453 protein-coding genes, 4 tRNA genes, 1 pseudogene and 3 riboswitches (3 of these 461 cut by a window edge) are annotated in these 451806 nt (G+C 68.5%); of the genes and pseudogenes, 248 read left to right on the plus strand and 210 right to left on the minus strand.

All coding sequences use genetic code 11. From position 1 onward, the window contains the following. On the minus strand, positions 1-325 hold the 5' end (the start) of the coding sequence (locus PV646_RS13300) for a carbohydrate ABC transporter permease (RefSeq protein WP_500341715.1). It extends 674 nt beyond the left edge of the window; the window shows 325 of its 999 coding nt (coding positions 1-325); its start codon is at positions 323-325; its stop codon lies off the left edge, out of view. Positions 326-335: 10 nt separating this feature from the next. Next, entirely contained in the window at positions 336-1610 is a 1275-nt protein-coding gene (locus PV646_RS13305) for a sugar ABC transporter substrate-binding protein (protein WP_500341716.1), read from the minus strand. Between the two features lie 223 nt (positions 1611-1833). On the opposite strand from PV646_RS13305, the gene PV646_RS13310 reads away from it, so the two are divergent. Together PV646_RS13310 and PV646_RS13315 are read left to right on the plus strand one after the other, a co-directional pair. Further along, positions 1834-2589, plus strand: coding sequence for a GntR family transcriptional regulator (locus PV646_RS13310; RefSeq protein ID WP_030480591.1), 756 nt, complete (start codon positions 1834-1836; stop codon positions 2587-2589). A 29-nt stretch (positions 2590-2618) separates the two neighbouring features. Further along, on the plus strand, positions 2619-4046 hold the full coding sequence (locus PV646_RS13315) for an MFS transporter (RefSeq protein WP_500341717.1): 1428 nt from the start codon (positions 2619-2621) through the stop codon (positions 4044-4046). Here the strand turns inward: PV646_RS13315 and PV646_RS13320 are convergent. Then, entirely contained in the window at positions 4020-4928 is a 909-nt protein-coding gene (locus tag PV646_RS13320) for a threonine ammonia-lyase (RefSeq protein WP_500341718.1), read from the minus strand. The two genes, PV646_RS13315 and PV646_RS13320, sit on opposite strands and share 27 nt — an antisense overlap. Further along, positions 4925-5854: a threonine ammonia-lyase gene (locus tag PV646_RS13325; RefSeq protein ID WP_500341719.1), complete on the minus strand. Its 930-nt coding sequence runs from the start codon at positions 5852-5854 to the stop codon at positions 4925-4927. The genes PV646_RS13320 and PV646_RS13325 overlap by 4 nt, the downstream gene beginning before the upstream one ends. Before the next feature lie 63 nt (positions 5855-5917). Here PV646_RS13325 and PV646_RS13330 point away from each other — a divergent pair, with 63 nt between their 5' ends. Continuing rightward, positions 5918-6409 carry a hypothetical protein gene (locus PV646_RS13330; RefSeq protein ID WP_500341720.1) on the plus strand — a complete coding sequence of 164 codons (492 nt, stop codon included), beginning with the start codon at positions 5918-5920 and terminating at the stop codon, positions 6407-6409. Between the two features lie 361 nt (positions 6410-6770). After that, positions 6771-7922 (plus strand): S1 family peptidase, encoded by a 1152-nt coding sequence (locus tag PV646_RS13335; RefSeq protein WP_500341721.1) that lies wholly within the window; start codon positions 6771-6773, stop codon positions 7920-7922. A 63-nt stretch (positions 7923-7985) separates the two neighbouring features. Here PV646_RS13335 and PV646_RS13340 read toward each other — a convergent pair whose 3' ends face one another. Continuing rightward, positions 7986-8747, minus strand: a complete 762-nt coding sequence (locus PV646_RS13340) for a dioxygenase family protein (protein WP_500341722.1) — start codon at positions 8745-8747, stop codon at positions 7986-7988. Positions 8748-8778: 31 nt separating this feature from the next. Continuing rightward, positions 8779-9417 carry a thiamine phosphate synthase gene (gene thiE, locus PV646_RS13345; protein ID WP_500341723.1) on the minus strand — a complete coding sequence of 213 codons (639 nt, stop codon included), beginning with the start codon at positions 9415-9417 and terminating at the stop codon, positions 8779-8781. Between the two features lie 26 nt (positions 9418-9443). Continuing rightward, a riboswitch (TPP riboswitch) is annotated at positions 9444-9555 on the plus strand. Positions 9556-9558: 3 nt separating this feature from the next. Here thiE and PV646_RS13350 point away from each other — a divergent pair. The 5 genes from PV646_RS13350 (at position 9559) to PV646_RS13370 (ending at position 12702) form a co-directional block, all read left to right on the plus strand. Next, positions 9559-10626, plus strand: coding sequence for an FAD-dependent oxidoreductase (locus PV646_RS13350; RefSeq protein ID WP_500342386.1), 1068 nt, complete (start codon positions 9559-9561; stop codon positions 10624-10626). Further along, positions 10623-10823: a sulfur carrier protein ThiS gene (gene thiS / locus PV646_RS13355; protein WP_030480600.1), complete on the plus strand. Its 201-nt coding sequence runs from the start codon at positions 10623-10625 to the stop codon at positions 10821-10823. Before PV646_RS13350 ends, thiS begins: the two co-directional genes overlap by 4 nt. A 1-nt stretch (position 10824) precedes the next feature. Beyond that, entirely contained in the window at positions 10825-11580 is a 756-nt protein-coding gene (locus PV646_RS13360) for a thiazole synthase (RefSeq protein WP_500341724.1), read from the plus strand. Positions 11581-11656: 76 nt separating this feature from the next. Beyond that, a complete protein-coding gene (locus tag PV646_RS13365) occupies positions 11657-12100 on the plus strand; it encodes a MarR family winged helix-turn-helix transcriptional regulator (RefSeq protein WP_229693556.1) in 444 nt (147 codons plus the stop codon). Continuing rightward, on the plus strand, positions 12100-12702 hold the full coding sequence (locus PV646_RS13370; RefSeq protein WP_500341725.1) for a hypothetical protein: 603 nt from the start codon (positions 12100-12102) through the stop codon (positions 12700-12702). Before PV646_RS13365 ends, PV646_RS13370 begins: the two co-directional genes overlap by 1 nt. On the opposite strand, the gene PV646_RS13375 is transcribed toward PV646_RS13370, so the two are convergent. Then, positions 12679-13095: an SRPBCC domain-containing protein gene (locus tag PV646_RS13375; RefSeq protein ID WP_500341726.1), complete on the minus strand. Its 417-nt coding sequence runs from the start codon at positions 13093-13095 to the stop codon at positions 12679-12681. The genes PV646_RS13370 and PV646_RS13375 overlap by 24 nt on opposite strands. A 14-nt stretch (positions 13096-13109) precedes the next feature. Between PV646_RS13375 and PV646_RS13380 the strand changes: the two genes are divergently transcribed. After that, positions 13110-13700 (plus strand): TetR/AcrR family transcriptional regulator, encoded by a 591-nt coding sequence (locus PV646_RS13380; protein WP_500341727.1) that lies wholly within the window; start codon positions 13110-13112, stop codon positions 13698-13700. Here the strand turns inward: PV646_RS13380 and thiD are convergent. The 4 genes from thiD to PV646_RS13400 form a co-directional block, all read right to left on the minus strand. Then, the gene (gene thiD, locus PV646_RS13385; protein WP_500341728.1) at positions 13643-14458 is read right to left on the minus strand and encodes a bifunctional hydroxymethylpyrimidine kinase/phosphomethylpyrimidine kinase; all 816 of its coding nucleotides are present in this window, start codon (positions 14456-14458) and stop codon (positions 13643-13645) included. The two genes, PV646_RS13380 and thiD, sit on opposite strands and share 58 nt — an antisense overlap. Then, the gene (gene thiC, locus PV646_RS13390) at positions 14455-16110 is read right to left on the minus strand and encodes a phosphomethylpyrimidine synthase ThiC (RefSeq protein WP_500341729.1); all 1656 of its coding nucleotides are present in this window, start codon (positions 16108-16110) and stop codon (positions 14455-14457) included. Before thiC ends, thiD begins: the two co-directional genes overlap by 4 nt. Further along, positions 16102-16224: riboswitch (TPP riboswitch) on the minus strand. It overlaps the preceding gene by 9 nt. Positions 16225-16395: 171 nt before the next feature. After that, positions 16396-16677 carry a hypothetical protein gene (locus tag PV646_RS13395; protein ID WP_500341730.1) on the minus strand — a complete coding sequence of 94 codons (282 nt, stop codon included), beginning with the start codon at positions 16675-16677 and terminating at the stop codon, positions 16396-16398. Positions 16678-16933: 256 nt separating this feature from the next. Continuing rightward, positions 16934-17536 carry a LysE family translocator gene (locus tag PV646_RS13400; RefSeq protein ID WP_500341731.1) on the minus strand — a complete coding sequence of 201 codons (603 nt, stop codon included), beginning with the start codon at positions 17534-17536 and terminating at the stop codon, positions 16934-16936. Between the two features lie 71 nt (positions 17537-17607). On the opposite strand from PV646_RS13400, the gene PV646_RS13405 reads away from it, so the two are divergent. Then, a complete protein-coding gene (locus PV646_RS13405; protein ID WP_500341732.1) occupies positions 17608-18552 on the plus strand; it encodes an aldo/keto reductase in 945 nt (314 codons plus the stop codon). Here PV646_RS13405 and PV646_RS13410 read toward each other — a convergent pair. Beyond that, entirely contained in the window at positions 18549-19127 is a 579-nt protein-coding gene (locus PV646_RS13410; RefSeq protein WP_500341733.1) for a peptide deformylase, read from the minus strand. The two genes, PV646_RS13405 and PV646_RS13410, sit on opposite strands and share 4 nt — an antisense overlap. Positions 19128-19235: 108 nt before the next feature. Between PV646_RS13410 and PV646_RS13415 the strand changes: the two genes are divergently transcribed. Both PV646_RS13415 and PV646_RS13420 read left to right on the plus strand, forming a co-directional pair. Then, positions 19236-19514 (plus strand): DUF3263 domain-containing protein, encoded by a 279-nt coding sequence (locus PV646_RS13415; protein ID WP_089910320.1) that lies wholly within the window; start codon positions 19236-19238, stop codon positions 19512-19514. Then, complete coding sequence (locus tag PV646_RS13420) at positions 19514-20116, plus strand: LytR C-terminal domain-containing protein (RefSeq protein ID WP_500341734.1); 603 nt, start codon at positions 19514-19516, stop codon at positions 20114-20116. The genes PV646_RS13415 and PV646_RS13420 overlap by 1 nt, the downstream gene beginning before the upstream one ends. A gap of 387 nt (positions 20117-20503) precedes the next feature. On the opposite strand, the gene PV646_RS13425 is transcribed toward PV646_RS13420, so the two are convergent. The 6 genes from PV646_RS13425 to moeA form a co-directional block, all read right to left on the minus strand. Beyond that, positions 20504-22663 carry an AAA family ATPase gene (locus PV646_RS13425; RefSeq protein ID WP_500341735.1) on the minus strand — a complete coding sequence of 720 codons (2160 nt, stop codon included), beginning with the start codon at positions 22661-22663 and terminating at the stop codon, positions 20504-20506. A 41-nt stretch (positions 22664-22704) separates the two neighbouring features. Next, positions 22705-23307 carry a hypothetical protein gene (locus tag PV646_RS13430; RefSeq protein ID WP_500341736.1) on the minus strand — a complete coding sequence of 201 codons (603 nt, stop codon included), beginning with the start codon at positions 23305-23307 and terminating at the stop codon, positions 22705-22707. An 80-nt stretch (positions 23308-23387) separates the two neighbouring features. Further along, a complete protein-coding gene (gene pssA, locus PV646_RS13435; RefSeq protein ID WP_500341737.1) occupies positions 23388-24356 on the minus strand; it encodes a CDP-diacylglycerol--serine O-phosphatidyltransferase in 969 nt (322 codons plus the stop codon). Then, positions 24356-25051: a phosphatidylserine decarboxylase gene (locus tag PV646_RS13440; protein WP_500341738.1), complete on the minus strand. Its 696-nt coding sequence runs from the start codon at positions 25049-25051 to the stop codon at positions 24356-24358. The genes pssA and PV646_RS13440 overlap by 1 nt, the downstream gene beginning before the upstream one ends. A 204-nt stretch (positions 25052-25255) precedes the next feature. Further along, on the minus strand, positions 25256-26680 hold the full coding sequence (locus PV646_RS13445; protein WP_500341739.1) for a M48 family metallopeptidase: 1425 nt from the start codon (positions 26678-26680) through the stop codon (positions 25256-25258). Between the two features lie 25 nt (positions 26681-26705). Next, complete coding sequence (gene moeA / locus PV646_RS13450; RefSeq protein ID WP_500341740.1) at positions 26706-27902, minus strand: molybdopterin molybdotransferase MoeA; 1197 nt, start codon at positions 27900-27902, stop codon at positions 26706-26708. Positions 27903-27972: 70 nt separating this feature from the next. Between moeA and PV646_RS13455 the strand changes: the two genes are divergently transcribed. From PV646_RS13455 to groL, 4 genes are all read left to right on the plus strand, one after another. Then, the gene (locus tag PV646_RS13455; protein ID WP_500341741.1) at positions 27973-28614 is read left to right on the plus strand and encodes an AIM24 family protein; all 642 of its coding nucleotides are present in this window, start codon (positions 27973-27975) and stop codon (positions 28612-28614) included. Positions 28615-28702: 88 nt separating this feature from the next. After that, positions 28703-28909 carry a cold-shock protein gene (locus tag PV646_RS13460; protein WP_189156192.1) on the plus strand — a complete coding sequence of 69 codons (207 nt, stop codon included), beginning with the start codon at positions 28703-28705 and terminating at the stop codon, positions 28907-28909. 80 nt (positions 28910-28989) lie between these two features. Further along, the gene (locus tag PV646_RS13465) at positions 28990-30210 is read left to right on the plus strand and encodes a serine/threonine-protein kinase (protein WP_500341742.1); all 1221 of its coding nucleotides are present in this window, start codon (positions 28990-28992) and stop codon (positions 30208-30210) included. 225 nt (positions 30211-30435) lie between these two features. Continuing rightward, positions 30436-32055, plus strand: a complete 1620-nt coding sequence (gene groL, locus PV646_RS13470; RefSeq protein ID WP_500341743.1) for a chaperonin GroEL — start codon at positions 30436-30438, stop codon at positions 32053-32055. 280 nt (positions 32056-32335) lie between these two features. On the opposite strand, the gene PV646_RS13475 is transcribed toward groL, so the two are convergent. Further along, entirely contained in the window at positions 32336-32821 is a 486-nt protein-coding gene (locus tag PV646_RS13475; protein ID WP_030480625.1) for a hypothetical protein, read from the minus strand. Continuing rightward, positions 32818-33423: an RNA polymerase sigma factor gene (locus PV646_RS13480; protein ID WP_500341744.1), complete on the minus strand. Its 606-nt coding sequence runs from the start codon at positions 33421-33423 to the stop codon at positions 32818-32820. Before PV646_RS13480 ends, PV646_RS13475 begins: the two co-directional genes overlap by 4 nt. Before the next feature lie 354 nt (positions 33424-33777). Between PV646_RS13480 and PV646_RS13485 the strand changes: the two genes are divergently transcribed. From PV646_RS13485 to PV646_RS13505, 5 genes are all read left to right on the plus strand, one after another. Next, positions 33778-34437 (plus strand): copper homeostasis protein CutC, encoded by a 660-nt coding sequence (locus PV646_RS13485; protein ID WP_500341745.1) that lies wholly within the window; start codon positions 33778-33780, stop codon positions 34435-34437. An 85-nt stretch (positions 34438-34522) separates the two neighbouring features. Further along, positions 34523-35800, plus strand: coding sequence for an extracellular solute-binding protein (locus tag PV646_RS13490; RefSeq protein WP_500342388.1), 1278 nt, complete (start codon positions 34523-34525; stop codon positions 35798-35800). Then, positions 35797-36687, plus strand: coding sequence for a carbohydrate ABC transporter permease (locus PV646_RS13495; RefSeq protein ID WP_500341746.1), 891 nt, complete (start codon positions 35797-35799; stop codon positions 36685-36687). Before PV646_RS13490 ends, PV646_RS13495 begins: the two co-directional genes overlap by 4 nt. Next, positions 36684-37517: a carbohydrate ABC transporter permease gene (locus tag PV646_RS13500; protein ID WP_245777631.1), complete on the plus strand. Its 834-nt coding sequence runs from the start codon at positions 36684-36686 to the stop codon at positions 37515-37517. Before PV646_RS13495 ends, PV646_RS13500 begins: the two co-directional genes overlap by 4 nt. After that, complete coding sequence (locus tag PV646_RS13505; RefSeq protein ID WP_500341747.1) at positions 37514-38884, plus strand: beta-N-acetylhexosaminidase; 1371 nt, start codon at positions 37514-37516, stop codon at positions 38882-38884. Before PV646_RS13500 ends, PV646_RS13505 begins: the two co-directional genes overlap by 4 nt. Here the strand turns inward: PV646_RS13505 and PV646_RS13510 are convergent, their stop codons facing one another. Together PV646_RS13510 and PV646_RS13515 are read right to left on the minus strand one after the other, a co-directional pair. Further along, entirely contained in the window at positions 38885-39115 is a 231-nt protein-coding gene (locus PV646_RS13510) for a PspC domain-containing protein (protein WP_500341748.1), read from the minus strand. Between the two features lie 84 nt (positions 39116-39199). Continuing rightward, positions 39200-39583: a VOC family protein gene (locus tag PV646_RS13515; protein ID WP_500341749.1), complete on the minus strand. Its 384-nt coding sequence runs from the start codon at positions 39581-39583 to the stop codon at positions 39200-39202. Positions 39584-39612: 29 nt separating this feature from the next. On the opposite strand from PV646_RS13515, the gene PV646_RS13520 reads away from it, so the two are divergent. The 9 genes from PV646_RS13520 (at position 39613) to PV646_RS13560 (ending at position 48748) form a co-directional block, all read left to right on the plus strand. After that, a complete protein-coding gene (locus tag PV646_RS13520) occupies positions 39613-40443 on the plus strand; it encodes an AAA family ATPase (protein ID WP_500341750.1) in 831 nt (276 codons plus the stop codon). Next, entirely contained in the window at positions 40440-41414 is a 975-nt protein-coding gene (locus PV646_RS13525) for a vWA domain-containing protein (protein WP_500341751.1), read from the plus strand. The genes PV646_RS13520 and PV646_RS13525 overlap by 4 nt, the downstream gene beginning before the upstream one ends. After that, positions 41407-42498: an XdhC family protein gene (locus PV646_RS13530; protein WP_500341752.1), complete on the plus strand. Its 1092-nt coding sequence runs from the start codon at positions 41407-41409 to the stop codon at positions 42496-42498. The genes PV646_RS13525 and PV646_RS13530 overlap by 8 nt, the downstream gene beginning before the upstream one ends. Before the next feature lie 80 nt (positions 42499-42578). After that, on the plus strand, positions 42579-43112 hold the full coding sequence (locus tag PV646_RS13535) for a (2Fe-2S)-binding protein (RefSeq protein WP_500341753.1): 534 nt from the start codon (positions 42579-42581) through the stop codon (positions 43110-43112). Continuing rightward, a complete protein-coding gene (locus tag PV646_RS13540) occupies positions 43109-45535 on the plus strand; it encodes a xanthine dehydrogenase family protein molybdopterin-binding subunit (protein WP_500341754.1) in 2427 nt (808 codons plus the stop codon). The genes PV646_RS13535 and PV646_RS13540 overlap by 4 nt, the downstream gene beginning before the upstream one ends. Further along, positions 45532-46353, plus strand: a complete 822-nt coding sequence (locus PV646_RS13545; RefSeq protein ID WP_500341755.1) for an FAD binding domain-containing protein — start codon at positions 45532-45534, stop codon at positions 46351-46353. Before PV646_RS13540 ends, PV646_RS13545 begins: the two co-directional genes overlap by 4 nt. After that, positions 46350-46946, plus strand: coding sequence for an SRPBCC family protein (locus PV646_RS13550; protein WP_500341756.1), 597 nt, complete (start codon positions 46350-46352; stop codon positions 46944-46946). Before PV646_RS13545 ends, PV646_RS13550 begins: the two co-directional genes overlap by 4 nt. Before the next feature lie 5 nt (positions 46947-46951). Continuing rightward, entirely contained in the window at positions 46952-48064 is a 1113-nt protein-coding gene (locus PV646_RS13555) for a CapA family protein (RefSeq protein ID WP_500341757.1), read from the plus strand. A 78-nt stretch (positions 48065-48142) separates the two neighbouring features. Next, on the plus strand, positions 48143-48748 hold the full coding sequence (locus tag PV646_RS13560; protein WP_500341758.1) for a Uma2 family endonuclease: 606 nt from the start codon (positions 48143-48145) through the stop codon (positions 48746-48748). Here the strand turns inward: PV646_RS13560 and PV646_RS13565 are convergent. The 6 genes from PV646_RS13565 to PV646_RS13590 form a co-directional block, all read right to left on the minus strand. After that, entirely contained in the window at positions 48738-49688 is a 951-nt protein-coding gene (locus PV646_RS13565; RefSeq protein WP_500341759.1) for an o-succinylbenzoate synthase, read from the minus strand. The genes PV646_RS13560 and PV646_RS13565 overlap by 11 nt on opposite strands. Continuing rightward, on the minus strand, positions 49679-50092 hold the full coding sequence (locus tag PV646_RS13570) for a GerMN domain-containing protein (RefSeq protein WP_500341760.1): 414 nt from the start codon (positions 50090-50092) through the stop codon (positions 49679-49681). The genes PV646_RS13565 and PV646_RS13570 overlap by 10 nt, the downstream gene beginning before the upstream one ends. Positions 50093-50298: 206 nt before the next feature. Further along, the gene (locus PV646_RS13575) at positions 50299-51675 is read right to left on the minus strand and encodes an ATP-binding protein (protein WP_500341761.1); all 1377 of its coding nucleotides are present in this window, start codon (positions 51673-51675) and stop codon (positions 50299-50301) included. Continuing rightward, positions 51672-52352, minus strand: coding sequence for a response regulator (locus tag PV646_RS13580; RefSeq protein ID WP_500341762.1), 681 nt, complete (start codon positions 52350-52352; stop codon positions 51672-51674). The genes PV646_RS13575 and PV646_RS13580 overlap by 4 nt, the downstream gene beginning before the upstream one ends. A 78-nt stretch (positions 52353-52430) precedes the next feature. Next, the gene (locus tag PV646_RS13585; protein WP_500341763.1) at positions 52431-52859 is read right to left on the minus strand and encodes a hypothetical protein; all 429 of its coding nucleotides are present in this window, start codon (positions 52857-52859) and stop codon (positions 52431-52433) included. Next, a complete protein-coding gene (locus tag PV646_RS13590) occupies positions 52856-54496 on the minus strand; it encodes a DNA repair helicase XPB (protein ID WP_500341764.1) in 1641 nt (546 codons plus the stop codon). Before PV646_RS13590 ends, PV646_RS13585 begins: the two co-directional genes overlap by 4 nt. A gap of 109 nt (positions 54497-54605) precedes the next feature. Between PV646_RS13590 and PV646_RS13595 the strand changes: the two genes are divergently transcribed. From PV646_RS13595 to PV646_RS13615, 5 genes are all read left to right on the plus strand, one after another. Beyond that, positions 54606-55193 (plus strand): LppU/SCO3897 family protein, encoded by a 588-nt coding sequence (locus PV646_RS13595; protein ID WP_500341765.1) that lies wholly within the window; start codon positions 54606-54608, stop codon positions 55191-55193. A gap of 50 nt (positions 55194-55243) precedes the next feature. Beyond that, complete coding sequence (locus tag PV646_RS13600) at positions 55244-55726, plus strand: LppU/SCO3897 family protein (RefSeq protein ID WP_500341766.1); 483 nt, start codon at positions 55244-55246, stop codon at positions 55724-55726. A gap of 110 nt (positions 55727-55836) precedes the next feature. Next, a complete protein-coding gene (locus tag PV646_RS13605; RefSeq protein WP_500341767.1) occupies positions 55837-56349 on the plus strand; it encodes an LppU/SCO3897 family protein in 513 nt (170 codons plus the stop codon). Positions 56350-56472: 123 nt separating this feature from the next. Beyond that, the gene (locus PV646_RS13610) at positions 56473-57030 is read left to right on the plus strand and encodes an LppU/SCO3897 family protein (RefSeq protein WP_500341768.1); all 558 of its coding nucleotides are present in this window, start codon (positions 56473-56475) and stop codon (positions 57028-57030) included. Between the two features lie 84 nt (positions 57031-57114). Next, positions 57115-57942, plus strand: a complete 828-nt coding sequence (locus PV646_RS13615; RefSeq protein ID WP_500341769.1) for an LppU/SCO3897 family protein — start codon at positions 57115-57117, stop codon at positions 57940-57942. A 55-nt stretch (positions 57943-57997) separates the two neighbouring features. Here PV646_RS13615 and PV646_RS13620 read toward each other — a convergent pair whose 3' ends face one another. Then, positions 57998-58975 carry an ABC transporter substrate-binding protein gene (locus tag PV646_RS13620; RefSeq protein ID WP_500341770.1) on the minus strand — a complete coding sequence of 326 codons (978 nt, stop codon included), beginning with the start codon at positions 58973-58975 and terminating at the stop codon, positions 57998-58000. Positions 58976-59459: 484 nt separating this feature from the next. Here PV646_RS13620 and PV646_RS13625 point away from each other — a divergent pair, with 484 nt between their 5' ends. The 4 genes from PV646_RS13625 (at position 59460) to PV646_RS13640 (ending at position 64625) form a co-directional block, all read left to right on the plus strand. Then, on the plus strand, positions 59460-62798 hold the full coding sequence (locus tag PV646_RS13625; RefSeq protein WP_500341771.1) for a sensor histidine kinase: 3339 nt from the start codon (positions 59460-59462) through the stop codon (positions 62796-62798). Further along, the gene (locus PV646_RS13630; protein WP_030470879.1) at positions 62795-63214 is read left to right on the plus strand and encodes a roadblock/LC7 domain-containing protein; all 420 of its coding nucleotides are present in this window, start codon (positions 62795-62797) and stop codon (positions 63212-63214) included. The genes PV646_RS13625 and PV646_RS13630 overlap by 4 nt, the downstream gene beginning before the upstream one ends. A gap of 216 nt (positions 63215-63430) precedes the next feature. Beyond that, a complete protein-coding gene (locus PV646_RS13635) occupies positions 63431-64039 on the plus strand; it encodes a DUF742 domain-containing protein (protein WP_500341772.1) in 609 nt (202 codons plus the stop codon). Continuing rightward, entirely contained in the window at positions 64020-64625 is a 606-nt protein-coding gene (locus tag PV646_RS13640) for a GTP-binding protein (RefSeq protein ID WP_030470877.1), read from the plus strand. Before PV646_RS13635 ends, PV646_RS13640 begins: the two co-directional genes overlap by 20 nt. Positions 64626-64777: 152 nt before the next feature. Here PV646_RS13640 and PV646_RS13645 read toward each other — a convergent pair whose 3' ends face one another. Both PV646_RS13645 and PV646_RS13650 read right to left on the minus strand, forming a co-directional pair. Then, entirely contained in the window at positions 64778-65533 is a 756-nt protein-coding gene (locus PV646_RS13645) for a hypothetical protein (RefSeq protein WP_500341773.1), read from the minus strand. Positions 65534-65652: 119 nt separating this feature from the next. Then, positions 65653-67899: a helicase-associated domain-containing protein gene (locus PV646_RS13650; RefSeq protein WP_500341774.1), complete on the minus strand. Its 2247-nt coding sequence runs from the start codon at positions 67897-67899 to the stop codon at positions 65653-65655. Positions 67900-67985: 86 nt separating this feature from the next. Here PV646_RS13650 and PV646_RS13655 point away from each other — a divergent pair, with 86 nt between their 5' ends. From PV646_RS13655 to PV646_RS13675, 5 genes are all read left to right on the plus strand, one after another. Then, positions 67986-68171, plus strand: coding sequence for a hypothetical protein (locus PV646_RS13655; protein WP_090065798.1), 186 nt, complete (start codon positions 67986-67988; stop codon positions 68169-68171). 107 nt (positions 68172-68278) lie between these two features. After that, complete coding sequence (locus PV646_RS13660) at positions 68279-69661, plus strand: NAD-dependent malic enzyme (RefSeq protein WP_500341775.1); 1383 nt, start codon at positions 68279-68281, stop codon at positions 69659-69661. 48 nt (positions 69662-69709) lie between these two features. Next, entirely contained in the window at positions 69710-70183 is a 474-nt protein-coding gene (moaC, locus tag PV646_RS13665; RefSeq protein WP_500341776.1) for a cyclic pyranopterin monophosphate synthase MoaC, read from the plus strand. Further along, positions 70168-70650: a MogA/MoaB family molybdenum cofactor biosynthesis protein gene (locus tag PV646_RS13670; protein ID WP_500341777.1), complete on the plus strand. Its 483-nt coding sequence runs from the start codon at positions 70168-70170 to the stop codon at positions 70648-70650. Before moaC ends, PV646_RS13670 begins: the two co-directional genes overlap by 16 nt. Then, positions 70647-71072, plus strand: a complete 426-nt coding sequence (locus tag PV646_RS13675; protein ID WP_500341778.1) for a molybdenum cofactor biosynthesis protein MoaE — start codon at positions 70647-70649, stop codon at positions 71070-71072. Before PV646_RS13670 ends, PV646_RS13675 begins: the two co-directional genes overlap by 4 nt. Before the next feature lie 380 nt (positions 71073-71452). On the opposite strand, the gene PV646_RS13680 is transcribed toward PV646_RS13675, so the two are convergent. Next, the gene (locus PV646_RS13680; protein ID WP_500341779.1) at positions 71453-72097 is read right to left on the minus strand and encodes a transglycosylase family protein; all 645 of its coding nucleotides are present in this window, start codon (positions 72095-72097) and stop codon (positions 71453-71455) included. Between the two features lie 471 nt (positions 72098-72568). On the opposite strand from PV646_RS13680, the gene PV646_RS13685 reads away from it, so the two are divergent. After that, complete coding sequence (locus tag PV646_RS13685; RefSeq protein ID WP_500341780.1) at positions 72569-74962, plus strand: ATP-binding protein; 2394 nt, start codon at positions 72569-72571, stop codon at positions 74960-74962. Here PV646_RS13685 and PV646_RS13690 read toward each other — a convergent pair. After that, positions 74926-75186, minus strand: a complete 261-nt coding sequence (locus PV646_RS13690; protein ID WP_500341781.1) for a MoaD/ThiS family protein — start codon at positions 75184-75186, stop codon at positions 74926-74928. The two genes, PV646_RS13685 and PV646_RS13690, sit on opposite strands and share 37 nt — an antisense overlap. Before the next feature lie 2 nt (positions 75187-75188). Then, positions 75189-76175: a GTP 3',8-cyclase MoaA gene (gene moaA, locus PV646_RS13695; protein ID WP_500342391.1), complete on the minus strand. Its 987-nt coding sequence runs from the start codon at positions 76173-76175 to the stop codon at positions 75189-75191. Between the two features lie 187 nt (positions 76176-76362). Here moaA and PV646_RS13700 point away from each other — a divergent pair, with 187 nt between their 5' ends. Next, positions 76363-76809 carry a MarR family winged helix-turn-helix transcriptional regulator gene (locus tag PV646_RS13700; protein WP_500341782.1) on the plus strand — a complete coding sequence of 149 codons (447 nt, stop codon included), beginning with the start codon at positions 76363-76365 and terminating at the stop codon, positions 76807-76809. 4 nt (positions 76810-76813) lie between these two features. Further along, positions 76814-77605: an HAD-IIA family hydrolase gene (locus tag PV646_RS13705; protein ID WP_500341783.1), complete on the plus strand. Its 792-nt coding sequence runs from the start codon at positions 76814-76816 to the stop codon at positions 77603-77605. On the opposite strand, the gene PV646_RS13710 is transcribed toward PV646_RS13705, so the two are convergent. After that, the gene (locus tag PV646_RS13710; protein WP_500341784.1) at positions 77602-77826 is read right to left on the minus strand and encodes a hypothetical protein; all 225 of its coding nucleotides are present in this window, start codon (positions 77824-77826) and stop codon (positions 77602-77604) included. The genes PV646_RS13705 and PV646_RS13710 overlap by 4 nt on opposite strands. Positions 77827-78146: 320 nt before the next feature. Here PV646_RS13710 and PV646_RS13715 point away from each other — a divergent pair, with 320 nt between their 5' ends. The 4 genes from PV646_RS13715 to PV646_RS13730 all read left to right on the plus strand — a co-directional run bounded on the left by PV646_RS13715 (position 78147) and on the right by PV646_RS13730 (position 81979). After that, on the plus strand, positions 78147-79040 hold the full coding sequence (locus PV646_RS13715; RefSeq protein WP_500341785.1) for a hypothetical protein: 894 nt from the start codon (positions 78147-78149) through the stop codon (positions 79038-79040). Between the two features lie 167 nt (positions 79041-79207). Further along, complete coding sequence (locus PV646_RS13720) at positions 79208-79513, plus strand: hypothetical protein (RefSeq protein WP_500341786.1); 306 nt, start codon at positions 79208-79210, stop codon at positions 79511-79513. 49 nt (positions 79514-79562) lie between these two features. Next, positions 79563-80369: a metallophosphoesterase gene (locus tag PV646_RS13725; protein WP_500341787.1), complete on the plus strand. Its 807-nt coding sequence runs from the start codon at positions 79563-79565 to the stop codon at positions 80367-80369. A gap of 14 nt (positions 80370-80383) precedes the next feature. Next, entirely contained in the window at positions 80384-81979 is a 1596-nt protein-coding gene (locus tag PV646_RS13730; protein WP_500341788.1) for an AMP-binding protein, read from the plus strand. A 7-nt stretch (positions 81980-81986) separates the two neighbouring features. Here PV646_RS13730 and PV646_RS13735 read toward each other — a convergent pair whose 3' ends face one another. After that, positions 81987-82517 (minus strand): DUF3558 family protein, encoded by a 531-nt coding sequence (locus PV646_RS13735; RefSeq protein ID WP_500341789.1) that lies wholly within the window; start codon positions 82515-82517, stop codon positions 81987-81989. Between the two features lie 118 nt (positions 82518-82635). On the opposite strand from PV646_RS13735, the gene PV646_RS13740 reads away from it, so the two are divergent. Further along, a complete protein-coding gene (locus tag PV646_RS13740; RefSeq protein WP_500341790.1) occupies positions 82636-83028 on the plus strand; it encodes a VOC family protein in 393 nt (130 codons plus the stop codon). A gap of 57 nt (positions 83029-83085) precedes the next feature. Here PV646_RS13740 and PV646_RS13745 read toward each other — a convergent pair whose 3' ends face one another. Further along, complete coding sequence (locus PV646_RS13745) at positions 83086-83460, minus strand: YccF domain-containing protein (RefSeq protein ID WP_500341791.1); 375 nt, start codon at positions 83458-83460, stop codon at positions 83086-83088. A gap of 21 nt (positions 83461-83481) precedes the next feature. Here PV646_RS13745 and PV646_RS13750 point away from each other — a divergent pair, with 21 nt between their 5' ends. Then, on the plus strand, positions 83482-84435 hold the full coding sequence (locus tag PV646_RS13750) for a Gfo/Idh/MocA family protein (protein WP_500341792.1): 954 nt from the start codon (positions 83482-83484) through the stop codon (positions 84433-84435). On the opposite strand, the gene PV646_RS13755 is transcribed toward PV646_RS13750, so the two are convergent. Together PV646_RS13755 and PV646_RS13760 are read right to left on the minus strand one after the other, a co-directional pair. Next, positions 84414-85619, minus strand: a complete 1206-nt coding sequence (locus PV646_RS13755) for an Nramp family divalent metal transporter (protein ID WP_500341793.1) — start codon at positions 85617-85619, stop codon at positions 84414-84416. The two genes, PV646_RS13750 and PV646_RS13755, sit on opposite strands and share 22 nt — an antisense overlap. 55 nt (positions 85620-85674) lie before the next feature. Next, on the minus strand, positions 85675-86217 hold the full coding sequence (locus tag PV646_RS13760) for a TetR/AcrR family transcriptional regulator (protein ID WP_500341794.1): 543 nt from the start codon (positions 86215-86217) through the stop codon (positions 85675-85677). A gap of 52 nt (positions 86218-86269) precedes the next feature. Here PV646_RS13760 and PV646_RS13765 point away from each other — a divergent pair, with 52 nt between their 5' ends. Beyond that, complete coding sequence (locus PV646_RS13765) at positions 86270-86887, plus strand: HAD family hydrolase (protein ID WP_500341795.1); 618 nt, start codon at positions 86270-86272, stop codon at positions 86885-86887. Here PV646_RS13765 and PV646_RS13770 read toward each other — a convergent pair. Further along, positions 86859-87062, minus strand: a complete 204-nt coding sequence (locus tag PV646_RS13770; protein ID WP_500341796.1) for a hypothetical protein — start codon at positions 87060-87062, stop codon at positions 86859-86861. The genes PV646_RS13765 and PV646_RS13770 overlap by 29 nt on opposite strands. A 122-nt stretch (positions 87063-87184) precedes the next feature. Between PV646_RS13770 and PV646_RS13775 the strand changes: the two genes are divergently transcribed. Further along, the gene (locus PV646_RS13775; RefSeq protein ID WP_191303833.1) at positions 87185-87574 is read left to right on the plus strand and encodes a cold-shock protein; all 390 of its coding nucleotides are present in this window, start codon (positions 87185-87187) and stop codon (positions 87572-87574) included. 11 nt (positions 87575-87585) lie between these two features. After that, positions 87586-88170 carry an HD domain-containing protein gene (locus tag PV646_RS13780; RefSeq protein WP_500341797.1) on the plus strand — a complete coding sequence of 195 codons (585 nt, stop codon included), beginning with the start codon at positions 87586-87588 and terminating at the stop codon, positions 88168-88170. Here PV646_RS13780 and PV646_RS13785 read toward each other — a convergent pair. From PV646_RS13785 to PV646_RS13795, 3 genes are read right to left on the minus strand one after another with little or no spacing between them, the layout of a single operon-like run. Then, positions 88167-88601 carry a DUF2771 family protein gene (locus tag PV646_RS13785; protein WP_500341798.1) on the minus strand — a complete coding sequence of 145 codons (435 nt, stop codon included), beginning with the start codon at positions 88599-88601 and terminating at the stop codon, positions 88167-88169. The genes PV646_RS13780 and PV646_RS13785 overlap by 4 nt on opposite strands. A 31-nt stretch (positions 88602-88632) precedes the next feature. Next, complete coding sequence (locus tag PV646_RS13790; protein WP_500341799.1) at positions 88633-90147, minus strand: MFS transporter; 1515 nt, start codon at positions 90145-90147, stop codon at positions 88633-88635. Positions 90148-90151: 4 nt separating this feature from the next. After that, positions 90152-90904 carry a glutaminyl-peptide cyclotransferase gene (locus tag PV646_RS13795; protein ID WP_500341800.1) on the minus strand — a complete coding sequence of 251 codons (753 nt, stop codon included), beginning with the start codon at positions 90902-90904 and terminating at the stop codon, positions 90152-90154. 58 nt (positions 90905-90962) lie between these two features. On the opposite strand from PV646_RS13795, the gene PV646_RS13800 reads away from it, so the two are divergent. After that, positions 90963-91700 (plus strand): DUF3027 domain-containing protein, encoded by a 738-nt coding sequence (locus tag PV646_RS13800; RefSeq protein ID WP_500341801.1) that lies wholly within the window; start codon positions 90963-90965, stop codon positions 91698-91700. Continuing rightward, the gene (locus tag PV646_RS13805; RefSeq protein ID WP_500341802.1) at positions 91697-94471 is read left to right on the plus strand and encodes a sacsin N-terminal ATP-binding-like domain-containing protein; all 2775 of its coding nucleotides are present in this window, start codon (positions 91697-91699) and stop codon (positions 94469-94471) included. Before PV646_RS13800 ends, PV646_RS13805 begins: the two co-directional genes overlap by 4 nt. A 15-nt stretch (positions 94472-94486) precedes the next feature. Here the strand turns inward: PV646_RS13805 and PV646_RS13810 are convergent, their stop codons facing one another. Genes PV646_RS13810 through PV646_RS13820 form a run of 3 tightly spaced genes read right to left on the minus strand, consistent with a single transcriptional unit; the run spans position 94487 to position 97674 of the window. Continuing rightward, entirely contained in the window at positions 94487-95716 is a 1230-nt protein-coding gene (locus tag PV646_RS13810; protein ID WP_500341803.1) for an MFS transporter, read from the minus strand. Between the two features lie 58 nt (positions 95717-95774). Next, positions 95775-96200, minus strand: coding sequence for a MarR family winged helix-turn-helix transcriptional regulator (locus PV646_RS13815; RefSeq protein WP_500341804.1), 426 nt, complete (start codon positions 96198-96200; stop codon positions 95775-95777). A 40-nt stretch (positions 96201-96240) separates the two neighbouring features. After that, on the minus strand, positions 96241-97674 hold the full coding sequence (locus tag PV646_RS13820; protein WP_500341805.1) for an NCS2 family permease: 1434 nt from the start codon (positions 97672-97674) through the stop codon (positions 96241-96243). Positions 97675-97690: 16 nt separating this feature from the next. On the opposite strand from PV646_RS13820, the gene PV646_RS13825 reads away from it, so the two are divergent. Then, the gene (locus PV646_RS13825; protein WP_500341806.1) at positions 97691-97957 is read left to right on the plus strand and encodes a DUF2530 domain-containing protein; all 267 of its coding nucleotides are present in this window, start codon (positions 97691-97693) and stop codon (positions 97955-97957) included. Between the two features lie 143 nt (positions 97958-98100). Here the strand turns inward: PV646_RS13825 and PV646_RS13830 are convergent, their stop codons facing one another. Continuing rightward, positions 98101-98568, minus strand: coding sequence for a DUF6247 family protein (locus PV646_RS13830; protein ID WP_500341807.1), 468 nt, complete (start codon positions 98566-98568; stop codon positions 98101-98103). Positions 98569-98629: 61 nt separating this feature from the next. Between PV646_RS13830 and PV646_RS13835 the strand changes: the two genes are divergently transcribed. Next, on the plus strand, positions 98630-99394 hold the full coding sequence (locus PV646_RS13835; protein ID WP_500341808.1) for an ABC transporter permease: 765 nt from the start codon (positions 98630-98632) through the stop codon (positions 99392-99394). A 123-nt stretch (positions 99395-99517) separates the two neighbouring features. On the opposite strand, the gene PV646_RS13840 is transcribed toward PV646_RS13835, so the two are convergent. Next, a complete protein-coding gene (locus tag PV646_RS13840; protein ID WP_500341809.1) occupies positions 99518-100141 on the minus strand; it encodes a superoxide dismutase in 624 nt (207 codons plus the stop codon). A gap of 86 nt (positions 100142-100227) precedes the next feature. Between PV646_RS13840 and PV646_RS13845 the strand changes: the two genes are divergently transcribed. Genes PV646_RS13845 through PV646_RS13860 form a run of 4 tightly spaced genes read left to right on the plus strand, consistent with a single transcriptional unit; the run spans position 100228 to position 104573 of the window. Next, on the plus strand, positions 100228-101871 hold the full coding sequence (locus PV646_RS13845; protein WP_500341810.1) for an ABC-F family ATP-binding cassette domain-containing protein: 1644 nt from the start codon (positions 100228-100230) through the stop codon (positions 101869-101871). Positions 101872-101876: 5 nt separating this feature from the next. Next, positions 101877-102290 carry a hypothetical protein gene (locus PV646_RS13850; RefSeq protein WP_500341811.1) on the plus strand — a complete coding sequence of 138 codons (414 nt, stop codon included), beginning with the start codon at positions 101877-101879 and terminating at the stop codon, positions 102288-102290. A gap of 33 nt (positions 102291-102323) precedes the next feature. Further along, positions 102324-103550, plus strand: coding sequence for a penicillin-binding transpeptidase domain-containing protein (locus PV646_RS13855; RefSeq protein ID WP_500341812.1), 1227 nt, complete (start codon positions 102324-102326; stop codon positions 103548-103550). A 57-nt stretch (positions 103551-103607) separates the two neighbouring features. Further along, positions 103608-104573, plus strand: coding sequence for a hypothetical protein (locus tag PV646_RS13860; RefSeq protein WP_500341813.1), 966 nt, complete (start codon positions 103608-103610; stop codon positions 104571-104573). Here PV646_RS13860 and PV646_RS13865 read toward each other — a convergent pair whose 3' ends face one another. After that, on the minus strand, positions 104574-106070 hold the full coding sequence (locus PV646_RS13865; RefSeq protein WP_500341814.1) for a glutamate-cysteine ligase family protein: 1497 nt from the start codon (positions 106068-106070) through the stop codon (positions 104574-104576). Positions 106071-106279: 209 nt separating this feature from the next. On the opposite strand from PV646_RS13865, the gene PV646_RS13870 reads away from it, so the two are divergent. Next, positions 106280-107071 (plus strand): TrmH family RNA methyltransferase, encoded by a 792-nt coding sequence (locus tag PV646_RS13870; protein WP_500341815.1) that lies wholly within the window; start codon positions 106280-106282, stop codon positions 107069-107071. Here the strand turns inward: PV646_RS13870 and PV646_RS13875 are convergent. The 3 genes from PV646_RS13875 to PV646_RS13885 form a co-directional block, all read right to left on the minus strand. Beyond that, entirely contained in the window at positions 107068-107670 is a 603-nt protein-coding gene (locus PV646_RS13875) for a DUF2537 domain-containing protein (protein WP_500341816.1), read from the minus strand. The two genes, PV646_RS13870 and PV646_RS13875, sit on opposite strands and share 4 nt — an antisense overlap. Before the next feature lie 124 nt (positions 107671-107794). Beyond that, positions 107795-109573 (minus strand): ABC transporter ATP-binding protein, encoded by a 1779-nt coding sequence (locus tag PV646_RS13880; protein WP_500342392.1) that lies wholly within the window; start codon positions 109571-109573, stop codon positions 107795-107797. Positions 109574-109626: 53 nt separating this feature from the next. Further along, a complete protein-coding gene (locus PV646_RS13885; RefSeq protein ID WP_500341817.1) occupies positions 109627-111366 on the minus strand; it encodes an ABC transporter ATP-binding protein in 1740 nt (579 codons plus the stop codon). Between the two features lie 156 nt (positions 111367-111522). Here PV646_RS13885 and PV646_RS13890 point away from each other — a divergent pair, with 156 nt between their 5' ends. Continuing rightward, positions 111523-111747 (plus strand): hypothetical protein, encoded by a 225-nt coding sequence (locus tag PV646_RS13890; RefSeq protein ID WP_500341818.1) that lies wholly within the window; start codon positions 111523-111525, stop codon positions 111745-111747. Here PV646_RS13890 and PV646_RS13895 read toward each other — a convergent pair. From PV646_RS13895 to PV646_RS13920, 6 genes are all read right to left on the minus strand, one after another. Beyond that, complete coding sequence (locus PV646_RS13895; RefSeq protein ID WP_500341819.1) at positions 111734-112156, minus strand: hypothetical protein; 423 nt, start codon at positions 112154-112156, stop codon at positions 111734-111736. The genes PV646_RS13890 and PV646_RS13895 overlap by 14 nt on opposite strands. Before the next feature lie 69 nt (positions 112157-112225). Continuing rightward, the gene (locus tag PV646_RS13900; RefSeq protein ID WP_500341820.1) at positions 112226-112663 is read right to left on the minus strand and encodes a hypothetical protein; all 438 of its coding nucleotides are present in this window, start codon (positions 112661-112663) and stop codon (positions 112226-112228) included. 39 nt (positions 112664-112702) lie between these two features. Beyond that, positions 112703-113071 (minus strand): hypothetical protein, encoded by a 369-nt coding sequence (locus PV646_RS13905; RefSeq protein ID WP_500341821.1) that lies wholly within the window; start codon positions 113069-113071, stop codon positions 112703-112705. Between the two features lie 16 nt (positions 113072-113087). After that, a complete protein-coding gene (gene sepH / locus PV646_RS13910) occupies positions 113088-114020 on the minus strand; it encodes a septation protein SepH (protein ID WP_500341822.1) in 933 nt (310 codons plus the stop codon). A 101-nt stretch (positions 114021-114121) separates the two neighbouring features. Next, complete coding sequence (locus PV646_RS13915) at positions 114122-115273, minus strand: sensor histidine kinase (protein WP_500341823.1); 1152 nt, start codon at positions 115271-115273, stop codon at positions 114122-114124. Then, positions 115270-115929, minus strand: a complete 660-nt coding sequence (locus tag PV646_RS13920) for a response regulator transcription factor (RefSeq protein WP_500341824.1) — start codon at positions 115927-115929, stop codon at positions 115270-115272. Before PV646_RS13920 ends, PV646_RS13915 begins: the two co-directional genes overlap by 4 nt. A gap of 89 nt (positions 115930-116018) precedes the next feature. On the opposite strand from PV646_RS13920, the gene PV646_RS13925 reads away from it, so the two are divergent. The 4 genes from PV646_RS13925 to PV646_RS13940 are packed head-to-tail and all read left to right on the plus strand — an operon-like array spanning position 116019 to position 119342. Then, complete coding sequence (locus PV646_RS13925) at positions 116019-116504, plus strand: hypothetical protein (protein WP_500341825.1); 486 nt, start codon at positions 116019-116021, stop codon at positions 116502-116504. Beyond that, positions 116501-117553 (plus strand): peptidoglycan-binding protein, encoded by a 1053-nt coding sequence (locus PV646_RS13930; protein WP_500341826.1) that lies wholly within the window; start codon positions 116501-116503, stop codon positions 117551-117553. The genes PV646_RS13925 and PV646_RS13930 overlap by 4 nt, the downstream gene beginning before the upstream one ends. Further along, on the plus strand, positions 117550-118200 hold the full coding sequence (locus tag PV646_RS13935; protein ID WP_500341827.1) for an ABC transporter ATP-binding protein: 651 nt from the start codon (positions 117550-117552) through the stop codon (positions 118198-118200). Before PV646_RS13930 ends, PV646_RS13935 begins: the two co-directional genes overlap by 4 nt. Continuing rightward, on the plus strand, positions 118197-119342 hold the full coding sequence (locus PV646_RS13940; RefSeq protein ID WP_500341828.1) for an ABC transporter permease: 1146 nt from the start codon (positions 118197-118199) through the stop codon (positions 119340-119342). The genes PV646_RS13935 and PV646_RS13940 overlap by 4 nt, the downstream gene beginning before the upstream one ends. 63 nt (positions 119343-119405) lie before the next feature. On the opposite strand, the gene serC is transcribed toward PV646_RS13940, so the two are convergent. The 6 genes from serC to PV646_RS13970 form a co-directional block, all read right to left on the minus strand. Next, entirely contained in the window at positions 119406-120533 is a 1128-nt protein-coding gene (gene serC, locus PV646_RS13945; protein WP_500341829.1) for a phosphoserine transaminase, read from the minus strand. Between the two features lie 320 nt (positions 120534-120853). Then, positions 120854-121660 (minus strand): hypothetical protein, encoded by an 807-nt coding sequence (locus tag PV646_RS13950; RefSeq protein WP_500341830.1) that lies wholly within the window; start codon positions 121658-121660, stop codon positions 120854-120856. 244 nt (positions 121661-121904) lie between these two features. Further along, positions 121905-122507: a response regulator transcription factor gene (locus tag PV646_RS13955; protein WP_500341831.1), complete on the minus strand. Its 603-nt coding sequence runs from the start codon at positions 122505-122507 to the stop codon at positions 121905-121907. Then, on the minus strand, positions 122504-123559 hold the full coding sequence (locus tag PV646_RS13960) for a sensor histidine kinase (RefSeq protein WP_500341832.1): 1056 nt from the start codon (positions 123557-123559) through the stop codon (positions 122504-122506). The genes PV646_RS13955 and PV646_RS13960 overlap by 4 nt, the downstream gene beginning before the upstream one ends. Continuing rightward, positions 123538-124356: an ABC transporter permease gene (locus PV646_RS13965; RefSeq protein ID WP_500341833.1), complete on the minus strand. Its 819-nt coding sequence runs from the start codon at positions 124354-124356 to the stop codon at positions 123538-123540. The genes PV646_RS13960 and PV646_RS13965 overlap by 22 nt, the downstream gene beginning before the upstream one ends. Then, a complete protein-coding gene (locus PV646_RS13970; protein WP_500341834.1) occupies positions 124353-125177 on the minus strand; it encodes an ABC transporter ATP-binding protein in 825 nt (274 codons plus the stop codon). Before PV646_RS13970 ends, PV646_RS13965 begins: the two co-directional genes overlap by 4 nt. Positions 125178-125321: 144 nt before the next feature. On the opposite strand from PV646_RS13970, the gene PV646_RS13975 reads away from it, so the two are divergent. From PV646_RS13975 to PV646_RS14010, 8 genes are all read left to right on the plus strand, one after another. Beyond that, on the plus strand, positions 125322-125921 hold the full coding sequence (locus PV646_RS13975) for an urease subunit gamma (protein WP_189156105.1): 600 nt from the start codon (positions 125322-125324) through the stop codon (positions 125919-125921). Next, entirely contained in the window at positions 125918-127600 is a 1683-nt protein-coding gene (locus PV646_RS13980) for an urease subunit alpha (protein WP_500341835.1), read from the plus strand. Before PV646_RS13975 ends, PV646_RS13980 begins: the two co-directional genes overlap by 4 nt. Beyond that, positions 127600-128208, plus strand: coding sequence for an urease accessory protein UreF (locus PV646_RS13985; RefSeq protein ID WP_500341836.1), 609 nt, complete (start codon positions 127600-127602; stop codon positions 128206-128208). The genes PV646_RS13980 and PV646_RS13985 overlap by 1 nt, the downstream gene beginning before the upstream one ends. Continuing rightward, complete coding sequence (gene ureG, locus PV646_RS13990) at positions 128198-128833, plus strand: urease accessory protein UreG (protein ID WP_500341837.1); 636 nt, start codon at positions 128198-128200, stop codon at positions 128831-128833. Before PV646_RS13985 ends, ureG begins: the two co-directional genes overlap by 11 nt. Beyond that, entirely contained in the window at positions 128830-129531 is a 702-nt protein-coding gene (locus tag PV646_RS13995) for an urease accessory protein UreD (protein ID WP_500341838.1), read from the plus strand. The genes ureG and PV646_RS13995 overlap by 4 nt, the downstream gene beginning before the upstream one ends. A gap of 155 nt (positions 129532-129686) precedes the next feature. After that, positions 129687-130343 carry a pyridoxamine 5'-phosphate oxidase gene (gene pdxH / locus PV646_RS14000; protein WP_500341839.1) on the plus strand — a complete coding sequence of 219 codons (657 nt, stop codon included), beginning with the start codon at positions 129687-129689 and terminating at the stop codon, positions 130341-130343. A gap of 566 nt (positions 130344-130909) precedes the next feature. After that, a complete protein-coding gene (asnB, locus tag PV646_RS14005) occupies positions 130910-132835 on the plus strand; it encodes an asparagine synthase (glutamine-hydrolyzing) (RefSeq protein WP_500341840.1) in 1926 nt (641 codons plus the stop codon). Positions 132836-132894: 59 nt separating this feature from the next. Next, a complete protein-coding gene (locus PV646_RS14010; RefSeq protein ID WP_500341841.1) occupies positions 132895-134157 on the plus strand; it encodes an MFS transporter in 1263 nt (420 codons plus the stop codon). Here the strand turns inward: PV646_RS14010 and PV646_RS14015 are convergent. Beyond that, positions 134141-134935: a hypothetical protein gene (locus tag PV646_RS14015; RefSeq protein WP_500341842.1), complete on the minus strand. Its 795-nt coding sequence runs from the start codon at positions 134933-134935 to the stop codon at positions 134141-134143. The two genes, PV646_RS14010 and PV646_RS14015, sit on opposite strands and share 17 nt — an antisense overlap. A gap of 80 nt (positions 134936-135015) precedes the next feature. On the opposite strand from PV646_RS14015, the gene PV646_RS14020 reads away from it, so the two are divergent. Further along, complete coding sequence (locus PV646_RS14020; protein ID WP_500341843.1) at positions 135016-136410, plus strand: APC family permease; 1395 nt, start codon at positions 135016-135018, stop codon at positions 136408-136410. Here PV646_RS14020 and PV646_RS14025 read toward each other — a convergent pair whose 3' ends face one another. Beyond that, positions 136411-137127 (minus strand): AAA family ATPase, encoded by a 717-nt coding sequence (locus PV646_RS14025; protein WP_500341844.1) that lies wholly within the window; start codon positions 137125-137127, stop codon positions 136411-136413. Next, on the minus strand, positions 137124-137900 hold the full coding sequence (locus tag PV646_RS14030; protein ID WP_500341845.1) for an MBL fold metallo-hydrolase: 777 nt from the start codon (positions 137898-137900) through the stop codon (positions 137124-137126). Before PV646_RS14030 ends, PV646_RS14025 begins: the two co-directional genes overlap by 4 nt. 38 nt (positions 137901-137938) lie before the next feature. On the opposite strand from PV646_RS14030, the gene PV646_RS14035 reads away from it, so the two are divergent. Both PV646_RS14035 and PV646_RS14040 read left to right on the plus strand, forming a co-directional pair. Further along, entirely contained in the window at positions 137939-138826 is an 888-nt protein-coding gene (locus PV646_RS14035) for an aldose 1-epimerase family protein (protein ID WP_500341846.1), read from the plus strand. 56 nt (positions 138827-138882) lie between these two features. After that, a complete protein-coding gene (locus tag PV646_RS14040; protein WP_500341847.1) occupies positions 138883-140091 on the plus strand; it encodes an amidohydrolase in 1209 nt (402 codons plus the stop codon). Here the strand turns inward: PV646_RS14040 and PV646_RS14045 are convergent. Continuing rightward, entirely contained in the window at positions 140088-141227 is a 1140-nt protein-coding gene (locus PV646_RS14045) for an acyl-CoA dehydrogenase family protein (protein WP_500341848.1), read from the minus strand. The genes PV646_RS14040 and PV646_RS14045 overlap by 4 nt on opposite strands. An 82-nt stretch (positions 141228-141309) precedes the next feature. Here PV646_RS14045 and PV646_RS14050 point away from each other — a divergent pair, with 82 nt between their 5' ends. The 4 genes from PV646_RS14050 (at position 141310) to PV646_RS14065 (ending at position 145816) form a co-directional block, all read left to right on the plus strand. Next, positions 141310-141900, plus strand: coding sequence for a TetR/AcrR family transcriptional regulator (locus PV646_RS14050; protein ID WP_500341849.1), 591 nt, complete (start codon positions 141310-141312; stop codon positions 141898-141900). A 5-nt stretch (positions 141901-141905) separates the two neighbouring features. Beyond that, positions 141906-142838, plus strand: a complete 933-nt coding sequence (locus PV646_RS14055; protein ID WP_500341850.1) for a carbohydrate kinase family protein — start codon at positions 141906-141908, stop codon at positions 142836-142838. Positions 142839-143061: 223 nt separating this feature from the next. Next, complete coding sequence (locus PV646_RS14060) at positions 143062-144375, plus strand: citrate synthase (RefSeq protein ID WP_500341851.1); 1314 nt, start codon at positions 143062-143064, stop codon at positions 144373-144375. 196 nt (positions 144376-144571) lie between these two features. Next, positions 144572-145816 carry a cryptochrome/photolyase family protein gene (locus tag PV646_RS14065; protein ID WP_500341852.1) on the plus strand — a complete coding sequence of 415 codons (1245 nt, stop codon included), beginning with the start codon at positions 144572-144574 and terminating at the stop codon, positions 145814-145816. Here PV646_RS14065 and PV646_RS14070 read toward each other — a convergent pair. Then, positions 145806-146987 (minus strand): ABC transporter permease, encoded by a 1182-nt coding sequence (locus PV646_RS14070; protein WP_500341853.1) that lies wholly within the window; start codon positions 146985-146987, stop codon positions 145806-145808. The genes PV646_RS14065 and PV646_RS14070 overlap by 11 nt on opposite strands. Beyond that, complete coding sequence (locus PV646_RS14075) at positions 146984-147892, minus strand: ABC transporter ATP-binding protein (protein WP_500341854.1); 909 nt, start codon at positions 147890-147892, stop codon at positions 146984-146986. The genes PV646_RS14070 and PV646_RS14075 overlap by 4 nt, the downstream gene beginning before the upstream one ends. A gap of 129 nt (positions 147893-148021) precedes the next feature. Between PV646_RS14075 and PV646_RS14080 the strand changes: the two genes are divergently transcribed. From PV646_RS14080 to PV646_RS14090, 3 genes are read left to right on the plus strand one after another with little or no spacing between them, the layout of a single operon-like run. After that, positions 148022-148474 (plus strand): YbaB/EbfC family nucleoid-associated protein, encoded by a 453-nt coding sequence (locus PV646_RS14080; RefSeq protein WP_090065808.1) that lies wholly within the window; start codon positions 148022-148024, stop codon positions 148472-148474. A 19-nt stretch (positions 148475-148493) separates the two neighbouring features. Further along, entirely contained in the window at positions 148494-148802 is a 309-nt protein-coding gene (locus PV646_RS14085; RefSeq protein ID WP_189160657.1) for a hypothetical protein, read from the plus strand. After that, complete coding sequence (locus tag PV646_RS14090) at positions 148799-150484, plus strand: WXG100 family type VII secretion target (protein ID WP_500341855.1); 1686 nt, start codon at positions 148799-148801, stop codon at positions 150482-150484. The genes PV646_RS14085 and PV646_RS14090 overlap by 4 nt, the downstream gene beginning before the upstream one ends. Positions 150485-150545: 61 nt before the next feature. On the opposite strand, the gene PV646_RS14095 is transcribed toward PV646_RS14090, so the two are convergent. Both PV646_RS14095 and PV646_RS14100 read right to left on the minus strand, forming a co-directional pair. Then, positions 150546-151931, minus strand: a complete 1386-nt coding sequence (locus tag PV646_RS14095) for a glycerol-3-phosphate dehydrogenase/oxidase (protein WP_500341856.1) — start codon at positions 151929-151931, stop codon at positions 150546-150548. After that, positions 151928-152503, minus strand: coding sequence for a TetR/AcrR family transcriptional regulator (locus PV646_RS14100; protein WP_500341857.1), 576 nt, complete (start codon positions 152501-152503; stop codon positions 151928-151930). Before PV646_RS14100 ends, PV646_RS14095 begins: the two co-directional genes overlap by 4 nt. Between PV646_RS14100 and PV646_RS14105 the strand changes: the two genes are divergently transcribed. After that, entirely contained in the window at positions 152502-154064 is a 1563-nt protein-coding gene (locus tag PV646_RS14105) for an FAD-binding oxidoreductase (protein ID WP_500341858.1), read from the plus strand. The two genes, PV646_RS14100 and PV646_RS14105, sit on opposite strands and share 2 nt — an antisense overlap. Positions 154065-154433: 369 nt before the next feature. On the opposite strand, the gene PV646_RS14110 is transcribed toward PV646_RS14105, so the two are convergent. The 9 genes from PV646_RS14110 to PV646_RS14150 form a co-directional block, all read right to left on the minus strand. Further along, positions 154434-155453 carry an NADP-dependent oxidoreductase gene (locus PV646_RS14110; RefSeq protein WP_500341859.1) on the minus strand — a complete coding sequence of 340 codons (1020 nt, stop codon included), beginning with the start codon at positions 155451-155453 and terminating at the stop codon, positions 154434-154436. Between the two features lie 83 nt (positions 155454-155536). After that, positions 155537-156001 carry a GNAT family N-acetyltransferase gene (locus PV646_RS14115; protein ID WP_500341860.1) on the minus strand — a complete coding sequence of 155 codons (465 nt, stop codon included), beginning with the start codon at positions 155999-156001 and terminating at the stop codon, positions 155537-155539. A gap of 249 nt (positions 156002-156250) precedes the next feature. Next, the gene (locus tag PV646_RS14120) at positions 156251-156694 is read right to left on the minus strand and encodes a hypothetical protein (RefSeq protein WP_500341861.1); all 444 of its coding nucleotides are present in this window, start codon (positions 156692-156694) and stop codon (positions 156251-156253) included. After that, positions 156691-159510, minus strand: a complete 2820-nt coding sequence (locus PV646_RS14125; RefSeq protein ID WP_500341862.1) for an FtsK/SpoIIIE domain-containing protein — start codon at positions 159508-159510, stop codon at positions 156691-156693. Before PV646_RS14125 ends, PV646_RS14120 begins: the two co-directional genes overlap by 4 nt. Continuing rightward, positions 159510-159761, minus strand: a complete 252-nt coding sequence (locus PV646_RS14130; RefSeq protein ID WP_189160648.1) for a hypothetical protein — start codon at positions 159759-159761, stop codon at positions 159510-159512. Before PV646_RS14130 ends, PV646_RS14125 begins: the two co-directional genes overlap by 1 nt. Beyond that, positions 159761-160021, minus strand: coding sequence for a hypothetical protein (locus tag PV646_RS14135; protein ID WP_030481403.1), 261 nt, complete (start codon positions 160019-160021; stop codon positions 159761-159763). Before PV646_RS14135 ends, PV646_RS14130 begins: the two co-directional genes overlap by 1 nt. Positions 160022-160260: 239 nt before the next feature. After that, complete coding sequence (locus PV646_RS14140) at positions 160261-160692, minus strand: hypothetical protein (RefSeq protein WP_500341863.1); 432 nt, start codon at positions 160690-160692, stop codon at positions 160261-160263. A 16-nt stretch (positions 160693-160708) separates the two neighbouring features. Next, on the minus strand, positions 160709-161185 hold the full coding sequence (locus tag PV646_RS14145) for an alpha/beta hydrolase (protein ID WP_500341864.1): 477 nt from the start codon (positions 161183-161185) through the stop codon (positions 160709-160711). Then, on the minus strand, positions 161186-161602 hold the full coding sequence (locus PV646_RS14150) for a DUF4232 domain-containing protein (protein WP_500341865.1): 417 nt from the start codon (positions 161600-161602) through the stop codon (positions 161186-161188). A 338-nt stretch (positions 161603-161940) separates the two neighbouring features. Here PV646_RS14150 and PV646_RS14155 point away from each other — a divergent pair, with 338 nt between their 5' ends. Further along, positions 161941-163197 carry an RNA-guided endonuclease InsQ/TnpB family protein gene (locus PV646_RS14155; RefSeq protein ID WP_500341866.1) on the plus strand — a complete coding sequence of 419 codons (1257 nt, stop codon included), beginning with the start codon at positions 161941-161943 and terminating at the stop codon, positions 163195-163197. Here the strand turns inward: PV646_RS14155 and PV646_RS14160 are convergent. Both PV646_RS14160 and PV646_RS14165 read right to left on the minus strand, forming a co-directional pair. Then, complete coding sequence (locus tag PV646_RS14160) at positions 163188-164072, minus strand: gamma-glutamylcyclotransferase (RefSeq protein WP_500341867.1); 885 nt, start codon at positions 164070-164072, stop codon at positions 163188-163190. The genes PV646_RS14155 and PV646_RS14160 overlap by 10 nt on opposite strands. A 343-nt stretch (positions 164073-164415) precedes the next feature. Beyond that, positions 164416-164760, minus strand: coding sequence for a winged helix-turn-helix transcriptional regulator (locus tag PV646_RS14165; RefSeq protein ID WP_500341868.1), 345 nt, complete (start codon positions 164758-164760; stop codon positions 164416-164418). 74 nt (positions 164761-164834) lie between these two features. On the opposite strand from PV646_RS14165, the gene PV646_RS14170 reads away from it, so the two are divergent. Continuing rightward, positions 164835-165593, plus strand: a complete 759-nt coding sequence (locus tag PV646_RS14170) for an SDR family oxidoreductase (protein WP_500341869.1) — start codon at positions 164835-164837, stop codon at positions 165591-165593. Positions 165594-165595: 2 nt separating this feature from the next. Here PV646_RS14170 and PV646_RS14175 read toward each other — a convergent pair whose 3' ends face one another. The 6 genes and pseudogenes from PV646_RS14175 to PV646_RS14200 form a co-directional block, all read right to left on the minus strand. Then, positions 165596-166546: a LysR family transcriptional regulator gene (locus PV646_RS14175; RefSeq protein WP_500341870.1), complete on the minus strand. Its 951-nt coding sequence runs from the start codon at positions 166544-166546 to the stop codon at positions 165596-165598. Positions 166547-166728: 182 nt separating this feature from the next. After that, positions 166729-167544 (minus strand): PhzF family phenazine biosynthesis protein, encoded by an 816-nt coding sequence (locus tag PV646_RS14180; protein ID WP_500342395.1) that lies wholly within the window; start codon positions 167542-167544, stop codon positions 166729-166731. A 75-nt stretch (positions 167545-167619) separates the two neighbouring features. Next, positions 167620-168015: pseudogene (locus PV646_RS14185) on the minus strand (GNAT family N-acetyltransferase); the annotation flags it as partial. A 6-nt stretch (positions 168016-168021) separates the two neighbouring features. Next, complete coding sequence (locus PV646_RS14190) at positions 168022-169416, minus strand: P-loop NTPase family protein (protein ID WP_500341871.1); 1395 nt, start codon at positions 169414-169416, stop codon at positions 168022-168024. Continuing rightward, a complete protein-coding gene (locus PV646_RS14195; RefSeq protein WP_500341872.1) occupies positions 169413-171224 on the minus strand; it encodes a dynamin family protein in 1812 nt (603 codons plus the stop codon). Before PV646_RS14195 ends, PV646_RS14190 begins: the two co-directional genes overlap by 4 nt. A 203-nt stretch (positions 171225-171427) precedes the next feature. Further along, positions 171428-172327 carry an IniB N-terminal domain-containing protein gene (locus PV646_RS14200; protein ID WP_500341873.1) on the minus strand — a complete coding sequence of 300 codons (900 nt, stop codon included), beginning with the start codon at positions 172325-172327 and terminating at the stop codon, positions 171428-171430. Positions 172328-172546: 219 nt separating this feature from the next. On the opposite strand from PV646_RS14200, the gene PV646_RS14205 reads away from it, so the two are divergent. From PV646_RS14205 to PV646_RS14215, 3 genes are all read left to right on the plus strand, one after another. After that, positions 172547-173767, plus strand: a complete 1221-nt coding sequence (locus PV646_RS14205) for an Hsp70 family protein (RefSeq protein WP_500341874.1) — start codon at positions 172547-172549, stop codon at positions 173765-173767. A 2-nt stretch (positions 173768-173769) separates the two neighbouring features. Beyond that, positions 173770-176082, plus strand: a complete 2313-nt coding sequence (locus PV646_RS14210) for a helix-turn-helix transcriptional regulator (RefSeq protein WP_500341875.1) — start codon at positions 173770-173772, stop codon at positions 176080-176082. Between the two features lie 749 nt (positions 176083-176831). Further along, positions 176832-178763 (plus strand): diguanylate cyclase domain-containing protein, encoded by a 1932-nt coding sequence (locus PV646_RS14215; RefSeq protein WP_500341876.1) that lies wholly within the window; start codon positions 176832-176834, stop codon positions 178761-178763. Here the strand turns inward: PV646_RS14215 and PV646_RS14220 are convergent. From PV646_RS14220 to PV646_RS14230, 3 genes are all read right to left on the minus strand, one after another. Continuing rightward, entirely contained in the window at positions 178738-179235 is a 498-nt protein-coding gene (locus tag PV646_RS14220) for a DUF2165 domain-containing protein (RefSeq protein ID WP_500341877.1), read from the minus strand. The genes PV646_RS14215 and PV646_RS14220 overlap by 26 nt on opposite strands. Positions 179236-179290: 55 nt before the next feature. After that, complete coding sequence (locus PV646_RS14225; protein ID WP_500341878.1) at positions 179291-183097, minus strand: nSTAND1 domain-containing NTPase; 3807 nt, start codon at positions 183095-183097, stop codon at positions 179291-179293. Between the two features lie 260 nt (positions 183098-183357). Next, positions 183358-184257, minus strand: a complete 900-nt coding sequence (locus PV646_RS14230) for an LCP family protein (protein ID WP_500341879.1) — start codon at positions 184255-184257, stop codon at positions 183358-183360. Between the two features lie 153 nt (positions 184258-184410). Between PV646_RS14230 and PV646_RS14235 the strand changes: the two genes are divergently transcribed. Further along, on the plus strand, positions 184411-184854 hold the full coding sequence (locus PV646_RS14235; RefSeq protein ID WP_500341880.1) for a GNAT family N-acetyltransferase: 444 nt from the start codon (positions 184411-184413) through the stop codon (positions 184852-184854). Here PV646_RS14235 and PV646_RS14240 read toward each other — a convergent pair. Next, positions 184835-186277 (minus strand): purple acid phosphatase family protein, encoded by a 1443-nt coding sequence (locus PV646_RS14240; protein WP_500341881.1) that lies wholly within the window; start codon positions 186275-186277, stop codon positions 184835-184837. The two genes, PV646_RS14235 and PV646_RS14240, sit on opposite strands and share 20 nt — an antisense overlap. A 10-nt stretch (positions 186278-186287) precedes the next feature. Continuing rightward, entirely contained in the window at positions 186288-187742 is a 1455-nt protein-coding gene (locus PV646_RS14245; RefSeq protein ID WP_500341882.1) for a purple acid phosphatase family protein, read from the minus strand. A gap of 271 nt (positions 187743-188013) precedes the next feature. On the opposite strand from PV646_RS14245, the gene PV646_RS14250 reads away from it, so the two are divergent. The 3 genes from PV646_RS14250 (at position 188014) to PV646_RS14260 (ending at position 189437) form a co-directional block, all read left to right on the plus strand. Continuing rightward, a complete protein-coding gene (locus tag PV646_RS14250) occupies positions 188014-188496 on the plus strand; it encodes a hypothetical protein (RefSeq protein WP_500341883.1) in 483 nt (160 codons plus the stop codon). Positions 188497-188629: 133 nt separating this feature from the next. Further along, positions 188630-188935: a type II toxin-antitoxin system TacA family antitoxin gene (locus PV646_RS14255; protein ID WP_500341884.1), complete on the plus strand. Its 306-nt coding sequence runs from the start codon at positions 188630-188632 to the stop codon at positions 188933-188935. 10 nt (positions 188936-188945) lie between these two features. Next, complete coding sequence (locus tag PV646_RS14260) at positions 188946-189437, plus strand: GNAT family N-acetyltransferase (protein WP_500341885.1); 492 nt, start codon at positions 188946-188948, stop codon at positions 189435-189437. Here the strand turns inward: PV646_RS14260 and PV646_RS14265 are convergent. Then, the gene (locus PV646_RS14265; protein WP_500341886.1) at positions 189434-190807 is read right to left on the minus strand and encodes a hypothetical protein; all 1374 of its coding nucleotides are present in this window, start codon (positions 190805-190807) and stop codon (positions 189434-189436) included. The two genes, PV646_RS14260 and PV646_RS14265, sit on opposite strands and share 4 nt — an antisense overlap. A gap of 247 nt (positions 190808-191054) precedes the next feature. On the opposite strand from PV646_RS14265, the gene PV646_RS14270 reads away from it, so the two are divergent. Then, positions 191055-191834 carry a hypothetical protein gene (locus tag PV646_RS14270; RefSeq protein WP_500341887.1) on the plus strand — a complete coding sequence of 260 codons (780 nt, stop codon included), beginning with the start codon at positions 191055-191057 and terminating at the stop codon, positions 191832-191834. A 143-nt stretch (positions 191835-191977) separates the two neighbouring features. Here PV646_RS14270 and PV646_RS14275 read toward each other — a convergent pair. Next, positions 191978-192053, minus strand: a tRNA-Arg gene (locus tag PV646_RS14275). 172 nt (positions 192054-192225) lie between these two features. Between PV646_RS14275 and PV646_RS14280 the strand changes: the two genes are divergently transcribed. Further along, positions 192226-193062, plus strand: a complete 837-nt coding sequence (locus PV646_RS14280; protein ID WP_500341888.1) for a hypothetical protein — start codon at positions 192226-192228, stop codon at positions 193060-193062. Between the two features lie 10 nt (positions 193063-193072). Further along, positions 193073-193810 (plus strand): FkbM family methyltransferase, encoded by a 738-nt coding sequence (locus tag PV646_RS14285; protein ID WP_500341889.1) that lies wholly within the window; start codon positions 193073-193075, stop codon positions 193808-193810. Between the two features lie 55 nt (positions 193811-193865). Here the strand turns inward: PV646_RS14285 and PV646_RS14290 are convergent, their stop codons facing one another. Next, entirely contained in the window at positions 193866-197066 is a 3201-nt protein-coding gene (locus PV646_RS14290) for a penicillin acylase family protein (RefSeq protein ID WP_500341890.1), read from the minus strand. 452 nt (positions 197067-197518) lie between these two features. Here PV646_RS14290 and PV646_RS14295 point away from each other — a divergent pair, with 452 nt between their 5' ends. Beyond that, entirely contained in the window at positions 197519-198166 is a 648-nt protein-coding gene (locus tag PV646_RS14295; protein WP_030481367.1) for a response regulator, read from the plus strand. A gap of 4 nt (positions 198167-198170) precedes the next feature. Here the strand turns inward: PV646_RS14295 and PV646_RS14300 are convergent, their stop codons facing one another. Continuing rightward, positions 198171-199628: a GGDEF domain-containing protein gene (locus PV646_RS14300; RefSeq protein ID WP_500341891.1), complete on the minus strand. Its 1458-nt coding sequence runs from the start codon at positions 199626-199628 to the stop codon at positions 198171-198173. 86 nt (positions 199629-199714) lie between these two features. Continuing rightward, positions 199715-200347, minus strand: coding sequence for a 5,6-dimethylbenzimidazole synthase (gene bluB / locus PV646_RS14305; RefSeq protein WP_500341892.1), 633 nt, complete (start codon positions 200345-200347; stop codon positions 199715-199717). Between the two features lie 141 nt (positions 200348-200488). Between bluB and PV646_RS14310 the strand changes: the two genes are divergently transcribed. Beyond that, entirely contained in the window at positions 200489-200788 is a 300-nt protein-coding gene (locus PV646_RS14310; RefSeq protein WP_500341893.1) for a hypothetical protein, read from the plus strand. Here the strand turns inward: PV646_RS14310 and rpsR are convergent. Genes rpsR through rpmB form a run of 4 tightly spaced genes read right to left on the minus strand, consistent with a single transcriptional unit; the run spans position 200736 to position 201701 of the window. Further along, on the minus strand, positions 200736-200966 hold the full coding sequence (gene rpsR / locus PV646_RS14315) for a 30S ribosomal protein S18 (protein WP_500341894.1): 231 nt from the start codon (positions 200964-200966) through the stop codon (positions 200736-200738). The two genes, PV646_RS14310 and rpsR, sit on opposite strands and share 53 nt — an antisense overlap. Further along, positions 200966-201259, minus strand: coding sequence for a 30S ribosomal protein S14 (gene rpsN / locus PV646_RS14320; protein WP_189160281.1), 294 nt, complete (start codon positions 201257-201259; stop codon positions 200966-200968). Before rpsN ends, rpsR begins: the two co-directional genes overlap by 1 nt. Continuing rightward, entirely contained in the window at positions 201259-201426 is a 168-nt protein-coding gene (rpmG, locus tag PV646_RS14325; RefSeq protein WP_330271177.1) for a 50S ribosomal protein L33, read from the minus strand. The genes rpsN and rpmG overlap by 1 nt, the downstream gene beginning before the upstream one ends. Beyond that, positions 201426-201701, minus strand: coding sequence for a 50S ribosomal protein L28 (rpmB, locus tag PV646_RS14330; protein ID WP_500341895.1), 276 nt, complete (start codon positions 201699-201701; stop codon positions 201426-201428). The genes rpmG and rpmB overlap by 1 nt, the downstream gene beginning before the upstream one ends. Positions 201702-201715: 14 nt before the next feature. Here rpmB and PV646_RS14335 point away from each other — a divergent pair, with 14 nt between their 5' ends. The 3 genes from PV646_RS14335 to rpmF are packed head-to-tail and all read left to right on the plus strand — an operon-like array spanning position 201716 to position 203009. Next, complete coding sequence (locus PV646_RS14335; protein ID WP_500341896.1) at positions 201716-202600, plus strand: GTP-binding protein; 885 nt, start codon at positions 201716-201718, stop codon at positions 202598-202600. Further along, on the plus strand, positions 202597-202848 hold the full coding sequence (locus tag PV646_RS14340) for a type B 50S ribosomal protein L31 (protein WP_189160278.1): 252 nt from the start codon (positions 202597-202599) through the stop codon (positions 202846-202848). The genes PV646_RS14335 and PV646_RS14340 overlap by 4 nt, the downstream gene beginning before the upstream one ends. After that, complete coding sequence (gene rpmF / locus PV646_RS14345; RefSeq protein ID WP_030481357.1) at positions 202848-203009, plus strand: 50S ribosomal protein L32; 162 nt, start codon at positions 202848-202850, stop codon at positions 203007-203009. Before PV646_RS14340 ends, rpmF begins: the two co-directional genes overlap by 1 nt. On the opposite strand, the gene PV646_RS14350 is transcribed toward rpmF, so the two are convergent. Next, on the minus strand, positions 203006-203653 hold the full coding sequence (locus PV646_RS14350; RefSeq protein WP_500341897.1) for a histidine phosphatase family protein: 648 nt from the start codon (positions 203651-203653) through the stop codon (positions 203006-203008). The genes rpmF and PV646_RS14350 overlap by 4 nt on opposite strands. Before the next feature lie 74 nt (positions 203654-203727). On the opposite strand from PV646_RS14350, the gene PV646_RS14355 reads away from it, so the two are divergent. The 8 genes from PV646_RS14355 to lepB all read left to right on the plus strand — a co-directional run bounded on the left by PV646_RS14355 (position 203728) and on the right by lepB (position 210714). Next, positions 203728-204045, plus strand: a complete 318-nt coding sequence (locus PV646_RS14355; protein ID WP_500341898.1) for an EthD family reductase — start codon at positions 203728-203730, stop codon at positions 204043-204045. After that, complete coding sequence (locus PV646_RS14360; protein ID WP_500341899.1) at positions 204042-204857, plus strand: 3-hydroxyacyl-CoA dehydrogenase family protein; 816 nt, start codon at positions 204042-204044, stop codon at positions 204855-204857. Before PV646_RS14355 ends, PV646_RS14360 begins: the two co-directional genes overlap by 4 nt. Positions 204858-204861: 4 nt before the next feature. Then, positions 204862-206025, plus strand: coding sequence for a GNAT family N-acetyltransferase (locus PV646_RS14365; protein ID WP_500341900.1), 1164 nt, complete (start codon positions 204862-204864; stop codon positions 206023-206025). A gap of 53 nt (positions 206026-206078) precedes the next feature. Continuing rightward, on the plus strand, positions 206079-207062 hold the full coding sequence (locus PV646_RS14370) for a nucleotidyltransferase domain-containing protein (RefSeq protein ID WP_500341901.1): 984 nt from the start codon (positions 206079-206081) through the stop codon (positions 207060-207062). Between the two features lie 19 nt (positions 207063-207081). Continuing rightward, on the plus strand, positions 207082-207693 hold the full coding sequence (locus PV646_RS14375) for a trimeric intracellular cation channel family protein (protein WP_500341902.1): 612 nt from the start codon (positions 207082-207084) through the stop codon (positions 207691-207693). A 69-nt stretch (positions 207694-207762) separates the two neighbouring features. Then, positions 207763-208458, plus strand: coding sequence for a response regulator transcription factor (locus tag PV646_RS14380; protein ID WP_500341903.1), 696 nt, complete (start codon positions 207763-207765; stop codon positions 208456-208458). Beyond that, positions 208455-209843: a sensor histidine kinase gene (locus tag PV646_RS14385; protein WP_500341904.1), complete on the plus strand. Its 1389-nt coding sequence runs from the start codon at positions 208455-208457 to the stop codon at positions 209841-209843. The genes PV646_RS14380 and PV646_RS14385 overlap by 4 nt, the downstream gene beginning before the upstream one ends. A gap of 10 nt (positions 209844-209853) precedes the next feature. After that, positions 209854-210714: a signal peptidase I gene (lepB, locus tag PV646_RS14390; protein WP_500341905.1), complete on the plus strand. Its 861-nt coding sequence runs from the start codon at positions 209854-209856 to the stop codon at positions 210712-210714. Positions 210715-210772: 58 nt separating this feature from the next. On the opposite strand, the gene PV646_RS14395 is transcribed toward lepB, so the two are convergent. Genes PV646_RS14395 through PV646_RS14405 form a run of 3 tightly spaced genes read right to left on the minus strand, consistent with a single transcriptional unit; the run spans position 210773 to position 213932 of the window. After that, entirely contained in the window at positions 210773-211675 is a 903-nt protein-coding gene (locus tag PV646_RS14395; protein WP_500341906.1) for a carbohydrate ABC transporter permease, read from the minus strand. Continuing rightward, entirely contained in the window at positions 211672-212625 is a 954-nt protein-coding gene (locus PV646_RS14400; protein ID WP_500341907.1) for a carbohydrate ABC transporter permease, read from the minus strand. The genes PV646_RS14395 and PV646_RS14400 overlap by 4 nt, the downstream gene beginning before the upstream one ends. Beyond that, positions 212622-213932, minus strand: a complete 1311-nt coding sequence (locus PV646_RS14405; protein ID WP_500341908.1) for an ABC transporter substrate-binding protein — start codon at positions 213930-213932, stop codon at positions 212622-212624. Before PV646_RS14405 ends, PV646_RS14400 begins: the two co-directional genes overlap by 4 nt. Positions 213933-214169: 237 nt before the next feature. On the opposite strand from PV646_RS14405, the gene PV646_RS14410 reads away from it, so the two are divergent. From PV646_RS14410 to PV646_RS14445, 8 genes are all read left to right on the plus strand, one after another. After that, entirely contained in the window at positions 214170-216152 is a 1983-nt protein-coding gene (locus tag PV646_RS14410; RefSeq protein WP_500341909.1) for a beta-galactosidase, read from the plus strand. 1 nt (position 216153) lies between these two features. Further along, positions 216154-216951, plus strand: coding sequence for a DeoR/GlpR family DNA-binding transcription regulator (locus PV646_RS14415; protein ID WP_065914902.1), 798 nt, complete (start codon positions 216154-216156; stop codon positions 216949-216951). Beyond that, positions 216948-218036 (plus strand): galactose-1-phosphate uridylyltransferase, encoded by a 1089-nt coding sequence (gene galT / locus PV646_RS14420; RefSeq protein WP_500341910.1) that lies wholly within the window; start codon positions 216948-216950, stop codon positions 218034-218036. Before PV646_RS14415 ends, galT begins: the two co-directional genes overlap by 4 nt. A 51-nt stretch (positions 218037-218087) precedes the next feature. Further along, positions 218088-219653, plus strand: a complete 1566-nt coding sequence (locus tag PV646_RS14425) for a S1C family serine protease (protein WP_500341911.1) — start codon at positions 218088-218090, stop codon at positions 219651-219653. A 170-nt stretch (positions 219654-219823) separates the two neighbouring features. Then, positions 219824-220510 carry a response regulator transcription factor gene (locus PV646_RS14430; protein WP_229694225.1) on the plus strand — a complete coding sequence of 229 codons (687 nt, stop codon included), beginning with the start codon at positions 219824-219826 and terminating at the stop codon, positions 220508-220510. Between the two features lie 5 nt (positions 220511-220515). Continuing rightward, positions 220516-221394: a sensor histidine kinase gene (locus PV646_RS14435; RefSeq protein ID WP_500341912.1), complete on the plus strand. Its 879-nt coding sequence runs from the start codon at positions 220516-220518 to the stop codon at positions 221392-221394. Positions 221395-221399: 5 nt separating this feature from the next. Next, positions 221400-221900 (plus strand): MogA/MoaB family molybdenum cofactor biosynthesis protein, encoded by a 501-nt coding sequence (locus PV646_RS14440; protein ID WP_089909148.1) that lies wholly within the window; start codon positions 221400-221402, stop codon positions 221898-221900. Then, entirely contained in the window at positions 221887-222072 is a 186-nt protein-coding gene (locus PV646_RS14445) for a hypothetical protein (RefSeq protein WP_500341913.1), read from the plus strand. Before PV646_RS14440 ends, PV646_RS14445 begins: the two co-directional genes overlap by 14 nt. Positions 222073-222258: 186 nt before the next feature. Here the strand turns inward: PV646_RS14445 and mscL are convergent, their stop codons facing one another. The 4 genes from mscL to PV646_RS14465 form a co-directional block, all read right to left on the minus strand. After that, the gene (gene mscL / locus PV646_RS14450) at positions 222259-222675 is read right to left on the minus strand and encodes a large conductance mechanosensitive channel protein MscL (protein ID WP_500341914.1); all 417 of its coding nucleotides are present in this window, start codon (positions 222673-222675) and stop codon (positions 222259-222261) included. A gap of 26 nt (positions 222676-222701) precedes the next feature. Next, complete coding sequence (locus tag PV646_RS14455; RefSeq protein ID WP_500341915.1) at positions 222702-223256, minus strand: SAF domain-containing protein; 555 nt, start codon at positions 223254-223256, stop codon at positions 222702-222704. A gap of 72 nt (positions 223257-223328) precedes the next feature. Beyond that, positions 223329-223643: an FmdB family zinc ribbon protein gene (locus PV646_RS14460; protein ID WP_500341916.1), complete on the minus strand. Its 315-nt coding sequence runs from the start codon at positions 223641-223643 to the stop codon at positions 223329-223331. A gap of 94 nt (positions 223644-223737) precedes the next feature. Beyond that, positions 223738-224304 carry a 5-formyltetrahydrofolate cyclo-ligase gene (locus tag PV646_RS14465; protein WP_500341917.1) on the minus strand — a complete coding sequence of 189 codons (567 nt, stop codon included), beginning with the start codon at positions 224302-224304 and terminating at the stop codon, positions 223738-223740. A gap of 38 nt (positions 224305-224342) precedes the next feature. Between PV646_RS14465 and PV646_RS14470 the strand changes: the two genes are divergently transcribed. The 5 genes from PV646_RS14470 to PV646_RS14490 all read left to right on the plus strand — a co-directional run bounded on the left by PV646_RS14470 (position 224343) and on the right by PV646_RS14490 (position 228142). Then, positions 224343-225227, plus strand: coding sequence for a UTP--glucose-1-phosphate uridylyltransferase (locus PV646_RS14470; RefSeq protein WP_500341918.1), 885 nt, complete (start codon positions 224343-224345; stop codon positions 225225-225227). A 17-nt stretch (positions 225228-225244) separates the two neighbouring features. Next, positions 225245-226468 (plus strand): molybdotransferase-like divisome protein Glp, encoded by a 1224-nt coding sequence (gene glp, locus PV646_RS14475; RefSeq protein ID WP_500341919.1) that lies wholly within the window; start codon positions 225245-225247, stop codon positions 226466-226468. Beyond that, positions 226465-227118: a GNAT family N-acetyltransferase gene (locus tag PV646_RS14480; RefSeq protein WP_500341920.1), complete on the plus strand. Its 654-nt coding sequence runs from the start codon at positions 226465-226467 to the stop codon at positions 227116-227118. Before glp ends, PV646_RS14480 begins: the two co-directional genes overlap by 4 nt. A gap of 156 nt (positions 227119-227274) precedes the next feature. Next, complete coding sequence (gene sepX, locus PV646_RS14485; RefSeq protein ID WP_500341921.1) at positions 227275-228000, plus strand: divisome protein SepX/GlpR; 726 nt, start codon at positions 227275-227277, stop codon at positions 227998-228000. 69 nt (positions 228001-228069) lie between these two features. Then, a tRNA-Ala gene (locus PV646_RS14490) sits at positions 228070-228142 on the plus strand. Between the two features lie 231 nt (positions 228143-228373). On the opposite strand, the gene PV646_RS14495 is transcribed toward PV646_RS14490, so the two are convergent. Then, positions 228374-229264: a hypothetical protein gene (locus tag PV646_RS14495; RefSeq protein ID WP_500341922.1), complete on the minus strand. Its 891-nt coding sequence runs from the start codon at positions 229262-229264 to the stop codon at positions 228374-228376. Positions 229265-229504: 240 nt separating this feature from the next. Between PV646_RS14495 and PV646_RS14500 the strand changes: the two genes are divergently transcribed. The 3 genes from PV646_RS14500 (at position 229505) to PV646_RS14510 (ending at position 232781) form a co-directional block, all read left to right on the plus strand. Continuing rightward, positions 229505-229882 carry a cupin domain-containing protein gene (locus tag PV646_RS14500; protein WP_500341923.1) on the plus strand — a complete coding sequence of 126 codons (378 nt, stop codon included), beginning with the start codon at positions 229505-229507 and terminating at the stop codon, positions 229880-229882. A gap of 94 nt (positions 229883-229976) precedes the next feature. Continuing rightward, on the plus strand, positions 229977-230531 hold the full coding sequence (locus PV646_RS14505; protein ID WP_500341924.1) for a hypothetical protein: 555 nt from the start codon (positions 229977-229979) through the stop codon (positions 230529-230531). 258 nt (positions 230532-230789) lie between these two features. Next, on the plus strand, positions 230790-232781 hold the full coding sequence (locus PV646_RS14510; RefSeq protein WP_500341925.1) for a serine/threonine-protein kinase: 1992 nt from the start codon (positions 230790-230792) through the stop codon (positions 232779-232781). A 44-nt stretch (positions 232782-232825) separates the two neighbouring features. On the opposite strand, the gene PV646_RS14515 is transcribed toward PV646_RS14510, so the two are convergent. Then, positions 232826-234943, minus strand: coding sequence for an acyltransferase family protein (locus tag PV646_RS14515; RefSeq protein WP_500341926.1), 2118 nt, complete (start codon positions 234941-234943; stop codon positions 232826-232828). Positions 234944-235202: 259 nt separating this feature from the next. Then, positions 235203-235793 (minus strand): hypothetical protein, encoded by a 591-nt coding sequence (locus PV646_RS14520; RefSeq protein WP_500341927.1) that lies wholly within the window; start codon positions 235791-235793, stop codon positions 235203-235205. 64 nt (positions 235794-235857) lie between these two features. Between PV646_RS14520 and PV646_RS14525 the strand changes: the two genes are divergently transcribed. Both PV646_RS14525 and PV646_RS14530 read left to right on the plus strand, forming a co-directional pair. Further along, entirely contained in the window at positions 235858-236379 is a 522-nt protein-coding gene (locus tag PV646_RS14525) for an RNA polymerase sigma factor (protein WP_500341928.1), read from the plus strand. After that, positions 236369-237019, plus strand: coding sequence for a hypothetical protein (locus PV646_RS14530; protein WP_500341929.1), 651 nt, complete (start codon positions 236369-236371; stop codon positions 237017-237019). The genes PV646_RS14525 and PV646_RS14530 overlap by 11 nt, the downstream gene beginning before the upstream one ends. Here PV646_RS14530 and PV646_RS14535 read toward each other — a convergent pair. Further along, on the minus strand, positions 237006-238544 hold the full coding sequence (locus PV646_RS14535) for a dolichyl-phosphate-mannose--protein mannosyltransferase (RefSeq protein WP_500341930.1): 1539 nt from the start codon (positions 238542-238544) through the stop codon (positions 237006-237008). The two genes, PV646_RS14530 and PV646_RS14535, sit on opposite strands and share 14 nt — an antisense overlap. A gap of 24 nt (positions 238545-238568) precedes the next feature. Here PV646_RS14535 and rsmI point away from each other — a divergent pair, with 24 nt between their 5' ends. Then, positions 238569-239414 (plus strand): 16S rRNA (cytidine(1402)-2'-O)-methyltransferase, encoded by an 846-nt coding sequence (rsmI, locus tag PV646_RS14540; protein ID WP_500341931.1) that lies wholly within the window; start codon positions 238569-238571, stop codon positions 239412-239414. On the opposite strand, the gene PV646_RS14545 is transcribed toward rsmI, so the two are convergent. The 3 genes from PV646_RS14545 to PV646_RS14555 are packed head-to-tail and all read right to left on the minus strand — an operon-like array spanning position 239406 to position 241666. Next, on the minus strand, positions 239406-240134 hold the full coding sequence (locus PV646_RS14545; RefSeq protein WP_500341932.1) for an ABC transporter permease: 729 nt from the start codon (positions 240132-240134) through the stop codon (positions 239406-239408). The two genes, rsmI and PV646_RS14545, sit on opposite strands and share 9 nt — an antisense overlap. Then, a complete protein-coding gene (locus tag PV646_RS14550; RefSeq protein ID WP_500341933.1) occupies positions 240124-241056 on the minus strand; it encodes an ATP-binding cassette domain-containing protein in 933 nt (310 codons plus the stop codon). Before PV646_RS14550 ends, PV646_RS14545 begins: the two co-directional genes overlap by 11 nt. 58 nt (positions 241057-241114) lie before the next feature. Further along, positions 241115-241666 carry a PadR family transcriptional regulator gene (locus PV646_RS14555; RefSeq protein ID WP_500341934.1) on the minus strand — a complete coding sequence of 184 codons (552 nt, stop codon included), beginning with the start codon at positions 241664-241666 and terminating at the stop codon, positions 241115-241117. 54 nt (positions 241667-241720) lie between these two features. On the opposite strand from PV646_RS14555, the gene metG reads away from it, so the two are divergent. The 9 genes from metG (at position 241721) to PV646_RS14600 (ending at position 252768) form a co-directional block, all read left to right on the plus strand. After that, positions 241721-243511, plus strand: coding sequence for a methionine--tRNA ligase (metG, locus tag PV646_RS14560; protein WP_500341935.1), 1791 nt, complete (start codon positions 241721-241723; stop codon positions 243509-243511). After that, positions 243508-244329 (plus strand): TatD family hydrolase, encoded by an 822-nt coding sequence (locus tag PV646_RS14565; protein WP_500341936.1) that lies wholly within the window; start codon positions 243508-243510, stop codon positions 244327-244329. Before metG ends, PV646_RS14565 begins: the two co-directional genes overlap by 4 nt. Before the next feature lie 302 nt (positions 244330-244631). Next, positions 244632-246041, plus strand: a complete 1410-nt coding sequence (locus PV646_RS14570) for a resuscitation-promoting factor (RefSeq protein WP_500341937.1) — start codon at positions 244632-244634, stop codon at positions 246039-246041. Between the two features lie 106 nt (positions 246042-246147). Next, positions 246148-246984: a 16S rRNA (adenine(1518)-N(6)/adenine(1519)-N(6))-dimethyltransferase RsmA gene (gene rsmA, locus PV646_RS14575; protein ID WP_500341938.1), complete on the plus strand. Its 837-nt coding sequence runs from the start codon at positions 246148-246150 to the stop codon at positions 246982-246984. Positions 246985-247072: 88 nt separating this feature from the next. Continuing rightward, positions 247073-247166, plus strand: a riboswitch (SAM riboswitch). 216 nt (positions 247167-247382) lie between these two features. Continuing rightward, entirely contained in the window at positions 247383-248381 is a 999-nt protein-coding gene (locus tag PV646_RS14580; RefSeq protein ID WP_452251216.1) for a methionine ABC transporter ATP-binding protein, read from the plus strand. Next, positions 248378-249061 (plus strand): methionine ABC transporter permease, encoded by a 684-nt coding sequence (locus tag PV646_RS14585; protein ID WP_500341939.1) that lies wholly within the window; start codon positions 248378-248380, stop codon positions 249059-249061. Before PV646_RS14580 ends, PV646_RS14585 begins: the two co-directional genes overlap by 4 nt. 29 nt (positions 249062-249090) lie before the next feature. Beyond that, a complete protein-coding gene (locus PV646_RS14590; protein ID WP_500341940.1) occupies positions 249091-249891 on the plus strand; it encodes a MetQ/NlpA family ABC transporter substrate-binding protein in 801 nt (266 codons plus the stop codon). Positions 249892-249948: 57 nt separating this feature from the next. Continuing rightward, positions 249949-250911, plus strand: coding sequence for a 4-(cytidine 5'-diphospho)-2-C-methyl-D-erythritol kinase (locus PV646_RS14595; protein ID WP_500341941.1), 963 nt, complete (start codon positions 249949-249951; stop codon positions 250909-250911). Between the two features lie 81 nt (positions 250912-250992). Then, entirely contained in the window at positions 250993-252768 is a 1776-nt protein-coding gene (locus PV646_RS14600) for an ABC-F family ATP-binding cassette domain-containing protein (RefSeq protein ID WP_500341942.1), read from the plus strand. 20 nt (positions 252769-252788) lie between these two features. On the opposite strand, the gene PV646_RS14605 is transcribed toward PV646_RS14600, so the two are convergent. Next, positions 252789-254120, minus strand: a complete 1332-nt coding sequence (locus tag PV646_RS14605) for a DivIVA domain-containing protein (RefSeq protein WP_500341943.1) — start codon at positions 254118-254120, stop codon at positions 252789-252791. A 100-nt stretch (positions 254121-254220) separates the two neighbouring features. Between PV646_RS14605 and PV646_RS14610 the strand changes: the two genes are divergently transcribed. After that, entirely contained in the window at positions 254221-255834 is a 1614-nt protein-coding gene (locus tag PV646_RS14610) for a fatty acyl-AMP ligase (RefSeq protein WP_500341944.1), read from the plus strand. On the opposite strand, the gene pth is transcribed toward PV646_RS14610, so the two are convergent. The 8 genes from pth to PV646_RS14650 form a co-directional block, all read right to left on the minus strand. Next, the gene (gene pth, locus PV646_RS14615; RefSeq protein ID WP_500341945.1) at positions 255831-256394 is read right to left on the minus strand and encodes an aminoacyl-tRNA hydrolase; all 564 of its coding nucleotides are present in this window, start codon (positions 256392-256394) and stop codon (positions 255831-255833) included. The two genes, PV646_RS14610 and pth, sit on opposite strands and share 4 nt — an antisense overlap. After that, positions 256384-256890 (minus strand): DivIVA domain-containing protein, encoded by a 507-nt coding sequence (locus PV646_RS14620; protein ID WP_500341946.1) that lies wholly within the window; start codon positions 256888-256890, stop codon positions 256384-256386. The genes pth and PV646_RS14620 overlap by 11 nt, the downstream gene beginning before the upstream one ends. Before the next feature lie 62 nt (positions 256891-256952). Beyond that, the gene (locus PV646_RS14625; RefSeq protein ID WP_500341947.1) at positions 256953-257552 is read right to left on the minus strand and encodes a 50S ribosomal protein L25/general stress protein Ctc; all 600 of its coding nucleotides are present in this window, start codon (positions 257550-257552) and stop codon (positions 256953-256955) included. 809 nt (positions 257553-258361) lie between these two features. After that, the gene (locus PV646_RS14630) at positions 258362-259333 is read right to left on the minus strand and encodes a ribose-phosphate diphosphokinase (RefSeq protein ID WP_189158309.1); all 972 of its coding nucleotides are present in this window, start codon (positions 259331-259333) and stop codon (positions 258362-258364) included. Between the two features lie 14 nt (positions 259334-259347). Next, on the minus strand, positions 259348-260820 hold the full coding sequence (gene glmU / locus PV646_RS14635) for a bifunctional UDP-N-acetylglucosamine diphosphorylase/glucosamine-1-phosphate N-acetyltransferase GlmU (protein ID WP_500341948.1): 1473 nt from the start codon (positions 260818-260820) through the stop codon (positions 259348-259350). 47 nt (positions 260821-260867) lie between these two features. Continuing rightward, on the minus strand, positions 260868-262547 hold the full coding sequence (locus tag PV646_RS14640) for a GGDEF domain-containing protein (protein ID WP_500341949.1): 1680 nt from the start codon (positions 262545-262547) through the stop codon (positions 260868-260870). A gap of 40 nt (positions 262548-262587) precedes the next feature. After that, positions 262588-262658, minus strand: a tRNA-Gln gene (locus tag PV646_RS14645). An 89-nt stretch (positions 262659-262747) separates the two neighbouring features. Next, the gene (locus tag PV646_RS14650; protein ID WP_500341950.1) at positions 262748-263887 is read right to left on the minus strand and encodes an alpha/beta hydrolase family protein; all 1140 of its coding nucleotides are present in this window, start codon (positions 263885-263887) and stop codon (positions 262748-262750) included. 173 nt (positions 263888-264060) lie between these two features. Between PV646_RS14650 and PV646_RS14655 the strand changes: the two genes are divergently transcribed. From PV646_RS14655 to PV646_RS14665, 3 genes are all read left to right on the plus strand, one after another. Next, positions 264061-265002, plus strand: a complete 942-nt coding sequence (locus tag PV646_RS14655; RefSeq protein ID WP_500341951.1) for an acyl-CoA desaturase — start codon at positions 264061-264063, stop codon at positions 265000-265002. An 18-nt stretch (positions 265003-265020) separates the two neighbouring features. Continuing rightward, entirely contained in the window at positions 265021-265635 is a 615-nt protein-coding gene (locus PV646_RS14660) for a TetR/AcrR family transcriptional regulator (protein ID WP_500341952.1), read from the plus strand. A 96-nt stretch (positions 265636-265731) separates the two neighbouring features. Beyond that, complete coding sequence (locus tag PV646_RS14665; RefSeq protein WP_500341953.1) at positions 265732-266727, plus strand: hypothetical protein; 996 nt, start codon at positions 265732-265734, stop codon at positions 266725-266727. 332 nt (positions 266728-267059) lie between these two features. Here PV646_RS14665 and PV646_RS14670 read toward each other — a convergent pair whose 3' ends face one another. Further along, positions 267060-268169, minus strand: coding sequence for a PQQ-dependent sugar dehydrogenase (locus tag PV646_RS14670; protein WP_500341954.1), 1110 nt, complete (start codon positions 268167-268169; stop codon positions 267060-267062). 7 nt (positions 268170-268176) lie between these two features. Next, a complete protein-coding gene (locus PV646_RS14675; RefSeq protein ID WP_500341955.1) occupies positions 268177-268710 on the minus strand; it encodes a DUF4291 domain-containing protein in 534 nt (177 codons plus the stop codon). Positions 268711-268859: 149 nt separating this feature from the next. Here PV646_RS14675 and mfd point away from each other — a divergent pair, with 149 nt between their 5' ends. From mfd to PV646_RS14695, 4 genes are read left to right on the plus strand one after another with little or no spacing between them, the layout of a single operon-like run. Beyond that, entirely contained in the window at positions 268860-272411 is a 3552-nt protein-coding gene (gene mfd / locus PV646_RS14680) for a transcription-repair coupling factor (RefSeq protein WP_500341956.1), read from the plus strand. A 14-nt stretch (positions 272412-272425) separates the two neighbouring features. After that, positions 272426-273367 (plus strand): hypothetical protein, encoded by a 942-nt coding sequence (locus tag PV646_RS14685; RefSeq protein ID WP_500341957.1) that lies wholly within the window; start codon positions 272426-272428, stop codon positions 273365-273367. Then, the gene (locus PV646_RS14690; protein ID WP_500341958.1) at positions 273364-274284 is read left to right on the plus strand and encodes a nucleoside triphosphate pyrophosphohydrolase; all 921 of its coding nucleotides are present in this window, start codon (positions 273364-273366) and stop codon (positions 274282-274284) included. The genes PV646_RS14685 and PV646_RS14690 overlap by 4 nt, the downstream gene beginning before the upstream one ends. 29 nt (positions 274285-274313) lie before the next feature. Continuing rightward, complete coding sequence (locus PV646_RS14695; RefSeq protein WP_500341959.1) at positions 274314-277484, plus strand: S41 family peptidase; 3171 nt, start codon at positions 274314-274316, stop codon at positions 277482-277484. Between the two features lie 1021 nt (positions 277485-278505). On the opposite strand, the gene PV646_RS14700 is transcribed toward PV646_RS14695, so the two are convergent. Further along, complete coding sequence (locus PV646_RS14700) at positions 278506-279324, minus strand: lysozyme family protein (RefSeq protein ID WP_500341960.1); 819 nt, start codon at positions 279322-279324, stop codon at positions 278506-278508. Positions 279325-279453: 129 nt separating this feature from the next. Here PV646_RS14700 and efeU point away from each other — a divergent pair, with 129 nt between their 5' ends. The 3 genes from efeU to efeB are packed head-to-tail and all read left to right on the plus strand — an operon-like array spanning position 279454 to position 282656. Then, complete coding sequence (gene efeU, locus PV646_RS14705; RefSeq protein ID WP_500341961.1) at positions 279454-280278, plus strand: iron uptake transporter permease EfeU; 825 nt, start codon at positions 279454-279456, stop codon at positions 280276-280278. Between the two features lie 18 nt (positions 280279-280296). Further along, on the plus strand, positions 280297-281415 hold the full coding sequence (gene efeO / locus PV646_RS14710) for an iron uptake system protein EfeO (RefSeq protein WP_500341962.1): 1119 nt from the start codon (positions 280297-280299) through the stop codon (positions 281413-281415). After that, positions 281412-282656: an iron uptake transporter deferrochelatase/peroxidase subunit gene (gene efeB, locus PV646_RS14715; protein WP_500341963.1), complete on the plus strand. Its 1245-nt coding sequence runs from the start codon at positions 281412-281414 to the stop codon at positions 282654-282656. The genes efeO and efeB overlap by 4 nt, the downstream gene beginning before the upstream one ends. Position 282657: 1 nt before the next feature. Here the strand turns inward: efeB and PV646_RS14720 are convergent, their stop codons facing one another. The 3 genes from PV646_RS14720 to PV646_RS14730 are packed head-to-tail and all read right to left on the minus strand — an operon-like array spanning position 282658 to position 285095. Then, positions 282658-283029: a tetratricopeptide repeat protein gene (locus PV646_RS14720; RefSeq protein ID WP_189158110.1), complete on the minus strand. Its 372-nt coding sequence runs from the start codon at positions 283027-283029 to the stop codon at positions 282658-282660. A 10-nt stretch (positions 283030-283039) separates the two neighbouring features. Beyond that, positions 283040-283933, minus strand: a complete 894-nt coding sequence (locus PV646_RS14725) for a DMT family transporter (protein WP_500341964.1) — start codon at positions 283931-283933, stop codon at positions 283040-283042. Positions 283934-283961: 28 nt separating this feature from the next. Further along, complete coding sequence (locus tag PV646_RS14730; RefSeq protein ID WP_500341965.1) at positions 283962-285095, minus strand: MalY/PatB family protein; 1134 nt, start codon at positions 285093-285095, stop codon at positions 283962-283964. A gap of 50 nt (positions 285096-285145) precedes the next feature. Here PV646_RS14730 and PV646_RS14735 point away from each other — a divergent pair, with 50 nt between their 5' ends. Then, on the plus strand, positions 285146-285595 hold the full coding sequence (locus PV646_RS14735) for an Lrp/AsnC family transcriptional regulator (protein WP_500341966.1): 450 nt from the start codon (positions 285146-285148) through the stop codon (positions 285593-285595). A 6-nt stretch (positions 285596-285601) separates the two neighbouring features. Here the strand turns inward: PV646_RS14735 and PV646_RS14740 are convergent, their stop codons facing one another. After that, positions 285602-286315 carry a nucleotidyl transferase AbiEii/AbiGii toxin family protein gene (locus PV646_RS14740; RefSeq protein WP_500342397.1) on the minus strand — a complete coding sequence of 238 codons (714 nt, stop codon included), beginning with the start codon at positions 286313-286315 and terminating at the stop codon, positions 285602-285604. 35 nt (positions 286316-286350) lie between these two features. Further along, positions 286351-286986, minus strand: a complete 636-nt coding sequence (locus tag PV646_RS14745; RefSeq protein ID WP_500341967.1) for a type IV toxin-antitoxin system AbiEi family antitoxin — start codon at positions 286984-286986, stop codon at positions 286351-286353. A gap of 86 nt (positions 286987-287072) precedes the next feature. Here PV646_RS14745 and PV646_RS14750 point away from each other — a divergent pair, with 86 nt between their 5' ends. After that, positions 287073-288611 (plus strand): AfsR/SARP family transcriptional regulator, encoded by a 1539-nt coding sequence (locus tag PV646_RS14750; RefSeq protein WP_500341968.1) that lies wholly within the window; start codon positions 287073-287075, stop codon positions 288609-288611. 50 nt (positions 288612-288661) lie between these two features. Continuing rightward, positions 288662-289402 (plus strand): SDR family NAD(P)-dependent oxidoreductase, encoded by a 741-nt coding sequence (locus PV646_RS14755; RefSeq protein ID WP_500341969.1) that lies wholly within the window; start codon positions 288662-288664, stop codon positions 289400-289402. Here PV646_RS14755 and PV646_RS14760 read toward each other — a convergent pair. Continuing rightward, complete coding sequence (locus PV646_RS14760) at positions 289387-290088, minus strand: alpha/beta fold hydrolase (protein ID WP_500341970.1); 702 nt, start codon at positions 290086-290088, stop codon at positions 289387-289389. The two genes, PV646_RS14755 and PV646_RS14760, sit on opposite strands and share 16 nt — an antisense overlap. A 15-nt stretch (positions 290089-290103) precedes the next feature. Between PV646_RS14760 and PV646_RS14765 the strand changes: the two genes are divergently transcribed. From PV646_RS14765 to PV646_RS14835, 15 genes are all read left to right on the plus strand, one after another. Next, positions 290104-291339 carry a cytochrome P450 gene (locus tag PV646_RS14765; protein ID WP_500341971.1) on the plus strand — a complete coding sequence of 412 codons (1236 nt, stop codon included), beginning with the start codon at positions 290104-290106 and terminating at the stop codon, positions 291337-291339. 153 nt (positions 291340-291492) lie between these two features. Next, positions 291493-292779, plus strand: coding sequence for a phosphopyruvate hydratase (gene eno / locus PV646_RS14770; protein ID WP_500341972.1), 1287 nt, complete (start codon positions 291493-291495; stop codon positions 292777-292779). A 13-nt stretch (positions 292780-292792) separates the two neighbouring features. Next, the gene (locus PV646_RS14775; RefSeq protein WP_500341973.1) at positions 292793-293287 is read left to right on the plus strand and encodes an FtsB family cell division protein; all 495 of its coding nucleotides are present in this window, start codon (positions 292793-292795) and stop codon (positions 293285-293287) included. Next, entirely contained in the window at positions 293248-293766 is a 519-nt protein-coding gene (locus PV646_RS14780; RefSeq protein ID WP_500341974.1) for a DUF501 domain-containing protein, read from the plus strand. Before PV646_RS14775 ends, PV646_RS14780 begins: the two co-directional genes overlap by 40 nt. A 145-nt stretch (positions 293767-293911) precedes the next feature. Beyond that, complete coding sequence (locus PV646_RS14785; RefSeq protein WP_500341975.1) at positions 293912-295192, plus strand: lytic transglycosylase domain-containing protein; 1281 nt, start codon at positions 293912-293914, stop codon at positions 295190-295192. Positions 295193-295294: 102 nt separating this feature from the next. Beyond that, positions 295295-296167 carry a Scr1 family TA system antitoxin-like transcriptional regulator gene (locus PV646_RS14790; protein WP_500341976.1) on the plus strand — a complete coding sequence of 291 codons (873 nt, stop codon included), beginning with the start codon at positions 295295-295297 and terminating at the stop codon, positions 296165-296167. A 7-nt stretch (positions 296168-296174) separates the two neighbouring features. Continuing rightward, positions 296175-296294, plus strand: a complete 120-nt coding sequence (locus PV646_RS14795; RefSeq protein ID WP_500341977.1) for a DUF397 domain-containing protein — start codon at positions 296175-296177, stop codon at positions 296292-296294. A 310-nt stretch (positions 296295-296604) separates the two neighbouring features. Continuing rightward, positions 296605-298314, plus strand: a complete 1710-nt coding sequence (locus PV646_RS14800) for a LamG domain-containing protein (protein WP_500341978.1) — start codon at positions 296605-296607, stop codon at positions 298312-298314. A 43-nt stretch (positions 298315-298357) separates the two neighbouring features. Continuing rightward, positions 298358-298918: a GNAT family N-acetyltransferase gene (locus PV646_RS14805; protein WP_500341979.1), complete on the plus strand. Its 561-nt coding sequence runs from the start codon at positions 298358-298360 to the stop codon at positions 298916-298918. 8 nt (positions 298919-298926) lie between these two features. After that, complete coding sequence (locus PV646_RS14810; protein ID WP_500341980.1) at positions 298927-299868, plus strand: Ppx/GppA phosphatase family protein; 942 nt, start codon at positions 298927-298929, stop codon at positions 299866-299868. Positions 299869-300070: 202 nt separating this feature from the next. Beyond that, positions 300071-301675: a peptide ABC transporter substrate-binding protein gene (locus PV646_RS14815; protein WP_500341981.1), complete on the plus strand. Its 1605-nt coding sequence runs from the start codon at positions 300071-300073 to the stop codon at positions 301673-301675. Positions 301676-301796: 121 nt separating this feature from the next. Next, positions 301797-302726: an ABC transporter permease gene (locus PV646_RS14820; RefSeq protein WP_500341982.1), complete on the plus strand. Its 930-nt coding sequence runs from the start codon at positions 301797-301799 to the stop codon at positions 302724-302726. Continuing rightward, positions 302719-303693: an ABC transporter permease gene (locus PV646_RS14825; RefSeq protein WP_500341983.1), complete on the plus strand. Its 975-nt coding sequence runs from the start codon at positions 302719-302721 to the stop codon at positions 303691-303693. Before PV646_RS14820 ends, PV646_RS14825 begins: the two co-directional genes overlap by 8 nt. 9 nt (positions 303694-303702) lie before the next feature. Continuing rightward, positions 303703-304689 carry an ABC transporter ATP-binding protein gene (locus PV646_RS14830; RefSeq protein ID WP_500341984.1) on the plus strand — a complete coding sequence of 329 codons (987 nt, stop codon included), beginning with the start codon at positions 303703-303705 and terminating at the stop codon, positions 304687-304689. Next, positions 304682-305677: an ABC transporter ATP-binding protein gene (locus PV646_RS14835; protein WP_500341985.1), complete on the plus strand. Its 996-nt coding sequence runs from the start codon at positions 304682-304684 to the stop codon at positions 305675-305677. Before PV646_RS14830 ends, PV646_RS14835 begins: the two co-directional genes overlap by 8 nt. A 6-nt stretch (positions 305678-305683) precedes the next feature. Here PV646_RS14835 and PV646_RS14840 read toward each other — a convergent pair whose 3' ends face one another. The 3 genes from PV646_RS14840 to PV646_RS14850 are packed head-to-tail and all read right to left on the minus strand — an operon-like array spanning position 305684 to position 308129. Next, a complete protein-coding gene (locus PV646_RS14840; protein ID WP_500341986.1) occupies positions 305684-306250 on the minus strand; it encodes a chloramphenicol phosphotransferase CPT family protein in 567 nt (188 codons plus the stop codon). Then, positions 306247-306675, minus strand: coding sequence for a GNAT family N-acetyltransferase (locus PV646_RS14845; protein ID WP_500341987.1), 429 nt, complete (start codon positions 306673-306675; stop codon positions 306247-306249). The genes PV646_RS14840 and PV646_RS14845 overlap by 4 nt, the downstream gene beginning before the upstream one ends. Continuing rightward, positions 306672-308129: a S10 family peptidase gene (locus PV646_RS14850; RefSeq protein WP_500341988.1), complete on the minus strand. Its 1458-nt coding sequence runs from the start codon at positions 308127-308129 to the stop codon at positions 306672-306674. The genes PV646_RS14845 and PV646_RS14850 overlap by 4 nt, the downstream gene beginning before the upstream one ends. Here PV646_RS14850 and PV646_RS14855 point away from each other — a divergent pair. The 15 genes from PV646_RS14855 (at position 308085) to PV646_RS14925 (ending at position 319787) form a co-directional block, all read left to right on the plus strand. Beyond that, complete coding sequence (locus PV646_RS14855; protein ID WP_500342399.1) at positions 308085-308831, plus strand: uracil-DNA glycosylase; 747 nt, start codon at positions 308085-308087, stop codon at positions 308829-308831. The genes PV646_RS14850 and PV646_RS14855 overlap by 45 nt on opposite strands. A gap of 20 nt (positions 308832-308851) precedes the next feature. Further along, positions 308852-309448: a DUF4129 domain-containing protein gene (locus PV646_RS14860; RefSeq protein ID WP_500341989.1), complete on the plus strand. Its 597-nt coding sequence runs from the start codon at positions 308852-308854 to the stop codon at positions 309446-309448. After that, positions 309445-309795 carry a hypothetical protein gene (locus PV646_RS14865; protein WP_500341990.1) on the plus strand — a complete coding sequence of 117 codons (351 nt, stop codon included), beginning with the start codon at positions 309445-309447 and terminating at the stop codon, positions 309793-309795. Before PV646_RS14860 ends, PV646_RS14865 begins: the two co-directional genes overlap by 4 nt. Next, on the plus strand, positions 309792-310733 hold the full coding sequence (locus PV646_RS14870) for an AAA family ATPase (protein ID WP_500341991.1): 942 nt from the start codon (positions 309792-309794) through the stop codon (positions 310731-310733). The genes PV646_RS14865 and PV646_RS14870 overlap by 4 nt, the downstream gene beginning before the upstream one ends. Continuing rightward, positions 310730-311959 carry a DUF58 domain-containing protein gene (locus PV646_RS14875; protein WP_500341992.1) on the plus strand — a complete coding sequence of 410 codons (1230 nt, stop codon included), beginning with the start codon at positions 310730-310732 and terminating at the stop codon, positions 311957-311959. The genes PV646_RS14870 and PV646_RS14875 overlap by 4 nt, the downstream gene beginning before the upstream one ends. After that, positions 311953-312414: a hypothetical protein gene (locus tag PV646_RS14880; protein ID WP_500341993.1), complete on the plus strand. Its 462-nt coding sequence runs from the start codon at positions 311953-311955 to the stop codon at positions 312412-312414. The genes PV646_RS14875 and PV646_RS14880 overlap by 7 nt, the downstream gene beginning before the upstream one ends. A 142-nt stretch (positions 312415-312556) precedes the next feature. Next, positions 312557-313882: an NAD(P)/FAD-dependent oxidoreductase gene (locus PV646_RS14885; protein WP_189158137.1), complete on the plus strand. Its 1326-nt coding sequence runs from the start codon at positions 312557-312559 to the stop codon at positions 313880-313882. 211 nt (positions 313883-314093) lie between these two features. Continuing rightward, the gene (locus PV646_RS14890; protein WP_256238980.1) at positions 314094-314216 is read left to right on the plus strand and encodes a hypothetical protein; all 123 of its coding nucleotides are present in this window, start codon (positions 314094-314096) and stop codon (positions 314214-314216) included. After that, positions 314213-315316 (plus strand): ATP-grasp domain-containing protein, encoded by a 1104-nt coding sequence (locus PV646_RS14895; protein ID WP_500341994.1) that lies wholly within the window; start codon positions 314213-314215, stop codon positions 315314-315316. The genes PV646_RS14890 and PV646_RS14895 overlap by 4 nt, the downstream gene beginning before the upstream one ends. A gap of 118 nt (positions 315317-315434) precedes the next feature. Beyond that, positions 315435-315511, plus strand: a tRNA-Leu gene (locus PV646_RS14900). A gap of 299 nt (positions 315512-315810) precedes the next feature. After that, positions 315811-316107 (plus strand): hypothetical protein, encoded by a 297-nt coding sequence (locus PV646_RS14905; protein ID WP_500341995.1) that lies wholly within the window; start codon positions 315811-315813, stop codon positions 316105-316107. Continuing rightward, on the plus strand, positions 316104-316742 hold the full coding sequence (locus tag PV646_RS14910; RefSeq protein ID WP_500341996.1) for a hypothetical protein: 639 nt from the start codon (positions 316104-316106) through the stop codon (positions 316740-316742). Before PV646_RS14905 ends, PV646_RS14910 begins: the two co-directional genes overlap by 4 nt. 61 nt (positions 316743-316803) lie before the next feature. Beyond that, on the plus strand, positions 316804-318069 hold the full coding sequence (locus PV646_RS14915; protein WP_500341997.1) for an MFS transporter: 1266 nt from the start codon (positions 316804-316806) through the stop codon (positions 318067-318069). Positions 318070-318205: 136 nt separating this feature from the next. Further along, positions 318206-319306 carry an MrcB family domain-containing protein gene (locus tag PV646_RS14920; protein WP_500341998.1) on the plus strand — a complete coding sequence of 367 codons (1101 nt, stop codon included), beginning with the start codon at positions 318206-318208 and terminating at the stop codon, positions 319304-319306. Between the two features lie 16 nt (positions 319307-319322). Then, positions 319323-319787: a DUF6346 domain-containing protein gene (locus tag PV646_RS14925; RefSeq protein ID WP_500341999.1), complete on the plus strand. Its 465-nt coding sequence runs from the start codon at positions 319323-319325 to the stop codon at positions 319785-319787. Here the strand turns inward: PV646_RS14925 and PV646_RS14930 are convergent. Further along, positions 319732-320415 carry an SDR family NAD(P)-dependent oxidoreductase gene (locus tag PV646_RS14930; protein ID WP_500342000.1) on the minus strand — a complete coding sequence of 228 codons (684 nt, stop codon included), beginning with the start codon at positions 320413-320415 and terminating at the stop codon, positions 319732-319734. The two genes, PV646_RS14925 and PV646_RS14930, sit on opposite strands and share 56 nt — an antisense overlap. Beyond that, positions 320412-321152 carry an inositol monophosphatase family protein gene (locus PV646_RS14935; protein WP_500342001.1) on the minus strand — a complete coding sequence of 247 codons (741 nt, stop codon included), beginning with the start codon at positions 321150-321152 and terminating at the stop codon, positions 320412-320414. The genes PV646_RS14930 and PV646_RS14935 overlap by 4 nt, the downstream gene beginning before the upstream one ends. Positions 321153-321268: 116 nt before the next feature. Here PV646_RS14935 and PV646_RS14940 point away from each other — a divergent pair, with 116 nt between their 5' ends. Continuing rightward, positions 321269-322114, plus strand: a complete 846-nt coding sequence (locus tag PV646_RS14940) for an SGNH/GDSL hydrolase family protein (RefSeq protein WP_500342002.1) — start codon at positions 321269-321271, stop codon at positions 322112-322114. On the opposite strand, the gene PV646_RS14945 is transcribed toward PV646_RS14940, so the two are convergent. From PV646_RS14945 to pqqA, 6 genes are all read right to left on the minus strand, one after another. Beyond that, positions 322068-323216 (minus strand): PucR family transcriptional regulator, encoded by a 1149-nt coding sequence (locus PV646_RS14945; protein WP_500342003.1) that lies wholly within the window; start codon positions 323214-323216, stop codon positions 322068-322070. The two genes, PV646_RS14940 and PV646_RS14945, sit on opposite strands and share 47 nt — an antisense overlap. 14 nt (positions 323217-323230) lie before the next feature. Beyond that, positions 323231-324106: a pyrroloquinoline quinone biosynthesis protein PqqB gene (gene pqqB, locus PV646_RS14950; RefSeq protein WP_500342004.1), complete on the minus strand. Its 876-nt coding sequence runs from the start codon at positions 324104-324106 to the stop codon at positions 323231-323233. Continuing rightward, positions 324103-325182 carry a pyrroloquinoline quinone biosynthesis protein PqqE gene (gene pqqE / locus PV646_RS14955; protein ID WP_500342005.1) on the minus strand — a complete coding sequence of 360 codons (1080 nt, stop codon included), beginning with the start codon at positions 325180-325182 and terminating at the stop codon, positions 324103-324105. Before pqqE ends, pqqB begins: the two co-directional genes overlap by 4 nt. Next, on the minus strand, positions 325175-325450 hold the full coding sequence (gene pqqD, locus PV646_RS14960) for a pyrroloquinoline quinone biosynthesis peptide chaperone PqqD (protein ID WP_500342006.1): 276 nt from the start codon (positions 325448-325450) through the stop codon (positions 325175-325177). The genes pqqE and pqqD overlap by 8 nt, the downstream gene beginning before the upstream one ends. Beyond that, positions 325447-326142: a pyrroloquinoline-quinone synthase PqqC gene (pqqC, locus tag PV646_RS14965; RefSeq protein WP_500342007.1), complete on the minus strand. Its 696-nt coding sequence runs from the start codon at positions 326140-326142 to the stop codon at positions 325447-325449. Before pqqC ends, pqqD begins: the two co-directional genes overlap by 4 nt. Before the next feature lie 78 nt (positions 326143-326220). Next, positions 326221-326343, minus strand: coding sequence for a pyrroloquinoline quinone precursor peptide PqqA (gene pqqA / locus PV646_RS14970; RefSeq protein ID WP_166045134.1), 123 nt, complete (start codon positions 326341-326343; stop codon positions 326221-326223). Between the two features lie 287 nt (positions 326344-326630). Between pqqA and PV646_RS14975 the strand changes: the two genes are divergently transcribed. Next, entirely contained in the window at positions 326631-327665 is a 1035-nt protein-coding gene (locus tag PV646_RS14975) for a PQQ-dependent sugar dehydrogenase (protein ID WP_500342008.1), read from the plus strand. Here the strand turns inward: PV646_RS14975 and PV646_RS14980 are convergent. The 3 genes from PV646_RS14980 to PV646_RS14990 form a co-directional block, all read right to left on the minus strand. Continuing rightward, on the minus strand, positions 327662-328711 hold the full coding sequence (locus tag PV646_RS14980; protein WP_500342009.1) for a polysaccharide deacetylase family protein: 1050 nt from the start codon (positions 328709-328711) through the stop codon (positions 327662-327664). The genes PV646_RS14975 and PV646_RS14980 overlap by 4 nt on opposite strands. 169 nt (positions 328712-328880) lie before the next feature. Then, positions 328881-329591 carry a class F sortase gene (locus PV646_RS14985; RefSeq protein WP_500342010.1) on the minus strand — a complete coding sequence of 237 codons (711 nt, stop codon included), beginning with the start codon at positions 329589-329591 and terminating at the stop codon, positions 328881-328883. Then, positions 329576-330964, minus strand: coding sequence for an MSCRAMM family protein (locus tag PV646_RS14990; protein WP_500342011.1), 1389 nt, complete (start codon positions 330962-330964; stop codon positions 329576-329578). Before PV646_RS14990 ends, PV646_RS14985 begins: the two co-directional genes overlap by 16 nt. Before the next feature lie 317 nt (positions 330965-331281). Here PV646_RS14990 and PV646_RS14995 point away from each other — a divergent pair, with 317 nt between their 5' ends. After that, positions 331282-332091, plus strand: a complete 810-nt coding sequence (locus tag PV646_RS14995; RefSeq protein ID WP_500342012.1) for a Bax inhibitor-1/YccA family protein — start codon at positions 331282-331284, stop codon at positions 332089-332091. Between the two features lie 70 nt (positions 332092-332161). After that, on the plus strand, positions 332162-332572 hold the full coding sequence (locus PV646_RS15000; protein WP_500342013.1) for a GNAT family N-acetyltransferase: 411 nt from the start codon (positions 332162-332164) through the stop codon (positions 332570-332572). On the opposite strand, the gene PV646_RS15005 is transcribed toward PV646_RS15000, so the two are convergent. The 3 genes from PV646_RS15005 to PV646_RS15015 form a co-directional block, all read right to left on the minus strand. Further along, a complete protein-coding gene (locus PV646_RS15005; RefSeq protein WP_500342014.1) occupies positions 332569-332781 on the minus strand; it encodes a hypothetical protein in 213 nt (70 codons plus the stop codon). The genes PV646_RS15000 and PV646_RS15005 overlap by 4 nt on opposite strands. Before the next feature lie 163 nt (positions 332782-332944). Then, a complete protein-coding gene (locus tag PV646_RS15010) occupies positions 332945-334165 on the minus strand; it encodes an acetyl-CoA C-acetyltransferase (RefSeq protein WP_500342015.1) in 1221 nt (406 codons plus the stop codon). A 91-nt stretch (positions 334166-334256) separates the two neighbouring features. Then, a complete protein-coding gene (locus PV646_RS15015) occupies positions 334257-335129 on the minus strand; it encodes an SGNH/GDSL hydrolase family protein (RefSeq protein WP_500342016.1) in 873 nt (290 codons plus the stop codon). A 118-nt stretch (positions 335130-335247) separates the two neighbouring features. Here PV646_RS15015 and PV646_RS15020 point away from each other — a divergent pair, with 118 nt between their 5' ends. From PV646_RS15020 to PV646_RS15030, 3 genes are all read left to right on the plus strand, one after another. Further along, complete coding sequence (locus PV646_RS15020) at positions 335248-336618, plus strand: cystathionine beta-synthase (RefSeq protein ID WP_500342017.1); 1371 nt, start codon at positions 335248-335250, stop codon at positions 336616-336618. Positions 336619-336708: 90 nt separating this feature from the next. Beyond that, complete coding sequence (locus tag PV646_RS15025; protein ID WP_500342018.1) at positions 336709-337836, plus strand: RDD family protein; 1128 nt, start codon at positions 336709-336711, stop codon at positions 337834-337836. A gap of 116 nt (positions 337837-337952) precedes the next feature. Further along, positions 337953-339098, plus strand: coding sequence for a cystathionine gamma-synthase (locus PV646_RS15030; protein ID WP_500342019.1), 1146 nt, complete (start codon positions 337953-337955; stop codon positions 339096-339098). Positions 339099-339157: 59 nt separating this feature from the next. Here PV646_RS15030 and PV646_RS15035 read toward each other — a convergent pair whose 3' ends face one another. After that, on the minus strand, positions 339158-339400 hold the full coding sequence (locus tag PV646_RS15035) for a hypothetical protein (RefSeq protein ID WP_189158166.1): 243 nt from the start codon (positions 339398-339400) through the stop codon (positions 339158-339160). A gap of 54 nt (positions 339401-339454) precedes the next feature. Further along, a complete protein-coding gene (gene hppD, locus PV646_RS15040) occupies positions 339455-340537 on the minus strand; it encodes a 4-hydroxyphenylpyruvate dioxygenase (RefSeq protein WP_500342404.1) in 1083 nt (360 codons plus the stop codon). 173 nt (positions 340538-340710) lie between these two features. On the opposite strand from hppD, the gene PV646_RS15045 reads away from it, so the two are divergent. Beyond that, positions 340711-341220: an Lrp/AsnC family transcriptional regulator gene (locus PV646_RS15045; RefSeq protein WP_452251293.1), complete on the plus strand. Its 510-nt coding sequence runs from the start codon at positions 340711-340713 to the stop codon at positions 341218-341220. Between the two features lie 27 nt (positions 341221-341247). Here the strand turns inward: PV646_RS15045 and greA are convergent, their stop codons facing one another. Both greA and PV646_RS15055 read right to left on the minus strand, forming a co-directional pair. After that, a complete protein-coding gene (gene greA, locus PV646_RS15050; protein ID WP_045309976.1) occupies positions 341248-341742 on the minus strand; it encodes a transcription elongation factor GreA in 495 nt (164 codons plus the stop codon). A 187-nt stretch (positions 341743-341929) separates the two neighbouring features. After that, a complete protein-coding gene (locus PV646_RS15055; RefSeq protein WP_500342020.1) occupies positions 341930-342352 on the minus strand; it encodes a DUF4307 domain-containing protein in 423 nt (140 codons plus the stop codon). A 96-nt stretch (positions 342353-342448) separates the two neighbouring features. On the opposite strand from PV646_RS15055, the gene mca reads away from it, so the two are divergent. Both mca and PV646_RS15065 read left to right on the plus strand, forming a co-directional pair. After that, complete coding sequence (gene mca, locus PV646_RS15060) at positions 342449-343318, plus strand: mycothiol conjugate amidase Mca (protein ID WP_500342021.1); 870 nt, start codon at positions 342449-342451, stop codon at positions 343316-343318. Between the two features lie 2 nt (positions 343319-343320). Beyond that, positions 343321-343602, plus strand: a complete 282-nt coding sequence (locus tag PV646_RS15065; RefSeq protein ID WP_500342022.1) for a hypothetical protein — start codon at positions 343321-343323, stop codon at positions 343600-343602. Here the strand turns inward: PV646_RS15065 and PV646_RS15070 are convergent. From PV646_RS15070 to PV646_RS15085, 4 genes are read right to left on the minus strand one after another with little or no spacing between them, the layout of a single operon-like run. After that, the gene (locus PV646_RS15070; protein WP_500342023.1) at positions 343599-344357 is read right to left on the minus strand and encodes a nucleotidyltransferase domain-containing protein; all 759 of its coding nucleotides are present in this window, start codon (positions 344355-344357) and stop codon (positions 343599-343601) included. The two genes, PV646_RS15065 and PV646_RS15070, sit on opposite strands and share 4 nt — an antisense overlap. Beyond that, the gene (locus PV646_RS15075; RefSeq protein WP_500342024.1) at positions 344354-344968 is read right to left on the minus strand and encodes a nucleotidyltransferase domain-containing protein; all 615 of its coding nucleotides are present in this window, start codon (positions 344966-344968) and stop codon (positions 344354-344356) included. The genes PV646_RS15070 and PV646_RS15075 overlap by 4 nt, the downstream gene beginning before the upstream one ends. After that, positions 344965-347433, minus strand: coding sequence for a polynucleotide kinase-phosphatase (locus PV646_RS15080; RefSeq protein ID WP_500342025.1), 2469 nt, complete (start codon positions 347431-347433; stop codon positions 344965-344967). Before PV646_RS15080 ends, PV646_RS15075 begins: the two co-directional genes overlap by 4 nt. Then, a complete protein-coding gene (locus PV646_RS15085; RefSeq protein WP_500342026.1) occupies positions 347433-348770 on the minus strand; it encodes a 3' terminal RNA ribose 2'-O-methyltransferase Hen1 in 1338 nt (445 codons plus the stop codon). Before PV646_RS15085 ends, PV646_RS15080 begins: the two co-directional genes overlap by 1 nt. Positions 348771-348825: 55 nt before the next feature. Here PV646_RS15085 and PV646_RS15090 point away from each other — a divergent pair, with 55 nt between their 5' ends. Genes PV646_RS15090 through PV646_RS15105 form a run of 4 tightly spaced genes read left to right on the plus strand, consistent with a single transcriptional unit; the run spans position 348826 to position 352752 of the window. Further along, positions 348826-350799 carry a thioredoxin domain-containing protein gene (locus PV646_RS15090; RefSeq protein WP_500342027.1) on the plus strand — a complete coding sequence of 658 codons (1974 nt, stop codon included), beginning with the start codon at positions 348826-348828 and terminating at the stop codon, positions 350797-350799. Between the two features lie 57 nt (positions 350800-350856). Then, complete coding sequence (gene abmR / locus PV646_RS15095; protein ID WP_500342028.1) at positions 350857-351411, plus strand: ATP-binding transcription factor AbmR; 555 nt, start codon at positions 350857-350859, stop codon at positions 351409-351411. A gap of 10 nt (positions 351412-351421) precedes the next feature. Then, positions 351422-352222: a hypothetical protein gene (locus PV646_RS15100; RefSeq protein WP_500342030.1), complete on the plus strand. Its 801-nt coding sequence runs from the start codon at positions 351422-351424 to the stop codon at positions 352220-352222. After that, positions 352219-352752, plus strand: a complete 534-nt coding sequence (locus tag PV646_RS15105) for a hypothetical protein (RefSeq protein ID WP_500342032.1) — start codon at positions 352219-352221, stop codon at positions 352750-352752. Before PV646_RS15100 ends, PV646_RS15105 begins: the two co-directional genes overlap by 4 nt. On the opposite strand, the gene PV646_RS15110 is transcribed toward PV646_RS15105, so the two are convergent. Then, entirely contained in the window at positions 352722-353609 is an 888-nt protein-coding gene (locus PV646_RS15110) for a DMT family transporter (protein ID WP_500342034.1), read from the minus strand. The genes PV646_RS15105 and PV646_RS15110 overlap by 31 nt on opposite strands. A 47-nt stretch (positions 353610-353656) precedes the next feature. On the opposite strand from PV646_RS15110, the gene pdxR reads away from it, so the two are divergent. Then, positions 353657-355009: a MocR-like pyridoxine biosynthesis transcription factor PdxR gene (pdxR, locus tag PV646_RS15115; protein WP_500342036.1), complete on the plus strand. Its 1353-nt coding sequence runs from the start codon at positions 353657-353659 to the stop codon at positions 355007-355009. On the opposite strand, the gene PV646_RS15120 is transcribed toward pdxR, so the two are convergent. Then, positions 355006-355134, minus strand: coding sequence for a hypothetical protein (locus tag PV646_RS15120; protein WP_500342038.1), 129 nt, complete (start codon positions 355132-355134; stop codon positions 355006-355008). The two genes, pdxR and PV646_RS15120, sit on opposite strands and share 4 nt — an antisense overlap. 90 nt (positions 355135-355224) lie before the next feature. Between PV646_RS15120 and PV646_RS15125 the strand changes: the two genes are divergently transcribed. The 5 genes from PV646_RS15125 (at position 355225) to PV646_RS15145 (ending at position 360968) form a co-directional block, all read left to right on the plus strand. Next, a complete protein-coding gene (locus tag PV646_RS15125; RefSeq protein ID WP_500342040.1) occupies positions 355225-356754 on the plus strand; it encodes an ATP-dependent DNA ligase in 1530 nt (509 codons plus the stop codon). 229 nt (positions 356755-356983) lie between these two features. Then, positions 356984-357778 carry a GNAT family N-acetyltransferase gene (locus PV646_RS15130; RefSeq protein WP_500342041.1) on the plus strand — a complete coding sequence of 265 codons (795 nt, stop codon included), beginning with the start codon at positions 356984-356986 and terminating at the stop codon, positions 357776-357778. 25 nt (positions 357779-357803) lie between these two features. Continuing rightward, positions 357804-359243, plus strand: a complete 1440-nt coding sequence (gene guaB1, locus PV646_RS15135; protein WP_500342042.1) for a GMP reductase — start codon at positions 357804-357806, stop codon at positions 359241-359243. Positions 359244-359310: 67 nt separating this feature from the next. Next, a complete protein-coding gene (locus PV646_RS15140) occupies positions 359311-360201 on the plus strand; it encodes an ABC transporter ATP-binding protein (RefSeq protein ID WP_500342043.1) in 891 nt (296 codons plus the stop codon). Next, positions 360198-360968 carry an ABC transporter permease gene (locus tag PV646_RS15145; protein ID WP_500342045.1) on the plus strand — a complete coding sequence of 257 codons (771 nt, stop codon included), beginning with the start codon at positions 360198-360200 and terminating at the stop codon, positions 360966-360968. The genes PV646_RS15140 and PV646_RS15145 overlap by 4 nt, the downstream gene beginning before the upstream one ends. 59 nt (positions 360969-361027) lie before the next feature. Here PV646_RS15145 and phoH2 read toward each other — a convergent pair whose 3' ends face one another. Together phoH2 and PV646_RS15155 are read right to left on the minus strand one after the other, a co-directional pair. Further along, on the minus strand, positions 361028-362332 hold the full coding sequence (gene phoH2 / locus PV646_RS15150) for an RNA 5'-3' helicase PhoH2 (RefSeq protein WP_500342406.1): 1305 nt from the start codon (positions 362330-362332) through the stop codon (positions 361028-361030). Between the two features lie 388 nt (positions 362333-362720). Beyond that, positions 362721-363971 (minus strand): hypothetical protein, encoded by a 1251-nt coding sequence (locus PV646_RS15155; protein ID WP_500342047.1) that lies wholly within the window; start codon positions 363969-363971, stop codon positions 362721-362723. A gap of 232 nt (positions 363972-364203) precedes the next feature. On the opposite strand from PV646_RS15155, the gene PV646_RS15160 reads away from it, so the two are divergent. Next, a complete protein-coding gene (locus tag PV646_RS15160; protein ID WP_355300171.1) occupies positions 364204-364467 on the plus strand; it encodes a hypothetical protein in 264 nt (87 codons plus the stop codon). Positions 364468-364555: 88 nt separating this feature from the next. Beyond that, complete coding sequence (locus tag PV646_RS15165) at positions 364556-364825, plus strand: hypothetical protein (protein WP_452251314.1); 270 nt, start codon at positions 364556-364558, stop codon at positions 364823-364825. 60 nt (positions 364826-364885) lie between these two features. Here the strand turns inward: PV646_RS15165 and PV646_RS15170 are convergent, their stop codons facing one another. Then, entirely contained in the window at positions 364886-365668 is a 783-nt protein-coding gene (locus tag PV646_RS15170) for an isoprenyl transferase (protein WP_500342049.1), read from the minus strand. Positions 365669-365745: 77 nt separating this feature from the next. On the opposite strand from PV646_RS15170, the gene trhA reads away from it, so the two are divergent. Further along, positions 365746-366417 carry a PAQR family membrane homeostasis protein TrhA gene (gene trhA / locus PV646_RS15175; RefSeq protein ID WP_500342050.1) on the plus strand — a complete coding sequence of 224 codons (672 nt, stop codon included), beginning with the start codon at positions 365746-365748 and terminating at the stop codon, positions 366415-366417. 28 nt (positions 366418-366445) lie between these two features. On the opposite strand, the gene PV646_RS15180 is transcribed toward trhA, so the two are convergent. The 7 genes from PV646_RS15180 to PV646_RS15210 all read right to left on the minus strand — a co-directional run bounded on the left by PV646_RS15180 (position 366446) and on the right by PV646_RS15210 (position 372968). Then, on the minus strand, positions 366446-367672 hold the full coding sequence (locus PV646_RS15180) for a tyrosine-type recombinase/integrase (RefSeq protein ID WP_500342052.1): 1227 nt from the start codon (positions 367670-367672) through the stop codon (positions 366446-366448). Positions 367673-367683: 11 nt separating this feature from the next. Continuing rightward, positions 367684-367866: a helix-turn-helix domain-containing protein gene (locus tag PV646_RS15185; protein ID WP_500342054.1), complete on the minus strand. Its 183-nt coding sequence runs from the start codon at positions 367864-367866 to the stop codon at positions 367684-367686. A 15-nt stretch (positions 367867-367881) separates the two neighbouring features. Further along, positions 367882-369495 (minus strand): replication initiator, encoded by a 1614-nt coding sequence (locus PV646_RS15190; protein WP_500342056.1) that lies wholly within the window; start codon positions 369493-369495, stop codon positions 367882-367884. A gap of 62 nt (positions 369496-369557) precedes the next feature. Then, positions 369558-371036, minus strand: coding sequence for an FtsK/SpoIIIE domain-containing protein (locus PV646_RS15195; RefSeq protein ID WP_500342057.1), 1479 nt, complete (start codon positions 371034-371036; stop codon positions 369558-369560). 338 nt (positions 371037-371374) lie between these two features. Next, on the minus strand, positions 371375-371623 hold the full coding sequence (locus tag PV646_RS15200) for an AMED_5909 family protein (RefSeq protein WP_500342058.1): 249 nt from the start codon (positions 371621-371623) through the stop codon (positions 371375-371377). Positions 371624-371635: 12 nt separating this feature from the next. Then, positions 371636-372058 carry a hypothetical protein gene (locus tag PV646_RS15205; RefSeq protein WP_500342059.1) on the minus strand — a complete coding sequence of 141 codons (423 nt, stop codon included), beginning with the start codon at positions 372056-372058 and terminating at the stop codon, positions 371636-371638. Positions 372059-372188: 130 nt separating this feature from the next. Next, the gene (locus PV646_RS15210; RefSeq protein ID WP_500342061.1) at positions 372189-372968 is read right to left on the minus strand and encodes a GntR family transcriptional regulator; all 780 of its coding nucleotides are present in this window, start codon (positions 372966-372968) and stop codon (positions 372189-372191) included. A gap of 72 nt (positions 372969-373040) precedes the next feature. Between PV646_RS15210 and PV646_RS15215 the strand changes: the two genes are divergently transcribed. After that, positions 373041-373469, plus strand: a complete 429-nt coding sequence (locus tag PV646_RS15215; protein ID WP_500342063.1) for an NUDIX hydrolase — start codon at positions 373041-373043, stop codon at positions 373467-373469. Between the two features lie 7 nt (positions 373470-373476). Here the strand turns inward: PV646_RS15215 and PV646_RS15220 are convergent, their stop codons facing one another. The 3 genes from PV646_RS15220 to PV646_RS15230 form a co-directional block, all read right to left on the minus strand. Continuing rightward, positions 373477-373902: a type II toxin-antitoxin system VapC family toxin gene (locus PV646_RS15220; RefSeq protein WP_500342064.1), complete on the minus strand. Its 426-nt coding sequence runs from the start codon at positions 373900-373902 to the stop codon at positions 373477-373479. Beyond that, positions 373899-374516: a helix-turn-helix domain-containing protein gene (locus PV646_RS15225; protein WP_500342066.1), complete on the minus strand. Its 618-nt coding sequence runs from the start codon at positions 374514-374516 to the stop codon at positions 373899-373901. The genes PV646_RS15220 and PV646_RS15225 overlap by 4 nt, the downstream gene beginning before the upstream one ends. 346 nt (positions 374517-374862) lie before the next feature. Beyond that, the gene (locus PV646_RS15230) at positions 374863-376257 is read right to left on the minus strand and encodes a toll/interleukin-1 receptor domain-containing protein (RefSeq protein ID WP_500342068.1); all 1395 of its coding nucleotides are present in this window, start codon (positions 376255-376257) and stop codon (positions 374863-374865) included. Positions 376258-376748: 491 nt separating this feature from the next. Here PV646_RS15230 and PV646_RS15235 point away from each other — a divergent pair, with 491 nt between their 5' ends. Further along, on the plus strand, positions 376749-377183 hold the full coding sequence (locus tag PV646_RS15235) for a hypothetical protein (protein ID WP_500342070.1): 435 nt from the start codon (positions 376749-376751) through the stop codon (positions 377181-377183). A 16-nt stretch (positions 377184-377199) separates the two neighbouring features. Further along, positions 377200-377850, plus strand: coding sequence for a hypothetical protein (locus PV646_RS15240; RefSeq protein ID WP_500342071.1), 651 nt, complete (start codon positions 377200-377202; stop codon positions 377848-377850). 26 nt (positions 377851-377876) lie between these two features. Here the strand turns inward: PV646_RS15240 and PV646_RS15245 are convergent, their stop codons facing one another. Further along, positions 377877-379271 (minus strand): class II fumarate hydratase, encoded by a 1395-nt coding sequence (locus PV646_RS15245; protein WP_500342073.1) that lies wholly within the window; start codon positions 379269-379271, stop codon positions 377877-377879. 63 nt (positions 379272-379334) lie between these two features. On the opposite strand from PV646_RS15245, the gene PV646_RS15250 reads away from it, so the two are divergent. Continuing rightward, a complete protein-coding gene (locus tag PV646_RS15250; protein ID WP_500342075.1) occupies positions 379335-380303 on the plus strand; it encodes an NAD(P)/FAD-dependent oxidoreductase in 969 nt (322 codons plus the stop codon). 18 nt (positions 380304-380321) lie between these two features. Here PV646_RS15250 and PV646_RS15255 read toward each other — a convergent pair whose 3' ends face one another. After that, positions 380322-380783: an Lrp/AsnC family transcriptional regulator gene (locus tag PV646_RS15255; protein ID WP_500342076.1), complete on the minus strand. Its 462-nt coding sequence runs from the start codon at positions 380781-380783 to the stop codon at positions 380322-380324. 110 nt (positions 380784-380893) lie between these two features. Between PV646_RS15255 and PV646_RS15260 the strand changes: the two genes are divergently transcribed. Both PV646_RS15260 and PV646_RS15265 read left to right on the plus strand, forming a co-directional pair. Next, complete coding sequence (locus PV646_RS15260; protein WP_500342078.1) at positions 380894-381835, plus strand: Glu/Leu/Phe/Val dehydrogenase dimerization domain-containing protein; 942 nt, start codon at positions 380894-380896, stop codon at positions 381833-381835. A gap of 119 nt (positions 381836-381954) precedes the next feature. Next, on the plus strand, positions 381955-382383 hold the full coding sequence (locus PV646_RS15265) for a hypothetical protein (protein ID WP_500342080.1): 429 nt from the start codon (positions 381955-381957) through the stop codon (positions 382381-382383). Positions 382384-382427: 44 nt separating this feature from the next. Here PV646_RS15265 and PV646_RS15270 read toward each other — a convergent pair whose 3' ends face one another. From PV646_RS15270 to PV646_RS15310, 9 genes are all read right to left on the minus strand, one after another. Further along, positions 382428-382838, minus strand: coding sequence for a L,D-transpeptidase (locus PV646_RS15270; protein ID WP_500342082.1), 411 nt, complete (start codon positions 382836-382838; stop codon positions 382428-382430). Positions 382839-382894: 56 nt separating this feature from the next. Then, complete coding sequence (locus PV646_RS15275) at positions 382895-383302, minus strand: L,D-transpeptidase (protein WP_500342083.1); 408 nt, start codon at positions 383300-383302, stop codon at positions 382895-382897. A 9-nt stretch (positions 383303-383311) separates the two neighbouring features. Beyond that, entirely contained in the window at positions 383312-383668 is a 357-nt protein-coding gene (locus tag PV646_RS15280; protein WP_189158321.1) for a L,D-transpeptidase, read from the minus strand. 332 nt (positions 383669-384000) lie between these two features. Then, positions 384001-384771, minus strand: a complete 771-nt coding sequence (locus tag PV646_RS15285) for a S1 family peptidase (RefSeq protein ID WP_500342084.1) — start codon at positions 384769-384771, stop codon at positions 384001-384003. 131 nt (positions 384772-384902) lie between these two features. Then, positions 384903-385943, minus strand: a complete 1041-nt coding sequence (gene glpX / locus PV646_RS15290) for a class II fructose-bisphosphatase (RefSeq protein WP_500342086.1) — start codon at positions 385941-385943, stop codon at positions 384903-384905. A gap of 67 nt (positions 385944-386010) precedes the next feature. Beyond that, a complete protein-coding gene (locus PV646_RS15295) occupies positions 386011-386232 on the minus strand; it encodes an exodeoxyribonuclease VII small subunit (RefSeq protein WP_500342408.1) in 222 nt (73 codons plus the stop codon). Positions 386233-386240: 8 nt separating this feature from the next. Further along, complete coding sequence (locus tag PV646_RS15300; protein WP_229693889.1) at positions 386241-386609, minus strand: sugar ABC transporter substrate-binding protein; 369 nt, start codon at positions 386607-386609, stop codon at positions 386241-386243. Further along, a complete protein-coding gene (gene xseA, locus PV646_RS15305) occupies positions 386599-387837 on the minus strand; it encodes an exodeoxyribonuclease VII large subunit (protein ID WP_500342087.1) in 1239 nt (412 codons plus the stop codon). The genes PV646_RS15300 and xseA overlap by 11 nt, the downstream gene beginning before the upstream one ends. Further along, positions 387834-388328, minus strand: a complete 495-nt coding sequence (locus PV646_RS15310) for a lipid droplet-associated protein (protein ID WP_500342089.1) — start codon at positions 388326-388328, stop codon at positions 387834-387836. Before PV646_RS15310 ends, xseA begins: the two co-directional genes overlap by 4 nt. A 63-nt stretch (positions 388329-388391) precedes the next feature. Here PV646_RS15310 and PV646_RS15315 point away from each other — a divergent pair, with 63 nt between their 5' ends. After that, on the plus strand, positions 388392-389336 hold the full coding sequence (locus PV646_RS15315; protein WP_500342090.1) for a 4-hydroxy-3-methylbut-2-enyl diphosphate reductase: 945 nt from the start codon (positions 388392-388394) through the stop codon (positions 389334-389336). Here PV646_RS15315 and PV646_RS15320 read toward each other — a convergent pair. The 3 genes from PV646_RS15320 to PV646_RS15330 all read right to left on the minus strand — a co-directional run bounded on the left by PV646_RS15320 (position 389333) and on the right by PV646_RS15330 (position 394573). Beyond that, positions 389333-392668, minus strand: a complete 3336-nt coding sequence (locus tag PV646_RS15320; protein ID WP_500342091.1) for a WD40 repeat domain-containing protein — start codon at positions 392666-392668, stop codon at positions 389333-389335. The two genes, PV646_RS15315 and PV646_RS15320, sit on opposite strands and share 4 nt — an antisense overlap. Positions 392669-392852: 184 nt before the next feature. Beyond that, entirely contained in the window at positions 392853-393572 is a 720-nt protein-coding gene (locus tag PV646_RS15325) for a DUF6542 domain-containing protein (protein WP_500342092.1), read from the minus strand. Positions 393573-393661: 89 nt separating this feature from the next. Beyond that, positions 393662-394573, minus strand: a complete 912-nt coding sequence (locus PV646_RS15330; RefSeq protein WP_500342095.1) for a DNA recombination protein RmuC — start codon at positions 394571-394573, stop codon at positions 393662-393664. Positions 394574-394672: 99 nt separating this feature from the next. Here PV646_RS15330 and PV646_RS15335 point away from each other — a divergent pair, with 99 nt between their 5' ends. From PV646_RS15335 to PV646_RS15345, 3 genes are all read left to right on the plus strand, one after another. Beyond that, positions 394673-395812 carry an exonuclease SbcCD subunit D gene (locus tag PV646_RS15335; RefSeq protein WP_500342098.1) on the plus strand — a complete coding sequence of 380 codons (1140 nt, stop codon included), beginning with the start codon at positions 394673-394675 and terminating at the stop codon, positions 395810-395812. Then, positions 395809-398685: an AAA family ATPase gene (locus tag PV646_RS15340; protein ID WP_500342100.1), complete on the plus strand. Its 2877-nt coding sequence runs from the start codon at positions 395809-395811 to the stop codon at positions 398683-398685. The genes PV646_RS15335 and PV646_RS15340 overlap by 4 nt, the downstream gene beginning before the upstream one ends. Positions 398686-398762: 77 nt before the next feature. After that, positions 398763-399302: a hypothetical protein gene (locus PV646_RS15345; RefSeq protein ID WP_500342102.1), complete on the plus strand. Its 540-nt coding sequence runs from the start codon at positions 398763-398765 to the stop codon at positions 399300-399302. Here the strand turns inward: PV646_RS15345 and PV646_RS15350 are convergent. Together PV646_RS15350 and PV646_RS15355 are read right to left on the minus strand one after the other, a co-directional pair. Next, on the minus strand, positions 399299-399796 hold the full coding sequence (locus PV646_RS15350; RefSeq protein ID WP_500342105.1) for a methylated-DNA--[protein]-cysteine S-methyltransferase: 498 nt from the start codon (positions 399794-399796) through the stop codon (positions 399299-399301). The two genes, PV646_RS15345 and PV646_RS15350, sit on opposite strands and share 4 nt — an antisense overlap. Beyond that, complete coding sequence (locus tag PV646_RS15355) at positions 399793-401079, minus strand: AlkA N-terminal domain-containing protein (RefSeq protein ID WP_500342108.1); 1287 nt, start codon at positions 401077-401079, stop codon at positions 399793-399795. Before PV646_RS15355 ends, PV646_RS15350 begins: the two co-directional genes overlap by 4 nt. An 80-nt stretch (positions 401080-401159) precedes the next feature. On the opposite strand from PV646_RS15355, the gene ychF reads away from it, so the two are divergent. The 4 genes from ychF to PV646_RS15375 all read left to right on the plus strand — a co-directional run bounded on the left by ychF (position 401160) and on the right by PV646_RS15375 (position 407360). After that, entirely contained in the window at positions 401160-402239 is a 1080-nt protein-coding gene (gene ychF, locus PV646_RS15360; RefSeq protein ID WP_500342109.1) for a redox-regulated ATPase YchF, read from the plus strand. Between the two features lie 93 nt (positions 402240-402332). Then, a complete protein-coding gene (locus tag PV646_RS15365) occupies positions 402333-405437 on the plus strand; it encodes an AfsR/SARP family transcriptional regulator (RefSeq protein ID WP_500342110.1) in 3105 nt (1034 codons plus the stop codon). Positions 405438-405706: 269 nt separating this feature from the next. Continuing rightward, on the plus strand, positions 405707-405862 hold the full coding sequence (locus PV646_RS15370; protein ID WP_189158217.1) for a DUF6131 family protein: 156 nt from the start codon (positions 405707-405709) through the stop codon (positions 405860-405862). 283 nt (positions 405863-406145) lie between these two features. Then, the gene (locus PV646_RS15375; RefSeq protein WP_500342113.1) at positions 406146-407360 is read left to right on the plus strand and encodes a mannosyltransferase; all 1215 of its coding nucleotides are present in this window, start codon (positions 406146-406148) and stop codon (positions 407358-407360) included. Here the strand turns inward: PV646_RS15375 and PV646_RS15380 are convergent. Both PV646_RS15380 and PV646_RS15385 read right to left on the minus strand, forming a co-directional pair. Continuing rightward, the gene (locus PV646_RS15380; protein ID WP_500342117.1) at positions 407277-408266 is read right to left on the minus strand and encodes a glycoside hydrolase family 88 protein; all 990 of its coding nucleotides are present in this window, start codon (positions 408264-408266) and stop codon (positions 407277-407279) included. The genes PV646_RS15375 and PV646_RS15380 overlap by 84 nt on opposite strands. A 53-nt stretch (positions 408267-408319) precedes the next feature. After that, positions 408320-408613, minus strand: coding sequence for a 4a-hydroxytetrahydrobiopterin dehydratase (locus PV646_RS15385; RefSeq protein ID WP_500342119.1), 294 nt, complete (start codon positions 408611-408613; stop codon positions 408320-408322). 138 nt (positions 408614-408751) lie between these two features. On the opposite strand from PV646_RS15385, the gene PV646_RS15390 reads away from it, so the two are divergent. From PV646_RS15390 to PV646_RS15405, 4 genes are read left to right on the plus strand one after another with little or no spacing between them, the layout of a single operon-like run. Further along, on the plus strand, positions 408752-409750 hold the full coding sequence (locus PV646_RS15390) for a thiamine ABC transporter substrate-binding protein (protein ID WP_500342122.1): 999 nt from the start codon (positions 408752-408754) through the stop codon (positions 409748-409750). Next, the gene (locus tag PV646_RS15395) at positions 409714-411384 is read left to right on the plus strand and encodes an ABC transporter permease (protein WP_500342125.1); all 1671 of its coding nucleotides are present in this window, start codon (positions 409714-409716) and stop codon (positions 411382-411384) included. The genes PV646_RS15390 and PV646_RS15395 overlap by 37 nt, the downstream gene beginning before the upstream one ends. Next, positions 411384-412334: an ABC transporter ATP-binding protein gene (locus tag PV646_RS15400; protein WP_500342127.1), complete on the plus strand. Its 951-nt coding sequence runs from the start codon at positions 411384-411386 to the stop codon at positions 412332-412334. The genes PV646_RS15395 and PV646_RS15400 overlap by 1 nt, the downstream gene beginning before the upstream one ends. A 12-nt stretch (positions 412335-412346) precedes the next feature. Continuing rightward, positions 412347-413102, plus strand: a complete 756-nt coding sequence (locus tag PV646_RS15405; RefSeq protein ID WP_500342129.1) for an SDR family oxidoreductase — start codon at positions 412347-412349, stop codon at positions 413100-413102. Here the strand turns inward: PV646_RS15405 and PV646_RS15410 are convergent. The 3 genes from PV646_RS15410 to PV646_RS15420 are packed head-to-tail and all read right to left on the minus strand — an operon-like array spanning position 413099 to position 415982. Further along, positions 413099-413908 carry an ABC transporter permease gene (locus tag PV646_RS15410; RefSeq protein ID WP_500342131.1) on the minus strand — a complete coding sequence of 270 codons (810 nt, stop codon included), beginning with the start codon at positions 413906-413908 and terminating at the stop codon, positions 413099-413101. The two genes, PV646_RS15405 and PV646_RS15410, sit on opposite strands and share 4 nt — an antisense overlap. Further along, positions 413905-414909 (minus strand): ABC transporter ATP-binding protein, encoded by a 1005-nt coding sequence (locus tag PV646_RS15415; protein ID WP_500342133.1) that lies wholly within the window; start codon positions 414907-414909, stop codon positions 413905-413907. The genes PV646_RS15410 and PV646_RS15415 overlap by 4 nt, the downstream gene beginning before the upstream one ends. Beyond that, a complete protein-coding gene (locus PV646_RS15420) occupies positions 414906-415982 on the minus strand; it encodes a LolA family protein (protein WP_500342135.1) in 1077 nt (358 codons plus the stop codon). The genes PV646_RS15415 and PV646_RS15420 overlap by 4 nt, the downstream gene beginning before the upstream one ends. 168 nt (positions 415983-416150) lie before the next feature. Between PV646_RS15420 and PV646_RS15425 the strand changes: the two genes are divergently transcribed. The 3 genes from PV646_RS15425 to PV646_RS15435 are packed head-to-tail and all read left to right on the plus strand — an operon-like array spanning position 416151 to position 418888. Beyond that, entirely contained in the window at positions 416151-416852 is a 702-nt protein-coding gene (locus PV646_RS15425) for a response regulator transcription factor (protein WP_500342137.1), read from the plus strand. Beyond that, a complete protein-coding gene (locus tag PV646_RS15430) occupies positions 416849-418105 on the plus strand; it encodes a sensor histidine kinase (RefSeq protein ID WP_500342139.1) in 1257 nt (418 codons plus the stop codon). The genes PV646_RS15425 and PV646_RS15430 overlap by 4 nt, the downstream gene beginning before the upstream one ends. Before the next feature lie 9 nt (positions 418106-418114). Next, positions 418115-418888, plus strand: coding sequence for a (deoxy)nucleoside triphosphate pyrophosphohydrolase (locus PV646_RS15435; RefSeq protein ID WP_500342140.1), 774 nt, complete (start codon positions 418115-418117; stop codon positions 418886-418888). Here PV646_RS15435 and trpS read toward each other — a convergent pair. Then, entirely contained in the window at positions 418881-419804 is a 924-nt protein-coding gene (gene trpS, locus PV646_RS15440) for a tryptophan--tRNA ligase (protein ID WP_500342142.1), read from the minus strand. The genes PV646_RS15435 and trpS overlap by 8 nt on opposite strands. A 176-nt stretch (positions 419805-419980) precedes the next feature. Between trpS and PV646_RS15445 the strand changes: the two genes are divergently transcribed. Continuing rightward, positions 419981-420283, plus strand: a complete 303-nt coding sequence (locus PV646_RS15445) for a YciI family protein (protein ID WP_382456374.1) — start codon at positions 419981-419983, stop codon at positions 420281-420283. Here the strand turns inward: PV646_RS15445 and PV646_RS15450 are convergent. Together PV646_RS15450 and PV646_RS15455 are read right to left on the minus strand one after the other, a co-directional pair. Continuing rightward, positions 420280-421140, minus strand: coding sequence for a S41 family peptidase (locus PV646_RS15450; RefSeq protein ID WP_500342144.1), 861 nt, complete (start codon positions 421138-421140; stop codon positions 420280-420282). The genes PV646_RS15445 and PV646_RS15450 overlap by 4 nt on opposite strands. After that, complete coding sequence (locus tag PV646_RS15455) at positions 421137-421292, minus strand: hypothetical protein (protein WP_162185756.1); 156 nt, start codon at positions 421290-421292, stop codon at positions 421137-421139. Before PV646_RS15455 ends, PV646_RS15450 begins: the two co-directional genes overlap by 4 nt. Before the next feature lie 165 nt (positions 421293-421457). Between PV646_RS15455 and typA the strand changes: the two genes are divergently transcribed. From typA to PV646_RS15500, 9 genes are all read left to right on the plus strand, one after another. Continuing rightward, positions 421458-423353 (plus strand): translational GTPase TypA, encoded by a 1896-nt coding sequence (typA, locus tag PV646_RS15460; RefSeq protein WP_500342147.1) that lies wholly within the window; start codon positions 421458-421460, stop codon positions 423351-423353. Between the two features lie 339 nt (positions 423354-423692). Next, positions 423693-425354: an ABC transporter family substrate-binding protein gene (locus tag PV646_RS15465; RefSeq protein ID WP_500342148.1), complete on the plus strand. Its 1662-nt coding sequence runs from the start codon at positions 423693-423695 to the stop codon at positions 425352-425354. 301 nt (positions 425355-425655) lie between these two features. Then, on the plus strand, positions 425656-427437 hold the full coding sequence (locus PV646_RS15470; protein ID WP_500342149.1) for an ABC transporter family substrate-binding protein: 1782 nt from the start codon (positions 425656-425658) through the stop codon (positions 427435-427437). Between the two features lie 94 nt (positions 427438-427531). Then, positions 427532-428530 carry an ABC transporter permease gene (locus PV646_RS15475; protein ID WP_500342150.1) on the plus strand — a complete coding sequence of 333 codons (999 nt, stop codon included), beginning with the start codon at positions 427532-427534 and terminating at the stop codon, positions 428528-428530. After that, entirely contained in the window at positions 428523-429455 is a 933-nt protein-coding gene (locus PV646_RS15480) for an ABC transporter permease (protein WP_500342151.1), read from the plus strand. The genes PV646_RS15475 and PV646_RS15480 overlap by 8 nt, the downstream gene beginning before the upstream one ends. After that, positions 429455-430615, plus strand: coding sequence for an ABC transporter ATP-binding protein (locus PV646_RS15485; RefSeq protein ID WP_500342152.1), 1161 nt, complete (start codon positions 429455-429457; stop codon positions 430613-430615). Before PV646_RS15480 ends, PV646_RS15485 begins: the two co-directional genes overlap by 1 nt. Then, positions 430612-431604, plus strand: coding sequence for an ABC transporter ATP-binding protein (locus PV646_RS15490; RefSeq protein WP_500342153.1), 993 nt, complete (start codon positions 430612-430614; stop codon positions 431602-431604). Before PV646_RS15485 ends, PV646_RS15490 begins: the two co-directional genes overlap by 4 nt. Before the next feature lie 77 nt (positions 431605-431681). After that, positions 431682-432521, plus strand: a complete 840-nt coding sequence (mshB, locus tag PV646_RS15495; RefSeq protein ID WP_500342154.1) for an N-acetyl-1-D-myo-inositol-2-amino-2-deoxy-alpha-D-glucopyranoside deacetylase — start codon at positions 431682-431684, stop codon at positions 432519-432521. Beyond that, positions 432511-432936, plus strand: coding sequence for a hypothetical protein (locus PV646_RS15500; RefSeq protein ID WP_500342155.1), 426 nt, complete (start codon positions 432511-432513; stop codon positions 432934-432936). Before mshB ends, PV646_RS15500 begins: the two co-directional genes overlap by 11 nt. On the opposite strand, the gene PV646_RS15505 is transcribed toward PV646_RS15500, so the two are convergent. Further along, positions 432912-433634, minus strand: coding sequence for a GNAT family N-acetyltransferase (locus PV646_RS15505; protein ID WP_500342157.1), 723 nt, complete (start codon positions 433632-433634; stop codon positions 432912-432914). The two genes, PV646_RS15500 and PV646_RS15505, sit on opposite strands and share 25 nt — an antisense overlap. A gap of 153 nt (positions 433635-433787) precedes the next feature. Between PV646_RS15505 and fdxA the strand changes: the two genes are divergently transcribed. After that, positions 433788-434114, plus strand: a complete 327-nt coding sequence (fdxA, locus tag PV646_RS15510; RefSeq protein WP_030480843.1) for a ferredoxin — start codon at positions 433788-433790, stop codon at positions 434112-434114. Next, positions 434111-435208 (plus strand): succinyldiaminopimelate transaminase, encoded by a 1098-nt coding sequence (dapC, locus tag PV646_RS15515; RefSeq protein ID WP_500342158.1) that lies wholly within the window; start codon positions 434111-434113, stop codon positions 435206-435208. Before fdxA ends, dapC begins: the two co-directional genes overlap by 4 nt. Here the strand turns inward: dapC and PV646_RS15520 are convergent. The 3 genes from PV646_RS15520 to PV646_RS15530 all read right to left on the minus strand — a co-directional run bounded on the left by PV646_RS15520 (position 435198) and on the right by PV646_RS15530 (position 437638). Next, complete coding sequence (locus PV646_RS15520) at positions 435198-436103, minus strand: hypothetical protein (protein WP_500342159.1); 906 nt, start codon at positions 436101-436103, stop codon at positions 435198-435200. The two genes, dapC and PV646_RS15520, sit on opposite strands and share 11 nt — an antisense overlap. A 71-nt stretch (positions 436104-436174) precedes the next feature. After that, complete coding sequence (dapD, locus tag PV646_RS15525; protein ID WP_500342160.1) at positions 436175-437131, minus strand: 2,3,4,5-tetrahydropyridine-2,6-dicarboxylate N-succinyltransferase; 957 nt, start codon at positions 437129-437131, stop codon at positions 436175-436177. A gap of 93 nt (positions 437132-437224) precedes the next feature. Then, positions 437225-437638 (minus strand): hypothetical protein, encoded by a 414-nt coding sequence (locus PV646_RS15530; RefSeq protein WP_500342161.1) that lies wholly within the window; start codon positions 437636-437638, stop codon positions 437225-437227. Positions 437639-437698: 60 nt separating this feature from the next. Here PV646_RS15530 and dapE point away from each other — a divergent pair, with 60 nt between their 5' ends. Together dapE and PV646_RS15540 are read left to right on the plus strand one after the other, a co-directional pair. Continuing rightward, on the plus strand, positions 437699-438766 hold the full coding sequence (gene dapE, locus PV646_RS15535) for a succinyl-diaminopimelate desuccinylase (protein WP_500342163.1): 1068 nt from the start codon (positions 437699-437701) through the stop codon (positions 438764-438766). Between the two features lie 17 nt (positions 438767-438783). Continuing rightward, complete coding sequence (locus PV646_RS15540) at positions 438784-439566, plus strand: LOG family protein (RefSeq protein ID WP_500342164.1); 783 nt, start codon at positions 438784-438786, stop codon at positions 439564-439566. A gap of 6 nt (positions 439567-439572) precedes the next feature. Here the strand turns inward: PV646_RS15540 and PV646_RS15545 are convergent, their stop codons facing one another. Genes PV646_RS15545 through PV646_RS15560 form a run of 4 tightly spaced genes read right to left on the minus strand, consistent with a single transcriptional unit; the run spans position 439573 to position 446964 of the window. Beyond that, complete coding sequence (locus PV646_RS15545) at positions 439573-441468, minus strand: ABC transporter ATP-binding protein (RefSeq protein WP_500342166.1); 1896 nt, start codon at positions 441466-441468, stop codon at positions 439573-439575. Positions 441469-441481: 13 nt separating this feature from the next. Beyond that, the gene (locus PV646_RS15550) at positions 441482-442573 is read right to left on the minus strand and encodes a lanthionine synthetase C family protein (protein WP_500342167.1); all 1092 of its coding nucleotides are present in this window, start codon (positions 442571-442573) and stop codon (positions 441482-441484) included. Next, positions 442570-445641 (minus strand): lantibiotic dehydratase, encoded by a 3072-nt coding sequence (locus PV646_RS15555; protein WP_500342168.1) that lies wholly within the window; start codon positions 445639-445641, stop codon positions 442570-442572. The genes PV646_RS15550 and PV646_RS15555 overlap by 4 nt, the downstream gene beginning before the upstream one ends. Before the next feature lie 33 nt (positions 445642-445674). Next, positions 445675-446964, minus strand: coding sequence for a lanthionine synthetase C family protein (locus PV646_RS15560; protein WP_500342170.1), 1290 nt, complete (start codon positions 446962-446964; stop codon positions 445675-445677). Positions 446965-447119: 155 nt separating this feature from the next. Here PV646_RS15560 and PV646_RS15565 point away from each other — a divergent pair, with 155 nt between their 5' ends. After that, complete coding sequence (locus PV646_RS15565; protein WP_500342171.1) at positions 447120-447311, plus strand: hypothetical protein; 192 nt, start codon at positions 447120-447122, stop codon at positions 447309-447311. 138 nt (positions 447312-447449) lie between these two features. Beyond that, complete coding sequence (locus PV646_RS15570) at positions 447450-448355, plus strand: hypothetical protein (RefSeq protein WP_500342172.1); 906 nt, start codon at positions 447450-447452, stop codon at positions 448353-448355. Here PV646_RS15570 and PV646_RS15575 read toward each other — a convergent pair. Continuing rightward, positions 448308-451127: an AfsR/SARP family transcriptional regulator gene (locus tag PV646_RS15575; RefSeq protein WP_500342173.1), complete on the minus strand. Its 2820-nt coding sequence runs from the start codon at positions 451125-451127 to the stop codon at positions 448308-448310. The genes PV646_RS15570 and PV646_RS15575 overlap by 48 nt on opposite strands. A 163-nt stretch (positions 451128-451290) precedes the next feature. On the opposite strand from PV646_RS15575, the gene PV646_RS15580 reads away from it, so the two are divergent. Then, positions 451291-451806, plus strand: partial view of an LOG family protein gene (locus tag PV646_RS15580; RefSeq protein WP_500342174.1) — the 5' portion only. The gene runs 18 nt beyond the window's last position; only the first 516 of its 534 coding nucleotides appear in the window; the start codon lies at positions 451291-451293; the stop codon falls past the right edge of the window. Then, positions 451795-451806, minus strand: partial view of a winged helix DNA-binding domain-containing protein gene (locus tag PV646_RS15585; RefSeq protein WP_500342175.1) — the 3' end only. 1041 nt of this gene lie beyond the right edge of the window; only the last 12 of its 1053 coding nucleotides appear in the window; its start codon lies beyond the right edge, outside the window; it ends in the stop codon at positions 451795-451797. The genes PV646_RS15580 and PV646_RS15585 overlap by 30 nt on opposite strands.

Genomic DNA, 451806 nt, shown 5'->3' on the forward strand with positions numbered 1-451806 from the left:
CCAGGGTGCGCACCGAGACGTCCCAGAAGCGCTCGTCCTGCAGCACCGTCACGTAGTTGTCGAGCCCGGTCCACACGATCTCGCCGCGGACCAGTTCACCGAGGTTGAGCTGGCGGAAGCTCGTCACGAACACCGAGACGACCGGCCAGCCGATCAGCCAGAGGATCGCGATCAGTGCGGGAGCGAGCAGCAGGTAGGGCAGCATCCTGTCGAAGGAGCTGCCCCGGCGGCGGCGTTTGCGCGCCCCGCCCGTCACGGCAGGCGGCAGCGCCGGAGGGATGTCCCCTGCCGGCGCTGCCGTTTCGGTCGTTTTGACGGCCGTCATCTCAGCTTGGCTAGGCCATGGCCTTGGTGATGGCGTCGCTCGCGTCCTTCGTCGCCTGGTCCAGCGTCTTCGCGCCGGTCAGGTACGCGGTGAGCGCGTCCTTGAGCGGGTTCTGGCCCGCCTCGACGGCCGCCCACTTCGGCGTCACCGGGGTGACCTTGCCGTTGGGGGAGGAGGCCGCCATGGCCTTGCCGACCGCGTTGGTGGCCAGCTTGGCGGTGTCCTTCGAGGTACCGGGAACCGCGCCGCCCTCGGCGAGCATCTCCTGGTACTTCTTGGACGACAGCAGCGCCAGGTACTTCTTCGCGGCGTCGGTGTTCTTGGACGACGCCGGGATGGCGAGGTTCGAGCCACCGAGGAACACCGGGGACGTCGAGCCGGCCTTCTTGGACGGGATCGGGAACGCCGAGGTCTTGTCCTTGAGCTCCGGCTTGGCCTTCACGGCACCGGTCAGCTCCCACGGGAGACCGACCATCATGCCCACGTTGCCCGTGCCGAAGATCTCCATCTGCTGGGGCTTCGCCTCGTCGATGTCAGCCGGCGCCTTCTTGGTGGCCGACGCGTCGTAGAGGGCCTTGTAGGCCTCGAAGCCCGCCTTGGCCTGCGGGGTGTCGAGCGCGCCGGTCCACTTGCCGCCGTCCTGCTTGGCGATGTCGCCGCCCTCGTCCCAGATCAGGGACAGCAGGAAGTACCAGGACTGGCCAGGCAGGTACAGGGCCTGGAAGTCCGGGTTGGACGCGTTGGCGGCCTTGAGCTTGTTGATCGCGTCGATCCACTCGGCACGCGAGGTCGGAGGCGCCGAGACGCCCGCGGCCTGCAGCAGGTCCGTGCGGTAGATGACGGTGCGGTTCGCGGCGTAGAACGGAACGCCGTACTGCTTGCCGTTCAGCGTCAGCGAGTCCTTGAGGCCACCCAGCCACTCACCGCCGTTGAACTGACCCGCGTCCGCGGTGACGTCCGCGAGGGTGCCCTGGTCGGCGAAGCTCGCCGTCTGGGTGTTGCCGAGTTCGATGATGTCCGGCGGCGTGCTGCTCGCCAGCGCGGTCGTCAGCTTCTCCTGGATGCCGGTCCACTTCTGGACCTCGTACTTGACCTTGATCCCGTTCGCCGACTCGAACTCCTTGTTCAAGGCGTCGGTCAGGGTCGTCGGCGCGGAGCCGTCCATGAGCCACACGGTGATCTCTTTGGTCTCCGTGCTGCTACCGCTGTTCGTGCTCGTGCCACAGCCTGACACGGCCACTGCCAGCGCGGCGGCACCAGCAGCGAGTCCTCTCCAGCCCTTCACAGTTCGCGCCCTTTCACCAAGCCCGGCACTGAGCCGGAACGTCCAAGTGGTGTAGACCAATGCGGAACAGCGTGTGCTGCGTCACCGCGTCTGTCAAGCGCGTTGCCAAGACGTTGCGAAGTCATCGGACGAATTTCGAGGCCGATGTCGGGGGTTCGGACGCACGAATCGACACGGACAAGGCATCCTTGTGTTGCGTGACGTGGAGTGCGAGGAGGAGGCCATGCTGGAGACGACGCCTGCATCAGGCGTGGACGCCAGGACGCGTGCACAACGCGAACCCAAGTACTGGGGTCTCAAGCGGCACCTGCTCGACCTGTTGAGGGCGCTGCCGCCCGGTTCGCCGATCCCCACGGAACGGTCGCTGGCCGCGGAGTTCGACGTCTCCAGGACGACCGTTCGCCAGGCGCTCGCCGAGCTGACGGTCGAAGGCCGGCTGCTCCGGGTGCAGGGCAAGGGCACCTTCGCGGCGGAACCGAAGGTCGCCCAGAGGTTGCAGCTGTCTTCGTACACAGAGGACATGCGGGCCCAGGGTCGTGTGCCGTCGTCGAAGCTGATCGAGGCTTCGGAGATGCCCGCGGAGGCGGAGCTCGCCCGGTACCTGGGCGTGCGTCCGGGTGCGAAGGTGCTGCGCCTGCACCGGCTGCGCCTGGCCGACAACGAGCCGATGGCCATCGAGACGACGCACCTCGCGCTGGGCCGCTTCCGCGGTCTGCGCCGGTACCTCGCGCCCGGTGCCTCGCTCTACCAGGTGCTGTCCGAGCGGTTCGGTGTCGAGATGGGACACGCCGAGGAGACGATCGAGACAGCGCTCGCCTCGCCCGAAGAGGCAGAGCTGCTCGGCGCCGACATCGGCCTGCCGATGCTGCTGCTGTCGCGGCACTCGTTCGACACCGAGGGCAATCCGATCGAGTGGGTGCGTTCGGTCTACCGCGGCGACCGCTACAAGTTCGTCGCCACGCTGAACCGGCCGTCTTGATCGCCTGGGGCACGCCACGTGCTCGTCTTGTGCTCACCACGACGATCCTCGGATCGGGCATGGCGATGCTCGACGGGACGATCGTCAACGTGGCGCTGCCCCGGATCGGCGCGGAGTTCAGCGCGTCGGTCACCGACCTGCAGTGGATCCTCAACGGGTACCTGCTCGCACTGGCCTCGCTGATCCTGGTCGCCGGCTCGCTCGGCGACCGGTTCGGGCGGCGCCGGGTCTACGTGGTCGGCGTGATCTGGTTCGGCGTCGCGTCGCTGCTGTGCGGTGCCGCGTGGAACGTGCCGGTGCTGGTGGCGGCACGCGTGCTGCAGGGCGTGGGCGCGGCGTTGCTGACGCCGGGAGCGCTCGCGATCCTGCAGTCGTCGTTCAACCGGGAGGACCGTTCCCGCGCGATCGGCGCGTGGTCCGGGCTGTCCGGTGTGGCCACCGCGGTCGGGCCGCTGGTCGGCGGGCTGCTCGTGCAGGCCTGGTCGTGGCGGCTCGCGTTCCTGGTGAACCTGCCGGTGGCCGCGCTGTGCGTGTTCCTCGCGCTGCGGTTCGTGCCGGAGTCGCGCGACGAGTCGTCCGGGCACCCGAACTACCTGTCCGCGCTGGTCGGCGCGGTCGGGCTCGCGTTGCTGACGGGCGGGCTCGTCGAGCAGTCGTACGTGCTGGCGGCCGCCGGCCTGGCCGCGATGATCGCGTTCGGGCTCGTCCAGAAGCGGTCCGCGGACCCGCTGGTGCCGCCGGAGCTGTTCCGCGACCGGACGTTCCTGGTCGCCAACGTCGTGACGTTCCTCGTCTACGCGGCGCTCGGCGGGGTGATGGTGCTGCTCGTGCTGCAACTCCAGATCTCGCTCGGGTACTCGCCGACGGCGTCGGGTCTCGCGAGCGTGCCGATCACGATCATCATGCTGCTGGCGTCCTCGACGTCCGGGAAGATCGCCCAGCGCCACGGGCCGCGGTTGCAGCTGATCGTCGGCCCGATCCTGGTCGGGCTGGGCATGTTGTTGCTGCGCAACGCCGTTCCCGGTGCCTCGTACGTCCTCGGTGTGCTGCCCGGTGTGCTCGTGTTCGGCATCGGCCTCGCGATCGTGGTGGCACCGGTGACGGCGACCGTGCTCGCCTCCGCCCCCGATCACCACGCCGGCGTGGCGTCCGGCGTGAACAACGCCGTGGCCCGCACCGGCAGCCTGCTCGCGATGGCCGTGCTGCCCGCGGCGGTCGGGCTGATGGGCGAGGACTACGCGAACCCCGTCGTGATGACCGCGGGGTGGCAGATGGCGCTCGTGCTGTGCGCGGTGGCGGCGATCATCGGCGGCGTGCTGGCGTTCGGCGTGGACAACGGCGTGCTGTCGGCGGCGCCGGAGCAGCAGGACGCCCCGCACCCCGGGGAGTGCCTGCACTGCGGGGTGGAGGGGCCGCCCACGCACATCCGGTCAGGTGGCGAGAAGGCGCGCCAGTAGGGCGGGATCGACGTTGCCGCCGGACACGACGGCGACACCCCCGCCCCCGATCTTCCGCTGCGCGGCCACCGCGACGGCCCCGCTCGGCTCGGCGACCAGCCGCGCCCGGCGGGCAAGATCAGCCACCGCCGTGAGGATCTCGCCCTCCGACACCGTGATCACGTCGTCCACGTGCGCGCGGATGTGGGCCCAGGTGAGTGCCGAGGGCTCGTCCCGCAACGCGTCAGCGGCCGTCTGAGCCCGTTTCAGGGGGTCCCAGCGCACCAGTTCGCCCGTTTTGAGCGATTCCGCGATGTCGGCTGCCAGTTCGGGCTCCGCCCCGAGCACCCGGACGTCCGGACGCAGCGACTTGATCGCGGTGGCGACACCGGAGATCAGCCCACCGCCGGACATCGGCACCACGACGGATTCGACGTCCGGCAGGTCGGCGAGGATCTCGAGGCCGATGGTGCCCTGGCCGGCGATCACGTCGGGGTGGTCGAACGGCGGGATCAGCGCGGCGCCGCGCTCGGCGACCAGGGCTTCCGCGCGCTCGACCCGTTCGGTGATGCCGACGATGAAGACCTCGGCCCCCAGGGCCTTCGTGGCCTCGATCTTGACCGCCGGCGTGTTGTCCGGCATCACGATCGCGGCGGGCACACCGTGCAGGCGCGCGGCGAACGCGACGGCCTGCGCGTGGTTGCCACTGGAGTAGGCGACTACGCCGTTGGCACGGTTCTCCAGGCGTGCCAGCGCGTTGAGCGCACCCCGGAGTTTGAACGCGCCGACCGGCTGCAGGTTCTCCGGCTTGATCCATCCAGCACCGAACGGCAGCAACGGTGTGCGCACCACGTGCGGTGCGATCACCGTCGCGGCCGAACGGATTTCTGGGAGCGCGATCATCCGAGGATCGACGCGAACTGGGCCGGCTCGATGTTGCCCCCGGAGACGATCGCGACGGCCGGACCGGCCGGCAGATCGCGGTTCAGGTGGGCGGCGACGGCGACGGCCCCACTCGTCTCCGACACGATCCGCGTGCGGCGGGCGATCTGCTTCACCGCGTCCCGGATCTCGTCCTCGGAGACGGTCACGACGTCGTCCACGTACTCGCGGATGTGCGCCCACGTCAGCTCGGACGGTTCGGCGCGCAGTCCGTCCGCGACGGTCCGGGCGCGATCATGCGCGTCCCAGTGGACCCGCTCACCGGCGGCGAACGACGCGGCCGTGTCGCCGGCCAGTTCGGGCTCGACACCGATCACGCGGACGTTGGGGCGCAACGACTTCACCGCCGCGGCGACGCCGGAGATCAGTCCGCCGCCGCTCACCGGCACCAGGACCGTCGCGACGTCGGGAAGATCGGCGATGATCTCCAGCCCGATGGTGCCCTGGCCCGCGATCACGTCGGCGTGGTCGAACGGCGGGATGAGCGTCGCCTTCCGCTCCTCGACGAGCTCGTAGGCGCGCGACTCGCGTTCGGTGATGCCGACGACGAACACCTCCGCGCCGTGCGCCCGCGTCGCGTCGATCTTGAGCTGCGGGGTGTTCTCCGGCACGACGATCGCGGCCGGCATGCCGAGGACCTTGGCGGCGTGGGCGACCGCTTGCGCGTGGTTACCGCTCGAGTACGCCACGACACCGCGCGGCCGGTCCTCGGAAGGTATGCGGGACAACGCGTTCACCGCGCCGCGCTGCTTGAACGCACCGATCGGCTGCAGTGACTCGGGCTTGATCCACAGCCCGGAGTCGAACGACAGCAACGGGGTGCGGACGACATGCGGGGCGATCGCGGCGGCGGCCGCTTGGACGTCTTCGAGGGTCACCAGGCGCATGCGTCGATGATGCACGTCACCGGGGCACAACCGGTGAACTGTGCCCAACGTCCTACGTGTGTCATGTCTGAGAAGGAGAAGATCACCCCCGTCAAGCTCATCGCGAGTGTGCTCGCCGCCGCCACCGCGGCCGTGCTGAGCCTTCGCCTCAACCTCGTCGGCACCATCGTGGGTGCCGTTCTCGCGAGCGTCGTCACCACTCTCGGCGCCGTGTTCTACCAACGGTCGATGGAACGCGAGAAGCGTTGGCAGGTAATAGCTGTCGGCGGAGTGCTCGTGTTCGTGGTGACCGTCCTCACGATGACGAGCGTCCAGCTCGTCACGGGCAAGCCCGTCACGGCCGATCCGGGCACATCGCCCACGAGCACCCGAACCGAAACGCACACCGAGACGACGAAGACCGAGACGGAGACCGTCACGGTTCCGCCGAGCACGTCCAGTCAGCCGCCGTCCTCGGACAGCACCACCACGACGACCACGCCCCCGTCGACGACAGAATCCCGACAGCCGACGGACAGCTCGACGCCGTCGTCCACGCCTGACCCCATTCGGTGATCACGTCACTACGTTGAGCGATAGTTAACTGTCAATTGCTACGCGCCGCAGTTGATCTGTCGTGAGCTGTGACACACTTCGTTCACGTTCGAGGCGGGGCGTCATAGCCAAGAGGTCCGCAACTTCACTCGAACGGGCGTAAGGATTCTGGCCGAAAGAGACCGGGAGGAGGCGCGATGAGGCTCGTGGCACGGCCGCTTGAGCCCGGCGCCGGCACTGGTTTCGAGAGGCAACAAGGGATGGGAGGGGTGGGGCGACCCCTGCCGCCGCCCCACCACCCGTCCCCCTAGAGCCCCCGAGAGAGGTCCCTGCAACCGATCTCTCGGGTTCCCCTGCACCCGAAAGTGAGGGAGACGTCTTGATGAACCGCACGAGTGCGGCCCGTGTTACCGGTGCCGTGTTGCTCGCCACCGGAGTCGTGACTGCTCTCAGCGTACCGGCGTTTGGCGCGCCTGCCGCACCAGTCGCCCCAACCGGTTCCGATACGGAGAGCTACCCGGCCGAATTGCTCCAAGCGGTCCAGCGTGATTTGGGCCTGAACGCAGACCAGGCACGCGTCCGGTTGGCCAATGACGCCCAGTCAGGCCAAGTTGCGGAGTCCGCGAAGTCCTCGCTGGGCGACGCGTTCGGCGGAGCCTGGATCGACCAGGCGAGCGGAAGACTGACCGTGGCGGTGACCAAGCCGGGACTCTCCGTGACCGGCGCGGACACCAAGGTCGTCTCGAACTCGCTCACCCAGCTGAGCGGGACCAAGTCCGTTCTCGACCTCATGACCGCCCCCGCGGCGATCACGAGCTGGCGCGTCGACGAGCAGTCGAACAGCGTCGTCGTCGAGGTCAACAAGAACGTGCGCGACGCGGCCTCCGACCAGTGGATCGCGACGGCCAAGTCCATCAGCGGAGCGGTCAAGGTCGCCGAGGTGACCGAGAGCCCGACCCCGCTGTACGACTCGCGCGGCGGTGACGCCATCTACATGGGCGGCGGCCGTTGCTCACTCGGCTTCTCGGTGACCGGTGGCTACGTCACCGCGGGCCACTGCGGCCGGGCCGGCACCGCGGTGTCGGGCTTCAACCGCGTCGCCCAGGGCACGTTCGCGGCGTCGGTCTTCCCGGGCAACGACTACGCGCACGTCCGCACGAACGCGAACTGGACCTCGCGGCCGTGGGTCAACCGCTACGGCGGCGCGAACGTCATCGTCCGCGGCAACACTGAGGCCGCTGTCGGCGCCCAGATCTGCCGCTCGGGTTCGACGACCGGATGGCGCTGCGGCACCGTCCAGGCGAAGAACCAGACCGTGAACTACCCGCAGGGCTCGGTCCGGGGCCTCACCCGCACCAACGCCTGTGCCGAGGGTGGCGACTCGGGTGGTTCGTGGGTGGCGGGGTCCGGCTTCGGCCAGGCCCAGGGCGTGACGTCCGGCGGTTCGGGCAACTGCTCGTCCGGTGGCACCACGTACTTCCAGCCGCTCAACCCGATCCTGTCGCGCTACGGCCTGACCCTCACGCGGGGCTAGTCCTGAGCTGAAAGCGCCGCGGCACCTGCTGGTGTCGCGGCGCTTTCGCGTTTCCCGGGCGGCTCAGCTGAACTGCACCGATCGCTTCGACAGGCCGTACCAGAAGCCGTCGACGGTGGAGCGGGCCTTCTCGTCGCTCGCCGCGCCCAGGGCGACGAACAACGGTGCGAAGTGCTCGGTCCTCGGATGTGCGATGCCGGCGGCCGGCGCCTTCTGCTGGAAGTCGAGCAACGCGTCGACGTCGCCGTTCGCGAGCTGCTGGTGCGCCCAGTCGTCGAACTCCTTCGACCACGACGGCGGCTCGTAGTCAGGTCCGGCCGGGAAGTTCACGCAGCTCAGGTTGTGCGTCATGAACCCGCTGCCGACGATCAGGACGTTCTGGTCCCGCAACGGCGCGAGCTTGCGGCCGATCTCGTGCAGCTCGCGCGGGTCGAGCGTGGGCATCGACATCTGCAGCACCGGCACGTCGGCGTCCGGGAACATCTCCTTCAGCGGCACGTAGGCGCCGTGGTCGAGCCCGCGCTGCTCGTCCTGCTCGACGTGCCCGCCGAGCAGTTTGCGGACGTCGTTCGCGAGCTCCGGTGCGCCCGGAGCCTCGTACTTCACCTCGTAGTAGCGCTGCGGGAAGCCCCAGAAGTCGTAGACCAGCGGCACGGTGGTGGTCGCGCCGATGGTGGTCGGCGCCTCCTCCCAGTGCGCGGAGACCATGAGCACGGCCTCCGGGCGCGGGAGGGTGGCGGACCAGTCCTCGAGCTCTCTGGTCCACGTCTCGTCGTCAGCCAGCGGGGGAGCCCCGTGGCTCAGGTACAGCACAGGTGCGCTCACGTCTTCGAGAGTACGCCTGTTAGTTCAAATTTCAACTACTAAGTTCAATTTTGAACGACTCGGCCGCCTTGCGGGGGTCCTCGGCCTCGGTGATGGCCCGCACGACGACCACTCGGGTGGCTCCCGCCTGGAGCACCTCGTGGAGGTTGGTGAGGTCGATGCCGCCGATCGCGAACCACGCGCGGTCCGTCCTGGTGGCCCGGACGAGGTCGAGTCCCGGCGCCGGACGGCCCGGCTTGGTCGGGGTCGGCCAGCACGGGCCGGTGCAGAAGTAGTCCACGCCGGGTTCCCGCGCCGCCGCGGTCATCTGGCCGACGTCGTGGGTGGACCGGCCGATCACCACGTCGTCACCGATGATCCGGCGGGCGAGCGGGACGGGCAGGTCGTCCTGGCCGAGGTGCAGCACGTCGGCTCCGACGGCGTGGGCGATGTCCGCGCGGTCGTTGACGGCGAGCAGCTTTCCGCGGCGTTCGGTGGCCTCGGCGAGGATCTCGATCGCCTCGATCTCCTGCTTCGCCTCCAGTGACTTGTCCCGCAACTGGATGATGTCGACGCCGCCCGCGAGCGCCGCGTCCGCGAACTCGGCCAGATCAGGCCTGTTCGGCGTGCAGAGGTAGAGGGTCGCGTCGGCGAGTCGTTGCCTGATCAGGTTTCCGTCGAGTCCTGGCACGTACGCACGTTAACCGTTATGTTGATGTCGGTCCGCACGGGAGCCTGGAGAACACCGGGCTGAGAGGGAGCGTGGTTCGCTCCGACCGTCGAACCTGATCCGGGTCATGCCGGCGCAGGGAGCGTGAATGCCTTGAGCAGTGTGGAAGTGACCGTCCTGGGTGGCGGTGTCATCGGGCTGTCCGTGGCTCTCGCCGCGGCACGTGCCGGGTTCTCCGTTTCCGTCTTCGACCACGGGTCACCGCACGCGGGATCGCGGGTCGCCGGCGGGATGCTCGCCCCGTTGACGGAGGCCTGGCCCGGTGAGGAAGCCGTGGTGGCGCAGGGGGTCGAGGCCCTGGCGATGTGGCCTTCGTTCGCCGCGTCCGTGGGTGTCCCGTTGTTCGAGGCGGGGACGCTGGCGGTCGGGACGCAACCCGGTGACCTCGCCGATCTGCGGCACGCCGGGGAGTTGCTGACGTCGCGGGAGATCCGCGCCCTCGAACCCTCGCTGGGTCCGGCGGTGCGCGGTGGTGTGTACGCGGCGGGCGACCTGGCCGTCGACAACAGGGTGCTGCTTTCCGCACTGTGGAAGGCTTGCCGGGACGCCGGGGTGGTGTCCTCAGTGGAGGGACGCGTCACGGTGATCGCGGCCGGGGCGTGGAGCGGGCAGCTGCACCCGGCGTTGCGCGACGTGATCCGGCCGGTCAAGGGCGAGATCCTGCGGCTCACGCACCGGCCAGGAGCGTTGCCGCCACCGCGTCACACGATCCGCGCGCTGGTCTCGGGTCGCCCGGTGTACCTGGTGCCGCGGGACGACGGACTGGTCGTCGGCGCGACCCAGTACGAGGCAGGGTTCGACACCGACGTGTCCGTCGCGGGCGTGCGGGACCTGTTGCGGGACGCGGAAACCGTGCTGCCGGGCATCGCCGAGTACGCGCTGACCGAGGCCGCCGTGGGGTTCCGCGCGGGCAGTCCGGACAACGTGCCGGTCGTGCGGTGGCTGGAGCCCGGCGTGATCGCGGCGACGGGCCACCACCGCAACGGCCTGCTGCTGGCCCCGCACACCGCTCAGCTCGTGGTTCGGCTCCTGCAGGCGCCGCGCGGCACCGGCCCCACGCCCACAGCCAACCAGGATGAGGACGCGGGGCCGGCACCGCGAGGCACCCGTCTGACCGCCGAAGACGGGGCGAAGGCCGCCAGTCGCGGCGCCAAGGGAGGAAGTTCGTGAAGGCACAGGTGAACGGGACCTCCCGCGACTTGGCCGAGGGCACGTCGGTGGCCGCGGTCGTGACGCTGGTGGGAGCCCCCGAGAAGGGCGTGGCCGTGGCGCTCGACGGCGCGGTGGTGCCGAGGGCGTTGTGGGACAGGACGATCGTGCCGGACGGCGGCGTGGTCGAGGTGCTGACCGCGGTCCAGGGAGGCTGACGTGGACGATCCGCTGATCATCGCGGGCCGGGAGTTCCGGTCCAGGCTCATCACCGGCACCGGCGGTGCCGCGAACCTCTCGGTGCTGGAACGGGCCCTGGTCGCGTCCGGTACCGAGCTGACGACCGTGGCGATGCGCCGGGTCGACGCCGCCGGTCAGACCGGTGTGCTGGAGTTGTTGCGGCGCCTTGGAATCGAGGTCCTGCCGAACACCGCGGGCTGCCGCACGTCCGCCGAGGCCGTGCTGACCGCCCAGCTGGCGCGCGAGGCGCTGGAGACGAACTGGGTCAAGCTCGAGGTCGTGCACGACGAGGAGACCCTGCTGCCGGACCCGGTCGAGCTGCTCGACGCGGCCGAGCGGCTCGTGAACGACGGTTTCGTCGTCCTGCCCTACACCAACGACGATCCGGTGCTGGCGTCCAAGCTCCAGGACATCGGCTGCGCGACCGTCATGCCGTTGGGCTCTCCCATCGGTACGGGACTGGGCATCCGGAATCCCCACAACATCGAGCTGATCACTTCTCGTGCTTCTGTTCCAGTAGTTCTCGACGCGGGCATCGGCACCGCCTCCGACGCCGCGCTGGCGATGGAACTCGGCTGCTCAGCGGTGCTGCTGGCGACCGCCGTCACACGAGCGCAGGACCCGGAACGGATGGGCGCCGCCATGCGTTGTGCGGTCGAGGGCGGACGGCTGGCGCGCTTGGCCGGACGAATTCCGCAGCGCTTTTGGGCCCAAGCGTCTTCGCCGGGTCTCTGAGTCGCTACCTTGGGTACTCACGTGTTGGGGGATGATCGACCACTACCTGAAATCCCGCCGAGGAGGACGACAAGCCGTGACGGCCCCCATTGACGCCGAGGTCGAGGACGCGACCGCGCGTCTGTACCTGGCGATCGGCCGGCTGGCCCGGTTGCTGCGACGCACCGGTTCCCCCGGACTCGGCCCCGGCGCGGTCTCCGCGCTCGCCACCCTCGCACGCTGCGGCCCCATGCGCCTGGGAGACCTGGCGAACAAGGAGGGTGTCGCACCGCCGACGCTGTCGCGCATCGTCGCCGCCCTGGTCGAGGCCGGGTACGTGAAGCGCGAACCCGACCCGCAGGACGGCCGCGCCTGGCTCGCCACCCCGACACCCGAGGGCGAGACGATGGTGTCCGGCGTGCGGTCCGCGCGGGTGCGCGAGCTGCAGCGGCGGATCGAACAGCTGACGCCGGAACACATCTCGGCGCTGGTGGGTGCGTTGGACGCGCTGGAGACGCTGGTCGGCGAAGAGCCGAAGTAGTGACCCTGCCGGAGCTCGACCGGTTCGTCGACCTGGCCCGCTCGTGGATCGCGAACGGGGCCGGGCACGACGAGGTGCTCGCCCGGCTCAGGCAACGTGGAGCAGGCAAGATCGAGTGCATGCGCGTCGTGGCCGTCGCGGCAGGCATGAGTCTGGGCAAGGCCAAGGTGCTGGTGCACCAGAGCCCGGTGTGGGACGACCGCAGGGCGAGCGACGAAGCGTTCCAGGAATGGCTGTTCCACGGGATGTTCGTGCTCGCCGTGCTGGGAGAGTCCGAGATCACCGCGCCCGCCGAGGACGTGGCCAGGTGCGAGGAGCACAGGCGGCGCGCCACGGCCCAGCTGGCGGACGTGGCGGCCTCCCTGCCCGACGGTGCGCTGGACCGCTATCGCGAGTTGATGGACCGAGGCCTGCTCGGCCGGGCGTTCGCGGTGCTGGTGGCGGTGGTGCGGGAGCAGGGTGCGGACCGCTGGCCCGAGCTCGCGGTGGTGGCCGGCACGCTGCTCCTCGACGACGGTGCCGACACCGGTGGTGACGACGAGGACTGGGCGCGGGCGGCCTTCGAGGTGCGGGGGCGGTTATCCGGAGACGCGCCGCAGTAGCGCCTCGTTGAAGGCCTCGAACTCCGCCCCCAGCACCGTGCGGGTCTGCGCGAGCACGTCCGCGGCCATGGTGCCGGTGAAGGTCTCGGCGTTCACCAGCCGTGTGCCGCTGCCGGATTCGCTGAGCTCCCAGCGGTGGCGCCCGAAGAAGGTCTCCGGGTCGCCACCCTGGGAAGTCAGCGCGTATGGCTTCATCGACATGATCTCCCCGTCGAAGTCGCGTTCGAACGGCGTGCCCTTGGCCGCCCTCACCTTGGTGTGCAAGCCGTCCACCTGCGTGTACTCCATCACGGGGTTCCACACCGCGTACCCGGCGAAGTCCACCAGCACGCGCCACACGTCGTCGATCGGCGCCGGGATGACCAGCTCCGTCCTGACCTCATTCTCCTGCATGGTTGTTCAGCATAATGACGACCGCTAGTCTTTTTCCCATCGTCGGGATCAAGGGGCAGGTTCAGCAGCGCGGTGTCGAGCGACGCCGCGAGATCGTTGATGCCGCAATAGAACTGTTCGGTGCCAACGGGTACGCGGGCACCGGCGTCGCGGCCATCGCCAAGAAGGCCGGCGTCACGCCGTCCGCGGTGATCCACCACTTCGGGTCCAAGGAGAACCTGCTCCGGGCGGTCCTGGACGAGTTCGACGCGCGGGCGGCGGCGCGCGTGACCGGCAGCGAGCTGGTCCAGGCGTTGCTCGACGACGCCGAACACACGATGGCGCACAAAGGATTGGCGACGCTGCACACGGTGTTGCAGGCCGAGCACCTGGCGCGCGACGACGAGATCACGCGGCGGTTCCGGGCCCGCAACCGCGTGCTCCGCGGCCACTTCGCCGGAGTGCTGGGCGAAGCGGCCGCGCTGGAGCTGATCGCGTTCCTCGAAGGCGCGTTGACGGTCTGGCTGCTCGATCCCGAGACGACCGACCTGAGGGCGATGTACGCCCGCTACCTGTCGAGGCTCCAGAACGGTGACACCGGGCCGACGCCGGCGCCCAGGGGATAGGCCGCCGCGACCGAGCGGACGATGAAGTCCTTGCCGAACCGCACGGCTTCCGGCACCGAGGCGCCCCGGGCGAGTGCCGAGCTGATCGACGACGCGAGTGTGTCGCCGCTGCCGTGCGTGTTCTCGGTGTCGTAGCGCGGGCCGGGCAGTTCGATGAACTCACGGCCGTCGTAGAGCAGGTCGAGGCACTCCGGGGCGTCCCACATGTGGCCGCCCTTCACCAGCACCCACTCCGGGCCCAAGGCGTGCAACGCTTCTGCCGCCACGCGCTGGTCCTCGCGGTCCTTCACCGCGATGCCGGTGATCAGCCGCACCTCGTCGAGGTTCGGCGTCACGAGCGTCGCGCGCGGGAACAGCAGGCCGCGCAACGCGTCCAGCGCGTTGTCGGCCAGCAGTTGGTTGCCGTGCATGGACGCGGAGACCGGGTCGACGACGAACGGGATCCGGCCCGAGCCGATGCCGACGCGGTCCAGGGCCGGGGTGATGGCCTCGATGATCTGCGCCGACGCGAGCATGCCGGTCTTCGCGGCCTGCACGCCGATGTCCTCGGCCACCGAGACGATCTGTGCCGCCACGACGTCCGCCGGGATCTCGGAGACTCCCGTGACGCCCACCGAGTTCTGGACCGTCACGGCCGTGAGCGCTACGCAGCCGTGCACTCCGCACGCGAAGAGCGTGCGGAGGTCGGCCTGGATGCCCGCACCACCGCCGGAATCACTTCCGGCGATGGTGAGGACCCTCGGAGGTGCCTCGGTCACGAAGTCTCCACGACCGGGAGGTAGACCTTGTTGCCCGTGTCGGCGAACTCACCGGACTTCTCGGCCATGCCCGCCTCGATCGCCTCCACTGTGGACAGTCCGCGTTCCTCGGCGTAGCGCCGCACGTCCTGGGTGATCTTCATGGAGCAGAACTTCGGCCCGCACATCGAGCAGAAGTGCGCCGTCTTCGCCGGCTCCGCGGGGAGCGTCTCGTCGTGGAACGAGCGCGCGGTGTCCGGGTCGAGCGACAGGTTGAACTGGTCCTCCCAGCGGAACTCGAAGCGCGCCTTGGACAAAGCGTCGTCCCAGTCCTGGACGCCGGGGTGCCCCTTGGCCAGGTCGGCGCTGTGGGCCGCGATCTTGTACGTGATCACGCCGGTCTTCACGTCGTCCCGGTTCGGCAGGCCGAGGTGCTCCTTCGGCGTGACGTAGCAGAGCATCGCGGTGCCCAGCCAGCCGATCTGCGCCGCGCCGATCGCCGACGTGATGTGGTCGTACGCCGGCGCGATGTCCGTGGCCAGCGGCCCGAGGGTGTAGAACGGCGCTTCGCCGCACCACTCCTCCTCCAACCGGACGTTCTCGGCGATCTTGTGCATCGGCACGTGGCCGGGGCCCTCGATCATCACCTGGACGTCCTTGGCGCGCGCGATGTGCGTGAGCTCGCCCAGGGTCCTGAGCTCGGCGAACTGCGCCTCGTCGTTGGCGTCCGCGATGGAACCCGGCCGCAGCCCGTCGCCCAGCGAGAACGTGATGTCGTAGGTGCGCAGGATGTCGCAGAGCTCCTCGAAGTGCGTGTAGAGGAAGCTCTCCTTGTGGTGCGCGAGGCACCACCCGGCCATGATCGCCCCACCGCGCGAGACGATGCCGGTGACGCGCTTGGCCGTCATCGGCACGTACCGCAGCAGCACGCCCGCGTGCACGGTCATGTAGTCGACGCCCTGCTCGGCCTGCTCGATCACGGTGTCGCGGTAGACCTCCCACGACAGCGCGGCCGGGTCGCCGTTCACCTTCTCCAGCGCCTGGTAGATCGGCACGGTGCCGATCGGTACGGGCGAGTTGCGCAGGATCCACTCGCGCGTCTCGTGGATCCGCTTGCCGGTGGACAGGTCCATGATCGTGTCGGCACCCCAGCGGGACGCCCACACCATCTTGTCGACCTCGTCCTCGATCGACGACGACACCGCGGAGTTGCCGATGTTGGCGTTGATCTTCACGAGGAACTTCTTGCCGATGATCATCGGCTCTGCCTCGGGGTGCTTGCGGTTCAACGGAATGACCGCACGTCCGATGGCCACCTCGCTGCGCACGAACTCCGCGTCGAGGTTCTCGCGCACCGCGATGTAGCGCATCTCCGGGGTGATGATCCCGGCCTTCGCGTACGCGAGCTGGCTGACAGCTCCGTTGATCGGTTCCCGTGCGGCGATCCACCCGGACCTCAGGTCGGGCAGTCCACTGTGGACGTCGATCGTCGCGTTGTCGTCGGTATACGGACCGGAAGTGTCGTAGAGATCGACATGCTCGCCGTTGGTCAGTTCCACCCTGCGATAGGGCACGCGGATGTCCGGGGACACCTCGCGGTACACCTTGCGGGATCCCGAGATCGGGCCCGTGGTCACACTGGGCTTGACCGAACGGTCGTCAAGTGCCGTCACGACATTCCTCCCTACGCCGGCATTACCCGGTCAGGTTCAGGCGGTCGGTGACACCGGCACTACTGCCAGTCACCCTCTCAGCCCGCTCTGGCGCGAGCTCCCGCGTTTTCTTGAGTTGTCGAGAACCGACCATAGTCAGAGCGCGCCGCTACTGCCAAGGGCGTCGTTTGCCCCTAATCTCTTCCCCGTGGCTGATCACCAGCCGTTCCCGCCCGGCGCGCGACGCGGCCAGCGTCCCGCCGTGGTCTCGGCATGCCCTTCCTGCGGAGAACTCGCAGGTCGCGGCTACCCCGACTGCGGTTTCTGCGCCGAGCTGCTCGACCAGTTCTGGCTCGCGGACTGGGAGGCGCTGAGAACGTCGTCGCAGCTCGCCGACCGGGAACTGGCCGAACTGGTGACCTCCGCGGACGTCGGCCAGTACCCGTGGACGTGCGTCGACTGGGCGATGACGCTGCTGGCGTGCTCGCGCTGCGGTGCCGAACTGGGCACCGGGCCGGTCGAGTGCGTGCGGTGCGCGGTCACCGAGGAGCGCCGGTGGAGCTGGGACCACTCGGCCCACCCGTACACGATGAGCGCGAACGAGCACCTGCTCCGCGTCGCCCGCGCGGCCCTGCGCGCACCTCACCGGCGTCGTCCGGCCGTCGTGCAGGCCTGGCAGCTCGTGCTGCCTTTCCTGATCGCCGGTGAGGTGATCGAGTTCGGCCGCCTGGACCGGATCCGCGCGCACGTGCTGGCCGGCGGCTACGCGTCGATGGCCGCCTGCCACACCTTCGCCGAGCTGGCCGGGTTGCCCGAGCTCTTCTGGCGCCGGGGCAACCCGATCTCAACGCGGGTCGAGTACCAGCCTGACTCCGAGCGCCAGCAGCACGCCGCCCGACAGCTTCTCGAGCGCGGGACGGACCCGCGGCCGGCTGAGCCAGCCCCTGATCGTGTGCAGGATCGACACGATGATCAGGTACCAGACGGTGTCGATGAGGACCCAGCCGACGGCGAGGAAGAGCAGAACCCCCTGGCCGGCCTCCCCGGCAGGCACGAACTGCGGTAGGAACGAGATCGCGAACACGCCGAGCTTCGGGTTGGCCAGGTTCACGATCAACCCGCTGCGGAACGCGTGGCTCGGGGGCGGCGGTTCGGCACCGGGCAGGCTCTTGCTGATCAGGGCCTTGACGCCCAGGTAGATCAGGAAGACCGCGCCGGCGATCCGCAGCCCGTGGTAGGCGATCTCGGACGCCGTGAGCAGGACCGACAGGCCGAGAGCGGCGGCGACGGCCCAGCAGGCGACGCCCACCTCCATGCCGAACACCGTCGCCAGCGCGGCTTTTCGCCCGTGCACCGACTGTCGCAGGACCATGGCCGTGCCAGGTCCGGGCGACAGTGCGATGAGGAACGAGGCCGCTACGAAGGCGACGATGTTTTCGACGGGCATGCGTTGATGGTCGCTGGTGGTCGCAACTTGTTTCTTGACCTGGAGCGCGCTCCAGGATGTTCGCTGTGGCCATGACCTTGGAACTGGGGAAGTTGGGTTTCGGCACGTGGGCCATGGGCGGGCCGTTCTCGGGCCCGGACGGGCTGCCGGTCGGCTGGGGACCCGCCGACGACGGCGAGTCGGTCAAGGCGTTGCGGCGGGCGGTCGAGCTGGGCGTGACGCTGTTCGACACGGCGGACGTCTACGGCTGCGGGCACGCGGAGACCGTGGTGGGGCAAGCGTTTGCGGACGTGCGTGACCAGGTGTTGATCGCGACGAAGTGGGGCTGCGGGTTCGACGCTTCGTCGCGTCGGATGACGGGGAACGAAGGGTCGGTCGCGTACCTGCGGGGTGCTGTCGAGGGATCGTTGCGGCGGCTGGGGACCGATCGGATCGACCTCTACCAGCTGCACGTCGGTGACCTGGGGCTGGAGGAGGCGGCGCTGCTGCGCGACGAGTGCGAGGCGCTGGTGACTGCGGGCAAGATCCGCGCCTACGGGTGGAGCACGGACGACGTCGAGCGGGCGCGGTTCTTCTGCGAGGGGGAGCACGGGATCGCGGCGCAGGCCGACATCAACCTGCTCTTCGACAACCCGGCGATGTACGCGGGGGAGTACTCGGTGCTGTGTCGTCGTCCGCTGGCGATGGGGTTGCTGGCGCGGGAGACGTTCTCGGAGTTGCCCGCGGACGACGTTCGCGTCACGAACCCGTCGTGGCTGCGGTTCTTCGTCGACGGGCGGCCGTCACCCTCGTACTTCGAGGCGCGGGAGGCCGTTCGGGACGTGCTGACGTCGGGCGGCCGGACGTTGGTGCAGGGGGCGCTGGCGTGGTTCTGGGCGCGTTCTCCCCGCCTGGTTCCGATCCCGGGAGTCCGGACGGTGGCTCAGGTCGAGGAGAACGCTCGCGCGCTGGAGTTCGGGCCGTTGGGTGCTGACGAGTTGGCGCAGGTGGAGGCGGTGCTCCGGCCCTCGTCCTAGTCCTCGTCCTCGTCGAAGTTCGCGGGGTCGTTCGGGTCCCAGGAGAGGCCCGGCTGGTTCCACTCGTTGTCGCGCAGCATCCGCTTGGCTTCCTTGCGGTACCGGCCGATGAGGCGGTCGGTGTAGAGGTAGCCGTTGAGGTGGTCCGTCTCGTGCTGCAGGCAACGGGCGAAGAAGCCCGTGCCCTCGGCCTCGAACGGCTGCCCGTCGAGGTCCAGGCCCGTCACCTTCGCCCATTGGGCGCGTCCGGTCGGGTAGGCCTCGCCGGGCACGCTCAGGCAGCCCTCGAAGTCGTCGTCCGGGTCCGGCATGGTCTCCGGGATCTCGGAGGTCTCGAGCGTGGGGTTCACGATCGCGCCGCGGTGCTGGACACCCTCGTCGTCCGGGCAGTCGTAGACGAAGAGCCGCAGGTCGAAACCGATCTGGTTGGCCGCGAGCCCCACTCCGCGAGCCGCTGCCATCGTCTCGAACATGTCGGCGGCGAGGGTCTTCAGCTCGGTGTCGAACTCGGTGACCTCGCGCGTCGGGTTGTGGAGCACGGGGTCGCCGGCGATGCGGATGCGGTGGACGGCCATGGCTGAACTTTATGCGGTCCAAAACTGTCGGTGTCGCGCGGTAGGTTGGAACGATCACGTGATTGAATTGCCCGCACCTGAGATGGTGTGGCGACCGTGGGGAGCCAGATGGATCACGCCGAGACGCTCACCTCCGCTGACGGGCTGACCAGCCGCGAACGCACGATGCTCGCGTTCGAGCGTCAGTGGTGGAAGTACTCGGGATCCAAGGAACAGGCCATCAGGGAACTGTTCGACATGTCCGCGACCCGCTACTACCAGTTGCTCAACGCGCTCGTTGAATCCGAAGCCGCCCTGGCTGCCGATCCGATGCTCGTCAAACGGCTGCGTGGGGTCCGGACAGGCCGCCAAAGGGTTCGCGCCCGCGCCAGGAGCACCGAGGACTGATGACCTCCCCCGAGTCCGCAAGCCCGTCCCGTCCGGCCAAGGCTGCCGGCTTCGCCCTGCTCGGCGTCGCCGCTGTCGCGTTGGTGATCGGAGTTGTGTCGCTGTTCGGTGGTGGGGAGGATTCGCCTCCCGCTGCCGAGGGGTCGTCCACTGCTCCGCCTGTGGCTACTACTACTGCTGAGCAGCCTCCGGCTTCTACGCCTTCGTCTGCTGCTCCTGGTACGACTACTGGGTCGCCTACCGTGCCGTCTGTGCCGGTTTCTTCTGTTGTGCCTCCTCCGCCTGTTACTCAGCCCGGGGTTGCCAAGGTTGGGGTTCGGGTTTACAACAACTCGACTATTTCTGGGTTGGCTTCGAAGGCCTCTGATGAGGTTCGGGCCAATGGGTGGTCGGTGGAGGGGACTGGTAACTACTCTGCTGGGACCATTCCCACCACTACTGTCTATTTTCGGCCTGGGACTGATGAGGAAGCTTCTGCCAAGGAGTTGGCGGCGGTTTTGCGGGCTCGGGTTGAGCCTCGGTTCGATGGGATCCAGTCTTCTGCGCCTGGGATCATTTTGATTGTTACCAATGATTATCAGGGGCCTTCCAAGAGTAAGTAGCGCTCCGGTTTGGTTGGGTTCCCCCTGTTGCGTTGGCGGGCCTGCGGTTGCGTGCTTCCCCTGGGGGCGCTGCCCCCAGACCCCCGGCAATCTGATCAGGGGGCCCACGCCATGAGCGGGTAGATGGCACGCCTGTTGCGTTGGGCGGCCGCCGGTTGCTTTGAGGGTTGCGTTGGCGGTGGGGTCCCATCACGAGTCACACCAAGAGCGGGCCACATCAGAGAAGGGGTGTCAAACCGCCGAAAAGCGTGGCGGTTTGACACCCCTTCTCTGATGCAGCAAGAGCTATGGCGCGACTCGTGATGGGACCCCACCGCCTGGACCGCTTGCTGAAGACGAAAGACCAGGGCGGCTCGCCTTCGGCTTCGGCTTCGCGGTGGGTGGGCTTTAGAGTTTGCGGTTTGCTGCGTATGCGGCCAGTGACACCAGTTGTGCTGGGTCCAGGGATGGGCGCACTACTGTTCTTGCTTTTGCTAGATGTTTTTGTGTTACTTCTGCTGCGTCCAGTGATTCTCGCATTGCCGTCAGGGCTGCTTCTCGTACCAGGGCTGCGCAGTCTGCTGCCGAGTACATGTCCAGTTCTTCTGCCAGGGTGGGCAGGTCTACCTCTTCGGACAGCGGGGTGTTGCGGGAGGACGCCTTGAGGATTTCGGTGCGGGCCTCGGCGTCTGGTGGTGGGACGTAGACGAGGCGTTCCAGGCGGCCTGGGCGTAGTAGTGCTGGGTCGATCAGTTCTGGGCGGTTGGTTGCTGCGATCACCACTACGTCTCGCAGGGGTTCTACGCCGTCCAGTTCTGTCAGCAGGGCTGCTACTACTCGGTCTGCTACGCCTGAGTCCGAGGACTGGCCTCGTCTCGGTGCCAGGGCGTCCACCTCGTCCAGGAAGATCAGGGCTGGGGCTGCGTCTGCTGCCCTGCGGAAGAGTTCTCGGACTGCTCGTTCTGACTCGCCTACGAACTTGTCCATCAGTTCTGCGCCCTTGACCGTCAGGACGTTGAGTTGGCCTGTGCCTGCCAGGGCTCGGACCAGGAATGTCTTGCCGCATCCCGGTGGGCCGTAGAGCAGGACGCCTCGTGGGGGGTCCACTCCCAGGCGGGCGAAGGAGTCCGGGTAGCGGAGGGGCCAGAGGGCTGCCTCGGTGAGGGCCTGTTTGACCTCCTTCATGTCGCCCACGTCTTCCAGCGTGAGGCCGCCTGTTTGGACTGTGTCCGAGGCTGACATGGAGATCGGGCGGACCGTGTTCAGGGCCGCCAGCAGGTCTTCTTGGCCCACTCGGGGTTCTGCCACCTCGCGTTGGCGCAGGGCTGCCCTGACCGCTGCTTCGCGGCGGAGGGCGCAGAGGTCCGCTGCCACGAAACCTGGTGTGCGGGCCGCTACCTCGCCGAAGTCCACATCGGACTCCAGCGGGACGTCTCGGAGCAGGACTCGCAGTAGTTCGGTGCGGCCCGCCGTGTCCGGGAGGGGGAGTGACAGTTCGCGGTCGACCAGGTCTGGGGCTCGTAGGCGGGCGTCTACGGATTCTGCTCGTGCCGAGGTGACCACCAGGGCGAGGTTGGGGCGGGAGATCGCCGTGCGGAGCATGTCCAGGACGACGGTGGCCACCGGGGGTGGGGTGGTCGGGAGCAGGGCGTCGATGTCGGTGATGAGCAGGATCGTGGGCTGCTCTGGCACGGTGGCGATGGCGTCGCCCAGTTGTTTGGCCATCGCGCCCGGTTCCAGGACCGCGATGCTCGGGGCTGCCAGTTCTACGATCGAGGCGTCCAGGGAGCGGGCCACCGCGCGGACCAGTGTTGCCTTGCCGACGCCTTCCGGGCCACTGACCATGGCCGCGAGGCGGGCTGAGGCGCCCAGTTTCGTGAGGAGGTCGGGCTGGCGGAACATCAGTTCCAGCCATTCGGCGAGGCGGCGTGCCTGGTCGCGTTGGCCCACCAGGTCGGTGAGGGGCAGCGCCTCGTGCTTCTCCTGCACCACCACGGGTGTGACCTCGGCGGCCGGGGCCTGGGCTGAACGCCAGCCCACGACGCTCGACGGCTGCACGGCCACCGGGCCCGCGGGGTCGGTCGAGGTGATCGTGATGAGCTCGTTGGTCCACGTCATGCCGATGGCGTTGGACAGCTTGCGGCGCGTTTCCGAGACGTTGGCGCCGGGGGGTGGCGCCAGGTCCTGGGGGAGCAGCGAGACGTTGTCGCCGACGGTGAGGACCTTGCCGGTCAGCGCCATGCGCACGTGCTCCGGCGTGAGGGCCGTGGTCGCCAGGCGGGAACCTGCGACGGTGATGGAGCGGGCGGCGGTCACCTGGACCGGGGCCACGACGATCTCCGCGCCCTCGACCACGCCCAGGTTGGTCAGGGTGACGTCGTCCACCAGGACCACGCCCGGTGGTTGTTCGCCCGAGGCGGCCAGTGCGGCGCTCACGCGGGCGCCGGTCAGCTTCACGGCGTCCCAGGCGCGCAGGCCCAGGGCGTCGAGCACCTCGGGGTGGAGGCGGACTACGCCTCGCCGGGTGTCCAGAGCGGACGGGGACAGGCGAGCCGTCAGCGTGATCACGACGCCGACTCTAGTTCCTCCCCGCGCCCGGGACGCGGACGTTATGGCCTCGTGTGCTGCTGCGGAGGCTCTGCGGTCGTCGCGGAGTACCCCGAGAGCAGCCACTCGGTGCTGGAGACGATCGCGGGGGTGGGGATCGGGACGGTGGCCCCGTCGAGAGCCGTGTTCTCCTCGCCCAGCAGTGCGCCGGTGCGGGGATCGAACACCAGGACGTGGCGCAAGTGCCGTTCCTGTTCGACGTACGTGACCGACTCGCCCGTGGTCTCCGCCGACATGCCGGGAAAGGTGGCGAGGTCGAGCAAGAGCAGGCGCTGCAGCGCCGGTGGGACGACCTGACCGTGCCAGATCAGGCCGAACGTCTTCATCGCCGCGGCGGTGGAACCCTTCGGATTCCTCGTCCGCAACTCGGCGGTGACGGCAGCGGGATCGGTGGCGGAGAGGAAGCCGGCCGGCAGCCGTCCCGGCGGGTAGTCGCCGGTCGGCTGCACGGCCTCGCCGTTCGTGGTGACCAGCAGCCGGCCGGAGCCGTCAGAGGTGATCCACTGTCGTCGTTCCTGGCGTTCGACGCTGCCGGTGAGCGAGGTGGTCTGCCTGGTGCGGGTGATCTTGCGGACCGTGTGCAGGAACGCGCTGGACGTGTGCACGTAGTGGTATCTGCCAGAGCCGGGTGGCTCTGGCAGATGCACTGTCTTCTCGGCTAGATCCCGCAGTAAGGCAGCCGCACTCACGGCTTGTCGTGCCTTCTCAGGCCGATCTGCCGCCAGGACCGCCGTCCGCTGCCGTTGTCGCGTGACGCGGGCATCTCCGAAGAAGATGCGGTCGCGTCACGACGAGGGCGGCGCACGGCGCGCATGGCCGCACCGGCGACGCGGCCGCGCAACGGCTGCCGCAAACCGAGTCGGCGAGCAGCGACACCGTGCGCCCGCTTGATGGCACGGCGGTCGGCACCGGTGACGGTCCACGCCTCCGGGTGCTTCGACAGCCACATGTACCGCCGCACCGAGTAGGGCAGGTGCGCCAGGTACACGACCATCGCGATGATCAGTGCCACCAACGGGTACGTGATGATCGCGGCCGCCAGCAGGCCGACGGCGACCAGCAACGGGGCCACCGCGCGCGGCGGCACCTTCACCGTCTTCACGGACAGCGTCGGGATGCGGGAGACCAGGAGCATCGCGACCAGGACGGTCCACACGCCCACGACGTAGGAGTTGTTCCACCAGCCGTCGGTGCGCACCTGCTCCTCGATGATCAGGGGCAGCAGCAGGAGAAGACCGCCGGCGGGCGCCGGGACGCCCACGAAGAACTCCTTCGCGAACGGCGGCTGTTCCTTCTCCAGCAACGTGTTGAAGCGGGCCAGGCGGACCACCATGCAGACCGCGAAGATCAGCGCGATGACCCAGCCGGCTCGGTTGCCCTCGAACTTCCAGAGGTAGATCGCGAGGGCGGGCGCGACGCCGAACGAGATGGCGTCGGCCAGCGAGTCCAGCTCCGCGCCCATCTTCGACGTCGCGTCCAGCAGGCGGGCGATGCGGCCGTCCAGGCCGTCGAACACGGCTGCTGCCGCGATCGAGGCGATGGCCGCGCCCCACATCCCGACGTTCGCGAAGTGCACGGCGGACAGGCCCGAGCACATGGCGAGGACCGTGATCGCGTTCGGCAGGAGGCGAACGCCGGGCCCGCTGGGTGCCATCAGGCTTCCGGCAGTTCGGCGAGAACGGTCTCGCCGCCGATGGTGCGCTGGCCGGCCTCGACCAGGACGCGGCTGCCGCGCGGCACGTAGAGGTCCACGCGCGAGCCGAAGCGGATCAGGCCGTAGGTCTGACCGGCGGTGACCTTCTCGCCCTCGGCGACCTCGCACACGATGCGGCGGGCGACCAGGCCGGCGATCTGCACCACGACGAGGTCGTGGCCGTCGACGGTGCGCAGCCACACGGTGTTGCGCTCGTTCTCCTCGGATGCCTTGTCGAGGTCGGCCGAGAGGAACTTGCCGGGGTGGTACGAGACCTGGACGACCTCGCCGTCCGCGGGCACGCGCTGCACGTGCACGTCGAACACGGAGAGGAAGACGCTGACGCGCGTCATCGGCTGGGAGCCGAGGCCGAGCTCGGCCGGCGGGACGGCGTCGACCACGTGCGAGACGGTGCCGTCGGCCGGGGCCACGGCGAGGTTCGGACGGGTCGGCGTCACGCGCTTCGGCTCGCGGAAGAACCACGCCACCCACGCCGTGACCAGCGCGAGGACGACGCCCAGGCGCTTGGAGCGCAGCCGGACGAGGAGGGTCGCGATCGCCGCACCGGCGACGAACGGGCGCCCTGCGGGGTGCATCGGCGGCACCATGCCGCGCGCGAGTTCGAGGAAGTGGGAGACGGGCTTCTCGCTGCTCATCGTGTCTGTGGGTTCCGTAGCTTCGGTGGATTGTCGGGCGGCATCACGCTACGGCAACGGCCCAAACCGCCCATCAGGACTGCCGGAAAGACAAGTGGCCGGTAGGCCCGTGCATCCCCCGACGAATGCGCGGGCCCACCGGCACCTGCGAGCAGTGTAATCCCCGTCACATGGCGTTAACAACGTCGCTCGGTGAGCGTTCCGTCACAGTCCGTCCACGCCCAGGGACTGCAGCCTGAACCGCACTTCGGGCACCCGGTTAGCGTCACGCACCGCGGGTGCGACCAGGTCCTCCGGGTAGACCGCAGCTCCGTCCGGCATCCGCAGCGCGAACAGCCCGCCCCAGTTGAGTTCCAGCGTGGCGCGGTTAGCCGCGACGAGCAGGTCAGCCACCATGCACGCGAGTAGTTCCGTCACGGCCTCGACGGCCGCGTCGTGCACCTCGGCCTGGGTCAGCGACGCGTCCACGGGCGCTCCCGTGAGCTTGTGCAGCTGCGCGCCCTCCAACGCCCTGAGCACGTCGGCGATCGTGTCGCCGACCTTGCTCACCCGGCCCGCGTGCCGCAGCAGGTCGGCGTGCCGGCGGACGAGTGCCGGTCCGGCCAGTGGGGCCAGCTCCTCCCAGGTGATCGGCGGCCCCTGCACGTCGACGAGCGCCGCGACCTGCTCGGGCGGCAGGCCGGCCAGCAACGGCCACGAGGAACGTTCGTCGATCGCCTCGGCCACACTGCCGCTGAGCTGGGAGAACTGCGCGATCGTCGCGACCCGCGCCCGGATCGGCGGATGGCTGTCGAACACCGACGTCGGTTCCTCCGCGGCCAGCAGCGGCTCGATCTCGCGCAACTGGTGCACGCGCCGCGGGTGGTCGAGGTAGGCGCGGAAGCCCTCCAGCAACGGTGGCGTGCGACCGGCCGCCACGGCCAGCGACACGTACCAGCGCTTGTAGTCCTCCCACGCGATGCCCAGCGGGCCGCCGCGCAGCAACGACCGCATCGACGCCTCGCGCCCGGCCGCCGCGACGGACACCTCGTCGGCGAACCGCTCGTGCTTCCGGCTCTCCGAGGCCGCGACCAGCGCGTACAGCCTCGCCCACCCGTACAGGACGCCGAAGAGGGCGAAGTCCTGCCTGGACGCCATCCCGAGGGCGTGCTGTGCGCGCGAGGTGAGCGCCGACAGCCGTGTGTGCCCGCCGCCGTAGTGGCCGAGTTCGTGCGCAAGCACCGACCGCAGTTCGCCGATCGTCATCCCTGCCAGCCAGGGCAGGCCCAGCTCCATGTGCCGGGTGCCGCGGCGTTCCCAGACGCCCGCGTTCGCCTTGTCGACGAGCCGGATCTCGTCGGGGCTGCGGGTGCCCGCGATCCTCGCGAGCTCGTCGACGTGCCGCCAGAGCTCCGGGTGCGCCGGGCGCGGCAGCTCGACCCCCTCCGCCCGCGGGCGCGCCCAGATCGCCGTGACCACCGCGAACAGCGTCGGGCCACCCACGACCAGTGCCAGCGCCAGGAGCCACCAGCCCCCCTCGTCGTCGCCCCGGCCGAAGAGGACGGCCGCGAGCACGCCCAGTCCCACGACGAGGCCCACCGCGAGCACGAAGAACCCCGCCAGCAGCGCCAGCGCGAATGCCGCTCTCATCTCCCTGCTTCCCCCAGATCTGTGACTACTGCAGGTATCTCACGGTGACCTCGGCCCCCGCGGGCAGTTCGGTCACGTCCTCGGGCACCTCGATCAGGCAGTTCGACAACGCGAGCGCCGACAGCAGGTGCGAGCCCGGACCGCCGACCGGCGTCACGACCTCGCCGGACGACGGGTCGTGCAGACCGCGCCGGAACTGCGTCTTGCCCGCCGGAGACGTCAGCGCGGACGTGATCGTCGCCCGCGCGCTGCGACGTTCGGACTGCGTGTGTCCCATGGACGCCATCAGCGCCGGCCGCACGAACACCTCGAACGACACCTGCGCGCTCACCGGGTTGCCCGGCAGCGACAGCACCGGCACGCCCTCGTAGCGGCCGGAGCCCTGCGGCCCGCCCGGTTGCATCGCGACCTTGGTGAACTGCACGTCGTGGTCCTCGAAGGCGTCCTTGACCACCTCGTACGCGCCCGCGCTGACCCCGCCGGACGTCACGATCACGTCCACCGCGCCCAGGTACGGCCGCAGGGCCTGGTGGAACGCCTCGACGTCGTCCGGCACGAACCGCAGTTGGAGGGCGACGCAGCCCGCCTCCCGCACGGACGAGGCGAGCATCATGCCGTTCGACTCGTAGATCTGGCCGAGCTCCAGCGGGCGGCCGGGTTCGACCAGCTCGGAGCCCGTCGACAGGACCAGCACGCGCGGACGGCGGCGCACGGGCAGCTCGGGCAGGCCGAGCGCGGAGGCGAGGCCGAGCGTGGACGGGCGCAGCACGGTGCCCGCGGCCAGCACCGCGTCGCCCTTCTGCACGTCGTCGCCGCCGATGCGGATGTTCTGGCCGGGCTCCACAGGCCGGTTGATCGTCACGGTCTCCGTGCCGCCGTCGGTCCACTCGACCTGGACCACCGCGTCCGCTCCGGGCGGGATCGGCGCGCCGGTCATGATCCGTTGCGCGGTGCCGGGGGTCAGCGGGTTCAGCTCGGTGCGGCCGGCCGGGATGTCGTCGGTCACCACGAGACGAGACGTCTCGTCCCGGCTCAGGTCGGCCGCCCGCACCGCGTACCCGTCCATCGCCGAGTTGTCGAACGGCGGCAGGGCGAGCGGCGCGATGACGTCGGCGGCGAGCACGAGCCCGAGGCACTCCTCGAGCGGGAGTTGCAGCACGGGCATCGACCCGACGAGCTCCGCGACGCGGCGGCGGTGTTCGGCGACAGTGGTGGGAGGCACGACTGCATACTGCCAACGTCGCGCCGATCGTGACGATCGCTTTCCGCGTTTCCTCCCGGAGGTGTTGTTCGTGCAGGTCCGGACCAGGCACACACCGACGTTCGGCGTGGCGAGACTCGTCCTCGCGCCCGGCGAGGCGGTGCTGGCCGACCCGCTGACCATCGCGGCGACCAGCTACGGGCTCGTGGTCGAGGTGAAGGGCGCGGGCGCGAAGGCCGTCGCGCTGTGCACGGCGGGTGCGGAGGGCGGCTGGCTCGACGCGGCGCCCGTGCTGCCCGGCGACCTGCACCAGATCGAGCTCGACGGGACGCACGGCTGGTGCCTCGCCCGGCACAGCTGGATCGCGTCCAGCAGCACGGTGGCGATGAACCCGGAGGCGCCGCCGATGCAGGCGATCTTCGGGGGCGCCGAGGGCTTCCTGAACTACGCGCACGGCCAGGGCGCGGTGCTGCTCGCCTGTTACGGCGCACTCGACCTGGTGACGCTGGAAGTGGGAGAAGCGGTGACCATCAGCAGCGATCACGTCGTGGCGTTCGCGGACACCGTGCAATGCCGTCTCCGGCCGTCGGTACCGGATGGCGTGCAATCCATTCAGACGGGTGAGGGGCTGGTGTTCGACTTCGCTGGTCCGGGCGCCGTGCTGACCCAGGCGCGCGGCCCCCGCAGGCTCACCACCTGGTTGCGCGCCAACGGAGTCAGCCCTCGTTCATGACTCCGTAAGGAGGTATCCGCGTGAGATTTCTTCTTTTAGCGTTGCTCTCTGCGCTTTGCGTGAGATGCGTGATCTGAAGGAGGACGTCTTGGCTCTCGGCACCGTCAAGTGGTTCAACTCCGAAAAGGGATACGGCTTCATCGCGACCGATGGCGGGCCCGACGTCTTCGTGCACTACTCGGCGATCCAGATGGAAGGCTTCCGGACGCTCTCAGAAGGCGACCGGGTGGAGTTCGAGGTGCAGGCCGGGCGGGACGGGCGCAGCCAGGCGTCCGAGGTGCGCCGCGCCGGCTAGGGGCCGGTTGGAGATCACTTCGGTCACGCCTTCGGCCAACCCGGGACAAGCCGATCCGGCCGGACGTTAGGCTGCCTTGCGTGTCGGAGGACCTGAGCGGACGACGAATCGCGCATTACCGGATCGATGGTGTGCTGGGTCGCGGTGGCATGAGCGTGACGTATCGGGCCACGGACGTGAGGCTCGGCCGCAAGGTCGCGCTCAAGGTCATCGGTGAGCACCTCGCTCCCGATGCCGAGTTCCGCGAGCGGTTCGTGGACGAGGCGCGCAACACGTCCGCGATCGACCACGCGAACATCGTGCCGCTGTACGACTTCGACGAGGTCGAGGGCCTGCTGTACATCGCGATGCGGCTCGTGGACGGCCAGGACCTGTCCGGGCACATCAAGGAGGGCCCGCTCACCCCCGCGCGCACGTTGTCGCTGCTCGCCCAGGTGGCCGAAGCGCTCGACATGCTGCACGGCAAGGGCCTCGTGCACCTCGACGTGAAGCCGGCGAACGTGCTGGTGACGCAGAAGGAGGGCGTGCGCGAGCACGTCTACGTCGCCGACTTCGGCCTGACCCGCCGCGGCGCCACCGGCCACCGCACCCGAACGGGTGATTTCCTCGGCTCGCCGACCTACGCGGCGCCGGAGCACCTGCGGGGCGAGCCCGTCGACGGCCGCACCGACCAGTACGCGCTCGCGTGCATGCTCTTCGCCTGCCTGTCGGGCCGCCCGCCGTTCCAGGGCGGCGTGCAGGAGGTCATCGCGGGCCACCTCAGCAACGTCGTGCCCTCGCTGTCCCAGGTCGTGGCGTTGCCGCCGGCCATCGACGAGGTCATCCGCAAGGGCACCTCCAAGGACCCGGCGCAGCGGTTCGCGAACTGCGCCGAGCTCATCAACGCCGCACGCGTCGCTCTCGCCGGGGTCGCGCAGGGCTCGGCTCCCGCTCAACTCGGGCCGCAGTCCGGCTCGTTCCCCGCTCAGGCGCCGGTCTCCGGTCCGATGCCGGCGCAGCAGGGGCAGTACCAGGGCGGCTACCAGCAGCAGTTGCAGGACCCGGTCCGGCTGCGCCCGCCGAACCAGGTGGGCGCGAGCGCGTTCACGTCGGGCGGCAAGGAGCGGCCGGCGTGGTTCGCGCCGGTGATCGCCGCCGTGGTCGCGATCGTGGTGATCGTCGTGCTGGTGGTGATCCTCTCTCCTGGTGACGAGCCCGCGCGGCAGCCGAAGACCAACTCCTCGCCGACCCTGAACATCGGGGACGAACCGACCTCGAGGAAGCCGCTGCCGACCTCTGTGCCGGTGCGCACATCACGCTGAGAGTCGCCTGGGAGTCGTCTGCGGTCGCTTGCACTCGCCGTGTCCGAGTGCTAAACACGAACTAGCACTCGGCTCGTCCGAGTGCCAGAACAGTGAGGCTGGGACGGTGAGGCCCTTCTGGGTCGTCCGTCGCGGGCACCGAGCCTGGCCACTCGCACCGTGTTCCGCTGTGGGCGTGTGCCCGCAGTGGCCCAGGAACTCACATAGGCGGAGGAACACACCGCAATGGCCAAGATGATTGCGTTCGACGAGGAAGCCCGTCGCGGTCTCGAGCGCGGGATGAACATCCTCGCTGACGCCGTCAAGGTGACGCTCGGCCCCAAGGGCCGCAACGTCGTGCTTGAGAAGAAGTGGGGCGCGCCCACCATCACCAACGACGGCGTCTCCATCGCGAAGGAGATCGAGCTCGAGGACCCGTGGGAGAAGATCGGGGCCGAGCTCGTCAAGGAGGTCGCGAAGAAGACCGACGACGTCGCGGGTGACGGCACCACCACCGCCACCGTGCTCGCCCAGGCTCTGGTCCGCGAGGGTCTGCGCAACGTGGCCGCGGGTGCGAACCCGCTCGGCCTCAAGCGCGGCATCGAGCAGGCCGTCGAAGCCATCGCCGAGCAGCTGCTGAAGAACGCCAAGGAGATCGAGACGAAGGAGCAGATCGCTGCTACCGCGTCCATCTCCGCCGCTGACCCCACGATCGGCGAGCTCATCGCCGAGGCGATGGACAAGGTCGGCAAGGAAGGCGTCATCACCGTCGAGGAGAGCAACACCCTCGGTCTCGAGCTCGAGCTCACCGAAGGCATGCGCTTCGACAAGGGCTACATCTCCGGTTACTTCGTGACCGACCCCGAGCGCCAGGAAGCCACGCTGGAGGACCCGTACATCCTCCTGTTCGGCTCCAAGATCTCCACGGTCAAGGACCTGCTCCCGCTCCTCGAGAAGGTCATGCAGGGCGGCAAGCCGCTGCTGATCATCTCGGAGGACGTCGAGGGCGAGGCCCTGGCGACCCTGGTCGTCAACAAGATCCGTGGCACCTTCAAGTCCGTCGCCGTCAAGGCGCCCGGCTTCGGTGACCGCCGCAAGGCCATCCTCCAGGACATCGCCACCCTCACCGGTGGCCAGGTCATCACCGAGGACGTCGGCCTGAAGCTGGAGAACGCCGACATCTCGCTGCTGGGCAAGGCCCGCAAGGTCGTCGTCACGAAGGACGAGACGACCATCGTCGAGGGTGCCGGTGACGCCGACCAGATCCAGGGTCGCGTCAACCAGATCCGCGCCGAGATCGAGAAGTCGGACTCCGACTACGACCGCGAGAAGCTCCAGGAGCGCCTCGCGAAGCTCGCCGGCGGCGTCGCCGTCATCAAGGCGGGCGCGGCCACCGAGGTCGAGCTCAAGGAGCGCAAGCACCGCATCGAGGACGCCGTTCGCAACGCGAAGGCGGCCGTCGAAGAGGGCATCGTCGCGGGTGGTGGCGTTGCGCTGCTGCAGGCCGCCGAGGCTGCCTTCGCGGGTCTGCGTCTCTCGGGCGACGAGGCCACCGGTGCCAACATCGTCAAGGTCGCCGTCGAGGCTCCCCTCAAGCAGATCGCGATCAACGCTGGTCTCGAGGGTGGCGTCGTGGTCGAGCGCGTCAAGTCCCTGCCCTCGGGCGAGGGCCTCGACGCCGCGACCGGCGAGTACAAGGACCTGATCAAGGCGGGCATCATCGACCCGGCCAAGGTCACGCGTTCCGCGCTGCAGAACGCCGCGTCCATCGCCGCCCTGTTCCTGACGACGGAAGCCGTCGTCGCGGACAAGCCGGAGAAGAACGCCGCGCCGGCCGCGCCCGACGCCGGTGGCATGGACTTCTGAGTCCAGCCGCTTCGTTTCACCTCTGAAAGGCCCGGTTCGCTTCGGCGAGCCGGGCCTTTCGGCTTTCCCGGCCCCGAAACGGTCCGTCACGGGTCTGCAGAGGGTGCGTGCGGCGACGCGCGAACGAATCAGTGCTGCCCGTGCGTGGCGACGTCACGCACGGGCAGATGCCCACCCAGTTGGAAATGGCACCGGGCCGGTGCGAACCGCACCCGGTGCTCACCCGGCCATGAACCCCAGAACCCCAGAAAAACGCCGCCGCACTTCGAACAGAAGAAACTCAAAGCATGATCGTGGGCGTGACAACCGTCCGCCCGGGCTCCCCGCGGGAATTCACCAGGTGCACCAGGATCTGCGTGGTCCCGGCCGGCACGTCGGGAAGGACGAACCGCCCACCGTCGTCGGCCCGCGTGCAGGACGACTGGTGGTCGGCCACCCGGACCTCGACCTCGTGCTCCCCGGCAGGAACCAGCCACCCGTCGATCCGGTGCCGAGACCCGGTCGAGGTGAAGTTCACCATCAGCGTCAGGTTGTCGACGGTGAAGGTGATCGTGCCGGTCTGCCCGCCCCGGACCCCGGCGAACGACCCAGCGCGTTCCCACCGGGCCACTTCCACGTCCAGCGACTCCAGTGCGATCGCGAACTTCACGCGGTCCACCAGGTCGGCGGGTGGCGGGTCCAGTTCGTCGACGAGCCTGTTCAGTTCGGAGAGGACTGCGGTGTCCTCAGGGCCCCTGCGGTCGTCGCGCGGGTCGATCTCGTTCACCGCGATCCTCCTTCCGTCTCCAGGTAGTTGCGCAGCAGTGTCAGACACCGTCCCCTGGTCGGACCGATGCTGCCGTGGGGCATGGCCAGTGCCTCGGCGACTGCCCGGTACTCCGCGCGGCCCGCGAGCACGGTGAGTCGGAGCAGTTCCTGGCACCTCGTGGTCAGGCGGCCGAACGCGAGCCACAGGCGGCGGTCGCGGTCGTCCATCAGCGTCACGTCCTCGGGCAGGCCGGTGTCGGACTCGAGCTGCTCGGCGTATTCGTCGGACAGGTGCGTTTCACGCTTGTTGGGTGTCCAAGTTCGGCGTGCTTCACGCCTAGTCGTGACCACCAGGTAGCCGACCAGGGCTTTTGGCTCGTTGATGTTCTCGATGTTCTTCAAGAACGCGAGCCACACGGTCTGCACGACGTCTTCCACGGTGGTTCGGTCGAGGCCCTGTCCGCGTGCCACGTGCCACAGCAGCGGGGTCAGGTCGTCCACCAGAACGTTCAGCGCGTCCCGGTTGCCCTCGCGTGCCGCCGCTACGCACACCGCGTGCCGTTCGGTGCCTTCAAGCCCGTCCCACGGCGGACGGTCATCCGCCGTGTGCAGCTCGTCCATGCAGCACCTCCGATCGGCCGCCCTGTCAGCGCCGTCCGCCAACTCATGAAGGGCTAACTGGGCGGTAGATACCAAATTCACTCGAATGGAGCAGTATTACCGCCAAGTGACCCTCATCTTCCTCCGGGTACGCCAGCGGCCCGTGAATCCCCCTCCGAGTCACGGGCCGCCGGTGATGGGAGCTCGCGCCGGCCGGCACCCCTCGAACCGGCTGACGCTCGCTCCACGCCTGAACAAAGCGCTCATCGGAAAAGAGCGGAACTCAGGCGAGCAGATACACCCTCTGACGCGCCGAACGGCCTGCGCGCTCCCGATTCCCGAAAGCACACGACGAAGAGCGTTATGGTCTAGACCATGCCGATTCTCGAAGTGATCGCACTGGACGCGCAGGACGCCGAGGCCGCTCAGGCCGGCGGTGCCGACCGGCTCGAACTGGTCGCCGACATGGCCTCGGACGGCCTCACGCCGTCGATCTCCACCTTCAAGGAGGTGCGGAGGGCGGTCGACATCCCCATCCGCGTGATGCTCAGGGACGCCAAGGGCTTCGCGCCCGGTGACCTCAAGCAGTTGAGGCGGAGTGCGCGCGACCTCAGGGAGGCCGGCGCCACCGAGTTCGTCCTCGGTTTCCTCGACGCGGGAGGCGAGATCGACGAGGGTGTCACCCTCAACCTCGTCGCCGAACTGGAAGGCTGCGCCTGGACCTTCCACCGCGCGCTGGACAACTCCAACGACGTCTTCCGCTCGTGGGAGGTCATCAAGACCCTCGGCTGCGACACCGTGCTCGCCGCCGGCAGTGCGAAGGGCGTCGAGGACGGCATCGAGAACCTGAAGAAACTCGTCACCCAGGCTCCGCCCGCGCTGCTCGTCGGCGGCGGTCTGCAGGCACGGCACGTGCCGGAGTTGCTGGCAGCGGGCGTGAACGGATTTCACGTCGGCAGCGCGGTCCGTCCGTCCGGATGGGACTCCCCGGTCGATTCGGCATCAGTTCGGGAATGGGTCAATCGTCTGGTCTAGACCCTTGCCCTAGTCCGTTCTACAGTCACGTTGCTTCCTGTGAAATAGCTGTTGCAACATACGCAACGTGAAGGGCGCGACGACGATGCGGCTGAAGACACTTGCGGCGGTGCTGGGCGTGGGCGCGGTGGTCGCCTGCGCACCGGTGCAGTCGGGACCGACGAGTTCGGGTACGGATGAGCAGACGGGACAGCTGCGCGTGTGGCTGTTCGACGAGGTCAACCGCGGACCCAAGGAGGCCGTGGTCAAGGAGGCGATCTCCGAGTTCCAGGGCAAGCACAGCGGCGTGACCGTCGACGTGCAGTACATCCAGGTGTCCAGTCGGGCAGAGCGCTTCAAGGCCGCGTTCAGCGACCCGAAGAGCGCGCCGGACGTCGCCGAGTTCGGCAACACCGACCTCGCGGGCTACGTGTCCGCGGGCGGCTTCTCCGAGCTCGACCTGGGCAAGTGGGACGAGTCGAAGGACCTGGTCCCGACGATCCTCGACACGGCCAAGGTCGACGGCAAGACGTACGGCGTGCCGTGGTTCGTCGGCGTGCGCGCGTTGTACTACCGCACGGACGTGTTCACCGAACTCGGCCTCAAGCCGCCGACGACGTTGGACGAGATCGCGACGACGGCCCGTGAGATCCGGCAGAAGAAGCCGGAGCTGATCGGCATCTCGGCCGGCGGCAAGTACCTGTTCGCCGCGCTGCCGTTCATCTGGGCGCAGGGCGGGGACCTCGCGAAGTCCGACGGCGGCAAGTTCACCGCCACGATCGACAGCGCCGAGGCCAAGGCCGGTGTCGCCAAGTACACCGAGCTGATCAAGGACGACATCTGCCCGCCCGCCACCTGCGCGGGCAACGGTGGTGACGCGAGCGTCGAGGCGTTCCGCGCGGGCAAGGCCGCGATGACCATCGGCGGTGACTTCAACCGCAAGTCCGTCGACGCTTCTTCCGCTGCCGGCAAGTACGGCGTCGTGCCGCTGCCCGGCAAGGACAAGGGCTCGATCGCGCCCGCGTTCGCCGGTGGCAACCTGCTCGGCGTCATGAAGGGCACGCAGCGCAAGACGCTCGCCAACGAGTTCACGCAGCTGCTCGCGTCGAAGAAGTACCAGCAGAAGATGTACACGGCGATGGGCAACCTGCCGACGTTCACCGACGTGCAGAAGCAGGTCGCGGACTCCGACAAGTTCCTGGAGCCGTTCACGAAGACCCTGCAGTCCGGCACGAAGTTCGTCCCCGTCACGCCGGCGTGGGCGAAGATCGAGGCCCAGACCGTGGTGCCGACGATGCTCCAGGAGATCGTCACCGGCGCGAAGAACGTCGACGCTGCCACAGCCGATGCCGCCAAGACGATGAACGCGGCCTTCACGTCGTGAGTGTGACCGCCAAAGGCCAGGGGCGGACCGCGTTCGCCTACCTGGCTCCAGCGCTGCTGATCCTCGGGGGCCTGCTGGCCTACCCGATCTACCAGCTGGTGCTCATCTCGCTCTACGACTACGGCCAGGAACAGGTCAGCGGCGGCGCGCCGCTCGAGTTCCTCGGTCTCGGGAACTACCAGAAGCTGCTGGGAGACCAGCAGTTCTGGGGAGTCTTCGGGCAGACCGTCGCGTTCGCGGCGGTCTGCGTGGTCGGCACGTTGCTTGTGGGCGCGTTCCTCGCAATCCTCGCCACCCGCGTACGCACGTGGGTGCGCATGACGTTGTTCCTGGCGGCGCTCGGCGCGTGGTCCACGCCCGCCGTCGCCGGTTCGACGATCTGGCTCTTCCTGTTCGACGCGAACTTCGGGTTCGTGAACGAGGTCCTGGGCATCCAGGGCTTCTCCTGGACGTTCGACAAGTGGACGGCGTTCGGGCTCGTTGCCGCACAGGTGATCTGGTGCTCGTTCCCGTTCGTCATGGTGACGCTCTTCGCGGGCATCAAGGCGATCCCGGGCGAGGTGCTGGAGGCCGCCGCGCTGGACGGCGCGTCGGCGTTCCGCACGGCGTGGAGCGTCACGCTCCCGTTGCTGAAGCCGATCATCCTCGTGGTGACGATCCAGTCGATCATCTGGGACTTCAAGGTCTTCACGCAGATCTACGTGATGACGAACGGCGGCGGCATCGCCGGGCGCAACCTCGTGCTCAACGTCTACGCCTATCAACAGGCGTTCGCGGCGTCCGAGTACGGCCTGGGCGCGACCATCGGTGTCGTGATGACCGTGCTGTTGCTGGCAATCACGATGTTCTACCTGCGTGCGCTCAAGAAGTCGGGGGAGGTCCTGTGAGGCGCTGGCTGACCGAGGGCTTCGTCCTCATCATCGCCGCGGTGGTGGCGTTCCCGCTGTTCTGGATGGTGCTGTCCGCCTTCAAGCCGGAGGACGAGATCATCTCGGCCGACCCGGTGCCGTGGACGACGCGGCCGACGCTCGACAGCTTCACGCGGGCGCTGACCGTCGCGAACTTCGGGCGCTACTTCATGAACAGCATCATCGTCGCGTTGATCGTGGTCGCCCTGAGCATCCTGATCTCGTTCCTCGCGGCGACCGCGCTCACCCGCTTCCGGTTCCGCAGCCGCACGACGTTGCTGATCATGTTGCTGGTCGTGCAGATGGTGCCGGTCGAGGCGTTGACCGTGCCGCTGTTCTTCCTGATGCGGTCCGTGGGTGACTCGGTGCCGGTCTTCGGCCTGAACCACCTGGGCTCGCTCGTGCTGGTGCACCTGGCTTTCAGCCTGCCGTTCGCGATCTGGATGCTGCGGGGCTTCGTCGCCGCGGTGCCGGTGGAACTGGAGGAGGCCGCCACCCTGGACGGCGCCTCGCGGTTCCGGTTCCTGTGGCAGGTGCTGTTCCCGCTCGTCGCGCCCGGCCTGGTGGCGACGAGCGTGCTGTCGTTCATCCACGCCTGGAACGACTTCCTGTTCGCCAAGACGTTCATCATCTCGGCCGTGGAGAACCAGACCCTGCCTCTGGCGCTCCAGGTGTTCGTCAAACCCGACCAGAACGATTGGGGCGCGATCATGGCGGGCTCCACCCTGATGACCATCCCTGTGCTCATCTTCTTCGTGCTCGTGCAACGCCGTCTGGTGTCCGGCCTCGCGGGGGCGGTGAAGGGATGAACCTCCTCCCACGGCCCGTGTCCTACGTGGACGGCGGCAGACTCTGCGCTTACCAGGGCTGGGAGACCGTTCTCGTGGACGGTCCTCCCGGCGGCTATCGGCTGCTGTCGTCCGACGACGGTGTGCTGATCGAGGCGAACGACGCGGCCGGCGAGATGAACGCGTTGCAGACGTTGCGGCAACTCCTCGGAGTGCAGTCGTTCCGGGCCGCGGGGGAGAAGCCGTCGGTCATCCCCGCGTGCGAGGTCGTGGACTACCCGCGGTTCGCGTGGCGGGGCGTGATGCTCGACGTCTCGCGGCACTTCCTGCCCAAGCGGGAGGTGCTGCGCTACGTCGAACTGCTGTCCGTGCACAAGCTCAACGTCCTGCACCTGCACCTCACCGACGACCAGGGCTGGCGCTTCGAGTGCAAGCGCTACCCGAAGCTCACCGAGGTCGGGTCGTGGCGGGAGGACTCGCGGTTCGGCGACCGGCGCTCCGGCGGTCTGAAAGGCCGTCCGCACGGCGGTTTCTACACGCAGGACGACCTGCGGGAGATCGTCGAGTACGCGCGGGCACGGCACATCACGGTGATCCCGGAGATCGACGTCCCTGGGCACTCGCAGGCGGCGATCGCGGCCTATCCGGAACTGGGCGCGCACGGCGGTGGCGTCTGGACCGACTGGGGCGTCAACGAACGCGTGCTCACCACCGAGGAGTCCACAGTGGACTTCTATCGGAACGTGTTCGACGAGCTGATGGACGTCTTCCCGGCGGAGATCATCGGACTCGGCGGTGACGAGGCACCCGGTCACGAGGACGGCGTGCTGGTCCGGGCGATCGCGGAGCACATCGCGAGCAGGGGACGGCGGCCGTACGGGTGGGACGAGGTCCTGGACGCCCGTCCACTGCCTTCGAGCACTGTCGTCGCGTCCTGGCGCGGCATCGAGAACGGCGTCACGGCGCTCCGCGCGGGTCACGACGTGGTCATGTGCCCTGAGCAGCACGTCTACCTGGACTACCGGCAGTCGGACTCGCCCGACGAACCGATTCCGGTGGGCACGGTGACAACGCTGGAGGACGTCTACGCGTGGGATCCGGTGCCCGAAGGCCTCACGGGCGAAGAGCCCGGACGGCTGCTGGGGGCACAGGCGAACATCTGGACCGAGCACCTCGACTCGGCCCGGCGGGTGGACTACGCGGCGTTCCCGAGGCTGGCCGCGTTCGCCGAGGTCGTGTGGTCCCCGGCGGAGAAGGACCCCGAGTTCGTGCAGCGACTCCAGGAGCACCACCTCCCCAGGCTGGACGCACTGGGGGTGGAGTACCGGCCCCTCACCGGTCCCCACCCCTGGCAACGGCTACCTGGTGTTCCCGGGTTCCCACGGTGATCACACGGCCGGCTCTTCCTCGGGCATGAGGATCCAGGCGGCGACGTAGAGGATCGCTCCGGTGCCGAACCCGAGCAGCGTCGCCGCCACGAGGATGATCCGCATGATCGCGGCGTCCACCCCGATCATCTTGGCGACACCGCCGCAGACGCCGGCGAGCATCTTGTCGCTGCGACTCCTGCGGAGCTTCTTGACCTGGTCGGTGGCTTCGTTGAGCACGTTGTTCGTCATGGCTCAAGAGTCGTCGAATCCGAGGCCCGGTACATCGGTGACCACCCCGAACCCGACCCTGATTCAGGGCAGGGACCCCAGGGTTCAGTCGAGGCAGAACTCGTTGCCCTCGACGTCCTGCATGACGATGCACGACTCGTTCTCCTCGTCGGCCTCCATCACGCGCACCAGCGTCGCGCCGATCGCCTCCAGCCGGGCGCGCTCGGCCTGCAGGGTGGCGAGGCGTTCGACGCCCACGAGTCCCGTGCCGGCGCGCACGCAGACGTGCACCCGGTTCTTGACGACCTTGCTCTCGGGAACGCGCTGGAAGTAGAACCGCGGACCCTCGCCCGTCGGATCGGCGACCGAGGACCACGAACCGTCGCTCTCCGGCGGCGCGTCGTAGCCGAGCACCTGGCTCCAGAACTCAGCGACGCGCACGGGTTCCGCGCAGTCGAAGGTGATCTGGACTTTCTTGATCGAAGCCATTCGCCCAGGCTAGTCGTACGCTTTGGCTCATGGAGTCCCCCGAGGCACTGGCGTCAGGGCTGGACCGCGCGGGCTACCTGCCGGACGGCGGGATCGCCACGGCGGCGTTCCTCGCGGTCGCGATGGGACGGCCGTTGTTCCTCGAAGGTGAACCCGGGACCGGCAAGACCTCGCTCGCACTGGCCATGGCGCGGACGCTGGACGTGCCGCTGATCCGCCTGCAGTGCCACGAGGGCATCGACGCCACGCAGGCCCTCTACGACTGGGACTACCCGCGCCAGCTCATGCACCTGCGTGTGCTCGAGACGCGGGGCGAAGTGGACGAGGCCTCCCTCTACACGCGACGGTTCCTGCTGGCCAGACCGTTGCTGCGAGCGTTGGAGAACGCGCCGTGCGTGCTGCTCGTCGACGAGATCGACCGGGCGGACGACGAGTTCGAGGCGTTCCTGCTGGAGGTGCTGTCCGAGAACGCGGTCAGCATCCCCGAGTTCGGCGAGATCAGGGCGACCACACCGCCGTTGACGGTGCTGACCTCGAACCGGACCCGCGAGGTGCACGACGCGTTGAAGCGCCGCTGCCTCTACCACTGGCTGGAGCACCCGTCCCTGGACCGCGAGGTCGCGATCCTGCGCCGCACCCTGCCCGGCCTCGACGAACGGCTCGCCCTGAAGGTCGCGGAGGCCGTGCAGAAGATGCGCGGCCTCGACCTGCTCAAACCACCGGGCGTCGCGGAGTCGCTGGACTGGGCGCGGGCGTTGCAGGCGCTGGGACGGAGTGAGCCGGACGCGGAGACCCTGGGCGCGGTGCTGAAGTACCGGGAGGACGCGGAACGTGTGATCGGGAGCACAATCGTGGGGTGACGGAAGCCTGCGTGGGGTTCACCCGCGTCCTGCGGGGCGCCGGGCTGCCTTGCGGGCCCGACCGCGTCCAGGCTTTCCTGCGGGCCACCGAACACGTCGACCTCTACTGGGCCGGACGCCTCACGCTGTGCGCCGACCCGGACGACCTGCCGCGCTACGACGCCGCGTACCGGGCGTACTTCGGTGGCACCCCGCCCCGTCCCCGCACGACGGTCGAACTCGACTCCATGACCGTCGGAGTGGCCGCGTCCGACGTGGAAGTGTTGAAGCACAAGGACATCTCCGAGTTCAACGCCGCGCCGCTGATCGCCCGGCTGAAGCCGCTGCCGCCGCGCAGACGGTCGCGCCGGCTGCGCAAGGCCCGTCGCGGGCGGATGGACCTGGCCCGCACCGTCCGCGCGATGATCGAGACCGGCGGCGAGATCGCCCTGCCGCGTCACCGGCGTCGTGGTGTGAAGGCGCGCCGGCTGGTGTTGCTGATCGACGTCTCCGGCTCGATGGCCGCCTACTCGGACGCGTTGCTGCGGTTCGCGCACGTCCTCGCGCACGCCATGCCCGTCGAGGTCCGCACGATCGGCACCCGGCTGACCCGCGTGACCCGCCAGTTGCGCGAACGCGATCCGGAACGGGCTGTGAAGGCCGCGGGGCGGGCCATCCCGGACTACGAGGGCGGCACCCGGCTCGGGGACGCGCTGCGGCGGTTCAACCAGCAGTGGCGGCAACGGGGTGCGGTGGTCGTGCTGTTCAGCGACGGCTGGGAGCGCGGCGACCCGAGCCTGCTGGCGACCGAGATGGCGAGGCTGCGGCGGGTGAGCCACAAGGTCATCTGGGCCAACCCGCACGCCGGCAAGTCCGGCTACCGGCCCGTCCAGCGAGGAGTGCGGGCGGCGCTGCCGCACGTCGATGCGATGGTGGCAGGGCACAGCGTGCACGCTTTGGAAGAACTGCTGAAGGAGGTGCGCCGTGCGTGATGTCCTCTACGACCTCGCCGAACGGGTGGCGAACGGCGAGACGGTCGGGGTCGGCACGGTGGTCGCGACCTTCAGTTCGGCACCGCGGCCCGCCGGTGCGGCGATGCTCGTGACGCAGGACGGCGAGGCGGTCGGCAGCGTGTCCGGCGGCTGCGTCGAGGGCGCCGTCTACGACCTGGCCCAGTCGTTGGACGACCCGGTGCTGCAGCGGTACGGGGTGAGCGACGACGACGCGTTCGCGGTGGGCCTGACCTGCGGCGGGATCATCGACATCTACGTCGAGAAGATCAGCGCCGAGACGTTTCCGCAGCTCGCCGAGGTGGTGGAGACCGTGCGCGCCGAGGAGCCGGTGGCCGTCGCCACGGTCGTCGAGCACCCGTCCGGCATCGGGCGGCGCATGGTCGTCTGGCCGGACCGTCGCGACGGCAGCCTGGGGAGTGAGCGGATCGACGACGCCGTCGCGGACGACGCGCGCGGCATGCTGGCGTCCGGCCGCAGCGGAGTGCTCCAGTACGGACCGGACGGTCAGCGGCGCGGCGAGGGCATGAGCGTCTTCGTGAACTCGTTCGAACCGCCGCCGCGCATGCTCGTGTTCGGAGCGATCGACTTCGCCGCCGCGATGGCCAGGCTCGGCGCGTTCCTCGGTTACCGCGTGACGGTCTGCGACGCACGGCCGGTGTTCGCGACGCGCTCCCGGTTTCCCGAGGCGGACGAGGTCGTCGTCGCCTGGCCGCACAAGTACCTCCAGGCCGAAGCGTCCAAGCTCGACGAACGCACGGTGATCGCGGTGCTGACGCACGACCCGAAGTTCGACGTCCCGTTGCTGGAGGTCGCGTTGCGACTCAAGGTCGGTTACGTGGGCGCGATGGGATCCCGGCGCACGCACGAAGATCGTCTGCAACGGTTGCGGGAGGCGGGTCTGACCGAGTCCGAACTAGAGGCTTTGGCCTCGCCGATCGGCCTGGACCTGGGCGCGCGGACTCCGGAGGAGACGGCGGTGTCGATCGCGGCCGAGATCATCTCCTTGCGGTGGAAGGGAAGCGGCAGGCGCCTGGTCGATCTTGGTGAACCGATTCATCACTGATCGGGTTGTTGAACTCGCAAACAGGGAGCAAGCTGGAGTGACCCTCGTCACCTAAAGGCCCACCACCCTGGGAGGGTTCAATGCACATCTCGGTCAACGTCGACGGAGTGACATACGCCGACGAGGTCGAACCCCGCCTCCTGCTCGTGCACTACCTACGGGAGCGATTGAGCAAGACCGGCACCGTCGTCGGTTGCGACACCGGCAACTGCGGCGCCTGCACTGTTCACCTCGACGGCCACAGCGTGAAGTCGTGTCAGATGTTGGCCGTGCAGGCGAACGGGCATGAGATCACCACGATCGAAGGCCTCGCTCGCGACGGCAAGCTGCATCCCGTGCAGGAGGCTTTCCACTCGAACCACGCGTTGCAGTGCGGTTTCTGCACGCCCGGCATGATCATGCAGGCCATCGACCTGCTCGCGGACGAGTCCGATCCCGACGACGAGACCGTGCGCAAGGGCCTCGAGGGCAACCTCTGCCGCTGCACGGGCTACCAGAACATCGTGCGCGCCGTTCAGGACGCCGCCCAGCGGATGAAGCCCGGCGCGGGCCCGAAGCAGGAACAGCACAGCGACGAGCACGTCTCGTCGAAGCAGCCGGTAGGTGGGGAATGACCGCCACCGCGGAGCCGGAGATCGGCAAATCCAGGCTGCGCAAGGAGGACGCGCGCCTGATCACCGGCGAGACCAGGTGGACCGACAACCTCCAGCTGACCGGCATGCTGCACATGGCGGTGCTGCGCAGCCCCGTCGCCCACGCCCGCATCACCAACATCGACGTCAGCCGCGCGACGACGATGCCCGGTGTGGCCGTGGTGCTGACCGGTGAGGACTTCGCCGCCGAGCAGGGTTCCCTGCCGTGCGCCTGGCCGATCACCGAGGACATGAAGTCGCCGCCCGCACCCGCGCTGGCCGTCGACCAGGTCAACTTCGCCGGTGAGGCCGTCGCGCTGGTGATCGCCGACAGCGCGTACCGCGCCGCGGACGCGCTGGAAGCGATCGACATCGACTACGAGGACCTCCCTGTCGTGCTCGACATGGAAGAAGCCTTGCGGGACAACGATCTGGTGCACCCGGATCTCGGCACGAACAAGTGCGCGACGTGGATCTTCGACTCCGCCGAGGCCGGTGCCGGGACGAACGTCGAGGACGAGATCGCCGCCGCCGACGTCGTGATCGAGCGGACGTTCCGGCAGCAGCGGCTGATCCCGGCGTTCATGGAACCGCGGTCGGTCGTCGTGGACTCGAGCGCGGGCATGTTCACCGTCTGGTCGGCGACGCAGATCCCGCACATCCTGCGGTGGATGCTCTCGGCCGTCACGGGCATCTCCGAGAGCAAGCTCCGCGTGATCGCGCCGGACGTCGGTGGTGGCTTCGGCGGCAAGCTCCAGGTCACGCCCGAGGAGCTGCTGTGCCTGCTGGTCGCCCGCCGCATGGGGCGTCCGGTGAAGTGGACCGAGACGCGCACCGAGTCGATGCTCGCCGCGCACCACGGCCGCGACCAGATCCAGAAGATCACGCTGTCCGCCCGCCGCGACGGCACCGTGACCGGCCTGAAGGTCGAGCTGCTCGCCGACATGGGCGCCTACCTGCGGCTGGTCACGCCGGGTGTGCCGATCCTGGGCGCGTTCATGTTCAACTCGATCTACAAGTTCGCCGGCTACCGGTTCGAGTGCACCAACGTGTTCACGAACAAGGTGCCCACGGACGCCTACCGCGGTGCTGGTCGGCCCGAGGCGACGTTCGCGATCGAGCGGATGATGGACGAACTCGCGGTCGAGCTCGGCATGGAGCCGATGAAGCTCCGCGAGATGAACTGGATCAAGCACGAGGAGTTCCCGTTCACGACGGTCGCCGGGCTGACCTACGACTCCGGCAACTACGAGGCCGCGACGGCCCGTGCGATGGAGCTGTTCGGGTACGACGAACTGCGCGAGGAGCAGGCGCGGCGTCGTGCGGACGGTTCCGTTCTGCAGCTCGGCATCGGGATCTCCACGTACACCGAGATGTGCGGGCTCGCGCCGTCCCGGGTGCTGGGCGCGTTGCGTTATGGCGCGGGCGGGTGGGAGACCGCGTCGATCCGGATGCTGCCCACCGGCAAGGTCGAGGTGATCACCGGGACCTCGCCGCACGGGCAGGGCCACGAGACGGTGTGGTCGCAGATCGTCGCCGACCGGCTCGGGGTCCCGTTCGAGGACATCGAGGTGCTGCACGGCGACACGGCGACGTCGCACAAGGGCATGGACAGCTACGGATCGCGTTCGCTGGCGGTCGGTGGCACGGCTCTGGTGCAGGCCGCGGACAAGGTGCTCGCCAAGGCACGCACGCTGGCCGCGCACATGATGGAGTGCGACGAGGCGGACGTGGAGTTCGCTTCCGGCTCGTTCTCCGTCCGCGGCACGTCGACGGTGCGTGCGCTGGGTGACGTGGTGCTGGCCGCGCACGTCGCGCACGACCTGCCCGAGGGCATGGAACCCGGCATGGACGCCGACGCCACGTTCGACCCGGACAACTTCTCGTACCCGCACGGAACCCATTTGTGCGCAACGGAAGTCGACACCGAGACGGGCATGGTCAAGATCGTGCGGTACGTCGCCGTCGACGACGTCGGCACGGTCGTGAACCCGTTGATCGTCGACGGTCAGGTGCACGGCGGGCTCGCGCAGGGCATCGCGCAGGCGTTGTACGAAGAGGCGACGCACGACGAGATGGGCACGCTGACGACGGCGACGTTCGCCGACTACCTCGTGCCGTGCGCGGCCGACCTGCCGGCGTTCCTCACGGACCGCACTACGACTCCGGCGACGTCCAACCCGTTGGGCGCCAAGGGAGTCGGCGAGGCGGGCACGATCGCCTCGACGCCCGCCGTGGTGAACAGCGTGCTGGACGCCGTGCGGCACCTGGGCGTGCGGGACATCGAGATGCCGATGTCGCCGGAACGCGTGTGGACCGCGTTGCAGGGCAGGCCTGACGAGGGTGCCGGAGAAGTCGCCGCGGGCGGACTCGGTTCGATCGACGCGCAGGGAGGACAGTCGTGATCCCGGCGGAGTTCAAGTACCTGTTCCCGTCCACTGTGGACGAAGCCGTGCGGATGCTCGCAGAGGAGGGCGAGGACGCCAAGGTCATCGCGGGAGGGCAGTCGCTCGTGCCGGTGCTGCGGATGAGGCTGGCGGCGCCCACGGCGTTGATCGACATCGGCGGCCTGACCGAGCTGACGGGCGTGCGCGACGACGGCGACTCGCTGCTCATCGGTGCCATGACCACGCATTACGAGGTGCAGCGCGATCATCTGATCCACGACCACGCGTTGTTGCTCAAGCTGGTCACGGACACGGTGGCCGACCCGCAGATCCGGCACCGCGGCACGTTCGGCGGCTCTCTGTGCCACGCGGACCCGGCGGGCGACCTGCTGGCCCCCGCGCTGGCCCTGGACGCGGTGATGATCATCGCCGGGCCGTCCGGACGCCGGGAGGTGCCCGCGTCGGAGTTCTTCGTCGACTACTTCACGACGGCGCTGGCCCCCGACGAGATCCTGCTCGACGTCCGCGTGCCCAAGTACACCGGCTGGGGCGCGCACTACGAGAAGCTCAACCGGGTCGCGCAGGCGTGGTCGATCGTCGCGGTCGCGGCGGCCGTGCAGGTCAGCGACGGCCTGATCGCCGCCGCCAGGGTCGGTCTCACCAACGTGGGGTCCGGGCCGGTCCGCGCGGTCGAGGTCGAGTCGGCCCTGGTCGGGCTGCCCGCCACCGCCGAGTCGATCTCGGCGGCCGCCGCGCAGGCGTCGACCGGCGACGGCTACAAGGACAACCTGGCTCGGGTGCTGACCGGTCGCGCGCTGACGGCGGCTGTCGGATGAAGTTGACGCACTCCTTCGAGTCGCCCGGGCCCGCCGAGGAGGTGTGGGAGGCGCTGCTCGACCCCGAACGGGTCGCGCCGTGCCTGCCCGGCGCCACGCTGACCTCGGTGGACGGCAAGACGTTCAGCGGGGAGGTGAAGGTGAAGCTCGGCCCGGTGCAGTTGCTGTACCGCGGCACCGGCGAGTTCGTCGAGATCGACCCGGTGCTGCGCCGTGCCGTCATGAAAGCCGCCGGCAAGGACACCCGCGGCAACGGCACGGCGTCCGCCGTCGTCACCTTCGTCGTCGGCGATTTCGTCGAGGTGGAGACCGACCTGGCGATCACGGGCCGTCCGGCGCAACTCGGTCGCGGCCTGATCGCCGAGGTCAGCGGCAAGCTCGTCGCCCAGTTCGCGGAATGCCTGGCGGGCACGCTGGGATCCGTGGATCCTGACGAGGTGGCGCAACAGCAGCATCTCCGAGTGGTCCCCGACGAGCCGATCGACCTGATCGACACGGCAGGCGTTCCGGTGTTGAAGCGCGTGCTGCCCCTCGCGGCCGCAGTGCTGGCGGTCGCGCTGTTCGTGGTCCTGCGACGCCGGCGGCAACGCTGAAGCGTGTGGTCCGGTGGCCGGCATTCGTGCTGGCCACCGGCCTTTTGCTGTCCGCGTGCACCGGTTCCCCGGTCGTCATCACCTCGGCGCCCGTGCCACCGTCGTCGACCTCCCAGGGCCCGCCCCCGCCGCGGTCGTTCGTGCTGACCGCGGGCGGTGACATCCTGATCCACCCCGCGCTGACCGACCAGGCCGTGGCCGACGGAGGCGCGGCGGGCAAGGACTTCCTGCCCCTGTTCTCGGGCATCAAGGACACCCTGAAAGCCGATCTCTCGCTGTGCCACCTCGAGGTGCCGCTGGGGGCGAAGGAGGGCCCGTTCTTCGGCTACCCGGCCTTCCTCGCGCCGCCCGAGGTGGCGAAGGGCCTGGTCGACGTCGGCTACGACTCGTGCTCGACCGCCTCGAACCACACCCTCGACCGAGGCGTCTCCGCGATCACCACGACGTTGGACGCGATGGACGCCGTCGGCCTCAAGCACACCGGCTCGTTCCGCACGCAGGAGGAGTCGGTCGCCCCGCTGATCCTGGACGCCGGTGGGGTTCGCGTGGCCCAGCTGTCGTTCACGTACGGCTTCAACGGCATCCCGCTGCCCCAGCCGTGGCGAGCGAACCAGATCAACGCCACGAAGATCCTCGCCGACGCCCGCGCGGCCCGTGCCGCCGGCGCCGAGGTCGTCGTGCTGTCCATCCAGTGGGGCAACGAGTACCAGCACGAGGCCACCGAGGACCAGAAGGCTCTGGCCCGTCAGCTCCTGGCAGACCCGGCCCTGGACCTGATCATCGGCACGCACGTGCACGTCGTGCAGCCGTTCGAGAAGATCGGCGGGAAGTGGGTCGCCTACGGCCTCGGGAACGAGGTCGCCCGGCACGCCGAGCCCCGTGGCGTGACGGAGGAGGGGGCGATCGCGCGGTTCAAGTTCGAGCAGGGGCCTGCGGGGTGGTCCGTGGTCGACGCGTCCTACACGCCCACGCTGGTGGAGCTGGGACCGCCGATCCGGCTGGTGGACCTCACTCGGGTGCCCGCGTCGGAGCGGCGGACCGAGGCGATCAACCGGACCGAGGGGATCGTGTTCAGCATGGGTGCCGCTGAGCAGGGGCTGAAGCGGGCCAAGCCTTAGACCGCTTGAAGGTGTGTAATTGCGTCCGGGATTGGAGCTCCTCCATGTGCGACGGTGGATGAGACGGAAGGAGACGCGGTGACCGCGCTACCCGATAGGCCTCCGAGGCGTCTGCTTGCTGTTGCAGCGGGTCCGATGACCGTTGCTCAGTACGCCGCGCTCGGAGAAACCGAAGACGGCTATACGGAATTGGTAAACGGCCGTCTGATCATGTCCCCCAGTCCTATCCCCGAACACAACATCGCTGGCTTGAATCTGTGCGTCCAGCTCATCAGTCAGTTGCCTGACGATCTCGAAGTAATCCTCGACATGGATGTGGACCTGGAGTTGGCCTCGCCGGACAAGCCCGGCTATGTCCGACGGCCAGACCTGATCGTGGTCCGACGTAGTGCGCGCAAGCGTCGAAAGATCGAAGGTGGCCTGCTCAAGGCATCAGAAGTCGTGCTTGTGGTCGAGACTCTGTCGCCGAGTTCGCGCGGTACGGACTATCGCGCCAAGCGAGACGAATACGCCTGGGCCGGCATTCCGTTCTACTGGATCATCGACCTCGACGAGCCGATCTCGTTGGCTCCTCTGCATCTGGCCGGACAGTTCGGCTATCAGGAGGCGCCTGCGGAGACCAGGGTCTACGAGGCGGTCGAGCCGTTCCCGCTGAAGATCCAGGTGGATCGACTCATCGACTGAGTTTGCTCAGCACCCTGTCGTACCGATTAATCCAGGCCTCGGTGAGCGAAACGCTCTCGTACCCCTCGACGCGGTCCGGCACGGGCGCTTTTGTGCGCACCGGCAGATAGCCGTCGACCGGTACGAGTGAATCGCTCGTGACGTCGCCGTCCAGCAGCGACAGCGTCGCCAGCCCACACGCGTAGTCGAGCGTCGGCAACGCCGCCGCCAACGCCACCCCGGCCGCCATGCCCACGGACGTCTCCAACGCCGACGACACCACGCACGGCAGCCCGCACGCCTCAGCCACCTCGAGGGCCTTCCTGACCCCGCCGAGCGGCGCCACCTTGATCACCGCGATGTCCGCGGCCCCCGACACCGCCACCTTCAACGGGTCCTCGGCCTTGCGGATGGACTCGTCCGCGGCGATCGGCACACCGACCTTCCGGCGCACCGCGGCCAGCTCGTCCAACGTGTGACACGGCTGTTCCACGTACTGGAGCCCACCGGCGGCCCTGTCCATGGCCTTGATCGCGGCGACGGCCGTGTCGACGTCCCACAGCATGTTCGCGTCGACCCGGATCGCACCCCGCGGCCCCAGCGCGTCCCGCACGGCTTCGAGCCTCGCGCAGTCCTCTTCCAGCGTCGACTCCGCGACCTTCACCTTGGCCGTCGAACAGCCCGACCGGGCCACGATCTCGTGCGCCTTCTCGGGACGGACCACGGGCACGGTGCAGTTGACCGGGACGCGGTCTCTGACCGGAGCCGGCCAGCCCTCGTTCGCGGCCTCCAGCGCACACGCGAGCCAGGCCGCGGCCTCGTCGTCGTCGTACTCCTCGAACGGGCAGAACTCGCCCCACCCGGCCGGACCTTCGAGCAGCAGTCCGGTGCGCTGGGTGATGCCGCGGAACCGGACGCGCATCGGAACGGAGTAGACGTGCACGGCCCGATTCAAGCGCACTTCTGGAACTCCAGCGAATGCCCGCCCCCGCGCAGGTTCACCGAGCTGACGGGCTGAACGGCCAGCAACGTGCACACGATCTGCTGCACCGCCGCGGCACTGAGCTGCGAGACATCGCTGGACAGGTTCACGTCGAGGCCGTTCGAGACCCGGTCCACGGTGGCGGGTGCGGCGTCGAACGGCACCTCGGTGGTGAGGCCGCGGGCCTGCTCGGCGTTGGTCGGGCCCTGGGCGAGCAGCGCCACGACGTCGAAACCGCTCAGGCTGCCCTCGGACCGGCCGACCGGCACCACCCTGCCCTCGGAGACCCAGAAGAGCGACGGCGAGGTGTTCTCGACGGGGCCGCTGGGGGCTTCGAGGCCGGGGATCGGGTCGGTGGGGCGGATGCCGCACGCGGTGAGCACGGCGAGGACGAGGACGGCCAGCCCGAGTTCGCGCGCGGATCCCCTCAGTCCGAGCGGACGCGCGGATCTTGCGGGCCCGAGCGGACGCGCGGACCCCCTCAGCCCGAGCGGACGCGCGGATCTTGCGCGCCCAAGCTGACGCAGGGGTCCCCTCCAGGGGGTCCCCCTGATTCCATTCTCCCAGGCAGCACCGACAGTTTTCGGCCTCACGACCCACCGCCCAGCGGAAGCCGCAGCGTGAACAACGCTCCGCCCCCGGGCCGGTTCGCCGCCACCAGCGTGCCCCCGTGCAGCCGCGCGTTCTCCCACGCGATCGCCAGCCCGAGCCCGGACCCCTCCGACCGCCCCCGCGACGAATCCGCCTTGTAGAACCGCGCGAACACGTGCGGCAGCACCTCGGACGGCAACCCCGGACCGGAGTCCGCCACCTCGATCACCAGCGAAGATCCCGACACCGACAGCACGAGTGACACCGGCGGCGCGCCGTGCCGCAGTGCGTTGCCGACCAGGTTCGCCACGATCACGTCCAGCCGTCGCGGGTCCAGCTGTGCGCGCACGCCGTCCGGCAGCGAGGCGGACACGTCCGAGAAGCCGCGCATCCGCAGGCAGGTCCGCACCACCTCGGCCACGTCGACGTCGTCCAGCGCGAGCGCCGCCGTGCCCGAGTCGAAGCGCGTCACCTCGATCAGGTCGTTCACCAGCCGCGTCAGGTTGAGCGTCTCCCGGTTCACCAGCCGCGCCGCCTGCCCGGCCACACCGGGCAAGGACGCGGTCTCGGCGTCGAGCACATCGGTCACGGCGGTCATGGCGGCCAGCGGGGTGCGTAGCTCGTGCGACACGTCGGCGACGAACCGCCGTGCGTCGGCTTCCATCCGTCGCAGCTCGCCGACGTGGTGTTCCAGCGACGAAGCCGTGCTGTTGAAGGTCGACGCGACGGAAGCCAGTTCGTCGCGCCCGCGCACCGGCACCCGCGCGGACAGGTCCCCCTGCCCGAGTTGCCAGGCCGCGAGCTGCAGTTCCCGCACGGGACGCAGCACGCCGCGCGCAGCGAGGAAACCCAGTCCCAGAGCCAAGATCAGCACGGCGCCGCCGATCAGCCACGCGTTGCGCGCGAGTTCGTCCACGAACGCGATCTCCGACGTGAACGGCCGCAGCACGTACACCTCGATGCCCGACGAACCGCCCGACGACACGCGCAGTTGCATGCCGACGACGAGCCACACGCCGCCCGAGTACGAGACGCGCTGCCAGCCGACGCGGCCGGTGGACACGAGCGCACGCAGCTCCGCCGTGATCACCGACGGGTCCATGCCGCCCGCGGAAAGCCCGTTGCCGTAAGCCAAAGCCGAGCCCTCACGCCCCGAGACACGTGCGGCGACCCGTTCCAGGACGCCGGTGTCCACGGCTCGTGCGGGCAGCGGGAAGAGCTGCTCGACGCGGTTCGTGGTCTCGATGACGGCGTTGTCCTGCGCGCGCTGCACGATCGCGTCGCGCGCCCGCACGTAACCCGCGCCGGCGACGGCCGCGGCGGTGATGATGGTCAGCAGGGCGAACGCGAGCAGCAGTCGCAGGCGGAGCGTCACAGCGGTCCGAAGCGGTAGCCGAAGCCCCGGACGGTCTGGACGTACACGGGTGCGGCCGGGTCGTCCTCGATCTTCGACCGCAGCCGCTGCACGCACGCGTCGACCAGCCGTGAGTCGCCGAGATAACCCTGGTCCCACACGGAACTCAGCAGTTGCTGGCGCGACATCACGCGGCCCGGAGACGAGGAGAGTTCCAGCAGCAACCGCAGTTCCGTCGGTGCCAACGAGACCGGCCTGTCGAACCGCGTCACGACGAGGCCCTCGCGATCGATCGTCAGGTCGCCGTGGCGTTCGGCCACGACCTCGGCGGCCGAGGCGGTCGAGCGGCGCAGCACCGCCCGGATGCGCGCCTCCAGCACACGGGCCTGGGCCGGCTTGGCCACGTAGTCGTCGGCACCCGCCTCCAGGCCCGCGACCACGTCGATGTCGTCGTTGCGCGCGGTGAGCATGATGATCGGGAGGTCGCCGCCGGCCCGGATGCGGCGGCACACCTCGAACCCGTCCACGCCGGGCAGCATCAGGTCCAGCACGACGACGTCGGGCGTGACGCTGCCCAGCAGTTCGAGGCCTTCCTCGCCCGTGCGCACCGCGTCCACGGTGTGTCCCTGGTAGGTCAGGGCGAGCGACAGTCCCTCGCGGACCGCCTCGTCGTCCTCGATCAGCAGTACGCGCGGCATGCCCTCCAGCCTTCCCGACGGGTCTCATGGGGACGTTCGTGCGACGTCATCGTTGCGTAACGACCCCCTCGACAGCGCCTAGTCGAGAGCGGCGGTGTGGCGCAGCTGCTCCGGAGTCGGCTCCGCCACCAGCACCCGCAACGCGTCCGCGAACTGGTCGAACCGCCGGTCGAACTCGGCCAGCTCGCGCGAAGGCTCGGCCACCAGTGCCGCCCGCCCGGCCCGGGGCACCGCGGTGGCCAGCGCGTCACGCAAGGGCTGGGCCCGCCGCAACGCCACGAGCAACGTCCACAGCCGCTGCTCGACCAGCGCCACCTGCACCGGGTCGCCGGACACGCGCAGGAAGTCCGCGCGCACGGCCGTGGCGCGCCGTCGTTGCACCGGGCAGGTGAAGTCGGCGGCCCGCACGACCTGGGTGTCCGAGGCGGACCGGGCCAGCGACTCCTCCGACCGGAACCGCCGCACGGGCACGGTCCCGGCCGGGTCCCACATCCACCAGGACGTCATCCGACCAGGTCGTCGGCGTCGACGATCTTGTAGGCGTAGCCCTGCTCCGCCAGGAACCGCTGGCGGTGCGCGGCGTAGTCGGCGTCCAGGGTGTCCCGCGAGACGACCGAGTAGAAGTGCGCCTGCCTGCCGTCGCCCTTGGGGCGCAGGATCCGGCCGAGGCGCTGGGCCTCCTCCTGCCGGGAGCCGAACGTGCCGGACACCTGGACGGCCACGGACGCCTCGGGCAGGTCGATCGAGAAGTTCGCGACCTTCGAGACCACCAACGTGCGGAGCTCGCCGCGGCGGAACCGGTCGAACAGTTCCTCGCGTTCCTTGTTCTTCGTCGATCCCTTGATCACCGGCGCCCCCAGTTCCTCGCCAAGCTCGTCGAGCTGGTCCAGATAAGCACCGATCACGAGGGTCGGCTCGTCGGGATGGCGATCGAGGATGCGGCGGACCACCGGGATCTTGGTCCGGGCCGTCGAGCAGAGCTTGTAGCGCTCCTCGGGTTCGGCCGTGGCGTACTGCAGGCGCTCGTTGTCCGTCAGCGTCACCCGGACCTCGGTGCACTCGGCGGGCGCGATCCAGCCCTGCGCCTCGATGTCGCGCCACGGCACGTCGTAGCGCTTCGGGCCGATCAACGAGAAGACGTCGCCCTCCTGGCCGTCCTCGCGGACCAGCGTCGCCGTCAGTCCCAGGCGCCGGCGCGACTGCAGGTCGGCGGTCATGCGGAACACCGGCGCGGGCAGCAGGTGGACCTCGTCGTAGACGATCAGGCCCCAGTCGCGCGAGTCGAACAGCTCCAGGTGCTTGTACTCGCCCTTCGACTTGCGGGTGATCACCTGGTAGGTCGCGATCGTGACCGGCCGGATCTCCTTGCGCTCACCGGAGTACTCGCCGATCTCCTCCTCGGTCAGCGACGTGCGCGCGATCAGCTCCCGCTTCCACTGCCGGCCGGCCACGGTGTTCGTGACCAGGATCAGCGTGGTCGCCTGGGCCTCGGCCATGGCCGCCGCGCCGACCAGCGTCTTGCCCGCGCCGCACGGCAGCACGACGACGCCGGAGCCACCCGCCCAGAACGTCTGCGCGGCCAGGCGCTGGTAGTCGCGCAGCTTCCAGCCGTCCTCCTCCAGCGAGATCGCGTGCGCCTCGCCGTCGACGTACCCGGCCTCGTCCTCGGCCGGCCAGCCGACCTTGAGCAGCAACTGCTTGAGCCGCCCGCGCTCGCTCGGGTGCACGATGACGGTGTCGTCGTCGATGCGGGCCCCGAACATCGGCGCGATCTTCTTGTTGCGGAGCACCTCTTCGAGCACGGCTCGGTCGGTGGTGTGCAGCACCAGACCGTGCGCCGGGTTGTTGGCGAGCACCAGCCGGCCGAACCGGCCCATCGTGTCCACCACGTCCACCAGCAACGGCTGCGGCACCGGGTAGCGGCTGAACCGCACCAGCGCGTCGACCACCTGCTCGGCGTCGTGCCCGGCCGCGCGCGCGTTCCACAAGGCCAGCGGCGTCACCCGATACGTGTGCACGTGCTCCGGAGCGCGCTCCAGCTCGGCGAACGGCGCGATGGACGTGCGCGCGTCGTCGGCGAGCGGGTGGTCGACCTCGAGCAGCAGCGTCTTGTCCGACTGGACGATCAAAGGGCCATCGGTCACGCTCACAAGTCTCCCTGACGACGCCAAATGCGTTCGACCTGCGTCAACTGGTGACGACAACTGTGAGGCGACACACGCAGCCAACACCCGGTGTCGTAGTTTCTCGCCCATGAGCACCGAGTCGACTGATCCCGTCGAGCCGCCGGCCACGGTGGCACCGGCTCCCGAAGAGGCCGAGACCGACGAGTCGCCCAAGAGCAACAACTGGCTGAAGTTCGTCATCGTCGGCGTGCTGGCGATCGTCCTGGTCGGCGGTGGCGTGTGGGCGCTCACGTCGCTGGGCGGCACGAAGGTCGGCGACTGCGTCAGCGCCTCGCCGAAGGACGTGGACAAGCCGGACGGCGACTGGAACCTGTCCTCGAAGAGCTGCACCGACGCGGAGGCCAGCCACCGGGTCGCGAAGGTGCTGCAGAACGCCGACGAGGACCAGTGCTCCACCGAGGGCATCTACGACCAGATCAAGTCCGGCGGCGACTCGATGTGCCTCATGCCGAACCTCGTCGAGGGCAACTGCTACACGTCGAACGACAACGGCGCCTTCCAGAAGGAGGCGTGCACGACCGAGTCGCCCGTGAAGATCGTCAAGAAGGTCGACGGTCTGCCCGAGGAGGGCACGGTGTGCCCCGAGGGCTCCAGCGAGCTGCGGTTCGCCGAGCCGGCCTCGGTCTACTGCATGGGTGTCCACGAAGGATCCTGATCGGGTGAACTCGGTTGAGTTGAACCCCTCCTGACGCCGATACCCAGGCCATGAAGAAGGTCGGCCTGGGTATCGCCGTTGTCCTCGCGCTCGTGCTGCTGGGCGGGTTCGTCGTGAACCAGCTCGGCGACGTGGCCGCGGCGGCGCGCGCCGGCGACTGCGCGAAGATCTCGGGTGCGCTCGACAACCCGCGCTACGAGGCGCTCGACTGCCGTTCCGAGCAGGCGAACGTCAAGATCGCGAAGGTCCTCGACTGGAACGAGAAGACCTGCCCGTCCGGCGGCATGGACTACTCGACGTACACGGGTGACGCCACGCTGTGCCTCATGCCGAACTTCGTCGAGGGCGCCTGCTACGGCCAGGACTCCGAGAGCGGCATCGCGAAGGTCGACTGCGCCACGAAGGACTCGGTGAAGGTCGCCAAGGTGCTCAGCGGCAAGGCCGACCGCGCCGCCTGCGGGGACTCGCGCGCGGCCGTCTTCCCGGAGCCCGCGATCACGTTCTGCCTGGAGCGCGGCGACCAGAAGCAGTGACCGCATCCGGTCGCAGCCCGTTCAGAGGTTGAGGTAAGAGCCGGGGCGACCGGCGTGATCTTCGCGTGAACCGCACCTCTCCCGACCGTCCACGTGGAACGCTGCGCGGCGTGATCATCGACGAGCCCGCCGTGCCCGGCAAAAGCCTGGGCAGGCGCGTGCTGACCTACTCCCTCACGCTGGTCGTCGCGGCCGTCGTGATCTACGGGGTCTCCGAGTTCCTGGCGCCGATCACGGCACCGAAGGCGGGGGACTGCGCGAACGTCACCGGGTACTCGGACGAACCGGACCTCGACGCCGTCGGTTGCGGGTCCTCGAGCGCGAACTACCTGGTCACCGGCAGCGTCGCGAAGTCGAAGGACTGCGCGAACTCCTACGTGGACATGGTCACCGGACGGGCGCAGGACCCGGAGGTCAGGATCTGCCTCGTTCCTCTGTGGACGGAGGGCGCCTGCTACCCGCCGGGGTCCGGGCGCATGGAACTCACGCCGGTCGAGTGCGGAGTGGACTCGTTCAAGGTGACGAAGGTCAGCCACGACGTGCCGGCGCCGTCGTGCGCGCCGGACGAGCAGAGGTTCAGCTACCCCGAGGTGAAGCTGACCTACTGCACCGCGACCTTCTAGGTGATCCAAGCCGCCGTAACGTTTCCGTAAAGCCCGAGAAGTTTCTCGTGCCGCGTGGCACTCTCTGCTCCGGCTGTGTCGGGGGGCATGGGCCGTCTGGGGTATTGGGAATGAGAGACGAGCATGAGCACGACTGAATCCGCTTCGCCCGCGTCCGCGCCGGAGCCCACGCAGGAGCCCGCGCCGAAGAAGTCCAGCATCGGCAAGCGGATCCTGACCTACGTCGTCGGCCTGATCGTGGTCGGTGGCGCGTTCTACGCGTTCAACTACTTCAGCAGCGACGTCGCGCAGGCCAAGGTCGGCGACTGCGCCGCGGTCAGCGGCACGTCGACCGCGCCGGAGTACAAGGCGGTCGACTGCGGTGCGGCCGACGCGAACTACACCATCGGCAAGACCGGTGGCACCAGCGAGGTGTGCGGCAACGGGTACGACGAGTACACGCAGACGCAGCGCCGCGGCCCGAAGACGAAGCTGTGCCTCGCGCCGCTTCTCGCCGAGGGCAAGTGCTACGCCGAGAACGTCGGCGGTGTCGGCGCGAAGGCCGTGGAGTGCAACGAGTCGGCCGCCTTCAAGGTGACGAAGGTCGTCAAGGACTCCGCCGCACCGCAGTGCCCCGAGGGTGAGGAAGCACAGTCCTTCCCCGAGGCGAAGCTGCACTACTGCGTTGGCGCGCCCGCGTAACAGGCTCGAACCAGCGAAACCGGAGTCCGTGTCCCACGGCTCCGGTTTCGCTGTCTCTCGCGTGACTCATCCGAGGAGAATCCAGTGACCGACCCCAACCACCCCCAGCAGCCAGGGCCCTACGGGCCGCCTCCCGGTGGACAGCCGCAGCAGCCCTACGGCCAGCAGCCCGGTCCCTACGGTCAGCCGCCCCAGCAGGGCTATCCCGGTCAGCCCGCGGACCCGTACGCCCAGCCCGGCCAGCCGTACGGCCAGCCCGGTGACCCGTACGCCCAGCAGCCGCCGAACCCGTACGGCCCGCCTCCCGGCCAGATGCCCGGCCAGCCGCTGGGCCAGCCGATGCCCTACGGCCCTCCGCCCAAGAAGAGTGCCGCCGGCAAGATCATCGGTTCGATCGTCACCATCGTCGTGCTCGTCGGCGTCGGCATCCTGGTCAAGGTCCTGATCGGCGGCGGCCTGAGCGCCATCACCGAGCCGTCGGCCAAGCCGGGCGACTGCGCGAGCGTCACGGGCACCACGTTCAGCCCGAAGTACAAGAAGGTCGACTGCTCCTCGGCCGAGGCGAACTACTTCATCGCCAAGGCCATGAAGTCGACGTCCGATGCGTGCCCGAGCGAGGACTACGCCGAGTACACCGAGTCCGGCCGGCGTTCGTCGTCGCTGAAGCTCTGCCTGGTCGAGAAGCTCGAAGAGGGCAAGTGCTACCAGGAAGAACTCGTGAAGATGAACATGGAGGGCATGAAGATCATCGATTGCTCCAAGGGGGGCAACGAGTTCGCCGTCCAGAAGACCCTGAAGGTCGAAAAGGTCGTCAAGGCGGCCACCGCGGAGTGTGGTGAAGCGACCGCGATTTCGTACGCGGAACCCGCCCCGGGCATCACTTACTGCATCTCCGCCATCGGCGGACAGTGACGAACGAGAAAGGCGGGCCGGCATTCCGGCCCGCCTTTCTCATGCGATCGAGCAACTAATTCGTCGTACCCGGCGGCAGTAGCTGCTGCACGTCCAGACGCCCGGACAGCACGTCCTCGGTGTCCATCATGTCGGCCACGCGCTGGAGCCTGATCGGGTTCAGCGACAGCGGGAACGTGCCCACCGACACGAGGGCCGCGGTAGGTGCGTCCACGTCCGCGTAGCTGGTCAGGGAGTCCTGCACGGCGAGCTTGTTGGACTGCGCGCGCTGCTGCGCCTGGCGCAGCACGTCCCGGAACACCTTCAGCGTCTTCGGGTTCGCCTCGGCGAACTTCTTCGACGACGCGTAGCCGGACATCGGGAAGTCCAGTGTCGGGCCGCGGGCGGTGTCGGTGACGATCTTCGCGCCGATCTTGCGCTGCGCCTTCGTGATGAACGGCTCGATCATGAACGCCGCGTCGACCTGACCTGAGGTCAGCGCGTTCTCCATGTCGGCGAACGGCATCGGCCGGAACTGGATCTTCTGCTTCTCGACCGCGGCGGTGTCCAGCACGGCACGCGTGGTCAGCGCGCCGATGTCGGTCTCGCTGTTCACGGCGATGCGCGGCGCGTTCTTCTTGCCGGGATCGTCGTAGTCCGACTTCGCGTCCGCGACCAGCGCCATCGAGTTCGGACCGGCCTGGTAGGCCTCGCCCTGCAGCTGCAGCTCGGTGCCCTCGGCGACCGCTCGGAAGAGGCTGACGTGCGTCGCCCACGTGAGGTCGAGCGTGGTGTCCAGCTGCTTGATGGCCTCTGCCTCGCTGGGCTGGGTGACCAGGTTGACCTGCAGGCCGGCCTTCTCGAACAGCTTCTCGGTCAGCGCGATCCGCAGCGGGGCCACGTCGACGACCGGCAGCACGCCGATGCGGATGACGTTGCGTTCCACGTCCGCGTTGCCGCCGTTCGACGAACCGCCGAACAGGCCGCAGCTCGCGGTCAGGACGCACGTTGTGAGCACTGCGGCAAGCCGCAGAGCTGTGGCTCGGGTAGCCATGGCACCTCTCGCCGGTAGGGCTTGGGTAGCTTCGAATTGATCAGTGAGTGTCGCCACAAACCAGGGCGTCCGCAGTCCGAACTGCGAGTTCGGACGGACATGGGGTGTACCGACAACCGGGGATGTTAACCACCTGAACGTATGAAACGACACCCCATCTCGATACGGTGAGTGCTTCTGGAGACTTCCCCAACACAGGGGGTGCCCATTACTCTTCCGGCTCGGGTGGCACAGGTCGTAGTAGACCGACGTGTCTTCAGACGGGGTAGGGCGCCTCACCGGGCGAACAACCTCTGTGCTGCAATTCGGCCCGTTTGACGAGTCCATGCTCGGTCCTGGGGAGAGACCGGGACACTGCTGCTGGAAGAGGAAGCCCAGAGTGGCCCGACGTGAGAGAGGTCCCAGCCAGTTTGGCGTGGGTGACACCACACGCTCCGAAAGGCCCGAATCGGGTGACGGACTGGCTGCGCTGGGTAACGGACCGATGAACGTGACACCGGAGCCGGTGAAGCACGAGGTCGGTGCCGGACCTGGTTCAGGATCTACCCGATCCGCGGGGTGGCGCCTGCGCAACTGGCGGCTGCGCACGAAGCTGCTCGCCGTTCTGCTCATCCCGACGATCTGTGCGCTCGCCCTGGGTGGTCTGCGCGTGCGCACCGACCTCCAGGACGCCACGGAGTTCAACAACCTCGCGAACCAGATCCGCCTCGAGACCGCGGTCGCGGACCTGGTGCAGCAGCTGCAGCGCGAGCGCGACCTGTCGGTCAGCTACGTCGCGTCGAACAAGAAGCTCGACAGGGTCGTCCTGGAGCGCCAGCTGCGCCGCGTGAACGACACCAGCGAGGCGTTCAGCAACAGGATCGCCGAGCTCAGCTCCGACCTGAACCCCTCGGCCGTCGAGCGGTTCCAGGTCGCGTTCAACCAGCTCAACCGCCTGAACAGCCTCCGCAACTCGGTGCGCGACACGCAGTACCCCGCCGAGGCCGTCCAGCGCACCTACTCGGAGTCGATCGAGACGCTCATCAGCCTCGGTGAGCAGACGATCTCCGAGATCAACGACCCGGAACTGGTGCGACTGCACCTGACCACGAACGCCATCGCGCGCATCAAGGAGCAGGAGTCGCTCAAGCGGGCGATCCTCCTGGACGTCTTCCAGCGCAAGGCGTTCACGCCGTCCCAGCTGCGGTCCCTGCAGGCAGCGGACGCCGAGCTCGAGGCCGCGCGGAACGACTTCCGCAAGGCCGCGACGCCCGAGCAGGCCAAGATCTACGACGACACCGTCACCGGCCTCATCGTCGACAACGCGAACGACATGCAGGAATCGGCGATCAACCAGCAGTCGGGCGCGAAGGACTTCACGCAGGTCACGCCCGAGAAGTGGGACATCGCCGCCACGCTGACGGTCAACCTGACGCGCGACGTCGAGAACCTGCTGGTCGAGCAGCTGCAGAACAAGACCGACGACCTGGCCGGCGACACGCGCGCCAGGGCGTACGTCGAGTCCGGCATCGTCCTCGCGATCCTCGCGCTCGCGTTGCTGATGGCGCTGTTCGTCGCCCGCTCGATCCTCAACCCGCTGCGCACGCTGCGCCGCACCGCCCTCGACGTCGCCGACCACGGTCTCCCGGACGCGGTCGAGCGGATCCTCGCGGACGCCAACCCGGAGGACGCGGCCAAGACCGCCGTCGAGCCGGTGCCGGTGCACACGCGGGAGGAGATCGGCCAGGTGGCGCGCGCGTTCGACGCGGTGCACGGTGAAGCGGTGCGACTGGCCGCCCAGCAGGCCCTCCTGCGTGACAACGTCAACGCGATGTTCGTCAACCTGTCGCGCCGTTCTCAGGCCCTGGTCGAGCGCCAGCTGAACCTGATCGACCGGCTCGAGCAGGACGAGCAGGACCCGGACCAGCTGGCCTCGCTGTTCGAGCTGGACCACCTCGCGACCCGCATGCGCCGCAACTCGGAGAACCTGCTGGTTCTCTCGGGTACGGACCTCTCGCGGCGTCTGACCCGGCCCGTCCCGGCCGCCGAGGTCCTCGGCGCCGCGGTCTCCGAGGTCGAGCAGTACGCCCGCGTGCAGGTCGGCCAGACCCCGGAGCTCACGGTCCAGGGCCGCGCCGTCAACGACCTCGTGCACCTCATCGCCGAGCTGCTGGACAACGCCACGGCGTTCTCCGACCCGGTCACCAAGGTCACCGTTCGCACGGCCAAGACCCGCAAGGGCGAGCTGGCGATCGAGATCCAGGACCGCGGCGTGGGCATGGGCGAGCAGGAGATCATCGACGCCAACGAGCGTCTGGCCGACCCGCCGGACGTCGACGTCGCCGTCTCCCGCCGGATGGGCCTGTACGTGGTCGCGCGGCTCGCCAAGCGCCACGACATCAAGGTCCGCCTGCGCGGCAACGAGGACATCGAGGGCGGCACGACGGCACTGGTGATCGTGCCGGAGACGCTCACCGCGATCCCCGGCCAGGCGCCGATCTCGACGCCGCCGTCCGGTTCCAGTGGGCTCGCCTCCGCGTTCGGCATGTCGCCGAACTCGTCGATCCCGTCGATGCCGCCCGTGCCGATGCCGATGGCACCGGCCGAGCACACGACGGAGATCGGTACCACCGCGACGAGGGCCAGCGGCATCGCCGGCGCCTTCGGCGGTGCGACCGGTGTCCAGCCGCGCATCGACGAGTCGAGCCCGAGCATCCCGGTCAACTTCGTGCCCAGTTCGATCACCGACACCGGTGCGGGCGCGACGGCGATCCCGGTCTACAACGACCCGCCGATCGAGGACTCGACGCCGTCCGAGCGGTGGCGTCGTGACCAGCTCGCGGCGGTCGATCCGGAGAGCGCGTTCGAATCCACCCTCTTCACGGCCTACGAGGACCGCAACGAAGAGGCCGGCGAGATCTCGTTCGAGCCGGGTTACGAGACCACCCAGTTCGTGCCGATCCCCCCGATCGAGGACGAGCCCGCCTCGTCCAACGGCGTCTCGCGCGCCTCGGTCGACGAGGGCCGGCTCGACATCGGGATGGGGCACCGCAACGGCACCTCGGAAGCCTCGCGCAAGAAGATCGAGCACGACCTGGACGCACCGACGGAACGCCTGCCGATCTACGAGGCGGTCCTGTCGCAGTGGTTCCAGGCCGTGGGCAGCGAGACGTCCGCTTCGACCGCTCAGCCGGTCCCTGCGGGCTCCGAGGACGATGCACCGGCCGCCACCAACGGGCACGTCGAGTCGAGGCTCGGCGGAACCGGCAAGGGCGCGGTCGAGTACATCGACGAACCGCCGACCGTCCCGCCGCTCTCGGACGGGCCGGAACCGGAGCTCCCGACCCGATCCCGCAAGCCCGTTCCGGCGGTGGCACCCACCACCACGTCGGCCGCTGGTCTTCCGGTGCGCACGCCGCGCTCGAAGGTCCAGCCGGCGGCCGAAGAAGTACCCGCACCCGCCGAGCAGGAGCGAGTTGTGGAACCCGAGCCCGTTGTGGAGGAGACTCCAGCGGCGGCAGCTACTTCCGAGTCGGCTTGGCAATCGCCGGCCGATGAGGGATGGCACGCGGCTCAGGCGTTGTTGAACAAGGCGCCGGAGACGAAGACCACGGCAGGATTGCCGAAACGGACACCGAAGGCTCAGCTCGTGCCAGGATCTGCAGCACCCAAGCCGCAGTCCCTGACGTCGACAGCGCAGCGCCCGCCGCTGCCGCCCCGCACCGCAGACGCGGTGCGCGGACGGATGTCGAGCCTGCAGAGTGGTGTCAAGCGAGGCCGGCACGCATTGATCGAGGCATACGCTGGTGACCAGTCGAGCCGGCAGAACGAGGAGCAGGAGTGACGACCGCAGCGCAGCCAGGCAGCTTTGGTTGGCTTATCACCGACTTCGTGCGGAGGGTGCCCGGAGTGGCACATTCCGTTGTGGTGTCCGCGGACGGGCTGTTGCTCGCCGGTTCCCAGGGCTTGCCCCGGGACCGCGCAGAACAGCTTTCCGCGGTCGCGTCCGGACTGGTCAGCCTCACCCAGGGTGCTGCCCGCTGCTTCGAGGCAGGCGGGGTCAACCAGACGGTCGTCGAGATGGAGCGGGGTTACCTGTTCCTCATGTCGATCAGTGACGGTTCTTGCCTTGCCGTCCTGGCGGCGCCCAACTGCGACATCGGCCTCGTGGCCTACGAGATGACGCTGTTGGTGGAGAGAGTCGGTCAACAACTCACCCCTGAGCTGCGCGCGCAGCTTCAGGGCGTGGTCCGTCGCTAGACCTCATCTGAAGTTCAGGGGTGAGAACCAATGGCTGGTAGATCTGGCGCTAGAGGCCGGGGCTTCGGTAGGAACTTCAACTACCAGGAGTGGGCTTCTGGCGGGTTTCAGTTCGACGAGCCTGACGCGATACCCCAAGAACCAGAGGAAGCTGAGGACGCACCCCTCGATGAGCGGGTTAAAGGGCAAGGGCTAGGCGATATGTCTCAGCGTGAGGTGGACGACTCGTCGTCGTATCCGTACGACGACGTGCCGAACCGATTCGACATAGACGGGTACGGCTCCGGGCTGTTCGGCGGCCCCGGGGCGGACCTGTTCGGCCAGCACGAGATGCCGGACGCGGTGCCGGAACAACTGCCGTACACCACTGGTTCGCATCCGGTGTACAGCACGGGCGGTCAACCGGCGTACAACACCGGCGGTCAGCCGGCGTACAGCACCGGTGCGCAGCCTCAAGTGCGTCCGGAGGAGAATGCTTCTGCGGACTCGGGTTCACTGGTGCGGCCTTACACACGCACCGGTGGACGCACACGACCTGACTACGATCTTGCGATCGAGGCGCTGATTTCGACCAGCGAAAAGGGCCTCGAACGGGATGCTGCAGTACTTCCCGAGCACAGGTCGATCTGCGGGCTGTGTGTGGACACGCGGTCGGTGGCCGAGGTCGCGGCACTCCTACGCTTGCCACTTGGCGTCGTGCGGGTGCTGATCGGCGACATGGCAAGCATGGGTTTGGTTTTGATTCACCAGGGCGGTCTGGTCGTGGGGGACCGGCCTTCCATGGATTTCCTGGAGAGGGTGCTCAGTGGGCTTCGCAGGCTCTAGTCCCCAGGGCGCCGAGGGCGCACGGAAGCCGACGACGTCCGCCAAGATCGTGGTGGCGGGTGGCTTCGGTGTGGGCAAGACGACGTTCGTCGGCTCGGTGTCCGAGATCGTCCCGTTGACCACCGAGGCGGTGATGACCGAGGCCAGCGCGGGGGTGGACGACCTCTCCGCCACGCCCAACAAGGTCACCACGACCGTCGCGATGGACTTCGGCCGTGTGTCGCTCGACAGCGACCTGATCCTGTACCTCTTCGGTACACCGGGTCAGCACCGGTTCTGGTTCATGTGGGACGACCTGGTACGTGGCGCCATCGGTGCCATCGTGCTGGTCGACACCCGCCGCCTGGCCGACGCGTTCGCCTCGATCGACTTCTTCGACGACCGGCAGCTGCCGTACGTCGTCGGCGTCAACTGCTTCGACGGCCTCCTCCACCACAGGCTGGAGGACGTCCGCGAAGCGCTGACGATCGACGAGTCGGTGCCGATCGTGACGTGCGACGCGCGCAACCGGCAGTCGACGAAGCAGACGCTCATCACGCTGGTGGAGCACGCGATGCGCCAGTGGATGTCCGTCCGCGCGGGCTGAACTCCTTCCGCCGGAGTACGACCGCTACACGACTGAACGAGGCGAGCGCCACCTTCGGGTGCGGCGCTCGCCTCGTTGTCGTGGCCTGACTCAGTTCGGTTCCGTTGGGTCCAAGCGGTGGTCCTTTCGCCGTCTGCTCGCTGCTACCGCTGTCAGCCGATGCTCAGACCGACACCGATGACCGCGCCGATGGAGATGCCGTCGAGCAGGCCGTGGTGGTGGTCCCAGTCGTCGTGGTCCCAGTCGTGCCAGTGGCCCCAGTCGTCGTCCCAGTGGTGACCGGTGTCCACGACGAGGCCGACACCCAGCCCGATGCCGATGCCCTTGTCGGCGTCGGCCTGAGGCGGGGTGCTCGACGAAGCGACAGCCGCAGGCACCTCGGCGGGTACCGGTTCGACGGTCGGTGCGACCGGCGCGGCAGCGGGCTGTACGGCGGCGGTCTGTACGACGGCGGGCTGGGCGGCAGCGGGTGCGCGGTCGTCGTCCGTCGCGCTCACGTCGGCAGCGACATCTGCGTCAGCTGCCACCGCGGCGTCCAGGACTCCTTCCACTTCCACTTCCGCGGCGACGACCCCGTCGAGCTCGATCTCGAGCTCGGACTCGAAGGCGTCCACCTCCACTTCGGTGCCGACGCCCGCGCCGACCTGAGCCGCGAGCCCCAGAGCGACCTGGACGCCCCCGTTGGACATGACGGTGATGCCGGGGCCGGTGTCGACCGCGAGGTGGGCGCCGGCGGCGACGGGGATCGAGTTCAGGTTGCCGCTCACCCCCACCGTCGCGTTGACGTTGTTGTCCTGCAAGAGGACGAGGATCGGGTCGGCGTTCGCGGTGCCCGTCGAGAACGGCACGGCGAACGCCAGGGTCGTGACAGTGGCGGCGGCTCGCAAAGCCCACCGGGAGCTGGCCATGTGCGCAGGACCTCCTAGGTCTGCGGACGTGTCTCGGGTACGTCCACGTCAATCGACGCTAGGTCGCGCAACAGCCACGCAAGGGTGATCCGGGTTTCCTACCGGGGGATGACCGACCGTCAGTCCTCGTCCACCAATGCGGCGGACGTGATGCGATGAAGAGGGAACCTGAGCACCTCTCCGTAGCTGTGGTCGTAGCCCTCGAGCACGCCACCCCCGACCACGTGCGGCTCGATCACGCGCTGTGCCGCCGTGCCGTGGGAGTCGACGAACCCGACGAGCACCTTGCGGCGCGCCCGTGCGGCCTGCTGGAGCAACGACAGGGTCGCGGACGGGCCCGCGCCGAGGTTGCTGGGAACGGCCACCCGTTCACCCCGTGGTGTCGCCGCGGCGCGATCACCGGCCCGGACCAGCCGGACGAGTTCACCCAGCCGCTCATCGGCCTGCACGGCGGGTGACGCCGGTTTGCGGGCACTGCGCTGCCTCGGCGTGGTGCGGCGACCACCCGGCCGCAGGTCGAGGACCTGGCCGTCCGGGCCCTCCGCGGCCGGGGCGAACCCGGCCGACCGCAGCCCGTCCAGCACGTCCGCCAGCGGCAACGGGCTGACGAGCACGGTCGGAGCGATCCGGCGCAGCTCCAGCCGACCGGCCTCCGGGTGCGCGAGGACCTCGCTGATCAGCACCGAGTCGTCGCAGCGCAGGAACGAGCCCGCCGCCCCACCGCGCAACCTGCCGTGGCGGCGCGCGGCGTCGTCGATGAGGTAGCTCAGGGACTGCGGGACCGGCGTTCGTGACCGGAGCTTGAACAGTTCCTGCAGCTCGTCGGCGGTGCGCCCGGCGTCGAAGGCACGGCGGACGGTGGCCTCGCTGACCCGGTAGACCGTGGCGCTGCCGGCGGACTCGACGTTCGCGACCAGCGCCATCTCGTCCGCGAGATCGGGTTCGAGGCGGCCGGGGGCGACGACGGTGAGGTCGGCCTGCACCAGCACGTGGTCGAGCGGCGCGGGCAGGGCGTCGCCGAGGGCCTTCGCGGCGTGGCCGGGGCCCTCGTCGAGCAGCACGCGGCCCGCGCTGGTGATCGCGCCCAGGGCGAGCACGCCGACGGCGGTGCCCTCCTCGACCGTCCAGCGCACGAGCTCGTCCCGCTGGCGTCCGCCCCGGCGCGGTGCGCGCCAGCCGAGCAGGGCGGCCAGGTCGGTCGGGTTCGTGATCGCGGTGCCCTTGGGGAACGCGGTCAGGGTCTCCAGGACCCACCGGCGGTCGCGCGGGGCCTGCGCGCGGCGGATCTCGTCCGCGAGCGGGTTGAAGAGCTTGTCCTTCTCGTCGCGGCGGCCGATCAGCGCGGGCAGTCGCGGCAGGTCCAGCCAGGCGTGCGCGAGCGTGGCCCAGCGGACCTCGGTGGTGGCGGCGAGCCACACGTCGGCCTTGGTCGTCGGGACCCACTCGGGCTCGGTGGCCTCGGTGTTCGCGGCCAGGTCGGCACCGACCACGAGCTCGATCAGCAGGGCGGCGCGCCGTTCGTCGACGTCGAGGTCCTTGACGACCTTGCGCAGCTCGCGGACGCCCAGGCCACCCGTCCGCAGCACCGGCGCGGGCTCGGCCGACCAGCTCGCGATGAGGTTCTCGACGTGCCGGACGAGCTCCAGGGCCTCGCCGCCGCCGGTGGCGTCGACGCTGGTCTGCTGGAGCGCGGTGGTCTTCGGTTTCGGCTCGCTGACCTGGATCGGGCCGAGCGGGCGGTCGCCCCGGAGCGCGACGCCGATCTCGCGCGGCAGCTCGACGGTGCCGGGGTCGCGCCGCAGCAGCAGACCGCGGGCGAGCAGCCGTTGCACGGGCGTCTCGGCCTTCTCGAGCGGCACGACGCGGGAGGCGTCCTTGGTGTCGCCGATGGGCGGTCCGGAGGCGAGCTTCTGCAGGACCCGCTGCTCGCCCTCGGTGATGCCGCTCAGGTCGTAGGTCTGCCCGGTGCTCCGGCCGAGCCCGCCGGGGTACGGGCCGAACGCCTCCCTGGTGACGGGCGGGACCGACAGCGCGTCGTCGTCACCCCAGGCGAGCGCGAGGGACCGCAACCTCGCCACGGCCTGCTTGAGCGGCCTGGGCTTCACGTCCGGGCCGAGGAGCTTTGTGGGCAACGCCACGGGCGCGGCGTCCGCACCCTCCACCACCAGGGCTTCGAGCACCGCCAACGTGAACGTGTCGAGGTCCTCGCAGGCACGCGCGATCGACGCCCTGGTGCCGACCCGTGTCGCGAGCACGGACATATCGGCAGGTGGGGGCGTTGCCAAGTCGGGGCGCGCGCGCAGCAGCGCGACGAGAGCAACGTCGTCCTGGGCGCGCAGCCAGTCGGCGAGTGTGATGCCGGACATTCTCACCACGGTATATGGGTCGCTGGAGAACACATCGTGCTCTGTCACACTTGAGCCCGTCAGCAGGCACCACTGAGGAGGAGAACGTGGCGAAAGGACGCCCGGGACGGGTCGACCCGCACTGGCCGGAGGGTGCGGACGGCAGCCATCCCGTCACCGAACTGACCAGTGACCTGCAGGGTGCGCTCTCCCCGTTCGGCACGGTGACGTTCCCGCTGCCGTCGGAGGACCTCCCGTACAAGCACCCGGTGACCGAGATCAACAAGTCCTGAGTGGATTGTCAGGCCGGTCTTAAAACTCGCCGAGTCGGGTGAGTACCGCAAAGGGGCCGGGGATAGGCTCGTTTCCCGCTTGAGCTGTACTTCGTGGGAGGACGACGATGCCGGTCCCCGGCCCTGGTTACTCGATCACCGTTCGTCTGGAGGCGCCGCCGTCAGCGAGCGCCGCGGGTGACCTCACCTCGGCCGTCGGCCGTGCGGGCGGTGTGATCACGGCGTTCGACGTCGTGGAGTCGCACAACGACCGCGTCGTCATCGACCTCACGTGCAACGCGCTTTCCGCGAACCACGCCAAGGACATCACCGACACGCTGGAGACGTTGCCCGGCATCGTCGTCCGCAAGGTGTCGGACCGCACGTTCCTCGTGCACCTCGGCGGCAAGATCGAGATCGCGTCGAAGGTGCCGCTGCGCAACCGTGACGACCTCTCCCGCGCGTACACGCCGGGTGTCGCCCGCGTGTGCGAGGCGATCGCCAAGAACCCGGACGACGCGCGCCGCCTGACCATCAAGCGCAACACCGTCGCCGTGGTGACGGACGGCTCCGCGGTGCTGGGCCTGGGCAACCTCGGCCCCGCCGCCGCCCTGCCGGTGATGGAGGGCAAGGCCGCGCTGTTCAAGAAGTTCGCCGGCGTCGACGCCTGGCCGGTCTGCCTGGACACCCAGGACACCGAGGAGATCATCCGCGCGGTCGAGCTCATCGCTCCCGTGTACGGCGGCATCAACCTCGAGGACATCTCCGCGCCGCGCTGCTTCGAGATCGAGGCCCGCCTGCGCGAGAAGCTCGACATCCCGGTGTTCCACGACGACCAGCACGGCACGGCCATCGTCGTGGTCGCCGCGCTGCGCAACGCCCTGCGCGTCGTGAAGAAGGACATCAAGAACTGCCGCATCACGGTGTGTGGCGTCGGTGCCGCGGGTTCCGCGATCATCCGCCTGCTGCAGGCCCAGGAGCCCGGCGACATCATCGCCGTGGACGTCGACGGCATCGTGCACCGCGACCGTCCCGGCCTGGACTCGAACCTGAAGTCCATCGCCGCGTCCACGAACAAGGACAACCAGTCCGGCCGCCTGCACGACGCGCTGGTCGGCTCGGACGTGTTCATCGGCGTCTCGGCCCCGAACCTGTTCGGCGCGGACCAGGTCGCGACCATGGCGAAGGACGCCATCGTGTTCGCGCTGGCCAACCCGGACCCGGAGATCGACCCGATGGAGGCCCAGCAGCACGCCGCCGTCGTCGCGACCGGCCGCTCGGACTTCCCGAACCAGATCAACAACGTGCTGGCGTTCCCCGGCGTCTTCCGCGGCCTGCTGGACGCGCACGCCCGCACGATCACCGACGCGATGCTGCTGGCCGCCGCGCAGGCCATCGCCGACGTGGTGGACGGGGACCGGTTGAACGCGTCGTTCATCGTGCCGTCGGTGTTCGACAACACCGTTGCCCCGGCCGTGGCCGAAGCGGTCCGCAAGGCAGCCACTTCCTAGGTCTTTGAGCACGGGCAGTCCCGGTGGGCCGAGGCATACGATCCCTGTATGACCAAGCAGTTCACCCACCTGGACTCCCACGGCGCGGCCCGGATGGTCGACGTCTCCGGCAAGGAGCAGACCACCCGGACCGCCGTGGCGACCGGCGTCCTGCACACGACCGCCGAGGTGGTGGAGTTGCTGGGCGCCGACGGCCTGCCGAAGGGCGACGCCCTGGCGACGGCCCGGATCGCGGGCATCATGGCCGCGAAGCGCACCTGGGAACTCGTCCCCCTCTGCCACCCGATCTCGTTGTCGTCGGTGGTGGTGGACCTGGCGCTGGCCTCGGACTCCGTCCTGATCACGGCCACCGTCCGCACCACCGACCGCACCGGCGTGGAGATGGAGGCCCTGACCGCCGTCTCGGTGGCCGGCCTGACACTGCACGACATGGTGAAGTCGGTCGACCCCGCCGCCTCCCTGGACGCGGTGCGGGTGGAGCGCAAGGAAGGCGGCAAGTCCGGCCTGTGGGAACGCCCGTGAAGGCGGTGGTGATCACCGCGTCCAACCGTGCCGCGGCCGGTGTCTACGCGGATCGCAGCGGCCCGTTGATCGTCGAATGGCTTGTGGCGCGCGGGTTCTCGGTCGCCGCGCCCGTCGTGGTGCCGGACGGCGAGCCGGTCCGTGAGGCTCTGGTCGCCGCCGTCGGTGGTGGCGCTGATCTCGTCCTGACCACCGGCGGTACCGGGATCAATCCCACTGACGGGACTCCGGAAGCCACTCGCGCCGTCGTGGACTACGAGGTGCCGGGGCTGGCCGACGTGATCCGGATGTCCGGGTGGCCTCAGGTGCCGGGGTCCGTGTTGTCCCGTGGTGTGGCCGGGGTGGCCGGGCGGACGTTGATCGTGAACCTGCCCGGGTCGACCGGCGGGGTGCGGGACGGGCTGGAAGTGCTGGCTTCGGTTGTCGAGCACGCGCTCGACCAGTTGCGTGGGGGTGACCATCGATGAGCGTGGTGCTGCGGGCCGTCGTGACTTCGGAGCCGTTGTCGGTGGAGGAGCACGCCGCCCTGGTCGGGTCCGACCGGGCGGGTGCGGTGGTCACGTTCTCCGGCGTCGTGCGGGACCACGACGGCGGGCGGTCGGTGCTGGAGTTGGAGTACCACTCGCATCCGTCTGCTTCTGATGTCGTGGCTGAGGTTGTCGCTTCTCTTGCCGAGAAGTACTCCGGGGTGCACGGGATCGCTGTGTCGCACCGGGTCGGGCCGTTGAAGATCGGGGATGTGGCGTTGGCCTGTGCGGTCGCCGCCGAGCATCGGGGGGAAGCGTTTTCCCTCTGCGCTGACCTGGTCGACGAGGTCAAGGCTCGGTTGCCGGTGTGGAAGCGGCAGGTTTTCGCTGAGGGCGACGACGAGTGGGTCAACTGCCCCTGAGGCCGGCTTGTGGTGGCCGGCGCCGGTTCCAGCGGGCCCCAATCGCCATGAGCGGGGCCTACCGCTACCCAGAGCACGAGGTTCACACGGCTCGCTGCGCATCGCCACGCCAGGTGCCGTACGGGTTGGCCTGCGTTTGCGACTGTCGGTTGGCACCGCGCGCCGGGCCTGCGTGCGTGATGCCCTGCGTCGACGAGTGCGGTTGGCACCGCGCGGGTGGGGCTGCGGTGGTCGGTGTCACCGGCCTGGTCCGGACATGCAGGCAGGGACCTCACCGTCGGGGGGATGACGGTGAGATCCCTGGTCCTGTGTCAGCCCACGTCAGCGGGGCCGGCGTTCATGCGACCCGTCGGATCCGCGATGGTCCGAGCCGGAGAGGCTCAGATCTGGATCTTGTGGCCCGGGAAGATCAGGTCCGGGTTCGTGATGAAGCCCTTGTTCTTCTCCACGATGGCCTGGTAGCCGCCCTCGACCTTGTTGGCGTCCGCGATCTTCGACAGGGTGTCGCCTGCCTTGATCTCGTAGTTGCCGTTCGGGTTCGTCTTCGAGCCCTCGAGCTGCACGACCGGCGCCTGCTGCACCGGAGCGGCCTGGCGCTGCTGGACGGGGGCCTTGCGCTGCTGCTGCGGGGCCGGAGCGGTCTTCGGGGCCGCGCCCGTGTAGTTGCCGATCCGCTTGCTGCAGGACGGCCAGGCGTTGTTCACGCCCTGGCCGACGGCGACGCGCTCGGCGACAGCGATCTGCTGCTCGCGGGAGGCGTTGGCCGGGTTGCCCTGGCCGCCGTAGGCGTTCCAGGTCTGCTGGGTGAACTGCAGGCCGCCGTAGTAGCCGTTGCCCGTGTTGGCGCCCCAGTTACCACTTGCCTCGCACTGCGCGAGGGCGTCCCAGTTCACGGGGGCGGCGTTGGCGGTGCCAACGGCCAGGCCCAGAGGGGCGCCGGCGATGATGCCGACGGCCGCGACCTTGGCGATAGTGCGAGCGGCGGTGGAACCCTGCTTGCCCTTGTTGCCACGGTTGAAAGCCATTTGCCTCTCGGTCCACCTCACCTGCGGTCAGGAACTCGGGTTCGGGGCCCGGTGCGTTCCTGCGTCCCAGTCCGGCGGTTTCTCTCGCTCGGGGTATGTGCCGGAGAACCCTCGGACTGGGTTCGGTGTTCGGTCCTCCGGTCGTGCTTGTGGCTGGTTCGGGCCAGCCGAGGAGCGACCGTACGTAACCATCGGCAGCCCCTCCAAATGTTTGAGGCTGTGACGCGCGTCACAGTAACGGTTCGGAACGTTGTGGGGAGGTTACAAAACCGCAGCTCAAAGGCTTCGTTATCGGTCCGTTTCCATTCCGAGATCGGCCGAGATCTATTACGGAAAGTGAGGCGTGGCTCACGCGTGTCGGGCCATCGGGGACGGTCGTCCACGGTCGAATGACGGCCGGGCGAGTCGTCCGAACGCCCTTCGGAACCGCTCGTCGTCCCGCTCTCCCGATCGGTCCTACGATCGCCCGTTGTGAGCGGAGAATCGCGGTTGGTGGTGTTGCACCGGGCGCTGGCCGCCCGTGCGGGAGAACCTGTGCTGTTCGGGGATCTCGTCCAGGCGGTCTGGGGTGACGAGCCGCCCGCCAAGCCTCTTCCCGCGCTCCGCACGCTGATGCGCCGGCTGCGGCGGTCGACCGAGGACGAGATCGTCACGGACGCCTCCGGCTACCGGCTCGTGGTGCGTGCGCCCGGCCCGTCGCAGTTGCCCGCCGACCTGCCGGACTTCGTGGGCAGGGAAGCGGAGCTCGCCACGCTGTCCGCGATGGACGCACCGGTCGTCGTGATCACCGGCCCGCCGGGCGTCGGCAAGACCTCGCTCGCGATCAGGCTCGCGCACAGGATCCGTGACCGGTTCCCCGACGGTCAGCTGCACGTCGACCTGCGCGGGTTCGCGACAGGACCGGCGGTCACCCTCGAGCAGGTGCTCGGCCGGTTCCTGCGTGCCCTCGGGGTGCCACCGGAGAGGGTGCCGCTCGACCTCGACGAGCAGGTTGAGCTCTACCGGTCGAAGCTGCGCGGCCGTCGTGTGCTGGTGGTGCTGGACAACGCCACGGAGCTGAGCCCGCTCGTGCCCGGTGTCGAGGGCTGCACGGCTGTCGTGACCAGCCGAAATGACCTGGAATCCCAGGTCAGGCTGGACGTGATGGCTGATGAGGAGGCAACTGCGCTGCTCGACCGGATGAAGATCGACGGCTCGCCGGAGGAGCGCGCCGAGCTGATCCGCCTGTGTGCGCATCTGCCGCTCGCGCTGCGCATCGCGGGCGCGCACCTCGCCGACCGGCACCTGCCCGACTACCTGGCCGAGCTGCGCGGTGACGGCAGGCTGGACGCGCTGGAGATCGAGGGCGACACCGCGGTGAGGGCGGCGTTCGAGCTGTCCCGCAACGCTTTGCCGGACGACGCGCGCCGGTTGTTCGGACTGCTCAGCGTGCATCCCGGCGCGGAATTCGACGTGTGGGACGCGGCGATGCTCGGCTCACTGTCCACTGAGGATAGTGTGCGGCAGTTGGGCGTGCTGGTGCGGGCAGGGCTCGTGCAACAGACAGGAGAGCGGTTTCAGCTGCACGACCTGATCCGGCTCTTCGCCTCGGAGCAGGTGGGTGCTGACAGACCTGCCGCGTTGCGTCGGCTGTTGTCCTTCTACCTGGCCACCGCACGCGCTGCCGCCGAACTCGCCACCTCTGCGGTCAAACGGCTGGATCCGCTACCGCTGGACGTCGAGGGACTCGCGTTCGCCACGGCTGACGACGCACGAGCGTGGCTCGGCGCGAAACGCGCGGTGCTCGTGGCGGCGGTGCAGGTCGCGCCGCACCCGTTCGCGAGCCATCTCGCCGACTCGTTGCGCGGTTACCTCAACTACGGCGGCTACCGGCCGGAGCTGAAGATGTTGTTGGCGACGGGTCTCGAGTCGGCACGCGCGGCGGGCGATGTCGTCTGTCAGGCGGCGATGCACAACGGACGCGGCCACCTCCAGTGGATGCTGGGAGAGTTCGACCAGGCGCTGGCGTCGTTCGGCGAAGCGGTCGAGCTGGCCATCTCGGATCGTTCGAGGGCCTCGGTGCTCAACAACAGAGGGCTGGTGAAGCGGGACACCGGTGATCTCACCGGTGCGCTGGCAGACCTGGGAGAAGCGGTACGACTGTGGCGCCTGGGCCCCGACGAGCCCGACGTTCTCGCGGCCACGTTCAACCTGGGCACGGTCCACGGTGCCCGCGCCGAGCTCCGCACGGCGATCGCGCACTTCGAGGAGGCCAGGCAGATCGCGGAGGCGACCGGTTCCACGATCAACCTGGCCATGGCCCTCGAGGGCATCGGCATCGCTCACCGCGAGCTCGGGGAGTTGGACGAGGCACGGCGCTACCTGGAGGCCGCACGGGCCGGCTACCAGGAGGGCGGGGCGGCGGAAGGCGAGCCGAACGTGCTGTTCAACCTGGCTGTGGTGGCCGCGGACACCGGTGACTCCGAGCGGGCCAGGACGTTGGCGCTGAGGAGCCTCGAAACGGCACGGGAGTTCGGCGACCTCCGGGCCGAGGCAGATGCGCTGGTCGTACTGGAGGACCTGCGGGCGGCGATCGAGCTGGCGAACCGGATCGGCTACCCGGTGGTGCGGCGGAAGGCTCAGCTGAAGCTCGCCCGGCACGATCGGGGCCTCGCCGAGGAACTGGTGCGGGACGTGCGGGACAACGGTGATCTGCTGCTGGAGGCTCCGGCGTTGCTCGTGCTGGCCGAGGTGACCGGTGACGTGGTCGTGGCTCGGGAGGCGTTGGAACTGGCCCGGTCGCGTGAACAGAGTGCCGTGGTGGCTGGTGCCGAGGCGTTCCTGGCCGCTCAGCCGCCCGCGAACGGCGGCAGCACGTCCAGCTGAGACCCGGCCGGCACGCGCGTCGACGTGTCGCGCACCGCCACACCGTCCAGCAGGAAGCTCGACGCGGCGAGCACCTTGCCGAGCTTCGAGCCGTGGCGTTCGCCGATGGTGCTGACCACGAGCGCCACGGTCGGCTCGGCGGCGTCGAGCAGCAGGTCCTCGTCGGCCACCCCGGCCGCGGCCCGCGCACCCGCGAAGTAGCGGATGTTCACGGCGGTGCTCACTGTCATCCTCCGATGGCGCTCATGGGGCGGTCGGGCTGGGTGAAGCCCGCGTCGTTGATGCCGTGGCCGGCCGCCTTGGCCCACATCGTGGCACGCCAGGCGTCGGCGATCACGGCGTCGGGGGAGCCGTCGCGCAGCAGTGCGCGCAGGTCGGTCTCGCTCTGGCTGAACAGGCAGTTGCGGATCTGGCCGTCCGAGGTGAGCCGGGTGCGGTCGCAGGCGGCGCAGAACGGCCTGGTCACCGAGGCGATCACACCGACGATCGCGGGGCCGCCGTCGACCAGCCAGCGTTCGGCCGGGGCGCCACCGCGCGGGACCTCGGAGGGCGTCAGGGTGAACGCGGACGAGAGCTTCGAGAGGATCTCATCGGCCGTGATCATGTTCGTGCGCGTCCAGCCGTGCTGCGCGTCCAGCGGCATCTGTTCGATGAACCGCAGCTGGTAGCCGTTCTCGACGCAGAACCGCAGCAGCGGGACGGCCTCGTCCTCGTTCATGCCGCGCATCAGCACCGAGTTGACCTTCACCGGCTCGAGCCCTGCCTCGCGGGCGGCGTCGAGACCGTCGAGCACGTCCGTGATGCGGTCGCGCCTGGTCAGCGTCGCGAACTTCTCCGGGTCGAGGGTGTCGAGCGAGATGTTGATCCGGTTCAGGCCGGCGTCCTTCAGCGACTGGGCGCGCCGCGAGAGCCCGATGCCGTTCGACGTCATCGACATGCGCGGACGCGGTTCGAGCTCGGCCGTCGCGGCGATGACGTGCTCCAGACCGCGCCGCAGCAACGGCTCACCGCCGGTGAACCTGATGTCCGTGACGCCCAGGTCGACCACGGCGATGCGCATGAGCCGGATCAGCTCGGCGTCGGTGAGCAGCTCGTCCTTCTGCAACCAGTCGAGGCCCTCGGCGGGCATGCAGTAGGTGCAGCGCAGGTTGCAACGGTCGGTGAGCGAGACCCGCAGGTCCTTCGCCACCCGCCCGAACCTGTCGACGAGCAGCGGTGTGTCCGGGCGTGCGGACGCGTCCGGCGTGCCCCGCACGACGGGTAGTCCCAACTCCACTGCTGTCACCTTATTTAGCTTAATGAACAACCCGTTGTAGGTGACTCCACAAACGAGGTTTCTCACGTTCCGCCCGTTTGGAGCACTCTGACAAGGAATTGTCTTAGCGGCTAAGATGTTCGACATGGAACCAGAGGTGCTGGAGAGGTTCACGCTCTACATGCGCGAGCAGAGCGCGCTCACCGTCATGTTCCACGCGCGGGTCGCCGAGCAGATGGGCCTGTCCGCGACCGACGAGAAGTGCCTCGATCTCGCCATGCGGGCAGAGGGCCCGCTCACCGCCGGCCGGATCGCCGAACTCTCCGGCCTCTCCACCGGTGCCGTCACGGGCGTGATCGACCGCCTCGAACGTGCCGGATATGTCCGTCGTGTCCGTGACCCGCACGACCGCCGCAAGGTCCTCGTCGAGGTCACGGTGGGGGACGTCGACAAGTTCGGCGCGCCGTTCGAGAAGGCCCGCGACAGCCTCGTCGAGGTGCTCGAGCACTTCGACGCCGACGAACTCCAGGTGATCGAGCGTTATCTCCGGCTCCAGATCGAGACGTTTCGCAAGCGCGTGATCGATACTTAGGCCCATGTGGCACTACTTGATGGACATGGACGGCGTCCTCGTGCACGAGGAGCACCTCATCCCGGGAGCAGACGAGTTCGTCGCGGAGCTGCGGGCGTCGGAGACCCCGTTCCTCGTGCTCACGAACAACTCCATCTACACGCCACGGGACCTGCGCGCGCGTCTGCAGCGCACCGGCCTCGACATCCCGGAGAAGTCCATCTGGACGTCCGCGCTGGCCACGGCCAGGTTCCTCGACTCGCAGCGCCCGAACGGCTCGGCCTTCGTCATCGGTGAGGCCGGCCTCACCACGGCGCTGCACGAGATCGGCTACGTCCTGACCGACCGCGACCCGGACTACGTCGTGCTCGGCGAGACCCGCACCTACAGCTTCACCGCGATCACCAAGGCCATCCGCCTGGTCGAGGAGGGCGCGAAGTTCATCGCGACCAACCCCGACGCCACCGGCCCGTCGCGTGAGGGCTCGCTGCCCGCGACCGGCGCTGTGGCGGCGTTGATCGAGCGCGCCACCGGCCGTGAGCCCTACTACGTCGGCAAGCCGAACCCGCTGATGATGCGTTCGGCCCTGCGTGCCCTCGGCTCGCACTCCGAGCAGGCGCTGATGATCGGCGACCGCATGGACACCGACGTGCGCTCGGGCCTGGAGGCGGGCCTGTCGACCATCCTCGTGCTGTCAGGTGTCTTCAGCGCCGAGACCGCCGAGATGTACCCGTACCGCCCGACGCGCGTGCTGAAGTCGATCGCGGAACTCGTCGGTCACTCTGCGGACCCGTTCGGCGACTGGGCCGCCGTCTAGGTTCTGCGCGTGGGCGCGCACATCAGCGCGTCCGCGTGGTCCTTGGCGTCCGGGTTCAGGCGGTAGACGAACTCGGGACGCCCGTGTCCGGGTCCGACGTCGCGCAGTAGGTAGCCAGCCTCGAACAGTTCGGTCAGCGGGGTCCGCAGGCTCGTGCGTTCGCTCCGGACCTTGTCCGGCAAGGACTTGACGGTGAACGACTCTTCCGGACTTTCGTACATCGCCCGCAGGACCTGTTGGTAGGCCCTGCGGGGAGGCAAGGGCGACACGAGGTGGGGCTTCTCCGCCGGTTGCCGGAGGGACTCGCGGACTGTGTCGTGGGCTTTCGGTGCGAGTTCGCAGCGGATGACGTCACCCGCCTTCTCTGCGGGGACCAGTCGGGCCGCGCCGATGCGGTCAAGCGATTTGAGCGCACCGCTGATGGACGCATGGGTGCGACTTGGTCCGCCGTGTGAGACTTCGACGGTACGAGGGCTGCGAAAAGCGGCTGAAGCAGATCGCAGGCAAGGGGGTGCCCATGAGTCCTCAAGCGTTGTCTGAAGTGGAACTCGAAGAGGCATTGAAGCTGTTCAGCAGGGTTGTCGATGCATTTTTCGACGAGGAAGGGGGAAGCCCGAGCCTGGGCGAGTTCCTTGAGATCGCAGGTTCTTCAGAGCCGACCAACAGCACGTTCTCGTTCCCTTTGGCATTCAAGGCCAAGATCGCCGGGAATCGTCTCTACAAGGCGAACCCATCCGAACGCGTTTCCGGACTGAATGACAACACCTTCAACGAGGCGACCGAACTGCTGGCCTTCCTGATCGAGCACGCCAACTCGGACAGCGACCAACCCGCTTCACCGGCTGATGCGGCGGGCCACCTTCTCCAAGTCCTGCGAGCAGCCAAATTCTCGTTTTCCGACATCAGCAGCGAGAACGTGGTGGACCTGACAGCGAAGGTGTCGAAACGGTTCGCCAAGGCCAAGCGGGGAGACGTGGTGGCGATTCCGGCAGCAGAGCACGGGTACCACCTGGCCGTAGTGCTGTCGGACGACCAGACCGGCCTGGCTCTCGGGCTCTTGAAAGGCGTGTTCTCGGTGCCACGAGTCGGTCGTGTCGACCAGCATCTGGCCCGGCACATCCCGGTCTACACCGGCGACGGATTGATCAAGAACGGGACCTGGCGCGTGGTCGGCCACAACGAGGTGCTGCTCGACCTGTTCCCCGAACCGCCGGAACTCTACTGGGACGCGGTTACCGCCTTCGGTGAGCGGTTCGGAGACTACGGAGCCGCAGGGGTTGTCGGTGAACCGAAACGTCTCATCGGCAAAGCCGAAGCAGAGGCAGTTGGCCTGCTGAACAAAACCTATCGGCAAACCTACTTCGACGAGTATTTCCAAAAGGTGCTCAATGAAGGCCGTTTCGACAACGGGCCGTTGCCGGGAACCCTCAGTTAGCCTGCCTGCCTCTTTCTGCTCACGACCCCAATGGGGCAGCATCTGCCGTCGACCGCAGAAGCAGTTCGGCCCCGGTTCCCCACCGGAACCGGGGTCGTTCGTTTGACTTGCGGGCGTTGGACAGGGGTTCAGCGCCCGAGCGCGGCAATGAGGTCGCACGCGTCTTGATGGGTGTCCGGGAGTCGTTCCAGCCACACCTTCGCGGGCCCGGTCGGCCGCACGTCGGTGTCGACGGCCCGAACGCGGGCGTCGTCGAGGCGACTGCCCGGCACCCGTTCTGGGTCACCGATCGCGGCCAGTGGATCGACCTGCGGGGTCGCGTTTCGCGGCCCCGCAGGTGTGTGTTCGTCATTCACCGCGTGGTGCGGGTCGGCATGTCGCTCTCCGACGCGCAGGAGTTGCTCGAGCCCGACCCGCGCAAGACCCCGAGGGCCGCGTCCACGATCTTCCCGCACGCCTGGAGGGAACGCTGATCTGGACTGACCACTGACGCGCGAGGGTTCATCACCTATCGTCGCGGAGGTGGACACGGATCGACGCCCGATGTACGTCGTGGGTGACGTGCACGGGCACCTCTCGGAACTGATCAGAGCCCTGCACGTCGCCGAACTGTGCGACGAGGAAGGGCACTGGATCGGTGGCGAGGCCGAGCTGTGGTTCCTCGGCGACTTCGTGGACCGCGGGCCCGACGGCGTGGGCGTGATCGACCTGGTCATGCGCCTCGGTGAGGAGGCGACGGAGGCCGGTGGCTCGGTCAACTCGCTGATCGGCAACCACGAGGTGCTGCTGCTCGGCATGTACCGGTTCGGGGACGAGCAGGTGCCCGACAGCCTGGGGCCGCGGTCGTTCGCGCGGAGCTGGCTGCTCAACGGCGGGCTGCGCAGCGACCAGGACCGGCTGACCGACGAGCACGTCGAGTGGTTGACGTCGAGGCCGGTGCTGAAGCTGCGCGACGACCACCTGCTGATGCACTCCGACACGGTGGCCTACCTCGAATGGGGGGCCTCGATCGAAGAAGTCAACGAGTCCGTCCGGCAGGTGCTCAAGGGCGACGACCTCGTCGACTGGTGGGAGTGCTGGCGCAAGATGACGACCCGGTACGCGTTCCGGGGTCCGCAGGGGCCCGAGATCGCCGACGAGCTGCTCGCGACCCTCGGGGGCAGCAAGATCGTGCACGGGCACAGCGTCATCGCCGACCAGCTCGGGGTGCCGCCGGACCAGATCGACGGACCCCTCGTCTACGCCGGCGACAAGGTGCTGGCGATCGACGCGGGCCTCTACAGCGGTGGTCCGTGCCTGGTCGTGCCCTTGCCATACCGCGAGGCCTGACTACCGTCTGGGGGATGACCTCCAGCTACTCCTCGGGCACGTCCGCCGCCCCGCTGCTGGGCGACACGATCCACGCGAACCTCGCGGCGACGGTCGCGCGCTTCGGTGACCGTGAGGCACTTGTCGACAAAGCCACAGATCGACGGTGGACGTACGAGGAGCTCTCGCTGGAGGTCGACCGAGCCGCCGCCGGGCTGCACGCGCTCGGCGTGCGCAAGGGTGACCGGGTCGGGATCTGGGCACCGAACTGCGCCGAGTGGGTCTTCGTGCAGTACGCGACGGCCCGGATCGGCGCGATCCTGGTCAACGTCAACCCGGCGTACCGCGTGCACGAGCTGGAGTACGTGCTGAACCAGGCCGGCATCCACACGCTGGTGTCCGCGCGGTCGTTCAAGACGTCGGACTACGCGGCCATGATCGACGAGGTGCGGCCGCGCTGTCCTGAGTTGAAGCACGTCGTCTTCACCGACGATCCACAGTGGACCGGAGACGAGCTGCCGGACGTCGAACTGGACCGGGACGATCCCATCAACATCCAGTACACGTCCGGCACCACAGGCTTTCCCAAGGGTGCGACGCTCTCGCACCACAACATCCTCAACAACGGCTACTTCGTCGGTGAGCTGATCAACTACACCGAGCACGACCGCATCTGCGTGGTGCCGCCGTTCTACCACTGCTTCGGCATGGTCATGGGCAACCTCGCCGCCACCAGCCACGGCGCGTGCGTCGTGATCCCGGCACCCGCGTTCGACCCGGCGAAAACCCTTGCGGCCGTTCAGGAAGAGAAGTGCACGTCGCTGTACGGCGTGCCGACGATGTTCATCGCGATGCTCGACCTGATCGACGGCTACGACCTGAGCAGCCTGCGCACCGGCATCATGGCGGGCTCGCCGTGCCCGGTCGAGGTGATGAAGCAGGTCGTCGACCGCATGGGCATGCGGGAGGTCTCGATCTGCTACGGCATGACCGAGACCTCCCCGGTGTCGACACAGACCCGCGCCGACGACTCCCTCGACCGTCGCGTCGGGACGGTCGGCCGGGTCGGCCCGCACCTCGAGGTGAAGATCGTCGACCCGGAGACCGGACGCACGGTGCCGCGCGGCGAGCCGGGGGAGCTGTGCACGCGCGGCTACTCCGTGATGCTCGGCTACTGGAACGAGCCGGAGAAGACCGCCGAGGCCGTCGACAGCGCGGGCTGGATGCACACCGGCGACCTCGCGGTGATGGATGACGACGACTACGTCAACATCACCGGCCGCATCAAGGACATGGTCATCCGCGGTGGCGAGAACATCTACCCGCGCGAGATCGAGGAGTTCCTCTACAGCCACCCCGACGTGCTCGACGCTCAGGTGATCGGCGTGCCCGACGCGCGGTACGGCGAGGAGCTGATGGCGTGGGTGCGCCTGCGCGACGGGGTCGCGGGACTGACCACCGAGGCCGTCCGCGAGTTCTGCGCCGGCAAGCTCGCCCACTACAAGATCCCGCGGTACGTGCACGTGGTGGACGAGTTCCCGATGACGGTCACCGGCAAGATCCGCAAGGTGGAGATGCGGGCCCGGTCGGTGGAACTGCTCGGTCTCGACGACAGCACGACGCACGCCTAGGACGGCTCTAGGAGAGGTCGGGCTCGATCTTCTCCGCCACCTGCTTCGCGATGTCGCAGGACTCCTGGACGTCCTGCGCGCGAACACTGACGCTGACGTGCCCGTCACCCGCCACCAGCGCGAGGTCGCACAGGGCGGAGGCCTCGTTGCCCTCGGACAGCTTGCCGCTGTGGGTGCCGACGGTGATCTCGGAGCTCCTGGCCAGGCTGGCGGACGCGGGCACCCTGTCCAGGCTCAGCCCCTGCCAGACGCTGACGCTCAGGACGTTGGTCTTGCCGTAGCCGAGGTCCTGGCTCCAGTCGCAGGAGTACAGGAGGTCCCTGGCGAGCTTGAACTCGTACGCCGTGAGCTCCTCCGCCGCGTTGTACAGCTCGCACGGCTCGGGCCACTCGACCGCTTCCTGATCCTCGGAGGTCTGCGCGGCGGGCTGGGCGGGTGCGGGGCTCTGCGTCGGCTTCGGGGCGGAACCGGGCAGGAGAGTCGAGCAGCCGGACAGCGCGAAGGCCCCGGCGAGCACAGCGGGAAGCAGTCTGTTCACGGAGCGAAATCGTCCCGCGAATCAACTGTTGCCGCTGGTCACGAAGGAGTGAAAGGCCTCTTGTGCATCAGGTGTGACGGGCGCAACATCGAGGGCGTTACGCCGAAAGGAGGCGCTGATGCTCACCGCCACCAGAACCACCACGATGCTGCCCGTCGAAGATCCGGAGCGAGCCGGCCACTTCTACGCCGACATGCTCGGCCTCAAGCCCGTCGCCACGATGCCGGACGGCACCCGGATCTTCGCTCTCGGCCAGGGCGACGCGCTGGGACTGAGGCCTGCGGAGAAGGGTGCGCAGTCGGGGCAGACGGCCATCAGCTTCGAGGTGCCAGACCTGGAAGGCGAGATCAGGGAGCTCGAGGACAGGGGCGTCCGCTTCGAGGACTACGACCTGCCCGACTTCAAGACCGTGAACCACATCGCGGAGATGGGCACCGAGCGCGCGGCGTGGTTCACCGACACCGAGGGCAACATCCTCTGCCTGCACGAACTCTTGGACAGCGAAGCCTGAGAGTCGTGCTACCGAGTGGTCTCCCGCTCCCCGTACCCGACAGGGAGCGGGAGATCCTCACGGGACGTCGATGATCTCCTTGCCCAGCGGCACGAGCGAGACCTTCACCAGCTTGAAGTTCGCGATCCCGAGCGGGATGCCGATGATCGTGACGCACAGGGCGATGCCGGTGACGATGTGGCCGATGGCCAGCCAGAGACCGGCCACGATGATCCAGATGACGTTGCCCAGCAGCGACCCGGTGCCCGCGCCCGGCTTGTCGACGACCTCGCGCCCGAACGGCCAGAGCGCGTAGTTCGCGATCCGGAACGACGCGATGCCCCACGGGATCGTGATGATCAGGATGCAGCAGATGATGCCGGCCACGGCGTAGCCGACGGCCATCCAGAAACCGGCGAGCACCAGCCAGATCACGTTCAGGATGAGGCGCATGCCTCCATCTAAGCTCAAGCCATGACGTGGGGTGTGATCGCAACGGGCGGAATCGCGCATGCCGTGACGGCCGACATGGTGAAGGCGGGTGTCACGGTGCTCGCGGTGTCCTCGCGGGACATCGCGAAAGCCCGGAAGTTCGCCGAACACTTCGGCATCGAGCGCGCGTACGGCAGCTACCACGACCTGCTCGCCGACCCCGACGTCGACGTCGTCTACGTCGCCACGCCGCACGGCCAGCACCACGAGGTCGTGCTCGCCGCCCTCGACGCGGGCAAGCACGTGCTGTGCGAGAAGGCCTTCGCGCTCACGGTGTCCGACGCCGAGGAGATGATCGAACGGGCACGGTCGAAGAACCTCTTCCTCATGGAAGCCATGTGGACGCGGTTCAACCCGTTGATCCAGAAGGTCGAGCAGGCGATCAGGGACGGTGAGATCGGCGAGGTCCGGATGATCCGCGCCGACTTCGGTTTCCGGCACGCCTTCGACGACAACGACCGGCTGTGGGCGAAGGGCGCCGGCGGTGGCGCGACGCTCGACCTCGGCGTGTACCCGGTCGCCCTCGCCCACCAGATCCTGGGCGTACCGGCGCACGTCCACGCGCACGGCAGCCTCGCTCCGTCCGAAGTGGACGCCGACGCCGGCATCTTCCTGGCCTACGACAACGGTGCCCACGCGTTGCTGAGCTGCTCGCTCGTCGCGAACACCGGGGCCCGCGCGGAGATCGTCGGCACCGAGGGACGCATCGAGATCGTCGACCCGATGTTCAACCCGACCGCCGTGGTGATCAACGGCGTCGAGCACGCGATCGAGGACGAGGGCTACCAGCACCAGATCCGCGCGGTCGAGGAGAGCGTCGCGGCCGGGCTCACGCAGCACCCGCGGATCACCTGGGAGAACACCCTCGAGGTCATGCGGACGCTGGAGGAGGCCCTGCGCCAGCAGGGAGTTTCCTATGCGACGGCGGTCAAGTAGATCAGCGCCACGTTCAGCACGACGACCGCGAAGGCCACCACCCACGCGGAGATCGTGACGACGCGCCGGTTCGTGTACGAGCCCATCACGGACCGGCGCGCGGTCAGCCAGACCAGCGGCACCAGCGCGAACGGGATGCCGAACGACAGCACGACCTGCGAGAGCACCAGCGCGAACGTCGCGTCGACCCCGAACGCCAGGATCGCCAGCGCCGGCACCAGCGTGATCAAACGCCTTGCCAGCAACGGAATCCGCACCCGCAGCAGCCCGTCCATCACCACCGCGCCGGCGTAACACCCGACGGCGGTGGACGCGAAGCCGGACGCCAGCAGACCGAGTGCGAACAGCAGCGCGATCCCGCCACCGAGAGTGGTGCCGACGGCAGCGTGCGCGCCCTCCAGCGTGTCGACGCCCTCGCGGCCCTGCAACGCGGAGGCCGCGAGCAGCAGCATCGCCATGTTGACCGCGCCCGCCAGCACCATCGCGATCACGACGTCGACCTTCGTCGCGCCGAGCACGGAGGGGTTGCGGCCGTGCCGGTCGCGGGCCAGCGCCGAGTGCAGGTAGACGGCGTGCGGCATCACGGTCGCGCCGAGCATGCCCGCCGCGAGCAGCACGCTGTCCGCGCCGTCGAACCGCGGCACCAGCCCGGAGACCGCACCGCCGACCGAAGGCGGGGACACGAAGAGTCCCGCCATGAACCCGACCGCGATCACGACCAGCATCGTGGTGATCACGCGCTCGAACGGCTTCTGCCCGCGCTTGTCCTGCACCAGCAGCAGAAGGGTCGACACCACACCGGTGATCACGCCACCGAGCAGCAGCGGGAGGTCGAAGAGCAGGTGCAGCGCGATCGCCCCGCCGAGCACCTCGGCCAGGTCGGTCGCCATCGCGACGACCTCGGCCTGGCCCCAGTACGCGAGCCGCACCGGGCGGGGCAGGTGGTCCCGCACCGCCTCGGGCAACGACTTCCCGGTGACCAGGCCGAGCTTCGCCGACAGGTACTGCACGAGCCCCGCCATGACGTTCGCGACGACGAGAACCCACACGAGCAGGTAGCCGTACTTCGCGCCCGCCGCGGTGTTGGTGGCCACGTTCCCCGGATCGACGTACGCGATCGCGGCGACGAACGCCGGACCGAGCAACGCCGCACCCGCGCGCAGGCGCGTCGAGACAGCGACCACCGGACACCTCCCCTTGTTGCAGGATTATTGCAACAAGGGGCCGGGCTCTAGCCGGTCATGCGTCCATCGTCACTCTGGCGACCCTGACGACGGCGTCCATCGCGCTGTCCAGGTCCCCGCTCGGCATCAGCAGGTGGCTCAGTGCCAGCCGCACGGTCGTCTCCGCCGTGAGCCGCACGTGCCGGCCGGGGAAGTGCTTGCTGAGGTGCTGTTCCACGACCTCGGTGGCGTGGAACAGGATCGGATGGCCGCGGATCGTGATGAACGGCAACAGGTCCTCGGCGTTCTGGCCGGTCAGCACGGCCGAGACGAGCCGGTCCTTCTCGGTCTGCTCAAAGGTGAAGCGGAACGCCGACCGCATCGCCTCCCACGGGTCGGGGTCGTCCTGGAGCCGGGCGGCGATCCCGGTCAGGTACTCCTCCGTCTTGTGGACCGCGACGGCCTGGACGAGTCCCTCCTTGTTGCCGAACTCGTTGTAGACGGTCTGTCTGCTCACCCCGGCGCTGCTGGCGACCTCGATCATGCGCAGCCCGTGGAAGCCCCGGGCTGCCAGGAGGTCGGCGGCCGCATCCAGTAAGAGCTCGGTGATGTCGCTCACCACCTCACCTTTACACAGTTACAGCTTTTGTAAAGACGTAGAGTCGGGTTCTGTGCCGTTCACCGTGGGTTTCGACCTGGACATGACCCTCATCGACCCGCGACCGGGAATGGCCGCCGTGATGAACGAGGTGGGTGCCCGCAGCGGGTACGCCCTCGACGGCGAGAAGTTCGCGTCGAACCTCGGCCCGCCCCTCGACATGATCTACCGCGAGATGGGCGTGCCCGAGGAGGAGGTCCCGGACCTCGTCTCGCTCTTCCGCGCGCTGTACCCGGAGGTCGTGATCCCGTCGACCGTCGCGCTGCCCGGAGCGGCGATGGCCCTGCAGTGCGTGCGCGAACTGGGCGGGCGGACCATGGTCGTGACGGGCAAGTACCGCAAGAACGCCGCGCTGCACCTCGAAGCCATGGGCTGGGAGGTCGACCACCTGTACGGCGAGCTGTGGGCCACGGGCAAGGCCGAGTCGCTCAAGCTGCACGGAGCCGCGGTCTACGTGGGTGACCACGTCGGGGACATGCGCGGTGCCGCGGCCGCCGGAGCGCTGGGCGTCGGCGTCGTCACGGGGCCGTGCTCGCGGGCGGAGCTGACCGAGGCGGGCGCCGCCGTCGTCCTGGAGGACCTGCGCGAGTTCCCGGAGTGGCTCAGGACTTCTTCCGGCGTGACTTCCTGACCACCGCGATGATCCCGAGCCCCAGCCCGATCGCCGGCAGGTAGGTGGCCGCGACGTTCAGCGCCACGGGCAGGTCGCTGTGGCCGGTGAGGAACAGCGCGAAGACCAAGATGATCGCCAGTACGCCCACGGCGAACAGGCCGATGGCCAGCGGCATCAACTTCGGAGCGGTCATGAGAGCAGGGTAGTCGCGCTAACGGAGGTGCCTTCCCCAAGGTCTTCTGGCTACTCTGGTGGGACGCGTCCTGGGTACGCCCGGGGCGCGTTCGTCGTGCAGACAAGGGAATGGTGAGCGCGGTGCCGACCGGCAAGGTCAAGTGGTACGACACGGAGAAGGGCTTCGGATTCGTCACGCAGGACGGTGGCGAGGACGTCTACGTCCGCAAGGCGGCGTTGCCCCCCGGCGTCGACGGCCTCAAGGCCGGCCAGCGCATCGAGTTCGGCATGGCCGAGGGCCGTCGCGGTCCGCAGGCGTTGTCCGTGCGCCTGGTCGACCCGGCGCCGTCCGTCGCCGAGGCGCGCCGCCGGCCCGCGGAGGAGCTGCACGGGCTGATCGAGGAAGTGATCCGGCTCCTCGAGAACAAGGTCCAGCCCGACCTGCGCCGCGGTCGCTACCCGTCCGACAAGAAGACCATGAAGCTCGTCGCCGAGGCCGTCCGCGTGGTGGCGCGGGACCTCGATCCGTAAGGATCGGCGTCATGTCTGACGCTGACAGGATCGTCGAGTTCGTCTACGAGGTGGGCCAGCTCAAACGCCTGCCCAGAGCGGGGTGGCTCTTCGCCGGGGTGCAGCACCCCGAGTCGGTGGCCGCGCACTCGTTCCGGGTGGGCGTTCTGGCGTTCGCGCTCGCCGTGCAGGAGGGCGCGAACCCCGACCGGGCAGCGACCCTGGGCCTCTTCCACGACGTGCCGGAGGCCCGCATCGGCGACATCCCGTACGTCGGCAAGCTCTACCTCGACGTGAAGGTGCCGCCGGAAGCCGTGGCACGCGACCAGGTCCAGCACCTGCCCACACCGCTCGCCGCGCACATCGAGGCGCTGGTGGCCGAGCACGAGGCGGCCAAGGACATCGACCACACGCCCGAGGCGCGCTGCTCGCGTGACGCGGACAAGCTGGAGCTGTTGTTGCAGGCCAGGGAGTACCAGGCCGCGGGCGTCTCCAAGATGGAACGCTTCATCCAGACCATGCAGTCCTCGGTCGTGACCGACACCGGCAAGGCCCTGATGGACTCGGCACTCCGCATCGCCCCGACGGAGTGGTGGGAGGCCTTCGGCCGACGTTAGCGGGTGATGTCGACGACCCACGAACCGCGCATGAGCGGCTGGCCGGTCTCCAGCACCGCGCCAGCCGCCTCGTGCACCTCGATGCGCAGCAGCTGGTCGGAGTCGTTCGGCACGGCCAGGGTGTACGTGAAGTCGTCGCCCTTGCCGAGCAACGGCGAGGTGCAGCCCTCCTGCACCCGAGCGGCGTTCTCGTACACGCACACGACTTCCCAGAGGCCGTCCGCGAGCTGCCCGTCCACCGAGATCTGCACGACCTTGCCCGCGGGCACCTTCAACGTGCCCGGCGCGTTCTTCTCGGCGCAGTTGGAGCCCTCGACGTCGCAGTAGATCGTCGGCTCGAGGCGGATGGTCTTGCCGTTCGCGTAGAACGTGACCTCCGGGTCGTGCTGCTGCAGGGAGCAGCCGGACAGCACGAGAACACTGGCAGCCATTACCGAAGCAAGTCGACGCACGTCAGGCAGCCTACGGGGTCACCGCGGCCGGCCTGCGGACCAGCCTGTGCAACGAGGTGCCGTTGCGGTACATCCACGTCTGCGCGAGGCCGAGCGCGAGCAGCACGGCGAGCACCGTGAAGCCGATCCAGAACGTCGCGGGCAGCAGCACGCCGAGCGCGCCGCCGAAGACCCACGCGAGCTGCAGGATCGTCTCGGACCGGCCGAACGCCGACGCGCGCGACTCCTCCGGCAGGTCGTCCTGGATCACCGCGTCGAGGCTGATCTTGGCCAGCGAGGACGCCGTGGCACCGAGCAGGCCGACGATGGCCGCCGTGACCAGGCCCGGCAGCGCGGCGGCGACGATCGTGGCCGCCAGTGCCGTGCCGACGCAGGCGAGGACCACCTCGTCCGGCTTGCCGAAGTGCTGGCGCGCGCCGATCGCGTTGCCGAGGAAGCTGCCCACACCCGCCGCGCCGGCGATCACACCGAGCAGCAGCAACTGCTGCACCGCGTCGCCCTCGGTCTGCTCGCGGATCACGAACGCCGCGAACAGCGTGAGGAAGCCCGTCAGCACGCGGATGGACCCGTTGCCCCACAGCGAGACCGCGACGTGCCGCGAGATGCGTTGCTTCGCCGGCTTGGACGTCAGCGTCGCGGGGACCTCGCCGTCGGTCACCTCGACCCACGACGGGATCCGCATGCACAGCCACGCGTTCACGCCGCACAGCACGGCGGTGAACCACAGCGCGCCCGGAGAGCCGAACAGGTTCGCGAAGCCCGCCGCGAACGCGCCGAACACCCCGCCCGCCGCGAGACCGAAGATGGTCATGCGGGCGTTGGTCTTGGACAGCGTGATCTCCGGCGGCAGCACGCGTGGCGTGATCGCGGACTTGAGCACGGTGAACGACTTGGACAGCACCATGCTGCCCAGCGCCGCCGGGTACAGCAGCCAGTTGTCGAAGTTCAGCGCCATCACGACCGACAGCCCGATCCGCAGCACGCACGACGCCGCCAGGGCGAGCCGCCTGCCGCGCTGGATCTTGTCGAGCAGCGGGCCGATCACCGGCGCGATCAACGCGAACGGCGCGACCGTGATCAGCAGGTAGAGCGCGACCTTGGACTTGGACTCCGCGGACGCAGCGGAGAAGAACAGGGTGTTCGCCAGCGCGACGGCCATCGCGGCGTCGGCGGCGTAGTTCATCATCACCGAGTAGGTGACCGACGTCATGCCGGACTTGCCGGCACCGTCGGCACGGGCCGCGCGCCGGAACGCCGCGACCGCCTGCTGCGAGAGCTGCTTGCTCCGGAACCACGCGACGCGCGTGACCGTGAGCTTGCGCGGCGGCTTGGGCGTCGGCGTCGTCTGCTGGTCCTGGTTGGGCAGCGGACGGGTGTTCTGCGGACCCCGTGACGAATCTCTGGGCGGAGGCTGGAAACCGTGTTCGGACGCAGGCCCGCGACGCTCCCGCGGCCGGTACTCGTCGTCCTGCCACGGGTAGCGCTTCGGAGTCTCTTCGTCACTCCACCCGCGGTCGCCCGTCACACCGTCAATCCTGCCCCATGCCGTTGAACCTCACTCGGAAGATGGTCGGCCAGTTCTTGCCTGTGACCAGGAACTCGTTGGTGCCGGGGACGTGCGCGATGCCGTTGAGGACGTCGACGTCACCGCTCGGCTTGAGCGAGCTCAGGTCGTAGGTGTTCGTCACCTGGCCGGTCGACGGTTCGATGCGCACGATCTCGTCGGTCTTCCACACGTTCGACCAGACCTTGCCGCCGACGCACTCCAGTTCGTTGAGCTGGGTCAGCGGCTTGCCGTCCTTGCTGACCTGCACGCTCCCGGTCTCGGCGAACGTCTTCGGGTCGCGGAAGGTCAGCTTCGCGGTGCCGTCGCTCATGACCAGGCGCTGACCGTCGTCGCAGATGCCCCAGCCCTCGCCCTGGTACTGGACGCGACGGAGCTCGTTCAGCGTCTTGCGGTCGCGTTCGATCGCCACGCCGTTCTGCCACGTGATCTGCCAGATGGTGTCGCCGACGACGGTGATGCCCTCGCCGAAGAAGTCCGGCGGGAGGTCGACCTTCTTCTGGACGTTCCCGGTCGACGGATCGAGCGCGCGCATCGTCGACTGACCCTCGAGGCCGGTGCCCTCGTACAGGACGCCGTCGACCAGTTCCAACCCCTGGGTGAACGCCGTTGCGTCGTGCGGAATCTTCTGCAGGACTTCTACCTGCGGTTTTGTTTCAGGCTGAGTCGAGCAGGCGGCCAGAACCGCGACGAGGACCAGCCAGACGGGTGAGCGCACCCAACGGAGGGTGGCACGAGTTTTCGTCCCGGCGAAGTCCTGCGGCACAATTCATGTCGTGACCGCGACTGAGATGCTCCTCGACGCCGTAGATCTCGCCCGCGCCGCCGCGCAGGAAGAGGCGGGAGTGGACAGCGTCGGCGCTCATGTCGGGGTGCACGGCGAGGACGAGTACTCCGTCACGCACCTCTTCGAAGCCGAGCACGCCGGCTACCGCGGCTGGTCCTGGGCGGTGACCGTCGCCTACGCGGGCGAGGGTTCCCCGATCTCGATCAGCGAGGTCGTGCTGCTGCCCGGCCAGGACGCCCTGGTCGCCCCCGAGTGGGTGCCGTGGAGCGACCGGGTCCGCGCCGGTGACCTGGGTGTCGGCGACCTCATGCCGCCCCGCGAGAACGACCCGCGCCTGATCGAGGCGTACGTGCAGTCCGACGACCCCGCGGTCGAGGAGGTGGCGCTGGAGGTCGGTCTCGGCCGTCAGCGCGTCCTGTCCCGCGAGGGCCGCCTGGAGGCTGCCGACCGCTGGGCGACCTCGGACTTCGGCCCGCGCTCCGACATGGCCCGCAGCGCCCCCGCACACTGCGGCACCTGCGGCTTCTACACCCGTGTGGCCGGCGCGTTCGGCGCCGCGTTCGGCGTCTGCGCGAACGAGATCGCCCCGGCGGACGGCCACGTCGTGCACGTCGAGTACGGCTGCGGCGCGCACTCCCAGGCCGAGGTCGACATCAGCCCGATGGTGCCGGTGGCCGACCTGGTCTACGACGACGCGCAGCTGGACGTCCTGGACGTCTCGGAGTGACCGACCCGTTCGGCACCGAGGCCCTCCGCACCTCGGTCCTCGCCGCATGGCGTGGTTCGCCCACCCGTTTCCGTGAAGACGCGAACGCCGAGGAGGACCTCCGGCTCGGTGGGTACCGGGACCGGTTGCTGGTGGAGTTGGCCCAGAACGCGGCCGACGCCGCCGGTTCTGAGCCCGGTGTGTTGCGGATCACTCTCGTCGACGGCGAGCTGCGGGCGGCGAACACGGGTGCCCCGCTGACTGCCGCCGGTGTTGCCGCGCTGGCCTCGTTGAGGGCTTCCTCCAAGGAGTCCGGGGTCGGGCAGTTCGGGGTCGGGTTCGCGGCCGTGCTGGCCGTGTCCGACGCGCCTCGGGTGGTTTCCGCTTCCGGGGGCGTCGAGTTCTCCGCTGCCCGGACTCGGGCCGAGGTGCCGGAGCTCGCCTCCGAGCGTGGCGGCGATGTACCGGTTCTGCGGTTGGTCTGGCCTGTGGTCGAGTCCGTGCCGGACGGGTTCACGACCGAGGTGCGGCTGCCGCTGAAGGTCGATCTGTCGTTGGACGATCTCGCGGCCGAGGTTCCGGATCTCCTGCTCGCGCTGCCCGGGTTGCAGCGGGTGGAGATCGGTGAGCAGTCGTGGGAGCGGTTCGTCGCCGCCGATGGTGTCGTCACCGTCGGGTCTTCGCGCTGGCTGGTCGAGCGGACCGTGGGGGAGCTTCCCGCCGAGTTGGTCCAAGGGGTCGAGCATCGTCCTCAGTGGACTGTCGCGTGGGCGTACCCGCTGGACGCTCCGCTGGGGGAGGACGTGCTGCACGCGCCCACCCCCACCGACGAGCGGCTGTCGCTGCCCGCGCGGCTGATCGCCACCCTGCCGGTCGAGCCTTCTCGTCGCCGGATTCTGCCCGGGCCCGCTGCCTGGTCTGTTCTCGACGCGGCCGCTGCCACCTATCCGGCGCTCGTCGCTCGGGTGCCCGCTGTCGAGCGGACCGCGCTGGTGCCGCTGCCCGGCTTCCCGTTGTCCGAAGTGGACGATCGTCTGCGGACGGCCGTGCTGCGGTCGTTGCGTGCTGCCGCCTGGTTGCCACTGGCTTCCGGGGAGTGGATCGAACCCTCTCGGGCCCGTGTCCTGGACGTGGGTTCCGAGGAACTCGTCGAGCTCGTCGAGGATGCTCTGCCTGGGCTGCTGGATGCCGAGTTGTCTGCTCCGATGCACGCTGCTGCTTTGGCCGCGTTGGAGGTTCCGCGGGTTTCCACTGCCGAAGTGGTCGCTGCTCTTGCCGGGGTTTCCGGTGATCCGGGGTGGTGGCGGGACGTCTACGCCGCGTTTGCGCCTTTGGCCGAGGTGGATCCCGACGTTCGTGAGGCTTTGGGCTCGTTGCCCGTGCCGTTGGCGGACGGTCGAGTCGTCACCGGGCCTCGTACGACGCTGATCGCCGACGAGCCGTTGCCCGGGTTGCGGGTCGTGCACCCGGACGCTGTGCATCCGTTGCTGGTTCGGCTGGGTGCTGTCGAGGCCGGCGCTGCCGAGTTGCTCGCCGATCCGTCGTTGCGCGAGAACGTGGCTCGGTCGCTGGACGACGCCGAGGCCGGGCTCGACGGGCTGGACCTGGTCGAGACCGTGTTGCGACTGGTGGATCGGGCCGGGCTGCGGGCCGGCGAGGAGCCGTGGCTGGGTGCGCTGGCGCTGCAGGACTCCGACGGTTCGTGGCATCGGGCCGATGAGTTGCTGCTGCCGGATTCCGCCTTGGTCGGCGTGGTCGAGGCTGATGCGTTTCCGTTGCTGGCCAAGGAGATCGCAGACTCGTACCCGCGTGCCGCGCTGGTCGCGGTCGGGGTGGTCGACGGGTTCTCGGTGGTCGTCGACGACGAGCCCTCCGGGCCGGATCACGATCTTGCCGACGAGGCGGCCTGGTGGTCGTCGGTCGAGGACGAGCCCCGTCGTGTCGTGGCCGTCCGGGATCTCGACCTGGTCGAGGACTGGCCCGCCGCGTTGCGGCTGCTGGCTTCCGACCCGGTGACGTGGCGCGCGGTGACCGAGCCTGACGGGTACACGGGCTGGTGGATCGCTCGCTACGCGTCACTGGCCGGTGCCGCGCCGCGGTCCTACCGGCTGGCCGGTGCCTCGTTGCTGGACGGGCTGTTCGACGCCGTGCCGGATCTCGAGTTGGCTGAGCACGTTCTGCTCGCGGCCGGGGTGCGGTCGTCGTTGGAGATCGTGGATGACGACGACGCCGAGTTCGTCCTGTCTCGGCTCGGCGATGCTGATCGTGTCGTCGCGGATGCTGTGGTGTTGCGGGCCTACGCGGGTTTGCCCGAGGGAGACTTCGCTCCGCCTGAGCGGGTTCGGGTGTTGTCCGGGGCCGTGGTCGACGCCGATGACGTCGTGGTTCTGGATCACCCGTGGTTGTTGGGGGTCGCGCCGGCTTCCCGGGTGTTGCTCGCCGACGGGTCCGAGGAGCTTGCTGACCTGTTGGACCTGGCTTTGGCCTCCGAGGAGTTCGACGGGTCTCCGGATCATGTCGGCGAGGTGGTCTCCTGGGGTGAGCTCGCGGCTGTTCGGATGGCTTGCGAGTTGCTCGAGGTCTCCTTGCCTGACGGCGTTGTCGTCGTGCACGAGTCCTTGATGGTCGAGGAGCAGCGGGTTTCCTGGTGGATGGCCGATGGGGTGCCTCATGCCGAGGACACGCCTGAGGGGTTGTCCCGGGCGTTGGCGTGGGTTTCCGACCGGTGGGGGGATCGGCACACGTTCGCTGCTCTGATCACCGATCCGTCTGCCGCGACGTTGCTGGGCTGACCTTTGCGCGGGGTCCTACACCCCTACCCGCTGCCGACGCCTCAGCCGTGGCTTTCCGATGTCGCCGCGCCTCACGAGGATGATCCACGCTGTGATCGTCACCAGCGTGGAGACCGCTCCGCCGATGATGATCGGGGCTCTGCCGTTGATCTCGCCCAGCCACCCCATCAGCGGGCCGCCCACCGGGTTGCCGCCCAGGAAGACCAGCATGTAGATGCCCATCACGCGGCCGCGCATCTCTGGTTCCACCGCTAGCTGGATGGTGGCGTTCGCGGTGGTGTTGAAGGTCATCATCGCTACGCCCACCGGGATCATCATCAAGCCCGTCAGGAGCATGGTGGGCATCAGGCCCGAGATGATTTCCAGGATGCCGAAGACGACCCCTGAGCCGATGAAGACGGTCATCTTGGGGGTTTTTCGTTTGGCTGCAAGGGTTGCGCCTGCGAGAGTGCCCACGGCTATGAGGGTGGACAAGAGGCCGTAGGCGTCTGCGTCTCCGCCGAAGACGTTGCGGGCCATGATCGCCAGGGTCATGTAGAAGTTCATGCCGAACGTGGCGATGAAGAAGACCAGCAGCATGACCGTCATGAGGTCCGGGCGGCTTCTCACGTAACGGAGGCCCGAGAGGAGTTGACCCTTTTCTCGCGGCAGGGGGTCGGAGCGGAGCAGTTGGGTCGTTCGCATCAGCCAGATGCCACCGACGACGCCCACGAAGCTGATGGCGTTGGCGAGGAAGACCCAGCCCGTGCCTATCGCCACGATCGTCACGCCTGCGATGGCCGGGCCGATGATCCTGGCCAGGTTGAACATCATCGAGTTGATCGCCACGGCGTTGGTGAGCTGGTCGCGGCCCACCATCTCGACCACGAACGACTGGCGTACCGGGGTTTCCACCGCGGAGAAGGCACCCAGCAACAGGCACAGGAGGTAGACGTGCCAGAGCTCCACCACGCCTGTCACGTCGAGGATGCCCAGCGCCAGGGCGCAGATGCCCAGTGCTGATTCGAGCCAGAGCAGGAGTTTGCGCTTGTCCATGCGGTCGGCGAGGACGCCGCCCCACATGGAGAGCAGCAGGACCGGGAGGAACTGCAGGGATGCGGCGAAGCCGAGGGCTATGGGGGAGCCGTTCGAGAGTTCCAGGACCAGCCAGTCCTGGGCCACGCGCTGCATCCAGACGCCCACCAGCGAGATGATCTGGCCGGAGGCGTAGAGGCGATAGTTGTATATGCCTAACGAACCGAACATTCCGGTACGACGAGGTGGCGGACTTGCTGCTCCACCACCCGCGTAACCCGTCACGTTCTTACTGACCCGCCATCCTGTCGATGATGTCGGCGGCGCGTGTCAGCAGTTCCCGTTCCTCCGGGTCCAGCTCGGCCAGCCGCTTGTCCAGCCACGCCTCGCGGGCTGTGATCTCGTCCTGCAGGTACGACGAGCCTTCGCTCGTCAGCTCGACGATGGCTTGACGGCCGTCGGTGGGGTGCGGGCTCCTCGTCGCGAAGCCGAACTCCTCCAGGGCGGCTATCACGCGCGTCATCGACGGCGGCTGCACGCCTTCCTTCGACGCCAGCTCGCCCGGGGTCAGCGGGCCGCACTTGTGCAGTGTGGAGAGGGCTGACACCTGGGTGAGCGACACCGCGGAGTTGGTGCGCTGTGCTCGCAGGCGGCGGTTGAGGCGAACGACGGCAAGCCTCAGCCTGCTCGCCAGTCCGTGCTGATCGGTCGCCACGTAGTTAGCATACCTCACGAAATAGTTTCCTGCCGAAAGGTCAGCTCAGCAGGCTCTGGATCGGTCCCAACGAGAAGTAGACGACAAAAGCGGCCGCCACGATCCACATCAGCGGGTGGATGTTCTTCGCTTTTCCGGTCATCGCCTTGAGCAACACGTAGCTGACGAAGCCCGCGCCGATGCCGTTCGCGATCGAGTAGGTGAACGGCATGACGACGATCGTCAGGAACGCGGGGAGGGCGATGGTGAAGTCGCTGAAGTCGATCTCGCGGACCTGCATCATCATCAACGCGCCGACGATCACCAGTGCCGGTGCGGCGGCCTCGATCGGGACCACCTCGTAGAGCGGGGTGAAGAACATCGCCAGGAGGAACAGGACGCCGGTCACGACGTTCGCGAGGCCGGTGCGGGCGCCCTCCGCGATGCCGGACGCCGACTCGATGTAGACGGTGTTCGACGAGCTGGACGCGGCACCGCCGGCCACGGCGCCGAGGCCGTCGACGAACAGGGCCTTGCTGACGTTCGGCAGCTGGCCGTCCTTGTCGATCAGGCCGCCCTCCTTGCCGAGACCCGTCATGGTGCCGACGGTGTCGAAGAAGTCGGTGAGCACGAGGGTGAAGACGATCAGCGCGGCGGCCAGGGCGGGGATGCGGGTCCAGGCGCCGAACGAGACCTCGCCGAGCAGGCTCAGGTCGGGCACGCCGAAGACCTGGTCGGGCAGTGCGGGGTAGCCGAGGTTCCAGCCCTTGGCGTTGACGCCAGCGGACGGACCGGCCTTGACGATCGCCTCGAGGACGATCGCGAAGATCGCCGTCGCGACGATGCCGATGAGGATCGCGCCCTTGATCCTGCGCGCGAACAGCACACCCGTGAGAACGAGACCGACGACGAACACCAGCGTCGGCCAGCTAGCGATCGAACCGTTGATGCCCAGGCCGACCGGCACGGTGGTGTTGGCGGCGTCCGGGAGCCTGCGGACGAACCCGGCGTCCACGAGACCGATGAAGCAGATGAACAGGCCGATGCCGACCGCGATGGCGGCCTTCAGCTCGTTCGGCACGGCGTTGAACACCGCGGTCCGCACACCCGTGACGACCAGGAGGAGGACGACCAGGCCGTTGACGAGGATGAGCCCCATCGCCTCGGGCCAGGTGACCTTGGCGGCGACGCTCACGGCGACGAACGAGTTGATGCCCAAGCCCGTGGCCAGCGCGAACGGGTAGTTCGCGATCAGTCCGAACAGGATGGTCATCACACCCGCGACCAGCGCCGTCACCGCCGCGACCTGCCCGACCGGCAGGATGTTGCCGAGCACGTCGGGATGCGCCCCGGGACCGGTCGGCGCGAAGCTGCCGATGATCAGCGGGTTCAACACGACGATGTACGCCATCGTGAAGAACGTCACGACACCGCCGCGCACCTCGCGGGACACGGTCGACCCGCGCTCGGAAATCTTGAAGAACCCGTCCAGCATCTGGTCTCCTGACGCTATGTCCGAACGCGACTCCGCCCCGCCGCACCCGCCGTCGTTGCCGCACAGGTTGGCAGACCCCGTGCCGGTGGTGCTGGGTGGGACCGCGCTGTGGTTCCTGGGATTTCTGGTCGTGCTGGTCGTCGACCGCTCGAACAGCACCCTGATTTGGACGACTCTGTCCGGCAGTCTGCTCGGGATCATCGGGTATGGGCTCTTCTACTGGCAACGCCGGGCGGCGAGGCGAGGGTCACGAGGGGCTCAGCAGGGCCTCGAAGACGCCTAGTCCGTCAGTTTCGGATGGCCAGTGCCGGCGCGGGTGACCCACACGGTCCTGTCTTTGGCTGCTTCGGTCGTGGCGAACCGCAGCACGTAACCGTCTGGGTGGTGGGGTGGGGCAGCGCGATCGTCGCGTTTTGCAGGCGACGCTCACTCGTCCATCGGGTTGGGGACGACTCGGCCGTCCCTGATGGTGATCGGTTCGCTGAGTGCTCGGCGCAGCTCCGGGTCCGCGTGCACGATCGCCGTGTTGGCCCACTCGTGCACGACCTGCGCCAGAACAGACCACTGCCCGAGCTCTGCGGACACCGCGATAGCCTGCACGAACTCCTGCGCGAACTCCGCGCGATCGGACTTCGGCAGCACCGAGATCCACGGGAACTCGTCCAGCAACGCGTCCGCCACCACATCAGGCCCCGCGTGCCGGAACAGCGAACGCATGGCTCGCGCCGCAGTGACGGCCCCGCTGTGCCGATAGGCGTGGTGGTCGGCGCGGACGAGCATCAGGTCGGCTCCGTCGCGACGCTTGACGCGCACCTCGTGCTGGTCGGCGATGGCGGCGACGCTCTTGGGGTCGCGAGCGAGCTCGCTCCACTGCACTTCACTTGTGATACTCACCCGACAATTCTGAACTTATTCTGAATTGCCGGCAACTGCACGATCAGGTGTGATCGCGGCCATGGTCCTGACCACCGACTGGGTCCGGCTGCTGATCGTCTGCCTCGTCTTCGTGGCCGCCGCCGGCCTCGTCGTCCGCCTCACCGGCCTCGCGAGCCCGAAGCCGTTCCTCACCGCCGCCACTCGCGCCGTACTGCAGCTCGCGGCAGTGAGCGCGGTGATCACGTTCGTCCTGACCCACCTCGGGTTCACGTGGGCGTTCCTGGCCGTCATGGCGGTGGTGGCGACCGCGACGTCGGCCCGTCGCACGAAGACCGGGCGTCAGGGTGTCTGGGTGGCGGCGGCGATCCTCGTGGGCGCGGTCCCCGCGCTGGGGTTGCTGCTCGCACTCGGGTTGCTGCCCGTCGAAGGCATCGCGCTCATCCCGGTCGGCGGCATCCTGATCGGCGGTGCGATGACCGCCACCACGCTGTCGGCCCGGCGGGCGCTCGACACCTTCCGGGACCGTCACGGCGAGTACGAGGCTGCTCGTGCGCTGGGCTTCGGGGAGCGGGACTCGGTCTGCCTGATCATCCGGCAGCCGGCCGCCGAGGCGTTGATCCCTGCCCTCGACCAGACCAGGACGGTTGGGCTCGTCACCCTTCCGGGTGCCTTCGTCGGGATGCTGCTCGGTGGTGCGCCCGTCTGGCAGGCCGGTGCCCTCCAGATCGTGGTGCTCCTGGCGTTGCTCGCCGTCGAAGCCGCCGCCGTCGCCACCGTGGTCGAGCTGGTCGCGAGGGGTCTGATCAGGAGGGCTTCCCAAGAAAGCGAAGTTAGGCTAACCTAAGTCTCGTCGCTTCGTGGTGGGAGCGGCAGTCAGTTCGGGAACGGACGAGGCCCCCCTCTGGGCAGAGGGGGGCCTCGTCGTATTCAGCAGCGGGGGCTTGTCGGAGCATCCACTGCCGAAGCGTCAGGGCAGCAGCAGACCGTTGTGGCCCGCGCGCGCCGCCTCGAAGCGTGCGGAGACGTCCTCCCAGTTGACGACGTTCCACAGCGCCGAGATGTAGTCGGCCTTCAGGTTGCGGTACTGCAGGTAGTACGCGTGCTCCCAGATGTCGAAGGCGAGCAGCGGCGTGACCGCGATCGACAGGTTGGAGTGGTGGTCCTTGAGCTGCAGCGTGATCAGCTTCTGGCCGATCGGCTCCCACGCGAGGATGCCCCAGCCCGAACCCTGGATCGAGGACGCGGCGGCGTTGAGCTGACCGCGGAACTTGTCGAACGAGCCGAAGTGCTCGTCGATCGCGGCCGCGAGCTCGCCGACCGGCTTGTCGCCGCCGTTGGGCGAGAGGTTCTTCCACCACACCTGGTGCAGCGCGTGGCCCGCCAGGTGGAACGCCAGCGTGGTCTCGAGGCCGACGATGGAGCCGAACGACTCCTTGTCGCGGGCCTCCTCGATCTGCTCGATCGTGTCGTTCGCGCCCTTGACGTAGGCGGCGTGGTGCTTGCCGTGGTGCAGCTCGTTGATCTCGCCGATGATCGCCGGCTCGAGGTCGCCGTAGTCGTAGTCGAGATCCGGCAGCACGTACTGGCCCATGACATCTCCTGCAATCTCTTGGTACTTGCAACTTACTAGCAACAAGGTCGAGTAAACCAGTTGCACGTGGCCGTACCTTCGAAAGCGTGTCCGTGCTGACAGCCAGGAATATTTCGCTGTCGTTCGGTCCGAGGACCGTGATCTCGGAGGTTGATTTCGATGTTTCGCCTGGTGACCGCGTAGGTCTGCTCGCTCCCAACGGCGTCGGCAAGTCCACCCTTCTCCGTCTGCTCTCCGGAGAACTGCGACCGGAAACCGGTTCTGTCTCGAGCACCGGGACCGTCGCGCACCTGACGCAGGAGACCCTCCACATAACTGGAGAGTCGCTGCGCGACCACCTCGCCCGCCGCACCGGCGTCGCGCGGGCCGAGCAGTGGCTGCAACGGGAGGCCGAAGCCCTCGCGGACGGCGGCGGTGAGCGGTACTCCGACGCTTTCGACCACTGGACCGCCATCGGTGCCGGCGACTTCGACGAACGCGCCGACGTCGTCTGCGAACGCCTCGGCCTGCCGGTGAACCTGCTCGACGGCAGGGAACCCGACGAGTTGTCCGGCGGCCAGCAGGCACGACTGCGGCTCGCGGCGGTGCTGCTGACCCGAGCCGACGTGCTGCTGCTGGACGAGCCGACCAACGACCTCGACGCCGCCGGCCTCGACCTGCTGGAGTCCCACGTCAGGGGCTACCAGGGCGCGATCGTGCTGGTCAGCCACGACCGGGAGTTCCTGGCACGCACGACGACCGCGATCGCCGAACTCGACGAGTTCACCCACAGGATCACCGTGTTCGGTGGCGGCTGGGACGCCTACGTCGAGGAGAAGTCGAACGCGGACCGGCGCGCGCACGAGGAGTACGAGGCGTACGAGACCAAGCGCGACTCGCTGACGCAACGCAGCCGGCAGGTGCGGGAGTGGTCGCGCAAGGGCGTGCGCCGGGCGACGAGCGCCAAGATGCTCAACGACGAACCGGACCGCAACGTCCGGGCCGGCCACAAGCGCGGCGCCGAGAGCCTGACCGCCAAAGCGTCCGTTGTGGACCGTCAGCTCGCGAGGCTGGAGGAGGTCGAGGAACCTCGTGAGGCGTGGCAACTCCGGCTCACCCTGCCGTCGGCCGGGCGCGGCAGTTCGGTCGCGTTCACGTTGCGCGGGGCCGTGGTCAGCCGCGGTGACGTCACGCTCGGGCCGATCGACCTCACGATCGGCGCGGGGGAGCGGTGGCGGATCACCGGGCCGAACGGCTCCGGCAAGTCGACGTTGCTCGGCGCGCTGCTCGGCCGCATCCCGCTCGGCGCGGGAGATCGGTCGATCGGTCCGGGGGTCGTCGTCGGCGAGGTCGACCAACTCCGGGCCGAGTTCGCGAGCGACACCAGCGCGTTGCGGATCGTGGCGGACGCGACCGGTCTGCAGGACGTCGAGGTGCGCACGTTGCTCGCGAAGTTCCGGCTCGGCGCCGACGCCGTGCTGAGGCCGGCGCGGGACCTCTCACCGGGCGAACGCACCCGTGCGGGATTGGCTTTGTTGCAAGCTCGCGGCACGACTTGTTTGGTGTTGGACGAACCGACCAACCACCTCGATCTTCCGGCCATCGAACAGCTGGAGCAGGCGCTCGACAGCTACGAGGGGACGTTGTTGCTGGTCACGCACGACCGGCGGCTCGCATCCGCCGTGCGGGTGGATCACGAGATCAACGTCCGCGACCTTCTCACGTTTCCTCGTGTGAAGGGTGGAAGATAGGAGTCATGACCACCGAGGAGGACTGGCCGGTCGAACAGACCTGGTCGATGCGCAACACCCACTGGCACGCCTATGTGGAGCACACGTCACTCGACCACGCCTCTCCTCGGCAGGTTCGGCTCGAACGCACCCCTGAGGAAGTGCTGACGTCGCCGGCGGAGGTCGCCGCGTGGCTGGAGGTCAACCTCCGCAGCGCGACGAGGCCCGAGGAGCAGACCGGCAAGAAGCGGGTGGCAGACGAACGTGACTTCACCGACTCGAACCGCGTGCACGCCTCGTTGGCGTCGCGTGGCGAGTCGATCTACACGGGAGTGAAGGGCGAGCTGACGCTGGCGGTCGAGGCCGTCACGCCGGACGAGTGCCGGATCTCCCACGACGGCGCGGACGTCGCCCCGCTGAAGTCGGGCCGCCGCCGCTAGATTGACCCCCGGAGACACACTCTGGGGGGAGTCATGTTGAAACGTCTGCTGTCTGTTTCAGGCGCGCTCGTGCTGGTCGGTGCCGTTGTCGCGGTGGTGGTGTGGCAACGGCCGGAGGTCCCGCCTCCGGTGGCGTTGAAAGACGTTGTGGTGCAGTACGCGGACGGGACGCGGTTGTGGAGCACCGAGGACGGTGCCCCGCAGACTCCGCTCGTCACCCAGGTTCTCACCGAGTTGCGCCGGCAGGGGTCGTTCGACCTCGACGGGCTCCGGCGCGTCGGTGCGACCGTCGTGACGACGATCGATCCGAAGGCGCAGGGCGCCGGTGCTTCCGTGCTCGACGAGACCGCGCGGGCCCAGCCACCGTCGCTGCGGTTCGGGCTTACGGCCGTCGATCCGGCCACCGGAGGTGTGCTCGCGTACGTGCCGGGCGCTCAGGGGCCGGACGCGACCGACTACGCGGGCGGTGTGCTCAAGCAGCCGGGAACCACCTTCTACCCGATCAACGTCGTGGCCGGCATGAAGGAGGGACACCAGTTGGACTCGGTGTTCGACGGCACGCCGCGCAAGATCGCCGGAGTCGCGATCCGGGACGACGTGACGTTCGGGAAAACCAGCACCGTGCGCGACGCTCTCGCCCGGTCGAGCGCTGTCGTCATGTACGACCTGGTCGCCAACGAGGTCGGGGTGAAGGGCGTCCAGAAGGCGGCACACCAGGCGGGAGTGCCGGAATCCGTCGTCATCGACGGCAAGGACACGCCCCTGCTCGTCGGAGAGGGCGGCGGCCTGCCGAGAACGGAGATCGCGCTCGGCACGGACGAGGCGGCCATGCGGCCACTGGACCTGACGACGGTGTACGCGACGTTCGCCTCGGGCGGCGTGCACCGCAGGACGCACTTCGTCACCAAGGTCTCCGCCGACGACGGCAGCGCGCTGTACCAGGTGACCGAGAGCGCCTCGGCCGCGTTCGACCCCGACATCGCGGTGAGCAAGGAGATCTCCTCCCGGATCACCACCGTGCTGAAGGACAGCACGGCCTGTCCTGGTGCGGTGTGCCGCACCGCCCGCTACGCCACACCCCCGGATGCGGCCGGGCAGGACGTCCACGCCTGGACGACCGGGTACACGGACCGGATGGCGATCACGGTGCTCGTCACGACCGCGAACCCGAAGCAGCCGGTGACGGACGCGGTGCGCCAGACGGTCGAGGACATCGGTCTGCCCAAGGCGATCTGGCAGGGGTTCGCGGAGAAGGCCTGAGGCTGGACGGCACCGCTACATTCGGTTCCCTGGGGGAGTTTCTCGCTGGGGGATTCGATGAAGCGTTTCCTGCCCGTTCTGGGCGCGCTGGTTCTGCTCGCCGTGATCGTCGGAGCCGTTGTGTGGCAACGACCTGGGACGTCACCGGAGGCCATCGCCGCCGGTGACGTCGTGCTGCAGCACTCGGACGGCTCGATTCTGTGGCGTTCCGGTCAGCCGGAGACACCGCTGGTCCGGCAGGTGCTGCGGGAACTCGGGACGACCGGGACGTCGCTCGACCAGCTTCGCGCCGCGGGCGGTGCTCTGGTGGTCACGACGATCGACTCCAAGGCGCAGGCCGGTGCGACGGAGGTGATCCGTCAGTTGGCGGCCGCACGTCCGGCGTCGATCACGGCGGTCGACCCGGCCAGTGGCGGCGTGCGGGCCTACGCGCCGGGCCACGATCCCGCCGCGGACTACGCCGGTGGTGTGGTGAGGGCCGCCGGTGAGGCGGCGCGGCCGTTCGGATCGGTGGCGCTCATGCGAGCGGCCGGGGTGCCGGAGACCGCGGAGGTCGAGGGCACGAGGACGGACCTGCTCGCCACCGGTGAGGCTCTGCTGAGGCCACTCGACGTCGCGACCGCGTATGCGACCTTCGGGGCTGGAGGAGTGCACCACGACACGCACTTCATCACCCACGTCACCGAGGCGAGCGGCAAGACGCTGTACCGGGCGGTGGCCGAGGCCAGGCCCGCGCTGGGCCTGGATCCCGCGCGCAGCAAGGAGTTCGCGGCACGGGTCACCGAGGAACTGCGGGCCGGTCCGTCGTGCGTCAACCACCCGGAGGCGGCGTGCCTGCCCGTCGAGGTGAAGGACGGCGACGTGGTCCGGCACGCCTGGATGATCGAGTACACCCCTCAGCTGGCGGTCGTCGTCTTCGTGGGCGGCGAGTCCCGCGTCGCGGTGCAGGGCAGGCCGGTCACGGCGACGGGCCTGCCCAACGACATCCTGCGTGCGTTCCAACAGAAGCTGACGACCTGGTGACTAACCGACGTGCCAGGTGTGCACGGGCTCACCCGCGTGCATCAGCTCCATGTACCGCTTGAGCATCCCGGACAACGCCGCGTCCCTCGACATGCCCCGTTCCTCCAGCAGCGCAACGGTTTCCCGCTGCCACGACGAACCCGTGCGCCGTGCGAGGCACCGCTGTTCGATCACGCCGAGGTAGCGCTCGCGGGCCTCGTCGGAGACACCGCAGTCACGCAGGCCCTCGTGCGCCATCGGCAGCAGCCGGCGCAGTACCAGCTCGTCCGGCGGGATCCAGCCGATGCCCGGCCAATACAGCTGAGCGTGCATGCCGTGCCTGGCGCCGGTGTAGAGGTTCTCCTCCGCCGCCTGGAACGACATCTGCGTCCACAGTGGACGCTCCTGCGAGGTGAGCGCGCGCTGGGCGCCGTAGAAGAAGGCGGCGTTGGCCATCGTGTCGAGCACCGTGGGGCCCGCGGGCAGGACCCGGTTCTCGACGCGCAGGTGCGGCACGCCGTCGACGACGTCGTACACCGGGCGGTTCCAGCGCCAGATCGTGCCGTTGTGCAGGCGCAGCTCGGAAAGGCGAGGCGCGCCACCGGCTTCCAGGACCTCCAACGGGTCCTCGTCGTCGGTTTCGGGCAGCAGACTGGGGAAGTAGCGCACGTTCTCCTCGAACAGGTCGAAGATCGACGTGATCCACCGCTCGCCGAACCACACGCGCGGGCGCACACCCTGGTTCTTCAGCTCGTCCGGGCGGGTGTCGGTCGCCTGTTCGAACAACGGGATGCGGGTCTCGTGCCACAACGCCTTGCCCAGCAGGAAAGCCGAGTTCGCGGCGATGGCGACCTGCACACCCGCCAGGCACTGCGCGGCGTTCCAGTGCGCGGCGAAGTGCGTCGGCTCGACCTGCAGGTGCAACTGCACCGAGGTGCACGCGGCCTCCGGCAGGATCGACTCCGCGTAGCTCAGGAGCTTCTCCGGCCCCTTGCCCGGCATCGCCGGGCCCTCCATGCGCAGCACCATCTCCTCGCCACGGGCTTTGAAGATGGTGTCGTTGAGCAGCGCGTACCGCGGTGCCTCGGAGAGCCACTTGCGGTCGAAGTGCCTCTCCCGCAACGTCGGCAGCACGCCGATCATGGCCAGGTTGGCGCCCACGTCCTGCGCCTTGGCGTCGGCGTTGTCGAGTGACTGCCGCAGCTCCTCTTCCAGGCCGAGCATCTCACCCCCGGCGAGCTCGCGCGGGGGGACGTTGATCTCGAGGTTCTGCTGTCCCAGCTCCAGGGTGTAGGAGGGATCGTCGATCTTCTCGAGGACCTCCGAGTTCGCCATCGCCGGACGCATCGCGTCGTCGACGAGGTTCAGCTCGATCTCGAGCCCCATCTGCCTGCGGGGAAAGGAAAATGTGTCTTCGGCCAGCATCGTGGCCAGTGCGTCGAGACTCCGCTGCATCTTCTCGCGATAACGCTGGCGATCGTCTCTGGTGAACGTGCGGCTGGACACGTCGCTTCCCATGCCGCTACCCCTTCGCTCGGCGCCGGTGGGCGCGGGCCAGGCGGAACGCCAAAAGTGACACAGCGGAATCCCCCTTTACATCGCCCAAATCGGTGCTCTCTGTCACGTCGAGGTAACAACCAGCGATCATCCGCTGGTCGGGCGTGTGCGGTTCCGCCCTCCGGACTACCTCGCCTGTTCCACCTCACGCCGGATGCGAAACTTCCGGAGTGGCTGACGTGATCGAGATCTACGACCCGGCTGATGCCCGGCTGGACGACTTCCGCGACCTGTCGACGGCCGATCGCAGGCCCGACCGGCCGGGAGGACGGGGTCTCGTCATCGCCGAGGGCGTCGTGGTGGTGGAACGTCTGCTGGCATCGCCGTACCCGGTGCGCGGGCTGCTCGGGGTGAGGCGCAGGATCGAGGCGCTGGACCTTTCTGACCTGGACGTTCCCGCCTACGTGACGTCAGCAGAGGTTATGGCGTCGGCCGTCGGTTTCCACTTGAACCGGGGTGTACTCGCGGCCGCCGATCGCGCTCCCGAGGTGTCGTTCGAGGAGCTCGCCGCGAGGTCCCAGCGCCTGGCCGTGCTGGAAGGCGTGGGCGACCACGAGAACCTGGGTTCGATCTTCCGCAACGCCGCCGCACTGGGTGTGGACGGCGTGGTTCTCGGTCCGGGATGCAGCGACCCGCTCTACCGCCGCAGCGTGCGCGTGTCGATGGGGCACGTGCTGCGCGTGCCGTTCGCTACCACGGATGAGTGGCCCGCGGCGCTGAACTTGTTGCGACAAAAGGGTTACACCGTCGCCGCTCTGACGCCGCGCCCGTCGGCCGTGCAACTTGCAGACGCGGGTTTGCGCGGCCGGCGCGTGGCGGTGCTGCTGGGTTCGGAGGGGCCGGGCCTCACCGACGAGGCGATCGACGCCGCGGACGTCGCGGTGCGCATCCCGATGTCGTCGGGCGTGGACTCGCTGAACGTGGCCACCGCGGGCGCGGTGGCGTTCCACGCGCTTCTCTAGAGCAGGGTCAGGATCAGCGCGAGCCAGGCGACCAGGACCCCGGTCACGACGCCGTACGCGACCCAGCGCCACACCGGCACCCTGCGCCCGAGCCACACGCTGGGGGCCAGGCCGCCGACCACCAGCACGTTCGCCACGAGCGCGAGCCACCGGCTGGTCTCACCCAGGCCCAGCGACAGCGACACGACTGTCACCGTCACGATCGCGGCCGTGATGACGCTGACCGTGAGCCCGGTGCCCCACGGCGTCGGTTCGGGCTCGTCCTCGACCAGCGTGCGCACCGGGACCTCCGCGGGGGCGGCCTCGGGCGCGTCGACGGTGAGCAGGTCGCCGCTGACCGGGTCGGTGTAGCTGACGGGGGAGTTCATGACCGTGGCGAGCCTGCCCGCGAGCTGCTTGCCCCGGCGGGCGATGAGAGCGCTGGCCACACCGTCCGAGGGCGTCTCGGCGCGTCCGACGGCGTCGGCCACCTTCGCCCACTCGTGCAGCGCCTCGGCCAGGTCGGAACCCAGGGGCAGGCTGTGCGGGTCGACCTCGCGCTCACCGGTGGCGTCTTCCCCGGCGAGCACGGCGCGGCCGTCCCGGACTCGCAACTCCACTGCGCCCTCCTCGGTCTTGACCTTCGGCCAGAAACCTATCGGACGGGAGGGGCGTGGAGAACAAACGACGTCGTGAGGTCGCGTTCGCGCCAGATCCCCATTGGCGCGAACGCGACCTTCCGGCCTACGCGAGCGAGTCGCGCCAGGCCGTGTGCAGGGCCGCGAACCGGCCCCGCTCACCGATCAGCTCCTCGGGGGAGCCGTCTTCCACCACAATGCCACCATCGAGCACCAGGACGCGGTCCGCGATCAGGACCGTCGACAGGCGGTGGGCGATGATGAACGCCGTCCGGTCGGCGAGCACTGTCTCCAGGGCTGCCTGCACGGCGCGTTCGGTGGGTACGTCCAAGGACGATGTTGCCTCATCCAGGACCAGCACCGCGGGGTCTGCCAGAAACGCGCGGGCGAAGGCGACCATTTGGCGCTGTCCGGCGGACAGGCGGCCACCCCGTTTGCGCACATCCGTGTCGTAGCCGTCCGGGAGGGCGGCGATGAACTCGTGCGCACCCACCTCGGCCGCGGCGGCCTCGATCTCCGCCCGGGACGCCGACGGACGACCCAGGGCGATGTTGTCGGCCACCGAACCGGAGAACAGGAAGTTCTCCTGCGTCACCATCACCACGGCCCGGCGCAGGTCCGTGTCCGCCACCGAACGCAGGTCCGTGCCGTCGAGCCGCACGGACCCCGTGGACGGGTCGTAGAAGCGGGCCACGAGCTTCGCCACCGTGGTCTTGCCGGCGCCGGTCGCGCCCACCAGGGCCACGGTCTGGCCCGCCGGCACGTCCAGCGAGAACCGCGGCAGCACCAGCCGGGGTGTGCCGGGGTACTGGAACTCCACGTCGGCGAACCGGACGGCGCCCCGTGCGTGCGCCAGAGCCACCGGCGACGACGGTTCCGGCACGGACGGCCGTTCCTCCAGGACGCCCGAGATCTTCTCCAGGGCGGCGGTCGCGGAGGAGTAGGAGTTCGCGAACATCGCCAGCTCGTCGAACGGGTCGTAGAAGCGGCGCAGGTACAGCATGAACGCCGCCAGCACGCCCAGTTCGACGGCACCGTCGGCGACCCGGAAGGCACCCCACGCCAGCACGACCGCCAGCGACACGTTGCCGATCGCGCGGATCGTCGAGACGAACGTGGCCATCACGCCCAGCGCGTCGGTGTTCGCGTCGCGGAACTGGCCGTTGAAGCCCGACATGATCTGCTCGTTGCGGGGCTGGCGCCGGAACGCCTGCACCGCGCGGATGCCGTTCATGGACTCCACGAACTGCACGATGATCTTGGCGATCGCGCCGCGCGTGCCCCGGTACGCCTCCATCGAACGGCGGCGGAACCAGCGCCACAGGAAGAACAACGGCAGGAAGCCCGCGATCACGACCGACGCCAGCGGAGCGTCGAGCCACAGCAGGATCACCGCGATGCCGACCACCGACAGCGCCGCGTTGAACAGGCTGTCGAGGCCCTCCTCCAGCAGGTCCTGCAACGAGTCCACGTCGCTGGTCAGGCGGGAGATCACCTTGCCGGACGTGTACGACTCGTGGAAACCGACCGACAGGCTCTGCGAGTGCCGGAAGATCCGGCCCCGCAGGTCCAGCAGCAGGTCCTGGCCGACGCGGCCGGAGACCCGCAGGAACGCCCAGCGCAGGAACGTCGTCAGCAGCGCGCAGACCGCGTAGCCGACGACGCACCAGACCAGGATCGCCGGACCGCCGCCGACCGCGGCCGGGATGCCGCGGTCGATCGCGGCGGCGATCAGCAACGGGCCCGCGAGCGCCGCCAGGTTGCCGCCGACCACCGCCGCGATCGCCAGCGACGTGCGGGCGACGTGCGGGCGCAGCAACGAGCCCAGCAGCTTGCGCGAGCGGGCCTGCAGGCGCAGACCCGTCGAGTGCGAGAGCTCCTCGATCTCCTCGGCGGCGACGCCGCGCCACTCTTCTTCTTGCGTGACAGTCACTTCACTCACGACGCCACCTCCTCTTCGACCAGGTCGTCGTCCATTGAGGACAGCAGACGCTTGTACTCCTCGTTGGTGTCCAACAGCTCCCGGTGCGAACCGATCGCCTCGATCTTGCCGTCGACCAGCAACGCCACCCGGTCGGCCAGCTGCACGGTCGACGACCGGTGTGCCACCACCAGCGCCGTCGTGTCGCGCAGCACGCGCCGCAGCGCACCCTCCACCTCGGCCTCGGTGTGGACGTCCAACGCCGACAGCGGGTCGTCCAGCACCAGCACCGCCGGCTTGCCGACGACCGCGCGGGCCAGTGCCAGTCGTTGCCGCTGACCACCGGACAGCGACAGGCCCTGCTCGCCGATCCGGGTCGCGAGACCCCACGGCAGCGCGTCCACGAACTCCTCCGCCTTGGCCACCCGCAACGCCTCGCGCACCTGCGCCTCGGTGACGTCCGGCAGGCCCAGGCCCACGTTCTCGGTCACCGACGCGGAGAACAGCACGGGCTCCTCGAACGCCATGCCGACCACGGTCCGCAGGTCCTCCAGCGAGAGGTCCCGCACGTCGGTGCCGTCGATCGTGATCCGGCCGCCGGTCACGTCCGCGAGCCGGGGCACGAGCGCGGTCAGCGTCGTCTTGCCCGACCCCGTCGCGCCGACCAGCGCGAGCGTCTCACCGGGGTGCAGGTCGAGGTCGATGCCCGACAGGACCTCGCGGCCGTCTTCGAACGCGAACCGCACGCCCTCGAAACGAACGTGCCCGCGCAGCGGTGCGGGCAGCGGCGCGGGCGAGGCGGGGCCGGTGATCGCGACGGGGGAGTCGACGACCTCCCAGTAGCGTTCCAGGGCCGAGGCGGCCTGGTTCGTCTCCGCCAGCAACCAGCCGATGGAGTCGATCGGCCAGCGCAGGTAAGCGCTCACCGCGACCGCCGCGACCAGCGTGCCGACCGTCATCCAGCCCTGCACGATGCCCACCGTGCCGACGGCGAGCATGCCCGCGATCGACAGCTCCGGCAGCACGATCAGCACCGACCACAGCGCGGCCAGGATCGAGATCTTGTTCAGCTCGGTCGTCCGCAGCTCACGAGCCTGCGCCACGAACCGCTTGGACAGCTCCGGCCCGCGCCCGAACGCCTTGAGCACCCGGATGCCGAGCACCGACTCCTCGACCGTCGTGGTCAGGTCGCCCGCCTGGTCCTGCGCCTGACGTGCGACGACCTTGAACTTCGCCTCGAAGAAGTACGAGATGACGATCAACGGCAGCGCACCGCACAGCGACACGACCATCAGCCACGGCGAGAGCGCCGCGATGATGCCCAGCCCGATCACCACGACCACGCTGTTCACGATCAGGAACACGATCGCGAACGCCACGAACCGCCGCACGGTCGTGAGGTCGTTCGTCGCACGGGACAGCAACTGACCCGACTGCCACCTGTCGTGGAACGACACCGGCAGCCGCTGGAGATGTTTGTAGAGGTCGAACCGCATGGTCGCCTCCACCTGGGCGGCGGGCCGGGCGACGACCTTGCGGCGGATGTAGAACAGCGCCGCCTCGCCGATGCCGAGCACCAGCACGCCCAGGATCAGCCACGGCAGCGGACCGGTCTGCTTGTTCTGAATCGGGCCGTCGACGATGCGCTGCGTGAGCAGCGGGATGCCGAGACCGCACAGCATCGCGAGCATCGTCGCCGACAGCACGACAGTCATCCGTGCGCGGTGCGGCCGCACGTACGGCCACAACCTCCGCAAGGTCTGAATTGTCGAGTTACGTTGATCGCTCACGCGACGGGCCCCCTCCAGGTCGTCTCCAAAGTACGAAGTCCGACCGGCATTCAGCATCCGGTTTTCTGCCCAACGGAGCCTTCAGGCTCGACTTAGGTCGAGGTCAAGGGCACGATGACCACCATGACGCGGTTTCTGCGCACCGAGCAGACGATGGCGTTTCCACACGGACGGCTGATCGCCTCACGCGACGGGGCGAACTACGTCCTAGCGCCGGACGGGTGGGACAAGCTGGCCGGGGCACGCCCCAGACACGCCGTGCTGGTCTCGCGCGAGGACGCCGAGGACTGGTGCGAACGCGAGGGCTGGAACCTGCACCTGCTCGACGAGGTGCCTACGCCCTCTTGAAGGTGAACAGGCCGACCAGCCCGTAGGAGACGGCCGCGAGCAACGCCTCGGCGTGATGCCGGTTGGTGAACCACGCCATCGCGGGTTCGTGCACCTTGAAGTAGAGCCCGACACCCAGCACGACCGGCCCGAGCAGGATGATCGGCCACACCGGCCGCACCCCGAAGACCCACAGCACCGGCCCGGCGAGCACCAGCGACGACACCAGCGCGAGCGGCAACCCGACCAGCACGAGCAGCAGGAACGTCGACATCGACGTGGTCTCGAGCCACGACTTCAGGAAGCCCGACTCGTACGCCCACGTCCACCCGAGCACCAGCCCGGCCCCGACGGCCATCGACAGCACGACCCGGAACAACAGCCGGCGTCCCGTCCTACCCGTCTTGCCCGTGGTGCTCTGCTCCGTCACGCCGTCCACCGTAACCAGCGGCCACCACGTCGGCCAAGGTGCAGCCGCCTGCTCCTGCCACGGCGAACATCACGTTTCCGACCGCCTCCGCCCGCTCACGCCGGCCAAGGGACGGCCGACGCACAACGCCGCGAGCGTGTAGGAGACGCCCGCCGCACTCAGCGCCGCCGTCACGAGTACGGGGCCACGTTCCGCCTGGTACAGGTCGAGGTACTCGTAGACCACGTACCCGACCGCCAGGACCAGCACGAGCCACGACACGGCGGCGATCCCCGCCACCCACCAGCCACGTCGCTGCCGCAGAAAGCGGAACCCGGCCACGAGGAGCACCCCGGCCACCGCCACCCAGAACAGGTACTGGAGCGGGTACTGCAGCAACAGGGCCTCACCGCACAGAGCGCGCCGCGGCCCGCCGTTGCAGTACCGGGCGGTCAGGGTCAGCGTGAACAGGAACCCGAAGCCGGCGATCGCCCCGGTGACGGCCCCCAGGACCGTGCGCAACAGCATGCGTCCAGAGCTACCTGATCAAGGCACGCGGAAGGCCGATCAGGCCGAACTCTCCACAGAACCTTCACGGCGTGCGCCCGTCAGCACGGCGATCAACGCGTAGAGCGCGGCGAACACCGCGAAAGCCAGGAAGGTCACACCCAGCAGCAACACCATCGCGACCACCGCCATGAGGGTCGCGGGCACGGCCACCAGCCATGCCCGCGACACCTTCAGCGATCGCAGAGCGAGTCCGCCTGCCACCGACCCCGCCACGGCGAAGATCGGTATCGAGGTCACGAAGGCCCCGAGACAGCCCCACTCGTCCTTCGAGCAGACAGAGCCCGAAGCGAAGAGCTCGAACATTCCCCACCAGGCCAGACCGAGGAGTGCACCCACTCCGGCAGCCAGCGCGACACGACGTCCCACGATGTCAGCGTCTCAGTCAGCGGTTCGACCGCACGCCCAGTAAAACGTCTTCCCACGAAGGGACGATGGGGTGGTTCTTCTTCCCCCGCTTCGGAGGAGGGTCCTTGCGCACCGGCTTCTCCGCGGCGGGTTCCTGCTCCTTCACCGGCGGTGCCGGCGGGGCGGGGGCAGGAGCGGGTTCCGGCTCCGGCAGCTTCTCCTGCACGGGCTTCTCGGCCACGACAGGAGTGGACACCGGTGCAGTCGCCTGCGCCGGAACCGGCAGGGGCTCCTCGATGACGGGGATCGGCGGCAGGGCCGGAGTCGACTCCAGGGCCTGACGCGCGAGCTGTGTCACCGGGCGCACCGTGCGCAGCGTCCGGTTGGGGTTCGGGTCCATCAGGTCGACTGCCACGTCGTCGAGCGCCGTGACCGTGCCGCCCTGCGCACCGGGGTGGAACGCCCAGTGCGCGCGGTTGTCCGAACGCCCGGTCGTCCAGTGCAGCTGGACGATCCAGCGGCCGTCGTCGCCCTTCCACGAGTCCCACCTCGTGTCGGACAGGTCGTGGCCGCGCAGACCGAACGAGTGCGCGACGACCTCACCGAGCGTCTGCACGTCCGGGCCGTCCTCACGGACCGGGTGCGCGCGCTGGGCCAGGTCCGCCGTGCGCGAACGCTCCAGCAGAACGGGGTAGGCGAAGCGCTCGATGCGGTGGACCTGCATGCCCGAGGCGGCCGCGACCTGTTCGATCGACTCGCCGGCACGGATGCGCGCCTGGATCTCGCGTGGCCGCATCTGGGCCTCGCCGGATTCGATCTGCATCTGGCCGAGGCGCGCCAGATCACCACGCAGGGCCGCCCGAAGACGCTCGTCCGCGGGGAGCGTGAAGCGCTCGCCGCGGTTTTCGGGGTCCTCGAGGATGACGGACTTGCCGTCCTCGTCGAGCCCGATGACTCGCAGCGCTCGCATCGTGGCCTCCCTGAATCCGCACCTCGCCAGCAGACAACGTTAGGACAACGAGTCCCCGATGAGTGGGAGACTCGCCGATATCTCTACGTGATCTTGCCAGTTCACGAGGGTTGCCGCACTCCCGTTTCCGGAAGGTTCACCTGGACCACCAGGCCTCCTCCCCCGTTCGGACGAGCCTTCGCCGAGCCCTGATGAGCGCGCGCCACGGACTGCACGATCGACAGCCCGAGGCCCGATCCGGCGGTCCCGGTGCGGTCGCGGAGACGTCGGAAGGGCTCGAACAACCCGGGTACTGCCTGGGCAGGCACGGTGGGACCGGTGTTGGTGACGGTGAGTTCTCGATCAAGCTCCACCGCGACCGAACCCCCCGGTTTGTTGTAGAGGAGGGCGTTGCGCAACAGGTTGCCGACGAGGTGGGCAAGTAGGACCGGGTCGCCGTCGACCAGATACCTGCGAGTCCGAACCGCAAACGTGACCTTTTTCTCCGCCGCCAACGCCGCGCAGGACTCGATTTCGTCGTCGATGACCTCGTCCAGCCACACCAGCTCACGCGTGGCGAGCCCGCGATCACTGCGAGCGAGCAGCAACAGCCCGTCGATGAGCTTCTCGCTGCGTTCGTTCGTGTCGAGCAGGTGCGCTCCGAGACGGCGGATCTCGTCCGACGCGTCCGGAGCGCCGAGTGCCACCTCGATCAGCGTCCGTTGCACGGCCAGCGGCGTGCGCAGCTCGTGCGAGGCGTTCGCGACGAACCGCTTCTGGCTGTCGAACGACGACGCGAGCCGGTCGAGCATGCCGTCGAAGGTGTCCGCGAGCTCCTTGAGCTCGTCCGGCGGCCCGTCCAGCTCGATCCGCTGGTCGAGCCGTTCCGCCTCCAGCCGGTGCGCGGTCGAGGTGATCGAGTGCAACGGCGCCAGCACCCGTCCGGCCACCACCCAGCCGAGCCAGACGGCGATCACCGCGGCGACCAGCAACGCGATCACCGACTGCCACAGGACTGTGCTCATCGTGTTCGCCTTGACCTGGTCTGCGGTGAACACCAGGGTGTCCGCGGGCAGTTGCGCGGCCTCGACCGCCGCGTAGCCCGTGTACACGTCCAGCGGTTCCGTCGGCACCGTCGTCGCCCGCGAGACCGCCATTCCGCCGGTCACCGGCTCCCAGTCCGCCAGCAGCCAGTAGTTGAGCCCGACCAGCGCGACGCCCGCGATCAGGAACACCCCGGCGTACCAGGCCGTCAGCCTGGTCCGCAGCGTCATGAGCCGAACCGGTAACCGGCGCCGGGCACGGTCTGGATGACCTGCGGCGCGCCCAGCTTGCGGCGCAGCGTCATCACCGCCACCCGCACGGCGTTGGTGAACGGGTCCGCGTGCTCGTCCCAGGCCTTCTCCAGCAACTCCTCGGGACTCACCACGTTGCCCTCCGCCCGCATCAGCACCTCCAGCACGGCGAACTCCTTGGGGGACAGCGGCAGGAACGTCCCGTTCCGCGACGCCTGGTGCCGCGGCAGGTCGAGCGTCACGCCCGCCCGTTCGAGCACCGGCGGCAGGGCCGGACGAGCCCGCCGGCCCAGCGCCTGCACGCGGGCCACGAGCTCGGCGAACGCGAACGGCTTGGTCAGGTAGTCGTCGGCACCGAGCCCGAGCCCGGCCACCCGGTCGTCCACCTCGGCCGCCGCCGTCAGCATCAGCACCCGTGCCTCACCGCCGGTCGCGTGCACCGCCTTGCACACCTCGTCGCCGTGCACGAACGGCAGATCCCGGTCGAGCACCACGACGTCGTACGCGTGCACCCCCACCCGTTCCAACGCCGCTTCGCCGTCGTAACAGACGTCGACCGCCATCGAGAACCTGCGCAGCCCCTCTGCGATCGTGTCCGCGAGCAGCTGTTCGTCCTCGACCACCAGCACACGCATGACGCCTATTTTCCGCGCAACGGGCATAAGCGCCGGATAAGGCCTTTCGCTTAACGCCGCCGAATGACGCCCTCCGTAGACCTGTCCCCATGAAATCCACCATCGCAGTGCTGCTGGGCCTGCTGCTGGCGCTCACCGCCTGCGGGTCGAAAGAGCAGCCGGACGACGCCAAGAAGAACGAGAAGGGCGACTCGGTCCAGTTCGCCAAGTGCATGCGGGAGAACGGCATCGAGATGCCGGACCCGCAGGAGAACGGCGAGGGCAGCGTCGGCATCACGATCGGGGGAGAGGACGGCCTCGATCCGGAGAAGATGAAGACCGCCCACGAGGCCTGCAAGAAGCACCTGCCCAACGGTGGCGAGTTCAAGCCGCCGTCGCCCGAGGACCAGGACAAGATGCGCGAGCAGGCGAAGTGCATGCGGGACAGGGGACACGACTGGCCCGACCCGAACTTCGACGGTGGCGGCGCGATCGAGGCCCGCGAGATGCCCGACATGGAGAACGACAAGATCAAGCAGGACATGAAGGACTGCGGCATGGGCGAGGGCATGGTCGCGGCGAGGCCCGTCGGATGAAGCGCCGGCTGAACAGGAAGATCCTCATCGCGGTGCTCGTCGCCGCCGTGGTGCTCGGCACCGGTGGGGTCGTGGTCCTCACCAGAATCGCGTCCAACCAGGCCAACGCCGCTCCGTTGCAGAACGACCCGTCGAAGACCACGCCGGTCAAGAAGACGAACCTGGCCGACCAGCAGTCGGCGACCGGCCAGCTCGGCTTCGGCGCGGAACGAGCTCTGGCCAGCCGGAAAAGTGGCACCGTCACCGGGCTGCCGAACCAGGGCGCTGTCATCGACCAGGGCAAACCGGTGTTCCACGCGGACGCCAAACCGGTGCCGCTGTTCTACGGCCAGCTGCCGCTCTACCGCGACCTCGAAGCGGGCATGTCGAACGGACCCGACGTCAAGGTGGTGGAGGAGAACCTCGCCGCACTGGGGTTCAAGGACTTCGGCGCCCCCGACGAGAAGTTCACCTCGTACACGGCCTCCGCGCTGAAGAAGTGGCAGAAGGCCAACGGCCTGGAACAGAACGGAAAACTCGGCTCCGGCGACGTGATCGTCCAGCCGGGAGCGATCCGCGTGTCCTCGTTGTCGGCTCAGCTCGGCGCACCGGCGGGCGGCGACCTGATGAAGGTCACCGGCACCGAACGCGCCGTGACCGTCGAACTGGAGCAGTCCAAGCAGCGCCTCGCGAAGGTCGGCGAGAAGGTCGAGCTGTCGATCACCGGCGGCAAACCCACCACCGGCACCATCACCGGCGCGACCCGCAACCCCGGCGATGCGAACCAGGGCCAGAAACCGAAGATCGTCCTCACGATCGCGGTCGACGACCCCAAGGCCGTCGAGGGCGTCGAGACCGGCAGCGTCACCGCGCTGTTCACGGTGTCGAAGAAGCAGAACGTGCTCGCGGTCCCGATCGGCGCGCTCCTCGCGTTGACCGAAGGCGGCTACGGCGTCGTGACCGACGACGGCAAGACCATCCCGGTCACCGTCGGCATCTTCGCCAAGGGACAGGTCGAGGTGCAGGGCGAGGGCCTGCGCGAGGGCATGAAGGTGGTGACCACCGAGTGATCACCGTCGACCACGCGAGCCGGACGTATCCCGGCGGTGTGCAGGCGTTGCGCGACGTCTCCCTGACCGTCGGGGGCGGGGAGATGCTCGCGATCGTGGGACCGTCCGGCTCGGGGAAGTCGACGCTGCTGCACCTGATGGGCACGCTCGACAAGCCGACGGCCGGCAAGGTCGAGATCGACGGCAACGACATCTCCACCCTGTCCGACAACGCCCTGTCCGCGTTGCGGGCGCGCACGATCGGGTTCGTGTTCCAGCAGTTCTTCCTCACCGATGGCCTGTCCGCGATCGAGAACGTGGCCGCGGGCCTCGTCTACGCCGGCGTGCCGCGCTCGAAGCGGCGGTCCATGGCGATGTCCGCTTTGGACAGAGTCGGCCTGATCCACCGCGCACTGCACAAGCCCCACGAGCTGTCCGGTGGCGAACGCCAACGCGTCGCGATCGCACGGGCCGTGGTGAACACGCCGGGGATCCTGCTGGCCGACGAACCGACCGGCAACCTGGACACGAAGAACGGCGCGGGTGTGCTGGAGTTGTTGGAGAGCCTCAACTCCGACGGCACGACGATCGTGATGATCACGCACGACCGGGACATCGCGGCCTGGGCTCCACGTCGTGTCGAGGTCCGCGACGGAGTGATCGTATGATCGACCTGCTGCGCCTCGGTTTCTTCGGCATGCGGACCCGCCCGATCCGCGCGATCCTGTCGGCCCTCGGCATCGCGATCGGCATCGCCGCCGTGGTCGCGGTCGTCGGCATCCCGGCCTCCAGCGCCGCCGCCCTCTCGGCGAAGATGTCCAAGCTGGGTACCAACCTCCTCACCGCCGCGCCCGGCCAGGACTTCTTCGGCCAGGACGCGAAGCTGCCGGAGACGGCGGTGCCGATGGCCAAGCGGATCGGCGCGGTGTCGTCGGCCAGTGCGACGGGCAAGATCTCCGCGAACGCCCGCAAGAACGACCTCGTGCCGTCGAGCGACACGCTCGGCCTGCAGGTGCAGGCGGCGGAGCAGGACCTGCTGAAGGTGCTGGACGCCGAGGTCCGCGCCGGCCGCTGGCTGTCGTCGGGCGAGAAGTCGGTGGTGCTCGGAGGCACCGCGGCCTCACGCCTGGGGGTGGACAAGCCCGGCGTGCAGTTGTGGATCGACGGGCAGTGGTTCACCGTGATCGGCATCCTCGGGCCGCTGCCGCTCTCGCCGGAGATCGACAGGTCCGTGCTGATCGGCTGGGACGCGGCCAAGGAGGCCTTCGGCTTCGAAGGCAACGCGAACACGGTCTACGTGCGCACGTCCCCGGAGCAGGTCGAGAACGTCCGCAACCTGCTGGGCCCGACGCTGAACCCGCAGAAGTCCAACGAGGTCAAGGTTTCCCGGCCCTCTGAGGCGCTGGAGGCGCAGCAGCTGGCCGAGAGTTCCTACAACGCGCTGTTCCTGGGTTTGGGCGGGGTCGCGTTGTTGGTGGGTGGCGTCGGCGTGGCGAACACGATGGTGATCTCGGTGCTGGAACGGCGCAGGGAGATCGGACTGCGGCGGGCGCTCGGGGCGACCCGGCGGCAGATCCGGTGGCAGTTCCTCACCGAGTCGGTGTTGTTGTCCGGTCTCGGCGGACTGGTCGGCGTGATCGTGGGAATCGCGGTCACGGCCGGATATTCGATCAGTCAGCAATGGCCGGCGGCACTGCCGTGGCCGGCCCTGCTCGGGGGAGTGGGCTCGGCGATCCTCATCGGCGCCATCGCCGGCGTCTATCCCGCGGTGCGGGCGGCACGACAGTCGCCCACGGAAGCACTTGCCTGAAAAGCCCTGGGGTGCACCGAGAACTCGTTCGGTGCACCCCAGGTTGCCGTCTTCAGCCGGAGATCAGAGCTGACCGACGACCCAGTCGATCGCCTGCGTCAGGATCGTGACGTCGTCCGGCTCGATGGCCGGGAACATCGCGACGCGCAGCTGGTTCTTGCCGAGCTTGCGGTACGGCTCGACGTCCACGATGCCGTTGGCGCGCAACACCTTCGCCACTGTGGCGGCGTCCACGTCGTCACTGAAGTTGATCGTGCCGACGACCTGCGAGCGGTCGGCGGCCTTCTCGACGTACGGCGTGGTGTACGCGGTCTTCTCGGCCCAGGAGTACAGGCGGTCGCTCGAGTCCTTCGTGCGCGCGACCGACCAGTCGAGGCCACCGTTGCCGTTGATCCAGTCGATCTGGTGCGCCAGCAGGAAGAGCGTGGCGACCGACGGCGTGTTGTACGTCTGGTCCTTGGTGGAGTTGTCGAGCGCGGTCGGCAGCGACAGGAACTCCGGCACCCACCGGTCCTTGAGCTCGTCGACGCGCTGGAGAGCCGCGGGCGACATGAGCGCGAGCCACAGCCCACCGTCGCTGGCGAACGACTTCTGCGGCGCGAAGTAGTAGACGTCGAAGTCCTCGGCCTTGACCGGCAGACCACCGGCGGCGGACGTCGCGTCGATCGCGATCAGCGCGTCACCGGCGCCCTCGATGCGCGTGACGGGCATCGCGACACCGGTGGAGGTCTCGTTCTGCGCCCAGCCCACGAGGTCGGCGCCCTCGGCGTAGAAGAGCTCGGGCGTGGTGCCCGGCTCGGCCTTGGTGACCAGCGAGTCCTTCAGGAACGGCGCGGTCTGCGTGACCTTCGCGAACTTGGAGGAGAACTCACCGTTCGTGAAGTGCTGAGCGGTCTCGCGGACCAGCCCGAACGACGCCGCGTCCCAGAACGCGGTGGTGCCACCGTTGCCGAGCACGACCTCGTAGCCGTCCGGCAGCTGGAACAGGTCGCGCAGTCCGGTACGAACCCGCCCGACGAGGTTCTTGACGGGCTTCTGCCGGTGCGACGTGCCGAGCAGGGCCGCGCCCTCGGACGCGAGGGCCGCAACGGCCTCGGGACGCACCTTGGACGGTCCACAGCCGAAGCGGCCGTCAGACGGCTTGAGCTCGGCGGGAAGCACCAACGAGGTCGGATCGGCGGTCTGGGTCATGTGGTCACGCCTCCGGGGCGATTGACGAGCTTCAGGGACCTGACCGGCGCCGTTGCCGGAGTTCACAGTGTTGCAGGCCGGTGGCCGGGGGATGACAGCCGGGTGTCCTGGGTCACTGTGGTACGCCGCGGCCGTACTGAGCCGCAACAGGCGCGGCCCACGGGCCATTCGGTCGGCTCGCAACTCGCAGATTTAGCTTGAGGTTTTGATTTCCTCTAGCATTCCGCGACGAATGCGACTGAAGTGGAGGGCAGTTGTGTCGACTTTGTGCATGAGTTCTGGTGGTAACGGTGGCACAGGCGACGAGGATGAATGCCCATTCATCGAAGCTGTGGTGTGCGGCGAGCTTCTTTCAACTGCAGGCGCATGCCGGCGCGATGGCGAATCGGCAGATCGGAGAGGCGGAACATGATCATTTCTTGGCCGCCGTCGTCGACCCTGCGCTGTAGTCGGATTCCCTTGAAGGCGTCCGTTCTTCCGAGTGGTTCGACGTAGGCCTCCGTGCCCTTCGGGAGGAGAACTCGGTAGGTGGCTCGGAGGGTCGGCTCCCAGAACATCAGTCCGAACTCGTCCGGTGCCCCGTCGAGAAGCGGTGCGCACCTCTTCGGCCAGACCAGGTCGATGGTGAAGGAGACTTCGGAGTTCGCCGCCAGTGGTGTGTGGAAATGCGCGATCGCTGCCATGGATCCCGCTCGTGGCCATAACACCGTCGTGGGCAGTGTCGTGCCCGGCGATCCGTCGATGAGCAGATTGCGCACGGTGATTTGGATGTTGCGCCGGTCGCGCCTGGGTTGTGACCACCCGCAGCCGAAACGCAGCCGGATGAAGCGCAACTCGGTGCGGGTCACTCTGATCTTGATCTTCATTTTGCTGTGCGTGTCGCCGCGGTCGCCGATCACGGCGGTCTCTTCCCAGTTGATCACCTGGAATGCTGGACCTCCGGAGCTGATGAGCATGCTGTACTTGGCCACCAGTTCCCTGAGGGTCTCGAGTTCGCGCCGCTCCGCGTTGCGGTAGGTCAACAACGTGATTCCAGCGGTCACGATCAGGAGTACGGCGGTGACGAGTGCGCCGGCCTTTACGGCCGTGCTGCCGAGCACCGCTCCGAGCAACACGGCGAAAGACATCAAGCCGACGGCGGCTCTGACCACTGCCGCAGGACCGTGCCCGCGGAGGTATCCCTCCAGGAAGAGAACGGCCTCTCGCAGCATCTGTCCCCCCGACTCATGTTGCGGACCGGGTCGACGGCTGTCCGCGACAGCTGAATGGCCAGATTGCAGGGTTGGATCTCAGATCGTCAGAGATGTACCTGAACGGTCGCGGGAATGAGGCACCTTTCGCTGAGTTGCAGTAGTCCTGCTCAACGGAGCGTCACTGCAGCATGCCGCGATCCATCGCAGTGGTGACCGCTGCCGTCCGGTCGGACACGCCGAGTTTGTTGAACACCCGCAACAGGTGCGTCTTCACGGTCGCCTCAGAGATGAACAAGGTCCGACCGATCTCAACATTGGACATCCCCTTGGCGACCAGTTTCAGCACCTCCACCTCCCGAGCCGACAGCGGCGGAGTCCGAACCTGCCCGACCACCTTGGCGACCATCGACGGCGCCAGCACCGTCTCCCCACGCGCAGCCGCCCGGATCGCCGCGATCAGGTCCTCGGTGGTCGAGTCCTTCAACAGGTACCCGGACGCCCCAGCCTCAACGGCGCGAAGAATGTCCGAATCGGTCTCGTAAGTGGTCAACACGAGCACCCGAGGCCCGGTCCCGACGATCCGAGCGGTCGCCGCCACACCGTCCATTTCGGGCATCCGCAGGTCCATCAGCACGACGTCCGGCTTCAGCGAAGCAGCCTGGGCGATCGCCTCCTGCCCGGACCCGGCGTCACCGACGACCTCCAGGTCGTCCCCCACGAGCATCCCGCGCAGCCCCTGACGCACCACGGGGTGGTCGTCCACCAGCAGAATCCTGATCACAGCGGCACCTCCACCAACACCGACGCCCCCTCGTCCGAAGACAGCGACAGCGTCCCACCCACCTGTTCCAGCCTTGCGCGCATGCCCCGCAGGCCGAAGCCCTCCGGGGCGTCGCCGAACCCGCGGCCGTCGTCGCGCACCTCCAGCGAGATGCCGTCCTCGTCGAACCTCATCACGACGTCGACCCGCGTGGCGCCGGAATGCCGGGCCACGTTGGTCAATGCCTCCTGCGCTGTTCGCAGCAGCACCACGTCCACCGAGGTCGCCAGCGGCACCACGTCCCCGATCACCCGGAACGACGAGGGCAGCGACACGCCGGAAACCAGTCGCCGCAACGCGTCCTCCAGGGAGGAACCGTCCAAAGGCGACGGTGCGTTGGACGCGACCAGGGCGCGGGCCTCGCGCAGGTTCTCGCGCGCGGTCTGCAGGGCCAGGTCCACGTTCGGTTGTGCGGCCTGCAGCAGTGTGATGATCGACGTGAAGCCCTGGGCGAGCGTGTCGTGGATCTCGGCGGACCAGCGGGCTCGTTCGGCCTCGATGGTGAGTGCCTCGATCTTGTCGAGCAGCAGTGCGCGTTGTTTGCTCTGGTCGGACATGCGTCCGATGGCCCAGCCGAACGCCTGGGAGAAGCCGATGATCAGCAACGCGGCCGGCCACGGCAGTGCCGGCACGGCACCCGCTGCCCAGGTCAGGATCTGCGGCGTCAGCACGAACAACACCATCGGCACGAACGCCCAGGCGACCGGCAGCACCATGTAGATCTGCGGGACCAGGCCGAACAGGGCGAAGGTCGCGTTGCCGCTGAACCACACCGCCGGCGCGAAGGTGGCGAGCGAGCCTGCCGCGTAGACGAAACCGTTCCAGCCGTCCTCGCTGCGCCTGACCAGCTTGATGCCGTAGAGCAGGAACCACACGCCGTTGAGGCCCAACAACCCCGCCGACCACAGGCGGTCGGCGAGGGTGTTGTTGTCTATCAGGATCAGCACGAGCGCGGTGGCCTGCGTGATCGCGAAGAGCACGTACCAGGTGATCAGCGACTGGTGTTGCTCCACTTGAAGGTCCTGCTGACGAGAACCAGACCCACGATCGTCCAGGCCCCGAGCACCAGCGCGATCTTGCCGAGCTCCCATGATCCCGCCGCCTCCATCACCGCGTAGTCGTCGTTCAGCGCGAACACCGAGCGGAAACCCTGACACACCCACTTCAGCGGGAAGAACGAACCCACCGTGCGCAGCGACTCGGGCAGCGCCGACTGCATGATGAACACACCGCTGAGGAACTGCAGCACGATGTACGGCAGGTTCAGCACGCCCGCCGCGTTGCGCGTGGACTTCGCGATCGAGCTCAGCGCCACGCCGATCAGCGAGCACGCGATGACGCCGAGGGTGAAGACCCAGGCGAACGTCAGCCACTTCGTCGCGCTCGTCGGCAGTTCCAGGTCGAACCGCAGCACGGCCACCACGAGCAGCAGCACGGCTTCGAACAGGCTGGACACGAAGACCAGGACGATCTTGCCGATGAAGTAGGACGTGAACGGCATCGGCGTGCCGCGCAGGCGTTTGAGCGTGCCGTCCTCGCGGTCGGCCACGACGCTCATGCCGAGTCCGACGAACGACGTCGAGATGATGCCGGCACCGATCATGCTGGCCGCGAACATCTGCGCGGCGGCGACCTCCTTCACGTACACGGTGCCGAGCAGCAGCATCAGCAGCGCGGGCAGCGAGATCGTGAAGATGAGGTTTTCCTTCTGCCGGAAGAACTCCCGCAGCTCGGTCGCACCCCTCGAGAGACCGAGCGACAGGGTCGAGGGCAGAGCGGCTGCCGTTTTCGAAGGGGCAGCGGTGGTCATTTGATCAGCTCCAGGTAGACGTCTTCCAGCGACGGACGGGTGACGACGAGCTCGGCCAGTTCGCCGCGGTGCGACAGTTCGGCGATCGTCTTGGTCGGCTCGGAGGTCCTGATCTCGCGGTAGCCGTTGTCGGACAGCCAGCGGACGGTGGCGTCGGCGTGGGCGCGGCCACCGAGCGTCTGCGGCGTGCCCTCGGCGACGATGCGTCCACCGGCGAGCACGGCGACGCGGTCGGCGAGCGCCTCGGCCTCGTCGAGGTAGTGCGTGGTCAGCAGGATCGTGGTGCCCTCGGAGGCGAGCAGCTTGAGCAGGCCCCAGAACTGGCGGCGCGCCTCGGGGTCGAACCCGGTGGTCGGCTCGTCCAGGAACACGAGTTCGGGACGGCCGATGATGCCGAGCGCCACGTCGAGCCGGCGCCGCTGGCCACCGGAGAGCGTGCCGGCGCGGGACTTCGCCTTCTCGGTGAGTCCGACGAGGTCGATGACCTCCTCGGGGTCACGCGGGTCGCCGTAGTACTTGGCGTAGTGGTGCACGGCCTCGCGCACCGTCAGCGTGGCGGCGTCGGTCGCGCTCTGCAGCACGATGCCGAGCTTCGAACGCCAGTCGCGACCGGCCTTGGCCGGGTCCGCGCCGAGCACGCTGACCTCACCGGCGTCCCGGTCGCGGTGTCCCTCCAGGATCTCGACGCTGGTGGTCTTGCCGGCGCCGTTCGGGCCGAGCACCGCGAAGACCTCACCGCGGGCGACGTCGAGGTCCACCCCTGCCACCGCCTGGTGGTCTTTGTAGGCCTTCCTCAGGCCCCTCACTCGGATCGCGTTCATGTCGTCAATCCTGCGATTTCGAGGGGTCCGCGCGGGACGACCGTGCCGCTGACCCCGGTTGTCAACCGGTCGGTGGACACGCGGTCGTGTTTCGGCCGTGTTTCCACTCCGGGATAGCGCGCTTTCCCGTGTTAGAACGGCGGGGTGCATCTGACGCCGCATGAACGCGACAAGCTCCTCGTGCACGTCGCCGCCGACGTGGCGCGGCGCAGGCTCGAGCGCGGGGTGCTGCTCAACTACCCCGAGGCCGTCGCGTTGATCACCGACCACGTGCTGGAGGGCGCGCGGGACGGCCGCACGGTCAGCGAGCTCATGGAGAGCGGACGGACGGTGCTCGCACCGGAGCAGGTCATGCGCGGGGTGCCGGAGATGATCGACTCGGTCCAGGCGGAGGCGACGTTCCCGGACGGCACGAAGCTCGTCACCGTCCACCACCCGATCGCGCCCTCGGCCGGACCGGCGCCGGGCGAGGTGGTCGTCGGCTCCGAGCCCGTCGAGCTCAACCCCGGCCGCCCGCGCGTGACGATGGTCGTCGTGAACGTCGCCGACCGGCCCGTCCAGGTCGGCTCGCACTTCCACTTCGCGTCGGTGAACTCCGGGCTCTCGTTCGACCGGGAGACCGCGTTCGGCTACCGGCTCGACATCCCGGCGGGGACGGCCGTGCGGTTCGAGCCCGGCGTTGAACGCGAGGTCACGCTGGTTCCGCTGGCAGGCTTGAGGATCGTCCGGGGGTTGCAGCGATGATCGACCGCGAACGTTATGCCGAGCTGCTCGGGCCGACGGTCGGTGACCGGATCCGGCTCGCCGACACGGACCTGTTCATCGAGGTCACGGAGGACCGTTCGCGTGGTGCCGCGTCCGGTGACGAGGTGATCTTCGGCGGCGGCAAGGTGATCCGCGAGTCGATGGGCCAGGGCGTCGCGACCAGGGCCGAGGGTGCTCCCGACCTGGTCATCACGGGTGCGGTGATCCTCGACCACTGGGGTGTCGTCAAGGCCGACGTCGGCGTGCGGGACGGCCGGATCGTCGCGATCGGCAAGGCGGGCAACCCGGACACGATGGACGGCGTGCACCCCGCGCTGGTGATCGGCCCGTCCACGGAGATCCTGTCCGGCAACGGGAAGATCCTGACCGCGGGCGGCATCGACTGCCACGTCCACTTCATCTGCCCGCAGATCGTGGACGAGGCGCTGGCGTCCGGGCTGACGACGTTGATCGGCGGCGGCACCGGCCCGGCGGAGGGCACGAAGGCCACGACGGTCACGCCCGGAGCCTGGTACCTCGACCGCATGCTGACGTCGATGGACCACATGCCGGTCAACGTCCTGTTGCTGGGCAAGGGGAACACGGTCTCGGAAGCGGGCCTGCGCGAGCAACTCGCCGGCGGCGCGGGCGGGTTCAAACTGCACGAGGACTGGGGCACCACGCCCGCCGCGATCGACGCGTGTCTGAGGGTGGCGGACGAGTCGGGCGTCCAGGTCGCGATCCACACCGACACGTTGAACGAAGCCGGGTTCCTGGAGTCCACTGTGGACGCCATCGGTGGCCGGTCGATCAACGCCTACCACTCCGAGGGCGCCGGCGGCGGGCACGCGCCGGACATCATCCGCGTGGTCTCGCTGCCGAACGTGCTGCCGTCGTCGACGAACCCGACCCGCCCGCACACCATCAACACGCTCGAAGAACACCTCGACATGCTGATGGTGTGCCACCACCTCAACCCGTCCGTGCCGGAGGACCTGGCGTTCGCGGAGTCGCGCATCCGCCCGACCACGATCGCGGCCGAGGACCTGCTGCACGACCTGGGTGCGATCTCGATGATCTCGTCCGACTCGCAGGCGATGGGCCGCGTCGGTGAGGTGATCATCCGGACCTGGCAGACCGCGCACGTCATGTCGTCGCGGCGGTCTCTGGACTCGAACCTGCGGGCGCGGCGGTACGTCGCCAAGTACACGATCAACCCCGCAGTGGCGCACGGGATCGCGTCCGAGGTCGGGTCCGTCGAGGTCGGCAAGCTGGCCGACCTGGTGTTGTGGGAGCCCAAGTTCTTCGGTGTGCGGCCTTCGGTGGTGCTGAAGGGCGGGTTCATCGCGTGGGGTGCGATGGGTGACGCGAACGCCTCGATCCCGACGCCGCAACCGGTGTGGGCACGGCCGATGTTCGGCGCGACGGCCGGTGCGGCCTCTTCGGTGTTCTTCGTGGCGCCCGAGGCCGTCGAGGCGGGGATCGGGGAGCGGTACGCGCGGCGGGTGCTGCCGGTGACCTCGACCCGGTCGGTGACCAAGGCGGACATGGTGTTGAACGACGCGATGCCGGACGTCCGGGTCGATCCGGACAGCTTCGCCGTGCACGTCGACGGCGACCTGGTCGTGCCCTCACCTGTGGCGGAACTGCCTCTCGCGCAACGATATTTCCTGTTCTGATGCTGACCGCGCTGATCCTCGCCGACTCCCGGTTCCCCGGTGGCGGCCACGTGCACTCCGGTGGACTGGAGGAGGCCGCCGCGCGCGGGCTGGTGCACGACGAGTCGTCGCTGGAGTCGTTCCTGCACGGGCGTTTGCTCGGTGCCGGGTTGCTGGCGGCAGGGTTCGCCGCCGCGGCGGCCCGGGGTGAGGATCTGGTGTTGCTCGACGCGGAGTTGGACGCGCGCACGCCCTCTCCTGCTCAGCGTGCGGCTTCGCGGGCGCAGGGGCGGGGGATGCTGCGGGCCGCTCGGCGGGCCTGGCCTTCTGCCCGGCTGGACGCGTTGCCTCGCGATCCGCATCAGCCGTTGGTGATCGGGGTGTTGGTGGGCGATGCGTTCGAAGCTGCGTTGACCTGCGCTTATCTTGCGGTGAGCGGACCGGCGTCGGCGGCTGTGCGATTGCTGGGGCTGGATCCGTTCGGGGTCAACGCGATCGTCGCTTCACTGGCGGTCGAGGAAGTTGCTTCGCGGGCCTGCGTCGAGCTGCCCGCGCTGGGTTCACCTGCCTTGGACCTGCTGGCCGAGGCACACGTCCGACGTGAAGGGGTGCGTCTCTTTGGGAGCTAATCACGGTCCCGACCCGCATGATCACCACCACGGAGCCGCGCCGCGCATCGGCATCGGCGGGCCGGTCGGCAGCGGCAAGACCGCGCTGACGGCCGCTTTGTGCCGTGCGCTGGGCTCGCAGCTGGAGCTTGCGGTCGTCACCAATGACATCTACACGACCGAAGACGCGGATTTTCTTCGTCGCGCCGGGGTGCTGGACCCCTCGCGGATCGAGGCGGTGCAGACGGGGTGCTGTCCGCACACGGCGATCCGGGACGACATCACCGCGAACCTGGACGCGGTGGAGCGGTTGGAGCACAGGTTCTCCGGTCTGGATCTGGTGATCATCGAGAGCGGTGGTGACAACCTGACCGCGGTGTTCTCGCGCGGGCTGGTCGACCGGCAGATCTTCGTCGTCGACGTGGCCGGCGGCGACAAGGTGCCGCGCAAGGGCGGGCCCGGCGTGACGACCGCGGACCTGCTGGTCATCAACAAGATCGACCTGGCGCCGTTCGTCGGCGCGGACATGGACGTGATGATCTCCGACGCGCACCGGATGCGGGGGGACCTGCCCGTGATCGCCCAGTCGTTGGTGGAGACACCCGACGCACCTGAAGTGGCCAAGTGGGTGCTGGCCCAGCTGTGAAGGCCTCAGCTCGGTTGGTGGTGGCGTTGGACTCGCACGGCAACAGCGTGGTGCGAGTTCTGCGGTCGATGACACCGTTGACATTGGTGCCGCATCGGCGCGTGGGGCCGGTTGCGTTGGTGCACCTGGTTTCCTCGGTGACGGCACCGCTGGGCGGAGATTCGTTGTCCCTGACCGTCGAAGTCGGTCCTGGAGCCTCGCTCGAGCTTCGAGGTGTTGCGGCGACGTTGTTGTTGCCCGGTTCGTCCGGTGAGGCCTCTTCGTCCTTGGTCAGGTTTTTCGTGGAGGGGTCGGTTTCCTACCTGCCCGAGCCGACGGTCGTGACCCGGCGGGCGAACCACACCGCAGTGGTGGAAGCCGAATTGGACGGTCACGCAGAGTTGCGATTTCGTGAAGTTCTCGTGTTGGGGCGGGCGGGGGAGGCTGCCGGCACGTTGTCGTCCACTGTGCGCGCAACTCGTTGTGGGGCGCCGTTGTTGCACCAGCAGCTGGTGGTGGGTGACCCGTTGGTGGACCGGTCGTCTGCCGGATTGGCGGGGTGTCGGGTCGTCGGCACCGAGTTGGTTCTCGACTCGGTGGAGAGGGCGGCCGGCGGCGGTGAGTGGTGGAGCGTGGTTCCGTTGGCAGCAGGCGGAACCCTCGCCACCGCACTGGGTGATGACGTGGTCACTGTCACACGTGTGCTCGATGCCATCTGACTCGATCACGGACTCGATCCAGAACTGTTCTTTGCACGGACAGTCACCGTTCAGGTGGTGGTCATCACCGCGCAGGCGGTTTCGGGATCGGGTCGCCGTGCGTATGGTCGCGGGTCCAGGGACCACGAGTTCTGCCGCTGCTTGGAGGTTCGCCGATGACGGAGACCACGAACATCGCACTGCCGGCGATGCGCGTGTCCTACGAGCAGGGCTCGCTCAGCGAGACCGAGCTTGCCGCCACCTGGCACGAACAGCTCCAGCTGTGGCTGGATCAGGCCGCCGGCGCGGGTCTTGCCGAGCCGAACGCGATGGTGCTCGCGACGACCGACGTGAAGGGCCGGCCTTCGTCGCGGACCGTGCTGGCCAAGGGGCTGGATGCTCGTGGGCTGGTGTTCTACACCAACTACACGTCGAACAAGTCGCACGACCTGATGGCCACTCGGTATGCGTCGGCGACGTTCCCGTGGTTCGCGATGCAGCGGCAGGCGCACGTGCGTGGTGTCGTGGAGAAGGTCGGGCCGGTGGAGACCGCCGAGTACTGGAACTCCCGGCCTCGGGGGTCGCAGATCGGGGCTTGGGCCTCGCCGCAGTCCCGGGTTGTGACTGGGCGGTCCACTTTGGATTCCGCGTTGCACAAGATCGAGCGGCAGTTCGCCGACACCGAGAAGATTCCTGTGCCGCCGCACTGGGGTGGGTGGCGGATTCGGCCTGAGGAGGTCGAGTTCTGGCAGGGGCGGCGGGATCGGATGCATGACCGGTTGCGGTTCCGGGATGGGCGGGATGGGTGGTCGTTGGAGCGGGTCGCTCCGTAGGTTGGTTGGTTGATTGATTGGGACTTTTTTGCGGGGCGCTTCCTGTGGGCGGGAGGCGCCCCTTTTTGTGTTCCGCTGGCTTTGGCCCGGTGGTTGGGTTGCGGGCGGCGTGGTTGCGTTGCGTGCTTCCCCTGGGGGCGCTGCCCCCAGACCCCCGGCAATCTGATCAGGGGGCCCGCGCCGCCCGTAGGTAGATGGCACGCCTGTTGCGTTGGGCGGCTGCCTGTTGCGTAGCTGTGTGCGTTGGCGGTGGGGTCCCATCACGAGCCGAGCCAAGAGCGGGCCACATGTCTGAGGGGGTGTCAACCCGACGAAAAGCGTGTCGGGTTGACACCCCCTCAGACATGCAGCAAGAGCTATGGCGCGACTCGTGATGGGACCCCACCGCCTGGACCGCTTGCGAAGGACAAAGACGTACTGCTCGCCTGCGGCATCGCGGCTGTTGGCGGCTGGAACCTGACCGGTGAGTCAGGCGTCCTTCGGGTGCACGAATGTCCGGTTCCCGGCTTCGTCATACTGGGATTTCAGCAACAGCTAGCTACGAGGTGCGATTTCACGTGTGCGGAGTGCTCGGACTCATCTGTTCCACCGAAGCCACTGCGGCCTCCGCGCGCGCCTCTGTGGCTTCGGCGTTGCGTTGTCAGCGGCACCGTGGGCCCGACGAGCAGGACACCTGGGCTGACAAAGAGGTCGTTTACGGGTTCAACCGGCTCGGCTTCATCGATCTTGAGCACTCTCATCAGCCGCTGGTGTGGGGGCCGCCGGAGAACCCGACGCGGTACACGTTGAACTTCAACGGCGAGATCTACAACTACAAGGAGCTCCGGGCGGAGCTCATGCGGAAGTACGGCGCTCAGTTCAGGACCAAGGGTGACGGTGAGGCCATCGTCGCCGGGTACCACTTCCTCGGGGCCGACTGGGTCAAGATGTTGCGCGGCATGTTCGCGTTCATGATCTGGGACGCGCAGGAGCGGGTCGTCTTCGGTGCTCGGGATCCGTTCGGGATCAAGCCGTTGTACTGGGCGACTGGGCCTGGTGGGGTTGGGTTCTCCTCCGAGAAGAAGAGCTTGTTGCAGCTGACGGGTGTGCTCGGCATCAGTCAGGAGTTGGATCAGACGGCGCTGCAGCACTACCTGGTGTTGCAGTACGTGCCTGAGCCCGAGTCGCTGCACAAGGCCATCCGGCGGGTCGAGTCCGGGACGTCGTTCAAGGTGTCGCCGGGTGGGCAGGTGCTGTTCAACCGGTACTTCAAGCCCGTGTTCTCGCCTCGGCCGGTCAACGGGGCTCATGAGGCTGAGGCGCTGCACGAGCGGATTGCCGAGGTCATGCGTGACTCGGTGGCCAAGCACATGATCTCCGACCCCGACGTGACGGTTGGTGCGTTCCTGTCTGGCGGGATCGACTCGACTGCCACTGCCACGTTGGCGAAGCAGCACAACCCCAACCTCATCGCGTTCACCAGCGGGTTTGATCGGCAGGGGTACTCGGAGGTCGATGTTGCGGCTGAGACTGCGGCGGCCATCGGGGTGCGGCATGTCGTTCGGACCGTGTCGCCTGAGGAGATGATGGAGGAGCTGCCGCTCATCCTCTGGTACCTGGACGACCCGGTGGCCGACCCGGCGTTGGTGCCGTTGTACTTCATCGCGAAGGAAGCGCGGAAGTACGTCAAGGCGGTCTTGTCCGGGGAGGGTGCGGACGAGCTGTTCGGCGGGTACGTGATCTACCACGAGCCGTTGTCGTTGGCGCCGTTCGAGAAGGTGCCCGGTGGCGTTCGCAAGTTGATGGGTGCTGTGTCCAAGTCCATTCCGGAGGGTGTGCGCGGGAAGGACCTGCTTCGGCGTGGGGCGCTGCGGTTGGAGGAGCGGTACTACGGGAACGCTCGCAACTTCAGTGACGCGCAGGTGCGTGCGGTGTTCCCGGGGTATGTCGAGGGGATCGGCTTCCAGGACGTCACTGCTCCCTGGTACCGCGAGTCGGAGGACTGGGATCCGGTCGCGCGCATGCAGCACATCGACCTCTTCACGTGGTTGCGCGGCGACATCCTGGTCAAGGCCGACAAGGTGACGATGGCGAACTCCATCGAGCTGCGCGTGCCGTTCCTCGACCCTGAGGTGTTCCGGGTGGCGGCCGAGGTGCCGCTCGACCAGAAGCTGACCGAGGGTACGACCAAGTACGCGCTGCGCAAGGCGTTGGCGAAGATCATTCCGGCGCACGTGCTCAACCGGCCCAAGCTCGGGTTCCCGGTGCCGATCCGGCACTGGCTGCGCGCCGAGATGTACGACTGGGCGCGCGGGATCATCAACGACTCGCAGACCGGTCACCTGCTCGACAAGAACGCGGTGCTCGACCTGCTCGCCGAGCACAAGTCCGAGCAGTTCGACCGCAGCCGGCAGTTGTGGAGCCTGCTCTGCTTCATGATCTGGCACGGGATCTTCGTCGAGGGCCGGATCAGCCCGAAGGTGCCGGAGCCGGTGTACCCCGTCCGCCTCTGACGAGTGGTGTTGGCGACAGATTTGCGTAAAGCAGTTGTTAGTTGTCATAGGCTAACGAAGTGGCCACTGTGGGGAGAAGCGCGCGCTCGACGTTCGTGATCGACACGCGACCGTTGAAGATCGTCGCGTATCGCCGGCTGTGGCTCTCCACGATCGTGACGGCGGTGGGCTCCCAGCTCACCGCCGTTGCCGTGCCCAAGCAGGTCTACGACCTCACCGGGTCCTCGGCGTGGGTCGGCATCGCCGCCGGTGTGGCGCTGGTGCCGTTGCTCGTGTTCGGGCTGTGGGGCGGTGCGATCGCGGACACCGTCGACCGCCGCAAGCTGCTGCTCGTCACGAACACCGGCATCGCGGTCTCGTCGGTGCTGCTGTGGGCCCAGGCCGCGATGAACGTCGGCTCGGTGTGGCTCATCATCGCGTTGCTCGGTCTGCAGCAGGTGTTCTTCGCGGCCAACGCTCCGGCGCGCTCGGCGTCCATCGCACGGCTGGTGCCCGCTGAGCTGTTGCCGTCGGCCGGTGCTCTCGGGTCGACTGTCATGCAGTTCGGCGCGGTGCTCGGGCCGTTGCTCGCGGGTGCGTTCATGCCGATCGTCGGGCTCTCGACGCTCTACCTCATCGACGCGATCGCGCTCACCGTCACGGTCTACGCGGTGTGGAAGCTGCCCGCGATGCCGCCGCTGGACGGGGTGATCCGGCGCGCCGGGCTCCGGGACGTGCTGGACGGCTTCACGTACCTCTGGGCGCAGAAGGTGCTGATGGCGAGCATGTTGCTGGACATCATCGCCATGGTGTTCGGCATGCCGCGGGCGCTGTTCCCCGAGATGGCCCAGCACACGTTCGGCGACCCGCCCGGTGGTGGGTTCGCGCTCGGCGTGATCTTCGCCGCCATCCCCGTCGGTGCGGTGATCTGCGGGCTCACGTCCGGCTGGATCTCCCGTGTCAGCAGGCACGGTGTCGCGTTGACGCTCGCCGTCGTGGGCTGGGGTCTCGCGATCATGGGCTTCGGACTCGCCGGGTCGCTGTGGGTCGCGGCGGGCTTCCTGGCTCTGGCCGGTGCGGCGGACATGGTGTCGATGGCGTTCCGCGGCGCGATCCTGCAGTCGGCCGCGACGGACGAGATGCGCGGACGGATGCAGGGCGTCTTCATCGTCGTCGTGGCCGGTGGGCCGCGCATCGCGGACCTGTTGCACGGCACGGGTGGCGCGGCGTTCGGCACGGCCGCTGCGGTGTCGGTCGGTGGCCTGCTGGTCGTCGTCGCGAGCGTCGCGATGGTGGCGTTGTTGCCGGCGATCTGGCGCTACCGCTTCAGTTCCGCGAGCTGATCTCCGCCGGGTTCGGCTCGGTGATCTTCACATCGCTGCCCCAGTCGGTGAAGCGGGCCTCGTCGACGATCTGCACGCCCTGGAACTGCGTGTAGAAGGTGATCCGGATCGGCAGGCCGTCGCCGTTCAGTTCGATCTCCCCGGTCGAGCCGGCGACCTTCTGGTCCAGCGCGAGCTTGACCTCGGTGCGCAGGCCCTCGTCCTTCAGGGTGTCGTAGGCCTTCTGGTAGTCGACGGAGATCGAGTACCGGGTGGTGCCGCCGACCTGCGCGGTCAGCTTGAGCTCACCGCCCGCCTCCATCACCGGCAGGTGGTACGTCGTGAAGACGGCCTGCTGGTAGACGACGTCGTGGAAGCCGAGCAGGGTCGTGGTGAAGTCGTCGTCGAGCTTGCGGTCCAGCTTCACCCACGGCTTGTCGGCGGGCAGGCCGAAGACCGCGGTGGGCAGCTTCACGAACGCGCTGTCCTTCGTGGTCGAGAGCAGCCTCAGCTCGACCGGGTCACCACCGGTCTGCACGGGACGGGTCGTTGTCGCGTCCATGCTCGGGACCTCACCGCCCAGCCGCACGCTGCCGCTCGACGGTGGCCGCACGCCGCCTCCCGTGGGCGGTGGCGTGACGGAGAAGCGGTAGGACCCCTTCTCGTTGACGGTCTTGGTCACCGCCGCCACCAGGCTCTGCACGTCGCTGTGCTGGGAAGCGCTCTCGCTCGCGGGTCCGGACGACGAGCAGGCGGTCAGCGCCAGAGCGGCGAAGATCGCGGTAACCGCGAGTTTCATCGTGCAATTGTTACATCAAACGGGTGAGGTAGGCGTCCGTTCGTGCTTGTGGCCAGGCAAAACGGGCAGAATCTTCGGGCATGGCTGAAGCGACTCCACAAACGGAGCAACCAGAGCTACATCGGGCAATCGGCCCGAAGCTGCTGCTGTTCTTCGTCGTCGGCGACATCCTCGGTACCGGTATCTACGCCCTCACCGGCAACGTGGCAGGCAAGATCGGCGGCGCGCTCTGGCTGCCCTTCCTGCTCGCGTTCGTGGTGGCGTTCCTGACCGCGTTCAGTTATCTGGAACTGGTCGGCAAGTACCCCAAGGCCGCCGGTGCCGCGCTCTACACGAACAGAGCGTTCAAGATCCACTTCCTGACGTTCATGGTCGCGTTCGCGGTCATGTGCTCCGGCATCACATCGGCCTCGTCGGCCGCACTGGCCTTCGGCCGCACGTACCTGCGGCAGTTGCTGGTGGAGTTCTTCGACGTCGCGCTCAGTCCCGAGTCACTGGTCATCACCGGCATCGCGATCGTCTTCATCGCCGGCCTCGCGCTGATCAACTTTCGCGGTGTCTCGGAGTCGGTCAAGGCCAACGTGGTGCTGACCTGCATCGAGCTGTCCGGTCTGGTGATCATCATCCTGATCGGCGCCTGGGCGGTCGTCAACGGCGACGGTGACCCCAGCCGGCTCACCGAGATCAACGTGCCGTCCGGCAGCAACGTCATGCTCGCGGTCACCTCGGCTACGGCACTCGCGTTCTTCGCGATGGTCGGCTTCGAGGACTCGGTGAACATGGCCGAGGAGTGCAAGAATCCCGTCAAGATCTTCCCGCGCGCGATGCTGTGGGGTATGGGCATCGCCGCCCTGATCTACGTGCTGGTCGCGATCACGTCGTCGCTGCTGATCCCGTCCGACGAGCTCGCGAAGGCCAGCAGCGGCGCGTTGCTGAAGGTCGTCACCGTCGGCGCTCCCGGCTTCCCGCTGTGGATCTTCGCGTTGATCGGCCTGCTGGCCGTCATCAACTCGGCCCTGATCAACATGCTGATGGCGTCGAGGTTGTTGTACGGCATGGCGAACGAGAAGATCATCCCGTCGTTCTTCGGCGCCGTGCACCCGTTCCGCCGCACGCCGTGGATCTCGATCGTCTTCACGACCGGCGTCGCGGTGATCCTGGTGTCCACCGCGGACATCGGCAAGCTCGGCGGCACGACGTCGTTGCTGCTGCTGATCGTCTTCACCATCGTCAACGTCGCGTGCCTCGTGCTGCGTCGCGAGCCGTCCGAGCACAAGCACTTCCGGGCGCCGACGTGGGCGCCGGTGCTCGGCGCGATCACGTGCGCCTACCTCGCGATCCCGTGGACGTCCGGCCGCCCGGCGGACGACTACAAGATCGCGGGCTGGCTGCTGCTCGCCGGTCTGGTGCTCTGGGGCATCAACCGCGTGCTGCACGGCAAGGTGGAGACCCACCCGGAGAACCTGGGCAAGTAGCTAGTCCAGCAGGTGCTTGAGGAACCGGTCCGGGTCGCCCAGGAAGTTGCGGGTGAGCCGGACCGGTTCCGCTGTGTCGTAGGTGACCTCGTCGATCGTGTCGGTGACTTCGAGGATCGTGGCGTTCGGTGCCGCGAGCAGGATCGGCGAGTGGGTGGCGATGATGAACTGCGATCCCTCCTCGACGAGTTCGTGCATGCGCCGCAGGACCGTCAGGCAGCCTTTGACCGAGAGGGCGGCCTCGGGTTCGTCGAGGATGTAGAGGCCTCTGCTGCCGAACCTGTGGTTCATCAGGTCGATGAAGCTCTCGCCGTGTGACCGCTCGTGCAACGACTTCCCGCCGTACGACGCGTGAATCCCCGCGCCGATCCGGTCGATCTCGGTGGCGACGTTGTAGAACGACTCGGCCCTGAGGAAGAACCCCGTTCTCGGTTTTCTGGTGCCCCAACGGAGGATCAGGTAGTCGCCGAGTGACGATTCCGTTGCCTTGGTGGCGAAGTTGAACGACTGGGTGCCGCCTTCGGCGTTGAAGCCGGCCGTCACGGCGATCGCCTCGACCAGGGTCGACTTGCCCGCGCCGTTGTCCCCGACCAGGAACGTGATCGGCGTCCTGAGATCCAGCGGGTGTCTGATCAGGTGCTGGACCGCCGGCAGTGTGAACGGGTAGCGGTGCGTGTCGTCGGCCTGGTCGAGGCGGATCTGGTGGATGAACGTCACGCGAGGCGCGCCAGTTCGACCGGGTCGTGGGCGCAGAACACCTCGGCTTGGCCGCTCGCCTTGAGTTCCTTGAGGCGTTCCACATTGGACAGACGCTGCTCGCGGATCGTCTCGGTCTGCTTGGCGGTGAGCTTGAGCGCGAAGATGTTGCTCGGCGGCGTCTCGACCTCGCCGCGGTAGAAGTACGCGTCACCGGCGTGCAGCAGCCAGCCGTCGTCGGAGCGGACCGCGATGCCCGTGTGGCCGCGGGTGTGGCCGATCAGCGGCACCATCAGCACGTCGTCGGGCAGGCCGGTGATGTCCTTGACGGCCTGGAACCCGAACCAGTCCTCGCCCTCGGCCTTGTGCGTCTGGAAGTTCACGCCCTCGCGCTGCGCCTTCGGGTACCGGGAACGCTCCTTGGCGCTCTTGGCGTTGGTCGCGGCCTCCAGTTCGGAGTCGAGCACGTGCACGGTGGCCTTCGGGAAGTCCCGCAACCCGCCCGCGTGGTCCAGGTCGAGGTGGGTGAGCAGGATGTGCCGCACGTCGTCGGCCGTGTAACCGCGCTTCTCGACCTGGTGGATCGCCGTCTCGGTGATGTCGAGCGCCGGCTTCAGCAGAGTGCGGCTCAGACCGTCGATCGTCGCCTTCGGGTCGGTCACCTCGTTCATGCCGAACCCCGTGTCGACCAGGACCAGCCCCTGGTCGGACTCGATCAGCAGGCAATGTGCCACCAGACCGCCCGCGACCAGGGGAGGCCGGAACGTGGCGCAGTTGAGGTGATGAACCTTCATGGGCAAATCCTTCCGCTGGCCCCGTAGGCTTCAGCCTCATGTTGGGGATCTCGTACGAGGGTGCCACCGCCGTGATCACGACTGTAGGCGCGGGCCTGCGGTCTTTCGAGGTGGACGGTGTTCCGTACGTGGAGACGTTCGGGGCCGACGAGAAGCCGCCGATGAGTGCCGGGGCCGTGCTGGTGCCCTGGCCCAACCGGACCGCAGGTGCCTCGTGGGTGCTCGACGGGGTCCGGCAGCAGCTCGAGGTCACCGAGCCCGCCCGTGGGAATGCCGTTCACGGGCTGCTGCGGCGTCGTCCTTGGGCCGTGCTGGAACACACCGGTTCGTTGGTGTCGTTGCGTGCGTTGATCGAGCCGCAGGCCGGGTGGCCTGCCGCTCTGGACGTCACCGTGTCGTACGCGTTGGACGATCGCGGGTTGACGGTCACGCACGGGGTCACGAACGTCGGTGATGTGGCCACACCGTTCGGCGTCGGCACGCATCCGTACCCGCGGGCCGGGAACGCCTCGACCGATTCGTGCACGCTGACGTTGGCCGCGACCACGGTGTTGCCGCTCGACACCGAACGGATGGTGCCCTCCGGCCCCGCCGTGCCGGTGGAGGGCACCTCGTACGACTTCCGGGCCGGCCGGGTGCTCGACGGCGTCCGGCTGGACACACCGTTCGGCGGGTGCGAGCCGGGCGAGGACGGGCTGATCCACCACACGCTCACTTCCGGTGACAGCGGGGTCGAGGTCTGGGCCGATCCGGCGTTCCGGTGGGTGCAGGTCTACACGCCTGACTCGTATCCGGGACGGGGGCGGGCGGTGGCCGTCGAGCCGATGACGTGCCCGCCGGACGCGCTCAACTCCGGGGTGGACCTGATCAGGGTGTCTCCCGGAGAGTCCTGGGGAGCGCGGTGGGGGATCCGGCCGCTGGCCTGACAGCGGGTGCGTTCCGGGGTGGCCGAGGGCCCGAATAACCATTAGCGTTGCTAACCATGAACATCGCGATCACCGGTGGCTACGTCGTGCCCGTCGACGGCGAACCCGTCGAGGGCGGGACCGTCCTCATTCAGGACGGCAAGATCGTCGCGGTCGGCGCCGACGTCGAGATCCCGGACGGGATCGAGGTCGTCGACGCGGACGGGGCTTGGGTGTTGCCCGGGTTCGTCGAGGCCCACGGGCACATCGGCGTCCACGAGGAGGCCGAGGGCTGGGCCGGCCAGGACACCAACGAGATGACCGATCCCGTCGGAGCGCGGATGCGGGCGCTCGACGCGATCAACCCCGCGGACCTCGGCTTCGCCGACGCGCTCAGCGGTGGTGTCACCACCGCGGTGATCAAGCCCGGTTCCGGCAACCCCATCGGTGGTCAGACGGTTGCGATCAAGTGCTGGGGACGGACCGTCGACGAGATGCTGGTCAAGGAGCCGGTCAGCGTCAAGAGCGCGCTCGGCGAGAACCCCAAGCGGGTCTACGGCGACAAGGGCAAGCTGCCGTCCACGCGGCAGGGCGTCGCGGCTGTCATCCGGGACGAGCTGACCAAGGCGCAGGACTACCTGGCGAAGAAGGCCGAGGCGGAGAAGGACGGGAAGGCGTTCGACCGCAACCCCACGCTGGAGATCCTGGGCAAGGTCCTCAACGGTGAGCTGCCCTGGTGCCAGCACGCGCATCGGGCGGACGACATCGCCACGGCGATCCGGCTGTCGGAGGAGTTCGGCTACAAGCTGATCCTCAACCACGGCACCGAAGGGCACCTGATCGCGGACGTCATCGCGGACAAGCGGATCCCGGTCATCATCGGGCCGCTGTTCACCACTCGGTCCAAAGTGGAGCTGCGGAACCGGGGACTGCGCAACCCCGGCATCCTGGCGCGGGCCGGGGTGGAACTGGCGATCACGACGGACCATCCCGTCATCCCGATCCACTTCCTGGTGCACCAGGCCACCTTGGCGGTGAAGGAAGGGCTCGACAGCGACGTCGCGCTGCGGTCGATCACGACGAATCCCGCGCGGATCATGGGACTGGACGACCGGGTCGGCTCGTTGAAGCCGGGACTGGACGGTGACGTCGTGATCTGGTCGGGTGATCCGCTCGACGTGATGAGCCGTGCGCTGCACGTTTACGTGCAGGGGCGTGAGGTCTACACGTGGGACGAGCGCAAGGGTGAAGGGGTCGTGGCCGACCCCTTCTACCGCGAGAACTAGCGCAGGCCGCGGCCGATCACCAGGCGCTGGATCTGGTTGGTGCCCTCGAAGATCTGCAGGACCTTGGCCTCGCGCATGTAGCGCTCCACCGGGAAGTCACGGGTGTAGCCGGCCCCGCCGAGCACCTGGACGGCGTCGGTCGTCACCTTCATCGCCGCGTCCGTGGCGATGAGCTTGGCGATCGACGCCTGCTGGCGGAACGGGAGACCGCGGTCTCGGCGGCGGGCCGCCATCAGGTAGGTCGCCCGGGCCGACTCGACCGCCGCGGCCATGTCGGCGAGCAGGAACTCGAGGCCCTGGAACTCGATGATCGGACGGCCGAACTGGGTTCGGGTCTTGGCGTAGGCGACCGCCTCGTCCAGGGCCGCCTGGGCCAGGCCCACGGCGCAGGCGGCGATGCCGAGACGACCGGAGTCCAAAGCGGACAGTGCGATCTTGAGGCCGTCGCCCTCGTTGCCGATCAGGCGGTCGGTGCCGAAGTGGACGTCGTCGAACGCCAGCTGCGCGGTGATGGAGCCGGTGAGGCCCATCTTGCGTTCCGGGGTGGCGGCGGTGATGCCCTGGGCCTCGCCGGGGGACAGGAAGCAGGAGATCCCGCGTCCCGCGTCCGGGCTCGTGCGGGCCATGAGGGTGTAGAAGTCGGCGGCGCCCGCGTGGGTGATCCACGCCTTGGTGCCGTTCACGACGTACTCGGAACCCTTGCGGACCGCCCTCGTCGACATGGCGGCCGGGTCGGAGCCCGCCTGGACCTCGGACAGGGCGTAGCCGCCCAGCAGTTCGCCTTCGAGCATTTCCGGGAGCCAGCGGTCCTGCTGTTCACGGGTGCCGAAGGTGGCCAGGCCGTAGCAGGACATCACGTGCACCGAGAGGCCCACGGCGACCGTCATCCACGCTGAGGCGACCTCTTCGAGGGCCTGCAGGTACACCTCGTAGGGCTGCTCGCCGCCGCCGAACTCCTCGGGGTACGGGAGGCCCAGCAGACCCGACCTGCCCAGCAGGCGGAACGCGTCGCGGGGGAACTTCTCGTTCTCCTCGGCGTCCGCGGCGTGGGGCTTCAGCTCGTCCCGCGCGATCTCCTTGACCAGCGCGATCAGGTCCTCGGCCTCTTGCGTGGGGAGCAACCGCTCGGCGGGCATCGTCGACCTCCGGTGTGTACTGGTAGCTGTACTCTAGTGCGTTGTGCAGTACACCAGCCAGTCAATGTGGCAGGGTCGACACATGACGCGGGCGCTCACGCAGCGGCAGGCCGAGCTGCTCACCCGGTTGGAGGCGTTGTTCCTCGCCGAGGGCTTCGGGCATCTCACCCTGGACGACATCGCGGGCAGGCTGCACTGCTCGAAGTCGACGCTGTACGCGCTCGCCGGCAGCAAGGAACAGCTGGCGGTCCGGGTCGTCGGCCGGTACTTCAAGGGTGCCGCCGAACGCATCGAGAAGCGCATCGTGGGCCTCGACGACGTGCGCAAACGCATCGGCAGTTACCTCGCGGGGGCTGCGGAGGAGCTGAGCAAGGCCTCGGCGGCGTTCATCGCGGACGTGTCCGACTTCCCGCCCACGCGCGCCACGTACGAACGCAACGCGCGCGCTGCGGCCGAGCGCATCAAAGCGTTCATTCAGGACGGTGTGGAGCGGCACGTGTTCCGCGAGGTGCACGCCACGTTGTTCGCCGAGATGGCCGGCCTGCTCATCGAGGGCATCCAGACCGGTGTCCTCACGAAACGGGCAGGCGTTTCGGACGCCGAGGCGTTCACCGCGCTGGGCGAACTGCTGTTGGATGGGCTCCAGAGGAACGGGGTCTCCCAGAAGGAGTAGAGCGCGTGATCGTGGTTGCTGGTGAGGCACTGGTCGACATGGTGCCGGTAGGGGCCGACGAGCTCACGCCGCTCGCGCCGAAGCTCGGTGGCGGGCCGTACAACGTGGCTGTCGCGCTCGGGCGGCTGGACGTGCCGACGGGCTTCCTGTCGCGGGTGTCGACCGACCACTTCGGCGAGCAGTTGGTCAAGCGGCTGCACGCGTCGAACGTGGGAACGGATCTGGTCCAACGTGGACAGGAGAACACCACGCTCGCCGTCGTCGGGCTCGCCGAGGACGGGTCCGCGCGCTACGCGTTCTACGTCGAGGGCACGGCCGACCGGCTCGTCGAGGACCCCGGACCGCTGCCTTCCGCAGCGAAGGCCGTCTCGTTCGGCACGCTCTCGCTCGTGCTGGAGCCCGGCGCCTCGGTCTACGAGACGGTGCTGCGGCGCGAGAGCAAGCGCTTGCTCACGGCGCTCGACCCCAACATCCGGGCGGGTCTCATCCACGATCCGGGCGCTTATCGGGCGCGGTTCCGGTCGTGGCTGCCCGACGTCGGCCTGTTGAAGCTCTCGGTCGAGGACGCGCAGTGGCTCGCCGAAGAAGACGACGTGATCGAGATCGCAAGGACGTGGATTTCACAGGGCCCCGCCGCCGTGGTCCTGACGAAAGGTGGTGACGGTCTGTCCGTGATCACGGCCACCGGACAGGTCGACGTGCCACCCGTGAAGGTGGACGTGGTCGACACGATCGGGGCGGGTGACACGGTGCAGGGTTCCCTGCTCGCGTGGCTGCACGACCACGACGCGTTGAGTGCGGAGAAGATCCGTGGCCTCTCCACGGAGGAATGGACCGCCGCATTGACTTACGCCGGTGCGGCCGCCGCGATCACATGTTCACGTGCGGGTGCGGAGCCGCCTTTTGCGAGCGAACTCACCGCCGCGTTGGGTGGATAAAACGGAGGATCGGACTACCGTGGGGTTGCCGCGCTAGAAACTGGCATTGCGGATGTGATGCCGGTCCCATCTCACAGAATCGGTTCACACCGCTGCTGCGAGGCGGGCCTTCCGCCGACTAGCGTGAGTGGACTTGAAGACTCAGATCCCAACGGGGTGGTCCGAGACGACGGCGGCCTGTGCTGGCCGCCGCCACCCCGTCCGAGCGTTGAGAGGGACTTGAATGCCCGACGCGACGACTGCGCCGACCGACCCACAGACCGTCGCGCTGCGCCATGAGGGCGGAGAGCTCGAGATGAAGGTGGTGCCGGCGTCCGAAGGCGCGTCCGGCATCGAACTCGGCAAGCTGCTGTCGACCACCGGTCTGGTAACCCTGGACACCGGTTTCGTCAACACGGCCTCCTGCTCCTCCGAGATCACCTACATCGACGGTGACGCCGGAATTCTGCGTTACCGCGGGTACCCGATCGAGCAGTTGGCCGCGCGCTCCAACTTCGCGGAGGTCAGCTACCTCCTCATCTACGGCGAGCTGCCGACCGCCGCGCAGCTCGAGGACTTCTCCTCCAAGATCAGCAGGCACACGCTGCTGCACGAGGACCTCAAGCGCTTCTTCGACGGCTTCCCGCGCGACGCGCACCCGATGCCGGTGCTGTCGTCCGCGGTCTCCGCGCTGTCGACCTTCTACCAGGACTCGCTGTCGCCGTTCGACTCGAACCAGGTGGAGATCTCCACGATCCGCCTTCTCGCCAAGCTGCCGACCATCGCGGCCTACGCGTACAAGAAGTCGGTCGGCCAGCCGTTCCTCTACCCGGACAACTCCCTTGGCCTGGTGGAGAACTTCCTGCGGATGACCTTCGGGTTCCCGGCCGAGGCCTACGACCTCGACCCGGACCTGGTCCGCGCGCTCGACCTGCTCTTCATCCTGCACGCCGACCACGAGCAGAACTGCTCCACGTCGACCGTGCGCCTGGTCGGCTCCTCCGAGGCGAACCTGTTCGCGTCCATCTCCGCGGGCATCAACGCCCTGTTCGGCCCGCTGCACGGCGGCGCGAACAGCGCGGTGCTGGAGATGCTGGAGAAGATCAAGAACGACGGCGGCGACGTGCAGTCGTTCGTCAACAAGGTGAAGAACAAGGAGGACGGCGTCCGTCTGATGGGCTTCGGCCACCGGGTCTACAAGAACTACGACCCGCGCGCCGCGATCATCAAGAAGACGGCCGACGAGATCCTCGGCAAGCTCGGCGCCGACGACCAGCTGCTCGACATCGCGAAGCAGCTGGAAGAAGCCGCCCTGAGCGACGACTACTTCATCTCCCGCAAGCTCTACCCGAACGTGGACTTCTACACGGGTCTGATCTACCGGGCGATGGGCTTCCCGACGAAGTTCTTCACCGTGCTGTTCGCGCTCGGCCGGCTCCCCGGCTGGATCGCGCACTGGCGCGAGATGATCAACGACCCGGCCACCAAGATCGGCCGCCCGCGGCAGATCTACACCGGCCCGACCGAGCGCGACTTCATCGCGATGGAGAACCGCTGATCACGGGCTAGTTCTTCTGGCAGGCTGAGGGCGCGTCACCCGCTGGGTGGCGCGCCTTTCGCGTTGCTGGGGTTGGTGCGTGACGGACGTGCGTGCCGAGGCCGCCTGAGCTCGTCGTGCGGACGGCTACCGCGGCCCTCACCCGTACGGGCTCGCCCGTCATGCAGACCCGCCCGGCCCGCTTTAGCGTCGAGACGTGAGTTCCCCACCCTCGCTCGTCTGGTTCCGCCGTGATTTGCGGACATCCGATCATCCCGCGATTCTCGCGGCAGCCGAAAGATCGCCCCGCGCACTCGCGTTGTTCGTTCTCGACGACCGGTTGCTGAAACCGTCCGGACAGCGGCGAATCGATTTCCTGCACCGCTGTTTGCACGCCCTGAACGACGAACTGGGCGGTCGTCTGATGGTCGTGCACGGTGATCCGGTGAAGGTCGTCCCGCGCATCGCGAAGGAAATCGGCGCGGAGAGCGTCCACATCTCCGCGGACTACGCGCCGTACGGTCGCAAACGTGACGAGGCCGTCGAGGAAGCGTTGGGGGACATCGAACTCGTCCGTTCCGGCTCGCCCTACGCCGTCGCGCCGGGGCGGGTGCGCAAGCAGGACGGCACGCCGTTCAAGGTCTTCACGCCGTTCCGCAACGCCTGGCTGGAGCACGGGTGGCGCAAGCCCGCGGACACCGACGCGTCCACTCTGGACTGGATCAAGCCGGATCACTCCCAGAAACTCCCTGCTGTCGAGGAGAAACTCCCCGACGCGCTGCAGCTGTGGGAGGAGTTCCGCGACGAACGGCTGGCGGACTACGACACGACCCGCGACCGGCCCGACATGGACGCGACGAGCAGGATGTCGGCGTTCCTGCGGTGGGGGGTGCTGCACCCGCGCACGTTGCTCCAGGACTGTGACGGAACGTATCGCAGCGAGCTCGCGTGGCGTGAGTTCTACGCCGACGTGCTGTGGCACAAGCCGGAGACCGCGCGCGAGAACTACGACCGCAAGTTCGACCGCATGGTGCACGACGACGACCAGGAGCTGTTCGAGGCCTGGAAGCAGGGGCGCACCGGGTTCGGGATCGTCGACGCCGGGATGCGGCAGCTGCTGCAGGAAGGCTTCATGCACAACCGGGTGCGCATGATCGTCGCGAGCTTCCTGGTCAAGGACCTGCACCTGCCGTGGTGGTGGGGCGCGCGGCACTTCATGGAGCACCTGATCGACGGTGACATCGCCTCGAACCAGCACAACTGGCAGTGGGTCGCGGGCAGCGGCACGGACGCCTCGCCGTTCTTCCGCGTCTTCAACCCGATGACGCAGGCCAAGAAGTTCGACCCGGACGGCGCGTACGTCCGCAGGTACGCGCCGGACTCGTCGAAGATCCAGCCGATCGTCGACCACGCGGTCGAACGCCAGGTGGCGCTCGACCGCTACCAGGCCATCAAAGCTTGAGGGCCTCGCGGAGCTTGACGCGAGCGCCGGTCCGCAGCACGGCGTTCGCGTAGACCTTGCCGCCCAGCCACGTGATCGCCGCGATCGCCAGCAGGGCCAGCACGATCGAGAGCAGCACCTGCCAGGCCGGAGCGACGCCCAGCGCCATCCGGCCCGGCATCAGGATCGGGGCGAACGGCGGCAGCAACGACAGCACGGTCACGGTGGGGCCGGAGGGGCTGCCGATCATCAGGTTGATGCCGGCCACGAACGCCACGATGATCGTCATGCTGATCGGCGTCAGCACCGACTGCAGCTCCTCCTGCCGTGACACCAGCGACGCGGCGGCCGCGAACACGGTGGCGTACAGGAAGAAACCGAGCAGGTACCAGAGCACCCCGATCAGCAGCGCGGTACCGCCCAGAGCGCTCACGTCGATCACGTCGAACGCGGACGAGAGCCCCAGGCCGACCGTGGAGATCACCAGCAGTTGCAGCAGACCGACCGCGCCGAGGCCGATCACCTTGCCCAGCAACAACTGCCACGGCCGCAGGGTCGCGAGCAGGATCTCCACGACCCGGCTGGACTTCTCCTCGACCACGCCCTGCGCGACCATCGTGCCGTAGACCAGCAGCGAGTAGTACAGCAGCGCGGCCACTATCAGGCCGATCGCGAGGCGCTGACCTCGTTGCGGGTCAACGGGTTCCAGCGCGGTGACGGCGACGTTGGCGTTCGCGAGGCTCTGCGCGACCTCCTGCGGGTTGATGCCCGCCTCCGCCAGCTGCGCGGTCAGCACCTGCTGGCGCAGCACGTCGTTCAGCGCCGTCGCCAGCACGTCGTCGCCGGAGCCCTTGACGATCATCTTCAGCTCCGGCGGCGCGCCGGTCACCAGGGCGTCCAGCGAGCCGTCGCGGACCTGCTGCTCGGCGTCGGTCGCGGTCGTGACGTCCCGCGTCTCGACCTCGATGCCGAACGCCTTCGCCTTGTCCCGCAACGGGTCCGCGAGTTGAGTCGCCTGCCCGGAGAGACCGACGACGCTGTGCTGCTGGTCGTCGAACAGCACGGACTGCAGCACCACGTACCCGGCGAGCACAGCGATGATCACCGCTGTGCCGATCAGGAACGACCTGGTGCGCACCTTCGTGACGAACTCGCGCTTCGCCACCAACGAGACCGCTCGGGCCGACGTCATCCGCTCCTGCCCTCAGTGGTCACCACGTTGCGGAACAACTCCGTCAGCGACGGGCGCTGCCGGGAGAACTCGTGCACGGGACCGGCCGCGAGTGCCGCGTGCAGCACCGTCTGGTCGTCCGTGCCGTCGGCGAGCTCCAGGACGCACCGCGTCCCGTTCCTCTCGATCACCCGCACGGCGTCCAGCGTGGCAGCCCAGTCGGTCGTTGGCGACTCAACGACCAGGCGAGCCGCGCCACCCGACCGGAGCTCGTCCACCGTTCCGCTCGCGACCATCGCGCCGGCGCTGATGATGCCGACCCGGTCGCACAGCCGTTCCACCAGGTCGAGCTGGTGGCTCGAGAACACCACGGGCACCCCGGCGGACGCCTTCTCGCGCAGCACCTGGCTCATCACGTCCACCGCGACCGGGTCGAGGCCGGAGAACGGCTCGTCGAGCACCAGCACGTCCGGCTCGTGCACCAGCGCGGCGGCCAGCTGGACGCGCTGCTGGTTGCCGAGGCTCAGCCGCTGCACCTCGTCCGTGCGGCGGTCGCGCAGCCCGAGGCGCGCGATCCAGTTCTCCGCGCTCGTGTGGGCCTCGTTGGTGCCCATGCCGTGCAGCTCGGCCAGGTAGACCAGCTGGTCCAGCACCTTCATCCGCGGGTAGAGGCCGCGCTCCTCCGGCATGTAGCCGATCCGGCGCCGGGTGTCGAGGTCGACGGTTCTGCCGTTCCACCGCACCTCGCCGGAGTCGGCCGAGAGCACGCCCAGCGCGATGCGCATGGCCGTGGTCTTCCCGGCGCCGTTGCTGCCGACGAACCCGAAGAGCTCGCCGGCGCGCACGTCGAAGGACATGTCCCGCAGGGCGACGACCTCCCCGTAGCGCTTGGAGATCCGGTCGATCTCCAGCACTCCCTCAGGCACGGTGAACCCCTTCGTTAGCCCGGATGGCGGTAATCGCACTGAAAGTATCGGTGAGCAGGGAACGAGTGAAACGATACGGGCGTCTACGGCGAATCGAATGAACGACCAATTCACTCAACGGGGGTGACCATGGAGCCCATTGACCCGGATCAGTGGCTCAAGCAGTACGGGGCCAAGATCGAGCAGGCCAAGCAGCACGCTGAGCAGGCACGCGACCAGCTTGGTGGTGTCGGCGGTAGCGCCAGCTCGCCGGACGGCCTGATCACGGTGACTGTCAACGCCACAGGCGTTCTGACAGACCTCCAGATCAAGCCCGAGGCCCGTGGCATGGACCCCAGTGAGATCGCCTCCGCCGTGCTCGCCGCTTCCACCAAGGCCCAGCGTGACGCCTCCGGCCGTGTCGTGCAGATCATGACGGACTTCGTCGGTGACAGCCCCGCGCTCGAGTTCGTGAAGGCGCAGATGCCGAACGGATACAAGGGCGACGGAACCGACGAGGAGGAACCGAAGTCGGAGTTGGAGCGCAAGGACGTCCGGCCCGACGACGAGTACTTCACGAACCCGCCCGACGTCATGGCCTGAGTGCAGGAGGGGGTTAGGCATGCAGCAGCACTTCAACATCGACCTGGACGAGCTGAGAACCCACGCCGCGAACGTGGACCGGCTCATGGAACGGATGCGCAAGGCCACCGAGACGTGCGATCCGGGTGCTCTCACGACTGAGGCGTTCGGCGTGTTCCTCGGGTTCCTGGCGTCGAAGGTCCTCCAGGAGGCGGGCCTGTCGCAGGACGGTCTCGGCAAGGCCGCGAACTCGCTGATGGACATGGCGAGCGGGCTCAAGCAGACCGTCGAGCAGTACGAGCAGGTCGACCTCGACAACATGTTCGGCTTCAAGGGAGGCCGGGGATGAACGCCCCTGCGACGCAGTCCGGCAGCGGTGACACCGCTCAGCTGTTCAACAACATCTCGAACGCCTACTCGTCCATCGAGAGCGGCGACTGGGTCAGCGGCGGTCTCGGCATCGCGAACGCGGCCATGAGCATGGTCGGCAACGGCTCGAACCCCCTCAGCGGCTTCCTGTCCGCGGGCTTCAGCTGGGCCATCCAGCACGTCGACTTCCTGCGCGAGCCGTTCGACGTCCTGCTCGGCAGCCCCGAGTCCATCGCCAAGATGTCCGAGTCGTTCAAGAACGCGGGCAAGCAGGTCAAGGGCATCGCGACCGAGTACGAGAAGATCTGCGTCTCGCAGACCCGCGAGTGGCAGGGCAGGGCGGCCGACGGCTACCGCGCCGCGGCCAAGCGGCACGCGACCGGCCTGGAGACCCTCGCGAAGTCGGTCGACGGCATCGCGGGCGCGGTGAAGGGCGCCGGTGAGCTCGTCGGCACCGTCCGCAAGATGATCATGGACCTGATCAGCCAGGCCGTGTCCGACATGGTCATGAAGATCATCCAGTGGCTGGCGGCCTCGTTCCTGACCTTCGGCGCGGCCATCGCGGGCGCGATCGCGGACATCGTCACGACCGCGGTCAACTACGCGAAGAAGCTCTCCGACTTCCTGCAGAAGCTCGTCGGCTCCGTGCAGAAGCTGATGAAGCTGATCCAGTCGGTCTCGCAGATCGCCAAGGCCGCCGAGACGATCATCGACGCGATCTCCACGATGGCGAACAAGGGCAAGGGCGGCGGCGGTGGCGGTCCCGTCCGCACCACCTCCGGTGGTTTCGACGGCATCCGCGCCGACGACCAGTCCCGCGCGTCCGCCGGTGCGGGCGGCACGTTCACCAGTGGCGTCAACGACAACTCGACCAGCCGGCCGACCGGTGGTGACGGCCTGACCAACGTCCGTCCCGGCTACGGCGGCGGCAACACCGACGGCTGGCAGGGCTCGTACGGGCAGGGACCGAACGTCGGTGCCGGTCCGGCCGTGCGTCCCGGCTGGACGCCCTCCGGCAACTCCGGCGGCCCCTACACCCCTCCCGGCAACCCGGGCGGCGGCGCGGGTGGCGGCGGGGGCTACGTCCCGCCCGGTTCGGGTTCTGGCGGGGGGACCGGTTCCGGTCCGGGTCGCTGGGTCCCGGGTCACTGGGAGCCCGACACGACCACGACGGCCGGTGGCAACGCCGGGGTCAAGCCTCCGTCGATCGGCGTCCCGCCGACCACGGGCAACCCCGACTGGTACCGGCCGACGACCGACCACGCCGCGACCGCTGCCTCTGGTGGCGCCGGCGGCGGAGCGGGCGGCGGCGTGCCCAAGGGCGGCGGCGGAGGCGGCGGTGGCGGTATGCCCCCCGGCTTCGGCGGTGGCCCTGCCGGTGGCGGTGGCGCCGGTGGTACCTCGGCCACGCAGTTCGGCGGCGCGGCGGGCGTCATGGCGTCCGGCAGCGGTGCCGCTGCTCCTGCCGCACCCGCCGGTGGTGCCGGTGGCGGTGGTGGTGCCAAGGGTGGCGCCGGCATGGGCGGCATGATGGGTGGCGCTCCGATGGCCGGCGGTGCCGGTCAGCAGGGCGGCAGCAACGAGCACAAGCGGAAGGTGCGGATCGAGGGCGAGTCCCTGGTCGAGCCTCCGAAGGCCGCGAAGCCGGTCATCGGCGAGTGATCTGACCGCCTTCTGATCTCCTTGCGCTGAAACGGGGCGTCCTTCGCGGACGCCCCGTTTTTCATGCGTTCGTCAGGAGTTTCGCGATCTCCGGTGCGGCCTTCTCGCGGTCCTTCGGCACCAGGCCGATGCGCGTGCGCCGGTCGAGGACGTCGTCGGCGTCCAGCGCGCCCTCGTGCCGGATCGCGTGGACGACGTCGGCCTCGGTGACTCCCGGTGCGATCGGGGTCGTCGGCGCCGGCCTGTCGTCGACCAGGCGGATGTCCTTGGTGCGACAGGGCACCCGCGTCAGGTTCGTCGCGTCCACCGCGTCCGCCGCCATCCTGCGGTAGGTGGTGAGCTTGCCGCCGACAACCGTGATCACACCGTTCGGTGCCGTCAGCACGGCGTGGTGACGGGAAAGGTCTGCCGTCTGGCCCTGGGCTTCGAGCAACGGGCGCAGGCCCGCGTAGCTGCCGATGACGTCTGCTCGCGTGAGCTTTCGTTGCAGGACGTGGGACGCGGTCGTGAGCAGGAAGTCCACATCGGACTCCGGCACCTGCGGCACGTCCGGGATGTCGTCCACCGGCTCGTCGGTGAGGCCCAGGTAGGCGCGGCCGTTCGCTTGCGGCAGAAGGAGTGCGTAGCGGTTGCGCTCGCCCGGGACGGGGATGGTCAGCGCTGTGCCGGTGAGTCCTGCGCTTCGTGCGTCGATCACCAGATGTGAGCCGCGGGACGGGCGCAGGTGCACGGGGGCGAGCGTGCCGGCCCAGACGCCCGTCGCGTTGATCACTGCTCTGGCCTTGACGCTGAAAGTGGTGCCGGTGAGCGTGTCCTGTGCTTCGGCGCCATCGCCTTGCAGTGTCACGACCTTCGCGCGGGTGATGATCCTCGCGCCCTGTCCGGCGGCTGTTCTGGCCAGCGCCACCACGAGCTGGGCGTCGTCGACGAGCTGGCCGTCGTAGCTCAGGAGTCCGCCGGTGAGCTTGTCCGGTGCCAGTCCCGGGACCAGTGCGAGGGCTTCGTGTCTGGGTACCCGGCGAGGGCTCGGCAGCACGTCCGACGGCGTGCGGGCGGCGATGCGCAGCGCGTTGCCGGCGCGGAAACCCGACATGACGAAGTGGCCCGCGGTGGCGTGCAGGGGGAACAGCATCGGCAACGTGCGCGTGAGGTGCGGCGCCGTCCTGGTCATCAGGATGCCGCGCTCGACGGCGCTCTCGTGAGCGAGCCGCACGTCGCCCTTCGCGAGGTAGCGCAGGCCGCCGTGGACGAGCTTGCTGGACCACCGCGACGTCCCGAACGCCAGGTCGTGCGCCTCCAGCAGCACGGTCCTGAGGCCCCGGGAGGCCGCGTCGAGAGCGACGCCCGCACCCGTGACCCCGCCGCCGATGACGAGCACGTCGGCGACTTCTGTTCGTGCTGCTTCGAGGTCTTGCAGGCGCCTCGCGGCGTTCAGGGACGTGTTCACGGCTTCAGGGCTCCGTCCAGCTGCTTGGCGAGCTCTTCGAGGAGCGAGGTGAAGTCGAGTCCGGACGTGACGGGCCTGGTGCTCAGCACCATCGACTGCGTGCTCAGCAGCACCACCCTGGCCTGGGTCTTCGCGTCGCCGAAGCGGATCGACCCGTCGAGGTGACCGGCTTCGATCTGCGCGACGAGGAACTGCTCGACCAGCCGCTGGGTGCTTCCCAGACGGTCGGTCAGGTACGGCAGCATCAGGTCGGCGTCGAGTTGCAGGACGCGTTGCATCAGCGGGTTGGCTTCCAGCAGCCGGATGGCGTCCACGGCCCGTTTCACCAGCTGCTCGCGTGCGTTGCCGTGGCCGCTCGCCTGCTCGACCGCTTCGAGCAGAGCGGCGAACTCCCTGGTCATCAAGGCCCTGACGAGGTGGTCGACGTCCGGGTAGCGGCGGTAGAGCGTCATGCGGCTCACGTTGGCGCGTTTCGCCACGTCGGTGAGGGTGGTCCGGCGGACCCCCACTTCCAGAACACACTCACGGGTGGCGTCGAGCAGGGCGTCGTGGGTGTGACGTTGAGACGTCATGTGTAACACTGTAGCAGTGACCAGGGCCCGTTGGACTTCCGAAACCGTGCCGTTGCCGCCTCATGCGCTGGCTTGGCTCAGTCAGCGTGTCGGGCTGGGGGAGCCTCTTGCCGAGGTGGCTGTTGTGGTGCCTCCGTCTGCGTTGACCGCAGACGCGTTCACCGCGTTGGAGGCTGTGTGCACTGTCTCCGTGGAGGACGCGGATCGGGTCGGGCGGGCCGGTGGGCTGTCCTACCTGGATCTGTTGCGTCACCGGGGGCATGGGGAGTTGGCTGTGCCCGATGCTGTGGTGCTGCCTGCCTCGCCTGAGGAAGTCGTCGAGGTGCTTTCGGTTTGCGTCGAGTACGACATCGCTGTGGTGCCGTTTGGCGGGGGCACTTCGGTTGTCGGTGGGGTTGAGGCTCTTCGCGGCCCGAAGTCTGCTGTTGTGGCGTTGGATCTCGCTGGGCTCGGGCGGCTTGTTTCTGTCGATCCTGTGTCACGGGTTGCTGTGTTGCAGGCTGGGGTCACCGGGCCTGAGGCCGAGCGGTTGTTGGGGGAGCACGGGTTCACGCTGGGGCATGTGCCTCAGTCGTTCGAGCGGGCGACCATTGGGGGGTTTGCTGCCACTCGGTCTGCTGGGCAGGCGTCCTCCGGGTATGGGCGGTTCGAGGACATGGTCGAGTCGGTTCGGGTTGCCACTCCTGTGGGGGAGTGGGTTGCCGGGGCTGCTCCTGCTTCTGCTGCCGGGCCTGATCTGAAGCAGCTGGTGCTGGGTAGTGAGGGGCTGTTTGGGGTTATTACCGAGGTTTCTGTTCGGGTTCGGCCTCGGCCGTACGGGCCTCGGTATGAAGGGTTTGTGGTTGACGGGTGGGAGGCCGGGGTCTCGCTCGTGCGGTCGTTGGCCCAGGACGGGGTGTTGGCTGACATCACTCGGTTGTCCGATGTGGACGAGACCGAGGTTGCCCTGGCGTTGGCTGGGTCTCGGGCTGATTTTGTGAAGAAGTACTTGCGGATGCGTGGGGTCAAGGCGCCCTGTTTGGTGATTCTCGGGTGGGAGTGCCGGTCTCGTTCTGCGACCATGAGTGCTTTGAGCGGGCATCGGGTTGTTCGGCTTGGGCGGGCTATGGGGGCCTCTTGGCTGCATGGGCGGTTCAACGGGCCTCGGCAGCGGGATGCGTTGATCGATGCCGGCGTTTGTGTCGAGACGTTGGAGACTGCTACTCACTGGTCTCGGGTTTCTGAGCTTCGGGATGCCGTTCGGGGTGCTCTGGTTGCCGAGTTGGGGGACCCTGTGGTCATGTGCCATGTCTCGCATGCTTATGAGACTGGGGCCTCGTTGTACTTCACCGTGTTGGTGCCTCGGGATCTCGAGGATCCTGTCGGGCAGTGGGGGCGGGCCAAGGTTGCTGCTTCTGATGCTATTTCTCGGGTTGGGACCATTACGCATCATCATGCTGTGGGGCGGGATCACCTTCCGTGGTTGGAGAAGGAGATCGGGGCTGTGGGGGTTGGGATTCTTCGGGCGGTCAAGGATCGGGTTGATCCGACTGGGATTTTGAATCCTGGGAAGTTGGTTTAGGGGCGCGGCTGTTGCGTCGCGTTCCCCAGATGCGTTGGCGGGCCTGCGGTTGCGTGCTTTCCCTGGGGGCGCTGCCCCCAGACCCCCGGCAATCTGATCAGGGGGCCCGCGCCAGCCGTAGGTAGATGGCACGCCTGTTGCTTTGGGCGGCTGCCGGTTGCTTAGAGGGTGGCGTCGGCGGTGGGGTCCCATCACGAGTCACACCAAGAGCGGGCCACATCAGAGAAGGGGTGTCAAACCGCCGAAAAGCGTGGCGGTTTGACACCCCTTCTCTGATGCAGCAAGGCTATGGCGCGACTCGTGATGGGACCCCACCGCCTGGAGCGCCTGCGAAAGACTAAGGACGGCTCGCCTTCGGCTTTGCTGCTGTCAGGCGTCGAACTTCACGAGCATCTTGCCCGTGTTGTCTCCTCGCAGCATGCCCAGGAAGGCTGACGGTGCCTTTCGGGCGCCGCCTTCGATGATGGTTTCGGTGTACTTCAGGTCGCCGTTGGCGATCCACTGGCCCACCTCGGCGATGAAGTTCTGCTGGAGGTTCTGGTGGTCGCTCACCAGTAGGCCTCGGAGGGTCAGGCGCTTTGCGATCACCTGGACCAGGTTGCGGGGGGCCGCTGACGGGGCGGTGTCGTTGTACTGGGCGATTGCTCCGCAGATCGCTACGCGGCCGTGCAGGTTCAGGGACGAGATGGCTGCCTCGAGGTGTTCGCCGCCCACGTTGTCGAAGTAGACGTCGATGCCGTTGGGGGCCGCTGCGGCCAGCTGTTCGGCTACGGGGCCGTCCTTGTAGTTGAAGGCTGCGTCGAAGCCCAGTTCTTCGGTCAGGTACTTGACCTTCTCTGCCGAACCTGCGGAGCCGATCACCCTGCTGGCGCCCTTGAGGCGGGCGATCTGGCCGACGATCTGGCCCACCGCGCCTGCTGCGCCCGAGACGAAGACGACGTCGCCCGGCTTGAACTCTGCTGTTGCCAGTAGGCCTGCGTAGGCGGTGAGGCCCGGCATGCCCAGGACGCCTAGGTACGCGGAGAGTGGGGCCACTGACGGGTCGACCTTCACGGCGTGCTTTGCGTTGACGACGGCGTATTCGCGCCAGCCGAGGCCGTGCAGGACGTTGTCGCCTGCTGCGAGGGTTTCGACTCCTGCGCCCACCGAGACGACCTCGCCCACCGCGCCGCCCTCCAGTGGGGCGCCTACCTGGAAGGGCGGGACGTAGGACTTGACGTCGTTCATGCGGCCTCGCATGTACGGGTCGACGCTCATGACCTTGTTGCGCACCAGGATCTGGCCTTCGCCCGGGGTCGGGATCTCGACTTCGGCGATCTCGAAGGTGTCGTCGGTCGGCCAGCCGTTCGGGCGGGACGCGAGTCGGACCTCTAGTGCGGTGGTGGTCATGGTGTGGCCATCTCCCTCGTTCATTATGCGGATCGGTTATCCGTTTCAACCGTCTGGTGGTGACGACTGTTCCGGACTGTGACCTAGACCGCAGGGAGAAGCGTGGTGACGTCGCGGTATGCGAAGCCGAGCTTGCGGTAGACGGCGATTGCGGTGGCGTTGTAGTTCTCCACGAAGAGGGCGCAGGTGCCGTAGAGGGTCAGGAGGGTTGAGGTGACGAACTGGCAGATTCGCTGGCCCAAGCCCTGGTTCGTGTAGGACGGGTGGACTGCCACGCCCATCATGAAGCCGACGTCGGTCGAGGACCAGGCTTCTGCTGCGGTGGCGATGAGGTGGTTGTCCTGGTGGATTCCTGCCCAGCGGCGGACTCCCTGTTCGCCTGGCCAGGCCCAAGAGCTTGGGTTTGCCTCGCGCAGGAGGGGTTCTACGCCTTCTGGGGTGCTCAGCCAGGTGGCGTTTGTCGGGAGGTCAAGGGTGCCTGTTCGGTCCATCCAGCCGAAAGGCTTGTCCTCCCGCCACGGGGAGGGCATCAGCGACGCCACTTCCACGGCCAGAGGGCGTTCTAGGAGTGGGCGTAGCTCTATGCCTCTCCCGTGAGCCGCTAAGAGGGACGCCACGCCTTCGGCTGGGCCTGAGAGGACCAGCCGGCGGCGTCGGGTCAACGAGGGGGCGTGTACGGCTACTGCGCCGCCGTGTGTCCAGGCTGCACCGCCCGACGAGAGTGCTTGAGCTGCCCAGCGGATCAACGGGTCGTTGCTGGCGTCCTGCACCTCGGCGGTGGTGCGTAAGCGGCGCACTCAGTCCTTCTGCTTGCGGCGCAGCAAGGTTCGCTTCGCCAGCGAGTCCTCCAGGGCCTGGTACGCGAGGTCCATCGCCCGGTTGTACTCGCCCTGCGGGCGTGGGGGGACGGATTCGTCCGGCTGCGGAGGGGTGACCATCTGGAGCCAGCGCTCGTTCCAGAGCTGCTCGACCGCCGCCTCCCAGTGCAGCGCGGCGCCCATCCGCACGACCCGCTCGCGATCGCGCACCTCGGCGATCTCGTGCTGGGTCGCCGCGAGCCGCTCGGCGAGTTCGGCGCAGCGCACCTCGTCCAGCTTGTGCTGGCGCGCGGCCGCGTCCGTGGCGATGGCGATGATCTCCTTGTAGCGCTCGACCGCTGAGACCGCCGGCACCTCGATCACCTCCTCGCTCTGACGCTGCGACGGGACCGACTCGAACATCGTCGTCATCATCGGGTTCATGACGCTTCTCCAGTGTCGAACGGGATGATCACTTGCGGTCGCGAGTGCTCGAACCTGTCGAAGAACAGGCCGCGGCGTGGTCTCGGCGACCACGACATCACCTGCTCCGGTCCGAGCGACAGCAGTTCCTTGCCCTGGACGTCGAACGCCACCCAGGCGCCGATGTCGTCGTACACGCCGGGTGGGAGGCTCGCCTTCAGCCTCGTCACGCCGCGCCACCAGCCCAGGACGTGCGTGCGGTTTTCGGGGCCGTGCTTCAGCACGGTGCGGAGACTGTCCACACCGGACATCCGGGTCGCCGGGTCCTTCTGCTCCAGCAACGTCTGCGCGGCGTCGACGCCGTACAGCACCAGGTAGTGCGGCTTGAGCGGCGCTTCGGCCTGGCCCGTGTTGATCGACTGCAGCTCGGCCGCGGTCCGGGTCAGCACGTCCTTGATTCCGTTGATGGTCACCACTGAGGCGTCGTGCCCGTCCGCGCTCAGGCGCTTCGCCAGGTGCAACGCGGAGGGCATCGCCTCCTCGACCAGGCAGGCCAGCGTGAACACCGCCTCGTGGGCGCGGTGCTGCCTGCCCAGTGACGCGGCCGCTCCGCCGAGCACCGCGGCCGCGTCCTGGACCACGGAGCCGATCACCGCGATGTTGCGGCCCGGCGTGCGGGCGAACCGCACCCGTGCCGCGCTGCCCGCGACGTCGATCACCTGTCCGAGAAGCACCGTAGGCGATGCGTCGCCCGGTCGCAGATCGGAGAAGTCCGGCACGGCGTCGATCAGCGGGATCTTGCTGCCGTCGAACAGGCCCGGCGCGCGGCCCTTCTCCCGGTTCCACAGATCCAGCTGCAGGGAGTCCATGGTGCCCTTGGCCGTCGAGTCCGGGATGCGGCAGATCTCGTTGCCCGGCTTGACGCCCGACTCGTGGTTGATGACCGCGTGCCAGCGGGGGAGTTCGACGGCGGCGTCGTTCTGCGGTTCGGCCAGCACACGGCGGGCCTTGGGCAGCGCGATGCGGACGGTGAACTGCTCGAAGATCGCCGACTTGCCCCAGAAACCCTCGATGCCCGAGACGTCCTGCGACGACAGCACGAGGTGGATGCCCTGCGAACGGCCGCGGCGCGCCACGTCCTCCAGCAGTTGCGTCGCGGCGGCGGTGACCTGGTCGCGTTCGCCGAACAGGTACTGGAACTCGTCGATCACCGCGACGATCCGCGGCCACCGGCCGGTCGGGTCCTCGGCGCGCAGGTGCTCCAGCTTGGTGACCTCGTGCTGCTTCGCCGCGTCCGCGCGCCGGCGCATCTCGTCGGACAGGAAGCGCAGCAGTGCCACGCCGAACTCGCGGTCGGTGTTGACGTTCACGCCGACCAGGCGGGCGTGCGGCAGCCACGACGGGTCCTTGCGGCCCGGCGCGAACTGCGCGAACGACACGCCTTCCTTGAAGTCCAGCAGGTACAGCTCGAGCTCGTTGGGCGAGTAGCGCGCGCACAACGAACCGAGCATCGCGTAGAGGAAGTTCGTCTTGCCGGAACCGGACGGCCCGCCGATCAACGCGTGCGGCGAGGTGTCGCCGAGCTGCACGCAGACCTGCTCGCCGTCGTCGAACCCCACGGGCGCAACGACTCCGGCCGACGAGTTCTCCGTCCACGGACGGTCCGGGAGCAGGTCCTCGAACTTGCCCATGCGCGACCGGCGCTCCTCGCGCTTCTCCGCGATGGCGGCACAGGCGCGCGGCACCAACGTGCGCGGCAGAGCGGGATCCAGCGTCACGGTCACGTGCTTGCCGGTCATCGTGCAGGTGGCGGAACCGTCGCCGCGCAACGACACCGTCTCGACCGGCGAGTTGATCGTGATCGGAATGTCCACGATGAACAACTGCACGCCGCACGCCAAACCGTTGCGCGCCACGCGTTGCAGTTGCTGCTGCTGGTCTTCCTTCAACGCCTTGCGGTTACCGAACAGCACGGCGACGCGCCACGGTTCGGTGCGCCGGCCCTCACCGCTGACCGAACGTACGGTCAGATGACCGTCGACCAGCACCTTGGTGTGCACCTGGCGGATGTGCTCGGACAGCTCGTCCAGGAGCTCGTGCAGGCGCGCGGGATCGTGCACCGTCAGCAGGTTCGCGCGGGTCAGCGGGTAGAGGCCCGGCAACGAGCCGGTCAGCTGACCGACGTCCCACACGTGCACGTGCACGAGCCCCGGCTGGAAGTGCGAGAGCACGCGCAGCAGCAGGGTCTCGACCAGCGTGTCCGCGAGCTGACGACTGTCCGAAGTGGACGAGATGTGCAGGTGGGCCTGGTCCAGCAGCGGCACCGCGACGGGGAACGGGGCGGCCGTCGGCGCCGACGTCACGACACCGGTGCCGATCCGCCACAGCTCCGGCACGCCCTCGCTGCCGTCGTGCGTGCCCGGATGCCCGAGCCACGACTCGTGCGGCCAGGACGCGGGCCCGGCGGCGACCGAGTTCACCAGCTCGGTCAGCTGCTCCGGGCCCGTGCTGGTCCACTCGTAGAACGACTGCTCCCAGTCGTGCTTGATCTGGGCGAGGCGCTCGTCGAACTCGCTCATCGAGAGCGGCGCCCGACGCGGGTTCTTCGTGCGCTTCTCGTCGACGGTGAGGAACGAGGTCACGTCCTTCAGCGCGACGTCCTGCAGCGCCTTGTCGACGCCCATGCCGCGCACGGTGAACTCGAACATGTCCTTCGCGTGCTCCGTGGCGAGCGCCCGGTGCTGGCGCGCCACCGAGCCCAGCGCGGCCGAGACGGCGCGCTGGAACTCCGCGAAGGCGTCCTCGATCCTCTGTCGCCGGTCGTCCCGCCTGCTCATCACAGCTCCACGGTGAGTCGTTGGATGCGCTCTAGGGTTCCCACCATCAGTTCGACCTGATCGGGGAATCTTTCCTTCGCACGCACGAACTCCGGTGGAAGAAGCGACTCGTGGTGGTTCTCGCTCGACTCGGCGAGGATGGCGACCGCCTCGTCGAGGCTCTCCTGCGCTGATCGCACACTGCGGTACGACTCACGCAGGATCTCGCTCGCCTGCTCGAGCGCGGCACGAACCTCGCCGATGGACGCCATCAAAGCCTGCTGTTGATGCCCTCGGCCCCGGAAATGCCGGCGCCGAGGTAGTTCTGCAGCTCGCTCACGCCGGACACGACCTGGGCGAACTGGGCGTTCGTCGTCTCGACGTCCGCCTGCACGGAGCCCTGCGTGACCGATGTCAGCAGCTGCTGCGCGTCCTCGGCGAGCTCAGCCGCCTGTTGGAGGGCCGACTGGCTTTGAGCCGCCTTGTCGATCGCCTGGGCAATTGCGGCACGGACCTCTTCGATGCTGGCCATGTCGGCTCCCGAACCCTCCGGAACAAGATGGTCTGACGACCACCCTTAGTAGAGATTGTGCCCAGATTTTCACAGTTTAGAGCGAAGATCGGCTAACCGGGTGGATGCCTGAATCCACTCGAACGGGCCTTGATTTAATGATCAGTTGAGCCCGCCGCAGGCCGCTTGTCCACGCGTGTAGTAACTCTCACAGCGACGCCTACAGCCCGTTGAGCGTTCATGCCGACCGGCCGGGTGAATCAAGACGGTTTCGAGGGCGCGTTGTCACGCAAAGTGCCTGCACCGAAAGGGTCATCTCCGGCCCAGACCTCGACCAGAACACGCTCGGCACCCGGCACGAGGCCGTTGATGAGCTCCGGTTCGTCGAGGACGGTCCACGCCGTCGGCGGCTCACACGCCACCCTCGGCGTCGAGAAGCCCTCACCGAGCCCGCGCACGAAGGTGCGCACGGCCCGTGCGAGGGCCGCAGAGACGTTGTGAGTGGCCTTCTCGGTGCTCGGCCGGGTGATGACCACGGCCCAGCAGCCAGGCTCCTCGTCGGAGCAGTCACGGGCGTCCACGATCTGGGCACCCGCACGGCTGATGAGCGCGTCGCACGCGGCACGCGCCTGTTGCTCGTCCGCCGCCTCGACCACCACGGTGATCAGCAGCACGAGGTCGTCTTCGTCCATGGCACCCGAAATGGTGTCAGACGACCCTTCGCACGAACTCCAGCACCCGAGTGACAGCCTCGCCGTCGGTCAGCAGCCCGTCCGCGACGTGCTCCTCGAACGCGGACCCGCGGATCCGGTCGACGCCCGCGCGCGTGTCGGAGATCGGCACGATCTGGTCGTCCGACCCGTGCAGCCACAACGTCGGCAGGTCGCCGAGCGCCGGCCCGTGGTCGACCTCGTCCATCAGGTCGGCCAGGTCGAACGACGCCCCGTCCCACAGACCGAGCACGGGCGAGAGCAGCACGAGGGCCGCGAGCCCGGGATGCGTCTGCGCGTACCGGACCGCGGCGGGTGCGGCGGTGAAGTGTCCAATGAGGACGACCGGCCGGTCGGAGGCCTTCACCACGGCCTCGATGTTCTCGTTCACCGTCACCGGAACTCCGGCGGAGCGCAGCGAGAAGGCGATGCGCTCGCCGTGCGGGAGCACGGCGAGCCATCCAGGTACGTGCATCTACGAAGCGTAGAAGGCGCTGATCTCGATCCGGCCACCGGAACACACGGGGCCAAGGGTCCACGGCACGCTCAGCGGCGCAGTCTCGTCCGGCGGGATGGCCGCGGCCTTCGACGGCTCCGGCTGGCACGGCCCCTCCACGGGCTCGTTGCCCGACGGCACGACGCCCCAGTGCAGGTTCGCCGACGCCTTGCCACCCGGCGCGAGCGTCATCGCGGCCGGTCCGGGATCAGCCTTGCGCTCCAGTTTGGTCGGCACCGCGCCGGTCGCGTTCTCCAACTGGAAACCGCTGTAACCGTTCAGCGTGCACGGCATCGTGCCGGAGTTCGTGACGACGAACTTGCCGTACCTGTTGCCCGCACCGGCGTCGGTGGGAGCGACCTCGCCCTTCAACGCCGCCGAGTCGCAGCGTTTCACGGCGGGCGCGGCTGCTCCGGGAACGTCGGAGACAGGAGCGGACGAAGCGGTCGACGAGGGCGTCGACGGAGCCGTCGGCAGCGTTTGCGATGCGTTGTCCGGTGTTCTCGTTCCGCAAGCCGTAACGGAAGCGAGCACCAGCAGTCCGCAAGCGATCAACCGTCGAGTCATGGGTGCACCTCCTACCACCGGAGGATGTGCCCAAATGCCCACTCGTCCACACAACGTGCCAGAAATTCACTCGATGGTTTGGCGTCTGGACCCTCGGCTTGCTGACTGGAGGGGAAGAGGCCATTGCGGTGGATGTGGACGAACATGCGTTCGATACGGTTACAGGTGTGAAGCTGGTCGTGCAGGTGAAGCTGTTGCCGACGCCCGTCCAGGCGGCGGCTCTTGCGGCGACTCTGCATGCCTGCAACGCGGCCGCTGAGTACACGTCGAAGGTGGCCTTTGAGCGGAACGTGAAGTCTCGCAATGAGTTGCAGGAGCTCTGTTACCGCGAGATCAAGGGTCAGTTCGGTCTCTCGGCACAGCCCGCAGTAAGGGTTGTGAAGAAGGTCGTTGACGCCTACTCGGCCCTGCATGGCGGCATTCGGGCCGGAAGGCTCGGTGGTGAGACGTCTCGGCGTCGCGTCAAAGCCGAGTCGAAGCCGATCGCGTTCCGTGCAACGGCGGCGCAGCCGTTCGACGACCGATGCCTGTCGTGGCGCTACGACGCGACCACGGTGTCGATCTGGACCACGGCCGGGCGAGTGAAGAACATCGGGTTCACCGGCTCGATTGATCAGCTCACGACCCTGCGTGCTCACCGTCGGGGCGAGTCGGACCTGCTGTTCCGTGACGGCATGTGGTTCCTGATGGCCACCTGCGAGGTGCCTGAGCCGGAGGTGTTCGAGCCGGTCGACTGGATCGGTGTGGACCGAGGCATGACCAACCTGGCCACCACCTCGGACCTGGACAACTTCCAAGGGCGCCGCCTGCAGCGGTATCGCCGCTGGCACGCGCACAAGCGTGCCCAGCTCCAGGCCAGGCAGACGGCATCAGCGAACCGTCGCCTCAAGAAGCGGGCGCGCAAAGAGGCGCGCCACGCCACCTGTGTCAACCACCGCATTGCCAAGGACATCGTGGCTGTTGCCCAACGCACCGGTCGTGGCATCGCTCTGGAGGATCTCCAGGGCATCCGCGACCGGGTACGGCTACGCCGGTACCAGCGAGCTGCCCTGTCCTCCTGGCCGTTTCATCAGCTCGAACAGCACATCGCCTACAAGGCCCGCCGCGTGGGTGTGCCAGTGCTGTTCGTGGACGCTCGCTACACGTCGCAGATGTGCCCTCGGTGCAAACACACAGCCTGCTCGAATCGTCCCGCCAGGGACTTCTTCTCCTGTCGCTGGTGCGGTCTCGCTGGACCCGCCGACGTCGTCGCCGCCGTGAACATCCGTGACCGCGCACGGCGCGCGTGGGTATTTGTCAACATGCCCATACCGACGGCTGTTCAGGCCGTTGGTAGATGCGACCCACACGCCACAGCCAGTGGTGGACGAGGAACGCGACTTGGCTTGAAGGAACCGAGCGCAAGCACGGCCCTTCAGAGCTGAGGAGTTGACCGGATCTGGTGGATGTCCCAGCCGTCGGGGAGCTCGGCCATGCCTTCCAGCGCGGCCGTCCAGATGTACGTCCAGGCGATGCGCCCGTCGGGCAGCACGACGCGCACGCGCCGGTAGTCCTCACCCTCGTACTCGTCGAGCATCGGCAGCGAGTCCTCCGGCGAGGAGAGCCGCAGCACGTGCCCCGGCACGCCCAGCCCGGGGCCGGGACGCAGCGCGGGGTAGCCCAGGCCCGTGTCGAACAACGTGCCGGGCAGGTGGGTCTCCTCGGTCTCCACGACGTGCGGCTCCATCAGGTGCCAAGCGCTTGCGCCCGGCTTGAGCGTGCCGTAGACGAAGAGCAGTTCGGGCCAGTCGTCGGCCGACGGCTCGCCGTGGATCTCGGTCACGTCCAGTCCGTCGTTCATCGCAGGCCTCTCGCCCAGCACGCGCGCGCCCCGTTGCGAGACGTCCGCGCAACGGACCATACGGCCGTTGAAGAGCACGGGCATCCGCTTGTTGGAGCCGGCCGTGTACGCCAGAACGCTGTCGATGACGCCACCGTTGTAGAGCACCACACGGCCCGTGTGGACGCGTACGAGGCGATAGCGCAGCCCGCGTCCCTCGCACCGGTCCAGCACCCGCAACTGGTCGGGCGTGGCGAACCAGATCGAGTGCTCCTCGGTGACGCCGGGCGCCCCCGCGAGCGTCGCCGGTCGCTGCCCGTCCCGCTTGCGCAGTCCGGCGGCCCAGACAGCAGAAAGGCCCTCGCACCGTGCACGCAGCACGACCGCGGGGCCTTCGAGTCCGAGCTCTTCGCGGAGCCAGGTGAGCTTGCTGGGATTGGCGTTGGATCCGTACCCGAGCACCGGCATTCGCCCCGCCAACGGGGGCTCACCATGGTTCGCAAGCCATTGGTCTAGATCGATGTTTTCCGGCTCAACACGCCATCCCGACTCCATCGTGAGGTCCGGGCGCACTGGCCAGCCCATTTCGTCGACGTGGACGAAACAGTGGTCTGGACGAGTGCCCGGATAGGGCTCAGCCGGATGGCTTTCGTCGGTGAACGGTTGGGCCATTGGTCCATTGTGCCATTGAGACGGGCTCCATCGCGCCCCCTAATCGTGACCCATCCGATGTCTCTCTCGAATTTTATGAGTTCGAGTGAGAACGTTCACGTCGCATCTGGGTGACTAACCCGATGTCTCTTGCTCGATCCTCCGGCGAGTCTCAGGAGCCGTCATAGCTTTCCTGCGCCTGGGTGACCTCGGCCTGGTTCGCCCCGATCCACGACGCGAGCGCCACGAGGTGGTTGGCGGCCCCCTTGCCGAGCGGCGTCAGCGAGTACTCGACGTGCGGCGGGATGACCGGATGCACCTCCCGGTGCACGAACCCGTCCCGCTCCAGCGTCCGCAACGTCTGCGTCAGCATCTTCTCGCTGGCGACCTCCAGCTCGCGACGCAGCTCGCTGAACCGCCACGCCTCCCCGTTGGACAGCGCCTGCAGCACCAGCACACCCCACCGGCTTGTGACGTGCTCCATGGTCGCCCGCTCCGGGCACATCGTGACCTGCATGCTCACCTCCGAGTAAGTACCCAACTCCAAAGTGGGTACTTTCCAAAGGTTAGCGCTAACTGCACCCTGAACGCATGACGATCCTCATCACCGGAGCCACCGGCCAGCTCGGCAACGCAGTGGTCCGCCACGTCCTGAACCGCACGGACGAGCAGGTCATCGTGTCCGTGCGCAGCCCGGAGAAGTTCACGCTCGAGGGCGTCGAGGTTCGCCAGGGCGACTTCAACGACCCGGAGACCCTCGACTTCCGGGGCGTGGACAAGCTGCTCATCGTGTCGGCCGACGACCACGACACGGACGTCCGCATCAAGCAGCACCAGAACGCCATCGCCAAGGCCGTCGAGCACGGCGTGGGCCACGTCTTCTACACCAGCCTCACCGACGCCGCCACGTCCCCGTCGCTCGCCGCGCCGGTGCACAAGGCCACCGAAGAGGCCATCCTCGCCACCGGCATCACCTACACCTTCCTGCGCAACGGCATGTACCACGAGAACTACCTCGGTGCCCTCGCCCAGGACACCGTCGCCATCTCCACGAAGGACGGCCGGGTGGCCAGCGCGTCCCGCGACGACTTCGCCCAGGGCGCGGCGGCGGCCCTCACCACCCCGGGCCACGAGAACCAGACCTACGAGCTCACCGGCTCGACCAGCTGGTCCTTCCCGGAGTTGGCGGGCGACCGGTACCGCGACGTGACTGACGAGGACCTGATCGCGGCGGGCGTTCCCCCGTTCCTGGTCGACTTCTTCAAGTCGATCCGCAACGGCGTGTTCGCCGAGGTCCGCCCGGACCTCGAGAAGCTGCTGGGCCGCCCGACCACCCCGATCAAGGTCTAGGCCTAGGTGAACTCGGGATGCGCCTCCGGGTGCGCGTCCCACCACTTGCGGTACTCCGGGTTGCGATCCAGCACCGACCGGTAGGCGTCGGCGGCGCACGCGAACACCTCGTGCGCCCGCCCCGCCACCGGTGAATCCCGTCGCGTGGCCACGAAGATGTCCGTCATCAACGGCATCCCCCGCAACCGCCGGATCACGATCCCCTCCCCGGTCCGCGACGGCGCGGCGGCGAAGGACACGCACCCCCCTGCCACCAGACCGCGAGCCATGCTCGCCTCCCCGGTGTGGTGGGTGAGCCGGGGCACGAACCCGGCGTCCGCGCACACCTGGAACATCTGGGTCCTGCTCCCGATGTGCTGCTTGGGCGGCGTGACCCAGTCCCGGTCGGCCAGCGAGGCCAGGTCGACCTCGTCCTGCGCCGTCAGCGGGTCCGTCTCCGGCAGTGCCACGAACGCCGGCTCCGTCACCAGCTTGCGCAGTTCGATGCCGGCCAGGTCCCGTGCGTGCATCCCGTCGAAGAACTCGAACAGGGCCACGTGGACCTGCCCGCCCTCCAGCATGTCCACGATCTCCGCGGACGAGGGGCGGACCTCGGCGCGCACGTCGGCGTTGAGGGCGCGCAACCCCTCGACGAGCCGTGCGAAGTACAGGATCGGGATGCACCCGAAGAACAACGGTCCACCTCGCCCGGTGGAGCGGGTGTTGCTCATCAGCTGGGCCATCTCGTCGAGCACCAGCCGTGCCGTGCCCAGCACGCGGCGTCCCAGATCCGTTGGGACGCAACCGCTGCGCGTTCGGTCGAACAGTTGGCCGCCGACCAGTCTCTCCACGGTGCGGAGCTGGGCCGACAGGGCGGGTTGGGTGAGGCCGAGCCGCGTAGCGGCCCTGGTGACGCTGCCTTCCTCGGCGATAGTTCGTACCGCGCGGAGGTGGCGGAGCTCCAGCTCGGGCATAAAGACCTTCTATCCCCCTTCTGAATGCGCCGCCACCCTTCGATCGGGGCATAGTGACTCTCGATCGATCTTCCGGCCCGGCGCTTGCGGCAGCGCCTTCGGGTCCGGCGCGGGAGGGTGCGCACCCCTCGGTTCGACGCTGCTGCCGCACACCCTGCGCTCTGTGGCAGCGGCGTCGAGCCCTACGGGATGACCACGGCGGCACCGGTCACGGTGACCCGGCGGTCGTCGCGTGTCGCGTCGACCTCCAGCCGTGACGGCCTGCCCATGTCCTCGCCCTGGCTGATGACGAACCGCTGCGGTCCTTCGAGGTCGCGCAGGTAGCCGCCGAACGCGGCCGCGGCAGCGCCCGTCGCCGCGTCCTCGACGACGCCTCCGACGGGGAACGGGTCGCGCGCGTGCACGAGGTCCGCGGACTCCCGCCAGAACAGGTGAACCGTCGTCAGGTCGTGCGCCAGCATCAGGTCGCGCAACGCGTCGAAGTCGTAGTCGAGGTCGGCGAGCTGCGCGCGGTCGCGCACAGGGATCAGCAGGTGACGCGCGCCGCCGAACCCGACGTGCACCGGGCCGTCGCCGATCTCCTTGTACCTCAACGCTTCCAGCGCGGCGGAGACCAGCGCCGGGTCCGCGGGTGCGGTGCTCGTCGGCACGCTCGTCAGCGAGGCCGTTCCACCGGAGGTCTCGACGGTGATCTCACCGGCCGGCGTGTGGAACGTCAGGGGTCCGTCGCCGATCCGTTCGGCCAGCGCGACCGCCGTGGCGATCGTGGCGTGACCACAGAACGGCACCTCGGCCTTGGGGCTGAAGTACCGGACGTCGAACTGGCGCTCGGCGACCCACGGCTCCACGAACGCCGTCTCGGAGTAGCCCACCTTCGCGGCGATGGCGAGCATCTCGTCGCTGGTCAGATCGGACGCGTCGAGCACGACACCCGCCGGGTTGCCGCCCGCCGGGTCCTTCGTGAACGCGCTGTACCGCAGGACGCCCTTGTCGCTCATACCCCGCTGCAACGCGTAGCAGTGCTGAAGTCTTCCGCCCATGTACATGCTGGTGAAGTAGGTCAGCCCGGCCTTCTCGAGCACCCGCCCGGACGCGGTGTTCTCCGCGTGGTGGCCGGCGACGACCCGGTCCGCGATGGCGAGTGCCTTGTTCCGCAGCTCGATCGCGACCCTCGTCGCGACCCCTCGTCCCCAATGCCCGGGGTCGATCCAGTAGCCGATCTCGATCTCGCCCAGGTCGCCGTCGAGCATCTGCGCGAGCCCGATGACCACGCCGTCCTCGACGACCGCGTGCAGCCCGAAGCCGTGCTCCTCCCAGTGCTGCAACGCCTGCTCGTGCCGTTCGGACACGTAGTCGGGGGTCCACGGCATGCCGTTGCCGATGAACGCCGTCATCCTCGGATCGGACGCCCACCGCAGCATGTAACCGAAGTGCTCGTCCTCCCACCGCACGAGTTCCATGGGGGACATCGTGCCTCAGCCGAACTGGAGGAGCAGCTCCTCGCACGTGCGGACCACGATCTGGGCGGCCCGGCGGTGATCGTGCGGGGCGTGCACGTCCGCGACCTGCGCCTGCCAGCGGAGCAACGCGTCGAGCAACGCCTCGCGCAACTCGCCGGCGTCGGCCTCGTACTCGAAACCCAGCCGTGCGGGCGGAGCCACGCCCTCGGCGCCGATGAGCCGCAACGCCTCGGTCTGCAGCTCGGCGGGCAGTTTCGTCCGGCCGGACTGCAGCGCGGCCACGAGCCGCAGCTCGCGGAAGTCGTGCGCGGACGCGACGACCCGTTCCAGGTCGGCCATCAGCTTGCGCGCGTTCTGCCGCGGTTCCATCCGGAACAGCACGTCGAGCGCCAGCATCGCCGAGCGCGCCTTGAGCACCTCGCGGCGCTCGACGAAGTGGACCGCGATCGAGTCGCGCAGCTCGCCGAGTCCGCTGCGCTGCACCAGCTGGCCGGTCAGCTTCACCTGCGAGTCGAAGCCCTGCCTGATCAACGCGGTGATCAGGCGGACACCGAAGATCCCGAACCTTTCCAGCAACGCCTGCCGCACAGCGGGTTCCATCGTCAGCGGGAACTGCTCGCCGGCGAACCGGTCCGCCGACAGCAGGTGATCCTCCAGCTCCTCGCGGCCGAGCGAGGACAGCACCCGCAACGCCGCGAACTCGTCCTCCCGCAACGTCTTCGCGGCCACGGCGAGCAGCCCGGCGACCGAGACCACGTTCTGGCACAACGGTTCCACGGCCGGGTCGCGGCGGTAGCGGCGGGCGATCTGCTTGGCCGACGACAGCGCGTCGATCCGCCCGGCCCCGATCTCGTCGGCACGGGCGAGCACCGCGACCGTGTGCACCGCGGCGGTCCGGGCGATCGGGTGGTCGTTGGCGGACCGCAGGAACTTCAGGTCCTCGTCCTGCACGTGCCGCATCAGGTACACCAGCGCGTCCGCGTCGCCGAGCACCTGTTCCGGCGTGGCCTCGGACGGGGTGTCGATCAGCACGACGTCGCGCAGCGTCCGTGCGGGCCAGTCGACGACGACCCGGTCGGAACGGTCGAACTGGCCCGCCTCGACGTGGTTCCGGTTGCCCCGCCTGCCGATCGTGAGCTCGTGCGGCCGGCCGGGGCCGGTGAACGCGTGCGCCCGCGGCTCGGTCCCGCCGCGGTACCAGACGAACGAGCCCTGCGGCGTGAACTCGTCGCCGATCAGAGCGTTGACCACAGTGGACTTGCCGATCCGCGACCGGCCGGCCACCGCGATGCGCACGGGTTCGGTGTAGCGCTCGGTGTGCGAGCGCAGCCAGGCCGTGGCACGAGGGCTGTCGCGGTAGACGCCCAGTGCCTCCTGCAGCATCGACCAGACGACTCGGTCCAGTGTCACGCGGTGAGCTCCATCGCGGGACCCCCGAGTGCCTGCACCCGCTTGTAGAGCGTGACGAGCCTGTCCAGTTCCTTGCGGCCGTCCCGCATCCTGCGCTCGCGGTCGGTCTGGTCGTCCTGCACCGCGCGCTTGGCGCTGCGGGCCGACTCCAGCAACGTCTCCTGCAGCTCTTCGGCGAGCGTGCTGAAGTGGTTGCGCAGCGAGCGCTGGATGTGCCGCCCGGAGTCGCGGACGTCCTTGGAGAACTTCATGAAGAAGTCGTCCACGTGCCGTTGGGCGGCGGCCTTCGCGGCGGCTTGGCGGCGCTTCAGCCGTTGGTCGCTCTCGTCCAAAATGGACTTCCCGCCGAACAACGCGCCGGCGCCGAGTGAGATCACGTTGATCAGCGGCATGCCCGCGAGCGACGTGACGAGGCCGAACATCAGCACACCGCCGTAGGAGCCGCGCAGACCGGTGAAGAGCTTCTGCGGCATCGAGAACGGCTCGATCTTCGGCTTCTCCAGCTTGCTCGCCGGCTCCAGCAGGTCGTCCGGCAGCACGGAACCCGGGATCAGGTCCTCGCGGTAGACGGGGAAGTTCCGCGCGACCTTCGCGGCCACCCACTCCGCGCGTTCCATCAGCCAGGCGAAGTTCGTGGTGGCGGCCTCGTTGAGGTTGTCCTCGAGCCACTGCTCGAACTTGTCCCAGCCGATCGCGGGGTCGGCCTCGTCGTAGGTCTTGTCGACCTCGCGCAGGATCTTGCGGGTCCGGTCGCGCAGGTCGTACTCGACGTCGGAGATCAGGTCGGCCATCTCGTCGTTGAGCACGTTCTGCCAGCGCGCGGAACGGCGGCGCAGCTCGTCGACGCGCCGCTGGGCCTCCTGCAGCGTCGAGATCGTGGCGACCGTGTGGGACGAGTCGTGGGTCGTGAGCTCCTCGCGCAACGGCGTGACGAGCTGGGTGATCGCACTCGACGCGACGACGGCGACGGCGCGGCGGGCCAGCAGGTCCGCGCTCGCCACGATGTCGCTCTGCACGCACGCCACCAGTTCGGGGAAGCCGGACTCGGTGTTGAGGCGCTGGTCGCCGGTCTTCGCGGCGCGCAGCCGCAGCGCGCTCGACACGGGGATCAGCTTCGCGCGGATGCCGGCGCGGGCGAGCAGCGCCCGGTTGCGTTCCACGACGTGCCGCCAGCTCGGCACGAGGTCGATCTTCGTGACGACCACCGTGACGTTCGGGCAGGCCTCCATGACCTTCTTGAGCAGCGTCATCTCCGCCGACGTCAGCTCGCCCGTCGCGTCGGAGACCAGCAGCACGGCGTCGGCCTGCATCAGCGTCGCGAACGTGCTGGCGGTGTGCGCGGAGCGGGTGTCACCGACGCCGGGGGTGTCGATCAGGACCAGGCCGCTGTCGAGCAACGCGCGCGGAATGCCGATCTCGGCCCGCACGACGTGCTGCGCGGCGGCCTGTTTCGTCACCTGGTCGATCGGCACGGCGATGCGCTCGGTCGGGGTGTGGAAGATCGATCCACCCGCCGAGGCGTTGCGGACGAGAGCCGCGGACGGGGTGTCCGCGTGCTGGACGAACGTCGGCACGGTCGTCGTGATGTCGTCGCCCACCGCACAAACGGGTGCGTTGAGCAGCGCGTTCACGAGCTGACTCTTGCCTTGCTTGGACTCGCCGACGACGAGAACGCGCAACTTGGGGTCCAGTTGCTGTGCCCGCTTTTCCCGCAGCCGGGCCTCCAGATCGGGCCTCCGGTGCGTGACGCAGGCCCCGATCGTCTCGTCGAGCACGTCGAGCCAGGGCGGTGCCATCACCTGACTCATAGTGCCGTGTTCACCCCCTTGGGTGAAAGCCTCGAACGCAATACCGGTTTTGTTCGGGCAGATGGGGCTGTTCGGGAGGACGGTGACGTTGCTCACCGAGGCGGAACGTGAACCGGTTTGATCGTTTTGTCAGACGTGTCGGCCGAGACGACGAACCGGCCCTGTCCACAGGAGACAGGGCCGGTCCGCGTGGGGAGGGTGGCTCAGCCGAGCAGGCCCAGGTCCAGGTCGCCGACGACCGGGACGTTGTGGGTCACGTCGGTGACGGTGCCCAGCACGTTGCCGACGCCGTGGTCGCCCGCGACACCGGACACGCTGCCGACGACACCGGTCGCCGTGCCGACGAGGTCGGTCGCGGTGCTCGTGACCTGGCCGACGGTGTCCACCGAGTGCAGGCCGACGTCGCCGTTGGCCAGGTCGTCCAGGCCGCTCGTGTTCAGCAGGCCCGTGGACAGGTCGCCGCCGCCGAGCACGCCGAGCGCGTCGTGGCCGAGGCCCGTCACGCCGGACAGCTGGCCGAGGACGCCGTCGACACCGGGAACGGCCGAGGTCACGCCGTCGAGGGGCGCGTCCACGGTCGCGGTGGCGGTGTCGGCCACGTCGAGGACGGTGCCGGTCAGCGGGGACGCGGTCTGGTCGAGGACCGAGGTCACGTCGCTCACGGCGGAGAAGTCGCCGTCGATACCCAGGCCGAGGCGGGAGAACTCGCCGAGCGACTGGTTCGCCACGGCGAACTGCAGGCCGTCGCCGTTCGCCGCGAGCATGCCGGCGGAGGACGTCTGCAGGTCGGTGAGGCTCAGGCCCGACGTGGTCAGCTGAGACGCGACGGCCTGCAGCTGGCTGATGGCGCCGAGGGGGCCGTCCGCGAGGAGGTCACCGGCGGGCAGGGTCAGGTCGACACTCTCGATGGCGGGCAGGCCGGCGGGAGTGGCGGGCAGCAGGTCGAGGACCAGCGGGATGACTTCCTGCACGTCGACGGCCGTGATGTCCGCCAGGCCAGCCTGCTCCAGAGTGCCCTGGGCGTCGTTCGCGAACGCGTCCTTGAGGGTCGGGTCGCTGAGGAGGTTGAGCACGAAGTCGTGGAGCGTGCTGGGCTGGGTCATCTGAAGGAACTCCTGGTGAGGCACGGATTCGGTCGGGGTGTGTGGCAGAAAGTTATGAGAGCGGGCCCCTGACCGGCATCGGGGATCACTCCCAGTGAATCCCCGTTCCCCAATGGGGTGACGGTCGTTGACCCCCTAGGGGATTAGGGGCCTCGCTTGAGCGTCTCTTGTTCACCCGTGTAGGTACTGGTCGCTGCTGCGAACAGGTGAGGAAGAGACTTGGCGTACGTACTGGGAGTCGATGTCGGGACCACCCGGACGACGGCTGCCGTGTGCCGCCTCGACGGGGCCCGCGACGCCGAGATCGTCCTGGTGGTGCCGTCGTCGCTGCAGCTCACGGACGCAGGGACGTTCTCCGTCGGTGAGCGCGCGGTTCCCGGCTGGACGGCCACGGGCTTCGCCCGGCGGGTCGGCGACGCCGTGCCGTTCTCGCTGGGTCCGGAGACGTGCCCGGCCGAGGAGCTCACCGCGTTGCTGATCATGTGGGTGGTCGGTGAGGTGGTCGCCCGAGAGGGTGAACAGCCCCGTCACCTGGCGGTGAGCCACCCAGCCGGGTGGGGCCCCTATCGCCGCGGGCAGCTCTTCACGGCGATGCGGGCCGTCGGACTGCACGACGTGACGCTCGTGCCCGAGCCGTTGGCGGCCGCGGAGAACCACGCCGTGCGGTCTCGTGTGGTGTCCAAGGCGTCGTTGGCGGTGTTCTCGCTGGGCAGCCACGCGTTCTCCACGTCCGTGGTCCGGCGCGCGCAGAACCGGACGTTCGAACTGGTCAACCACGTCGACGGCGTCGACCACCACACCGGCGCGGACTTCGACGACCTGCTGCAGGGACTGGTGCGCGGCCGGCTCGGCAAGGACGGCCAGGTGTCGTCCGCCGAGTGCGAGGCGGCGAAGCGGGCGTTCGGCCCGTCCGCGCCGTCCGTGGTGGTCAGCGGCGTCGAGATCAGCCGTGACGAGTTCGTCGAGGAGATCCGGCCGTCGGTCGAGCACCTGGTCAGCACCTTCGTGCGCGCCGTCGGAGCGGTGCAGCCCGATGCCGTGCTGCTCGTCGGCGGCGTCTGCCGGATGCCCGTGATCGGCGACGTGCTGGCGTCCTCGGTCGACTGCCGCGTGCTGGCCGAGGCCGCCCCCGAGCACTCGGTCGCGAAGGGCCTCGCGGTCGCCGCGCGGCTCGTCCTGATGGGCCCCGAGGTCGAGCCGGAACCGCTCGACACCTCGGTCCTCCTGCACACCCGTGAACAGTCGATGCGCTTCCCCGTCGGCGAGGTCGCCGGCCCCGACGACGACTTCACCGCGCCACCGCCCCGCCCGCCGGTGGACGTGTCCCCGCTGGAACTGCCGCCGAGGCGGGTGAAGCGCGTCGCGAGAGTGCTGAAACCCGCAGGGCGCCGCTCGAGTTCCAGCTCCCGATCCCGAGACGATGATGAGGACGGCCGTTGAGCGTGACCACGCGAACCAGGCTGGTGCTGGACGCCCCCGTGCGGGAAGTCCTGGACCGGATCGACGAGGCCACCGCGGGCACCCGCCTGCGCGTTGTCGTTGTGGCACCTGGTGGTCACGGCAAGACAGCGCTGCTTTCGGAGATCACCAACACCGCTGTGCGCGTGGTGGACGACGCGCACCTGCTGGACGATGCCTCCCTGCGCGCGCTTGCCGATGAACCGCTTCTGGTCCTTTCCTACCGCCCCTGGCCACGCCGCGCGGTGCTGGCCGAACTGACCCGCGGCGCCGTCGTGCTGCCGTTGGCGCCGCTGTCGCGCGACCAGGTCCGCGAGGTGCTGAACGCTCCCAAGCCCGTCGCCGACTTCGTCTTCGCGCAGACCGGTGGTGTTCCGTTGTTCGTGGAACGCCTCGGTGCCGCGTCCGAGGTGTCCGCGGAGGTCCTCGGTGCGTTTCGCGCCGACCTCGACTGGCTCGACGCCGACCTGCAGAAGTTCCTGCTGGCCGCCGAAGCCGGGGCCGCCCAGCGGCTGGACCTGCTGTCCTCCCTGCTGGACAAGGACTTCGACGAGGTCAGCGACATCATCGAGGCCGCCAGGGCCACCGGGATGCTGGCCGAGGACGGCACGCTGCTGCCCCTGGCGCTTCGGGCCGTCGGCGCGCTGACCCGTGCCGAGCGCCGGATCGCGGTCCGGCAGAAGCTGGCCCAGTTGCAGCTCGACCGCGGTGGTCCGGTCCTCGAACTCGTTCGGCCGCTGGTCGACACCGGCATCGGCGGACCCGTGTTCGTCGCGGCCGCGCGAGAGGCGTTGGCTACCGATCCCGCCTTGGCTGCCCGGTTGTTCAAGGCCTCCACCGGTGGCGGGACGCCGTCCGCCGAGACCGCCGCCTCCTGGGCCACCGCGTCAGCGATGGCCGGGGACCTGGACGGGGCGTTGCGACTGGCCGACCAGGTCATCAGCGTCGCCGACTCGCCGCATCGGCGGACCGCTGCCGAGGTGGCGGCAGTCGCCCTGGCACATCGGGGGCAGCTGGCTCGTTCGACCGAGTTGTTCCGTTGGGCCGCAACACCTTATGCCGCTGCCTTCGCCGGGATCGGCCTGATCGGGACCGGGCACCTGTTCGAGGAGATGCCGCCGCAGCCTCCCACGATGCTGGGCGGCGCGGCCTCGTTGATGTTGCAGGGGGTTCGGCAGTCGGTGGCAGGCGGGGAGACCGCCGCTCTGTCCACTTTGGTGCGTGCTTCGTCGATGCTCGAACCTGCCGGCGGGGCGGTGTTGTTGCCGGACAGCCCCGCAGCGCTGGCCGCTCTTGTGGCTGTGCACTGCGGCGAGCCGAACGTGGCCGAGTCGGTGCTGGACCGGGCCGTCGAGAACGGCACCGGCGGGGTGCTGATGTCCGTGCGGCATCGGTTGTTGCAGGCCTGGGTGCACATGTTGCGTGGAAACCTCGGGGTCGCCCGCGAGGCTCTGATGTCCGTCCGGGGGGTCTTCGAGCCTCGCGACTGGATCTTCGCGGTGGCGTTGGAGGTGGGGATCGCCCGGCGGAACTCGGACTTGGCGACCTTGCGGCGGACGTGGGAACAGGCCTGCGAGGCCGTGCTTCGGCATCCCGTGGACCTGTTCAGCCTGTTGCCGTTGGGGGAGTTCGCCGCCGCCGCCGCTCGGTTGAGGGATCAGGAGCGGTTGGCTCCGCACCTCGCCCAGGCTGTCGGTCTGTTGCGGTCGCTGGGGAATCCACCGTTGTGGGCGTCGCAGCTGCATTGGGGGTTGCTGCACGCGGCGATCATCGATGAGAACTCCGCTGCCGCTGAAGAGCATGCTGCCGCGTTGGCCGCGCATCGGGAGCGGAGCCGGTACTGCTCTGTTCTGTCTGCTGCTGCCGAGTGCTGGCTGGACGTGGTGGCCGGGGACGTCGACGCTGACCGGGTCGAGGAGGCTGCTCGTAGCCTGCACGCGGTCGGGTTGTGGTGGGACGCTTCCCGGTTGGCCGGGCAGGCTGCCATCCGCACTTCCGATCGGCAGGCGATGGTTCGGTTGCTGGACTGCGCGCGGTTGTTGCAGGGGCGGCCGGTTTCCGCTCGTCGGGTTGAGGCTGATGCCGTTCCGGTGGCTGAGGACGCCGGGAAGTTGAGTGATCGGGAGCGGGAGGTGGCTCGGTTGGTGTTGGAGGGGATGACCTACAAGCAGGTGGGGGATCGGTTGTTCATCTCCGCCAAGACTGTTGAGCATCATGTTGCTCGGATGAGGCAGCGGTTGGGGGCTGCTTCTCGGTCTGATCTTTTGGCTCAGTTGCGGCATATTTTGGGGGGTTGAGGGGCGGCCTGGCGGGGTCACCTTGCGCTCCGCGACCTTGCGGGTGGTCACCTTGCGGGCGGCGACCTTGCGTTGCGTGCTTTCCCTGGGGGCGCTGCCCCCAGACCCCCGGCAATCTGATCAGGGGGCCCACGCCATGAGCGGGTAGATGGCACGCCTGTTGCGTTGGGCGGCCGTCGGTTGCTTAGTTTGGTTGCGTTGGCGGTGGGTCCCATCACGAGTCGCACCAAGAGCGGGCCACATGCATGAAGGGGTGTCAAGCAGGCGAAAAGCGTGCCTGCTTGACACCCCTTCATGCATGCAGCAAGTGCTGTGGTGCGACTCGTGATGGGACCCACCGCCTGGACCGCTTGCGAAGACGAAGGACCTCGGACGGGCGGCTTGCCTGCGGCATCGAGTTGGGGTGGTGTGCCGTTCGTCCTTGCCAAGGCTCCGTTGGCCGCGTGTGGCTCGATCTGGGGGTGAGGGTTGGGCTGGTTCGTGAGAAAATTGGTCCGAATGAGCGAGTAAAGGCTGTAACGCTCAGGGATCGCTATTACCCCGTTGGGGGGAACAGCCCCGCGCAATGGGACGGCCTGGATTGCTGGCGGTAGGCTTCCGGACCGTTGCTCGCCGAGCAGGTCAGGTGGAACGGATTGCCGAGCCAGGACGACGCGAGACCGTCACGTCCGGTGGGACGTGACGCGTTGGCGCGCGACTGGGCGATCAAGGTCAGTCGGACCGCGTACATACCGCTTTCCGCCGCCAAGTTGACTGAAGAGTTGCACGAGCTGCTCAACGTGGTTGCCGAGGCGCTGGTCGAGGAACCCGAGGTGGCCTCGCTGGTGGGGGCGCGGCTGGTGGAGATCCACTGTGTCGGCGCCGAGAGTTTGCGGGCGTCTGTGGATGTTCTTGCGCGGTTCGTCGTGCAGGAGGGTGCCGACGCTCGGCGGGCCGCGTTGGTGATCGGGGCCGTGTCCGCTGCGTACACCGCCGCTATCCAGGCCTTTGTGTTGGAGCAGCAGGAGAGTGTCAGTCAGGCTCTGTTGCGGGCCAATCGGGCTGTGCAGCTTGATTTGCAGGCCAGCGAAGAGCGCTTCGAGGACATTTTCACGCATTCTTCCACCGGCATTGCGATGGTGAGTCTCGACGGGGAGTTGGAGCGGGCCAACGAGGCGTTGTGCAACATCCTTCGGCGTGAAGACGTTGCCGGGATGACGTTGCCCGATTTGATCGCTCCGGCTGATTTGCCCCTCATCAACGACGCGCTGGCCAGTTTGAAGTACGGGCGGATGCGGCGGGTGGAGGAGCGGCCCCGGCTCATCGATCGCGATGGTGAGCACTTCCGGGTGTTGCTGGCCGCGACCGTGCAGAAGGATCCCGAGGACAACCCCCGGCATTTCGTGGTGATGATCGACGACGACAGCCAGCTCACGTTGCTCGGTGGGCGGTTGCAGTACCAGTCGTTGCACGACGCGTTGACCGGGTTGCCGAACCGGCAGTACCTCACCACTCGGCTGGAATCGTTGCTGCACAGCGACATCGAGCACGGGGTGACGCTGTACCACCTCGACCTCGACGCTTTCGCGGTCATCACGGACGGGCTGGGGCGCGAGATCGGCGACAAGGTGTTGAAGCTGGTCGCCGAGCGTCTCAGTTCTGTGTTCTCCGGTGAGAAGGCGATGGTTGCCCGGCTCGAGGGTGACGAGTTCGCCGTGCTGGTGGAGAACAGCGTCGAGACGCCGGACGTCGACACGACGATTCGGACCATCGAGCACGAACTCGCCGAGCCCGTTTACTTCGGTGAGCACGGGGTTGCGGTGTCCGCTTCGATCGGGGTGTTGCCGCGGCTGCATCCCGGCGATCATCCCGCCGAGGTGTTACGCGCTTCCGACATGACCTTGCGGCGGGCCAAGCGCATCGGGCGGCGGCAGTGGGGGCTGCACGACGCCACGCAGGACAAGCGGGAGCAAGAAGATTTCGCGCTTGCCGCCGTCATGCCCGGTGCTTGGGAGAGCGGCGAGATCGAGGTCGTGTTCAACCCCGTCATGAAGCTCGACGGGACGGCGCGGGTGTGCGTCGAGGCCGAGCTGAACTGGCGGCATCGGGACGTCGGGCTGATCCCGCACGAGAAGTGCACGTCGATGGCCGAGCACACCGGGCTGATGCTGCCGCTCGGCGAGTGGATGTTGCGGACGGCCGCCGAGACCGCGTGCCGGTACGACGAGATGCTCGCGGTCTGCCTGACCGAGAGCATGGCGAACAGTCCGGACCTCGTCCGGGACGTGCGGCGGGTGCTCGCGGACACCGGGTTGCAGGCCTCGCGGTTGTTGCTCGGGTTTCCCGTGCACGTGCTCGCGTCCGAGGACAGCGAGGCCGCCGACAACCTGGACCTGTTGTCCGACATGGGGATTCACATCGGCGCGCGCGATTTCAAGGGATCCACCGCGGAGATCGAGCTCGTGCGCTCGCTCGGGGTGGCGGCCGTGCGGGTGAAGGGGCGCTGCCAGAAGCCGGACGAACTGGTGTCGCACGTGCTCAGCGACCTCGTCGGGTTCGTGCACGAGGCCGGTGGGATCGTGGTGGTCGACGCGATCGAGGACGCCGAGCAGCGCGACTGGTGGGGTGAACTGGGCGCCGACGCCGGTGTCGGGCCGGTGTTCTGCGTCGAGCCGACTACGGAGTGGCCCGACGCGGGGTGAGGTGCACGAGGATCAGCGCGAAGCCCGCGATGGTCACCATGCGCAGGGCGGCGCCGATGCCGTTCCAGTCCTTCGACTGCCACATCGCGAACCACTCACCGCCGATGGTGATGAAGCCACCGAGGAACAGCGCCACGATCATCAGCAGGCCCGCGGACGCGAACTTGCGCGCGCTGTCCTCCTTGTCGCGGAGGTAGGCGATGGTGCCGGCGGTCAGCAGGACCGCGGAGATCGCCTCCCACAGGATGATCGCGAGGTAGACGATCGTGACGACGGCCGGGCTCGTGATCGCCCGCCACTTCAGTTCCTTGCCGAACGTGGTGTCCATCGCGAGGACGTGCTGCACGAACGCCTCGTTCGTGCCGTAGTCCGTGATGTTGCCGAGCACCACGAGAATCATGTTGAGGGCGATGAACCCGACGGTCACCGCGACGACCGCGCGCAAGCTGCCGACCCGAGCAAGAAGACGCATGGAGCGGACAGTAACCGATGTGCTGCTGCCAGTGAGGGCAGTTGTGCGGTGAGGGTCAGCACGGATCCCGGAAGTCCATCTGAGACAGACGTTCCTGCCACAGCGCCGGGGTCAGCACGCCTCGGGTGGCCGTGCAGATCCGGCTGATCTCGTGCTGCACGTCGAGGTCCCACAGCCGGACGATGCCGTCCGCGTTGCCGGTCGCGAGAACGCTGCCCTGCGGTGAGAACTGGGCCAGCGGTTCCGCCGCCCAGTCGCCGGCGATCTGCTGCCCCAGGTAGAACGGGTTGGCCGGGGCCTCGACGTTCCACAGCCGGAAGGTCCTGTCCGCGCTGCTGCTCACCAGCGTCCTGCCGTCCGCGCTGACCGAGATGGCGCTGATCGTGCCCGTGTGCCCGCTCAGTTCGCTGATCAGCACCGGGTGCTCGCGGTCCCGCACGTCGTAGAACCGGATCACCTTCGCCTGGCCCGAGGTGATCAGCGTGTTCCCGTCCGCGGTGAAGATCGCCTGCCCGACGACCTGGGCGTCCTTGATCGGCTCTCCCAGTTGCCGCGGCCGCTCCGAATCGCTCACGTCCCAGAGCCGGACGGTCTTGTCACTGCTCGCCGTGGCGACCGTGCGGCCGTCCGGGCTGAACTCGGCGTCGTTGACGTACGCGTCGTGGCCTGTCATCGGGATCCCGATCGGCACGGGCTTGGCGGGATCGCGCACGTCCCACAGCCGCACGGACTCGTCGGTGTTGCTGGTCAGCAGCACCTGGCCGTCCGGGCGGAACACGGCCCAGGCCGCGAACCTGTTCGCCAGCACCAGCGGTTCGCCGAGCGTTTTCGGGTGCTCCGGATCGGTCACGTCCCACAGCCGCACCGTCTTGTCGCCGGCCGCGGTCGCGAGCACCTTGCCGTCCGGGCGGAACCTCGGTCTGCTGACCGTCCGTTCGTGCCCTTGCAGCGGCTGCCCGATCTGCCGGGGGTGCCGGGGGTTCGAGACGTCCCACAGGCGCACCGTCTTGTCGCCGGAACCGGTCGCGACGATCCTGCCGTCCGGACTGAACGACGGGGTCGTCACCTGGGAGGAATGGCCGAGGAGCATCGCCTGCGGCAACGACCACAGGTTCACCGCGTTCTCCAGGGAACCGGTGGCGATCGAGTCGCCGTCCGGGCTGAAGCCGACCGCGAAGACGCCCGCGCCCCGTGCGGCGAGCGGCCGGCCGAGCACGGTCGGGGCGGCCGGGTCGGTGAGGCTCCACAACCGCGCGGTGGCATCGGACGCGCCGGAGGCGAGCGTGCGGCCGTCCGGGCTGAACTTCACCGACCACACCGGGCCGGTGTGGCCGACGAGCGGCTGGCCCACCGGGGCCTGCGTGGCCGGGTCCCACAGCCGCACCATCTTGTCGTCGGCGCCGCTCGCGAGCAGCTTGCCGTCGCCGCTGAACGCCACGCTGTGGATGCCCAGGGTGTGGCCGGTCATCGGCTTGCCGATCGTGGCCCGCGTGGCCACGTCCCACAGCAGGATCGTCTGGTCGTCGCCCGTCGTGGCCAGGGTCCTGCCGTCCGGGCTGAACGCGAGCGAGCGGACCGCGGCGGAGTGTTCGCGCAACGGCTCGCCGGACGGCTTGGCGTTCGCCGGGTCGCGGACGTCCCACAGCCGCGCCGACCGGTCCTCGTTCGCCGCCGCGAGCAGCGTGCCGTCGGGGCTGAACTCCAGCAGGTAGGACGGGCCGTTGCCGGTCTCGAGCGTCTCGAGGGCCTTGGGGGAGCTGGGATCCGTCACGTCCCAGAGCCGGATCGTCGCGTCCTGGCCGGTGGTCGCGAGGACCTTGCCGTTCGGCGAGAACACCGCCGAGCTCAGCCAGTTCCGGTGCTCGGAGATGACGGCGATCTGCCGCGGGCGGCTGCGGTCGCGGACGTCCCACAGGCGTGCGGTGCGGTCGTAGCTGGCGGTGGCGAGCAGCGTGCCGTCCGGGCTGAACGTCGTCAGGTAGACGGCGCCGGTGTGCCCGACGAGCGGCACGGCCAGCGGCACCTGCTGGGTGGCGAGCAGCTTCGCGACCACGCCCTGGTCGGCGGGGCGCATGCGGTGCGCGACCATCAGGAACTGGGCCGAGAGCGACGGATCGCTCGCGGTCAGCCGGTCGGCCTCCGCGACGACCTGGCGGAACTGGGCGTCGTTGCGCTGGTTCACCGCTATCACGGCCGCGCCCGCCGCGATCAGCGCGAACACCGCCACGAGCGCGACCGCCGACCTGCGCAGCCAGACGCTCTTGCGGTGCTGGCGTTCGGACGTGCGCACGAACTCCTTGGCGATCGTGGTGACGTCCTGCTGCTGCCGCACGCCCTCCAGCCGTGCGCCGCGGTAGAGCAGTGACGAGTCGTGCTCGTGCGCGGACCACGCCGCCGCGTCCTCCTCCAGCCGCTGCCGGGTGAGGTTGCCCGCGCGGTCCTCGTCGATCCAGCTGCGCAGCCGGGGCCACGCCTGCAGCAACGCCTCGTGCGTGATCTCGACGGAGCCGGCGTCCGTGGTGATCAGGCGGGCGTGTGTGAGGACCTCGAGCGCGCGTTCCGTGGCCGGGAGGTTCGCGGCGGCCTCGAGCAGGCTGTGGCGGCTGGAACGGCGGCGGGTGTCCTGCGTGTCGTCGCCGACCCTGACCAGGCGCAGGAGCAGTTGCTTCGCGGCGGCCCTGGCCGGTTCGTCGAGGTCCGACCAGGCGCGTTCGGCGGTGGTGGCGACGGCGCCCTGGATGCCACCGGCCGCCCGGTAACCGGCGATCGTGAGGCGCCCCGCCTGCCTGCGCTGCCACGTGACCAGCAGCGCGTGGCTGAGCAGGGGGAGCGCGCCCGCGTCGTACGCGTCCTTGCCGCGCCGGTTGTGCGTGCCGAGGTCGCGCAGCATGAGATCGACCAGGCCGGGCTCCAACTGCAGACCGGCGGCCTTGGCCGGGCTCGTCACGGCGTCGCGCACCTCGGCCGCGGACATCGCGCCGAGCACCATCTGCCTGGTCTGCAGGGCCTCGGCGAGCTCGGGGAACTCGAGGCAGCGGGCGTAGAAGTCGGCCCGCACGCCGAGCACGACCGCGGTCTTGCGGGCCGCCTCGTGCAGCGCCTGGACGAAGATCCGCAGCCGGTTCTCGTCGCCGCCGAGCGTGAACGCCTCCTCGAACTGGTCGACGATCACCACCCGGTCGCCGACCGCGATCCGCACCTCGTGCGCGAAGTCGGTGAGGGCGTCCGCGTCCGCCGCCTCCAGCGTGTGGACCAGTTCCGGCACCTGGAGCGCGAACTCCTTGAGCGGATCGGTGCCGGGGGAGAAGACCACGGCCTCTTTGCCGAGCCGGGGCAGCACGCCCGCTTTCATGAGGCTGGACTTGCCGGCGCCGGACGCGCCCACGAGCATTGTGATGCCGTTGTCGTCGAGCCGGTCGAGAAGTGCGTTCGTCGCCCTTTCCCGGCCGAAGAACCAATTCGCGTCCTGCGGGCCGAATGCGCTCAGGCCCATGTACGGGCAGACGGAACCGTCTTCCTGAGGAGGTGTGTCCGCTTCCGTGACGGGGCTCGCGAGCGCCTCTTCCCAGAGGGCGCGCCACGCGTCGAGCTCGTACAGGCCGTCGATCGCCGGCTGGGGTCTGCGCTTGCGGGCCTCGCCGACGAGGACCTCGAGGACCGCGCTCAGGCCGCTGAACCTGGCGGGGACGTTGCGCCCGCGCCGCCAGTCGCTGACCCGCTGGGCGGGCACCCGCAGCGGCCTGCCCTGTTCGTCCGTCCGGCGGGCACGCGCGACCGACTCCGTGACCCTCTTCAGAGGAGGGTCGCCTGCCTCCGCGTAGAGCAGCGCGAAGCGCTCCGCGAAGACGCCACGGGATCCCAAGCGGCCTCCTCCCCGTCCGGACCGGAAAACGAGGACCACCCGTCTGAGCTGCGGCGCACGCACCGGACAGGCAGTCAGACCCCACCATAACGAGGTGGTCTGACAACCTCGACTCCACGTCCTTTCACGAGACCGGGAGACCGTCGAGGTGACAGTGGCTGACTGGGGCAGAGCGTCCACGGCTGAGGAGTTCAGGGGGTCTCCTCAGCCGTGGCCCACGGGTCCGTTCCCGAACGAGTGGCAGGGGGCTGCCAGCTAGCTCAGGCGGTCTGCCAGAGCGCGTCCGCCTCCGGTTGCTTCGGCTGCACGCGGTTCGGGTCGGGCAGGTAGCTCTCGGTCGGCAGCGTCACGTACGTGATGGCGTCCGGTTTCAACGCGGTGAGCTTGCTCGCGAGATCGGCCAGTTTCGGAATCGAGCCGATTCCGGTGTCCGTCACGATGGACTTCGTGAGGACGTCGGCGAGTTCGAGGGTTTTCGCCGGACTGGCGAGCCAGTTCTCGTTCGCCAGTTTCTCGCTCAACGCCCGCATGAACAGCTGCTGGTTCTTGATGCGGTTCAAATCGCTGCCGTCGCCGATGCTGTAGCGGGTCCTGACGAATGCGAGCGCCTGCGTCCCGTCGAGCTTCGAGGGCCCGGCCGGCACGTGCAGCCCGCTCTTCTCGTCGTGGATCGCCTCGGGCATCGTGACCTCGATGCCGCCGAGCCGGTCGATGACGTCGCGGAACCCGTTGAAGTCGATCTGCACGAAGTGGTCGATCCGGATGCCGCTCATCTGCTCGACCGTCGCCACCGTGCACGCGGCGCCGCCCGTGGAGAACGCGCTGTTGAACATGGCGATCGCCGCCGGGGGGTTGGTTCCGCAGCGAGGCCTCGGCACCATCGTGTCGCGCGGGATGCTGACCACGCGCGCCTGGTCGCCCTTCGCGTTCAACTGCACCACCATGGCGGTGTCGGACCGCCCGTCGTCCTTGCCGATGAGGAGGATGTTGAGGGGGCGGCCAGGCGTCGACGGAGGCCTGGGGTGGGTGATCTCCCTGGAGAGGTCGACGGTCTTGAGATTGCTCTCCAGCCGCCAGTAGGAGCCCCCGGCCACGACGCCCGTCGCGATGACCACGGCGGCCCCCGAGACCGCGAGCCATCGTTTCAAGTGGACGTTCATGGGTTCCACGGTGCCCGGCGTTTGTCCAGGTCCCGTCGATGGTTCGTCATGGTTGTGTCACAGCGCGCCTCAGCTGGGATGATCGGCGTGCGGTCCATCACTCTTGGGGGAGTCATGACGGTCAGACCAGCGGTTGTGTCCGATGCTCCAGCCGTGGCCCACGTGCACGTCGAGACCTGGCGGGCGGCCTACCGCGGCCTCGTGCCGGACTCCGTGCTCGACGGGCTCTCCGTGCGGGAGCGCGCGGCGATGTGGGAACGGGGCATCCCGCGCGGCGGGGTGTGGGTGGGGCTGGTCGACGGTGAGGTGGCCGGGTTCTGCGCGGCCGGCCCGTCCCGTGAGCCCGATGCGACGTTCGAGGTGTTCGCGATCTACGTGCTGCCCTCGGCGTGGGGAACTCCGCTGGGGTACGAACTGGCGCGCGCCGCGCTGGGTGACGAGCAGGACGTCGTGCTGTGGGTGTTCGGCGAGAACCCGAGGGCCCGGCGGTTCTACGAGCGGCTCGGGTTCCGCGCCGATGGCCTCGTGAAGACCGAGACCATCGGCGGGGCCGAACTGGAGGAGGTGCGCTACCGGCTCAGCGGCGGCGCAGGGTGACCTCGTCGATCAGCACGCCGTCCTCGTTCAACGCGCGGACCTTCATCACGCTCTCGGTGACGTCGACGGCCACGAGGCCGTAACCCCGGTACCTGACGCGGGACCAGGTGACCTTGGTGTCCGTCGAACTCGAGCTGTTCTTCTTGTAGCAGCGCATGGTCGGGGTGCCGCTCGTGTTCTCGTTGCCGAGATAGGACTCGGGTGCGTTCTTGTAGAACTTGTCGAGCGCCTGACCGCCGACACCCGCGGTGATGTAGGTGGTGCCGTCCTTGTTCGCCTTGCCGGCCCGGATCGGGTCGGTGCGCTCGTAGACGCGGTTGTGGGCGTTGAGCACCAGGTCCACGCGGTACTTGTCGAACACCGGCGCCCACTTCTGCTGCGCTGTCTGTTCGGCGCCACCGCCGTCCGCCGTCGAGTACGTGGCGTGGTGGAGGTAGACGACGACGAAGTCGACCGCCGGGTCGCCGCGGAACCTCGCGAGCTGCCCGTCCAGCCAGGTCAGCTGCTTCCCTTTGGTGTGGTCGAAGTTCGCGGTGTTGCGGTTGCAGATGTCGTTGCCGTCCAGGCTGATCAGGCCGACGTTCTGGTACCGCCACGCGTAGATGCCGGTGGAGCCGCTCCAGGCGTTGTCCGGCATTGTGACGCGTTGCCTGATGCCGCCGTAACCGTTGGGGGAGTACCACTCCTCCATCTCGCGGTTGCCGAGCGTCAGCATCCACGGTGTGGTCCGCGCGAGGAACTCGTTCTGCACGAACAGGCTGTTCCACCTGGCGGCGTCGTACTTGTCCGTGTCGGTGTGGCCGCCCTCGACGTTCGGCGTGCCGCCGTGGACGGCGTAGCTCAGGTTGCCGAGCGCGAGGTGGAACGCCGGGCTCTGGTCGGCGGCGAGACTGGTGAGCTTGCGCGCGTTGTAGCCGTAACCCTGGTCGCCGAACGCCGTGAAGGTGAACGGGGCCTTGACGGCCGGCGCGGTCCTGAACGACGCGATCTCGTTGGGACGCTTGCTGGTGATGGGGTCGTAGTTGTCGTGCCCCACCACGTAGAAGTACGTCGTGTCGGGCTTGAGGTCGTCGAGTTTCGCGTGCAGGTAGTACTGGTACATGTGGTCCGGGCCGTGCGGCGGGAAGCTGTGGTCCCCCTCCTGCCAGCCGATCTCGCTCTTGAGCGTGCGCAGCTCGGCGCTGATCTTCGGCCCGAACGTCGTGCTCGTCGCGACCCGCACGTACGGACCGGTGACCTTCTCCAGCTGTTGCCAGGAGATCACGACCTGCCTGGTCGGGTCGGCCCCGAACGCGAGGTGGCGCCCGATCGGCCTGATCTTCAGCCCGTCCGGCGCGGCCTGGGCGTCCCGTGGGATCGCGGCAGTGGCGAGCGCCGCCGTGGCGACCGTGAACAGGGCGCGGCGCGAGTGTTCTTCAGTCATCGTCAGCCCCTCAGCCGCGCCGGATCGTGAACTCGTCGACCAGCGCACCCGTCTCGGTGAGCGCGCGGACCTTCATCTGTGCTTTCGTCTTGTCCGCGCCGGGTTCGACGTCGACGACGATCAGCCCGTACCCGCGGTACCGCACCCGTGACCACGTGACCTTGACGAGCTTCTCCTCGCCGTCCTCCTGATCGACCCGCATGGTCGCCGTGGCGTCCTTGACGTTGCCGAAGTACGAGTCCGAGATCTTCGAGTCGGCCCAGCTGTTGATGCTCTCGCCGCCACCACCCGCCGTGATGTACGTGGTGCCGTCCTTGACGGGGTTGACCGTGCTCTTGATGTCGGCCTTCTTGGTGTTCTTGCCGGCCTTGATGGGATCAGTGCGCTCGTAGACGTGGTTGTGCCCGTTGAGAACCAGGTCGACCTGGTACTGGTCGAACAACGGCGCCCACCGCTTCTGCGCGCCGACCTCGGACCCGTTGTTGCCCGACGTCGAGTACGTGCACTGGTGGCAGTAGACGACGATGAAGTCGATGCTCGGATCCCTGCGGAACCTCTCGAGCTGGGCCTTCAACCAGACCTGCTGCTTGCCCTCGGTGTAGTCGAGGTTGGCGTCGCTGTTGTAGCAGATGTCGTTGCCGTCCAGGCTGATCATCCCGACGTTCTGGTACCGCCAGGAGTAGATGCAGGTCGACCCGTCCCAGGCGTTGTCGGGCATGGTGAACCGAGCCCGCATGCCGCCATACCCGTGGTCGTCGTACCAGCTCTCCATCTCGTGGTTGCCGAGCGACACCATCCACGGCGTCTCCTGCGCGACGAGCTCGTTCTGCGCGAAGAACGAATCCCACTTCCGCGCGTCGTACTTGTCCGTCTCCGGCCTGCCACCCTCACCGTCGTTGGCGTAACTCATGTCGCCCATCGCAAGGTGGAACTGCGGCCCCAGATCGGCGATGAGGCTGTTGGTGGCCAACGCGTTGTGCCCGACACCCTGATCCCCGAAGGCCGTGAACGAGAACGCGGTCCTGGCGGCGGCAGCCGGCGCCGTCCTGAAGCTGGCCGGCTCCTGCGGCTCGAACCCTTGATGCCCGGTGACGTAGTAGTACGTCGTGTTCGGCACCAGATCGTCGATCTTGACGTGCATGTAGTACTGCGTAACGGCTTTCCCGAGATGCGGCGAGATGGTGAAGAGCGGCTCCCTCTCCTGCCAGGCCAGGTCGCTGGTGAGCGCCCGCACCTCGGCCTGGAGCTTCTCCCCGTATTCCCCTGCCTTCACGCCAATCCGCAGGTAGGGCTGGCCGACGTTGGCCGGCACCTGCCACGACACCACCACCGACCGCGACGGATCCGCCCCGAAGGCGATGTGCCGCCCAAAGGGCCTGAGCACGGCCCCGTTCGCGACCTCCTTGAGCAACACCGCAGGCGCCTCGACCGCACGTGCCGTGGTGAGACTTCCGGCGGCAAGCACAGCACCCCCAGCCGCCCCCGCCTTGAACAGCCCACGCCGCGAATACCGTCGCGCGTCCTCGTAAAGCTCCTGCAGCCGTGGACCGTTCTGTGACCTGCGCCGCCGAGGCTCACTCATACCCCGAAATTAGGAAGACTTGTTTACCGTTGGCAATGACCATTGGGGCACAACAAGACTTCTGCTGGTACTTCTGCCGGTGCGGTTTGTCGTATCTCCTCGCGACGAATCTCCACCTAACATCGGTAACCCGCCGCCAGACAGGGGAGCCGCCATGGTGTTCCGACCTGTGTTCCGCCGAAACCTGGAGTCGCACGAGACTTCGATAGCCCAAGAGGTGTTCGGCGACGCCCTGGACGTCAGCGCCCTCAACCTCGCCGAGGGAGGCCTGCTGGGCAGCTTCGGCGTGGCCCGCACCCTGCCCCGGCTGGTCACCTTCCCTCGGGGAGTCCTGACCCGGCCGCAGCAGCAGGCTCGGTACGAGCGGTGGTTGGTGCACGAGCTGACCCACGCCTACCAGTACCAGCACGGGCGCAGCGTCTTCAGTCTGCTGCCGACTGCGATGGCCGGGTTCTTCGTGAAGAGCCTCTACGACTACGGCGGTGCGGAGGGGCTGGTCGGGAAGGCTTTCGGGGACTTCAACACCGAGCAGCAGGCCAATATTGTGGCCGACTACTACTACCTGAGCCGGTACGAGCCTTCGCGTGACCTGTCGGCTTACGAGCCGTACATCGCGCACGTCCGCTCCGGTGCCTGAACGACAACCCACCGTCGTGTGTCACCCACAGGGCGTAACTGTGTCGAAGTCTGCCGGATTCGCTGTAACGTCTCGACGCTACATGCGACTGTATGTACGGTGTACTCACGTGGGGGGTAGGAGGCGGTTGGACATGGGAGAAGACGGCGTGGTGCAGAGGCAGCCAAAAGGAGAAAGGATCAACTTGCGGGCGAGCAGCCTGCAGGAGCAGGTACTTCGCCAGGCCGCAGCTGTCACGCACAAGACGATGACGGACTTCATCTTGGAGAGCGCTGTCACGCAGGCCGAACGCGTGCTGGCCGACCGTCGCTGGTTCATGCTCGACGAGCGGCAGTGGGAAGAGTTCGAGCGACTGCTGGACCTGCCCGTTCAGGACCTTCCGAAGATGCGCAGGTTGTTGACCAGAGAATCGCCCTTCGCGAGTGATGACGTTGAGTGACAAGCCGAGCGTGCCGAGGAAGCTGGAGAAGAACGACTACCTGACCGGCTTCAACTGCGGTGTCGAGGAGCTCGACGAGTGGTTGACGAAGTACGCCTGGATCAACCAGCGGGCGAACACCGCAGTGACCTACGTGACCACTTACGACGATCGCGTCGTCGGGTACTACGCGATCGCGGTGGCCGGCGTGGGCAAGGGTGATGCGCCGGTAGGTGTGGCCGGGGCATCACCTCCCAACAACGTTCCCTGCCTGCTGCTGGCCCGGCTCGCGGTGGACTATTCGGTGCAGGGCAAGGGTGTCGGTGCGGGGCTCCTCGCGGACGCGATGAAGAGGACGGTAGGGCTATCCGAGTCGGTCGGCATGCGCGCGATGCTGATCCACTCGCGCGACGAACACGCCCGCTCCTTCTATCTGCACCAGGCCGAGTTCATCCAGTCTCCGACCGATGCGCTCCACCTGTTCGCGAGCATCGACCAGATCGCCAAGCTGCTCAGGCGCTAACAGACCTTCGCGAGCAGCTTGCTGGACCACTCCCGGATCGAATACGTGCCGATCCGCCCGCTCGTCAGGCGCCCGCTGCTTCGTTCGGACACGGGCAAGGCCAGTTCCTCGGGGTGCCACAGGAGGAACTCCTGCGGCTCGCGGTCCTCACTGAGCAGGCGCAGTCGTTCGATCGCGGGTTCGGTGTAGTTGGCCGCGACCTGCGCGGCCGACACGTTGGCCGCGATGAGCGCTGTCGGCACGGAATCCGACGGCTGGCAGCGCGCAAGGTGCGACAGCGCCTCGCGCGGATCGGTCATGATCATGCAGAACGCGAGCCAGCACCGCAGATCGTTCATCCCGGGGTAGAGCGAGACGGCTTCGCTGAGGATGTTCACCGCCTTGGCGATGTGCCCTTCATCGATGAAGTTCAGCACCCGATCTCGCAGGTCGTTCAGGCTGGAGCCTGCGATGACCTCTTCCTCCGGATGGGGCCGATCAGCTCGATGGATCATCGCCGAGATCACGAGCTTCGAGCTGGTCGGGCGTTCCCGGAGAACCCGTGACGGCACGCCCGCCGTGTACGCGGTTCCTTCGGCATCATGGGCATATCGCAGTTCCCACTCCAGCGACGACCGCTGCCAGTCGGAATAGCTGGTCTCCGTGTAGCGGTCCTGCAACCACGACAACGCTGACAGCCCACCCTTGACCGCAAGGTCACTCTCACGCAGCTCCTGGTGCGGTTCGTACTCCAGGGACCACTCGACGATGTCCTTTATGGACGCACTCTCGAGCCACATCGTGACCTCGTCCGCGAACTGCCCGTTCAGCGCCGCAGAAACCTTGTTCGCCGTCTCCCGCGTGTCGCCGTCCTGGAGGGGACAGCCCGTGGAATCGAGCAACGCGACCCAGGGAAGCACACCCCTGGGCATGTACTCCTGGGGATCTCCGTCCGAGATCGAGGCGATGTGCGCCTGGGCGTAGATCGCCTGAGCGGTGATGCTGCGCAACAAGCGCCCCTTGAGCATCCGCCGGACAACCGCATCCGGCGGAATCCCCTTCTCGCCGAGACGTGCCAACGCGGACGTCAGCCACACGGTCCGCTGCGCGTCGGAAAGAGTGCCCCACCACGGAGGAACACAAATCGTGTCGGCGACATAGCGCAACAGGGCTGCGGTCGTCCAACTCTGGTCGGGATAGGTGTCCTGATGGGTGACCAGTTCTCGGCCCACGTCGAAAATCGAGGCAAGCCGGTGTTGGCGGAGGCGCTCGGCCAGTTCGAAGGCAAGCTGATCGCACCTGCTTTCGTGGTGATCACACAGGCTGTGATCATTTGAAGCGCAGGCCTCCGCGTACCTTCGAACGGCGTCTGCGACCAGTTCGTCGTCCACTTTGCAGTTACCTGCCCATCTGATGACTGTGCATCCTCGTTCCCGTGCGCCCGTCCCCGCCATGGTTGGGCTGGACCGTCGCTTTCCCTATCGGAGCTATGCGCGGAAATGTAACGGCACCCTGTGAGCTGTAGAGATACATGTCAGATGGAATTTTTCTGTGGTTCATGATGCTGCGATACGTACAAACGGGTGATCTGATGCCGATGCCTGGGGTGGCAATTCGTGAGCTGGCCGCATATTCGCCATGATCGCGAAAGGTCACGCGCAGGTGGCGAATGTCCTCATTTCCGGTTTCGGCCGGGGCGCGTCAGGCAGAAGCCCGTCGCGACAAGACAATGGCGCCGGTTTGCCATGCATTATGGATGGTATGACGCAACAAGATGGCAGCGATGGTCCGAGAAGGAAGGTTGCGATCTGGGTCTCCGCCAGCATCGCAACCTTGCTGATCCTCAGTGTGCTGGCCGACCTCGGGGGAGCGACGTCCTTCGTCAGTGATCTGCTCGGGAGGGATTCCACCAATGCCACGAGTTCTCAGCCAACAACGGATTCCGCAGGCACTGGAATTCGAGCCGCAGACTCTCCCTCCACGTTCACAGCGCCGACCTCGACACCACCATCAAGCGCTCCTCCACAGGGCGACATCGCCTCGGTGATCGGAACCTGGGAAGGCGTCTACCGCTGCGACACCCTGCGAGGCCTGCGCCTCGGCATCACGAAGCCACGCGACAGCCGAAGCAACAGTGACTTGGTGGCCACCTTCACCTTCTACGACAAGGACGGCAACGCCGGCAGCCCGCTGGGCGAGTACGCGATGAAGGGCTCCTACCTCCGTGACAATCTGGTACTCGACTTCGACTACTGGATCGAAGTGAAGCAACGAGGCGCCTACTACCCCGTGAACCTGCGCGGGAAGATCAACGTTGCCACAGGAAAACCCGTGCTGGGCGGGAAGATCGTGGAGACCAGCTGCGCGACCTTCGAGCTCGGCAAGATCTCCGACACCGCGGAACTGCCTCGAGTCTGATCACGTCGCGCTCTTCGCCGGGTGGGGTGTCGCGCCACGTATCGCACCAGGCGGGCGGCGAGCTCAGGTTCGGCCGTGATCAAAGACCAAGGGCTCCGACCTGTTTTCACTGGTCAGAGCCCTTAGTTTCACCCGGCGAAAGGTGGTGCCCCAGGCAGGATTCGAACCTGCGACACACGGTTTAGGAAACCGATGCTCTATCCCCTGAGCTACTAGGGCCGGCACCAGCAGTCTACCGGGACCCCGCCACCGAGTTGACCAGCGCCCCCACCTACCGCGGACCAGACAACCCTCACGCACGGTGAGGACCGGGCAACGGGACCTGCGGCCGTTGGAGGGAAGTGAGGCACGCCACCTTCTGCCGGGCACAAACGTCAGGTAAGGAGGGCGTGTGAGCAGACCCTGGCCCGACTTCCGTCCTGGCCCTCTCGGCTCCCTCAAGGCCTGGTGGCGCAGGAGGGTGCCCAAGCGCGCTGACGACATCACCTTCGTGCCGCCGGCGAGCAGTCATCAGCAGGAGTTCGAGACGCCGTTGGCCAGTGCGGTGTACGGGCTGGACTTCCAGCTCAAGTTCACGGTGGTGTGGCGGCTTGATCTGGCTACCGGCTTGCGGCACAACTCGCCGCGCAGTGCTGCCATCCACCACGTTCTGCAGCGCGCCAAGGAGATCAGTTCCAAGGCGATGCTGGTGCACTATTCGGCGCTGCAGGTGCAGTTGGGGGATGAGCTCGCCACTGAACGGCAGGTTCCCGGGACGCATGTGTGGGCGCGGGCCGAGCAGGTGAAGATCTCGGTCAGTGACGAGGACCTGGAGATGGCCAAGAAGCACGTCGAGCTGCTTCGCAACTCCACGTTCAAGTTGGCTGAGCGGGACGTCGAGCGCGCCGAGATCCGGTACCTGCGGGACGAGGTGTTGACGGACGTCGGCACCGCGACGATCTGGTGGTTGCAGCGCAACGGGTATCAGGTCGCTGAGGCGGTCAAGCTGGCTGATCACCTCGGCGAGTTGGTGAAGCTCGCGCAGCGGGAGCCTTCTGCGCATTGGGCCGAGTCGTTGGTCAGCAGTGTCGAGCGGGCGATGCCCGAGCTCGAGGACGCTCATCGGAGAGACCTGCGGTTGCACCTGGTGAAGGCCCTCAGTGTTTACGGTGGGTCTCGGGTGGCAGCGGAGTTCGCTGACCAGATCGGGTTGCCTGCGGGCGAACGGCACAACAACGGGCACGTCTAGGCTGGCGCGGGTGTTGACCCAACTTCGCAGTGCCACGGTTGTCGCCGGGTTGCAGGCCCTTGCGCGGCTCACGCCCTATGCCGAGGCGGAGCTGATCGGGCTCCGCAAGGTCGTCAAGCCTGGAGACGTCTGCGTTGACGTCGGGGCCGCGCTGGGGCTCTACACGGTGACCTTGTCGAGACTTGTCGGTCCACAAGGGACTGTGCACAGCGTCGAGCCGTTGGTGTTCGCGCATCCTGCCCTTTCGTACGTGCTCCGGCCTCGGGAAGGGGCCAACATCAAGAGGCACTCGGTGGCTCTTGGTGCTGAGAAGCAGGGGCGTGAGGTCATGTCCGTGCCGGTGCGGCACGGGAGTCCGGTGACCGGGCGGTCGTTCCTCACGGTGGGGGCGAACGGGCTCGGGTCCAACGACGAGTTCGACCAGCATCTGGACGTGCTGGTCAAGACGGACACCCTGGACCACTTCGTCGAGGAGCAGGGGATCACGCGGCTCGACTTCGTCAAGGCGGACGTCGAGGGGGCCGAGTTGAAGGTGCTCGAGGGGGCTGTTGAGACGATCGAGCGGCTCAAGCCCGCGTTCCTGCTGGAGATCGAGGAACGGCACGTGGAGCGGTTCGGGTACCACGCCGAGGACGTCGCGGACTTCCTGACCGAGCGCGGGTACCGGATGAGCACGTGGCACGGCGGTGAGTGGGTGCCCACGAACAACATCGGGGGCGAGATCAGGAACTACCTGTTCAGGGCCTGAAATAAGTAGAGGACGCCGACCCCTGGGGGTGGATCGGCGTCCTCATCTCGAAGGCCTACGAGACGTAGACCTCAAGCTCGTACAGGGAGTATCCGTACTGCCCAGCCCGTTGGGTACCGGTCATTCGGAGGTATCTCGCGTCCTGTGGTGTGAACGCTACGACATCATCGCCGCCATCGCCAGCACTTGTGGAGAAAACGTTCCGCCAGTTCGTGCCGTCATTGGAAATCTCGATGCGGTAGCCCCGGCCGAACGCCGATTCCCACCGCAACACCGTGCGACCGATTCGTTGCACTGAGCCAAGGTCCACCTGGATCCATTGGTTGTCGCTCCAGTCGCTGGCCCAGCGGGACGTCGGGTTGCCGTCCACCGTGTTCGACGGCGGGAGGGTGTTCCAGCCCTTCTCGTGCGACGACGCGGTGGTGGTGCGGCCGGCTGCCAGGTTGGTGATGTTCTGGCCTCGGCGGGCCGGGAACTGCACGACCTGCTGGTACGTCGGGCGGTTCTGCCAGTGGATCTTGTCCTGGGTGATGCCGCCCATGGCGCGGTGGATGATCGTGTCCGCGCACCACTGGTCGCCTGCGGCGCAGTCGGCGTCGCCGGGGTAGACGGCGTTCGCCGGCTTGGCCACGGCCGCCTGCAGAGACGACACCAAAGCGGTGCGGCAACCGGACAAAGTGCCGCCGCCGCAGTACGACTGCGGGAACGCGCCCTGGACCGGGTCGCCCAGGACCTTGCGCAGGTCCTTGTCCACGTAACCCCACCAGCCGTACTGGAACGACGAACCCTTGTGGGGTGCGGCGCCGTGTGCGTCGGACGGGGCCTCGTCGACCTGCTGGGCGGCGACCACGGCGTTGTACAGGCCGTCACCCAGGGACGGCTTGAACTGCGCCTCCACCAGGAGCGGCCACCAGGCATCCAGAATTCGGATGGCTTCGGCGTGGTTGTAGGCCTTGCTGCCCTTCGCGGTCTCCTTGCGCAACGAGCCGGAGCGCTGCCAGTCCTTCAGCTTCTGCACGACCGGAGCCAGAGAGGCGTCGACAGGAGCGGACTCCACCACCCGCAGCAGTTCGGGCAGCACCTGCTCGGCACGCAGGTCGGCCACGGCGGCTTCGGCCATCACGCGGGTCAGAGCGGCACGCGTGACCTTCTGGCCGGAGGCGATGAGGGCACGCACTCGACCGTCGAGCAGGTCGCCGCGGTGCACGGCGCTGTGGCCGAACCCGCCGAACGTGAAGTCCTTGGCCTGCTTGTTGTTCCAGGACACGTAGTAGTCCTGGTTGATCGAGTTCGGGTGCCCGGCGAACGGCATCACGGCGGACGTGTTCTCGTCGCCGTTCCACCCGACCCACTCGTACTCGGCCCGGCCCCACGTCGGCAGGTTCGGGTCCACAGTGGAACGGCGGACCGGGTTCAGGCCCGAGTTGAAGTACGCGGAGTCGCGGGAGTCCACGTAGAACCAGTTGAACGCGTACCCGATCTTGTTGGCCGCGCGCTGGAAGTCCGTGGCGGAACGGATCGCCGACGGGTCGTTGAGCTCCTGGAAGCCGATGATGGAGTCGACCTCGTGCATGTACGTCGAACGCAGCGTGGTGTACGCCACGAACTTGCCGCCCACAGTTGCACGGCTCGTCACCAGGCCGTACTTGGTCCGGTACATGACCAACGTGTACGAACCGGCGGGGGTGCCGTCCGCGACGGTCGGCTTCCAGGCGTTCTTGCGCTCCAGGCGTTCCATCGGCAGGCAGGCGCCGTGGAACACGTACGACGTCGAGGCTTTCGAAGCCGGAGAACCGTCCGAGTTGCACAGTTCGACGGCGTAGGTGTCGACGATGTCCTGGCCCGACGAGGTGGCGCTCCACGAGTAGTCGACACCGCGGCCGAGCTGCACGTACATCGAGACGCCGGCGAACGAGACGCCGCGCGACCGGATGCCGGGCCCGTTGAGCTCCTGCAACAGGAGCAACTGCGGCGCGAAGTAACCGGTCTGCGGTCCCCACACGGCGATCGGGTTGCCGGTGTCGGTGTGCGCACCCGACACGGCCAGAGCGTTCGACATGCCGTGCTTCTTGTTCAGCAGGTCGGCGGGCAGCACGCCGTCGGAGAAGATCCCGCGGGCCTTCGCCACGTCCGCGGCGGCGGGAACGGCGACCGAAGCGCCCGCTCCGCCCACCTCGTCGTAGACCATGCGCTCCGGCGTGACGACGCCACCGTCCGGCAGCGCCACGCCCTGGGGCGAAGCGGGGGAGGCCGAGTACGGGAAGGACTGTCCGTCGTGGAGGGTCAGCACGGCCTCGGGGTCGTTCTGCGCCCGGAACGCGTTCCACACCTGCTCACCGACGGCGGCGCCGTACTTGTTCTGCGCGGCCAGCTTCACCAGCGCCGACTGCACCTCACCGCCACCACCGGCGCCGAACAGGCCACCGACGACGGACGCGATCGCCACCATGTCGGTCGGCTTGAACGGCTGGATGTCGTTCCAGTTCGTGATCGAGTCGGCGTGCCCGGTCAGCACGTACTCACCGGGGAAGTTGCGAGCGCCGACGGACTGCGTGATGTACGCGTTGATGCCGGCGGTGTAGTCGTTGACGTCGGCCATCGCCTGCCGTCCGCGCTCACCGCCGTTCGCGGCGGCGGACTCGATCTGCTTCTGCAGATCCGCCTCGGTGTACGGGATCTGGTTGAAGAAGCTCTGCTCCAGCACGCGGTTGCCGGGCGCGCCGCCGGCGAAACCGGTCAGCTGGCCGCGGCCGAGGTGGCGGAAGACGTCCATCAGCCACAGGCGGTCCTGCGCGGCCGCGTAACCGGCGCCGAACATCGTGCCGGACCGCGTGGTCCCGGTGATGTGCGGCATGCCGATCTTCTTGTCACGCACGATCGTGACGTCCGCGCGCGGCTTCAGGGTGCTCTCGACCTGGTCGGACGGCACACCGAACGACGCGTCGTTGAAGAAGTCCGTCAGCTGGCCGTTCGTCAGGCCGCTGTAGCCGCTGACCAGGGCGTCGTACTTGCCGAGCTGATCGGCGGAGTGCGCGGGCCTGGTGCCGAACGCCTTGTGGGTGAGGATCTCGGCCAGCGTCGCGTTGCCGTTGTTGCCGGGCGGCAGGACGTCGCCGCACTGCCCGAGGCAGTAGTCGTCGGCTGCGTACGCGGCCGCGCGCGGGGGTTCCTCGGCCTGGGCGGCCGGGACGATCAGTAGGGAGGCGGTGACGGCGGCGGTCGCCAGCAGGGTCGTCACCGGATTGGCTCTCCGCATCGCGCGAAGCTCCTCTCCGTGCAGGGCAGGGCTGTTGTGACGCACGTTACTTTCCGGTAGGGCTATTGCGAAAGACCTTCGCGTTTTCTGTGGCGCCGAGGAACGACCTGTATCGATACCGAAAGCGATCAGGAAGACGTATGGGCAGAAATGAGGAAGTCGGGGAACTTCTGAATCGGATTACCGAGGCCGTATCCGTGTTTCTGGTCTGCCATTCCACTGAGTGGGATATCCGTGTTTCGTCACTCAGCGTTCCGAAGACCCCTCCTAACGCCTGGTGGCATGCCTACGCAGCGAAGTCAGCGCGCTATTCCGGTAACTGTGAACGTCGTCGCCGTTCTCGAAAATCTGTAACCACATGATGAGATAACTGAGAATTAACGTGGCCTTCGGCGTGCGTACGCCAAGATCGCGAACATGAGGGAGCACGGAACGCCAATGCGGGAGGCGTCGTGATCAAGGTTCTGCTGGCCGACGACGAGGATCTCGTCCGTTCCGGCCTTCGCATGATCCTGAGCAGCGTCGGAGACATCGAAGTTGTTGCTGAGGCCGATGACGGTCACCTGGTAGCCGACCTGGCACGCCAGCACCGTCCGCACGTGGTCCTGCTCGACATCCGGATGCGCACCTCGGACGGACTCGTGGCCTTGCGGAGGCTGCGGACTCTGCCGGACCCACCGAGGGTGTGCATCCTGACCACGTTCGACGTCGACGAATACGTTTCGGAAGCTCTGCGTCTCGGCGCGGCAGGCTTCCTTCTGAAGGACACCGAACCGGAACAGCTCGTCAAGGCCGTGCGTGATCTCGCGCGCGGAGGTGCTGTTCTCGACCCCGGCGTCGCGGCGAGAGTTCTCGCGGCGGTCGCCGACGGCGAACGAATGGCGGAGCCGGCACGCAGGCTTCTCCAGAGCCTGTCCGAACGCGAGCGCGAGGTGCTCGTGCTGATCGGCCAGGGCATGTCCAACGCGGAGATCGGCGGCACCCTGCACCTGTCGGAGGCGACGGTGAAGGGGTACGTCTCGTCCGTGCTCGGGAAGATCGGCGCGGTCAACCGCGTGCAGGCCGCGCTGGTGGCCTACCGCGGCGGCCTGATCGCCTGAGCCTTCAGTTCCCCGAAACGATCTCGGGCACCTCATCCACCGAGGGCTCGACCTCGACCCTGTTGCGGCCCTGCCGCTTGGCGCGGTACAGCGCCATGTCGGCGGCCGCGAACAGCTGGTCCAGTTTGGCCGGTCCCGCCGCGACACCGATGCTGACCGTCGGGCGGCGGACCGAGCCGAGCACCATCGTCCAGTCGTGCCCGTCGACGGCCGCGCGGATCCGCTCGGCCACGTTCGGGCCGACGTCCATGTTCGGCCCGGTGTCCCCGAGCACCACCACGAACTCGTCACCGGCCCAGCGCGCCACCAGGTCGTCCGCCCGGCACTCGCGCCGCAGCAGCGCCGCGATCTCGCGCAACGCCGCATCACCCGTCGCGTGACCCGCGTCGTCGTTGACGTTCTTGAACCAGTCGACGTCGACCAGCACCAGCCACGGCACCCGCCCGCGCGCCGCCGTGGACTCCAGCAACGCCGCGGCCGCGCGTTCCAGCCCGAGCCGGTTCGCCAGGCCCGTCAACGGGTCACGCGCCGCCGCCTCCTGGGCCGCCACCGCGAGCCGCTGGGCCTGAACGGCCACCCGGCGCTGTTCCAGCGCCTGACCCAGGCCTTCCTGCAACGTCTCCCTGGCCGTGCGGGAGGCGGCCATCGACCGGCGCAACGCCTCGGCCTCGCCCTCCGCGTCACCCAGGGCGTGGCAGATGTCCGCCAGCTCCGTGGAGAACCGCAGCAGCAGTGACGTGTCGTTGATGCGTTCGGCGCTCGTGACCGCACGGGACGCGAGTGTGCGCGCCTCGTCGAAGTCGTCCTGCTCCCGCCGCACCACGGCGAGAACCCAGTTGCCGACAGAGATGCCCCACAGGTCGTCGGCGTCCAGGGACAGCCGCAGCGTCTCCTCGCCCATCTCCTCGGCCTTGTCCAACTGGCCGACGCCGGCCAGGGACCGCCCGCAGGCGCCGAGGAGCGCACGCCGGTGCACCTCGTCCTTCACGATGCCCAGGCCCTCGTCGAGGTACGCCAGGGCTTCCTCGAAGATCGCCGGCGCCGCCGCGACAGGACCCGAGCAGGCGCGGAAGTTCAGCGAACCACCGAGTCGCTGCAGGCAGTGGGCCAGCACGTCGGTGTTGCCCGCACGCCGCGCGACCTGAACGGACAGCCGCAGCATGTCCAGCGCCGCGCGCCGGTTGCCGATGCCCTCCATCAGATAACCGAGCGAGCCCATCGTGTGGGCCACGGCCGGGCTGTCTGAACGGTCGGCGTCGAGATCGGTCCACCCCTCGGCGGCCAGTTCGAGGGCGAGGGGGATGCGGCCGAGGCGCCACGCCATCACCGCCCGGTTGACCAGCACGGCTGATCGAACCCAGCGGTCGGCGCCGGGGGACACCTTGGTGACCACCTCGTCGAAAAGACTGTTCGCCTCCGGCAAGCGGCCAGCGTTGAGCAACGCGCGGACCTCTCGGTCCAACCGCGGAATCTGGCCCGCTACCAGCGGATCGCGCTGCTCCACTCGTTCATCGACTCCGTTCCGACTCGCCGAGCGGCCCGCACAGGCTACCGGGTTGGTCGCGCCCTGTACCGATCGTGGTGCAGGACGTCATCGAGGGGTAGTCGGTTGCGCCAACCGTGACGTTCCAGGTCGGGCGTTTCGGGCAGTGATCGAACCGGACCGACGCACAACCACGCAACCGGACGGACCCTGGTGGGGATGTCCAGAAGACGGCGCAGCACATCTTCTCGGTAGAAGCTCACCCAGCCAACACCGAGTCCCTCTTCGGTCGCGGCGAGCCACAGGTTCTGGATCGCCAGGCACACGGAGTACAAACCCGCGTCCGCGATCGCGTGCCTGCCGAGCACCGCCGGCGAGCCCCGGTCCGGGTCGTAGGTGACCACGATGCCGAGGGTGGACTCCATGACCCCCTCGACCTTGATGCGGGCGAACGTCTCGGCCCGTTCCTGGTCGAGCTGAGCTGCGAAGACACTGCGTTCGGCCTGGACGTGGTCGCGGAACGCACGCCGGGTCGACTCGTCCCGCACGAGCACGAAGTCCCACGGCTGGGAGAGGCCGACGCTGGGGGCGGCGTGTGCGGCGGTCAGCACCCGGCGCAACACGTCCTCCGGGATCTCTTCACCGGAGAACTCGGCGCGGGTGTCCCTGCGGCGGTGGACCACGTCGTACAGGTTCATTCGTGCGATCGTGCCTCACTCGAAAGCACCAACTTCACGCTGCAGAGGTGGCGCTGATCTCACCTGAGGCGATAGACCGATCGGATGCGAAGAATGAAGGGTGGTTACGGCTCGGCGCTCGGATTCGGTGGCGGAGTCGGCGTGACCACGTTCACCGGTGCCTGGCCGCTGCTCGCGTTGATCTTGCTCGCCGCCGTCGTGGTGCTCGTCTCGCTGAAGACGACCATCGTCGGCGCGGGCCTGGCGGCACTGCAGTGCTGGGGCCTCTACGCGACCTTCTTGGTGGGTGTTCGTGGCGACCTCACGGTCGATGAACACACGACCTGGGCGCTCGCGTTGCTGGTGCAGCTGGCCGCGCTGGCGCTGCTGGCCAGCGCGGCCCTGCGGGTCATTTCGTTTGTGACGGGTACGGCAGCAAGGCCATCTCCCGTGCGTTCTTGATCGCCGTGGCGACCTGGCGCTGCTGCTGCGGCGTCAGGCCGGTCACGCGCCGGGACCGGATCTTGCCCCGGTCCGAGAGGAACTTGCGCAGCAGCGTGACGTCCTTCCAGTCGACGACGGTCACGCCCTCCTTCGCGAGGAGGTTCACCCTGCGCTTGAGAGGCCTCTTCTCGCGCATCACCAGCTCGCCTTCGAGACGCCGGGCAGCTCACCGCGGTGGGCCATCTCCCGCAGCCGGACGCGGGACAGGCCGAACTTCCGGTTGAACGCGCGCGGGCGTCCGTCCACGGTGTCCCGGTTGCGCAACCGGGTCGGGGACGCGTCCCGCGGCAGCTTCTGCAGGCCCTGCAACGCTTCCGCGCGCGTCTCCGGGTGCCGCAGCATCTCCTTGAGCTCGGCCCGCCGTTCCGCGTACCGCGCCACGACCACGCGGCGGCGCTGGTCCGCGGCGATCTTCGACTTCTTCGCCATCAGCGCTCTTCCTTGAAATCGACGTGCCTGCGGGCCACCGGGTCGTACTTGCGCAGCACCAGGCGGTCCGGGTCGTTGCGCCGGTTCTTGCGGGTCACGTAGGTGTACCCGGTGCCGGCGGTCGACCTCATCTTGATGATCGGGCGGATGTCCGTGCTCTTGGCCATCAGACCTTCTCCCCCTGCTGGCGGAGCCGGGCCACCGCGGCCTCGACGCCGATCTTGTCAACGGTCTTGATGCCCTTCGCGGACAGCGTCAGCGTCACGAACCTGTTCAGCGACGGCACGAAGTACCGCTTGTGCTGGACGTTCGGGTTCCACCGGCGCCGCGTCTTGCGTTGCGAGTGCGAGACGCGGTTGCCGAAGCCCGGCTCACGGCCGGTCAGCTGGCAGCGCAACGGGTACCTCCTCGGGATGCAGATTGAAACGACTTTCGTTTTCATCTACGGTACATCACATGGAAACCGTTGTCGTTATGGTGGCGGGGCTGGTCGACCACGACGTCGCTGTGCGGGTGTGGCGCGACCGGCCCGATTCGGTGCTCGTGCGTCATGTGGCCGCGGAAACGTCCGTCACGCGCTGGGTCGACGGCGTCGCGACCGAGGTCGGGCTGCTGCACGGATGTGTGTCCTGCACCGTGCGCGAGGACCTGCGGGAGCTGCTCGGCACGTTCGCCGGGCACACGGTCGTGCTGCACCTGGACCCGCTGCTGGAACCGGACGCGGTGCGCCGCAAGCTCGGCGTCGACGTCGAGTGCGTGATCACCGTGCTCGACGCGGCGACGTGGCTGGACGACGCGTTGAGCGACGCCTCGATGACCAGCGACCGGCGCACAGTCGCGCAGGTCGTCGTTGCCCAGGCCGAGGCGGCGGATGTGCTGGTGCTGCAAGGAGACGCGGACGAACGCACGCTCGCCGTGCTCGACCGCCTCGCTCCCGGCGCGCACCGCTGCACGCCCGAGACGGTGGTGGTGCGCAAGAGCACGCGGCCGCGGCTGATGCCCCTGAAGCCCGAATGTGGTGTCTCGACAGCGGTTTTCACGGCGGACCGGCCGTTCCACCCGGCCCGTCTCGACGGCGCGCTCGACTCGTTGCTGAGCGGAACGGTCGTGCGCTCGCGCGGCCGGCTCTGGGTCGCGGACGAGCCGGACGTCGCGCTGCACCTGGAATCCGCGGGCTGCGGCATGCACGTCGGCGAAGGCGGCCCTCGTGGTGGCAGGACCACTCAGATCGTGGCGATCACCCTCGGCGAACCGGACGACATCACCGACGCGTTCGCGGGCGCGCTGCTCACCGACGACGAACTGTCCTTCGTGGACTCGATCCGAAAGCTGGCCATATGAAATCCGGAATCCACCCCGACTACCACCCGGTCGTCTTCCAGGACGCGTCCACCGGCAAGACGTTCCTGACCCGCTCGACGGCGACTTCGAGCAAGACGATCGAGTGGGAGGACGGCAACTCCTACCCGCTGCTGATCGTCGACGTCACCGCAGACTCGCACCCGTTCTGGACGGGCACGCAGCGGGTCATGGACACCGCCGGCCGGGTCGAGAAGTTCAACCGCCGCTACGGAAAGCGAGAGCGCTGATGGCCGTTCCCAAGCGCAAGACGTCCCGGTCCAACACGCGGCACCGCCGGTCGCAGTGGAAGGCCACCGCGCCGGACCTGGTGCGCGTGCGGACGTTGGACGGCAAGGAACTCCTGGTGCCTCGCCGGCTGGTTGCCGCGTACAAGCGCGGGCTCATCTAGACCGGGCGCTGGACCGTTCCGTCCGGTGAGTCGCGCCACTGGTCGAAGGGACGGTCCAGCCTCCACCCCGCGCCGTCGTGGTCGAGCACCCGGTTCTCGCACGTGTCCGGATTGGACAGTGACTCGAACAGCTCGACGCTCCAATCGAAGAACCTGCGGCACAGCAACCTGATCGTCAGGCCGTGCGACACGACCAGCACCGTCTTCGGATGGGCCTCGTCCTTGTGCATCCGCACCGTGAGGCCGTCGAGGAACGCGGCGACCCGGTCGTCGACGTCCGCGCCCGACTCCCCGTTGGGCAGGCGGAAGAAGAAGTGGCCGAACGCGTGCCGCTGGTGCTTGAGCACCTCCTGCTGGACCGGGTCCTGGAGGTTGCCCCAGTCCTGCTCGCGCACCCTCGGTTCGGTGACGATCCGCTCGGCGTCGATCCCGAGCAGGTCGAACGTCCGCCTGGTCCGCTGGTACGGCGAGACGTACGCCGCGACCGGCCCGTCGCCGATCAGCTCCTTGATCACCGGCCCCGCGGCGCGCGCCTGGTCCTCCCCGGCCGGCGTGAGCGGGAGGGCGTGGTCGGGAATGCGGCAGTAGGCGAGCTCGTCGACGTTGCCGAGGCTCTGTCCGTGGCGCAGCAGGATGATCCGCACCTCACCATCGTGCCTCAGCTCGGCGGGAGCTCCGGGCGTTACAGTGCTCGGCGAGTCGAGGAGGATGGTGTCACATGATCAAGTACATCGCGCTGTACAAGAAGCCCGCCGACCCCGAGGGCTTCGACCAGAAGTACTTCGAGTCGCACCTGCCGATCGTGAACTCGGTTCCCGGGCTGGTCCGCGCCGAGGTCGCCAAGGTGCAGCAGGTGTTCCTGGCCGGGTTCCTCGGCGAGACCGAGCCGTACCTGATCGCGGAGATGTACTTCGAGTCCGAGGCGTCCTTCAAGGCCGTCCTGCAGTCGCCGGAGTGGGCCACCTCGGGCGCCAACCTCGCCGAGATCGGTGGGATGGAGCTCGTCGCAATGTTCAGCGCCGAGGTCGTGGCGTGAAGGCCGTCGTCATCGGCGGCGGCACGATGGGCGCGGGCATCGCGCACCTCCTGCTCGCGAACGGCCACGACGTCACGCTGTCGGAGGCCGACGCCGAGCGCGCCGAACTGGGCAGGGCCGCCGTCCGGCGCTCGCTCGACAGGGCCCAGGAGAAGGGCAAGCTCGCCGACGCCGAGGCGGTGTTCGCGAAGCTGAGCACCGGTGAGCTGCCCGCCGACGCCGAACTCGTCGTCGAGGCGGTGCCGGAGAACGTGCCGCTCAAGCAGAAGGTGCTCGGGCTCGCGGCCGAGAAGTGTCCAGGGGCGGTCCTCGCGTCCAACACGTCGTCGCTCTCGATCGCCGACATCGCCGCCGGTCTGCCCGGCGAACGCGTGCTGGGCATGCACTTCTTCAACCCCGTGCCGGTGCAGCAGCTCGTCGAGCTCGTCCACCACGAGGGCGTCGACCCGGCGAACGTGGCCAAGGCGCGCACCTGGGCCGAGCAGATGGGCAAGACCGTCATCGAGGTGCGAGACTCGCCGGGCTTCGCGACCTCACGGCTGGGCGTCGCCGTCGGCATGGAGGCGATCCGCATGCTGGAGGAGGGTGTCGCCTCCGCGGCGGACATCGACACCGGCATGAAGCTCGGCTACCGCTGGCCGATGGGCCCGCTGGAGCTCACGGACCTGGTCGGGCTCGACGTCCGGCTGGCCATCGCCGAGCACCTCGCGGCCGAGCTGGGGCCGCGGTTCGACCCCCCGGCGTTGTTGCGGGACAAGGTCGCCCGCGGCGAGCTGGGAAAGAAGTCGGGTCAGGGCTTCTTCACCTGGTAGAGAGATGTCCGTGCAGATCCGCGAGTTCACCGAGGACGACCGCGACGCCGTGTTCCGGTTGCGCAAGGTCGCGTTCAACGGGACCAAGCCGTCCGGGCCGCTGCTGAGGCCGGGTTCGCACGGACTCCTCGCCGAGATCGACGGCCGGGTCGCCGGTGTGCTCGGCATCGGCTCGTACGCGCAGTTCTACGGCGGCGCCGCGGTCCCCATGGGCGGGATCGGCGGTGTCGCCGTCGACGGGGCGTACCGCGGCCGGGGGATCGCGAACGCGTTGCTCGACGCGTCGCTGCGCACCATGCGGGAGCACGGCCAGTCGCTCTCGGTCCTGTTCGCCACCGTGCCGACGCTGTACCGGCGCCGCGGCTGGGAACGTGCCGGGGTGTTCGAGTGGGTCGAGCTGCCGATGGACAGGCTGCTGTCGGTGCCGAGACCCACCGAGCTGATCCCCTCGCGTCCCGCCGAGAAGAGCGACCTCCCCGCGCTGCACGAGTGCTACCAGGAGGTGGCGCGGACCATCGACGGCATGGCCGACCGCCGCCCCCCGCGGATCAACCTCGACGACGTCCTCGAGATCGACCTGGTCAGCGTGCTGCCCGGCCCGAACGGCCTGCGCGGCTACCTGACGGCCCAGCGCGAGCCCGGCGGCGACATGGGCCGGCTCAAGGTCTACGACCTCATCGGCGTCGACGTCGAGGCCCAGCTGAACCTGCTCGCGTCGCTGGCGTCGTGGGCGGGCACGCTCGAGGCGATCGACCTGCGGATCAGCGACCCGGCGACGGTGAACCTCCTGGGCGCCACGCCGTTGCGCTACTCCGTCTGGACCTCGACCTGGATGCAGCGCGTCGTCGACCTGCCGGCCGCCGTGGCCGCACGGGGCTGGCCGCGCCTCGCCGACGCCGCGGTCGACCTGGAGGTCGTCGACGACCACGCGCCGTGGCACGCGGGCCCGCAGCGGCTCGTGGTGGAGGACGGTTCGGTGCGCGTCGAACCTGGCGGCACCGGCGCGGTGAGGCTGCACGCGCGGGCACTCGGGCCGTGGTTCGCCGGCGCGCAGAACACGCATGCGTTGCGGCGCGCGGGTTTGCTGGAGGGCGACCCGGCCGGCGCGGCGGTGCTCGACCAGCTCACGGCCTCGTCCGGCACACCCCGGTTGGCGGACTTCTTCTGACGAACGGCGTTCCACCACACGGTCCCCACGCGCACGTCGGTCACAATGGACGGATGTCGGGGGACCAGGACGAGGTCAGGCATGCCTACGGCGACAACATGGGTTGGCGCCTGAAGGGCTACTCGAAGCGGCGCAGCGGGTCGCCGGTCAGCGTGCGGGAGATCTCGCGACAGCAGTTCCTGATGATCAGACCGTTCTTCGACGCCGAGGACAACCCGTGGCTCGTGGACCTGAACGAGGTGGTCCCCGCCATCCGGCCGTGCATCGAGCACGTGCTGGGCCCGCTCGACCCCGACGAGGACTACTACGTCACCGGCCACCCGCTGGACTGGGACAAGGACCCGGTGCAGGTCGCCAGGGACGTGCTCGACGTCAAGTACCCGCTGGCCAGGGCGGCGTTCCTGGGCGGCAGCGTGGCGTCGGGGACCTACACGGCGAACTCCGACCTGGACATGATCGTGATCGTCGACGACCTGCCGGGCGCGTTCCGCGAGACGCTGCGGCACCGCGGCTGGCCGGTCGAGCTGTTCTGCCACACGATCGAGTCGTTCTGGGACTTCGTGGCCCGGGACATCGAGGGCCGGCGACCACCGTTGCTCAACATGTGCGCCGAGGGGTTCCTCATGCTCGACGCCGACGGCACCGGTCAACGCATACGGTCCGAGGCGCGCGCTCGGTTGGACGCAGGCCCTCCGCCCGCGACTGTCACCGAGCTGGAAGACCGTCGCTACGGCACCACGGACCTGCTTGAAGACCTCATCGGCGCACGGGACGAGGACGAGCGTCTGTTCGTCGCGGCCCGCCTGCTGACCTGCGCGGGAGAACTGGCGTTGGTGGTGCAGAACCGGTGGCTCGGGCACGGGAAGTGGTTGCTGCGCCGGTTGCGCGACGCCAAGGAGGACGAGCTCGTCGACTCCTACCGGGCGTTGGTGCGGGGTGAGGGTGCCGAGCGGTTCGTCGCCGTCGTGGAGGCCGTGCTGGTGTCCGCCGGCGGGCGCCTCGACGCCGGTTACCGCCGCGAAGCGCCTCTCCACTGAACCACTATTCTTCCCGTTCGTGCTGCTCATCGTCCTGGAGTTGATCGGTATCGCGGTCTTCGCCGCCTCCGGGGCGGTGGCCGCGGTCCGCGCCCGCCTCGACGTGTTCGGCGTGATCATCCTGGCGCTGACCACGGCGCTGGGCGGCGGCATCGTGCGTGACGTGCTGCTCGGCGTGCACCCGCCGACGAGTCTGCGGAACTGGCCGTACCTGCTGGTCGCCGGTGGCTCCGGCCTGATCGTCTTCTGGTTCCACCCGCAGGTCGCCAAGCTCCGCCGCAGCGTCCTGCTGCTGGACGCGGTGGGGCTCGGCCTGTTCGTCACGTCCGGCACGTCCACGGCGCTGTCACTCGGAGCGACTCCTTACGCAGCGTGCCTGATCGGTATGACGACAGGCATCGGCGGAGGCGCGATTCGTGACCTACTGCTCCGTGAGATTCCTCTGGTCCTGAGGAGAGAGATCTACGCCGTGGCAGCGCTCTGCGGAGCGGTGGTGGTGGCGGTGGGCGAGTGGGCCGGATTTCCGAAAGGCCTGGTCGCGCTGACCGGTGCGTCAATAATCATCACCATCAGGCTGATTGCGCTCTGGCGGAAGTGGAATGCGCCCGTGGCGAGGGGCCTGGAAGGCTAACGCCGAACTCACACCCGCAGTTAGGGCCCTTCTCAGGCGGCTCTCAGATCCCTCGGCAAGACTGCCCTCATGCGCATCCTCGTTGTCGACGACGACCGGGCGGTCAGGGAGTCACTCCGCCGCTCGCTCCAGTTCAACGGCTACCAGGTCGAGACTGCCGGAGACGGCATGCAGGCCCTGGAGTCGGTGACCGCCGCCAGGCCGGACGCGATGGTGCTCGACGTGATGATGCCCCGCCTCGACGGCCTCGAGGTGTGCCGCAGGCTGCGCAGCACCGGTGACGACCTGCCGATCCTCGTGCTCACCGCGCGTGACGCCGTGAGCGATCGGGTGTCGGGTCTGGACGCCGGTGCCGACGACTACCTGCCCAAGCCGTTCGCGCTGGAGGAACTGCTGGCCCGCCTGCGCGCGTTGCTGCGCCGGGCCGCCCACGACGACGACGCGGCCCAGAAGTCCGCCGCCGTGTTGAAGTTCTCCGACCTCGAGCTGGACCCGTCCACGCGCGACGTCCGCCGCGGCGAGCGTCCGATCAGCCTCACCCGCACCGAGTTCGCGCTGCTCGAGCTCCTGCTGGCGCACCCGCGCCAGGTGCTCACCCGCAGCCGCATCCTGGAGGACGTGTGGGGATACGACTTCCCGACCTCGGGCAACGCTCTCGAGGTCTACGTGGGGTACCTGCGCCGCAAGACGGAGCTGGAGGGCGAGCCGAGGCTGATCCACACGGTGCGCGGGGTGGGCTACGTCATGAGGGAAACCCCTCCGTGATCGCCGAACCCCAGGGACGCCTGCAAAGGGCGTCGCTGCGGGCTCGGGTCACCTGGCTCGCTGCTTTCTGCGTTGCCGGAGCCGTCGCGCTGGTGTCCCTCGGCGCGTACATGGTCGTGCGCAAGAGCACGTACGACGCACTCGACGACGGCCTGCGCCAGCGGGCCGCCACCGTCGCGAACGGCACGAAGGTCACCACGCCCGACGAGGTCGCCAACTACCCGGCGGCGTTCCTCGCGGCGGGGGACGTGAAGATGGGCGTGCTGCTGGCCGACTCCGGGAAGATCATCTACCCGAAGGACTCCACCCCGCCGCCCAGCGTCCAGGAGGCCTGGGACGTCGCGGACGGCGACCGCCCCGAGTTCATCTGGACCGACCACAAGACCGAGACCAGGGTCATCGCGGTCCCGTACCAGCCCGGCCAGGCGATCATCATCGCCCAGTCGATGGTGCCGCAGCGGACCACGCTCGCGAAGCTCAGCGTGGTGCTGCTGCTGATCGGCGGTGCCGGCGTGCTGCTCGCGGCCATCGCGGGCACGGCCGTCGCGCGCACGAGCCTCCGGCCGGTGCAACGGTTGACGGAGGCCACCGAACGCGTCGCCAACACGGGCGACCTGACGCCGATCCCGGTCGCGGGCGACGACGAGCTGGCGCGACTGACGCACAGCTTCAACGCGATGCTGGGCGCCGTCGCCGAGTCCCAGGAACGACAACGCCGCCTGGTCGCCGACGCGGGCCACGAGCTGCGCACGCCGCTGACGTCCATGCGCACGAACCTGGAGCTGCTGCTCGCCTCGGAACGCCCGGACGCCCCGAACCTGTCACAAGAGGACAAGACGGAGATCCAGGCCGACGTGCGCGCCCAGATCGACGAGCTGACCACGTTGATCGGTGACCTGGTCGAACTCGCCCGGGAGGACGCGCCGCAGGTCATCCACGAGCCGGTCGACCTCAACGAGGTCGTGGAACGGTCGCTGGACCGCGCCCGCCGCCGTGCCTCGAACGCCGTGACGTTCGACGTGCAGCTGCAGCCGTGGACACTTCTGGGTGATTCGAGTGCGCTGGAGCGCGCGGTGCTGAACCTCCTCGACAACGCGGTGAAGTTCAGCCCCTCGGGCTCGGCGGTGCGGTTGAACCTCCGTCAGATGGGCGACGGCAGCGCCGTGGTCGAGGTGGCCGACGCGGGTCCCGGTATCGCGGACGCCGATCTACCTCACGTTTTCGAGCGGTTCTACCGCTCGTCCGAGGCGCGGACCCTGCCGGGTTCCGGCCTGGGGCTCGCCATCGTCAAGCAGGTGGCACAACGGCACGGCGGCACGGCCACGGCGGGCAGAGCCCCCGAGGGTGGAGCCCTGTTCACGTTGCGCCTACCCGGACGTCCGTAAGGTAGGCCGTGTGAGTCATCGCGTGAACGACGATTCTTCGTCGACCTGGGAGACGACCCCTTCCTCGGACGACGGCCCCGCAGAACCCACGACGCGCTTCTCGACGTCCGGTTCGCGGTCTTCGTCCTCTTCCTCGTACGAGGGTCGCTCCTCGTACGACGAGGACGGTGCGCCGAGGTTCTCGAAGAAGAAGGCGAAGAAGAAGCAGCCTTTCTGGAAAGAGCTTCTGGTCATCTTCAGCGTCGCGCTGCTGCTGACCGTCGTCATCCAGACGTTCGTCGCGCGCGTGTTCGTCATCCCGTCGGCCTCGATGGAGACGACGCTGCACGGCTGCACGGGCTGCGTGAACGACAAGGTGCTGGTCGAGAAGATCACGTACCTGTTCAACGACCCGCGCCCCGGTGACGTCATCGTCTTCCGCGGCCCGCCGAACTGGACCGGCGGCAAGGAGCCCCCGAACTTCGTGGTCGGCACCCTGCAGGACCTGGGTTCGATGGTGAACCTCTCCGAGCCCAGCGGCACGGACTTCATCAAGCGCGTCATCGCGGTCGGCGGCCAGACCGTCGAGTGCTGCGACGACCAGGGCCGCGTGATGGTCGACGGCAAGCCCCTCGACGAGCCGTACCTGAACTTCGGTGGCGGCCCGCGCCAGCAGGACTCGTTCGAGAAGGTCACCGTCCCCGCGGGCAAGCTGTGGGTAATGGGCGACAACCGCAACAACTCGTCGGACTCGCGCAAGCACGGCGACCCGACGCCGGCCGACGGCGCGATCCCGGTCGACAACGTGGTGGGCAAGGCCCGCGTGATCGTGATCCCCGTGGGGCGCTGGGGTTCGATCTCCGACTTCAACCCGCAGACCGGCGGGAACTAGCACTTCAAGCGAAATGGGGCGGGGACCACGTGGTCCCCGCCCCATTTCGCTGTGGTCCTCAGCCCTTCGTGGATCCCAGCGTCAGTCCGCCCACGAACTGACGCTGCAACACGAAGAACACGACCAGGGTGGGCAGCGCGACCAGGAGAGAGCCCGCTGCGATCAGGTTGTTGTCGGTGAAGAACGTGCCCTTGAGGTTCTGCAGGGCCGACGTCACCGGCATCTTGTCGCCGTCCTGGATGAGCACCAACGCCCACAGGAAGTCGTTGTAGATCCAGGTGAACTCCAGCGTGGCCAGCGCCGCCAGCACCGGCCGGCACAGCGGCAGGGTCAGCTGCCAGTACTGGCGGAACACCGAGGCGCCGTCCACCCGAGCGGCTTCGGTCAGTTCGTACGGGATGGTCTTCATGTAGTTCGACAACACGAACGTGCAGAAGCCCATCTGGAACGCGATGTGGATCAGGATCACGCCGAGCGGCGAGTCGATCAGCGACTCGCTCTCCGACATCCACGCCGGTAGTTCGATCAGCCGGTAGAGCCTCCACAGCGGCGTGACGATCACCTGCTGCGGCAACAGGTTGCCCGCGGTGAACAGCATCAGCAGCGCGATGTTGAACTTGAAGCTGAACCGCGACACCGCGAACGCCACCATCGAGCTGAGGATCAGCGTGATGATCAGGGCGGGCACGGTGATCAGGAAGGTGTTCCAGTAGAAGTGCGGCAGGTTGCCGATCTCCCACGCCTTCGCGAAGTTCTCGAACGTCAGGGACTTCGCGATGGAGAAGTAGCCGTTGACCGACGTGTCGTCGTAGGTCCGCAGCGACGCGTAGACCGCCCACAGCAGCGGTGCCAGCGTCATCAGGCACGTGAGTACCAGGAAGACGTGCAGCGCGATTCGCGCCGGGGTGACCGGCTTGCTCTTCTTCGCCGGCACCGAAGGCCGTTCCAGCGTGGCCGTCACGTCCGGTTCTCCTTGCTGAACACCTGGTACAGGTACGGGATGATGACGCCGAGCGAGATCGTCAGCAGGATCACCGCGACCGCGGAACCCCGGCCGATCCGCGAGGCCTCACCGATGATGTTGTCGGTCACCAGCACCGACAACAGCTCCAGACCGTTGCGTCCCTTGTTGATGACGTACACGATGTCGAACGCGCGCAGCGCCTCGATCACCGTCACCACGGCGACGACGATGTTCACCGGCTTCATCACCGGGAAGGTGACCCGGAAGAACGTCTGCGAGGCGGAGGCGCCGTCCAGCGAGGCCGCTTCCTTCAAAGCGGGATCGACGGACTTCAGGCCCGCCAAGTACAGCAGCATGATGTAGCCGGTGTGCCGCCACGCCGCCGCGACGAGCACCGCGTAGAGGTTGATGTCCGAGTCGCCGATCCAGTCGACGGGTTTGTCGAGGCCCAGCACCGAGTTCAGCAGTCCGCCGTCCGGCGTGTAGATCAGCTGCCAGATGAACCCGACCAGGGCGAGCGACAGCACCATCGGCATGTACAGCGCGCTCTGGTAGATCCGGCTGAACCTGAGTTCGCGGTCCAGCAGCACGGCGAGCAGCAGGCCCGCCGCCGTCGGCACGACGAGCAGGAAGGCCAGCCAGATCAGGTTGTGCTGCACCGCCGGCCAGAACCGCGGGTACTCGGTGAAGATCTCGACGTAGTTCCCGACACCGATCCACTCGATGTCCTCGAAGCCGCCGATGCCGTTCCACCTGCTGAACGACAACGCGACCGAGCCCAGCGTCGGGATCCACACGAACAGCAGGTGCACGAACGTGGGGATGCCGAGCATGAGCGCCAGCACGAGTTTGTCCGTGCCGGCGAGGGCCGTGGCACGCTTTCCACGCCGACGAGGCGGCGGCCCGCTGGGGGCCACCGCCTTCGGCTTCTCCTGCACTGCGGTCACTTGAAGATGTTCTTCGCCTGGTCGGCCATGCCCTTGAGCACGGAGTCGACGCTGTTCGGGTCCTTGATGAACGCGATGAGACCGTTGGTGGCCGCCTCGCTCGCGAAGGCCGGGTCGGTGTCGCGGTCGAGGAACTGCGTGATGTGCTTGGCGCCCTTGATGACCTCGGCGGCCTTCTTCTGCAGCGAGTTGTAGCCGGAGGTGTCGGCCTTCTGGTTCGTCGCGACCACGGAGGAGTCGGCCTTCAGGTAGGTGAGCTGCGGCTCGGCCGTCGACAGGTACTCGAGCAGCTTGAGCGCGCCCTCGGAGTTGCCGGGCTTCTTCGCCATCATGTAGCCGTCGATCGGTGCCTCGACGGTGTCGGTGCCGTGCTCCGGGTTGATCTCCGGGAACGGGAAGAAGTCCAGGTCCTCCTTCTCGGCGTCCGGGAACTGCTGGCCGAGGAACGAGCCGAGCAGGTACATGCCGGACTTCTTCTGCTGCAACGACTGCGCGGCTTCCTGCCAGTCGCGGCCGAGCGCGTTCTCCTGGTGGAACGGCAGCAGCCGCTTCCAGGTGTCGAACACGTCCTTGACCCGCTTGTCCTGCCAGTCTTCCTTGCCCGCCAGCAGGTCCACGTGGAACTGGTAGCCGTTGGTGCGGAAGTTGAGCTGGTCGAACGTGCCCATGGCCGGCCAGCCCTGCTTCTCCGCGAAGGCGATCGGGTTCAGGCCGTCGGACTGCATCTTCGTGGAGAGCGCGACGAGTTCGTCGAGCGTCTTCGGGATCGCGTATCCGCGCTCCTGCCACACGCTCTTGCGGTAGAACATGCCCCACGGGTACTGAGTGAACGGCACGAAGTACTGCTTGCCGTCCGAGCCCGTCGACGCCTGCTTGAGCGCGTCGGAGTAGTTGCCACCGACCTTGCCCCACAGGTCGCTCAGGTCACCGGTGAGGCCCTGGTCCGCGAAGAACCGCATGCGGTAGCCGGCGAACCACGCGAGCACGTCGTCCGGCTTGCCCTGCAGGTAGTTGTTGATCTGTTCCTGGTACTGCTCGTGCTGCTTGGTGTTGATCGTGACCGACAGACCACCGGACTGACCGTCGAAGCCCTTGAGGGCGGCCGTGATCGCGTCCTTCGGCACCTGGTCGGACAGGTTGTTGCCGAACGTGACGACCTTCGAGTCGCCACCCGTGCTCGAACCGCCGCCGCACGCCGCGAGGCCGCCGGTCGCGGCGACGCCCGCACCGGCCAGCATGATCCGCAGCATCGCGCGCCGACCGAGGTGCGGTAACGGAGTGGAACCAGGCGTGTGCAGAACCATCATCGCTCCTACAGGTGACGCTCGCTCGTGTGAACCGAACAGGACTCCAACAAAGTTGCGCATAATGTGGTCCCAGGCACACATCCTGTCAAGTCCCGTTACGGAGCTGTTAAACCGCAGCACAGCCGGTGTCCGACCAGTTCCCGGTACTTTTCCCGGTCAACCGCCGAACAGACCCGAACGCAGAGTTGTGTTTGCTTGTGTTGACGTTGGGGGTTGTTGTCGGCCACGCTTGCGCTCGTGACGACATGGCCAACGGACCTGCCAGGGCTCGGCTGGGGAGCTGACTACAACCCCGAGCAGTGGCCCGAACACGTCTGGGCCGAGGACGTCGAGCTCATGCGGCGCGCCGGCGTCACCATGGTCAGCCTGGGCATCTTCAGCTGGGCGAAGATCGAGGTCAGCAAGGGCGAGTACCGGTTCGAGTGGCTCGACCGCGTGATGGACCTGCTGCACGCCGGCGGCATCCGCGTCGACCTCGCGACCGCGACCGCCGCGCCCCCGCCGTGGCTCACCACCGAGTACCCCGAGATGCTGCCCGTCCGCGCGGACGGCGTGCGGCTCTCCCACGGCTCACGGCAGGCGTACTGCCCGTCGTCACCCATCTACCGCGACCGGGCGACGGCGCTCGCCGCCGAGATGGCCTCTCGCTACCGCGACCACCCGGCTTTGGCCGCCTGGCACGTCGGCAACGAGTACGCGTGCCACGTGAAGCGCTGCTACTGCGACACGTGCGCGGCCTCGTTCCGCGAGTGGCTGGCCGCCCGCTACACGCTCGACCAGCTCAACGACGCGTGGTCGACGGCGTTCTGGAGCCAGGGCTACACCGACCTCGCGCAGGTCCTGCCCCCGCGCGTGACGCCGACGTTCCAGAACCCGGCGCACGTGCTGGACTACGACAGGTTCTCCGACGACGCGATCCTGGAGCTGTACAAGGCCGAGCGGGACGTGCTGCGCATGATCACGCCGGGCGTGCCGATCACCACGAACTTCATGGTCAACTGGACGTTCGGCGACCTGGACTACTGGAAGTGGGCCCGCGAGGTCGACTTCGTCTCGAACGACCACTACACCGAGGGCCAGTCGCCGGACAAGCACATCGAGCTCGCGATGTCGGCGGACCTCGTGCGCGGCCTAGCGGGCGGCAAGCCGTGGCTGCTCATGGAGGCCTCGACGTCCGCGGTGAACTGGCAGCGGCGCAACATCGCCAAGCTGCCGGGCGAGCAGCGGCGGAACTCGTTCCAGAACATCGCCCGCGGTGCGGACGGCACGTTGTTCTTCCAGTGGCGGCAGTCGCGCGGCGGCAGCGAGCGCTACCACTCGGCGATGGTCCCGCACGCCGGCACGGACACCAAGGTGTACCGCGAGGTCTGCGAGGTCGGCGCCGAGTACGCGAAGCTCGCCGAGATCATCGGTTCCACTGTGGACGCCTCCGTCGCGATCCTGTTCGACTTCCAGTCGGGCTGGGCGCTGCGCCAGGACGCCCACCCGACGAACGACTTCGACTACTGGCAGCACGTCCTCGGGTACTACAAGGCGCTGTGGAACGCCGGTGTCACGGTCGACTTCGTGGCGCCGGGCACGAACCTCTCGGCGTACTCGCTGGTGGTCGTGCCGGCGTTCTACGCGGTGTCCGACGCGCACGCCGCCGTCGTCGCGGACTACGTGGCGGGCGGCGGTCATGTCGTCGTCACGTACCTGTCGGGCGTCGCCGACCAGCACCCGCGCATCCGGCTCGGCGGGTACCCCGGCGCGTTCCGCGACGTGCTGGGCGTGTGGTCCGAGGAGTTCCACCCGCTGCGGGAGGACGAGACGGTCTCGCTGACAGACGGCTCGACCGCCTCGTTGTGGACGGAGCACCTGCACACTCGGACCGCTGACACCGTTGTCTCCTATGCCGACGGGCCGTTGCCTGGCGTCGCGGCGGTGACACGCAACGCGTTCGGCAACGGTGTCGCCTGGTACGTGGCGTGTGATCTTGACGGGGGCGGTCTCGGCCGAACGGTGGAAAACGCGCTTTCCAGTGCGGGCGTTGTGGTGTCGCCTTCGCCGATTGAGCTCGTGCGGCGCAGGGGCGACGTATCGTTCCTCTTCGCCGTCAACCACACCGGCGCCGACGTGGAGATCGAAGCGTCCGGCGTCGACGTGTTGTCCGGCACGCAGGTCTCCGGACGCCTCACCGTGCGCGCCGGGGACGTCGTCGTCCTCAGGGAAGAGGTGTGAGGTGCTGGCACGTCAACGGCAAGCGGTAATCATCGAAGAGGTCCGTCGTACGGGTGCGGTGCGCGTCAGCGACCTCGTCGTGCGCCTCGGCGTCTCGGACATGACCGTGCGCCGCGATCTCGACGTGCTCGCCGCGCGCGGCCTCGTGGAGAAGGTCTACGGCGGTGCGACGTCCGTCGTCGGGCGCTCGACCGACGAGCCCGGGTTCGAGGCCAAGTCGGTGCGGCAGTTGCCCGAAAAGGAAGCGATCGCGGCGGCGGCAGCGGGCCTCGTGCGCCCCGGCACGGCCATCGGCCTGTCCGCCGGCACGACCACGTGGACGTTGGCGCGGTTCCTCGACGACATCCCGGACCTGACCGTCGTGACGAACTCGATCCGCGTCGCGGACGTGCTGCAGCAGAGCGGGCGCACGGACCGCACGGTCGTGCTGACCGGTGGCGTGCGCACGCCGTCCGACGCGCTGGTGGGCCCCGTGGCCGTGCAGGCGTTGCGATCGCTGCATCTGGACGTGGTGTTCCTGGGCGTGCACGGCATGGCCGAGCGCTCCGGCTTCACCACCCCGAACCTCAACGAGAGCGAGACGGACCGCGCGCTCGTCGACGCGGCAGGCCGCGTCGTCGTGGTCGCGGACCACGAGAAGTGGGGCACCGTGGGCATTTCCACGATCGCCGACCTCGACGAGGCGCACGTCCTGGTGACGGACGAGGGTTTGCCGGACGACGCGCGGGCGATCCTCTCCGAGCAGGTCGGCGAGTTGGTGTTGGCTCATGTTCCGGGAAGTGGCGAGGAGTTGGCGTGAGGCGTACCGCGGGGAAGCTGGCGGACGGCCGGGAGATCATCTACTTCGACGACAGCGCTGAGGCGCCACCGAGAGTCGCGGTGGACACCCGGGACCTCCCGGAGACCCAGCCGATGTCCGAAGTCCGGCTGGACCCGTTGACCCGCGAGTGGGTCGCCATGGCGGCTCATCGCCAGACGCGCACGTACAAGCCGCCGGCGGATCTCTGCCCGCTGTGCCCGTCGACGCCGGGCCGGCCCACGGAGATCCCCGAGGCCGAGTACGACGTGGTGGTGTTCGAGAACAGATTCCCTTCGCTGGCGCAGAACGTGCCGGACGTGCCGTCCACTGTGGATGGTGAGGCGCTGTTCGCGCGCGCACCGGGGCGTGGGCGGTGCGAGGTCGTGTGCTTCACCTCGGACCACAACAAGTCGTTCGGCGAGCTTTCCGAGTCGCGCGTGCGCACCGTCGTGGACGCGTGGGCGGACCGTGTCGCCTTCTTGTCAACGTTGCCAGGGGTCGAGCAGGTCTTCCCGTTCGAGAACCGCGGCGAAGAGATCGGCGTGACGCTCTCGCACCCGCACGGCCAGATCTACGCGTACCCGTTCGTGACGCCTCGTACCGAACGGATGCTCGACGCGGCTCTGGCGTACCACGCGGAGCATGGGCGGCCGTTGTTCGGTGACGTGCTGGAGGCCGAGCTTCGCGCGGGCGCGCGCGTGATCGAGGAGTCCCCGCACTGGGTGGCGTTCGTGCCCGCCGCCGCCCGTTGGCCCGTCGAGGTCGTGCTGGCGCCACGGCGGCAGGTGCCCGACATCGCCGCACTGTCCTCAGTGGAGCGTGACGACTTCGCGTCGCTCTACCTGAAGGTGCTGCACCGGCTGGACGCGCTGTACGACCGGCCGTTGCCCTACATCGCCGCGTGGCACCAGGCGCCGGTCAACGTCGGCCGGGAAGAGATGTGGCTGCACCTGCAGGTCTTCTCGGTGCTCCGGACGAAGGACAAGCTCAAGTACCTCGCGGGCTCCGAGTCCGGTGAGGCCGTGTGGATCAACGACGTGACCCCGGAACAGATCGCCGAGCGCCTCCGGGGAACACACAAGTAGCTCCCAGGCTCAGTTAAGGGTTCTCTCAGGACGGGCCGACACACTAGGTCCATGACCGAGAGCGACAAGCCAGCGCAGCAGCCGGAAGAGCCCACCTCCGTGCCCTCCAGCGCCGGTCAGACAGACTCCGGCGCGCGGGTGCAGGGCCCGTCGCTGCCGGAACCCGGCCAGCCGGATCCTTTGCAGGGGGGATCCGGCCAGGCTGGGGCTTACGACGCTCCTCACGGCCTGGGCGACGTGCCCGCCTCCTTCACTTCGGCCCAGCCGCAGGTGCCCTCACCTGACGCGGGCCAGACGCAGCTCGGCGGGTCCGGACCCGGCCAGCAGCTTCCCCCTTCAGGGTCCGGCCAACCTCACCCGCTCGGCCCCGGTGCCACGACCGCGCAGTTCGGCGCGGAACCGGCCTCCGGACCGCACTCGGGCCCGTTCGCACAGCAGCACACCGGGACGCCCTCCACTCCGTTCGCAGCGCCGCAGCAGGGGCCTCAGACGGGTCAGTACTACCTCCCGCCCGGCTTCCCGCCGCCGTCCGCCCAGCCGCGCCCCAAGGGCCGCGGGAAGGTCGTGGCTGGTGTCGCCGCCCTCGTGCTGATCGTGGGCGGGATCTCCGGTGGCCTCGGCGGCTACCTGGGCTACAACTTCGCGAACGACTCGTCGTCCGTGAGCTCGCTCGACTCGCCCCGCCCGGCCTCGCAGGCCTCCAACGCCCCGGCGGGCTCGGTCGAGGACGTGGCGAACAAGCTGCTGCCGTCCGTCGTCCAGATCCAGGTCACGACGCGTTCCGGCGCCGGCGAGGGCTCCGGGTTCATCATCTCCGGCAACGGTCAGATCGTGACGAACAACCACGTCATCGAGGGTGCCGCCGCCGGTGGCGAGATCAAGGTCGTCTTCCACGACGGCCGGACGGCGTCCGCCAAGATCCTCGGCCGCGACCCGAGCTCCGACATCGCGGTCATCCAGGCCGACGGCGTCTCCGGCCTGCCGGTCGTGCAGCTCGGCAACTCCGGCGACATGAAGACCGGCCAGGCCGTCGTGGCGATCGGCTCGCCGTTCGAACTGTCCGGCACCGTCACCTCGGGCATCGTCAGCTCGGTGAACCGCCCGGTCTCCGCCGGCGGTGACCGGGGGTCGAACTCGCAGGCCACCGTGCTCAACGCCATCCAGACCGACGCCGCGATCAACCCCGGCAACTCGGGCGGGCCGCTGGTGAACATGCAGGGCCAGGTCGTCGGCATCAACTCCGCGATCTACAGCCCGAGCCAGGGACAGGGCCAGGCCGGTTCCGTCGGCATCGGCTTCGCGATCCCGATGGACCAGGCGCGCCGCACGATCGACGAGATCGTGAAGAGCGGCAAGCCCAAGCAGACCGTGCTCGGCGTGAAGGTCGAGTCGACCGAGCAGGGCGCCAGGATCTCCGAGATCACCTCCGGTGGCGCGGCCGAGAAGGCCGGGCTCAAGGCCGGTGACGTGATCACGAAGTTCGCCGACCGCCGCATCGACGAGTCGGACACGCTGGTCGCCGCCGTGCGGTCCAAGGCACCCGGCGACAAGGTCACGATCACGCTGTCCGACAACAGGACGGTGGAAGCCACCCTCGACGGCGTCGAGGTGGGATAGGTCGGGGGACGACTGGGTTTCTGGCATCCGCCGCCCGCCAGAAACCCGGTCGTGACGACCCCGGAGAGGCCTCTGCCTGTGCGCACCTGCCCCGCACACAGGTCGGGGCCTCTTCTTACGTCCGTGTGACGATGCGGGCCCCGCGGGTGTTCTTGGCTTAGCGTGGTGACGTGGTGGAACGGGTGCTGGTCGTCGACGACGACACGACGGTGCGCGACGTGGTGCGCCGCTACCTCGAACACGCCGGGTACGAGGTCGAACTGGCCGGCGACGGTGAGCAGGCGCTGCGGCTGATGGCCGCGCAGGAGCCGGACATCGTGGTGCTGGACCTGATGCTGCCCGGCATCGACGGCCTCGAGGTGTGCCGGCGGATCCGGGAACGCGGCAGCACGCCCGTCGTCATGCTGACGGCGCTGGGCGAGGAGGAAGACCGCATCGCCGGGTTGCAGATCGGCGCGGACGACTACGTCACGAAGCCCTTCAGCCCGCGTGAGCTGGCGTTGCGCGTCTCGTCGGTGCTGCGGCGGGCGCACCGGGCCTACGAGCCGCGGGTGGTGCGGGACGGGAACCTGGTCCTCGACGTGGCCGCGCACACCGCGACCCTGGACGGGCGGCCGTTGCAGCTGACCACCCGCGAGTTCGACCTGCTGGCGTTCTTCATCGGCAACGCGGGCAAGGCGTTCGGGCGCGCGGAGCTGCTGGAACGCGTGTGGGGCTGGCAATTCGGCGACCAGTCGACCGTGACCGTCCACGTGCGACGGTTGCGGGAGAAGATCGAGGAAGACCCCGCGAAGCCCCGCCGCCTCAGCACCGTCTGGGGCGTCGGCTACCGGTACGACCCGTGTTCGACAGGCTGAGCCGCGTGTCGCTGACCACCGCGATGACCGTCATGGTCATCGTGCCGGTGGTGGCGACCATCGCCGGGGTGCTCGTGGTCAGCCAGTTCATGTTCACGCCGATGCTCAACGCGGCTCTCGTGGCCTGCGCGCTGGTCGGAGCGGTGACCGTGCCGTTCTCGATCATGCTCGGCCGGGCCATCGCGCGGCGGACGATGTGGGAGCGCGAGGCGGAGGCGTCCCGCCGGCAGCTGGTCGCGTGGATCTCCCACGACCTGCGGACGCCGCTGGCCGGGATCCGGGCGATGACCGAGGCGCTGGAGGACGGCGTCGTCTCGGAACCGGGCGAGGTCGCCGTCTACGCCAAGCAGATCGCCCACGAAGCCGACCACCTGGCGAAGCTGGTGGACGACCTCTTCCAGCTCTCGCGGATCACCGCGGGCGCGCTGAACCTGCCGATGCACGACGTGGCACTGGCCGACGTGGTCAGCGACGTGGTCGCCGCCTCGCGACCGGTCGCCTCGCGCGAAGGCGTCGAGTTGCGCGCGGACGCTCGCTCGTGGCCGGTCGTCCGAGGCTCCGATCCGGAACTGATGCGTGTCGTGCGCAACCTTGTGTCGAACGCCATCCGCCACACACCGGAGGGCGGCACGGTGGCCGTCCAGGTCGATGTGGACGGACCCGAGGCCGTGGTGAGGGTGGACGACGCGTGCGGCGGCATACCCGATGACGTGCTGCCACAGGTCTTCGACGTGGGCTTCCGCGGCTCCACGGCACGCAACCCGTCGGGCGCGGGACTGGGACTTTCCATCGCACGAGGCCTCGCCGACGCCCACCACGGGAGAATCGACGTCCAGAACCACGGTCCTGGCTGCCGCTTCGAAGTCAGACTCCCGCTACGGTGATCGGTATGGAACGCAGCGCGCAGCGCCTTGGCCGCGCTTTGGTCGTGATCGTGGACGACCGGGTGGCGCACGGCGAGCAGGACGACAACTCCGGGCCTCTCGTCACAGAACTTCTGGAAGAAGTGGGCTTCATCGTCGACGGCACCGTCGCGGTCGAGGGTGAGGTGGTCGACATCCGGGCCGCTCTCAACACGGCCGTCATCGGTGGCGTCGACCTCGTGGTCACCGTGGGCGGCACAGGCGTGTCCCCGCGCGACGTCACCCCCGACGCCACGCAGGGCGTGCTCGACCGACCGATCCACGGCATCGCCGAGGCACTCCGCGCCTCCGGCCTCGCCGCGGGCGCGGTCGACGCGGGCATCTCGCGCGGCCTCGCCGGCGTCTCGGGCAGCACGTTGGTCGTCAACCTCGCCGGGTCGCGCTCCGCGGTCCGCGACGGCATGGCGACCCTGTCGGCGTTGGTGCCCTACGTGATCGAGCAGCTGAGCGGTCTTGACGAAGAGTGATTCACCGAAGCCGGCCGACGACGACGCCGTTGCGCGTCGTCGCCGGTTGGCGGAGGTGTTCGGCGACGTGCTCCCGGAGACGACGTCGGACGAGCGCGGTGGTCCGGGTGGTTCCCCGGAGGACCGTGAGTCCTGGTACCGCGAGAACAGGCCGCCGCATCACGGCGGCTGACACGCGGCGGACACGGCTGGTGGGTGCTGCCCGGCATGGGGAGTTCGCCGGTGTGGCTCGGTCCTCGGGCACGAACCCCAGGCGCGCGGTCCAACGACTCGATGGGCACTGTGTGCCGGGACAAAGCGCGCGGGACCGCGCTGGGGCGACGGGTGCGCGCTTCGTCTCGGCGGGGACGGGTGGAGGTCAGATCGCGGGTCCGCGGCGGTCCGGTGCCGTGTTCTGCTGCACCGGGGTGGTCTGCTGCTGAGCCGCGAGGAGGTCGCGGATCTCGATCAGGAGCTCGACGTCCGTCGGCTCGGCCGGGCCTGCCTCCTCGCCCCTCTTGCGGCGGTCCTGGATCTTCTTGATCGGCAGCACCAGGACGAAGTAGACGACAGCGGCCACGATCACGAAGTTGATCGCGGCGTTGATGACGTTGCTGAAGTCGACGTACGTGTCGGTTTTGCCTGGCCTGATCTCGAAGCCGAGGCCCTTGGTCTCGGTGCTGCCCAGCGAGCTGATGAGCGGCTTGATGAGGCTCGTGGTGAACGCGGTGACGATCGCGGTGAAAGCAGTGCCGATGACCACGGCGACAGCCAGGTCGACGACGTTTCCGCGCATCAGAAAGTCTTTGAATCCCTTCAGCATCAGCGGAGAGTAACGGCTAATGCATGATCCAGTGACATCGCGGCCACCCGAGTCGCATTAAGTCTCGGCAACGTGACGACGACGACTTGGCCGCGCGTCTCCCGCACCGCCGCGTTCTCCGCGAGCACCTCGCCGGACGCCGACACCACGTCGACCCGGTCGCCCAGCCGCACGACACCGGCTAAACCCTGGTCAGCCACCCGGACGGCCACCGCCGCCTGATCTTCGCCCACGGCCGAGAGGTCGAAGTCCGTCAGCGGGACGCCCGCCCGCGCCGGCGACGACAGGGCGCGACCGAGCACCGCGCCGGAATCAGCGAAGGTCCCCGCTACGGGTGAGACCAACGAGACCAGCCGGAGGTCGGCGGCCGACAGCGACGTGCCCGCCGGCAGATCGCGGGAGGCGACCACCGCCGGATGGCCCACGTCGGGCCAGAAGAACGTCGACAGGGCCAGCAACGCCAGGCCCAGAGCGAGAAAACGGCGCCACGCAACGGAAGGGCGACGGCGCGACAGCGAACGAACTCGGTCCAGGACGGTCGTGGAAAGCGTCATGCCTCCGACCGTAGGACGGTCGGAGGCATGACGAACGGGGCTCAGCCCCAAGTTGTGGACAACTCGCGATCTTCAGGAGGCCGCAGCCGCCGGAGCGCTCGTCGAGGCCTTGGAGTCCGAAGACGACTTCTTGTCCGAGGACGGTGTGGAAGCCGGCTTGGTGTCCGAAGAGGAGGCCGTCGTGGCCGACGACGTGCTCTTGGCCGAGCCCGAGCGGCTGTCCGTGCGGTAGAAACCGCTGCCCTTGAACACGACGCCGACGGCGCCGAAGAGCTTGCGCAGCTTGCCCGAGCACTCGGGGCACTCGGTGAGGGAGGAGTCGCTGAACGACTGCACAGCCTCGAACCGGTGCTCACACGCGGTGCAGGCGTACTGGTACGTAGGCACTGGGTTTGCTCCTAGCTCTGGCACTCGACCGTTGTGAGTGCCAACACGATTTTCGCCCAGGACCTTCCCGGAGCGCAAACACCCCAGGTCAATGTCACAGCCGGCGCAGGCCGACAGAGGGTGTCAACACGCCGTTCATCCTCACGTCGTGAGGCTCACCGGGCACGTCGGCGAGCACCTCGCAGTCCCGGACGACGCCGATCAAAGGGGCTTTGACCAGCGACAACGAGCGGTCGTAGTGCCCCTTGCCCTTCCCGATCCGCACCCCGGACACCGACACGGCCAGCGCGGGCACGAGCACCAGCGAGGCTCCAGCGATCGCCGAGGCACCGAGCCGCGGACCGGTCGGCTCCAGCAACCTGAACCCGGCGGGCGCCAGCGACGAGGGCCCGGAGTACTCCGCCCAGTCCAGCGGCGAGTCACCCGTCACGATCGGTAGCAGCACCCGGCAGCGCAGCCCGTCGAGCCACGAGGCGTCGCCGGGCTCCGATCCGACCGGGATGAAAGCGCAGACCGTCTGATCAGCCGAAACGTCCAGCGCGACGACGTGGGCGGCCAAAGCGGCGGCCTCGAGCGCCCGGATCTCGGAGGGGAGAGAGCGCCGGTCGGCCAGCAACCGTGAACGCAGCGTGGCCTTCCGGTCACGAAGATCGGACGTCATGGTGGGTATCCCTCGGTATGTCGTTAGCATCGCAGCCCATGAGCAGCGCCTTCCACACCGCTATCGTGCCCGCGGCCGGTCTGGGCACCCGTTTCCTCCCCACGACCAAAGCCGTGCCGAAGGAACTGCTGCCCCTCGTCGACACCCCCGCCATCGAGTACGTGGCGCGCGAGGCGGCGGAGGCCGGCGCGAAGAAGCTGGTGATCGTGACGTCACCGACCAAGGCGTCGGTCGCGAACTACTTCGACGAGAACCCCGACCTCGAGCAGTCGCTGACCGCCAAGGGCAAGACCGACCTGGTCGAGAAGATCCGGCGCGCCCCGCGGCTGATCAAGGCCGAGACCGCGATCCAGGACCAGGCGCTCGGGCTGGGTCACGCCGTCGGCTGTGCCGAGGGCAACCTGACCGGCGAGGACGAGGCCGTCGCGGTGCTGCTGCCCGACGACATCATCCTGCCGACCGGTGCGCTGAAGAAGATGGCGGAGGTCCGGCAGGAGAAGGGCGGCAGCGTTCTGCTGGCGTTCGACATCCCGCGCGAGCAGATCTCCGCGTACGGCGTGTTCGACGTCCGCGACACCGGCAACGACGACGTCAAGCAGGTCGTCGGCATGGTCGAGAAGCCGAAGCCGGAGGACGCGCCGTCGACGTTCGCCGCGGCCGGCCGGTACCTCCTCGACCGGGCGATCTTCGACGCTCTCAAGCGCATCACGCCGGGTGCCGGCGGCGAGCTGCAGCTCACCGACGCCATCGCCTTGCTGATCAGCGAGGGTCACCCCGTGCACGTCGTGGTCCACCGCGGCGGGCGACACGACCTCGGCAATCCCGCCGGATTCCTGCGGGCTGCGGTTGACTTCGCACTCGAGACCCCTGAGTACGGACCCGATCTGCGTGAGTGGTTGCGGGAACGCCTCGACAACTCCTGAGCGCGAGGACCAATCACATGAGGTCAGTGGACGAGCAGCTCGCTCGGGTGATCGCGGCCGCGGTGCGGCCCGCACCCGTGCGGGTGGCGATCTCGGAGTCGCAGGGCCTGCTCTGCGCCGAGGAGGTCGTCGCGGAGCGCGCGTTGCCCGGCTTCGACCAGGCCGCCGTCGACGGTTACGCGGTGCGCAGCGTCGACGTGTCCGGTGCGAACGCGAGCCCGGTGCAGTTGCCGGTCGTGGGGGAGATCCCCGCCGGCTCCCGGCAGCCGCGCAGACTGCAGCCCGGCCAGGCGGTGCGGATCGCGACCGGCGCTCCGCTGCCGACCCTGGCCGACGCGGTCGTGCCGCTCGGCTACACCGACGGCCACCAGGCCAAGGTGACGGTCAACCGCAGCGTGCCGTCCGCCGGGTTCGTCCGCCGCACCGGCGAGGACGTGCAGACCGGTGACGTCGCCGTGCGCCGCGGCGCGTCCATCGGTTCTGCTCAGGTGGGTCTGCTGGCCGCCGTCGGACGCAACAAGGTGCTCGTGCACCCACGTCCGCGCGTGTCCGTCATCTCGCTCGGCGAGGAGCTCGTCGACGTCGACCGCACGCCCGGCCAGGGCCAGGTCTACGACGTGAACTCGTACGCGCTGGCCGCCGCCGCACGGGACGCGGGCGCCGAGGTCAGCCGGGTCGGCATCATGTCGGCCGACCCGCGCCGGCTGCGCGAGGTGATCGAGGGCAGGCTGCTGCTCTCCGAGATCGTCGTCATCGCGGGCGGCGTGGGCGGCACGATCGGCGACGAGGTCAGGGCAGCGATCACGGACCTGGGCGACATGGACGTCACCCGCGTCGGCATGCACCCGGGCTCGGCCCAGGGCTTCGGCCGGCTCGGCCCGGACGCCGTGCCGACGTTCCTGCTGCCCGCGAACCCGATGAGCGCGCTCGTGGTGTTCGAGGTGCTGGTCAGGCCCCTGATCAGGGCCGCGCTGGGCAAGAAGAACCCGTACCGCCGCGCCGTCAGCGCACGCCTGCTGTCGCCGCTGCAGTCGACCAAGGGTCGTCGCGGCTTCCTGCGCGGCCAGCTGCTGCGCGACGCGGACAACGGCGAGTACCTGGTGCAGCCGCTCGGCACGTCCGGGTCGCACCTGCTCGCGTCCCTGGCCGAGGCCAACTGCCTGATCATGGTCGACGAGGACGTCACCGAGGTCTCCGTCGGTGAAGAGGTGCTGGTCAGCTTCCTAGCGCAGCGTGGATGAGCGTTTTCGCCGATCTGGGCAGACACCCCGGCTGGCCGGTCCGGCTGGGGCCTCTCCAGGTGCGCGCGGGAACCGTGGAGCTGCGCGGACCGAGGCTCTTCGACGGCGGTAAGTGGTCCAGGCTGCGCATCCGCGACCGCGCGTACCTCGAGCAGTGGGAACCCACGGCGCAGGAGGGCTGGGACGAGCGCAACGCGACGATGTCCTGGCCCGCGCAGTGGTCGTCGTTGCGCGGCATGGCCCGGCGTGGCACCACGCTGCCGTTCATGATCCTCGTGGACGGCGAAGTCGCAGGTCAGATCACCGTCGGCAACATCGTGCGCGGCTCGCTGCTGTCCGCGTGGATCGGCTACTGGGTGGCCGCTGACCGGGCAGGTGGCGGGGTCGCGACGGCGGCCGTCGCGTTGCTCACGGACCATGCCTTCCGCGACGCGGGTCTGCACCGGCTCGAAGCCACCGTGCGGCCCGAGAACGGCCCCTCGATCCGTGTGCTGACGAAGTCCGGCTACCGCGAGGAAGGCCTCTTCAAGCGTTATCTGGATGTTGCAGGGCAGTGGCGCGACCACCTCTGCTTCGCGCTGACGACCGAAGAGGTCCCGGATGGCCTAGTGCGCCGTTTGGTCGCACGCGGAGAGGCCCGTCTTCCCTGACGATTGCTTCCGTTCGTCCTAATCGCTTCCCCCGAAAGTGGGTGATAGACCACACTTTCGTACGTACAGCAGTCGGCGAGCCTCCGAGACAGGTGTGACTGTTGTGACTAGCGTGGTTGACAGCACCACGCGTGGGCCGGGGGAGGTGTACGGGGAATGCCGAGTTCGCTGATCATCGTTGCGCTGGTCATCGCCTGGCTGGTGGTCCTCGTCCCCATGATGGCTCGCAAGCGCCAGGAGAGCGCGCGCAGCGTGGGGGAGGAGTACGACGCCATGCCAGACGCCGAGTACGACGACATCCACGACATCGACGACGACTACTTCGACGAGGAGGAGTACGTCGAGCGCCCCTTCCGGCGTGGCCGTGGTGGCTACGACCCGGAGACGGCCGCGCTGGTCGCCCAGGCCAAGTACGCGTTCCGCCGCAGAGTGGTGGCATTCCTCTTCGTCGCCGCGGTGGCGTCGGGAGTCGTCGCCGGCGTGTTCTACACGAAGCTCTGGTACGGCCACGCCGCGATCGACCTGCTGCTCGTCGGGTACCTGACGTACCTGCGCCGGCAGGTGCGGATCGAGGAGGAGATCCGCGCACGCCGGCTCGCCCGCCTGCAGCAGGTGCGTCGCCGCCGTGCGACGGGCCCGCAGCAGCAGGAGACCCCGGCAGTCGTCGCGGACCTGCCACGGCAGGTGGCCGTGGTGTCCGAGGAGCCCGCGACCACCAGGGTCGAGGTCGTCGAGGACAGGCCCGCGCTGCCGCCGTTGCCGCGCTTCGAGCACCACGTGCGTCCGGGCACCATCCCGGTCGACTCCGACGACGAGGACCCGGTCTTCGTCGAGTTAGAGGGACTGGAGTCGCTGCGGTACCGAGGTGCTGTCGGGGCGTAGTGGGTCATGGGTGGGGGTGGTGAAACACCCCCTCTCGGGACTGCTATAGTTCTCCACGTAAGACGGCAAGGGGCTGTAGCACAGTTGGTAGCGCGTCTCGTTCGCATCGAGAAGGTCAGGGGTTCGATTCCCCTCAGCTCCACGCAATTGACGGCGAGTGCTCGTGATGAGCACTCGCCGTTTTGCGTTCCGCGTATCTTTTGGGGGCCGAGCCCCCAGACCCCAGCCGGGGGCAAGCCCCGGACCCCCGTAGGTTTCCCGGAGGGTCGGGGTCCAGCTCCGCAAAGTGCATGAACGCCAAAGGGGCGGATTCCGGTAAGTCGGAATCCGCCTCTTTCATTGGGCGGTCAATTGGTCAGGGTGTTGCCGCTTGCTACGGCAGGGATTCGCAGGCCACTCGGTCCCTGTCGCCGTCGAGTTCGGCGATGTCGCCGTAGTACGGGTAGTAGAGGTCGAACCACGCCTGTGCGTCGCGTTGGTAGGTGAAGTTGGCGCAGTCCACGCTGTTTCCCGGGTTCGGGGGGACGCGGACCTCCGGCGACGGCATGCCCGCGCCGACCCACTCCTGGTAGTTGATGGCGCGCTCGAACGCGGGGCCCTTGTAGTAGATCGCGGGGCTGCTGCCGAACTTGTAGAACTGGTCGTTCGCGACCCGCTGCACCACCTGTGGCGTCGGGAACGCTTCGGCGCTCCACTCCCCGTAGCCGATCGAGTAGCCGGAGCCGTTCGCGAGGTCGGTCATCCGCATGATGTTCGGCGCCCAGGACAGCTTCAGGAAGCCCTGGTTGGAGTGCCGGTCGAAGGCGCGGAAACCGGAGGCCGCCCACTCGTTGTAGGTGAGCTTGTGGCGGACTCCGTCAGCGCCCGCGACGAAGAGTTCGTTGGAGGTGGCCCACTGGTAGTAGGTGCTGCCCTTGATCCAGCCCGCTGTGCGCGGGGCGGGGTACCCGGCCTGTCCCCACTGCGGCGCGGTCAGCGCGTCCCAGTCCCACGTCGACTCCGCGTCGCCCCAGAACGTGACCGCGTAGATGGTGGCGGACCAGGGGTACTTCACGTAGTCCGTCGGCGAGTCGGCGGGCACGGGGAAGCCAGCGGATTCCCACTCGGCGAAGCTGATGGCTCGGGCGTTGCCCCCGTCGACGCGCCACACCGTCGCGTCGAACGGCTGCTTGTAGTAGCCGTCGGTCACCGCCGCGTTCGAGGGTGCCGCCACAGCGACGGCCAGCCCCAGTGCGACACCTGCGCTGACCAGTGCGGCCGTCACCCGTGTGATCGTTTTCAAAAGGCTCGCCTTCCGTCCGCCCCCGAACCTGATGTCCTGTTGGCTTTCGGCATTCGGACCAGGTTGTTACGCAGCGGAGTCGAAAGTGGGCGCAGTTAACCCGATCGGTGTACACGGTGGTGTGTGCGAGCTGAGTGATTCCAGGCCGTCCGTCGTAATGCGGACGGCACTTTCGTCTATATAACGGCCGTAAGCTCGTTCGGCTCCCGAAAGGCTGTACCCATGAGCGACGCGCCGCAGGACAAGGTCACAGTCCTGTCCGCCGAAGCCCTCGCCCAGCTGAAGTCGTTCCCGCTGCACGGCGACGAACGGCTGCAGAACAAGCTGCTGTGGAAGTCGCCCAACGGCGACACCATCGTCGGCCTGATCCAGATGGCGCCGGGCGCGCGCGATGTCGGGCACAACCATCCGTCGGCGACGCAGCACACGTGGGTCATCGACGGCACCGTGAGCATCGGCGGGGTCGAGGCGACGGCCGGCTCGTACGCGTTCGTGCCGCCTGGCGTCGACCACGAGACGATCGCGGGTGATGAACCGGTGACGATGTTCTACCTCTATCAGCCGTACGCGGCGGAGCACGACCACGATCACGACCACTGACGGTTTTCCGCGCCGCAGAAGAGGTGTTTCGCGCTCACCCATCTATGGGGTGAAGTTCAGTGAACAACGCGGCGTCCACAAATAGTTTTCTCTCATGAGATCTGTGGTCGCCGCGTTATTACTCGTGGCCGTCACCTCCAGCGGTGCAGCGGCGTCGACCGATGCCCCCACCGCCCGGTGCACGGCCGCCCGTCCTGTCGTCTCCAGCACGGAGACAGCTGTAGAAGCACGCGTTCTCACCGGCTGCACGGCCGGTGAGCTCGTCGTCTTCCGGGCCGCCCTGACCTTCCGTGCCCACGGCACGTCCTGCACCGCGGTCTCCGAAGAGCTCGAAGCGGACCCGGCCACCGAGCCGCAGTGGATCCGCGCCCGCCTGGAACTGCTCTGCGCAGCCGGCGAGAAGGGCCTGGTCGGCTCGCAGTTCACCGTCGAGATGTACGACCAGCAGAACACTCGTGTCGCCACCTACGGTTCCGGTGACTCCTTCACGGAGCGCGACCCGGCCGCGCGGCACCTGTGGACCGTCGAGTTCGTCGCGGGCCTGGGTGATCTGCCGGTGGCGCCTGATCCGGCCGCGCCTACGTCCAGCGCGTCGGCGGGTCACGGCGGTTCCCGCACCTTCTCCGAACACCAGGTCAACAGCGGCTGACGTCGTTTTCGCCACCCGTTCGCCAGGTGTCCGTTCGTGCTGCCTTCGATAACAAATCGCACCGAGCGGACGACTTCTGTCAACGGAGCCGTCCATCGCAACGTGTAAGGGCCAAGAGGCTCAACGTGCGACGGACGGGGGGTCATGACGCGGTGATCAAGGAAATGGTTGCTGTGGCATCCGCCGCAAACCAATCACGCACCGTAGGGTGACAGGTCGCCTAGGCTGGGGGTGATCTCGGAAGGGGTGGTGTGAGTCGTGGGGCTCGCTGAGTCCTTGCTCACGTGGCTGCACGGCTTCGTGGGTGCCAGTGTCTGCCCCGGTGACTGGGTGTGGACCACCACGGCGCTCGGTGCGGTGCTCGGGTTGTTCCCGACGGTCGGGGCGCTGCTGTCCATCGCGGTGCGCCGGGTGGTCGGCAACTCCTACGGACCTGTGACCGGTGCCATCTTCACCGTGCTCGGCGTCGCCAGCTGTCTGGTGCTGCCGTGGCTCATCATGCGCGGAACCGTCCAGGGGCTGGGCCAGCGTCGCATTGCCGGCGCCGACTCGCTGGACCAGGACACCTGCTTCGGCTCGTTCTCGCAGGGCAGCTACCTGGTCGACGGGGCGCCGTCGATCCTGCGCGTGATCCAGCGGCCGACCGAGCAGCCCCTGTTCCTGGCCGCCGCCGGCATCACCGTGGCGCTCGCGCTGCTGTGCCTGCTGTTCGTGATGCTGCAGTCGGGTTCGGCGTTCCGGCTCGGGCCGAACTGGCCGCGCCGGGTGTTCTGGCCGATGTTCCTGGTACTGCTGGTGACGACGTCGGCATTCCCCGTGACGCTCGTCGGGCACGTACTTCTCGGGTTTCTTCCGATTGCGATAATCGGCTCCCTCGTCGTGCGGATTTTCGGGTTGACTACCGCCATGCTGAACCGCCCCGGCCGCGACCGGTCCCAGGACCGGAACTCGCAGAACTCGCCGCCACCGCAGCCGGTGGCGCGCACGCCGCAGAACCAGAACAAGCAGCTTCCGCCTGGTCAGCCGCAGAAGAAGGCGCCGACCAAGCCGATCGACGCCTCCGCCCACCGGCCGCCGCCCCAGAACCCGGGGCAGAACCCACCGCCGTACCAGCCGGCTCAGGTGCCGAAGTACCAGCCGGCGCCGATGAACCGGCCGATGAGACCGGTGACGCAGCCGCAACCGCAGCCGTCGAACCACCCGCAGAACCAGCCGCCGCGGCAGTACCCGCCGACGCGCGTCGCCGAGGTCATGCCGCAGCCCCAGGCCCCGCAGCCGTCGAATCCGGCGGTGCTCGCGGACACGCCGGGCCCGCTGCCGTTCGGTCCGGGCGCGGCCAACGCCGAGTCACCCGCGCCGGTGCAGAAGTCGGGCAAGGTCTGGAACCCCGGCAACGGCCGGTTCCGCCGCGTCCGCCAGCTCGGTTCCGGCGGCTTCGGCACGGTCTGGCTGGCCACCGACGAGCAACTCGATCGCATGGTCGCGGTGAAGCTCGCGCACGCCCCGGACAACGAGACCGAGGCGCGCATGCTCCGCGAGGCCCGCGCGCTGGCCGCGGTCCGCCACCCGAACTGCGTGCGCGTGTTCGACATCGTCCAGGACCCGGACGGCCTCGCCCTGGTCATGGAGTACATCGAGGGCGCGTCGCTGTCCGAGACGGTGCTGAAGAACGGCCTGATCGACGACAAGCTCGCCGCCCGCCTGTGGCTGAACATGGCCGACGCGCTGGCAGCGGCCCACGACCGCGGTGTGCTGCACCGCGACGTGAAGCCGTCCAACGTGATCGTCGACAACCAGGGCACCGCGCACCTGATCGACTTCGGCATCGCCCGCTCCAAGGGCGACAGCACCCTCACCGCCACCGGCATGATGGTCGGCACGCCGGACTTCCTGGCCCCGGAAACGGCCCGTGGCGAGACGGCGTCCCCGGCGTCGGACTCGTGGCAGCTGGCGGCGACCGTGTCCTACGCGTTGACGGGTCACCCGCCGCGCGGCTCCCGCGAGAACCCGATCTCCTCGCTGATGGCCGCCGCGCAGGGCGAACCGATCACCAAGCTGCCGCAGAACAGCAAGCACGCCCGGTTGCTGCTCGCGGCGATGGACCCGGAGCCCGGTCGCCGGCCGTCGCTGGCGCAGGTGCGCGGGCAGTTGTCGCAGTTCCTCGACCAGCAGGGCATGAGCAAGGAAGGTCCTGTCACGAAGATGATCAGCAAGCCGACTCCGCCGCCCACGAGGCACATGCCGATGTAGGCGATTCGAGGGGGAACGTCCGCGGACGTTCCCCCCTCGTGGCCTCAGCTGAGCGCCTTGCCGATCATGGGCGCCAGCGATCGGGTGTACACGCCGTTCAGGTGATCCGGGTCGTAGTAGACCGGCACCTTGCCCACCACGGCGTAGCAGTTCTGCTCGTCGCAGAAGTAGTCGGTCAGGTCGATCACGGACACCCCAGGGTTCTTCGAACTGCGGGCGACCTCGACCAGCGGCTCGGGGGGTTGTGCCTGTGAGCGCGGCGTCGCGCAGGCAAGCGGGTTCGACGGGTTGAGCACCACACAGTCCGGGGAACGGACGTCGCCGTTGTAGGGCGGGTCGGCGAGCGCGACCACGCGGGCACCCGCGTCGGTCCACTTCTGCCAGCGAGGTTCGAGTCCGTCGCGGTACTGGTCGGTTTGGCTCCGGCCGCTGTTGTCGTCGACCTTCTCCTTGCGCGAGAAGAACGACGTCAGCACCAATGTCGGCTTGTCGGCGGCGATCACGTCGGTCATCCGCCTCGTCCAGGTCGAGCAGATCTCACCGTGCTTCGGCGATGCCGGCTTGTTGTGGAACTCCACCACCTTGACCTCCGCGAACGGACAGGCTCCCAGGTAGCTGGTCTTGAGCAGCCACTTGCGTTCACGGGCCAGTTCGAAGACGGCCGTCTGCCACTGCTGCGCGTGCGAGTCGCCGAGCAGCCACACCTTCTCCGGGTTGGCAGAGCCGCCGCTGTAGTCACAGGTCGCCGTCGTGGCTATGTCCCCGGCGTCGTACTCCGGGTTCGCCTTGCACACGGAGTCGGGTCGGAAGTACTCGTTCGCGGGTCCCATCGCGGTGGTGCGGGCCGGACTGAACGGCTCGGTGCAGCCGTTGGCACCGACAAGTGCACCGGCGCCGTGACAGGGCGTGTTCAACCCCGCGGCCGCGTCGCGCTCGGCCTGAACGACGTGCCGTTGGTAGGTCCACTGCAACCCGGCGGCCATGACCGCCACGACGACGATGCCCGCGGTCATGGCCGCGAACGTCAGCTTGCTGCTGCGCCTCAGCGGGCCCCACGACATACCGCGGTCCTCGACCAGAACCTTCGACAGCCACGCCAGCCCCATCGCCAGCACGAGCAGGCCGAGCAACCAAGGTGTGCTGAGTTCGCCCTTGTCCAACAGGCCGCTCAACGCGAACGGCGCGAGCAGCACGATCGGCCAATGCCACAGGTAGAGCGAGTAGCTGATGTTGCCCACGAACTGCACGGGTCCTGACGCCGTCACGGCGGTGTGCCACTGACGGCCAGGGCGCAGGCCCGAGATGATCACCAGGCCGGTGCCGATCGTGGGGATCAGCGCGAGGTAGCCGGGGAACGCCGTGTGGTGGTCGTAGACGAACACCGCGGCGATGATCATCGCGAGACCGGCGAACGCCGCCGATTCCGCAGCCACGCGCGGCAGCGTCAGCTTCGCGGCAGCCAGAGCGACACCGGCGCCGATGGCGAACTCCCACACCCGCACCGGGGTGATGAAGTACGCCGCGCTCGGCGAGTCGATCGTGTAGTAGACGCTCAGGCCCAGCGACAACGCGCCCAGAACGGCGACGCCCACCAGGACCCAGCGGCGCCTGCCGATCGTGAACAGGCCGATCAGCAGTAGCGGCCAGAACAGGTAGAACTGTTCCTCCACCGACAGCGACCAGTAGTGCTGGACGAGACTCGCGGCTTCGTTCTGCGCCGAGTAGTTCACCGACTTGGCGGCCAGCCGCCAGTTCTCCCAGTAGGACGCGGCCGCGAAGGACTCCCAGGCGTTGGCGGTCCAGCGTGGGTACGGCAGCAGGAAGTACGCCGCGGTGAGGCTGACACCGAGCACCAGCAAAGCCGCCGGCAGCAGGCGCCGGACTCGGCGTGCGTAGAACTGGCCGAGTCGCAGTCGGCCGGTCCGGACGATCTCGCGGTCGAGGTGCGAAGTGATCAGGAACCCGGAGATGACGAAGAAGACGTCGACTCCGACATAACCCCCGGTCAGCGCGTTCGGCCAGAAGTGGTTCACGACCACGGCCAGCACGGCGATCGCGCGCAGCGCCTGGATGTCCGTGCGGAAACGGAGATCCTTCGGAGGATCATCGCCGGCAGGACTCCGGCGACTGTGCTCCGGATGCAACTCGACAGTCGTGCTCATCAGCGCCGATCTCCCCCAGGAAGGACCCCGCGACCACCCGAAGTCAGGAAGTGCAACTTTCGGGGGTCACTCGTTCGGGTTGAACGGCGTGGATGGTAATCGACGCGAATTCCTAGGCGAACCGGGTGAACGTCGAACCGGTCCGTAACGGTGATTCACCGTCCAGCGACCTAAGCCGTGGTTCACCCGGAAAGCCTCGGCATCTCACGGGATGCCACGCGAAGAGTGGTGAGGCGGTTTCCGCCGATCGCCTCACCACTCACCTACGGGCAGCAGGCCTCAACCGCTTGCGCAGCAGCAGGAACACCCCGGCCGCGCCGACCACGACCAGCCCGACGAGCCACACGGGCAAGGGCTTTCCCGAGGGCGGGTCCGGTACCGTCACGGCGGCCGGTGCGGGGGAGGCCGAGATCTTCTTCAGCGGCGGTGCGATCGTCTTCCACGGCCAGTCGCCAGCGCCCTGCGCCACCTGCGGGTCCACGGGTTTCACCAGCAACGTGCCCGGCACGGTCAGCGTGCCCAGCGGGTGCTCCTGGAACATCCCCTGCATTCCGAACACCTCGTAGGTCCCGGCGGGCAGGGAGAACGTCACGGCGTAGTGCGCGGGTTCGCCCAGCGCCACGCCTGGGAACTCAAACGAGTCCGTGCCGGACTGGAAGCGCAGGCCGGTCTTGCCGAGATCGCCGGAGAACGGGTGGGTGCCGTGCTGCAGCACCCAGTAGCCGGCGGTGTGGGTCGTGTCGGCCTGGATCGACGGCACCGGGTCGACGTACGTGACCGCCCAGCCGCCCGCGACAGCAGTAGGTGCGCTGATCAGCAGGAAAGCGCACAACAAGGCCAGAATTCTCATGACGCGAATACACCGGGAACCGAAGTGTGGTTCCCGGTGTAGAGAGGGCATCACGGACGAAGCGGTGGCACGGGCGATCGCAGGCGACCAGGCGGCCTACGGCGAGCTGGTCGCCCGGTACACCGCGCTCGCACACCGGACGGCGTACCTGCTCGGGGCCGGTGCGGACGCCGGTGACGTGGTGCAGGAGGCGTTCGTGAAGGCTTATCGGAAGCTCGGCACCTTCAAAGAAGGCCTGGACTTCAAACCGTGGCTGCTCAAGATCGTGGCCAACGAGACGAAGAACCTGCACCGCGGCCGGCGGCGGCGCAACCTGATGGAGCTGAAGCTCGCGGCCATCACGGAGACCGTCGACCACGACGACCCCGGCACGCTGGTGGACGACTCCCGCGCCAAGCTCCTGAAGGCCGTGCAGAGCCTGCCGGAGCACGACCGGCAGGTCGTCACGTGCCGGTACCTGCTGGACCTGAGCGAGGCCGAGACCGCGCAGACCCTGAACCTCGCCAAGGGGACCGTGAAGTCCCGGCTGTCCAGAGCCCTCGCGAAACTGCGTCCGATGCTGGAGGAGGTGGCCCGTGATCGATGACCAGGCGGAAGCGCTGAGAGACCTCGGCCGCCACCTCCACGTGCCGGAGCCACCGGACGTCACGGCCGCGGTGCTCACCCGCATCAACGCACCCCGGAGACGATGGCTCAAGGCGCTGGCAGCGGCCATCACCGCGTTCGCCATCGCCTTCGCGGTGTCCCCGGCCGTCCGGGCGGGCGTCCAGCAACTGCTGGAGTTCGCCGGCGTCGAGTTCCGCACCGAAGCACCGCTGACGACAGCCCCTCCGTTGCCCAGCAACGACGTCTCGCTCGAAGAAGCGCGAAAGCAGATGCCGTTCGAGATCCACCTGCCCGCGGCGCTCGGCACGCCGGACCAGGTCACCGTCCACGAAGGACGGTTCGTCACGCTGCACTACGGAGACCTGAGACTGGACCAGTTCGACGGCACGATCAGCTCGACCATCGGCAAACTCGTCCACCAGGACGGAGTCGAGCAGGTCGACGGCAAGGTCTGGATCCCGCAGCCGCACGTGTTCTTCTACATCGACCGCGACGGCGCATGGCACACCGAGGAACCGCAGGGAGCTGCCCAGACCCTGCTCTGGCAGAAAGATCAGGTCACCTTCCGGCTGGAAGGTGACCTGACGAGAGAACGAGCGCTGGAGATCAGCGCCAGCTAGGCAGCCACAGCTGCTGCTGCCACATCTCCGGTGTGATCGGGTTGCCGTTCAGGATCGGCCACAGCCACACGAAGTTCGCCACCACGATGCCCACGTACAGCGCGACGACCAGCAGCCCGGTGCCACGCCGTTCGGAACCCGAAGACCTGCGTCCCAGGACCTCGCCCATCGCCAGCACGATCAGCAGCACCAGGAACGGCGCCATCGGCGTGACGTAGAAGAAGTACATCTGCCGGTCGAGGTTGAGGAACCACGGCAGCAGGCCCGCGGCGTAGCCGACCAGGACGCCGGCGTAGCGCCAGTCCATCCGGCCGATCGTGCGGAACAGGGCCCAGCCGATCACCGGGAACGCGAGCCACCACATCGCGGGCGTGCCGATGAGCATGATCGCGCCGAGGCACGATGCGGCGCCGCAGCCCGTGACGGAGTTGTCGTAGTAGTAGAGCATCGGGCGCAGGCCCATGGGCCACGTCCACGGCTTCGACTCCCACGGGTGCCTGTTGGTCTCCGAGGTGACCAGCTCGACGTGGAACTTGTAGACGTTCTTCGCGTTGTACCAGAGCGACTGCAGGGTGTCGGGGATCCACGTGACGTCCTGGATCTTGGTGCCGACCACGTGGCGGTCGATGCCGGTCTCGCTGGCCATCCACGGGAACCACGTCGCGATGTAGACGAGCACGGGGATCGCGACCAGGCCGCCCAGCGACGGCAGGACGTCCTTCACCAGCGCGCCCAGCCACGGCTCCTCGACGCCCGCGGCACGGCGGGCCAGCGCGCTCCAGATCACCGTGAGCAGACCGAACGCCGCGATGTACCAGATGCCCGACCACTTGATGCCGCACGCCGCACCGAGCATCACGCCCGCGCCGACGCGCCACCAGCGGAAGCCGAGCGACGGGCCGAACGCCGAGTTGTTGATGAAGCCCTCGCGGACGGCGACGGCCAGTCGTGCCCGCATCTGCTCGCGGTCCGCGACCAGGCAGCCGAACGCGGCCACCACGAACAGCGCGATGAAGATGTCGAGCATGCCCATCCGCGACTGGACGTGCGAGACGCCGTCCGCGATGAGCAGGATGCCGGCGAGCGCGCCCAGCAGGTCCGACCGGGTCAGGCGGCGGGCGATGCGGATGATCAGCAGGATCGTGATCGCGCCCGCGAGCGCCGAGGCGAACCGCCAGCCGATGCCGTCGTAGCCGAAGAGCTCCTGGCCGATCGCCATCAGCTGTTTGGCGAGCGGCGGGTGCACGATCAGCTCGTAGCCCGGGTTGTCCTCGTAACCGCCGTTGCGCAGCACCTGCGCCGTCTGCGGCACGTAATGCTTCTCGTCGAAGATCGGCGTGCCCTTGTCCGTCGGATAACCGACGTTCCAGAAGCGCACGACGGCACCGATCAGCGTCACGACGGCCGTCATGAGCCACCCGCGCAAGCGGTCTCCGGACGGTGGCGGGTCTAGTACCGCCGCACGATCCGTAGGCGGCTCCTCGACGACGACGGGCGCCTCTCCTGGCTGCACGAGGACTGTCACGCCGCCGATCGTAGGGTGAAGCTTGTGAGTCCTGTATCCGGTTCAGGCCGTCTAGTCCTGGCAGCCACCCCTCTCGGGGACATCCGCGACGCCTCCGCGCGCCTGATCGAGGCCCTCGAGACGGCCGACGTGATCGCCGCCGAGGACACCCGGCGGCTGCACAGCCTGGCCATGGCGTTGCAGGTCAAGCCGTCGGGGCGGGTGATCAGCTTCTACGAGCAGAACGAGGTCGGCCGCCTGCCGAAGCTGCTCGAGTCGCTCCACAACGGCGAAACCGTGCTGCTCGTGACGGACGCCGGAATGCCGTCGGTTTCCGATCCGGGCTACCGGCTCGTCGCCGCGTGTGTCGAGCAGGACCTCACGGTCACGTGCCTGCCGGGGCCCTCCGCGGTGACGACGGCGCTCGCGCTCTCGGGCCTGCCGAGCGACCGGTTCGCGTTCGACGGCTTCCCGCCGCGCAAGTCCGGCGAGCGCAAGCGCTGGTTCGCCCCTTTGGCCACCGAGCAGCGGACGGTCGTGTTCTTCGAGGCGCCGCACCGGCTCGCGGAGACCCTGAAAGACGCCGTCGAGGTGCTCGGGCCGGACCGACGCGCCGCCGTGTGCCGCGAGCTGACGAAGAAGTACGAAGAGGTCGTGCGAGGTTCATTGGCAGAACTCGCCGAGTGGGCCGTGGAGGGCGCACGCGGCGAGATCACCGTGGTGCTCGGTCCCGCTCCCATCGCGGACACGCCGGACCTCGACACGCTCGTCGCCGAGGTCAAGCAGCGCGTCGCCGACGGGGAACGGATGAAGTCGGCTGCCGCCGAGGTCGCGGAGGCGGCCGGGATCAGCAAGAAGACCCTCTACGACGCCGCGATCAAGTCAAGCTGACTCCTTGTTGAACGTGCGCACGCCGTAGAACACGCCGACGAGCACCAGCGCCGCGACCGAGATCAGCCCGTAGAGCATCGAGCCGGGGTTGAAGATCGACCGCTCGGCGTCGACGACGTGCGCCAGCGGGTTGATCCGCGACAGCCAGTAGAGCCACTGCGGGCCGTTCGACATCGGCAGCAGCACGCCGCTCAGAAGCATCAACGGCACGATCGACGCCGACAGCACGGACGCGAAGACGTACTCCAGCTTGACCTTCAGCGCGATCGCGTACGACACGGAGCCGATCGCGACGCCCAGCAACGCCACCAGGCCGAGCCCGAGCAGCATCTGCCCCGGCGACGCGCGGAAGCCGAACAGCATCGCGGCCAGCATGATCAGCAGGCTCTGCACGACCAGCAGCACGACGTCCTTGCCGACCCGCCCGACGAGCAGCGCGACCCGGCTGACCGGGGTGACCCGCAGCCGTTCCATCACGCCCGTGCGGACCTCGGGCAGCAGCGAGAAGCCCGCGTAGGCCGTGCCGAACAACGCCATCTGCACCAGCAACCCCGGCACGAACCACTGCCAGCCGGTGTCGCCGAGCAACGGTCCGAACAGGCCTAGGTAGAGCAACGGCTGGGCGATCCCGAACACGATCGCGACGGGGTTGCGCACGACCGGCAGCATCACTCGGCAAAAGACGAGCCAGGTGTCACGCAAAAGGTTCCTAGGCAGCATTGGCTTCCTCCCGCAGCGACCGGCCGGTCATGGTCAGGAACACGTCGTCGAGGGTCGGCCGGTGCACCTGGACGCTGTGCAGTTCGACGCCGATGTTGTCGAGGTCGCGCAACAGTCCCGGCAACGCGCGGTCGCCGTTCGGGATGCGGAAGCTGACCTTCTCGCCCTCGACGACCGCGTTCTCGAACTTCGTGGCGACGAGCGAGGCCTGGGGTGTGCCGAGCACGACCAGGTCGCCGGAGACGCGGTGCTTCAGCTCGTCCGGTGAGCCCTCGCCGACGATCGAGCCGTGGTCGATGACCAGCAGCCGGTCGCTCAGGTAGTCGGCCTCGTCGAGGTAGTGCGTGGTCAGGAAGACCGTGACGCCGTCGGCCTTGAGCTGCTTGATGTGGTCCCACAGGTTCCGGCGGCTCTGCGGGTCGAGCGCCGTGGACGGTTCGTCCAGGAACAGCAGCCGCGGGTCGTGCAGCATGCCCATCGCGATGTCGAGCCGGCGCTGCTGGCCGCCCGAGAGCGTGACGACGCCGCGCTTTTCCAGGCCGACCAGGTCGAACCGTTCGAGCAGGCCGGCGACCTTCCTGCGGGCGTCGTGCTTGGACAGGCCGTAGAAGCGGGCCTGGAAGTCGAGCTCGTCGGTGACCCGCTGGTCGAGCCCGGCGCCGTTCTTCTGGCCGACGTAGCCGATGTTGCGGCGCACCCCGGCCGGGTCCGTCAGCAGGTCGTGCCCGGCGATGGTGGCCTCGCCGGCGGTCGGGTGCAGCAGCGTGGTGAGGATGCGCAACGTCGTGGACTTGCCGGCGCCGTTCGGGCCGAGGAACCCGACGAGTTCCCCCTCCGCGACGTCGATGTCCACGCCCCGCACCGCGTCCACCGGACCGGTCTTGGTCGTGAACCGGCGCGCGAGGCCGCGTGCCTTGATCATGACGAAACCCCCTCTAGTCAACTTTGACTAGAGGCTAGCGAGAACTAATCAAGTTTGACTAGTCCTTCAGCTCGTAAGCACCGGCCTCTAGGCGTTCGATCAGCTCCTGAGTCCAGCGCACCTGGCCTTCGAGATGGACGAGCCAGAGTCGAAACAGCTCGCTGACGTGCGCGGGCTTGCCCATCTCCGGCATCGACGCGATGCCGTGCCGGGTCGGGGTGAGCTGCCCCTCGAGACCCGCGAGCCGGTTCTTCAGCAGCACGACCGCCTGCCTGCGGGGGAGCAGGTTGAGCATCGCCACGCCCGCGGAGACCTCGTCGTTGCCGGCGGCGGGGTCGGCCAGGGCGTGGCCGAGCAGGTCGTCCAGCTCGTGCTCACCGGCCGCGGTGATCCGGTAGGTCGTGCGGGCGGGGCCCTCGCCGGACTCGGTGCCGACCGGCTCCAGCAGTCCGTCCTTGGCCAGCGCCTTCAGCGCGTGGTAGATCGAACCCGGCTGCACGTTCGCCCAGCTGTCCGCCGACCACGACTTCAGCTCGCGGCGCACCACGTAACCGTGGGCCTCGCCGACGAGCTTCACCACGCCGAGCACCAGCATTCTGGTCGCGGACAAACAGACCTCCCACTCGGTGAAAACCCCCTGGCACCGCCTCCGTAGGCTATGTCCATGAGTGCCTCCGTACTGACCGCGGTGGCCTGGCCTTATGCAAACGGCCCCAGGCACATCGGTCACGTCTCCGGTTTCGGTGTCCCGTCCGACGTCTTCTCCCGCTACATGCGGATGTCCGGACACCGGGTGCTCATGGTCAGCGGCACGGACGAGCACGGCACACCCATCCAGGTGCAGGCCGAGAAGGAGGGCCTGACGGCCCGCGAGCTCGCCGACAAGTACAACCGCGTCATCGCCGGTGACCTGCAGGGCCTCGGCCTGTCCTACGACCTCTTCACCCGCACCACCACCGGTAACCACTACCGGGTGGTGCAGGACCTGTTCTCCGCGCTGTGGAAGAACGGCTACGTCGTCCCCAAGACCGAGATGGGCGCCATCAGCCCGTCGACCGGCCGCACGCTGCCCGACCGCTACATCGAGGGCACCTGCCCGATCTGCGGGTACGAGGGCGCGCGGGGCGACCAGTGCGACAACTGCGGCAACCAGCTCGACCCGTCCGAGCTGATCAACCCGCGCTCGAAGATCAACGGCGAGACGCCGAAGTTCGTCGAGACCGAGCACCTGTTCCTCGACCTGTCCGCGTTCATCGACTCGCTGGGCAGCTGGATGGGCACGCGGTCCGACTGGCGCCCGAACGTGCTCAAGTTCTCGCAGAACCTGATCAAGGACCTGCGGCCGCGCGCCATCACCCGCGACCTCGACTGGGGTGTGCCGATCCCGCTCGACGGGTGGAGCGACCAGCCGATGAAGCGGTTCTACGTGTGGTTCGACGCCGTGATCGGCTACCTGAGCGCGTCCGTCGAGTGGGCGCGGCGCACCGGGAACCCCGACGCCTGGAAGGAGTTCTGGACGGGCGACGCCCAGGGCTACTACTTCATGGGCAAGGACAACATCGTCTTCCACTCGCTGATCTGGCCGTCGCTGCTGCTCGGGCAGAACGGCGCGGGTGACAAGGGCGGCGAGCCCGGCCGGTTCGGCACGCTGAACCTGCCGACCGAGGTCGTGTCGTCGGAGTACCTGACGATGAGCGGCTCGAAGTTCTCCACCTCGCGCGGCACCGTGATCTACGTCGGCGACTTCCTCAAGGAGTTCGGGCCGGACGCGCTGCGGTACTTCATCTCCGTCGCGGGTCCCGAGAACCAGGACACCGACTTCACCTGGGAGGAGTTCGTCCGCCGGACGAACTTCGAGCTGGCGAACGAGTGGGGCAACCTGGTCAACCGCTCGATCTCGATGGCGCACAAGAACGTCGGCGCGATCCCGAAGGCCACGGCGCTGACGCCCGCCGACCACGAGCTGCTCGCGCAGTCCAAGGCGGCGTTCGACACGGTCGGCGCGCACCTGCGCCGCTCGCGGTTCAAGCAGGCCACCGGCGAGGCCATGCGCGTGATCTCCCTGGCGAACAAGTACCTGTCCGACCAGGAGCCCTGGAAGCTCAAGGACGACCTGGAACGCCGCGACTCGGTGCTGCACACGGCACTGCAGGTCGTGCAGGACGCGAACACCCTGATGACGCCGTTCCTGCCGCACTCGGCGCAGAAGGTGCACGAGGCGTTGGGCGGCACGGGCGTGTGGGCCGCGCAGCCGGAGATGACCGAGGTCGACGACCTGGACATCCCCGATCGCTCCTACCCGGTGCTGACCGGTGACTACGCCGGTGAGCAGGCCAAGTGGGAGTCCACGCCGCTCGAGGTGGGCAGGCCGCTGCAGAAGCCGTCGCCCTTGTTCGCACGGCTGGAGAAGGAACTGGGCGACGAAGGGCCCGAGTGGGCCCCGATCGTCAAGTGACGGACAAGCGTGAACGACCGCCGGTGCCGGAAGCTCTTCCGGCACCGGTGATCGACGCCCACACCCATCTCGACGCGTGTGGGGCCGTCGATGCCGCGGACGTGGCGGTCCTGCTCGACCGGGCGGAGGCCGCCGGCGTCTCGCACGTGATCACCGTGGCGGACGACCTGGCGGCCGCGCAGTGGGCCGCCGAGGCGTCCACTTGGGACCCGAGGGTCTACGCGGCGGTCGCCGTGCACCCGACGCGCACGTCCTCCTTCGGCGACGCGGAGAAGGCCGAACTGGAACGGCTGGCCGTGCTGCCCCGCGTGGTCGCGATCGGCGAGACCGGTCTGGACTACTACTGGGACTACTCGCCGCCGGCCGCCCAGCACGAGGCATTCCGTTGGCACATCGACCTTTCCAAGCGTGTCGGGAAGCCGTTGATGATCCACGACCGCGACGCGCACGAGGACATCCTCAAGGTCCTCGACTCCGAGGGCGCACCGTCCACTGTGGTGTTCCACTGCTTCTCGGGTGACGCGGACTTCGCCCGGCGGTGCGTCGACGCGGGGTACGTGCTGTCGTTCGCGGGCCCGGTGACGTTCAAGAACGCCCGTGCGCTGCGGGAAGCGGCGGCACTGGTGCCGCAAGATCAGCTCCTGGTCGAGACGGACGCGCCGTTCCTGACGCCCCATCCTTATCGTGGGCGTCCAAATGAACCCTATTGTGTGAATTACACAGTTCGCGATCTCGCTACGTTGCGTGGCGAAGATCTTTCTGAACTCTGCGCCGCCGTCACCCGTACTGCTCAACGAGTGTTCGGGCTGGACCACTGAAATGCGACGTAGAGCGAACGGAGTACAGGGTTACTACCCCCATGGGGTGACTGACGTCACAACATTGGCGGGGGTGTTTGCGCAACGTCGGCTACCCCGTTACTGTCCCGTGACCGTGCCACCTGAGCCGACCCAGTCGGTTCGGAGCACGCCCGCAGTCGGGGCGGGACCGAAGCCAGAAGCGCGAAGAAGCGAGACCACGTAGGAGGAGTTGCCGGGAACCTTCGAGCTCCAACTCGAATGATCTTGTCAACGCCAACTGTGCGGTGGCCTCACAGCTTCCGCAATGGAGGTATCGACCCTTGTCTGGTAGCGACAGAGCTGCTGCTCCGTACGACTTCAACGACGACACCGACTGGTTCACGCCGGTCGGCGGCGTGGCGGTTGACGTCGCTGACCCCCACCCGAGCTTCCCCGCCGGTGCGCTGACCATCACGCCCGCGGACGTGCTCGAGGTGCTCGGCCCGGACGCCGACGACCTGCTCGCCTCGGCGAACGTCGACGTCGACGAGCTGATCCGTCTCATCAACGCCGAGACGACGATCATGCCGCCCCTCGTCCTCCCGTCGGAGGAAGAGGAGCTCGAGGACCCGCAGGTCCTCGTCAAGGCCGCCTCCACGTGGAAGCGCCGTTTCCTCAAGGGCACCGTCGCCGCGGTCCTCGTGTCGATCTCCGGTGGCGGCGTGACCGCCATGGCGATGGACAAGTCGCTGACCGTCGAGGTCGACGGCGCGATGCAGACCGTCCACTCCTACGAGGGCACGGTCGGCGACGTCCTGGCGGAGGAAGGCATCGTCGTCGGTGAGCACGACGCCCTGTCCCCGTCGCTGAACGCCCCGATCTCCGACGGCGGCAAGATCAGCCTCGACCGCGGCCGCCTGCTCAAGATGAGCGTCGACGGCCAGGCCCGCGAGGACTGGGTCCGCTCCGTCACCGTCGAGGAGGCCGCCAAGCAGCTCGGCGTGCCGCTCGAGGGCGCGTGGATGTCGATGCCCGGCTCGCACGCCGTGCCGCTCGAGGGCATGAACCTCGAGGTCAAGACCAGCAAGACCGTCAAGCTGTTCGACGGCGCGAACCCGGTCCGCGAGGTCAAGACGACCGCGCTGACCGTCGACGAGCTGCTCAAGGCCGAGAACCTCTCCCTCGGCCCCGAGGACGCCGTCGCGTCCGGCATGGACGTGAAGATCGCGACCGGTGCCGAGGTCTACATCTCCCGCACCGGCGTCACGGTCATCAACGTGAACGAGCCGGTCGCGCCGCCGGTCGAGAAGACCAACGACCCGAACATGACCGCGGGTCAGCAGACCGTCACCGACCCCGGCGCGCCGGGCGAGCAGACCTCGCAGTACCGCGTGACGGTCAAGAACGGCAAGGAAATCAGCCGCGAGAAGCTGAGCAGCAAGGTCACCAAGGAACCGAAGCCCAAGAAGATCACCGTGGGCACGAAGCCGCTGCCCGACGGTGAAGTCTGGGACCGCCTCGCCAAGTGTGAAGCGGGCGGCAACTGGGCCATCAACACCGGCAACGGCTACTACGGCGGCCTCCAGTTCTCGGCCAGCACGTGGGCCGCGAACGGTGGCACCGCCTACGCGCAGCTGCCGCACCAGGCGACCCGCGAACAGCAGATCGCCACCGCGACCAAGCTGCGCGACCGCGCGGGCGGCACGTACGGCGCCTGGCCGGGCTGCCGCGCGAAGCTCGGCCTGCCGTAAACCTCTCTCCGTCCCCCGCCGAAGGCCGTCCGTGGTTCGCCACGGGCGGCCTTCGCCGTTTCCTCCCCTGCGACCTCCGCCGCGGGCCTGGTGCGAGAATGCACCGGTGAGCCTGCTGGGACCTGCCGAAGTTCGTCGTCTAGCTGCCGAGCTGGACATCCGCCCGACCAAGAAGCTGGGCCAGAACTTCGTGCACGACCCGAACACGGTCCGCAAGATCGTCACCGCGGCCGAGCTCACCGAGGACGACGTCGTCCTGGAGGTCGGGCCCGGTCTGGGTTCCCTGACCCTCGCGCTGCTCCCCGGCGCCAAACAGGTCGTCGCGGTCGAGATCGACCCTCCGCTGGCCGCTCGCCTCCCGCAGACGGTCGCGGAGATGGACCCGGAGAACGCCGGCAAGCTCCACGTCGTCCTCAAGGACGCCATGAAAGTCACCCAAGAGGACCTACCGGCACAACCCACCGCGATCGTCGCGAACCTGCCGTACAACGTCGCGGTCCCCGTGGTCCTGCACCTCTTGGCCGAACTCCCCAGCCTGCAAAAGGGTCTGGTGATGGTGCAGGCGGAGGTCGCCGACCGGATGGCCGCCAAGCCCGGCAACAAGATCTACGGCGTCCCCAGTGTGAAGCTCGCCTGGTACGCCGAGGCGAAGAAGGCCGGCTCGATCGGCAAGAACGTCTTCTGGCCCGCGCCCAACGTCGACTCGGGCCTGGTGTGGTTCCTGCGTCACGACAATCTTCTGTCCACAGTGGACCGGAAAAGGCTTTTCCAGATCGTCGACGCCGCGTTCGCGCAGCGCCGCAAGACGCTGCGAGCGGCCCTCAAGGGCTGGGCGGGCGGCTCGGCGGAAGTCGACGAACTGCTGTCGAAAGCGGGCGTTGATTCCCAGCTCAGGGGTGAGCAGTTGAGCGTGATCGACTTCATCCGGATCGCGGAAGCCTAGGCCGGGGATCCATCGGCCATCAGTGTGATCTGTCGAACGAATCCGGTTTTGGCTTGCGCAACCGAACGTCCGTCCGGTTGACTCTTACTTGCCATCCGGAGCGACTGAGAGACCTGGCTCTACGACGTCGCAGCAACCACCCGCTGGATGCGGGCAGGTGCTAACGCCAGGACCGATGGAGGATCACCATGGGTACCACGCGAATGCTGACGCGCCGTCGAGTCATCGACCAGTGCCGTCGCTCGTCTTCTGCATGTCGTCGCCACCTCGTCTAAGGCGCCTTCTCAAAGTCCTTTGACGCGCACTCGTCTGAAGAGTGGCGCACACCTGAGCAGCACACCTCGATCGCGCACACCCCCACCGGGCTGTGTGCCGTCGCGCGCAGCCGTGGAGCAGAAGTGATCACTGTCGAAAACCTCACCAAGTCCTTCCAGGGTGTCAGCGCCCTCAACGGCGTGACCCTCGACGTCGAGGCCGGCACCGTGCTCGGCGTGGTCGGCCCGAGTGGTGCCGGCAAGTCGACGCTCGCCCGTTGCGTCGCGCTGCTGGAGCGTCCCGACTCCGGGGCGATCCGCGTCGACGGCACCGACATCACCAGCCTCGACGGGTCCGCGCTGCGGGCCGCCCGTCGGCAGATCGGCGTTGTGCCGCAAGGGGATTCGCTTCTCCGTCAGCGCACGGCGGCCGGCAACATCGCACTGCCGCTGGAGTCCGCGGGCGTGCCCGGACCGCAGCGCCGCACTCGTGTGGGCGAGCTGCTGGACCTCGTCGGGCTCACCGACAAGGCCGCCTCGTACCCCGACCAGCTGTCCGGCGGGCAGCGCCAGCGCATCGCCGTGGCGCGCGCCCTCGCCGCCAACCCGTCCGTGCTCCTCGCCGACGAGCCCACGAGCGCCCTGGACCCGGAGACCACCGGTTCCGTGCTGACCGTGCTCGACCGTGCGCGCGCCGAACTGGGTGTGACCGTGCTCGTCGTCACGCACGACATGGGCGTGGTCCGGAAGATCTGCGATGACGTCGCTGTGCTGGAGCAGGGCCGCGTCGTCGAACACGGCAAGGTCCTCGACCTGGTCAACAACGCCGGAAGTCGCACGAGCAGCGCGCTGCTGCCCGCCGTCGACCTGAACCCGATCAACGAGAGCAGCTACGACCGCGTCGCGGACGTCGTGCTCGTCGGGTTCGCCGCGGTCGGCGCGCTTCTTCCCGAGGTCTCCCACCGGTTCGGCGTCGAGCTGAACATCGTCGGTGGTGGCCTCACGCGCCTGGGCGAGACGCCTGTCGCGCGGTTCCGGCTCGGCCTGAACGGCGAGCGCTCGGACTCCGCTCTGGAGTGGATCGGCGAGGCCGGCGGCTCGGTGCAGAGGTCCCTGAAGGGCCCCCAGGGAGTAGCTGCGTGAGGTCTGCAACACCCTGGCCCGACGTCTTCAGCTTTCTGCTCGAAGCCACCGGCGAGACGCTGTACATGGTCGGCGTCTCGACCGTCATCGCCACAGTTCTCGGAGTTCCCGTAGGTGTCTGGCTGCAGCTCACCGCACAGGGTGGGTTGCGGCCGAACGCCGCGGTGCACAGGATCCTCAGCTTCGTCACCGACCTGGGCCGCGCGATGCCGTTCATCGTGCTGCTGGTCGCGCTCACGTCCGTCACCCGCCTGATCGTCGGTGGCTCCATCGGCAGCACGGCGGTCATCGTGCCGCTGGCCGTGGGAGCGATTCCCTTCGTGGGCAGGCTGGTGCAGAACATCCTGTCCGAGGTGCACGTGACCGTGGTCGAGGCCGCGATCACCACGGGCGCCTCGACGTTGAGGATCGTGCGCAGCGTGCTGATCCGCGAGTCGCTGCCCGCGCTGATCAACGCCATCGGCGTCACCGTGATCGCCCTCATCGGGTACTCGGCGATGGCGGGCGTGATCGGTGGCGGTGGCCTCGGCGACCTGGCGATCCGCGAGGGCTACCAGCGCTTCAACGACCGGATCCTGTGGAGCACCGTGGCGTGGCTCGCCGTGCTCACCACCGTGATCCAGTTCGGTTTCACCCGTGCCGCCCGTGCGTCCGACCGGCGCCGGCACGCCTCCGTCTGACCCGTAGCAAGATTCTCAAAAGGAACGTCATGCGTATTCGTGCTGCCCTGATCGCAGTTGCTTTGACCGGTTTGACTGCTCTGTCCGCTTGCTCGTCGGGTGGTGCCAGCGCCTCCGACACGCTCAAGGTCGGCGTCTCCCCGGTTCCGCACGCCCAGATCCTCAAGTACGTGGCCGACAACCTCGCCGCGCAGAAGGGTCTCAAGATCGAGGTCGTCGAGTTCACCGACTACGTGCAGCCGAACACGGCGCTGGTCGACGGGTCGCTCGACGCCAACTACTTCCAGACCGTCCCGTACCTGGCGACGTTCACCAAGGAGAGCGGCGCCAAGGTCGAGTGGGTCGAGCCGGTCCACGTCGAGCCGCTCGGCCTCTACTCGAAGAAGGTCAAGAAGCTCGGCGACCTGCCGTCCGGCGCCAAGATCGCCGTCGCCAACGACGCGACGAACGAGGCCCGCGGCCTGAAGCTGCTGGAGGCGAACGGGCTGATCAAGCTCAAGGCCGTCGACCAGCCGACCGTGCGCGACCTCGCGGAGAACCCCAAGAACCTGCAGTTCGTGCCCCTGGAGGCCGCTCAGCTGCCGCGGTCGCTGGAGGACACCGACGCGTCCGTGATCAACGGCAACTACGCCATCGACGCGGGCCTCAAGCCGGCCACCGACTCGCTCGCGCTGGAGAAGGCCGAGGGCAACCCGAACGCGAACGGCCTGGTCACCCGCAGCGAGCTCAAGGACGACAAGCGCGTGAAGGACCTGGCGGAGCTGCTCGCGTCGCAGCAGGTCAAGGACTACATCAAGCAGACCTTCGACGGCGCGGTCATCCCGGTCTGAGCGTGACAGTGACCGGGGGAGGAGTCCGAGACCCCAGAACGCCCGTAGGCTGACATGGTGCTCGCAGTCGTTCCTCCCCCGGTCACAGTTCGCGTCCCGGCCAAGGTCAACCTGCACCTGGCCGTAGGTGACGTCCGCCCGGACGGTTACCACGACCTGGTGACGATCTTCCAGGCGCTGTCGCTGGTCGACGAGGTCACGGTCGCGGTCGCCGACGAGCCAGGCGTCGAGGTGTACGGCGAGGGCGCCGACCAGGTGCCCACCGGAGCCTCGAACCTCGCGTGGCGCGCGGTCCAGTTGCTCGCCACGCACGTGGGCAAGGACCCGGACGACCCCAAGGTCCGCGTCGTCATCCGCAAGGCCATCCCCGTCGCGGGTGGCATGGCCGGCGGCAGCGCCGACGCGGCGGCGACGCTGGTCGGCCTGTCGTCGTTGTGGCGCCTGGAGATCAGCCGCGACGAGCTGGCCGAACTGGCCGGGAAGCTCGGCGCGGACGTCCCCTTCGCGCTGTACGGCAGCACCGCCGTGGGCACCGGCCGCGGTGAGCGGATCGTGCCCGTGCTGGGCCGCCACCAGTTCCACTGGGTGCTGGCGTTCGACCGCCGCGGACTGTCCACTCCGGACGTCTTCGACGAGCTGGACCGCCTGCGCGCAGAGGGAGATCCGCCCCGCGTGGGCGCGGTCGAGGCGGTGCTCGAAGGCTTGTCCTCCGGAGACCCCCGTCAGCTCGCGTTGCTGCTCGGCAACGACCTGCAGGCCGCCGCCGTCTCGTTGCGCCCGAACCTGCGCCGCACGCTCCGCGCGGGTGTCGACGCGGGCGCGCTGGCCGGCATCGTGTCCGGGTCCGGCCCCACGACGGCGTTCCTGTGCGAGGACGGCGACGCGGCGGTGAAGGTGGCCGCCGAGCTCGCCGGTGCCGGCGTGTGCCGGACGGTGCGCGTGGCGCACGGGCCGGTGCCCGGAGCGCGTGTGATCACGACTGAGGAGCCCAAGCCCATCCCTCCCGAGGTGCACGCCTGACGTCGGTGAGCTGGTGAGCTGAGCCGTTGACCCCGCTGGGTAGCCTTCAGCGGGGTTTCTTTCTTCCGAAGTCGTGAGGTTTTGATGGCCAACCTGGTCAACCTGGAGTCCGTGTCGAAGTCGTTCGGCGTCCGGCCGCTGCTCGACGGCGTGTCGCTCGGCGTCAACGAGGGCGACCGCATCGGTGTCGTCGGCCTGAACGGCGGCGGCAAGACGACGCTGCTCGAGGTGCTGGCCGGGGTGGAGGCCGCCGACGACGGCCGGGTGTCGCGGTCGCGTGACCTGCGGATGGCCGTCGTGACGCAGCGCACCGAACTGCCGGAGGGCTCGACCGTGCGCAACGCGGTCATCGACCCGCTCGGGTTCGACGCCGAGCACGAGTGGGCGTCCGACGCCCGCGTTCGGTCTATTTTGGACGGTCTGGGGATCACCGCGCTGGGCCTCGACTCCGTGGTCTCGCGGATGTCCGGTGGTGAACGGCGCCGCGTCGTGCTGGCCGCCGCGCTGATCCAGGACCTCGAACTCCTCGTGCTGGACGAGCCGACCAACCACCTCGACGTCGAGGGTGTGCGGTGGCTCGCGGAGCACCTGCTGGCCCGCAAGTGCGCGCTCGTCGTCGTCACCCACGACCGGTGGTTCCTCGACATCGTCTGCAACCGCACGTGGGAAGTGGTGAACGGCAAGGTCGAGCAGTACGAGGGCGGTTACGCCGACTGGATCTTCGCCCGCGCCGAACGGCAGCGGCTCGCGGACGTGCTGGAGGAGAAGCGGCAGAACCTGGCGCGCAAGGAACTCGCGTGGTTGCGCCGCGGCGCTCCCGCGCGGACCTCGAAGCCCCGCTACCGGATCGAGGCCGCCGAGGCGTTGATCGCGGACGTGCCTCCGTTGCGCGACAACGTCGAGCTGCTGGCGTTCGCGAAGAAGCGCCTGGGCCGCACGGTCATCGAGGTCGAGGACGCCACACTGTCCATTCCGGACCGGGTGCTGGTGCGCGACCTGACGTGGCGCATCGGTCCCGGTGAGCGGATCGGTCTCGTCGGCGTCAACGGCTCGGGCAAGACGACGCTGCTGAAGCTGCTGGCGGGGGAGCGCGAACCCGAGACGGGCAAGCGGATCCAGGGCTCGACGGTCAAGATCGCGCACCTCTCGCAGGAGCTGCTCGACCTCAACGGGTCGATGCGCGTGCTGGAGGCGATCGAGGAGGTCGCGCGCCGCGTCGTGCTCGGCAAGTACGAGATGTCGGCGTCGCAACTGGGCGAGCGGTTCGGCTTCTCGTCGCAGAAGCAGTGGACGCCGGTCTCCGACCTGTCCGGTGGCGAGCGCCGCCGGTTGCAGCTGTGCCGGCTGCTGATGGCCGAGCCGAACGTGCTGCTGCTCGACGAACCGACGAACGACCTGGACATCGACACGTTGCAGCAGCTCGAAGACCTGCTGGACTCGTGGGCCGGCACGCTCGTCGTGATCTCCCACGACCGGTACCTGGTCGAGCGCGTGTGCGACAAGGTCGTCGCGCTGTTCGGCGACGGCGGCCTGACCGAGCTGCCCGGCGGCATCGAGGAGTACCTCAAGCGCCGCGACTCGCTGCGCGACAGGGAGTCCGGAGCTGCCTCCCCGGCCGCGGACAAGGCCCCGTCCAATGCCGCCGACCAGCGTGCCGCCCGCAAGGAACTGGCACGGCTGGAGAGGCGCCTCGAGGTGCTGCACAAGAAGGAGGCCGAGCTGCACGCGGCGCTCGCGGAGGCCGCGACGGACTCCGGCCGGTTGCTGAAGCTCGACGCCGAACTCCGTGCCGTGCTGGCGGAGGAGTCCGACGTGGAGGCCCAGTGGATGGTCGCTGCCGAGGTCGTAGAGGGCTGAGGTCGTAGAGGGCTGAAGTACTACTTGCCCTTGCGGCGCAGTTCGTCGGCGAGCTGGGGCAACAGCTCGTCGATGAACGACGTGTCGTAACCCTGGCCGGAGAGCAGCGCGTAGCTGAAGCGGGCCTTCATGACCTCTTCCGAGCTGGCGCCCAGCATGCCGTCGAGCGCGACGCCGATCTCCTCCAGCATGCGGTCGACCTGCGCGGTGCGGTAGCCGCGCGTGCCGGACGCCGCCTGCGGGATCCGCAGCTGGCGCAGGTCCTTCCACGACTTCACCGACGGCATGCTGCTGCGCACCGGACCGGCGAGCTGCTGCTCGATCTGGCCGAGGAAGCCGTCGACCTCGGTCTCGTCGTACCCCCGCCGGCCGATCAACGGGCGGGAGAACCGGACGTCGCGGACGTCCTTGCCGGTCAGGTTGTCCTGGCCGAGCAGCGTCGCCTCGATCCGGTCGAGGAACGCGTCCACCTGGGACTCCTGGTAACCGCGGCGGCCACGGGGAGGGCGGTGGAACGCGATGTTGCGGATGTCCGCGGCGGTGAACTTCGCGGCCTCCACGGACGGCTGAGAAGCGGGCTGCTGCACCGGCGGTCGTTTCTGCGGCGGGGACTGCCGGGGACGCTGCTGAGGCCGTGGATCGGGCTGTGCGCTGCGCTGCTGCGGCCGCTGCTGTTGCTGGGGGAGCGGCGGGAGCACGGTGGTCGGCGGGCCCGCGTCACGCGGGGGCGGCGCGACCTCGAACATCAGCACCACGAGGTCGAGGAACGTGTCGACGTCTTCCTCGTCGTAGCCGAACGTGCCGGGCGCGGTCTCGCCGAACACGGCGTCCTGCACCTCTTGCGCGGTCAGGTTGTCCCTGCCCCGCAGGGTCTGCTCGATGCGGTCGAGGAACGCGTCGATCTGCCCCTCGTGGTAGCCGCGGGTCCCCGGTCTGGGCTTGTGGAAGCGCACAGCGGCCACGTCGTCGGGGGACAACCGGACCGCGGGTCTCATCGCCTGCGACGTGGCGTGCGCGCCCTTGGCGGGTGCCGAGGCCTGCTGGCGTTGCGGAGTGGACCGCAGCGTGTCCGCCACGAGTTCCATGAAGACGTTGACCTCGTTCACGTCGTAGCCCGGGTCACGGGTCGCCGTGCTGAACTTGACGCCCAGCACGTCCTCGCGCGTGAGGATGTCCTTGCTCTTCATGGTGCCCTCGACACGGTCGAGAAACGCGTCCACCTCAGCCGCGTCGTACCCGCGCTGACCACGCGGGGGACGGTGGAACGCGACCAGGGCCACGTCCTGCGCGGAGAGCAGAGGTGCCGGATGCGCGGGTAGCGAATGCTGCGCTCCGGGGCCGCCCCGATCCACCAATGACCTCCTCCTGTGTACCTGTACTGGGGAGTATCGCGTTTCGCGTGGCATAACGTTTCGCCCTGATGGACCAAACGGCGCCACTACGATCGCGAACATGAGTCAGTTCGTGGATGTGATGCTGGCGACGGCCTCCAACGGCAGCGACAGGGGCATGACGACGGGGGAACCCGCCGAACCGGTCCGCCGGACCTGGGCCGAGGTGCACGAACGCGCCCGGCGGATGGCCGGTGCGCTCGATGTCGCGCCGGGCACCGCGATCGCCGTGCTCGCCGCCGAACCAGCCGTGATCGCCCCAGCCGTGCAGGCCGCATGGCTGTGTGGTGGCAGCGTCACGATGTTGCATCAACCCACACCACGCACCGACCTGGCCGAGTGGGCCGAGGACACGCTGCGGGTGCTCGCCATGATCGATTCGCACCTGGTCCTGCTCGGCAGCCCCTTCGACGCCCTGGCTGCCGTTCTGGACCAGCACGGAGTGCCCTGCAAACTGCTCTCCGAACTCGATGCGGAACCGATCGCTGCTCCTGTTCCCACCGACGAGGATGCCACGGCACTGCTGCAGTTGACGAGTGGATCGACCGCCGATCCGAAGGCCGTGCGCATCACGCACCGGAATCTGATGGCGAACGCCGAGGGCATGCGCATCGCGGCGGCACTGGATCCCACCTCGGACGTCATGGTTTCGTGGCTGCCGTTGTTCCACGACATGGGGATGGTCGGCTTCCTCACCGTGCCGATGCTGTTCGGCCTGGAATTGGTGAAGGTCACACCCGTCGACTTCCTTTCCCGTCCGACTTTGTGGGCCGACCTGATCACCCGGCACCGCGGCACGATCACCGCCGCGCCCAACTTCGCCTACGCGATCGTGGCGCGCCGGCTCGCTTCCTCGTCCGATTCCTTCGACCTGTCCTCGATGCGGCTGGCGCTGAACGGCGCCGAGCCGATCGACCCGGCGGCCGTGAAGTCGTTCGTGGACGCGGGGGCTCGGTTCGGGCTGCGGCCGGAGTCGATCCTCGCGGCCTACGGCATGGCGGAGACCACTCTGGGTGTGGCTTTCGCGCCCCTGTTCACCGGATTGTCGGTGGACGTGGTGGATGCGGACGCGTTGGAGGCCAAGCACCGCGCGGTACCCACCGAGGGTGGGCGTGCGTTCCCGTTGCTGGGGCCGCCGTTGCCGGGGCTGGAGCTGCGGGTGGTGTCGGACTCCGGCGAGGTTCTGGGCGTGCGGGACGTCGGCGAGCTGCAGATCCGCGGCGAGGCAGTCACTCCGGGGTACCTGACCGTGAACGGCCCACTGGCCACACAGGACGCTGAAGGGTGGCTGTCCACCGGGGACGTCGGGTACGTGGTGGAGGACGGCCAGGTGGTCGTCTGCGGGCGCCGCAAGGACGTCATCATCATGGGTGGGCGCAACATCTACCCGACCGACGTGGAGCGTGCCGCCTGCTCGGTGGAGGGCGTGCGGCCCGGTAACGCCGTCGCGGTGCGGCTGGACGCCGGGACTCAGCGCGAGCGGTTCGCGGTGGTGCTGGAGTCGAAGCTCGCCGGGGACGCCGAAGCCGAGAAGGATCTGGTCAAGCAGGTGACGGCTCGGGTCGTGGACGCGGTCGGGCTGCGGCCGTTCGCCGTGGTGGTGCAGCCGCCGGGGACGTTGCCGAAGACGCCGTCCGGGAAGCTTCGCCGGTCGGCGGCTGCCGGGCTGGTCTAGTGGTACGCGTTCTGCGCGGCCTCGAGTCCCTTGGTGACGAGGGCCTCGGCCGCGTCGGCCGCGCGGTCGATCTCCAGGGCCAACTGCTTGCGTTCGACCGTCGAGAAGTCCTTCAGGACGTAGTCCGCCGGGTCCTGGCGGCCTGACGGGCGGTCGACGCCGAAGCGCAGGCGGTGGTAGTCCTTGGTGGCCAGGGACTTCGTGATGGAGCGGAGTCCGTTGTGGCCGTTGTCGCCGCCGCCGAGCTTCATGCGCAGCTGGGCGAACGGGAGGTCCAGCTCGTCGTGGATCACGACGATGGTGGTGGGCTTGAAGAACTTCACGGCGCTCGCGACGGGGCCGCCGGAGAGGTTCATGAAGCTGCGCGGCTTCGCGAGGACGACGCGGTGGCCGGACAGGCGGCCCTCGACGATCTCGGCGCCGGACTTGTGGGCCTTGAACTTGCCACCTGTGCGGGCGGCCAGTTCGTCGAGGACCAGGAAGCCGATGTTGTGGCGGTTGCCCTCGTACTTGGGGCCTGGGTTGCCCAGCCCGACGATGAGGGCGAGGTCAGCGTCCACGGAACCGCAACTCCTGCTCGAGATCGTCCAGCAACGTGTCGACGGCCTGCACCTGGTACCCCTTGCCCAGCAGGCCGGACGTGGTGCTGAACCGGGTGTTGCGGACCTCGGTCGAGGTCATGGCGCCCCGGCCGTCCAGGTTGGCCGCGGCACGGATGATGAAGGCGTCGACTTCGGCGCGATCGTAGCCGGTGCCGGCCTTCGTGAGCTTGCGCGCGTACAGGTCCTCGCCGCTGTTCAGGCCCGTCGGCGGCACGATGCCGTTGCGGACCTGGAACTCCAGCAGGTGCAGGACACCGTCGACGCTGAGCGGGTCGTAGCCGTTCGGGACCGAGGCGAACCTGACGGTGCGCACGTGGTCCGGGTTCAGTCGGAGCCGGCCGGCCAGCGCGTCGGCGATGATCAGCAGGAACTCGTGGACCTGGCCCGGGTCGTAACCCTGCTTCTTGCGGCGGAACGTCTTGGACCGCACATCGGCGGGCCGCAGGTACTGCAACGGCGCGCCGCCCCCCTTGTGAGGAGGCGACGCGCCGTCGTTTCGGCCCGACGTGATGGGGCTCAGCTTTCCTCGGTGGCCTCGGCCGGAGCGGCCTCGTCACCCTCGAGCTGCGCCGCGGACGGCGCTTCGTTCACGGCGACGACGAGCGCGTCGGCGTCGGTGATCAGGACGGCGCCTTCCGGCAGCGTCAGGTCGCTGGCGTGGATCTGGGTGCCGGCGGCGATGCCCGCGATCGACAGCTCGATCTGGTCCGGGATGTTCATCGCGTCGGACTCGATCTGGATCGTGCTGAGGTCCTGCGTCAGCAGCGTGCCCGAGGCGGGCTCGCCCGAGATGACCAGCGGCACCTCGACGGTGACCTTCTCGCCGCGCTTCACGAGCAGCAGGTCGACGTGCTCGATGTAGTTCTTGATCGGGTGCGTGGTGACGGTCTTGGTGAGCGCCAGCTCGCTCTCGCCACCGAGGGCGAGGGTGAGAACGGCGTTGTGGCCGTGCTCGCGGATGACACGGGCGAACTCGAGCGCCGGCAGGGCCAGGTGCTTCGGGTCGGAACCGTGGCCGTAGAGCACCGCGGGGATCTTGCCGGCGCGACGGGTGCGGCGGGCTGCGCCCTTGCCGAATTCAGAGCGCTGCTCAGCGGCGAGACGGACCTCGGACACGGTGGGGTACTCCTTACAAGTCTGGCCTTGTACGTCGGGGCGGTGCACAAGTTCTCAGCGGTTCAGCTTTGGGGGTGGCCTGCGGTGGCGAGCAGCATGCGGATGACTTCAACACGCGCGGCATCGAGCCACCGCGTCGATCACGTTGAGCTGGATAGCTCGCCCTCGCCGAGGCAACCCGACCAGTGTAGGTGAGGGGGTGGGTGGGGTGCTAATCGGGGGTCGGGTGGTGGGGTGGGCGGGTGGTCGCCTTGCGGTCCGCTGACCTTGTTTCGTGGTCACCTTTGCGATCCGCGACCTTGTCCTGTGGTCACCTTGCCGGCGGCGACCTTGCGGTCCGCGACCGGGCGGGTGGCTGCCTTGCGTTCCGCGACCTTGCGGTCCGCGACCTTGCGGGTGGTCGCCTTGCGAGTGGCGGGTTGCTGTTGCGTGCTTCCCCTGGGGGCGCTGCCCCCAGACCCCCGGCAATCTGATCAGGGGGCCCACGCCATGAGTGGGTTGATGGCACGCCTGTTGCGTTGGGCGGCTGCCTGTTGCTTTGAGGGTTGCGTTGGCGGTGGGGTCCCATCACGAGTCACACCAAGAGCGGGCCACATGCCTGGAGGGGTGTCAAGCAGGCGAAAAGCGTGCCTGCTTGACACCCCTCCAGGCATGCAGCAAGAGCTATGGCGCGACTCGTGATGGGACCCCACCGCCTGGACCGCTTGCTAAAGACGAAAGACGGACGGCTCGCCTGCGGCATCGCGGACATGCATAGGGGCCCTCCGCGTCCCTTCGGGACTGGTGCGGAAGGCCCCCGTGCTGCTGGGTCAGGCGTTGCCGTCGAACAGTGAGGTGACGGAGCCGTCTTCGAACACTTCCTGGATCACTCGCGCGAGGAGCGGGGCGATGGACAGGACGGTCATGTTCGGGAAGCGCTTCTCTGCTGGGATGGGCAGCGTGTCGGTGAACACGACCTCCCTGGCGCCTGAGTCCTGCAGGCGTTGGGTGGCCGGGCCCGAGAGGATGCCGTGCGTGGCTGCGATGACCACGTCTGAGGCGCCCTCGTTGAGGAGTTGCTTCACCGCGCCCGCGATGGTGCCGCCGGTGTCGACCATGTCGTCGATCACGATGCAGAGGCGGCCCTCTACCTTGCCGACCACCCGGTTCGAGACGACCTCGTTCGGGCGGAGGGGGTCTCGGGTCTTGTGGATGAACGCGATCGGCGTGCCGCCGAGCGTGTCTGCCCACTTTTCTGCCAGCTTGGTGCGGCCCGAGTCCGGGGAGACGACGGTGATGTCGTGGCCCGCGTACTTGCCTCGGATGTGGTCTGCCAGCAGTGGCATGGCCCAGAGGTGGTCCACCGGGCCGTCGAAGAAGCCCTGGATCTGGGCCGTGTGGAGGTCGACCGAGACGAGGCGGTCTGCGCCTGCCGTCTTGAAGAGGTCTGCCACCAGGCGAGCCGAGATGGGCTCGCGGCCCCTGTGCTTCTTGTCCTGACGGCTGTACGGGTAGAACGGCATGATCACGGTGATGCGCTTGGCGCTGGCGCGCTTCAGGGCGTCGACCATGATCAGCTGTTCCATCAGCCACTGGTTGATGGGGGCGGTGTGCGACTGGATCACGAAGGCGTCGCAGCCGCGCACGGACTCCTCGAAGCGGACGAAGATCTCGCCGTTCGCGAAGTCGTAGGCGGACTGCGGGGTCACCGTGACGTTGAGGTGCTTCGAGACCTCTTCCGTCAACTCCGGGTAGGCACGCCCGCCGAAGAGCATCAGGTTCTTCTTCGGTGTGCCGGGCATCTGCGGGTTCACGGTCAGCGACCCTCCTCTGTGTTCTCGTCGGCATTCTGCTTCGCCAGGGCCTCGGCTGCTGCCTGAGCGGCGGCCGTGCCTTCACGACGGCTGATGACCCAGCCTTCGAGGTTGCGCTGTGGGCCTCCGGACACGGCCAGCGCGCCCGGTGGGACGTTGCGGCGCAGGACGGTGCCCGCGCCGGTGTACGCGCCGTCGCCGACCGTCACGGGCGCTACGAACATGTTGTCCGAGCCGGTGCGGCAATGGGAACCGACGATCGTGCGGTGCTTGTTCACCCCGTCGTAGTTGACGGTGACCGAAGCCGCGCCGATGTTGCTGTGGTCGCCGATCGTGGCGTCGCCGATGTACGACAGGTGAGGGACCTTCGAGCCCTCGCCGATCGTGGAGTTCTTGGTCTCGACGAAGGTGCCGATCTTGCCCTTCACGCCCAGGGAGGTGCCGGGGCGGAGGTAGGCGAACGGGCCCACGGAGGCGTTGTCGCCGATCACCGAGTCGCTGCCGTGGGTTCGCACGACTGAAGCGCCGGTACCGACCGTGACGCCCGAGAGCGTCGTGTCGGGGCCGATGGTCGCGTTGGCGCCGATCACGGTGCCCGCGCGGAGCTGCACGTTCGGCTCGATCAGGGCGTCCTGGCCTACCTGGACGCCCGCGTCCACCCACACCGAGGCCGGGTCGACGACGGTCACGCCGCCGCGCATGAGGCCCTCGACGATGCGGCGGTTCATCTCGGTGCCGACGGCGGCGAGCTGCACGCGGTCGTTGATGCCCTCGACCAGCCAGCGGTCGGACGCGATCAGCGCGCCGACGCGCTTGCCGTCGCCGCGGGCGATGCCCAGGACGTCGGTCAGGTAGAGCTCGCCCTGCGCGTTGTCGGTGGACAAGCGCGAGAGGCCGTCGCGCAGGACCGCCGCGTCGAACGCGTACACGCCGGAGTTGATCTCCTGGATCAGTTGCTCGGCGTGGTCGGCGTCCTTCTGCTCGACGATCCGCTGCACGGTGCCGTCGGCGTCGCGGACGATCCGGCCGTACCCGGTGGGGTTGTCCACCACGGCCGTCAGGACGGTGACCGCGTTGCCCGCCGAACGGTGCTCGGCGAGCAGGCCCTGGAACGTCTGGGTGTCGAGCAGCGGCACGTCGCCGTAGCTGACGATCACCGTGCCGGCCAGGTCGTGCGGGAGTTCGGCCAGGCCGCAGGAGACGGCGTGCCCGGTGCCCTTCTGCTCGGCCTGCACGGCGACGGTGACCTTGCGGCCCAGCGTCGCGGCGAGGGTCTCGAGGTGCTCGGTGACGGCTTCACGGCCGTGACCGACGACGACGGCCAGGTGGTCGGGGTCTGTGCCGGCCGCCGCGCGCACCGCGTGTTCGACGAGTGAGCGTCCGGCGATCCGGTGCAGCACCTTGGGCGTGGACGACCGCATGCGGGTGCCTTCCCCGGCGGCGAGCACGACCGTGCTGACAGGGCCCTCGAGCATCAATGCTCTCCCTAACAGGCTGGGTGTTTCGAAGTCCGCGGACCAGCCTAGGCCTCCGCGGACGGCTCCCCCGCCACTGCCGCAACCTGGCAGCCACCCTGGCGCTTCGCCACGTACATCGCCGAGTCCGCCCTTGACAGGGCCTGGTTGGCGGATTCACGGGGGCGCAGCGAGATGACGCCGACCGACAGCGTCACGCCCCTGGAGAGGTCGATTGGCAAGCCTGCCACCGCATCCACGGCCCGGCCGAGTGCTGCTTCGGCGGCGTGCAGAGGGGCTCCCGGCAGCAGTACGACGAACTCGTCGCCGCCGTAGCGGGCCACCATGTCGTCACCCCGCAGGGCCTGCCGGAGTGTGCTGGCAATCACCCGAAGAACATCATCACCATCGGCATGTGAATGCCGGTCGTTCACACCCTTGAAGCCGTCGAGGTCGACCAGCGCGATCGAGAACGGATCGACCTGACCGGCGATGAGTTCGCCCATCTTGTCGTCGAGCGCGCGGCGGTTCGGCAGGCCCGTCAGCGGGTCCTGCAACGCCTGTTGCGCGATCTGACCGTGCGCGCGCGTCAGCCGTTCGTGCTCACGGCGCGTCTGCAGCGTGGCCACGCGGGACTCGCGCATCTGCCACAGCTCCAGTTCCAGGGCCGCGTTGTAGGCCTGCAGCGCCGACGTCGTGTGCGGCCCGCACAGGTGCGCGTACTCGCGTTCCAGCGACAGCACCAGCGACGGTTCCGACGTGTCGTGCTCCATCTGCGTGCGCGTGTCGTCGAGGACCTTCAGCGCGTCGTCCAGCCGGTTCGCCTCGACCAGGCACCGGGCCAGCGCGATCGCGACGATGATCAGCTCCCGCGCGTACATCGACAGGCCGCGCAACGACCAGAGCCGGTCGAGGTGGCTCTCGGCCGGGCTCGTCAGGGCGTGGGCGGCACCGAGGATCGGCACCTGCTCGGCGGCGGGGACGTCACGCCGGCCGGGGTGCAGCGACTGCCGGAACGGCACCTCGGCGGCCTCGGCGAGCCCGGAGGCGACCTTGAACTGCTCGGCCGCGGCGTCGTGCAGGTTCACCCGTTCGAGGCGCATGCCCCAGCCGATCCGCAACCGCGCGCGGTTGACCAGGTGCACGTAGATCTGATGGGGCTGGCCGCTCTCGCGCAACGCGTTGTTCGCGCCCGCCAGCACGTCGTCCGCCATCTCGTAGACGCCGAGCTGGGTCAGCACCAGCGCGATGTCCTGAAACGTGTTGGCCAGCAGCTGGTCCCAGATGCGCTTGTCGAAGACCGGGTCGACGTCGGGTTCCTCGTCGAGCATCATCGCGAGGGCCGACGCGATCTCGGTCAGCGCCTTGTCCTCGGCGTTGCCCAGCAGGAACCGGCGTCCGCGCAACGCCCGCGCGTCCGCCTCCAGCACGAGCAGGCCGTGGCGGCGGCAGTGGGCGAGCATCTCGTCGAGCTGGGGGTCGGACATGTCGACGAGGCCCGGCGTGACCAGCCTGACCACGGCCGCGGCTCTGAGCAGCTGCGCGACGATGCGAGGCTCACCACGACCCTGCGCCTCGGCGAGGATGTGGTCGATCTCGGACGCCGCGTCCAGCTGTGCGGCGAGGTGGCTGCTCTGGGCCACGGCGACGAGTTCGCTCGCGCGACCCACCAGCCACGCGTCGGACATCTCGTGATGGCGGTGGCCCACGTTGCCCTGCTCGTCGACCGTTTCCTCGGGCAGCTTCACACCTCCCAAAGAGCGCGACCCTGTGCCCTCAAGGCCCTTGCTCCGCCACCAGGATTCGAACCTGAACCATCTGAACCAAAATCAGAGGTGCTGCCTTTACACCATGGCGGAACGGGCGAACTCGCGCCCGCCCACGCGCACATGTTGTCACGAGTGGTCCTCTTCTTGTCCAACCACCACTCGCTCGGCTCAGTTCAAGATCATGGCCGGGCGCCGATTGACCTGGTCAGAAAGTCCCCGAGGGCCGTTCGATACGTGTCCGTCGCCACATTCCACCCGGACGTGTGGTCGGCACCCGGGATCTCCACGTACTGCAGCGGCCACCCGAGCCCGCTCGCCGCCGTCGCGAGGTCGCGGGAGGACTGGGCGGGCACCGTGCCGTCCGCCGAGCCGTGGATGAGCAACGTCGGCGGCTTGAGCGCCGGTGGGCTGGCCACGAGGTCGAACCGGTCGAAGTCGATGCCGGTGCGCCACCCGGACACGACCTCGGCGACCGGCGTGAGCCACGTCGGCACGCCCCGGTTCTCGGCCTGCAGGTTCAGCGTCTGCGTCCAGTTCGTGACGGGGGAGTCGAGCACGACACCGCTGACGGCCGCCGCGAGACCGGACCGGGCGAGGGTCTGGCCGACGATCGCGCCGCCCATCGACCAGCCGTAGAGCACGACCTTCTTCGCGCCCTTGTCCTGCGCGTACCTGATGGCGGCCTCGACGTCGTGCCACTCGGTGTCGCCGAGGTGGTAGAGGCCGTCGGGCGACTTCGGCGCGCCGGCGTCGTTGCGGTAGGTGATCAGCAGGACGGGCAGCCCGGCGCCGTGGAGCTGGGGGACCACCCGCAGCGCCTCCTCACGCGACGCGCCCCGCCCGTGCACGGTGATCACCCAGGTGTCCGGGTTCGAGCCGGGGACGAACCACGCGGGCATGTCGCCGAGTTCGCCGGGGACCGCGACGTCGCTGAAGACCAGCCCGAGCGCCGTCTTCGGAGTGCCCTCGTAGACGTCGGTCTCGATGCGCACCTTCGTGCCCTCGGGCGGTGCGGTGCCTTCGAGCAGAGGACGTTCCACGCGGCCGTCCTTGTTCGACGCGACGTCGCCGACCTTCGCGGTGCCGCCGGGCCAGACGATGCCGAACGTGCCGCGCAGCGTCGTGAGCTTCGATTCGGCGAGCACGACGTTCTTGTCGTCCACGCCGAGCGACGTCTCGGGGTAGCGCCGCGGCACTTCCTCCGGTTCGAGCAGCTCGCCGCTGTAGTACCAGCCGACGCCGCCCAGAGCCGCTGTGACCAGCACGAGCAGGACGAGCAGCGAGGTCACGGTGATCCGGATGATCTTGCGTCTGGCCATGTCCCGATGATGCCGCGCCGAGGTCTCGATTCCGCGCGACACAGCGCGGCGAACCTGAGAAAGGTCCATGAGTTTCCACGCGAGGTATGGCGACAGCAGGCGGCCCTAACCTACGCTTCCGTAAGTTACGGTCGCGTAGGTATGTCCACCCCTCACCCCGCAGAGGTTTCCGGATGACTTCGACTGTGAACAGGTCCACGGACCAAGGTCCCAAACCGCTGTTCGACGGGCGACGCAACAACGCCGAACAGTCGGGCGTGTACGTCTTCGTCGTCGTTCCCCTGCTCGCACTGCTGGCCGCCGTCCCCTTCGCGTGGGGCTGGGGCCTCGGCTGGGTCGACGTGGCGCTCTTCGTCGCCTTCTACTACCTCACCGGCCTCGGCGTGACGATCGGCTACCACCGCTACTTCACGCACGGTTCGTTCAAGGCCGGGCGCCCGCTGAAGATCGCGCTGGCGATCACCGGCTCGATGGCGTTGCAGGGCCCCGTCATCGACTGGGTGGCCGTCCACCGCCGCCACCACGCCTTCTCCGACCGCGAGGGCGACCCGCACTCGCCGTGGCTGTTCGGCACCGGCCCCGCGGCGCTGGCCAAAGGTTTCTGGCACGCGCACATGGGCTGGTTGTTCGCCCGCGACAAGACCAACCACCAGCGCTTCGCCCCGGACCTGCTGGCGGACAAGGACATCGTGTGGGTCGACAAGCACTTCGTGCTGTGGACGACGATCTCGCTGGCCACGCCCGGCGTGCTGGGCGGGCTGATCACGTGGTCGTTCTGGGGTGGCGTGACGGCGTTCTTCTGGGCCGGTCTGGTCCGCGTCGCGTTCCTGCACCACATGACGTGGTCGGTGAACTCGATCTGCCACATGGTGGGCGACCGCCCGTTCGCCGTCCGCGACCGCTCCGCCAACGTCTGGGCGCTGGCGATCCTGAGCTTCGGCGAGTCGTGGCACAACCTGCACCACGCCGACCCGACCTCCGCGCGGCACGGTGTGAAGCGCGGTCAGATCGACATCTCGGCCCGCCTGATCTGGTTGTTCGAGAAGCTCGGCTGGGCGACGAACGTCCGCTGGCCGAGTGAACAGCGGCTGGCCAGGATCACCGCGAAGAAATGACCTTTGTAGGCTGAATCGATGGCCAGGGTGAGGATGACGGGCAAGGAGCGCAGGGAACAGCTCCTGGACGTCTCCCGCGCCCTGTTCGCCGAAAAGGGCTTCGACGCGACCTCGGTCGAGGAGATCGCACACCGCGCCAGCGTGTCGAAGCCCGTGGTCTACGAGCACTTCGGCGGCAAGGAAGGCATCTACGCCGTCGTCGTCGACCGCGAGATGCAGCGCCTGATGAACCAGATCGTCGACGCGCTGGACATCGACGCACACCCGCGTGAGCTGCTCGAACAGGCCGCCTGCGCGCTGCTGGACTACATCGAGGGCTCGACGGACGGGTTCCGCATCCTGGTCCGCGACTCGCCGGTCGCGTCGACCTCGGGCACGTTCTCGTCGCTGCTCAACGACATCGCGTCGCAGGTCGAGCACGTCCTCGCGTTGCACTTCGCCAGGCAGGGCTACGACCGCAAGCTCGCCGCGCTGTACGCGCAGGCGCTGGTCGGGATGGTCGCGCTGACCGGGCAGTGGTGGCTGGAGGCGCGCAAGCCGAAGAAGGACGAGGTGGCGGCGCATCTCGTGAACCTGGCGTGGAACGGGCTGTCGGCGATGGAGCACAAGCCGAAGCTGCGCAGCCGGTCCTGAGCTGCGTTCGGCTGCTTGGCCCGGCGGGCGAGTTTGGTAACAAACGCACTCCTGCATGCGACAAGTCGAGCACGGGAGCTCGGGCAGAAGGTTGCGATGCTGATGACGACTGCGGCCAGTATCTTTGAGGGAACTCAATTCAACGCAATGTCGCTGGCGGTCACCACGGTTGGTCTTCTCGTGAGTATTGCCGCCGCCTACTTTGCCCTTCGGGGACCCCGCGCTTCTGAAACTGCACTCTTTTTTCGTGAGCGCTCTGTCGCTTCCATCTTGTCCAGTGCTTCTCATGAGATGACCGGGATTGCGGTAACGCGAAACGGCGAGACGTTGATCCAGCCTCACATTGCGGTTGTAGAAATTGAAAATAATGGCCGGAAGGCCGTGAAGAGTGATCATTTCGATCAGGATCGCCCAATCGTGATCGACCTTGATGCTCCTGTTGTGGAAGTAATCAGATCCTCTTACCTGCAGGGGGAGGAAAGCGTCGGCTTCAAGAGTTCGATCGACGGCACGGAGGTGCGCCTCGGTCCAGACCTTCTGCCTGAGAAGGCGGTACTTACGGTTCAGGCGCTCACTGCGGGCAGGCCCCAGTTGAAGTCGATTGATTGTCGTCTCGCGAACATCAAAAAAGCAATTCGGACGCAGAATCCTATTCAGGTCGCGGCAGGAGGTCTGCTCCGGCGCGGAGCGTTGGTGGTGGTCGCAATTTTGATAGGTGCTGCCGCCGGTGGTGCGATAGCTGCCGCTCAAAAACCTGCCGTAAGCGTCAAGTTGGCGCACATGGCGGTTTCTTCTGTGTCGCAGGATGATCAGAAGCAGGTGATCGATGATGTCGAAATCTATGTGCAAGGGTACAACTTCAAGGAGAAGGAAGGGCTCAGTCTCACGATAACCGACGATCAGAATAGAGTTCAGCGTGAGGAGGATGCTTTCGTGGCTGATGCCAGCGGAGGGTTCGGATGGACGATCGTCATGGCCACACGCGGAAATCGTATGGCGAGTGCATCCAGTCGCGGTGGAACGGTGTTTCTCAACATCGTTCGTGCTGATGGCGGCAAGCTCGTCACCGCGTTCGAGCTAAAAGGTTCGTGATCGTCGCGGCTGGGTGCACATCTCGTTCCCCTTGGCAGTGGACTGCGCTGCGCTGCTATACGCCGCAGTGGCAGTCGAGGACCAGGACTCGCCCCTGTTGCCGCTGAGGCCGTTGAGTGCGCCATCGGACTCGCTGACGACGTCTCGCTGAAGCTGCGCAGCCGGTCCTGAGCTGGTTGCCGTAGTGCAACTGCACGGCTGGGCGGCCCGGTCTTAGTGCATCCCGCCGAACCCGTGCACGCTGTGAAACGGACCGAGCACTCCTCAGCGATGACTCACGTGAAGCCCGGTGTCCGAGCCGTGCGTCGAGGGGTCGTACGGCTCGGACGGCTTCACGCGGTTCCGGAGAGCCTCAGCAGCTTGTCGTCGGTGCCGTTCGACGTCGTGACGTAGAGCGATCCGTCCGGCGCGGTGCGGGCGGCGCGCAGACGGCCGTACTTGTCGTTCAGCTCCTCGGGAATGCTGACGTTCTGCACCTTGCCGGCCGCGTCCAGCGTGAAGAGCATCAGCTTCGAGCCCTTCAGGGCCGTGATCGCGAGCTTGCCGTTCCAGAACGCCGCCTGGCAGATCGCCTCGGTCGGTGAGCCGGACGACCACGCCGCCGGCACCGCGTCCGGGAACCGCTGCAGGTCCGTCATCGGCACGCTCTCGTCGTACCCGCTCTTCGTGCCGCCCTCCGACGGGTCCCAGCCGTAGTTGGCGCCCTTGCGCAGCAGGTTGACCTCGTCGTCGACGCTCGGGCCGTGCTCGCTCGAGAAGGCCTGGTCGCTGTCGGGGCGGAACACCACGCCCTGCACGTTGCGGTGGCCGTAGGTGTAGACGCGGCGCTCGTTGGCGTTCGCGGAGGTGATGAACGGGTTGCCGGCCGCGCCCTCGCCGGTCTCGGCGTCGATGCGCAGCACCTTGCCGCCGAGGCTCGTGCGGTCCTGGGGATTGCGGGCCTGCGCGATGTCGCCGGTCGCGACGTACATCGAGCCGTCCGGTGCCAGCGTCGGGCGGCAGCCGGAGTGCCGTCCGCTGGAGTTCGACGGCATGCCGGTGAGCAGGTCCTTGGTCTTGGTCGCCGTGGTGCCGTTGAGGCGGAACGTCACCAGCCGCACGTCGCGGACGGTGTTGTAGCAAACCGTGAAGCGCTGGTCGTCGGGATGGATCACCAGGCCCATCAGGCCGCCCTCGCCGCGTGCCTGGAGGTCGGTCAGGTCGATGTCGACCGGCGTGACCTGGCCGTCGCGCACCAGCTTGATCGTGCCGGGTCGTTCGGTGACCAGCATCGCGCCGCCGGGCAGGAACCCGATGTCCCAGGCGTGCTGGAGGCCGCCCGCGACCTCCTCGACCTTCAGGCCCTGGGGCGCCGGAGCCTTCGACGGCGCGTTGCCGCCCGGTTCCGGAGCCGAACAAGCGGCGACGACCAGCACCAACCCTGCAGCGACGATTGTGCGCATGTCCCAACTATGCGTTTTGTGCCGTGGAGGTTCCGTAAGGCCGCTCTACGGGCAGCAACGCGCGCGCTCCGTCCAGATCACGCGCACGCACCTTCTCGTGGACCTCGCGCGCAAGGGACGTCACGTCGGTGATGCCGACCGTCCACTCGTTGACGTACATGTCCACGGCCTCGCGCGTCAGGCCGATCTGGATGGACCGGTGTTCCAGCGCTTCGTGGTTCAGGCCGCGTTCCGGGTCCCACTGCACGCGCACGGACGGCTTGCCCGAGATGCTGCTCGCCACGGCGTTGGAGACCGCCCAATCAAATCCCGTACGGGTGATGCGCACGGCCAGCACGCGCTCCTGGCCCTCCTTCTGGGCGTAGCCGCAGCGGTACATCATCCAGAGGAACGACGGCTTGATCCACGTCATCCGTTCCATCTTGAACGGCGGCACGAACCGTTGGGCGGCCACGGCCGATGCGGCGATGGCGGGTGAATAGGCCTGGTAAACCACTATGGACTGATCGTCGTAGTCAGCCCTGATCTCTTTCGTCGACACGTGCACAGGGTGACGGACGGGGTCGCGCTCGAGCCACCCGATAAGGGGTCGCGGAACGAGCTATGGTGGGTGGTGAGACCCCTCGTCCCAGGCAGGGGTCTGTCCGGCGTTCGCTCGGCGCCCATTCGCACTCGACCGGGGTTTCTCACATGCCGCTGCTCGGCCTGCTCGATGGTGTCCTGCCCGACAAAGCCCTTCGCACGTTGATCGACTCCGCCGGTGTCCCCGAGCTGGAGCTGGACGGCCCGCTGGCCGCCCGCCCGCTCGTGGCCGCCGCGCTGTCCACTGCGAAGCCGGTCCTCGCCGTCACCGCCACCGGTCGCGAGGCCGAGGAACTGACGAACGTCCTCAAAGACCTGATCGGCCCGGACAAGGTCGCGTTCTTCCCCAGCTGGGAGACGCTGCCGCACGAGCGCCTCAGCCCGCGGGCGGACACGGTCGGCGCGCGGCTGCAGGTGCTGCGCCGCCTCAAGCACCCCGAGGGCGACCCGATCCGGGTCCTCGTCACGACGGTCCGCAGCCTCATCCAGCCGATGGCGCCGGGGCTGGGCGACCTGACGCCCGTGCACCTGAAGGTCGGCGAGGAGCAGGACTTCGTCGAGCTCGTCACGCGCCTGGCCGAGAACGCGTACAGCCGCGTCGACATGGTCGAGAAGCGCGGCGAGTACGCGACGCGCGGCGGCATCCTCGACATCTTCCCGCCCACGGCGGAGCACCCGTTCCGCGTCGAGTTCTGGGGCGACGAGGTCAGCGAGATCCGGCCGTTCTCGGTGCAGGACCAGCGATCTCTGCCCGAGGAGGTCGTCGAGTTCGTCGCGCCGCCGTGCCGGGAGCTGCTGCTGACCGACGACGTGCGGCAGCGCGCGGCCGAGCTGGCGCTGGAGCACGAGTCCGACGCGCACCTGGCCGAGATGCTGGAGAAGATCTCCGGCGGCATCGCGGTCGAGGGCATGGAGGCGTTGATCCCGGCGCTCTGCCCCGGCGAGTTGCAGCTGCTCACCGACGTCGTCGACCCCGGCACGCACGTCCTGCTCAACGACCCGGAGAAGATCCGGGCCCGCGCGGCCGACCTGGTGCGCACCGGGCAGGAGTTCCTCGAGGCGTCGTGGATGGCGGCCGCCGCCGGCGGCAAGGCGCCGATCGACCTGGGCCGCAGCGCGTACCAGGGCATCGGCGAGGTCGCGGAGGCGGCGAAGGCGAACGGCCGCTCCTGGTGGACGCTCAGCCAGCTCACCACGGACTCGAAGGACGTCGTCCACCTCGACGTCAAGCCCGTCGAGGCCTACCAGGGCGACGTCGAGCGCGCGTTCGCCGACCTGAAGGCGCACACGGCCACGGGAGGCGTGGCCGTGCTGGTCGTGCCCGGCGCCGGTACCGCGCACCGGGCCGAGGAACGGCTCAAGGAAGCGGAAGTCGCCGCCGTCTGCGTCGAATCCCTCGACGAGGCACCGAAAGCCGGCATGGTCACGGTCGTGCGCGGCGCGCTCGAGGACGGCTTCCTGCTGCCGGACCTCGCGCTGGTGGTGCTCACCGAGACCGACCTCACCGGTGGCCGCGGCGGTACGTCCACGAAGGACATGCGCAAGATGCCGTCCAAGCGGCGCAACGCGGTGGACCCGCTGGCACTCAGGGCCGGCGACTTCGTGGTGCACGAGCAGCACGGCATCGGCAAGTACGTGGAGATGGTCCAGCGAACGGTCGCGGGCGCCACTCGCGAGTACCTGGTCCTGGAGTACGCGAGCAGCAAGCGCGGCCAGCCCGGCGACCGGCTGTTCGTGCCGACCGACCAGCTCGACGAGGTGAGCCGGTACGTCGGCGGCGAGCTGCCGACGTTGAACAAGCTCGGCGGCAGCGACTGGAAGAACACGAAGTCCAAGGCGCGCAAGGCGGTCAAGCAGATCGCGGCCGAGCTCGTGCAGCTCTACGCGGCCCGACAGAGCGCACCGGGCCACGCGTTCGCGAGCGACACGCCCTGGCAGCGCGAGCTGGAGGACGCCTTCGCGTTCACCGAGACGCAGGACCAGATGGCCGCGATCGACGAGGTCAAGGCCGACATGGAACGTTCCGTGCCGATGGACCGCGTCATCTGCGGTGACGTCGGCTACGGCAAGACGGAGATCGCGGTCCGCGCGGCGTTCAAGGCGGTGCAGGACGGCAAGCAGGTCGTCGTGCTGGTGCCGACGACGCTGCTCGCCCAGCAGCACCTCAACACGTTCGCCGAGCGCATGCGCCAGTTCCCGGTGGTCGTCAAGGGACTGAGCCGCTTCACCGACCCGCAGGAGTCCGCGCAGACCATCGCCGGTCTCGCGGACGGCGAGGTCGACATCGTGATCGGCACGCACCGGCTGCTGCAGAAGAACGTGCGGTACAAGGACCTGGGCCTCGTGATCGTCGACGAGGAACAGCGCTTCGGTGTGGAGCACAAGGAACACATCAAGGCCTTGAGGACCCACGTCGACGTGCTGACGATGTCCGCGACGCCGATCCCTCGCACGCTGGAGATGTCGCTCGCCGGCATCCGCGAGATGTCCACGATCCTGACCCCGCCCGAGGAACGGCACCCGATCCTCACCTACGTCGGCGCGTACGACGACAAGCAGGTCGGTGCGGCCATCCGGCGCGAGCTGATGCGCGACGGCCAGGTCTTCTACGTGCACAACCGGGTCTCGACGATCGAGAAGGCCGCGAAGCGCATCCGCGAGCTCGTGCCGGAGGCCCGCGTCGTGACCGGGCACGGCCAGATGAACGAGGACAAGCTCGAACACCTCATCCAGGGGTTCTGGGAGCGCGAGTACGACGTGCTCGTCTGCACCACGATCGTCGAGACGGGTCTCGACATCTCCAACGCCAACACGCTGATCGTCGAACGGGGCGACCTGCTCGGCCTGGCCCAGCTGCACCAGCTGCGCGGCCGTGTCGGCCGCGGCCGCGAGCGCGGGTACTCGTACTTCCTCTACCCGGCCGAGACCCCGCTGACCGAACACGCGCACGACCGGCTCGCGACGATCGCGCAGAACACCGAGCTCGGCGCCGGCATGGCCGTCGCGATGAAGGACCTGGAGATCCGCGGCGCCGGCAACATCCTCGGAGCCGAGCAGTCCGGTCACATCGCGGGCGTCGGCTTCGACCTCTACATCCGGCTGGTGGGCGAAGCCGTCGAGGCGTTCCGCAAGCACGCCGGGGCGGACGGCGAGAGCGAGGAGGAGCTCGCCGAGGTCCGCGTCGACCTCCCCGTCGACGCGCACATCCCGCACGAGTACGTGCCGGGCGAGCGGCTGCGGCTGGAGGCCTACCGCAAGATCGCGGCCGCCACCGACGAGGCGTCGCTGATGTCCGTCTGGGACGAGCTCAAGGACCGCTACGGCACCCCGCCGGAGACGGTCGAACGCCTGCTCGGCGTCGCCCGGCTCCGTCACGCGTGCCGCCGCCACGGGGTCACCGAGGTGATCGCGATGGGCCAGAACCTGCGGTTCGCGAAGCTGGAGCTGCTCGACTCGCAGCTGGTCCGGCTGCGCAGGCTGTTCCCGAAGGCCGTCTACAAGCAGACGATGGGCACGGTCACCGTGCCTAGGCCGACGGAGGGAGCGGCGGGCGGCCGAATGGGTGCACCGCAACTGCGCGACCAGGAGCTGTTGGACTGGTGCGCTGCGTTCCTCGACTCACTCGCGGGGACTCCCGTGACCCCGGTCACCAAGGCGTGAGAAGGTAGATCCTCGTGAGCACTGTTCTGAAGCGTTTCTCGCTGGTCGGTGTCGCCGTGGCGCTACTCGCCACCGGTTGCGGCACCGGGCCCGCCAAGGCCGGCTCGGCCGCGATCGTCGGTGATCAGACGGTCAATCTGGAGACCGTCCAGGAGCGCACCGTGAAGGTGCTCAAGAAGGAGCCCGCGGCCCAGCAGATGCAGGGCCAGGGCAAGCTCGACCAGGTCTCGCGGCTCGTGCTGGCCGACGAGATCAACCACAAGATCGCCGAGCGGGCCGGTCAGCTCGAGAACATCACGGTCGACGAGACCAAGGTGTACGACGCGATCGCGGAGAAGGGCGGCGCCGAGGCCGCCTCCAAGCAGAGCGAGCAGGACGAGACCACGATCCACCGCCACCAGCGCGACGTGCTGGTGATGGGTGAGCTGGCCCGCCGCAATCTCTCCACGCTCCAGATCGTGATCGACTTCTTCCAGGTCCAGGACCCGAAGGAAGCCAAGGAGAAGGCGGCCGAGGTCGCGGCCGACTCCTCGAAGATGGCGCGGTTCGTGCAGGAGGCCCCGCGCACCACCGGCGGCCAGCAGGCGTCGGCGACGGGCCAGAAGGTCCGCGTCACCGAGAACCCGTCGCTGGTGCACACGATGCTGTGGGGCGTGAAGCCCGGCACCGTCGTCGCTTTCCCGGCCGACGAGCAGCAGTCCAGCTGGATGGTCGCGCTGGTCAAGGAGCGCAACAAGGTCTCGCCGGTGCCCGGCGAGGAGGACCTGATCGAGCGCATCGACCCGCAGTTGCTCGCGGCGTTCGGCCTGCGGATCGCGCAGTTCCTGACCGCAGACCAGAAGATCGAGGTCAACCCCCGCTACGGCGTGTGGGACCCGACCAACGCGCAGGTCGTCGGCAGCGCCGGTGAGCGCGCCGGGTACGTCGGCGTGAGCACGACCAAGAACAAGTCTTGATCACCGTCGTAGTCCTCAGCGAGCGGCTCGGAGCTGTGCTGCCTGCTGCCGCCCTGCCCGCGTTGCGTGCCGCCACGGCCGTCTACGCGGGCGAGGGCGTGCCCTCGGAGACCTGGTCCGCCCTGGGTGCCGACGGGCCCGTGCCCGCCGACGTGGAGGACGGCGCGGTGGTGATCACGACCTCGGCCGCCGCCTACCCGGACGCCGAGGTGATCACGACGCCGGAGCCGCTGGGCGCCGGACTGCTCGACGCGGCCGCGGTCATGCACCGGCTGCGCTCGCCGGGCGGATGCCCGTGGGACGCCGAGCAGACCCACGACTCGTTGCGCCAGTACCTCGTCGAGGAGACCTTCGAACTGCTGGAGGCGATCGAGGACGGCGACCGCGCGGCGATGCGCGAGGAACTCGGCGACGTGCTCCTCCAGGTGCTGTTCCACGCCCGTGTCGCGGCCGAGGACGCCGAGGATCCGTTCGACATCGACGCCGTCGCGGCCGAACTGGTCGCGAAGCTCGTCGGCCGGCACCCGCACGTCTTCGAGGGCAACGACCCGGCCGTGCACGACGCGACCTCGCAGCAGCACCGCTGGGAGGAGCTCAAGCAGGCCGAGAAGCAGCGTGAGTCCAGTGTGGACGGTGTGGCGATGGGTCAGCCGGCCGTCGCGCTGGCCGCGAAGCTGGTGCAGCGCACCAAACGCGCGGGCTTCCCCGTCGACCTGCTGCCGGAGGGCGACGACACGGGCACGACGTTGTTCGCCGTGACCGCTTTGTCCAAGCTCGCCGGGGAGGACCCGGAGACGGAGCTCCGCCAGGTCTGCCGCCGGTTCGCCGCGAACGTGCGCGAGGCGGAGGCCAAGGCACGGGCCGAAGGTCTTGATTCTCTTGCAGCTGAAGACTGGCGGCGTTTTTCGCCCTCCTGAAACGGTGGGCGTGGGCTAACGTCGATCTCGTGACTTACCTGCGGCATCCGCACCTGCGCGGTGACTTGGTGACGTTCGTGGCCGAGGACGACGTGTGGCTCGCGCCCGTCGACGGAGGAAGGGCCTGGCGCGCGTCCGCTGATCAGGTACCGGCCCGGACACCCCGTTTTTCGCCTGACGGAACGCATCTCGCGTGGGCGAGCGTGATCGACGGGGCCCCGGAGGTGCGCGTGGCGCCTGTGGACGGTGGCCCCGCACGCCGGCTGACGCACTGGGGTGTGGTCCGGACGGCGGTGTCCGGTTGGACGCCGGACGGGCGAGTGCTGGCGGTGACGCACACCGGCCAGATGTCGCGGCACCGCAAGCAGGCGCACGCCGTTCCGCTGGACGGCGGACCGTCCGAGGTGCTGCCGTACGGCTGGGTCAACGACGTCTCGTTCGGCCCGGACGGCCAGGTCGTCACGTCCTCCAGCTACATGCAGGAACCGTCGATGTGGAAGCGGTACCGCGGTGGCACCGCGGGCAAGCTGTGGGTCGACACCGAGGGTTCCGGTGACTTCACCCGGATCCTGGCCGACCTGAAGTCGACGCTGTCGAACCCGATGTGGGTCGACGGGCGGATCGCGTTCCTGTCCGACCACGAGGGCGTCGGCAGCGTCTACTCGGTGCTGCCGGACGGCACCGACCTGCGCCGCCACTCGGAGGGCGAGTTCTACGCCCGCAACGCGTCCAGCGACGGCTCGCGGGTGATCTTCCACCAGGCCGGTGAGCTGTGGCTGCTCGAAGGCCTCTCCGACCTGCGCAAGCTCGACATCAAGCTCGGCGGTCCGCGCACCGGCCTGCAACCGCGCCACGTCAAGGCTTCCGGCAACATCGAGTCGTTCAGCGTCGACCACACCGGTCGCGCGTCGGCCGTCGAGGTCCGCGGTTCGGTGCACTGGGTGACGCACCGGGACGGCCCGGTTCGCGTGCTGGCCGACCGTTCCGACGTGCGCGCACGGCTGCCGAAGGTGCTCGGCGAGACCGGGCACGTGGTGTGGGTGACCGACGTCGAGGGCGAGGAGGCCCTGGAGATCGCGCCCGTCGGTGGTGTCGAGCCGGGCAACACCGCCCGTCGTGTCGCTTCCGGTCAGCTCGGCCGGGTCATGTCCCTGGCTGCCGCGCCCGACGGGTCGCGCGTCGCCGTGGCCACGCACGACGGCCGGTTGTTGTTGGTGGACGTCGCTTCCGGTGAGGTGCGCGAAGTCGTCCGCGGCGCGAACGCCCATGTCACGCACCTCGCGTTCTCGCCGGACTCGGCGTGGCTCGCGTGGTCGCACCCCGGCCCGAACCCGTTGCGGCACATCAAGATGGTGAACGCGGCGGATCTGTCCGTTGTGGACGTGACGTCGCTGCGGTTCGCCGACTTCGCGCCGACCTTCACCGAGGACGGCAAGTACCTGGCGTTCCTGTCGATCCGGACGTTCGACCCGGTCTACGACGCGCACGTGTTCGACCTGTCGTTCCCGACCGGGTGCCGTCCGCACCTCGTGCCGCTGGCCGCCACCACGCCGTCGCCGTTCGCGCCGATGCACGGTGGACGCCCGGTCGGCGACGAGGACAAGGACTCCGAGGACGACGACGAGAAGACCCCGGTCACGAAGGTCGACCTCGAAGGCCTCGCTGACCGCGTCGTGCCCGTTCCCGTCGCCGCGGCCGACTACGTGTCGTTGAAGGCTGCTCGCGGTGGTCTGCTGTGGCTGCGCCGGCCGTTGCTCGGCGTGCTGGGGGACAACCTGGCGTCGCCCGAGGCCCGTCCGCCGCGCACGGTGCTGGAGCGCTTCGACTTCGTGAAGGTCAAGACCGAGTGCCTGGCGGACAGCGCCGATGCGTTCGCGGTGTCCGGTGACGGCAAGCGGATGATCGTCGAGGACCGCGGCGACCTGCGGGTCGTGCCGACCGACAGCAAGGCCGACGAGGACTCGGCCGACTACGTGGAGATCGATCTCGCGCGCGTGCGGGTCGTCGTCGACCCCGCGCTGGAGTGGGCGCAGATGTACGCCGAGAACGGGCGGCTCATGCGCGACCACTTCTGGCGCACCGACATGGGCGGCGTCGACTGGCAGGGTGAGCTCGACCGCTACCGGCCGCTGGTGGCCGAGGTGGGCAGCCACGACGACCTGGTCGACCTGCTGTGGGAGGTCCAGGGCGAGCTGGGGACCTCGCACGCCTACGTGTGGGGTTCGGCGCCGCACGTGCCCGCTTCTCGTCGTCAGGGGCTGCTGGGCGCGGATCTGGTGCGGTCTGGTGACGACTGGGTCGTTGAGCGCGTGATCCCGGGCGAGACCTCTGATCCGCACGCTCGGTCGCCGTTGTGCGCGCCCGGGGTGGCGGTGCGGGCCGGGGACGTTCTGGTGGCTGTCGACGGTCGTCCTGTCGGACTCGCTGGGCCTGGGGCGTTGCTGGTCGGGACTGCCGGGAAGCCCGTCGAGCTGACGGTGCGGCCCGGCGGTGGTGGCGAGTTGCGTCGGGTCGTGGTGGTGCCTCTGGCTGATGAGGAGCCACTGCGGTACCACGACTGGGTCGCGAACCGCCGTGCGTTCACGCACGAGAAGTCCGGTGGGCGGGTGGGGTACCTGCACGTTCCCGACATGATGGGGGCCGGCTGGGCTCAGCTGCACCGGGACCTGCGGCTCGAGCTGACCCGTGAGGCGCTGGTGCTCGACGTCCGGGAGAACGGCGGCGGGCACACCTCCCAGTTGGTGATCGAGAAGCTCGGGCGCAAGGTCATCGGGTGGTCGGTCGCGCGTGGGTACACGGCCTCGGAGTCGTATCCGCAGGACGCGCCGCGCGGACCGGTGGTGGCGGTGGCCGACGAGTACGCCGGGTCTGATGGCGACATCGTCAACGTGGCCATCAAGGAACTCGGGATCGGGCCTGTCGTGGGGGTGCGGACCTGGGGTGGTGTCATCGGCATCGACATGATGTACACGCTGGTCGACGGCACGATGGTCACCCAGCCGAGGTACGCGTCGTACTTCAAGGGGCATGGGTGGGCGGTCGAGAACTACGGTGTCGACCCGGACATCGAGGTGGTCATGTCGCCTGCCGACCGGGTTTCCGGTCGTGATCCGCAGCTGGAGAAAGCCGTCTCGTTGGCTTTGGAAACTCTTTCATCTTCGCCTGCTGCTCACGCTCCGGAGTTGCCTCCGTTGGCGTGAACACCCCATCGTGTGACTAAAGAACTGTGACGGACTGTTCCATGTGGACGATCAACCAGATGGAAGCTTGATGGGACAGTCCGTCACCGTTCGGGGGTGTGCTGGAGATGAGTCATCGTGAAGAGCCGCGCAGTGGTCGTGGGTGCTTCGGGGCTGTGGTGGTCGTGCCCTTCTTGGCGCTGGGCGGGATGTTCGCGTTGATCGCGTTGACCGGGGGGCCGGTGGAGGGGCCTCTGGCTGCGCCTCCGCCTTCTCGGCCTTCTCAGTGGTGGACTGAGCCGTTCGAGACCGGGGCGGTCGAGGCTGGGGTTTCTATGGCCACTGTCACTGAGACTGTGGTTCAGGGGGCTGGGCGGGAGGTTCTTGCTGCTCGGACTGCTACGCAGACTCGGGTTGTCGGTGGGGTTACCGTTACCGAGACCGTCCGGGTTTCTTCGGGCAAGCCTGCTGTTTCTGGGCGGGCTGAGACTGAGGTGCCTGAAGAAGTGTCGGCTTCGCCGTCTGCTTCTGAGTCGGCTTCGCCGGTTGTCACCACCACCGCTTCGGCTGTTGTGTCCAGTGTGGAGCCTGCTCCTCCTGTTGAGACTCCGGTTGTCGAGGTTCCGCCCTCGTCTGCGCCTCGGGCTGAGGATCCTGTTGTTCCGCCGGTTACCACTACCCCTCCCTGTGATCGGGCTGAGCCTCCTTCGGAGACCGGCTCGCCTGCTGCTGGGGCTCCGCCCCAGACCCCGCCAATCTGATCCAAAGCCGGGGCCTGCGCCGTGCGTGGGTAGATGGCACGCCTGTTGCTTTGGGCGGAGGCGCGTTGCTTAGTTTGGGCGCGGTGGTGGGGTGGCTTCGTCACGAGTCGAGCCAAGAGCGGGCCACATCAGGGAAGGGGTGTCAACCCGACGAAAAGCGTGTCGGGTTGACACCCCTTCCCTGATGCAGCAAGAGCTATGGCACGACTCGTGACGAAGCCACCCCACCCGGACCTTTTGGTAAGGACGGCTCGCCTGCGGCGTCGCGGGGTGCTGGGGTGTTACTGCTGTGCGCTGGCCCTTGCGTAGGCGTCTGCTCCGCTGAACACGTTTTGGCCGTACTCCACGGAGTTGTTGTACGTCAGCACTGCTGCCCACCAGCCCTGGCCTGTGCCGAGGTCTCGTGCTCCTCCTCCGCAGAGGTAACGCGCTGCTGTCAGGGCTGCGTCGTCGATGTTCTGCGGGTCTGCTGGGAGGCCGTCTGCCGCTGCTCGTTTTGCCCAGCGGTTCCAGGTGCCCGGGATGAACTGCATCGGGCCCACTGCTCGGTCCCACGTGGTGTCGCCGTCCAGGCGGCCGCCGTCTGTGTCCTTGATTGCCTTGACGCCCGGGCCGCCGTCCAACGGGATGCCGATGATCGGGCGGGACGGTAGGCCGTTCTCCTGGAGGCGGGCTCCGTTGATGTTGCCGTGGTGCGATTCGATCCTGCCGATGCCTGCCAGGGTTGCCCAGCTGATGCGGCAGGCCGGGGCCTCTTGTTGCATCGTCAGGTCTGCTTGCGCGTAGGCGTGCAGGGCTCGGGGCGGGATGTCGGTCTTGCCCGCTACCCGTGTTGCCCATTCGGCCAGTGGGTTGGCTGTCGCCGTGGTGCCCGGGGAGGCTGCGCTGCCTGGGGGTGCTGCTCCTGGTTCTACCTCCTGGATCGGGACCAGGAACGGGGGCGGGCCTGTTGGGGCCGCGTCTCGGCGGTTCAGGGCGCCCAGGGCCCAGGCGCCTGCGGCGACCACGACTATCAGCAGCAGCACCAGGACGATGCGGCCGAAGATGTTGCCGTTGCGGTTGCGGCGGACGGGTTCCTTGACTGCGGGCGGCGGGACCACGGCACCAAGGCTACGTGCTTCACCCAGGTGGTGACGGAGTGAAGCGTGATGAAACCGGCACTGATGGCGGCTGGACAATCAGGTGAGGCTTACCTTAAATAAGGCCGACCTAATTGTGGAGGCGTCGGGATGTTGTTCGCCAATGGGCTCATCGGGCTGCGCGAGGGGCTTGAGGCCGCGCTCGTGGTGAGCATCCTGATCGCATTCCTCGTGAAGACCGATCGACGGCACGCGCTCAAGTGGGTTTGGGTGGGTGTTGTAATCGCTGTGGCACTGTCCGTGGCGGCCGGGGCCGTGATTACGTTCAGTGCTGCCGGCATGACCTTTGAGCAGCAGGAAGCCTTCGGCGGGACGATGTCGATCATTGCGGTCGCGTTCGTCACGGGAATGATCTTCTGGATGCGGCGGGCGGCCAAGACGATTGCCGTCGAGTTGCGTGGCAAAATGGACGAAGCGCTCAAAATCGGACCTTTTGCCATCGTTGTTGTGTCCCTTTTGTCCGTTGGTCGGGAAGGGCTCGAGACTGCGGTCTTCTTCTATTCCAGCGTGCAGGCTGCTGGAGGGGGTACTACCGAGCCGCTCATCGGGTTTTTGGGCGGGATCTTCGTTGCCGTGGTGATCGCCGCGTTGCTCTACCAGGGGGCGATCCGGTTCGACCTCGGCAAGTTCTTCACCGTCACGGGTGTGCTGCTCGTGTTCGTGGCCGCCGGCGTGCTCAGCTACGGGATCCACGACCTGCAGGAGGCCGCGATCCTGCCGGGGTTGAACACGCTGGCGTTCGACATCAGCGACACCCTGCCGGAGGACTCCTGGTACGGGGCGCTGCTCAAGGGCTTCTTCAACTACTCGCAGCGGACGTCCGTGCTGCAGGCCATCGCGTGGGTGTCCTACGTGGTGGTGGTTCTGTCGCTGTTCCTCATCCGGCCGCGCCGTCGCGCCGCCGTGACCAACTGATCATCTACTGGAGTCACCGTGCGCAAGGCAGCAGTCATCCTGGGGTCTCTCGCGGTGCTGGCGGCGTGCAGCAGCAACGGCGGCACGAGCGGCGCTAGCGGCAACATCGCCGTCGAGGCCACTGACGACGCGTGCAAGGTCGCGAAGACCGAGGCGGGGACGGGCAACGTCACGTTCGAGGTGACCAACAAGGGCACCAAGGTGACCGAGTTCTACCTCTACGCGGAGGGTGACCGGATCCTCGGCGAGGTCGAGAACATCGGGCCCGGGCTGTCGCGGAAGCTGATCGTCGAGGTCACGGAGTCCGGCAAGTTCCAGACGGCGTGCAAGCCCGGCATGAAGGGTGACGGCATCCGTGGCGACTTCACCGTCACCGGTGACACCAAGAAGTCGACCGACGGCAACACGATGCTGGCCGCGGCGACCAAGAGCTACCAGCGCTACGTCGGGTCGCAGGCCGACCAGTTGCTGGTGAAGACCGAGGAGTTCGTCAACGCCGTCAAGGCCAAGAAGGTCGACGACGCCAAGGCGCTCTTCCCCGTGTCGCGCCTGTACTGGGAGCGCATCGAGCCCGTCGCGGAGAGCTTCGGCGACCTAGACCCCAAGATCGACGGCCGGGAGGACGTCATCGAGGAGGGCATGGCGTTCACCGGCTTCCACCGGTTGGAGAAGGACCTGTGGGAGTCCGGGCTGCAGGCCGACTCCGACAAGATCGCGGACCAGTTGCTGGTCGACGTCAAGGAGATCGTGTCCAAGGCGAAGTCGGTGGAGCTGACGCCCGTGCAGCTGGCCAACGGTGCCAAGGAACTGCTGGACGAGGTCGCCACCGGCAAGATCACCGGTGAGGAGGACCGCTACTCGCACACCGACCTGTGGGACTTCCGCGCGAACGTCGACGGGTCGCAGGCCGCGATCGCCGCGCTGCGTCCCGTGGTGGAGCAGAAGGACAAGGCGCTCGTGTCCACTTTGGACGAGAAGTTCAAGGCGCTGGACGAGGCGCTGGAGAAGCACCGCAGGGGTGACGGCTTCAAGCTCTACACCGAGCTGACGCAGGACGAGATCAAGGCGCTGGCCGAGGCCGTCGACGCACTCGGCGAGCCGGTCAGCAAGGTCGCGGAAGTGGTGTCGGCCAAGTGACCGGGGTTCCTCGTCGCAGGCTGCTCGGGTTCGCGGGCGCCGGGGTGGCGCTCGCGGGCGCGGGTGCCGCCGCCGGAGTGCTGGCGTCACGGGAGTCGGCGGCCGTCGAGAACGTCGCCGCGGCGAAGGTGCCGTTCCGCGGTGAGATCCAGGCCGGCATCACCACGCCCGCGCAGGACCACATGCACTTCGTCGCGCTCGACGTGAAGACGAAGAGCCGGGACGAACTGGTCGCGCTGCTCAAGGAGTGGACCGTTGCCGCGGAAAGGATGACGGCCGGGCAGGAGGCCGCGGAGAACGGTGCCGTCGGCGGCAACGTCGAGGCGCCGCCCAAGGACACCGGTGAGGCGCTCGACCTGCCCGCGTCCGCGCTGACGATCACCATCGGCTTCGGGCCGTCGCTCTTCGACGACCGGTTCGGGATCAAGGACAAGAGGCCGGAGCGGTTGATCGACCTGCCGCGCTTCCCGCAGGACGACCTGGACCCCGCGCGCAGCAACGGCGACATCTGCATCCAGGCCTGTGCGAACGACCCGCAGGTCGCCGTGCACGCCATCCGCAACCTGGTGCGCATCGGGTTCGGCCGGGTCGCGGTGCGCTGGTCGCAGCTCGGGTTCGGCCGCACCTCCTCGACCACGCGCGACCAGGCGACGCCGCGCAACATGTTCGGGTTCAAGGACGGCACGCGCAACATCAAGGCCGAGGACACCGACCACCTGCGCGACCACGTGTGGGTCTCGGAGGAGGACGGGCCGGAGTGGCTCGTCGGCGGCACGTACCTGGTGTCGCGCCGGATCCGCATGCACATCGAGATCTGGGACCGCACCTCGCTGGTCGAGCAGGAGCAGATCGTCGGCAGGACCAAGGGCGAGGGTGCGCCGTTGGGGCAGGCCAAGGAGTTCGACGAACCCGACCTGCACGTCAAGGGCGCGGGCGGCATCCCGTTGATCGGCGAGATCGCGCACATCCGGCTCGCGTCACCGGAAGCGTTGAACGGGGCCAGGATCCTGCGCCGCGGCTACAACTTCACCGACGGTTCGGACGGGCTCGGGCACCTCGACGCGGGCCTGTTCTTCGTGGCGTTCAACCGGGACTCGCGCACGCAGTTCGTGCCGATGCAGCAGGCGTTGTCCACAAAGGACGACATGATGGAGTACTTGGAGCACACCGGGTCCGGGCACTTCGCGGTGCCGCCGGGGGTTCGTGAAGGTGGGTTCTGGGGCGACGGGCTGTTCCGGTGATCTAGTTCCCCAGGGCCAGCCGGGCTTTGACCTCTCCGAGCGCTTCCTGGTACTCCGGTGACGGGTTCATCGCGACCGCCATCCGGAGCTGGGCGAGCGACTCGGGGAGGCGCCCCTGCCGTTGCAGCGTCTTGCCGAGCGCGAACCGGGCGTAGTGATCGCTCGGGTCGAGGTCGAGCACCTTGCGGAACGCCTCTTCCGCCCTGTTGAGCTGCGCGGACCCGAGATAGGCCCGGCCGGCCAGCAGTTGCACGGACGGCGCCTCGCCGGCCTCGTCCAGCACCTGCCTCAGTTCGCGCAGCGCGTCGAGCGGCCTGCGCTGCGCCATCAACGCCTCGGCCTTCCGGAACGCCTCGAAGGTGCCGTCCGTCATTCGATCAACGTTACCTACCGCCTGCCGGTTCTTCGACTGCCGTCCGGGCGACAGGACCTGAACGAGTGGCCGTGCCGAGCCAGCACGCGCCGAACCCGAGCACCAGCCCGGCCACGACCCCGGCCGTCGGCACCTGCCCGAGCAGCGGCCACGCGATCAACGCCGTGACGGACGGGACCACAGAGGACAGCGTGGTCATCGCCGCCGCCCCGCCCCTGCGGACGCCGACGAGGAACAGCGACGCCCCGCCCATCGAGTTGACCAGCACCAGGAACGAGACGGTCAGCCAGAACTGCCGCCAGTCGGTCACCGGGGAGCTCTCGGTCAGCGCGAGCAACCCGACCACGGGCACCGACACGGCGTGCTGCACGGCGTTGCCGGTGCGGAAGTCCGTGTCCCGGCAGAACCTCTGCTGGTACACACCGCCCGCGACGAACCCGAGCATGCCGAGCACGGTGAACGTCGCGCCGGTCCCGAACGACCCGAGCCGGTCCCACAGCGCCGCCAGCACCGCCATGACGCCGAGCAGCAGGCCGAGGACCTGTCTCGGTCCTGTTCGGACGCGGAACACCCGAGCGGCCACGACGGCAGTGAGCACCGGTGTGCACGAGATGACCAACGCCGTGGTCGCCGCCGGCACACCCATCCGCAGCCCGAGGTAGACGCCGGAGAACTGGCACGCCTGCACCAGCAACCCGGCCACGCAGGTGTGCGCGAGCTGCCGTCCGCGCGGCCAGCTCGCGCTGGTCACCAGCGCCACGACGGCCATCAGCGCGGCGGCGATGGCGAACCGGATCGTCGTCATCAGGAACGGCGGCGCCACGGCCACCGCGAGGGCGCCGACCGGATAACCGGACGCCCAGACCAGCACCGTCACCGCCGCGAAGCCGGGTTTGATCCGCACGGACTCCAGCCCTACCAGGCGAGGGGCCTCAGGGCGAGCACGCCTTGGCCATCCGCGTGACGGCCTCGGTGATGATCTCCGGCGAGGTCGCGAGGTTCATCCGGACGAAACCGGCACCGCCCGTGCCGAACGGGATCCCGGAGTTCAGCGCGACCCTGCCGCGCTTGAGGAACGTCCGGGACGGGTCGTCGCCGAGACCGAGCCCGCGGCAGTCCAGCCACGCGAGGTAGGTGCCCTCGCCGGGGGAGTAGCGGACGGCGGGGAGGTGCTCGGCGAGCAGGTCCGACAGCAACGCCCTGTTCTCTTGGAGCCCCTCCAAGAGTGCGTCCAACCAGGTGACGCCATCGGTGAGCGCCGCCGTGTGGGCGAGGATCCCGACGTGACTCGGCCCGTGGCTCACCTCCTCCGGCAACCGCGCGAGGTCGTCGGCCGAGTCAGGCCCGGCGACCGCGAGCGCGGCCTTGAGCCCGGCGAGGTTCCACGCCTTCGACGCGGACATCAACGACAGCCCGTCGTCCGCGACGCTCAGGTACGGCACGAAGTCCGCGGTCGTGAGCGGCGCGTGGATCTCGTCCGCCACGACCCTCACGCCGTGCGCGCGCGACAGCCGTGCGACCTCTTCGAGTTCGGCCGCGGTGTGCACGGTCCCGGTCGGGTTCTGCGGGTTGCACAGCAGGAACACCGCGCCCCGGCCGGCGTGCCCGAACGCGGCCTCCAACGCGCCGAAGTCGATCCGCGCGTCCCCACCCAGCGGAGCCTCGACCACCCGGCGCCCCAGCGACTCGACGAACTGGAAGAAGGGCGGGTAGACCGGGCTGTTGACGACGACGGGCGCGTCCCGGTGCGAGACCAGCCGGAACATCTCGACCACGCCGAGCATCACGTCCGGCACGATCGCCATCCGTTCGACGGCGGGCGTCCAGCCCCACCGCTTCGTCGCGAACACGGCGAGCGCCTCGGCGTAGGCGGTCCCATTGGGATAACCCGTGTCGCCTCTGCGCACGGCGTCGGTGATCGCCCGCGCCACGGGTTCGGCAAGCAGGACGTCCATCTCGGCCACCCACACGGGCAGGACGTCCTCGGCGTAGTGACGCCACTTCATGCTGGTGCGGCGCTTCAGTTGGTCCAGGGTCAGCTGACGTAACGGATTCGCGCTGCTCATGAGCAAAAAGCTAGGGGAACCCGCGGGCAAGGTGTTTGCGTTCTTTGCTCATGGACGCCGTGGACCGCAAAATTCTTGCCGAACTGCAGCGCGACGGGCGAATCACCGTCACCGACCTCGCCCAGCGCGTGCAACTGAGCATCTCGCGCTGCCAACGGCGCCTGCGGGAACTGGAACGCGACGGCGTCATCTACGGCTACCGGGCAGTCGTGGACGCGGCCGCCCTCGGCTTCGGCTTCGAGGCCCTCGTCTTCGCCAAGCTGCGGCTCGACACCATGGCCGACTTCGACCGCGCACTGGTCGACGTGCCGAACGTGGTGGAGGCGCAACGGTTGTTCGGCAGTCCCGACTACCTGCTGCGGGTGGTCACCGCGGACCTGGCGTCGTACCAGCGGTTGTACGAGGAGACGCTGGCGAAGCTGCCCGGGGTGCGCGGGCTGACGTCGACGATCGTGATGAAGCAGGTGATCGAACCGCGGCCGTTGCCGACCAGCCCATGAGCAGCGCTACCAGGCGAGTGCTTTCCCATAGGCCTCTCGAACGATCTGCAGGCACCAGTCGGGTGTGGGAAGTTCGCTGGTCTGGTGAGCCAGCTGCGACTGCCAGTCCAGTGTGGACGGTAGCGAGGCGAACTCGTACTTCTGGACCGAGGCACCCGTCGCGTCGCGGACCAGGCCGGAGGCCTCTGCTGTGAGCGCGCCGAGTTCGGCCAGGCGTGCGAGGTCGTAGAGGTCCCGCGCGGCGTGCCGGTCTGCCCAGGCGAGGGTCTTCATCGCCGCGAATGCCTGCAAAGTGGGAACTCTGAGCGCGACCTCCGACGCGATGTCGCTGTACCTGGTCTCGACGTGGACGGCCTCACTCGGCCAGCGGGCCCAGTCCTCGTGGTCGAGCAGTTGCACCCGGACGCGGAGATCGGTCGTCGTCACCAGAACGCCTGGTTCGACAGCGGACCTCGCGGCACGCAGCGGAGGATCCCACCTGGTCCCGGGGAACTCGCGCCGCAGAAGCCGCGGCAGCCGGTCGTCGAGAGCGGTCGCGACCGCGGTGCGGTCCGGTGTCCACAGGTCGATGTCCTCCGACAGGCGTCCGCCGCCGGGTTCGCGAGATGTGTCCTCGCCAGCGCTGTTCCGCCGACGAACAACACTTCCGGCGCGATCTTCGGCAGAACCGCCAGCACGTGACTGATCAGGTGGTCCGCTTGACCTGGTCCTCCGCGACACCGAACATGCCGGCGACCGCGGCGAGCTCCTCGTGCTCAAGCATCCGCCGCCTCCTTCACCCGTGCCAGCGCCGCCGGCCTGTGCTGATCACGCGCGAGTTCCTCGGTGACGGCCCAGTCGATGCGGCGGGTCAACGCACGCAGGATCTCCTCGACGTCTGCTGCCCCGACACCGCCGAGCTTCGGCCTGGCAGCGATGTCGAGCGCTGTCTGCTCCGGCGTGGTCATCCATCCCGCTGTGAGTTCGGTTTCCACTTGTTGGAGGTCGAGGCGGCCCACGTCGCGCTTCACGAAGACCACGTCGCCCATTCTGGTGTGCAGGACGGGTCGTTGTTTCGGCACGGCCACGACCGCGGTGCCGATAGCGCGGGGTAGCGCGCCGTGACGACGCGCCGCGGTGATGCTCATCAGCGCCACGGCGTCCCGTCCATAGTCGGCTTGGGCCACACCCAGCGCCGCCGCCGCGAGATCCGGGCGCCATCTCGGGTCGCCGAGCCGATCCATCGGGGCCAGCGCGTAGTAGCCGGTGCTGATGTAGCAGAGGACCGCTTGTTCCAGCAGTCGTTCGAACTCGCTGCGAGGGTGGGCGTACACGTCCGCCGCGTCTCTGGGACGCAACACCTTGTTCGCTCTCCTGGCGAGCTTGGTCGGGATGGTGACGCGGTCTTTCATACAACCTCCGTAGGCTACGAGCCCACTTTCATAATACTCATTGCATCGGGGCATGTGGGGAATGCCCGCGGGCGTTGTCACGTTGCATGAGCCTGCGCTTCTCACTGATGGGTCCGGTACGAGCCTGGCGCGACGACGAGGAGATCGACCTGGGGCCGCGGCAACAGCGGGCGGTGCTGGCGGCGTTGCTGCTGAACAACGGCATCCGGCTGAGCAACGACCAGCTGATCGGCATGGTCTGGGACGACCCGACGCCGAGCGCGGTCATGGCGTTGCGGACGTACATGTACAAGATCCGCAAGGCGATCCCCGAGCTGGACCTGAAGTCCAAGGACGGCGGCTACACGCTGAGGGCCGAGCTCTTCGACGACTGCCGCGACGAACCGCTCGAAGGCCTCACCAGCACGTACTTCGAGGCCCAGCGGGTCAGGATCGGCAACGAGCGGCTCAAGTGCCGGGAGGCCCTGCTCGAACGCGAACTGGACGTCCTCGAACTGCAGAAGCACGTCGCCGCCTTCCCCCTCAGGGAACGCCCGCGCGCCCTGCTGATGCAGGCCCTGTACCGCGACGGCAGGCAGGCCGAGGCGTTGGAGCAGTTCCAACGGGTGCGCGCCCTGCTGAACGAGGAACTCGGCCTCGAACCCGGTCCGGACCTGCGCAGGATCCACGCGCAGATCCTCAGGGGAGACCTGCATCTCGCGCGCAGGCCCGAGCTGTTGCCGCCCGGCCTGCCCGACTTCACCGGCCGGGCCGCCGAGATCGCGCAGGCGTTGCGGGCCCTGCCGCAGACGGTCGGCATCACCGGCATGCACGGCAGCGGCAAGACCGCCCTGGCGATCCACGTCGCGCACCTCGCCAAGCGGGACTACCCCGACGGGCAGATCTTCGTCGGGGGCAAGGACATCGCGAACGAACTGCTGCGCGCGGTCGGCGTCGAGAACCCTCGTGGCGACAAAGCCGCGCTGTGGCGGGAGAAGGCGCGCGGCAAGCGGTTCCTGGTCGTCGTCGACGACGTGCAGGACCCCGCCCAGATCGCGGACCTGCGCACGCCCGGCAGTGCCATGGTCCTCACGAGCGTGCGCCGGTGGAACGAACTGGCCGGGGTGGTCTGGTTGAAGATCGCCGGGCTGACCGAGGCCGAGGCGAACCAGTTGTTCCGCGGGGTGCTCGACCCGGCGAGGGTCGACGCCGAGGCGGCCGTCACGGACGAGGTGCTGGCGCGCGTCTCGTACCTGCCGAACCCCATCCGCGTGCTCGGCGGCAAGCTCGCGGCCCGCCCGGACTGGACGGTCGCGATGCTGCTGGCCCAGATGGAACGGGAGACGCGGCTCGGCAGCGCCATCCCGTCCGACTGCCGGGCCGTGCTCGCTCCCCTGATGAAGGCCGAGCAGCAGCTCACCGACGCGGAACGCCACCTGCTGCAGTGCTTCGCTCGCCGCGACCGGGACGTGATCGACGTGTGCGAGGCGGCCGAGATGTCCGGGGGCGATCCGGGGGCGATCGAGTTCCTGCTGGAGTCGCTGGCCGACGTGCACCTGATCGAACCGCTGGTACTCGGGCGGTACCGGTTGCCGCACTTCGTGCGGATGTACTTCGGGTGGCGCGTACCGGCTCTGACCAGCTGATTCATCCGGAATTTATGGCCTGACGATGTGGCGGGGCCAGGTTCGGAGACATGTCGACCAAGGAATTCGCAGGCAAGAAGGCACTCGTCACCGGCGCCACCTCGGGCATCGGCCGTTCGATCGCGGTCAAGCTCGCCGAGGCCGGCGCCACCGTCTACGTCACCGGCCGCCGCGCCGAACTCGGCAAGGAAACCGTCGAGCTCATCGAGCGGGCCGGCGGCACCGGTCACTTCATCGTCTCGGACATCGGCAGCGTCGACGACGTCCGCAAGCTGGCCGAGGAGGTCGGCGAGGTCGACGTGCTCGTCAACAACGCGGGCATCTTCCCGTTCTCGCCGACCCCTGAGCAGTCCCTCGACGTCTACGAGAAGGTGTTCGACGTCAACGTCCGCGGCACCTACTTCCTCACCGCCGCGCTCGCGCCGGCCATGGTCGCCAAGGGCGGGGGCTCGATCGTCAACGTCTCGTCGATCGCGGCCGTGGTCGGCACCCCGGTCGGGTCCGTCTACAACGCCTCCAAGGCCGCGATGGACGCGCTGACCCGCTCGTGGGCCGTCGAGTTCGGTGCCGCCGGTGTCCGCGTGAACTCGGTGGCACCCGGCCCGGTCGCCACCGACAAGGCGCTGGCGGAAGCCGGTGAGGTGTTCGACGAGATCTCGAAGGCCCTCCCGCTGCAGCGCGTCGGCCAGCCGGACGAGATCGCCGAGGCCGTGCTGTTCCTGGCCTCCGAGAAGTCGAGCTTCATCACGGGCTCGGTGATCACGGCAGACGGCGGTTACGTCGCGAGCTGAGCCAGCACGGTGTGCAGGGACGAGGGCGACTCGACGTGCACGTTGTGGCCCGCGCCGGCGAACACGACCGGCTCGGGCACCAGCTCCTTCAGGTGCTCCTGAGGGCTCATCGGGTCGTTCTCGCCCGCCGCCAGCACGACGTGGGCCTGCGACGCCATGATCAGCCCGGCCATGTCCGGCGCGCCCACGCCGAAGGCCCTCATGTCCAGCGAGGGTGCCCATCCACCGTCCACTTCGGACACGCCGTGCGCCAGTCGCACACCCGCCATCTTCGACGCCCGCTCGACGGCCTCTTCCTCCGTGCCGAAGACCTTCGACGGTTTCCCCGCCAGCGCGGCCGCCTTGGCCAGTTCCTCGTCGGTCCACCGCACCTTGATCCCGACGCCGACGCACGTGGTCACCTCGACCCCGAACCACCCGCTCGCGAGCGTCAGCCCGACGACGCCACCCAGCGAGTGCCCGACGACAGTGACCGGCTCACGCGGGATCTCACCCGCCACGGCGGCCGCGAACGCCCCGAACGAGTACCGGTCCAAGCCGCTCGAACGTCCGTGACCGGGCAGATCGGGCACGAGCCACCTGCCGGGCCACTCGCCGACGACGTCCTGCCACACCTCGCCGGTAGCGCCCAGCCCGTGCAACAGCACCAGCAACGGCCCGTTTCCACCACGTTCGACATGAAGCACGTCAGAATCCGTTCTATGCCCAGGACCGATGCCGACCTCATCGTCGACCCGGACACGTATACCTCGGGAGTCCCGCACGACGCACTAACCCGGTTGCGTGAGAAGAACGTGGTGCGCATCGACGACTTCTGGGCGGTCTTCCGCCACGAGGACGTCCGCACGGTGCTCCGCGCACCCGCGATCTTCTCCTCGCACCGCGGCGCCACCCAGATCCGCGACCCGCGCCCGGACGACCTGGCCTACGTCCAGCGCATGATGCTCAACCAGGACCCGCCGTCGCACACCCGGCTGCGCCGCATGCTGACCAGAGCGTTCACCCCGCGAGCCGTGGCACTGCTGGAAGACCGCATCCGCGTCAACGCCCGCAAGATCGTCCAGGAGATGTCCGGCGACTTCGCCCACGACGTCGCCGACCTGCCGTTGCTGACCCTGGCCGACGTCTTCGGCGTCCCACGTCAGGACCGCGCGCTGCTCTACGACTGGAGCAACCGCGTGATCGGCTTCCAGGACCCCGAGTACGCCCTGTCGTCCAGCTCGACCGAGGGCATGACCGACATGGCACTGGAGGCGCTGGCGCTGCGCCCTGACGACGGCCGTGACCCGCGCGCCCGTGACGGCATGCCCGATCTCTACGCCTACGCGCACGCGTTGGGCGAGCACAAGCGCGCGCACCCGTCCGACGACGTCCTGAGCAACCTCATGCGGGAGGACATCTCGCTGGAGGAGTTCGAGAACCTCTTCTGGCTGTTCTCCGTGGCGGGCAACGAAACCCTGCGCAACGGCATCCCCGGCGGCATGATCGCGCTGCTCTCGCACCCTCGCGAGTACGAACGGCTGCGCGCCGACCGTTCACTGCTTCCCCTTGCGGTGGAGGAGATGTTGCGCTGGTGGACACCGGTGATGCACTTCCGTCGCACGTGTGTCCAGGACACTTCGTTGTCGGGGCAGGAGATCAAGGCGGGGGAGAAGGTCGTCGTCTGGTTCTCGTCGGCCAACCGGGACGAGCGCGTGTTCACGTCGCCGGAGCGGTTCGACGTGGGGCGGCGGGAAGCTGATCACCTGAGCTTCGGGCACGGTCCGCACTTCTGCCTGGGTGCGCAACTGGCGCGGACGCAGATGCGGGCGGTGTTCGAGGCGGTGCTGGATCTGCCGGGGGTGCTGGAGCTCGACGGGGAGGTCAGCCGGTTGCGGTCGAACTTCCAGAACGGCGTGAAACACCTGCCGCTCAGGCTCGCCGATCCCACGACCTGAACGCGGCCAGTAGGCAGCACGTAGAGCGTCTGGCACGATTCAGACGACAGGCCCGGGCGCTCCACTGTGATCTGACGGTGTCGAGCCCCGGCCGGTCACCTGGCCCAAGTAGGCTCGTCGCGAGACGAGACGCAGGAGAAACAGGGAGCGCAAGTGGCGGTCATCGAGCAGGTCGGAGCACGCGAGATCCTGGATTCTCGCGGCAACCCCACCGTCGAGGTCGAGGTGGCGCTGGACGACGGCACGCTGGAGCGTGCTGCTGTTCCGTCGGGTGCTTCGACCGGTGAGCACGAGGCGGTGGAGCTGCGGGACGGCGACGCCAAGCGGTACCTGGGCAAGGGCGTCGAGCGCGCGGTCACCGCGGTGCTCGACGAGATCGGGCCCGAGCTGGTCGGCATCGAGGCCGTCGAGCAGCGCATCGTCGACCAGAAGCTCGTCGACCTGGACGGGACGCCGGACAAGGGTCGTCTCGGCGCCAACGCGATCCTCGGCGTGAGCCTCGCGGTCGCCAAGGCGGCGGCGACCTCCAGCGGCCTGGAGCTGTTCCGCTACATCGGCGGACCGAACGCGCACGTGCTGCCGGTGCCGATGCTGAACATCCTCAACGGTGGCTCGCACGCGGACACCGACGTGGACATCCAGGAGTTCATGATCGCGCCGATCGGCGCGGAGACGTTCCGCGAGGGCCTGCGCTGGGGCACCGAGGTCTACCACTCGCTGAAGTCCGTGCTGAAGAGCAAGGGCCTCGCGACCGGTCTGGGTGACGAGGGCGGCTTCGCGCCGAACCTCGGCAGCAACCGCGACGCGCTCGACCTCATCCTCGAGGCCATCGAGAAGGCCGGCTACCGCGCTGGTCGCGACATCGCGCTCGCGCTCGACGTGGCCGCCACCGAGTTCTTCTCGGACGGCGCCTACTCCTTCGAGAACAACAAGCGGTCGGCCGAGCAGATGATCGGCTACTACTCCGAGCTCGTTCGCGACTACCCGATGGTCTCCATCGAGGACCCGCTGTCCGAGGACGACTGGGACGGCTGGGTCCAGATGACCGCCGAGCTGGGCGAGAAGGTCCAGATCGTCGGCGACGACCTGTTCGTCACGAACCCGGAGCGCCTGGAGGAGGGCATCTCCCGCCGCGCCGCCAACGCGCTGCTGGTGAAGGTCAACCAGATCGGCACGCTCTCCGAGACGCTCGACGCGGTCTCGCTGGCCACGTCGTACGGCTACAAGTCGATGATGTCGCACCGCTCGGGCGAGACCGAGGACACGACCATCGCCGACCTCGCCGTCGCGACCGGTGCCGGCCAGATCAAGACCGGTGCCCCGGCCCGCGGTGAGCGCACCGCGAAGTACAACCAGCTCCTGCGCATCGAGGAGAGCCTCGGCGACGCGGCGCGCTACGCGGGCGAGCTCGCGTTCCCGCGCTACACGCCGGAGAGCTGAGAGGCTGTAGGACATGGCCGAGCGCGCGCGTCGTCCCCGCCGCCCCCGCGAAGAGCGGGAGGCGCGGCCCGCACGCGCGCGGAAGCCTCCCCGCCCGAAGGCGCCGTCGCGGCGCAGTGACGGCACGGGCGGCGCGTTCGGCATGACCGGGACGCGGCGGGCCGCGATGTTCGCGATGGTGCTGTGCGCACTGGCGTTGAGCATCGCGGTCCCGTTGCGGACCTACCTCTCGCAGCGCGACGAGCTGCGGGACGTGGGCGCCGAGCAGCAGAAGCTGCGCGAGACGGTCTCCGCGCTGGAGAAGCGCAAGTCAGAGCTGCAAGACCCGGCGTACGTCGAGATCGAGGCGCGCAAGCGGTTGCACTGGGTGCGGCCCGGCGAGACGCCCTACATCGTGCAACTGCCGGGTGACGAGGGTCGCAACACGGAAACGGAGAGGCCGTCGGGCAAGCAGGCGGCACAAGGATCTTGGTACGAGGAACTTTGGGAATCGGTGACGCACAAGTAAGTGCTGCTGACCTGGAAACGGTCGCTCAGCAGCTCGGTCGCACGCCGCGTGGGACGCGGGCGATCGCCTCGCGGTGCCCCAGCGGGCACCCGAACGTCGTGCAGACGGCGCCGCGGCTGCCCGACGGGACGCCGTTCCCGACGCTGTACTACCTGACCTGCCCCAAGCTGAACTCCCTGGTCAGCACGCTCGAAGGTGGCGGGCTGATGAAGGAGCAGCAGGAGCGCCTGGCCACGGACGCGGACCTCGCGGCCGCCTACCAGCGCGCGCACGAGGCGTACCTCGCCGAGCGCGACGCCATCGAGTCGCTGGGCACCCAGGTCACCGCGGGCGGCATGCCGGTCAGAGTCAAGTGCCTTCACGTGCACGTCGCCCATGCCCTCGCGAAGGGCCCTGGGGTCAATCCCATGGGGGACGAGGCGCTGGCACTCTTGAGCGAGCAGGGGCTGTGGCCGGCGGGTGAGTGCGCCGCGAGTTAACAGTCAACGGAACCGAACACACGCTTCACTCCGTCTTGGGTACACCTAGGCTTCGTTGTGGGGCAGGGTGGAACAGGTCACGACTGGGGCATTCGCCGTAACTGCAGGACGGCGAGCCGCGATGACGCACGAGAGGTGAGTATTCGTGGCAATGGCCAAAATGCGCGGACCGTCGGCGTTGAGCCCTAGGCAAAAGGGCTTCGCCGTTGCCGCGCTGGCTGCGATGCTCGCCCCGGCGATGATCGTCGGGACCAAGCTCGTCGACTGGGTCAACCTCTCCAAGCACGATGACATCGCTGTCTCGTTAGGACGCGCCGACGTCTACGGCGCCCTGCACCGCGACCCGTCCGAACTCGGCGCGTCCGGCCGCCTGCCGCTGTCCGAGGAACTGAGCGCCGCGCTGCTCGCCGACCTCGAGGACGGCGATCTCGACGGCGACTACGACGACGACCTGCTCGGTGACGACGGCGTCGACCCCGAGGGCGTGCACGACATCCCGGGCGTGATGGTCGACGCCTACCTCCGCGCCGCCGACAAGATGGGCGAACTCGTCCCCGGCTGCAACCTCGAATGGTCGCTGCTCGCGGGCATCGGCAAGATCGAGTCGAACCACGCCAACAGCGGCCGCGTGAACGCCAACGGCGACGCCACCCCCAAGATCCTCGGCCCGGTCCTCAGCGGAGGACCCGGCATCGAACCGATCCGCGACACCGACCGCGGCAGCCTCGACGGCGACGCGACCTGGGACCGCGCGGTCGGCCCGATGCAGTTCATCCCCTCGACGTGGGCGAGCTTCCGCGGCGACCTGAACGACGACGGCGACTTCAACCCGCAGAACATCTACGACGCCGCGCTCGGCGCCGGCCGCTACCTGTGCTCGGGCGGTGGCGACCTGACCAAGCCCTCGGACCGCGCCGCCGCGATCTTCAGGTACAACCGGTCGAACGCCTACGTCGCGAAGGTCCTGGAGTGGGCCAAGCTCTACAGCGAGAACGTCGACACCCTGCCGCTGCTGCCGGACGACGGCAACAACCAGCAGAACCCGGCGCCGGGCAACCCCAACCCGGGCAACCCCGGTACCCAGCCGGGCAACGGCAACACCGGCGACCCGACGACCACGACCACCACGACGACGACCACGACGACGACGCCGCCGAACTGCCCGACCACGACGACGGGCACCACGTCTTCCACGACGTCGACGACAACGCCGCCGCCATCGACGTGCACGACGACGACCACCACCACCACGTCGTCGACCACCACGACTACGACCACGACGACCACCACCACGGCGACGACGACCACGACGACGCCGCAGCAGCAGTCGTCCACGGGTACTCCGCAGTCGTCGACGAACAACAGCGGCAACAGCTCGGTGGCCTCCTCGACCCCGCAGAGCCTGCTGACGAGCACGCCCAGCTAGCGCGGCGTGTCGGGTTGGAACGATTCCAACCCGTACTTCGTTCGGTGCGATTCGGGCAGAAACGTTGGAGCGAAGGGGAGTCCGTCTCCTAGCTTCTTCTGCATGCCGAAGCGCAACTCGAGCGTGGTGGGCCGGGAGTTCGGAAGTGGCGTCCGCGACGCCATCGAGCAGAGCGGCATGACCCAGCGCGGAATCGCCGAACTGCTGGACTGGCAGGAGGCCAAGGTCTCCGACGCGGTCAACGGGAAGGGCGGCGTCAGCGAGCTCGACCTCGTCCGCCTGCTCTCGTACTGCCGCGTTCCGCACCAGGAAGTCGAGCGCATGGTCGCGCTCTACCGCGAGTCACGGGAACGAGGCTGGCTTCAGTTCGTCGATGACGGCAGCCATGTTCCCCTGCGGTCGCTCATAGATCAGGAACGTCTCGCCAACAAGATCACGACGTGGTCGCCGATCTACGTGCCAGGGCTCTTCCAGATCGCCGCCTACATCCGTGCGCTGCTGGAGAGTTCAGCGGTCATCAAGCCGCCGGCCTTCGACGATCTGATCCAGGTGAAGACTGGCCGGCAGGTGATCTTCAACAACAGCCGGGAGTTCCTCTTCTACGTCCACGAGAACGCACTCCGATTGCAGGTCGGCGGCCCGGACGTGATGCAGGCCCAGCTCCTCCACCTGCTGACGATGATGGTGCGCCCGTACATCACTGTCCGAGTCGTGCCGACAGCGATCGGAGCTCACGCCGGAGCGTCTGGTCCGTTCATCAAGCTGGAATACGCCAAGCACGAGCCGGCCGTCTGGATCGAGGCTCTGCGGACCGGCTTGTTCCTCGACGACAAGAAGAGCGTGGACGACTACGACAACGTGCTGAAGTGGCTCGACACGCACGCCTTGGATGCTGAAGAGTCGAGGAGACTGATCAGCGGCCTCGAAGCCCAAGGAGGCGTTCCCCTTGTCGATCTGGCGCAAGAGCAGCTATAGCAACGACGTGAGCGAGTGCGTCGAGGTCGGACGCGGCGTCGGCATCCGCGACAGCAAGGCCCCCGCCACCCACCTCCCCGTGTCCGGCGAGGCCTGGTCGGCGTTCCTCCACCTCGTGAAAGAGTGAACGTCAACTTCGCCAGCAGGCAAAGTTGATCTTGTCCCCGGCGTTCCCTTCCAGCATGGACTCGTCCATGCTGCTTCAGCACAGGTCGGGGGACCGTACGTGACTGGCTGCCGGGAGTCCCGGTAGTGGGGGATGGATGAAAATCGCCAGAGGGCGGGGCTTTGCCCTGTCCGCGTTGACTGCCGCACTCGTTCTGACCGCGACCGCGACCGCGACTGCGGGGACGCGCCTGAGCCCGCCGACTGAGATGAGCACGGAGTCCTCGCCCTGCCGTGCCGATGACGTTTCCGTCGTGCACACACCCACGCCGATGCTTCGCGCGAAACTGTCCGGCAGCGGGCACCTGAACGCCGACTTCATCGTTCGTCAGGGCCGGGATCGCGTCGTGGAGTTGACGGCGACGAACGTGCCCTCCGGCTCGTTCGCAGAGGTGACGGTCCCGCAGGGAGTTCTCGCCGAGAACGGTTCCTACCGCTGGTCTGTCCGCGCGAGCGACGGCAGGCACACCTCGAAGTGGGTCGGCGACTGCGGGGTCGGGGTGGACTCCGTCGCGCCGGAGCAGCCAGTCGTGTCGTCGCTGGACTACCCGACGAGCGGGTTCAGCGGCAGTCCCGGTCGCACAGGCGTCTTCACGTTCTCGCCCGGAGGCTCGACGGACGTCGTCCGCTACGGCTGGTCGCTGAACACCGACACCACCGGCAACCAGGTCGACGCGAACGGTTCGGTGGACGTGCCGATCACACCGTCACGGAGCGGTCCGAACTCGCTCTACGTGCGCGCGTACGACAGGGCCGGAAACCCTTCGGCCGTGAAGATCTACATCTTCATGGTCGCCGACGCACCCAGGCCGTCCACCCCGGTGGCGGTGTGGAAATTCGACGAGACCGACGGTACGAGCGCGGCCGACAGCACCGGGCACGGCAACGCGCTGACGCTGAACGGCGCGACCTTCGGTCCCGGCTACTCGAACAACGGCCAGGTCAACACCGCGGGCTCGTTCTCGTCGACCTCGTCCGCGATCGTCGACACCTCGCGAGCCTTCTCCGTGTCGGCCTGGGTGCGGCTCGACGACACGACCGCCGCCCACACCGTGGCGAGCCAGGGCAACGGTTTCTCCCTCAGGTACGCCGATGCCCGCTGGTCGTTCGGCGGGGCATCCTCCGTCACGTCACCGCGAGCCGGCGAGTGGACGCACCTGGCCGGCAGCTACGAGCCGGGCAAGGTTTCCTTGTACGTCAACGGAAAGCTCGAAGGAACAGCGACCGAGACGTTCGCGGGCGCGACCGGTCCGTTCGTCCTGGGCTCCGGCCAGGCGCCGTCCGCGATCGACCACGTCCAGGTGTGGAGCCGCGCGCTGACCGCGGCCGAGGCGGCCACGCACAACAACCTCGTGGTGCTGCGCGCCCGCTACAGCATGGACGAGCTCGCCGGCACCACGACCAGCGACGAGGTGAGCGGGCAGAGCGGCACGCTTTCCGGCGGCGTCGGCTGGGCGAGCACACCGGCCGACCCCGACGATCCGAACCAGATCTGGACCAGTGCGGACAAGTGGTTGCGCTTCGACGGGTCCGGCACCGGCGAGATGACGGGACCGCGTCCGGCGGATCTGCGCACCGATCGGTCGTACAGCGTGTCCGCCTGGGTGAGGGTCCTGGACGACGGCGTGACCGCGGGGACCGTCGTCGGCATGGGCGACTCGTTCGCGCTGAGCCGCGAGGCGGACACCAGTCGATGGAGTTTCCGGCTCGCCGACGGAACAGTCATCTTCTCCTTCTTCCCTCCGATGAGGGGTTCCTGGGTACACCTCGTGGCGACGTACGACGCGACCACCGGCGCGACCAAGCTGTACGTCGACCGAGACGAGCAGCCCCCTGCGCAGCCCGGTCCTCAGCTGGCCGGCGCTGGAGACCTCCAGATCGGACGCGGCATCGTGGGTGACATCGACGACGTTCGCTTTCACCGCGGTGTGATGACCGAGGACGACGTCTTCGCTTTGTTCTCGGCGTCCAACCACCGCTGAAAACCGCGAGGCATGAGGCGGTGGTCCTTGGCATGGTGCAGGTGTGCTCAAGCCTGACTACCCGCTGAAGACCGTCCGCCTCCTCCTCCGCCCCTTCGAGCCGGCCGACCTCGACGACTACCTCGCCTACCGCTCCCGCTCGGACGTCTACCGCTACCTCTACGGCGAGGCGCTGGACCGGCGGCAGGCCGAGGAGCTGATCACCAGGAGAATGGCCGAGAGCGAGCTGACCAAAGCGGGGCAGGGCCTGGCGCTGGCGGTCTGCTGGCCCGAGGTGGGCCGGGTGGTCGGCGACGTCGTCCTGAAATGGCTCGACGAGGACAACCGCCAGGGCGAGATCGGCTACAGCTTCAACCCCGAGTTCGCGGGCAACGGCCTCGCCACCGAGGCCGCCGCGGAGCTGCTCCGTCTCGGCTTCGAGGAGCTCGGCCTGCACCGGATCGTCGCCGAGTGCGACCCGCGCAACGAGCCGTCGTGGCGGCTGATGGAACGCCTCGGCATGCGCCGGGAGGCCCACTTCCGCGAGCTGGAGATCTTCAAGGGCGAGTGGGGCGACCTCTTCGTGTACGCCATGCTTGCCGAGGAGTATCGGGCCATCAGGTAGGAGTGCACATGTCGCGGGTAGCGGCCATCGACTGCGGGACCAACTCGATCCGGCTGCTCATCGCGGACGTGACCAAGCGCGAGGACGGCACCGCGTGGCTGCGCGACGTCCACCGGGAGATGAAGATCGTCCGGCTCGGGCAGGGCGTGGACGCGACCGGGCGGTTGCACCCCGACGCGATCCAGCGGACCAAAGAAGCTCTCCTCGACTACGCGCGCACGATGCAGCGCAAGGGCGTCGAGACGGCCCGCATGGTCGCCACGAGTGCCACGCGGGACGCGAGCAACCGCGACGAGTTCTTCGGGATGACCGAGGCGATCCTCGGCGCGCCCGCGGAGGTGATCACCGGGGACGAGGAGGCGAGGCTCTCCTACCTCGGTGCGGTGGCCGACCTGGACCCGGACGAGGGACCCTTCCTCGTCACCGATCTGGGTGGTGGCAGCACCGAGTTCGTCCTCGGCACGGGCTCCGAGGTGGAGGCCGCGAGGTCGATGGACATCGGCTGCGTGCGGCTGACGGAGCGGTTCATCGCGTCCGATCCGCCCACGAAGGACGAAATCGCGCAGGCGGAAGCGTTTGCGCGTGCCGCAATCAAAGAGGCTTTCGAAGTCGTCCCGGTCGAGAAGGCGAAGACGTGGATCGGGGTCGCCGGGACGGTGACGACATTGTCAGCCCTGGTCCAGGGGCTGGAGGTGTACAACAGCGACGATATTCACCTCAGCCGCATCACACTTGACAATGTTCGAGAAATCACCGACCGTATCCTCTCCATGACGCATGATGAGCGTGCCTCGCTGGGGCCCATGCACCCCGGTCGAGTGGACGTGATCTGCGGTGGAGCGGTGGTACTGCGTGCGATTGCCGATGAGCTGGAGAATCGCGCGGGAATTCGCACGCTCGTGTGCAGCGAGCACGACATCCTCGACGGCATCGCGTTTTCGCTGGTCTAGCGCCGAATTAAGGTCGCCTTGAGGTGATCGTGACAATTTTGTGACCGATTTCGATGCGCGTACTACTCACCGCCCCGGTTAACGTCCTCTCACGTTTTGGGAGGTGGACGAGACCTCCCGGGGAGGCGCGCGCACGCAATATCTGCGGAGCGGCGCCGGGGAAAGGCGGGAGAGACTGATGTCGCGATCACGGGTTGCGTGGGTGGCTTTGCCAGCCGCGCTCGCCATGACGCTCAGCGCATGCAGCGGCGGCGGTGGTAGCAGCAACAACGCCGCCGATGGCAAGGACAACCCGGACGGCACGGTGTCCATCTACGGCACCGAGCCCAAGAGCACCTTGTTCCCGGCCAACACGACCGAGGCCGGCGGTGGCAAGGTCACCGACTCGCTGTTCTCGCGGCTGGTCGGATACAAGGCCGAAGACGGCGCGCCCTACAACTTGATGGCCGACTCGATCACCTCGAGTGACGCCAAGGTCTACACGATCAAGATCAAGCAGGGCTGGAAGTTCCACGACGGCACCGAGGTCAAGGCGAAGAACTTCGTCGACGCCTGGAACTACGCCGCGTACGCGCCGAACGCACAGCAGGCGGCATCGTTCTTCTCCCCGATCGCGGGCTTCGAGGACGTCCACCCGGCCGACGAGAACGCCAAGCCGGCCAAGGACAAGATGTCCGGTCTCGAGCTCGTGGGCGACTACGAGTTCAAGGTCACCCTCAACGGTCCGACCTCGGTCTTCACCACGATGATCGGCTACACGCCGTTCTCGCCGATGGCCGACTCGTTCTTCGCGGACCCGAAGGCCGCCGAGGCCAAGCCCATCGGCAACGGCCCGGTCAAGTTCGTCTCCCGCACGCCGAACGCGCTGATCAAGATGGAGCGCTTCGACGACTACAAGGGCGAGGACAAGGTCCACTTCAAGACCCTTGACTACAAGATCTACTCCTCCCAGGAGACCGCGTACCAGGACCTGATCGCGGGCAAGCTGGACTTCATGGAGGCCCTGCCCCCGTCGGCCAAGGTCGGCGAGAAGTACAAGGCCGACCTCGGTGACGCGGTCGTGAACGCGAACCTGCTCGGCCAGAGCGCCATCGCGTTCCCGCAGTACCTCCCCGAGTTCAAGAACGTGAAGCTGCGCCAGGCCGTCTCGATGGCCATCAACCGGGAGCAGATCACGAAGACCGTGCTCGCCGGCTCGTACGTGCCGTCGACCAGCTACGTCTCGCCCGGCATCAAGGGCTACCGCCCCGACACCTGTGGTGAGTTCTGCAAGTACGACCCGGCCAAGGCCAAGCAGCTGTTCCAGGAGTCGGGCTTCACCGGCAAGAAGTTGACCATCCAGTCCAACCAGGACGGTGGCCGCAAGGAGCCTCTCGAGGCGGCGTGCAACAGCATCAAGCAGGCGCTCGGTGTTGACTGCGAGTTCGTCGGTGCCACCAACTTCGGTGCGTTCCGCCAGATCGTCGACGGCAAGCAGCTGACCGGCATGAGCCGTTCGGACTGGTCGGCCGACTACCCGTCGATCGAGAACTTCCTGAACCCGCTGTACCGCACCGGTGGTTCCTCGAACGACTCGAACTACTCGAACCCGGCGGTCGACGCCCTTCTGAAGAAGGCCGACGAGACGGCGAACGAGGACGAGGCGATCAAGATCTACCAGCAGGCTGAGGACCTGATCGCGAAGGACCTGCCCTCCATGCCGACCTGGAACGAGAAGGGCATCGGCGGTCGTTCGAAGAACCTCCTCGAGGCCAAGATGTCGTTCAAGCGTCAGGGCGTTCTGGAGTCCTTCCGCGTCAAGGCCTGATTGCCGAACACCTGAGTTCTGAGCAAGCCGTCCGGCCCCGCGTCCACCAAGCGTTACGGGCGCGGGGCCGGAGCGGTGTTCAGGACCTTGGGCGCCCCCCACCACGCAAGGAGCCGACCTCATGGGTCGCTATGTGCTGCGCCGTCTGCTGCAGCTGATACCGGTCTTCCTGGGGACCACTTTTCTGATCTACGCCCTGGTCTGGGCGATTCCGCAGGACCCCTTCGCGGGCAAGTGCGGCCAGCGGCCGTGTGATCCGGCCTACATCGCCGAGATGAGCCAAAAGCTCAACCTCAACGACCCGTTGGTCATCCAGTACTTCAAGTACCTGGGCAACCTGCTCGTCGGTGACTTCGGCACCACCTTCAACGGCGTGTCCGTCGGTGAGCAGATCGCCACCTCGTGGCCGATCACGCTCAAGATGGGCATCATCGCGCTGATCATCGAGGCTGTCATCGGCATCATCGCCGGTGTCCTCACCGGTCTGCGCAAGCAGGGCTTCCTGGACAACCTCGTCCTGGTCTCGACCCTGTTCCTCATCTCGCTCCCGGTCTTCGTCACCGGTTTCGTGCTGCGGCTCTACCTCGGCCCGCAGGGCTTCGACTTCATGGACACCTCGGTCAGTTCGGATCCGACCTTCGGTGAGCTGATCCTGCCCGGCTTCGTGCTCGGCAGTCTCTCGATGGCCTACGTGGCCAGGCTGACCCGCACGAGCATCGTCGAGAACCGTCGCGCCGACTACGTGCGCACGGCCATCGCGAAGGGCCAGCCGCAGTCCCGCGTCGTCGGCATCCACCTGCTGCGCAACTCGCTGATCCCGGTGATCACGTTCCTCGGCACCGACCTCGGCAGCCTCATGGGTGGCGCGATCGTCACCGAGGGCGTCTTCAACATCAACGGCATCGGCGGCCTGATCTTCCGCGGCATCCAGGAGAAGGAAGGCATCATGGTCACGGGCATCGTGACCTTGCTGGTCCTCGTGTACCTGCTGATGAGCCTGATCGTCGACCTCCTGTACGCCGTTCTCGACCCGAGGATTCGCTATGAGTGACCCAGGATCCGTGTCCGGCGGAACCGGACTCGAGGCCTCCGCGGCGGCCGGTGTCGACCAGCTCAGCCACGTCGACGACTCGTCGCAGAAGCAGCGCAAGCCCCGCTCGCTCTGGAGCGACGCGTGGGGCGAGCTCCGCACGAAGCCCACGTTCATCATCTCGCTGGTGATCATCGCGATCATCGTGCTGATGGCGATCTGGCCGACGCTGTTCACGTCGGTCGACCCGCGCGCGGCCGACCTCGACAAGTCGCTGCAGGCGCCTTCGGGTGCCGCGTGGTTCGGCTACGACCTGCAGGGTTACGACGTCTACGCCCGTGCGATGCACGGCGCCCGCGCGTCGCTGCTCGTCGGCATCTTCGCGACGCTGCTGACCGTGCTGATCGGCTCGACCGTCGGCATCATCGCGGGCTACGCGAAGACGTGGATCGACAGCGTGCTGTCCCGGTTCAGCGACATCTTCGCCGGCATCCCGTTCGTGCTCGGTGCGATCGTCATCCTGACGACGCTCAACGCGCCGACCGAGAACCCCGGCGTGACCCGGATCATCACCCAGGTGGTGCTCTCGATCGCGGTGCTGTCGTGGCCGGTGGCCATGCGCATCATGCGGTCCGCGACGCTCGTCGCGAAGCAGCAGGACTACGTCAAGGCCGCCCGCGGTCTCGGCGCGTCCCCGCTGCGGATCGTGTTCCGGCACCTGCTGCCGAACACCGTGGCGCCCGTGCTGGTGTACGCGACGATCGCCCTGGGTGCCTTCATCGGCGCCGAGGCGACCCTGGCGTTCCTCGGCATCGGCCTGCGTCCGCCGGTCGTGTCGTGGGGCGTGATGATCTCCGAGTCGCGCGACTACTTCCAGTCGGCTCCGCACATGCTGCTGTTCCCCGCGGCCTTCGTCACGATCACCGTGCTGGCCTTCGTCATGCTCGGTGACGCCGTGCGCGACGCCCTCGACCCCAAGTCCCGTTAGGAAGATCCTGTGACTCAGCCATTGCTGGAGGTCGAGGATCTCCACGTGGAATTCCGCACCCGCGACGGTGTCGCGAAGGTGCTCAACGGCGTTTCGTACCACGTCTCGGCGGGCGAAACCCTCGCCGTGCTGGGCGAATCCGGTTCCGGCAAGTCCGTGACCGCCCAGACGATCATGGGCATCCTGGACACGCCGCCGGGGTTCATCACCAACGGTTCGATCAAGTTCCGCGGTGAGGACCTGCTCAAGCAGACGGCGGAAGAGCGTCGCATGGTTCGTGGCGAGGGCATCGCCATGATCTTCCAGGACGCGCTGTCCGCCCTGAACCCCGTGTTCACGATCGGTTTCCAGATCGAGGAGCAGCTCAAGGTCCGCCGCAGGCTGTCCAAAGCGGACGCCCGCAAGCGGGCGGTCGAGCTCCTCGACCAGGTCAAGATCCCGAACGCCAAGGGCCGCGTCAACGACTACCCGCACCAGTTCTCCGGCGGTATGCGGCAGCGCGCGATGATCGCGATGTCGCTGGCTCTCGACCCGGAGCTGCTGATCGCGGACGAGCCCACGACCGCGCTGGACGTCACCGTGCAGGCCCAGATCATGGACCTGCTGGCGGAGATCCAGAAGGAACGCGACATGGGCATGATCCTGATCACCCACGACCTCGGCGTCGTCGCCGACGTCGCGGACCGGATCTCGGTCATGTACGCGGGCCGCATCGTCGAGCACGCCGACGTCTACGAGCTGTTCCGCGCGCCGGGCCACCCGTACACGGAGTCGCTGCTCGAGTCCCTGCCCCGCGTGGACCTGCGCGGCCAGGAGCTCAAGACGATCAAGGGTCTGCCGCCGTCGCTGACCAACATCCCGCCCGGCTGCCCGTTCAACCCGCGCTGCCCGCGCGTGTTCGACCGGTGCTCCACCGAGGTGCCTGCAGTGCACAACCTCGGCATGGGCCGCACCAGCCGGTGCCACATCGCGGAGGAGGTGGTCGCTCGTGGCTGAGCCGATCCTCGAGGTCGAGAACCTCGTCAAGCACTTCCCGGTCCGCGTCGGCGTGCTGTTCAAGCGCACCGTGGGCCACGTCAAGGCCGTCGACGGCGTCTCGTTCTCGCTCAACAAGGGCGAAACGCTCGGCGTCGTGGGCGAGTCCGGCTGTGGCAAGTCCACGCTGGCCCAGGTGCTGATGCGCCTGGAGCCGCCGACGTCGGGCGTCGCGCGCTTCGAGGGCCGCGACATGTTCGCGATGAAGGGCGCGGAGCTGCGCAAGCTGCGCCGCGACATCCAGATCGTGCTGCAGGACCCGTACACGTCGCTGAACCCGCGCATGACGGTCGGCGACATCGTCGGGGAACCCTTCGAGATCCACACCGAGGTGGCCCCGAAGGGGGACAGGCAGCGCAAGGTCCAGGAACTGCTGGAGACCGTGGGTCTCAACCCGGAGCACATCAACCGGTACCCGCACCAGTTCTCCGGCGGTCAGCGCCAGCGCATCGGCATCGCCCGCGCGCTCGCGTTGAAGCCCAAGGTGATCGTGTGCGACGAGCCGGTGTCCGCTCTGGACGTGTCGATCCAGGCTCAGGTCATGAACCTGCTGGGCGACCTGCAGACGGAGATGGGTCTCTCGTACGTCTTCATCGCGCACGACCTGTCGGTGGTCCGCCACCTGTCGGACCGCGTCGCGGTGATGTACCTCGGCAAGATCGTGGAGATCGGCACCGAGGCGGAGATCTACGAGCGCCCGATGCACCCGTACACGCAGGCCCTGCTGTCCGCGGTGCCGGTGCCGGACCCGACCCAGCGCGGCCGGCGCGACGTCATCCGCCTGACGGGTGACGTGCCCTCGCCGATCGACCCGCCGTCGGGCTGCCGGTTCCGCACGCGGTGCTGGAAGGCGCAGGACATCTGCGCGACCGAGGTTCCCGAGCTGGTGTCGCGCAACGGGGACCACCCCGCGGCGTGCCACTTCGCGGAGGAGCGCGCGGTCGTCTGACCGGTTCTACGTGGATGAGGGGTCGTGCCTGCGGGCGCGGCCCCTCAACTCGTCGAAGGCCCTTGTCGCCGGCGGCCGGCCGACGAACTGCTTGATGGCTTTCGCACATCCGCGAGGGGTGTCGACGCTGGTGTCGACCTCGAAGTCGTAGAGCCCGTGCCGGTGGACGCTCTGAAGCTGTTTCGCCGCGGCACCTGGCGTCCGGTCACCCCGTGCCCGTTCGCGCCGCTCCAGCTCTTCCAGAGGGCAATGCACGCCCACGAGCACGACGTCCAGGCCTTGGAAGACGTCGAGGCAGTCCTGCAGGCGCCACGGTTCGCTCAGCACGTGGTCGACCACGACGTCGTTGCCCGCCTGCGCCATGCCCGCCACCGCGCGGTGGAAGCCGGCCCTCGTGCGCCGCAGGACCTCCTGCTGGGCGGGGCCGTCGAGCTCCCACGTCCGTTCGACGGCGCGCATGGCTCCGAAGGCGTCGACGCTCAGGTGGAAGAACGGGGTGTCCAGCTCCTTCAAGAGCTCCGCGGCGATGCTCGACTTGCCGGAGCTGGACGTCCCGTTGAGGAAGATGATCACTGCCGGGCGAGTTCGGTGAGCGTGACGCCGGGAGCGACCTCGCGGGTGCCGGTCTCGACGAACCCACGCCCGCGGTACAGCTTCAGCGCGGGTTCGTTCTTCGTTCCCGTGCTGACGACCTGCGGCCCGTCCGGCAGCGCGTCGAGGAGTTTCGTCGCGATGCCACGGCGATGAGCCCGCGGGTGCACGACCAGCCGATGGATGTCCACAGTGGATCCGTCGAGCCGGTAGGACACCGCGCCGGCCAGACCCTCCTCGTCGTGGATCCCGAGGAAGGTCTCGCCGCAGGCGCGCAGTTCGGCCTGGGACTCGTGCAGCGGCGGGATGCCGTCGAAGCCGATGAGTTCGGCCTCGACGGCATACGCCAGTCGTTGCACCGTCCAGAGTTCGCGCAGGACGGCGTCGTCGGACAGGTCGAGGATCACGTGCCGGAGGAGTTCCGCACGAACGCCGCCAGGTCCTCGGACTGCTGGACCCTGCTGGGCTCGTGGACGTACATCATGTGGCCGGCCGGGTAGTAGGCCGACTCGATGTTCGCCGTGAGCTCCTTCGGGATCTGCAGGTGCGCGATGAGGTGCTCGGCCGCGAAGTACGGCGTGGCGCCGTCGAACCAGCCGAACGCGACGTGGACCTTGAGGTGCGGGTTCGCCCGCATCGCCGCCGAGAGCTTGCCCGCCGTCGTGACGTGGCGGCCCTCGAACTCCTTGTACGACCAGTTCTCGATGACCCGCGAGAGGACCTCGTACGGCAGGTCGCTCGAGTAGCCGAGTTCGGCGTGCAGGTAGTGGTTGAGCACCGCGGAGTACGGGCCGAGGATCGCGTCGATGGACGGGTCCGCGGAGATGCCCTCACGGCCGTAGTCCGTGTCCCAGCCGGTGAAGCGGGCGTCGATGCGGCCGACGGTCTTGCGGTCGCGGCGCAGCAGTTCGGTGAAGAACCGGATGTGCTCGACGCGCAGGTCGACCGCGTCCACGTACTCCTCGGACAGGCCGGTCAACCGCGCGAGCTTCTCGATCGCCGCAGCGCGTTCGACGTCGGTGAGCCGGTTGCCGCGCGCGAGGGCGTAGGGGTAGTCGCGGACCGCGAACTCCTCGGCCTCGGCGAGCACCTCCTTCAGCGGACGGTCGCCGTGCAGGCCGTGGTAGTTCGCGATGGCCGCGTACGTCGGCAGGAAGAGCGTGTAGGCGAGGTCGTGGCCCTCGTTGAACTCCAGCGTCGCGAAGTCGAGGACGCTCGAGATCAGCATGAGCCCGTTGAGGTACATGCCGTACTTCTTCTGCAGGTGTTCGGCGAGACCGGCCGCGCGGAGCGTGCCGTACGACTCGCCGCAGAGGAACTTCGGGGACATCCAGCGGCCGTTGCGCGAGGTCCAGAGCCGGATGATCTCGGCGATGGACTCGATGTCGGGCTGGTAACCGTGGTAGCTGCCGGGCTTCTCACCCTGCGCGGCCCGGGAGAAGCCGGTCGACACCGGGTCGATGAACACGAGGTCGCTCTCGGCGAGCAGGCTCTCCTCGTTGTCCGCGATCCCGTACGGCGGGGCGGTGAGGTTGCCGACGTCGCCGCTGAGCACCCGGCGGGGTCCGAGGAGCCCCATGTGCAGCCACACGCTCGCAGAACCCGGCCCACCGTTGAACGCGAACGTGACGGGCCGCTTCAACGGGTCGGCGCCGTCGAGCGTGTAGGTGGTCACGAACACCTCTGCCTTGGGCTTGTGGCCCTCGAACACGCCGTCCTTGAGCACTTCTTCCTTGAGCACGATCCGCCCGGTGGTGGCGGTGTAGTTCAGCTCGCGGCCCTTGACGGTGATGCTGTGCTGGGTGGTGACCAGATCATCAGCGGGAGACTCGGGCTTCTCTTCGGTCTTCTCCTCGGACATGGGAGCAACACTACGGAACTCGACGATCGAATAACGGCCTGCCGAGCGTGCCCACGCCTCGTCGCGTGGCGCGAACTCGCCGCTACCGAGAAGCGCGCGGCGTTCAGGGATCAGGACTACTGGGGCAAACCGGTCCCGGGCTTCGGTCCTCTCGACGCGTCGCTGCTCATCGTGGGCCTCGCACCCGCCGCGCACGGCGGCAACCGGACGGGGCGGATGTTCACCGGTGACCCGTCCGGCGACTTCCTGTTCCGCGCGTTGTACGAGGTGGGGATGGCTTCGCAACCCACTTCGGTGTCCGTGGACGACGGTCTCGAGCTCTACGGCGTGCGCATGGCCTCGCCCGTGCGGTGCGCACCGCCCGAGAACAAGCCGACCGCGGCGGAACGGGACCGGTGCTCGCCGTTCCTGCGGGAGGAGATGGGGTTGATGCCCCGGTTGCGGTCCGTGGTGGTGCTCGGCGGGTTCGGGTGGAAGGCGTTCCTGCCGCTGCTGGGGGTCGACCGGCCTCCCCGGTTCGGGCACGGGGTGGAGCTCTCGGCGGGAGGGGTGCGGGTGTTCGGGTGCTATCACGTGTCGCCGCACAACACGTACACCGGACGGCTGACCCAGGAGATGCTGCAGGACGTGCTGAGGCGCGCCTCTGGCCAGGACGTTCCGTTCGAGCAGCAACCGACCAAAGGATCATCCGAAACGCTCTGACGCGTGTCAGGCTGCTCGCCATGAAGTGGTGGCGGGCAGGGGTGGCGGTGGCGGCGTTGCTGATCGTCGTCGTCGCGGCCAGTGGCACGTCGCCCGTCACGTTCGTGAACCGCCTCGACGACCGCCCGCCGCCGCAGGACAGCGCGCCGCAGGTGGACGTGCCGTTGCCGACCGAGCTGCCTGACCTGTTCGCCGTGCCGCTCACGGTGTACCTCGTGCTGCTCGCCGGGCTCGTCCTGTTCGGACTGATCGGGATCGTCCTCGCGTTCGAACTGCCCCGCTGGCGCCGTCGTGGTGTGCGCGGGGTGGAGATCGAGGAGGGCGAGGCGGGGGAGCCGACGGTCGTGGCGCGGGTCGAGAAGGCGTTGCAGGAGTTCACCGAGCACCCGAACCGGCCGCCGCGCGACGCCGTGATCGCCGCCTGGCTCGCGCTCGAGGCCGCGGAGGAACGCCTGCCCCACCAGACGCCCACCGAGTTCACCGAGAAGCTCGGGGTGGACGCCGTGGTGTTGAAGGACCTCTACCGGCGCGCGCGGTACGGGCACGAGGACGTGACCGCGGCACAAGCGGAACAGGCGCAGCAGGAACTGAGTCGCATCGTCCGGGAGCTCGCATGAGAACCGTGCTGGCACTGGTGGTCGGGGTGATCATCGGCGTCGTGATCTGGTGGCTCGGGGCCTCACCCGCGTGGGCCGCGGCGCTGGCCGTGCCGCCGACCGCGTTCGGCGTGCTGGTCACGAGGTTGCCGCGGGCGACGGACATCGTCTGGAGTTCGGCACCGCCGCCGCCCGGTTCGATCAGCAGCGCGCTCGCCGGCACGCTCGCGAGCAGGCTGGACGAGGCGGCGAAGGACCCGCAGCGCTACCGGGAACGGTTCCGCGGCCGGCTCGCACGACTGGGGATCGAGGCGTCCGAGATGCCGGATCCGAAGGAACTCGCGGAAAGGCTCAGGAGGGTCGAGTGACCATTTCGCTGGAGGCCGAGGCCGTCCTCGACGAGATCGGCAAGGTCGTCGTCGGGCGCACGCGGACCGTGCGGCTCGCGCTCGCGGCCGTGCTGGCGGGCGGGCACGTGCTGCTGGAGGACGTGCCGGGGCTGGGCAAGACGCTGATCGCGCGGTCGCTCGCGCAGGCGTTGAGCCTCGAGTTCCGCCGCCTGCAGTGCACGCCGGACCTGCTGCCCGCGGACGTCACCGGGTCGTTCCTCTACGACCCCGGCAGCCGTGAGTTCGAGTTCCACCAGGGACCCGTGTTCACCGGGCTGCTGCTCGCGGACGAGATCAACCGCACGCCGCCGAAGACGCAGTCCGCGTTGCTGGAGGCCATGCAGGAGCGGCAGGTCACGGTCGAAGGGCGCACGTTCCCGCTGCCCAGGCCGTTCCACGTGCTGGCGACCTCGAACCCCGTCGAGTACGAGGGCACCTACCCGTTGCCCGAGGCGCAGCTCGACCGGTTCCTGGTGCGGCTCGACATCGGGTACCCGCCCGCCGAGGAGGAGGTCGAGGTCCTGAGACGGCGGCTCGTGCGGCAGCGGGAGGAGGCCGAGGTCGCGCCGGTGCTCGCGGCCGGACGGCTCGCCGAGCTGCAGGCCGAGCTGGAGAAGTCCACAGTGGACGACGATCTCCTGCGGTACTGCGTCGATCTGGCCGTCGCCACGCGCAACCACCCGTCCGTCGAGGTCGGTGCGTCACCGCGTGGGGCGCAGGGTCTCGTGCTCGTCGCGCGGGCACTGGCCACTTTGGACGATCGCGCGTACGTGACACCCGAGGACGTCAAGGAGTGCGCCGTCGCCGTGCTGGCGCACCGGCTCGTGATGAAGCCCGAGACGTGGACGTCCGGTGTGAGCGGCGTGCAGGTCGTCACCGAGCTGCTCGGCAAGGTCCCGGGCCCGCCCAGCTCATGAGCAGAGCGGACAAGATCAGGGAGGCCTTCGCCCAGTCGCACGGCGCGCACTGGCACCCGACGGACGCGTACTCGCGTGCCGTCTGGCTGGGCGTCGGGCTCGTCGTCGGCGGGATGTTCCTGCACCAGGTCGAGTTGGTGCTGTTCGGCGTGCCGCTGATCCTGTCCGTGCTGCTGACCGACAAACCCCGCGGCAAGCCCGCGGTCAGCGTCCGTCCCGTGCCGCGCGGGGCGGGTATGGGGGTCGCGCACACCGTCGCGCACGTCGACGGCGCGGACGCCGAGATCGCCGTGGTCAAGCTGCCCGGTGGCGCTCGGGCGGTGCCGGCGCACTCGCCCGACCTCCCCGTGGAGATCCGGCGTGACGCCTGGGGGCCGGGCGTCGACCTGCGGCTGGACCACCTGTTCGCCGGGCCGGACGGCATGCACGTCTACGGGCCGATCGTCGGCGTCGAGCACGTCCGCACGATCCTGCCGCCGGTCGAGCACCACCCGTCCGGACCGCTGCCGCCCCGGCCCGCCGGCCTGGTCGGCATCCACCGCTCGCCGCGTCCCGGCGACTCGACCGAGCTGCGCGACATCAGGGCGTTCCAGCCGGGGGACCGGCTCAAGCGCATCGACTGGCGCGTCACGACGCGCACCGGCACCGTGCACGTCCGCGAACGGCACGCCGAGGCCGACGCGGAGATCGTGCTGGCCCTGGACACGCGCGCCGACGTCGGTGCGGACGTGGCGGACTGGGCCTCTCCGCACTACGGGGCGACGACGCGGCCCGGCGGCAGCCTGGACCGCGCGGTGCGGCGGGCGGCGTCGATGGCAGCCGGATACCTGCGGCAGGGCGACCGGGTGGCGTTGATGGACCTGTCCCGCCCGCAGCTCAACGTGCGTTCCGGCGTCGGACGGCGGCACCTGCTGCGGATCCGCACGCAGCTCGTCGTGTGCGTGCAGGCCGCCGGATGGTCGTCACGGGTGGCGTTGCGCAAGCTGCCGCACGGGAGCGTGGTCGTGCTGCTGTCGCCGTTCCTCGACGACGACGTGGCGGAGCTGGCCGTGCAGACGCGCAAGCACGGGCACGTCGTGCTGGCGATCAACACGCTGCCGACGCCGTTGAAGCCCGACGACGAGACGCCGTGGGGTGAGGTCGCGACCGAGATGATCGCCGCGGAGCACCGGCTGCGGCTGCGGCGCATGGCCGAGCACGGGGTGGCGGTGACACGCGAATGCTGATGCGGCTGGCGATCGTGCTCGCGGCGTTGCCCGTGGCCCTGGTCCTGCACCTGGAGTCGTCGTCGATCGTGCCGTTGCTGGTCGTGACGGCACTGACGGCGTTGACCGTGCTGATGCCGGGAAGCGCGGGGGCGGCGTTGCTGATCGGCTACGCGGCGCTGGCGATGGCGTTCGCCGACGGGCACCCGTTGCGACTCGGAGTGCTGATCATGATTCCGGCGTTGCACCTCATTCACGTGACGTCCGCGCTCGCGGCGGTCGTTCCGGTGAAAACGAGAATCGAGCCCGTTGCGCTGAAAGCACCAGCACGCCGGTTCGCCATTGTCCAAGTGATCACATTTGTGGTGACCGCCTTCGCGGCGTTCGTCCCATCGGGTACCGGCATAGGCCTCGTGGAGGTGCTCGGACTGGGGGCTCTGACGGTCGTGATCGGGGTCGTTGCGCTGAGGATCTGAATCGAGACTCTCAGGCAGAACACCTCGACTTCCGGTGGAGGCGCAGGTCAGCCGCGATCGTGTCGGGCATCACCGCGCGACGCCAGTCACAACGGCCCCTTCGGACGCGCGAAAAAGGGGGTCCTGGTGCGACCATGTGTGTATGGCTGCTGTGAAGTCGCACCCCACTCGGATTGTCATCGTCGGTGGTGGATACGTCGGGATGTACACGGCTCTCGGACTGCAGAAGAAACTGCGTTCCGGTGAGGCGTCCGTGACGGTAATCGACCCGCAGCCGCACATGACCTACCAGCCCTTCCTGCCTGAGGCGGCGGCCGGCTCGATCGAGCCGCGCCACGTCGTCGCTCCTTTGCGCAAGGTGCTCAAGCGCTGCCACGTCGTCACCGGCCGCGTCACCAAGATCGAGCACGCGCGCAAGATCGTGACCGCCGAACTGTCGGACGGCCACGTCGAGGAGATCGAGTACGACGTGCTCGTCTCCGCGCTGGGTGCGATCTCACGCACGCTTCCGATCCCCGGCCTGGCCGAGGTCGGCATCGGCATGAAGACGATCGGCGAGGCGATCTACGTCCGCAACCACGTGCTGTCGCGCCTGGACCAGGCCGCGAGCACGAACAACGCGGACCTGCGCAAGAAGCTGCTCAGCTTCGTCGTCATCGGTGGTGGCTTCGCGGGCATCGAGACGCTCGCCGAGCTCGAGGACATGACGCGGTATGCGCTCAAGTACTACGAGGGCATCAAGCCCGAGGAGATGAACTGGGTCCTGGTCGAGGCCGCCGGCCGGATCATGCCCGAGGTCTCCGCCAAGCTCGGCGCGTGGACGGTCGAGGCGCTCGAGAAGCGCGGCATGAAGATCTACCTCGACACCCGCGTGAAGTCGCTCGAGGGCGGCCACGTCATCCTCGACGACGGCACCGAGTTCGACTCGGACACGATCATCTGGACCGCCGGCATGAAGGCGAACCCGGTGCTGCGCAACACGGACCTCCCGCTCGACGAGCGCGGCCGCGTCCGGTGCACCGCCGCCATGCAGGTCCAGGGCCTCGAAGGCGTGTGGGCCGCTGGTGACTGCTCCGCGGTGCCGGACCTCTCGCGCACCGAGGAGGACCCGACGGCGACGTGCGTGCCGAACGCGCAGCACGCCATCCGTCAGTCGAAGCTGCTGTCGAAGAACATCGTCGCGCAGATGCGTGGCCAGAAGCCGAAGGACTACTTCCACAAGTACCTCGGCTCGGTCGCGGGCCTCGGCCTCTACAAGGGCGTGGCGGACGTGTTCGGCCTGCGCTTCAAGGGCCTGCCGGCGTGGTTCATGCACCGCAGCTACCACGTGGCGTTCATGCCGACCGTGAACCGCAAGCTCCGCGTGCTGATGGACTGGACGCAGGCGCTGTTCTACGGCCGCGAGATCGTGGCCCTGGGGCAGATCAACGACCCGAAGTCGGACTTCGACCGGGCAGTTCAGTCCTGACCGCGTGGTGACGGTTTAACGCTCTGTAGTGACGCAATGCCCCGGACGAGCTCCTCGTTCGGGGCATCTCGTTGCTCTCGGGGCGGAACTTGAGCGCCCAATCGGAGTAAGCTCCGGGCGTCGTCTTGACATTGCGTTACGTGTTTCGGAGACTACGGCTGGTGCATCACCTGAATGCGTGATTCGCCATGTGGGGAGAGAGGTGAACCCGATGTCTCTCGAGGAGCTGGCCGCACAGCTTCGTCGCGGCGAGATCGAGGACCCCGCGTTGGCGCAGTACGCCGCAGAGTACGCGCAGGCGGGGCAAGTTTTCCGCAGCAAGAAGGACGATTGAGCAGGTCGGCTGACGGGCGGGTGCCAAGGGCCCCGTCCGAGGCTGCCAGACCACTACTGCTCCAGGGCCAGGAATACCTCTTCCGCTCGCCGCCCAAGTGCCTCGACTTCCAGGAGCAGGTCCACCGCCTCGGCATGGTCGACGAGGGCGACGGCAACCCGCAGCCCTGCGTGCTCGTGCTGGCCCGCGCCGCCGACATGGAGATGAACGAACTCTCCATCGCCCTGGCAGAACGCGGCATCCGCATGGCCCGCATAGATGCCGACCGCTGCGTGGATCTCCCTCTCTCGGTCTACACCGACCAGCCGTTGATCGAACTGGACCGCTGGCTCCTGCGCCCGTTGCTCGTGTGGCGCCGCCACTTCGAACTCTCCGCGGTCCCGGTGGAGCCAGGCACCCTCGCCGGCGCCTACGCCGTCGACCAGTGGGCCTCAGTGGCCAACTGGCTGTCCTCCCGAGCCGACTGGGCTCACGTGAACCCGTCCCGCTTCTCAACGCACCTGGACCGTCTCACGCAGCTTTCCGACGCGTCTTCCTTCGGCTTGCGTGTGCCCCGCACGGCAGTGACGACCCGTCCAGGCCGCACGCGCCCAGGCGGCGGCGCCTGCATCGTCAAAACGGCGGGCCGTCACCTGCTCGAGCCACGCCCAGGCGTGCAACACGGCCTGTTCCCGCGCCCCCTGGAAACCTCCCGCGCCTCGGACGCCCCAGAACCCGCGCCGGTGATCGTCCAGGAGTACGTCCCCTCGGACACGGAACTGCGCGTGTTCGTGGTGGGCGAGCAGTGCATCGCCTACCAGGTCGACAAGCTGGACCCGGCGCAACTCTGGGTGGACCCCGACGCCGTCCGCGTCACGCCGACCTCGGTCCCGTCGTCCCTCTCGGACAAGTTGCTGGCACTGGCCCGCCACTGGCGCGTGCAGGTGGCGGCGTTCGACCTGCTCGTCACCGGTGGAGACCACGTGTTCCTGGAGATCAACGTCAACTGCGACTGGCGCTGGTTCGAGCACAGGGCAGATGACGCGAGCGTCTCCACTGCCGTGCACGACTGGGTGGCGATGCGCTTCAAGGAGCTGCTCGGAGCAGGGAGGGCACGCTGATGTTCGGGTCCGTTCGACGCTTACCCGGATGCTCGCTCTAGTCCAATTCGCTGGGCCGCTCGGGCGAGAAACGACCATCCGCTCACACAAGCCGACGATCAAGGCCTAGGCTCACCGCGCCCCCGTAGCCCAATCGGTAGAGGCAGGTCCCTTAAAAGGATCACAGTACGGGTTCGAATCCCGTCGGGGGCACCAACTAGATCCGCATAAGGATTCGGTGCCTGATCAGGCGTTTCAGGCTTCACGGTCACCGCTTCGGCGATCCGTTCGGCCGTATCGGCTACCTCCGAAAGATGCGCTGGGGGAGCCGGAGAGTAATCAGAAGTTGATCATGGTCATCGTTCAGGCGGACGCCGAGCTGGGTGATCTTGAACAGTTGTCGTAGCAGCAGGTCAGGTGCCTTGCTCAGATCCGTGACCAGGTGCGGAAGGGCGCCGAGCGGCGCGATGTCCTCGGTTGTCGGCCTGGTTGGTACTGCTGTACCAATCGCTGTGGTGTTCGTCACCCCGGAAACCGCCAAGGCACTGGCCACGATCGACTCGCACCGCTCCGGTGGCGGTGGCGTGGTCTCCCTGACCTCGCTCAACTCCTACGCCGGGGTGATCGTCGGCCCACGGGAGGCGGCCCTCGCCAGGACGCTGCTCGCGAGCGACCCGGCGACCGTGCGGGCCGCGGTGAAGGCGAACTGGAACGAGCTGACGGCGCCGGGCACCGACGTCTCCCGTGCCGCGAAGCTGCTCGGGAGGTCGGAACCAGGACCCGCCGCGCCCGGCATCGGGATCTGCGGGTGAACGCGGATGTCCTCGCGACCATCGTTCGCACCAGCAGGACCGGCCCGCTCGCGTGCAGCGCGGCACTGAGCGTGCTGGTCCTGCTGGTGCCGATCGTGTTCGGCGCCGAGCTGGACTTCCTGGACGCGACGCTCACGCTGCACCTCGCGATGGTGGCGATGCTGATCGGCACGGCGTTCGTGCTGGACGATCCCGCCCAGCCGTTGACCGAGGTGCTGCCCTACTCCGCCAGGTACGTCAGGGCGGTCCGCATGGCCCTGACCCTGGTGCCGGTCACGGCGTGCTGGGCGGTGCTGCTGTTGCTCGCGCCGATGACCGTGACCAGTGCGGCCGCCTTCCCGCGGGCAGGCCTCGTGGTGGAGCCGTACGCACTCCTGGCCTGGACGTGGGCGTGCGCCGTTTTCGCCGGCGCACGTCGCGGGGGACGTGGCAGCACGCTCGCGGCCCCCGCGTTGCTCGTGCTGAGCGTGGTGCCTGCGTTGTTGCCGGATCCCGTCGCGTTCTACGTGTCACCGGGTGCGCCCGCCTACGAGGAGTCGAGGCTGCGCTGGGCGGTGCTCCTCGTCCTGGGGCTGATCGCGCTGCTGGTCGTCGTGGCGCGGTGGAGGCCGGTCGCGGCTCGCCGGACGCGTTAGCGTGCGGCGAGTGTCTGTGACGTGTCTGAGGATGAAGACGCTGCCGTGGCGGAGGGTGCGGATGCATGAGGCGAGCGAGCCGGCCGCCGAGGCTGAGTCCACCGGCGCGGCGTCGCCGCAGCCTCCCGGCAGGCACGACCTCGCCCTGCTGGCGGTCGGTGCTGGACTTTCCAACGCGAGTTCGATGCTCACCCTCGTCGGTCTCACCGTCCGGCTGTACGACTCCGGTCCGGGTGCCGTTGCCACCATGTTCGCGGCAGGCACGGTCGGCGGCGTTCTCGGTACCCCCGTCGGGGGCTGGCTCGTAGACCGCTACCGCAACCGGTCGCTGTACGTGTTCATCCTGGTCGCGCAGGCAGTGACGTTGTCCGCGCTGGTCGCGGTCGCCTCGGTGCCCGCCGCGATCATCGCCGGCCTGGCGATCATGGGAATGCTCGGCGCGATGGCCACGACGTGCACCTCCGTGCTCGTCGCGAGGATCAATTCCGAGGACGACGGTGTGCGCGGGTTCTCGTGGCTCAGCACCGCCCGCACAGCAGGCGCCATGGCCGGAACGCTGCTCGGTGGGGTGGTGGCCGCAGGACCGGGTCTCGAGGTCGCGCTGGCGATCGACGCCGTGGCGTCCTTGCTGCAGGCCTTCCTCATCTCGCGCATCCGCACCGACCGCGACCCTCGGGTGCACGACCGTTTCCCGGGCACGTCGCGCCGCTCGCTCGCCGGGCTCGCGCAACTGGGCCGGGACAGGGTGCTGACCGTCCGGCTGGCGGCCCACGTCGTGACGATGACGGCGATGACGATCGCCCTGGCGAACGAGATCTTCCTCGTCACCGAGGTGATGCGGCAGAACGAGGTGTTCTACGGCTTCGTGGTCACGTGCTGGGGCATCGGCGTCCTGGCGGGTGCCGTGGTGACCAGGCGGCTCAAGGGCATCGACGCGTTGCTGCGCGCGTACCTCATCGGCACCGGCGTGATGGCGGCGGCGTTCGCGGTGACAGCTCTGTTCCCCCATCCCGTCGTCAACGCGGTCGCGTGGATCACCGGTGGCGGTTGCGCGGCCGTTCAGAACGTCACCCTCATGGCCTTGGTGCAGAAACGCACCCCGGAGGCCTACAAGGGCCGTGTCTACTCGGCGGCCGGCACTACTTTGATCATCGCGAACACCGTCGGCTACCTGTCAGCCGGCCCGGTGATCGCGCTGGCGGGACCGAGGAACACCCTCTTCATCGCCGCGGCCCTGATCGTTCCGGCGACACTGGCGATGGTGGTCGTCGTCTTCCGCGAACGCGTCGGGAGCGAGCCCGTGGTAGCTGAGAACACCTGTTCGTGATCACAGCGTTGGAGCGCTCTGCCTGTGCGACTGCGCCTGGTCGAGTAACGCGTGGAGGGGCTCCATGCGATCTTGAGATCACTGATCGCGTCAACAGTCGGCCGCAGGCCGTCGTGAGGGTGGTGGCCCGCTCCCCATGCGTGAGCTTCTTCGTGACGTCCTGCTGCTGCAGCCCGCGTGGCACTCCAAGAACACGCCCGAGATGGAGAAGCGCGGCCGGCTCGTTCGGCGTGACGTGGCGAACTGGTTGCGGGCGCAGTTGCCCGCCGTCGCGCAGGCGGTGCCGGACGAGATCGACGACTGGGCCGCCGAGGGCAGTGACGGTGCTGGGCTCAAGTCCGAGATTCCCTGGGCTCGCGTGCACTCGGCCAGTCTGTCGCCGTCCGCGACGCTGGGCTGGTACGTCGTCTACCTGTTCGGGGCTCGGGGTGATCGGGTCTACCTGTCGTTGATGCAGGGGGCGACGCTGTGGCGGAACGGGGAGTTCCAGCCTCGGCCTCGTCAGGACCTCTGGCAGCGCTCGGGGTGGGCGCGGGCCGCGTTGGCGGCGAGTTTGTCGGTGCGCGCGGATCTGGTCGAGAAGATCGAGCTCGGGGCGCGCAAGTCGAACCTGGGGCGTGCGTACGAGGACGGGAACGTCGTCGCGTTCGAGTATTCGTTGGAGGACTTGCCTTCTGACGACGTGCTCGCCGCCGATCTGGTCTTCCTCTGCTCCGTCCTCAGCGAGTTGTACGAGCTCGCGGTCGTCGATCTTCCTCCTGGCGACCCGGCCCCCGAGATCGTCGACGCGGAGGTCGAGGCCGAGCGCTCGGCGGGGAAGGCCCGCCGCGGGCAAGGGCTTCGGCTGGACGCCGGGGAGCGGATCGCGATCGAACGGCGTGCTGTCGACCTCGCGACGCAGCACCTCGTGGCGCAGGGGTACTCGGTCAAGGACGTCGGTGCCACCAAGTCCTACGACCTCGATGCCCGGCGCGGTGAGGAGCACCTGTTCGTCGAGGTCAAGGGCACCACGACGAAGTGGACGGACGCGTCCGAGATCATCCTGACGAAGAACGAGGTCGACCTCCACCTGCGCGAGTACCCGCACACCATGCTGGTGGTGGTCAGCCGCATCGTGCTCGACCACTCGGTCACGCCGCCGACGGCTTCGGGTGGCGAGCTGCGGGTCGTTCACCCGTGGCAGGTCCTGGTGCCGAACCTGACGCCGATGTCCTACCGGTACGTCGTCGGCGAGTGACGCTAACGTTGGCCCCGTGGTTGTTCCGGGGGTCCTGCACCGCGTCTTCGCCTTCCTGATCATGCCCGCGCTCGGCTACCTGCTGGGCGCGACGATCTTCACCCACTTCTGGGACAAGCCGGACGCCGAGAACGTCGACCGGGCCGATCTCGTCGTCATCGCACTCTCGTGCCAGCAGCACGGGCCGATCACGTTGCGCGGCTTCGGTTTTGTGCACGAGTGCCGGGCCAGGGTGGAGAACAGGAACAACAGCAGCGCCACGATCGCCACGGTGCGCGGGTTTCTCGAACCGCACCTCATCGGCCAACCGCTGGCGGTGCGCGAGTTCGTGCGTGGTGAGCTGACCCCGGAACGGCCCTACGCGTGGTGGGGCTGGGTCTTGCTCCTGTCGTTCGTCATCGTCTGGCTCTACGTGTCCATTTGGGTCACCAGGTCGGCCGGGCTGTCACCCCTCCGTCGACCACGAGATCGTGCCCTGTGATCCACCGGGCCAGGTCCGAGGCGAGGAACACGCAGGCGTCACCGACGTCCTCCGGCGTGCCCAGCCGGCCCAACGGCGCTGCCGCCTGCCACCGTGCCACGCCGGAAGGCCACTGCTCTTCGATGCCGTGACGGGCGATGAGGCCGGGCGAGACCGTGTTCACGCGGATGCCGCGCGGGCCGTACTCCAGCGCGGCGGCGCGGGCGTGCATGATCAGGCCCGCCTTCGAGGCGGCGTAGTGGGCGTGGCCCGGCGCCGGGTGGGTGCCCTCGATCGACGCGATGTGCGTGACCGAGCCACCGGCCGGTAGCAACTCCGCGGCGGCCTGGGTCACGGCGAAAGGTGCCATCAGGTTGGTGTCCATCACGGACTGCCATTGCGCGGATGTCATGTCCGGCAACGGTTCCACCGGTTGGACACCCGCGCTGTTGACGACCGCGTCGAGGCGGCCGTGACGGGCGAAGGCGTCGTCGACCACGCGCTTGGCCGACGTGCGCAGGTCGCCGTCGTCCGTGCCGCTGTGGCTCACGATTCGAGCACCCGCGGCGCTGAACCGGCGGACGATGCCGGCGCCGATGGTGCCGTGGCTTCCGGTGACCAGGACGACCTTGCCGTTGAGATCGATCACGAGACGATGCCCTCCACGCGAGTAACCAACCAGTCGACGATCTCACCCCGGCCCGCGACGAAGGCATTCGCGGCCACTTCGACGAACCTGCCACCGGCTGAGCGCACGAGCACCGCGCCCGCCGCTGTGTCCCAGGGGAACACGCCGATGTTCGCCGCCGCGTCCGCACGGCCGGCCGCCACCCAGGCGAGCGAGAGGGCCGTCGAGTAGATACGACGGACGTCGGCCACGGCCAGCAACGAGCCCAGCAGGTCCATCTCACCGGTGTACGGGCTGCCGGGGAGCGGGATGTCGGTCAGCACCAACGGCCGTGGACTCGCCCCCGGAGGGACGACCAGACCGGTCGACCGAACGCTGAACGGCACGCCCGAAGCAGCCGTGAACAGTTCGTCGCGGAACGGGTCGAGCACGCAGCCCGCGACCAGTACCCCGTCCACCGCGGCGGCGACCGAGATGCACGACAGCGGCAGCCCGCGCACGAAGTTCCTGGTGCCGTCGATCGGGTCGACGAACCAGGTGACGGGGGCCGACGAACTCCCGAGCTCCTCGCCGACCACCGCCGAGCCCGGCGCACCGGAGACCAGGGCGGACCGCAGGAACGTCTCCAGTTCGACGTCGGCGTTGCTGACCTGGTCGAACGTGCCTTTCGCAGCGACCTCGACCTGGACGGAGCGCAGCAACGACGCGGCGTCCACGCAGGACGACACCGCCAGCGAGAGGAGATCACGAGGAGTCACGCGGCCCATTGTGATCGGTCACAAACACGACCGGATGACTCTGGGTTATGTCCTACCCGCGACAGTGACCTGAGCCACCACGATGAGCTGACCTGACAACGACGTTGGAGGATCGGATGCGAATCGTGGCCGGGTTGGCTGTCGTGGCGATGTTGGTCGCCGGAACAAGCACCGCGCAGGCGGACACGCTCGACTACGTGGCATTGGGGGACTCGGCGGCGGCCGGACCGCTGATTCCGAACCAGGACCCGGCGCTGTGGTGCCTGCGGAGCAGCAACAACAACTACCCGCAGGTCGCGGCGAAGATCCTCAACGCGACGCTGACCGACGTCAGCTGTTCCGGGGCCAAGACGACGGACTTCGCGCAACGGCAGTTCGGGTTCGTGAAGCCGCAGTACGACGCGCTGAAGTCCACGACGGACCTCGTGTCGATCACCATCGGCGGTAACGACGTCGGCCTCGTGCAGACCGCGCTGGGCTGCATCAACCTGCTGCCCGAGCCCATCGGGCTGTCCTGCGAGGACCGGCTGACGAGCGGCGGTGACCAGGTCGCCGCAGCCATCGGCAAGTGGGCGCCGGAGTTCGGGAAGGCCCTCGACGAGGTCAAGCGCCGGGCGCCGCACGCGAAGATCCTCGTCACCGGTTACGGCACCTACATCCGTCCCGGCGGCTGCTACCCGGTTCAGCCCATCTGGGCGCGCGACGCCGACTACCTGCAGGGTTCGGTGAACCTGCTCAGCGCCACGGCCAAGCAGGAGGCGGAGAAGCGCGGGGCGACCTACGTGGATCTCGCGGCCGTCAGCGTCGGGCACGACACGTGCGCCAAGCCGTCCGAGCGGTATCTCGAAGGGCTGATCCCGACGACGATCGCGGCGCCGCTGCACCCCAACGCCCAGGGCATGGCGGCTTTCGGGGCTACGGTCGCGCGCGCCGCGCAGCAAGCGCAGCCGTCAAAAGCGTGACGTGCTCGATCCGCGTCGGGTCCAGGCCGGTCAGTTCGGCGACGCGGCGCAGCCGGTAGTCCACGGTGTTCGGGTGCACGTGCAGTTCCGTGGCGGCCGGCCTGCGGGAGCCCCGGCGCAGGTAGACCTCGAGCGTCTGCACCAGTTCGTCGGTCAGCGGCGCGACGATCTCCGCCAACGGCCCGAGCGCCGCACTGGGCCGGGAGAGCTGGTACTCCAGCAGGACATCGGTCAGCCGGTACAGGCCCGGCCCTGATCGCAGAGCGACGGCCAGCACCTCGCGTGCCAGCACGGCGGCGGCCGCGACCCCGGAGGGTGGGGCCGCGACCGCCGCCACGGTCGGTGTCACCCCGGACGCCCTCGTCACGTCCGCCACGATCCGTTCCAGCGGCAGGTCCTCGCCAGGCAGCAACGCGAGGCCGCCTTCGGGCGTGAGCGACGACAGCACCGGCTCCCGGCTGTGCCGCTCCAGTTCGGCCCGCAGCCGGCGGAGCTTGCGCCGGGACGCGATCGCCGCGTCGACGCCGGGCAGCAGTTCGTCGGGGTGCGGCGGTACGTCCAGCGCCAGCACCACGAAAGGTCCTTGCGCCTCAACGGTTCCGGCGAGCAGGCCGGTCAGCAGCGTGGCCCGCGCGGAGCGGTCGTCGTCGAACATCGTCTGGCGCTCGTCGAGGTACCCGGCGCTCACCACGGGCGTCACGAGCTGCAGGTACCGCAGCGCCAACGCGTTGAGCGCCAGCACGTCCCGCACCTCCTCCGGCCGCGCCTCGGGCACCAGCGTCTCCCACACGACCTGGATGCCCACGTGGTACGCCGTGAGCACCACGTCGATCGGCACGCCCTCCTCGGCCCGCCGCGCCGCCGACTCGCGCAGGAACCGCAGCTCCTCGGCCGAGGGCAGCGAACCGGAGGCCAGCACCTCGGCGAACGCGCGCAAGGCGTGCTCTGTGACGCGGTAGATGTCGCCGGCCAGCTCCTCCGCGGGCAGTTGGGAGTACGCGGGCACGCGTTCCACCAGTGCCGCGATCACCTGCCGCACGAACGACGGCATCTCCGCGACGAGCCGTGCCGCCAGCGGCCGTCCGCCGATCACGTAGGACATCCGCCGATTCTGACCTAAAGCTCGATCACAGTCCCGTCGAGCGGAACCTCGACGCCGGCCTCGCGCAGCTTCTCCGACTCCGGCGACGACGGGTCGAGCACCGGATTGGTGTTGTTGAGATGGGTGTAGATCCGCCGCACGGACGGGAACCGCCGCAGTTCGGGCAGCGAGGCCGTGATCGGCAGGTGGCCCATGGCGGCCTGCCCGGACGCGCTGCCGGTCGCCGACCCCATCTCCGAGGCCGCGTAGAACGTGCCGTCCAGCAGCAGGCAGTCCGCCTCGGCCACCACCTCGTCGAACCCGTCGGGCCACGAGGCCAGGCAGGGCGCGTAGACCAGCACACCACCGGTGACAGGGTCGTGGAACCGGTACGCGACCACCCAGTGGCCGTCCACAGTGGACGAGCGGGCGTACTTCGGGCGCTTGCCGCTGATCGGGATCGCCGAGACCTCCAGACCGTCCAGCGAGAACGGGCCGTCGACCTGGCGCCACGCCACCGGCGCGTAGTCGTCGATCACGGTGCGCAGGTCGAACTGGTCCTTCAACGCGTGCAGGACCGTGCCCGGCGCCCACACCGTCAGGCCCGCGCCGCCACGCAACGTCAGCAGCCCCAGCGTGTGGTCGAGTTCGGCGTCCGTGAACAACGCACCGCGCAACGGCGTCTCCCGCGCGCCAGGACCTGGGTTCAGCAACGAACAGGCGGCGATCTGCGTCCGGATGTCCGGCGAGGCGTTGACCAGCCACCAGTCGGTGCCGTTGCCGCTGACCGCCAGGCAGTCCTGCGACCGTGAGGGCAACGAGCCGGACCGGGCGCGCACGCAGAGCGAACAGGCGCAGTTCCACTGCGGGAACCCGCCACCCGCCGTCGTGCCGAGCAGAACCGCCTTCACCGCATCTTCCTCATCGCCATCACGGGCACCTCGGCCGGTGCCATCTCGGTCTCCAGGATCAGGTCCACAGTGGACCGCTTGGGGGACAGGGAGCAGACGGGGTCGGTCGCCGCGGCGTCGCCCGTCAGCTGGAACGCCTGGCAGCGGCACCCGCCGAAGTCGATCTCCTTGCGCGGGCAGGACCGGCACGGGTCCCGCATCCACTCGAAGCCGCGGAAGGCGTTGAACGACGGCGAGTGGTGCCAGATGTCGTGCAACGACGAGTCGCGCACGTTCTCGATCTCCAAAGAGCTGATCACCGTGGCGGCGGGGCAGGGGAGCACGTCGCCGTTCGGTGCCACCGTCAGCTGCCGCGCTCCCCACCCGTACATGCAGGGTTTCGGGTGGGCCTCGTGGTAGTCCGCGATGACGTAGACGATCTCCATGCGTCCGCGCAGACGTTCCTGCGCGGCGGCCACGATCGGATCGGCGACGGCGAGCTGCTCCCGGGTCGGCAGCAGCACCGCGCGGTTGCGCAGCGCCCAGCCGTAGTACTGGGTGTTCGCGAGCTCCAGGCGTTCGGCGCCCATCTGCTCGGCCATCGCGATGATGCCCGCGATGTTGTCGAGGTTCTGCCGGTGCAGCACCGTGTTCACGGTCAGTGGCAGGCCCTCGTCGAGCACGAAAGCAGCAGCCTCCACCTTGCGGTCGAACGCCTTGATGCCCGCGATCCGGTCGTTCCCCGCACGGGTCGCGTCCTGCAACGAGAGCTGCACGTGGTCGACGCCCAGGGAAGCCAGCGAGTGCAGCCGCTCGCGTGAGAGGCCGACTCCGGACGTGACCAGGTTGACGTAGCACCCCAGGCTGTTCGCGTGCTCCACCAGCGAGGGCAGATCCGGCCGCAGCAACGGTTCACCGCCGGACAGGTGGATCTGCAGGCAGCCCAGCGATCGGGCCTGGTCGAACACGCGCCGCCAGTCCTCGGTCGACAGCTCGGCGTCGCGGCGGACCAGTTCCAGCGGGTTCGAGCAGTAACCGCACTGCAACGGGCACCGGTGCGTCAGCTCGGCCAGCAGGCCGAAGGGAGCCTCAGCCATCGACGTCCACCACCCTTCGTTCGACCATGCGGGCCACCAGTTCGGCCACGTCGGAAGGCTCGACGCCGTCGTAGGAGTCGGCCAGCTCTACGGCGATGTCGCCGACGGACCGAACGCCGTCGCACAGCGCCACAACAGAAGCGGCGGTGTCGTTCAGCACCAGCACGCCCTCGGGGAACAGCACCACGTGGGCGGACCGGATCTGGTCGTAGGTGCACTTCACCCCGCGCCGGATCCGCGGCACGGCGCCCAGCGCGACCACGGTCACGGTTTTCCCTTGCCCGAGTAGTAGTCGACGGCGTCCAGCACGGCCCGCAGCACGTCGCACTTGAACGACAGCGCGTCGACAGCGGCCAGTTGCTGTTCGCGAGTCAGGGAGTGCTCCACCACGATGTCCACAGTGGCCCGTCCCTCGCCGGCGACGGCCTCGATGCGGTTCGTGAAGTAGGCGAAGCCCTCCTCGGCGATCCACGGGTACTGCTCCCGCAACGCCGTCAAACGCTTGCGCATCAACGCACCCGAGAACATCTCGGTGAGCCCGGACGCGATCGCCTCGACCCACGGCTTGGTGCGCGCGAAGTTCACGTAGGCGTCGACGGCGAAGCGCGTGCCGGGCAGCACGTGACGTTCGTCGAGCACCTCCTCCCGCGTCAGCCCCACGGCCTCCGCGAGCCGGATCCAGTTCTCCGCACCGCCCTCGCCCGGCCGCGTGCCGTCGTGCCAGACGATCCGGTCACGCCACTGGCGGCGGATTTCCGGCGACGGGCAGTTGGAGAGGATCGCGGCGTCCTTCTGCGCGATGCAACGCTGGTAGTACCAGCGGTTCGCGGCCCACGCCTGCAACTCGTGCTTGTTCAGCTGTCCGGCGTGCATGCGCAGGTGGAACGGGTGGGTGTCCCAGTACCGGGGCGCGAGGGCGCGGAGCTCGGCGACGAACTCCGCGGGGGCAACGGCAGTCATGGGCGAGAACTCCTCCGGAACGCGCGCGGGGCCGGGGTTCCCGGCAGCCTGCCAGGAACCCCGGCGTGGTGCCTGACGTCAGCTGCGAGCCGCGTAGGCGGTGACCTCCATCGGCGTCTCGAAGTCGCGGAAGTCGGGCTTGACCCACTCGCGCTTGACCTCGGGAAGCTTGGTCTCGGTCGTGGTGACGGCAACGTTCATGCGCAACTCCTCGGGCATCGGGCCTGCCTGCCCGAACGGGCTGGCAAGCGCTTTCCGTGGGGTGCGGCGGCGACCCACACGGTATGTCTTCCTGGCCACCGAGGTCTAGACCGTCCACGAAGTTCCCGAAAGTCATCGGACGGTTGGTGTCTCGTTTCGCCCAGGAGAAACCCGGGAATACCGGGACCTCCGACCACTGTTGCGGGGTGCTGCGATCTGTGATTGCGTAAACACTCCCTGCAACTCCGCCGTCGCAGACAACCACGAGCGGACCCGAAGGAGAGCACATGCGTGCTCGTCGTATCGCAGCGGCAGCAGCCTGCACTGCCATGGCCGCGTCCCTCTGCGTCATCCCGGCCTCGGCGCAGGACGACCCCTCCGTCCTGGCCGAACGGACACTCGCCACGAAGCTCGACATCCCGTGGGACATCGAGTTCCTGCCGGACGGCAGCGGCATCTTCACGGAGCGGGACACCCGGAAGATCAAGAAGATCAAGGGCACGACCGTGACCGACCTGGACACGGTGGAACAGGCCCAGACGACGGGCGGTGAGGGCGGACTGCTCGGCCTCGCCGTGTCCAAGAGCTTCGCGACCGACAACTCGGTCTTCATCTACTACTCGACGGCGAACGACAACCGCGTCGCCAAGCTGCAGCTCGGTGGTACGCCGCAGCCGATCGTGACCGGGATCCCCAAGAACCGCTACCACAACGGCGGTGGCCTGGAGTGGGGTCCGGACGGCTTCCTGTGGGCCACCACGGGTGACGGCCAGAACACCGGCACCGCGCAGAACTGGAACTCGTTGGGCGGCAAGGTCCTGCGCTTCGACGCCGCGGGCAAGCCCGCCGCCGGCAACCCTCGCGCCGGCAGCGTCGTCTACTCGATCGGCCACCGCAACGTCCAGGGCATCACGTGGATCGGCAACACCGCGTACGCCACGGAGTTCGGCAACAACTCGACCGACGAGGTCAACCGGATCGAGGCCGGCAAGAACTACGGCTGGCCGACGTGTGAGGGCAACTGCAGCGTCGCGGGCATGACCAACCCGGTCAAGACGTGGTCCACCAGCCAGGCCGGTCCGACCGGCATCGCCTTCTACAAGAACGCTTTGTACGTCGGCGCGGTCACCGGCAAGCGCGTCTGGAAGATCCCGGTGAACGGCACGACGCTCGGCACCCCGCAGGCGGTGTTCACGGGTTACGGCCGCGTGCGCGCGGTGACCCCGGCGCCGGACGGCACGCTGTGGCTGGGCACGTCGAACCAGGACGCGAACGGCTCACCCGGCGCGAACGACGACCGGATCATCTCCACCGACGGCTAGTTTCGGGCAGCGGGCATCCGGCGGAGCTGGTCGAGCACCGCCGGATCCTGCAGCTGCATCCACTGGATCACCTCGGTGTAGGTGGCGCACACCGTCTCCGGCTCGTCGCACACGAACTCCATGAACTGCTCCATCGCCGTCGAGAACGCGTTGCCGTTCCACTCGTTGAAGTGGTTGCCGACGACGATCGGCGCTCGGTTGCCGTTCAGCGCGGCCTGGTGCACGGACTTGTAGGTGCCGAGCACGATCTGGGCGAAGTCGGCCGCGCGCTCCGGCTGTTCCTTGGCCTGGTTGAGCGAGTACCAGAGGTTGAAGTCCATCATCACGACCTGCTTGCCCAGTCCGGGAACGCGGACCTCGGGCATCGGGAACTCGTACAGTCCGTTCTGGACGGTCGGCCACTGCACGCCGAGCGCGACCTGGCTCGTGTCGTAGACGAGCCCGTGCGCGGCCATCGCGGGGAAGGCCTGGTCCCACTTGCCTTCCAGGCACGGCGTCCGTCCACCTCGGACGGCGTCGGCGGGCAGGTTCAGCCCGGCGGCGCGGGACTTGTCGACGATCTGCTTGAACTGGGCCAGCTCCGCGTTCCAGGCCGCGGTGTCCCACTTGTCGACCGAGGGCTGCGAGCCGTTCGAGCAGAAGTGGCCGTTGTAGTGCGTGCCGATCTCGTGGCCGTCGGCGATCACCTGGTTCAGGTAGGCGATGCGCGACGTGACGTCCTGCCGGGTGCCGCCGAAGTCGATGTCGGACTTGCCGCGCTTGAGGCCCGCGGGCGGCTGGTACTGGCCGCCGTCCTGGTCCGCCAGCATGTAGACGCCGGACAACAGGCCCGTGACGTGCGCGTTCTTGGCCTTCGCGATCGGCAGGACCTTGTCCCAGTGCTTCTTCGACACCGCGCCGTCGAACGAGAAGAGCACGAACTGCGGAGGCTTCTCACCGGGTGCGAGCTTGTGCATCCACGGTTGCTTCGCCATCTGCTCGGGCGAGGGGGCGGGCACCGTCGGCGTCGGCCCCGCGTCCTTGGGGGCGGGCAGTCTCGGTGCCATCGGCAGGGGGCCTGAGTCGGCCTGGGGCGCTGGATCCTTCTGAGAGCCCAGCGTCATCACCATTGCCAGAACCAGCCCCAGAGCCAGGCCCGTGGTCAACCATCCCCACCGCTTCACACCTTAGGAGACGACTCATCACCCGGACGGGTTGCGTGAGGTGCGCGATTGGTCACGCAACGGGTTCGGCGATGACCACTCTGTTCGCTTCGTACCCCTGCTGACCACCGATCCAGGTACCGCCGCAGGTGACCAGCACCAGCCGGTGCGGCCCGCGCGGCCCGAAGAACTCGACGGCGCGCGCCGGGAGCTCCTCCTTGCGGATGGTCTCGATCTGCTTGATGCGGAACTTGAACTCCTTGCCCGCGCTGTCGGCGATGACGACCTCACGGCCGTTCTGCGCCTGCCACAGCTCCGCGAACGGGCCCTTCGCGCCCTTCCAGTCGACGTGCCCGGCCAGCACCGTCGCGCCCTCGGAGGCCGCGAGCTCGGTGCCCCACCACGTCGCCTCGCCGATGCCGTCCGGCACCGGCAGCACGCCGTCCTTCACTTCCTTGCGCACCAACGTCGCCGAGCCGCCGGAGGGCAGCCGCACGGAACCCGGACCGGCCTTGGGCGGCGCGGGCTGCTGTTGCTGCACGGGAGGCTCGACGGGCCTGGCGTTGGCCGTGTTCGCCCCGCCGATCAACCCGGTGAGGTCGGGACCGCGGCCGGTGCTCAGGCTGTCCGCCACCGGTCCCGGTCCGACCACCGGGATCTCGTCCGCGACCGCGCGGCCGGCGACGACCTCGGTCTCGGACGTGGTGACCAGCACGCTGGCAGCGGCCACACCCGCCACCAGCGCGCCGGTCAGAAAAGCCTTGGGACTCACTGCCTGCGCCACACCAGGAAGCCTGCCAGCGCCGCACCGAGCAGCACCAGGCCACCCACCGTCAGCATCAGTCCGGGACGGAGCTGCGTGTCGAACGACGCGGTCGCGACCGGCGTCTGGCCGTCGGCACCGGCCGGGATCGTGCTGGGCACGACCGGCTTGTTCGGCTTGTTCACCATTTCCAGCGCCAGGGTCTGACCCGCCGCGAGCGTGCCGCACGCCGACGGTGGCGCCTTCGGGTCGAAGAACTCCTCGTAACCCTTGGGAGCGGCCACCTCGACGAGGCAGATCTCCTGCGGGGTGCGCAGGTCCGGGATCTCGACCGTGCCGTCGGGACCGGTCTGCAGCACCAGCGGCTTGCCGTCCGTGCCGACCAGATCGGTGTCGTCCTGCTTCTTCGCGGCCTTCGTCTGGTCCTTGGCCGTGACGCGCAGCGCGACGCCCGGGATGGACTTCTTCGTCTCCGAGTCGATCTTCGTGATCTTCACGGCGCCGGGAGCGGTCTTCGCGGTGGTGTTCGCGGCGGCGTTCAGCTTCTTCTCGCCACCGGTCGTGACCATGCGCTGCATGTTCTCGGTCTGGATCGGGAAGTGCACGACCGGCTTGTCCGCGGGGGAGTCCGCGACGGCCGCGATCGACGGCTTGGGGCCGGTGGCGACGAGCTTGACGGCGGCCGGGCTGCCGTCCGCGCCCGTGGTGGCCGTGCCGCTGGTGGCACCGTCGGCCAGCTTCGCGTCGGTCAGGGTGAAGGCGATCGGGGCGTTCGTGACGCCCTTGTCGTTCGCTTTGACCAGAGACAGCGTCCAGGTGGACTCGGTGTCGATGATCAGCGGTTCCTTCGGCGCGGTCGCGGTGAGCTTCCACGGGCCGCGGTTCGCCTCGGCGTCGGCCTTGAGGCGCGCGACGGTGTCCATGACGGACTGCGGCAGGCGCGCGGCGTAGAAGGCCGCGTCGTAGGCGAGGAACTTCGGGTCGGTGGTGTCGAGCCGCACCGCACCGTCGGGCACCGACGTCCAGCTGTGCAACAGGTGCGCGAGGGCCGCGGCCTCCTCCGCCGACTTGGTCGTGGAGTAGCGCAGCAACAGGTAGGAGATGTTCGCCGCGACGTCCGGGGCGAGGTCCTTGCCCGCCTTGGTGCGCAGCGCGTCACCGGGCTGGTAGCCGACGTTGCTGTCCGGCGCGGGCAGTGCGTACTGCACGCACCACACCTGCTTGTCCTGCCAGATGTATGAGCCGTGCCACTCGCTTCCGGGTGTGGCGTTGGGCTGGAGCCCTGACGCGTTGTGGCCGATGCCCTTGACGCCGACAGCTGTCGCCGTCGCGGGGACGGTCAGGAGCGCGAGCCCCGAAACCATCGCCACGGCGGCCAGACGTTTCCAGCCCATTTTAGATCTTGATCCCCTCTGACCAGGTTTGATCCCGTGCGAGCCTCTCGTTCCCCCACACCGGGGACAAGCCGCCACGAGGGGGAAGTCTCTCGCTACTCCGGGTGTGAACGTGATTGGAATGTGACGGGGCTTACCCACATGGGCTAAGACACGCCGCGACACGCCGTGGTCTCACTACGCTCCGGAGTTAGCGCAGTATTTGCGCACGTGTGATCGTCGTCGGGGGTAAAGTCGCCTTTACCGATGGGGAACATGGCACCGAGCGTGCTCGTTGAACCCAGTGACGGCGTAAAGCAACGCCACAGGAGGACCAGGTGCGCTCGAGCAGCAACCCGGCTTTCCGTAACCTGCCGACCGGCGGCGGGTACGGAGGCTACGCAGGCTTCGGCCAGCCAGAACAGGCCGGCTACCAGCAGGCCCCGCCGCCGCTGACCAGCGAGCGGCCCATGACGATCGACGACGTCGTCACCAAGACGGGCATGACGCTCGCCCTGGTGGCCACGACCGCCGTCATCACCTACCTCATGCAGGCGTGGGCCCTGCTGTTCCCGGCCGCGATCATCGGCCTCGTGCTCGCGCTGATCATCATGTTCAAGCGCATGCCGAGCCCGCCGCTCGTCCTCGCGTACGCCGCCGTCGAAGGTGTCTTCCTCGGCGCGTTCAGCGGGATCATCGGCGGCATGGTCGACCGCATGACCGGTACCCCCGGTCAGGGCATCGTGATCATCGGTCAGGCCATCATCGGCACGCTCGGCGTCTTCGCCGGCATGCTCGTGGTCTACAAGACGGGCGCGATCCGCGTCACGCCGAAGTTCACCAAGTGGATCGTCGGCGCGATCATCGGCGTCGGCGTCCTGATGCTCTTCAACCTCATCCTGAGCTTCTTCAACGGTGGTGACGGCATCGGCATCCGCTCCGGCGGTCCGATCGCCATCATCTTCAGCCTCGTCTGCATCGGCCTCGCGGCGTTCAGCTTCCTGATCGACTTCGACGCCGCCGACCAGGCGATCCGCGCCGGCGTGCCGGCCAAGTTCGCGTGGCAGATCGCGTTCGGTCTCACGGTCACCCTGGTGTGGCTGTACACCGAGATCCTGCGCCTGCTGTCGTACTTCAACTCGGACTGACGCCTCGGGTGTGCTGGAGGGGCGTTCCGCTGCGGCGGGGCGCCCCTTCGGCGTTTGTAGGCTGGGCCTGGTGGACCACGCCTACCGCTTGACGATGGAATCGCCCGCCGTGGAGGCCTACCTGCGTCTGCGCAGGGAATCAGGCCTGAGCGCGCGCACCGAGCAAGAAGCTGAAAACGGCATCGGCGGCGCATGGGCCAGCGCAATTGCCATTCACGTGGAATCAGGCGAAATCGTCGGGATGGGACGCGTGATCGGCGACGGCGGCTGGTATTTCCACATCATCGACATGGCCGTGTTGCCGGACCATCAACGCAAAGGCATCGGCGACGCGATCCTCGCCGCGTTGCTGGAACGAATCGGCGAACACTCGCCGAACGCGTGCGTCAGCCTTTTGGCCGATCCGCCCGGCCGTCGTCTCTACGCACGACACGGCTTCGTGGAGAGCGCACCGGGTTCGATCGGGATGTGGCGGCGCTAGACCCGCCAGCGCACGTCCGGCAGTTCGGTGCCGACCTTGATCAGGCAGTCCACGCACAGCGACCCCGCCTGGGCGCGCGACACCCGTTCGTCGGGCACCGAATGATCGCAGACGGCCTCGTAAAAGCTGCGGGGAGAACCGTTTGCTTGATCGAGAGAGAAAGCATGGCATTGCAGGTCATATTCGCTTTGCCACCACACGTAGGGCATGTCCGACCCCTCCTTACTCGTTGGTAGGGACGGACTTCCCCTCGCCCGATGACGCCAATGCGCGACGTTTCATCTCATCGGCAGAAAGGGGGCAGGCAAGTAGCTCCGTTCGGGTGAAGCGGAGCTACTTGCAAGCGTCAATTTGCAGATCTTGGGCGAAAGATCAGCTCAGTCGCTCGATGACCATCGCCATGCCCTGGCCGCCGCCCACGCACATGGTCTCGAGACCGAACTGCTTGTCGTGGAACTGCAGCGAATTGATCAGGGTCGTGGTGATGCGCGCACCGGTCATGCCGAACGGGTGGCCCACGGCGATGGCGCCGCCGTTGACGTTCAGGCGGTCCAGGTCGATCCCGAGGTCCTGGTAGGACGGGATGACCTGGGCGGCGAACGCCTCGTTGATCTCCACGAGGTCGATGTCGGAGACCGACAGGCCCGCCAGCGCCAGCGCGCGCTTCGAGGCCTCGACCGGACCGAGGCCCATGATCTCGGGCGACAGGCCGGAGACGCCGGTCGACACGATGCGCGCGAGCGGCGTGATGCCGAGTTCGCGGGCCTTCGTGTCGGACATGACCACCAGGGCCGCGGCGCCGTCGTTCAGGGCGCAGCAGTTGCCAGCGTTGATGCGGCCGTCCGGGCGGAAGACGGGCTTCAGCTGGGACACGGCCTCGTAGGTGACGCCGGCGCGGGGGCCGTCGTCCGCGGAGACCACCGTGCCGTCGGGCAGCGTGACCGGCGTGATCTCGCGGGCCCAGAAGCCGTCGGCGATGGCCTTCTCGGCGAGGTTCTGCGAGCGGACGCCGAACTCGTCCATCTCCTGGCGTGAGATCCCCTTGAGCAGAGCCAGGTTCTCGGCGGTCTGGCCCATCGGGATGTAGACGTCCGGAACCACGTCGATCGAACGCGGGTCGAGCCACTCCGAGGCGCCGGAGGCCGCGACGGACGCGGTGCGCGCCTCGGCCTCGCCGAACAGCGGGTTGTGCGTGTCCGGCCACGAGTCGGAGCTGCCCTTGGCGAACCGCGACACGGTCTCGACGCCGGCGGAGATGAACACGTCGCCCTCGCCCGCCTTGATGGCGTGCAGGGCCATGCGCGTGGTCTGCAGCGAAGAAGCGCAGTAGCGCGTCACGGTCGTGCCGGGCAGGTTGTCGTAACCCAGCAGCACGGACACGATGCGCGCCATGTTGAAGCCCTGCTCGCCGCCGGGCAGGCCGCAGCCGAGCATCAGGTCGTCGATCTGCGCGGGGTCGAGCTGCGGCACCTTGTCCAGTGCCGCGCGGATCATCCGCGCCACCAGGTCGTCGGGCCGAACGTCCTTCAGCGAGCCCTTGCCCGCACGGCCGATGGGGGAGCGGGCGGCGGAGACGATCACGGCCTCAGGCATCACGAAACTCCTCGTTGAGAGTCAAGGTTGCCGTCGAGCCTAGTTAACGGCCGCTCACCCCGGCCAGCGCGAGTGACGAGAATTCCGAAACTCAGGCGTGCCGCTTCTGCAGCCACACCGGCACGCGAGAGGGCCGCACCGCCAGAGCGGCGGCCGACCGCAACGGCAGCACCGGCGCGACCCAGCCCGGCCACAACCCCGCCACCTGGCACAACGGCGCCAGCAGCACCCCCGCCGCCGCCTCGTAGCCGACGGCGCTGGGATGGAAGCGGTCCGAGCTGAACATGTCGACGTGCCGTGCCATGAACTCCGGCGCCAGCAGGTTCGCCATCGACACCGTGACACCGCCGGCCCGCTTCACCTCGGCGGTCTGCGCCGCCGCCAGCCGCAGGCTGTACCGGTGCCCGACCAGCCGCAACGGCTGCGGGATCGGCCTCACGATCCCGAGGTCGGGGCAGGTCCCGACGACAACGCCGCACCCGATCGCGCGGAGCTTCCCGACCTGCTCGCCCAGCAGCCGGGCGGACTCGCGCGGGCCGATCCGCGACGTCACGTCGTTCGCGCCGATGATGATCAACGCGACCTGGGGCGCGTCCAGCACGGCCGCGTCGACCTGGGGCACCAGGTCACGGGTGGTCGAGCCGCTGATGGCGTACGTCGACAGGCGCACCGGCCGGCCCGCCTCCTCGGCCAGCGCCTGGGCCAGCAACACGCCCGGCATCTGCGAGGGATGGGTCACACCGACACCCACCGCCATCGAGTCTCCGAGCACCGCCAGCCGCAGCGGATCGCCACCGTCGTCGAGGTACACGCCGTCCGGCGCGGGCCAGAGGTGTTCGAGCACACCGATGGCCACCCTGGCACGTCGTCCCTGCTCAGTGAGCAGGCCGAAGAGCGCACCCGAGAGTCCGCCGAGCGTCGCGGCGGTCATCGCCACCGCGCGCAGCGTCCTGAGTCCGATCATCCGCACCACCCCCTTCCACCCCGCATCGTGCGTTCCGCCGTTCGAATCAACCTCCGCAGCGACTAGAGCTACGCTTCGTCCCGCTATCTCGGAGAGTGGGAGCAGGGAGTAGATACCGGTGGAGTACGTCGAGCACGTCGTCGATCTGGTCGGCAACACGCCGCTGGTCAAGCTCAACTCCCTGACGACGGGGATCAAGGCCACGGTGCTGGCCAAGGTCGAGTACCTGAACCCCGGTGGCAGCGTGAAGGACCGCATCGCGCTCCGGATGGTCGAGGCCGCCGAGAAGTCCGGTGAGCTGCAGCCCGGCGGCACGATCGTCGAGCCGACCTCGGGCAACACCGGCGTCGGGCTCGCGCTCGTCGCCCAGCGCAGGGGCTACAAGTGCGTCTTCGTGTGCCCGGACAAGGTCAGTGAGGACAAGCGCAACGTCCTCAAGGCCTACGGCGCCGAGGTCGTGGTGTGCCCGACCGCCGTCGCGCCCGAGCACCCGGACTCGTACTACAACGTCTCGGACCGGCTCGTCCGCGAGATCCCCGGCGCGTGGAAGCCCGACCAGTACTCCAACCCGGAGAACCCGGCGAGCCACTACCACCAGACCGGCCCCGAGATCTGGCGCCAGACCGCCGGCAAGATCACGCACTTCGTCGCGGGCGTCGGCACCGGCGGCACGATCTCCGGCACCGGCCGGTACCTCAAGGACATCTCCGACGGCGCCGTGCAGGTCATCGGCGCGGACCCGGAAGGCTCCGTCTACTCCGGCGGCACCGGCCGTCCGTACCTGGTCGAGGGCGTCGGCGAGGACTTCTGGCCCGAGGCGTACGACAAGACCGTCGCCGACCGGATCGTCGAGGTCTCGGACGCCGACTCGTTCGAGATCACCCGCCGCCTCGCCCGCGAGGAGGGCCTGCTCGTCGGCGGTTCCTGCGGCATGGCGGCCGCCGCCGCGCTGCGCGTCGCGAAGGACCTGCCCGAGGACGCCGTCGTGGTCGTGATCCTCCCGGACGGCGGCCGCGGCTACCTGTCCAAGGTCTTCAACGACCGCTGGATGGCGTCCTACGGCTTCCTGCCGCCCGACTCGACCGGCGCGACCGTCGGCGACGTGCTGCGCCGCAAGGGCGGGATGCTCCCCGACCTCGTGCACGCGCACCCGAACGAGACCGTGGGTGACGCCGTAGCGATCCTGCGCGAGTTCGGTGTCTCGCAGATGCCCGTCGTCAACGCCGAACCGCCGATCATGGCGGCCGAGGTCGCCGGCGCCGTCAACGAGCGCGACCTGCTCGACGCGCTGTTCACCGGCAAGGCCCAGCTGTCCGACCGCCTCGACAAGCACATGTCGCCGCCGCTGCCGACGCTCGGCGCCGGTGAGCCGGTCGGCATCGCCATGAACGCCCTCTCGAACGCCGACGCCGCCCTCGTCCTGGAGGACGGGAAGCCCGCCGGCGTCGTGACTCGGCAGGATGTTCTGGGGTTCTTGGCTGGTCGCTGAGCGTAGAAGCGGGTGCGTCCGATAGCGTGACGCCCCAGATCAACACCTGTCTCACTCGTACACGGCCCAGCCAAGGGGGTTGGAAACCGGATGAACGCTCCGCAGCCGCCAGGAAATCCGTTCGGCGGTCAGCCGCAGGAGCCCAACGCGGACGCAACGCAGATCGTCCCGGGAGGTGGGCAGCCGTCCGCGGCGAACCCCAACCCGGACGCGACGCAGGTCGTCTCGCCTGGTCAGGCTCCTGCCGCACCGCAGCAGAACGCGGACGCCACCCAGGTCGTCAGCCCCGGGCAGGTACCTCCCGCCTCGGGTGGCTTCCCGGCACAGGGCCCCGGCTCCGGCGGGTTCCCCGCCCAGCAGCCGCCGGCCTACGGCGCCCCGCAGCAGCCCTACGGTGCTCCGCAGCAGCAGCCTTACGGCGCTCCGCAGTCCAACCCGTACGGGCAGCCGCAGCAGCAGGCCTACGGTCAGCCGCAGCAGCCCTACGGTGCTCCGCAGGCCGGCCCGTACGGCCAGCCGCAGCAGCAGGCCTACGGTCAGCCCGGCGGTTACGGCCAGCCCGGCTACGGCATGGCCCCCATGCCGCCCACCGGTTATGCCGAGTGGGGACCCCGCGCGGTCGCCGGCCTGATCGACTACGGCATCCCCGGCGTCGTCGGCTGGCTGATCGCGTTCGTGGTCAGCATGATCGCCGCCTCGACCGGTGACCCGAACACCGCGGGCATCCTGGGTCTGGTCGCGTTCATCGTCGGCTACGGCGGCATGCTGGGCTTCCTGATCTGGAACACCGTCCTGCGCGGCGGCTCCACGGGTCAGTCGCTCGGCAAGAAGGTCGCCAAGATCAAGCTGATCAAGGAGGACACGCAGCAGCCGCCCGGCGGCGGCACCGCGTTCCTCCGCCTGCTCCTCAACTACGCGTTCGGTCTGCTCTGCGGCGTCGGCTCGCTGATCAACTACCTGTCGCCGTTGTGGAACAAGCCGAAGAACGAGACGTACTCCGACAAGATCTGCGGCACCGTCGTGATCAACTGGCCGGACACCGCTTCCTACGGCGGCGGCGGTGGCTACGGCCAGCCGCAGCAGCAGGCCTACGGTCAGCCCGGCACCGGCGGTCACCCGCAGCAGCCGAACACCGGCGGCTACCCGCAGCAGCCTCAGCAGGGTGGCTACGGCCAGCCTCCGCAGCAGGGCTACGGCGGTCAGCAGCAGGGCTGGTAAAGCCTTCGGCGCAGCCCCCGGCCACCTCGCGGTGACCGGGGGCTGAGTCATTTCCGGGGGTGTTCACCTCGTGGACTCACGCCGTCGACCGCCAGACGGGTGAGTACCCTTCGGACATGAGCACCCCATACGGCTTCGCCACCAGGGCGATCCACGCCGGTCAGGACCCGGACCCGACCACGGGTGCGGTGAACGTCCCCATCTACGCGACCTCCACGTACGCCCAGGACGGCGTGGGCGGCCTGCGTGAGGGCTTCGAGTACTCCCGCACCGGCAACCCGACCCGCCGCGCACTGGAGACGTGCCTCGCGTCCCTCGAACGCGGCCGTTACGGCCGTGCGTTCTCCTCCGGCATGGGTGCGACCGATGCCGCGCTGCGCACGTTCCTCAAGCCCGGCGACCACATCGTCATCCCGAACGACGCCTACGGCGGCACGTTCCGGCTGATCGACAAGGTCTTCTCGCAGTGGGGCGTGACCCACTCGCCGGCCCCCGTCTCGGACGTCGACGCCATCCGCGCGGCCATCCGTCCCGAGACGAAGCTCGTGTGGATCGAGACGCCCACCAACCCGTTGCTGAACATCGGTGACATCGCGGCGATCGCCTCGGTCGCGCACGACGCCGGCGCCAAGCTGGTCGTGGACAACACCTTCGCCTCGCCCGCCCTGCAGACTCCGCTGGAGCTCGGCGCGGACGTCGTGCTGCACTCGACGACCAAGTACGTCGGCGGCCACTCCGACGTCGTCGGCGGTGCGCTGATCACCTCGGACGAGGAGATCGACGCGGCGTTCGGGTTCCTGCAGAACGGCGCCGGTGCCGTTCCCGGGCCGTTCGACGCCTACCTGACCCTGCGCGGCATCAAGACCCTCCAGCTGCGCATGGAGAAGCACTCCGACAACGCCGAACTGGTCGCCGAGGCCCTCACCCGGCACCCGAAGGTGAAGAAGGTCATCTACCCCGGCCTGGAGTCGCACCCCGGGCACGCGGTGGCGGCGAAGCAGATGAGCCGGTTCGGCGGCATGGTGTCGTTCATCGTCGACGGTGGCGAGGAGGCGGCGCTGGAGGTGTGCGCGCGGACCAAGCTGTTCCTGCTGGCCGAGTCGCTGGGCGGCGTCGAGTCGCTGATCGAGCACCCCGGCAAGATGACGCACGCCTCGACGTCCGGCTCGCTGCTGGAGGTCCCCGCGGACCTGGTCCGCGTGTCGGTGGGCATCGAGTCCGGTGACGACCTGGTGGCCGACCTGCTCGAGGCGCTGGGCTGAGTTCGGTCTGAACACGCAGAAGGCCCCCTCCCGTGCTGGGAGGGGGCCTTCTGCGTTGATCAAGGCTTCTTCGAGCCGAACCTGTCCACGTTCTCGGCCTCGGCCGTCGGAGCCGCCGGTAGGTCGGCGCCGTTCACGCAGCCGCCGACGAACTGGATCGTCTCGCCGGTGCGGACGAAGCGGCCGGCCTCGTCACAGCCCGCGTGCGCCACGGTAAGGAAAGCGGCGCCGGTCAGTGCCGCAGCCGTGGTCACGGCTCCGACCAGCGGAATCACCGCGGCCACGCGTCGCGCGAATGCCATGCCACCTCCACCCGATGTGAGTCCCCCGTAAGGCAGCCTACCGGGGGATCGGCATCAGAGGTTGCCTCGTCGCTCCTGTTCGCGCTCGATCGCCTCGAAAAGGGCCTTGAAGTTGCCCTTGCCGAAGCCGAGGGAGCCGTGGCGCTCGATCATTTCGTAGAAGACGGTCGGGCGGTCGCCGATCGGCTTCGTGAAGATCTGCAGCAGGTAGCCGTCCTCGTCGCGGTCGACCAGGATGCGGTGTTCCTTCAACGTCTCGATCGGGACGCGGACCTCGCCGATGCGTGCACGCAGCGCCGGGTCGTCGTAGTAGGAGTCCGGGGTCTCGAGGAACTCGACGCCCGCGTCGCGCATGGCCGTGACGGTCTTGATGATGTCGTTGGTGGCCAGTGCGATGTGCTGGACGCCCGCGCCCTCGTAGAACTCGAGGTACTCGTCGATCTGCGACTTCTTCTTCGCGATCGCCGGCTCGTTCAGCGGGAACTTGACGCGGTGGTTGCCGTTGGAGACGACCTTGGACATCAGCGCGGAGTAGTCCGTGGCGATGTCGTCGCCGATGAACTCCGCCATGTTCACGAAGCCCATGACGCGGTTGTACCACTCGACCCAGTAGTCCATCTTGCCGAGCTCGACGTTGCCGACGCAGTGGTCGACGGCCTGGAACAGGCGCTTCGGGGCGCCTTCCGGACGCTTCACGGTGGAGGTGCGCGCGACGTAACCCGGCAGGTAGATGCCGTTGTACTTGGTGCGGTCGACGAGCGTGTGGCGGGTCTCGCCGTACGTCGCGATCGCGGCGAGGCGCACGGTGCCGTGTTCGTCGGACACGTCGTGCGGCTCTTCGAGGACGGTGGCGCCCTGCTCACGGGCGTGCTTGATGCACTGGTCGACGTCGCCGACTTCCAGTGCCAGGTCGACGACGCCGTCGCCGTGGCGGCGGTGGTGGTCGAGGAGTTCGGAACCGGGCGTGACGCCGCCGTGGATCACGAAGCGGGCCGAGCCCGACTTCAGCACGAACGACTTGTGGCTGCGCTGGCCGGTCTCGGGGCCCGCGTAGGCCACGAGCTCCATGCCGAACGCCACCTGGTAGAGCCACGCGGTCTGCGTGGCGTTGCCCGCGACGAACACCACGGCGTCCATGGCGCGCACGGGGAAGGGGTCCTTGGTCGCGTCGTAGTCGACCAACCCCACGAGCTGCCGGAGCTGGTCGTAGCTCACGTCGTCAAGCTGCTGAGTCATGTCCAACAGCATGATTCGACCCGACAGGGTGAGCAACAGTCAGCGATTTCTCAGGACAATTTGTATAGTGATCTATGCCTTCGGATCAGCAGAGTGAGCACTCTGACCAGCCCGTCGACGAACTGGACGCGAAGCTGCTCCTGCTCTTGACGGACGAGCCCCGTCTGGGCGTCCTCGAATGCTCCCGCCGGCTGGGGGTCGCGCGCGGAACCGTGCAGGCCCGACTGGATCGATTGACCGACCGGGGCGTGCTCACCGGGTTCCCGCCGGCGCTCGACCTGGGGGCGATGGGGTACGGGCTGACGGCGTTCGCGACGGTCGAGATCGCGCAGGGGCGGAGGGCCGAGGTGTGCGAGGGGCTGGCCGCGATCAGCGAGGTGTGCGAGGTGCACGCGACGACGGGTCAGGGGGACCTGTTCGTGCGGATGGTCGCGAGGTCCAACGCGGACCTGCAGCGCGTCGTCGACCACATCGTCGACGTGCCTCACGTGCGGCGGTTGTCGACGTCCATCGCCCTGTCGACGCCCGTGCCTCCACGAGTGCGGCCCTTGCTGGAACGCGTGAAAGGGCGGCCACCGAAGTGACCGCCCTTTCGAACGTTTGTGGTGTTACTACGCCTGATACGGAACGGCGGAGATCAGCGTGACCTTCTGCTGCTTGCCGTTGGGCAGCTCGTACGAGACGGTCTCACCGTCCTTCGCGCCGTTCAGGGCCTTGCCGAGCGGCGACAGCGGAGAGTAGACCTCCATCTCGCCGTGCGCGCCCTCTTCACGGGTGGCGAGCAGGAAGGTCTCCGTCTCGTCGTCACCGTCGTAGCGGATCGTGAGCACCGTGCCGGGTGCCGCAACGCCCTTGGTGGTGGGAGCCTCGCCGACCTTCGCGGCCTGGAGCAGCTCGTGCAGCTGGCGGATGCGCGCCTCCTGCTTGCCCTGCTCCTCGCGAGCCGCGTGGTAGCCGCCGTTCTCGCGGAGGTCGCCCTCTTCGCGGCGAGCGTTGATCTCGGCAGCCATGACCGGGCGGTACGCGATCAGTTCGTCCAGCTCAGCCTTGAGCCGGTCGTAGGCCTCCTGGGTCAGCCAGGTCACCTGGGTGTCGCTCACGGTCACCAACTCCTCGTCTTGCTCTGCTGCATGCGTGTGCACCAGATAGTTCCCGGGCCTGGGGCTCGGAACGGAAAAACACGGCCCGCGCCGGGGCCGTGCTTGAGCGGCAATAGTAACACGCAGACAACGTTCAGCGACGGCGATTTGTTCCCCATCTCGCCGTTTAAACCGCAGATCACCCGCTTGGCCGCTAGCTCGTGGACAAGTAGGCGGGAACCTGGTAGGAGCACCCGAACACCTCGCCGGTGACCGGCGGTTTCGAAGTGCGGAGAACTGTTGTCTCTACGACGACGTCATTTCCCGGTGGAACCAGAACCTCGCGCCGACCTGCTTCGTCCCCGTCCTTGGACCGGGCCCGAATGATGCAGACGGCCGCACGCTCCGGTTGATCGCGAGAAACCTCGAAACTGACCTTCACCTGGTCGTCGCCGAGGAGGATGAACGCGGTCTGCTTCGCCTCGATCGGCTTTGTACCGAGATTTCGGTAACCGACGAAGGCGATGACGGCACCTACTGCGACGGCTACGGCGAGTAATGCCCAGCGCGCCCACGTGGCGAGCGGCTTGCGGCTCTGCTTGCTGTAGCGACCCTCGGGGAGCGCGCGTTGTGCCACTTGTCCGCGCCCTCCTCAGCCTCTGGGGAACAATGGTGCCCGGCGTTCAGTTGATGAGTGTCGCAGGACCGTTCACACAGGAGGACCACGGGGGTCATGGCCGACAAGCTGCGCCTTATGGCAGTGCACGCACATCCCGACGACGAGTCGAGCAAGGGCGCGGCCTCGATGGCTCGCTACATCGCGGAAGGGCACGACGTGATGGTCGTGACCTGTACCGACGGTGGTGCGGGCAGCATCCTCAACCCGGCGATGGACAAGCCGGACGTGCTCGAGAACATCATCGAGGTCCGCCGCGAGGAGATGGCCAACGCGGCCAAGATCCTCGGCATCCAGCACCGCTGGCTGGGCTTCAAGGATTCGGGCCTTCCCGAGGGCGACCCGCTGCCGCCGCTGCCCGAGGGGTGCTTCGCCCTCGTGCCGCTGGAGGAGTCGGTGCCGTCCCTGGTGGAGGCCATCCGCGACTTCCGCCCGCACGTCGTCGTCACCTACGACGAGAACGGCGGTTACCCGCACCCGGACCACATCCGCACGCACGAGATCTCGATGGCGGCCCTCGACGCCGCCGCCGACGCCTCGTTCAAGCCGGAACTGGGCGACGCGTGGGAAACCCAGAAGGTCTACTACGGCCACGGCTTCTCGCGCGCCAAGATCCTCGCGTTCCACGAGGCGATGGAAGCTCGCGGCATGGAGTCGCCGTACGCCGAGTGGCTCGCGAACTGGAACACCGACCGTCCCGACGTGATGGACCGCGTCACGACGCAGGTCGAGTGCGCGGACTACTTCGACGTCCGCGACGAGGCGCTGAAGGCCCACGCCACCCAGATCGACCCGACCAGCCGCTGGTTCGGCATCCCGATGGAACTGCAGCGCGAGATCTGGCCGACGGAGGAGTACGAACTCGTCCGCTCGCAGGTGGACTCGACGCTGCCGGAGAACGACCTGTTCGCCGGAGTTAAGGTCTAGGGGTGCTCTCCCCAGACTTCTCCCTCGGCAGCACGGTGGCGCTGGTCGCCGTGCAGCCGTCGAACACGAACGACGGCAATGACAAGGGCGGCCAGGGCGAGGACTTCGGAAAGTCCTCGCCGGTCGGCCTCGTCCTGCTGATCGTGTTCTTCATCGCGGTGTTCTTCCTCGTCAAGTCGATGAACAAGCACATCAAGGGCTTGCCGGCGTCGTTCGACGAGCCGGCCGAGGCGTCCAAGGAAGCCCCGGCCGAGTCTTCGGACGCGTCGAAGAAGAAGGACTAGCGGCTCCTGAGTTCCACCACGAAGTCGTGGACCTCCTCGAAGGCCGGCGGCTCCACCGGCAGGTCGCTGGTCTCCCGCGCCTGCCGCAGCTCCTCGTGCCAGTGCGCGAGGTCCGCCTCCAGCCGTTCGGGCGCGGGCCTGTCCGGCACCCCGGCCAGCGCGCGGTGCTCGCCGAGGACCTTGGCCTCGATGAGTCCCGGCAGGTAGTCGGGGCCGTCTAGCTTCTCCAGCAACGTCGGCAGGTGCGCGTTCACCTCGCCGGTGCGCAGCAGGTGCACGCCGGTCAGCAGCGCGCGGAACGTGTAGAGCAGCGGCTTGATCTCGGCGGTCTTCTCGAACAGCCGCCACTGCGTGGCGGCGAAGCCCCGGTAGTGGTGCCCGTGCCGTGAGGTCAGACACCCCGCGGCGAGGGCGGCCAGCTTCCGGTGCGCCTCCGTCGTGTGCACGACGAGCGGCGAGAGCAGCTGTTCCAGCACGTAGCCGTTGGGGCGGGTCAGCAGCCGGCAGAACTTCTGCACGTCGTGCGTGACCAGGTCGATCTCGACACCGTCGCGCACCCACATCCGTTCCTTGGTCTCCGGGCCGTGCCGCAGGCCGAGGATCTCGGCGAGTGGCAGCACGTGCACGCCGCGGAGGTCCACGTCCGAGTCACGGGACGGGAAGCCGTACAGATGCGCGCCGGACACCGTCGCGAACAGCAGGTCGTGCGACTGCTCGGCGACGACGGCGCTCAGGTCGGGTACCTCGTAACTCACAACATCCTCCTGCGCACCGACATCAACCAGTCCTCGACCCGCGCCCGGTCCGGATCCTCCGGCAGCGGGCCTCGTGCTTCCGCCATCTCGTCGCCCAGGCGGTGGGCCCACGCGACCGCTTCGTCCCAGTCCATCGAGCCGTCGCGGATCTTCAGCAACGACCTGTCCGCACTGATGTCATAACGGCCCGTGCGCAGCAGGTTCAGGCCCACCAACCTCAATCGCACCACGTGCATGAGCTGCTTCGGCTTGAGGTTGCGGCCCGCGCGCGACAGCTGCATCTCCGTCGCGCGCGTGAACGCCCGCACGGCGTACTGGGAGAGGAACGCGGGCAACAGTTCCCGCAGTTCCTCTCCCATCGGCGTGCTGATCTCCACCAGCGGGCTCACCAGCGTCTCGAGCACCGTCGGGTTCGACTTCAGGCCGAGCCTGCAGAAGTGCTCGACCTCCCAGCTGAGCTGCTCGGGGTCCGGTCCCTCGACCGAGGTCGGGGGTTTCTCCAGGCGCCAGAACGCCTCCGTGGGCGCGACGAACACCCCGCGTCTGTCCACATCGGACTCCGCGCTCGCCAGACCGTAGGCGTGCGAGCCGATCACGGCTTCGAGGATCACAGTCGTGGGTCCACCGGTTCCGACTCGAGCGCGAGCACGCCGAAGACGCACTCGTGCACCCGCCACAGGGGTTCGCCGCGCACGAGACGCTCCAGGGCCTCGATGCCCAGGGCGTACTCGCGCAGGGCGAGTCCGCGCTTGCGTCCCAGCGAACGCTTGCGCAGTCGCGAGAGGTTCTCGGGCGAGGTGTAGTCCGGGCCGTAGATGATCCGCAGGTACTCACGCCCGCGCACCTTCACGCCCGGCTGGAAGCGTCCGCCGGCGTTCGCCAGCGGCTTCACGACCATGCCCTCACCGCCGTCCGCGGTCAGTTCCTCCCACCACTTCACGCCGGCGGCGACCTGCGAAGGGTCGTCGACGTCGACCACGAGGTGCCGGGTCTGCTGGAACAACGGGCCTTCCAGTCGTCCCAACGTCTCCAGGTGCCACAGGTGTGAACGGTCGTGGAACGTCTGCCCCTCGGCCGCCAACAGCTGGAACGGTGCGATCCGCACGCCCTCCAGTCCGTCCACCGGCCAGCAGTACCGCTCGTAGGCGGCGCTGTAGGCCTCCGCGTTCGAGGCTCGCTCCGCAGTCCGGGCCAGCAGGTCCCCGACGTCGACGCCGCGCGAGACAGCCGCGGACAGGGCCTCGACCGCGACCGGCAGCGCACCACCGGCCGCCGCGCCGACCGCCGCGTACTGCTCGCGGATCAGTCCGGAAGCCTTGGCGTTCCACGGCATCAGCTCGGCGTCGAGGAGCAGCCAGTCCGTGGCGAACTCCTCGAACAGCCCGGCGCACGCCGAACGCACCCGGTCCAGCAACTCCGCGCCGACAGCGCCGTCGAAGAACGCACGGCCGGTGCGCGTGTAGATCGCGCCGCCAACCTTCCGCACCAGCAACACCGCGCGGGAGCCCATGTGCTTCTCCTCGCAGATCACCTGCCGGACACGGGCCGACCGGTACTCCGCGAACGCCTCCTCCGGGTGTTCAAGCACGTCGTCGCGCTGCGAAGTCGCCACCGGAGCCATCGTCGGCGGCAGGTACAGCAGTTCGTGCGGGTCGATCGCGAACCGGCTCATGACCTCCAGCGCCGACGCCGACTGCTCCGCGCGGATCGTCACGGCACCGATCAGCGACGTCTCGACCCGGCGCGTGCCCGTGACGTCGCTCAACGCCAGCACGTCCGGCGCGCGCTCGACGGCCTTCGGCGGGAACGGCGCGTCGTTCTCGTACCAGGTCTGGTGCGCCTTGACGGCGACGAGCTCCTTCTCCGGGTAACGCAACGCGGTCAGCTTGCCGCCGAACACCACACCCGTCTCCAGGCACATGGTGTTGTTGATCCACTCGGCTTCGGGCGTCAGGACGTGCCCGTACAGCACCATCGCCGAGCCGCGGTAGTCGTTCGCCCACGGCAGGCGCACCGGCAGGCCGTGCGCGTCGGTCTCGCCGGTCGTGTCGCCGTACAGGGCGAAACTGCGGACCTTCGCGGACGCACGGCCGTGGTAGCGCTCGGGCAGACCGGCGTGCGCGACGACGAGGTTTCCGCCGTCCAGCACGTAGTGTGCGACGAGGCCGTCGCAGAACTTCGTCGCGGCGAGGCGGAACTCCTCCGACTCGTGGGCGAACTGCTCCAGCGACTTCTCCAGCCCGTGCCGGACCGTCACCTTGTGGCCGCGCATGGCCCGCACGAGCTTCTCCTCGTGGTTTCCGCGCACGCTGAAGGCGTGGCCGGCCGCGACCATGCCCATCACGAGACGCAGCACGCCGGGGGTGTCCGGCCCGCGGTCGACCAGGTCGCCGACGAACACGGCCTTGCGGTCACCCGGCGGAACGGCGTCGACCGCACGGCCCTCGTCGTCCCGAACCAGCGCGTAGCCGAGCTCGGTGAGCAGTTCCTCCAGCTCCGCCCGACACCCGTGCACGTCGCCGAACACGTCGAACGGCCCGGTCTCGTGCTTGAGGTCGTTGAGCAGGCGCTCGTACACGATCGTCGAGTTGTCCACATCGGACTCGGAGCGCAGCACGTGGACGCGCTTGAACCCCTCCTTGCCGAGGAACTTCAGCGAACGCCTGAGCGCCGCCCGGTGCCGCTTCACGACGTGCGGGCCGAAGTCGCGGTCGGGGCGCTGCGCGTTGCGCGCGAGGCACACCTCGGTGGGGGTGTCGAGGACGATCGCGACCGGCAGCACGTTCGCCTTGCGCGCGACCGCGACCAGCTGGGCGCGGTCCTGCGGCTGCACGTTGGTCGCGTCGATCACGGTGACGCGCCCGGCCTCCAGGCGCTTCGACGCCACGTAGTGCAGCACGTCGAACGCCGCCCCGGACGCCGACTGGTCGTTCTCGTCGTCGGACACGAGCCCGCGGAAGTAGTCGCTCGACAGCACCTGCGTGGGCAGGAAGTGCTTGCGCGCGAACGTCGACTTGCCCGAACCGGAGGCGCCGACCAGCACCACCAGACACAGGTCGGGGATCTTCAGCTCCATCAGTTCTCGTCCCCCAAGGTGAAAACGGCCATCTGGGTCGGCGCGCCGCGGTCGGCGTCCTCCGGCCCGATCGGCACGTACCGCACGGCGTAGCCACGGCGTTCCGCGACGCCGTCCGCCCACGCCGCGAATTCTGCCCGTGTCCATTCGAAACGGTGGTCGGAATGGCGCATCTGGCCCTCCGGCAACGTTTCGAACAGCACGTTGTACTCGACGTTCGGCGTGGTGACCAGCACGGTTACCGGGCGGGCCACGGTGAAGACCGAGTGCTCCAGTGCGGGCAGGCGCGACGGGTCGACGTGCTCGACGACCTCCATCAGCACCGCCGCGTCGTACCCGGCCAGCTCGGGGTCCGCGTACGTCAAAGCCGACTGCCGCAACGTGATCCGCTCGCGCTGACGTTCGCCCATGCGGTCCAGGTGCAGCTTGCGGGCCGCCTCCTGCAACGCCTTCGCGGACACGTCGACACCGTGGACCTCGGTGAACTCGGGCTCGTTGACGAGCGCGCGCAACAGCGCCCCGCCACCGCAACCGAGGTCGAGCACGCGCTTGGCCCGCGCCTCCTTCAAGGCCTTGAGCACGGCTTCCTTGCGCTGCACGGCAAGGGAGATCTTCGGCTCCGCCAGCGCGTTGTCGAGCTCTTCGGGCTCGACCTCGGCGACGTCCGCGAGGCGCTCCAGGGCGGAGGTGATCAACGGTCGCTTGCGCGCCAGGTACCGGGTGGTGATCAGCTCCTTGTCGGGGTGCTGGGACAACCAGCCGTCACCGGCCTTGAGCAGCTTGTCGACCTCGTCGGCCGCGACCCAGTAGTGCTTGCCGCCGTCGAGCACGGGCAGCAGCACGTAGAGGTGCTTCAACGCGTCGCTGAGCTTCACGGTGCCGCTCAGCGTGACGTCACCGAAGCGCGAGTCGCCGTGCTCGGTGATCGCCACGTCCCAGCCGAGGGGCGTGAAGAGGCGCTCCGCGAGCCGGTGGGGCAGCGCGGGGATGCGGACGACCAGCGGGATCGGCGTCGCGGCCAGTTCCGGGTAGCTGTCGCTGCGGCCGTTCATGGCCGTGCGGAACACGCTGCCGAGCGCGACCGTGAGCAACGACCCGGCCGCGTACGGCCTGTCGTTGACGTATTGGGTGAGCGTGCTGCCGGGACCTCGGACGAGTGCGATCGGGTCGACCTCCAGCAGGAGGGCCACCGTGCATTCCTCGTTCGTCGCCTTCGGGTAGAAGACGTGCGCGGTGCCCGAGCTCGTCGTGAACGACTGAGCCCGGTCGGGATGCTTGTGCAGCAGGTGGCCGAGATCGGTCGCCGGCTGGTGCGTCGTGGTCATGGTGAGCAACACGAGGTCGAGTCTGATCGAGAGTCGGCCTCTGCGCTGCTCATTTAGTGTGTTTGACATGACCAACCGGCTTGCGGACGCGACCAGCCCCTACCTGCTGCAGCACGCGGACAACCCGGTGGACTGGTGGCCCTGGTCCGCGGAGGCGTTCGAGGAGGCGCGGCGGCGCAACGTGCCGGTGCTGCTGTCCGTCGGTTACGCGGCCTGCCACTGGTGTCACGTGATGGCGCACGAGTCGTTTGAGGACGATGAGGTTGCCGCGTTCCTGAACGCCCATTTCGTGTCCGTGAAGGTGGATCGCGAGGAACGTCCGGACGTCGACGCCGTGTACATGGAGGTCACGCAGGCCATGACCGGCCACGGCGGATGGCCGATGACGGTGTTCCTCACGCCGGACGCACGGCCGTTCCACGCGGGCACCTACTACCCGCCGGCTCCTCGTCCTGGCATGCCGTCGTTCCGGCAGGTCATCGAGGCCGTGTCGGCGACGTGGGCCACGCAGCCGGGCGAGATCCTGGAGTCCGCTTCCGCTGTGGTGGAGGAGATCTCCCGCCACGCCACGCCGCTACCTCCGTCCACTGTGGATGACGACGTGCTCGCGGGTGCGGTGGTGTCGTTGCTCGGCGAGTTCGACCGGCGCAACGGCGGGTTCGGTGGCGCGCCCAAGTTCCCGCCGTCGATGGCGCTGGAGTTCCTGTTGCGCCACCACGAACGCACCGGTTCGGTCGAGGCCGTCTCGATGGCGACCTCGACGGCGGACGCGATGGCCGACGGTGGCCTCTACGACCAGCTCGGTGGCGGGTTCGCGCGGTACAGCGTCGATGCGTCGTGGGTGGTGCCGCACTTCGAGAAGATGTTGTACGACAACGCTTTGCTGCTTCGCTTCTACACGCACCTGGCGCGGTTGACGGGTTCCGCGCGCTATGAACGCGTCGTGCGGGACACGGTGTCCTTCCTGCTGCGGGAGTTGCGAACGGCCGAGGGTGGTTTCGCGGCCTCGCTGGACGCGGACACCGAGGGCGTCGAGGGCCTGACCTACGTGTGGTCGTACGAGGAACTCGGGTCGGCGGCCGCTGCTTTCGGCGTGACTCCCGACCCGAACTTCGAGGGCGGCAAGTCGACGCTGCGGTTCGTGTCGGAGCCGGGGGAGGAGGTGCGGGCCGCGCTGCTGGCGGAGCGCGCGTCGCGGCCGCAACCGGGGCGTGACGACAAGGTGATCGCCTCGTGGAACGGCATGGTGATCGCGGCACTGGCCGAAGCGGGCGCGTTCTTCGATGAGCCGTCGTGGATCTCGGCGGCTTCGGACGCGGCGTCGTTGCTGGCCTCGGTGCACCTGGTCGAGGGCAGGCTGCTGCGGACCTCGCGGGACGGGGTGGCCGGGCCGTCGTTCGGCGTGCTGGAGGACTACGGCTGCCTTGCCGACGGCCTGCTGGCGTTGCACCAGGTCACCGGCTCGATCCGGTGGCTGGACCTGGCCTGCGGACTCCTGGACACCGCTCTCGCGCGGTTCGCCGTGCCGGACTCTCCGGGCGCGTACTACGACACCGCCGACGACGCCGAGGCTCTCGTCCGGCGTCCTGCCGACTCGACCGACAACGCGTCGCCCTCCGGAGCGTCTTCGCTGGCCTCGGCCCTGCTGACGGCCTCCCTGCTGGCGGGCGCCGATCGTTCATCGCGGTACTTCGAGGCCGCTTCCGCCGCCGTGACCCGGGCCGGTCTGCTGGCCGCGCGGGCTCCCCGGTTCGCCGGCCATTGGTTGACCGTCGCCGAGGCACTGGTCGCAGGCCCGTTGCAGGTGGCGGTGGTGGGTGGGGACGACTCGCGTCGTGCGTCGCTGTGGGCGGCGGCGGTCGCCCGTGTGCCCGGAGGCGGCGTCGTCGTGGCCGGAGAACCGGGCTCCGTGCCGTTGCTGGAAGACCGCCCGTTGGTCGACGACGGTCCTGCGGCCTACGTGTGCCGTGGCTATGTGTGCGATCGGCCCGTCGTTTCGGCAGAAGCCCTGGTCACTTCGCTGACGGCGAACACCTCCTGACTGATTGCAGGCGTAACGTCGATTGCAACGTAATCATGTAATCAGGAGTTGGGTGTAATGGGACGTGGATGGCGAGGACGAGGCGGGTGGCAGCAGGCTGACCTGCCCTCGGCCGACGACGCGGCGGCGTGGTTCGCGGGCAGGCTCCCGGACGGCTGGTTCACCGGCGCGGCGGAGGTGATCGTCGACCGCGAGGAGATCACGGTCGTCGGCACGCTCACGCCGCTCGAAGGTGAGTTCGACGACGCCTCGCGCGCCGCGGCCGAGTCGGGTCGCATCTCGCGCTGGCGGGAGGAGACGCGCGACGAACGCATCGAGATCGCGCGCCAGGCCGAGCACCGCTACGGCCGCAAGGTCGCCTGGGGTGCTTCGCTGGGCAGCACCCGCGAGCTCTTCACGCACCTGGCCGTGCCGGTCATGACGCGCCTGCGCCAGCCAGAACGCCAGGTGCTCGACACGCTGGTAGCCGCCGGCGTGGCCCGCTCACGCGCAGACGCCCTGGCTTGGGCCGTGCGCCTCGTGGGCGAACACGCGGACACGTGGCTCGACGAATTGCGCGACGCCATGTCGCGTGTGGACGATCTGCGGTCGCAGGGACCTGATCTCACCTAGTCTGCTGCGCGTGGATCTGACGTCAGTCGCAGCAGCTGTGGTCCGGAACGAGCCGGGCGCTTTCGAGAAGTTCGTGGAAGAGGCCCAGGGCCGTTCGTTCGACGAGATGTCGGCGGCGGCGCTGGTGCTGTCCTCGTCGCCGGACCTCCAGACCAACCTGTTGCTGGGCAACATCCTCTTCCACACAGGCGCGTGCGAGGCCCTCGAACCGTTGGTCGTGCGTGTGGCGGAAGCGTTCGAACGCGGCGACGACGACTGGGAGCAGGTGCTCCTGCTGCCCATGCAGGACGAGGACATCCGCGCCCAACTGCCCCACCGCGAGCGTCTGCTGGCCGCCGTGCCGACCGACTCGTGGCTGCACGGCCTGCTGATGGTCACCGACCTCGAACCGCTGCTGGTGCTGCACCGGCCGAGCGGCACCGGGTTCGAGATCACGATCGGCGGCATCGGCGATAACTTCCAGCTCCACACGCTGCTCGCCTACCGCCTGATCCCCGAGCACGTGCCGGGCGAGCCGCCACTGGACGCGTGGGTGGAAGCGGCGTCGATTGGCCCGGACCTCGAACCCGAGGGCGGGATCCAGGGCCAGTTCGAGCTTTCCGACGGGTTCGGCGCGACGATCTGGAACGAGGGTCGTCCGTCCGACATCCCGCTCCTCGACGGCCGCCGAGTCGTGGTTCTGAGCCCGCCGCCGTACCTGAGGTCGTGGAACGCCGGTCGCGTCTACCCGATGATGACGCCGTTGATCGACATCGCCCGTGTGTTGCCGGCCGACGAAGCCGCTTCCTGGCTCGCGAAGGTCAGCGCATGAGTTTTTCTTCCAACGCAAGGCAAGTCCTCGACGTCACGCTTCCTCTGAACCACCGCGTCACCGCATTGCGGCGGTGCCTGCACCACTACCACCCGATCGGTTTCGAGGCGTCGTTCAGCTTTCTGTGGTTCGTGGTGGGCGACTTCGTCCGCAATCCGGCCCTGTTGCCCGCGGCTCTGGAAATGCTGACGGCCAGCCATGCCGCCTGGCAGGCCGACCGCCACGCCTACGGGGTGGTTCGGCGGCACGCCAAGCGGTTGGGGTACCGCGTGCCGGACCCTTCCGTGCCCAATCCGAGCCGTCCTGCGTACTGGTACGGCGCACCGCGCGAGGCTGCTCTTCACGCCGTGTGGGTCTGGTATTCGAAGGGCGCCTCTGCTGACGTGGACGTGCACAGTCTTGCCGCTGCACTTGTGGAGCGCGGACGGTTCACGGCGGGGCAACAGGAGGTCTTCGAGCGGGTTCGTGCTGAGCCTGGCGAGTCTTGGCGCATCGTGCATCAGATGGCGGTCGCGGTGGGCAAGGCTTGAGCGTTCTCCTGACTCGGGGTGCGGTCGCTCTCGGCGTCGTGCGTTCCCCTCCGGAGGCCGATGACGCACCCGAGTGCGACCGTGGTGACGCCGATGACGGACACGAGAGAGAGTTCCTGCGCGCCCAGCAGCACGGAGGTCGCCAGGCCGGACACCGGCATCAGGCCGATGAGCACGCCTGCGCGGTCGGAGCCGAGGCGGTTCACGGCGAAGTACCAGAGGCCGAAGGCCAGCGCGGTCACCACCACGGCGAGCAGGGCGAGGGAGAAGCCCTGGCGGGCGTTCGGCATCTGCCAGCCGCCCACGAACGTGCCCAGCACCGCGCCGATCACCGTGGCCAGGATGCATGTCCAGGTGGCCACCCCGAGTACGCCCAGGCGCCGTACGACTCCCACGGCGAACAAGGTGAAGCAGACTTCGCCGGCCATCGTGACCAACGCCAGCGCAAGGCCGGGACCGTGCCACGAGCCGCCGCCGGACAACAGCACGATGCCTGCCGCCACCACTACGGCGCCTACCACGGCCGATGCGGTTCGTTGGCGTGAGAGAAGTGCCAGCGCGATGGGTGCGCCGCCCATCACGGCGGCCACGAAGCCCGGTTCCGCGTACTGCTGGGCGGCGATGAGCACGGCGTTGAAGCCGAGCATGCCGGTGATGACCACGCCCAGCAACGGTGGGATGTCGCGCCACGACGGCATGGGCAGGCGGCGTGCCACCAGCAGCAGCACAGCCGCGCCGAGGGCGTAGCGCATGGCCTGGCCGGTCAGGACCGGGTAGCCCTCGAGCATGCCCGTGATCGGCACCGACGCGCCGACGATCGTTGCCGCTGTCGCTCCTGCGGCCACCCCGAGTTTCATGTCCTAGAGCCTTGCGCTGAACTGGTCCAGGTTTAAGCTCCACTTCAATGGCCACGAACTGGACCACTTTTCGCGAGCTGCTGTTGCCCGGGCACCAGCGGCGTCGTGGGGTGGAGGTCGAGCTGCGGCGGTCGATCCGGGACGGGCGGTTGTTGCCCGGCACGCGGCTGCCGTCGAGCCGGGATCTGGCCGCGCAACTCGGGGTGGCGCGCGGGACGGTGACGTCGGCGTACACGCAGCTCGTCGCGGAGGGGTACCTCACCACGCGGCGAGGGTCGGGGACGACGGTCGCGAGCCTCGGGCCCGCCGGTGCGTGCGGTGTGCCGGAGCCGCCGCAGCGGTGGCGGTACAACCTGCGGCCCGGGCTGCCCGCGCTGGGCGCGTTTCCCCGTGCCGAATGGGTGGCGGCTCATCGGGCCGCGCTCGCCGAGCTGCCCGACGACGACCTCGCGTACCCCGACCCGGCCGGTTTTGTGGGGCTGCGCAAGGAGATCGTCGACTACCTGGCGCGCGTGCGAGCCGTGGTCGCGAAGGACGCGGTGATCACCAACGGTGCCGCGGACGGGTTGCAGCTCACCGCGCGGATCCTGGACGGCAGCATCGCGATCGAGGAACCCAGCCACTTCGGCGGCGAGAACATGTTGCGGTCGCACGGGCTGAACACCGTGCCGGTTCCGGTGGACGACAAGGGGATCCGGGTCGACCTGCTGTCCAAAACGGACTGCAGAGCGGTGCTCGTCACTGCGGCACACCAGTTTCCGCTGGGCGTGGTGCTGCATCCCGAACGGCGGCGGGCGCTCGTCGACTGGGCGCGCGAGCGGGACGCGTTGATCATCGAGGACGACTACGACGCCGAGCACCGGTACGACCGGCCCGCGCTGGGGGCGTTGCAGGCGCTCGCGCCCGACCACGTGGTGTATCAGGGCACGACGAGCAAGGTCCTGGCGCCCGCGCTCAGACTCGGATGGCTCGTGGTGCCGGAACGGCTGCGCGAAGGCATCGTGCAACGCAAGCAGTACAACGACATGGGCACCGGCACGATCCCCCAGGCCGCGTTCGCGCACCTGTTGCGGACGGGTGGCTATGACCGCCATCTACGCCGTACGCGCGCGCTCTACCGGAAGAGGCGTGACGCGCTGCTGGAAGCCGTTGAGGAGCATTTGCCCGCATGGCAGCCCATCGGTGTCGCGGCGGGTTTGCACGTCGTGTTGCGCATGCCCGACGGGACGGACGACCTCGCGTTGAAGAGCAGACTTGCGGACCGTGGCGTGCACGTCTGGGCGTTGGCGCAGTACACGCGCACGCCCATGTGGCCCGGTTTGGTGCTCGGCTACGCGTCGCTCACCCCTGACCGCCTGCGGGAAGCGGTCAGGGAGATCGCGGACGCCGCCGTCGCTTAGAGGATGTGCTCGCGGGCGGTGCCCATGATGTGCTCGCGGTCCGTGCCGGCATCGGCGCCGTTGAGGGTCGTCACCGCGACGGCGGCGAACAGCAGAGCGGCGGCGACGATCTTGAATGCGTTCATGGTTCGGTAAACCCCCAGGTAGGACGGTTGGCGGCGGAGCCTAGTCCGCGACTCCAGAAATTGTCGGTGCTCGGGTGCACCATTGAACACGTGCTCCTCTCCGAACTTGTCGACACGTCGGCCGCGGTGGCGGCGACCCGGTCGCGCCTGGCCAAGGTCAAGGCGCTGTCCGCGTTGCTGCGCGCGGCGACGGCGGACGTGGTGGTCGCGGTGGTGTCGTTCCTCATCGGCACGCCGCGGCAGGGTCGCATCGGTGCAGGCTGGCGCACGGTCGTCGACCTGTCCGTGCCACCGGCGGCGCAGGCGGAACTGACGATCGCCGAGGTCGACGCCGCGCTCGCCGAGGTGGCCGCGACGTCCGGCAAGGGCTCGGCGCAGCGCCGGGTCGCCCTGCTCACGGCGCTGTTCGCGCGCTCGACCGAGGCCGAGCAGGACTTCTTGCGCCGGTTGCTCACCGGCGAGCTCCGCCAGGGCGCGCTGGAGGGCGTCATGCTCGACGCGATCGCCTCCGCGGCGGACGTACCGGGCGAGACGGTGCGGCGCGCGTTCATGTTGTCCGGCCGGTTACCGGAGACGGCGGTGGCCGCCCTAGACGGCGGCGCACCCGTCCTGGAGGCGTTCCGGCTGGAGGTCGGACGCCCCCTGCGCCCGATGCTGGCCTCACCGGCGGAGTCGCTCGACGACGCGCTGACCCTGCTCGGCAGCTGCGTGGTGGAGCACAAGCTCGACGGCGCGCGCATCCAGGTGCACCGCTCCGGCGACGAGGTCCACGTCTACACGCGCACGTTGCGCGAGATCACCAAGACGGTGCCGGAGCTGGTCGAGCTCGTGCGCGGCCTGCCGTGCACGTCGGTGGTGCTCGACGGCGAGACGCTGGCGCTGACCGACGAGGGCAGACCCCGCCCGTTCCAGGAGACGATGAGCAGGTTCGGCGCGCAGGACGAACGAGAGCTGCTGCTGCACCCGTACTTCTTCGACTGCCTGCACCTCGACGGCAAGGACCTGCTCGACGAGCCGTTGCGCGACCGCCTGGCCGCACTGCGGCAGGTGGCGGGCGAGCACGTCATCCCCGGCGTGCTGGACCCGTCGCCGGAGGAGGCGGCCGGCGTCGTCACGGCGGCGCTGTCCGCGGGCCACGAGGGCGTGATGGTGAAGTCGCTGGCCTCGCCCTACGCGGCGGGCCGTCGCGGCAGCGCCTGGCAGAAGGTGAAGCCGGTGCACACGCTCGACCTGGTGGTCCTCGGCGTCGAGTGGGGCAGTGGCCGCCGCCGAGGCTGGCTGTCGAACCTGCACCTGGGCGCCCGCGACCCGGACGGCGGCCCGCCGGTGATGGTCGGCAAGACCTTCAAGGGCCTCACCGACGAGCTGCTGAAGTGGCAGACCGAGGCCCTGCAGGCGATCGCTTCGGAGCGGAACGACTGGGTGGTCATGGTCCGCCCGGAGCTGGTGATCGAGATCGAGCTGGACGGCGTGCAGGTCTCGCCGCGCTACCCCGGTGGCGTCGCGCTGCGGTTCGCCCGCGTCGTGCGCTACCGCCCGGACAAGGACCCGTCGGAAGCGACGACGATCGAGGAGGTGCGGGCACTCCTGCCCACCGCACAACCGAATCCCGACGCCTGACCAGCGGTGGTCTGGTGGTACCTCGACGAGGGTTCTGCTCGAAGTTCGCGGATGGCCGGGCTCACCTGTCGAGGGCACCTCCTCGTCGCGCCTGAGCTGTGCCCGAAGACGCCGGTGACCCTGGAGGCCCCGAAGCGGCGAGCGTGCGGCGGTCACGAGGTGCCGCACCGCGTGCTCAGCGGCGAAAATCAGGTGCGGCCCCGCACGGCCCGGCAATAGCGTCGGGCCAGTGACCGACGCTTCCGCGCTGCTCAGCGCCTTCGACAGCCAAGCCCGCCCGGCCGAGTGGACGATCCTCGACCCCGGCGCCGAGGTGCACCAGGACGGCCCGGTGTTCCGGGTGAACTGGCCACGCCGGCGGGGCTTCGTCGGCGGTCCGCCCGACCTGGGCGTCACCGGTGCCGAACTGGACGCCCTCATCGCTCGGCAACGCGACTTCTTCACCGCGCGGAACCAGAGCGTCGAGTGGAAGACGTGGAGCCACGACACCCCCGCTGACCTGCCCGAACGGCTGGTCGCGGCCGGCTTCGAGTCGGAGGGCCGGGAGACCGTGCTGATCGGCCTGGCCGAGGAGATGGCGACGCAGGTCGAGCTCGACGGCATCGTCGTCCGGGAGGCGAGCGGGGTCGCGGACGTGCACCGGCTCGCTCTCACCGCCTCGACGGTCTTCGGTCGTGGGCACGACTGGCTGGTCGACCGCCTGCTCGACAAGAAGGACGACCCGAACGTCGTCGCCGTCGTCGCCGAGGCCGGCAGCACGATCGTGTCGGCTTCGCGGATCGAGATCGTGCCCGGCACGGAGTTCGCGGGTCTCTGGGGTGGCGGCACGCTGGCCGAGTGGCGTGGCAGGGGCGTCTACCGCGCTCTCGTCGCCTACCGGGCCCGGCTGGCCCTCGAACGCGGCATCAAGTACCTGCAGGTCGACGCCACCGAGGACAGCAGGCCGATCCTGGAGCGGCTCGGATTCGTGGCGGTCACGACGACCACGGGGTACGCCTGGAACCCGGGACGAATGCCCAACTGAGACGTCGCGGGTATCGTGGAAGCACGTGCGGTTCATCGAAGGGCATCGACCCTCTTACGACCTGACCTACGACGACGTCTTCCTCGTTCCCGGCCGTAGCGCCGTGGAGTCCCGGTTCGGCGTCGACCTCTCCACTTCGGACGGGACCGGGGCCACGATCCCGATCGTCGTCGCGAACATGACGGCGGTGGCCGGGCGGCGGATGGCGGAGACCATCGCGCGGCGCGGCGGGCTCGTCGTCATCCCGCAGGACGTGCCCACGGAGGCCGTCGCGGAGATCATCGCGTGGATCAAGGAACGGCATCCCGTGTGGGACACGCCGTTGACGCTCACCACGGGTGACGCGGTGGCGGACGCGTGGAACCTCCTGCACAAGCGGGCGCACGGGGCCGTGGTCGTCGTGGACGACGGTGGGCGGCCGCTCGGTGTCGTCGACGAGGCCGCGCTCACCGGGGTCGACCGGTTCGCGCGGCTCGGCGACGTCATGAACACCGACGTGCTCAAGCTGTCGCTCGACTCGCGGCCGCAGGACGTGTTCGACGAGCTCCACCACAGCGCGCACAAGATCGCGTTGGGCGTGGATGAATCACTGCGGCTTCGCGGTGTGCTGACCGAGCTGACGGCGCTGCGGGCCGAGGTCTACGACCCCGCGACGGACGGCGACGGGAAGCTGCGGGTCGCGGCGGCCGTCGGGGTCAACGGGGACGTGCGGGCCAAGGCCGAGGCGCTGATCAAGGCCGGGGTCGACGTGCTGGTCGTGGACACGGCGCACGGGCACCAGGAGAAGATGATCGCGGCGCTGCGGGCTGTGAAGGAGGCGAACCCGAGCGTGCCGGTGGCGGCGGGCAACGTCGTCACCGCCGAAGGCGTGCGGGACCTGGTCGAGGCCGGCGCGGACATCATCAAGGTCGGTGTCGGGCCCGGCGCGATGTGCACCACGCGGATGATGACCGGCGTGGGGCGGCCGCAGTTCAGCGCTGTCGCCGAGTGCTCGGCCGAGGCGCGCAGGCTCGGCAAGCACGTGTGGGCCGACGGGGGCGTGCGGCACCCGCGCGACGTGGCGCTGGCGCTGGCAGCCGGGGCCAGCAGCGTGATGGTCGGCAGCTGGTTCGCGGGGACGTACGAGTCGCCGGGGGACCTGCAGCGCGACGAGCGCGGAAACCTCTACAAAGAATCCTTCGGAATGGCGTCGAAGCGCGCGGTGACGGCGCGGACCCGCGGTGACAACGCGTTCGAGCGGGCCAAGAAGGGCCTGTTCGAAGAGGGCATCTCCACTTCGAAGATGAAGCTGGACCCGGTTCGCCCGAGCGTGGAGGACCTGCTCGATGCGATAACCTCCGGCGTTCGCTCGGCCTGCACGTATGCAGGCGCGAACTCGCTGGAGGAATTCCACGACAAGGCTGTGCTCGGCATCCAGTCCGCCGCTGGATTCGCGGAAGGAAGGCCGTTGCCAGGGGGATGGTGAAAAAGTGGACGAAGCGGTCTCGGTAAGAGATCTCCGCAAAGTCTATAAAACGGGACAAAAACCTGCGGTGGACGGACTGAGTTTCGACGTCCGCCGCGGGGAGGTCTTCGGGTTGCTCGGGCCCAACGGCGCGGGCAAGACGACCACGGTCGGTGTCCTCACCACGCGCGTCCGCCCCACCGCGGGGCAGGCGCTCGTGGAGGGCGTCGACGTGGTCGCCGACTCGAAGCGCGCGCGGCAACTGCTCGCGGTCGTGCCGCAGCGCAACAACCTCGACCGGTCGCTCAACGCGCGCCAGAACCTGCTGTTCCACGCGGCCTACCACGGCATCGGCCCGAAGGAACGCCAGGCGCTCGCCGACGACATCCTCGAGCGGATGGGTCTGAAGGACCACCGGAACGCGCTCGTCGACACGTTGTCCGGTGGTCAGGCGCAACGGCTGATGATCGCTCGAGCGCTCATGCACCGGCCGAAGGTGCTGTTCCTCGACGAACCGAGCACCGGTCTCGACCCGCAGGCCCGGCTCTTCGTCCACGAACGCGTCGCCGCACTGCACGCCGAGGGCGTCACAGTCGTGCTCACCACGCACGACATGGACGAGGCCACCAAGCTGTGCGACCGCGTCGGCATCGTCGACCACGGCAAGCTGCTCACGCTCGACACCCCGGACGAGCTCACGAAGACCCTGCCCGGCAGCAACACGGTCAGCGTCACGGTCATCCCGAACGGCCACGACGCCACCAAGATCACCCAGGTCCTGTCCGAAGTGGACGGAGCGCAGCGCGTCGAGGAGGTCGGTGGCATGTTCCGCGTCTACACCGACGCCGACACCTCGATCACGCTGCCCGCGGTGCTGAACGTGCTGCGGGACCTCGACGTCAGCGTCAGCGACGTCGCGATCGGCAAGCCCAGCCTGGAAGACGTCTTCATCCACCTGACCGGCAGGGAGCTTCGGTGAGCCAACTCAGGACGTTCCAGGCGATCCTGTGGCGCGACGTCTTCGTCACGGGCCGCGAGCTGCCGAGCTTCCTCGCGCAGGTGATCATCCAGCCGTTCTTCATCCTGTTCATCTTCGCGAAGGTGCTGGGGGACATCGGGTACGTCCAGGGCGACTTCGCGCAGGTGCTGTTACCGGGCATCATCGCGATGAACGGGTTCCTGGGCGCGTTGCAGAACACGACGCTGCCGCTGGTGCTGGACTTCTCGTGGACGCGGGAGATCGAGGACCGGCTGCTCGCGCCGATCTCCATCCCGCTCGTCGCCGTCGAGAAGATCGTGTTCGGCGCGATCCGCGGGTTCTTCGCGGCGGTCCTGATGGTGCCCGTCGGGTTCGTGATGCTCGACGTGTCGTGGGCGTGGTCGGGGATTCCCGGCGCCCTGCTGGTCATCGTGCTCGGGTGCCTCGCCGGGGGCAGCGTCGGCCTGGTCATCGGCACCTCGGTGCCCGCGCGCCGGGTCAACGTGATGTTCGCGGTGATCCTCACCCCGATCCTGTTCACGGGGTCCGCCCAGTTCCCGTGGCGGTCGCTGAGCGACGACCTGCTGTGGTTCAAGGTGGTCTGCGCGCTCAACCCGCTGACGTACGTGAGCGAGGGCATGCGTGCCGAGCTCGTGCCGGACGTGCCGCACATGCCGTTGCCGATCGTGCTGCTCGTGCTCGTCGTCGCGATCGCGGGCTTCGGCGGCCTCGGTCTGCGGGGCTTCATGAAACGCGCCCTGGACTGAGCGAGAAGAACGGCCCCGCGCAACGAAAGCGCGGGGCCGTTCTCCTTGTCACGACACTGCTACGAGGCGTAGTCCTCCAGCATCTCGGTGACGAGGGCCGCGATCGGCGAACGCTCCGAGCGCGTCAGGGTGACGTGAGCGAAGAGCGGGTGGCCCTTCAGCTTCTCGATCACCGCCGCCACGCCGTCGTGCCGGCCGACCCGCAGGTTGTCGCGCTGCGCCACGTCGTGCGTCAGCACCACCCGCGAGTTGCTGCCCAGACGCGACAGCACGGTCAGCAACACGTTGCGCTCCAACGACTGCGCCTCGTCCACGATCACGAAGGAGTCGTGCAGCGAGCGGCCGCGGATGTGGGTGAGGGGCAGGACCTCGAGCATCCCGCGGTCCATCACCTCTTCCACGACCGCCTGGCTCACCAGCGCGCCGAGGGTGTCGAACACCGCCTGCGCCCACGGCCCCATCTTCTCGTTCTCGCTGCCCGGCAGGTAGCCGAGCTCCTGGCCACCGACCGCGTACAACGGCCGGAAGACCACGACCTTGCGGTGCTGCCTGCGTTCCATCACCGCTTCGAGACCGGCGCACAGCGCCAGTGCCGATTTGCCGGTGCCGGCCCGTCCGCCCAGCGAGACGATGCCGACCTCCGAGTCCAGCAGCAGATCCAGGGCGATCCGCTGTTCGGCGGACCTCCCGTGCAGTCCGAACGCCTCCCGATCTCCGCGCACCAGCTTGATCTGCTTGTCCGCGGTCACCCGGCCCAGAGCGCTCGAGGTGCCCGCCAGCAACCGGATTCCGGTGTGGCAGGGCAGTTCCGCGAGGTGCTCCAGGTCCTCGTACTGGGTGGGGTCGACGACGTTCTCCTTGAACAGGCTGTCCACCAGGGACTGCGGAACGTCCATGTCGGACATCCCGGTCCAGCCTGAGAGGGTGACGTCGTGTGCCCGGTACTCCTCCGCCGGCAGGCCGACCGATCCGGCCTTGACCCGCAGCGGCATGTCCTTCGTCACCAGGGTGACGTTGCGCCCCTCAGCAGCGAGGTTGAGGGAGCAGGCGAGGATTCGGGCGTCGTTGGAGTCCGTTCGGAAACCTGATGGCAACACCTCCGGGTCGGAGTGGTTGAGCTCGACGTGCAAGGTGCCTCCCACATCCCCGATGGGGATGGGCGAATCGAGGCGACCATGCCGCAAGCGCAGGTCGTCGAGGAGGCGCAGTGCCTCCCTCGCGAACCAGCCCAGTTCGGGGTGGTGGCGCTTGCCCTCCAGCTCGCTGATCACCACGAGCGGGAGCACGACCTCGTGCTCCGCGAAACGGGTGGCGGCGAGAGGATCGGACAGCAGTACCGACGTGTCCAGCACATATGTCGTGATGGCCGGTGCGGCGGACTTGCGCCGGGAGGAAGAACTGCGCGATGAGCCTGAGGTACGGCTCGCGGGACGTCGTGCGTTCACGGCAACTCCCTCACGAACGCGGCACCCGCGTCCGCTCCTCGCTGGGCCAGGCACCACCCTGATCGATCGTCCCGCCGTCCGCCGGTGTGGCGTCAGGCAGGTCGACCACGAGGGCCGGGTGCCGGCCCCCTCGCGACTTTTTCTGCCACGATCAGAGCCTCCCTGCGCGGTCCGCAGTGGTCGCGTCCCGCCGCTTTCGAAGTTACCTGTGGAAGTGCCCCATCTGCACGAAGCCACACAGGTGAATCCGAATTCGTCATCTTCCCGACAACAACCCGAAACGTGACCGCTCTCGTGTTTCCGCAGGTCACATGCTGTTCTCGTGGGTGTTGCGCGCGAGCCACGACAAGCCGTCCCTGACCTGGGATTCGAGTGATTTCGGCACGAGGGGCTCGTCGAGAAGTCTCAGATAGCGGGAGTCGAGCGTTTCGCCGGGTGCGCGGACATCGAGCCAGGCCCGTACGAGACGCACCCCTTCGACGTATGTCGTGGTGTACGCGCGCCACAGCGGATCGGCCAAAAAGCGGACCATCTGCCGTGCGCGGCGGTCGGGGACTAGCAGCCACCTGCGCAGATGCGCAACCACGTCATCCTGATCCGCACCCCGATCGTGTAGCAGCAGGGCGGCGTCCTGCCGCACCGTGAGCAGGCCCGACGCCGCCGACTCGACCTTTTCGGACAGTTCGCCGTCCATTCGCAACCCGAGGTCCGCGAAGATCTGCTCCGTCCACACGCCCCAGCCCGGCCCGACCGCGGCGTGCAGGCCGAGGTCCGCCATGCCCTCGGCCATCAGGCACTGCGGCGTGTTGATCAGGAAGATCGACTGCTCCGCGTGGCCGCGCTTGGTGACCAGGCCCGACTCCTTGCGGCAGTGCTCGGTGTGGTGACCCGGATAGGACTCGTGCGCGACCAGGTGCGGCAGGTTCGACATGCGGTGACCCATGTCGGCGTTGATCGCGACCCGGCTGCGGTAGCCGCCCAGGTAGTAGTTGAAGCCGCTCCACGGCTTGTTCGTGACGACCTGGTACTCCACGATCTCCTGCTCGGGCAGCGCGTACTTCTGGCGCACCCGGTCCCTCAACGCGCTCGACACGGCGTGCACGGCGCCCTGGAGCCTGCGCCGGGGCACCTCGTCGGCCGTGCGGTGGTCCATGAGGCGCTCGGCGAGCGATCCAGGCCCTTCGAGCGCCGTGTCGAGCCTGCGGTGGGCCTGCGCGTACGAGTCCTCGTCACCGGGACGGATCCGGACCTGGAAGTACTGCTCGACCTCGTCGACGAACGAGATGCGCTCGCCGTCGAGCTTGCGCGCGGTGCAGTCGAGGGCTCGCAGGTGCGCGTCGAGGAACTGTTTGCGCTGCTCGGTGAGGTCGCAGCCCGGCAGCTCCCGGCGCAGCAGCCGCGCCTGTTCGCCCAGCCCCCTGGGGTGCAGGCGCGGTTCGTTGTCGACGGCGCGGCTCAGCGCAGGGTCGCCGGTGAACGAGTCGACGAACCCCGGCACGAGGCGCCCGAGCCGCAGCCCCAGCACCAGGTACCCGCGCACGAGCTCGTTGGCGTCCATGAGTCGGAGAGCTTAGGGCGTCTACCACAGCGGCTTACTCGCGACCGAATCGTGAATCGACGACCACCTGATCGGGGAATGTTGTTGATCATGTCGTCACACAATGGTGTCACTCGTGCGGCCGATTGCGATCAATGCCTATAGCGTTTCCGCCCGGAGACCCCACCGCTCCGGAGATCCCCGAAGACTCCGGAAATGACGGGGATAACCACCCGACATGAAGGAGAATCACATGAAGAAGGCTTGTGCCGTGGTTGCCGCTGCAGCCGCGCTGTCGCTCGCGTTCGCCCCGGCCGCCATGGCCGGCGAGGGCCACGGTCACGGTGGACACCACTGGAAGAACGGCCCCCTGCTGGTTCTGCTGAACGGCAACAACCTCAACGGCACCATCGGCGCCTGCGGCAACAACGTCGGCGTGCTGGGTGGCGCTGTGCCGATCAACTCGCCGTCGATCACCGAGACCTGCGCCGCCGGCGGCATCGTCGACGAGGGCTGATCTCCCTTTTAGCTCTACGTCTGGGGGCGTCATTTCTGGCGCCCCCAGACGCGTTTTCCCCGTTTAAACCTTCATGAGGAGATAAATCGTGCTGAAGAAGGCTGCTGCCGCTCTCGGTGTCGCTGCTGCGTTCGTCGTCGTCGGTTCGCCGGCGATGGCCGCTCCCGGCCACCACTGGGTCAACGAGCCGCTGCTGATCGTCGGCAACGCCAACAACCTGAACGGTGTTGTCGGTGCGTGTGGCAACAACGTCGGTGTGCTCGGCGCGGCGGTTCCGGTGAACTCGCCCTCCATCACCGAGACCTGCGCCGCCGGCGGCATCGAGGACGGCGACGACTTCGGCCACTACCACGGCTGATCGCTGCTCTTGCTCTGAGAAGGGGCGCCCACCTTCGCGGTGGGCGCCCCTTCTGCTGTCTCAGTTGCCGTACCTGCGGTGCCGCTTGGCGTACTCGCGCATGGCGCGCAGGAAGTCGGTGCGCCGGAAGCCGGGCCAGTAGGCCTCGCAGAACCAGAACTCCGAGTGCGCCGACTGCCAGAGCATGAAGCCGGAAAGCCGCTGCTCACCGGACGTGCGGATGATCAGGTCGGGGTCGGGCTGCCCGGACGTGTAGAGGTGCTCCGCGATGTGGTCGACGTCGAGCACCTCGGCGAGCTCCTCGATGGTGCCGCCGCGCTCGGCGTGCGCCTGCAACAACTTCCGGACGGCGTCCGCGATCTCCTGCCGCCCTCCGTACGCGACGGCGACGTTGACCTGGATGCCCGTGCGGCTCTTGGTGCGCGCGGCGGCGTTCGTGAGGCGCTCGGCGTGCTCCTTGGGCAGCATGTCGATGGCCCCGACGTGCCGGACCCGCCACGGCTTGCCGTCGCCGGCCAGCTCGTCGGTGATGTCCGAGATGATGTCGAGCAACGGCGCCAGCTCGTCGTTGTCGCGGTTGAGGTTGTCGGTGCTCAGCATCCAGAGGGTGACGACCTCGACATCGGCGTCACCACACCACTCGAGCAGCTCGAGAATCTTGCGCGCACCGGCCCGGTGACCATGCGCGACATCGGTGAAACCGGCTTCCCGGGCCCACCTGCGGTTGCCGTCGAGGACCACGCCCACGTGCTTGGGACCTTGTGACGTCGTGCTCAGTTCGCGGCGGAGAATCCACTCGTAGAGGTGGATAGCGACGTCTTTCACACGGGTGCGGAGTGCCACGTCCGAACAGCGTACGCCGTGCAACGTTCATCACTGAGCCGCGGTAGGAAACCTACGGTCGCGTAACCTAGGGTCCTGTGACGACAGCGACCAATCCTCCTCAGCCCGGACTGCGGCCGCGCCTGCGTGGATGGCTGCACTTCTGGTCGTTCATAGCCTCGGTGGCGACAGGCGCGACACTCATCGCTCTGGCGGCGTCCACAGTGTCCGGCCGCGCTGCCCTGGCGACCTCCGTCTACGGCCTGACGGTGCTAGGCCTCTTCGGCGTCTCGGCGCTGTACCACCGCGTGACGTGGGAATCCGACCGCGTCCGCACGTGGATGAAGCGCATGGACCACTCGATGATCTTCGTGTTCATCGCGGGCACCTACACCCCGTTCGCGCTGCTGGCCATGGATCCCGACACCGGTTCCACGGTGTTGTGGGTCGTGTGGATCGGGGCTCTGCTCGGCGTGACGCTGAAGCTGGCCTGGCCGCACGCGCCGCGGTGGCTCGGGGTGCCGATCTACATCGCGCTCGGGTGGGTGGCGGTGTTCGTGCTCCCCGAGCTGTTGCACCACGCCGGGGTTGCTGCTCTGGTGTTGCTGCTGGTGGGTGGGGCGCTTTACACCGTTGGGGCCGTGTTCTACGCGACTCGGTGGCCCAATCCCTGGCCGCAGGTGTTCGGGTATCACGAGTTCTTCCACGCCGCGACTGTGGTGGCGGCGATCTGCCACTACATCGCCATCTGGCTCGCGATGTACTCCTGACCTGGCTTTTTGTGGCTTCCTGATCTTGTCAGGCCGTCTCCAGGTCGTCAGCCCGCTTCTTCGGCTTGAAGAGCGCGTTGGCGGCCTTCCTGCTCTTGTCGCCGCTCGACGGCATCAGGTGCGTGTAGACGCGCAGCGTGAAGCCCGGATCGTGGTGTCCGAGGTTGATGCTCAGCGCCTTGACCGAGACGCCGTTCTCCAGCTGGGAGGACGCGTAGAGGTGCCGCAGGGCATGCATGCCGTCGTCCTGGTTGACGTACACGAGGCCCGCACGCGCGAACGTGGGACGCCACACGCCCATGTTGAACTTCTGTCGTCGGCAGGCGTTCCCGTCCGGCGTGGTCATCAGTAGCCGGACCGTCACAAGCTTCCCGTCTGGCTTCTCCCAGGGCAGCGTGACCGCGACGGGAGGGAACTCCTCCATGTAGTCGTCCAACTCGTCCAGGACGCCGTCACCGGCCGGGACGCTGCGTTCCTTCTTGCTCTTGGGCGGAGCCCACACGAGCGTGTTCTTCACGATCCGCACCTGGCGCACGATGTGGAGCTCAGCGGCGTCCCGGTCGATGTCGTCGGGGGAGAAGCCGAAGACCTCTCCCTGCCGCATTCCCGCCCCGGCACCGAGCACGGGAGCGGGCTTGTAGCGCGCAGGCAGCGCGAGCCGGATCGAGTGCAGCCGCTTCTCCGGCCACGGCTTGATCCGCCGTTCAGGCGGTGACGGTCGTTGCACACTCCGTGCCTTGCACGCGTTGGCGTGGATGAGCTTCTCCTCCACCGCCGCGTTCAGGATGGACGAGAGCCGGTCGAACAGAAGTTGCTGATAGGTGAGCGAGAGGCCGGCCTCGCTCATGCCGGTGATCCAGCCGCGCACCATCGGAATGTCGATGCTCTTCATGCTGCTCTTGCCGAAGTGCGGCACCAGGCGCTTGTTCACCTGGTAGCGCAGGTTCTCCTGTGTCGCAGCGTCTTGGGACTGTCCGCCGAACCACGTTTCGACGTACGTCGCGAACTTGATCTCACCGGCTTTTGGGTCGACGTACTTGCCTTCCCGCTTGTCTGACTCGACCTCAAGCAGGAAGTCCTCTGCGCGCTTCTTCTGACGGTCCGGAAAGCTCTTGCTCTTCTCGTCCCCTTGGGGGTCGAAGTAGCGCACCTTGTACCGCAGGCCCTTGCCGTACAGGTCGGTCTTGACCCGCGTGACCACCTTGGTCTCCGGGTCTTTGACCTCTTTCCACCAACGGTCCTGGACGTGGCCCATCGCTGCTCTCCCTACGCTGCTTGATCTTCTTCAACCCACAGGCGTACCTGTGCGGGCACGTAGCGCAGGTGCTTGCCGACCTTGCGCACAGGCGGGCCGTAGCGCCGCCATTTCCACTGGTAGAGGGTCTTGACCGGCACCCTCAGGAAGGCCGAGACCTCTTCCACACCCCACAACGGTTCGACGTCCGACATGCAGATCCCCCCGGATCAGGCCGCTATCGCTGAAGTTGCTGAAACATCCGGCGACGGCCGGGGCAGGGTGGCGAGGACGGCTTGCGCCTGGTCGTACTCGGCTCGCCACTTGAGGCGTTGCGCGATCATCTGCATGAGCAGCTCGGCGCGTCCGGGGACGTGTGGATCACCAGCACGGACGGGAGACCACATCAACCGTGTCCGGTCGGTCTCTTCCTTGCGGATGCCCGCAGCTGCCAGCGCTTCCTTCACGAATGCCGCGCGGTCGGACTTGTGTTCGGCGAGGGTCTTCCCCGACCAACGCCGCGACACGAGCACACGCCGGCCGGGCAGACCGAGGGTTTCCCTGCGGTGAGCCTTGGAGCGGCAGCGACCCGGAGTCATCCGCGAGTTCGTGCCCTTGGGCTGCACGCCGTAGATCAGCCAGATCGCGCACCGGTCCGAGCACGGCGTGATGGCCAGCTCGGCGGCCAGGCGGTCAGCGTGGTCGGAGACCCGAGCCGAGGCGTCCACCTCCACGACCTCAGCGATGGACTTCACGAGGTACTTGGTCAGGTACCCGACGTGCCGCCCGGCTTCCTCGGAGCCGCCCAGGATGCCCTTGGAATGCACCTGAGGCCCGAACTCCGCCACGTGCGCCGGGACGTCCAGGTCTGCCACCGCGTCCGCCCACGAGGCCAGCGGCAGGTTGGTGCCTGGGTCCACGAAGCCCTTGGTGCGCATGTCCCACACAGGCATCCGCGTGCCGCTGTACTTGATCTCATCGTGGTTGGGCCACCACACCTGGAGATAGGTGGCCGCCGTGACGTCCCGGACGACCTGGTGCGGGATCGAGCCCCGGACAGCGAAGTGCGCGTGAGGGGTGATCCGCTTCTGTGGCTCGACCGTGCCGAAGTACTGCGCGTCGAAGCCGACAACTCGGCGGAGGTTCTGCCACCACCGGTCAACCAGCGACGCGAAGTGCACCGCGTCTCTCGCAGCGCGTCGGTAGTCGTACGTGTCCGGGTTGACGGGCGTGCCGTCACTGCGCACTTTGCCGTAGGTGTCGAGGGTGAGCGTGATGAACGTGGACGGGCGGTACTTGCCCGCGAACTCCCTGCCGACCGTGCGCTTGTCGACTTTGCGCCGGGGAAGGTTCGGCGCGTCCTGACGTCGACGCGTGGACCGAATCGGCGCAGTTCTGGCCGGCTGTTCCACGGCGGGAAGGTTCCCGCGGACTCCCTCCCCACGCAGGTCAGCGTCCGCCTCACGGATGGCCTCGCGCAGGTCATCGACCTGATCAACCGCGCCCTCAACCTCTGCCTTGCGGTACTCCGCCGTCAGGTCCGAACGGTAGGTGACCAGCGCGACCTGATCGGTCGTGGGTGCTTCGCGTTCGGCGATGGGTTCGTGGTCGAGGTGCCATCCTTCGCGGCACTGGGCCATGCGGGAACGGCGGTTGCGGTCCGCGCAGGCCGGGCACTTGCTGGCCTGAGTCGAGTTGCAGCGGACCGCAACGATGCGGACCTCTCCGGTATCGAGGTCGACAACTTCGCGCATGACTGGCCGGGTGCACACGCCGTGCTGCTCAGCCGCCGCCTTGATCACGTCCAGCGTGAGCGGCAGCCGTGCCCGTTCCGCCGAGGTCATTCCCGCAACATCAAGGGGCACAGCAGGAACCACGCCAGCGATGTCCTGTGTGGACTCCTCGGTCATGCCGCCATCCCTTCTGGGCTGTCAGGACGTCCGGTCAACTCGTGCACGGTCGCGTTGCCAGCGGTGAAGAACCGGGCAAGCTCGACCAGGTCCGCATCCGTGACGTGGAAGGCCCGAGCACGTTCCGGTTCCCTGCGGCCGTCCTGCTTGATCCAGGCGACGCCGGGCGTGTTCTCGCTGATCTCGTGAGCCGCCGCACCGCGCTGACGGACGCCATCACCCAGGACCATGTCGACCTGCACGGGTTCGTCCAGCCGCAGCGCAACGCGCGTGGTGAACAGGTGCCGGAAGCCGACGATCTCCTTGCGCGGGTCCTGGACGAGCGCGACGACCGCGAAGCCGGGAGCGCGTCCCTGCGAGGTGATCGTCTGGACCGCCCGAGTCGCACGCTCGCGCAGGTTCTTGTCCGTCTGGTAGGCGATGACGTCGGCCAGTTCGTCCACGATCAGCACCGTGAACGGCTCACCCGTCGAGCGTGCCCACAGACGCCTGATGCCCCTGTATCGCGAGGCTCGTTCTTTGACCTCTGCGGCGATCTCCTCCAGGAGCGTGACCGCGTCAGGCCCGTTGTCGTAGACGACCTTGGCGAAGGCTTCCGGGCACTGGCCGAGCTCCATTCCGCCCTTGGGATCGATGCCGACCAGGCGCACGAGTCCCGCACGGATGGCCGGGGCGAGCTGCCACACGATCGACCACAGCACCGAGCCCTTGCCCGCTCCAGGAACGCCAACAACGAGGAGCTGTGAGCCGAGCAGGCGAAGCAGCCACGGCCGGCCGGTCTCCGTCTTGCCCACGACGACGCCCTTGAGGTTCGTGGCCACCGCGTCCGACGACAGCGCGGGCACCGGGAGCGGCCGGGCAAGCGGGTCCGAGTGGATGAAGTCGAGTTCGAGCACCCGAGGCTTCAGCACGCGGACCCGGCACGACTTCGCGTTGAACGAGTGGGCCAGGTTGTCTCGGCGGGCTTCCCACTGCTCTGGAGACTGCGCGGGGATCATCCGGACGAGAACCCGGTCTCGCCAGCCTTCCGAGCGCACGCGGCGCAGCTTCGGGCGGTACTCCTTGCCGCGCCTGTCTTTCGTGAGTTCGGCAAGCCGTGTCACTGTGCGCCAGTGCGGTACGTAGACCGTTGCCCGCCGCCACTCCGTCAGGAACCGAAGCCATGCGTGCCGCACGAACGACGGGCGGTGAAGTCCGGCCCAGATCACCAGCCCGCCGACGACGGTCAGTACGACGATCACCAAGCCCCACAGTCCGCAGTGGACGTGAACCAGGTAGAGCGTGACGCTGACGAGGACGGCCACCGGATAGTGGGCGGCCAGGACCAGAAGCCGTACGGCGAGCCAGATCACGAGGAACGCCAAGGCGAACGGCAGTGACACGACCTTGACCCACCGGGGCAGGAAGAACCACCACGGCAGACGCGGCCGGACACCCTCGAACGGAGCCGGGTCAACCCACCTGTTCCCTGACATCACGCTTCACCGCCGTTCACGACGATGACGAAGATGAGCGGCAGCCAGCCGAGGCAGGCACAGCACTTGATCTGGCCGGGCGCGTAGATCCCGAACCGGTGGCACACCTGGCAACGCCGGCCATTCGGCAGCTTCCACCCGGACGGTCGATCGGTCCCGCTTGACGCGGTACATGCGTGTGGCGATACGCTCTGCATGACTCGAATCTCCTTGTGTCCCAACGAATGCATGGCAGATCGAGTCGGTACGTCACCGGGAAGCAGTCGAGGCCCGCCAAGACTTTCGACTGCTTCCCGTGTGACACACCAACAGGTATTCGGTTGTCGAGCGGCCTTGAATCAGGCCCCGTTCAGCTCTCGCGCCAACCGTGCTTCGCGGTCAGCCCAGTACAGGGCTTCGTGGTGGTGGCCCCGGTCCAGTTCGGCCACTCGCCGGTAGACCGCCGCGCTCTTCTCGTGAAACCGCCGCAGTTCGGCGGGTGCGGGGTTCTTGCGCGGCATCAACCGAGGCAACAGGTCGTGCGCCTCGCTCAACGACTGCACCTGTTCGACCCTTGCCCAGGTCACGTTCTGTTCGGCCACAGACATCACAGCTCTCCCTTACGCCGCAGCAGACGACGAGTCGGGCTTCTGGGCGGCAGGCTTGCTGTTGCGGCCCACAGCCTGCGGCGACACCATCTCTTCGGCCCAGACCGTGTAGCTGACCCAGCCGTCCCGCACGTAAGGCGTGACCTTCAGCCCGTGGAACATCGCCGGGCGAAACGGCGTGCCCGCCAACGTCTCCGGCGGAACCGGCTGGTAGTCGGCCGCGATCTTCACGACCTGACCGGTGTTCTTGCCCTTCGCGGATGGGTCGGTCCCCTGCACCGTCCACACCGGACGACCCGTCAACTTGCAGACGGCGGGCTTGCTCTTGCCGCCCTCCACGTAGTCGTTCGCCCGGTCCACCGAGATGACGTAGAAGCCCTGCGGAAACAACTCGTCGAACGTGATCGGGAACCTGTGACCAGCGGGGATAGCCATGTTGTGCACCTCTTCTGTCGTTGCCCGAAGCCTCGGGCTCAGCTCGCCTAGTCCTCTAGACAAGTTCAGGTTAGCTGGTCGTCTAGAGGAGTTCAATCAGTCCTCTCGATTCTTCGCTTTTGCAAGCGATCTACTGTGCCGGGACGTCGTACTCCAGGACGAAGGAGTGCGCGATCTTCACCGTGTCGCACACCTCGACCGGGACACCGTTCGTGTCGTACGCCGTGCGCACCAACGTCATGACCGGGATACCTGCGCCGATCTCCAGCGCCTTGCGTTCGGCCGGCGTCGGCATGCGCGCTGACACCTCTTCTGTGAAGCGCGCCAGCTCGTGACCCGCGTCTTCGATCCGGCCGTAGATGCCGCCGGGACCTGTGTTGACCTCAGTGATCGGCGTGCCCTTGGCGATCGACTCGGGGATGTACGAGGTGGCCGTCTCCACCGGTCGGCCGTCAGTGAGGTAGCGCCTCGACCGGACGATGACACGTTCCCGCGACTTGAGGTTCAGGCGTTCAGTCACCTCTGCCGAGGCCACTTCGTTCGTCACGCGGATCTGATCGACGCTCGGCACGTGGCCGGACGCTTCAGCCTCGGCGATGAACGCGGACTTGCCTTCCTTGCGGTGCCTCCTTGCGAACCGGTCGGAGGCAAGCCGACGGACCGGGGGAGCGGACCGCACGAAGACGCCCTTGCCGTGCTGGGCGACGACGAGGCCTTCGGTTCTCAGCTCCTTGATCGCTTCGCGGACCGTCATCCGGGCAACCCCGAAGTGATCGATCAGCGTCGCCTCGGAAGGGAGTTGCTCACCAGGGGTCAGCCGTCCACGGTCGATGTGCTCGCGCAGGATGTCGGCGATCTGGCGGTACGGCGGCCGATCACTGGACCTGTCTATAGTTCCTAGATCGAGCATGGTCACCTACTCCTACAGACGACTAGACGAGTTCAGTTTCTCATACTCGGCTGCTGAGGGAAAGTGCAGGCAATGACTGAGACACCGCGCCATTCGGTGAGCGTCGCCGGAATCGTCGTCAACGACGAAGGCAAGGTTCTTGTCATTCGCCGCCGGGACAACGGCCGCTGGGAACCGCCGGGTGGAGTGCTCGAAATGTCGGAGACCTTCGAGGAAGGTGCGTGTCGAGAAGTTCTGGAGGAGACAGGGATTTCGGTTCGCGTCGAACGGCTCAGCGGCGTCTACAAGAACATGAAACGCGGCATTGTTGCGCTCGTATTTCGGTGCTCTCCACTCGACGAACCTAGTCGTGCGACCGATGAGGCGGCGGAGGTGCGTTGGATGTCACTTGATGAGGTTCGTGAAACGATGGCGCCTGCCTACGCTGTGCGGGTAGTTGATGCGTTCAGGTCTGATGTCGAAGTCCGTGCCCACGACGGCGTTGACCTTCTGGCGACGTAGTAAACCGTCAGCTTGCGTAGATGTCGGGCAGCAAGTTGAAACGATCCACATGTAATGGCCTGACGATCATGAACTCGCGATAGTTCACGGTCGCGATATCGTGCACATTCTCCCGTTCGGCCAGTGCCATTACGCAGGCATCGGCGGTTCCGAGTTTCAAATTGGCGTAAGTTTCTACGAGGTCGGCAACCCGGTTGAAGTCAGCGGCCTTAAACGACTTGAGCTCGTAGGCGCCGTCAGCGACATCGCGCAAAAAACCAGCCTCCGCCTTACTGCCTGCTCGGGTTCCGAGCATGTATCCAACTTCTGTAACTAGTGGCTCTGGGAGCAGTAGGCTTCCTGAATACCTTGTCATGAGATCAACGCACTGTGTGTGGTAATCGTCTCTCTTGTTGGCCATTGCGACGATCACGCAAGTGTCCACAACCATCATGCGATCTCACCGCCTTCGCCGCGAAGTTCGCTGCGAAGTATCTCTCGTGTGCGTGAGCTTAGATCTGCTTCACCCTCGAAAATGCCGACCGTTCGAAATGTGCGCGGCAACGTCTTTCCTGTGCCGGACTTGTCGGTTGCGGCATCAGGAGTATCGGCGAGCAATCCGGCGAGCTCGGTGCCCAGGTCGGAGCGTCGTGTCGACTCCTGCGCAAGCCATCCCTTGAGGAGTCGTACGAATTCGGGAAGCCGCCTGTCTGGAAGTGCTTCAAGTAGCTGCTCGGCCTCAGTTCTGCGGGAAGACTTTTTCTTCGTCTTCGTCTTCGTCTTAGAATTAGACTTCTTTGGGCTTTCTCTTATTGATACTCCTGACGGTGCAGGAAGTTTTCCGCCTCGCCCGCGCAGCTGGGTACCAGCTTCCGATAGCACCCGATGGACGTATCCGTAGGAGCGGCCCATCTCTTTGGCGATCGCCCTGATGCTCGCCCCACGTTCGTACTTTCTTTGTAGCTCGGCAGTAACCTTATCGCGACCGACAACCTTGTCGCTTTTCTTGGTAGCGCGCCGAGGCATGTAGTACCTCCCTGTGTCGCCTGCAAGTGTAGGCCTGTCCACGGACACACGGTCTCTGCTGAATTCAGCTTTATTGGATCAAGGCGCCGCCGTCGGCGGCGCGTGGGTCAGTCGCCGACGAGCGTAGTCCGTGTCCATCCGGGCACGTCGGGCTCCCGCTTCGCTCCGCCCGCCGGCCACGGCGGCACGCCCATGAGGCGGCGCGGCAGCGCACTGCCGACAGCCGGACTCGAACCACGAGCAACCAGCCAACGCCAGCTGGGACGATCGCGCGGGTGGCCAGCTGACTTGCCGGGGCACGGCGATCGACTGCCGCGACGGCTACGCCGCCTTGCCACCGAGTGTGCTCCGGACAGTGCGAAGAGCATCACCCCAACACGCCAATGATCTATTGCATACTTTCCAAAATATCGATTTCTTCCTTCCATCCCTTAAATACCGCCCGCAATTCGGCAACTTTAAGAATGGATCGCTGCATGCGCTTAAGTGGCTTGTCTAGGTATGCGGAAAGCCCCATTACGCTCGCGAGGGAATCGTAGAGGCCCTCCACCTGTGAAAGTGATGGAATTGCCTTGTCGATCATTTCTTTGATGGCCTCGATGAAGCTATCGTACCCGTCCGCATCTTGCATCGAAGATGTTCTAGCGAGTTCAATTATTGACCTTACTCCCGCGTCCCACTTGCTAATCTCGTCGGTCAGATCGTTTGCAGCAGTATCCAGTTCGTCGGCGAGCGGGCTCAGCTTATCTGCGAATCTAGTTGAAACCGCTAGCTTCTTGCCGAACGTATCTGCGTGTTGAATCTCGGGAGTTGCAGCTACGGCTTCCTCTCCTAGTTGCTCGAAGATTTTTCCGATTGTTGCAAGATTCTGCAAGGTGTCTGGAGTTACGCGCTCAAATTCCGCCAACTTTTCGAGGTGGCCTGAAATTATCGCTTCTTCGATCGTTTTCTGAACTTCAGCGCGCAGTGGCGTGGGAGGCGAGTCTTCCATTTCTGTTAGCACGTCGTCCACGCGATCTGCAATCTCATTGACGCGGACAATCCATTTTTCGGAGCCTGGATCAATAGCACGCAGTTCCGAAATGTCGATTCGGTGCAGTTTCAGGAGCTCACGCCACATCTCGTCGCCTGCGAAGTGTCGCTCTACCCTGTCCGGGTCGGCAAAAAGAAGGGGTACGATCAACTTAGTGCTGGAGCTTGTCTCCAGAAAACTGAAGAACTCGCGCAACTCCTCGCGACATGCAACGCTGCGAAGGTAGGCCGGGGAGACGAAGGCGAGAAAGATTGACGAGTCGGCCAAGCCGAGACGAATTCGGTCTTTCCAGTCTTCACCAGCAGATATAGTTTCAGTGTCCTTGAATAGCCCCATCTCCTTCCCCGTGAAGCTACGATATGTGGCTCTGACGTCATCAACTATCTTGCTGATTCGACCGTATGTGGCCTTATCGTCGATTCGTGCGTAAGAAGCGAAGACTGAGACTTGACTGCCTGTAGGGCGTCCAACCGCCTCGTCAAGTTGAGATGACTCTCTTGCTGTCACCCACAGGCCTCTAAATTGTTCCTCTTCGCCATCAAGCGCGGAGATGACCTTTGAAAGAACCGGCCACGTGGGCAATCTGGTGCCGTTGAGAACGGCATTGACGGTCGAGTGACTGATTCCGCCAATAGTTGAGGCCAAGGTTCGACTACTTGGTGATCCTCTGCGGGTATGCAGGTCGCGTACCGCTGAAGTTAGTGCAGTAATGCTTGGTGACAACGAGACTGACTCTTCGTCCTTTGTCATCTTGAACCACCTCCGGTCGGTCCATCGCGTAGATTCAGACTGTACTGCAATGTACGGGTTTACACAACTGTACAGTTGTACACGCCTCCGGTGGCCGGTCGGACACCGTGAGTACGACAACTTCTTGCGTTGTCATGCGGCACCTCACCGTTGAGAGGCGTGGCCTCGAACTCGGAGCGGCCGGACGCTGCTGGTGACGGCATGAAGGACGCGGCGGTCCCTGCGCGTCGCGATGACAACATCCAGAGGCGCGAACACGGTTGTGTGGGATCAGTGACCGCGAGTTCGACGACGTGTCGAGGTGACGCCCGGACATGGTTGATCAACTCCCAGGCCGTCTACAGGCCGTCGGACGTCCGGAAAGGACGAAAACCAGCGAGAACTGTCGAGACATGTTCTCGCTGGTAGACGCGTGTTTCAGCCGCCAACCCGCAGGTCACCAGATGACGACGTTCACAACATCGCCATCTGGCTCGCGATGTACTCCTGACATGGGTGCGTCCGGCTGGATCCGTTACGCGGAGTACGACCCGGACCCGGTCGTCGTGCTGAACGCGCTGCATGAACGCGAGCTCGCCGGTGGGAAGTACCACTGGGCGGAGCCCGAGGTGCCACGGCCGACGTCGGTCCAGGAACTGCAGGAGCTCTACGGAGTGCACGAGCGGCTTCCGCAGGAGTGCACGCATTCGGTGCTCGACATCTTCGACGTCCACTACAGAGCCGAGGACGTGCCATGGGCGATGCGTCCGCTGGACGAGTCGACCGTTCTGGAGAAGTTCGGCACCCTCACGCCGACAAGAGAGCAGTTCGACTCGGTCTACGAGACGTACGAACTGTTCTGCGAGCGGGGCAGCGGGTACTTCACCACGCTCTTCGTTGACGGCGTACCGACCACGACTGTCGTGTGGGGCGTCACGGGTGACTAGTGCGGGGAGCTTCTCCGTGACTCGCGTTGTGTGCCAGGCCGTTCGGTGGGTGGACGGTCTGGTGGAGGTTCGGCTCGCAGACGCGCGCGGCGCGGTGTGGAACGCGGTCGGTGAGCCCGCGGTGTTCGACCACCGCGGGTGGCTGGGGCTGGATGTCGAGTTGCCGTTCGACATCGAGGTTCCTTGTGAGGTCGTGGCCGTGGCGGATGACCTCGTCACCATCTCGGGCCCGTTGGGTGAGGTCGTGGTGACGCCGTACCAGCTCCGCGGTGGCGGGGTGGTCGCGCGGGAAGCCGGCTTCTACGAGTCGGCGGACGAGGTCCGGGCCGCGATGACCGTCGGCGAACAGCCCTGGGAACAGGACGCGTTGCGCTACCTGGAACAGGGGAGCATGGTCATGGTCCCGATGGCCTGGGCGACGGACCTGATCGACGGTCGCAGCGTCAACGAACGTGGTGAGTGGACCGACGGCGTGTGGTTCTGGAGCGGCACGCTCGTCCACTACCTGCGTCGGTACCACGTGGTGTTGCCGGACGAGTTCCTCGCGCACATGGCGGCCAACGGGTGGCAAGTGCCGCGGATGACCGACGACGAGGCGCTGGCAGCCGCCTGTCTTCGCCATCCTTTCCTGGCCGACGACGTGGCGGCTCCGGTCGCCGAGGCCTGAACCACGGCGACCGGAACCCTCGAGCGTCAGCGGCCGCCGCGGGCCATGTGCAGCACGTCCAGTGCCGCGTCCAGCTGCTCCTCGGTGAGCTTGCCCGGCACGTGGCCGCGTTCCAGCACCACCTCGCGGATCGTCTTGCGCTCCTTCAGCGACTGCTTCGCGATCGACGCCGCCTCCTCGTAGCCGATGTAGCGGTTCAGCGGCGTGACGATGGACGGGGACGACTCGGCGTACTCGCTCATCTGCTCTACCTGCGGTTCGGTGCCGGCCAGCACCTTGTCCGCCAGGAGGCGGGCTACGGCGGCTAGTAGGCGGGACGACTCCAGGACGTTGCGGGCGATTACCGGCAGCATCACGTTGAGCTGGAAGTTGCCCTGCGAGCCGGCGAACGCGACTGTGGCGTCGTTGCCGATGACCTGTGCCACGACCATCATCGTGGCTTCGGAGATCACCGGGTTGACCTTGCCCGGCATGATCGAGCTGCCTGGCTGGAGGTCGGGCAGCGCCAGTTCGCCCAGGCCGGTGCGGGGGCCCGAGCCCAGCCAGCGGAGGTCGTTGGCGATCTTGAACAACGCTACGGCCGAGGCCCTGAGCTGGCCCGAGATCTCTACCACGCCGTCCTGGGTGGCCTGGGCCTCGAAGTGGTCGCGGGCCTCGACCAAGGGGAGGTCTGTGGCGGAGGCCAGTTCGGCGGCTACGCGGGCACCGAACTCTGCGGGTGCGTTCAGGCCGGAGCCGACCGCGGTGCCGCCGATCGGCAGTTCGGCGAGGCGGGGGATGGACGCTCGCAGGCGTTCTACCGAGTAGCGGACCTGGGATGCCCAGGCGCCTGTTTCCTGGCCCAGCGTGATCGGGACGGCGTCCATGAGGTGCGTGCGGCCGGACTTGACCAGGTCGGACCACTCGTTCGCGCGGTGTTCCAGCACGCCTTGGAGGTGTTCCAAGGATGGGATCACGTCGGTCACCACGGCTTCGGTGGCGGCTACGCGCAGGGTCGTCGGGAACGTGTCGTTGGACGACTGCGAGGCGTTGACGTGGTCGTTCGGGTGCACGTCGCTACCCAGCGCACGGGTAGCCAGGGTGGCGATGACCTCGTTGGCGTTCATGTTCGAGGACGTGCCGGAACCCGTCTGGAAGACGTCGACCGGGAAGTGGGCGTCCCACTTGCCGGCGGCCACCTCGTCGGCCGCGGTGGCGATGGCGCCGGCGATGTCGTCGGGGAGAACGCCCAGCTGGGCGTTGACCCTGGCCGCCGCTGCCTTGAGCAGGCCCAGTGCTCGGATCTGGGCGCGTTCCAGGCCTCGACCGGAAATCGGGAAGTTCTCGACCGCGCGTTGTGTTTGGGCGCGCCACAATGCGTCGATCGGCACGCGGACCTCACCCATCGTGTCGTGCTCGACGCGGTACTCCTGTTCAGACATACCTTCGAGTCTCTATGGTCGATCACAGCACTGCCACCCACCACTGGCAGAAGGGCACCACTCATGGAGCGTGACGTCGACCTCCTCGTCGTGGGAGCTGGTCCCACGGGGTTGTTCGCCGCTTATTACGCAGGCTTCCGGGAAATGAACGTCGCCGTCGTCGACGCCCTGCCAGAACCGGGCGGCCAGGTCACGGCGATGTATCCGGAGAAGATGATTTTCGACGTGGCCGGGTTCCCCGCCGTGCGGGGACGCGACCTCGTCAACGGACTGGTGGAGCAGGCAGCGCAGTTCAAGCCCACCTACCTGCTCGGTCGTCAGGCACGCACCTGTGAGTCCATTGAGGACGGTCTGCGGGTCGGGCTGGCGGACGGTTCCACGATCAACACGAAGGCCGTGCTGATCACGGCCGGCATGGGCGAGTTCAACCCGCGTCCGCTGCCCGCGGGTGACGGCTGGCTGGGCCGTGGCATGGTCCACTTCGTGCCGGTGCTGGCCGAACACGCCGGGCAGCACGTGGTGATCGTGGGCGGTGGCGACTCGGCGTTCGACTGGGCGCTGGCGCTGCACCCGATCGCGGCGAGCGTGAAGATCGTGCACCGCAGGGCCAACTTCCGCGCGCACGCGGCGACCGTGCGGCAGGTGCGCGAGCTGGGTGTCGAGATCATCACCGACGCCGAGGTGCTGGCGTTGCGCGGCGCACCACTGTCCGAAGTGGACGTGAAGGTCAAGGGCGGTGACGCGCGGACGTTGCCCGCGCAGACCGTCGTGGCCGCGCTCGGGTTCACGGCCGACCTCGGGCCGATCGAGTCGTGGGGGCTCGAGCTCGACCACCGCGCGGTGCTCGTCGACACCACGATGAAGACCAAGCTGGACAGGGTCTACGCGGCGGGCGACGTCGCGCAGTACCCCGGCAAGGTCAAGCTGATCGCCACCGGGTTCGGGGAGGCGGCGACCGCGGTCAACAACATCGCGGTGGCGCTCAACCCGTCGGCGCACCTGTTCCCAGGGCATTCCAGCGACGGCACCTGACGCGCGTGCCGGGGGCTGTCAGTTCCCCGGCAGCGGCGCCGGGTCGTGCTTCGCGAGGTGCTGGAAGATGATCGACGTGCGGAAGCCGACGATCTCCTTGCGGTGACTCAGCCCGTCGACCAGGAACGCGTGCAGGCGGTCGTTGTCCTGCGCGCTCACGTGGATGACGAAGTCGTCGTTGCCCGCCATCACGAACACCGCCGTCACCTCCGGCAGGCCGTGGGCGTACGCCTTGAAGGCGTCGATCACGGCGCGGCTCAGCGGGCGGACCTGCACCGACACCAACGCCTGCACGCCCCGGTTCAGCGCGGCCGGGGCGATGTCGGCGTGGTAGCCGCGGATCACGCCCCGTTCGCGCAGCAGGCGGGTGCGTTCCAGGCACGTGGACGGCGCTACGCCCACCTTGCGGGCTATGTCGCGGTTCGACTGCCGGGCATCGAGCTGCAGTTCGCGCACGATCGCCGAATCAAGTTCATCCATCTCGTTCCTCACGCCGTTCTGCCGAACAACGTTCGGCGAAGCGTCCCTGCACCTGTCATCCACCCTAACTTCGTGGTCGAGGCTTGACCGAAGTTCGGGAGGAAACGCAGATGTGGGAACACGAACAGCTCGTCGTCCGCACGGGGAAGCGGTCGGGGATGACCACGATGGTCGCCCTGCACTCGACCGAGGCGGGGCCGGCGGTCGGTGGCTGCCGGATGAAGCCGTACGCGCGGATCACCGAGGCCGTCACGGACGTGTTGCGGCTGTCCAAGGCGATGACGCTGAAGTGTGAGGCTGCCGGTATTCCGCACGGTGGAGCCAAGAGCGTGATCGTGGTCGACCGCGAGCTCACCCCGGAACTGCGGCGCGCCGTGCTGCTCGACCACGCCGACCTGATCAACGAGTTCTGCGGTGCCTACCGCGCCGGGCCGGACGTCGGCACGGGGCCGGACGACATGCTGGTGTTCAAGGAAGTCACGCCGTACGCCTACTGCCTGCCCGAGGAGCACGGCGGCACCGGGTCGTCGAGCGGGCCCACGGCGCGCGGTGTGCTGGCCGCGTTGAGGGCGGCCGCCCGGCACACGTTCGGAACGCCGGACCTCGCCGGCCGGAAGGTGGTGATCAGCGGGTTCGGGTCGGTGGGGGAGCTGATCGCGAAGGGGCTCGGCGGTGCGGACGTCGTGGTGTCCGATGTGGACGAAAGCAGGCGGACGGGGGAGTTCGGCTGGGTGCGTCCGGACGAGGCGTACCGGGTCGAGGCGGACGTGCTCGTGCCCGCGGCGGTGGGTGGGGTGCTGAGTCCGGAGACCGTGCGGAGCCTCGGTGCCCGGCTCGTCGTGGGGCCCGCCAACAACCAGCTCACCGACGACGGGGTGGCCGCGTTGCTGGCGGAACGCGGCATCGTGTGGGTGCCCGATCACGTCGCCAGTGCCGGCGGGGTGATCTACACGCTGGCCAGGGAGGACGACGGGGTGGACCACGAAACCGCGCTGACCAGGGTCGACGGTATCGAGAAGACGGTCGAGCGGCTCCTGCGAGCGCGTCGGTGAGAGGGCGGCGGGACTCGAACGGCTCACGGGCCGGTCGCCGAACGGTCCCGCCGCGCGCGTCTCGGTGACGGGACGCGATGATGGGTGCCGGTGGGCGGTGATCGGCTGAGGAGAGTGGCATGACCCGGTGGAAGCTGGTCGCGGTGATGGCCGCGGTCACCGCACTCGGGGGGTGCTCCTCCGGCGGGACCTGGGCCGTGAAGCTCACGCCGACCGGGTTGCCGCAGTTCGTGGACGCCGGGTGCGGCGGGTCGGGCATCACGAACGCGTGGGTGCAGGCCGATGGCGAGGAGATCTGGCGGATCGGGTTCGCGCGGCCGGCCGAGGTCCGTGAGCTCGCCGTCAACCAGAAGCTCGAGGGCGCCGAGGAGAAGGTCGCCTGGCGGCAGCCGAAGGGTGATCAGCGACTCCGGCTGTCCGTGCAGCGGGACGACGGCAGCACGCCGGTCGTGGAGTTCACGCTCGACGGCCTGAAGGACGGCAAGGTCAAGTTCGAGGACGACTACCTCGGCGCGGACGACTTCGCGAAGAAGCGCGAGCAGTGCTGATGGCCTGACCAGTGCCACCGGTCAGGCCATCACAACCGTGAGGGTCACGGCAGGACCTGCACCTGCTCGCCGACCATCAGGTTGTCGTAGAACACGAGCGACGCATCCATGGACATCCGGATGCACCCGTGCGACTGGACGGCAGTGTCACCCTGGTGGAACGCGATGCCGTCGGTGGTGAAGTACACCGCGTTCGGCATCGGGCCGTTGTAGGGGACGCTCCAGTCGTTCTTCACCTTGCGCAGCACCGAGAACGTGCCCACCGGGGTCTCGTATCCCGGCTTGCCGTGGCTGATGGTCACCGGTCCGTAACTGGTGTTGCCGTTGAAGACCAGCCACGCCTGGTTCGAATGCTTCTCCAGGCACGCTCCGTTGTAGACGGTGCATCCCGCCTGAGCCTGTGCGGGAACAGCGAAGCCGAGGATCAGGAGCACCGTCGCGATCAGAACTCGCATCTCTCATCACCCCTCTGTAGTGGAGTTGCCACTATGGGGTGACTTCAATCATCTTTTTATGGAAGTACCTGAACGCGCTCGCCGGGGAAGAGGTTGTTGAAGAACACCTCGGAGTCGTTCCAGGAGAGCCGGACGCAGCCGTGGGACTGGGAGTTCAGGTCGCCCTGGTGGAACGCGATGCCGTCGGTGGTGAAGTAGACCGAGTTGGGCATTGGGCCGTTGTAGGGGACGCTCCAGTCGTTCTTCACCTTGCGCAGCACGGGGAAGTTGCCGACGGGCGTGCCGAAGCCGGGCTTGCCGTGGCTGATGCGGACCGGGCCGTAGCTCGTCACGCCGTTGGTGACGAGCCACGCCAGGTTCGTGTGCTTCTGGACGCACGCTCCGTTGTGGACGGAGCAGCCGGAGGCTTGTGCGGGTGCCGCGAAACTAAGCAGCAGCAAGGCCGTTACGGCCAGGGTTCTCATGGTTGATGATCATGAGACCACCTGGACGGTGTCGCCAATCGAGAGGTTGTTGAAGTAGTACCGGGCCGACGGCGGGTCGAGGTGGATGCAGCCGTGGGACGGATCGGTCAGCGAGCCCTCGTGGAACGCGATGCCGCTCTCGGTGAAGTACGTCGACCACGGCATCGGCGCGTTGTACGGCCGGCTCCACTCGTCCTTCACCTTGCGCAGCACCGGGAAGTTGCCCAGCGGCGTCTCGAAGCCGCGGCGTCCGTGCGTGATCGGCGTCGGGCCGTAGACGATCTTGTCGCCCCGGACGACCCAGGTCTGGTTCGTGGAGAGCTGGATGCACGCGCCGTCGCTGATGGTGCACGGTGTCGGCTTCACGACGGGCGGAGGCGGCGGCGGGGGAGGAGCTTCCGAAGACGGGGGCGCGGAAGGCGGCGCTTCCGACGACGGCGCTCCTGACGACGGTGCCGAAGACGACGGTGCCGAAGACGAATGTGGTGGCGCCGCTGGAGTCTCGGCCTGCACGGCCCCCTGCGCGCACCCCGCCACCGACATCAACGCGACCGCCACGAGCAGCATCCTCATCGCGCACCCCCTGGTTGTTCCATCCCTTGCCGAAGTAGACGGCGGGAGGAGTGCCCAGGTTGCAACGGCGAGGGCCCGCCTCCCATAACGAATGGGAGACGGGCCCTCGGAATGCGTTTACCGGATTACAGGCCGCCCACGTTCGTGTTGACCCAGGAGCGGTAGTACGAGACGTCCACGTAGATCGACGGAGCCACGGCGCAGTTCGCGCCGCCACCGGAGCGGCTCGTGGCACCGATCAGCTCCCAGCGGCCACCCACCGACTTCACCTGCGGGCCGCCCGAGTCGCCGTAGCAGGCGCCCTTGTTGCCACCGGTGTTGTTGGTGCAGATCTCCGACACACCGCTGATGCCGGAGCACCGGCTGTCAGCGACGATCGAGGTGTTGAGCTCCTGCAGGGTCACGGGAGCACCACAGGCGCCGCGGACCGGGCAGGTCTGGCCCCAGCCGATGATGCGGGTCGCCGTGCCGACCGGGCCGGACGCCGTCGGGATGGTGATCGGCGCCTGGCTGACCGAGGTGTTGAGCTGCACGACCGCCAGGTCGGCGGACGGGTGCAGGATGATGCGCGAGGCACCGGTCGTGGTGCCGCCGCTGGTGCGGTTCGTCGTGCCGATCCGGGTGCGGATCGACGACGCCGAGGAGCCCTGGACGCAGTGCTTCGCCGTCACGACCCAGTTGGCCTTGACCAGCGACGCGCCACAGAAGTGGCTGCCAGAGGTGCTCTGCAGGGACACCATGAAGGGGTAGACCTGCGAGGCGTTGGTTCCACCGACGATCATCGGCGAGACGTCGCCGTCAGCGGTGGGAGCCGGAGCCGCGGAAGCCGCGGTGACCGTGGCGAGCAGGGCGCCCGCGGCCACGACGACTGCGGAGAACAACGAACGTGCCCTCATCGTTGAGTTCCTTTCCTGAACCCGGCGCAGGGTTGCCGGGGTCAGGAGGGAAGTTATGGACGAAGGTCACACTGTCACTAGGGTCACTCGTCTGGTTACCGAGCGTTCACAGTTCACAGTGAATGAGACATTTACGGCAGCGGCTGCTGCGCGCCCTCGGGCAGGTCGAAGTCGACCGAGGAGTATTCGCGCAGCTTGTGCAGGCTGTGGAAGCCGTCGATCATCCGGACGGTGCCGGACTTGGACCGCATGACGATCGACTGCGTGGTGCAGCCGCCCGCCCGGTAGTGCACGCCGCGCAGAAGGTCTCCATCGGTCACACCGGTCGCGCAGAAGAAGACGTTGTCGCCCGACACGAGGTCGTTCGTGGTGAGCACGCGGGACAGGTCGTGGCCCGCGCCGATCGCCTTCTCGCGCTCCTCGTCGTCCTTGGGCCACAAGCGGCCCTGGATGGCGCCACCGACGCACTTGAGCGCCGCCGCCGCGATGATGCCCTCGGGGGTGCCGCCGATGCCCACCAGCATGTCCACGCCGGACGTGGGGCGCGCTGCCGCGATCGCACCGGCCACGTCGCCGTCGGAGATGAAGTGGATGCGGGCGCCGGCCTGACGGACCTCCTGCACGATCTGCTCGTGCCGGGGCCGGTCGAGGATGCACACGTTCACGTCGGACACGTCGCTGTGCTTGGCCTTCGCGACGCGGCGGATGTTCTCCACGAGCGGCGCGGTGATGTCGATGACGTCGGCCGCCTCCGGGCCCACGGCGAGCTTCTCCATGTAGAACACGGCGGACGGGTCGAACATCGCCCCGCGCTCGGCGACGGCCAGCACCGCCAGCGCGTTCGGCATGCCCTTGGCCATCAGCGTGGTGCCGTCGATCGGGTCGACCGCGACGTCGCAGTCCGGGCCCTCGCCGTTGCCGACTTCCTCACCGTTGAACAGCATGGGCGCCTCGTCCTTCTCGCCCTCGCCGATCACCACGACGCCTCTCATCGAGACGGTGTGGATGAGCTTGCGCATCGCGTCGACGGCCGCGCCGTCACCGCCGTTCTTGTCGCCGCGGCCCACCCACCGGCCCGCGGCCATCGCGGCCGCCTCGGTGACGCGCACGAGCTCCAATGCCAGGTTCCGGTCGGGGGCTTCGCGACGTCGTTCCGCGGGGGTGTTCACCATTGCGCGCCTCCATGCGACTACTCAGCGTGCCGGATTTTGTGATCGGCAACTGAATCCTTGCACGGGATCACGCCTCTGAAACGTCCTCCTCGACGACAGCCAGAGCTGCATCGATTCGCTCACGCGCACCGGCGAGATGCTGCTCACAAGTCTTGGCGAGCGCCTCACCGCGTTCCCACAACGCCAGGGAGTCCTCCAGCGACAGGCCGCCGGCCTCCAGCTTGCGGACCACGTCGACCAGTTCGTCGCGGGCGGCTTCGTAACCGATCGGAGTTTCTTGTCGGGTCATGTCCGAACTCACGCGGATTGGCTCCTCAGACGGCTCAGCACGGTCGCGACGGCCAGGTCGTACCCGACCAGCGCCTCCGCGAACTCCTCGCCGTCACCCTCTCGCACCGCTTCGTCGATGAGCGCCTCGGCCTCCGTGACACGCCGGTACTGGACCATGCCGCCAATCGCCGCGCGACCGGAAATCACGGTGGCCTCGCTCAGGTCGTGCAACGTCAGGATCAGCGTGCGGCGGCCCGTGGTGTCGCAGTCGCCCACCATCGCCGTCCAGCAGTCGGCCGCGGCGCGGTTCGCCGCCTCCGCCTTCGTCCGCAGGCCCGAGCCGCAGGAACCGGCCGCCTCCATGGTGAGGGGCAGGAACACGGCATCACGCATCATCGGTACCTCCCCCTTCCACGTTGGTGACAGTGGCCAGCACTGCTCCGTCAACGACGCGTACCCGCAGTTGTGTTCCGCTCGGCGCGTCCGCGACAGACCGCAGCACGCCGTCGGGACCGTCAGGTGTGACGAGTTGCACAACGGCGTATCCGCGCGCCAGCGTGGCGGCTGGTCCGAGGGTCGTCAAGCGGGCTTTCGTCCCCGAGAGGTGGACGTCTTCCCGATCGAGTCGTTGTGTGACCGCCCTGCGGCCCTGGTCGCGAAACCGCTTCACTTCCTCGGAACGACGCTCCAGCGGGCCGTACGGGTCCGAAATCACTGGTCGGGACCGCAGGGCGTCGAGCAGTTTCCGTTCCCGGTCGACCCAGCCGTGCAGCGCGCGCCGGCCGCGGTCGCGCATCTGGCGGACGCGTTCACTCTCTTCAGCGACATCCGGAACCACCCGTTTGCCAGCGTCGGTCGGCGTCGAACAACGCACGTCAGCGACGTGGTCGAGCAGTGGAGTGTCCGGTTCGTGGCCGATCGCCGACATCACCGGCGTGCGGCACGAGGACACCGCGCGGCACAGCGCCTCGTCGGAGAACGGCAGCAGGTCCTCCACGCTGCCGCCGCCGCGGGCGATGATGATCACGTCGCACTCGGGATCACGTTCCAAAGTGGACAGTGCGGTCATCACCTGGGTGACGGCGGTCGGGCCCTGCACGGCGACGTTGATGACGCGGAAGTGCGCGCCAGGCCAACGGTTTCGCGCGTTCGTGAGCACGTCGCGCTCCGCCGCCGACGCCCGGCCGGTGATGAGACCGATCTTGCCCGGCAGGAACGGCGGACGGCGCTTGCGGCGCGGGTCGAACAGGCCTTCCGCGTGCAGCAGCTTGCGCAGACGTTCCATCCGGGCCAGCAACTCGCCGATGCCGACGGCGCGGATGTCGTCCGCGCGCAGCGACAGCGTGCCCCGGTTCGGGTAGAAGCTGATCTTGCCGTGCGCGATGACCCTGCTGCCCTCGGTCAGCTGCAGCTCGCGGATCAGCGAGGCGTTGCAGGTGATCGACATCGACATGTCGACGCTCGGGTCGCGCAACGTCAGGAACGCCGTGGAACTGCGCGCGTTGAGCTGCGTGACCTGCCCCTCGACCCACACGTCGCCGAGCCGGTTGATCCAGTCGAGCAGCTTGCGGGCGACCGTCCGCACCGGCCACGGGCTCTCCGGCGAGGATTTCGCGTCAGTCACGACTGCGACTTCACCGTCGCGATCCGGCGGTTGAGCATGCCGACGAACTCGGGACGGGACTCGTGCGCCTTCTCGTAGCGCAACAGTTCCTCGAGCTGGTCGACGTCGAGGTTGCGCAGCCGGGCCCGCAGCTGCGCGATCGACAGTTCGTCGTAGGACGGCAGGAACTCGGGGACCTCGGCGATCGCCCGTTCCTCCTCTTCCCACGGGTCGTCGGCGGGAGTTTCCTGAGAAGTCGTGACGGTCGTCTCGTCCTCGTCGAAGGTCGCCCACTCCGGCTCCTCCTCGACGGGACGCAGTCCAGAGAGGACGTCGTCGCCCTTGATGGCGAGTTCGGTCACATGCTGCTGAACGCGCATGGACAACTGCATCGCCTCGCTGACCACCGTCAACGGGAGTCCGGCGAGCTGCTGCGGCAGCTTGCGGGCCTGTTCGAGGGCGGTCACCGCGAGTCCGGCCGCGATGCGGACACCCAATGGCAGTGGCTTCATGCCGCTAAGCCTGCCGCAACCGCGTCTGAAATGCCTAGGAACGGGACTGGGTACCCTGGAGGCATGCCCAAGCGAGTCCTGTTGGCGAAGCCGCGTGGTTACTGCGCGGGCGTTGATCGTGCCGTGGAGACGGTCGAGCTCGCCCTCGAGAAGTACGGCGCACCTGTCTACGTGCGCAAGGAGATCGTCCACAACAAGTACGTCGTGGAGACGCTGTCCGACCGCGGTGCCATCTTCGTCAACGAGACGGACGAGGTTCCTGAGGGCGCACTCGTCGTGTTCTCAGCGCACGGCGTGTCGCCCGCCGTGCACGCCGAGGCCGAGCAGCGCTCGTTGCGCACGATCGACGCCACCTGCCCGCTCGTGACGAAGGTCCACAAGGAAGCGGTGCGGTTCGCCAAGGAGGACTACGACATCCTCCTGATCGGCCACGAGGGGCACGAGGAGGTCGAGGGCACCGCCGGTGAGGCGCCCGACCACGTGCAGCTCGTCGACACCGCCGAGGACGCGGCCAAGGTCGAGGTGCGCGACCCGAACAAGGTGATCTGGCTGTCGCAGACGACGCTCTCGGTCGACGAGACCATGGTGCGCGTCCGTCAGCTCAAGGAACGCTTCCCCGACTTGCAGGACCCGCCGTCGGACGACATCTGCTACGCCACCTCTAACCGCCAGACCGCGGTGAAGACGATGGCGCCGTCGTGCGACCTGGTGCTCGTCGTGGGCTCGAAGAACTCCTCCAACTCGGTCCGGCTGGTCGAGGTCGCGCTGCAGCACGGCGCCAAGGCCTCGTACCTGATCGACTACGCCAAGGAGGTCGACCCGGCGTGGCTCGAGGGCGTCGAGACCGTCGGCGTCACGTCCGGCGCGTCCGTGCCGGACCTGCTGGTGATGGAGCTGCTGAAGTTCCTGGAGTCGCACGGCTACGGCGAGGTCGAGGAGATCACCACGGCGAACGAGCGCATCACGTTCTCGTTGCCGCGTGAGCTCCGCAAGGACCTCGTTCGCTAACCCAGCGAGGCCAAGGCTTTCTCGACGTCGAGCGGCCACACGAGCAGAGCGTCCGCGGCGGCTGACACCACCGCGCGGCCGTCAGGCATCCACGCGACGTGGGTGACGCTCTCCGCGTGGCCGCGCAGCGTTGCCCACTGCTGAAGTGAGTTCAGGTCCCAGACGACGACGGTCTTGTCGTTGCCGCCGCTCGCGAGCCTGGACGAGTCAGGGCTGAACGCCACCCCGCTGATCGTGCCCGTGTGGCCTCGCAGCTCGCCTTTCTTCTTCCACGTCGTGGTGTCCCACAACAAGATCAGGCCGTCGTCGCCCGCGGTGGCGAGCGTTCGTCGGTCCGGTGACATCGCGAGGGCGCGCACCGGACCGTCGTGCACCGCGCCGAAGGTGAAGTCCTTGCCGGTGTCGAGGTCCCAGACGACCACGAGCCCCCAGTCGGTCCCGAGCACGAGCTCCCGGTCGTTCCTGCCGGACGTGGCCGCGGTCGGTGTGCCGCTGGTGCGGGTGTCGATGACCTTCGGGCTGTTCGCCCAGACCGTCGCCGTCCGGTCACCGCCGGCGGAGATCAGCCGGTTGTCGTCCGTGAACACCAGCGCGGCCGGTGGCAGTTGCACGTCCCGGGTGACGTCGAGGTACCCGTCCGAGGTCCGCCGCACGGCCACGGGCTCGTCGGGCCCCGCGGTGGCGACCAGGGAGCGGTCCGGGCTGAAGCGCGCGACGGTGCGGCCGGACGCTCCTGTCTCGACGCGGCCGGTGCGGCGCAGAGCGATGTCGCGGCGTTCGATCACGCCCGCGTCGTCGAACGTGAGGATGCCGCCGTCCGGGGAGACCGCGAGCGCCCGCAACGGGTGCGCGGACGCGACCGGCACGGCGCTGCGGGGCAGCAGCCGCAGAGCCGACCCGTTGGACATCGCGAGCTTTCCGTCCGGGGTGAAGGCCATGTCCGTGATGGTGGTGTTGACCCGGATCGGCGGCAGCGCGGTGCCGTGCACGGCGTCCCACAACCTGACCTCGTTGTCCTCGCTCCCCGCGCTGGCGAGCACCGTGCGGTCGGCGCTGGCGGCCATGACCGCCCAGCCCCTGCTGTTGGGCAACGTCTGCACCAGCGCGCCGGTCGCCGTGTTCCACAGCTTCACCTCGCCCTGGACGGTGCTCGTCGCGAGAAGACCGCCGTGCAGCAGCACCGCCGGACCGACGTCCGCGCCGAAGTCGAACCCTCCGACGCGTTGCCCGCTGGTGAGGCTCCACAGGAGCACGGAGGTCCTGTTCACCGCGGCGACGGTGTCGCCGACGACGTCGAACCGGGTCAGGTCGTCGCTGCCGGGCAGTTCGGCCCGCATCGTGCGGGTGGCCACGTCCCAGATCTGGCCGCCGGTCAGGACCGCGCGGCCGTCGTCCACGAACTTCACGGTCGCCCAGCCGTCCTCGCGCAGGACGACGGGCTCCGCGGTGGGGGAGGAGTGCAGGGTGACGCGGCCGGACTGGTCGGAGACGACGACGGCACCGTCCGCCGCGAAGTCCAGGTCGAGGATCTGGCGGCCGGGGAGCAGGACGCCGGCGGGCGCGAGCGTGGTGCCGTCGAACAGCGCCGCGCCGTTCAGGGTCGGCATCCCGATGATCCCGTTGCCGGTCTTCACGGACTGGCCGTGGACGGACCGCACGCCGCGCTGACGTTCGGCCGCGACGCTCAGGACCTGGCTGCGTGCCTCGGTGATCGGCGCGGTGCGGTACGCCTCGGCTGCTTTGCGGGCGGCTTCGTCCGGGTTGCTCTGCAGCAGCGCGGCCGAGAGCGCGGCGAGTTGCTGCGACTGCGTGAGGAGGCTCAGGCGTTCGACCTCGCGGCGCTGCTGGGTGGCGGTGACCGCGCTGACGCCCGCTACGAGCACGAGCGTGACGAGCACGGCCGCGGCAGCGCGCAGACGGCGGGTGCGGCGGCGGGTGAGGTGCCTCGACGCCGCCAGGAACGCGTCCTCGGTCGGGGTGAGGACGGCGTCGCTGCGGGCGACCCACTCGCAGGCCTCGGCGAGCCTGACGGTCTGGTAGAGCGCGCCGGAGTCCCGGTCGAGCTCCTCCCACAGCCGAGCCGCCTCGGTGAGCCTGCGGTGCGTCCTGAGGCCCTCGCGGTCCTCGTCCAGCCAGGCCGTCAGGCGTGGCCAGGCCCGGAACAACGCCTCGTGGGTGACCTCGACGGTGTCCTCGCCGACGGTGACGAGCCGGGCGTTGGCGAGGACGTCCAGCACCTCGTCGCCCATCACCTCACCGCGTGGGACGGGACGTTTCGTGCCGTCCGCGGCGAGCCTGAGCAGCAGTTGGCGGGCCAGCCGTTGCTGGTCCTCGGTGAGCAGGGCGTACGCGGTCTCCGCGCTCTGGGCCAGCGCGCCGTCGATGCCGCCGGCCGCCTCGTAGGCGGCGACGGTGAGGATGTTGCCGCGCTTGCGGTGCCAGGTCTCGACCAGGGCGTGGCTGACCAGCGGGAGAACGCCGCTGCGGCCGTTCGCCTCGGCGATCAGCGTGGTCAGCAGGGCACCCTCGACGGTGCAGCCGACCACGGCCGCGGGCTGGGTGATCGCCCGGCGCAGCTCGTCCGGGGTCATCGTGCCGATCAGGACCTGGGCGTCGGTCAGCGCCTCGGCCAGGGCGGCGTGCTGCGCGCAGTGGGGGTAGAAGTCGGACCGGACCGCGATGGCCACCTTGGTGTCGGCGCCGAGCAGTTGCTTCAGGAACGCCTCGCGCTGGACCGGGTCGTCGCAGAGGGTGAAGAGCTCTTCGAACTGGTCCACGATCAGCAGGTCGGGAGCGTGGGTCAGGGCCTGTGCGACGGACGCGTCCGGGTCGGTGCCGGGGGTGCAGCTGACCGGGTTGCGGAAGTGCTGGGCCAGACCGGCCTTGAGCAGCGACGACTTGCCCTCGCCGGACGCTCCGAAGACGGCGAGGAAGTCGTGCGTCTCAAGGCGGCTCTTCAGCACGTTGGTGAGCTTCTCGCGGCCGAAGAAACGGTCCGCGTCCTCTCTCGTGAACGCGCTCAGGCCCACGTACGGCGCAGGGCTGACCTTCGACAGCGCCCAGCTCTCGTCGACCTCCTGCCAGCGCCGCGTCCACGCCTGCTCGTCGCCGCCGCACGCCCGGACGTAGGCCAGCGTGACGTCGAGGCCGGGCACCTTGCGGCCGGCGGCGGCGTCGGACAGCGTCGTGACCGAGAAGTGCGCACGCCGGGCGAGCTCCCGGTAGGTCGGGGTGCCGGCGTCGGCGCGCAGGCAGCGCAGATCCCTGGCGAACCGCAGCAGCGGGCTGTCGCCCTCGTCCAGTGGACGTTCTCCCCTAGGCATCGAGCTCATGCTGGCAGAGTGCTGCCGCTTTCCCGGGGCGTTGTTCAGACCTCGTTGTTCGCGGTTCGGGGAGTGGCCGCGAACAACGGCCTAGTGGTGTGGCTCGGCACGTTGCCGGGGGAATTCGCGGTCAGACGGCCGCGAGGCGCCCTGCTGAGCGTGGATCACCTCGCCAACGTGCCGGGTCGCACCACTAGTCGCGGGGGCGTGGCTTGCGCTGACCTGCGGGGCGTTCGCCGCGGGCGCCGTCCGGACGTGGACGGCGGGCGGGCGTGCCCTCGGGACGCGGACGGCGTGCCGGGGTGCCCTCGGACCGTTCCGCGCGCTCCGGGCGGGAGCGGCGCGGACGCTCGTCCTCCTCGGGCTCCTCGCGGGGCCTGCGGACGGGCTTGGCGCGTTCCTTGATCTCCGCCTTGGCCTCGCGGACCTCGTCCTTGCTCGGCCGGTTCGGGTTCTTCTGCAGGAAGATCCGCAGAATGCCCAGCCCGACGGTGACGGCGGTGGTGATGGCCATGACCGGGAAGCTGTCGATGAGCGGCTTGCCCAGGCCCAGCGCCATGGCGGACAGGCCGCCCTTCGCGACGCCGCCGGTGAGCAGCACGAGCGTCGGCACCGTCGCGGCGAGGACCAGCGGCGGCTGCACCATCGGCCCGAACAGGCTGCGGCGCTGCACCAGCAGGATCGCGGCCAGCGCGCCGATGAAGAACGCGACGTTGAACGTCCAGCCGACGGTCTTGCTGGAGTTGATGTCGATGAACGCGCCGATGAACGCCGGGACCAGGGCCGCCAGGATGGCCGCCCACCACGGGATTCCCTTGAACTCACCGAAGATGGCCCGGTAGTTCCAAGGGACCACGTCGTAGTCCTCGACGTCGTCATCGAAAGCGGCTGAACGCTCGCGCAACGCACTCACGACGCACACGGTAGCCGTTCGGCCAATCGGTGTTCGTCAGTCCGCTGCTTTCTCACCCAGAAGCAACCTGCGGGCACACTGCGTGCGTTTTAAGCGGACTGTTCGTCCGCCCTTCGGACGAGCGGGAGGGGCGTAGGAGTGGCGGAGGCGTCCGTCAGCGGTTCCACGCTCGCCCGGAATCCCTCCAGCGCGTCGAGTTCCCGGCGCCGGGCCGAGAGGAACCGCTGGAGGTGGGTCGTGGAGAGGTTCACGGCCTCGATGGCGGTGTCGGCGGCCCGGTTCGCGCGGCCCGCCTGCAGCCTGACCTGCTCCACGTCGTCGGCCAGCGCTCGTTCGGTGACCGCGAACATCGCGCTCGACGCGATCACGGCGAACCCCGTCGGGCCGCACAGGAAGACGCGGCGGTCGAGCAGCCAGCGCAGCAGTTCGGGATCGGTGTCGAGCGCCGCGACGACCGCGCCGTCGTTGGGGACGAACATGATCGTGCCGTAGATGGCGTCGGCCCAGCGCTGGTAGCCCTTGCCGGCCAGTTCGGCGGCGCGGGAGCGGATGTTGCGGACGTGCACCCGCAGCGCGTCCCGGCGTTCCTGCGGGTCGTCGGTCTCGACCGCCTCGGCCCACGTGGCCATGGACATCTTCGAGTCGACCGGGACCGCGCGGCCGCCGCCGACGTTCAGCACCATGTCGGGTCGCACGGCACCGCCGCCTGCCACGTCCGTCTGGAGCGTGTAGTGGAGGTTTTCCCTCAGGCCGAGTGCGCGCGCCGTCTCGACGAGCACCTGCTCGCCCAGTTCGCCGCGGCCGCTGACGCTGGAGAACGCGACTTCGTAGCGTTGCAGGGCTTGCTGCTGCGCGTCGTAGCGCGCGCGTTCGGAACCGATGGCCTGGAGAGCTTCGTCGGTGCGCCGGACGCTGTCCTGGTACAGGCGGTAGACGAACACCAGCGCCCCGGCACAGACGAGGGCCAGGACGAGCGAGGCGGTGATGATCACTGCGGTCACGGCACCGATGATGCTCCCTCAGAGATGTTGAACTCGATCGGGTGACACGCCGGGAACCCTCCCGGAGATTTGTCAGACCCCGTCTCTACGGTTGGGGCCATGCGGATCCTGCACACCTCCGACTGGCACGTGGGGCGCACCTTCCACGGCCGCGACCTGCTCGTGGAGCAGGAGTCGGTGCTGGGCGGCCTCGCTGACCTGGTGTCTTCCGAGAAGGTCGACGTCGTGCTCATCTCGGGGGACCTGTACGACCGCGCGGTGCCGTCCGCCGACGCGGTGGCGTTGTGCGCGCGGGTGCTGATGCGCATTCGCGCCGCCGGGGCGCGGATCGTGATCACGCCGGGCAACCACGACTCGGCGGCGCGGATCGGGGTGTTCGGGGAGTTCGCGGCGGCGGGCGGGCTGTACCTGCGCACGCAGATCTCGTTGCTGGACAAGCCGGTCGAGCTGGAGGACGAGCACGGGCCCGTCGCGGTGTACGGGATCCCGTTCCTCGAGCCGGAGCCCGCGCGGCACGTGCTCGGGGTGCCGGAGAAGGGGCACGCTCCCGTTCTGGGCGAGGCGATGCGGCGGATTCGCGCCGACCTGGCATCGCGCGAGGCGCGGTCCGTGGTGCTGGCGCACGCCTTCGTGACGGGCGGGGCGCCGTCGGAGTCCGAGCGCACCATCGCGGTCGGCGGTGTGCAGGACGTGTCGATGCAGGTGTTCGCGGGCGTCGACTACGTGGCCCTCGGGCACCTGCACGGGCCGCAGACGCTGGCGGAGAACCTGCGGTACTCGGGTTCGCCGTTGGCGTACTCGTTCTCGGAGGCGCGGCACCGCAAGTCGGTGTGGCTGGTCGAGCTGGACTCCGGTGGTCTCGTCGGGGTGGAACGGCGTGACCTGCCGGTGCCGCGGCAGCTCGCGGTCGTCAGTGGCACCCTGGCCGAGGTGCTCGAGGACCCGGTGCACCAGCCGCTGGAAGACCACTTCCTGTCGGTCGTGCTGACGGACCAGGTGCGGCCGATGGACGCGTTGCGGCAGTTGCAGAAGCGGTTCGAGCACGCGGTCCACGTGGAGTGGCGGCCGGAGCAGGGCCCGCAGCACGACATGACCTACGCCGAACGGCTGCGCGGCCGCACCGACGAGGAAGTGGCCTGCTGCTTCGTGTCGGACGCCCGCGGCTCCGAGCCCTCCCAGGCGGAGATGGCGTTGTTGCGCGAGGCGTTCGCGTCGGTGGCGAGGGAGCAGGAGCAATGAGACTGCACCGCCTGGAGCTCACGGCGTTCGGGCCCTACCCGAAGCCCGAGGTCGTCGACTTCGACGAGCTGGGGGCGGACGGGCTGTTCCTGCTGCACGGCGACACGGGCGCGGGCAAGACGACGTTGCTCGACGCGGTGGCGTTCGCGTTGTTCGGCCGGGTGCCGGGCGCGCGGGGCGACGTGAAGAAGCTGCGCTGCGAGTACGCCGATCCCGAGGTGCCGACGGAGGTGTCGCTGGAGCTCACGGTGCAGTCGCGGCGGTTCCGGATCGTGCGCTCGCCGGAGTTCGACCGTCCGAAGAAGCGCGGCGGCGGCTTCACCACGCAGCCCGCGAAGTGCTCGCTGACGTGGCTCGAGGGCTGGGACGGCGAGGGCATCACCCGCATCGACGACGTGGCGCGCGCGGTCGAGGACATGCTGGGCATGTCGTACGAGCAGTTCTTCCAGGTCGTGCTGCTGCCGCAGGGCGAGTTCGCGCGGTTCCTGCGCTCGGACACGGCGGAGCGCGAGGTGCTGCTGGAGAAGCTCTTCGGCACCGAGCGGTTCCTCGACGTGGAGAAGTGGTTCCGCGACAGGCGGGTCGTGGCCGGCCGGGTGCTGGAGGAGCGCCGTCAGGGTGCCTCCGAACTGGTGCACCGCGTGGCCGAGGCCGCCGGCGAGGAGCCGTCGTTCGAGCCGGGCTGGCTCGAGTCCGTGCTGGAGCGGCTGTCGTCCGCCGTGACCGTCGCCGGGGCGTTGTCGGAGGAGACGGCGGGGGTGGCCGACGGCGCGGACGCGTTGCTGGCGCAGGCCCGCGTGCACGCCGAGCAGATCCGCCGGGTGCGCGAGGCCCGCGAGCTGCTGGCCCGCGTGGAGGCCGCGGACTCCGCGTCGTGGTTCGCCGAACGTGACGCCGCCCGCCGTGCGGTCCCGGTCGTGCCGGCGTTCAAGGAGATCGAAAAGCTCCAGGAGAGCTACAAGTTCGCCGTCCGCGACGAAGCCAGAGCGGCGGAGTCGTTGGAGCGCCTGGGGTACACGGGCTCCTCGTTGCGCGAGGACGCCGAACGCCTCCGCGAGGAGGCGGGCGGCCTGGGCGAGCTGGCCGCCGAGGCTGAGCGCCAGCAGGCCGAGGTGCGCCGCCTGTCGGTGCTGAAGAACTCCTCGTACCAGGTCGAACGGCGGCTGCTGGCGTTGAACGCCGAGCTGGAGGTGCTCCCGGAACGCGTGGCCCAGTGCCGGCTTCAGCTGGACGCGGCGGTGGAGGCCTCGGTCCGGCTGGAGTCCCTGAAGTCCCGCGCCGACGCCGCGCTGGCCCTCCCGGACGCCGCGGATGCGTTGGAGCGCACCAAGAAGGCCGTGCACGAGGCCATCGACGTCCACCAGAAGGCCAAGGACGTCCTCCAGCAGGTCCGCCACCAGCGCCTGGAGAACATGGCGATCGAGCTCGCCGCCGCTTTGAAACGCGGCAAACCCTGCGCCGTCTGCGGATCCCCGTCGCATCCCGCGCCCGCCCAGCCGATGCTCGGCGGGGTGGGCGCGACCGACGAGGAGGACGCCGCCGCCGAAGAGCAGACGGCGCTGGGCCGTCGCACCGAGGCCGAGCGCGCCGCCCACGCCGCCGAGCTGCGCATCCAGGCCTGCTGGGAGGCCTTGGGCTCCGAGGAGCCCGCCGCCGCCATCGCCGAGTACCGCGCCGTGCTGGAGCTGGCGCGCACCCGGTCGCAGCGGCAGAACGAGTTCGTCGGCCTCGAAGCCAAGACCCGGGAACTGGGCGCGGAGAAGGCCCAGGTGGAACAGGACCTGGTCGGCCTGCGCACCGAGCACACGTCGCTGGAGGGCATCGTCGAGGAGCGCGGCGCCCGCCTGGACAAGGCCCGCGGTGAGCACGACGACGTCCTGACCCGCCGCGACCACCTGCTGAGGCTCGCGAAGGCGTTGGTGGAACTGGCGGATCGCCGTTCCGCGCGGGAAGCGGCGGCGGCGCGCGTCGAGGAGCAGCAGGCCCTGGTCGCGGGTTTCGCCGCCGAGGCGGGCTTCGCCGACGTCGACGCCGCGCTGGCCGCTGCTCGCCCGGCCATCAAGGTGCAGGCGCTGGACGACAAGATCGCAGCCTGGGAGCGCGCCCGAGCCTCGGCGTCGGCGACGCTGGAGGAGCTGGCCGAGGTCGATCCGGACTCCGGCGTGGACCTGGGCGAGGTGACGGCCGCCGCGTCGTCGGCTCGTGCCGCCGCATCGTCCGCGGCGACCGGGCTCGCCCGTGCCCAGGCCGCGTTCGACCGGGTCGGTCAGCTGGCGGCCCGGTTGCGAGCCGAGTGGAAGTCGCTGGAGCCGCTGGAAGCCACCTACGCCGAACTGGACGCGTTGACCGACGTGATCAACGGGCGCGGGCAGAACTCGAAGAAGATGACGCTGCGCTCGTACGTGCTGGCGGCCCGGCTGGAGGAGGTCGCGGTCGCCGCCTCGGCCCGGCTGCACCGGATGAGCCAGGGGCGCTACAGCTTCGTGCACTCCGACTCGGCCGGCGCGCGCGGCACCCGCGGCGGGTTGAACCTCGACGTCCTGGACGACTACTCGGGGCGGGCCCGGCCGGCCAAGACGTTGTCGGGCGGCGAGTCGTTCCTCGCCTCGCTGTCGCTCGCCCTCGGGCTGGCCGACGTCGTCGCCAACGAGACCGGCGGGGCGTTGCTGGACACCCTGTTCGTCGACGAGGGGTTCGGGACGCTGGACTCGGACACGCTGGACATCGTCATGAACACGCTGGACGAGTTGCGGGCCGGTGGGCGCGTCGTGGGGCTGGTGTCGCACGTCGAGGAGCTGCGGCAGCGGATCCCGACCCGGTTGCGGGTCCGCAAGGCGCGAACGGGGTCGACGCTGGAGATGTCGCTGGGGTGAGTTGGCTCCAGGGCATGTGTGGAAGTCCGGTCCGCGGCAGCCGGGCCGGACTTCCACACATGCCCTAGCCTCGGTCCGTGTTGTCCCACGTGGAAGTCACCGCGCGCGTCACCGTCACCCCGGCCGCCCACTTCGGCTGGGCCAACAAGGTCGAGTACTCGCACGACTGCTTCGTGTGCCGCCGGACGGGCCGCACCGTCACCCTGCACCACGGCGAGGCGCACGGCCTGTGCCACTCCTCCCAGAGCCCGCTGGAGTGGCAGGACGAGGGGGAGGCGGTGGGCAGCCACCCGGCGCCGATCCGCATCACGGGCTTCGACGCAGCCGGCTCCGGAGCCACCCGCACGCTGCGGTGCAGGCTGTCGTTCTGGTGGTCGCCGTTCACCGACCTCCAGCGCCCGCAGGCGCAGGGCGGTGAGCTGGGGGCCGGTCCCTGGGTCCGGCTGCACTACCGCGTCGGCTGCCACACCTGCCGTGACGCGGGCGAGGACGCCTGGTTCAACGGGGAGCAGTCCCTGCAGACGAACGCCGTGCTGCCGGTCTCCAGGCCGTGCCGGAAGTGCGGCACGGACCTGGTGACGATGACCGGCCCGCCGGAGATCACCCTCGTCGGTTAGTTCTCGTGGGCCAGCAGCCAGCGCTTGACGTCGAGGCCCCAGCGGAAGCCGCCCATGTCGCCGCCGATCCGGATGACCCGGTGGCAGGGCACGAAGAGCGCCGCGGAGTTGCGGGCGCAGGCCGAGGCCGCCGCCCGGATCGCCGCCGGGCGGCCGGAGAGTTCGGCGTACTCGGAGTAGGTGACCGGTTCGCCCGCCTTGACCGTGCGCAGGACGTCCCACGCGTGCTGCAGGAACGGGCCGGACTTCTGGCGGACGGGGATCGAGTCGATCGCGGTCAGGTCGCCCTCGTGGTAGGCGGTGGTCGCCTTGGTGACGTCGCCCAGGTCCGGGCGCGGGACGATCTCGGACGGCATCAGCGAGGTGTGGATCTGGGGCGTCAGCAGCGCCAGGTCGGCGGTCCAGCCGCTGGCGAGCACTGCTCCGTCCGGCGCGACGATCGCGGTGAACGGCCCCGCCGGGGTGTCCACAGTGGACGTGTGCGCGACGGTCATGATGTTGCTGCCTTCCTCGTCAGGTGTGCTCCTGCGTAGGAGCGCCACGGCCGCCATTGCGGGCCGTGGGAAGCCAGGTGCCTGGCGGCTTTCGGGAGCACCAGCACGTCCGGTGCGCCCAGTACCCGCATGGCCACCTCGTCGGCCACCGCTGGGCCGGCCAGGGGGGTCAGTTCCTCGGTAAGGTCCTCGATCGAGCGGCCCACGTCCACGACGAGTCCGCCGCTCGCCAGGGCGTCGGTGACGGGGTGCTCCCCCGCGGAGTAGAGGTGGGTCAGGGCGCCGTCCGGGATCTGCAGCGGGACGCCGGTGAACGGGGCGACGAGCCGCAGCAGGGTCTCGGCGCCGTCGACGCTGCCCGCCACGCGGATGCCGGGCACCTCGCGGACCAGCGGTCCGATGAGCGGGTCCGCGCCGAGGAACGAGTCGACGGCCGCCGGGTCGGCGTCGAGGTCGAGGAGGCGGCGGACGCGGGCCACGGCCGCGCCCAGGTCCCGCACGTCGGCGAGGCGCAACGAGCACAGGACGTGGTCTGCCGGGAACGTCAGCCGGACCGTCGCCTCGCCGTGCGGGAGCGACAGCGTGCGGGCGTAGGAGTCGGCGGTGACCTCCTCGACGCCGGGCAGCGCGTGCGCCCGGAAGTGGGTGAGCAGGCCCGTGGCGTCGAACGGCGGGCGGTACGGCAGGCGCAGGACGATGCGGCCCGGCGTGCCGACCGGTGCCTTGCCGCGGCCGCGCATGTCGGACGGCGTCGAGGCGAACACCATGCGGATCGTGTCGTTGAACTGCCGCACCGACGCGAAGCCCGCGGCGAACGCGATGTCGGCGAACGGCAGTTCGGTCGTCTCGATCAGCAGCCGGGCGGCGTGGGCGCGGTGGGCGCGGGCCAGGGCCAGTGGGCCCGCGCCCAGTTCGGCGGTCAGCACGCGCGTGAGGTGGCGTTCCGAGTAGCCGAGCTTGGCCGCGAGGCCCGTCACGCCGTCGCGTTCCACGATCCCGTCGCTGATCAGGCGCATCGCCCGCCCGGCCAGGTCCGCGCGGAGGTTCCACTCGGGGGAGCCCGGCACGGCGTCCGGCAGGCAACGGCGGCAGGCGCGGAAACCGGCGGACTGGGCGGCCGCGGCCGTCAGGAAGAACTGGCTGTTGCGGCGCTTCGGGGTCACCGCGGGGCACGACGGCCGGCAGTAGATGCCAGTCGTGCGGACCGCGTGGATGAAGCACCCGTCGAAACGGGCGTCACGTGCGGAGCACACCCGGTACGCGTGTTCTTCGTCAATGACCATGTCAACGATCCTGCCAGCGAGAACGCGCAATGGCTCGCGGGAATCGGACACGACCGTCGCCTGCCGTAGACTCGTCGCTCGTGAGTTTGACCCTCGGTATCGTCGGCCTGCCCAACGTCGGCAAGTCCACCCTGTTCAATGCGCTGACGCGCAACGACGTGCTCGCCGCGAACTACCCGTTCGCGACCATCGAGCCGAACGTGGGCGTCGTGCCGCTGCCGGACGCGCGCCTCACCAAGCTCGCCGAGATCTTCGGTTCCGAGCGCGAGGTGCCCGCCGTGGTGTCGTTCGTCGACATCGCCGGCATCGTCAAGGGCGCGTCGGAAGGCGAGGGCCTCGGCAACAAGTTCCTCGCGAACATCCGCGAAGCGAACGCGATCTGCCAGGTCATCCGCGTCTTCGACGACCCGGACGTCGTGCACGTCGACGGCCGCGTCGACCCGTCGAGCGACATCGAGACGATCAACACCGAGCTGATCCTCGCCGACCTGCAGACCCTCGAGAAGGCCATCCCGCGCATCGAGAAGGAGGCGCGGATGCAGAAGGACCGCCGCGCACCCCTCGAGAACGCCAAGAAGGCCAAGGACATCCTCGACTCGGGCCGCACGCTGTTCTCGGCGCAGTCCGAAGTGGACGGTGAACTCCTCCGCGAGCTCTCGCTGCTCACGACCAAGCCGTTCCTCTACGTCTTCAACGCCGACGAGGGCATCCTCAGCGACGAGGCGCGCGTGAAGGAACTGCGCGAGCTCGTCGCCCCGGCCGACGCCGTGTTCCTCGACGCCAAGGTCGAGTCGGAGCTGATCGAGCTCGAGGAGTCGGAAGCCCTGGAGCTGCTGGAGTCGATCGGCCAGACCGAGCCGGGCCTGCACGCCCTGGCCCGCGCCGGCTTCCACACCCTCGGCCTGCAGACGTACCTCACCGCGGGCCCGAAGGAGTCGCGCGCCTGGACGATCCCGCAGGGCGCCACCGCCCCGCAGGCCGCCGGCGTGATCCACACCGACTTCGAGCGCGGCTTCATCAAGGCCGAGGTCGTGTCGTTCGACGACCTGGTGGCCTCGGGGTCGAAGGCCGACGCGAAGGCGGCGGGCAAGGTCCGCATGGAGGGCAAGGACTACGTCATGTCCGACGGCGACGTGGTGGAGTTCCGCTTCAACGTCTGATCGGTTGCGGGCGCCGGGCTCTGCGAGTCCGGCGCCTGGCTTCTGAGAGCGTGACGCCGCGTGTCCCAGCCCGCGCACCTAGACTCTCATCGTGTGAGAGTTGAGTACCGGGTTCTGGGGCCCCTCGAGGTACTGCTCGACGGGGAACCCGTGGCTGTCCCGGCGGGTCGCGGCCGTGTCCTGCTGGCCACACTGTTGTTGCGCGCCAACCGCTTCGTCTCGGTGGACGAGCTGGTCGAACGTGTCTGGGAGGGTGAGCCGCCCGACCTCGACCGTGCGCACAAGACGCTGCAGACCGTGGTGATGCGGCTGCGCCAGGCGCTGGGCGAGGCCAACTGCGTGCGGCACGAGCGCGGTGGGTACATGGCCGAGGTCGTGCCGGACCAGTTCGACCTCAACAGGTTCCGCGACCTGGTCGCGAGGCGGGACTTCGGGCCCGCGCTCGCCTTGTGGCGGGGGCCGGTGCTCGGCAACGTGGCGTCGGAGTCCCTGCACCGCGATGACGTGCCGCCGCTCGTGGAGGAGCAGCTCGGGGCTCTGGAACAGCGGATCGAGGCCGATCTCGTGGCCGGGCGGTCGGTGGATCTGGTGCCGGAGTTGCGGGAGCTCACACGGCGGTACCCGCTGCGGGACCGGTTCTGGGCTCATCTGATGCTGGCGCTGTACCGGTCGGGTCAGCAGGCCGGGGCGCTGGCGGCCTATCGGCAGGTCAGCGAGATGCTCGCGGACGAGCTGGGGATCGATCCGACGCCCGAGCTGAGCGCGCTGCACGACCAGATCCTGCGCGGCGAGGTGGCGCCGCCGAAGGAGCAGCGGGTCACACCCCGGCAGCTGCCGCCGGACCTCGCCACCTTCGCCGGACGGGAGAAGGACGTCGATCGGCTGGCCGTGAGCGATGCGCGCATCATCGTCATCTCCGGCACGGGCGGGGTCGGCAAGACCGCCCTCGCGGTGCACTGGGCGCACCGGATCGCCGGGCGGTTCGAGGACGGGCAGATCTTCGTCAACCTGCGCGGGCAGGACGAGGTGCGCGCGATGACGCCGCAGGAAGCGTTGATGCTCGTGCTGAAGGGACTGGGCGCCGAGAACGCCTCCGGCAGCCTGGACGAGCAGGTGGCGCTGTACCGGTCGCTCGTCGCGGACCGGAAGTTGTTGCTGCTGCTGGACAACGCGGCCAGCGCCGAGCAGGTGCGATCCCTGCTGCCCGCGTCGGCCGGGGCGCTCACCGTCGTCACCAGCCGGGGTGACCTGCGCGGGTTGACGCTCAACGACGCGGACCTCGTGCGGCTGCCGACGCTCACCGACGAGGGTGGCATGCGGTTGCTGGAACGGGTGCTCGGTGCTGCGAGGGTGCGTGCGGAGAAGGACGCCGCGGCGGCTCTGGTGCGGTTGTGCGGCGGGTTGCCGCTGGCATTGCGCATAGCGGCCGCCGACCTGCGCGCCCAGGACGACATGAGCATCGCGGGCAAGGTCGCGCGGCTCGGCGAGGACCGGCTGGGCGAACTGGAGGTGCCCGGTGACCCGGCGGCTGCGGTCGGTGTGGTGTTCGACCAGAGTTATGCCGCGCTGCCTGAGGACGTACGGCTGGTGCTGCGCCGACTCGGGGTGCTGCCCGGCTCCGACTTCACCGCGCACGACGCAGCCGCGATCTCCGGCTTGCCGGACGTGGGACGCCAGCTGGACCAACTCGTCTCCGTCCACCTCGTGGAAAGCCGCGGCGACCGTTTCGGCCTGCACGACCTGCTGCGCGTGTACGCCAGAGAGCGGTGCGCGGAAGAGGAGGTCGATGTGGCCCTGGAAAGGCTCTACGACTTCTACCGCCGCATGACCGACGACGCGGGCGAGCTGCTCTTCCCCGACCAGCGCCGCTTCCCGCTCAGGACCACGACGACCCAACTGCCCGACGTCGTGCTGAAGACGTCCGAAGAGGCGTTCGCGTGGATGGCCGCCGAGTACCCGAACCTGTTCTCGACGGTGGTGCTCGCGGTCGACCGTGGCGAGCACTGGCCCGCCAACCAGATCGGTGCCGTGCTCAGCGCGTACTGCTACGAGCTCAGCGACCTGACGAACTGGCAGCCGCTGTGTGAGATCCGGGACCGTTCCGCCCAGGCCTCCGGCGAAGACGAGCTGATCGCCGACGCGAACCTGTCCCACGCGATCTTCCACATGTACCAGGGCAATCTCGAGCGGGCGCAGAAGCTCACGGACGTGGCGCTCGACCTGAGCATCCGGACCGGCGGTCTGAAGGCACAGGCGACCGCGCACAAGCTCCTGGGCTCACTGGCCGGCAAGACCGGTGGCGACGGACTCCACCACCAGCAACAGGCGCTCGCGATCCACGAGCGGATGGGCGACCGGGAAGGTCAGGCGGTCGGCCTGCTCAACATCGCTTCCGTGCTGTACCAGCGGCCTGACCTCCCCGGCACGGAGCAGGCTTTGCTCAGGGCTCTGGAGCTCGCCGGTTCGGCCGCCGTGAGGATGCACGTGTACGCGTCGCTGACCGGTGTCCTGGCCGGGTTGGGCAGGTTGCCTGAGGCGATCGCGAACCACGAGGCCCACCAGGTGCTGCAGGCGGAACTGGGGAACCCCCAGCCGCTCACGATCGGCATCATCGCCGCGGCGAGGGCCAAGCTGCACCTCGGGCTCGCAGACGAGGCGTTCGACATCATGCTCGACGTGCTCGAAGGGCTGCGGGTGCGGTCCAGTTTCGACGAGCGTTGCGATGCCTGGGAGATGATGGCCGACCTGTTCGACCACAGCGGTGACCATGACGACGCGCTGGCCGCCGCACGCATCCTGCTCGAAGCCGCCTCTCGGGCCGACGTGCCCCAGGACGTGTCCGAGGCCAACCACGCGGCCGCGCGGGCCTACCGCAACCTCGGCGACCTCGACCGGGCGGCGCGCCACCTGGCCGAGATGCGCGCGAATTCCGGAGCCTCGATCGCGTTGTGCCTCGGCCACGAGCAGGCGGAGCACGCGCTGTTGAACCTCGCTCTGGGGGAGACGGAGGAGGCGCTGCGCCATGCGGAAGACGCCGTCGCCACATACCGTCGCTACCACCAGCGCTTCTTCGAAGCACGGTCGCTCGAGGTGCTGGCCGCCGTGCGGCGGGCTGCGGGAGACGAGGACGGTGCCGGGGAGGCGGAGACGCGGGCGGCCACCCGTTATCGGGAGTGCGGTGTGCCCGAACGGCCCTAGGCTCGCTCGTGCGGCTGCCGAACACCGCGTTCTCAGATCGCTGGACGTTCCCCTCGGCGGTGAGCAGGTCGACGTTCCGGCAGGATGCGTGCTGCTCGCGCCACTCCTGTTGCGCCCCTCACGAGAGTTCGTGTCGGTGGACGTCCGCGAGGAGAGGAAGGACCCACGGGCCGGGGCTGCTCGCTTACATCGGTGACGAATGTATGAAGCGAGGTTTGTACCGACCCCCGTGGGGTAATCCAGAAAAGGATTCCCCACCTGGAGGTGTCATGATCGTCCTTGGTCTCATCCTGCTCGTCGTCGGATGGTTGGTCGGTATCAACATCCTGACGACGCTCGGCGTGGTGCTTCTGGTGATCGGCGCGATTCTCGCCGTCCTCGGCGCGGTCGGCAAGCCGATCGGCGGGCGTGCGCACTACTTCTAAACGCGCACCAAGAGCACCGTTCCCTCCCCCTCGGAAACGGTGAAGGGGCCAACCTCCACTGTGGAGGTTGGCCCCTTCTTTGGTCTCACAACGGCTTTACACGTTGTTCTTCGTGCGTGCGGCAGCGGCGAACACTCCGAACGCGACCCCCAGCATGCCCAGAGCGGCGACAGCGGCAACAACAAGATCAACAGACATGATCAGAAAAACTCCCTCTTGCGATCTCTCCCGTCCTTATGACGCCGGGGTACCCCGGATCGTTGCCTCGGGTAACGTTTTCGGGGTGAAACTCCGTGCTGTGGAAGCGCGAGTGCTCTCCGTAGCGCCGTGGCTGTTCGGTTTGTCGGTGCTCGGGCACCTGTTCATGGTCGCGTTCCAGACGAAGATGACCATGATCGACCTGCTGGTCTACCGAAACGGGTCGCCGCACCTGTTCTCCGGCGACCTGTACGAGTGGCGGCTCGACCAGTACGCGGACGTGTTCCCGCTGCCGTTCACCTACCCGCCGTTCGCGGCCGCGATCTTCACGCCGATGAGCTGGGTGCCGTGGGAGGCGTCACGCTGGATCTGGCAGCTGATCTGCCTGGGCTGCCTCTACTTCATCGTGCGCACCAGCCTGAAGCTGCTCAAGCAGCAGGACCCGCGCCGCGCCATGATGTGGACGGCGCTGACGTTGTGGATCGAGCCGGTCCGCACCACGCTCAACTACGGCCAGATCAACCTGGTGCTGGTCGCGATCCTGATCGGCACGCTCGCGAGCGCGCGCAACTGGGTCGGTGGCGCCGGCGTGGGTTTCGCCGCGGGCATCAAGCTCACCCCCGCGATCTCGGGGCTGTACTTCCTGATCCAGCGCCGCTGGATGGCCGCTGTGTGGTCGTTCGTCGCTTTTGTCGTGGTGTACGGCATCGGCTGGGCCATCTCGCCGTCGCAGTCGGACAAGTTCTGGTTCCAGCTGCTCGGGGACGCGAGCCGGGTCGGGCCGGTCGGCAGCGCGATCAACCAGTCGATGCGCGGCGCGTTGAGCCGGACGTTCGGCTACGACGTCAAGACCGGGGCGATCTACATCGTCGCCGTGCTCGTCGCCGCCGCGCTGACGTGGTTCGCGGTCAGCAAGACGAAGGACGTGCTGGCGTTGATCGTCAGCGTCCAGATGCTCGGCCTGCTGGTCTCGCCGATCTCGTGGAGCCACCACTGGGTGTGGATGGTGCCCGCCCTGTTGTGGCTGGTCTACGAGGGCGGACACCTGCTGTGCAAGATCACCGCCGGCCTCTGGGTGCTGCTGACCGGCGGCTACCTGATCTCGTTCCTGCTGCTCGCCCAGCCGAACATCTGGGACTTCCCGCGACCGTGGATCTTCGTGCTGCTCGGCTGGGGCTATCCGGCCGCGGGTTTGCTCACGCTGGTCGCGATCGGGCTAGCAACCCGGCGTAAGAGGGACGAGCTGCTGCCCCGCGACGAGGAAGCTGCCGACGGCGAACCCAGCCGAGTCTCCGGCTGACGCGGGCCTCCAGGAGTTGCGGGCCGCGGTCCAGCCGAGCAGTCCGTCGGCGTCGAGCGCGGTCAGCAACGCCTGCCAGCCCTTCTGGGCGTGCGGCAGGTAGGTCGCCTTCTCGAGCACGCCCGCGTTGATGCCGGCCGCGATCGCGTAGGTGATCATCGCGGTGGCCGCCGAGTCCTTGCCCGTGGCGCCCCAGAAACCGTCGGGGCGTTGCAAGAGCTTCAAAGTCTGCACGCTCTTGCGCAGCGTCTTGGCGTACTCGGCGCGGTACGGGTGGTCGGCCGGGAGCGCGAGCATCGCCTTCGCCAGACCCTGCACGGCCCAGCCGTTGGTCTGCGCGTTCAGGCTCCACAGGCCCGTGAACTCGTTGAACGTGCGGGCCTTGAGGCTGCGGTACGACTGGAACGAGTAGTCGAGCATCGCCTGGTCCTTGTCCGCCACGGCGACGCGCGTGAACGACGGCAGTGCCATGTTCAGCGCGTCCGGCGAACGCCAGTAGTGCGTCTTCCCGTCCTTCACCTGGGCGCGCAGGTTGTCCCGCAACGGCTGGAGCACCTCGGGCTCCGGGTGGAAGTACGCCACGTCGAGGTACGGCTCACCGGTCGCCTGGGCGTCCGGGGCGAAGGGGTTCGCCGGGTCGACCGGCAGCAGGAACTTGTTCGCCTGCACCCACGGCCACGTCTTGTGGTTGCTGATGCCGGTGGTCCGCACCTGGGCGAGGTTGCCGACGTGGAAGTTCGCGTTGGACCAGGTGTTCGCCGCGAGATCGGAGCCCTTGGTGACCCATGCCTGACTGGCCTTGATCATCGTGTCCGTCACGGCACACGGCACGGCCTGAGCCGCGGTCGGAATCCCGGCAAGCGTCCCGGTCAGAACGACCACAAAAAGTGATGTGCGCAACCGCATGAGGGTGTTCCCTCTCCTGTCCGCGGGCGGCGGCAGCGCACATCTTGACCGAATCAGCTCAGCGCGTCCAGGACTCCGTCGATCTCTTCGGCGAGAGTCACGTCGAGGGCGGTGATTCCTCCCTTGTAGTGCGTGCTCAGGCGGAATGTCAGTGTCTTGTAACGGATGTCGATGTCCGGGTGGTGGTTGTCGTTCTCCGCGATCTCCGCGATCCGGTTCACGACCATGATCGCGTGGGAGAAGCTCGGCAGCTCCACGGTCCGGACCAGCGCCGCGTCCTGCGCGGTCCAGTCGGGCAGCTTGGGCAGCACGTCGTTCAACTGATCGTCGCTCAACAGCTCGGCCATGTCCTGATCGTCCCACCAGGTCACGTAAGCTGCGCGTTTGCCACGGGAGTCCGGTGAAGCGCCGGGCTGAGAGGAGGGCTCGCAAGCCCTCGACCGTCCACCTGATCCGGGTCATACCGGCGTAGGGAGAGATTTGACGTGAGAAGGATTTTCGCTGTTTGTGCTGCTCTGGTGCTGGCCGGGTGTTCGGCCGGTACCTCGACCGCGCCGCAGTCGCACGAGGTCACGCTGGTGACCCACGACTCGTTCGCGGTGAAGCCGGAGGTGCTGGAGGAGTTCCAGAAGGCCTCCGGGATCACCGTGAAGCAGCTCGCGAGCGGAGACGCGGGCGAGCTGACGAACAAGCTGGTGCTGACCAAGGCGAACCCGATCGGCGACGTCGCGTTCGGCGTCGACTCGACGTTCGCCTCGCGTGCCCTGTCCGAGGGCGTGTTCGCCGAGTACGCCTCGCCGGAGGCGTCGAAGGGCGCCCAGCGGTACAAGGCCGACGACTCGAACCGGCTCCAGGCCGTCGACGTCGGTGACGTCTGCCTCAACATCGACCCGGCCAAGCTCGGCGGTGTCGAGCCCAAGTCGTACGACGACCTGGTCGACCCGAAGTTCAAGGACAAGCTGGTCGTCGAGAACCCGGCCACCTCGTCGCCCGGTCTCGCGTTCCTGCTCGGCACGATCGCCAAGTACGGCGAGAACGGCTGGCAGGAGTACTGGACCAAGCTCAGGGCCAACGGCGTCAAGGTCGTGAGCGGCTGGGAAGAGGCCTACAACCAGGAGTTCTCCGCCACCAAGGGCGACCGGCCGATCGTCGTGTCGTACGCGTCGTCGCCGTCGGCCGAGGGTGGCAAGACCAAGGCCGTGCTGGACACCTGCTACCGCCAGGTCGAGTACGCGGGCGTGCTGTCCGGTGCCAAGAACCCGTCGGACGCGCAGAAGGTGCTCGACTTCCTGCTGGGCGAGAAGTTCCAGGCCCAGGTGGCCGAGCAGATGTACGTCTACCCGTCACGTGAGGGTGTCGCGCTGCCCGAGTCGTGGGCCAAGGACGCTCCGCTGCCGTCTTCGCCGCAGTCGCTGCCCGCGGACAAGGTGAAGGACAACCGCGAAGCGTGGGTCGAGCAGTGGCGCAAGATCGTGCAGGGCTGAGCGGTCGCACTGGAGGGCCGGGGCCGGCGCGTGCTCGCGCGGGGCTGATCTCGGCCCGTTCCGGGTGGTCGGCGGCGGCGCTGCTGCCGCTGGCCTTCCTGGGGTTGTTCTTCGCGTGGCCCGTGCTGGCGATCGTGTCGCTGGGCCTGCGCGAGGGCGGCGTCCTCTCCGTGCTCTTCGAGGGCGACACCTGGGAACTCGTCGGGTTCACGCTGGGCCAGGCACTGGCGTCGACGGTCGTGGCGGTCGTCGCCGGGATGCCGCTGGCGTTCGTGCTGGCGCGGTGCCGGATTCGCGGGCTCGGGTTGATCCGGGCCGCCGTGATGGTGCCGTTCGTGCTGCCGACCGTCGTGGTGGGCCTGGCTTTCCGGACGTTCTGGCCCGACGGCGGGGTGCTGCCGATCGTGCTGGCGAACGCGTTCTTCAACGTCGCCGTGGTCGCGCGGACCGTCGGCGGGTTGTGGGCGCACACCGATCGACGCGCCGAGGACGCGGCCAGGGCCCTCGGTGCTTCTCGTCCCCGGGCCTTCGTGTCGGTGGTGCTGCCGGCGCTGGCACCGGCGATCGGGTCGGCCGCGGCGGTCGTGTTCCTGTTCTGCGCCACCAGTTTCGGTGTCGTGCTGGTGCTGGGCGGGTCGCGGTACCGGACGCTGGAGACGGAGATCTACCTGCGGACGGTCGAGCTGTTCGACCTGTCCGGGGCGGCGGCGTTGTCGTTGCTGCAGTTCGTCGCCGTGCTCGCGGTGCTGGTGCTGGGCGCGCTGGCCCGGCGCCGGCGCGAGACCGCGCTGGCGTTGCGGGGCAGGGAAGAGCTGGCGCGACGGCCGTCCGGCGGCGAGTGGTACGTCGTGGCCGCCGCCTTCGCCGTCGTGGTGGCGCTGCTGACGCCGGTGGTCGGGCTGGTGACGCGCTCACTGTCCACTCGGGACGGCTGGAGCTTCGCCGGGTACGTGGCGCTGAACACCCGTGGTGATCGTGGCACGCTGGCGGTGACCGGGATCGACGCCGCCGTGAACTCGCTGCGGACGGCCTTCGACGCGACGCTGGTGGCGTTGGTGGTCGGTGTGTTCTCGGCCGTGGTGCTGGTCGGGCTGCGGCGGTCCGGTGCCCGCTTCGCCGAGGTGCTCGACACGGCTTTGATGTTGCCGCTCGGGGTGTCCGCGGTGACGGTCGGCTTCGGCTACCTGATCACGATGGACGCCCTGCCGGGCGACTTCCGGACCTCGCCGATGCTGGTGCCGCTGGCGCAGGCGCTGGTCGTGACACCGTTGATCGTGCGGATGGTGCTGCCGGTGCTGCGGGCCGTCGACGAACGGCTGCGGCAGGCGGCGGCGACGCTCGGTGCCTCACCGGCACGGGTGTGGCGTGAGGTGGACCTGCCGCTGGTCGGACGTTCCCTGGCGGCGGCGGCCGGGTTCGGGTACGTGGTGGCGCTGGGGGAGTTCGGGGCGACGAGCTTCCTGGCCCGCCCGGACGCGCCGACGTTGCCGGTGGTGATCGCGCGGCTGATGTCGCGGCCGGGGGAGTTGAACAGCCAGATGGCCTACGCGGCGTGCGCGTTGCTGATGGTCGTGACGGTCGGGTGCGTGCTGCTGATCGAGCGGTTGCGCGTGCCGAGCAGCGGGGAGTTCTGATGGCACTGGAACTGGACTCGATCACCGTCCTTTATGGACAGACGGCCGCGGTGTCGGACGTGTCGCTCTCGGTGGCGGACGGCGAGGTCGTCGCGCTGCTCGGGCCGTCCGGGTGCGGCAAGTCGACGTTGCTGCGCACGGTGGCGGGGCTGGAGAAGCCCTCCGCCGGTGCGGTCCGCTGGGATGCCGCCGACCTGGCCGGCGTCCCGGTGCACCGGCGCGAGTTCGGGCTGGTCTTCCAGGACGGGCAGCTGTTCCCGCACCGGACGGTCGCCGGGAACGTGGCGTTCGGCCTGCGGATGCAGAAGGTCGAGCGCGAGGCGCGGGACAAGCGCGTGCTCTCGTTGCTGGAGCTCGTGGGGCTGGAAGGGTATGCCGACCGCCGCGTGACGCAGCTGTCCGGCGGCGAGCAGCAACGGGTGGCGCTGGCGCGGGCCTTGGCTCCCTCTCCTCGCTTGTTGCTGCTGGACGAACCGCTGTCGGCGCTGGACCGGGCGTTGCGCGAGCAGCTCGCGGTCGACCTGGCGCGGCTGCTGCGAGAGGCCGCGACCACGGCTCTCGTCGTGACGCATGACCACGACGAGGCCTTCACGCTGGCCGACCGCGTGGCGATCATGTCGCGCGGCCGGATCGTCCAGGTCGGCCCGCCGGCCGAGGTGTGGTCGTCACCGGTCGACGTGGAGACCGCGAAGTTCCTGGGGTGCAACAAGTTCGTGCCGGGCTCGTTCGTCGGGCTGGACGTCGAGCGGGTCGGGTTGCGCGCCACCGCGTTGCGGGTCGACCCGGACGGACTGCTGCAGGGCACGGTGCTGGAACGGGTGCACCGGCGCGACCACGTGCGGTTGCTCGTGGAGATCGGCGGCGAGGAGTACGAAGCCGTGGGTCCGGTGTCCGTCGGCGACCGCGTGCGGCTCGCAATTGACTTGGACGGCGTCGCGCGCGTCGGGTAGGCATTAGGGCCTATGGGACTTCTCGGGGGACGCGTCGCGCTGATCACCGGCGTGAGCAGGCGGCAGGGCATCGGCTATGCGATCGCATCGAGGCTTTCCGGCCTGGGTGCCGATCTGTTCGTGCAACACCACGTGGCGCATGACGCCGCACAGCCGTGGGGCGCCGATGACGTGGACGAGGTGCTGGCGGATTTCGGCGCGATCGGCGTGGGCGTGGATCTGGCCCGTCCGGAGGCGCCGGACGAGCTGATGGCCGCGGCTGTCGAGGCTTACGGCCGTGTCGACGTGCTGGTGTGCAATCACGCGAGGTCGGGCGGCGACGGGCCGTTGGGCTCGTTGGACGCGGCGATGCTCGACGGGCACTACGCCGTGAACACCCGCTCGTCGATCCTGCTGGCGCAAGCGTTTGCCCGTCAATGGACCAGGACCGACGGCGGACGGATCGTGTTCATGACGTCCGGCCAGAACCTCGGGCCGATGCCCGGCGAGGTGGCCTACGCGGCGTCGAAGGGCGCGTTGGCGGCCATCGTCGCGACGCTGTCGCACGAGCTGGCGGACCGGGGCATCACCGTCAACGCGGTGAACCCCGGCCCCACCGACACGGGGTGGGCGGGTCCGGAGCTCACCGACTTCGTGAACGAACGGATGCCGGCGAAGCGCTGGGGTCAGCCGGACGACGCCGCCCGGCTGATCTCCTGGCTGTGCACCGATGACGCCGCGTGGATCACCGGTCAGGTGATCAACAGCGAAGGCGGCTTCCGGCGCTAGCTGTCCTTGGTGACCAATCGCATCGCCGCGAGGCCCGTACCGATCAGCAGGTAGCAGCCGGCCAGCAACGTGCTGTCGCCGATCTGCCCCAACGGGATCGGGTCGCGCATCACGTCGATCAGCCCCGGGAACCCGGTCGTGATCAGGAACGGGTGCAGCCAGTCCAGCGACGAGAACTGCCCCAGCACCTGGAACACGATGATCGTCGTCATCGTCGCCGCCTGCACCACCAGCGGGTGCTCGGTGGTGGACGAGACGGCGAGGGCGACCGCGCCGATCGCCACCATCTGGAACGTCACCAGCAGGATGAACAACCCGATGCGCAGCAGGCCCTCCGCGAACGAGAGCGTGGTGCCGGACAGCGTCATCATGCCGTCGGTGCCGAGGAACGCCGTGCCCGCGATGATGCCGACGACGGCCATCAGCGTGACGGCGAACAACGACATCGCGGTGAGGCCGAAGAGCTTCACGAACAGCAGCCGCACACGGGACACCGGTGCGACCAGCAGGCCGCGCAACGTGCCGTGCTGGGCCTCGCCCGCGAGTCCGTCCGCCGCCCAGATCGACGCCACCAGCGGCAGCAACAGGTTGAGCGACAGGAACAACGTGAAGATCGGCACGACCATGCCGTTGCCCTGCAGGATCGCGCCGAGGCCCGGAGGCCCGCCGCCACCCTCGTCCGAACCGGCGGTCCAGATGCCGAAGCTGATGATGATCGGCACGAGGATCAGGCCGAACAACCCGATGAGGGTCCGCGGCCGGCGCAGCATCCAGCGCACCTCGGAGCCGAACTGACGCGTGATCATCGGCGTCCCCCGTCCAGAGTGTCCACTGCGGACATTCCGCGCTCGGCCTCCTCGGCCTCGGTGAGCCGTGCGAACAGCTCCTCCAGGCCGGTCTTCCAGCGCGTGGCCTCGAAGACCCGTGCGCCGCCCTTGACCAGGGTCTCGATCACCTGCGGTGCGCTCGTCCCCGCGAGCTCGACGCGCAGTCCGTCACTCAACGGCCTGGCCGAGATCTTGGCCTGCCTGAGAGCGCTCAACGCGGACTCGACGTCCGGCGTGATCACCTGGAGCGCCGAACCGCCCGCCTGCAGCAGTTCGGTCAGTTCTCCCTGCGCCACCACGGTGCCGCGGTGCAGCACCGCGACGTGCGTGCAGGTCGCCTCGACCTCGCTCAGCAGGTGGCTGGACACCAGCACCGTGCTGCCGGCCGCGTGCAACTCCGCGATGATCTTGCGGATCTCCCGCGTGCCGGCCGGGTCGAGGCCGTTGGTCGGCTCGTCGAGGACGACGAGCTTGCGCGGCACGAGCAACGCCGCGGCCAGGCCGAGACGTTGCTTCATGCCGAGCGAGTACCCCCGGTACCTGCGGTGGGCCGCCTGGGCGAGCCCGACGCGTTCGATGGCGTCCTCGACCGCCTGCTTGATCTCCTTGCGGGGCAGCAGAGGTTCGAACGCGGCACACCTGACGAGGTTCTCCCGTCCGCTGAGGAACGGGTGGAACCCCGGACCCTCGACCAGCGCGCCCACGTGCGGCAGCGCCTGCTCGGCTCCCTCGGGAAGCGGCCTGCCGAGCAGTTCGATCTCCCCCTGCGTGGGGCGGACCAACCCGAGCAGCATCCGGATCGTGGTCGTCTTGCCGGACCCGTTGGGCCCCAGCATGCCGAGCACGGCTCCTTCCGGCAGCTCGAGGTCGACGCGGTCCACGGCGACCGTGCTTCCGTACTCCTTGCGCAGTCCCTTGGTCCGCGCGGCGACAGCGGTCTTGGAAGGCGCTGTCACCGGCGCGCTGGTCGAGGTGGTCACTTCACCTGTCCGATCGTGTCGAACAGGACCTGCTCGGGCACGGCGCCCGCGACGACACGACCGTCGTCCGCGATCAGGATCGTGGCGACCTTCGTGGTGAAGATCTGACCGCTACCCCACGCGCCGCTGACCTTCTTCGTGAACTTGTCGACCAGACCCTGCGCCTCGGCGGGAACCTGGGTCATGGCCTCGGCCGGGATGCGTGCGCCGACGACCGTGTCCCAGCCCGTGCCGAAGAACTGCGGGTCCTTGCCCTGCAACGCCTGCTCCAGGCCGAGTTCCGGCCTCTCGCTCCGGCCCTGCCTCTGCTCCTTGGCCTCCGGCGTGGTGACCTTGGCCTGCGCCGGTGGCGTGAACTCGAAGAGCTTCGGGTCCTGCGGGCCGACGTTGATCTCGCTGAAGCCGACCGTGCCCGCGGGCTCGGCCGTGCCGTTGGTGAGAACGGCGACGCGCAGCGGCATCTTCAGCTCGGAGTCGACCGCGATCCGCACCTCGCGGATCAGGGTCTTCTCGCTGGCCTTGGGGGTCAGCACGAGCTCGTAGGCGGCACGGTTCGCGACTCGCGCGGTGCCGTCGACGGAGATCTCGCTGAACTCCCTGGTCAACTCGACGACCTGCTTGGCGGCGGTCGCCGGGTCGACCGACTCGGCCTGGGCCGGCTTCTCGGCCTTCGGCTCGTCCTTGTGCTCGGACTTGGTGACCTCGTTGTCCTGCGAGTTCCAGGACCACGTGGTCTTGCCGTCGTCGACGATGGTCTGCTCGGACTGGCCGTTCGGCAGGGCGGCGCGGAACTTGCCGTTGCCGTCCGTCCAGATCCGCGCGCTGTGCTTGCCGTCGGCGAGCTGGGGGATCTGCGAGATCGACGGGAGACCGAGCTTGTTGTCGACCTCCACGGTTCCGCCGAACGCACCCGGCTTGCTCGTCAGCACCTGTTGCACGAGTGACTCCGCGGACACGTCCGGGAGTGATGGCGGCTGGCCCGCACCCGCTGGCATGGCGAGCAGGCTCAGGCCTGCCACACCGGTGACCACACCGGTCGCCGCAGCGACCAGGGACACCTTTCGCTTGTTCATCAGTGGTTCCCCTCCTCCAAGGGCTTGTGGCTCTAGCTTGGTGGTGGGTTGCTGAGATGGTGCTGAGACTACTTCTACCTGCGGTTATCCGCTCGCCGCGAGGTGTTTTCTGAGAGTCGGCTGAGATCTTGCGGGCAGCTGAGAGTTCCGCGCGGCATGCTGTGGGCTGTGAAGCCTCGAGTGCTGGTCGTGGACGACGAAGTCGGTGTGCGCCGGGCCCTGGAGCGCGGCCTGTCCGCTGAGGGCATGGAGGTCGTCACCGCGTCCGACGGGCCCACGGCGCTGCGGGTCGCGCTGACCGGTGCCTTCGACGTGGTGCTGCTCGACATCATGCTGCCCGGGCTGTCCGGGTATCGCGTGCTGCAGCGCATGCGGGCCGACGGGGTGCGCACGCCCGTGCTGATGGTCTCCGCCAAGGACGGGGAGGTCGACCAGGCGGACGGCCTCGACCTCGGCGCCGACGGGTACCTGGTCAAGCCGTTCAGCTTCGTCGTGCTGGTGGCGCAGGTCAGGGCGTTGCTGCGGCGGGGTGGTGGGGCGCGCCGCAAGCTGACGCTGGGGAGCCTGGTGATCGACCGCGGGCTGCGCGAGGTCAGCTGGGCCGGGCTCGACGTCTCGCTCAGCCCCCGCGAGTACGCGGTGCTCGACGTGCTGGCGTCGCGCGCGGGGTCCGTGGTGACGAAGGACGAGCTGCTGCGGACGGTCTGGGGGGACGAGCAGGCCGCGACCCGCAACGCCGTCGAGGTCTACGTCGGGTACCTGCGGCGCAAGCTGGAGGCCGTGGGGGCCGGTGAGGTCGTGCGGACCATTCGCGGGCACGGGTACATCGCGTCCACTCCGGACCTGGACAGCGCGCTGGGGAACAGGTGAGCCCTGGCTGGTGGTTGCGGCGCTCGCTGCGCTTCCGCATCACCGTCGTGGCCACCGGGGTCGCGTTGCTGTGCCTGCTGGCGTTCACCGGGCTGGCGCCGGCGTTGATCGGGCTGATCCAGATCACGGCGGTGGACCAGGAGCTGGCGAAGTCGGAACCGCGGGTGCTGGACGTGTCCGGGGTGCCGGTGGACGGCAAGCCGCCGCTTCCGTTGACGGACCAGGACATCCGCACGCTGAGGTCCGGCGAGCCCGTGCTGCGGATGGAGGGCGAGTCCGCGCTGCGCTACCGGGGCCAGGTCGTGTTCTCGGGTGACGGGTCGCCTCGCCTGGAGGTGTACGGGAGCACGCTGCTCGGGTACGAGAACGCCAACACGCTGGGCACGCGCTGGCTTGCGTTCGCGGCGGTGCTGGTGGCCGGGCTGGTCGGGATCGCGACGTGGCTCTCGGTGCGGTCGTCGTTGCGGCCGGTCGAACGGATGAGGGTCGCGGCGGGGGAGTTGCCGCACGGCGAACGGTTGCCGGTGCCGCCTTCACGCGACGAACTGCAGGCGCTGGCCGAGGCGTTGAACGCGTTGCTGGCCCGGCGTGACGAGGCCTCGGACCGGTTGCGGCGCTTCACCGGCGACGCGGCGCACGAGCTTCGTTCGCCCGTGGCCTCGGTGCGGGCGCAGGCCGAGGTCGCGGTGGCGCACCCGGATCCGGACTTCTCCATCGAGGTGCTGGAGTCGGTGGTCGAGGAGTCGATCCGGCTCAGCGCGCTCGTCGAGTCGTTGCTCATCCTGGCGCGCGCGGACACGGCCGCACCGCCCCGCGCCGAAGCCGTCGACCTGGTGCTGGAGGCCGAGGCGGCGATCTCCCGGCTGGACACGGAGTTGCTCGTGCGGCTCACCGCGCCGCCGTCGGCCTGCCTGGTGTCGGCGACGCGGTCCGAGGTCGAGCTGGTGCTGGACAACCTGCTGCGCAACGCCGCCCGGTACGCGTACTCGACGATCACGCTGACGCTCGTGCCGGTCGGGCGGGACGTGCGGCTGATCGTGGACGACGACGGGCACGGGATTCCTCTGGAACACCGGACGAAGGTGTTCGACCGGTTCTACCGGGTCGAGGAGGACCGCGGGCGCCGGTCCGGAGGGTTCGGTCTCGGCCTGGCCCTGGTGTCGCACCTGGTGCGGCGGAGGGGCGGGACGGTGCGGGCCGCGGAGTCCCCTGCCGGGGGTGCGCGTTTGGAGATCCGCTGGCCGTCCTGGTAGCAAGCTCCGGTGCCAGAGTTGCGAGCGTCGGCACTGGTCGACGCGCCTGTTTCCGTCGTCGCGGGTGCCCTGCTGGACACGTCGCTGATCACGGGGTTCGGGGTTCGCGTCCCGAGTTCCCTGCTGTGCCTGGGAGATGTGCTCGTCGGGCCGTTCGGGGTCCGGCTGACGGTCACCCGCGCCGATCTGTCCGGTGTGTCCGCTGCCGGTGACTTCCTGGAACTGCACACGGATCTCGTGGTGACCGCGGCCGGGACAATGGTGGTCGACCGGGTCTCGTGGACCTCGGTCCGCGGTGTCGTCGGGCGGTTCGCGGACGTCACGGTCGCGCGCGGGATGGCGTTGCGGGTGCTGGAGAAGCGCTCGGCGTTGCTCGCCCGGCGCTGTGAGGAGTTGCGCGCGGCCAGGGTCGTCGTCGGGGCGGCGATCGTCCGGGATGGGCGGTTGCTGGCGCAGCAGAGGTCGTACCCGGAAAGCCATGCGGGACAGTGGGAACTGCCCGGTGGACGGGTCGAGCCCGGCGAGAAGCCCGCGGACGCGCTGGTGCGCGAGTGCGTCGAGGAGCTGGGAGTCCCCGTCGTCGTCGGCGAGCAGATCGGGCCGGACGTGCCGTTGAAGGAGGACCTGGTGCTGCGGATCTTCGCCGCGCGGCTCGCCGACGGTGAGCCGGAGGCGTTGGAACACAACGCCGTCCGGTGGCTCACCGCCGGCGAGCTGCCCGGTCTGGACTGGCTGCCCGCCGACCGCGTGCTGGTGCCGGCCCTTCAGGAGCTCCTCAACTGAGCCCGGACAGGCGCAGGGCCGCGTTCAGCCGGTGCTGGGCGCGCTCGCGGGACCGTTCCGCGCCCGCCTGCCTGATCCGGTCCAGCTCGGCGGGGTCGGCGAGGAGCTCCAGCGTGCGGTCGCGCACCGGGCGCAGCTCCTCGATCACCGCTTCGGCCACGACGTTCTTCAGGTCGGCGAACCGGGTCGTGTAGTCCTCGGGCTCCTTGCCGGTGCAGGAGGAGAGGATCTCGGTCAGGTTCGCGATGCCCTCGGTCGACGAGACCGCCCTGCGGACCTTGCGCCGCACCAGGTCCGGCTCGTCGAGCACGAAGACGACACCGGCGGAGTTCTGCGCCGACTTGTCCATCTTGCGCGCCGGGTCCGAGAGGTCCTTGATGCGCGCCCCGACCTTCGGCACCACGGCGGTCGGCACGATGAACGCGTCGCCGTACGCGTGGTTGAAGCGCCGGGCGAGCGCGCGGGCCAGTTCGACGTGCTGGAGCTGGTCCTCACCGACCGGCACTTCCGCGGTGCCCTGCAAAAGGATGTCCGCGGCCATCAGCACCGGGTAGGTCAGCAGGCTCAGCCGCACCGATTCGCGGCCGAGTGACTTCTCCTTGAACTGGATCATCCGCGCGGCCTCGCCGTAGGTGCAGGTGCACTCCAGGACCCAGTTGAGCGCTCCCAGCTCGCGGATCAGGTCGCTCTGCACGCACACGCTCGCCGGATCGATGCCGGACGCGATGAGCACCGCGAGCTGCTCCCGCGTCATCGATCGCAGTCGTTGCGGGTTGTGCGACGACGTCATCGCGTGCAGGTCGCTGATGAAGTACACGTCCTCGTCGGTGCCCTCCCGAGCCCACGTGCGCAGCGCGCCGAGGTAGTTGCCCAGGTGGACCTGGCCGGAGGGGGTGATGGCGGAGAGCCGGATCATGGTTCGTCCCTTCGTGGGGACCGCCCGTCCGGAACGCATCAAAAAAGCCGCCCGTCGGGGCGGCCTGCGGTTCGCGTCAGTGGTGTCTGCGCGCTGCTACTCCGGCCGCCTGAAAGCGGCCCACCAGAAGGCGTTGAGAGTGCGCACGATCGCCAGTATAGGGCTACCGTCAAAGCATGTTCATCGTGCTGCTGAAGTACGCCGCGCCACTGGAACAGATCGACTACGCCCTCCCCGACCACCGCGAGTGGGTCGAGAAGCAGTACGAGCGAGGGCTCTTCCTCGCTTCGGGGCGTCAGGTGCCGAGGACGGGCGGCGTGATCATCACGCGGCCCATGCCCCGGGGCAAGCTCGAAGCGCTGCTCGCCACGGACCCGTGGGCGGAGCAGAAGCTGGTCAAGTACGAGATCTGCGAGTTCGAGGCCACTCGTACGGCACCGGAGCTGTTGAAGCTGAACGAGGCAGTCCTCCAGTCCTAGGGCTGTCTCGCGGAGAGCCACTCGATCGCCGCTGTGAGCGCGTCGCCGTCGACGACCGCCTGCGGGACGACCGGGGCGTTGCCGTACGTCCGGCCGGTCCGGTCGGCCATGAGCGCCGTCGTGATCGCGAGCCGGGCGCCGTCGGGGAGTGGGAACGACTGGTTCGCCGTGGCGTAGCCGGCGGTCGGCGTGCCGAAGGTCCTCGTGCCGGCGGCGCCGAGGAACGAGATCAGCACCGCTTCACCCGAACTCGCCGTGCGGTGGTCGGTGAGCACCGCGACCGGTTCGCTGCGGGCCGCGGGGATCCGGCGCCACCGGAACGCCGTCCGGTCGCCGTTGTAGACGTGGCCGCGCCGGACACCCCAGCCCGTGGAGCCGTGCGGGCCGACGAACCTGCCCCGTTCGCCCTCGCCGAGCAGCGGGGCGACCACGGTGAGCATCGGGTGCATGTCGCCGCCGCCGTTGCCGCGCAGGTCGACCACCCACCCGGTCGGTCGTGTCGCGATCAGGCGTCTCAGCGCCCTCAGGCCTGCCGTGACGTAGGCGCTCCCGTGGCGCGAGTGCGTCGGGGGCAGGACCAGCCAGCCGGTTCCGTCGAGCAACCGACCTGTCGGCATGGCGTGCCGCCGTGGTGAGGCCGCGCGCTCGGCCGTGATCAGGTGGGTGTGCGGGTTGCCGAGGGTGGCGATCACGTGACGGATCGCGTCGTAGGTGTCCTCGGGGCCGCGTGCCGAGGCGGTGGCGGCGTGAGCTTCGGCACGTACCGCGGGCCAGTCGGCCTGGGCGCTCTCGATCGAGTGACGCTGGAGAAGGCCCAGCGCCTCGTCGACGTAGGCCCGGACCGCGGCTGGTCTCAAGCCGCCTTCTTCAGGGCCTTCTTGGCTGCCTTCGCCGCCTTCTTCGCCGCCTTCTTCCTGGCCTTGTCACGCTCCTTGAGCAGGAACGGAACCGGGCAGCGCTTGCACTGGGGCTTCGACCGGCAGCACTTCTTCTTGAGCTTCTTACCCACAGGCTGGACTCCACTCCGACACGTGCCGTCAGAGTAGGTGAGGCTCAGTTCACTGGCACTCTTGTGTGGTAATGGCGACGCAGCCGGTAGTATGAACAACGGCCCTGCGCATCGAAGTGTCCGGCGCGAGCCCCTCCAACGCCTTCGAAGCTCTAGGAGTTCTGCGTGCCCACGGCCACCGCGTCTGCCCTTCAGACGCGAACTGACCTGCGAAATGTCGCGATCGTCGCGCACGTCGACCACGGTAAGACCACCCTGGTCGACGCAATGCTGCGCCAGTCCGGCGCCTTTTCCGCGCGTGCCGAGCTCGTCGACCGGGTCATGGACTCGGGCGAGCTCGAGCGCGAGAAGGGCATCACGATCCTCGCCAAGAACACGGCTGTGCGCAGGCACACGCCGGACGGCGACGTGATCATCAACGTTGTCGACACCCCCGGCCACGCCGACTTCGGTGGCGAGGTCGAGCGTGCGCTGTCCATGGTCGACGGTGTCGTCCTGCTGGTCGACGCCTCTGAGGGCCCGCTGCCCCAGACGCGCTTCGTGCTGCGCAAGACGCTCGCCGCCGGCCTGCCGGTGATCCTGCTGGTCAACAAGGTCGACCGCCCCGACGCCCGGATCTCCGAGGTCGTCGAGGAAGCCCACGACCTGCTGCTCGACCTCGCGACCGAGGTGGGCGCCGACGAGTCCGTGCTGGACCTGCCGGTCGTCTACGCCTCCGCGCGCGCCGGTCGTGCGTCGCTGACCCAGCCCGAGGACGGCGGCCTGCCGGACGAGGAGAACCTGGACACGCTGTTCCAGGTGCTGCTCGACCACATCCCCGCCCCGCACGTCGACGTCGACGGCCCGCTCCAGGCGCTCGTCACGAACCTCGACGCCTCGACCTTCCTCGGTCGCATCGCGCTGTGCCGCATCCACCAGGGCACGATGCGCAAGGGCGAGACCGTGGCGTGGTGCCGCGAGGACGGCGAGCCCGTCAAGGTCCGCATCACCGAGCTCCTCATCACCGAGGCGCTGGACCGCGTTCCCGCCGAGTTCGCCCGCGCGGGTGACCTGGTCGCCATCGCCGGCATCGCGGACATCACCATCGGTGACACGCTGGCCGACGCCGAGGCCCCCGAGGCGCTGCCCCGGATCACGGTCGACCAGCCGGCCATCTCGATGACCGTCGGTGTGAACACCTCGCCCCTGGCCGGTCGCAACGGTGGCACCAAGCTCACCGCCCGCGTCCTCAAGGCGCGCCTCGACGCCGAGCTCGTCGGCAACGTGTCGGTGAAGGTCCTGCCGACCGAGCGTCCGGACACCTGGGAGGTGCAGGGCCGCGGTGAGCTGGCGCTGGCCATCCTGGTCGAGCAGATGCGCCGCGAGGGCTTCGAGCTGACCGTGGGCAAGCCCCAGGTGGTCACGCACACGGTCGACGGCAAGATCCACGAGCCGTTCGAGCGCCTGTCCGTCGACTGCCCCGAGGAGCACCTCGGCGCCGTCACGCAGCTCCTGGCGAACCGCAAGGGCCGCATGGAGAACATGTCGGGCCACGGCACCGGCCGCATCAAGCTCGACTACGTGGTCCCGTCGCGAGGCCTCATCGGCTTCCGCACGGAGTTCCTCACCGAGACCCGCGGCACCGGCATCGCGAACGCCGTCTCCGAGGGCTACGCCCCGTGGGCGGGCGAGATCCGCACCCGCCACAACGGCTCCCTGGTCGCCGACCGCACCGGCTCCATCACCGCCTACGCGATGATCCAGCTGGCCGACCGCGGCACGTTCTTCGTGGAGCCGGGCGCCGACGCCTACGAGGGCATGGTCGTGGGCGAGAACCCGCGCGCCGAGGACCTCGACGTCAACATCACCCGCGAGAAGAAGCTCACGAACATGCGCTCCTCCACGGCCGACGTGATGGAGACCCTGGCCCGCCCCCGCAAGCTCTCGCTGGAGGAGGCGCTGGAGTTCTGCGCTTCCGACGAGTGCGTGGAGGTGGCCCCGGAGGTCATCCGCGTCCGCAAGGTCACGCTGGACGCGAACCTGCGTGGCCGCGAGCGGTCGCGTCTGAAGGCTCGCGGCTGACGCTGAGTTGAACGCCTGACAGGGGCGGCTGGGCTTCGGCCCGGTCGCCTTTGTCGTGTCCGGGGTGTGGTGCGGGCGGGGGAGGCCTTGGGACGTGCCTGGAGTGGCACGGATGCCCTGGAACGCCAGGGCGGGACTCAGCGGGGCACGGGCCACACCAGGCAACAGCCGCACGGCGAAGCCGAGGCGTCAAACCGACCCGAACCACCCGACCAGGTGAGCCGTACTACCCACCGTGCGAGCAACCCCGTCACAACCCGGCACGTCCACCAAGTGGCGCGGGTGACAAAACCTGGGTTGCCCGAACGCCACCACCACCCTTCTGGCAATGTGAGGACCATGAGGCGACTCGGGGGAGTGCTTGCCGCGGCGCTGCTGTGCGGCACAGCAGCGGCGTGCACGAACGCGCCTCCTCCGCCGCTGGTCCCGAAGTCCGAGGCGCCCGTCATCACCACCACGGGGCCCAAGGTGACCGAGATCGTGGTCGGTGTGGACGACGTGGCCGGCGGTTACAACCCGCACGCCCTCGCGGCGCAAAGCCCCATCACGACCGCGCTCAGCTCCCTGTTGCTGCCGAGCCCGTTCAGGCCGGGCAACGACGGCGCGCCGCAGCTCGACCGGAACCTCATGGTGAGTGCCAAGGTCACCAAGGCCGAGCCGTTCACGGTCACCTACACGATTCGCAAGGACGCCAGCTGGTCGGACAGCGCTCCGATCGCCGCCGAGGACTTCTACTACCTGTGGCAGCGTATGCGCGCCGAGCCCGGAGTTGTGGATCCGGCGGGTTACCGGCTCATCAACAACATCAGCGCTCGCGAAGGCGGCAAGACGGTCGAGGTCGCCTTCGGCAAGCCGTTCCCGGGGTGGCGCAGCCTCTTCTCGAACCTGTTGCCCGCGCACCTGCTCAAGGACGCGCCCGGCACGTGGTCGAACGTGCTCGCCACCGGGTTCCCGGCCACCGCGGGGCCGTTCCAGGTGCGCAGTCTCGACGAGCCGCGCGGTGAGGTCGTGCTGGAACGCAGCGATCGGTACTGGGAGGTGCCGACGACGCTCGACCGGGTCGTCATCCGCCGGGCCACGCACAGCGCTATGGCCGAGTCGCTGTCCAAAGGCGACAACCAGGCGGTGTTGCTGCGGGCGGACGCGGCGGACGTGAACCTGCTCAAGGCGATCGACAAGATCACTACGAAACCCGTGCCGCGCAACGAGGTCGTGCAGGTTTTGCTGCGGCCCGCGAGTGAGCAGCTCAAGGACTTGAAGACCCGCAAGGCGATCATGGCCGCGCTCGACCGCGAGGCGCTCATCGCGTCCGGCACGCAGAGCGGGCCCAGTGCGTCGTTCCGGGCCGACTCGTACGTGGTGCCGCCGAGCCGGGCCGGGTACGTCAAGACGATCAACGCGAACACGCTCGACGCGGCGGCGAGCGACCAGTTGCTCACCGAGGCCGGGTACGCGAAGGCCGGCATCGAGTGGCAGAAGGCGGGCAAGGCGCTCAAGCTCCGGATCGCCGCGCCGGAGAAGTCCGAGCCCTACGTGGGCATCGCGAACCGGATCAAGGCCCAGCTGAAGGACCGCGGGATCGACTCCGAGGTCGTCACGCCGAGTGCCGAGGACCTCTTCAGCAAGCAGCTGACGGAGAAGGAGATCGACATCGCCGTCGTGCCGCGGGTCGACGCGGGGGACACGGCGGCGGCGCTCGCGAGTGAGTACGGGTGCGCCGGTGACGCTCCGGACGGGGCGACGCCCAGCCCGCAGAACGTCGCCGGCTTCTGCGACCCGGCGATCCAGGCGGACATCGACGCCGCGCTCAACGGCAAGGTCCTCGTGTCCGACGTGCTGGCGCGGGTCGAGCCCCTCATCGCCGCCCAGGCCGTCTCGGTGCCGTTGTTCCAGGTAGTTGATCTACTTGGTGTGCTTCCCACGGTTTCAGGTGTCGGTACCGGGGCACCCCTGGCGGGCGTGCTCAGCGGTGCACCCGAATGGCGGCGCCTCGACAAGTAGTCGAGGTGCCGAAATTGCGTTGCGCGCATCTTTTGAGCGTTGCTACGTTCGGCCGTTCTCGTTGACAGAATTCCGTGCGCCCGGTCAACGAACGCTTCCGCCCGGTAATCGGGCCATTGCGGCCTGCTACAACCTGTTTCCATTGGGTCACGATCGCCCTCTCAGGTAGTGACCGCCGCCTCAACGGGTTCTTACGGTGCTGCCCACGATGTGCCGGTTCGGGGCGCGTATGGCACATCAACGTTATGGGCGTGCATGCCGACCTGGCCACGGCCGCCCAGTGCTAGGAGGGCACGTGTCGATGAGGAGAACCAAAGCACTTCCGGCGATCGCACTGGTCGCCAGCGCGTCTCTCGTGCTGGGTGCCTGCGGTGGTGGCGGTGGTGGGAGCAGCGACGCGAACGGTGGCGACTCCACCATCGCGGAGATGGCTGTCGCACGCGGCGAGTCCGCGGACGGCTACACCGCGCCGGATACGAAGCAGAGCGGTCAGGTCGTCGTGTCGACCGAAAAGCCGTTCACCTCGTACAACAACGCGACCGAGGACGCCAACCAGTCTTACAACACGTTCGCGCTGGTTCTCGTGCAGCCTGGTGCGCACATCCTGAACGGCAACAACAAGTACAGCGTCAACAAGGACGTGATGGAGAGCGTCGAGGTCACCTCGAAGTCTCCGCAGGTCGTGACGTGGAAGCTGAAGAAGGGCGTCAGCTGGTCCGACGGCGAGGCCTGGGACTGCGACGACTTCTACATGGCGTGGTTCACCCAGAGCAACTCGTCCAAGAAGGCCGACGGCAGCAAGTACTTCAAGCCGGCCGGCGCCACCGGGTACGACCTCATGACCGGTGAGTGCAAGGACGACCAGACGTTCGTCGGCTCCTTCGCGGACCCGTACCCGGACTACATCGGCCTGTTCAACAACGACATTCTTCCCGCGCACATCCTGGAGAAGAACGCCGGCATCGCCGATGTCACCAAGCTGAACAAGGACAGCGCCGCCGCTGACATCCAGAAGGCAGCCGACTTCTGGAACGAGAAGTGGAACGGCTTCACCAAGGAGCTCATGCCGGGTGCGGGCCCCTACGTCCTGACCGGCTTCGAGCCGAACCAGTCGGTGACGCTGGAGCGCAACCCCAAGTGGATCGGCAAGGCCGGTGGCCCGGAGAAGATCGTCCTGAAGGCGGTCCCGAACCCGGTCGCGCAGGCGCAGGCGCTGGAGAACGGTGAGGTCGCCGTCAACTCCATGGCCCAGCCCGACGCGAACGCCGCGACGAAGCTGAAGGGCCTCAGCGCCCAGGGCGTCACGTTCGGCGCGGGCCCCGGCCTGTCGTTCGAGCACCTCGACATCCAGTTCAAGAACCCGGTGCTGGCCAAGGAAGAGATCCGCAAGGCCTTCTTCATGTGCATCAAGCGCCAGGACATCATCGACAAGCTGATCACCGAGGTGCAGTCCGACGCCAAGCCGCTCGGCAGCCTGATCTTCTTCCCGAAGGACGAGGGCTACAAGGACCTCTACGCCGAGAAGGCGAAGGGCGACGCGGCCGCGGCGAAGAAGATCCTCGGTGACGCGGGCTGGGCGCAGGGTGCGGACGGCGTGTTCGCGAAGGACGGCGTGCGCGCCTCCTTCCGGATCAGCCACACCGACATCCCGCGGCGCAAGCAGACCGTCGAGCTGATCCAGGGCCAGTGCAAGGAAGCCGGCATCGAGGTCAAGGACGACACCGACCCGAACTTCCTCGACGAGCGCGTGAGCCAGGGCGACTACGACGTCGCGCTGTTCGCGTGGTCCGGTGGCCCGACCAAGAGCGACAAGAAGTCGATCTACGAGACCGGCGGTGGCCAGAACTGGCAGAACCTGACCGTTCCGGCGGCGGACGAGGCCTTCAAGTCGGCCGTGTCCCAGACCTCGATCGCGGACTCGCTCAAGTTCTTCCAGAAGGCCGACGAGGAGATCTCGAACGCCTACGGCTCGCTGCCGCTGTTCCAGATGCCGAACATGTGGGCATTCAAGGGGATCGACCGCGTGTACAACCAGAGCTACTACGGCGCGCTGTGGAACGCCAACGAGTGGCAGACCAAGTAAATCGTCTTAGCTGAAGTGCGCAACGCCTGACCGGGCGGGGCCGGACCACGAGTCCGGCCCCGCCCGAGCCGGGTTGTTCCCTAGGAGCCCGCCCGTGATCCGCTACATCATCCGGCGCCTGCTGATCTCCATACCCATCCTGCTGATCGGCAGCTTCGCCTGTTACGTCCTCGTCGCCACCGCCGGTAATCCCTTGGCGGAGATGCGATTCCGGCCCGGCGTCACCGAAGCCGACCTCAAGGCCGCGGAGGCCGCACTGGGCTTGGACAAGCCCGTGTTCGTCCGTTACTGGAACTGGCTCGGCGACTTCCTGTCCGGCGACTGGGGCCAGAGCATCGCCCTCGGTCAGGCCAAGACCGCCGTCTTCCCCGCTGTCACCGACGCGCTGTGGACGACCGGACGACTCGTCATCGGCGCCGAACTCCTCGCTCTGACACTGGGTGTCTCGGTCGGCGTGCTCGCCGCCGTGCGCCAGTACTCGATCTTCGACTACCTCGCGACCAGCACCGCGTTCCTCATGTTCTCGATGCCGATCTTCTGCGTCGCGGTCATCGTGAAGAACTACGGCATCCAGTTCAACAACGTCCTGGAGTCGATGGGGCTGGACCGCTGGCTCACCACCGCGGGTCCGCGGCCGGGCGGCTTCACCGGCAGCTTCGGTGAAGTGATCTTCAAGTACACCGGCACGTTCCTGCTGCCGACGGTCGCGCTGATGCTGATCAGCTTCGCCGCCTACAGCCGGTTCGAACGCGCCTCCATGCTGGAGATCCTGCACTCGGACTTCGTGCGCACCGCACGGGCGAAGGGCATCTCGCAGGGCCGCGTGATCTTCAAGCACGCGTTCCGCAACGCGCTCATCCCGGTGTCCACGCTGTTCTCGCTGAACTTCGGTGCCGTGCTGTCCGGCGCGATCATCACCGAGACGGTGTTCGGCTGGGCCGGCATGGGCACGCTGCTGGTCAACTCCGTGCGGCAGTTCGACCCGCCGATGCTGATGGGCTGGCTCGCCGTCACCGCGACCCTGGTCGTGCTGTTCAACCTGCTCGCCGACATCGTGTACGGCATCCTCGACCCTAGGATTCGCCTTGGCTAACATCAACATGGCGTCCGAGGGCGGCGTGGTGAACAGCGCTCCCCAGTCCGACTCGCACGAGTTCGACGCCACCAAGACCCGCACGCAGGGCCAGTTGGTCATGCGGCGCTTCCTGCGCCACCGGCTCGCGATGGTGAGCCTCGGCGTCTTCGTCTTCCTCATCCTGTTCGCGTTCCTCGGACCGTTCGTCTGGACGTTCGACTACGAGGACGTGAGCAGCAAGTCCTACCAGCCGATGAGCGGCACCCACCCGCTCGGCACCACCCAGGTCGGCAAGGACATGCTCGCGCTTCTCATGCGCGGCACCGGGTACTCGCTGCAGATCGCGTTGATCGTGGCCGCACTGGCGACCGCGGTCGGCGTGACCTTCGGCGCGCTCGCCGGATATCTGCGCGGTTTCGTGGACGCCGCGTTGATGCGTCTCGTCGACCTGCTGCTGATCATCCCTCAGATCGCGGTCGCCGCGATCGTCGTCAAGGGGTTCTCCGGCAGCTGGTACGTCGTCGCGCTCGTGCTCGCCGCGTTCGCCTGGATGTCCATCGCCCGCATCACCCGGGGCGAGACGCTTTCCTTGGCACAGCGCGAGTTCATCGAAGCGGCACGCGCGTGTGGCGCCTCGACGCCGCGGATCATCTTCAAGCACCTCGTGCCGAACATGATCGGCAGCATCACCGTCAACGCCACGCTGGCGATCGCCGCGGCGGTCCTCACCGAGGCCGCGCTGTCGTTCCTGGGCCTGGGCGTCCAGCCTCCGGACACCTCGCTCGGCGTGATCGTGCTGGAGAACTACGGGCAGTTCCAGACCAGGCCGTGGTTGTTCTGGGGTCCGTTCATCGTGCTGGTGGCACTCTCCCTCGCCGTCAACTTCATCGGTGACGGCCTGCGCGACGCGTTCGACCCGAGGCAGACGAAGGTGCGTGCCTGATGAGTGTTTCCGAACTGTCGGAGGACTTCCTGCCCTCCAACACCACCGCACCGCTGTTGTCGGTCAAGGACCTGAGCGTCACGTTCCCGACCGACGACGGCGACGTTCGCGCCGTGCGCAACGTCTCGTTCGACCTCAACGCCGGCGACGTGCTCGGCATCGTCGGCGAGTCGGGCTCCGGCAAGTCCGTGTCCTCCATGGCGATCATGGGCCTGCTGCCCAAGAACGCGATCATCGAAGGCTCGATCCGCTACCGCGGCGAGGAGCTGAACGGTCGCAGCTACAAGCAGATGCAGCCGTTCCGCAGCAAGCACATCGCGATGATCTTCCAGGACCCGATGACGTCGCTGAACCCCGTCTACACCGTGGGGTGGCAGCTCGCCGAGACCTACCGCGCGCACCACGACGTCTCCAAGAAGGCGGCGTGGGCCAAGGCGGTCGAGGCACTGGAACTGGTCGGCATCCCGCAGCCCGACAAGCGCGCGGCCCAGTACCCGCACGAGTTCTCCGGCGGCATGCGGCAGCGCGTGGTCATCGCGATGGCGATCATCAACGATCCCAGCGTGATCATCGCCGACGAGCCGACCACCGCGCTCGACGTGACGGTGCAGGCGCAGATCCTCGACACCATGCTGCGCCTGCAGGCCGAGACCGACGCGGCGATCGTCATGATCACGCACGACCTCGGCGTGGTCGCGGGCATGGTCAACCGCGTGCAGGTGATGTACGGCGGCACCGTGGTCGAGTCCGGCCCGGTCGACGACGTCTTCGAACGGCCGCGGATGCCTTACACGGTGGGACTTCTGGGCTCGGTCCCGAACCCGTCCACCCTGGGCAAGAGGCTCACCCCGATCAAGGGCGCGCCTCCGTCGCTCGTGAACCTGCCGACGGGCTGCTCGTTCTCGCCGCGCTGCCCGCTCGTCGCCGACGTGTGCAACGAGTGGGAACCGCTGCTGGAGGAGGCCGGCGCCGCGAACCACACGACGCGGTGCCACCGCTGGGAGCACCTCGCGACGATCGAGACGCCGCAGCGGCTGTTCCTGCACGACGAGATCGGCACGGTGGAGAACCCGGCCGCGTTCGCCGCGGCCAACCCCGACGAGTCGCTCGAAGTGACCGCCGTGCACGGGTCTTTGCTCAAGGATGAGGAGGCGAAGTGACCGCGCCACTGCTGGAGGTCACCGACCTCGTCAAGGAGTTCCCCGTGCGGGGCCAGGGAATCATCCCGCGCAACGTCGGCACGGTGCAGGCCGTCTCCGGGGTGTCGTTCACGCTGCACCCCGGCGAGACGCTCGGCCTCGTCGGTGAGTCCGGTTGTGGCAAGTCCACGACCGGGCGCGCGATCCTGCAGCTGCACAAGCCCACGTCGGGCTCGGTGAAGTTCGAGGGCCGCGAGCTGACGACCATGAGCAACAAGCAGTTGCGGCCGTTGCGCAAGCACATCCAGATCGTCTTCCAGGACCCGTACGCGTCGCTGAACCCCAAGTGGCAGGTCAACGACATCATCGCGGAACCCCTGGTGATCCACGGTGTCGAGGGCGGCGTGCAGCGGCGGGTCAACGAGCTGATGGAGCTCGTGGGCCTCAACCCCGAGCACCGCGGCCGCTACGCGCACGAGTTCTCCGGCGGTCAGCGGCAGCGCATCGGCATCGCCCGTGCGCTCGCGCTGAACCCGCGGTTCCTGGTGCTGGACGAGCCGGTGTCCGCTTTGGACGTCTCGGTGCAGGCCGGAGTCGTGAACCTGTTGGAGGAACTGCAGGAACGGCTCGGGCTCGCCTACCTGTTCGTCGCGCACGACCTCTCGGTGGTGCGGCACATCTCGGACCGGGTCGCGGTCATGTACCTCGGCAAGATCATCGAGATGGGCGAGCGCGAGGCCATCTACAACAAGCCGATGCACCCGTACACGCAGGCGTTGCTGTCGGCCGTGCCGATGCCGGACCCGAAGGCGGAACGTCAGCGTCAGCGGATCGTGCTGACCGGTGACGTGCCGTCGCCGGTCAACCCGCCGTCGGGGTGTCGCTTCCGCACCCGGTGCTGGAAGGCGCAGGACATCTGCGCGACCGAAGAACCGAAGCTCGAAAGGCGCGGTGGCCCGGAAGGAACGTTGTCCGCCTGCCACTTCGCCGAGGAACGTGCGGTCGTGTAGCAGCATTGCTCTTCGTGCCGGACCGTTAGCAAAGGCCGCCTTTATCAACCGATGAAGGCGGCCTTTACTCTTTTCCGGTGACGCTGACTGCCCCACCACGGTTGCTCTTCGTGCACGCCCACCCGGATGACGAGAGTCTCTGGACCGGCGGCACCATCGCGCGCTACGCCTCCGCGGGCGCGCACGTCACCGTCGTCACCTGCACGCTGGGCGAAGAGGGCGAGATCATCCCGCCCGCGCTGGCGCACCTCGCCGCCGACGCCGCCGACCAGCTGGGTGGATACCGCGTGGGCGAGCTGAGAACAGCCTGCGCCGCACTCGGTGTGACGGACCACAGGTTCCTCGGCGGCATCGGCCGCTGGCGCGACTCCGGCATGGTCGACGTGCCGTCCAACGCGAAGGCGCGCGCGTTCGTCCAGGGCGCCGTCGAAGACCAGACCGCCCAGCTGGTCGAGATCCTGCGCGAGGTCAAGCCTCAGGTCGTCGTGAGCTACGACGCGTTCGGCGGCTACGGCCACCCGGACCACATCCGCGCGCACGAGATCACGGTCGCCGCGTGCGCCCAGGTCTCCGACGTCGAACGGGTCTTCTACGCCGTGACGTCCCGCGACGCCACGGCCGCCGGTGTGGCCGGGCTCGAGAACGTCCCCGAGGCGTTCCGGCTCCCCGCCGCGGGTGAGCTCCCGGTGACGCCGGATGAAGAGATCACAACGGTTGTCGACGTGTCGGAGCACCTGACGGCGAAACGCCGTGCGCTGCGGGCACACTCGACGCAGGTCAGTGTGTGGGACGGCGGGTACGCGTTGTCGAACGACATCGCGCAGCCGCTGGTCGGTGCCGAGTACTACGTGCTCGCGAAGGGTTCCGCGGTCGGCGCGGAGACGGATCTGTTCGGAGGACTGGGTGGTGACAGGTAGCTGGCGAGTCGTTTTCCTGCTGCTTCTGTGCGTGGAGGCAGCAGTGCTCGCCGTGCTCGAAGCGTTCTTCCTCCCGGTGCGCCTGGACGGCACCCTGCTGCCCAGGCTGGGAGACGTCCCGTTCCCCGTCACGATCGCGGTGGCCATCGTCACCACGCCGTTGCTGGTGCAGTGGGCGGCCGGCCTGTCGGACCGGGTCCTGGCCGCCGCGGCCCCGCTGATCGTGTGGTTCTTCACGATCTTCACGCTCGGCTTCCTGGAGCCGGGCGGCCAGGGCCAGTTCCTGCTCGGCGACTGGCGCACGCTCCTGCTGATCGCGGGCGGTGCGATGCCCGGCGCGGTGGCCGTGGGCGCCGTGATGGCGCGCAACGCGGCGAACCGGCCGGGCCTCTACGAGACCGCCGGGATCCAGTAGCGGTAGCGGTGGTGCTCGGAGCAACCGAGCTCCTCGTACAGCCTGATCGCCGGCTCGTTGTGCTCGGCCACCTGCAGCGCGCACGTCGTGGCGCCCTGCTCCAGGCCCCAGCCCCCCAGCTCGCCCATGAGGCGCCGTGCGAGGCCCTGGCGGCGGTGTGACGGCCGCACGGCGAGCCGGGCCACGTGCAGCACGTCCTCGACCACGGCGCCCCGCACGGCCGCGATCACGGTGCCGTCGGCGGTGAGGCTCGCGAAGCAGACGTTGCCGCCGCTGCCGAGCACGTGCCGCTGTGCGGCGGAGACCTCGGATCCGGCCGTCAGTTCCCACCATCCGGGAAGATCACGGCTCTCGGCTACGCCCTCCGCGAACTTCTCCAGCGGGCCGGTCATGACCAGTGACTCGGCACCACCGGGATGATCCAGATCCACCCGCCAGCCTGCGGCTTCGATCGCGGACTCGGGTGGTGAGCCGTTGACCACATGCGCCGTGGGTTTGATGCCGTGCTCGCGGGCGAACCCACGAACGGCCCTCAGTGCGTCCGGGATCGGCAGTCCGGGATCACCGCAGGTCAGCGTGCTGTTCGCGCGGCCGGTGAAGCCCTCGGCGGCGCGCATCAACCAGTCTCCTAGCGGAACTTCTGCCAGGACGGGCCATGCTCGCGCGCAGAGACGTTCCAGGTGATCCACGGTGTGCACAGGTCCATCTTGACTACGTTGGCGAGAGGTTTTCCAGGTAGCCGTGAGGACGTGTCACATCGCATAGCTAAGGCAAGCCTGACCGGGTGATACTCGAACGTGCCGCGTACTCTCCGGCTTGCGCGGTGTGACCAGATGAAGTTGGAGAGCGCAGTGACTTATGTGATCGCCCAGCCGTGCGTGGATCTGCTCGACAAGGCGTGCATCGAAGAGTGCCCTGTCGACTGCATCTACGAAGGCGACCGGATGCTCTACATCCACCCCGACGAGTGTGTGGACTGTGGCGCGTGCGAACCGGTGTGCCCGGTGGAAGCCATCTACTACGAGGACGACGTCCCCGACGAGTGGAAGGACTACACCAAGGCGAACGTCGACTTCTTCAACGAGCTCGGCTCGCCCGGTGGCGCGTCGAAGGTCGGCAAGGTCAGCGCCGACCCGGAGTTCGTGAAGGTCCTCGCGCCGCAGGCCGAGGGGCATTGATCATCAAACGCAGGGGGCCGGCGCTGCCGGACTTCCCGTGGGACCAGTTGTCGGACCACGCCGCCAGGGCGCGCAAGCACCCCGGTGGTGTGGTCGACCTGTCGGTCGGCACCCCTGTCGACCCGGTTCCCGCGGTGATCCAGTCCGCGCTGTCGTCGGTCGCCGACGTTCCCGGATATCCGACCACCCACGGCACTCCTGAGCTGCGTGCGGCCTTCGTCGCCGCGGTGGAGCGCCGGTACGGGATCGTCGGGCTGTCCGCGGACGCGGTGCTGCCCACCATCGGCTCCAAGGAGCTCGTGGCGTGGCTGCCCACCCTGCTCGGCGTCGGGCCGGGCGACGTCGTCGCCGTGCCTGCCGTCGCGTACCCCACCTACGAGGTGGGCGCGCTGATGGCGGGAGCCGAGGTCGTCCGCCTGGCCGACGGGGAACCGCCGCCCGCCGGCACGAAGCTGGTGTGGCTCAACTCGCCGTCGAACCCGACCGGGCGCGTGCTGTCGGCCGGGCAGCTGCGCGACGCCGTCGCCGCCGCCCGTGCGGCCGGCGCGATCGTGGCGTCCGACGAGTGCTACCTGGCACTGCCGTGGGACTCCTCGCCGGTGTCGGTGCTGCATCCGTCCGTTGTGGACTCCTTCGACGGCCTGCTCGCCGTGCACTCGCTGTCGAAGTCGTCGTCGCTCGCGGGCTACCGGGCCGGGTTCGTCGCCGGTGATCCGGAGCTGGTCGCGGGCCTGCTGGAACTGCGCAAGCACGCCGGCATGATCGTGCCGCGGCCGGTGCAGGAGGCCATGCGCGCCGCCCTGGAGGACGACGAGCACGTCGCCGAGCAGCGGTCGAGGTACCTGGCCCGGCGTGAGGTGCTCAAGCCCGCGCTGGAGGCGGCCGGGTTCACCGTGTCGCACTCCGAGGCGGGGCTCTACCTGTGGTCGTCACGCGGTGAGGACGCCTGGGAGACGATCTCCTGGCTGGCCGCCCGCGGCATCCTCGCCGCTCCCGGCACGTTCTACGGGCCGGCGGGGGCGAAGCACGTCCGGATCGCCCTCACGGCGACGGACGAGCGCGTCGCGGCCGCCGTGGAGCGGCTCAAGGCTTGAGGGCCGACCACACCCGGCGCGTGAACTGGTTCGGTGGCACGGCGTCCGTCGTGAGCCGCACCGACGTGCTGATCTCCTCGCCGCTCAGGCCGAGGCCCAGCACGAGGTGCCAGTGCAGGTCCCAGAGGTCGGCGAACGAGTCCAGTTCCACGTCGGCGTCCGCGCTGACGTGGAGCACGGCCGGTTCCGCGACGCGCACGACGCGTTCGACGGCCCGCACGTCCCGCGTGTTGGTGCGGAAGCTGAACTGCAGGTCGACCGTCGCGAGGTCGAGCCCGTACGTCGCGTACGAGTGGCATCTGTGGTGCGGCAACGACAACGGCTGGTTCGTCTCCAGGTAGAGGTCGCCCTCGAACCGCAGCGTCGGCGAGTGCTGGCTCAGCGTCGCGCGGGCGCTGACGAACTCCCAGCCGGGCATGTCGAGCTTGGGCACCAGCAGTTCCAGGATCTCGCCACGGCGGGCCGACCTCGTGCGCTCACCCGAGCGCCACGGGATTTCCCTGCTGTACGGCTCTTTCTTCGTGACGAACACGTACGGCGCGTTGTCGGTCTGCAGGCTGAGAACGACCACCGTGCGGTTTCTCGCCCAGTCGAACGCGACGGTGGTCAGTCCCGGCGCGACGCCGTCGAAGTGGCTCTCGACCCGCGGCCACCAGCTCGACAACTCCTCGGCGGGAGCGCCCTTGACGTAGCGGCCCTTCTCGTCGACGCCGACGATCCACATGGCCTCGGACCCGCGTGCGGCGTTGCACAGCGCGGCGATCTGGCGCGCGGCCTTGCCGTGGTCGACGGGCCACTGCGTCTTGAACTCCACGAAGGAGTCCTCCGACTGCGCACCCTGGAGGGCACGCTCTATGGCAGCGCGAGCGTTCAACTCCAGTCGCTGTTTCAGCACGTGCACCTCCTTCAGGTGAGAGGGGCCCAGCCTGCCTGCGCAGACCGGGCCCCGGACACCGAATTCCCGTGTCAGTCGTTCGCGTGCAAGGCCGCGTTCAGTTCGACGCCGGTGCCCTTGCGGGCCAACACCCGGACCGTGCCGGTCACGGAGTCCCGGATGAACAGCAGGTTCGATTGTCCGCTCAGGGACACCGCCTTGACGACCTCGCCGTCCGGAAGCGTGACCTTCGTGCCCGCGGTGATGTAGAGACCGGCCTCGATCACGCAGTCGTCGCCGAGCGAGATGCCCAGACCGGCGTTCGCGCCGAGCAGGCAGCGCTCGCCGATGCTGATGACCTGCTTGCCGCCACCGGACAGGGTGCCCATGATCGACGCGCCGCCGCCGACGTCCGAACCGTCGCCGACCACGACGCCGCCGGAGATGCGGCCCTCGACCATCGAGCTGCCGAGCGTGCCGGCGTTGAAGTTCACGAAACCCTCGTGCATGACCGTGGTGCCGGACGCGAGGTGGGCGCCGAGGCGGACGCGGTCCGCGTCACCGATGCGGACGCCGGACGGGACGACGTAGTCGACCATGCGCGGGAACTTGTCGATGCTGTAGACCGTCACCGGGCCCCGCAGGCGCAGCCGGGTGCGGGTCTGCTCGAAGCCGTCGACCGCGCACGGGCCGTGGTTCGTCCACACGACGTTCGTCAGCAGGCCGAACATGCCGTCGAGGTTCGCGCCGTGCGGCTGGATCAGGCGGTGGCTGAGCAGGTGCAGGCGCAGCCAGACGTCGTAGGTGGTCTCCGGGGCCGCCTCGAGGTCGATGACGGCCTTGACGCCGACGACCTCGACGCCGCGTTCCAGGTCCTCGCCGAGCAGCTTCGCGGCGGCCTCACCCAGCGCCTCCGCGATCTCGGCGGACGACACGCGGACGATGCCCGGCTCGCCCGCCTCGCCGAGGGCGGGGGACGGGTACCAGGTGTCGAGGACGGTGCCGTCCGGGGTCACAGTGGCCAAGCCGATGCCGTATGCGGTGCTCACGGGTACCGAGCTTAGTCCGACGGCCGAACCCGTGACCGTGCGGCGGGAGGTGCGACGTGCCCTCGTGGCCACGCCGGAAGCGGCGCCGGAGGATCAGTCCGGAACCTCGGCGCTGAAGTACAGCGAGCCCAGGTCGCCGCGGGTGGCGATGAGGGCCTCGTTGCACTTCGACTGGCGCGCGTCGGTGCTCGAGACGTTGTCCACGCGCACCTCGCCGCACTGGTGCGCCTCGAAGTCGCCCACCGCGGTCATCAGCCGGGGCAGGACCTCGCTGACGTCCTGCTGGACCTGCTTGCCCTGCAACGACCTGTCGAGGCGGCGGGTCATGGTGCTGACCTCCCCGACCCACGCGGCGCAGTCGGCCGGGGTGAAGCTGTGCTGCGAGCCGCAGGGCGCCGTGAACAACGTCCGGATCTCGCCGCACTGCCGGTCGCACGCGGCGGGAGCCTCACCGCAGCCGGTGGCCATGAGCAGCAGGAAGATGACCAGGAGTGTGCGCTTGATCACGCACAGCACGGTATCGGCTGAACGGCCCAGCGCCCAAGCCGCCTGAGTAGGGTGAACCGCGTGTCCGACACCCTTGATCTCCACGCCGACCCGATCGACCTGACGACCTCGCTGGTGGATGTGCGCAGCGTGTCGGGGGAGGAGGCGGAGATCGCGGACCTCGTGGAACGATCGCTCCAACTCCACGCGCCCCACCTGGATATCACCCGATCAGGGAACGCCGTGCTGGCGCGGACGAACCTCGGCAGGGAGCGCCGCGTGGTGCTCGCCGGGCACCTGGACACCGTGCCGATCAACCAGAACTTCCCGAGCCGCCGCGAGGGCGACGTCCTGCACGGCTGCGGCACCGTCGACATGAAGGGCGGCGACGCGGTCATGCTCGCGATCGCGGCGCTGAGTGCGGACGCGCGCCACGACCTCACGTTCGTCTTCTACGACTGCGAGGAGATCGAGGCCGAGCGCAACGGGCTGACGCGCATCCAGCGAGAGCTGGAGGAGTGGCTGCGCGGCGACCTCGCGATCGTCTGCGAGCCGTCCAACGGCACGGTCGAGGCCGGCTGCCAGGGCACGATGCGCATCGAGATCCGCACGTCGGGCAAGCGCGCGCACACCGCCAGGGCGTGGATGGGCGAGAACGCGATCCACGGCCTGGGCGAGGCGTTGCGCCGGCTGGAGTCGTACGTGCCGAGGCAGCCCGAGATCGACGGCTGCCACTACCACGAGGGCCTGCAGGCCGTGAAGATCAGCGGCGGCGTCGCGGGCAACGTCGTGCCGGACGCGGCCGTGCTCACGATCAACCACCGGTTCGCGCCGGACCGCACCGTCGAGCAGGCCGAACAGCACCTGCGCGAGGTCTTCGAGGGCTTCGACGTCACCGTCACGGACCTCGCGGCCGGTGCGCTGCCGGGCCTGAACGCCCCCGCCGCCCAGGAACTCGTGCGGGCCGCCGGCGGGACGCCCGTGGCCAAGCTGGGGTGGACGGACGTGGCGCGGTTCGCGTCCTTGGGCATGCCCGCGGTCAATTTCGGGCCGGGTGATCCGACGCTGGCGCACACTCAGGAGGAGAACGTGCCCGTCCGGCAGATCACCGAGTGTTTCGACGTGCTTAAGCGATTTCTGTTGAACTGATCTCTAGAATCTCAGTGATGACGGAAGAGAAGAAGAACGGCGCCGTCGACGAGCGCCCATCGGAGAAGCGTCGCGGCCCGGTCGTGGAACGACGCGACCGCAAGGACGACCGCACCACCACCACCGACCAGCGGCTGCTGGACTCCCGCGGCCCCTCCGACTGGGTGCACACCGACCCGTGGCGGGTCCTGCGCATCCAGGCGGAGTTCGTCGAGGGGTTCGGCGCCTTGGCCGAGGTGCCGAGCGCGGTGACGGTCTTCGGATCGGCGCGTACCGGCCGTGACCACCCGGAATACCAGCTCGGGCGCGACCTGGGCGCGGCACTGGCGGAGGCCGGGTTCGCGGCGATCACCGGTGGCGGCCCCGGAGCGATGGAGGCGGTCAACCGCGGCTGTTCGGAAGCCGGCGGCTTCTCGATCGGCCTGGGCATCGAGCTCCCGTTCGAGCAGGGCCTGAACCCGTGGGTCGACCTCGGCGTGAACTTCCGCTACTTCTTCGTGCGCAAGACGATGTTCATCAAGTACTCGCAGGCTTTCATCTGCCTGCCGGGTGGTTTCGGCACGCTCGACGAACTGTTCGAGGCGCTGACGCTGGTGCAGACGAAGAAGGTCACGAAGTTCCCCGTGGTGCTGTTCGGAACCGAGTACTGGCAGGGGCTCTACGACTGGATCCAGAGCTCGGTGCTCGCGGGTGGCAAGGTCGGGGAGAAGGACCTCGCGTTGCTGCACCTGACGGACGACATCGACGACGCGGTGCGGGTGGTCAAGGACGCGCACAAGGCTTGGGCGGACGCCCACTGACCCCGCTCACGGCGAGCTGACCAGCCCGTCGCGGAACGCCGAGGCCTGGAGTTCGAACAGCTCGAAGTAGTGGCCGCGCAACGACATCAGCTCGTGGTGCGTGCCCTGCTCGACGATCCGGCCCTGGTCCAGCACGATGATCCGGTTCGCGTTGCGGATGTTCGCGAGCCGGTGGGTGACCAGGATCGTGGTGCGCCGCGCACTCGCTTCGCGGAGTCCCTCGAACACCCTGGCCTCGGCCTTGGCGTCCAGTGCCGCGGTGGGTTCGTCCGCCACGAGCACGGCGGCGTCGCGGTAGATGCCCCTGGCCACACCCATCCGCTGCCACTGGCCGCCGGAGAGGTCCTGGCCGTCGTTGAAGTACTTGGACAGGACGGTGTTCGCGCCCTCGGGCAGGGTGTCCAGCACCTCGTCGGCGCCGGACCTGGTGATGGCGTCGTGCCAGGCCGCACGGTCGGGGTCGGCGCGATCCAGCCGTCCGACCAGGACGTTGTGCTCGGCGGTCATCGGCCACTGCGCCGGGGCCTGGGCGATCACCGCGACGTTCGAGTGCACGGAGTTCCGGTCGGTGGTCGCCAGGTCCACGTCGTCCCAGCGCACGACACCCTCACCGGGCAGGTACAGGCCGGTGATCAGTTTGCCCAGCGTCGTCTTGCCCGACCCGTTCTCGCCGACCAGCGCCACGACTTCACCGCGGCGCACGGTCAGCGAGATTCCGCGCACCGCCGGGGTGTGCTGCCCGGGGTAGGCGAAAGTGACGTCGTCCAGGCTGATGAGGGCGGGATCCTCGGGAGCGGTGATCGTCGACGGCGCGGGTGCCCGGCGAGCGCCCTCGGCCAGCAGTGTGCGGTAGTAGCCGATGTAGAAGGAGTTCTCGTACAGCGTGTTCACCGCATTGGTGGTCGAGGACAACGCGGTGTACGCGGTTCGCATCGCCAGCACGGCGGTGCCCGCCAACGCCAGCGCCATCCCGCCGGAGTACAGCAGGAAACCCAGGACCAGGTAGGCGAACGCGGTACCCAGACCCGCGAGCGTCCGGCCGCCCAACTGCACGAGGTTGCCGCGGTGCGCGAGCCGGATCTCCTCTCGCGCCAGGCTCGCGGTGATCGTCCGGTACTCGTCGAGCAGCCGTTCCTGCAACGTCAGCGCGTGCCGTTCGAGGGCGAAGTCGCGTTGCGTCGCCACCTCCTCGACGACACCCTTGCGCATCGTGCGGGTCACGTTGTCCAGGAAGTGCTGGTGGTTGAGCTTCGACACCTTGCCCGCCGCCCACCCGTTCGCCAGCGCGGCGAGCAGCAGCGCGGGCGCCAACCAGGGGTTGAGCAGGCCCGCCGTGACGACCGCGGCGAGCATGGAGATACCCGAGGAGACCAGATCGGCCACCGACCTGAGACTGGTGTCGATGGCACGCACCCCGTGACGCCCGCCCTGGCTCGCGAGCTCCCGGAAGTCCGCGTCCTCGAACGCCACCAGGTCGACCCGGACCACCGCCGAGGTGACCTCCTCGTCGGCCGCGCGGGTGACCAACGGGCGCAGTGACGCCTCCACGGCGGCGACCGCCGCGTCCAGCAGGGCGCGCAGGGCGTAGGACCCGACCACGACGGCGATCGCGGGCAGCGAGCCGGCCAGCCTGTCCGGTGTGGCGCCCTCGCGCAGCAATGCGACGAACACGTCCGAGGTGGCGAGCAGACCGAACGCCGTCACGACACCGGACACGACCTGGGCCAGACCGGCGAGGACGGTCAGCCGGCGCGAGCTCCGCCAGGCCAGGCGCAGCACCAGGGCGATCACCTCTGGCAGGCCGCGCAGCGCTCGGCTGAAGCTGACGGTCGCCGCGTCGTGGCCCACCGCCGCCCACTGCGGCGTCGCCACGTTCTCCACGCCGATCAACGGAGCGGTCATGGTGTTCCCCTCGCTACGAGATGAGCAGTGCGGTGTCCCAGTTGCCGGACTCCGGATAGCCGCGCGCGTGGTCGTCGAGCGCCAGCCCGATCCCGGCGGCCCCGTCCAGGAAACCGGTGTTCTCGACGTCCACGAAGTCGGTGAGCCGGGCGGCGAACAGATCCGCGGACGCGCGCAGCACCGGGTCACCGCTGTCCTTGGCCATCCGCCCGGTGAGCTGCGTGACTCCCGCCCAGCCGTGGCACAGCCCGGCGTCGCGCAGCAGACCGGGTTCGGCGACGAGCCTGCCGACGGCGGTTCGCGCGACCGCGACGGCACGGTCCGCCCAGTCCGGCCGGTCGAACGCTCCCGCGGCCAGCTGGATCGCCCTGGCGACACCGCAAGTGCCGTAGCACCACCCGAAACCCTCTCCTGGGATCGGTCCGCGCGGGGTGACGCAGCCGGGCCAGTACGGCCCGTCGCCCTGGTCGTCGAGTTGCTCGAACAGCCAGTCCACGATGGTCTTCACGGCAGCGTCGTGGCCGGCCACCCGGACTTCCGCGCGCCACGCCAGCGCGAGCAGCGCGAGTGCTCCCGGCACCCCGTGGGCCATGCCGAGGTTGGCGTGGGTGCCGAGGAACGCCGGGTCCGCCTCGACCATCTCGGGTGTGCTCTCCTCCCACCAGCCCCGGTGCGCGGAGGTGACCAGACGTGTCAGCAGATCGGTGAGCTCCGGGTGTTCCTCTCCGCGGTGCAGTAGGTACCGCCCGAGTCCCACCAGGCCGTCGGCCAGGTCGTAGGAGCCGGACAGCCGCTGCCGCACCTGGGCGCGGACCAGGCCGTCGACGGACGCGAGCAACGAGCCGTACTCACCGGGCAGGCGAGCCGCGATCGACGCGACCAGGCCGAGTCCGGCGATCCCGTCGAACAGGCCGCGCGCGGCGGCGGTCGGTGCCGCGACCGCCGCCGCGAGGTGGGAGTGCGCGTGCGCGCGGTAACCCGCGTCGTGGCGGCCGAGCTCGGCCAGCAGCAGGGCGCTGCCGGCGAGCCCGCCGGACAGACCCGCGGTGGCCGGCGGCGCGGCCAGCAGCCGTTCGGCCACGCGGTGGACGGGATCGGTGCTCACGTGGTGAACCGGGCGCGGTCCTGGTGCGCCTGGACGACGCCCCTGGCGATCGCGTACGACTCGGACTCCACGTCGTACGACGCGCCGAGCCGGTTGCTGTGCATGTGCAGCAACGCGGCCATGGCCACGGACCACGAGTGCTCCGCCAGCCCGTCGCCGTAACGCCGGACGGCCGCCGCACGTGACCCCAGCGCGGCGAGCAGCTCCGCCCCGCCGGCCCGGCCGCGCAGGCCCGTCCACTCGCCGGACGGGTCGACCAGCGAGACGGCCTGCCGGCGTCGCTGCTGGAAGGCGGAGTGCTTGTCCCCCTTGGGGAACGCGGTCAGCAGCCACTCCGGCCAGGTGGGCGTCCCGGTCGCCGCCAGGAGGTCGACGTGACCGATCGCCAGTAGCAGTGCGGCGTCCACATCGGACAGTTCGGTGCGGCGCAGGCGCAGCTGGGCCAGCGCGGCCTCGCTGTCCGCCTGGAACACCGCCTCGGCGTCCGCCATCGCCGCGAGACCGCCGTAGCGCTGGAGTTCCGGTTCGTAGTCGTCCAGGACGAACCTGTTGGCCAGCCGTGCCTCCCGGAGGTCGTCCACCCACTCGCGCAGCAGCGGCAGCGCGGAGGACGTGAGCCGGTCCGGCGAGCCGTGCAACCGCAGGCGCAGATGCGGGTCGGGGTCGGCGTAGCGCAGGAAGAACCACCGGTCGACGTCGTCGCCCAGTGCGGTCAGCAGCTGGGGCAGCCGCTCGGTCAGGATCTCGTCGTGGTGCGCCGAACCCGCGTACACCTTGGCGTAGAGCCATTCGCCGCCCGGTGAGTGCCGCGGCGGCACCTCGGTCGCCGTCGACGGGACCGGTCGGGCCCGCCGGGTCGGCGGAGTCGCGCGGTGCAACGGGAAGACCAGTTCCGCCACGTGCCCGTCGAGCCAGCCGAACCGGTCGGGCCCGGCGCCGACCACCTCGGACAGCAGCACGAACTCGCGCTTGCGGAGCTCGTCGCGCAGCACCTGGCAGTGCAGGCCCACGGTGAGGTCGAGGTCGACCCGGTGGTCCTGCACCGCGATCTGCACCTCGCCGGGCACGCGCCACTCCTCGCGCCAGGTGGCCAGCTCGGCGAGCCAGCCGGCGAACGACAGCGTCTCGTCGTGCAGCGACTTGGGCATCAGCCAGGACGCCGGTGACAGCACGGTGCGCCCGTAGCGGACCCGCGGGTGGTAGGGCAGCACCATCGCGCCGCCCCAGTCCCACGCGTGCAGCTGACGGGTGCCGCTCTCGGCGACCTCCCGCACCAGGCGGACCGCGTTGGGCACACCGACGAGGTCGTTCAGCATGTGCGGCACCAGCGGCACGATCTCCGCGTCGCGGGACAGCGACCGGAGCTGGAAGCGGTCCTCGTCGGCCGAGATGTAGATGTCGTCGACGCTCACCACGTGCGGGTCGTCCGCGTCGGCGAACACGCCGATCGCGAGCTGGTCCGGCACGACCTGAGGGACCTGCACGACGTTGCCCGACCGAGGCGACACGGTCGGGTAGACGAGCTGCAGGTGGGCGGTGTGCGGCTCGTCCGGCACCCGGTAGAGGTCGCGGAAGTGGCCGTGGTCGCCGAAGAGGTACGCGAAGCGGCCGAAGGTCGCGCCCACCTGGCTCGTACCGACCAGTGGCGAGACGTGCAACGTGAAGTCGCCGTCGTCGACGGCCTCGCGCGTCGAGCCGCAGAGGTACACGGAGATCTCGACGCCACGCGGGACCGCGCTCTTGGGCTTCTCGGCCACCCACTCCAGGTCGGCGTCGGTCAGCACGACCTCCGCCGCACCACGCAGCATCGCCGCCTGGGCGAGCCGGGCGAGCTTGCGGTCGCGGGCGGTGGTGGCACGGCGCTCCGCTCCGCGGAGGACCCGTTCGTTGCGGGGCGTCCGGTAGCCGGCCGGCGCACCGAGCCCGGTGGCGGGGTCGAGCAGTTCGGTGATCTTCACGAGCCTGCCGTACCCGTACTTCTCGCAGAAGTCGGCGTGGTACTCCCGCAGGTGGGTGGGCCAGCCGTCCAGCGGGGCCAGCCGCCACAACGCCTCCGCGGCCCGGCGCGCCTCCTCGCCCACCTCCGACGGCAGTCGCACGTCCGCGTCGAGCCGCAGGTCGACGTGGACCGGTGGTTTGGTGCTGGGGCTGCGTTCGCGCATGGCCGCCACGACGCGGTGCCAGTGCGGCAGTCCCTCACCCGGTGCCGCCGTGCGGAACGCCGCGAGCAGGTCGGTGATCTCCTCGAGCAGGTCTTCCGAGGAGGCCGCCACCAGCCGGGCGAACGGGTCGAGCTCCGTCGTGGCGGGCCGCAGGTCGGTGAGCAGGACGTCGTTGGCGATCAGGTGGTTCACCAGGACGCGGACGCGGTCCGGGGTCGCCGCGGCGAAGGACCGGCACAGCGCCTCGACGAGATCCGGGTGGGTCACCGGGGTCCGTGCCAGCTCCAGCGCGCGCAGCACGACCGGGGTCGCCCGCAGCGAGACCTCCTCGGCTCCGGCCTTCGACCGCTCCCCGGTGTTCTCGTCGACCTCGCGGACGTAGGGCAGCACGATGCGCCCGGCCCGTTCCACGCACAGTCCGTTGGTCACCACGCGCAGGTGCGGCTGGATCTCGGGTGAGCGCTCCCACGCCGTCACGAGCGAGGTGAGCCACGCGCTGTCGGGGCGCACGCCCTTGACGTGGTTCTCGCCCAGCCGCACCGACGTGGTGTCCCCGAACGACGTGACGCCGACACCCGCGAACAGCCCGAAGGGGGTGGGACGACCGGACATCCGCAGCAGGTAGCGGGTGACCGCGAACGCGGCCCGCTGGAGCTTCGACTTCGACACCGGCTCACCGGACCGCAGCCGGTCGAGCGTGCCCGCCAGCTGGTCGCTGGACACCGTGATCGCCTCCAGGAGGAGGGGGTCCTTGGTGACGTCGCGCAGGTAGTTCGCCAGCCGCTCGGGGTAGTCGGGCACGTCCGGGTCGAGGTCGACGTGCGTGACCGCCGCGCGGTCGCCCGGCAGGACGGCCATGCGCAGCATCCCTGTCGTGCCCACGCGGAACAGCGGGTGCGGAGCCATGTCTGCTTGCCTTTCCGTTCGGTGGTGCGGGCCTCAGCCGAGCAGGAACAGCCGGAGCCACTGCCTCGGTGCGACGTCCGCGACGGTGAGCAGAGCCAGCGAGATGCCCGCGGCGCCGTTGAGCAGACCGGGGTTGTCGACCGCGTTGCCCTGGTTCTCGACGTCCTGGAAGCCGAACGGCAGTTCGGGGTCGTAGTGGCCCGCCACCTCGTCGACCAGTTCACCGGTCCGCAGCCGCAGTTCCTCGTCACCGGTCGCCCGCGCGAAGGAGTCGGCGAGGAGCATCACGCCGGCGATCCCGTGACAGATCGTCGGGCTCTCCGGCCAGGTGGGGCCGCTCCTGCGGTCGGCCAGCCTGCGCATCGCACCCGCGGCGAGGTCCTGGAACCGGGTTTCGCCGAGCGTCCGCCCCGCCACCCACAGTCCCCAGGCGACGCCAGGTGTGCCGTAGCACCAGCCCCAGCGGCCGCCGTTGCCCGAGGGAGCGGCCCTGCCGTCCTCGTCGCGCAGCAGCATGGACGGCCATTCCAGGTCGTCGGCGACAGCCGCCAGCCTGCGGGCACCCCAGTCCAGGCCGCGCAGCACCTCGTCGGTCGGTTCCACCAGGCCGTCGGACACCAACAGCGCCAACGTGGCCAGCACGCCGGGCACGCCGTGCGCCAGGCCGCAGTCCTCGTTGCCGCCGGGTGCCGCCGCGGCGAGATCCGGTTCGAGGTGCCGGGCGGGCACCAGCAGCCGGGGACGGCCGTCCCGGTCGTCGAGCAGGGTGGCGAGCACGTCCGCGAGCTCGCGGAGGGTGTCGCCGACCTCGCCGGTGGCCGGTCGCAGCGACAGCGCGGCGGCCCACCCCGCGACTCCGCTGATGAGGTCGTACTCGGGCACGTCGACGTCCGGGGCCTCGGCCACCCGCCGCGCGGCCGCGCGCATGGTGGGCAGGGCGGTGCGGTCGAGTTCGGCGAGCATCCGCTGGTAGCGCGTGCCTTCGCGGCCGAGCAGCGTCGTGGCGCTGATGGCACCCGACAGTCCCGAGTAGAGCGAGAGCAGGCCCTGACCGCGTGCGAGCCCGTCGACACCCTGCGCCAGGCCGGCTCGTCCGCGCCGGTCCCAGCCCTCGTCCGGCTGGGCTTCGTCCAGCACCGCGCACAGCAGCGCGTTGCCGAGGTCGCCGGTCGCGAGCGAATCCGGTCGCCACCGGTGGATGAAGGGGTAGGCGGTCTGGCGGGCGATCAGGTCGGGTGCCGCCTCGACCAGGTCTGGCCGTGTCACCCGGCGCGCCACGTCGAAGGCGATCTCGACGGCGCGCGTGGAGGTCTGCGTGGTCATTTCCGTTCCTTCCCCTCTGCAGGTCTGAATTTGCCTGCCGCGCAGCATCGAAGCAAACACTTCGAATTCTCTTGAAATGATTGGTCGGCGGGGTTCTTGCGATTTATCGTCCAGCCTGTCGAAAGTGCTGGTTTTAATCTGAGGGGAATTTGCTCATGACTGCCATCATCAGTGCCGAGGAACTGTTCGACCTCGATGTGAAGCTCAGCTTCAGCGAGATGGACGTGCAGGAGGGCGTCAAGGCGGGCGTGACCGACGGTTGCACCATGACCAAGACGTGCACCGGTGGCTGGAACACCTGCTGGATCAGCTGCGGTTCGATCACCGGCCGCCCCTGCCCCTGCTGATCACGAGCCGGGAGCGGACTGTCACCGCGCCGACAGCGAGCCGATAGCGGCATGTTCCATCGTCCCCCTGTGATCGGCTCTGGGGGGACGATGGAATCTTTGGTGCGCGTAGGTGTGTTAGACCAGGTCAGAGCGACCGTGGCGCCCTGGCAGGGTGCCACGATCATGTCGCTGGTGGCCGGGGTGTTCGGAGGCCGGGCGCAGGGCGTGCCGCGGCAGTGGACGCACCTGCTGGCGACGGGGTCGGGCGAGATGGTCCGGCCGCTGTTCGCGCGGGGTGCTCCCGCGTTGCCGGACTGCCTGGTCCCGCTCGGCGGGGACATCGGTGAGCAGCTCGACCGAATCGGTGACACCTCGGTCGAGACATTGCTCTCCGAAATGGAGAAGGAATCTTGCGGTTTTATTCCGGAGGTGTGGCAACCGATTGTCCGTCGACCGGCGGAATTCATTTCCGGATACCACCGGCTGCTGGCCGGCGTGTGGTCCGCGTTCGCTCCGATCTGGAAGCGGGCAGGACCGTTGCTCGGCCGCGAGACCGAACGGGTGGGGACGGCGGTGGTGAGCGGTGCGCTCGACGTCGTCCTCACGGGCATCGGTCCGCGCTGCCGGTTCTCCGGCGGCGCGCTGCGGCTACCGGACCCGTGTCCGAGGGACGTGGATCTCGCCGGACGCAGGCTTGTTTTCGTGCCGCTGGTGTCCGGCGTGCACGGGTGCGCGTTCGACCTGGACGGCGCCGACCGGGTCTGGGTCGGCTACCCGTTGCCGGGGCTGGGCACGCTGTGGGGCGACGAGCCGCTGACGGACCCGGCGTCCGACCCGCTGGCTCTGCTGCTCGGCCCGGCCAGGGCGGCGTTGCTGCGGTACGCGGAACGCGGCATCACGATGGGGGAGACCGCGATCCTGCTGCGGTGCACCGCGGGCACGGCGACCTACCACTGCGGACAGCTGGAGGCGGCGAACCTGGTGCGTCGCGAACGGCGGGGCCGCGAGGTGCGGTTACAGCGGACGAATCGGGGTGACGCCCTGCTGGAGCTGCTCGCCTGACTCCTCGATCTTCTGCCGGACGGTGCCGGCACTGTCGTGCCGCAGATCCTCGAACAGGACCAAGGCCCGCTGCCACGTGCGGCGGGCCGCGGCCACCTCCCCTGCCGCGCGCTGCGCGTCACCCAGCCGGTCCAGTGTGGCCGCCTGCTCGAAGCGGTCGCCCAGTTCGCCGAGCAGGTCGGCTGACCGCTGGTAGGCGTCGATCGCCCTGCGGTGGTCACCGAGCTGGTGGTGGATGACGCCGATGCTGTCCAGGGTGTGCGCCTCGCCTGACCGGTCGTCGAGCCGGCGGTGCAGGAACAACGAGCGTTCGCAGTGGGCGACCCCGTCCCGGTGCCGCCCGAGTCTGGACAGGTACAGGCCCACGGCGTTGAGCGCGCTCGCCTCGCCCGCCAGGTGTCCGGAGGTCTCGAACAACGCGACCGCGGCGCGACCGTGTGTCAACGCCTCGTCCCAGCGTGACGTCAGGTCGAACAGCAACCCGAGGCCGCGGTGGGCCCGTGCCTGACCGGGGCCGTCACCGAGCCGCCGGTACAGCTCGATCGACGCCAGCAGGTGGCGTTCCGACTCGTCGAAGTCGCGCACCTCGGATCTGGCGTGCCCGATCATGTGGTGGATGCGCGCCTGAGCGTCCAGGTCGCCGAGCGCCCTGGCGGCGGCCAGCGCGGTGTGCTGCATGTCGGTGAGGTCCTGCCACCGGGCCAACCGGCCCAGGTACATCGCCATCGCCCACGGCAGCTGCCAAGCCTGCGCGGGGAATCCTTGGCCGCGTGCCAGCTTCGGCAACACCGATAGCACCTGCTCCTCGGCCTCGAACCACGCCCACGCTTCCGTGTGATTCCCAAGCTCCTCCGGTTCCACGCCGGGCACCGGCTCGTCGAGCGTGAGCCCGTCCCGCCACGGATGCAGCACCGCTGACGCGGTGATGGCGGTGTGCGTGTAGTGGTCGAAGAGCCTGGGCAGCGCCTGCCTGCGCTCCTCCGGTTCGACCTGCTCCACCGCGTACGCGCGCAGCAGGTCGTGGAAGACGAACCGGCCGGGATGGTGCTCGGTCAGCAGGTGTGCCTTCGTCAGTTCGTCGAGCGCTGCGCGGGTCTCGTCGCCGGACAGCCCGGCGAGGCTCGCCGCCGCGCGCCAGGAGATCTCCGGGCCGGGGTGCACCCCCAGCAACCGGAACATCCGAGCGGCCTCGGCGCCCAACTGGCGGTAGGACCACCAGAACACGTTGCGGACGCTCGTCACCGGGTCGCCTGTGTCCAAAGCGTCCAGAAGAGTCGTGTCGTCGCCGAGTTCGCTGGCCAGCGTTCGCAACGGGAAGACGGGATCGTGCACCGCTCGCGCCGACACGATCGCCAGTGCCAGAGGCAACCTGGCGCACATGGTGATCAGGTCGTCCACGGCGGCGGGATCGGCTGCGACTCGGTGGTGGCCGAGGTGTTCGACCATCATCGCCCGCGCTTCGCCCAGGTCGAGCGTGTCGAGGACGAGTGGCCGGGCGCACTCGCCCGCGACGAGGCTGGTGAGCCGATCGCGGCTGGTGATCATGACGTGACAGTGCGACGTGCCGGGCAGCAACGGTCGCACCTGGTCGCTGTCGCGCGCGTTGTCCAGCAGCAACAGCACTTTCCGCTCGGCCAGCAGGCCGCGGTACAGCGCGGCCTGTGCGTCCGGGGACGGGGGGATCTTGTCCGGTGGTACGTCCAGCGCGCTGAGGAACCCGCGGATCACCTCGGCCGGTGCCGTCGGCTCGCGCGACGGGTCGAAGCCGTGCAGGTTCACGTACAGCTGGCCGTCCGGAGAGCGGTCCGCCATCAGGTGCGACCAGTGCACCGCCAACGTCGTCTTGCCGACGCCCGCGGTGCCGATGATCGCGGTGATCTTCACCCTCGACGCGTCGTGGTCCAGCGCCGACAGCTGGGCCAGCTCCTCGCCGCGTCCGACGAAGTGAGGCGTGTGCGCAGGTAGCTGCCTCGGCGCGCGCACCGAGGTGGCAGCGGCGGACGGCTGCGTGGTGACCGGGGACGGTGCCGGTTCGGCCCGGAGGATCTGGAGGTGCAACTCCCGCAGCGGCGCGCTCGGGTCGATTCCCTGCTGACTCGACAACAGCCGGCGCACGGACTGGTAGGCGTGCAACGCCTCGGCTTGCCGGCCGGAGTGGTAGTGCGCCCGCATCAACTGGCTCCACAGGCGTTCCCGCAGCGGGTGCTGCCGGGTCAGGGCGAGCAGTTCACCGACGACCGCGTCGTGCAGGCCGCGTGCCAGGTCCGCCTCGATGCGGTTCTCCAGGATGGAGAGCCGGTGCTCCTCGAGCGTGGGAACGAACTCGCGCTGCAGTGCCTCGGAAGGGATTCCGGTCAGCGGCTCGCCCCGCCAGAGGCCGAGCGCCTCGCCCAGCACCTCGCTGGCCTCGTCGACGCTTCCCCGATCCAGCAGGGACTTCCCGTGCCGGCCCAGCTTCTCGAAACGCTCCAGGTCGAGCGCGTCCTCCGCGACCTCGATCAGGTAGCCGTTCGCGCAGGTGACGATGATGTCCCTGGCACCCAGTGACTGGCGCAGGCGCTGCACGTAGCTGTGGACGGTGCGGCGAGCGCGTCCGTTCGATGAATCACCCCAGAGGCGCTTCACCAGCACGTCCACGGACACGACGCGGTTGGCTTCGACGAGCAGGGCGGCCAGCAGGACGCGGAGCTTGGGTGATCCCGGCGACACGGGCACGCCGTCCCGGACGATGTCGAGTGGACCGAGCAACGCGAACTCGAAACGCGATTCCACCCCACGCCTCCGTAGCAGTGCGCGTGTACGAACCAGGCCACAGTGTACGTGCGGTTTCGGCCACGTCCGGGCCCGATCCCGTCTCGGTGATATCGTTCTCGCAGGTGGCGCACTTCGTTGGCGCGCCTGGACAACCCACCACGGAAGTGCGAGCCTCGTGCCGATGTACATCGCTGTTTACTGCGGAAGCCTCGCCACCGTTCCCCAGAGCTACGTCGACCTCGCCGCCGAGGTCGGGCGCCAGATCGCGGCACGCGGCTGGCACCTCGTGTGGGGTGGCGGGCAGACGTCGATGATGGGCGCGGTGGCGCGCGAGGCCAGGGCAGGTGGCGCGCACACCTACGGCGTGATCCCGAAGGGCCTCGCCACCAGGGAGATCGCCGACCGCGACTCGACCGAGCTGCACGTCGTCGACACCATGCGCGAGCGCAAGAAGATGATGGACGACAAGGCGGACGCGTTCCTCACGCTGCCCGGCGGGATCGGTACCGCCGAGGAGTTCTTCGAGGTGTGGACCGCGGGTGTGCTCGGCATGCACGGCAAGCCCGTGGTGCTGCTGGACGTCGACAACCACTACAAGGGGCTCGTCGAGTGGCTGACCGAGTTGCGGGACAAGGGTTTCGTCTCGCACGCCGCGTTGAAGTCGCTGATCGTCACGGACGACGTGTCAGTCGCCCTT

The organism is Streptomyces sp. ID05-26A, from assembly GCF_033794685.1.
GTDB lineage: Bacteria > Actinomycetota > Actinomycetes > Mycobacteriales > Pseudonocardiaceae > Lentzea.

What these genes read in the sequence shown, in the direction of transcription:
- PV646_RS13310 (WP_030480591.1), top strand. Translation starts at nt 1,834, where the DNA reads ATGCTGGAGACGACGCCTGCATCAGGCGTGGACGCCAGGACGCGTGCA.
- PV646_RS13320 (WP_500341718.1), bottom strand. Translation starts at nt 4,928, where the DNA reads ATGATCGCGCTCCCAGAAATCCGTTCGGCCGCGACGGTGATCGCACCG.
- PV646_RS13325 (WP_500341719.1), bottom strand. Translation starts at nt 5,854, where the DNA reads ATGCGCCTGGTGACCCTCGAAGACGTCCAAGCGGCCGCCGCCGCGATC.
- PV646_RS13330 (WP_500341720.1), top strand. Translation starts at nt 5,918, where the DNA reads ATGTCTGAGAAGGAGAAGATCACCCCCGTCAAGCTCATCGCGAGTGTG.
- PV646_RS13335 (WP_500341721.1), top strand. Translation starts at nt 6,771, where the DNA reads ATGAACCGCACGAGTGCGGCCCGTGTTACCGGTGCCGTGTTGCTCGCC.
- PV646_RS13375 (WP_500341726.1), bottom strand. Translation starts at nt 13,095, where the DNA reads ATGCAGGAGAATGAGGTCAGGACGGAGCTGGTCATCCCGGCGCCGATC.
- PV646_RS13380 (WP_500341727.1), top strand. Translation starts at nt 13,110, where the DNA reads ATGACGACCGCTAGTCTTTTTCCCATCGTCGGGATCAAGGGGCAGGTT.
- PV646_RS13400 (WP_500341731.1), bottom strand. Translation starts at nt 17,536, where the DNA reads ATGCCCGTCGAAAACATCGTCGCCTTCGTAGCGGCCTCGTTCCTCATC.
- PV646_RS13405 (WP_500341732.1), top strand. Translation starts at nt 17,608, where the DNA reads ATGACCTTGGAACTGGGGAAGTTGGGTTTCGGCACGTGGGCCATGGGC.
- PV646_RS13410 (WP_500341733.1), bottom strand. Translation starts at nt 19,127, where the DNA reads ATGGCCGTCCACCGCATCCGCATCGCCGGCGACCCCGTGCTCCACAAC.
- PV646_RS13415 (WP_089910320.1), top strand. Translation starts at nt 19,236, where the DNA reads ATGGATCACGCCGAGACGCTCACCTCCGCTGACGGGCTGACCAGCCGC.
- PV646_RS13420 (WP_500341734.1), top strand. Translation starts at nt 19,514, where the DNA reads ATGACCTCCCCCGAGTCCGCAAGCCCGTCCCGTCCGGCCAAGGCTGCC.
- pssA (WP_500341737.1), bottom strand. Translation starts at nt 24,356, where the DNA reads ATGGCACCCAGCGGGCCCGGCGTTCGCCTCCTGCCGAACGCGATCACG.
- PV646_RS13440 (WP_500341738.1), bottom strand. Translation starts at nt 25,051, where the DNA reads ATGAGCAGCGAGAAGCCCGTCTCCCACTTCCTCGAACTCGCGCGCGGC.
- PV646_RS13445 (WP_500341739.1), bottom strand. Translation starts at nt 26,680, where the DNA reads ATGAGAGCGGCATTCGCGCTGGCGCTGCTGGCGGGGTTCTTCGTGCTC.
- groL (WP_500341743.1), top strand. Translation starts at nt 30,436, where the DNA reads ATGGCCAAGATGATTGCGTTCGACGAGGAAGCCCGTCGCGGTCTCGAG.
- PV646_RS13480 (WP_500341744.1), bottom strand. Translation starts at nt 33,423, where the DNA reads ATGGACGAGCTGCACACGGCGGATGACCGTCCGCCGTGGGACGGGCTT.
- PV646_RS13485 (WP_500341745.1), top strand. Translation starts at nt 33,778, where the DNA reads ATGCCGATTCTCGAAGTGATCGCACTGGACGCGCAGGACGCCGAGGCC.
- PV646_RS13490 (WP_500342388.1), top strand. Translation starts at nt 34,523, where the DNA reads ATGCGGCTGAAGACACTTGCGGCGGTGCTGGGCGTGGGCGCGGTGGTC.
- PV646_RS13505 (WP_500341747.1), top strand. Translation starts at nt 37,514, where the DNA reads ATGAACCTCCTCCCACGGCCCGTGTCCTACGTGGACGGCGGCAGACTC.
- PV646_RS13510 (WP_500341748.1), bottom strand. Translation starts at nt 39,115, where the DNA reads ATGACGAACAACGTGCTCAACGAAGCCACCGACCAGGTCAAGAAGCTC.
- PV646_RS13515 (WP_500341749.1), bottom strand. Translation starts at nt 39,583, where the DNA reads ATGGCTTCGATCAAGAAAGTCCAGATCACCTTCGACTGCGCGGAACCC.
- PV646_RS13520 (WP_500341750.1), top strand. Translation starts at nt 39,613, where the DNA reads ATGGAGTCCCCCGAGGCACTGGCGTCAGGGCTGGACCGCGCGGGCTAC.
- PV646_RS13535 (WP_500341753.1), top strand. Translation starts at nt 42,579, where the DNA reads ATGCACATCTCGGTCAACGTCGACGGAGTGACATACGCCGACGAGGTC.
- PV646_RS13540 (WP_500341754.1), top strand. Translation starts at nt 43,109, where the DNA reads ATGACCGCCACCGCGGAGCCGGAGATCGGCAAATCCAGGCTGCGCAAG.
- PV646_RS13550 (WP_500341756.1), top strand. Translation starts at nt 46,350, where the DNA reads ATGAAGTTGACGCACTCCTTCGAGTCGCCCGGGCCCGCCGAGGAGGTG.
- PV646_RS13580 (WP_500341762.1), bottom strand. Translation starts at nt 52,352, where the DNA reads ATGCCGCGCGTACTGCTGATCGAGGACGACGAGGCGGTCCGCGAGGGA.
- PV646_RS13585 (WP_500341763.1), bottom strand. Translation starts at nt 52,859, where the DNA reads ATGACGTCCTGGTGGATGTGGGACCCGGCCGGGACCGTGCCCGTGCGG.
- PV646_RS13595 (WP_500341765.1), top strand. Translation starts at nt 54,606, where the DNA reads ATGAGCACCGAGTCGACTGATCCCGTCGAGCCGCCGGCCACGGTGGCA.
- PV646_RS13600 (WP_500341766.1), top strand. Translation starts at nt 55,244, where the DNA reads ATGAAGAAGGTCGGCCTGGGTATCGCCGTTGTCCTCGCGCTCGTGCTG.
- PV646_RS13610 (WP_500341768.1), top strand. Translation starts at nt 56,473, where the DNA reads ATGAGCACGACTGAATCCGCTTCGCCCGCGTCCGCGCCGGAGCCCACG.
- PV646_RS13620 (WP_500341770.1), bottom strand. Translation starts at nt 58,975, where the DNA reads ATGGCTACCCGAGCCACAGCTCTGCGGCTTGCCGCAGTGCTCACAACG.
- PV646_RS13625 (WP_500341771.1), top strand. Translation starts at nt 59,460, where the DNA reads ATGAACGTGACACCGGAGCCGGTGAAGCACGAGGTCGGTGCCGGACCT.
- PV646_RS13645 (WP_500341773.1), bottom strand. Translation starts at nt 65,533, where the DNA reads ATGGCCAGCTCCCGGTGGGCTTTGCGAGCCGCCGCCACTGTCACGACC.
- PV646_RS13650 (WP_500341774.1), bottom strand. Translation starts at nt 67,899, where the DNA reads ATGTCCGGCATCACACTCGCCGACTGGCTGCGCGCCCAGGACGACGTT.
- PV646_RS13660 (WP_500341775.1), top strand. Translation starts at nt 68,279, where the DNA reads ATGCCGGTCCCCGGCCCTGGTTACTCGATCACCGTTCGTCTGGAGGCG.
- moaC (WP_500341776.1), top strand. Translation starts at nt 69,710, where the DNA reads ATGACCAAGCAGTTCACCCACCTGGACTCCCACGGCGCGGCCCGGATG.
- PV646_RS13675 (WP_500341778.1), top strand. Translation starts at nt 70,647, where the DNA reads ATGAGCGTGGTGCTGCGGGCCGTCGTGACTTCGGAGCCGTTGTCGGTG.
- PV646_RS13680 (WP_500341779.1), bottom strand. Translation starts at nt 72,097, where the DNA reads ATGGCTTTCAACCGTGGCAACAAGGGCAAGCAGGGTTCCACCGCCGCT.
- PV646_RS13700 (WP_500341782.1), top strand. Translation starts at nt 76,363, where the DNA reads ATGGAACCAGAGGTGCTGGAGAGGTTCACGCTCTACATGCGCGAGCAG.
- PV646_RS13705 (WP_500341783.1), top strand. Translation starts at nt 76,814, where the DNA reads ATGTGGCACTACTTGATGGACATGGACGGCGTCCTCGTGCACGAGGAG.
- PV646_RS13710 (WP_500341784.1), bottom strand. Translation starts at nt 77,826, where the DNA reads ATGTACGAAAGTCCGGAAGAGTCGTTCACCGTCAAGTCCTTGCCGGAC.
- PV646_RS13720 (WP_500341786.1), top strand. Translation starts at nt 79,208, where the DNA reads ATGGGTGTCCGGGAGTCGTTCCAGCCACACCTTCGCGGGCCCGGTCGG.
- PV646_RS13730 (WP_500341788.1), top strand. Translation starts at nt 80,384, where the DNA reads ATGACCTCCAGCTACTCCTCGGGCACGTCCGCCGCCCCGCTGCTGGGC.
- PV646_RS13740 (WP_500341790.1), top strand. Translation starts at nt 82,636, where the DNA reads ATGCTCACCGCCACCAGAACCACCACGATGCTGCCCGTCGAAGATCCG.
- PV646_RS13745 (WP_500341791.1), bottom strand. Translation starts at nt 83,460, where the DNA reads ATGCGCCTCATCCTGAACGTGATCTGGCTGGTGCTCGCCGGTTTCTGG.
- PV646_RS13750 (WP_500341792.1), top strand. Translation starts at nt 83,482, where the DNA reads ATGACGTGGGGTGTGATCGCAACGGGCGGAATCGCGCATGCCGTGACG.
- PV646_RS13770 (WP_500341796.1), bottom strand. Translation starts at nt 87,062, where the DNA reads ATGACCGCTCCGAAGTTGATGCCGCTGGCCATCGGCCTGTTCGCCGTG.
- PV646_RS13780 (WP_500341797.1), top strand. Translation starts at nt 87,586, where the DNA reads ATGTCTGACGCTGACAGGATCGTCGAGTTCGTCTACGAGGTGGGCCAG.
- PV646_RS13785 (WP_500341798.1), bottom strand. Translation starts at nt 88,601, where the DNA reads ATGGCTGCCAGTGTTCTCGTGCTGTCCGGCTGCTCCCTGCAGCAGCAC.
- PV646_RS13810 (WP_500341803.1), bottom strand. Translation starts at nt 95,716, where the DNA reads ATGTTCGGTTCGTTAGGCATATACAACTATCGCCTCTACGCCTCCGGC.
- PV646_RS13820 (WP_500341805.1), bottom strand. Translation starts at nt 97,674, where the DNA reads ATGCTGGACGGGTTCTTCAAGATTTCCGAGCGCGGGTCGACCGTGTCC.
- PV646_RS13825 (WP_500341806.1), top strand. Translation starts at nt 97,691, where the DNA reads ATGTCCGAACGCGACTCCGCCCCGCCGCACCCGCCGTCGTTGCCGCAC.
- PV646_RS13835 (WP_500341808.1), top strand. Translation starts at nt 98,630, where the DNA reads ATGGTCCTGACCACCGACTGGGTCCGGCTGCTGATCGTCTGCCTCGTC.
- PV646_RS13840 (WP_500341809.1), bottom strand. Translation starts at nt 100,141, where the DNA reads ATGGGCCAGTACGTGCTGCCGGATCTCGACTACGACTACGGCGACCTC.
- PV646_RS13850 (WP_500341811.1), top strand. Translation starts at nt 101,877, where the DNA reads ATGACCACCGAGGAGGACTGGCCGGTCGAACAGACCTGGTCGATGCGC.
- PV646_RS13855 (WP_500341812.1), top strand. Translation starts at nt 102,324, where the DNA reads ATGTTGAAACGTCTGCTGTCTGTTTCAGGCGCGCTCGTGCTGGTCGGT.
- PV646_RS13860 (WP_500341813.1), top strand. Translation starts at nt 103,608, where the DNA reads ATGAAGCGTTTCCTGCCCGTTCTGGGCGCGCTGGTTCTGCTCGCCGTG.
- PV646_RS13865 (WP_500341814.1), bottom strand. Translation starts at nt 106,070, where the DNA reads ATGGGAAGCGACGTGTCCAGCCGCACGTTCACCAGAGACGATCGCCAG.
- PV646_RS13890 (WP_500341818.1), top strand. Translation starts at nt 111,523, where the DNA reads ATGACGCGGTTTCTGCGCACCGAGCAGACGATGGCGTTTCCACACGGA.
- PV646_RS13900 (WP_500341820.1), bottom strand. Translation starts at nt 112,663, where the DNA reads ATGCTGTTGCGCACGGTCCTGGGGGCCGTCACCGGGGCGATCGCCGGC.
- sepH (WP_500341822.1), bottom strand. Translation starts at nt 114,020, where the DNA reads ATGCGAGCGCTGCGAGTCATCGGGCTCGACGAGGACGGCAAGTCCGTC.
- PV646_RS13915 (WP_500341823.1), bottom strand. Translation starts at nt 115,273, where the DNA reads ATGACGCTGCGGACCAGGCTGACGGCCTGGTACGCCGGGGTGTTCCTG.
- PV646_RS13920 (WP_500341824.1), bottom strand. Translation starts at nt 115,929, where the DNA reads ATGCGTGTGCTGGTGGTCGAGGACGAACAGCTGCTCGCGGACACGATC.
- PV646_RS13925 (WP_500341825.1), top strand. Translation starts at nt 116,019, where the DNA reads ATGAAATCCACCATCGCAGTGCTGCTGGGCCTGCTGCTGGCGCTCACC.
- PV646_RS13930 (WP_500341826.1), top strand. Translation starts at nt 116,501, where the DNA reads ATGAAGCGCCGGCTGAACAGGAAGATCCTCATCGCGGTGCTCGTCGCC.
- PV646_RS13940 (WP_500341828.1), top strand. Translation starts at nt 118,197, where the DNA reads ATGATCGACCTGCTGCGCCTCGGTTTCTTCGGCATGCGGACCCGCCCG.
- serC (WP_500341829.1), bottom strand. Translation starts at nt 120,533, where the DNA reads ATGACCCAGACCGCCGATCCGACCTCGTTGGTGCTTCCCGCCGAGCTC.
- PV646_RS13950 (WP_500341830.1), bottom strand. Translation starts at nt 121,660, where the DNA reads ATGTCTTTCGCCGTGTTGCTCGGAGCGGTGCTCGGCAGCACGGCCGTA.
- PV646_RS13965 (WP_500341833.1), bottom strand. Translation starts at nt 124,356, where the DNA reads ATGACCACCGCTGCCCCTTCGAAAACGGCAGCCGCTCTGCCCTCGACC.
- PV646_RS13970 (WP_500341834.1), bottom strand. Translation starts at nt 125,177, where the DNA reads ATGAACGCGATCCGAGTGAGGGGCCTGAGGAAGGCCTACAAAGACCAC.
- PV646_RS13980 (WP_500341835.1), top strand. Translation starts at nt 125,918, where the DNA reads ATGATCGACCGCGAACGTTATGCCGAGCTGCTCGGGCCGACGGTCGGT.
- PV646_RS13985 (WP_500341836.1), top strand. Translation starts at nt 127,600, where the DNA reads ATGCTGACCGCGCTGATCCTCGCCGACTCCCGGTTCCCCGGTGGCGGC.
- pdxH (WP_500341839.1), top strand. Translation starts at nt 129,687, where the DNA reads ATGACGGAGACCACGAACATCGCACTGCCGGCGATGCGCGTGTCCTAC.
- PV646_RS14015 (WP_500341842.1), bottom strand. Translation starts at nt 134,935, where the DNA reads ATGAAACTCGCGGTTACCGCGATCTTCGCCGCTCTGGCGCTGACCGCC.
- PV646_RS14020 (WP_500341843.1), top strand. Translation starts at nt 135,016, where the DNA reads ATGGCTGAAGCGACTCCACAAACGGAGCAACCAGAGCTACATCGGGCA.
- PV646_RS14030 (WP_500341845.1), bottom strand. Translation starts at nt 137,900, where the DNA reads ATGAAGGTTCATCACCTCAACTGCGCCACGTTCCGGCCTCCCCTGGTC.
- PV646_RS14035 (WP_500341846.1), top strand. Translation starts at nt 137,939, where the DNA reads ATGTTGGGGATCTCGTACGAGGGTGCCACCGCCGTGATCACGACTGTA.
- PV646_RS14040 (WP_500341847.1), top strand. Translation starts at nt 138,883, where the DNA reads ATGAACATCGCGATCACCGGTGGCTACGTCGTGCCCGTCGACGGCGAA.
- PV646_RS14045 (WP_500341848.1), bottom strand. Translation starts at nt 141,227, where the DNA reads ATGCCCGCCGAGCGGTTGCTCCCCACGCAAGAGGCCGAGGACCTGATC.
- PV646_RS14050 (WP_500341849.1), top strand. Translation starts at nt 141,310, where the DNA reads ATGACGCGGGCGCTCACGCAGCGGCAGGCCGAGCTGCTCACCCGGTTG.
- PV646_RS14060 (WP_500341851.1), top strand. Translation starts at nt 143,062, where the DNA reads ATGCCCGACGCGACGACTGCGCCGACCGACCCACAGACCGTCGCGCTG.
- PV646_RS14070 (WP_500341853.1), bottom strand. Translation starts at nt 146,987, where the DNA reads ATGACGTCGGCCCGAGCGGTCTCGTTGGTGGCGAAGCGCGAGTTCGTC.
- PV646_RS14080 (WP_090065808.1), top strand. Translation starts at nt 148,022, where the DNA reads ATGGAGCCCATTGACCCGGATCAGTGGCTCAAGCAGTACGGGGCCAAG.
- PV646_RS14085 (WP_189160657.1), top strand. Translation starts at nt 148,494, where the DNA reads ATGCAGCAGCACTTCAACATCGACCTGGACGAGCTGAGAACCCACGCC.
- PV646_RS14090 (WP_500341855.1), top strand. Translation starts at nt 148,799, where the DNA reads ATGAACGCCCCTGCGACGCAGTCCGGCAGCGGTGACACCGCTCAGCTG.
- PV646_RS14105 (WP_500341858.1), top strand. Translation starts at nt 152,502, where the DNA reads ATGTGTAACACTGTAGCAGTGACCAGGGCCCGTTGGACTTCCGAAACC.
- PV646_RS14100 (WP_500341857.1), bottom strand. Translation starts at nt 152,503, where the DNA reads ATGACGTCTCAACGTCACACCCACGACGCCCTGCTCGACGCCACCCGT.
- PV646_RS14110 (WP_500341859.1), bottom strand. Translation starts at nt 155,453, where the DNA reads ATGACCACCACCGCACTAGAGGTCCGACTCGCGTCCCGCCCGAACGGC.
- PV646_RS14120 (WP_500341861.1), bottom strand. Translation starts at nt 156,694, where the DNA reads ATGAACCCGATGATGACGACGATGTTCGAGTCGGTCCCGTCGCAGCGT.
- PV646_RS14125 (WP_500341862.1), bottom strand. Translation starts at nt 159,510, where the DNA reads ATGAGCAGGCGGGACGACCGGCGACAGAGGATCGAGGACGCCTTCGCG.
- PV646_RS14130 (WP_189160648.1), bottom strand. Translation starts at nt 159,761, where the DNA reads ATGGCGTCCATCGGCGAGGTTCGTGCCGCGCTCGAGCAGGCGAGCGAG.
- PV646_RS14135 (WP_030481403.1), bottom strand. Translation starts at nt 160,021, where the DNA reads ATGGCCAGCATCGAAGAGGTCCGTGCCGCAATTGCCCAGGCGATCGAC.
- PV646_RS14140 (WP_500341863.1), bottom strand. Translation starts at nt 160,692, where the DNA reads ATGGACGAAGACGACCTCGTGCTGCTGATCACCGTGGTGGTCGAGGCG.
- PV646_RS14145 (WP_500341864.1), bottom strand. Translation starts at nt 161,185, where the DNA reads ATGCACGTACCTGGATGGCTCGCCGTGCTCCCGCACGGCGAGCGCATC.
- PV646_RS14165 (WP_500341868.1), bottom strand. Translation starts at nt 164,760, where the DNA reads ATGCAGGTCACGATGTGCCCGGAGCGGGCGACCATGGAGCACGTCACA.
- PV646_RS14170 (WP_500341869.1), top strand. Translation starts at nt 164,835, where the DNA reads ATGACGATCCTCATCACCGGAGCCACCGGCCAGCTCGGCAACGCAGTG.
- PV646_RS14175 (WP_500341870.1), bottom strand. Translation starts at nt 166,546, where the DNA reads ATGCCCGAGCTGGAGCTCCGCCACCTCCGCGCGGTACGAACTATCGCC.
- PV646_RS14180 (WP_500342395.1), bottom strand. Translation starts at nt 167,544, where the DNA reads ATGAGCGACAAGGGCGTCCTGCGGTACAGCGCGTTCACGAAGGACCCG.
- PV646_RS14195 (WP_500341872.1), bottom strand. Translation starts at nt 171,224, where the DNA reads ATGAGTCAGGTGATGGCACCGCCCTGGCTCGACGTGCTCGACGAGACG.
- PV646_RS14200 (WP_500341873.1), bottom strand. Translation starts at nt 172,327, where the DNA reads ATGACCCAGCCCAGCACGCTCCACGACTTCGTGCTCAACCTCCTCAGC.
- PV646_RS14220 (WP_500341877.1), bottom strand. Translation starts at nt 179,235, where the DNA reads ATGCGTCTTCTTGCTCGGGTCGGCAGCTTGCGCGCGGTCGTCGCGGTG.
- PV646_RS14230 (WP_500341879.1), bottom strand. Translation starts at nt 184,257, where the DNA reads ATGAACGTCCACTTGAAACGATGGCTCGCGGTCTCGGGGGCCGCCGTG.
- PV646_RS14240 (WP_500341881.1), bottom strand. Translation starts at nt 186,277, where the DNA reads ATGACTGAAGAACACTCGCGCCGCGCCCTGTTCACGGTCGCCACGGCG.
- PV646_RS14250 (WP_500341883.1), top strand. Translation starts at nt 188,014, where the DNA reads ATGGTGTTCCGACCTGTGTTCCGCCGAAACCTGGAGTCGCACGAGACT.
- PV646_RS14255 (WP_500341884.1), top strand. Translation starts at nt 188,630, where the DNA reads ATGGGAGAAGACGGCGTGGTGCAGAGGCAGCCAAAAGGAGAAAGGATC.
- PV646_RS14270 (WP_500341887.1), top strand. Translation starts at nt 191,055, where the DNA reads ATGATCGCGAAAGGTCACGCGCAGGTGGCGAATGTCCTCATTTCCGGT.
- PV646_RS14290 (WP_500341890.1), bottom strand. Translation starts at nt 197,066, where the DNA reads ATGCGGAGAGCCAATCCGGTGACGACCCTGCTGGCGACCGCCGCCGTC.
- bluB (WP_500341892.1), bottom strand. Translation starts at nt 200,347, where the DNA reads ATGAACCTGTACGACGTGGTCCACCGCCGCAGGGACACCCGCGCCGAG.
- rpsR (WP_500341894.1), bottom strand. Translation starts at nt 200,966, where the DNA reads ATGCGCGAGAAGAGGCCTCTCAAGCGCAGGGTGAACCTCCTCGCGAAG.
- rpsN (WP_189160281.1), bottom strand. Translation starts at nt 201,259, where the DNA reads ATGGCGAAGAAGTCGAAGATCGCCGCGGACCAGCGCCGCCGCGTGGTC.
- rpmG (WP_330271177.1), bottom strand. Translation starts at nt 201,426, where the DNA reads ATGGCCAAGAGCACGGACATCCGCCCGATCATCAAGATGAGGTCGACC.
- rpmB (WP_500341895.1), bottom strand. Translation starts at nt 201,701, where the DNA reads ATGAAAACGAAAGTCGTTTCAATCTGCATCCCGAGGAGGTACCCGTTG.
- PV646_RS14335 (WP_500341896.1), top strand. Translation starts at nt 201,716, where the DNA reads ATGGAAACCGTTGTCGTTATGGTGGCGGGGCTGGTCGACCACGACGTC.
- PV646_RS14340 (WP_189160278.1), top strand. Translation starts at nt 202,597, where the DNA reads ATGAAATCCGGAATCCACCCCGACTACCACCCGGTCGTCTTCCAGGAC.
- rpmF (WP_030481357.1), top strand. Translation starts at nt 202,848, where the DNA reads ATGGCCGTTCCCAAGCGCAAGACGTCCCGGTCCAACACGCGGCACCGC.
- PV646_RS14355 (WP_500341898.1), top strand. Translation starts at nt 203,728, where the DNA reads ATGATCAAGTACATCGCGCTGTACAAGAAGCCCGCCGACCCCGAGGGC.
- PV646_RS14365 (WP_500341900.1), top strand. Translation starts at nt 204,862, where the DNA reads ATGTCCGTGCAGATCCGCGAGTTCACCGAGGACGACCGCGACGCCGTG.
- PV646_RS14370 (WP_500341901.1), top strand. Translation starts at nt 206,079, where the DNA reads ATGTCGGGGGACCAGGACGAGGTCAGGCATGCCTACGGCGACAACATG.
- PV646_RS14380 (WP_500341903.1), top strand. Translation starts at nt 207,763, where the DNA reads ATGCGCATCCTCGTTGTCGACGACGACCGGGCGGTCAGGGAGTCACTC.
- PV646_RS14405 (WP_500341908.1), bottom strand. Translation starts at nt 213,932, where the DNA reads ATGATGGTTCTGCACACGCCTGGTTCCACTCCGTTACCGCACCTCGGT.
- PV646_RS14425 (WP_500341911.1), top strand. Translation starts at nt 218,088, where the DNA reads ATGACCGAGAGCGACAAGCCAGCGCAGCAGCCGGAAGAGCCCACCTCC.
- PV646_RS14440 (WP_089909148.1), top strand. Translation starts at nt 221,400, where the DNA reads ATGGAACGCAGCGCGCAGCGCCTTGGCCGCGCTTTGGTCGTGATCGTG.
- mscL (WP_500341914.1), bottom strand. Translation starts at nt 222,675, where the DNA reads ATGCGCGGAAACGTCGTCGACCTGGCTGTCGCCGTGGTCATCGGCACT.
- PV646_RS14455 (WP_500341915.1), bottom strand. Translation starts at nt 223,256, where the DNA reads ATGACGCTTTCCACGACCGTCCTGGACCGAGTTCGTTCGCTGTCGCGC.
- PV646_RS14465 (WP_500341917.1), bottom strand. Translation starts at nt 224,304, where the DNA reads ATGACGTCCGATCTTCGTGACCGGAAGGCCACGCTGCGTTCACGGTTG.
- PV646_RS14470 (WP_500341918.1), top strand. Translation starts at nt 224,343, where the DNA reads ATGAGCAGCGCCTTCCACACCGCTATCGTGCCCGCGGCCGGTCTGGGC.
- glp (WP_500341919.1), top strand. Translation starts at nt 225,245, where the DNA reads ATGAGGTCAGTGGACGAGCAGCTCGCTCGGGTGATCGCGGCCGCGGTG.
- PV646_RS14480 (WP_500341920.1), top strand. Translation starts at nt 226,465, where the DNA reads ATGAGCGTTTTCGCCGATCTGGGCAGACACCCCGGCTGGCCGGTCCGG.
- sepX (WP_500341921.1), top strand. Translation starts at nt 227,275, where the DNA reads ATGCCGAGTTCGCTGATCATCGTTGCGCTGGTCATCGCCTGGCTGGTG.
- PV646_RS14500 (WP_500341923.1), top strand. Translation starts at nt 229,505, where the DNA reads ATGAGCGACGCGCCGCAGGACAAGGTCACAGTCCTGTCCGCCGAAGCC.
- PV646_RS14505 (WP_500341924.1), top strand. Translation starts at nt 229,977, where the DNA reads ATGAGATCTGTGGTCGCCGCGTTATTACTCGTGGCCGTCACCTCCAGC.
- PV646_RS14515 (WP_500341926.1), bottom strand. Translation starts at nt 234,943, where the DNA reads ATGAGCACGACTGTCGAGTTGCATCCGGAGCACAGTCGCCGGAGTCCT.
- PV646_RS14520 (WP_500341927.1), bottom strand. Translation starts at nt 235,793, where the DNA reads ATGAGAATTCTGGCCTTGTTGTGCGCTTTCCTGCTGATCAGCGCACCT.
- PV646_RS14545 (WP_500341932.1), bottom strand. Translation starts at nt 240,134, where the DNA reads ATGCTGCCTAGGAACCTTTTGCGTGACACCTGGCTCGTCTTTTGCCGA.
- PV646_RS14550 (WP_500341933.1), bottom strand. Translation starts at nt 241,056, where the DNA reads ATGATCAAGGCACGCGGCCTCGCGCGCCGGTTCACGACCAAGACCGGT.
- metG (WP_500341935.1), top strand. Translation starts at nt 241,721, where the DNA reads ATGAGTGCCTCCGTACTGACCGCGGTGGCCTGGCCTTATGCAAACGGC.
- PV646_RS14590 (WP_500341940.1), top strand. Translation starts at nt 249,091, where the DNA reads ATGCGTATTCGTGCTGCCCTGATCGCAGTTGCTTTGACCGGTTTGACT.
- PV646_RS14610 (WP_500341944.1), top strand. Translation starts at nt 254,221, where the DNA reads ATGAGTCAGTTCGTGGATGTGATGCTGGCGACGGCCTCCAACGGCAGC.
- PV646_RS14630 (WP_189158309.1), bottom strand. Translation starts at nt 259,333, where the DNA reads ATGCCCGGCACACCGAAGAAGAACCTGATGCTCTTCGGCGGGCGTGCC.
- glmU (WP_500341948.1), bottom strand. Translation starts at nt 260,820, where the DNA reads ATGCTCGAGGGCCCTGTCAGCACGGTCGTGCTCGCCGCCGGGGAAGGC.
- PV646_RS14650 (WP_500341950.1), bottom strand. Translation starts at nt 263,887, where the DNA reads ATGGCCAGACGCAAGATCATCCGGATCACCGTGACCTCGCTGCTCGTC.
- PV646_RS14655 (WP_500341951.1), top strand. Translation starts at nt 264,061, where the DNA reads ATGACTTCGACTGTGAACAGGTCCACGGACCAAGGTCCCAAACCGCTG.
- PV646_RS14660 (WP_500341952.1), top strand. Translation starts at nt 265,021, where the DNA reads ATGGCCAGGGTGAGGATGACGGGCAAGGAGCGCAGGGAACAGCTCCTG.
- PV646_RS14665 (WP_500341953.1), top strand. Translation starts at nt 265,732, where the DNA reads ATGCTGATGACGACTGCGGCCAGTATCTTTGAGGGAACTCAATTCAAC.
- PV646_RS14670 (WP_500341954.1), bottom strand. Translation starts at nt 268,169, where the DNA reads ATGCGCACAATCGTCGCTGCAGGGTTGGTGCTGGTCGTCGCCGCTTGT.
- mfd (WP_500341956.1), top strand. Translation starts at nt 268,860, where the DNA reads ATGCCGCTGCTCGGCCTGCTCGATGGTGTCCTGCCCGACAAAGCCCTT.
- efeU (WP_500341961.1), top strand. Translation starts at nt 279,454, where the DNA reads ATGTTGTTCGCCAATGGGCTCATCGGGCTGCGCGAGGGGCTTGAGGCC.
- PV646_RS14720 (WP_189158110.1), bottom strand. Translation starts at nt 283,029, where the DNA reads ATGACGGACGGCACCTTCGAGGCGTTCCGGAAGGCCGAGGCGTTGATG.
- PV646_RS14730 (WP_500341965.1), bottom strand. Translation starts at nt 285,095, where the DNA reads ATGAGCAGCGCGAATCCGTTACGTCAGCTGACCCTGGACCAACTGAAG.
- PV646_RS14735 (WP_500341966.1), top strand. Translation starts at nt 285,146, where the DNA reads ATGGACGCCGTGGACCGCAAAATTCTTGCCGAACTGCAGCGCGACGGG.
- PV646_RS14745 (WP_500341967.1), bottom strand. Translation starts at nt 286,986, where the DNA reads ATGAAAGACCGCGTCACCATCCCGACCAAGCTCGCCAGGAGAGCGAAC.
- PV646_RS14750 (WP_500341968.1), top strand. Translation starts at nt 287,073, where the DNA reads ATGAGCCTGCGCTTCTCACTGATGGGTCCGGTACGAGCCTGGCGCGAC.
- PV646_RS14755 (WP_500341969.1), top strand. Translation starts at nt 288,662, where the DNA reads ATGTCGACCAAGGAATTCGCAGGCAAGAAGGCACTCGTCACCGGCGCC.
- PV646_RS14765 (WP_500341971.1), top strand. Translation starts at nt 290,104, where the DNA reads ATGCCCAGGACCGATGCCGACCTCATCGTCGACCCGGACACGTATACC.
- PV646_RS14775 (WP_500341973.1), top strand. Translation starts at nt 292,793, where the DNA reads ATGGCCGAGCGCGCGCGTCGTCCCCGCCGCCCCCGCGAAGAGCGGGAG.
- PV646_RS14790 (WP_500341976.1), top strand. Translation starts at nt 295,295, where the DNA reads ATGCCGAAGCGCAACTCGAGCGTGGTGGGCCGGGAGTTCGGAAGTGGC.
- PV646_RS14800 (WP_500341978.1), top strand. Translation starts at nt 296,605, where the DNA reads ATGCTTCGCGCGAAACTGTCCGGCAGCGGGCACCTGAACGCCGACTTC.
- PV646_RS14810 (WP_500341980.1), top strand. Translation starts at nt 298,927, where the DNA reads ATGTCGCGGGTAGCGGCCATCGACTGCGGGACCAACTCGATCCGGCTG.
- PV646_RS14820 (WP_500341982.1), top strand. Translation starts at nt 301,797, where the DNA reads ATGGGTCGCTATGTGCTGCGCCGTCTGCTGCAGCTGATACCGGTCTTC.
- PV646_RS14825 (WP_500341983.1), top strand. Translation starts at nt 302,719, where the DNA reads ATGAGTGACCCAGGATCCGTGTCCGGCGGAACCGGACTCGAGGCCTCC.
- PV646_RS14850 (WP_500341988.1), bottom strand. Translation starts at nt 308,129, where the DNA reads ATGTCCGAGGAGAAGACCGAAGAGAAGCCCGAGTCTCCCGCTGATGAT.
- PV646_RS14860 (WP_500341989.1), top strand. Translation starts at nt 308,852, where the DNA reads ATGAAGTGGTGGCGGGCAGGGGTGGCGGTGGCGGCGTTGCTGATCGTC.
- PV646_RS14865 (WP_500341990.1), top strand. Translation starts at nt 309,445, where the DNA reads ATGAGAACCGTGCTGGCACTGGTGGTCGGGGTGATCATCGGCGTCGTG.
- PV646_RS14875 (WP_500341992.1), top strand. Translation starts at nt 310,730, where the DNA reads ATGAGCAGAGCGGACAAGATCAGGGAGGCCTTCGCCCAGTCGCACGGC.
- PV646_RS14880 (WP_500341993.1), top strand. Translation starts at nt 311,953, where the DNA reads ATGCTGATGCGGCTGGCGATCGTGCTCGCGGCGTTGCCCGTGGCCCTG.
- PV646_RS14885 (WP_189158137.1), top strand. Translation starts at nt 312,557, where the DNA reads ATGGCTGCTGTGAAGTCGCACCCCACTCGGATTGTCATCGTCGGTGGT.
- PV646_RS14890 (WP_256238980.1), top strand. Translation starts at nt 314,094, where the DNA reads ATGTCTCTCGAGGAGCTGGCCGCACAGCTTCGTCGCGGCGAGATCGAG.
- PV646_RS14915 (WP_500341997.1), top strand. Translation starts at nt 316,804, where the DNA reads ATGCATGAGGCGAGCGAGCCGGCCGCCGAGGCTGAGTCCACCGGCGCG.
- PV646_RS14920 (WP_500341998.1), top strand. Translation starts at nt 318,206, where the DNA reads ATGCGTGAGCTTCTTCGTGACGTCCTGCTGCTGCAGCCCGCGTGGCAC.
- PV646_RS14940 (WP_500342002.1), top strand. Translation starts at nt 321,269, where the DNA reads ATGCGAATCGTGGCCGGGTTGGCTGTCGTGGCGATGTTGGTCGCCGGA.
- PV646_RS14945 (WP_500342003.1), bottom strand. Translation starts at nt 323,216, where the DNA reads ATGTCCTACGTGATCGGCGGACGGCCGCTGGCGGCACGGCTCGTCGCG.
- pqqE (WP_500342005.1), bottom strand. Translation starts at nt 325,182, where the DNA reads ATGGCTGAGGCTCCCTTCGGCCTGCTGGCCGAGCTGACGCACCGGTGC.
- pqqC (WP_500342007.1), bottom strand. Translation starts at nt 326,142, where the DNA reads ATGACTGCCGTTGCCCCCGCGGAGTTCGTCGCCGAGCTCCGCGCCCTC.
- pqqA (WP_166045134.1), bottom strand. Translation starts at nt 326,343, where the DNA reads ATGAACGTTGCCGTCACCACGACCGAGACCAAGCTTCCCGAGGTCAAG.
- PV646_RS14975 (WP_500342008.1), top strand. Translation starts at nt 326,631, where the DNA reads ATGCGTGCTCGTCGTATCGCAGCGGCAGCAGCCTGCACTGCCATGGCC.
- PV646_RS14980 (WP_500342009.1), bottom strand. Translation starts at nt 328,711, where the DNA reads ATGGCACCGAGACTGCCCGCCCCCAAGGACGCGGGGCCGACGCCGACG.
- PV646_RS14990 (WP_500342011.1), bottom strand. Translation starts at nt 330,964, where the DNA reads ATGGGCTGGAAACGTCTGGCCGCCGTGGCGATGGTTTCGGGGCTCGCG.
- PV646_RS15005 (WP_500342014.1), bottom strand. Translation starts at nt 332,781, where the DNA reads ATGCCCTACGTGTGGTGGCAAAGCGAATATGACCTGCAATGCCATGCT.
- PV646_RS15010 (WP_500342015.1), bottom strand. Translation starts at nt 334,165, where the DNA reads ATGCCTGAGGCCGTGATCGTCTCCGCCGCCCGCTCCCCCATCGGCCGT.
- PV646_RS15015 (WP_500342016.1), bottom strand. Translation starts at nt 335,129, where the DNA reads ATGATCGGACTCAGGACGCTGCGCGCGGTGGCGATGACCGCCGCGACG.
- PV646_RS15025 (WP_500342018.1), top strand. Translation starts at nt 336,709, where the DNA reads ATGAACGCTCCGCAGCCGCCAGGAAATCCGTTCGGCGGTCAGCCGCAG.
- PV646_RS15030 (WP_500342019.1), top strand. Translation starts at nt 337,953, where the DNA reads ATGAGCACCCCATACGGCTTCGCCACCAGGGCGATCCACGCCGGTCAG.
- PV646_RS15035 (WP_189158166.1), bottom strand. Translation starts at nt 339,400, where the DNA reads ATGGCATTCGCGCGACGCGTGGCCGCGGTGATTCCGCTGGTCGGAGCC.
- hppD (WP_500342404.1), bottom strand. Translation starts at nt 340,537, where the DNA reads ATGGACGCCGTGGTGTTCGTCGCGGGCAACGCCACGCAGACCGCGTGG.
- PV646_RS15045 (WP_452251293.1), top strand. Translation starts at nt 340,711, where the DNA reads ATGCCTTCGGATCAGCAGAGTGAGCACTCTGACCAGCCCGTCGACGAA.
- mca (WP_500342021.1), top strand. Translation starts at nt 342,449, where the DNA reads ATGGCCGACAAGCTGCGCCTTATGGCAGTGCACGCACATCCCGACGAC.
- PV646_RS15080 (WP_500342025.1), bottom strand. Translation starts at nt 347,433, where the DNA reads ATGGAGCTGAAGATCCCCGACCTGTGTCTGGTGGTGCTGGTCGGCGCC.
- PV646_RS15090 (WP_500342027.1), top strand. Translation starts at nt 348,826, where the DNA reads ATGACCAACCGGCTTGCGGACGCGACCAGCCCCTACCTGCTGCAGCAC.
- abmR (WP_500342028.1), top strand. Translation starts at nt 350,857, where the DNA reads ATGGGACGTGGATGGCGAGGACGAGGCGGGTGGCAGCAGGCTGACCTG.
- PV646_RS15105 (WP_500342032.1), top strand. Translation starts at nt 352,219, where the DNA reads ATGAGTTTTTCTTCCAACGCAAGGCAAGTCCTCGACGTCACGCTTCCT.
- PV646_RS15110 (WP_500342034.1), bottom strand. Translation starts at nt 353,609, where the DNA reads ATGAAACTCGGGGTGGCCGCAGGAGCGACAGCGGCAACGATCGTCGGC.
- pdxR (WP_500342036.1), top strand. Translation starts at nt 353,657, where the DNA reads ATGGCCACGAACTGGACCACTTTTCGCGAGCTGCTGTTGCCCGGGCAC.
- PV646_RS15120 (WP_500342038.1), bottom strand. Translation starts at nt 355,134, where the DNA reads ATGAACGCATTCAAGATCGTCGCCGCCGCTCTGCTGTTCGCCGCCGTC.
- PV646_RS15155 (WP_500342047.1), bottom strand. Translation starts at nt 363,971, where the DNA reads ATGGACGCCAACGAGCTCGTGCGCGGGTACCTGGTGCTGGGGCTGCGG.
- PV646_RS15160 (WP_355300171.1), top strand. Translation starts at nt 364,204, where the DNA reads ATGAAGAAGGCTTGTGCCGTGGTTGCCGCTGCAGCCGCGCTGTCGCTC.
- PV646_RS15180 (WP_500342052.1), bottom strand. Translation starts at nt 367,672, where the DNA reads ATGGGCCACGTCCAGGACCGTTGGTGGAAAGAGGTCAAAGACCCGGAG.
- PV646_RS15185 (WP_500342054.1), bottom strand. Translation starts at nt 367,866, where the DNA reads ATGTCGGACGTCGAACCGTTGTGGGGTGTGGAAGAGGTCTCGGCCTTC.
- PV646_RS15190 (WP_500342056.1), bottom strand. Translation starts at nt 369,495, where the DNA reads ATGACCTCGGCGGAACGGGCACGGCTGCCGCTCACGCTGGACGTGATC.
- PV646_RS15195 (WP_500342057.1), bottom strand. Translation starts at nt 371,036, where the DNA reads ATGTCAGGGAACAGGTGGGTTGACCCGGCTCCGTTCGAGGGTGTCCGG.
- PV646_RS15200 (WP_500342058.1), bottom strand. Translation starts at nt 371,623, where the DNA reads ATGTCTGTGGCCGAACAGAACGTGACCTGGGCAAGGGTCGAACAGGTG.
- PV646_RS15205 (WP_500342059.1), bottom strand. Translation starts at nt 372,058, where the DNA reads ATGGCTATCCCCGCTGGTCACAGGTTCCCGATCACGTTCGACGAGTTG.
- PV646_RS15210 (WP_500342061.1), bottom strand. Translation starts at nt 372,968, where the DNA reads ATGCTCGATCTAGGAACTATAGACAGGTCCAGTGATCGGCCGCCGTAC.
- PV646_RS15215 (WP_500342063.1), top strand. Translation starts at nt 373,041, where the DNA reads ATGACTGAGACACCGCGCCATTCGGTGAGCGTCGCCGGAATCGTCGTC.
- PV646_RS15220 (WP_500342064.1), bottom strand. Translation starts at nt 373,902, where the DNA reads ATGATGGTTGTGGACACTTGCGTGATCGTCGCAATGGCCAACAAGAGA.
- PV646_RS15230 (WP_500342068.1), bottom strand. Translation starts at nt 376,257, where the DNA reads ATGACAAAGGACGAAGAGTCAGTCTCGTTGTCACCAAGCATTACTGCA.
- PV646_RS15235 (WP_500342070.1), top strand. Translation starts at nt 376,749, where the DNA reads ATGGGTGCGTCCGGCTGGATCCGTTACGCGGAGTACGACCCGGACCCG.
- PV646_RS15245 (WP_500342073.1), bottom strand. Translation starts at nt 379,271, where the DNA reads ATGTCTGAACAGGAGTACCGCGTCGAGCACGACACGATGGGTGAGGTC.
- PV646_RS15250 (WP_500342075.1), top strand. Translation starts at nt 379,335, where the DNA reads ATGGAGCGTGACGTCGACCTCCTCGTCGTGGGAGCTGGTCCCACGGGG.
- PV646_RS15255 (WP_500342076.1), bottom strand. Translation starts at nt 380,783, where the DNA reads ATGGATGAACTTGATTCGGCGATCGTGCGCGAACTGCAGCTCGATGCC.
- PV646_RS15260 (WP_500342078.1), top strand. Translation starts at nt 380,894, where the DNA reads ATGTGGGAACACGAACAGCTCGTCGTCCGCACGGGGAAGCGGTCGGGG.
- PV646_RS15265 (WP_500342080.1), top strand. Translation starts at nt 381,955, where the DNA reads ATGACCCGGTGGAAGCTGGTCGCGGTGATGGCCGCGGTCACCGCACTC.
- PV646_RS15270 (WP_500342082.1), bottom strand. Translation starts at nt 382,838, where the DNA reads ATGCGAGTTCTGATCGCGACGGTGCTCCTGATCCTCGGCTTCGCTGTT.
- PV646_RS15275 (WP_500342083.1), bottom strand. Translation starts at nt 383,302, where the DNA reads ATGAGAACCCTGGCCGTAACGGCCTTGCTGCTGCTTAGTTTCGCGGCA.
- PV646_RS15285 (WP_500342084.1), bottom strand. Translation starts at nt 384,771, where the DNA reads ATGAGGGCACGTTCGTTGTTCTCCGCAGTCGTCGTGGCCGCGGGCGCC.
- glpX (WP_500342086.1), bottom strand. Translation starts at nt 385,943, where the DNA reads ATGGTGAACACCCCCGCGGAACGACGTCGCGAAGCCCCCGACCGGAAC.
- PV646_RS15295 (WP_500342408.1), bottom strand. Translation starts at nt 386,232, where the DNA reads ATGACCCGACAAGAAACTCCGATCGGTTACGAAGCCGCCCGCGACGAA.
- PV646_RS15300 (WP_229693889.1), bottom strand. Translation starts at nt 386,609, where the DNA reads ATGATGCGTGATGCCGTGTTCCTGCCCCTCACCATGGAGGCGGCCGGT.
- PV646_RS15310 (WP_500342089.1), bottom strand. Translation starts at nt 388,328, where the DNA reads ATGAAGCCACTGCCATTGGGTGTCCGCATCGCGGCCGGACTCGCGGTG.
- PV646_RS15315 (WP_500342090.1), top strand. Translation starts at nt 388,392, where the DNA reads ATGCCCAAGCGAGTCCTGTTGGCGAAGCCGCGTGGTTACTGCGCGGGC.
- PV646_RS15320 (WP_500342091.1), bottom strand. Translation starts at nt 392,668, where the DNA reads ATGAGCTCGATGCCTAGGGGAGAACGTCCACTGGACGAGGGCGACAGC.
- PV646_RS15335 (WP_500342098.1), top strand. Translation starts at nt 394,673, where the DNA reads ATGCGGATCCTGCACACCTCCGACTGGCACGTGGGGCGCACCTTCCAC.
- PV646_RS15340 (WP_500342100.1), top strand. Translation starts at nt 395,809, where the DNA reads ATGAGACTGCACCGCCTGGAGCTCACGGCGTTCGGGCCCTACCCGAAG.
- PV646_RS15350 (WP_500342105.1), bottom strand. Translation starts at nt 399,796, where the DNA reads ATGACCGTCGCGCACACGTCCACTGTGGACACCCCGGCGGGGCCGTTC.
- PV646_RS15355 (WP_500342108.1), bottom strand. Translation starts at nt 401,079, where the DNA reads ATGGTCATTGACGAAGAACACGCGTACCGGGTGTGCTCCGCACGTGAC.
- PV646_RS15370 (WP_189158217.1), top strand. Translation starts at nt 405,707, where the DNA reads ATGATCGTCCTTGGTCTCATCCTGCTCGTCGTCGGATGGTTGGTCGGT.
- PV646_RS15380 (WP_500342117.1), bottom strand. Translation starts at nt 408,266, where the DNA reads ATGCGGTTGCGCACATCACTTTTTGTGGTCGTTCTGACCGGGACGCTT.
- PV646_RS15385 (WP_500342119.1), bottom strand. Translation starts at nt 408,613, where the DNA reads ATGGCCGAGCTGTTGAGCGACGATCAGTTGAACGACGTGCTGCCCAAG.
- PV646_RS15400 (WP_500342127.1), top strand. Translation starts at nt 411,384, where the DNA reads ATGGCACTGGAACTGGACTCGATCACCGTCCTTTATGGACAGACGGCC.
- PV646_RS15405 (WP_500342129.1), top strand. Translation starts at nt 412,347, where the DNA reads ATGGGACTTCTCGGGGGACGCGTCGCGCTGATCACCGGCGTGAGCAGG.
- PV646_RS15410 (WP_500342131.1), bottom strand. Translation starts at nt 413,908, where the DNA reads ATGATCACGCGTCAGTTCGGCTCCGAGGTGCGCTGGATGCTGCGCCGG.
- PV646_RS15420 (WP_500342135.1), bottom strand. Translation starts at nt 415,982, where the DNA reads ATGAACAAGCGAAAGGTGTCCCTGGTCGCTGCGGCGACCGGTGTGGTC.
- trpS (WP_500342142.1), bottom strand. Translation starts at nt 419,804, where the DNA reads ATGATCCGGCTCTCCGCCATCACCCCCTCCGGCCAGGTCCACCTGGGC.
- PV646_RS15445 (WP_382456374.1), top strand. Translation starts at nt 419,981, where the DNA reads ATGTTCATCGTGCTGCTGAAGTACGCCGCGCCACTGGAACAGATCGAC.
- PV646_RS15465 (WP_500342148.1), top strand. Translation starts at nt 423,693, where the DNA reads ATGAGGCGACTCGGGGGAGTGCTTGCCGCGGCGCTGCTGTGCGGCACA.
- PV646_RS15470 (WP_500342149.1), top strand. Translation starts at nt 425,656, where the DNA reads ATGAGGAGAACCAAAGCACTTCCGGCGATCGCACTGGTCGCCAGCGCG.
- PV646_RS15485 (WP_500342152.1), top strand. Translation starts at nt 429,455, where the DNA reads ATGAGTGTTTCCGAACTGTCGGAGGACTTCCTGCCCTCCAACACCACC.
- PV646_RS15540 (WP_500342164.1), top strand. Translation starts at nt 438,784, where the DNA reads ATGACGGAAGAGAAGAAGAACGGCGCCGTCGACGAGCGCCCATCGGAG.
- PV646_RS15545 (WP_500342166.1), bottom strand. Translation starts at nt 441,468, where the DNA reads ATGACCGCTCCGTTGATCGGCGTGGAGAACGTGGCGACGCCGCAGTGG.
- PV646_RS15555 (WP_500342168.1), bottom strand. Translation starts at nt 445,641, where the DNA reads ATGGCTCCGCACCCGCTGTTCCGCGTGGGCACGACAGGGATGCTGCGC.
- PV646_RS15560 (WP_500342170.1), bottom strand. Translation starts at nt 446,964, where the DNA reads ATGACCACGCAGACCTCCACGCGCGCCGTCGAGATCGCCTTCGACGTG.
- PV646_RS15565 (WP_500342171.1), top strand. Translation starts at nt 447,120, where the DNA reads ATGACTGCCATCATCAGTGCCGAGGAACTGTTCGACCTCGATGTGAAG.